General features: G+C 63.7%; 394 protein-coding genes, 4 tRNA genes, 1 other RNA gene and 37 pseudogenes (2 of these 436 only partly in view). 206 read left to right on the forward strand and 230 right to left on the reverse strand.

All coding sequences use genetic code 11. The features are described from left to right. The 3 genes from ACRHIG_RS08460 to ACRHIG_RS08470 form a co-directional block, all read right to left on the reverse strand. Positions 1-55, reverse strand: partial view of a VirK/YbjX family protein gene (locus ACRHIG_RS08460; protein WP_489629917.1) — the 5' end (the start) only. Its footprint begins 941 nt before the window's first position; 55 of the gene's 996 nt are visible here — the first part of the coding sequence; its start codon is at positions 53-55; the stop codon falls past the left edge of the window. Between the two features lie 46 nt (positions 56-101). After that, positions 102-641, reverse strand: coding sequence for a universal stress protein (locus ACRHIG_RS08465; RefSeq protein WP_489629918.1), 540 nt, complete (start codon positions 639-641; stop codon positions 102-104). Positions 642-744: 103 nt separating this feature from the next. After that, entirely contained in the window at positions 745-1566 is an 822-nt protein-coding gene (locus ACRHIG_RS08470) for a MipA/OmpV family protein (protein WP_475417434.1), read from the reverse strand. Between the two features lie 157 nt (positions 1567-1723). On the opposite strand from ACRHIG_RS08470, the gene ACRHIG_RS08475 reads away from it, so the two are divergent. The 5 genes from ACRHIG_RS08475 to ACRHIG_RS08495 all read left to right on the forward strand — a co-directional run bounded on the left by ACRHIG_RS08475 (position 1724) and on the right by ACRHIG_RS08495 (position 6106). Next, positions 1724-2410: a response regulator gene (locus ACRHIG_RS08475; protein ID WP_326456241.1), complete on the forward strand. Its 687-nt coding sequence runs from the start codon at positions 1724-1726 to the stop codon at positions 2408-2410. Then, a complete protein-coding gene (locus ACRHIG_RS08480; RefSeq protein WP_489629919.1) occupies positions 2407-3795 on the forward strand; it encodes a sensor histidine kinase in 1389 nt (462 codons plus the stop codon). Before ACRHIG_RS08475 ends, ACRHIG_RS08480 begins: the two co-directional genes overlap by 4 nt. A 64-nt stretch (positions 3796-3859) precedes the next feature. Continuing rightward, positions 3860-4063: a hypothetical protein gene (locus ACRHIG_RS08485; RefSeq protein WP_489629920.1), complete on the forward strand. Its 204-nt coding sequence runs from the start codon at positions 3860-3862 to the stop codon at positions 4061-4063. Positions 4064-4083: 20 nt separating this feature from the next. Next, a complete protein-coding gene (locus ACRHIG_RS08490) occupies positions 4084-5508 on the forward strand; it encodes a sensor histidine kinase (protein ID WP_489630772.1) in 1425 nt (474 codons plus the stop codon). Further along, entirely contained in the window at positions 5498-6106 is a 609-nt protein-coding gene (locus tag ACRHIG_RS08495; RefSeq protein WP_489629921.1) for a response regulator transcription factor, read from the forward strand. The genes ACRHIG_RS08490 and ACRHIG_RS08495 overlap by 11 nt, the downstream gene beginning before the upstream one ends. Before the next feature lie 15 nt (positions 6107-6121). Here the strand turns inward: ACRHIG_RS08495 and ACRHIG_RS08500 are convergent, their stop codons facing one another. From ACRHIG_RS08500 to ACRHIG_RS08520, 5 genes and pseudogenes are all read right to left on the reverse strand, one after another. Next, positions 6122-7222, reverse strand: a complete 1101-nt coding sequence (locus ACRHIG_RS08500; protein ID WP_475417439.1) for a glycosyltransferase family 9 protein — start codon at positions 7220-7222, stop codon at positions 6122-6124. A 35-nt stretch (positions 7223-7257) separates the two neighbouring features. Further along, entirely contained in the window at positions 7258-8991 is a 1734-nt protein-coding gene (gene msbA, locus ACRHIG_RS08505) for a lipid A export permease/ATP-binding protein MsbA (RefSeq protein WP_475417440.1), read from the reverse strand. Between the two features lie 51 nt (positions 8992-9042). Beyond that, entirely contained in the window at positions 9043-9372 is a 330-nt protein-coding gene (locus tag ACRHIG_RS08510; RefSeq protein ID WP_489629922.1) for a hypothetical protein, read from the reverse strand. Further along, a complete protein-coding gene (locus tag ACRHIG_RS08515) occupies positions 9372-10253 on the reverse strand; it encodes an O-antigen ligase family protein (RefSeq protein ID WP_489629923.1) in 882 nt (293 codons plus the stop codon). The genes ACRHIG_RS08510 and ACRHIG_RS08515 overlap by 1 nt, the downstream gene beginning before the upstream one ends. A gap of 253 nt (positions 10254-10506) precedes the next feature. Continuing rightward, positions 10507-11745: pseudogene (locus tag ACRHIG_RS08520) on the reverse strand (malic enzyme-like NAD(P)-binding protein); the annotation flags it as partial. A 205-nt stretch (positions 11746-11950) separates the two neighbouring features. Here ACRHIG_RS08520 and ACRHIG_RS08525 point away from each other — a divergent pair. The 3 genes from ACRHIG_RS08525 (at position 11951) to ACRHIG_RS08535 (ending at position 14169) form a co-directional block, all read left to right on the forward strand. Continuing rightward, positions 11951-12976, forward strand: a complete 1026-nt coding sequence (locus ACRHIG_RS08525; RefSeq protein ID WP_475416637.1) for a LacI family DNA-binding transcriptional regulator — start codon at positions 11951-11953, stop codon at positions 12974-12976. A 109-nt stretch (positions 12977-13085) separates the two neighbouring features. Next, complete coding sequence (locus ACRHIG_RS08530) at positions 13086-13565, forward strand: hypothetical protein (protein WP_489629924.1); 480 nt, start codon at positions 13086-13088, stop codon at positions 13563-13565. A 64-nt stretch (positions 13566-13629) separates the two neighbouring features. Beyond that, positions 13630-14169, forward strand: coding sequence for a hypothetical protein (locus tag ACRHIG_RS08535; RefSeq protein ID WP_475416635.1), 540 nt, complete (start codon positions 13630-13632; stop codon positions 14167-14169). Here the strand turns inward: ACRHIG_RS08535 and ACRHIG_RS08540 are convergent. The 13 genes from ACRHIG_RS08540 to ACRHIG_RS08600 all read right to left on the reverse strand — a co-directional run bounded on the left by ACRHIG_RS08540 (position 14145) and on the right by ACRHIG_RS08600 (position 25245). Beyond that, positions 14145-14768: a LysE family translocator gene (locus ACRHIG_RS08540; RefSeq protein ID WP_489629925.1), complete on the reverse strand. Its 624-nt coding sequence runs from the start codon at positions 14766-14768 to the stop codon at positions 14145-14147. The two genes, ACRHIG_RS08535 and ACRHIG_RS08540, sit on opposite strands and share 25 nt — an antisense overlap. Positions 14769-14842: 74 nt before the next feature. Further along, positions 14843-15121, reverse strand: a complete 279-nt coding sequence (locus ACRHIG_RS08545) for a helix-turn-helix transcriptional regulator (protein WP_489629926.1) — start codon at positions 15119-15121, stop codon at positions 14843-14845. Further along, positions 15055-15618, reverse strand: coding sequence for an AraC family ligand binding domain-containing protein (locus tag ACRHIG_RS08550; protein WP_489629927.1), 564 nt, complete (start codon positions 15616-15618; stop codon positions 15055-15057). Before ACRHIG_RS08550 ends, ACRHIG_RS08545 begins: the two co-directional genes overlap by 67 nt. Before the next feature lie 2 nt (positions 15619-15620). Beyond that, the gene (rng, locus tag ACRHIG_RS08555) at positions 15621-17084 is read right to left on the reverse strand and encodes a ribonuclease G (RefSeq protein ID WP_034747098.1); all 1464 of its coding nucleotides are present in this window, start codon (positions 17082-17084) and stop codon (positions 15621-15623) included. A 43-nt stretch (positions 17085-17127) separates the two neighbouring features. Beyond that, entirely contained in the window at positions 17128-17748 is a 621-nt protein-coding gene (locus ACRHIG_RS08560) for a Maf family protein (RefSeq protein WP_070224393.1), read from the reverse strand. Positions 17749-17756: 8 nt separating this feature from the next. Continuing rightward, positions 17757-18227, reverse strand: a complete 471-nt coding sequence (gene rlmH / locus ACRHIG_RS08565) for a 23S rRNA (pseudouridine(1915)-N(3))-methyltransferase RlmH (protein ID WP_034747108.1) — start codon at positions 18225-18227, stop codon at positions 17757-17759. Between the two features lie 35 nt (positions 18228-18262). Further along, positions 18263-18922, reverse strand: a complete 660-nt coding sequence (gene rsfS / locus ACRHIG_RS08570) for a ribosome silencing factor (RefSeq protein WP_489629928.1) — start codon at positions 18920-18922, stop codon at positions 18263-18265. Beyond that, positions 18923-19570, reverse strand: a complete 648-nt coding sequence (gene nadD / locus ACRHIG_RS08575; RefSeq protein ID WP_475416631.1) for a nicotinate (nicotinamide) nucleotide adenylyltransferase — start codon at positions 19568-19570, stop codon at positions 18923-18925. Positions 19571-19614: 44 nt separating this feature from the next. Then, positions 19615-20529: an oxygen-dependent coproporphyrinogen oxidase gene (gene hemF / locus ACRHIG_RS08580; protein ID WP_489629929.1), complete on the reverse strand. Its 915-nt coding sequence runs from the start codon at positions 20527-20529 to the stop codon at positions 19615-19617. Positions 20530-20658: 129 nt separating this feature from the next. Then, positions 20659-22209 carry a class I SAM-dependent methyltransferase gene (locus ACRHIG_RS08585; protein ID WP_489629930.1) on the reverse strand — a complete coding sequence of 517 codons (1551 nt, stop codon included), beginning with the start codon at positions 22207-22209 and terminating at the stop codon, positions 20659-20661. 70 nt (positions 22210-22279) lie between these two features. Further along, positions 22280-23065: a hypothetical protein gene (locus tag ACRHIG_RS08590; protein ID WP_489629931.1), complete on the reverse strand. Its 786-nt coding sequence runs from the start codon at positions 23063-23065 to the stop codon at positions 22280-22282. Between the two features lie 125 nt (positions 23066-23190). Beyond that, complete coding sequence (gene purD, locus ACRHIG_RS08595; protein WP_489629932.1) at positions 23191-24459, reverse strand: phosphoribosylamine--glycine ligase; 1269 nt, start codon at positions 24457-24459, stop codon at positions 23191-23193. 60 nt (positions 24460-24519) lie between these two features. Then, positions 24520-25245: a YebC/PmpR family DNA-binding transcriptional regulator gene (locus tag ACRHIG_RS08600; protein ID WP_152281593.1), complete on the reverse strand. Its 726-nt coding sequence runs from the start codon at positions 25243-25245 to the stop codon at positions 24520-24522. A 143-nt stretch (positions 25246-25388) separates the two neighbouring features. Here ACRHIG_RS08600 and ACRHIG_RS08605 point away from each other — a divergent pair, with 143 nt between their 5' ends. The 4 genes from ACRHIG_RS08605 to ACRHIG_RS08620 all read left to right on the forward strand — a co-directional run bounded on the left by ACRHIG_RS08605 (position 25389) and on the right by ACRHIG_RS08620 (position 30395). After that, a complete protein-coding gene (locus ACRHIG_RS08605; protein WP_489629933.1) occupies positions 25389-27872 on the forward strand; it encodes an alkaline phosphatase D family protein in 2484 nt (827 codons plus the stop codon). 163 nt (positions 27873-28035) lie between these two features. Beyond that, positions 28036-28956, forward strand: coding sequence for a DMT family transporter (locus ACRHIG_RS08610; protein WP_489629934.1), 921 nt, complete (start codon positions 28036-28038; stop codon positions 28954-28956). 29 nt (positions 28957-28985) lie between these two features. Continuing rightward, the gene (locus tag ACRHIG_RS08615; RefSeq protein WP_489629935.1) at positions 28986-29375 is read left to right on the forward strand and encodes a methylglyoxal synthase; all 390 of its coding nucleotides are present in this window, start codon (positions 28986-28988) and stop codon (positions 29373-29375) included. Positions 29376-29465: 90 nt separating this feature from the next. After that, a complete protein-coding gene (locus tag ACRHIG_RS08620; protein WP_489630773.1) occupies positions 29466-30395 on the forward strand; it encodes a quinone oxidoreductase family protein in 930 nt (309 codons plus the stop codon). 171 nt (positions 30396-30566) lie between these two features. Here ACRHIG_RS08620 and ACRHIG_RS08625 read toward each other — a convergent pair whose 3' ends face one another. Next, a complete protein-coding gene (locus tag ACRHIG_RS08625) occupies positions 30567-31196 on the reverse strand; it encodes a DUF4136 domain-containing protein (RefSeq protein ID WP_475417942.1) in 630 nt (209 codons plus the stop codon). Between the two features lie 198 nt (positions 31197-31394). On the opposite strand from ACRHIG_RS08625, the gene pepN reads away from it, so the two are divergent. From pepN to ACRHIG_RS08640, 3 genes are all read left to right on the forward strand, one after another. Continuing rightward, a complete protein-coding gene (gene pepN, locus ACRHIG_RS08630; RefSeq protein ID WP_489629936.1) occupies positions 31395-34049 on the forward strand; it encodes an aminopeptidase N in 2655 nt (884 codons plus the stop codon). Between the two features lie 136 nt (positions 34050-34185). Beyond that, a complete protein-coding gene (locus ACRHIG_RS08635) occupies positions 34186-35187 on the forward strand; it encodes a class 1 fructose-bisphosphatase (protein ID WP_230539851.1) in 1002 nt (333 codons plus the stop codon). A gap of 116 nt (positions 35188-35303) precedes the next feature. Continuing rightward, positions 35304-35379, forward strand: a tRNA-Thr gene (locus ACRHIG_RS08640). Between the two features lie 74 nt (positions 35380-35453). Here the strand turns inward: ACRHIG_RS08640 and ACRHIG_RS08645 are convergent. The 4 genes and pseudogenes from ACRHIG_RS08645 to ACRHIG_RS08660 form a co-directional block, all read right to left on the reverse strand. Further along, a complete protein-coding gene (locus tag ACRHIG_RS08645) occupies positions 35454-35861 on the reverse strand; it encodes a cupin domain-containing protein (protein ID WP_489629937.1) in 408 nt (135 codons plus the stop codon). 77 nt (positions 35862-35938) lie between these two features. Then, positions 35939-36766 (reverse strand): AraC family transcriptional regulator, encoded by an 828-nt coding sequence (locus ACRHIG_RS08650; RefSeq protein WP_489629938.1) that lies wholly within the window; start codon positions 36764-36766, stop codon positions 35939-35941. Positions 36767-36850: 84 nt separating this feature from the next. Beyond that, positions 36851-37939, reverse strand: coding sequence for a porin (locus ACRHIG_RS08655; protein ID WP_489629939.1), 1089 nt, complete (start codon positions 37937-37939; stop codon positions 36851-36853). 10 nt (positions 37940-37949) lie between these two features. Next, positions 37950-39823 (reverse strand): annotated as a pseudogene (locus tag ACRHIG_RS08660) (amidohydrolase). 244 nt (positions 39824-40067) lie between these two features. Here ACRHIG_RS08660 and ACRHIG_RS08665 point away from each other — a divergent pair. Both ACRHIG_RS08665 and ACRHIG_RS08670 read left to right on the forward strand, forming a co-directional pair. Continuing rightward, positions 40068-40766, forward strand: a complete 699-nt coding sequence (locus ACRHIG_RS08665) for a YoaK family protein (RefSeq protein ID WP_489629940.1) — start codon at positions 40068-40070, stop codon at positions 40764-40766. 8 nt (positions 40767-40774) lie between these two features. After that, complete coding sequence (locus ACRHIG_RS08670; protein WP_489629941.1) at positions 40775-43849, forward strand: sensor histidine kinase; 3075 nt, start codon at positions 40775-40777, stop codon at positions 43847-43849. Here ACRHIG_RS08670 and ACRHIG_RS08675 read toward each other — a convergent pair. Then, positions 43823-44488, reverse strand: a complete 666-nt coding sequence (locus tag ACRHIG_RS08675; RefSeq protein WP_489629942.1) for a response regulator — start codon at positions 44486-44488, stop codon at positions 43823-43825. The genes ACRHIG_RS08670 and ACRHIG_RS08675 overlap by 27 nt on opposite strands. A 165-nt stretch (positions 44489-44653) precedes the next feature. On the opposite strand from ACRHIG_RS08675, the pseudogene ACRHIG_RS08680 reads away from it, so the two are divergent. Continuing rightward, positions 44654-45339, forward strand: a pseudogene (locus ACRHIG_RS08680) (hydrolase). Positions 45340-45411: 72 nt separating this feature from the next. After that, positions 45412-45693 (forward strand): XapX domain-containing protein, encoded by a 282-nt coding sequence (locus ACRHIG_RS08685; protein WP_070310324.1) that lies wholly within the window; start codon positions 45412-45414, stop codon positions 45691-45693. 23 nt (positions 45694-45716) lie between these two features. Here the strand turns inward: ACRHIG_RS08685 and ACRHIG_RS08690 are convergent, their stop codons facing one another. The 3 genes from ACRHIG_RS08690 to ACRHIG_RS08700 all read right to left on the reverse strand — a co-directional run bounded on the left by ACRHIG_RS08690 (position 45717) and on the right by ACRHIG_RS08700 (position 48245). Then, positions 45717-46361 carry a response regulator gene (locus tag ACRHIG_RS08690; RefSeq protein WP_489629943.1) on the reverse strand — a complete coding sequence of 215 codons (645 nt, stop codon included), beginning with the start codon at positions 46359-46361 and terminating at the stop codon, positions 45717-45719. 8 nt (positions 46362-46369) lie between these two features. Continuing rightward, positions 46370-47095, reverse strand: coding sequence for a sensor histidine kinase (locus ACRHIG_RS08695; RefSeq protein ID WP_489629944.1), 726 nt, complete (start codon positions 47093-47095; stop codon positions 46370-46372). A 172-nt stretch (positions 47096-47267) separates the two neighbouring features. Further along, a complete protein-coding gene (locus tag ACRHIG_RS08700) occupies positions 47268-48245 on the reverse strand; it encodes an alpha/beta fold hydrolase (protein WP_475414809.1) in 978 nt (325 codons plus the stop codon). 183 nt (positions 48246-48428) lie between these two features. On the opposite strand from ACRHIG_RS08700, the gene ACRHIG_RS08705 reads away from it, so the two are divergent. The 7 genes from ACRHIG_RS08705 to ACRHIG_RS08735 all read left to right on the forward strand — a co-directional run bounded on the left by ACRHIG_RS08705 (position 48429) and on the right by ACRHIG_RS08735 (position 57475). Further along, complete coding sequence (locus ACRHIG_RS08705; protein WP_489629945.1) at positions 48429-48842, forward strand: DoxX family protein; 414 nt, start codon at positions 48429-48431, stop codon at positions 48840-48842. A gap of 331 nt (positions 48843-49173) precedes the next feature. Beyond that, the gene (locus ACRHIG_RS08710) at positions 49174-49527 is read left to right on the forward strand and encodes an ElaB/YgaM/YqjD family protein (protein ID WP_475414807.1); all 354 of its coding nucleotides are present in this window, start codon (positions 49174-49176) and stop codon (positions 49525-49527) included. Between the two features lie 240 nt (positions 49528-49767). Then, complete coding sequence (locus ACRHIG_RS08715; RefSeq protein WP_489629946.1) at positions 49768-52179, forward strand: catalase; 2412 nt, start codon at positions 49768-49770, stop codon at positions 52177-52179. 343 nt (positions 52180-52522) lie between these two features. Further along, complete coding sequence (locus ACRHIG_RS08720) at positions 52523-54061, forward strand: MFS transporter (RefSeq protein ID WP_489629947.1); 1539 nt, start codon at positions 52523-52525, stop codon at positions 54059-54061. Continuing rightward, entirely contained in the window at positions 54048-55235 is a 1188-nt protein-coding gene (locus ACRHIG_RS08725) for an HlyD family secretion protein (protein WP_489629948.1), read from the forward strand. The genes ACRHIG_RS08720 and ACRHIG_RS08725 overlap by 14 nt, the downstream gene beginning before the upstream one ends. Beyond that, positions 55232-56626 carry an efflux transporter outer membrane subunit gene (locus tag ACRHIG_RS08730; protein ID WP_489629949.1) on the forward strand — a complete coding sequence of 465 codons (1395 nt, stop codon included), beginning with the start codon at positions 55232-55234 and terminating at the stop codon, positions 56624-56626. Before ACRHIG_RS08725 ends, ACRHIG_RS08730 begins: the two co-directional genes overlap by 4 nt. A 108-nt stretch (positions 56627-56734) precedes the next feature. Beyond that, entirely contained in the window at positions 56735-57475 is a 741-nt protein-coding gene (locus ACRHIG_RS08735; protein WP_475414802.1) for a hypothetical protein, read from the forward strand. A gap of 18 nt (positions 57476-57493) precedes the next feature. Here ACRHIG_RS08735 and ACRHIG_RS08740 read toward each other — a convergent pair whose 3' ends face one another. From ACRHIG_RS08740 to ACRHIG_RS08800, 13 genes and pseudogenes are all read right to left on the reverse strand, one after another. Next, entirely contained in the window at positions 57494-58474 is a 981-nt protein-coding gene (locus tag ACRHIG_RS08740; protein WP_489629950.1) for a hypothetical protein, read from the reverse strand. A gap of 108 nt (positions 58475-58582) precedes the next feature. Then, positions 58583-61699 carry an efflux RND transporter permease subunit gene (locus ACRHIG_RS08745; RefSeq protein ID WP_489629951.1) on the reverse strand — a complete coding sequence of 1039 codons (3117 nt, stop codon included), beginning with the start codon at positions 61697-61699 and terminating at the stop codon, positions 58583-58585. Between the two features lie 9 nt (positions 61700-61708). Then, on the reverse strand, positions 61709-62884 hold the full coding sequence (locus ACRHIG_RS08750) for an efflux RND transporter periplasmic adaptor subunit (protein WP_489629952.1): 1176 nt from the start codon (positions 62882-62884) through the stop codon (positions 61709-61711). Positions 62885-62897: 13 nt separating this feature from the next. Next, positions 62898-64311: pseudogene (locus ACRHIG_RS08755) on the reverse strand (efflux transporter outer membrane subunit). Between the two features lie 132 nt (positions 64312-64443). Continuing rightward, positions 64444-65034 (reverse strand): annotated as a pseudogene (locus ACRHIG_RS08760) (CerR family C-terminal domain-containing protein); the annotation flags it as partial. 261 nt (positions 65035-65295) lie between these two features. Further along, on the reverse strand, positions 65296-66657 hold the full coding sequence (locus tag ACRHIG_RS08765; protein ID WP_475414796.1) for a hybrid sensor histidine kinase/response regulator: 1362 nt from the start codon (positions 66655-66657) through the stop codon (positions 65296-65298). Between the two features lie 142 nt (positions 66658-66799). Next, positions 66800-67534, reverse strand: coding sequence for a 2OG-Fe dioxygenase family protein (locus tag ACRHIG_RS08770; RefSeq protein WP_475414795.1), 735 nt, complete (start codon positions 67532-67534; stop codon positions 66800-66802). A gap of 103 nt (positions 67535-67637) precedes the next feature. Continuing rightward, positions 67638-69670, reverse strand: a pseudogene (locus ACRHIG_RS08775) (TonB-dependent receptor). 22 nt (positions 69671-69692) lie between these two features. Continuing rightward, positions 69693-70181 carry a DUF6702 family protein gene (locus tag ACRHIG_RS08780; RefSeq protein ID WP_489629953.1) on the reverse strand — a complete coding sequence of 163 codons (489 nt, stop codon included), beginning with the start codon at positions 70179-70181 and terminating at the stop codon, positions 69693-69695. After that, entirely contained in the window at positions 70178-72547 is a 2370-nt protein-coding gene (locus tag ACRHIG_RS08785; protein ID WP_489629954.1) for a M1 family metallopeptidase, read from the reverse strand. The genes ACRHIG_RS08780 and ACRHIG_RS08785 overlap by 4 nt, the downstream gene beginning before the upstream one ends. Before the next feature lie 165 nt (positions 72548-72712). Continuing rightward, positions 72713-73174 (reverse strand): MarR family winged helix-turn-helix transcriptional regulator, encoded by a 462-nt coding sequence (locus ACRHIG_RS08790; RefSeq protein ID WP_489629955.1) that lies wholly within the window; start codon positions 73172-73174, stop codon positions 72713-72715. Between the two features lie 109 nt (positions 73175-73283). Then, positions 73284-74102 carry a sugar phosphate isomerase/epimerase family protein gene (locus tag ACRHIG_RS08795; RefSeq protein ID WP_489629956.1) on the reverse strand — a complete coding sequence of 273 codons (819 nt, stop codon included), beginning with the start codon at positions 74100-74102 and terminating at the stop codon, positions 73284-73286. Further along, positions 74102-74941: a phytanoyl-CoA dioxygenase family protein gene (locus ACRHIG_RS08800; protein WP_489629957.1), complete on the reverse strand. Its 840-nt coding sequence runs from the start codon at positions 74939-74941 to the stop codon at positions 74102-74104. Before ACRHIG_RS08800 ends, ACRHIG_RS08795 begins: the two co-directional genes overlap by 1 nt. Before the next feature lie 110 nt (positions 74942-75051). Here ACRHIG_RS08800 and ACRHIG_RS08805 point away from each other — a divergent pair, with 110 nt between their 5' ends. Continuing rightward, on the forward strand, positions 75052-76011 hold the full coding sequence (locus ACRHIG_RS08805; RefSeq protein ID WP_489629958.1) for a LysR family transcriptional regulator: 960 nt from the start codon (positions 75052-75054) through the stop codon (positions 76009-76011). 3 nt (positions 76012-76014) lie between these two features. Here ACRHIG_RS08805 and ACRHIG_RS08810 read toward each other — a convergent pair. Continuing rightward, positions 76015-77084, reverse strand: a pseudogene (locus tag ACRHIG_RS08810) (M29 family metallopeptidase). Positions 77085-77387: 303 nt separating this feature from the next. Here ACRHIG_RS08810 and ACRHIG_RS08815 point away from each other — a divergent pair. After that, a complete protein-coding gene (locus tag ACRHIG_RS08815; RefSeq protein ID WP_475414786.1) occupies positions 77388-77807 on the forward strand; it encodes a hypothetical protein in 420 nt (139 codons plus the stop codon). Between the two features lie 427 nt (positions 77808-78234). On the opposite strand, the gene ACRHIG_RS08820 is transcribed toward ACRHIG_RS08815, so the two are convergent. After that, positions 78235-79749 carry a hypothetical protein gene (locus tag ACRHIG_RS08820; RefSeq protein ID WP_475414785.1) on the reverse strand — a complete coding sequence of 505 codons (1515 nt, stop codon included), beginning with the start codon at positions 79747-79749 and terminating at the stop codon, positions 78235-78237. Then, positions 79746-80618: a hypothetical protein gene (locus tag ACRHIG_RS08825; protein WP_489629959.1), complete on the reverse strand. Its 873-nt coding sequence runs from the start codon at positions 80616-80618 to the stop codon at positions 79746-79748. Before ACRHIG_RS08825 ends, ACRHIG_RS08820 begins: the two co-directional genes overlap by 4 nt. 180 nt (positions 80619-80798) lie before the next feature. On the opposite strand from ACRHIG_RS08825, the gene ACRHIG_RS08830 reads away from it, so the two are divergent. After that, positions 80799-81674: a hypothetical protein gene (locus ACRHIG_RS08830; protein ID WP_489629960.1), complete on the forward strand. Its 876-nt coding sequence runs from the start codon at positions 80799-80801 to the stop codon at positions 81672-81674. Between the two features lie 104 nt (positions 81675-81778). Here the strand turns inward: ACRHIG_RS08830 and ACRHIG_RS08835 are convergent, their stop codons facing one another. The 7 genes and pseudogenes from ACRHIG_RS08835 to ACRHIG_RS08865 form a co-directional block, all read right to left on the reverse strand. Further along, on the reverse strand, positions 81779-83752 hold the full coding sequence (locus tag ACRHIG_RS08835) for a sensor domain-containing diguanylate cyclase (protein ID WP_489629961.1): 1974 nt from the start codon (positions 83750-83752) through the stop codon (positions 81779-81781). A gap of 26 nt (positions 83753-83778) precedes the next feature. Further along, positions 83779-84300, reverse strand: a complete 522-nt coding sequence (locus ACRHIG_RS08840; protein ID WP_489629962.1) for a hypothetical protein — start codon at positions 84298-84300, stop codon at positions 83779-83781. A 173-nt stretch (positions 84301-84473) separates the two neighbouring features. Next, positions 84474-86174: a methyl-accepting chemotaxis protein gene (locus ACRHIG_RS08845; RefSeq protein WP_489629963.1), complete on the reverse strand. Its 1701-nt coding sequence runs from the start codon at positions 86172-86174 to the stop codon at positions 84474-84476. A gap of 123 nt (positions 86175-86297) precedes the next feature. Next, positions 86298-88106 (reverse strand): annotated as a pseudogene (locus ACRHIG_RS08850) (ABC transporter ATP-binding protein). After that, positions 88096-89847 (reverse strand): ABC transporter ATP-binding protein, encoded by a 1752-nt coding sequence (locus ACRHIG_RS08855; RefSeq protein ID WP_489629964.1) that lies wholly within the window; start codon positions 89845-89847, stop codon positions 88096-88098. Before ACRHIG_RS08855 ends, ACRHIG_RS08850 begins: the two are co-directional and overlap by 11 nt. Before the next feature lie 165 nt (positions 89848-90012). Then, positions 90013-90423 carry a hypothetical protein gene (locus ACRHIG_RS08860; protein WP_489629965.1) on the reverse strand — a complete coding sequence of 137 codons (411 nt, stop codon included), beginning with the start codon at positions 90421-90423 and terminating at the stop codon, positions 90013-90015. Next, the gene (locus ACRHIG_RS08865) at positions 90402-90824 is read right to left on the reverse strand and encodes a phasin family protein (RefSeq protein ID WP_489630774.1); all 423 of its coding nucleotides are present in this window, start codon (positions 90822-90824) and stop codon (positions 90402-90404) included. Before ACRHIG_RS08865 ends, ACRHIG_RS08860 begins: the two co-directional genes overlap by 22 nt. On the opposite strand from ACRHIG_RS08865, the gene ACRHIG_RS08870 reads away from it, so the two are divergent. The 13 genes and pseudogenes from ACRHIG_RS08870 to ACRHIG_RS08930 all read left to right on the forward strand — a co-directional run bounded on the left by ACRHIG_RS08870 (position 90711) and on the right by ACRHIG_RS08930 (position 105263). Beyond that, the gene (locus ACRHIG_RS08870) at positions 90711-91004 is read left to right on the forward strand and encodes a hypothetical protein (RefSeq protein ID WP_489630920.1); all 294 of its coding nucleotides are present in this window, start codon (positions 90711-90713) and stop codon (positions 91002-91004) included. The genes ACRHIG_RS08865 and ACRHIG_RS08870 overlap by 114 nt on opposite strands. A 277-nt stretch (positions 91005-91281) precedes the next feature. Continuing rightward, on the forward strand, positions 91282-92556 hold the full coding sequence (locus tag ACRHIG_RS08875) for an amidohydrolase family protein (RefSeq protein WP_489629966.1): 1275 nt from the start codon (positions 91282-91284) through the stop codon (positions 92554-92556). A 36-nt stretch (positions 92557-92592) separates the two neighbouring features. Further along, the gene (locus tag ACRHIG_RS08880) at positions 92593-93111 is read left to right on the forward strand and encodes a GNAT family N-acetyltransferase (protein WP_070289184.1); all 519 of its coding nucleotides are present in this window, start codon (positions 92593-92595) and stop codon (positions 93109-93111) included. Further along, on the forward strand, positions 93108-93638 hold the full coding sequence (locus ACRHIG_RS08885; RefSeq protein WP_475414775.1) for a GNAT family N-acetyltransferase: 531 nt from the start codon (positions 93108-93110) through the stop codon (positions 93636-93638). The genes ACRHIG_RS08880 and ACRHIG_RS08885 overlap by 4 nt, the downstream gene beginning before the upstream one ends. 172 nt (positions 93639-93810) lie before the next feature. Continuing rightward, positions 93811-95055, forward strand: a complete 1245-nt coding sequence (locus ACRHIG_RS08890; RefSeq protein WP_475414820.1) for an ABC transporter substrate-binding protein — start codon at positions 93811-93813, stop codon at positions 95053-95055. Between the two features lie 72 nt (positions 95056-95127). Next, the gene (locus tag ACRHIG_RS08895; RefSeq protein WP_475414774.1) at positions 95128-96018 is read left to right on the forward strand and encodes a carbohydrate ABC transporter permease; all 891 of its coding nucleotides are present in this window, start codon (positions 95128-95130) and stop codon (positions 96016-96018) included. Further along, a complete protein-coding gene (locus ACRHIG_RS08900) occupies positions 96006-96833 on the forward strand; it encodes a carbohydrate ABC transporter permease (protein WP_475414773.1) in 828 nt (275 codons plus the stop codon). The genes ACRHIG_RS08895 and ACRHIG_RS08900 overlap by 13 nt, the downstream gene beginning before the upstream one ends. A 12-nt stretch (positions 96834-96845) precedes the next feature. Next, positions 96846-97886, forward strand: a complete 1041-nt coding sequence (locus ACRHIG_RS08905) for an NAD(P)-dependent alcohol dehydrogenase (protein ID WP_475414772.1) — start codon at positions 96846-96848, stop codon at positions 97884-97886. A gap of 2 nt (positions 97887-97888) precedes the next feature. Then, a pseudogene (locus ACRHIG_RS08910) lies at positions 97889-98976 on the forward strand (ABC transporter ATP-binding protein); the annotation flags it as partial. Between the two features lie 72 nt (positions 98977-99048). Further along, the gene (locus tag ACRHIG_RS08915) at positions 99049-99927 is read left to right on the forward strand and encodes an AraC family transcriptional regulator (protein ID WP_475414770.1); all 879 of its coding nucleotides are present in this window, start codon (positions 99049-99051) and stop codon (positions 99925-99927) included. Positions 99928-99958: 31 nt separating this feature from the next. Then, positions 99959-101431: a xylulokinase gene (gene xylB / locus ACRHIG_RS08920; RefSeq protein ID WP_489629967.1), complete on the forward strand. Its 1473-nt coding sequence runs from the start codon at positions 99959-99961 to the stop codon at positions 101429-101431. A gap of 226 nt (positions 101432-101657) precedes the next feature. Next, positions 101658-103286 (forward strand): methyl-accepting chemotaxis protein, encoded by a 1629-nt coding sequence (locus ACRHIG_RS08925; protein WP_489629968.1) that lies wholly within the window; start codon positions 101658-101660, stop codon positions 103284-103286. Between the two features lie 168 nt (positions 103287-103454). After that, the gene (locus ACRHIG_RS08930; RefSeq protein WP_489629969.1) at positions 103455-105263 is read left to right on the forward strand and encodes a putative bifunctional diguanylate cyclase/phosphodiesterase; all 1809 of its coding nucleotides are present in this window, start codon (positions 103455-103457) and stop codon (positions 105261-105263) included. On the opposite strand, the gene ACRHIG_RS08935 is transcribed toward ACRHIG_RS08930, so the two are convergent. The 10 genes from ACRHIG_RS08935 to ACRHIG_RS08980 all read right to left on the reverse strand — a co-directional run bounded on the left by ACRHIG_RS08935 (position 105250) and on the right by ACRHIG_RS08980 (position 114970). After that, positions 105250-105618 carry a DUF3325 domain-containing protein gene (locus ACRHIG_RS08935; RefSeq protein ID WP_489630775.1) on the reverse strand — a complete coding sequence of 123 codons (369 nt, stop codon included), beginning with the start codon at positions 105616-105618 and terminating at the stop codon, positions 105250-105252. The genes ACRHIG_RS08930 and ACRHIG_RS08935 overlap by 14 nt on opposite strands. A gap of 70 nt (positions 105619-105688) precedes the next feature. Further along, the gene (locus ACRHIG_RS08940; RefSeq protein WP_489629970.1) at positions 105689-107239 is read right to left on the reverse strand and encodes a PepSY-associated TM helix domain-containing protein; all 1551 of its coding nucleotides are present in this window, start codon (positions 107237-107239) and stop codon (positions 105689-105691) included. Beyond that, complete coding sequence (locus tag ACRHIG_RS08945) at positions 107236-107571, reverse strand: DUF3649 domain-containing protein (RefSeq protein ID WP_489629971.1); 336 nt, start codon at positions 107569-107571, stop codon at positions 107236-107238. The genes ACRHIG_RS08940 and ACRHIG_RS08945 overlap by 4 nt, the downstream gene beginning before the upstream one ends. A 2-nt stretch (positions 107572-107573) precedes the next feature. Further along, a complete protein-coding gene (locus ACRHIG_RS08950) occupies positions 107574-108320 on the reverse strand; it encodes a DUF4198 domain-containing protein (RefSeq protein WP_489629972.1) in 747 nt (248 codons plus the stop codon). Between the two features lie 50 nt (positions 108321-108370). Continuing rightward, positions 108371-109423 carry a TonB-dependent siderophore receptor gene (locus ACRHIG_RS08955; protein ID WP_489629973.1) on the reverse strand — a complete coding sequence of 351 codons (1053 nt, stop codon included), beginning with the start codon at positions 109421-109423 and terminating at the stop codon, positions 108371-108373. Further along, positions 109420-110631: a TonB-dependent siderophore receptor gene (locus tag ACRHIG_RS08960; RefSeq protein WP_489629974.1), complete on the reverse strand. Its 1212-nt coding sequence runs from the start codon at positions 110629-110631 to the stop codon at positions 109420-109422. The genes ACRHIG_RS08955 and ACRHIG_RS08960 overlap by 4 nt, the downstream gene beginning before the upstream one ends. Positions 110632-110901: 270 nt before the next feature. Further along, positions 110902-112959: a TonB-dependent siderophore receptor gene (locus ACRHIG_RS08965; protein WP_489629975.1), complete on the reverse strand. Its 2058-nt coding sequence runs from the start codon at positions 112957-112959 to the stop codon at positions 110902-110904. Beyond that, entirely contained in the window at positions 112896-113246 is a 351-nt protein-coding gene (locus tag ACRHIG_RS08970) for an STN domain-containing protein (protein ID WP_489630776.1), read from the reverse strand. The genes ACRHIG_RS08965 and ACRHIG_RS08970 overlap by 64 nt, the downstream gene beginning before the upstream one ends. Before the next feature lie 141 nt (positions 113247-113387). Further along, positions 113388-114476: a FecR family protein gene (locus tag ACRHIG_RS08975; RefSeq protein ID WP_489629976.1), complete on the reverse strand. Its 1089-nt coding sequence runs from the start codon at positions 114474-114476 to the stop codon at positions 113388-113390. Positions 114477-114484: 8 nt separating this feature from the next. Continuing rightward, positions 114485-114970: a sigma-70 family RNA polymerase sigma factor gene (locus ACRHIG_RS08980; RefSeq protein ID WP_475414761.1), complete on the reverse strand. Its 486-nt coding sequence runs from the start codon at positions 114968-114970 to the stop codon at positions 114485-114487. Positions 114971-115139: 169 nt separating this feature from the next. On the opposite strand from ACRHIG_RS08980, the pseudogene ACRHIG_RS08985 reads away from it, so the two are divergent. Beyond that, positions 115140-116769 (forward strand): annotated as a pseudogene (locus ACRHIG_RS08985) (alpha-D-glucose phosphate-specific phosphoglucomutase). A 109-nt stretch (positions 116770-116878) separates the two neighbouring features. On the opposite strand, the gene ACRHIG_RS08990 reads toward ACRHIG_RS08985, so the two are convergent. Continuing rightward, on the reverse strand, positions 116879-118417 hold the full coding sequence (locus tag ACRHIG_RS08990) for a POT-type proton-dependent oligopeptide transporter (RefSeq protein WP_475414759.1): 1539 nt from the start codon (positions 118415-118417) through the stop codon (positions 116879-116881). Positions 118418-118534: 117 nt separating this feature from the next. Further along, positions 118535-119092 (reverse strand): GNAT family N-acetyltransferase, encoded by a 558-nt coding sequence (locus ACRHIG_RS08995; RefSeq protein WP_489629977.1) that lies wholly within the window; start codon positions 119090-119092, stop codon positions 118535-118537. Between the two features lie 74 nt (positions 119093-119166). Between ACRHIG_RS08995 and ACRHIG_RS09000 the strand changes: the two genes are divergently transcribed. Further along, positions 119167-120606 carry an MFS transporter gene (locus tag ACRHIG_RS09000; protein WP_489629978.1) on the forward strand — a complete coding sequence of 480 codons (1440 nt, stop codon included), beginning with the start codon at positions 119167-119169 and terminating at the stop codon, positions 120604-120606. A 516-nt stretch (positions 120607-121122) separates the two neighbouring features. Here the strand turns inward: ACRHIG_RS09000 and groL are convergent. Then, entirely contained in the window at positions 121123-122772 is a 1650-nt protein-coding gene (gene groL, locus ACRHIG_RS09005) for a chaperonin GroEL (protein WP_475414755.1), read from the reverse strand. A 50-nt stretch (positions 122773-122822) separates the two neighbouring features. Further along, entirely contained in the window at positions 122823-123113 is a 291-nt protein-coding gene (gene groES / locus ACRHIG_RS09010) for a co-chaperone GroES (RefSeq protein ID WP_010400979.1), read from the reverse strand. Between the two features lie 524 nt (positions 123114-123637). Here groES and ACRHIG_RS09015 point away from each other — a divergent pair. From ACRHIG_RS09015 to ACRHIG_RS09035, 5 genes and pseudogenes are all read left to right on the forward strand, one after another. Continuing rightward, complete coding sequence (locus tag ACRHIG_RS09015; RefSeq protein ID WP_489629979.1) at positions 123638-124384, forward strand: hypothetical protein; 747 nt, start codon at positions 123638-123640, stop codon at positions 124382-124384. Positions 124385-124540: 156 nt separating this feature from the next. After that, on the forward strand, positions 124541-124804 hold the full coding sequence (locus tag ACRHIG_RS09020; RefSeq protein ID WP_034747342.1) for a hypothetical protein: 264 nt from the start codon (positions 124541-124543) through the stop codon (positions 124802-124804). Next, positions 124804-125109 (forward strand): annotated as a pseudogene (locus ACRHIG_RS09025) (cell division protein ZapA); the annotation flags it as partial. The gene ACRHIG_RS09020 and the pseudogene ACRHIG_RS09025, both read left to right, overlap by 1 nt. Positions 125110-125314: 205 nt before the next feature. Beyond that, positions 125315-125492, forward strand: a non-coding RNA gene (gene ssrS, locus ACRHIG_RS09030) — 6S RNA. Between the two features lie 78 nt (positions 125493-125570). Then, positions 125571-126035 carry an EVE domain-containing protein gene (locus ACRHIG_RS09035; protein WP_489629980.1) on the forward strand — a complete coding sequence of 155 codons (465 nt, stop codon included), beginning with the start codon at positions 125571-125573 and terminating at the stop codon, positions 126033-126035. On the opposite strand, the gene ACRHIG_RS09040 is transcribed toward ACRHIG_RS09035, so the two are convergent. From ACRHIG_RS09040 to ACRHIG_RS09055, 4 genes and pseudogenes are all read right to left on the reverse strand, one after another. Further along, the gene (locus tag ACRHIG_RS09040; protein ID WP_489629981.1) at positions 126032-126907 is read right to left on the reverse strand and encodes a GGDEF domain-containing protein; all 876 of its coding nucleotides are present in this window, start codon (positions 126905-126907) and stop codon (positions 126032-126034) included. The two genes, ACRHIG_RS09035 and ACRHIG_RS09040, sit on opposite strands and share 4 nt — an antisense overlap. Continuing rightward, positions 126868-127524, reverse strand: a complete 657-nt coding sequence (locus ACRHIG_RS09045) for a hypothetical protein (protein ID WP_489629982.1) — start codon at positions 127522-127524, stop codon at positions 126868-126870. Before ACRHIG_RS09045 ends, ACRHIG_RS09040 begins: the two co-directional genes overlap by 40 nt. 151 nt (positions 127525-127675) lie before the next feature. Beyond that, positions 127676-128506, reverse strand: coding sequence for a prolipoprotein diacylglyceryl transferase (lgt, locus tag ACRHIG_RS09050; RefSeq protein ID WP_077408057.1), 831 nt, complete (start codon positions 128504-128506; stop codon positions 127676-127678). A 79-nt stretch (positions 128507-128585) separates the two neighbouring features. Next, positions 128586-129495: pseudogene (locus ACRHIG_RS09055) on the reverse strand (LysR family transcriptional regulator). A gap of 173 nt (positions 129496-129668) precedes the next feature. Here ACRHIG_RS09055 and ilvD point away from each other — a divergent pair. Then, positions 129669-131540, forward strand: a complete 1872-nt coding sequence (gene ilvD / locus ACRHIG_RS09060; protein ID WP_489629983.1) for a dihydroxy-acid dehydratase — start codon at positions 129669-129671, stop codon at positions 131538-131540. Positions 131541-131760: 220 nt separating this feature from the next. Beyond that, the gene (locus tag ACRHIG_RS09065) at positions 131761-132072 is read left to right on the forward strand and encodes a c-type cytochrome (protein WP_436478689.1); all 312 of its coding nucleotides are present in this window, start codon (positions 131761-131763) and stop codon (positions 132070-132072) included. A gap of 74 nt (positions 132073-132146) precedes the next feature. Here the strand turns inward: ACRHIG_RS09065 and ACRHIG_RS09070 are convergent. Continuing rightward, positions 132147-133102 (reverse strand): annotated as a pseudogene (locus ACRHIG_RS09070) (NAD-dependent epimerase/dehydratase family protein); the annotation flags it as partial. Positions 133103-133190: 88 nt separating this feature from the next. Between ACRHIG_RS09070 and ACRHIG_RS09075 the strand changes: the two are divergent. After that, positions 133191-134093: a LysR family transcriptional regulator gene (locus tag ACRHIG_RS09075; RefSeq protein WP_489629984.1), complete on the forward strand. Its 903-nt coding sequence runs from the start codon at positions 133191-133193 to the stop codon at positions 134091-134093. Here the strand turns inward: ACRHIG_RS09075 and ACRHIG_RS09080 are convergent. From ACRHIG_RS09080 to folD, 5 genes and pseudogenes are all read right to left on the reverse strand, one after another. After that, positions 134086-135227, reverse strand: a pseudogene (locus tag ACRHIG_RS09080) (branched-chain amino acid ABC transporter substrate-binding protein). The gene ACRHIG_RS09075 and the pseudogene ACRHIG_RS09080 overlap by 8 nt on opposite strands. Positions 135228-135525: 298 nt before the next feature. Continuing rightward, on the reverse strand, positions 135526-135903 hold the full coding sequence (locus ACRHIG_RS09085; protein ID WP_489629985.1) for a DUF2486 family protein: 378 nt from the start codon (positions 135901-135903) through the stop codon (positions 135526-135528). After that, positions 135900-136337, reverse strand: coding sequence for a DNA polymerase III subunit chi (locus tag ACRHIG_RS09090; RefSeq protein ID WP_489630777.1), 438 nt, complete (start codon positions 136335-136337; stop codon positions 135900-135902). The genes ACRHIG_RS09085 and ACRHIG_RS09090 overlap by 4 nt, the downstream gene beginning before the upstream one ends. A gap of 8 nt (positions 136338-136345) precedes the next feature. After that, complete coding sequence (locus tag ACRHIG_RS09095) at positions 136346-138415, reverse strand: M3 family metallopeptidase (protein ID WP_489629986.1); 2070 nt, start codon at positions 138413-138415, stop codon at positions 136346-136348. Between the two features lie 135 nt (positions 138416-138550). Beyond that, positions 138551-139396, reverse strand: coding sequence for a bifunctional methylenetetrahydrofolate dehydrogenase/methenyltetrahydrofolate cyclohydrolase FolD (gene folD, locus ACRHIG_RS09100; RefSeq protein ID WP_489629987.1), 846 nt, complete (start codon positions 139394-139396; stop codon positions 138551-138553). A gap of 475 nt (positions 139397-139871) precedes the next feature. Between folD and aceE the strand changes: the two genes are divergently transcribed. The 4 genes and pseudogenes from aceE (at position 139872) to ACRHIG_RS09120 (ending at position 148288) form a co-directional block, all read left to right on the forward strand. Then, positions 139872-142568, forward strand: a complete 2697-nt coding sequence (gene aceE, locus ACRHIG_RS09105) for a pyruvate dehydrogenase (acetyl-transferring), homodimeric type (protein WP_489629988.1) — start codon at positions 139872-139874, stop codon at positions 142566-142568. Positions 142569-142662: 94 nt separating this feature from the next. Next, positions 142663-144320, forward strand: a pseudogene (aceF, locus tag ACRHIG_RS09110) (dihydrolipoyllysine-residue acetyltransferase). A gap of 10 nt (positions 144321-144330) precedes the next feature. Next, a pseudogene (gene lpdA, locus ACRHIG_RS09115) lies at positions 144331-146093 on the forward strand (dihydrolipoyl dehydrogenase). A gap of 1025 nt (positions 146094-147118) precedes the next feature. After that, positions 147119-148288, forward strand: a complete 1170-nt coding sequence (locus tag ACRHIG_RS09120) for a hypothetical protein (protein ID WP_489629989.1) — start codon at positions 147119-147121, stop codon at positions 148286-148288. A 23-nt stretch (positions 148289-148311) separates the two neighbouring features. Here ACRHIG_RS09120 and ACRHIG_RS09125 read toward each other — a convergent pair whose 3' ends face one another. After that, positions 148312-149028: a TetR/AcrR family transcriptional regulator gene (locus ACRHIG_RS09125; protein WP_475414742.1), complete on the reverse strand. Its 717-nt coding sequence runs from the start codon at positions 149026-149028 to the stop codon at positions 148312-148314. A gap of 144 nt (positions 149029-149172) precedes the next feature. Between ACRHIG_RS09125 and ACRHIG_RS09130 the strand changes: the two genes are divergently transcribed. From ACRHIG_RS09130 to ACRHIG_RS09140, 3 genes are read left to right on the forward strand one after another with little or no spacing between them, the layout of a single operon-like run. Beyond that, positions 149173-150366 (forward strand): HlyD family secretion protein, encoded by a 1194-nt coding sequence (locus ACRHIG_RS09130; protein WP_475414741.1) that lies wholly within the window; start codon positions 149173-149175, stop codon positions 150364-150366. A 6-nt stretch (positions 150367-150372) separates the two neighbouring features. Beyond that, a complete protein-coding gene (locus tag ACRHIG_RS09135; protein ID WP_121670304.1) occupies positions 150373-151971 on the forward strand; it encodes a DHA2 family efflux MFS transporter permease subunit in 1599 nt (532 codons plus the stop codon). Between the two features lie 50 nt (positions 151972-152021). Continuing rightward, entirely contained in the window at positions 152022-153494 is a 1473-nt protein-coding gene (locus ACRHIG_RS09140) for an efflux transporter outer membrane subunit (protein ID WP_489629990.1), read from the forward strand. A gap of 9 nt (positions 153495-153503) precedes the next feature. On the opposite strand, the gene ACRHIG_RS09145 is transcribed toward ACRHIG_RS09140, so the two are convergent. Then, on the reverse strand, positions 153504-154421 hold the full coding sequence (locus ACRHIG_RS09145) for a LysR family transcriptional regulator (protein WP_230539778.1): 918 nt from the start codon (positions 154419-154421) through the stop codon (positions 153504-153506). 112 nt (positions 154422-154533) lie between these two features. Here ACRHIG_RS09145 and ACRHIG_RS09150 point away from each other — a divergent pair, with 112 nt between their 5' ends. The 7 genes from ACRHIG_RS09150 to ACRHIG_RS09180 all read left to right on the forward strand — a co-directional run bounded on the left by ACRHIG_RS09150 (position 154534) and on the right by ACRHIG_RS09180 (position 160106). Beyond that, on the forward strand, positions 154534-155133 hold the full coding sequence (locus ACRHIG_RS09150; RefSeq protein WP_489629991.1) for a short chain dehydrogenase: 600 nt from the start codon (positions 154534-154536) through the stop codon (positions 155131-155133). A 109-nt stretch (positions 155134-155242) separates the two neighbouring features. Then, positions 155243-156976 carry a dipeptidyl-peptidase 3 family protein gene (locus ACRHIG_RS09155; RefSeq protein WP_489629992.1) on the forward strand — a complete coding sequence of 578 codons (1734 nt, stop codon included), beginning with the start codon at positions 155243-155245 and terminating at the stop codon, positions 156974-156976. A gap of 152 nt (positions 156977-157128) precedes the next feature. Beyond that, entirely contained in the window at positions 157129-157419 is a 291-nt protein-coding gene (locus ACRHIG_RS09160) for a hypothetical protein (protein WP_489629993.1), read from the forward strand. Next, on the forward strand, positions 157347-157829 hold the full coding sequence (locus ACRHIG_RS09165; protein WP_489629994.1) for a hypothetical protein: 483 nt from the start codon (positions 157347-157349) through the stop codon (positions 157827-157829). Before ACRHIG_RS09160 ends, ACRHIG_RS09165 begins: the two co-directional genes overlap by 73 nt. Positions 157830-157927: 98 nt before the next feature. Continuing rightward, positions 157928-158179, forward strand: a complete 252-nt coding sequence (locus ACRHIG_RS09170; RefSeq protein ID WP_489629995.1) for a hypothetical protein — start codon at positions 157928-157930, stop codon at positions 158177-158179. Continuing rightward, entirely contained in the window at positions 158101-158658 is a 558-nt protein-coding gene (locus ACRHIG_RS09175) for a BON domain-containing protein (protein ID WP_489629996.1), read from the forward strand. Before ACRHIG_RS09170 ends, ACRHIG_RS09175 begins: the two co-directional genes overlap by 79 nt. Before the next feature lie 155 nt (positions 158659-158813). Beyond that, entirely contained in the window at positions 158814-160106 is a 1293-nt protein-coding gene (locus ACRHIG_RS09180; protein WP_489629997.1) for an MFS transporter, read from the forward strand. A 55-nt stretch (positions 160107-160161) separates the two neighbouring features. Here ACRHIG_RS09180 and ACRHIG_RS09185 read toward each other — a convergent pair whose 3' ends face one another. Beyond that, positions 160162-162309, reverse strand: a complete 2148-nt coding sequence (locus ACRHIG_RS09185; protein WP_489629998.1) for a prolyl oligopeptidase family serine peptidase — start codon at positions 162307-162309, stop codon at positions 160162-160164. 181 nt (positions 162310-162490) lie between these two features. Here ACRHIG_RS09185 and ACRHIG_RS09190 point away from each other — a divergent pair, with 181 nt between their 5' ends. After that, on the forward strand, positions 162491-163528 hold the full coding sequence (locus tag ACRHIG_RS09190) for a lysozyme inhibitor LprI family protein (RefSeq protein WP_489629999.1): 1038 nt from the start codon (positions 162491-162493) through the stop codon (positions 163526-163528). Between the two features lie 3 nt (positions 163529-163531). Beyond that, on the forward strand, positions 163532-164035 hold the full coding sequence (locus tag ACRHIG_RS09195) for a hypothetical protein (protein ID WP_489630000.1): 504 nt from the start codon (positions 163532-163534) through the stop codon (positions 164033-164035). Position 164036: 1 nt separating this feature from the next. On the opposite strand, the gene ACRHIG_RS09200 is transcribed toward ACRHIG_RS09195, so the two are convergent. The 5 genes from ACRHIG_RS09200 to ACRHIG_RS09220 all read right to left on the reverse strand — a co-directional run bounded on the left by ACRHIG_RS09200 (position 164037) and on the right by ACRHIG_RS09220 (position 168035). Next, complete coding sequence (locus ACRHIG_RS09200) at positions 164037-164447, reverse strand: hypothetical protein (RefSeq protein WP_489630001.1); 411 nt, start codon at positions 164445-164447, stop codon at positions 164037-164039. A 103-nt stretch (positions 164448-164550) separates the two neighbouring features. Then, positions 164551-164626, reverse strand: a tRNA-Lys gene (locus tag ACRHIG_RS09205). Positions 164627-164694: 68 nt separating this feature from the next. After that, positions 164695-166452 (reverse strand): GspE/PulE family protein, encoded by a 1758-nt coding sequence (locus ACRHIG_RS09210; protein ID WP_489630002.1) that lies wholly within the window; start codon positions 166450-166452, stop codon positions 164695-164697. A gap of 46 nt (positions 166453-166498) precedes the next feature. Continuing rightward, positions 166499-167287 carry a class I SAM-dependent methyltransferase gene (locus tag ACRHIG_RS09215; RefSeq protein ID WP_489630003.1) on the reverse strand — a complete coding sequence of 263 codons (789 nt, stop codon included), beginning with the start codon at positions 167285-167287 and terminating at the stop codon, positions 166499-166501. Between the two features lie 235 nt (positions 167288-167522). Continuing rightward, entirely contained in the window at positions 167523-168035 is a 513-nt protein-coding gene (locus tag ACRHIG_RS09220; RefSeq protein ID WP_034785134.1) for a glycine zipper 2TM domain-containing protein, read from the reverse strand. Positions 168036-168436: 401 nt separating this feature from the next. Here ACRHIG_RS09220 and ACRHIG_RS09225 point away from each other — a divergent pair, with 401 nt between their 5' ends. From ACRHIG_RS09225 to ACRHIG_RS09245, 5 genes are all read left to right on the forward strand, one after another. Beyond that, entirely contained in the window at positions 168437-168835 is a 399-nt protein-coding gene (locus ACRHIG_RS09225) for a barstar family protein (RefSeq protein ID WP_034747450.1), read from the forward strand. Positions 168836-168991: 156 nt separating this feature from the next. Further along, positions 168992-169600, forward strand: coding sequence for a phosphoribosylglycinamide formyltransferase (gene purN / locus ACRHIG_RS09230; protein WP_489630004.1), 609 nt, complete (start codon positions 168992-168994; stop codon positions 169598-169600). A gap of 21 nt (positions 169601-169621) precedes the next feature. Then, a complete protein-coding gene (locus ACRHIG_RS09235; RefSeq protein WP_489630005.1) occupies positions 169622-171070 on the forward strand; it encodes an RsmB/NOP family class I SAM-dependent RNA methyltransferase in 1449 nt (482 codons plus the stop codon). Then, complete coding sequence (locus ACRHIG_RS09240) at positions 171063-172421, forward strand: mechanosensitive ion channel family protein (RefSeq protein WP_475414725.1); 1359 nt, start codon at positions 171063-171065, stop codon at positions 172419-172421. Before ACRHIG_RS09235 ends, ACRHIG_RS09240 begins: the two co-directional genes overlap by 8 nt. Positions 172422-172554: 133 nt before the next feature. Next, positions 172555-173763, forward strand: a complete 1209-nt coding sequence (locus tag ACRHIG_RS09245) for a DesA family fatty acid desaturase (protein WP_475418350.1) — start codon at positions 172555-172557, stop codon at positions 173761-173763. A 139-nt stretch (positions 173764-173902) separates the two neighbouring features. Here ACRHIG_RS09245 and rpmG read toward each other — a convergent pair whose 3' ends face one another. From rpmG to radC, 3 genes are all read right to left on the reverse strand, one after another. Continuing rightward, positions 173903-174070 (reverse strand): 50S ribosomal protein L33, encoded by a 168-nt coding sequence (gene rpmG / locus ACRHIG_RS09250; protein ID WP_010400929.1) that lies wholly within the window; start codon positions 174068-174070, stop codon positions 173903-173905. A gap of 22 nt (positions 174071-174092) precedes the next feature. After that, on the reverse strand, positions 174093-174329 hold the full coding sequence (rpmB, locus tag ACRHIG_RS09255; protein WP_010400928.1) for a 50S ribosomal protein L28: 237 nt from the start codon (positions 174327-174329) through the stop codon (positions 174093-174095). Between the two features lie 247 nt (positions 174330-174576). Further along, a complete protein-coding gene (gene radC, locus ACRHIG_RS09260; RefSeq protein WP_489630006.1) occupies positions 174577-175251 on the reverse strand; it encodes a RadC family protein in 675 nt (224 codons plus the stop codon). 245 nt (positions 175252-175496) lie between these two features. Here radC and ACRHIG_RS09265 point away from each other — a divergent pair, with 245 nt between their 5' ends. From ACRHIG_RS09265 to ACRHIG_RS09300, 8 genes and pseudogenes are all read left to right on the forward strand, one after another. After that, complete coding sequence (locus tag ACRHIG_RS09265) at positions 175497-177038, forward strand: hypothetical protein (protein WP_489630007.1); 1542 nt, start codon at positions 175497-175499, stop codon at positions 177036-177038. Continuing rightward, a complete protein-coding gene (locus tag ACRHIG_RS09270) occupies positions 176989-177360 on the forward strand; it encodes a hypothetical protein (protein ID WP_489630778.1) in 372 nt (123 codons plus the stop codon). Before ACRHIG_RS09265 ends, ACRHIG_RS09270 begins: the two co-directional genes overlap by 50 nt. A gap of 134 nt (positions 177361-177494) precedes the next feature. After that, on the forward strand, positions 177495-177950 hold the full coding sequence (locus ACRHIG_RS09275) for an FKBP-type peptidyl-prolyl cis-trans isomerase (RefSeq protein ID WP_070224501.1): 456 nt from the start codon (positions 177495-177497) through the stop codon (positions 177948-177950). Between the two features lie 9 nt (positions 177951-177959). Continuing rightward, entirely contained in the window at positions 177960-178907 is a 948-nt protein-coding gene (gene ispH, locus ACRHIG_RS09280) for a 4-hydroxy-3-methylbut-2-enyl diphosphate reductase (protein ID WP_475414721.1), read from the forward strand. A gap of 294 nt (positions 178908-179201) precedes the next feature. Continuing rightward, positions 179202-180129 (forward strand): annotated as a pseudogene (locus ACRHIG_RS09285) (branched-chain amino acid ABC transporter permease). 22 nt (positions 180130-180151) lie between these two features. Continuing rightward, on the forward strand, positions 180152-181369 hold the full coding sequence (locus ACRHIG_RS09290; protein ID WP_489630008.1) for an ABC transporter permease subunit: 1218 nt from the start codon (positions 180152-180154) through the stop codon (positions 181367-181369). A gap of 15 nt (positions 181370-181384) precedes the next feature. Beyond that, on the forward strand, positions 181385-182158 hold the full coding sequence (locus tag ACRHIG_RS09295) for an ABC transporter ATP-binding protein (RefSeq protein WP_475414719.1): 774 nt from the start codon (positions 181385-181387) through the stop codon (positions 182156-182158). Continuing rightward, positions 182155-182874, forward strand: a complete 720-nt coding sequence (locus ACRHIG_RS09300; RefSeq protein ID WP_489630009.1) for an ABC transporter ATP-binding protein — start codon at positions 182155-182157, stop codon at positions 182872-182874. The genes ACRHIG_RS09295 and ACRHIG_RS09300 overlap by 4 nt, the downstream gene beginning before the upstream one ends. 130 nt (positions 182875-183004) lie before the next feature. Here ACRHIG_RS09300 and ACRHIG_RS09305 read toward each other — a convergent pair whose 3' ends face one another. Next, positions 183005-183571 carry a phasin family protein gene (locus ACRHIG_RS09305; protein WP_034747490.1) on the reverse strand — a complete coding sequence of 189 codons (567 nt, stop codon included), beginning with the start codon at positions 183569-183571 and terminating at the stop codon, positions 183005-183007. A 350-nt stretch (positions 183572-183921) separates the two neighbouring features. Here ACRHIG_RS09305 and ACRHIG_RS09310 point away from each other — a divergent pair. From ACRHIG_RS09310 to pbpG, 3 genes and pseudogenes are all read left to right on the forward strand, one after another. Beyond that, positions 183922-184838, forward strand: a pseudogene (locus ACRHIG_RS09310) (DMT family transporter). A gap of 14 nt (positions 184839-184852) precedes the next feature. Then, positions 184853-185571: pseudogene (locus ACRHIG_RS09315) on the forward strand (nitroreductase). Between the two features lie 177 nt (positions 185572-185748). After that, positions 185749-186822 (forward strand): D-alanyl-D-alanine endopeptidase, encoded by a 1074-nt coding sequence (pbpG, locus tag ACRHIG_RS09320; RefSeq protein WP_489630010.1) that lies wholly within the window; start codon positions 185749-185751, stop codon positions 186820-186822. Positions 186823-186854: 32 nt separating this feature from the next. Here the strand turns inward: pbpG and ACRHIG_RS09325 are convergent, their stop codons facing one another. Next, positions 186855-187634 (reverse strand): IclR family transcriptional regulator, encoded by a 780-nt coding sequence (locus ACRHIG_RS09325; RefSeq protein WP_152250343.1) that lies wholly within the window; start codon positions 187632-187634, stop codon positions 186855-186857. Between the two features lie 153 nt (positions 187635-187787). Here ACRHIG_RS09325 and ACRHIG_RS09330 point away from each other — a divergent pair, with 153 nt between their 5' ends. The 8 genes from ACRHIG_RS09330 to ACRHIG_RS09365 all read left to right on the forward strand — a co-directional run bounded on the left by ACRHIG_RS09330 (position 187788) and on the right by ACRHIG_RS09365 (position 194672). Then, a complete protein-coding gene (locus ACRHIG_RS09330) occupies positions 187788-188171 on the forward strand; it encodes a diacylglycerol kinase (RefSeq protein ID WP_070224509.1) in 384 nt (127 codons plus the stop codon). 123 nt (positions 188172-188294) lie between these two features. Beyond that, entirely contained in the window at positions 188295-189305 is a 1011-nt protein-coding gene (locus tag ACRHIG_RS09335; RefSeq protein WP_489630779.1) for a sulfate ABC transporter substrate-binding protein, read from the forward strand. Between the two features lie 44 nt (positions 189306-189349). After that, positions 189350-189916: an RBBP9/YdeN family alpha/beta hydrolase gene (locus ACRHIG_RS09340; protein ID WP_475414713.1), complete on the forward strand. Its 567-nt coding sequence runs from the start codon at positions 189350-189352 to the stop codon at positions 189914-189916. Between the two features lie 42 nt (positions 189917-189958). After that, complete coding sequence (locus tag ACRHIG_RS09345) at positions 189959-190597, forward strand: peroxiredoxin (protein ID WP_489630011.1); 639 nt, start codon at positions 189959-189961, stop codon at positions 190595-190597. Positions 190598-190921: 324 nt separating this feature from the next. Continuing rightward, positions 190922-191731 carry a sulfate ABC transporter permease subunit CysT gene (gene cysT, locus ACRHIG_RS09350; RefSeq protein ID WP_070224513.1) on the forward strand — a complete coding sequence of 270 codons (810 nt, stop codon included), beginning with the start codon at positions 190922-190924 and terminating at the stop codon, positions 191729-191731. Then, on the forward strand, positions 191728-192654 hold the full coding sequence (cysW, locus tag ACRHIG_RS09355) for a sulfate ABC transporter permease subunit CysW (RefSeq protein ID WP_475414710.1): 927 nt from the start codon (positions 191728-191730) through the stop codon (positions 192652-192654). The genes cysT and cysW overlap by 4 nt, the downstream gene beginning before the upstream one ends. Before the next feature lies 1 nt (position 192655). Then, entirely contained in the window at positions 192656-193726 is a 1071-nt protein-coding gene (locus ACRHIG_RS09360; RefSeq protein WP_034747519.1) for a sulfate/molybdate ABC transporter ATP-binding protein, read from the forward strand. Positions 193727-193739: 13 nt separating this feature from the next. Further along, positions 193740-194672, forward strand: coding sequence for a CysB family HTH-type transcriptional regulator (locus tag ACRHIG_RS09365; protein ID WP_475414709.1), 933 nt, complete (start codon positions 193740-193742; stop codon positions 194670-194672). Here the strand turns inward: ACRHIG_RS09365 and ACRHIG_RS09370 are convergent. Further along, on the reverse strand, positions 194669-195022 hold the full coding sequence (locus ACRHIG_RS09370) for an MmcQ/YjbR family DNA-binding protein (protein WP_489630012.1): 354 nt from the start codon (positions 195020-195022) through the stop codon (positions 194669-194671). The two genes, ACRHIG_RS09365 and ACRHIG_RS09370, sit on opposite strands and share 4 nt — an antisense overlap. A 153-nt stretch (positions 195023-195175) precedes the next feature. Between ACRHIG_RS09370 and ACRHIG_RS09375 the strand changes: the two genes are divergently transcribed. Both ACRHIG_RS09375 and ACRHIG_RS09380 read left to right on the forward strand, forming a co-directional pair. Beyond that, positions 195176-195388 carry a hypothetical protein gene (locus tag ACRHIG_RS09375; RefSeq protein ID WP_489630013.1) on the forward strand — a complete coding sequence of 71 codons (213 nt, stop codon included), beginning with the start codon at positions 195176-195178 and terminating at the stop codon, positions 195386-195388. 547 nt (positions 195389-195935) lie between these two features. Beyond that, positions 195936-196031: pseudogene (locus tag ACRHIG_RS09380) on the forward strand (FxDxF family PEP-CTERM protein); the annotation flags it as partial. 89 nt (positions 196032-196120) lie between these two features. Here ACRHIG_RS09380 and ACRHIG_RS09385 read toward each other — a convergent pair. The 4 genes from ACRHIG_RS09385 to ACRHIG_RS09400 form a co-directional block, all read right to left on the reverse strand. After that, positions 196121-197668, reverse strand: coding sequence for a TonB-dependent receptor domain-containing protein (locus tag ACRHIG_RS09385; protein ID WP_489630780.1), 1548 nt, complete (start codon positions 197666-197668; stop codon positions 196121-196123). A gap of 5 nt (positions 197669-197673) precedes the next feature. Continuing rightward, complete coding sequence (locus tag ACRHIG_RS09390; RefSeq protein WP_489630014.1) at positions 197674-198588, reverse strand: TonB-dependent receptor plug domain-containing protein; 915 nt, start codon at positions 198586-198588, stop codon at positions 197674-197676. A gap of 293 nt (positions 198589-198881) precedes the next feature. Next, a complete protein-coding gene (locus ACRHIG_RS09395; protein WP_489630781.1) occupies positions 198882-199928 on the reverse strand; it encodes an aldo/keto reductase in 1047 nt (348 codons plus the stop codon). Next, complete coding sequence (locus ACRHIG_RS09400; RefSeq protein WP_489630015.1) at positions 199928-200977, reverse strand: quinone-dependent dihydroorotate dehydrogenase; 1050 nt, start codon at positions 200975-200977, stop codon at positions 199928-199930. The genes ACRHIG_RS09395 and ACRHIG_RS09400 overlap by 1 nt, the downstream gene beginning before the upstream one ends. Positions 200978-201180: 203 nt before the next feature. Between ACRHIG_RS09400 and ACRHIG_RS09405 the strand changes: the two genes are divergently transcribed. The 3 genes and pseudogenes from ACRHIG_RS09405 to ACRHIG_RS09415 all read left to right on the forward strand — a co-directional run bounded on the left by ACRHIG_RS09405 (position 201181) and on the right by ACRHIG_RS09415 (position 204490). Further along, positions 201181-203604: a S41 family peptidase gene (locus ACRHIG_RS09405; protein WP_489630016.1), complete on the forward strand. Its 2424-nt coding sequence runs from the start codon at positions 201181-201183 to the stop codon at positions 203602-203604. Then, a pseudogene (locus ACRHIG_RS09410) lies at positions 203589-203729 on the forward strand (PDZ domain-containing protein); the annotation flags it as partial. The gene ACRHIG_RS09405 and the pseudogene ACRHIG_RS09410, both read left to right, overlap by 16 nt. An 80-nt stretch (positions 203730-203809) precedes the next feature. Continuing rightward, positions 203810-204490 carry a S41 family peptidase gene (locus tag ACRHIG_RS09415; protein ID WP_489630017.1) on the forward strand — a complete coding sequence of 227 codons (681 nt, stop codon included), beginning with the start codon at positions 203810-203812 and terminating at the stop codon, positions 204488-204490. Between the two features lie 114 nt (positions 204491-204604). Here ACRHIG_RS09415 and ACRHIG_RS09420 read toward each other — a convergent pair whose 3' ends face one another. From ACRHIG_RS09420 to ACRHIG_RS09430, 3 genes are all read right to left on the reverse strand, one after another. After that, entirely contained in the window at positions 204605-205327 is a 723-nt protein-coding gene (locus ACRHIG_RS09420) for an arginyltransferase (protein ID WP_475418118.1), read from the reverse strand. A gap of 72 nt (positions 205328-205399) precedes the next feature. Then, positions 205400-206116, reverse strand: coding sequence for a leucyl/phenylalanyl-tRNA--protein transferase (gene aat / locus ACRHIG_RS09425; protein WP_475414604.1), 717 nt, complete (start codon positions 206114-206116; stop codon positions 205400-205402). Between the two features lie 30 nt (positions 206117-206146). Beyond that, positions 206147-206725 carry an NUDIX hydrolase gene (locus ACRHIG_RS09430; protein WP_475414603.1) on the reverse strand — a complete coding sequence of 193 codons (579 nt, stop codon included), beginning with the start codon at positions 206723-206725 and terminating at the stop codon, positions 206147-206149. A 185-nt stretch (positions 206726-206910) separates the two neighbouring features. Between ACRHIG_RS09430 and ACRHIG_RS09435 the strand changes: the two genes are divergently transcribed. Beyond that, positions 206911-206987, forward strand: a tRNA-Met gene (locus ACRHIG_RS09435). 142 nt (positions 206988-207129) lie between these two features. Continuing rightward, positions 207130-207206: transfer RNA gene (locus ACRHIG_RS09440), tRNA-Met, on the forward strand. 47 nt (positions 207207-207253) lie between these two features. Here ACRHIG_RS09440 and ACRHIG_RS09445 read toward each other — a convergent pair. After that, positions 207254-208054 carry a helix-turn-helix transcriptional regulator gene (locus ACRHIG_RS09445; RefSeq protein WP_489630018.1) on the reverse strand — a complete coding sequence of 267 codons (801 nt, stop codon included), beginning with the start codon at positions 208052-208054 and terminating at the stop codon, positions 207254-207256. Between the two features lie 239 nt (positions 208055-208293). Between ACRHIG_RS09445 and ACRHIG_RS09450 the strand changes: the two are divergent. Then, positions 208294-209157: pseudogene (locus tag ACRHIG_RS09450) on the forward strand (MFS transporter); the annotation flags it as partial. Between the two features lie 199 nt (positions 209158-209356). On the opposite strand, the gene ACRHIG_RS09455 reads toward ACRHIG_RS09450, so the two are convergent. Further along, positions 209357-211663, reverse strand: coding sequence for a xanthine dehydrogenase family protein molybdopterin-binding subunit (locus ACRHIG_RS09455; protein ID WP_489630019.1), 2307 nt, complete (start codon positions 211661-211663; stop codon positions 209357-209359). Then, positions 211660-212136, reverse strand: coding sequence for a (2Fe-2S)-binding protein (locus ACRHIG_RS09460; RefSeq protein WP_489630020.1), 477 nt, complete (start codon positions 212134-212136; stop codon positions 211660-211662). Before ACRHIG_RS09460 ends, ACRHIG_RS09455 begins: the two co-directional genes overlap by 4 nt. A gap of 150 nt (positions 212137-212286) precedes the next feature. Between ACRHIG_RS09460 and mug the strand changes: the two genes are divergently transcribed. Then, complete coding sequence (gene mug / locus ACRHIG_RS09465) at positions 212287-212808, forward strand: G/U mismatch-specific DNA glycosylase (RefSeq protein WP_489630021.1); 522 nt, start codon at positions 212287-212289, stop codon at positions 212806-212808. On the opposite strand, the gene ACRHIG_RS09470 is transcribed toward mug, so the two are convergent. Next, positions 212789-213703, reverse strand: coding sequence for a LysR family transcriptional regulator (locus tag ACRHIG_RS09470; RefSeq protein WP_489630022.1), 915 nt, complete (start codon positions 213701-213703; stop codon positions 212789-212791). The genes mug and ACRHIG_RS09470 overlap by 20 nt on opposite strands. A gap of 138 nt (positions 213704-213841) precedes the next feature. On the opposite strand from ACRHIG_RS09470, the gene ACRHIG_RS09475 reads away from it, so the two are divergent. Next, a complete protein-coding gene (locus tag ACRHIG_RS09475; RefSeq protein ID WP_475414596.1) occupies positions 213842-215062 on the forward strand; it encodes an MFS transporter in 1221 nt (406 codons plus the stop codon). A gap of 10 nt (positions 215063-215072) precedes the next feature. On the opposite strand, the gene ACRHIG_RS09480 is transcribed toward ACRHIG_RS09475, so the two are convergent. The 5 genes and pseudogenes from ACRHIG_RS09480 to ACRHIG_RS09500 all read right to left on the reverse strand — a co-directional run bounded on the left by ACRHIG_RS09480 (position 215073) and on the right by ACRHIG_RS09500 (position 218824). Next, on the reverse strand, positions 215073-215867 hold the full coding sequence (locus ACRHIG_RS09480; RefSeq protein ID WP_489630023.1) for an anti-sigma factor family protein: 795 nt from the start codon (positions 215865-215867) through the stop codon (positions 215073-215075). Then, positions 215864-216385 carry an RNA polymerase sigma factor gene (locus tag ACRHIG_RS09485; protein ID WP_489630024.1) on the reverse strand — a complete coding sequence of 174 codons (522 nt, stop codon included), beginning with the start codon at positions 216383-216385 and terminating at the stop codon, positions 215864-215866. The genes ACRHIG_RS09480 and ACRHIG_RS09485 overlap by 4 nt, the downstream gene beginning before the upstream one ends. A gap of 21 nt (positions 216386-216406) precedes the next feature. Then, complete coding sequence (locus ACRHIG_RS09490; protein ID WP_070289095.1) at positions 216407-216778, reverse strand: COG4315 family predicted lipoprotein; 372 nt, start codon at positions 216776-216778, stop codon at positions 216407-216409. Between the two features lie 57 nt (positions 216779-216835). Beyond that, entirely contained in the window at positions 216836-217753 is a 918-nt protein-coding gene (locus ACRHIG_RS09495) for a DNA-3-methyladenine glycosylase family protein (RefSeq protein WP_489630025.1), read from the reverse strand. 65 nt (positions 217754-217818) lie between these two features. Then, positions 217819-218824 (reverse strand): annotated as a pseudogene (locus ACRHIG_RS09500) (XdhC family protein). 99 nt (positions 218825-218923) lie between these two features. On the opposite strand from ACRHIG_RS09500, the gene ACRHIG_RS09505 reads away from it, so the two are divergent. After that, entirely contained in the window at positions 218924-219064 is a 141-nt protein-coding gene (locus ACRHIG_RS09505) for a hypothetical protein (protein ID WP_162835767.1), read from the forward strand. A gap of 30 nt (positions 219065-219094) precedes the next feature. Here the strand turns inward: ACRHIG_RS09505 and ACRHIG_RS09510 are convergent, their stop codons facing one another. From ACRHIG_RS09510 to ACRHIG_RS09575, 14 genes and pseudogenes are all read right to left on the reverse strand, one after another. Further along, positions 219095-220150 (reverse strand): M48 family metalloprotease, encoded by a 1056-nt coding sequence (locus ACRHIG_RS09510; RefSeq protein WP_489630026.1) that lies wholly within the window; start codon positions 220148-220150, stop codon positions 219095-219097. 60 nt (positions 220151-220210) lie between these two features. Next, positions 220211-220660: a dUTP diphosphatase gene (gene dut / locus ACRHIG_RS09515; protein ID WP_489630027.1), complete on the reverse strand. Its 450-nt coding sequence runs from the start codon at positions 220658-220660 to the stop codon at positions 220211-220213. A gap of 37 nt (positions 220661-220697) precedes the next feature. Beyond that, positions 220698-221917, reverse strand: a pseudogene (coaBC, locus tag ACRHIG_RS09520) (bifunctional phosphopantothenoylcysteine decarboxylase/phosphopantothenate--cysteine ligase CoaBC). Positions 221918-221934: 17 nt separating this feature from the next. Further along, positions 221935-222444: a signal peptidase II gene (lspA, locus tag ACRHIG_RS09525; RefSeq protein ID WP_034754175.1), complete on the reverse strand. Its 510-nt coding sequence runs from the start codon at positions 222442-222444 to the stop codon at positions 221935-221937. Positions 222445-222527: 83 nt separating this feature from the next. Then, on the reverse strand, positions 222528-225428 hold the full coding sequence (gene ileS / locus ACRHIG_RS09530) for an isoleucine--tRNA ligase (RefSeq protein ID WP_489630028.1): 2901 nt from the start codon (positions 225426-225428) through the stop codon (positions 222528-222530). Between the two features lie 67 nt (positions 225429-225495). Continuing rightward, the gene (locus ACRHIG_RS09535) at positions 225496-226467 is read right to left on the reverse strand and encodes a bifunctional riboflavin kinase/FAD synthetase (protein WP_489630029.1); all 972 of its coding nucleotides are present in this window, start codon (positions 226465-226467) and stop codon (positions 225496-225498) included. A gap of 190 nt (positions 226468-226657) precedes the next feature. After that, positions 226658-227869, reverse strand: a complete 1212-nt coding sequence (locus ACRHIG_RS09540) for a tetratricopeptide repeat protein (RefSeq protein ID WP_076568168.1) — start codon at positions 227867-227869, stop codon at positions 226658-226660. A gap of 78 nt (positions 227870-227947) precedes the next feature. After that, on the reverse strand, positions 227948-228379 hold the full coding sequence (locus ACRHIG_RS09545) for an ExbD/TolR family protein (RefSeq protein WP_176741207.1): 432 nt from the start codon (positions 228377-228379) through the stop codon (positions 227948-227950). Between the two features lie 105 nt (positions 228380-228484). Beyond that, positions 228485-228913 carry an ExbD/TolR family protein gene (locus ACRHIG_RS09550; RefSeq protein WP_034754165.1) on the reverse strand — a complete coding sequence of 143 codons (429 nt, stop codon included), beginning with the start codon at positions 228911-228913 and terminating at the stop codon, positions 228485-228487. 5 nt (positions 228914-228918) lie between these two features. Continuing rightward, positions 228919-229848, reverse strand: coding sequence for a MotA/TolQ/ExbB proton channel family protein (locus ACRHIG_RS09555; RefSeq protein ID WP_232251050.1), 930 nt, complete (start codon positions 229846-229848; stop codon positions 228919-228921). A gap of 86 nt (positions 229849-229934) precedes the next feature. Next, positions 229935-230591 (reverse strand): energy transducer TonB, encoded by a 657-nt coding sequence (locus tag ACRHIG_RS09560; protein ID WP_034754161.1) that lies wholly within the window; start codon positions 230589-230591, stop codon positions 229935-229937. A 539-nt stretch (positions 230592-231130) separates the two neighbouring features. Continuing rightward, complete coding sequence (locus tag ACRHIG_RS09565) at positions 231131-232732, reverse strand: SpoVR family protein (RefSeq protein ID WP_475414585.1); 1602 nt, start codon at positions 232730-232732, stop codon at positions 231131-231133. Beyond that, positions 232732-234000 (reverse strand): YeaH/YhbH family protein, encoded by a 1269-nt coding sequence (locus ACRHIG_RS09570; protein WP_326456430.1) that lies wholly within the window; start codon positions 233998-234000, stop codon positions 232732-232734. Before ACRHIG_RS09570 ends, ACRHIG_RS09565 begins: the two co-directional genes overlap by 1 nt. Positions 234001-234072: 72 nt before the next feature. Next, the gene (locus ACRHIG_RS09575; protein ID WP_034754154.1) at positions 234073-235995 is read right to left on the reverse strand and encodes a PrkA family serine protein kinase; all 1923 of its coding nucleotides are present in this window, start codon (positions 235993-235995) and stop codon (positions 234073-234075) included. Between the two features lie 39 nt (positions 235996-236034). Here ACRHIG_RS09575 and ACRHIG_RS09580 point away from each other — a divergent pair, with 39 nt between their 5' ends. The 3 genes from ACRHIG_RS09580 (at position 236035) to ACRHIG_RS09590 (ending at position 240149) form a co-directional block, all read left to right on the forward strand. After that, positions 236035-236181, forward strand: a complete 147-nt coding sequence (locus ACRHIG_RS09580; protein WP_489630030.1) for a hypothetical protein — start codon at positions 236035-236037, stop codon at positions 236179-236181. 382 nt (positions 236182-236563) lie between these two features. After that, a complete protein-coding gene (locus ACRHIG_RS09585; RefSeq protein ID WP_489630031.1) occupies positions 236564-237595 on the forward strand; it encodes an adenosine deaminase in 1032 nt (343 codons plus the stop codon). A 22-nt stretch (positions 237596-237617) separates the two neighbouring features. After that, entirely contained in the window at positions 237618-240149 is a 2532-nt protein-coding gene (locus ACRHIG_RS09590; protein WP_489630032.1) for an ABC transporter permease, read from the forward strand. Here ACRHIG_RS09590 and ACRHIG_RS09595 read toward each other — a convergent pair. Beyond that, entirely contained in the window at positions 240146-241153 is a 1008-nt protein-coding gene (locus ACRHIG_RS09595; protein ID WP_475414582.1) for a response regulator, read from the reverse strand. The two genes, ACRHIG_RS09590 and ACRHIG_RS09595, sit on opposite strands and share 4 nt — an antisense overlap. A 3-nt stretch (positions 241154-241156) precedes the next feature. After that, positions 241157-242524, reverse strand: coding sequence for a sensor histidine kinase (locus tag ACRHIG_RS09600; RefSeq protein WP_489630033.1), 1368 nt, complete (start codon positions 242522-242524; stop codon positions 241157-241159). 199 nt (positions 242525-242723) lie between these two features. On the opposite strand from ACRHIG_RS09600, the gene cqsA reads away from it, so the two are divergent. After that, positions 242724-243932 carry an alpha-hydroxyketone-type quorum-sensing autoinducer synthase gene (gene cqsA, locus ACRHIG_RS09605; RefSeq protein ID WP_489630782.1) on the forward strand — a complete coding sequence of 403 codons (1209 nt, stop codon included), beginning with the start codon at positions 242724-242726 and terminating at the stop codon, positions 243930-243932. A 6-nt stretch (positions 243933-243938) separates the two neighbouring features. Here cqsA and ACRHIG_RS09610 read toward each other — a convergent pair whose 3' ends face one another. The 3 genes from ACRHIG_RS09610 to ACRHIG_RS09620 are packed head-to-tail and all read right to left on the reverse strand — an operon-like array spanning position 243939 to position 246092. After that, positions 243939-244406 carry a MarR family winged helix-turn-helix transcriptional regulator gene (locus ACRHIG_RS09610; protein ID WP_489630034.1) on the reverse strand — a complete coding sequence of 156 codons (468 nt, stop codon included), beginning with the start codon at positions 244404-244406 and terminating at the stop codon, positions 243939-243941. Between the two features lie 57 nt (positions 244407-244463). Then, positions 244464-244811, reverse strand: a complete 348-nt coding sequence (locus ACRHIG_RS09615) for a GIY-YIG nuclease family protein (RefSeq protein ID WP_475414578.1) — start codon at positions 244809-244811, stop codon at positions 244464-244466. A gap of 12 nt (positions 244812-244823) precedes the next feature. Then, positions 244824-246092 (reverse strand): MFS transporter, encoded by a 1269-nt coding sequence (locus tag ACRHIG_RS09620; protein WP_489630035.1) that lies wholly within the window; start codon positions 246090-246092, stop codon positions 244824-244826. Between the two features lie 132 nt (positions 246093-246224). Between ACRHIG_RS09620 and ACRHIG_RS09625 the strand changes: the two genes are divergently transcribed. Both ACRHIG_RS09625 and ACRHIG_RS09630 read left to right on the forward strand, forming a co-directional pair. Further along, positions 246225-246620 carry a group II truncated hemoglobin gene (locus ACRHIG_RS09625; RefSeq protein ID WP_034785429.1) on the forward strand — a complete coding sequence of 132 codons (396 nt, stop codon included), beginning with the start codon at positions 246225-246227 and terminating at the stop codon, positions 246618-246620. Between the two features lie 5 nt (positions 246621-246625). Further along, a pseudogene (locus tag ACRHIG_RS09630) lies at positions 246626-247986 on the forward strand (DNA recombination protein RmuC). Positions 247987-248013: 27 nt separating this feature from the next. Here ACRHIG_RS09630 and ACRHIG_RS09635 read toward each other — a convergent pair. From ACRHIG_RS09635 to ACRHIG_RS09665, 7 genes and pseudogenes are all read right to left on the reverse strand, one after another. After that, entirely contained in the window at positions 248014-248799 is a 786-nt protein-coding gene (locus ACRHIG_RS09635) for a hypothetical protein (protein WP_489630036.1), read from the reverse strand. Between the two features lie 57 nt (positions 248800-248856). Then, the gene (locus ACRHIG_RS09640; protein WP_489630037.1) at positions 248857-249753 is read right to left on the reverse strand and encodes an MHFG family PEP-CTERM protein; all 897 of its coding nucleotides are present in this window, start codon (positions 249751-249753) and stop codon (positions 248857-248859) included. Positions 249754-250052: 299 nt separating this feature from the next. Further along, positions 250053-250841, reverse strand: coding sequence for a hypothetical protein (locus ACRHIG_RS09645; RefSeq protein WP_489630038.1), 789 nt, complete (start codon positions 250839-250841; stop codon positions 250053-250055). Further along, complete coding sequence (gene moeA, locus ACRHIG_RS09650; protein ID WP_489630039.1) at positions 250841-252688, reverse strand: molybdopterin molybdotransferase MoeA; 1848 nt, start codon at positions 252686-252688, stop codon at positions 250841-250843. Before moeA ends, ACRHIG_RS09645 begins: the two co-directional genes overlap by 1 nt. A 62-nt stretch (positions 252689-252750) precedes the next feature. Continuing rightward, positions 252751-253871 (reverse strand): annotated as a pseudogene (gene moaA, locus ACRHIG_RS09655) (GTP 3',8-cyclase MoaA). Positions 253872-253900: 29 nt separating this feature from the next. Then, entirely contained in the window at positions 253901-255241 is a 1341-nt protein-coding gene (gene chrA, locus ACRHIG_RS09660; protein ID WP_489630040.1) for a chromate efflux transporter, read from the reverse strand. Positions 255242-255329: 88 nt separating this feature from the next. Next, positions 255330-258479 (reverse strand): Rne/Rng family ribonuclease, encoded by a 3150-nt coding sequence (locus ACRHIG_RS09665; RefSeq protein ID WP_489630041.1) that lies wholly within the window; start codon positions 258477-258479, stop codon positions 255330-255332. A gap of 695 nt (positions 258480-259174) precedes the next feature. Here ACRHIG_RS09665 and ACRHIG_RS09670 point away from each other — a divergent pair. The 4 genes from ACRHIG_RS09670 (at position 259175) to ACRHIG_RS09685 (ending at position 262336) form a co-directional block, all read left to right on the forward strand. Next, on the forward strand, positions 259175-260170 hold the full coding sequence (locus ACRHIG_RS09670; protein WP_034785281.1) for an RluA family pseudouridine synthase: 996 nt from the start codon (positions 259175-259177) through the stop codon (positions 260168-260170). Positions 260171-260259: 89 nt separating this feature from the next. Next, complete coding sequence (locus ACRHIG_RS09675; protein ID WP_475414569.1) at positions 260260-260919, forward strand: HAD-IA family hydrolase; 660 nt, start codon at positions 260260-260262, stop codon at positions 260917-260919. Then, positions 260916-261293, forward strand: a complete 378-nt coding sequence (locus ACRHIG_RS09680) for a Rieske (2Fe-2S) protein (protein ID WP_489630042.1) — start codon at positions 260916-260918, stop codon at positions 261291-261293. The genes ACRHIG_RS09675 and ACRHIG_RS09680 overlap by 4 nt, the downstream gene beginning before the upstream one ends. A 41-nt stretch (positions 261294-261334) precedes the next feature. Further along, entirely contained in the window at positions 261335-262336 is a 1002-nt protein-coding gene (locus ACRHIG_RS09685) for a S49 family peptidase (protein ID WP_489630043.1), read from the forward strand. Between the two features lie 376 nt (positions 262337-262712). Here the strand turns inward: ACRHIG_RS09685 and ACRHIG_RS09690 are convergent, their stop codons facing one another. Continuing rightward, complete coding sequence (locus ACRHIG_RS09690; protein WP_475414566.1) at positions 262713-263078, reverse strand: hypothetical protein; 366 nt, start codon at positions 263076-263078, stop codon at positions 262713-262715. 244 nt (positions 263079-263322) lie between these two features. Here ACRHIG_RS09690 and ACRHIG_RS09695 point away from each other — a divergent pair, with 244 nt between their 5' ends. The 12 genes and pseudogenes from ACRHIG_RS09695 (at position 263323) to ACRHIG_RS09750 (ending at position 276426) form a co-directional block, all read left to right on the forward strand. Continuing rightward, positions 263323-264033 carry a pseudouridine synthase gene (locus tag ACRHIG_RS09695; RefSeq protein ID WP_489630044.1) on the forward strand — a complete coding sequence of 237 codons (711 nt, stop codon included), beginning with the start codon at positions 263323-263325 and terminating at the stop codon, positions 264031-264033. An 85-nt stretch (positions 264034-264118) separates the two neighbouring features. Continuing rightward, positions 264119-265117 carry a fumarylacetoacetate hydrolase family protein gene (locus ACRHIG_RS09700; RefSeq protein ID WP_489630045.1) on the forward strand — a complete coding sequence of 333 codons (999 nt, stop codon included), beginning with the start codon at positions 264119-264121 and terminating at the stop codon, positions 265115-265117. Between the two features lie 138 nt (positions 265118-265255). Continuing rightward, positions 265256-266446: pseudogene (flhB, locus tag ACRHIG_RS09705) on the forward strand (flagellar biosynthesis protein FlhB). A gap of 95 nt (positions 266447-266541) precedes the next feature. Continuing rightward, positions 266542-268538, forward strand: a pseudogene (gene flhA, locus ACRHIG_RS09710) (flagellar biosynthesis protein FlhA). Positions 268539-268841: 303 nt separating this feature from the next. Beyond that, positions 268842-270170: a flagellar biosynthesis GTPase FlhF gene (gene flhF, locus ACRHIG_RS09715; protein WP_489630046.1), complete on the forward strand. Its 1329-nt coding sequence runs from the start codon at positions 268842-268844 to the stop codon at positions 270168-270170. Further along, the gene (locus tag ACRHIG_RS09720; protein WP_475414561.1) at positions 270163-271026 is read left to right on the forward strand and encodes a MinD/ParA family ATP-binding protein; all 864 of its coding nucleotides are present in this window, start codon (positions 270163-270165) and stop codon (positions 271024-271026) included. Before flhF ends, ACRHIG_RS09720 begins: the two co-directional genes overlap by 8 nt. A gap of 45 nt (positions 271027-271071) precedes the next feature. Further along, positions 271072-271803, forward strand: a complete 732-nt coding sequence (locus ACRHIG_RS09725) for an RNA polymerase sigma factor FliA (protein WP_010400804.1) — start codon at positions 271072-271074, stop codon at positions 271801-271803. After that, entirely contained in the window at positions 271785-272531 is a 747-nt protein-coding gene (locus ACRHIG_RS09730; RefSeq protein WP_475414560.1) for a flagellar motor protein, read from the forward strand. Before ACRHIG_RS09725 ends, ACRHIG_RS09730 begins: the two co-directional genes overlap by 19 nt. A gap of 16 nt (positions 272532-272547) precedes the next feature. Continuing rightward, positions 272548-273318 carry a flagellar motor protein MotD gene (motD, locus tag ACRHIG_RS09735; protein ID WP_475414606.1) on the forward strand — a complete coding sequence of 257 codons (771 nt, stop codon included), beginning with the start codon at positions 272548-272550 and terminating at the stop codon, positions 273316-273318. A 99-nt stretch (positions 273319-273417) separates the two neighbouring features. Further along, positions 273418-275028: a CehA/McbA family metallohydrolase domain-containing protein gene (locus ACRHIG_RS09740; RefSeq protein ID WP_489630047.1), complete on the forward strand. Its 1611-nt coding sequence runs from the start codon at positions 273418-273420 to the stop codon at positions 275026-275028. Positions 275029-275133: 105 nt separating this feature from the next. Further along, positions 275134-275496 carry a translation initiation factor Sui1 gene (locus tag ACRHIG_RS09745; RefSeq protein WP_489630048.1) on the forward strand — a complete coding sequence of 121 codons (363 nt, stop codon included), beginning with the start codon at positions 275134-275136 and terminating at the stop codon, positions 275494-275496. 72 nt (positions 275497-275568) lie between these two features. Next, a complete protein-coding gene (locus ACRHIG_RS09750) occupies positions 275569-276426 on the forward strand; it encodes a hypothetical protein (protein ID WP_489630049.1) in 858 nt (285 codons plus the stop codon). A 59-nt stretch (positions 276427-276485) separates the two neighbouring features. Here ACRHIG_RS09750 and ACRHIG_RS09755 read toward each other — a convergent pair whose 3' ends face one another. The 4 genes and pseudogenes from ACRHIG_RS09755 to flgA form a co-directional block, all read right to left on the reverse strand. Beyond that, positions 276486-277049, reverse strand: coding sequence for an FxDxF family PEP-CTERM protein (locus ACRHIG_RS09755; protein ID WP_475414556.1), 564 nt, complete (start codon positions 277047-277049; stop codon positions 276486-276488). Between the two features lie 364 nt (positions 277050-277413). After that, on the reverse strand, positions 277414-277881 hold the full coding sequence (locus ACRHIG_RS09760; RefSeq protein WP_475416626.1) for a flagella synthesis protein FlgN: 468 nt from the start codon (positions 277879-277881) through the stop codon (positions 277414-277416). A gap of 8 nt (positions 277882-277889) precedes the next feature. Then, positions 277890-278197, reverse strand: a pseudogene (gene flgM / locus ACRHIG_RS09765) (flagellar biosynthesis anti-sigma factor FlgM). 111 nt (positions 278198-278308) lie between these two features. Then, a complete protein-coding gene (gene flgA / locus ACRHIG_RS09770) occupies positions 278309-279016 on the reverse strand; it encodes a flagellar basal body P-ring formation chaperone FlgA (protein WP_489630050.1) in 708 nt (235 codons plus the stop codon). Between the two features lie 191 nt (positions 279017-279207). Here flgA and flgB point away from each other — a divergent pair, with 191 nt between their 5' ends. The 13 genes and pseudogenes from flgB to ACRHIG_RS09835 all read left to right on the forward strand — a co-directional run bounded on the left by flgB (position 279208) and on the right by ACRHIG_RS09835 (position 292185). Beyond that, complete coding sequence (flgB, locus tag ACRHIG_RS09775; protein ID WP_152254610.1) at positions 279208-279660, forward strand: flagellar basal body rod protein FlgB; 453 nt, start codon at positions 279208-279210, stop codon at positions 279658-279660. 2 nt (positions 279661-279662) lie between these two features. Continuing rightward, positions 279663-280064 (forward strand): flagellar basal body rod protein FlgC, encoded by a 402-nt coding sequence (gene flgC / locus ACRHIG_RS09780; RefSeq protein WP_071075845.1) that lies wholly within the window; start codon positions 279663-279665, stop codon positions 280062-280064. Between the two features lie 15 nt (positions 280065-280079). Beyond that, positions 280080-280775, forward strand: coding sequence for a flagellar hook assembly protein FlgD (locus ACRHIG_RS09785; RefSeq protein ID WP_489630051.1), 696 nt, complete (start codon positions 280080-280082; stop codon positions 280773-280775). 51 nt (positions 280776-280826) lie between these two features. After that, the gene (locus ACRHIG_RS09790; protein ID WP_489630052.1) at positions 280827-282374 is read left to right on the forward strand and encodes a flagellar hook protein FlgE; all 1548 of its coding nucleotides are present in this window, start codon (positions 280827-280829) and stop codon (positions 282372-282374) included. A gap of 181 nt (positions 282375-282555) precedes the next feature. Then, positions 282556-283298, forward strand: a pseudogene (locus ACRHIG_RS09795) (flagellar basal body rod protein FlgF). Positions 283299-283370: 72 nt separating this feature from the next. Further along, the gene (gene flgG, locus ACRHIG_RS09800; RefSeq protein ID WP_071322383.1) at positions 283371-284153 is read left to right on the forward strand and encodes a flagellar basal-body rod protein FlgG; all 783 of its coding nucleotides are present in this window, start codon (positions 283371-283373) and stop codon (positions 284151-284153) included. A 50-nt stretch (positions 284154-284203) separates the two neighbouring features. Next, positions 284204-284854: a flagellar basal body L-ring protein FlgH gene (locus ACRHIG_RS09805; protein ID WP_489630053.1), complete on the forward strand. Its 651-nt coding sequence runs from the start codon at positions 284204-284206 to the stop codon at positions 284852-284854. A gap of 2 nt (positions 284855-284856) precedes the next feature. Continuing rightward, entirely contained in the window at positions 284857-285972 is a 1116-nt protein-coding gene (locus ACRHIG_RS09810) for a flagellar basal body P-ring protein FlgI (RefSeq protein ID WP_475416620.1), read from the forward strand. Between the two features lie 10 nt (positions 285973-285982). Next, positions 285983-286908: pseudogene (gene flgJ / locus ACRHIG_RS09815) on the forward strand (flagellar assembly peptidoglycan hydrolase FlgJ). A gap of 87 nt (positions 286909-286995) precedes the next feature. Next, a complete protein-coding gene (flgK, locus tag ACRHIG_RS09820) occupies positions 286996-288963 on the forward strand; it encodes a flagellar hook-associated protein FlgK (protein ID WP_475416618.1) in 1968 nt (655 codons plus the stop codon). Between the two features lie 51 nt (positions 288964-289014). Then, entirely contained in the window at positions 289015-290256 is a 1242-nt protein-coding gene (gene flgL, locus ACRHIG_RS09825) for a flagellar hook-associated protein FlgL (protein WP_489630054.1), read from the forward strand. A 168-nt stretch (positions 290257-290424) separates the two neighbouring features. Beyond that, positions 290425-290877, forward strand: a complete 453-nt coding sequence (locus tag ACRHIG_RS09830; protein WP_489630055.1) for a MarR family winged helix-turn-helix transcriptional regulator — start codon at positions 290425-290427, stop codon at positions 290875-290877. A gap of 48 nt (positions 290878-290925) precedes the next feature. Continuing rightward, positions 290926-292185 (forward strand): MFS transporter, encoded by a 1260-nt coding sequence (locus tag ACRHIG_RS09835; protein ID WP_489630056.1) that lies wholly within the window; start codon positions 290926-290928, stop codon positions 292183-292185. A gap of 9 nt (positions 292186-292194) precedes the next feature. Here ACRHIG_RS09835 and ACRHIG_RS09840 read toward each other — a convergent pair whose 3' ends face one another. Next, a complete protein-coding gene (locus ACRHIG_RS09840; protein WP_489630057.1) occupies positions 292195-293097 on the reverse strand; it encodes a LysR family transcriptional regulator ArgP in 903 nt (300 codons plus the stop codon). A gap of 73 nt (positions 293098-293170) precedes the next feature. Here ACRHIG_RS09840 and ACRHIG_RS09845 point away from each other — a divergent pair, with 73 nt between their 5' ends. Beyond that, on the forward strand, positions 293171-293824 hold the full coding sequence (locus tag ACRHIG_RS09845) for a LysE/ArgO family amino acid transporter (RefSeq protein WP_489630058.1): 654 nt from the start codon (positions 293171-293173) through the stop codon (positions 293822-293824). Here ACRHIG_RS09845 and fliR read toward each other — a convergent pair whose 3' ends face one another. The 14 genes from fliR to ACRHIG_RS09915 form a co-directional block, all read right to left on the reverse strand. Continuing rightward, positions 293825-294685, reverse strand: a complete 861-nt coding sequence (gene fliR, locus ACRHIG_RS09850; protein ID WP_475416612.1) for a flagellar biosynthetic protein FliR — start codon at positions 294683-294685, stop codon at positions 293825-293827. A 22-nt stretch (positions 294686-294707) separates the two neighbouring features. Further along, on the reverse strand, positions 294708-294977 hold the full coding sequence (fliQ, locus tag ACRHIG_RS09855; protein ID WP_034754044.1) for a flagellar biosynthesis protein FliQ: 270 nt from the start codon (positions 294975-294977) through the stop codon (positions 294708-294710). A gap of 10 nt (positions 294978-294987) precedes the next feature. Further along, the gene (fliP, locus tag ACRHIG_RS09860) at positions 294988-295764 is read right to left on the reverse strand and encodes a flagellar type III secretion system pore protein FliP (RefSeq protein WP_086140146.1); all 777 of its coding nucleotides are present in this window, start codon (positions 295762-295764) and stop codon (positions 294988-294990) included. Beyond that, a complete protein-coding gene (gene fliO, locus ACRHIG_RS09865; protein WP_489630059.1) occupies positions 295754-296332 on the reverse strand; it encodes a flagellar biosynthetic protein FliO in 579 nt (192 codons plus the stop codon). Before fliO ends, fliP begins: the two co-directional genes overlap by 11 nt. Beyond that, positions 296329-296763, reverse strand: coding sequence for a flagellar motor switch protein FliN (gene fliN / locus ACRHIG_RS09870; protein ID WP_034754038.1), 435 nt, complete (start codon positions 296761-296763; stop codon positions 296329-296331). The genes fliO and fliN overlap by 4 nt, the downstream gene beginning before the upstream one ends. Before the next feature lie 51 nt (positions 296764-296814). Next, positions 296815-297801 (reverse strand): flagellar motor switch protein FliM, encoded by a 987-nt coding sequence (gene fliM, locus ACRHIG_RS09875; protein ID WP_034754035.1) that lies wholly within the window; start codon positions 297799-297801, stop codon positions 296815-296817. A 6-nt stretch (positions 297802-297807) separates the two neighbouring features. Next, positions 297808-298320, reverse strand: coding sequence for a flagellar basal body-associated protein FliL (gene fliL / locus ACRHIG_RS09880; protein ID WP_489630060.1), 513 nt, complete (start codon positions 298318-298320; stop codon positions 297808-297810). A 186-nt stretch (positions 298321-298506) separates the two neighbouring features. Continuing rightward, a complete protein-coding gene (locus ACRHIG_RS09885; RefSeq protein WP_489630061.1) occupies positions 298507-299769 on the reverse strand; it encodes a flagellar hook-length control protein FliK in 1263 nt (420 codons plus the stop codon). 19 nt (positions 299770-299788) lie between these two features. Then, the gene (fliJ, locus tag ACRHIG_RS09890; protein ID WP_230539667.1) at positions 299789-300229 is read right to left on the reverse strand and encodes a flagellar export protein FliJ; all 441 of its coding nucleotides are present in this window, start codon (positions 300227-300229) and stop codon (positions 299789-299791) included. Between the two features lie 32 nt (positions 300230-300261). Next, positions 300262-301578 (reverse strand): flagellar protein export ATPase FliI, encoded by a 1317-nt coding sequence (gene fliI, locus ACRHIG_RS09895; RefSeq protein WP_227742184.1) that lies wholly within the window; start codon positions 301576-301578, stop codon positions 300262-300264. 89 nt (positions 301579-301667) lie between these two features. Then, positions 301668-302369 carry a flagellar assembly protein FliH gene (locus ACRHIG_RS09900; RefSeq protein WP_489630783.1) on the reverse strand — a complete coding sequence of 234 codons (702 nt, stop codon included), beginning with the start codon at positions 302367-302369 and terminating at the stop codon, positions 301668-301670. A gap of 43 nt (positions 302370-302412) precedes the next feature. After that, complete coding sequence (fliG, locus tag ACRHIG_RS09905; protein ID WP_034754023.1) at positions 302413-303411, reverse strand: flagellar motor switch protein FliG; 999 nt, start codon at positions 303409-303411, stop codon at positions 302413-302415. Continuing rightward, positions 303404-305119 (reverse strand): flagellar basal-body MS-ring/collar protein FliF, encoded by a 1716-nt coding sequence (gene fliF / locus ACRHIG_RS09910; protein WP_058049019.1) that lies wholly within the window; start codon positions 305117-305119, stop codon positions 303404-303406. Before fliF ends, fliG begins: the two co-directional genes overlap by 8 nt. Positions 305120-305203: 84 nt before the next feature. Continuing rightward, positions 305204-305560 (reverse strand): hypothetical protein, encoded by a 357-nt coding sequence (locus tag ACRHIG_RS09915; RefSeq protein ID WP_489630921.1) that lies wholly within the window; start codon positions 305558-305560, stop codon positions 305204-305206. On the opposite strand from ACRHIG_RS09915, the gene fliE reads away from it, so the two are divergent. Then, positions 305457-305759: a flagellar hook-basal body complex protein FliE gene (gene fliE / locus ACRHIG_RS09920; protein ID WP_474295863.1), complete on the forward strand. Its 303-nt coding sequence runs from the start codon at positions 305457-305459 to the stop codon at positions 305757-305759. The two genes, ACRHIG_RS09915 and fliE, sit on opposite strands and share 104 nt — an antisense overlap. 78 nt (positions 305760-305837) lie before the next feature. Here the strand turns inward: fliE and ACRHIG_RS09925 are convergent, their stop codons facing one another. The 13 genes from ACRHIG_RS09925 to ACRHIG_RS09985 all read right to left on the reverse strand — a co-directional run bounded on the left by ACRHIG_RS09925 (position 305838) and on the right by ACRHIG_RS09985 (position 319711). After that, positions 305838-306584 (reverse strand): flagellar brake protein, encoded by a 747-nt coding sequence (locus ACRHIG_RS09925; protein ID WP_475416608.1) that lies wholly within the window; start codon positions 306582-306584, stop codon positions 305838-305840. Between the two features lie 25 nt (positions 306585-306609). After that, on the reverse strand, positions 306610-306936 hold the full coding sequence (locus ACRHIG_RS09930) for an EscU/YscU/HrcU family type III secretion system export apparatus switch protein (RefSeq protein ID WP_034754014.1): 327 nt from the start codon (positions 306934-306936) through the stop codon (positions 306610-306612). Further along, the gene (fliK, locus tag ACRHIG_RS09935; protein WP_489630062.1) at positions 306929-308086 is read right to left on the reverse strand and encodes a flagellar hook-length control protein FliK; all 1158 of its coding nucleotides are present in this window, start codon (positions 308084-308086) and stop codon (positions 306929-306931) included. The genes ACRHIG_RS09930 and fliK overlap by 8 nt, the downstream gene beginning before the upstream one ends. Before the next feature lie 53 nt (positions 308087-308139). Further along, on the reverse strand, positions 308140-308466 hold the full coding sequence (locus ACRHIG_RS09940) for a flagellar protein FliT (RefSeq protein ID WP_475416606.1): 327 nt from the start codon (positions 308464-308466) through the stop codon (positions 308140-308142). 3 nt (positions 308467-308469) lie between these two features. Continuing rightward, positions 308470-308916 carry a flagellar export chaperone FliS gene (gene fliS, locus ACRHIG_RS09945; protein WP_489630063.1) on the reverse strand — a complete coding sequence of 149 codons (447 nt, stop codon included), beginning with the start codon at positions 308914-308916 and terminating at the stop codon, positions 308470-308472. Positions 308917-308938: 22 nt separating this feature from the next. Further along, entirely contained in the window at positions 308939-311614 is a 2676-nt protein-coding gene (gene fliD, locus ACRHIG_RS09950) for a flagellar filament capping protein FliD (RefSeq protein ID WP_489630064.1), read from the reverse strand. A gap of 230 nt (positions 311615-311844) precedes the next feature. Further along, positions 311845-312216, reverse strand: coding sequence for a flagellar protein FlaG (locus ACRHIG_RS09955; protein ID WP_475417962.1), 372 nt, complete (start codon positions 312214-312216; stop codon positions 311845-311847). 84 nt (positions 312217-312300) lie between these two features. Beyond that, on the reverse strand, positions 312301-313770 hold the full coding sequence (locus ACRHIG_RS09960) for a flagellin N-terminal helical domain-containing protein (protein WP_475417961.1): 1470 nt from the start codon (positions 313768-313770) through the stop codon (positions 312301-312303). A 480-nt stretch (positions 313771-314250) separates the two neighbouring features. Further along, the gene (locus ACRHIG_RS09965) at positions 314251-314907 is read right to left on the reverse strand and encodes a PEP-CTERM sorting domain-containing protein (RefSeq protein ID WP_489630065.1); all 657 of its coding nucleotides are present in this window, start codon (positions 314905-314907) and stop codon (positions 314251-314253) included. Positions 314908-315133: 226 nt separating this feature from the next. After that, positions 315134-316717: a GGDEF domain-containing protein gene (locus tag ACRHIG_RS09970; protein WP_489630784.1), complete on the reverse strand. Its 1584-nt coding sequence runs from the start codon at positions 316715-316717 to the stop codon at positions 315134-315136. A gap of 198 nt (positions 316718-316915) precedes the next feature. Next, complete coding sequence (locus ACRHIG_RS09975) at positions 316916-317563, reverse strand: response regulator (protein ID WP_034753998.1); 648 nt, start codon at positions 317561-317563, stop codon at positions 316916-316918. 52 nt (positions 317564-317615) lie between these two features. Further along, positions 317616-319106: a sensor histidine kinase gene (locus tag ACRHIG_RS09980; RefSeq protein ID WP_489630066.1), complete on the reverse strand. Its 1491-nt coding sequence runs from the start codon at positions 319104-319106 to the stop codon at positions 317616-317618. A gap of 17 nt (positions 319107-319123) precedes the next feature. After that, on the reverse strand, positions 319124-319711 hold the full coding sequence (locus tag ACRHIG_RS09985; protein ID WP_489630067.1) for a hypothetical protein: 588 nt from the start codon (positions 319709-319711) through the stop codon (positions 319124-319126). A gap of 95 nt (positions 319712-319806) precedes the next feature. Between ACRHIG_RS09985 and greB the strand changes: the two are divergent. Together greB and ACRHIG_RS09995 are read left to right on the forward strand one after the other, a co-directional pair. Continuing rightward, positions 319807-320372 (forward strand): annotated as a pseudogene (gene greB, locus ACRHIG_RS09990) (transcription elongation factor GreB). A gap of 71 nt (positions 320373-320443) precedes the next feature. Next, entirely contained in the window at positions 320444-321034 is a 591-nt protein-coding gene (locus ACRHIG_RS09995; protein WP_489630068.1) for a transposase, read from the forward strand. Between the two features lie 155 nt (positions 321035-321189). Here the strand turns inward: ACRHIG_RS09995 and ACRHIG_RS10000 are convergent. From ACRHIG_RS10000 to gmk, 3 genes and pseudogenes are all read right to left on the reverse strand, one after another. Further along, a pseudogene (locus ACRHIG_RS10000) lies at positions 321190-323471 on the reverse strand (RelA/SpoT family protein). Between the two features lie 82 nt (positions 323472-323553). Then, the gene (rpoZ, locus tag ACRHIG_RS10005; RefSeq protein WP_010400723.1) at positions 323554-323757 is read right to left on the reverse strand and encodes a DNA-directed RNA polymerase subunit omega; all 204 of its coding nucleotides are present in this window, start codon (positions 323755-323757) and stop codon (positions 323554-323556) included. Positions 323758-323815: 58 nt separating this feature from the next. Then, entirely contained in the window at positions 323816-324454 is a 639-nt protein-coding gene (gmk, locus tag ACRHIG_RS10010) for a guanylate kinase (RefSeq protein WP_077407781.1), read from the reverse strand. Positions 324455-324664: 210 nt separating this feature from the next. Here gmk and ACRHIG_RS10015 point away from each other — a divergent pair, with 210 nt between their 5' ends. After that, entirely contained in the window at positions 324665-325165 is a 501-nt protein-coding gene (locus tag ACRHIG_RS10015; RefSeq protein WP_489630069.1) for a DoxX family protein, read from the forward strand. Here the strand turns inward: ACRHIG_RS10015 and ACRHIG_RS10020 are convergent. Continuing rightward, positions 325086-325976, reverse strand: coding sequence for a YicC/YloC family endoribonuclease (locus tag ACRHIG_RS10020; RefSeq protein WP_326456708.1), 891 nt, complete (start codon positions 325974-325976; stop codon positions 325086-325088). The genes ACRHIG_RS10015 and ACRHIG_RS10020 overlap by 80 nt on opposite strands. A gap of 302 nt (positions 325977-326278) precedes the next feature. Here ACRHIG_RS10020 and rph point away from each other — a divergent pair, with 302 nt between their 5' ends. The 3 genes from rph to hemW all read left to right on the forward strand — a co-directional run bounded on the left by rph (position 326279) and on the right by hemW (position 329001). Continuing rightward, positions 326279-327007, forward strand: coding sequence for a ribonuclease PH (rph, locus tag ACRHIG_RS10025; RefSeq protein WP_046685905.1), 729 nt, complete (start codon positions 326279-326281; stop codon positions 327005-327007). Positions 327008-327145: 138 nt separating this feature from the next. Then, positions 327146-327730 (forward strand): RdgB/HAM1 family non-canonical purine NTP pyrophosphatase, encoded by a 585-nt coding sequence (rdgB, locus tag ACRHIG_RS10030; RefSeq protein ID WP_489630070.1) that lies wholly within the window; start codon positions 327146-327148, stop codon positions 327728-327730. After that, a complete protein-coding gene (gene hemW, locus ACRHIG_RS10035) occupies positions 327727-329001 on the forward strand; it encodes a radical SAM family heme chaperone HemW (protein ID WP_489630071.1) in 1275 nt (424 codons plus the stop codon). The genes rdgB and hemW overlap by 4 nt, the downstream gene beginning before the upstream one ends. On the opposite strand, the gene ACRHIG_RS10040 is transcribed toward hemW, so the two are convergent. From ACRHIG_RS10040 to ACRHIG_RS10050, 3 genes are all read right to left on the reverse strand, one after another. Next, positions 328998-330173: a tetratricopeptide repeat protein gene (locus ACRHIG_RS10040; RefSeq protein ID WP_489630072.1), complete on the reverse strand. Its 1176-nt coding sequence runs from the start codon at positions 330171-330173 to the stop codon at positions 328998-329000. The genes hemW and ACRHIG_RS10040 overlap by 4 nt on opposite strands. Positions 330174-330200: 27 nt before the next feature. Further along, complete coding sequence (locus ACRHIG_RS10045) at positions 330201-332063, reverse strand: methyl-accepting chemotaxis protein (RefSeq protein ID WP_489630073.1); 1863 nt, start codon at positions 332061-332063, stop codon at positions 330201-330203. A gap of 122 nt (positions 332064-332185) precedes the next feature. After that, positions 332186-333259, reverse strand: coding sequence for a patatin-like phospholipase family protein (locus tag ACRHIG_RS10050; RefSeq protein WP_475416860.1), 1074 nt, complete (start codon positions 333257-333259; stop codon positions 332186-332188). Between the two features lie 203 nt (positions 333260-333462). Here ACRHIG_RS10050 and ACRHIG_RS10055 point away from each other — a divergent pair, with 203 nt between their 5' ends. Further along, positions 333463-334329, forward strand: a complete 867-nt coding sequence (locus ACRHIG_RS10055) for a hypothetical protein (RefSeq protein ID WP_489630074.1) — start codon at positions 333463-333465, stop codon at positions 334327-334329. A 145-nt stretch (positions 334330-334474) separates the two neighbouring features. Here the strand turns inward: ACRHIG_RS10055 and tal are convergent. Continuing rightward, positions 334475-335409 (reverse strand): annotated as a pseudogene (gene tal / locus ACRHIG_RS10060) (transaldolase). A 228-nt stretch (positions 335410-335637) separates the two neighbouring features. On the opposite strand from tal, the gene ACRHIG_RS10065 reads away from it, so the two are divergent. Next, positions 335638-338418, forward strand: coding sequence for a type VI secretion system Vgr family protein (locus ACRHIG_RS10065; protein ID WP_489630785.1), 2781 nt, complete (start codon positions 335638-335640; stop codon positions 338416-338418). Between the two features lie 13 nt (positions 338419-338431). Further along, positions 338432-339361, forward strand: coding sequence for a DUF4123 domain-containing protein (locus tag ACRHIG_RS10070; protein WP_489630075.1), 930 nt, complete (start codon positions 338432-338434; stop codon positions 339359-339361). Here ACRHIG_RS10070 and ACRHIG_RS10075 read toward each other — a convergent pair. Further along, a complete protein-coding gene (locus tag ACRHIG_RS10075; protein WP_489630076.1) occupies positions 339358-339525 on the reverse strand; it encodes a hypothetical protein in 168 nt (55 codons plus the stop codon). The two genes, ACRHIG_RS10070 and ACRHIG_RS10075, sit on opposite strands and share 4 nt — an antisense overlap. A 50-nt stretch (positions 339526-339575) precedes the next feature. On the opposite strand from ACRHIG_RS10075, the gene ACRHIG_RS10080 reads away from it, so the two are divergent. From ACRHIG_RS10080 to ACRHIG_RS10110, 7 genes are all read left to right on the forward strand, one after another. Further along, a complete protein-coding gene (locus ACRHIG_RS10080; protein WP_489630077.1) occupies positions 339576-339854 on the forward strand; it encodes a DUF3304 domain-containing protein in 279 nt (92 codons plus the stop codon). A 98-nt stretch (positions 339855-339952) separates the two neighbouring features. Next, positions 339953-341530 carry a phospholipase effector Tle1 domain-containing protein gene (locus tag ACRHIG_RS10085; protein ID WP_489630078.1) on the forward strand — a complete coding sequence of 526 codons (1578 nt, stop codon included), beginning with the start codon at positions 339953-339955 and terminating at the stop codon, positions 341528-341530. Continuing rightward, positions 341515-342024, forward strand: a complete 510-nt coding sequence (locus ACRHIG_RS10090) for a hypothetical protein (protein WP_489630079.1) — start codon at positions 341515-341517, stop codon at positions 342022-342024. Before ACRHIG_RS10085 ends, ACRHIG_RS10090 begins: the two co-directional genes overlap by 16 nt. Positions 342025-342073: 49 nt before the next feature. Next, positions 342074-342712: a DUF3304 domain-containing protein gene (locus ACRHIG_RS10095; RefSeq protein ID WP_489630080.1), complete on the forward strand. Its 639-nt coding sequence runs from the start codon at positions 342074-342076 to the stop codon at positions 342710-342712. Next, positions 342709-342909, forward strand: coding sequence for a hypothetical protein (locus ACRHIG_RS10100; protein WP_230505628.1), 201 nt, complete (start codon positions 342709-342711; stop codon positions 342907-342909). Before ACRHIG_RS10095 ends, ACRHIG_RS10100 begins: the two co-directional genes overlap by 4 nt. Next, entirely contained in the window at positions 342906-344807 is a 1902-nt protein-coding gene (locus ACRHIG_RS10105; protein ID WP_489630081.1) for a T6SS phospholipase effector Tle1-like catalytic domain-containing protein, read from the forward strand. The genes ACRHIG_RS10100 and ACRHIG_RS10105 overlap by 4 nt, the downstream gene beginning before the upstream one ends. Positions 344808-344820: 13 nt before the next feature. Beyond that, the gene (locus ACRHIG_RS10110) at positions 344821-345348 is read left to right on the forward strand and encodes a hypothetical protein (RefSeq protein ID WP_475416866.1); all 528 of its coding nucleotides are present in this window, start codon (positions 344821-344823) and stop codon (positions 345346-345348) included. Here ACRHIG_RS10110 and ACRHIG_RS10115 read toward each other — a convergent pair. Continuing rightward, a complete protein-coding gene (locus ACRHIG_RS10115; RefSeq protein ID WP_489630082.1) occupies positions 345345-345512 on the reverse strand; it encodes a hypothetical protein in 168 nt (55 codons plus the stop codon). The two genes, ACRHIG_RS10110 and ACRHIG_RS10115, sit on opposite strands and share 4 nt — an antisense overlap. Positions 345513-345571: 59 nt before the next feature. Here ACRHIG_RS10115 and ACRHIG_RS10120 point away from each other — a divergent pair, with 59 nt between their 5' ends. The 3 genes from ACRHIG_RS10120 to ACRHIG_RS10130 all read left to right on the forward strand — a co-directional run bounded on the left by ACRHIG_RS10120 (position 345572) and on the right by ACRHIG_RS10130 (position 347004). Further along, positions 345572-345841, forward strand: coding sequence for a DUF3304 domain-containing protein (locus ACRHIG_RS10120; protein ID WP_489630083.1), 270 nt, complete (start codon positions 345572-345574; stop codon positions 345839-345841). A 332-nt stretch (positions 345842-346173) separates the two neighbouring features. Then, positions 346174-346443: a DUF3304 domain-containing protein gene (locus ACRHIG_RS10125; protein ID WP_489630084.1), complete on the forward strand. Its 270-nt coding sequence runs from the start codon at positions 346174-346176 to the stop codon at positions 346441-346443. A 288-nt stretch (positions 346444-346731) separates the two neighbouring features. Further along, entirely contained in the window at positions 346732-347004 is a 273-nt protein-coding gene (locus tag ACRHIG_RS10130; protein ID WP_489630085.1) for a DUF3304 domain-containing protein, read from the forward strand. A gap of 143 nt (positions 347005-347147) precedes the next feature. Here the strand turns inward: ACRHIG_RS10130 and ACRHIG_RS10135 are convergent, their stop codons facing one another. The 3 genes from ACRHIG_RS10135 to ACRHIG_RS10145 all read right to left on the reverse strand — a co-directional run bounded on the left by ACRHIG_RS10135 (position 347148) and on the right by ACRHIG_RS10145 (position 349995). Next, the gene (locus tag ACRHIG_RS10135; protein ID WP_034750862.1) at positions 347148-348002 is read right to left on the reverse strand and encodes an SIS domain-containing protein; all 855 of its coding nucleotides are present in this window, start codon (positions 348000-348002) and stop codon (positions 347148-347150) included. Positions 348003-348132: 130 nt separating this feature from the next. Continuing rightward, complete coding sequence (gene zwf / locus ACRHIG_RS10140; RefSeq protein WP_034750861.1) at positions 348133-349605, reverse strand: glucose-6-phosphate dehydrogenase; 1473 nt, start codon at positions 349603-349605, stop codon at positions 348133-348135. Positions 349606-349701: 96 nt separating this feature from the next. Next, positions 349702-349995 carry a hypothetical protein gene (locus ACRHIG_RS10145; protein WP_489630086.1) on the reverse strand — a complete coding sequence of 98 codons (294 nt, stop codon included), beginning with the start codon at positions 349993-349995 and terminating at the stop codon, positions 349702-349704. A gap of 172 nt (positions 349996-350167) precedes the next feature. Between ACRHIG_RS10145 and ACRHIG_RS10150 the strand changes: the two genes are divergently transcribed. Next, complete coding sequence (locus tag ACRHIG_RS10150) at positions 350168-351121, forward strand: chemotaxis protein (protein WP_219136035.1); 954 nt, start codon at positions 350168-350170, stop codon at positions 351119-351121. A gap of 170 nt (positions 351122-351291) precedes the next feature. Here the strand turns inward: ACRHIG_RS10150 and ACRHIG_RS10155 are convergent, their stop codons facing one another. Together ACRHIG_RS10155 and pgi are read right to left on the reverse strand one after the other, a co-directional pair. After that, positions 351292-352188 (reverse strand): SMP-30/gluconolactonase/LRE family protein, encoded by an 897-nt coding sequence (locus ACRHIG_RS10155; RefSeq protein WP_489630087.1) that lies wholly within the window; start codon positions 352186-352188, stop codon positions 351292-351294. Between the two features lie 10 nt (positions 352189-352198). Beyond that, positions 352199-353862 (reverse strand): annotated as a pseudogene (pgi, locus tag ACRHIG_RS10160) (glucose-6-phosphate isomerase). A gap of 334 nt (positions 353863-354196) precedes the next feature. Here pgi and edd point away from each other — a divergent pair. The 3 genes and pseudogenes from edd (at position 354197) to ACRHIG_RS10175 (ending at position 357316) form a co-directional block, all read left to right on the forward strand. After that, positions 354197-356109, forward strand: a pseudogene (gene edd, locus ACRHIG_RS10165) (phosphogluconate dehydratase). Between the two features lie 3 nt (positions 356110-356112). Beyond that, positions 356113-356742: a bifunctional 4-hydroxy-2-oxoglutarate aldolase/2-dehydro-3-deoxy-phosphogluconate aldolase gene (gene eda / locus ACRHIG_RS10170; RefSeq protein WP_489630088.1), complete on the forward strand. Its 630-nt coding sequence runs from the start codon at positions 356113-356115 to the stop codon at positions 356740-356742. 94 nt (positions 356743-356836) lie between these two features. Continuing rightward, complete coding sequence (locus ACRHIG_RS10175) at positions 356837-357316, forward strand: Rhs element Vgr protein (protein WP_489630089.1); 480 nt, start codon at positions 356837-356839, stop codon at positions 357314-357316. A gap of 8 nt (positions 357317-357324) precedes the next feature. Here ACRHIG_RS10175 and ACRHIG_RS10180 read toward each other — a convergent pair whose 3' ends face one another. From ACRHIG_RS10180 to ACRHIG_RS10300, 25 genes and pseudogenes are all read right to left on the reverse strand, one after another. Continuing rightward, on the reverse strand, positions 357325-358359 hold the full coding sequence (locus ACRHIG_RS10180) for a LytR C-terminal domain-containing protein (protein ID WP_489630090.1): 1035 nt from the start codon (positions 358357-358359) through the stop codon (positions 357325-357327). 13 nt (positions 358360-358372) lie between these two features. Next, the gene (locus tag ACRHIG_RS10185) at positions 358373-359323 is read right to left on the reverse strand and encodes a type II secretion system F family protein (protein WP_489630091.1); all 951 of its coding nucleotides are present in this window, start codon (positions 359321-359323) and stop codon (positions 358373-358375) included. Positions 359324-359342: 19 nt separating this feature from the next. Further along, the gene (locus ACRHIG_RS10190) at positions 359343-360317 is read right to left on the reverse strand and encodes a type II secretion system F family protein (protein WP_489630092.1); all 975 of its coding nucleotides are present in this window, start codon (positions 360315-360317) and stop codon (positions 359343-359345) included. 10 nt (positions 360318-360327) lie between these two features. Next, positions 360328-361695, reverse strand: a complete 1368-nt coding sequence (locus ACRHIG_RS10195; protein WP_475416841.1) for a TadA family conjugal transfer-associated ATPase — start codon at positions 361693-361695, stop codon at positions 360328-360330. A 53-nt stretch (positions 361696-361748) separates the two neighbouring features. Continuing rightward, positions 361749-362900 carry a CpaE/TadZ family protein gene (locus ACRHIG_RS10200; protein WP_489630093.1) on the reverse strand — a complete coding sequence of 384 codons (1152 nt, stop codon included), beginning with the start codon at positions 362898-362900 and terminating at the stop codon, positions 361749-361751. Positions 362901-362936: 36 nt separating this feature from the next. Then, positions 362937-363455: a TadE/TadG family type IV pilus assembly protein gene (locus ACRHIG_RS10205; RefSeq protein WP_475416839.1), complete on the reverse strand. Its 519-nt coding sequence runs from the start codon at positions 363453-363455 to the stop codon at positions 362937-362939. A gap of 10 nt (positions 363456-363465) precedes the next feature. Continuing rightward, complete coding sequence (locus tag ACRHIG_RS10210; RefSeq protein WP_475416838.1) at positions 363466-363933, reverse strand: TadE/TadG family type IV pilus assembly protein; 468 nt, start codon at positions 363931-363933, stop codon at positions 363466-363468. Between the two features lie 7 nt (positions 363934-363940). After that, positions 363941-365491: a pilus assembly protein TadG-related protein gene (locus ACRHIG_RS10215; RefSeq protein WP_489630094.1), complete on the reverse strand. Its 1551-nt coding sequence runs from the start codon at positions 365489-365491 to the stop codon at positions 363941-363943. Between the two features lie 46 nt (positions 365492-365537). Further along, positions 365538-365816: a hypothetical protein gene (locus ACRHIG_RS10220; RefSeq protein WP_086140104.1), complete on the reverse strand. Its 279-nt coding sequence runs from the start codon at positions 365814-365816 to the stop codon at positions 365538-365540. Positions 365817-365825: 9 nt separating this feature from the next. Beyond that, positions 365826-367427, reverse strand: coding sequence for a type II and III secretion system protein family protein (locus ACRHIG_RS10225; RefSeq protein ID WP_489630095.1), 1602 nt, complete (start codon positions 367425-367427; stop codon positions 365826-365828). Between the two features lie 22 nt (positions 367428-367449). After that, positions 367450-368298: a Flp pilus assembly protein CpaB gene (gene cpaB, locus ACRHIG_RS10230; RefSeq protein ID WP_475416835.1), complete on the reverse strand. Its 849-nt coding sequence runs from the start codon at positions 368296-368298 to the stop codon at positions 367450-367452. Next, positions 368295-369641, reverse strand: a complete 1347-nt coding sequence (locus ACRHIG_RS10235; protein ID WP_489630096.1) for a DUF8689 domain-containing protein — start codon at positions 369639-369641, stop codon at positions 368295-368297. The genes cpaB and ACRHIG_RS10235 overlap by 4 nt, the downstream gene beginning before the upstream one ends. Before the next feature lie 31 nt (positions 369642-369672). Then, positions 369673-370293, reverse strand: coding sequence for a methyltransferase family protein (locus tag ACRHIG_RS10240; RefSeq protein WP_475416833.1), 621 nt, complete (start codon positions 370291-370293; stop codon positions 369673-369675). Between the two features lie 35 nt (positions 370294-370328). Beyond that, entirely contained in the window at positions 370329-370916 is a 588-nt protein-coding gene (locus tag ACRHIG_RS10245; protein ID WP_489630097.1) for an A24 family peptidase, read from the reverse strand. Continuing rightward, positions 370913-371983, reverse strand: a complete 1071-nt coding sequence (locus ACRHIG_RS10250) for a phosphatase PAP2 family protein (RefSeq protein ID WP_489630098.1) — start codon at positions 371981-371983, stop codon at positions 370913-370915. The genes ACRHIG_RS10245 and ACRHIG_RS10250 overlap by 4 nt, the downstream gene beginning before the upstream one ends. Beyond that, complete coding sequence (locus tag ACRHIG_RS10255; protein WP_489630786.1) at positions 371980-372156, reverse strand: Flp family type IVb pilin; 177 nt, start codon at positions 372154-372156, stop codon at positions 371980-371982. Before ACRHIG_RS10255 ends, ACRHIG_RS10250 begins: the two co-directional genes overlap by 4 nt. A 91-nt stretch (positions 372157-372247) precedes the next feature. Further along, positions 372248-372420, reverse strand: a pseudogene (locus ACRHIG_RS10260) (Flp family type IVb pilin). A 76-nt stretch (positions 372421-372496) separates the two neighbouring features. Then, the gene (locus ACRHIG_RS10265; RefSeq protein WP_157814672.1) at positions 372497-372643 is read right to left on the reverse strand and encodes a hypothetical protein; all 147 of its coding nucleotides are present in this window, start codon (positions 372641-372643) and stop codon (positions 372497-372499) included. Positions 372644-372897: 254 nt separating this feature from the next. Continuing rightward, positions 372898-373599 (reverse strand): response regulator, encoded by a 702-nt coding sequence (locus ACRHIG_RS10270; protein WP_475416830.1) that lies wholly within the window; start codon positions 373597-373599, stop codon positions 372898-372900. Continuing rightward, positions 373596-374279 carry a sensor histidine kinase gene (locus tag ACRHIG_RS10275; RefSeq protein ID WP_489630787.1) on the reverse strand — a complete coding sequence of 228 codons (684 nt, stop codon included), beginning with the start codon at positions 374277-374279 and terminating at the stop codon, positions 373596-373598. Before ACRHIG_RS10275 ends, ACRHIG_RS10270 begins: the two co-directional genes overlap by 4 nt. Next, on the reverse strand, positions 374276-374890 hold the full coding sequence (locus ACRHIG_RS10280) for a hypothetical protein (protein WP_489630099.1): 615 nt from the start codon (positions 374888-374890) through the stop codon (positions 374276-374278). Before ACRHIG_RS10280 ends, ACRHIG_RS10275 begins: the two co-directional genes overlap by 4 nt. 38 nt (positions 374891-374928) lie before the next feature. Next, positions 374929-375261, reverse strand: coding sequence for a hypothetical protein (locus ACRHIG_RS10285; RefSeq protein WP_489630100.1), 333 nt, complete (start codon positions 375259-375261; stop codon positions 374929-374931). A gap of 149 nt (positions 375262-375410) precedes the next feature. Next, positions 375411-376382, reverse strand: coding sequence for a GGDEF domain-containing protein (locus ACRHIG_RS10290; protein WP_475416828.1), 972 nt, complete (start codon positions 376380-376382; stop codon positions 375411-375413). A 5-nt stretch (positions 376383-376387) separates the two neighbouring features. Then, positions 376388-377014, reverse strand: a complete 627-nt coding sequence (locus ACRHIG_RS10295) for a chemotaxis protein CheC (protein WP_489630101.1) — start codon at positions 377012-377014, stop codon at positions 376388-376390. 2 nt (positions 377015-377016) lie between these two features. Next, entirely contained in the window at positions 377017-377385 is a 369-nt protein-coding gene (locus ACRHIG_RS10300; RefSeq protein ID WP_475416826.1) for a response regulator, read from the reverse strand. A 208-nt stretch (positions 377386-377593) separates the two neighbouring features. On the opposite strand from ACRHIG_RS10300, the gene rpiA reads away from it, so the two are divergent. Next, on the forward strand, positions 377594-378271 hold the full coding sequence (rpiA, locus tag ACRHIG_RS10305) for a ribose-5-phosphate isomerase RpiA (RefSeq protein ID WP_489630102.1): 678 nt from the start codon (positions 377594-377596) through the stop codon (positions 378269-378271). A 36-nt stretch (positions 378272-378307) separates the two neighbouring features. Here the strand turns inward: rpiA and ACRHIG_RS10310 are convergent, their stop codons facing one another. Further along, on the reverse strand, positions 378308-378832 hold the full coding sequence (locus ACRHIG_RS10310; protein ID WP_489630103.1) for a DUF6622 family protein: 525 nt from the start codon (positions 378830-378832) through the stop codon (positions 378308-378310). A 179-nt stretch (positions 378833-379011) separates the two neighbouring features. Further along, positions 379012-379284: an oxidative damage protection protein gene (locus ACRHIG_RS10315; protein WP_034750797.1), complete on the reverse strand. Its 273-nt coding sequence runs from the start codon at positions 379282-379284 to the stop codon at positions 379012-379014. Between the two features lie 218 nt (positions 379285-379502). Between ACRHIG_RS10315 and kdsA the strand changes: the two genes are divergently transcribed. Beyond that, on the forward strand, positions 379503-380348 hold the full coding sequence (gene kdsA, locus ACRHIG_RS10320; RefSeq protein WP_034750794.1) for a 3-deoxy-8-phosphooctulonate synthase: 846 nt from the start codon (positions 379503-379505) through the stop codon (positions 380346-380348). 48 nt (positions 380349-380396) lie between these two features. Here the strand turns inward: kdsA and argA are convergent, their stop codons facing one another. Next, positions 380397-381707 carry an amino-acid N-acetyltransferase gene (gene argA, locus ACRHIG_RS10325; RefSeq protein ID WP_046685875.1) on the reverse strand — a complete coding sequence of 437 codons (1311 nt, stop codon included), beginning with the start codon at positions 381705-381707 and terminating at the stop codon, positions 380397-380399. Positions 381708-381763: 56 nt separating this feature from the next. Between argA and hrpA the strand changes: the two genes are divergently transcribed. After that, positions 381764-385930, forward strand: coding sequence for an ATP-dependent RNA helicase HrpA (gene hrpA, locus ACRHIG_RS10330; RefSeq protein WP_489630104.1), 4167 nt, complete (start codon positions 381764-381766; stop codon positions 385928-385930). Positions 385931-386377: 447 nt separating this feature from the next. Here hrpA and ACRHIG_RS10335 read toward each other — a convergent pair whose 3' ends face one another. Continuing rightward, positions 386378-386962, reverse strand: a complete 585-nt coding sequence (locus ACRHIG_RS10335; RefSeq protein WP_475416822.1) for a PRC-barrel domain-containing protein — start codon at positions 386960-386962, stop codon at positions 386378-386380. A 239-nt stretch (positions 386963-387201) separates the two neighbouring features. Between ACRHIG_RS10335 and ACRHIG_RS10340 the strand changes: the two genes are divergently transcribed. From ACRHIG_RS10340 to ACRHIG_RS10355, 4 genes are all read left to right on the forward strand, one after another. Continuing rightward, the gene (locus tag ACRHIG_RS10340) at positions 387202-387609 is read left to right on the forward strand and encodes a hypothetical protein (RefSeq protein WP_489630105.1); all 408 of its coding nucleotides are present in this window, start codon (positions 387202-387204) and stop codon (positions 387607-387609) included. Beyond that, positions 387579-388400 carry an extracellular catalytic domain type 1 short-chain-length polyhydroxyalkanoate depolymerase gene (locus tag ACRHIG_RS10345; RefSeq protein ID WP_489630106.1) on the forward strand — a complete coding sequence of 274 codons (822 nt, stop codon included), beginning with the start codon at positions 387579-387581 and terminating at the stop codon, positions 388398-388400. The genes ACRHIG_RS10340 and ACRHIG_RS10345 overlap by 31 nt, the downstream gene beginning before the upstream one ends. A gap of 292 nt (positions 388401-388692) precedes the next feature. After that, positions 388693-389907 carry an MFS transporter gene (locus ACRHIG_RS10350; RefSeq protein WP_475416820.1) on the forward strand — a complete coding sequence of 405 codons (1215 nt, stop codon included), beginning with the start codon at positions 388693-388695 and terminating at the stop codon, positions 389905-389907. Between the two features lie 78 nt (positions 389908-389985). Further along, on the forward strand, positions 389986-392019 hold the full coding sequence (locus ACRHIG_RS10355) for a GNAT family N-acetyltransferase (RefSeq protein ID WP_475416819.1): 2034 nt from the start codon (positions 389986-389988) through the stop codon (positions 392017-392019). A gap of 51 nt (positions 392020-392070) precedes the next feature. Here the strand turns inward: ACRHIG_RS10355 and ACRHIG_RS10360 are convergent, their stop codons facing one another. Beyond that, positions 392071-393336 carry a putative Na+/H+ antiporter gene (locus ACRHIG_RS10360; RefSeq protein WP_230541189.1) on the reverse strand — a complete coding sequence of 422 codons (1266 nt, stop codon included), beginning with the start codon at positions 393334-393336 and terminating at the stop codon, positions 392071-392073. Positions 393337-393542: 206 nt separating this feature from the next. Here ACRHIG_RS10360 and imuA point away from each other — a divergent pair, with 206 nt between their 5' ends. The 4 genes from imuA (at position 393543) to ACRHIG_RS10380 (ending at position 397293) form a co-directional block, all read left to right on the forward strand. Then, positions 393543-394265 (forward strand): translesion DNA synthesis-associated protein ImuA, encoded by a 723-nt coding sequence (imuA, locus tag ACRHIG_RS10365; protein WP_489630107.1) that lies wholly within the window; start codon positions 393543-393545, stop codon positions 394263-394265. Beyond that, on the forward strand, positions 394181-395668 hold the full coding sequence (locus ACRHIG_RS10370) for a Y-family DNA polymerase (RefSeq protein ID WP_489630108.1): 1488 nt from the start codon (positions 394181-394183) through the stop codon (positions 395666-395668). The genes imuA and ACRHIG_RS10370 overlap by 85 nt, the downstream gene beginning before the upstream one ends. An 81-nt stretch (positions 395669-395749) precedes the next feature. Continuing rightward, entirely contained in the window at positions 395750-396454 is a 705-nt protein-coding gene (locus ACRHIG_RS10375; RefSeq protein WP_475416816.1) for a glutathione S-transferase N-terminal domain-containing protein, read from the forward strand. An 80-nt stretch (positions 396455-396534) separates the two neighbouring features. After that, positions 396535-397293: an alpha/beta hydrolase family protein gene (locus ACRHIG_RS10380; protein WP_489630109.1), complete on the forward strand. Its 759-nt coding sequence runs from the start codon at positions 396535-396537 to the stop codon at positions 397291-397293. 82 nt (positions 397294-397375) lie between these two features. Here ACRHIG_RS10380 and ACRHIG_RS10385 read toward each other — a convergent pair whose 3' ends face one another. Together ACRHIG_RS10385 and ACRHIG_RS10390 are read right to left on the reverse strand one after the other, a co-directional pair. Next, positions 397376-397726, reverse strand: coding sequence for a hypothetical protein (locus ACRHIG_RS10385; RefSeq protein WP_035827997.1), 351 nt, complete (start codon positions 397724-397726; stop codon positions 397376-397378). 70 nt (positions 397727-397796) lie between these two features. Then, a complete protein-coding gene (locus ACRHIG_RS10390; protein WP_489630110.1) occupies positions 397797-399680 on the reverse strand; it encodes a M61 family metallopeptidase in 1884 nt (627 codons plus the stop codon). A gap of 223 nt (positions 399681-399903) precedes the next feature. Here ACRHIG_RS10390 and ACRHIG_RS10395 point away from each other — a divergent pair, with 223 nt between their 5' ends. The 5 genes from ACRHIG_RS10395 (at position 399904) to coaD (ending at position 405472) form a co-directional block, all read left to right on the forward strand. Next, positions 399904-400380: an Hsp20 family protein gene (locus ACRHIG_RS10395; protein WP_489630111.1), complete on the forward strand. Its 477-nt coding sequence runs from the start codon at positions 399904-399906 to the stop codon at positions 400378-400380. A 259-nt stretch (positions 400381-400639) separates the two neighbouring features. Then, entirely contained in the window at positions 400640-402151 is a 1512-nt protein-coding gene (locus ACRHIG_RS10400; RefSeq protein WP_475416812.1) for a Do family serine endopeptidase, read from the forward strand. Between the two features lie 72 nt (positions 402152-402223). Next, positions 402224-402883, forward strand: coding sequence for a response regulator (locus ACRHIG_RS10405; protein WP_489630112.1), 660 nt, complete (start codon positions 402224-402226; stop codon positions 402881-402883). 2 nt (positions 402884-402885) lie between these two features. Then, positions 402886-404220 (forward strand): ATP-binding protein, encoded by a 1335-nt coding sequence (locus tag ACRHIG_RS10410; protein ID WP_475416850.1) that lies wholly within the window; start codon positions 402886-402888, stop codon positions 404218-404220. A gap of 94 nt (positions 404221-404314) precedes the next feature. Further along, positions 404315-405472, forward strand: coding sequence for a pantetheine-phosphate adenylyltransferase (gene coaD / locus ACRHIG_RS10415; RefSeq protein WP_489630113.1), 1158 nt, complete (start codon positions 404315-404317; stop codon positions 405470-405472). Positions 405473-405511: 39 nt separating this feature from the next. Here the strand turns inward: coaD and ACRHIG_RS10420 are convergent, their stop codons facing one another. The 4 genes from ACRHIG_RS10420 to ACRHIG_RS10435 all read right to left on the reverse strand — a co-directional run bounded on the left by ACRHIG_RS10420 (position 405512) and on the right by ACRHIG_RS10435 (position 412803). Further along, positions 405512-406315, reverse strand: a complete 804-nt coding sequence (locus ACRHIG_RS10420; protein WP_489630114.1) for an eCIS core domain-containing protein — start codon at positions 406313-406315, stop codon at positions 405512-405514. 566 nt (positions 406316-406881) lie between these two features. After that, complete coding sequence (locus ACRHIG_RS10425; RefSeq protein ID WP_489630115.1) at positions 406882-409101, reverse strand: OsmC domain/YcaO domain-containing protein; 2220 nt, start codon at positions 409099-409101, stop codon at positions 406882-406884. Between the two features lie 336 nt (positions 409102-409437). Further along, a complete protein-coding gene (locus ACRHIG_RS10430; protein WP_489630116.1) occupies positions 409438-411840 on the reverse strand; it encodes a TonB-dependent receptor plug domain-containing protein in 2403 nt (800 codons plus the stop codon). Positions 411841-412017: 177 nt separating this feature from the next. Next, positions 412018-412803: a PhzF family phenazine biosynthesis protein gene (locus tag ACRHIG_RS10435; protein WP_489630117.1), complete on the reverse strand. Its 786-nt coding sequence runs from the start codon at positions 412801-412803 to the stop codon at positions 412018-412020. Between the two features lie 97 nt (positions 412804-412900). Between ACRHIG_RS10435 and ACRHIG_RS10440 the strand changes: the two genes are divergently transcribed. Together ACRHIG_RS10440 and ACRHIG_RS10445 are read left to right on the forward strand one after the other, a co-directional pair. Continuing rightward, complete coding sequence (locus ACRHIG_RS10440) at positions 412901-416056, forward strand: error-prone DNA polymerase (RefSeq protein ID WP_489630118.1); 3156 nt, start codon at positions 412901-412903, stop codon at positions 416054-416056. Between the two features lie 28 nt (positions 416057-416084). Next, positions 416085-416576: a GNAT family N-acetyltransferase gene (locus ACRHIG_RS10445; protein WP_489630119.1), complete on the forward strand. Its 492-nt coding sequence runs from the start codon at positions 416085-416087 to the stop codon at positions 416574-416576. On the opposite strand, the gene ACRHIG_RS10450 is transcribed toward ACRHIG_RS10445, so the two are convergent. Then, positions 416577-417986: an FAD-binding oxidoreductase gene (locus ACRHIG_RS10450; protein WP_489630120.1), complete on the reverse strand. Its 1410-nt coding sequence runs from the start codon at positions 417984-417986 to the stop codon at positions 416577-416579. Between the two features lie 181 nt (positions 417987-418167). Here ACRHIG_RS10450 and ACRHIG_RS10455 point away from each other — a divergent pair, with 181 nt between their 5' ends. From ACRHIG_RS10455 to ACRHIG_RS10475, 5 genes are all read left to right on the forward strand, one after another. After that, positions 418168-419076: a ChaN family lipoprotein gene (locus tag ACRHIG_RS10455; protein ID WP_489630121.1), complete on the forward strand. Its 909-nt coding sequence runs from the start codon at positions 418168-418170 to the stop codon at positions 419074-419076. Positions 419077-419215: 139 nt separating this feature from the next. Further along, entirely contained in the window at positions 419216-419968 is a 753-nt protein-coding gene (gene exbB / locus ACRHIG_RS10460) for a tonB-system energizer ExbB (protein WP_489630122.1), read from the forward strand. A gap of 3 nt (positions 419969-419971) precedes the next feature. Next, entirely contained in the window at positions 419972-420397 is a 426-nt protein-coding gene (gene exbD / locus ACRHIG_RS10465) for a TonB system transport protein ExbD (protein ID WP_489630123.1), read from the forward strand. Then, entirely contained in the window at positions 420394-421185 is a 792-nt protein-coding gene (locus ACRHIG_RS10470; protein ID WP_489630124.1) for an energy transducer TonB family protein, read from the forward strand. Before exbD ends, ACRHIG_RS10470 begins: the two co-directional genes overlap by 4 nt. Before the next feature lie 50 nt (positions 421186-421235). Then, the gene (locus ACRHIG_RS10475; RefSeq protein WP_489630125.1) at positions 421236-423491 is read left to right on the forward strand and encodes a TonB-dependent receptor domain-containing protein; all 2256 of its coding nucleotides are present in this window, start codon (positions 421236-421238) and stop codon (positions 423489-423491) included. Between the two features lie 30 nt (positions 423492-423521). Here ACRHIG_RS10475 and ACRHIG_RS10480 read toward each other — a convergent pair whose 3' ends face one another. Further along, the gene (locus ACRHIG_RS10480) at positions 423522-423929 is read right to left on the reverse strand and encodes a PRC-barrel domain-containing protein (protein WP_070291784.1); all 408 of its coding nucleotides are present in this window, start codon (positions 423927-423929) and stop codon (positions 423522-423524) included. 246 nt (positions 423930-424175) lie between these two features. On the opposite strand from ACRHIG_RS10480, the gene pyrG reads away from it, so the two are divergent. The 3 genes from pyrG (at position 424176) to ftsB (ending at position 427636) form a co-directional block, all read left to right on the forward strand. Further along, the gene (gene pyrG, locus ACRHIG_RS10485) at positions 424176-425828 is read left to right on the forward strand and encodes a CTP synthase (protein WP_099408972.1); all 1653 of its coding nucleotides are present in this window, start codon (positions 424176-424178) and stop codon (positions 425826-425828) included. Between the two features lie 139 nt (positions 425829-425967). Continuing rightward, on the forward strand, positions 425968-427251 hold the full coding sequence (gene eno, locus ACRHIG_RS10490) for a phosphopyruvate hydratase (protein WP_070260371.1): 1284 nt from the start codon (positions 425968-425970) through the stop codon (positions 427249-427251). 61 nt (positions 427252-427312) lie between these two features. After that, positions 427313-427636 (forward strand): cell division protein FtsB, encoded by a 324-nt coding sequence (ftsB, locus tag ACRHIG_RS10495; protein ID WP_489630126.1) that lies wholly within the window; start codon positions 427313-427315, stop codon positions 427634-427636. A 235-nt stretch (positions 427637-427871) separates the two neighbouring features. Here ftsB and ACRHIG_RS10500 read toward each other — a convergent pair whose 3' ends face one another. The 5 genes from ACRHIG_RS10500 to ACRHIG_RS10520 form a co-directional block, all read right to left on the reverse strand. Then, complete coding sequence (locus tag ACRHIG_RS10500; protein ID WP_489630127.1) at positions 427872-428162, reverse strand: hypothetical protein; 291 nt, start codon at positions 428160-428162, stop codon at positions 427872-427874. 141 nt (positions 428163-428303) lie between these two features. Continuing rightward, positions 428304-429422: a glycerophosphodiester phosphodiesterase gene (locus ACRHIG_RS10505; RefSeq protein ID WP_489630788.1), complete on the reverse strand. Its 1119-nt coding sequence runs from the start codon at positions 429420-429422 to the stop codon at positions 428304-428306. 23 nt (positions 429423-429445) lie between these two features. Beyond that, positions 429446-431860, reverse strand: a complete 2415-nt coding sequence (locus ACRHIG_RS10510; RefSeq protein WP_489630128.1) for a TonB-dependent receptor — start codon at positions 431858-431860, stop codon at positions 429446-429448. Positions 431861-432011: 151 nt separating this feature from the next. After that, positions 432012-432992, reverse strand: coding sequence for an Hsp33 family molecular chaperone HslO (hslO, locus tag ACRHIG_RS10515; protein WP_475417263.1), 981 nt, complete (start codon positions 432990-432992; stop codon positions 432012-432014). A 4-nt stretch (positions 432993-432996) separates the two neighbouring features. Next, positions 432997-433521 carry a gamma carbonic anhydrase family protein gene (locus ACRHIG_RS10520; RefSeq protein WP_475417264.1) on the reverse strand — a complete coding sequence of 175 codons (525 nt, stop codon included), beginning with the start codon at positions 433519-433521 and terminating at the stop codon, positions 432997-432999. A 218-nt stretch (positions 433522-433739) separates the two neighbouring features. On the opposite strand from ACRHIG_RS10520, the gene ACRHIG_RS10525 reads away from it, so the two are divergent. The 8 genes from ACRHIG_RS10525 to bamC all read left to right on the forward strand — a co-directional run bounded on the left by ACRHIG_RS10525 (position 433740) and on the right by bamC (position 440931). Beyond that, complete coding sequence (locus tag ACRHIG_RS10525) at positions 433740-434615, forward strand: alpha/beta fold hydrolase (RefSeq protein WP_489630129.1); 876 nt, start codon at positions 433740-433742, stop codon at positions 434613-434615. A gap of 90 nt (positions 434616-434705) precedes the next feature. Then, positions 434706-435539, forward strand: a complete 834-nt coding sequence (locus tag ACRHIG_RS10530; protein ID WP_230541162.1) for a 3',5'-nucleoside bisphosphate phosphatase — start codon at positions 434706-434708, stop codon at positions 435537-435539. A 220-nt stretch (positions 435540-435759) separates the two neighbouring features. After that, the gene (gene htpX, locus ACRHIG_RS10535) at positions 435760-436644 is read left to right on the forward strand and encodes a protease HtpX (RefSeq protein ID WP_070303511.1); all 885 of its coding nucleotides are present in this window, start codon (positions 435760-435762) and stop codon (positions 436642-436644) included. A gap of 38 nt (positions 436645-436682) precedes the next feature. Further along, positions 436683-437306, forward strand: a complete 624-nt coding sequence (locus ACRHIG_RS10540) for an L-threonylcarbamoyladenylate synthase (protein ID WP_436503514.1) — start codon at positions 436683-436685, stop codon at positions 437304-437306. A 94-nt stretch (positions 437307-437400) separates the two neighbouring features. Then, positions 437401-438078 (forward strand): site-2 protease family protein, encoded by a 678-nt coding sequence (locus ACRHIG_RS10545; RefSeq protein WP_489630130.1) that lies wholly within the window; start codon positions 437401-437403, stop codon positions 438076-438078. A gap of 42 nt (positions 438079-438120) precedes the next feature. Continuing rightward, the gene (locus tag ACRHIG_RS10550; RefSeq protein ID WP_489630131.1) at positions 438121-438693 is read left to right on the forward strand and encodes a class I SAM-dependent methyltransferase; all 573 of its coding nucleotides are present in this window, start codon (positions 438121-438123) and stop codon (positions 438691-438693) included. A gap of 84 nt (positions 438694-438777) precedes the next feature. After that, positions 438778-439656, forward strand: coding sequence for a 4-hydroxy-tetrahydrodipicolinate synthase (dapA, locus tag ACRHIG_RS10555; RefSeq protein WP_489630132.1), 879 nt, complete (start codon positions 438778-438780; stop codon positions 439654-439656). 81 nt (positions 439657-439737) lie between these two features. Beyond that, positions 439738-440931, forward strand: coding sequence for an NlpB/DapX family lipoprotein (gene bamC / locus ACRHIG_RS10560; protein ID WP_489630133.1), 1194 nt, complete (start codon positions 439738-439740; stop codon positions 440929-440931). Positions 440932-441099: 168 nt separating this feature from the next. Here the strand turns inward: bamC and ACRHIG_RS10565 are convergent, their stop codons facing one another. Both ACRHIG_RS10565 and ACRHIG_RS10570 read right to left on the reverse strand, forming a co-directional pair. Then, the gene (locus tag ACRHIG_RS10565; protein ID WP_071650198.1) at positions 441100-441354 is read right to left on the reverse strand and encodes a hypothetical protein; all 255 of its coding nucleotides are present in this window, start codon (positions 441352-441354) and stop codon (positions 441100-441102) included. Between the two features lie 352 nt (positions 441355-441706). Further along, positions 441707-442828: a cupin domain-containing protein gene (locus ACRHIG_RS10570; protein ID WP_287779030.1), complete on the reverse strand. Its 1122-nt coding sequence runs from the start codon at positions 442826-442828 to the stop codon at positions 441707-441709. A gap of 93 nt (positions 442829-442921) precedes the next feature. Here ACRHIG_RS10570 and ACRHIG_RS10575 point away from each other — a divergent pair, with 93 nt between their 5' ends. After that, complete coding sequence (locus ACRHIG_RS10575) at positions 442922-443467, forward strand: FKBP-type peptidyl-prolyl cis-trans isomerase (protein ID WP_035821149.1); 546 nt, start codon at positions 442922-442924, stop codon at positions 443465-443467. A gap of 166 nt (positions 443468-443633) precedes the next feature. Here ACRHIG_RS10575 and ACRHIG_RS10580 read toward each other — a convergent pair whose 3' ends face one another. The 4 genes from ACRHIG_RS10580 to ACRHIG_RS10595 all read right to left on the reverse strand — a co-directional run bounded on the left by ACRHIG_RS10580 (position 443634) and on the right by ACRHIG_RS10595 (position 450514). Next, a complete protein-coding gene (locus ACRHIG_RS10580; protein WP_489630134.1) occupies positions 443634-444665 on the reverse strand; it encodes a hypothetical protein in 1032 nt (343 codons plus the stop codon). After that, positions 444662-447343, reverse strand: a complete 2682-nt coding sequence (gene mutS, locus ACRHIG_RS10585; RefSeq protein WP_489630135.1) for a DNA mismatch repair protein MutS — start codon at positions 447341-447343, stop codon at positions 444662-444664. The genes ACRHIG_RS10580 and mutS overlap by 4 nt, the downstream gene beginning before the upstream one ends. A 397-nt stretch (positions 447344-447740) precedes the next feature. Beyond that, on the reverse strand, positions 447741-448298 hold the full coding sequence (locus ACRHIG_RS10590) for a hypothetical protein (RefSeq protein ID WP_475417972.1): 558 nt from the start codon (positions 448296-448298) through the stop codon (positions 447741-447743). Beyond that, on the reverse strand, positions 448295-450514 hold the full coding sequence (locus ACRHIG_RS10595; RefSeq protein ID WP_489630136.1) for a protein kinase domain-containing protein: 2220 nt from the start codon (positions 450512-450514) through the stop codon (positions 448295-448297). Before ACRHIG_RS10595 ends, ACRHIG_RS10590 begins: the two co-directional genes overlap by 4 nt. 291 nt (positions 450515-450805) lie before the next feature. Here ACRHIG_RS10595 and tssF point away from each other — a divergent pair, with 291 nt between their 5' ends. From tssF to ACRHIG_RS10635, 8 genes are all read left to right on the forward strand, one after another. Continuing rightward, complete coding sequence (gene tssF, locus ACRHIG_RS10600; protein ID WP_489630137.1) at positions 450806-452638, forward strand: type VI secretion system baseplate subunit TssF; 1833 nt, start codon at positions 450806-450808, stop codon at positions 452636-452638. Next, entirely contained in the window at positions 452599-453654 is a 1056-nt protein-coding gene (gene tssG / locus ACRHIG_RS10605; RefSeq protein WP_489630138.1) for a type VI secretion system baseplate subunit TssG, read from the forward strand. Before tssF ends, tssG begins: the two co-directional genes overlap by 40 nt. Positions 453655-453674: 20 nt before the next feature. Beyond that, positions 453675-454784, forward strand: a complete 1110-nt coding sequence (locus tag ACRHIG_RS10610; protein ID WP_489630139.1) for a contractile injection system protein, VgrG/Pvc8 family — start codon at positions 453675-453677, stop codon at positions 454782-454784. Then, positions 454685-456418: a DUF2345 domain-containing protein gene (locus ACRHIG_RS10615; protein ID WP_489630140.1), complete on the forward strand. Its 1734-nt coding sequence runs from the start codon at positions 454685-454687 to the stop codon at positions 456416-456418. The genes ACRHIG_RS10610 and ACRHIG_RS10615 overlap by 100 nt, the downstream gene beginning before the upstream one ends. Before the next feature lie 23 nt (positions 456419-456441). Next, positions 456442-458691 (forward strand): T6SS effector phospholipase Tle3 domain-containing protein, encoded by a 2250-nt coding sequence (locus ACRHIG_RS10620; RefSeq protein ID WP_489630141.1) that lies wholly within the window; start codon positions 456442-456444, stop codon positions 458689-458691. A gap of 322 nt (positions 458692-459013) precedes the next feature. Beyond that, a complete protein-coding gene (locus ACRHIG_RS10625) occupies positions 459014-459577 on the forward strand; it encodes a hypothetical protein (protein WP_489630142.1) in 564 nt (187 codons plus the stop codon). Positions 459578-459639: 62 nt separating this feature from the next. Beyond that, positions 459640-460101 carry a hypothetical protein gene (locus ACRHIG_RS10630; protein ID WP_489630143.1) on the forward strand — a complete coding sequence of 154 codons (462 nt, stop codon included), beginning with the start codon at positions 459640-459642 and terminating at the stop codon, positions 460099-460101. Between the two features lie 832 nt (positions 460102-460933). Beyond that, a protein-coding gene (locus ACRHIG_RS10635) for a hypothetical protein (RefSeq protein WP_489630144.1) crosses the window boundary here: on the forward strand, positions 460934-461373 show its 5' portion. Its footprint extends 22 nt past the window's final position; 440 of the gene's 462 nt are visible here — the first part of the coding sequence; the start codon lies at positions 460934-460936; the stop codon falls past the right edge of the window.

Here is a 461373-nt window from a genome sequence, read left to right on the forward strand (position 1 = left end):
GCATGCCGTTCGGCATCGCCATCAAGCCGTCAGACAGGGTAATAGTTGGCGTCATCGTGCGCATGTCCATGATAAAGAGGGAGCGTCGAAGCCGTTTCGGCTCAGACGGGTACCGGGCTGCTGACGCCCTCGTGGTTTGCCAGCAGGATGGTGGTGCCGCGGCTGCCACGCGCCAGCTTGCCGGCCAGGCCGCCCGAAAAACGCCGCGGCCAGGCGCCGTGCCGCTGCGCCGGCAAGACCACTTCGTGGCAACCCAGCAGCTCAGCCGTATCTAGGATCGTGAACAGCGGCTCGCCGGCGAAAATGTGGGTGCTGAAATCGATATGAGAACGGCTCAGGTAGAGTCCCGCCTCGTGCATCATGTGCTGCGTGGCCGGGTCAAGGGCATCGCATTCGCTGGCGCAGTGCCGGGGCACGCCATCGGCACTGCGGCGCGGCGCCGGTGTCACGTGCAACAGGCTGACGCAGACGTTGATGCCCCATTCCTGCAGGCGTCTGGCGTAGCGCGCACCGTAGATGATGTCGCTGGCGCGCTTGACGGGCAAGAGCAGCAGCAAGGTATCCTGGCCCGGCTTGCCGCAGATGCCGGCGGCGCTGTCCGGGGCGCGGTGGCGTTGCGGGGCAAGGCGCGGTGCATGCATGGAAAAGATGGCCGTGGTGGAAAAACCACATCATCTTATCCATGCCCGTACCCCCTGTAAATTGGCGAAACAGCGTACGGGTTTCCCTTATGGCCGCGTGTTTTTAATAGCGGTAAGTGACATACACGGCGCCGATCGGCGAGGTCTTGCGCTGCACGATGGGACTCTTGGCCGCGTCGCCCAGACGGCTCTCGACGCCGACCAGCGTGTTGATGCCCCAGCGCGCATCGAAGCGGTGTTCCCAGTTGACGGTGGCTTGCGCTTCATAGAAACCGCCCTTGGGCGTGTATTGCTTGAACGAGGTATTCGCGGCCTGGGTGGCCGTCACCCCATACATGGTCTGCACATACTTGCGCTCGCCCCAGCCCAGCTGGCCGCCGATGCTCACGCTGTCCTTCTGCATGCCCTTGGCATCGGCCCGGCCGTAGATCTGGCCTGTGGCGCCGAAATGCACATTCGCGCCATTTTCGCGGTTCGACAGGGGAATGTCGCTCGAGACGCTCAGCGACAGGCCTGGGAAGGGCGAATAGCCGGCGCTGAGCAGGGCGCTGGCGTTGCCCTTGACTTCGCCCATGCCCTTCAGGTAATCGCTGCCGCCCCAGCCGTTGGCGCCCGTGCGCTTGTGGTCTTCGCGGTTGCCGCGGTAGCCCAGCGCGGCGCTGTAGCTGAAGGGGCCGGCCTGGCCGCCATAGCCGATGCCGCGCGACGTGCTGAAGAACAGGCCATTGGTCATGGCGTAATCGAGGATGATCAACGGCGAGGCCGACAGCTTGTCGGCGCCGGAATAGCTGGACACGGCGGCGACGCCGCCGCCGATGGTGAAGACATTTTCCGCCGGCGGTTCGGCCGCCGCGGCGGCCAGCGGGTTGAGGATCATGCCGCTGGCGAGTGCCAGCGAGGTCAGCAGGGTTGTGGGTGCGTGCATGGAGTTTTCCGTCAGGTGGAGAACCGAGTCCGGAGTGGCTCGATTGACTGCCGACAGTATCGATCCTTGCCATGAAGGAAAAATGAGCCTTTTATTAAGATTGCATGAAGAGCGCTTCTTTACCCATTCTTCAGCTTGCGGTGGTTTAATGCTCACCATGAAGATACTGCTGATTGAAGACGATATGGACCTGGGCAACGGCGTGCGGATCGCCTTGCGCGACCAGGGCATGCAAGTGGTCTGGGTGCGCAGCCTGGAGGATGCGGCGCGCAGCATCGAGCACGACAGTTGCGAACTGGTGCTGCTGGACCTGGGCTTGCCCGATGGCGATGGCCTCGATTTGCTGGCCCGGCTGCGCGCGGCGCGCCTGCCAGTGCTGATCCTCAGTGCCCGCGATACGCTGGAACAGCGCTTGCGGGGTCTCGATGGGGGCGCCGACGATTACCTGGTGAAGCCCTTCGTGCTGGCCGAGCTGCTGTCGCGCGTGCGCGCCCTGGCACGCCGCAGCTATGGCTTCGATGGCGATACCATCGAATTGCGCGGCCTGCTGCTGCAGGTGCCCACGCGGCGTGTCAGCGTGCATGGCCGGCCCGTGGAGCTCACCGCCAGTGAATATGCCCTGCTGAAGACCTTGCTGATGCGCGCCAACCGGGTCATCACGCGCCGCGTGCTGGAAGAACACATCCTGCCCGGCGGGCTGGCCAATGCCAGCAACACCCTGGATGTGCATATGGGCAACCTGCGCCGCAAGATAGGCGAAGGCTATATCCGCACCGTGCGCGGCGTCGGCTATGTGATCGACCAGCAGGGCGAGACATCCACCCCGCCGGGCAGCGGCGCATGATGGGGCGTTTCTGGGCCATGCTGCGCCGGCCTACCCTGGTGCGCCGCCTGATGATGGCGCAAATGCTGATGCTGACCGTCCTGTGGAGCCTGGCCGTGGCGTATGTGCTGGTCGAGGGAGCTGGCGAAGCGAGCAATGTGACCCGCGGCGTGCTGCACGCCATTGTCAGCGTGGCCGATAACCTGGCCGAGCAGCCGCAGCGCCAGCAACAAAGCTTGCGCGCCATCGATGAAGCCTTGCGCGAGGAATTTGAAATGGGCCAGGTGCCGGAGCTGGCGCCGCGCATCCTGGTCTGGCGCGAGGGCAAACTGGTCTACAAGTCGCCCGATGCGCCCAGCGGTATCCGCAGCGCCGGCCCGGAGCAGATGGAAGTGGTGTACATCAAGGGCCAGGCCTGGCGCAGCCGCAGCCTGACCGAGGGCAGCACGCGCGTGACGGTGCTGGAAGCGGGAGGCGCCTGGCAATTTTTCATCACGATCAATTCACGCGGTTACTACCTGCTGCCGTTGCTGATCAGCCTGCCGTTTCTGCTGGTGCCGGCCTGGCTGTCGATCCGCCTGGCCATGCGCCCTTGGCGCAAGGTGGCGCAGGAGGTGGCGGCGCGCGGGCCACAGGATTTGCGTCCGCTGGCGTTCAAGCCGCCGCATGGCGAACTGGCGGCGCTGGTCGACAATATCAACGCCCTGTTGCAGCGGGTCGATGCCAGCGCCGCGCGCGAGCGCAGCTTCATCGCCGATGCCACGCATGAGCTGCGCACGCCGCTGGCGGCCATGCGCGTGAATGTCGAGGCCTTGCAGGGGCAGACGCATGATGCGCGTCAGCAAGAGCTACTGGACGGTATCTTGAACAGCGGCAAACGGGCCGCGCGCCTGGTGGGCCAGCTGCTGCAACTGACGCGCAGCGAAGTGCAGGCGGGCGGGGGCGAGTTGCCGCGGCGGCAGGCGCTCGATATCTTGCTGCAAGACCGTCTGGCGGCCCTGTCCGGCCTGGCCCAGGCGGGCGATATCGAGCTTGAATTGCAAGCCGGCGTCTCGCTCAGCGTACCCGGACAGCGCGAGAGCCTGGTCTCGCTGATCGACAACCTGGTGGAGAACGCCATCAAGTACAGTCCGCGCGGCAGCAGCGTGACGGTGTCGCTGCATGCGGAGCGGGGCCAGGCCGTGCTGCACGTGGCCGATCAGGGACCGGGCATCGCGCCGGCGCTGTATGAACGCGTGTTCGACCGCTTTTTCCGCGCGCCGCAGCAGGCGCAGCCAGGCAGCGGCCTGGGCTTGTCCATCGTCGCTTCCGTCGTGCGTCAGCACGGCGGCACGATTCAGTTGCACAGCGGTAATGGCGGCCTGGGCTTGCTGGTGGAGGTGCGCTTGCCGTTGGCCGAGGCCTGACCGCGCTGGCGTGCCTTGCGATATTGCATGAAGATTATTTCATGTGCCTATAACGCAAGATGGCATGGCGTGGCGCACGCTTGCGATGCATAATGCAAGACAGTTAAAAAACACCGTTATGCGCCCATTCCTGTCCCGCTACCTGCCGTACCCCGCCTTTGTCGGCCTGTACCTGCTGTTTGACTGGGCGACCTATATCGACCCGATGTACGGGCTGAACATCACCCCTGGAACCCCGATCCCGCGCTGGGCCTGGTATTTTGGCTGATCCATGGACGCAAGGCGGCGCTGCCATGGTTCATCGCCCTGGTGGCCGGCGAGGTGCTGGTGCGCGGCATGCCGGCAGGCCTGCCCCTGACCTTGCTCTGTTCGGCGTGGCTGGTGCTCGGCTATGGCGGCATCGGCGCCGTCTTGCGCCGCAGTTTCAGCAGCAGCGACATCTTCGACAACCGGCGCCGCCTGAGCGCCTGGGTCCTCATCGTGCTGCTTGGCACCGTGCTCAATGCGCTCGGCTATATTTCCTTGCTGTCGCTGACGGGGCGCATCCCGGCCAGCGAATGGGGCACGGCAGTCTGGCGTTTCGGCATCGGCGATACGGTCGGCATGCTGGTGTCGATGCCGCTGATCTGGGTGCTGTTCAGCGAGCGCGGGCGTGAGCGCCTGCGGGCCGCCGTCTGGCGCTGGGAAACCCTGGCTTACCTGGCGCTGGCCAGTTTCGTGCTGTGGAGCCTCTTCGGTTCCATCGTGCGTTCGGAATACAAGCATTTCTATTTCCTGTTTCTCCCCGTAATCTGGGCCGCCTCGCGCCAGGGCTTGCATGGCGCTGTGCTGGCCGTATTTGTATTGCAGCTATGCATCATCACCCTGGTGAAATGGACGCATGCGGTCGATATCCAGTTTTATGAATTGCAATTGCTCGACGCCGTGCTGGCGCTGGTGGGCTTTTTTATCGGCATCGTCGTCGATGAAATGCGCCAGGTGGCCGACGAACTGAAGCACACGATGCGCCTGGCGGCCGCCGGCGAAATGGCGGCCGCCCTGGCGCATGAGCTGAACCAGCCGCTGACGGCCTTGTCGACCTATGGCAAGGCGTGCGAATACCTGCTGGAACGGGGCGAGAACGGCGCCTTGCTGCGGGGCGCCATCGGGCACATGATCGTTGAATCGGGACGCGCCGCGGACGTGGTGCGCCGCCTGCGCGATTTTTTCCGTACCGGCGCGATGCAGCTCGAGGCGGTGCAGGCGAGCGCCTTGATCGCGGGCTTGGCGCGCCAGTTCACGCCGCTGTTCCATGAGCATGGCATCGAGCTGGTGCTGGCGCCGCCGTCGCCGCTGGCCGTCAACGCGGACCGCCTGCAAATCGAGCTGGTGCTGCGTAACTTGCTGGCCAATGCACAGGATGCGGTGATGGGCCAGCCGCGCGGCCAGCGCCGCATCACGGTGTCGGCCGAGCCGCTCGAGGGCGGCCGGCTGCGCCTGTCCGTGGAAGACAGCGGGCCCGGTATTTCCAATAGCCTGGCCGCACGCCTGTTCGAACCGTTCGTCTCGACCAAGGCCAGCGGCCTGGGGCTGGGGCTCGTGCTCAGCCGCAGCATCGTCGAAGCGCATGGCGGCCAGCTATGGGCCGAAGTGGGCAAGCATGGTATTTTTCGTTTTATCCTGCCCCTGGCGCACGCCGGTGCAGCCGCCAAGGGAGAGTATGGTGACAAGTAATTTGACGGTGTTTATCGTGGACGACGATCCCGCCGTGCGCGATGCGCTGGGTTTGCTGTTGGGCATACGCGGCTACCGCACGGCGCTGTTTTCCTGCGGCGAGGATTTCCTGCACAGCTGGCGGCCCGAGTGGGCCGGTTGTCTGCTGATCGATATCCGCATGTCGGGCATGGATGGCCTGAGCCTGCAGCGCCGCCTGCTGGAGCTCAACTGCATGCTGCCCATCATCATCATCACGGGGCACGGCGACGTGGCGCTGGCACGCCAGGCATTCAAGGCGCAGGCCAGCGATTTCCTGGAAAAACCATTTGACCACGACAAGCTGCTGGCCGCCATCGATGAAGCGTTTTCGCGCGAGGCGCATGCGCGCGGCCAGTTGCAGCGCCAAGTGGAAGGGCTGGCCTTGCTGCGCGCCCTGACGCCGCGCGAGCGCGAAGTGATGCATCTGGTGGTGACGGGCCAGCACAACCGCGACATCGCCCCGGCGCTGGGTATTTCCGTGCGCACCGTGGAAGTGCACAAGGCGCGCCTGATGGACAAGCTGGGTGTCGATAATGTGGCCGACCTGGTGCGCATCAGCATGCTGGGCACCGGCTAGCCGCGGCAGAGCCCTCTAGGCGATGGCCTTCAGTACCTGATCGCTTGAAATCGCCTTGACCCAGTCGCTGCGCCGCGCCACCGTGATGACGGTGCTGTTGGCGCTGTCGAAGGGTGCCCATTCGGGATTTTTCTTGCGCATCAATGCCACCACGGGCACATGCACGGCGTTCGCCAGATGCATGATCGATGTTTCCACTGAAATAATCAGGTCGCATTGCGCCAGCATGGCCGGCAGCTGGAAAAAGTTGTCGACGGCACTGAAGGCTTGCGTGCGCGGCAAGTTGTGCGCCCGCACGACGGCATCCACCCTGGCCAGTTCCTGCGGCATTGCATTGATCAGGAAGCAGGCATGCTGCCATTTCGGCATCGCCTGCATGCGCGCGATCAGCTCGGCAATGCGTTCCAGCGGCCAGCCGCGCTTGTGCGACTTGGCAAATGGATTCAATAGCACGAGCGGACCCTGGCGCGGGGCAAAGCCCCAGGCAGCCAGTTGCTCCTGCGCCTGCTGCAATGCGTGTTCGGGAATGTGCACGAAGGGGTAGCGTTCGGCCACGGGAATATCGAGTCCCGTCAATTGATGGAACCAGTCCGCATACACGCTGCTGATATGGTGTTCGCCGGCATCCTGTCCCGCATACGAGGCCAGCACGGCATCGATCTTGCGGTAGGCCAGGTAATGCCAGGGGCGTAGCGGGCTGAACGGCTTGCGCGTGCCGATCACCAGCCCGTGCGGGCTGATCGCGCGGGCAAGGTCCGCATATTGTTGTGGCCGTACGTGGGCCAGCGACACGACGACAGGATAGTGCTCCGCCTTCGCCTCGCGCAGTGACTCTTCGTATAGCGCCGGGCTGTAGGTCTTGCGGTAAACCTTGGAAAACAAACCCGACTGCTCTACCCAGTCGTACAGCGAATAGGTGCGCAAGCTTTCCCATTGTTTGGCGTCGGACGTGCGCCGTACTTCGTCGACCCACAGGTGGATCTGGAGATGGGGGTAGGCCGCGGCAAAGGCGCGGAAACCGTTTTGCAGGTAGGTAAAGTCTCCCAGCGCCAGATGGGCGATGAACAGAATTTTTTCCGACTTTTGCAGAAGTTCGGCGGGAATCAAAGGCGTCATGTATCAGTGCGATTTCAGGTATTCATTCGATGGCGTCATACCACTTGTTGGGAAAATTGCAGGCGATGCAGGTTGGCATACGCGCCGTCGGCATCCAATAATTGCTGGTGACTGCCGGTTTCCATTATTTTCCCATGCGACAATACCACGATACGGTCCGCACGTTCAATTGTTGATAGTCGATGAGCAATAACTAATGTCGTTCTGCCTTGCATCAGGTGCTCCAGCGCCGCTTGCACGGCCCGCTCCGCCTCCGTGTCCAGTGCCGAGGTGGCTTCATCGAGGATCAGGATGGGCGCATCCTTGTAGATCGCGCGGGCGATGGCCACGCGCTGGCGCTGGCCGCCGGACAGGCGCGAGCCGTTGTCGCCCAGGCGCGTTTCCAGGCCGTCGGGCAAGCCGTCGATGACGTCCGACAGGAAGGCGGCCGCCGCGGCCGCCTCGACGCGCTGCCGGTCCGGGGCCGCATCGCCATACGCGATGTTGGCGGCCAGGGTATCGTCGAACAACACCACCTGCTGGCTGACCATGGCGATCTGGCTGCGCAGGCTGGTCAGGGCGATGTCGTCAATATTCTGCCCATCGAGCAAGATTTCACCGCTGCTGACCGAATAAAAGCCGGGCAGCAGGCTGACCAGGGTGGACTTGCCGCCGCCGGACATGCCGACAAAGGCGACCGTTTGGCCTGGCGCGATGCGCAGATCGATGTGCTGCAGGGCCAGTTCCTGGTGCCCGGGGTAGGCAAAGCTGACATCCTTGAATTCGATGCGGCCTTTGCTGCGGCCCGCCAGCGGCTTGCCGCCCGTACGTTCCGGCGTCTTGTCGATCAGTAAAAAGACCTCTTCGGCGGCGGCCATCCCGCGCTGCAGGGGGCCGTTGACTTCAGCCAGTTGTTTCAGGGGCGTCAGCAGCATCAGCATGGCCGTGATGAAGGAAACGAAGCCGCCCACCGTGATTTGCCCCTGCTCCGACTGGAACAGGGCCATCACGATGACCAGGGCCACAGCGGCGGCGGTGATCACCTGCGTGATGGGCACGGTGGCGGAAAAGGTGGTGGTCATGCGCATGCTGTAGCGGCGCAATTGCTCGGCGCGCTCTTCGAACCGCGCCTTCTCGTACTGCTGTCCGCCGAAGATCTTGATCACCTGCTGGGCGCGCGTGGTTTCCTCGATGACCTGGGTCAGTTCGGCGTTGACGGCCAGCGAGTCGCGGTTGAGTTTTTTCAGGCGCTTGCCCGTGGTGCGCACGACGATGGTCAGCACGGGCAGCAGCACCAGGGTGACCAGGGTCAGTGCCCAGTTCAGGTACAGCAGCCAGGCCAGCAAGCCCAGCACGGTCAGCGAGGAGCGCACGATCGAAGTAAACACCTTGGTCACCATCTCGATGATCTGCTGCACTTCGAACATGATGGAGTTGATGACCTTGCCCACCGTGTGTGTGTTGTAGAAGTCGATGGGCAGGTTGAGCATGCTGGCAAACATCCGGCGCCGCAATTCGTTGAGGATGCGCGTGGAGACATAGCTCATCAGGTAACTGCTGGCAAACGTCGAGGCGCCGCGGATGGCAAAGATGCCGATGACGATCAGCGGCACCAGCCAGTAGGAAAATGCGACCTTGCCGCCGAAGCCATTGTCGAGCAGTAACTTGAGCGCATATGGCAGCAGCGGTTCCGTGCCCGCCGTGACGACCATCGCCAGCAGGGCCAGGGCCAGGTGTTTCTTGTAGGGCGCATGCAGCGCGGTGAGGCGCTTCAGGTCGGGCGTGAGCATCGGTATGGTTCCTTGCAGGGGACAGCAAAAACGGTCAGGCGGAAGACGAGCTCAAGCGATACGCTCTTGCTGGCGCAACAGGGCCCACAGTATCACCATCGGGAAGACCAGCATGATGATGCCGATATTCAGGGTGAGCGAACTCGTTGTCAGGCCAAAAATCATATAGCAAGTGCACAGTAGCATGCCTGCCAGAGCAAACGGCCTGGCGCCGGCAGGACCGCGGTGCGATGTGCGTGCAAACAGGGCCAAGGGCAGCAGGAGCAGAGCCAGCAGTGCCAGCACGCCAGTGATGCCGCGCTTGACCAGGACATCCAGGTAATCGCTATGAGCATTCGTATAGTCACTGACGAGTTTGCTAATTTTCCCTTCCGCCAGCATTATTTTTTCTGTTGCAGATAGCCGGAACGGCCCATGCCCAGCCATGGATGCTCTTTTACGAGCTCTGTCGCGGTATCCCACATCACCAGCCGCTGGCCAACTGAAGTGCTGACATCTCCGTCATTCTTGTATTTTTGCAATTCGGAGATGACCGTGGCCACACGCTGCTGTACCGGCGAATGCGGAATGGCATAGGCCAGGCTCACGAGGACAAACAGTAGCGACAGGGTGACGGCCAAATGACGGCGGCCGTGGTTTTTGGCGTGATGTATCGCCATGATGATGAGGCAGACGGGCAAAGCCAGCCAGCCTCCGCGGCTACCACTGATGACTGAACCGACGATGCCGGCAAGGCATCCCGTCAGCAACAGGCCACTCCAGGCATAACGGTGCGCCTGCGTGCGCGCCCAGTCGAGTCCGCAGAGCGCCAGTATGCCCAGTAGCATGCTGACATTGCCATAATGAATGGGGTTGCTGGTGGCCGCTTGCGGACGAATCAGGCTGTCAGGAACAAATTGCATCAAGGCATACGCTGCGCCGGCAATAGCGCCGACGGACAAGCCGGCCCACCAGAACATCGGCCGTGGTGGGTAAGCCAGCAGCAACAGCAGCACCGGGATCGCCAGCAGGGCGCGTAGGGGCATGTCGAATTCGCGCGGAGGATCGCCGTGGTACAGCATATTGGCGGTAAAGATCAGGAAATACGCCAGTAGGACACCGATCAGCAGATAGTCCTGACGCTGTAGAGCCAGGCTGGCACGTCTCCACAATAAGGAGCCGCTGGCCAATAGCAGAACCAGTGCGCCAAGGGAGTAACCACTGTTGACAGCCAGCGCCAATGCCGAAAAGAGAAAAACACAAACAGAGGTCAGGCCGAGCATGAATATCCTTGGTAACGCACGTCGTCGCCATGATGGCAACTGTAGCAACATAAAGTAGGCGTCATTGTAATCGAAGGTGCTTGCAAAAACGCTGACGGAGAATTTACTCTTCGATAACTATATGAGCGGTCTCAAGGGGAAGAATGAAAAAAACCATGGTTTTCAGCCATGGTTTTTTTGTAAGCAATGGTAACTTGCCGTTAATTTGCCAAGGCCGCAAGGCCTGTCATGCGTATCAGGCGATGGCCGGCACGCGCGTGGCCACGCCGGTGGCAATCGCCGCTTGCGACACGGCAGGCGCGACCCAGCTGCGCAGGCGCTCGTCGAATGGCGACGGAATCAGTTGCAGCGGCGTCAGCGCGCTGCTTTCGTGGCCTGGCAGCGGTTCTTTGGCCAGTGCGGCGATGGCGCGCACGCAGGCCAGCTTCATTTCTTCGTTGATGGTGGTGGCGCCCACGTCGAGCGCGCCGCGGAAGATGTACGGGAAGCACAGCACGTTGTTGATCTGGTTCGGGTAGTCCGAGCGGCCCGTGGCGACGATGGCGTCGTCGCGCACGGCATGCACTTTTTCCGGGGCGATTTCCGGATGCGGATTGGCCAGGGCGAAGATCAAAGGCTTGGCGGCCATCGATTCGACCATCTGCGCGCTCACCACGCCGCCCTTCGAGACGCCGATGAAGATGTCGGCGCCGACCATGGCGTCGGCCAGGTCGCGGTCGCTCGTATCGTTCGCGTAGCGCGCCTTGTTCTCTTCCATGCTGGCATCGCGGCCCGGGTAGATCACGCCCTGGCTGTCGCAGACCTTCAGCAGCGACTTGTTCAGGCCCAGCGAGACGAGCAGGTCCAGGCAGGCGATCGATGCCGCGCCGGCACCCGAGACGGCCACCTTGACGTTGCCGATATCCTTGCCCACCAGTTCCAGGCCGTTCAGGATGCCGGCCGCGACGATGATGGCCGTGCCGTGCTGATCGTCGTGGAAGACGGGAATGTTCATGCGCTTGCGCAATTGCTGTTCGATGTAGAAGCAGTCGGGCGCCTTGATGTCTTCCAGGTTGATGCCGCCGAAGGTCGGCTCCATGCGCACCACGGTGTCGATGAACAGGTCGGGATCGTTCTCGGCCAGTTCGATGTCGAACACATCGACGTCGGCGAACTGCTTGAACAGGCAAGCCTTGCCTTCCATCACCGGTTTGCTGGCCAGCGGGCCGATATCGCCCAGGCCCAGCACGGCGGTGCCGTTGGTGATCACGGCCACCAGGTTGCTGCGCGACGTGTAGGTGCCGGCCGTGCGCGGATCTTCCACGATGGCTTCGCAGGCGAAGGCCACGCCCGGCGAATACGCCAGGGTCAGGGCGCGGGCATCGCCCAGCGGTTTGGTTGGCGTGACGGAAATCTTGCCTGCACGGGGCTGTGCGTGATAGGCGAGGGCGGCTTCTTTCAGGTTGAAGGTTTCGCCGTTCTGTTCGGCGTGCTTGCTGTGGGAAGTAGACATAGGAATTCTGGGAAGGGCAACCAGGCCCGAGTGGTAAGTCCGAGCCATGGTATGCAAGCGTTTGCACGCTGTCAAGGCTGGAATGTACTTAAGAGTCTCAAAACCGCTTTGGACAACGGCTTTATTTCAATGCAAGCGTTTGCTCGGTTTTTGACGAAAAGGGGAATTTTGCGATAAAATCACGGTATTGCGATCCGGGAAGCCCATGACAAACAAGAACCCCACCTTAAGCGACGTCGCGCGGGCCAGCGGCGTGCACTTTTCCACCGTGTCGCGCGTGATGAACCCGGCAACGCGGCAAATGGTCAGCGCCGAGGTGGCCGCGCGCGTGCTGGCCGAAGCGGGCCGCCTCGGCTACCGCCCCAACCGCGCCGCTTCCACCCTCGTCACGCGCAAGTCGCGCATCATCGGCGTGGTCTTGCCCGACATCACCAACGCTGTTTTCCCGCCGATTTTGCTGGGCATCGAAGAAGGCTTGCGCAAGCATGGCTACCTGGCCATCGTCGCCAACGTGGGCGCCGACGAGGAAGAGCAGCTGTTCGTCATCAACCGCCTGCTGGGGCAGCAGGTCGATGGCCTGATTTTGGCTACCGCACGGCGCGACGATCCCGTCATCAAGATGTGCATCGACCAGAACGTGCCGGTGGTTACCGTCAATCGCAGCGACGAGACGGGCGTCGCTTCCTGCGTCGTCAGCGACGACGTGGTCGGCATGCGTCTGGCCGTGGAACACCTGCTGGCGCTGGGCCACCGCCATATCGCGCACATCGCCGGTCCGGAAAACCTGTCCACGGGCCACGTGCGCCGCCTCGGTTTCCTTGCCGCCATCCAGGCCAGCGAACTCGCTCCCTCGCAAGCGTTCGTTTTTGAAAGCAGCGGCTATTCGCGCGAATGCGGCAAGGCGGCCCTGCTGGAACTGCTGCGCCAGTCGCCGCAAACGACGGCCGTGGTGACGGGCAGCGACCTGGTTGCCCTCGGCTGCTACGACGCCATCCGCGAACTGGGCTTGAACTGCCCCGCGGATATTTCCGTGGTGGGCCACAACGACATGCCGTATATGGACATGATCCGTCCGCCCCTGACCACCATCCGCATCCGCCACCACGGCATCGGCACGGAAGCGGCCCGGCTGATCCTGCAAACCATCGCCGCGCCCGATTCCCCGGTGCTCGACGTGCGCCTGAAACCCGAACTGGTGGTGCGCGAATCGACGGCCGCGCCGCGCGCCTGACACCTTCTTGCCCTTCTTTCGTCCGAATATGTTTAAATCTTGATATTGATAATTGTCAAGGCCGCGCCATGCAGACGAGAGCAAAGCAAGCACAGCAGGGAGGCCGCTGATGCCGAAGAATTTCGGCATGCCCGGCAACGCCTGGCGCTATGCGCTGGGCAGCGACTATGGCTATTGCTCGCCGCTACTCGAAGGCATTGAATTTGAAAACGAGTGGGTTACTATCCGCGAATCGGCGATCCGCATCCGCGCCGGCTATGCCTGGGATGGCTGTTCGCCCTGTATCAGCGTGCTCGGCCTGTTTTACGTGGGGACGCCCGATGGCGCGCAGCACCTGGGTTTGCCGGCCACCTATCACGCCAGCCTCGTGCATGACGTGCTGTGCCAGTGGCGCGCCGACATTCCCGTCACCCGCGCGCAATCGATCGCCATTTTCCACCAGTTGCTCAGGGAGGTGCGCTTCCCCTTGGCGGGACTGTATGCGGGCGCCGTCTTTCTGTTCGGGCCGCGGCGCGACTTCATGCGGCCTGGCGCGCGCATCGCAGCGCCCGCCCCGCACCCGCCAGGCGCAACATTAAAGCGGCGCTAACGCCGCCGCCGACGCGCCATGATGTTAAACTGGCGCCCCTCAACGTATTTTGCCCTCTATCGCCATGACCAAAACCAACACGCCTTCCCCGAAACGCCGCGAAGAGGGCGTCGCCAAGCTGACCGTCAATCCCTTCCTGGACGCCGAGTTTTACGCGCGCATGCGCGACTACACGGAGCGCGATGCGGCCATCATCAAGGAATTGAAGGCGATCGCCGAGATCCGCGCCGGCAACAAGCAGCCCGATCCTCGCCTGGCGCCGTCGTTGCAAGCACTGCGCGATACCGTCAAGAAAGGCTTGAGCTTTGGCGAGATGCTCGAGCGCATGGCTGCCGGCAAGGAAAAAGGCTTGTGGGAACCGTGGATGACGACCTTCGGCATCGAGATCCGCGCCGTCAACTACGGCGCCGGCCCGCGCAACGCCTGCCTGGTGCTGGACCTGGCCGCGAATGCCCCCGCGCACGCCATGTTCGCCAAGGCCGGCATCCAGAACTGGCGCAGCCTGGCCGCCGACGACTGCGCCGTCGTGCGCTCGGAAAAAGCGACGGAAACGTCGCCGCTGAAAGTGTATGCCGTGTTTTACCTGGACCCGCTGCCGGCCTGAACCAGCAGCACCACCGCCAGCACGATCAGCATCACGCCCGACAGCCGTTCCAGCAACGGCAGCGCGCGCGCAAAGCGCTGCCGCAGGGCGGTGCTGCCGATGGCCAGCGCCACGGTCATATCCCACGCCAGCACGGCAAAGACCATCCACGCGCCATACGCCGCCATCGCAGCGGGGCTCGTCTGCCTGGCGGCCAGCACGGTGGCGAGGCTGACGTAGAACAGCGCATTCTTCGGATTCAGGATGGCGGACATGAATCCCATCAAAACGCCGCCGCGCCAGTTTTCCCTGGCTGCCGCCGGCGTGGCTGCCAGGCTGCTCTTGCCCGCATGGCGCAAGAACAGCCAGCCCAGGTAAAGCAGATAGGCGCATCCTGCCAACTGCACCGCCATGAACGCCGTACTGCCGGTCCGCAGCACCGATAGGCCTCCAAACGCCGCCGCGATAAATACGGCATTGGCCAGCGTAATGCCCACGCAAGCAGCAGTGGCGCCGCGCCAGCCGTGAGCCAGCGCGCTGCGCGACACGAGGAAGAAGTCTGGGCCGGGCGACAGCAAGGCCAGGAAATGGGCGGCGGCGATCAATAGAAAATCCTGCATCAGGCGCGACTCCGTCAACAATGGGAAGACGAGTATGCGGATGTGCTGGCGATGTGTATTGAATAAAATTGCAGCTAGCGGTAGCGACCCGGCGTGATGCCGGCATGGGCCTTAAAGACGCGCTGGAAGTGGCTCTGGTCGGCAAAGCCCAGCTCATGCGCCAGCTGCGCCAACGCCGTTCCCGCCTGCAAACGGCTGCGCGCGCGGTTGACGTGCGCGTTCAGCTGGTAGGCATGCGGCGTCATGCCGGTGGCGGCGCGAAAGGCGCGGATCAATTGAAAAGGGCTCAGGCCTGCCGCTTCCGCCAGTTGCCGCAGGCTGGCCGAGGGTTGCGCCTGCAGCGTTGCGAGCACGGGCGCCAGCTGCCGCGGCACCGGCCTGCGTTCCGAGGGCAGCAGGTCTGCTTCGGTGCTGGCGCAAGCGCCCAGGAACGCCAGCAGCGCCGCATTTTTTCGGCTGCGCCGGCCGTTGAAAACAGCAGTGCATGCATGGCGCAAAACTGCGCGTACAGCAGCGGGCAGTGCAACACCGTCGCCGTGTCGCCATCGAGCGCCGGCGCGTGGGCTTGCAGCCATTGCGCATCGAGATGCAGCATCTGGTAGCTCCAGACGGCGTCAGGCAGGGGATTGCAGGCGTGCACGCAGCCGGCCGGCACCAGCACCAGGCTGCCATTGCCGAGGGCCACCTTGCCGTCTTTGCTGCCCGTAAAGATGCTGCCGCCAGAATCGACGGCGCCGATGGAAAACGTGGGATGGCTGTGCGGCTTGTAGCACGCCCGGCTGTGGCAGGCGCGCCGGCTCTCCACGTGGGGCAAGGCCGGGTCGCGCCGGAAGGCGGTGGTGCCGGGCATGGCTACATCAGGATGACGTCGTACTGCTCCTGGTGGTAGGCGTTCTCCACCTGCAGCGAGATTTTCTTGCCGATGAAGTCGCCCAGCATGGCCAGGTGCTGCGATTCTTCCTCTAAAAATAAATCGACGACTTCCTGCGAGGCGAGGATGCGGAATTCGCGCGGGTTGAACTGTTTCGCTTCGCGCAGCAGTTCGCGCAGGATTTCATAGCAGATCGTGCGCGAGGTCTTGACTTGACCCTTGCCGGCGCAGGCGGGGCACGGTTCGCACAGGATGTGCGCCAGCGATTCGCGCGTGCGTTTGCGCGTCATTTCCACCAGGCCCAGCGGCGAGAAGTTGCTCACCGAAACCTTGGTGCGGTCGCGCGACAGGGTGCGTTTCAGTTCGGCCAGCACGGCGTTGCGGTGCTCGGCGTTATCCATGTCGATGAAGTCGAGGATGATGATGCCGCCCAGGTTGCGCAGGCGCAACTGGCGCGCGATGGCGTGCGCCGCTTCCAGGTTGGTCTTGAAGATGGTGTCGGCGAAGTTGCGCCCGCCCACAAAGCCGCCCGTGTTGACGTCGATGGTGGTCATCGCCTCCGTCTGGTCGACGATCAGGTAGCCGCCGGACTTCAAATCCACGCGGCGGCCCAGCGCGCGCAAAATCTCTTCTTCCACGCCGTACAGGTCGAACAGGGGGCGCTCGCCCGTGTAGTGCTGCAGGCGCGTCAGTTCGCTGGGCGTGTAGATTTCCGCGAATTCGCGCAGCTTGACATAGTTTTCGCGCGAATCGACCTGGATGGTGGCCGTTTCATCGCCGACGAAGTCGCGCAGCACGCGCTGCGCCAGGCTCAAGTCCTGGTGCAGCAGGCTGGTGGCGGGACGCGTGCGCGCGCCGTGCGTGATCGTGCTCCAGGTTTTTCTCAGGTAGTCGACGTCCGCCTTCAGGTCAGCGTCGGACGCGTCCTCGGCCATGGTGCGCACGATGTAGCCGCCTTTTTCATCGGGCGGCAGCAGGCTTTGCAGGCGCACGCGCAGCTGTTCGCGCTCCGCTTCCTTTTCGATTTTCTGCGAGATGCCGATGTGCTTGTCTTGCGGCAGGTACACCAGCATGCGCCCGGCGATGGAAATCTGCGTCGACAGCCGCGCGCCCTTGGTGCCGATGGGGTCCTTGATCACCTGCACCGTCAGTACCTGGCCGTCGAAGAGGATTTTTTCTATCGGTGCCGGCGTGGCGTTCTGGCCGTCGTGGCCGCGCGCTTCCCAGATGTCGGCCACGTGCAGGAAGGCGGCGCGTTCCAGGCCGATGTCGATGAAGGCCGACTGCATGCCCGGCAACACCCGCACCACTTTGCCGGAATACACATTGCCGGCCAGGCCGCGCGTGAGCGTGCGCTCGATGTGCAATTCCTGCACGGCGCCCTGCAGGATGAGGGCGACGCGCGTTTCTTGCGGCGTGATATTGATCAGGATGTCTTCGTTCATGGGGGCGCGGGAGTGGAGGCAACGAATGACATCATACCCGGGATCAGGGCAGGGGCAAACCTGCCAGCCGTAGCAATTGTGCGGTTTCGTACAGGGGCAGACCCATGATGCCGGAATGGCTGCCTTCGATATGCTCGACGAACAGGGCGGCGCTGCCCTGGATGCCGTAGCCGCCGGCCTTGTCGTACGGTTCCGGCGTGGCGCAATAGGCGGCGATCGAGGCGGGCGAGAGCACGCCGAAGCGCACTTGCGACACTTGCGTGCGCTGCTCGGCGAAGTCCTTGTAGTGCACGGCGATCGAGGTCAGCACCTCGTGCGTGCGGCCCGACAGCTGCTGCAGCATCGCCACAGCTTCCGCCCGGTCGGCCGGCTTGCCGAGGATGACGCCGTCGATGGTGACGGTGGTGTCGGCCGCCAGCACGGGGCGCGGGGTCAGGTGGCGGCGGCGCACCAGGTCCCAGGCGAAGGCGGCTTTTTCATTCGACACGCGGGCGACATAGTCGAGCGCCGATTCGCCGGGAAGCACTTCCTCGGTGACGTCGGCGCCGCGCGGGCCGTCGCTGCGCAGCAGCAGCAATTCGAAATCGATGCCGATCTGGCGCAGCAGTTCGCGCCGGCGCGGGCTTTTGGATGCGAGGTAGATCTTGTGATCAGCCGTTTTCATGGGGGAGTTCAGACGCGGTGGTAGGGGTGGTTTTGCGTGATCGACCAGGCGCGATAGAGCTGCTCGGCGAGGATCACGCGCACCACGCCGTGCGGCAGGGTCATGCTGGAAATGCGCAGCATGCCTTCGGCACGCGCCTTGAGTTGCGGATCGAGGCCGTCGGCGCCGCCGATCAAAAAGGCGGTGTCGCGGCCATCCTGCTGCCACGCCATCAGCTGCTGCGACAGCCCGACGCTGGTCAGGTCCTTGCCGCGTTCGTCGAGGGCGATGATGCGCACGCCCTTGGGCAGGACGGCTTCGATGCGCTCGCGTTCCAGCGCCATCGCCGTGGCGGCGGTCTTGCTGCCGGAACGCTCCACCGGCTTGATTTCTTTCAGCACGATGCGCAGTTCCGGCGGCATGCGCTTCGCGTATTCCGCGAAGCCCGTCTCTATCCAGGCCGGCATTTTATGGCCGACCGCAGCGATGATGAGCTGCATCGACGCTTACGCTTCGACTTTTTTGATACGCTTGATCACGGTTTTTGCCGGTGCGGCATCGGCTGCAGGCTTGGCCGCGCGCGGGGCGCGTACTTTTTCTCCGGCAGCGCTTTCAGCGCTTTCACGGCGGCCGCTTCGGTCTTGGTAGGCGCGACTTTCACGGTCTTGCCGACAGCTTTGGAAACGGCGGCCTTTTTCGCCGGCGCTTTCTTGGCGGCGGTGGCAGCCGTGGCTTTCTTCGCTGGCGTTTTCTTTTCGATCACGGGCGCAGCTTCCACATTGGCCTTGCTTGCCGCCAGATGGCCGCTGACCTTTTTCGGCTCGTCGCCGGCCGCTTTTTTCGGCGCGCGCTTGGCGGCACCCAGCTTGACCGGGGTGTCGCCCCAGATTTCTTCCAGGCGGTAGTAGGCGCGGATAGGCGCTTGCATGATGTGGACGATCATGTCGCCCAGATCGACCAGCACCCATTCACCCGTGTCCTCGCCTTCCATGCCGATGATTTGGCCGCCGGCGTCCTTGACCTTGTCGCGCACCGAGGCGGCCAGCGCCTTGGTTTGACGGTTCGAGGTGCCGGAGACGATCGCGATGCGGTCGAACAGGCTGGTCAGGTGGCTCGTTTCGAAGACGGCGATGTCTTGGCCTTTGACGTCTTCAAGGGCGTCAACGACGAGGGTTTGCAGTTTTTTGATGTCCATTTAGCTTTTGTATAAATTATGTTGTTCAATATAGTCTAGCACTAGCGGGGAAACAAGCGGGTTTGCCCGATTCCCCCGTTGTAATGCCGCACGTATTTCGGTGGCGGAGATATCCACCGCGAAGTCCTGTGCCAGATAAGTCAGACCGTGCGGCGTGTTGCGGATGCTTTCCAGAGACCCCAGGCGGCGCGAAAATGCATCGGCGACCACTTGCGGTACTGCTGTGTCATTCAGCGCGAAGCCGGGGCGGGCCGCGACGCAGATATGCGCGTATTCAAATAATTGCTGCCATTCGCGCCATGTCGCGAGCCGCTGCAGCTGGTCGGCGCCCATCAGGAAAACGATGGAAGCGCGCGGTCCCAGCTCGGCGCGTACCTGGCGCAAGGTATCGATGGTGTAGCTGGCCTGGCCATGTTCGCTGCGCTCGATTTCCTGGCGGTCGATCACCACGGGCAGGGGCAGGCCGGCGAAGGCCAGGCTGGCCATCTCGGCGCGCTGCGCGCCGCTGGCGCCCAGCTTACCCTTTTGCCAGGGCGCGCCGGCCGGAATCACGCGCAGTTCATCGGCGTGCAGCAGGCTGGAAAAATGCGTGCCCAGCGCGACGTGGCCCATGTGCACCGGATCGTAGCTGCCGCCCAGCAGCGTCACGCATGCCGTACTGCCCGCAGTACTACCCGCCGTGCCAACTTCCGTCACGCCTGCAGCCAGTCGCGATGCACGAGGAAGTCGGTATACAACGCCGCTTCGGGACTGCCCGCTTCCGGGTGCCAGTCGTAGCGCCACTTGACCACGGGCGGCATCGACATCAGGATCGCCTCTGTGCGTCCGCCCGACTGCAGGCCGAACAGGGTACCGCGGTCGAAGACCAGGTTGAACTCGACATAGCGTCCGCGCCGGTAGCACTGGAAATCGCGTTCGCGTTCGCCGTAGGGCGTGTCCTTGCGCCGCGCCAGGATCGGCACGTAGGCGTCGATGAAAGCGTCGCCCGCGCTGCGCAGCATGGCAAAGCTGTCGTCAAAACCCAGAGCGTTGAAGTCGTCGAAGAAGATCCCGCCGGCGCCGCGCGCTTCGCGCCGGTGCTTCAGGTAGAAGTAATCGTCGCACCACTGCTTGAACTTCGGATGCAGTTCCGCGCCAAACGGCGCCAGCGCATCATGGCACACCTGATGGAAGTGCTTCACGTCGCCCGCGTCGCCGTAATACGGCGTCAAGTCCATGCCGCCGCCGAACCACCATACGGGTTCGCCATCGGTATTCACGGTGCTGAAAAAGCGCACGTTCATGTGCACCGTGGGCGCGTAGGGATTGCGCGGATGCAGCACCAGCGACACGCCCATCGCTTCCCATGCCTTGCCGCCCAGTTCAGGGCGCGCGGCCGCGGCCGATGGCGGCAGTGCTGCGCCGGTGACGTGCGAAAAATTCACGCCGCCCCGCTCGAACACATTGCCTTCCTCGATCAGCCGCGAAATGCCGCCGCCGCCCTCGGGGCGCTGCCAGGCATCGGTCAGGAAGGGCTTGCCGTCCTGCGCTTCGAGCGCCTGCACGATACGGCTTTGCAAATCGAGCAAATAAGCCTTGACGGCCGAAGGAGAGGGAGTTGACGACATCGCGTGGGCCGACGAGGCCGAAATAAAAAGTAAGGACGGATTGTACCCTGTTACGCGTTTTTGTGATAGGGCGGCGCTGGCGCTGTGGTTTTGCGGCTGGCCGCGCGCACCGTCCGCGGCCAGCGCCTTCTACAGCACGCGCAATTGCTGCAGCACGGGCAGTGCGTCCCGCATGAATTCCTCGATGGCGGCGTTGAGCAGCTGCTGATGCGCGGCCTCGTCTGCGCATGCAGCGCCATCCTTGAGCAGGCGGCGCCCGCACTGCGCCATGGCGGTGGCCGCCTGCGCCTGCAGGGTGACCAGGTCCGGCTGCTCGCGCTCCTGGCTCAGCAGCGAAAACAGCAGCCGGTCGATGAATTCCGTGTCGATACCGCTGCCTGTCAATGGCGAGCACAGGATGCGGTAGTCGTCGCCGTAGCGCAGCTGCGCGCCGGTGGCCCGGTTCAGGCGGTGCGCGGCCGCGTCGCCATTGTCGCCCTGCGCCTCATTTGGAAAATACATCACGACCTGGCTGCCGGTGACCAGCATGGCCGCCACCTCCGCCAGGCTTTGCACGCTCTGTCCGGGCAAGGAAGGCAGTGCGGCCAATTCGGCCAGGCTATGCGGGCCGTTCGCCAGCGCGTCGCAGACGGCGCCGTAGACCTGCTCGTTGCCTGTCACGACGCCGGCCTTGGTCTGGAAGGTAAAAGTCATTTTTGCGCGCGGCACCAGCATGGCCAGGTGTACGTCGGCGTAGCATTCGGCCTGGCGCACCGTCCCCATGCGCCGCGCGCCGCGTACCAGCACATCCTTGCGGAAGCTGGTGTCGAGAAAATAATCCTTCGTCGTTTCGCGCATGGCCGCGTCGGGCAGCAAGTCGATGGTGGCTTGCTGGTCGGCGTTCAGATACAGCTCGGGAAAGGCAAAAGGCAGGTCGGACGAGCCGGCAAAATCGAGCTTGGCGCGCGCCACATCGCGCATCACGTCGGCGTGGTACAGCGGTTCCCAGTTCTGGTTCAGGTATTCATGCACGCTGTAATGGGGATCGCTGTTGATGAGCGCATTGAGGCGCGGCGCGAGTGCGGGATTGGCCGTGATGTAGCCGGCCTGCAGGTTCTGCAACTGCTGCACATAGGCGATGCCAGCCTGCATCTGCAAGTCGCTGCGGCCGGGGAAGCTGGCGGCAAACTCCAGCAGCAGGCGTTGCAGGGGCAGGGCGGAACTCCATCCAGGCATGGCGTTATAGCTGAGTGAAACGATACCGCCCGGTTTCAGATAGCGTGCAATGAAGTCGACGATATGCTGGCGGTTCTCCCGGTTGACCCAAGTGTAGATGCCGTGCAAGGTAATGAAGTCGAACTGCGGCAGATCGGGCACGCGGCCCTGGGCCAATTCTTCAAAGCTGTTTTCCAGCAGGGTCAGATTGCCCAACTGTGCCTTTGCCGCCAGGGCGCGTGCGCCGGCGACATGGGCCGGATTGAAATCGTTGCCGTAGAACTGGCCGTTGGGGTTGGCTGCGGCCAGTACGTTGAGCGTCTGGCCGCGCCCGAAGCCCAGTTCAAAGTAGGTGTAGGGTTGATCCAGGGGCACTGGTTCGATGCCGTTGAGGATGCAGCTGAAATTGAGGTGATGCGGACTCAGGTCGCTGTAAAAACCGTTGGTGTACTCGATATCCGACACGTATCCTTCATTCCAGGTCATGGCTTCCCCGCATTGGTGGCAAAACGGCAGTATGCCATCATGGCCGCCGGCGCGGGAAGTGCGCCGTGCATTAGCGTGCCGGCGGCGCAGCGTTCTCCTGCACCACAGTGATGGACAGGTCCGGCCCGCCGGGCACGCGCGCACTCTCCACGGCCTGCGCGGCGCGCTGCTGCAGATCGGGCCGCTCGGTGCCTTGCCCGGCGACGGGGACGGCGGGGGCGGACGGCTGCCTCGAGACGATGGTGCGGACCACAAAGGCCAGCACCAGCAGTAGCAGCGCGGCCATCACCCATGTGCCCGGGCGGGCATAGGCGGGGCGGGCCTGCCGCGCGGCGGCGTCGACGATGAGACAGGCCAGTTCCGAGCCGCGCTGGCGTGTGCGCAGGCGCAGCGCCTCGAATTGTTGCGCCGTCAGGGTGCCTTGCCGGAGCATGTCGCGCAGGGCGGCGACCGGCGAGGCGAGCAGGCGGTCCGCCGGCAAGCTGGCGTGCGCGGCATCGCGTTGCCACTGGTCGAGCAGGTCTTCGTCGTACAGGGTGTCGATGGCCTGGCGGTTGACCAGCGTTAGCGCGTCGGCGGCCAGTTGCTGACGCTCGAGCAGGGCCGCGCCGTCATGCTGGCGCGGCAGGTCGCGCACGCGCCGCAGGAAGTCGTCCTGCGGCAGCAGGTCGGTGCGCAGCAGCCATGCCAGGGTGTCGGCGAGACCTGCGCCGGCGGCCAGTCGTGGCATGTCGACATCGTCCTCGTCGGGCTGGGCGAGGATGTCCAGTTCGTCCATCGCCTCGCCGAGTTCCTGGGGCGTGATCATGCCGAGCCGGCGCAGTTCGGCGAGGGAGGGATGGGAGCGTGTGGTCATGGGCTGTAATTTTGTCAGGAAGGCAAAATCTTAGCGCAGATGCCGGTTTCCCGGCGCGCCTATGCACACGGGGCCGGGACGGATAATCTCCGCGCCGGCCCCGCCGTTCGCCGCCAGGGGCGTGCTTAGTGCTTCAAACCGCGCCAGCCGATGTCGCGGCGGTACTGCGCGCCATCGAAATGGATTTTTTCCACGGTCTCATACGCCTGCTTCTGCGCCATCTTGATGCTGTCGCCCAGGCCCACCACGCACAGCACGCGCCCGCCGTTGGTGACCAGGCGTTCGCCGTCGATGCGGGTGCCCGCATGGAAGGTGACGGAGTCCGCCGTTTCGGCCGGGATGTCGCCGATCGGCGTGCCCTTGACGGGATCGTCCGGGTAGCCGGCGGCGGCCATGACGACGCCGACGGCCGTGCGGCGGTCCCATTCCAGTTCCACGGCGTCGAGCGTGCCGTTGACGGCGTGTTCCATGACGGTGACCAGGTCGGTCTTCAGGCGCGCCATGATGGGCTGCGTTTCCGGGTCGCCCATGCGGCAGTTGAATTCCAGCGTCTTCGGCGTCCCCTTGTCGTCGATCATCAGGCCTGCGTACAGGAAGCCCGTGAACGTGATGCCGTCCTTGGCCATGCCCTGGATGGTTGGCACGATGATTTCGCGCATGACGCGCGCATGCATGGCCGGCGTGACGATGGGGGCCGGCGAATACGCGCCCATGCCGCCCGTGTTCGGGCCCTGGTCGTGGTCCTTCAGGCGCTTGTGGTCCTGGCTGGTGGCCAGCGGCAGGATGTTCTTGCCGTCGCACATGACGATGAAGCTCGCTTCTTCGCCGGCGAGGAATTCCTCGATGACGATGCGCGCGCCGGCGTCGCCGAACTGGTTATCGGACAGCATCATGTCGACCGCCTGGTGCGCTTCTTCCAGGCTCATGGCAACGACGACGCCCTTGCCGGCGGCCAGGCCGTCGGCCTTGATGACGATCGGCGCGCCCATGGCGTCGATGTAGGCGTGCGCGGGAGCGACGTCGGAGAAGGTCTGGTAGGCGGCCGTCGGGATGCCGTGGCGCTGCATGAAGGCCTTGGCGAAGTCCTTCGACGATTCCAGCTGCGCCGCTTCCTTGGTCGGGCCGAAGATCTTCAGGCCGCGCGAGCGGAACAGGTTGACGATACCGGCCGCCAGCGGCACTTCCGGGCCGACGACGGTCAGGCCGATGTGTTCCTGCTGAACGAAGTCGGCCAGCAATTGCGGGTCGCTGATGTCGAGATTGACCAGGCGCGCATCGCGCGCGGTGCCGCCGTTGCCCGGTGCGACATACACCATCTGTATGCGTTCGGACTGGGCCAGTTTCCAGGCCAGGGCGTGTTCGCGGCCGCCAGAGCCGACTACCAGAATTTTCATAGGGACCGTTCGTTCAGTGTGGGTTGCAGGGCGGCGGTGCCGCCCTTGTGTGCAGAGTGATTAATTCTCAATGAGGGCGTTGGTGAACACTTCCTGGACGTCGTCCAGCAGTTCCAGCGCATCGATCAGCTTTTGCATCTTGATGGCGTCGTCGCCCGCATACACGGTTTCCGTCGCCGGCTTCATGATGACTTCGGCCACTTCGGCCTTGAAGCCGGCCGCTTCCAGCGCTTCCTTGACGGCGGCGAAATCGTGTACGGGGGTCAGCACTTCGAAGCCGCCTTCCTCGTCGGCGATGACGTCTTCGGCGCCCGCTTCCAGGGCCGCTTCCATCAGCTTGTCTTCGTCGGTGCCCGGCGCGAACAGCAGCTGGCCGCAGTGCTGGAACATGAAGGCGACGGAGCCTTCGTTGCCCATGTTGCCGCCGTTCTTGTTGAAGGCGTTGCGCACTTCGGCCACCGTGCGCACGCGGTTGTCGGTCATGCATTCGACGATGACGGCCGCGCCGCCCACGCCGTAGCCTTCGTAGCGCACTTCCTCGTAGTTGGCGCCGTCGACGCCGCCGCTGCCGCGGTTGATCGCGCGCTGGACGTTGTCTTTCGGCATATTGGCGTCAGCCGCCTTGTCGACGGCCAGGCGCAGGCGCGGATTGGCCGCGATATCGGCGCCGCCCATGCGGGCCGCGACCGTGATTTCCTTGATCAGGCGCGTCCAGATTTTGCCGCGCTTGGCATCGGTGGCAGCCTTTTTATGCTTGATATTGGCCCATTTGCTATGTCCTGCCATGTCGAATCTTCCTTAGACGGGTGTTCAATTGTGGCCGACATTTTAGCATATCGGCCCCCTGCGAAGCGGCATGGCCCCGTCATCAGGATGACACAATCTGTTGCTAAAGTGACGCGCTTTCACCATATCGAGGACGCGACATCATGGCAAGTCAAATGGACAGACGGCAATTTCTGAAATTGGGCGGCTTCATTACGGTTTCCGTGGCCACCGCCGGGCTCACGGCCTGCGGCAGCAGCGATCACAGCGATCCTGGCGTGCCGCTGGCCTCGGGCAGCGACTGGAAATTCCCGCAAAGCGTGGCTTCGGGCGACCCGCGCGCCGACAGCGCCATGCTGTGGACGCGCGTCGTGCCCGCCAGTTTCGACGCCGTCGCGCCCGCCGTGGCCGGTAAATCGGACGTCGCCGTGCGCCTGATCGTCAGCGCCGCCGACAATACGGCCGCCCTGGGCGGCAATACGGCCCTGGCCGGCACGCCCATCGTGGACGCCAAGCTGCCCCTGAAAGCCGATTTCGACAATACCCTACGCCACAAGGTGACGGGATTACAGCCGGGCCAGGTGTATTTTTATCAGTTCATCGCCGGCGACGTGCGCTCGAACGTGGGCCGTTTCAAGACGGCGCCGGCTGCGACCAGCGACGTGTCGCAGCTGCAGTTCGCCTACCTGACGTGCCAGGACTGGAGCATCAACCACTGGGGCGCGCTGTCGCACATCGCCGCCAACGAATCGCTCGATTTCATCGTCCACCTGGGCGACTACATCTATGAAACGGTGGGCGAGGCCTTCCAGAGCGGCGCCGTGGAAAGCCGCCACGACCAGTTGAAATTGCCAGATGGCACATATAAAAGCGGCACCTCCGGCGCGAAATACGCGACGACCGTGGCCGATTACCGCTACCTGTACAAGAAATACCGCACCGATACGCGCCTGCAAGCCGTGCACGAGCGCTTCGCCTTCATCGCCATCTGGGACGACCACGAATTCACGGACGACGCCTGGCAGGATGCCTCCACCTACGAAGGCATCGTGGCGACGGATGGCAGCGATCTGCACCAGCCGGCCCGCCGCCGCAGCGCCAACCAGGCATGGTTCGAATACATGCCGGCCGACGTCACGTTCGATGCCGCCGCGACAACGTTCCAGAACATCCAGATCTACCGCGATTTCCAGTTCGGCAAACTGATGCAGCTGGTGATGACGGACGAGCGCCTGTACCGCGCCGACCATGCGGTCGCCGAGTCGACCATCAATCCCGCCACGGGCAAGCCGTTGGGCAGCATCGGCAGCCGCTACCTGGTGCCGCAAGCGCTGTTCGACAGCGTGGAAGGGCAGAAAATGGCGGCCGCCACCAAGGCCGGCGCCGACCCGCTGGCCGCCGTCGGCATGCTGGGCACGACCCAGCGCGACTGGTGGAAGGGCAAGATGAAGGCGGCCACCTCGACCTGGAAGCTGTGGGGCAATGAAGTGTCGCTGTTGCGCATGGGCTTGAATGGCACGGATGCGATTGCCACCCTGCTGGCGCTGAGCGCCATGTCGAAAGTGGGCCAGGCCATCGCCAGCACCCTGCCGCTGGTGGGCGGCAGCGTGCCGCTGGCCTGCGCCATCGTGGCCGCTTCGACGACCGGTGCATCGCAGGCCGTGGCGCAAGCGGCGGCCATGGCGATCGCCGGCGCGGCCGCCAACGCCAGCGCGCAGGGCGCCGCTGCCGTGGGCGCCGGTTTGAGCGCGGCCCAGGCCGGTATCACGGTAGCCGCCTACAACAGCGGCTCGCCGGCCGCCGCCGCACAGGTGATCGCCTTCGGCTGGATCAAGCCCGACGTGCAGGCCAAGGGCGCCGCCTCAAGTTTCGTCGCCGCGTCGGGCCAGCAAGCGGCGCTGGCGCCGTTCTTCACGCGCTTCCTGCTCAATTGCGACCAGTGGGACGGCTACAACAGCGAGCGCAAGAACCTGATGGCGCACCTGAAAAACAATGCCATCGGCAACGTGGTGGCCATCACGGGTGATATCCACTCGTTCTTCGCCGGCACGGTCAGCGACGACTTCGACGCGGCCGGCGGCGGCACGCCCGTCATGGTGGACCTCGTGTCGGCCGGCGTCAGCTCGGATTCCTTCTTCAGCTACCTGAAGTCGGCCGCCGGCGCCATGGGCGACATCGGCACCCTCGTCAGCTACCCGCTGGCCATTCCCGTGACGGGCCTGGGCACGGTCAACCTCGACGTCAACCTGCTCGACTACACCATGGGCAAGGCCGCGCCCACCGTTGACAGCCTGCTGGAACAATTGCGCGTGCAGTTGCGCGGCGCGCTGGCCGCCAAGGGCGTGCCGGAGGCGCAACTGGACGCGACGGTCGCTGCCGTGCAGGCTGGCTTGAAAGCGAGCACTGACTTCAGCGCGACCTTGCTGGGCCTGGCGCAGCAATTGTCCGGCCTGGGCAACAACCCGTGGATCAAGCACCTGAACACGGATGCGCAGGGCTACACGGTGGTCACCTTGACGCCTGGCAAGCTGGTGGCGCAGTTCAAGCAGGTGAATAAACTGATCGGCACGGCGGCGCCTTCGAACGTGATTGCGCGCGTGACGACGGCCACGGTCACGGCGGGCGCGGCGGCGGTGGTGGTGGCGTAAAGGGTAGGTCGGATTAGCGCGGCCATGCCGCGCGTAATCCGACAACATGGTTGGCGGGGATGGGGGCGGGTTACGTTGCGGTGGTGTCGGGTTACGCCCTTTGGGCTAACCCGACCTACGCCCCACCCACGCCGTCTTTGGCTTTTGCCATTACAATCTGGGCATGAGCCCCAGTTCCCCGCAAGCAACCCCTCCATCTATTCCCCGTTCCGTCTACCTCGGTGGCCTGGCCATCGCCGTGGGCGGTGCGGTGCTGTTTTCCACCAAGGCCATCGTCGCCAAGCTGCTGTACCGCTACCAGATCGATGCCGTCACCCTGATCGCCTTCAGGATGATCTTTTCGCTGCCCGTGTTCGCCGTCATCGCCTGGTGGAAGATGCGCACGGAGCCGCCGCTGTCGACCAGCGACCGCTGGCGCCTGGTCGGTCTGGGTCTCGTCGGCTATTACCTGTCCAGCTATCTGGACTTCCTGGGCCTGCAATATATTTCCGTTGGGCTGGAACGGCTGATCCTGTTTCTCACGCCGACCTTCGTACTCTTGATTACCACCGTGTACTTCAAGCAGCGCATCAGCCGCCTGCAGTGGCTGGCCTTGCTCACCTCATATTGCGGCATCGTGCTGGTGTTCGTGCATGACTTGCAGGGCGGCGCCAGCAATGTGGCCCTCGGTTCGACCCTCGTGCTGGGCTCGGCCTGCTCGTATGCCGTGTACCTGCTGGGTTCAGGCGAACTGGTGAAACGCATCGGCTCCATGCGCCTGGTCAGCTATGCGATGTGCGTGGCCAGCTTTGCCTGCATCGCCCAGTTTTTCATCCTGCGCCCCGTCGAATTGCTGATCCAGCCCATGCCCGTGTATGGCTTGTCATTGCTTAATGGCATCTTTTGCACGGTGATGCCCGTCTTTATGACGATGATCGCCGTCGAACGCATCGGCGCGCCCGTCGCTTCGCAGGCGGGCATGATCGGCCCCGTCTCGACCCTGTTCCTGGGCGCCATGATCCTCGATGAACCGATCACCAACTGGCAACTGGCTGGCACCAGCCTGGTATTGGCCGGTATTTACTTGCTGTCGAAAAAGAAATAATTCCTCCACCCACTGAAAACGCCCTTACCATGAAAACACGCATCGCCCTGATTGCCCACGACAAGAAAAAAGATGACATGATTACCCTGGCGGGCGAATACCTGGACTTTTTGCAGGGCTGTGAATTGTCGGCCACGGGCACCACGGGCGGCCGCCTGATCAACGAGCTGGGCCTGGCGGTCGAGCGCAAGCATTCCGGCCCGTTCGGCGGCGACTTGCAGATCGGCTCGCTGCTGGTGGAAGGCTTGATCGATTGCGTGATCTTCCTGCGCGACCCGATGACGCCGCAGCCGCACGAGCCGGACATCAATGCCCTGGTGCGCGCCTGCGACGTGCACAACGTGGCGTGCGCAACGAATTTGTCGTCGGCGCACCTGTTGCTGTCGCAGCTGCAGGCGCGGGCCAGCGCGGCCGCCTGACGTTTTTCCCAATTCTTCTAGGAGCATATTGTGAGCGCAACGATTACCACCAAGGCCATCCGCGTACAGCGCGTGGGCGGCCCGGAAGTGATGGAATACGTGGACGTGGAACTGCCGCCGCCGGGGCCCGGCGAGGCGCGCGTGAAACACGAGGCGATCGGCCTCAATTTCATCGACGTGTATTTCCGCACGGGCCTGTATCCGCAGCCGCTGCCCAATGGCCTCGGCGTCGAAGGCGCGGGCATCGTCGAGGCGGTGGGCGAGGGCGTCACGGAAGTGAAGGTCGGCGACCGCGTGGCCTACGCGGCGCGTATCAATGGCGCCTATGCGCAGCAGCGCAACCTGCCGGCGGCCCTGCTGCTGGTGCTGCCCGAGCGCATCGGTTTTGATACGGCCGCCGCCATGATGCTGCAAGGCTTGACGGTGCAATACCTGTTCCACCGCACGGTGGCGCTGAAGGCGGGCGATACCATCCTGTTCCACGCGGCCGCTGGCGGTGTGGGCCTGATCGCCTGCCAGTGGGCCAAGGTGCTGGGCGTGAACCTGATCGGCACGGCCGGTTCCGATGAAAAGGCGGCGCTGGCCAAGGCGCACGGCGCGGCCCACGTCATCAACTACAACACGGAAAACTTCGTCGAGCGCGTGCGCGAGATCACGGGCGGCAAGGGCGTCTCCGTGGTCTACGATTCCATCGGCAAGGACACGTTTACGGGCTCGCTCGACTGCCTGGCGCCGTTGGGCATGATGGTCAGCTTCGGCAACGCTTCCGGTCCCGTGCCGGCATTTACGCTGAGCGAACTGGCCTCGCGCGGCTCGCTCTTCATCACGCGCCCGGCCCTGTTCAGCTATGCCTCGAACCGTGCCAACCTGGAAGAGATGGCGGCCTCGCTGTTCGGCGTCGTCAGCAGCGGCGAAGTGCAGATCGAGATCAACCAGCGCTACAGCCTGGCCAATATCGCCCAGGCGCACACGGACCTGGAAGGGCGCAAGACGACTGGTTCGACCATCATCGTGCCATGAGCGGCCCACATGACGGCGCGCCGAAGTTCGGCCGCCTGCTGCTCGTGCTGTTATTGGCCGTGGCCCTGATCGGCGCGCTCACCTTTGCCGCCGAGGCATATTATTCTTAAATATGAAAAAAACCGGCTTGCGCATTGCTGCACAAGCCGGTTTTTTTGTATTGCGACGTCATTATTCTATTTTGACTTCGACTTTCCGTGGCACGCCGCTCTGGCCGGGGAAGTCGGCAAAGGCGCTCGCCACCATGGCCGGCATCACTTGCGACGTGGCGCGCTTGTTGCTGGTCGATTGCACGGTCACGTCGTACAGTTTCTTGCCGCTGCGGTCATTGATCGTCACGCGCAATTCGCGTTCGTACTTATGGCGTACGCTCTCTTCCATTTCCAGCGGGCCATACCAATAGGGGTTGTAGCCGAAGCGGCCATAGCCTGGCCATGCGCCGTAGCGGTAGCCGTAGCGGCCAGGCCAGTAGCCGGGACCATACCAGAACGGGTCGGTGGCCTGCAGCACGCGTTCAGGATAGTCGACGGTGGAAAAATTCATTGCCACGCGCAAATTGGCCGCCGCGGGGCCGGAAGCTTCGCCGAAGCCGTGCTTGGCCAGTTCCGCGCGCACCAGGTTCTGGTAGCTGCGGTATTCCAGCGTGTCGTCTTCCGCCGCTGGCGCTTCAAATGCATACGATTTGTCCTGCAATTGCGCGGGCCACTCATGGAAGACGGTGACATCGCTGCGTATGGTGGTGGCGCATCCGGTCAGCAACACGGTCAATGCGGCCATCATGATGGTGAGATAACGTTTCATTGCATGACCTCCTGATTAGTAGACACAATTCATCGCTTAGTATTATAAGAATAGTTCTATTTGTTTCTATTCATTATTACAGAATGTTACCGAGCATGTCGGCGTGTAAGGGAATCCAACATTCCTGAGCTGAATCGCGACGAGCGGGGGCTGGTGTTGGTAAAATAGGCTTTTGCCTCCGCTCCCACCCAAATCCCTATGCGCACAGACAGCCCTCAGACGATTTACCGCAAAGATTACACGCCGCCCAGCTTCCTGGTCGACAGCGTCGAACTTGGTTTCGATCTTGATCCCGCCCGCACAGTGGTGGCGAGCCGGATCCGCATGCGCCACAACCCTGCCAGCAGCAGCCGCAGCATCGAATTGCATGGCGAACACATCGAACTGGTGATGATACGCCTGAACGGCAAGGTATTGAAGCCGTCGCAATACAAGCTGACGGCCGGCATGCTGACCATCCCCAAGGCCCCGGACGAGGTGCTGCTCGATATCGAGACCGTGCTGGCGCCGCAGGACAATACCTCGCTGTCCGGCTTGTACGTGTCGAACCATAATTTCTTCACGCAGTGCGAAGCGGAAGGCTTCCGCCGCATCACCTTCTTCCCGGACCGCCCGGATGTGATGGCCAGGTACACGGTCATGCTGCGCGCCGACAAGGAACGCTATCCGGTGCTGCTATCGAACGGCAACCTGATCGAAGAGGGCGACCTGGGCGACGGCCGCCATTACGCCAAGTGGGAAGACCCTTTCAAGAAACCGTCCTACCTGTTCGCCTTGGTGGCGGCGCGCCTGGTGTGCCAGGAAGAGCGTTACACCTTGAAATCGGGCCGCGAAGTGCTGCTGCAGGTGTGGGTGGAAGAGGGCAACCTCGATAAGACCGATTACGCCATGCAGTCGCTGAAAAACTCGATCCGCTGGGACGAGGAACGCTTCGGCCTGGAACTGGACCTGGACCGCTTCATGATCGTCGCCGTGGGCGACTTCAACATGGGCGCCATGGAAAACAAGGGCCTGAACATCTTCAACACCAAGTACGTGCTGGCCAACTCGCGCGTGGCGACCGACGTCGATTACGCGGGCATCGAAGCGGTAGTGGGCCATGAATACTTCCATAACTGGACCGGCAACCGCGTGACGTGCCGCGACTGGTTCCAGCTGTCGCTGAAGGAAGGCTTGACGGTATTCCGCGACCAGGAATTCTCGGCTGACATGATCGGCACGGACACGGGCCGCGCCGTCACGCGCATCGACCAGGTGCGTACGCTGCGCCAGGCGCAGTTCCCCGAAGACGCGGGCCCGATGGCCCATCCCGTGCGTCCCGACTCTTTCGTCGAGATCAATAACTTTTATACGGTCACCATTTACGAGAAGGGCGCCGAAGTGGTGCGCATGTACCAGACCCTGGTCGGCCGCGACGGTTTCCGCAAGGGTATGGACCTGTATTTCGAACGCCACGATGGCCAGGCCGTGCAGTGCGACGACTTCCGCGCCGCCATGGCGGACGCGAATGGCCGCGACTTCAGCCAGTTCGAACGCTGGTACAGCCAGGCCGGCACGCCCGTCGTCACCGCTTCCACGCGCTACGACGCCGCCAGCCGGACGTTCGAGCTGACCCTGGCGCAAAGCTGTCCCGCCACGCCGGGCCAGCCGAAAAAACTGCCTTTCCACATTCCCGTCACCGTCGGCTTGCTGGCCGCCGATGGCAGCGACCTGCCGCTGCACGTGGATGGCGTGGCGTCGAACGGCGCGGCCAGCGTGGTGCTGGAATTGACGCAGGCGTCGCAGACGTTCCGCTTCACGCAGGTGACGGAAGAACCCGTGCCATCGCTGCTGCGCGATTTTTCCGCGCCAGTGGTGCTGGAATACGGCTATACCGACGCGGAGCTGCTGCACCTGTTCCGTCACGACAGCGATCCCGTGAACCGCTGGGAAGCGGGCCAGCGCCTGGCCATGGAGCGCCTGCTGAAACTGACCGCCGCCGTCGCCGCCGGCGAGCCCCTGGCGCTGGACGACACCTTCATCGCCGCGCAGCGCGCCCTGCTGGCCGACGACACGCTCGATCCTGCCTTCCGCGAGCTGGCCCTGATCCTGCCGTCGGAAACCATCATCGCCGAGCGCATGGCGCAAGTCGACCCGCAGGCGATCCATGCGGCGCGCCAGTTCATGCGCCGCACCATCGCGACAGCCCTGAAACCTGAATTGCTGGCGCAGTACCACGCCAACCAGACGCCGGGCGAATACAGCCCCGACGCCCTGTCGGCCGGAAAGCGCGCGCTGAAAAACCTGGCCCTGTCGTATCTGCTGATCGCGCCCGAAGCGGAGGAGCTGGACCTGGCGCGGCTGCAGTTCGACAATGCCGGCAACATGACGGACCGCGCCGCGGCGCTGGCGGCGCTGATTCATTCCGGCTCGCAGCCGCATGCGCAGGCGGCCTTGAGCAGTTTCTATGCCGACTTCGAGAACGAGGCGCTGGTGGTCGACAAATGGTTCGCCATGCAGGCGGCCGCGCCGACGACCGACGTGCAAGCCGTGCGCCAGCTGATGACGCATCCGGCGTTCACCTTGAAAAACCCGAACCGTGCGCGCAGCCTGATCTTCAATTTCACCAATGGCAATCCATCGCAATTCCATGCGTCTGACGGCAGCGGCTACGCCTTCTGGGCCGAGCAGGTCATCGCGCTCGACGCCCTGAATCCGCAGGTGGCCGCCCGCCTGGCGCGCTCCATGGACCGCTGGCGCCGTTACGTGCCGGCGCTGCAAGGCCACATGCGCGACGCGCTGGAGCAAGTCGCCGGCCAGGCCAGTTTGTCGAACGACGTGATGGAAGTGGTCAGCAAGGCATTGGCCAATTGACGGTGTGTCGGATTACGCCCTGCGGGCTGATCCGACCTACACGGCGTCATGATTTCGTAGGTCGGCTTGGCGCCAACGGCGCGTAAGCCGACAATCACCGCACGAGACGTATTTAAAACACTAACTAAGGGGTTTCATGAAACGCATCAGTCTTACGCAATACCTGGTTGAAGAGCAGCGCTCGAACAACAGCATTCCGGCCGAACTGCGCCTGCTGATCGAAGTCGTCGCGCGCGCCTGCAAGACCATCAGCCACGCCGTCGGCAAGGGCGCCCTCGGTGAAGTGCTGGGCACGGCCGACACGGAAAACGTGCAGGGCGAGGTACAGAAAAAACTCGACATCATCTCCAATGAGATTTTGCTGGAAGCGAACGAATGGGGCGGCCACTTGGCGGCCATGGCGTCGGAAGAGATGGAATCGATCCACCCGATCCCGAACCGCTATCCGAAGGGCGAATACATGCTGCTGTTCGACCCGCTGGACGGCTCGTCGAACATCGACGTCAACGTCTCGATCGGCACCATCTTCTCCGTGCTGAAGGCGCCGGACGGTATGGGCCAGCCGACCGAGCAGGACTTCATGCAGGCGGGCTGCAAGCAAGTGGCGGCCGGCTACGCCGTGTACGGCCCGCAAACCATGCTGGTGCTGACCTTCGGCAACGGCGTGAACTGCTTCACCCTGGACCGCGAGATGGGTTCGTGGGTCCTCACGCAAAGCAATATGCAGATTCCGCCGACGACGAAGGAATTCGCCATCAACATGTCGAACGCGCGCCACTGGCATCCGCCCGTGAAGCGCTATGTCGACGAACTGCTGGCCGGCGACACGGGCCCGCGCGGCACCAATTTCAACATGCGCTGGATCGCCTCGATGGTGGCCGACGTGCACCGCATCCTGAACCGCGGCGGCATCTTCATGTACCCGGCCGACCTGCGCGACACCTCGATGCCGGGCAAGCTGCGCCTGATGTATGAAGCGAACCCGATGGCCTTCATCGTCGAGCAAGCCGGCGGCGCGGCCACCGACGGCCAGCAGCGCATCATGGACATCGCCCCGCACAAGCTGCACCAGCGCGTGCCCGTCTTCCTCGGCTCGAAGGACGAAGTGGCCCGCGTCACCGCGTATCACGCCGAGTAAAAAAGCCGCACTTTTCCACGATTTTTAGCGGCCCGCAGCCGGGCCGCTAAAAAATGCAAAAAAGTTCGCGTTGACACTAGCAAATTTTGTGCATTGTTTGTAGAATGTGGGTCTTCGCCGTTGTAGCTCAGTTGGTAGAGCAGCACATTCGTAATGTGAAGGTCGCCAGTTCGATTCCGGCCAACGGCACCAGGTTTCATCAGAAAGCCCGCTGACTTGCAAAAGTCAGCGGGTTTTTTGTTTTTGTCACTGTTATCTTTCCTGCTTCAAATCCACTGATCGTTCTCCACCGTGCGCTCGCCCGCGTCGCCGTCGCCCGTGTTGACCACGCCGCGCGGTTCGATCAGCAGCAGCCGGGTTTCGGCGAGGGCGCACGGTCTATGTTCGACCCCCTTGGGCACCACGGCCATCTGGCCGGCAGTCAGCACGATGGCATGCCTTTCCGCGTAGCCAGGGCCGCGCAGGGCGATGCGCAATTCGCCGTCCAGCACGATGAAGGTTTCATCCGTATCGGCGTGCCGGTGCCACTGGAATTGGCCGAGTACCTTGACGACCTTGAATTGGTAGTCATTCATTTCGGCGATGACGCGCGGCTGCCAGTGCCCCTCTAACAGGGAGACCTTGCCTGCCAGGTCGATGGACCGGCCCTGGCCGCGCGTGGTGGTGATAGTCATGCTGTGCTCCGTTCAAGTGGCGATGCAGCCAGAATACGCAGGCGCTTGCCGGCCGTATTGAACGATCGTGGGTGTTTTCAGTCCTGGCCGATGCCGCTGGCGTAGCGCAGCCAGCGGCCAGGCGTCAGTCCATGGGTCTTCAGGAAATGCCGCGTCATGTGGCTCTGGTCGGCAAATCCCGCGGCCATGGCGGCCGAGGCGAGCGTGCTGCCTGCCAGAAGCAGGCGCCGCACCATTTCCAGGCGCCGCATCGTCAGATAGCGGTACGGACTGGTGCCGTAGAAGACGCGAAAGTCGTGCGACAGGCTCCAGCGGTCGCGTCCCGTTGCCGCTTCAAGCTGCGCCAGGGTGACGGCGTGGGTGCAGTGCGCCTGCAAGTAGTCGCGTGCGCGCCGCGCCGCCAGGAAGTCGCCTTTTGGACGCTGCGCCGGCGTGCCGGCCGCCGCCGCCAGCGCATGCGCCAGCTCGGCCAGCGCCTCGCTCTGTTCCAGCGCTTCGAGCGGGCGGCCGTCGTGCGGCAGCAAGGCGGACGTGGCCGCCGCCAGGCGGGGATCGGTCGACACGCCGCCTTCAATGAAGGGCAGCGCGCGTCCGCCCAGCACATCCTGGAACAGCGCCGGTTCGATATACAGCATGCGGTAGCGGAAGCCGGCGTCGGTGCCCGCCTGGCCATCGTGCGCCTCGTCCGGATGCAGGATCATGGTATTGCCGGGCAGGCTGTCGCGCTGGCCGCGGCGGTAGCTGAAACGCTGCACACCCGCCAGCGTGCGGCCGATGGCGTAAGTGTCGTGGCGGTGCATGGCATAGGCCTTGCCCTTGAACCATGCCTCGATGCGTTCGACGCCTTGTACCGGTTCGGCGCACTTGACCCAGTCGCTGCGCGCTGGCGCTGCTGCTCGCTTCATGGTGCTTGTTCGCAGATACCTGCCCTGGTTGCTGAACGCAGACTGTACCCGCCGCGCGCGGGGCTGTCCACGAAAACCACCGAATCAGAAATTATGCCGGATTCCCAGCGCCACGCCCGACAAGGTGGCGCCCTTGGTTGCTGCATCGCGTCCCAGGCTGTTGATGGCAAAGTCGGCGATGCCGTTGCGGCCGTTGGCCAGGTGCGTGTAGTAGGCATACAGGCTGCTGCGTTTCGACAGCTGATAGTCGTAGCCGGCGGTGGCGTGGGTGGCGCCCGTATCCGCTCCCGCACGCACCGTGCCGATGCTTTCCAGCGCGCCGCCGCTGGCGTTTTGGGCATGCGCCAGGCCAAAACGCAGGCCATGGCGGCCGAACTGGCGCGTGGCGGAAAAGTAGGCCGTGCGGCGGTGCAGCTCACCCGTGGCAGTGGCGTAGCGCAGGTTTTCCAGCGCCAGCGCCAGCTGCGTGACACTGTCGATCCTCCAGGCCAGGGCCAGCTTGCTGCCCTGGTCGGTCAGTCCCCGTCCCTGGTAGTCGTGATGGTCTTCCCGCGCCAGGGTGGCGTACAGGACGCCGCCGTCGTAGATCAATGCGGCCGAGGTCAGTGCCGGATGCGCGCCGTTGGCGGGCCGCTCTTCCCCCATGCCGCGCGCCACGCGCAGCGACCAGCCCTGCCACTGCGGCGTCCAGTAATGCAGGCTGTTCTGCTGGCGCCGGTCGAACGAGTATGTGTTGCTGGTATTGCTATCGTTCGAGGCGGAGCCATTGCCCATCAAGCTCATGTAGCCGGCCGTGGTGGGGTAGAACGGGTCGAGCATGGACGTGGCGCTGTTGTAGGGCAGGGTCCAGTTGCCGCCAAATAGCGTGCCCCACGGGCCGGCAATGCCGACGCGCGTGTCGCGCGCGGCCAGGCTGCCGGCGCCCGTGTCGGGCGATAGCGTGCCCTCGACCTGGAACAGCGCCTGCCAGCCGCCGCCTAGGTCTTCGCTGCCGCGAAAGCCGAGTACCGAGCGGTTGTTGGACAGGCGCCGCACGCTGTCGCCGCTGCCGGACGAGTGTAGCGCTTCGAGCGCCACGTTCAGGCGGCCGTACAGCTGCACGTTTTCCTGCGCCTGGGTGGGCAGGGCGGCCGCCAGCGCCAGGGCGCCGGCAGCGCATGAGAATACATGCATCACCATGCTCTCAAAACGCAAAGCAGCTGCACCCCAGCGTGCCCCAGAAGCCGGAGTGGCTGGAGACGGGTACGGAACTCTTGCGCGCCACGTCGTGGGCGTGGGCGTGCACGCCGCAGGCGCCCTGGCACTGGTGCTGTTGCATGGCGCTGGTCTTTTGCGGCGGCGCGGCGCGGTAGTGGCCGGCCACGTTTTTCACGGGCGACCAGTCGGGCAGCACGGGGATGGCTGGCGGCGCCAGATGGGAAAATTCCGCCTGGCCGTAGACGATCTTGCCGCCGACGATAGTGAGCACCGATTCGATCGACTTGATCGCCTCTTCATCGATGCTGAAAAATCCGCGCTCAGCACGGCCAGGTCGGCCAGCATGCCTTCCTGGATGCGGCCCTTCTTGCCTTGCTCGCTGGAGAACCAGGCGCTGCCCGCCGTCCACAGTTCCAGCGCCGTGTCGCGCGACAAACGGCTGCCCGCGTCGTACAGGCGCAAGCCGCCTACGGTGCGGCCCGATACCAGCCAGTACAGCGCCGTCCACGGGTTGTAGCTGGCAACCCGGGTGGCGTCCGTGCCGCCGCCCACCGGTACGCCCGAGGCCAGCATGCGGGCGATCGGCGGCGTGGCCTTGGCCGCTTCCGCGCCGTAGCGGTCGACGAAGTATTCGCCCTGGAAGGCCATGCGGTGCTGGATGGCGATGCCGCCGCCCAGCGCCCTGACCCGGTCGATGTTTTTCGGCGTGATGGTTTCGCAGTGGTCGAACATCCAGTGCAGGCCGTCGAACGGGATATCGCGGTTGACCTTTTCAAAGACCGTCAGCATGCGGTCGATCGATTCGTCGTAGGTGGCGTGCAGACGGAAGGGCCAGCGTTTGGAAACCAGGTGGCGCACCACCTTTTCCAGTTCGTCGTCCATGCCGGGCGCCAGTTCCGGGCGCGGCTCGAGGAAATCCTCGAAGTCAGCGGCGGAAAACACCAGCATTTCGCCGGCGCCGTTATGGCGGTAGTAATCGTCGCCCTGGCCCGGCGTGACCATCTCCGTCCATTTTTCAAAATCCTCCAGTTCGCGGCCCTTGTTTTGCGTGAACAGGTTGTAGGCGATGCGGATGGTCAGTTGCTCCTTTTGCGCCAGCTCCTCGACCACCGCGTAGTCTTCCGGATAATTCTGGAAGCCGCCGCCCGCATCGATGGCGCTGGTCAGCCCCAAGCGATTGAGTTCGCGCATGAACTGGCGCGTGGAATTGACTTGCAGTTCGCGCGGCAAGGTCGGGCCCTTGGCCAAGGTCGCATACAGTATCATCGCGTTCGGCCGCGCGATCAGCATGCCCGTCGGGTTGCCCGATGCATCGCGCACGATCTCGCCGCCGGGCGGGTTCGGCGTGTTCTTGTCGTAGCCGACCACGCGCAGGGCCGCGCGGTTGAGCAGGGCGCGGTCATACAGGTGCAGGATGAAGACGGGGGTGTCGGGCGCGGCCGCGTTGATTTCGTCGAGGGTGGGCATGCGTTTTTCCGCGAACTGGAATTCGTTCCAGCCGCCGACCACGCGCACCCATTGCGGGTTCGGCGTGCGCAAGGCCTGCTCCTTGAGCATGCGCAGGGCGTCGGCCAGCGATGGCACGCCTTCCCAGCGCAGTTCCAGGTTGTAGTTCAAGCCGCCGCGGATCAGGTGCAGGTGCGAGTCGTTCAGGCCGGGAATCACCGTGCGGCCGCCCAGGTCGATCACGCGGCTGTCCGGCTTGCGGTGGCGCATGACGTCGTCGGCATCGCCGACGGCGAGGAATTTGCCGTCGGCGATGGCCACGGCGCTCGCCTGTGGGCACGACTTGTCGACGGTGTGGAAGCAGCCGTTGATCAGTATCAGCGGCGCGGCGGAGGAAAGGGTCGGTTCGGTCATGATGCAGCTCCATGGTGGCAATGCGGGAGGCCGGGGCGCGGCCAGGATCTGCGGCCAGTGTAGCCCAGGGCCCGGGAGGCGGACACGGGCCAAAAGATCAGGTATGGCAGGTATGGCGGCGCGCCGACTGGTCTAAGGACGGGTGCGGCGGCGCGCGACATGGCTTACCATGCCGGCATTGGCGGCTGGGCATGCGTCCGGATGCATTTTTTTATCGCGGTTTACCGCATCGCAGGGAGTCCTCATGGATCAAGCACCACACAGCCGTTTATACGGCACCAGCCTGGGCTTTTTGGCCGGGTATGTCGATACGCTGGGCTTTATCGCCCTGTTCGGCTTGTTTACCGCCCATGTCACGGGCAACTTCGTGCTGATCGGCGCCGCGCTGGCTGAACCGACGCGCATCCCCATCCTGCTGAAAATCCTCGCCTTTCCCGCCTTTATCACCGGCATCGTCGTCACGCGCCTGATGGTGCTGGCCATCGAGCGCCGCGGCGGTCCGGCGCTGACGCTGGCCTTCCTGCTGCAATGGATCTTGCTGGCCGGGTTCATGGTGTTCGGCGTGCTGGCCGAGCCGCTCGGCAAGGAGGTGGGCACGCTGGCGATGCTGGCCGGCTTGCTGGGCACGGCCGCCATGGGCGTGCACAGCGCCACCAGCCGTCTGCTGCTGGCGCATCTGGCGCCCACCTCCATGATGACGGGGAACGTGACGCAGATCGTGCTCGACACCGTCGACGTGCTGCGCGGCGCGGCCGATGGGGGCACGCGCGCGCGCTGCGGGAAGTTCTTCTGGCCGCTGCTGGCCTTTGCGCTGGGCGCCATCGCTGCCGGCTTTGGCTACCTGGTCTTCGGTTTCGCGGCGCTGGCCGTGCCGCTGGTGCTGCTGGGCGGCCTGATCGTGGTGGAGCAGCGTAGCGGACGGACCGCCGTGCCCGTGTCCTGACGGCCGCCATGCGCGCCTTCCTGCTGTGGCTGATGTTCATGCTGGCCAGTCCTTGCGGGCTGGCCATCGATGCCGCGCGCGGCATCCATCAGCTGCAGCACACGCGCTGGATGGCCAGCGACGGCGCGCCCGACGACATCATCGTCATGGCACAGGGCAATGACGGTTTCCTGTGGCTGGGCACGCATGCGGGCGTGCGCCGTTTCGACGGCTTGCGCTTCGAGCCCGTGCGCGTGCGCCAGGGCAGCTTTCCCGACACGGTGGCGCTGGCGCTCAAGCGCGCCGCCGACGGCGGCATGTGGATAGGCTGGCAAGTGGGCGGCATCAGCCACGTCAAGGATGGCGTGGTGCGCAATTATGCCGAGCCGCAGGGCGTGCAGGCGGGCGCCATCTGGGGCTTTGCCATCGGCGGCGACGGCGCCGTGTGGGCGGCCGGCGTGTCCGGCATCTCGCGCTTCGATGGCCGGCGCTGGCAGGCGATGGGGCCGGCGCAGGGCTACACGGCGCAAAAGGCGTCCGCCGTGTTTGCCGACCGCGATGGCCGCATCGCCGTGTTCAGTGAAAAAGGCCTGTTCATATGGCAGGCGACGCAGTCGCGCTTCGCGCCGCCCATCGGCCGGCTCGACCTGCGCGCGCCGCCGCAGCAGGGACCCGACGGCCGCATTTACTTGCTGGAGATGCGCGGCATCCGCATCATCGAGTCGCTGGAACGCTACGAGCAGCTCGATCATCGGTGGATTTACCGCGACACGAGCGGCACCAGCGGCAGCATGCTGGTCGACCGCGCGGGCACTTTGTGGTTCGACAGCCAGTACGGCTTGCACCGCACGCGCAGCGCCGGCGCGCTGACGCCGGGGCAGCTGGGCATCAGCAGCGACACGGAATCGTTCCTGCCGCGCGATGGCTTGAGCAATGTCCTCGTCGGCTCCATGTGCGACGACAATGAAGGCAATGTCTGGGTTTCCACGTATGGCGGCCTGGACCGTTTCCGCCAGGCCGCGCCCGTGGTCCTGCGCACGCGCGCCGCGCCCGGCGTGGCCGAAGTGTTCCGTACCCAGGAAATGCTGGCCGGACCGGCAGGCGCGATGTGGCTGTCGCGCGACGACGTCCTGGGGCCGCTGCTGCTGGCGCGGGCCGACGGCACGGTGCTGCGCGCGCCGCGCCTTGGGCCCGTCAGCGCCATCCTGGCAGCGCCGGGCGGCCTGTGGGTGGCTGCCCGCGCCGGCCTGCAGCAGCTGGCCGGCGCGGATGGGCGCGTGCTGCGCACGATCGCCTATCCATCGGGCGCGGCCGCGCTCAAGCGCATGCGCGCCGGCGTGCTCGCGCCCGATGGCAGCATCTGGGGCGTGTTCAGCGGCGCCGGCGTTTTTCAGTACCGCGACGGGACCTGGCGGCGCGAACCGCTGTTGCCCGATGGCGGCGCGAAAGTGCCGCTGGCGCTGCTGGCCGACGCGGCCGGGCGCCTGTGGCTGTCGTATGCCGATGGCAGCGTCGCCATGCTGGAAAAGGGGCGGCTGCACGCCTTCGGTCCCGCGCAGGGCCTGGACCTGGGCAAGATTCCCATGCTGATCGAATACCACGGGCAGGTGTGGGCAGGCGGGCAGCGTGGCGTGGCGCTGTGGCGCGGCGGCCGCTTCGTCACCCTGCGCAGCGAGCCGGCCAGCGCCACCGAGGGCGTGGTGGGCCTGCTGCGCGCGCGCGACGGCAGCCTGTGGCTCAATCACGGCAGCGGCGCCGCGCACATCCCCGCCGCGCAAGTGGACCTGGCGCTGCGCGACGCCGCCCATGTCATGCGCGCCACCTCGTACGATGCCGTCGATGGCTTGAACGGCAGCATCGGCATGCTGCACAACCGCTCGGTGGCCGAAGCGGACGATGGCAGGATCTGGTTTTCGCGCCAGAGCGCGACGTTCTGGATCGATCCGCGCCAGGCGCTTGCGGCCTTGCCGGCGCCGCGCGTGGAAATCGGCGCGCTGCTGGCGGACGGCCGGCGCGTCGACCCAGCCGCAAGCGCCGGCCTGCAACTGGCGGCCGGCACGCGCGACGTGCAATTCCATTACAACGCCGCCAGTCTGGGCACGCCGGAGCGTTTGCAGTTCCGCTACCGGCTCGACGGCTACGATACGGAGTGGCAGCAGGCGGGCGGCCGGCGCCTGGCGCAGTACACGGGCCTGGGTCCGGGCAGCTACCGCTTCGAGCTAATCGCGGCGAATGGCGACGGCGTGGACAGCACGGTGGCGCAACTGCCGTTCCGCGTGCTGCCCGCCTTCTACCAGACATGGTGGTTCCGCAGCCTGTGCGCGGCGGCGCTGCTGGCCGCCGCGTACGGCGCCTACCGCTGGCGGCTGGGCCGGCACGCCGCGCGCCTGCGGGTGCGGATGGAGGCGCAGCAGGCCGAGCGCGAACGCATCGCACGCGAGCTGCACGATACCCTGCTGCAGGGCACGCAGGCGATGATCCTGCACTTTCACAATGCCAGCATGGCCATCGCCGAGGATGATCCCGCGCGCGCCGCCATGCTGCGCGCCCTCGACGACGCCGACCGCATGCTGGGCGAGGGGCGCGACCACGTGCACGACTTGCGCGCCGGCGACGATGCCGGCGCGCGCTGGAGCGCCATCCTGCGGCGCGAAGGCGAACGGCTGGCGGCGCAGCACGGCATCGTGTTCCGCTATGCGGAGGAGGGCGAGGCGCGCATGCTGCATGCGCGCGCCGCGCACGAAATCTATCGCATCGCCAGCGAAGCGCTGCGCAATGCCTTCCAGCACGCGCGCGCGCAGGTGGTCGAGGTGGCGGTGCGCCATGCGCGCGGCGGCATCGAACTGGTCGTGCGCGACGATGGCCAGGGCTTGCCGCCGGTGGTGGCGGCGAACGGGCAGATTCCCGGACACTGGGGCATGCCCGGCATGCGCGAGCGCGCCGCCCGGCTCGGCGCGCGCCTGTCCGTGGACGGGCGCGACGGGGGCGGCACGCAGTGGCGCCTGCGGGTGCCGGCGCGGCGCGCCTGGCCGGCGGCGCACGGGCCGTTGCGACGCTGGTGGCAGCGCTGGCGCCGTTCAGGCGTCGAGGATGCCGCGCCGTAGCGCGATGGTGACGGCGTGGGTGCGGTCCCTGGCGCCCAGCTTGGCCAGGATGGTGCTCATGTGCGCTTTGACGGTTTCTTCCTTGATCTGCAGCAGGGCGCCCGTTTCGCGGTTGGAATTGCCTTGCGCGACTTGCTTGAGCACGTCCAGTTCGCGGTTCGACAGCACGTCGCTGCAGGCATACAGGGCCAGCTCCGCCTCGATTTCGGGCGTGATGTGGCGCCGCCCCGCGTGCACGTTCTGTATCGCCGCCAGCAATTCGTGGCGCAGCGCGCTTTTCAGCACATAGCCGCACGCGCCCGCGCGGATGGCGCGCAGCACCTGCGTGTCGCCCTTGTAGGTGGTCAGCACGATGATGCGCGCCTGCGGATGGCGCGCGCGGATGGCGCCGATGGCGTCAAGGCCGCTCATGCGCGGCATCTGCAAATCCATCAGCGTGACATCGGGCTGCAGCGCGTCAAATTGCTGTACCGCCTGCTGGCCATCGGTGGCCTGGCCCACCAGCGCCACGCCGGGAAAGGCGCGCAGCAGGGCCGCGATGCCGTCGAGCAGCAACTGGTGGTCGTCGGCGATGAGGACGCGTATCGCTGCCGCATCGCTGCGCATGACGTTGCCTGGCAAAGAGGAGTGATCGATCAAGAGTCGTCGGAAGATGGTGAGCAAAAGGTATTTTACCGCAGCGCCTGCCAGCCTGCCGAGGGGGATTGCTCGGGGGAGCCTATATTTAGATAGTGGTGCGGGCACGCCGCCAGGCATACGATGCACGGCAGTACCCACTCAACCCCACTCTTCATGGATGACATCATGACCAATCCGAAACTGGAAGTCCTTACCCCCGACAATTGCCAGATCATCTTCATCGACCAGCAGCCGCAAATGGCGTTCGGCGTGCAGTCGATGGACCGCCAGGCGCTGAAAAACAATACCGTGGGCCTGGCCAAGGCCGCCAAGGTGTTCAACATCCCCACCATCATCACCACGGTGGAAACGGAAAGCTTCTCCGGCCACACCTATCCGGAACTGCTGGACGTCTTTCCGGGCAAGGATATTCTCGAGCGCAGCTCGATGAATTCGTGGGATGACCAGAAGGTGCGCGATGCGCTGGCCGCCAACGGCAAGAAAAAGTCGTCGTCTCCGGCCTGTGGACGGAAGTGTGCAACAACAGCTTCGCCCTGTGCGCGATGCTCGAAGGCGATTACGAGATCTACATGGTGGCCGATGCATCGGGCGGCACCTCGAAGGAAGCGCACGACTACGCCATGCAGCGCATGATCCAGGCCGGCGTGGTGCCCGTGACGTGGCAGCAGGTGCTGCTGGAATGGCAGCGCGACTGGGCGCACAAGGCGACCTATGACGCCGTCATGGCCATCGTGCGCGAACATTCGGGCGCCTACGGCATGGGCGTCGATTACGCCTACACGATGGTGCACAAGGCGCCGCAGCGCATCCATGGCGAACACGCCACCCTGGCGCCGGTGCCGGCCAAATAAACGCCGCGCGGCCATGCCATGCGCCGCGCGCCTGACCGCGCGCGGCGTTTTTTTCATCGAAAGGAATGCGCCATGAAGTTATATGTGATTTCGCTGGCCGTGGGCTTGCTGGTTGGCATCATCTATGCCGTCCTGCAGGTACGCTCGCCGGCGCCGCCAGCCATTGCCCTGATCGGCCTGCTGGGCATGCTGATCGGCGAACAGATCGTCCCCAGCGTCAAGCGCCTGATGGCGGGCGAAGCCGTGACCGTGTCGTGGCTGCGCAGCGAATGCGTGCCGAAGATCAGCGGCGTGGAAGCCAAGCCGGCATTGGCCAAGGCCCAGTCGCAGCAGCAGGATGACGGCGCCGCCTGAACCCCGCCTGCCGAGTCAAAACGCTAGAACGCGCCCAGCAAGCCGCGCCGGGCGGCCACCGTGGCCGCCTCGGTGCGGCTTGATACGTTGAGCTTGGTCAAAATATTATTTACGTGAAATTTGACGGTGCCCACCTCGATGCCGGCGCTGCGCGCGATCATCTTGTTGCTCTTGCCCGCAGACAGGTGCAGCAGGATGTCGTGCTCGCGTTTCGACAGGCGGTTCGCCTCGATGCGGCCTGCCTGCTGCGCCGCCAGTTCCGGCGGCAGGTAGTGCCTGCCGGCGGCCACCTGGCCGATGCACTGGGTCAGTTGCAGGAAGCCGGCATCCTTCAGCAGGTAGCCGCGCGCGCCGGCGCGCAGGGCCCGGTGCACGCTGTCCTCGCCCTGGTAGGTGGTGAGGATGACGATCTTCGCTTGCGCATCGTCCGCGCAGATGCGCTCGATCGCCTCGACGCCATGCATTTCCGGCATGTTCAAATCCATCAGCACCACGTCGGGCCGCAGCTCCCGGTACAGCGCCACGGCGGCGTGGCCCGTGCCGGCCTGGCCCAATAAGCGCAAGCCGGGCAGTGACGCGATCAGCGAGGCCAGGCCGGCCAGGATCAGCGGGTGGTCGTCGGCGATCAGCAGCGAGATAGGGGTGTCGTCGTCGCGGAGCATGTGCATGCTTGTGCTCATGGTGTTGGCAGGGTGAAGTGGAAGACGCTGCCGTGCGGCGCGCCGGGCGCATGCCACAGGCGGCCGCCATGCGCGTCGAGGATGCGGCGGCAGATGGCCAGGCCCATGCCCATGCCGTCCGGCTTGCTGGAATAACGGGCGTGGTACAGGCGGGCGGCCGCCTGCGGCGCGATGCCCGCGCCATTGTCGGCGATGCTGAAATGCTGCACGCTTCCATCCAGGCGCGAGGACAGCAGCACCGTGCGCGGCCGGCCGCTCGTGCCCTGCAGGGCCTCGATGGCGTTCATCAGCAGGTTCAGGACGACTTGCCGGAATTGCACCGGGTCGGCATGCAGCAGCGGGCGGCCCGGCGCCAGCCGCGTTTGCAGGTCGATGGCGTGGCGCAGCAGCGGCGCGCGCAGCAGCGGCAGCAGCTCCTGCACGGCGTCGTCGGCGACAAAATGCGCGTGGCTGCCCGGCGCATGGCAGGCCAGGCCATGCACGCTGCGCAGCACGGCGCTGGCATGGCTGCCGGCGCTGGCGACCAGGGCCAGCGCCGCGCGCGCCTCGTCGAGGCGGGGCGGATCGTGGTCGAGCCAGCGCAAGGCGGCATCGGCGTTGAGCGCGATGGCCGCCAGCGGCTGGCGCACCTCGTGCGCGACCGATGCGGCAAATTCGCCCATGCCGCCCATGCGCTGCACCTGCGTCAGGCCGGGGTCTTGCTGCTGAGGTAAAGAATGCATGCTGGCCATCGCCGTGCTCCTGTGCTGTCGCGGCGTATGCCGCATTGCAACAAGTATGCATGGCATCGTCGCCAGGGCACTTATACGAATGGGGGAGGCGGACGGTTTTTTTGCAAGGCAGGGGCAGGAAACACCGCCGGGCGGGCCGGCGGTGCGGGAAGCAAAGAGCGGATCAGGACTTGATAAAGGCCAGCAAGTCTTCGTTCAGGCGGTCCTTGTGGGTGGCCGGCAAGCCGTGCGGCGCGCCTTCATAGATGACCAGCTTGGCGTTCTTGATGAGCTTGGCAGCAGCCTTGCCGGAAGCGTCGATCGGCACGATCTGGTCGTCGCCGCCGTGCACCACCAGGGTCGGCACGGAGATTTTCTTCAGGTCGGCCGTGAAATCCGTCTCGGAAAACTGCTTGATGCAATCGTAGGCGTTCTTGATGCCGCACTGCATGCCCTGCAGCCAGAAGGTGTCGCGCATGCCTTGCGACACCTTGTTGCCGGGACGGTTGGCGCCGAAGAACGGCACGGTCAGGTCCTTGAAGAATTGCGAACGGTCGGCCAGCACGCCGGCGCGGATGCCGTCGAAGACGGACATCGGCAAGCCGCCGGGATTGGTGTCCGACTTGACCATCTGCGGCGGCACGGCGCCCACCAGCACGGCCTTGGCCACGCGCTTTTCGCCATGGCGGCCGATATAGCGAGCCACTTCGCCGCCGCCCGTCGAATGGCCGACCAGGGTCGCGCCCTTGATGTCGAGCGCGTCAAGCAGGGTAGCCAGGTCGTCGGCGTAGGTATCCATGTCATTGCCCTGCCATGGCTGGCTGGACAGGCCGTGGCCGCGGCGGTCGTGCGCGATCACGCGGTAGCCGTGGCTGGCCAGGAACATCATCTGGTCTTCCCAGGCATCGCCCTGCAAGGGCCAGCCGTGGCTGAAGACGACGGGCGTGCCCGTGCCCCAGTCCTTGAAATGGATGACGGTGCCGTCCTTGACGGTGACGCTGTTGACGGTGAGCTTGCCCGGCGCGGCGGCGGCAGCGGCAGGCTTGGCGGCGGCGCTGGCGCCACCGGCGGCCAGCAGGCCCGCGCCGGCGGCGACACCGGCGACGCTGACGAGCAGCTTGCGGCGGGAGTTGACTTCTTCGGCTTCGATTTTCTTCGACATGATGCTTTCCTTCGGGGATGGGGGAGGGGCCGCTTAGGGCCTGGACCAGTGATGGCAGCGGCCAGTCTAGGCCTTCGCGCGCGCCGGCGCCTCTGCCAAAAGACCAGTCGCGCCGGGTCTCCCTCCTGCCTATGATGGCTGGCGGGGCGCGCCGCGCCGCCTGCCTTTCCCACTGGAGCGAACATGAAGAAACACTGGATGGCGGCGCTGGCCGGCCCCTTCTTACCCGATGCCGGCCTGCTGTTTGCGCGCGTGGCGGGCGCGCTGCTGGTGCTGCACGTGCACGGCTTGCCCAAGCTGCTGCATTTTTCCGAGGAACTGGCGCACATCGACGACCCGCTGCACCTGGGCCGCGCCGCCACCCTGTACTGCGCCCTGTTCGCGGAAATCGTCTGCCCGCTGCTGGTCGCCGCCGGTCTGCTGACGCGCCTGGCCTGCCTGCCCCTGCTGTTCCTGCTGGGCGTGTCGATGCTGCTCGTGCACCCGGACTGGAGCATCGCCGACGGCCAGTTCGGCTGGCTGCTGATCATCGTCTTCGGCACCATTGCCATCAGTGGCGCGGGACGCTATTCGCTCGATGCGCGCTTGCGGGCGTAAGCGGTGATGTCAACGATGTGTCGGGTTACGCTCCGCTAACCCGACCTACGCCTAAATAACACCATTTCACCCCGATCCCCGTCCGCCCCGCCAGGCCGGCGGGGATTGTTATTTCCATCAGGAATTTAAGTCTGTGCTTCAACGTGTGGCACCGCACGGTGGCGGGCGGCGGGCGCGGTTAAGGTGGTGCCAACAGCTTGCTGCTGATCCAGCATTTGATATGGCTCAGCCCGGCAGCGTTTAGCCGCTTCTTTTTCCGGAAGCGAGGAGAATCATGATTCGGTCACGGCATCGAGCATGGTTGATTTATTCACCTTTGAAGGAAACCATCATGAACGCGATTGAAAAAACCAGCTCCGAGATGAACGGCACCGCCCAGGATACCCGCCAGGATTTGCACCGCACCATCGACAAGGTGGCGAGCCAGGCCCAGCCCCTGGCCGACAAGGTCGCCACGCGCGCCCATGACGGCGTGGACCAGGTGGGCGACCGCATCGAGCAGGTCAGCGACACCGTCAGCAAGGCCTCGGAACGCCTGATGGCGCGCGGCAAGCAGTTGGGCGCCGCCTGCCAGCGCGCCGGCGAAACGGGCCGCGGCTATGTGCGCGAACGCCCGGCCGTGTCCCTGCTGATTGCGGCGGCGGCCGGTTATGGCCTGTCGAAGCTGCTGGGTTCGCGTAAATAAATTTTACGCTTTCCTGGAAGTATTTGTCGTGGGCGCTGGCCCGGTCTGCCCTCATGGCGGGCCGGAGCGGCGCCCACGCGCACAAGGTAGTAGCAGGCAGTAAAGGAGAGTGATGATGCGCTCCATTTTGTTGTGGTTGATTGGCATTCCTATTCCCATCATTATTTTGATTGCCCTGTTCGTGCGCTGAATGAGGGAGTTGTAGCGTTCTCCCGGGGCAAACTACTCACAGGAGACGTAATGGCTACCAATAAAAAAACGCCGTCCACGGACGGTGCGGGTTCCGTTTTGAGCAGCATGTCCGGACCATCCGACGGCGATGCGCCGCACAGCTTGGGCGCGGACAATGACGTGACCCGCGCGCTGCTGCAAAAGACGGCCGCCGGCCAGCAGCTGTCCGCCGCCATGGCCGATAATCCCAAGGAAGCCGGCCAGTATGGCGAGGCGGCGCGCACGCCGCCCGAAGGCGTGCATGTGGCGGCCGGCGAAGCGCTGGCCACGGCCAGCACCACGGGCGAAACGCTGGCGTCGCCGAAGACGGGCGATGGCCAGCCCGCGCTGGGCGAGAATGCGCGCAATGCCTCGCTCGACGGCGCCCGCAGCGACGACAGCGGCTGCGTGCTGACGACCAACCAGGGCGTGCCCGTGGGCGACAACCAGAACTCGCTGAAGGCGGGTTTGCGCGGCCCCACGCTGATGGAAGATTTTATCCTGCGTGAAAAACTCACGCATTTCGACCATGAGCGCATCCCCGAGCGCGTCGTGCATGCGCGCGGCTCGGCCGCCCACGGCTATTTCGAATGCTACAAGGAGCAAGGCAAGCTGACGCGCGCCGCGCCGTTCGCCAAGGCGGGCAAGCGCACGCCCGTCTTCGTGCGCTTTTCCACGGTCGCCGGCGAGCGAGGTTCGACCGACACGGCGCGCGACGTGCGCGGCTTCGCCGTGAAGTTCTATACGGACGAAGGCAACTGGGACCTGGTCGGCAACAACATCCCCGTCTTCTTCATCCAGGACGCGATGAAATTCCCCGACCTGATCCACGCCGTCAAGCCCGAGCCGCACAATGGCATGCCGCAGGCAGCCAGCGCGCATGACACCTTCTGGGACTTCGCCTCGCTGTCGCCGGAAATCACGCACATGCTGATGTGGGCCATGTCCGACCGCGCCATCCCGCGCAGCTACCGCATGATGCAGGGCTTCGGCGTGCACACCTTCCGCCTCGTGAACGCCAAGGGCCAGTCCGTATTCTGCAAATTCCACTGGTCGCCCATGGCGGGCACGCACTCGCTGGTGTGGGACGAAGCCGTCAAGATCAGCGGCGCCGATTCCGATTTCCACCGTCGCGACCTGTGGGAAGCCATCGAGTGCGGCGAATATCCCGAATACGAGCTGTCCTTCCAGGTCTTCACGGAAGCGCAGGCCGAGGCGTTTGCCTTCGACGTGCTCGACCCCACCAAGCTGATTCCCGAAGAACTGGTGCCGCTGGTCCCCGTCGGGAAAATGGTCTTGAACCGCAATCCCGACAATTTTTTTGCCGAGACGGAGCAGGTGGCCTTTTGCACGGCGCACATCGTGCCCGGCATCGATTTTTCCAACGACCCGCTGCTGCAGGGGCGCATCCACTCGTATGTCGACACGCAGATCACGCGCCTGGGCGGCGCCAACTTCCATGAAATCCCCATCAACTCTCCGCTGGCGCCCTTGCACAACAACCAGCGCGACGGCATCCACCGCCAGGCCATCAACCGGGGCCGGGTCGCCTACGAGCCCAATTCGCTGGCGGGCGGCTGTCCGTTCCAGGCGGGCGCGAAGGGATTCAACAGTTTTCCCGCGCCCACCGAAGGCGACAAGGTGCGCGGCAAGCCCGAGAAATTCGCCGAGCACTATGGCCAGGCGCGTCTGTTCTGGATCAGCCAGACGCCGGTCGAGCAAGACCATATCGTGCATGCGTTCCGCTTTGAACTGAGCAAGGTGCAGACGGTGGCGATCCGCAAGCGCATCGTCGCCATGCTGCGCAATGTCGACGAGACCCTGGCGCAGCGCCTGGCCGATGCGCTGGGCCTGGCGCTGCCGCCCGTCATGCCGCCCGTGTCCATGCTGCCGATTCCCACGTATCCGCCGTCGCCGTCGCTGTCGCTCTTTTTCCGTCCCGGCAAGACGGGCATCCATACCCTGCGCGTGGCCATCCTCGTGGGGCCGGGCAGCGATGGCGCGCAGGTGCGCAGCATCTATGCTTCGCTGCTGGCCGACGGCGCCGTGCCGCGCCTGGTGGGCAGCCACCTGGGGAAAGTCGACACGAGCGGCGGCGCGCCGCTCGACGTGGAAATCTCGCTCGAAACGGGACCGTCCGTGCTGTTCGACGCCGTCGTGGTCCCGGATGGGCAGGGCGCCGTGCAGCAGCTGGGCAGCGACGCCAACGCGCTCGACTTCCTGCGCCTGCAGTATCGCCACTGCAAGCCGATGCTGGCCATCGGCGCCGGCAAGGGCTTGCTGGACAAGGCCGGCGTGCCGACGACCCTGCCTGACGGCAAGCCGGACCCCGCCATCATCGTCGTGCCGGCGGGCGACGTGGTGAAAGGCGTGGCGGCCTTTAAAAAGGCACTGGCCGCGCACCGGGCGTTTGCGCGCGAAACGGATCCGCCCCGCGTGTGATGCCCGCTTGAGCGTCAGCGGGGCAGGCCTGGCTTGCCCCGCTGACGTCATGGTGCGCAACTTCGCGCAACAATGTAAACAATAAAAACGTCCTGCGATGATATGCTGCTGACTAGAACTGTTCATTTGCAACTATTTCTATCACTGCAGCAAAGAACGGCTTCAGCAAACCGGATCGCGATTACCGCATGGACAAGTACACACCTCGCACCTGGGGGCCGGGAGAACGCCCGACCTTGCCCGGGTCGCCATCGATGCCCGAGCATTCGACGCCCAAGCGTGTCGCGTATTTCATCGTCGGCCTGATCGTCGCGCTGACGGGGGACTCGGCAACGGCCTGGTGATGGCCAATCTGCTGAACCTGCAAGGCTCCCTGGCCGCCTATGCCTACCAGATGCAGTGGCTGCCGGCCGCCTACGTGATGACCATCGTCTCCATGAATCTGCTGCTGGTGAAGTTCCGCCAGCAGTTCGGCCTGCGCCTGTTTACGGAAGCGTTCCTGGTGCTGTATGCGCTCGTCACCTTCGCCCACCTGTATGCGAATACCTTGCCGTCGGCCATCGCCGTGCGCGCCGCGCATGGCATGGTGGGCGGTGCGCTGGGTGTGCTGGGGCTGTACTACACCTTGCAGGCGTTTCCCGCGCGGCACCGCCTGAAGGGCGTGGTGCTGGGCCTGGGCTTTGCCCAGCTGGCCTTGCCCCTGGCGCGCATCTTCACATCCGAACTGCTGCAGATCGGCGAATGGCACGGCCTGTACCTGTTCGAGCTGGGGCTGGCCCTGCTGGCGCTGGGCTGCGTGCTGGCCCTGAAACTGCCGCCCGGCGACCGCGTGCAGACGTTCGAGCCGCTCGATTTCCTCACCTTTATGTTGTTCGCGCCCGGCGTGGCCCTGCTGTGCGCTGTGCTGGCGCAGGGACGCACGGCGTGGTGGATGGAATCGGAGTGGGTGGGTGTCTGCCTGGCGGCTTCCATCGTGCTGATCGCCGCCGCGCTGGCCATCGAGCATAACCGCGCGCGCCCGCTGCTCAACACGCGCTGGCTCACCACGGGCAAGATCGCCAAGCTGTTTTTATCTGTGCTGCTGTTTCGCATCGTGCTGTCCGAATCGACGGGCGCCGTGGGCTTCCTGCAGGCGCTGGGGCTGAACACGGACCAGATGCAGAACCTGTTCGTCGTGGTCCTGCTGGGCAGCGTGGCGGGCCTGGTGGTCAGCGCGCTGACGATCAATCCGGCGACCTTGCACCGCTCGCTGATGTTCGCGCTGCTGCTGATCGCTGCCGGCGCGCTCATCGATGCGCACGCCACCAGCCAGACGCGCCCCGTCAACATGTATGTCAGCCAGTTCCTGCTGGCCTTTGGCGGCACGTATTTCCTCGGTCCCACCATGGTGGCCGGCATGGGCGCCGTGATCGCCGAACCGCGCAACCTGGTGAGTTTTTCCGTGATGTTTACCATGACGCAGAACCTGGGCGGCTTGCTCGGGTCGGCCATCGTCGGCACCATCCAGACGGCGCGCGAAAAATACCATTCCAGCTACCTGGTCGAGCACCTCACCATGCTCGACCCGCAGGTGGCCGCGCGCGTGCAGTCCGGAGCCGCAAGCTATGGCGGCGTCCTGACGGACCCGGCCCTGCGCAGCGCCCAGGGCGTGGCCCGCCTGGGCGCCGTCGCCACGCGCGAAGCCAATGTGCTGGCCTACAACGGCGTCTTTTTGATGATCGCCGGCGTCGCCATCGCCACCCTGATCTGGATGCTGGTCAGCCAGTCCTGGACCCGCATCACCACCGGCGCGCGCCGCCTGGCCGGCCCCGTGCGCGATGCGCAGACGGCCATGGCCATCGTCCCCATTACCAATTCGGAACCGAGCAATGACAGAAAATAACACCACGCCGCCAGTACCGACCCCTGCACCGACGCCAGTTGCGCCCCCGCCCGCGGCCAGCAGCACGCCGCCGCAGCCGGACCGGCGCCACCAGTGGCTGTCCGCGCTGGCCTTTGCCGCCGTGGCCCTGGTGGGCGTGCTGATCGTGCTGTATGCGTGGCGTCTGCCGCCGTTCACCAGTCCCATCGTGACGACGGAAAACGCCACCGTGCGGGGGCAGGTGACCATCATCGGCACGCAGCTGTCGGGCTATGTGGTGGAAGTGACGGTGCAGGACTTCATGGACGTCAAGGAAGGCCAGCTGCTGGTGCGCATCGACGACCGCATCTACCAGCAGCGCTACGAGCAGGCGCAGGCCCAGCTGGCGGCGCAGCAGGCGGCCCTGTCGAACTGGGCGCAGCAGAAGGCCAGCGCGCAGGCGGGCATTTCCGTCAGCGAGGCGGCGCTGGCCAACGCGGAAGCGCAGGCGAGCAAGGCCAGCGCCGACCTCCATCGTGTGGAGCAGCTGGTGGCGGACGGCTCGCTGTCGCAGCGCGAACACGACCAGTCGCGCGCCACGCAGGCGCAGATGGCGGCAGCGCTGGCGCAAGCCAGGGCCAATCTCGACATCGCCCAGCAAAGCGTGCATTCCGTGGTGGTCAACAAGCAGGCGCTGGAGGCCGCCGTGGCGAATGCGCAGGCGGCCGTCAAGGCGGCGAAGATCGACCTCGATAACACGCGCATCGTGGCGCCCTCCGATGGCCAGCTGGGCCAGGTGACGGTGCGCCAGGGTGCCTACGTGAATTCGGGCGCGCAGCTGATGGCGCTGGTGCCGCGCCAGATGTGGGTGATCGCCAATTTCAAGGAAACGCAGATGAACGGCGTGCAGGAAGGGCAAAGCGCCACCTTCCACGTCGACGCGCTCGACGGCGCCGTGTTGACGGGCCAGGTGGAGCGCATCTCGCCGGCCACGGGGTCCGAGTTTTCCGTGCTGCCGGCCGATAACGCGACGGGCAACTACCTCAAAATTGCCCAGCGCATTCCCGTGCGCATCCGCATCGATCCGGGCCAGGCGAATGCGCGCCGGCTCGTGCCCGGCATGTCGGTGGTGGTCAGCGTCGACACGTCGGCCGTGCTGAACGACTCGGCGGACAACCCGGCGCCACCGCCTGCACCGAAGAAGGCCAAGTCATGAAGCGCCGTCACCTGCTGATGGCCGCCGCGCTGGCGCTGGCGGGCTGCGCCGCCAAGGCGCCGCCGCAGCCCGCATCGGCACTGCAGCTGCCTTCCGGCTGGCGCGCGCAAGCCATCGGCGCGCCTGCGGCGGCTGGTGCCCATGTGGAGCAGCTGTGGTGGCAAGCCTTCGGCGACCCCGTCTTGAGCGACCTGGTGGGCGAGGCGCTGGCGCGCAATGGCGACTTGCGCGTGGCGCGCGCCCGGGTGCAGGAATACCGCGCGCGCCTGGCGCAGGCCGACGCGAACCGCGCGCCCAATCTGGCCTTCGACGGTTCGCCCACGCGCACGCGCACCCTGGCGTCCAGCGGCAAGCCGTATGTGACGAATGTCTTCCAGGCGGAACTGCAGGCCAGCTATGAAATCGACGTGTGGGGCCGGCTGGCCAGTCTGAGCGCCGCCGCCGCCGAGAGCTACCGCGCCGAGCAGGCCAGCCTTGATGCCGCGGCCCTGTCGATCGCCGCCAGCGTGGCGACCAGTTACCTGAATCTGCGGGGACTCGACGCGCAGCTGGCGCTGACGCAATCGACCCTGCAGCTGCGCGAACAGTCGCGCGAGCTGGCGCGCAAGCAGTTCGAGGTGGGCTACAGCTCGCGCCTGGAATGGCTGCAGGCGCAATCGGAATACCATGCGGCGGCCGAGCAGGTGCCGCAGCTGCAGCGGCAGATCTTCGAACAGGAAAACGCGCTGGCCGTCCTCGTCGGCGGCAATCCCGGCCCCATCGCGCGCGGCTTGCCGCTGGCCGAGCTGGCCGCGCCTGGCGTGCCGGCCGGCCTGCCGTCCGAACTGCTGCGCCGGCGGCCCGACATCGCGCGCGCGGAACACAACCTGGCGGCCGCCAATGCCAGCCTGGCCGCCACGCGCGACCAGCTGCTGCCCTCGTTCAAGCTGACGGCGGCCGGCGGCGGGCAGGCGACGACCCTCACCGATTTCCTGCATGCGCCCACGGCCCTGTGGCGCCTGACGGCCTTGGCGGCCGGGCCCCTGTTCGATGGCGGGCGGGTGCAGGCGCAGACGGATGCGGCCGGCGCGCAGCGCGACCAGCTCGTGTACGTGTATGAAAACGTGGTGCGCAACGCCTTCGCCGAAACGGAGAACAGCCTGGGCGCCATCTACCGGCTGCGGCAGCAAGCCGTGGAAAACGACGCGCGCCGCGCCGCGGCGGCGGACACCCTGCGCATCGCGCACAACCGCTACCGCAATGGCTACGCCTCCTACCTGGAAGAACTCGACGCCCAGCGTACCCTGTACAGCGCCGACGTGGGACTGCTGCAACTGAAGACGCGCATCCTTGTCGCTTCCGTCGACCTCTACCGCGCCATGGGCGGCGGCTGGTCGGCCAAGGCGCAATAGGGGCGCGTGTCCGGCGCGGCCGTTCGCCGCCGCCAGTGTAATATTCTGACCAGGGAAAGCGGCGGCATGGTGCCAGCCGCTTCCATCACGAACGAACGAGGTCGCAGCATGACGATTTTTGGCATAGGCATCCACATCCTGATCGCGGTATTTTTTGCGATCCACGTGGTGCGCAACGGGCAGCAGCTGTACTGGCTGCTCATTTTATTCATGTTCCCCTTGCTGGGCAGCGTGGTGTATTTCTTCGCCATCTACCTGCCCAATTCGCGCCTGCCGCAAGGCGCGCGCAAGGTCGCCTCGGTGGCCGTGCAGGTGCTCGATCCGAACCGCGAACTGCGCGAGGCGAAGGCGGCCTTCGAGTACACGCCGACGGCGCAAAACCAGATGCGCCTGGCCAGCGCGCAGCTGGAGGCGGGCGCTGCGCAGGAAGCGGCAGCGACGTACGAAGCCTGCCTGCGGGGAGCGTTTTCATCGGACCTGGAAATTCGCCTGGGCGCGGCGCGCGCCTATCTGGAATGCGCGCGCGGCGCCGAAGCGCTGACGCACCTGGAATTCATCCGCCGCACGGACATCCATTTCCGTCCCGAGATGGTGTCCCTGCTGACGGCGCGCGCGCTGGCGCAAAGCGGGCGACAGCAGGAAGCGAAGGCGGAATTCGACGATGCGCTGACGCGCTACAACAGCTTCGAGTGCCGCGCCGAGTGCGCGATCTGGGCGCTGCAGCAGGGCGACAAGGTGCTGTCGGAGCGTCTGCTGCTCGATATCGACAGCGCCATGGCCCGCTGGAGCAGCCATACGCGTGCCATGTATGCGCCGCTGCTGGCGCGCCTGGAGGCGGCGCGCCGCTGATGGCTTGCCGGTGCCGGCTTACACGCCAGGCACTGGATTCTTCCCTTCGACTAATTTATACCCCTTGCCATCGAAGCCATAGCGCGCGTGGCCGTTCAGTGGCGTGGCGATGCGCGGCGGGTCTTCGTCCTGCTTGACCGCGACGCCCGGCTTGATTTTTTCGGAGGCGCCCTTGAAATCGATCAGCAAGTCGTCGTAGGCGCCGCCATCGCGCGCAGGCGCGAAGCGCCATTTGCCGTCGACCATCCAGCACTCGTCCGTGTCAGGCCCGCAGGCACCCATATTGTCCGAATACAGGTCGATGCCGCCATCGATCGCGGTCACCTTGCCGTCGCCGATTTCAAACAAGGCCAGTTGCGTGATGGTGTAACCCTGGCCCGTGTAGCCATGGCGGATCGCCAGTCCCGGCTTGTTCGCACCCAGCATGACCCAGTGCACTTCGCCGAGCTGCCCTGATGAGCCGAGTGTGGCGATGTTTTCCAGGCGTTTCACGACTTGCCATTGGCCGTCTTCCGGCTGGCCCTTGGGCGCGAGGAAAAAGACGTTCAACAGGCCCGGCGAGGCATGCGCCGATTCGGCCGTGCCTTCCGTATTCGCCGTTTCCGCATTCGCCACCAGGATGGCGCGCCCATCGGGCAACAGCTTGTGGCTGACGGCGCTGACGACGTAACTGAGTTTGTCGACGTGGTTGTCCGGATCGGACAGGTCGGCCAGTGCGTCGTCGCTGTCGCCGCGGTAGTCCTTGCCGAAGACGGCGCGCATCATGCCTGCTTCGCGCTCGCGCGCCTGCGGCGTGTTCATCGCTTCCGTCCTGGGCGCGGTGGCGGACGGCGGCGGCACAATGTCGGCCGGCGCCGGTTCGACGGCTGCTGCTGGCGCGTCGGCGGCTTCCTGTGCCGTGGCGGGTGCGGTTTTTCCGAGCAGGCGCCGAGCAGTGCGGAGGCCATCAGCAGGACGAGCGGGGTGCGGTAATTCATAGGCAGGGCAGATTGCGGTCATGGAGAATGGGCGCAGTATGCCAGATAGATGAAAGCGAGGGAGCGCGGCCTGGCGGCCCGTCCCCCGCTTCCTTGCCCGCAGGGGGCGATTTTGCAATCAGCCTGGCGTTTATTTTTCCAGCGCCACCCTGTCATCGCGCCGCAGCGGCGCCTTCTGGCGGCGCAGTTTCGCCATGCCGCGCTTGAGCAGGTGCTCCAGGTCGTCGATATAGGTGAACACGGCCGGCACCACCAGCAGGCTCAATAAGGTCGAGGTGATCAGGCCGCCGATGACGGTGATGGCCATCGGCGAACGGAAGCTGGGGTCGGCGCCCCAGCCCAGCGCCAGCGGCATCATGCCGGCGCCCATGGCGATCGTCGTCATCAGGATGGGGCGGCTGCGCTTGTGGCAGGCGTCAACCAGCGCATCGAAGCGGTTCATGCCGGCCTGGCGCGCCAGGATCGCATAGTCGACCAGCAGGATCGAGTTCTTGGTGACGATCCCCATCAGCATGATCAGGCCGATCATCGACGGCATCGACAGGGCGCTGCCCGTGATCAGGAGGGCCACGAAGGCGCCGCCGATCGACAGCGGCAGCGCCGCCAGGATGGTCACCGGCTGCATGAAGTCCTTGAACAGCAGCACCAGCACGCAGTAGATGCACAGCACGCCGATCAGCATGGCCAGGCCGAAGCTGGCGAACAGCGAGGCCATTTCCTGCGCGTCGCCCAGTTCGGCGATCTTCACGGACGGCGGCAGATTCTTCATCGACGGCAGCGCGCGCGCCTCCTCGTTCAATTCACCGAGCGTGCGCGAACCGAGTTCCACGTCGAGGGTGACGTTGCGGCTGCGGTTCAAACGGTCGATCTGCGCCGGGCCGCTTTCCATCGTCACCGTGGCCACGTTCGCCAGGCGCACGGGGCCATTCTTGCCGGGCACCGTCAGGCGCTCGATGGCGGCCAGGTCGGCGCGCACGCTGTTGGGCAGCTTGACGCGGATCGGCACCTGCCGTTCGGGCAGGTTCATTTTCGTCAGGTCCGTGTCGTAGTCGCCGGCCGTGGCCACGCGCACGGTCTCGCCGATGGCGGCCGCCGTCACGCCCAGGTCGGCCGCCTTGGCGAAATCGGGGCGCACGATGATTTCCGGACGCACCAGCGAGGCGCTGGAATTGACGTTGCCGATGCCTTTCAGGCCGCGCAGCTCGCGCTCGACCTTTTGCGCCGCCGTCGTCAACGCCACCGGGTCTTCCGAGCGCAGCACCAGCTGCATCTTGACGCCCGTGTCGGGCGGCCCCACCGTGAAGCGGGCACCGGGGATCGTATCGAGCTTGTGACGCAGCTGCGTTTCCAGGTCCGCCATCGATTCCTTGCGCTCGGTGCGGTGCACGGTGGTCAGGGTCAGCACGGCGCGGCGCGCCTCGGCTGCCGCGCCGGGGGCGAAGGCGTCGCCGCTGGAGCCCCCGCCGATCGAACTGAAGACGCCCTTGACGCCCGGCGTGCGCATGGCCGCGTCGCGCGCCATCGCTGCTACGGTCTGCGTTTCGCCCAGGGTGGAGCCGGGCGGCAGTTCCAGGTTGATCTGCGTCTGTGCGCGGTCGGCGGCCGGCACGAAACCGGTCGGCAGCAGCGGCACGAGCGCGATGGCACCGACAAAGAACAGGGCCGCGGCGATGGCCGTGATGCCGCGGTGGTTCAGGCACCAGCGCATGACCGTCAGGTAGCGCGTCATCAGCCAGCCATCCTGTTCCTCCTTGTGCGGCAGCGGTTTCAATATGTAGGCCGCCATCATCGGCGTGAGCAGACGCGCCACCACCAGCGAGGCCAGCACGGCCAGCACGGCGGTCCAGCCGAACTGCTTGAAGAACAGGCCGGGAATGCCGCTCATGAAGGCCGTCGGCAGGAACACGGCCACCAGCGCGAAGGTGGTGGCGATCACCGCCATGCCGATTTCGTCGGCCGCTTCCATGGCCGCTTCCATCGGTGACTTGCCCATGCGCAGATGGCGCTCGATGTTTTCGATTTCCACGATGGCGTCGTCGACCAGCACGCCGACGACCAGCGCCAGCGACAGCAGGGTGACGGTATTGAGCGTGTAGCCGAACCAGTAGATGCCGAGGAAGGCCGGCATCACGGACAGGGGCAGGGCGGCGGCGGCCACCAGGGTGGCGCGCCAGTCGCGCAGGAACCACCACACCACCAGCACGGCCAGCAGCGCGCCTTCGTACAGCAGCTCCATCGAGCCGTCGAAGTTTTCCTCGACGGGGAAGGCATTGTCGATCGACTGCTGCAGCACCACGTTGGGGTTTTCCTTCTGCAGATCGGCGATGGCATCGCGCGCTCCCTTGGCGACGGCCACTTCGCTGGCGCCCTTGGTGCGGAATACCTCGAAGGCGACCACCGTCTTGCCATCCTGCTCGGCCAGCGCGCGCGGTTCGGCAATGGTGTCGCGCACGGTGGCCACCTGGTCCAGGCGCACATGGCGGCCGTCCGGCAGCGGCACTTCCACGCGCGACAGTTCATCGGCCGTCTTGACGGTGGCGATGGTGCGCACCGATTGCTCGGCGCCGCTGACGTCGCCCCGGCCGCCCGGCGCTTCGCGCTGCACCAGGCGCAGCTGGCGCGAGACGTCGAGGGCCGAGACCTTCAATGCGGCCATGCGCGCTTCGTCGAGTTCCACCTGGATCTCGCGGTAGACGCCGCCCACGCGGGTGACGGCGCCCACGCCGGGCACGGTCAGGAGGCGCTTGGCCACCGTATTGTCGACGAACCAGGACAGGTCGGGCGCGTCGAGCGGGTTGTCCACGCCCCCTTTCGCCGTGGCGATAAAGGTCAGCACCACGCGCCCGGCCGTGGATGCCTTGGTGACGGTGGGGTCGCGCAGTTCGGCCGGCATGTCCGCCTTGACCCGCGCGACGGCGTCGCGCACGTCGTTGACGGCTTCGGCGATCTGCTTTTCCAGGATGAATTCGACGGTCACCGTGACGACGCCATCGAGCACCTTGGTGTAGATGTTTTTCACGCCTTGCAGGGTGGCGACGGAGTCTTCGATCTTGCGCGCCACTTCCGTTTCCAGCTGGGCCGGCGCGGCGCCGGGCAGCACCGCGCTGACGGTGACGATGGGCAGTTCGATATCGGGGAAATCCTGCACCGGATTGGCCTTGTAGGCCAGCAGACCGGCCAGGGTCAGCAGCGCGAACAGCATGATGGCCGGGATCGGATTCTTGATCGAGAGGGAGGAAAAATTCATGGCCTCTCCTTACTTTTTCGCTGCGGCCGGCTTGGCTGCTGCTGCCACCGGGGATGCCACCGGGTTTTGCACATTCCGTACCAGATCGCCGTCATTGAGGAAGCCGGCGCCGCTGACGACGATCGTCGTGTCGGCCGTGATGCCGCCAAGGATTTCAATGCGGTCGCTCAAGCGCCGTCCGGCCTGCACCTTGATCTGGCTGACCCGCTGGTCGGGATTGAGGCGGAAGACATAGCTGAAGCCATCGCGCACGGCAATCGCCTGCTGCGGCACCGTCAGCGCGCCCGAGGTGCCCAGTTCAAATTCGCCGCTGGCGTACATGCCGGCCTTGAACGGCGCATTGTTGCCCGTGCTGGCCGGCAGGTCCACGTACACGAGGGCGGAACGCGTCTGCGGGTCGACCGTGGGAGCGATCATGCGCACCTTGCCCGTCAACACGCTGCCATTGGCCGCCTTCACCTGCGCCACGGTGCCCGGCTTCAGGTTCAGCAGTTCGGTGGCCGTCACTTCGGCGCGCCATTCGAGGCGGCCCTGGCGGATCATGCGGAACAATTCCGTGCCGGCGCCGACCACCGATCCCACGGTGGCCGAGCGCGAGGAGATGATGCCGCTGTCGGGCGCCACCACCTGCGTGTATTTCAGGCGCAGCTGCTGCGACGCCAGCTGCGCCTTGGCGGACGCGATGCGCGCGTTGGCCGTCTGTTCGGCCGTCAGGTACTGGCTGATCTGCTGCGCGCTGATGGCGCCCGTGCTTTGCAGCGAGCGGGCGCGCTGCGCGTTGGCGGCCGCCTCGGCCGCATTCGCTTCCGCTTCCAGCACGGCTGCCCTGGCCTGCGCCACGTCGGCGTTCACCGTGTCGTTCGAGAACACGGCCAGCACCTGGCCGGCGCGCACCACGTCGCCGACATTCACGCGTACTTCCGTCAGGCGCAAGCCGTTCGATTCGCTGCCGATGACGGCTTCCTGCCAGGCGGCCACGTTGCCGTTGGCGCTCAGCTTGATGGGCAGGCTGGCCGTCTGCGGTTTGGCCGTGGTGACGGTCAGCGCGGGTTTCTGCGCCGCCTTCTTGTCCTTCGCCTCGTCGGCGGCCGTGGAGGAAGGGGCGTACAGGGTAACGCCCGCGCCCAGCATCACGCAAAGGGCGGCAAGGGCGACTGTCGTGGGTGTCAAAATCGGTTTTTTCATGTTGTCGTATCCGTCAAGGTGCATTGTTGGCGATAGCGCTGCTGCCGTTCCAGCCGCCGCCGGCGGCGCGGTACAGCGCCACCCAGGCGGCGCTGCGTTCGCGCTCGAGGTTGACCACCGTGTTCTCGGCGGCCAGGCGCGTGCGGCGCGCGTCTTCCAGTTCGATCAGGCTGGCCAGGCCGTTCCTGTAGCGGTCTTCGGTAGCGACGAACGAGACGCGGTAGCCTTCCAGCGCGGTTTTGGCATGCTCGCTGCGCTCGTCCGTGCTGGCCAGGTTGACCAGCGCCTCTTCCACTTCGCGCACGGCCTGGCGCACGCCGGCGCGGTATTTCACCACGGCTTCCTCGTAGCGCGCCGTGGCCGCGTCGATCTGGGCGCGGCGGGTGCCGCCGTCGAAGATGGGCAGGCTGACGGCCAGCGGGCCGATGCTCCAGGTGCTGGCCGTGATGCTGGTGCCGCCGGCGCGGATATTGCCCTTGCCGATGGAGCCGGCCAGGCTCAGACGGGGATAGCGCTGCGCCTGCGCGCCGCGTACTTCGAAGCTGGCGGCCGCCACTTCGCGTTCGGCGCTGTAGATGTCGGGACGCTGGGCCAGGGTTTGCGCCGGCAGTTCTGCAATCGCCACGGGCGAGGGCAGGATGGCAGGGCCGGCCGCCAGCTTCTGGCGCAGCGACGTTTCCGGCATGGCCGACAGGGCCACCAGCGCCTTGACATTCACGTCGCAGGCGGCGCGTTGTTCGATGGCGCGGCTGGCGCCTTCGGCCGCGCTGGCGCGGGCCAGCGCGGCGTTGGCGGGCGGCTGGAAGCCGGCGCCGGCGCTCAGTTGCGTCAGGCGTGCCGAGTCGCGGCGCGAGACGGCATCCTGTTCGGCCACGGCCTGCAATTGCTGGCAGGTGCGCAAGGCGTAGTATTGGTTCGCCACTTCGGCGGCCACGGAGACGCGGGCCTCGTGCCAGAGCGCGCGCGCTGGCGTAGCGCTCCTGCGCCGCGTCGCGCGTGGCGCGGTTGGCGCCAAACACGTCGATTTCCCACGACGCCTGCAGCGCCGCCTGCGAGGTGGTGCCGCTGGGCTGGGCCGATTGCTGGCTGGTGCGCACCACGCTGCCCGTCGCGTCGAGCTTGGGCGCCAACGCGGCGCCGCTGGCGATGCTGTCCGCGCGTGCCTGCGCGATGCGCGTGCCGGCGGCGGCGATGGTGGGGCTGACCTGCTGCGCATCGCTGATCAATTCCACCAGCAGGCTGTCGCCCTGGCCCTGCCACCAGCTGGCCAGGTCCGTCAGCTTGCCGTTATGCGGCAGCGGCGCCTGCCACTGCGCGGGCGCGCTGGCGGCCACCGCGGCGGGCGGTCCCTGCAGGGCGCAGCCGCCCAGCGCCAGCACGATGCCGGCGGCCAGGGCGCGTTGAACGGTGCATCGAATAATCGTCATGCTGGTCCTTCTGCTTGTCGTTGAGTGGTAGGGGAGGAGGGGGATGGCCAGGCGCCGGCGCTCCACGTCGGCCATGGCCAGCGCGTAGTCGGTCATGCGCGCCAGCCAGGTGTCGATCGCGTGCGGCGATTCCAGCAGTTGCGGGCGCAGCTTTTGCAGCACGTCGGCGCCCACCATGTGCTGCAGGGCCAGCGAGGCGATGGAAAAGGCCAGCCGGTGCATGTCGTCGCTGTTGTCGGGCGCGCCCAGGTGGCGCGCCAGCACGCGCGTGAGCGCCTCGTGTTCGGGGCGGATGTTCTGGTCGATCTCGCGCGCCCACAGGCCTGTCGGTTCGAGCATCTCGCGGCACCACAGGCGCATGCAGTCGCGCGCGATCTCGCCCTGCTGCATGGGGGCGAGCAATTGCGCATAAAAGCCTTCCAGGCTTTGGCGCAGGGTGAAATGCGGTTGCTCGTACAGGGCGATATTGTCTTGCGGGCTGGCCGATTGCTGCGCGAAGGCGGCGCGGTACAAGCCCGCCTTGTCGCCAAAATAGTAGCGGATGGCGGCGGCGTTGGTGCCGGCCGCCTGCGCCAGTTCGCGCGTGGAGGTCTTGGCGTAGCCCTGTCCTGCAAACAGGCGGATGGCGCTGTGCAGCAGCCGCTCGCGCGACTGCTCGCCATCGGAACGGGGCTTGCGCCCGTCGTCGGCGCTTGGCGTTGGGGAAATATTTTTTTCAATCATGCCGCAGATTGAATCACATATCTCAAACGATTGATATAACTAAATCACTTGATTTAGTTAAGGAATGATGAAGATAATGTCAAACGCAGGCAAAAAAAGCCCGCGAACTGGCGCGGGCTGAATCCAATGTTCAGGGAACGAATTGGAGGAGACAGTTCCACTATAGCGCCGAATATGTTGCAGTGCAATACCGTAGAACTACTATATCGGTCTCTCCTGGATGGCAAAATTTCCGCATTCCATGCTGCGGCGCACAGAAGCTCAGGCCTTGCTGCGCAGCGCCAGCGTGAACGTGCTGCCGGAGCCGTAGTCGCTGTTGAAGAACAGGGCGCCGCCGATGGCGTTGGCCAGGTTCTGGCACAGGTACAGGCCCAGTCCCGCGCCTTCCACGTGGCGCGTGGAGGTGGAATCGAGCTGCGAGAAGGCCTGGAACAGCTTGGCCTGGTCTTCTTCCTTGATGCCGGCGCCGCTGTCGGCGATGCTCATTTCCGTCACCAGCACGCCGTCTTCCTCGCGCTGGGCCAGGCTGATGCGCACCGTGCCCTGTTCCGTGAACTTGATGGCGTTGTTGAGCAGGTTGATGAGGATTTGCGTCAGCGCGCGGCGGTCCGTGTCGATGATGGCGGGCGGCCGATTTGGTTCGCCGAGTTCGATCTCCAGCGCCAGGCCTTTTTGCTGGGCCAGCGGACGCAGGGTGTCGGCCACGTCGGCCATCAGCTCCTGGCAGTGGACGGGCTCGATCGACAGGGTCAGCTTGCCCGCCTCGATCTTGGCCACGTCGAGGATGTCGTTGATCAGCGAGAGCAGATGGCGCGCGCTGGCGCGGATGGTATTGAGCTGCTTGTCCTGGTCCGACGTCAGGGGGCCGGGCAGTTTCATCAGCAGCGCGCCCGTGAATCCGATGATGGCGTTGAGCGGCGTGCGCAGTTCATGCGACATATTCGCGATGAAGGCGGACTTCATGCGGCTCGCTTCGGCCAGCTCCAGGTTTTTCAGGGCGATTTCGCGGTTGATGGTTTCCAGTTCGGCCGCATGGTGCGCCAGGCGCATGTTCAGTTCGATCACCTGGCGTTCGCGCGCCTGCAGTTCGCCGTTGACCTGCACTGCCTGTTCATACGTGGAGATCAGCAAATCGAGGATTTGCTGGCGCTCCGCGTTGATGAAATGCTTCTGGTCGCCCAGGTACAGGGCGATGCCGATCTCCACGTTCTGGTTCTTGCGCAGCTTCTGGTTCATCAGCATGTGGCTGATGCGGTTGAGCAGGTAGTCTTCCGCGTAGGGCTTGCGGATGAAATTGTCGGCGCCGCACTCGATGCCGCGGATGATGTCCTTCGGGTCGTTGAGCGAGGTGACGAGGATCACGGGGATGTCGCGCAGGGTCGGGTCGGACTTGATGGCGCGGCACAGGTCGTAACCATTCATTTCAGGCATGACGATATCGGACAGCACCAGGTGCGGCTTGCGCTCGCGGATGGCGGCCAGGGCCAGCTGGCCATTCGCCGCCACGCGCGCGTTGTAGTGCAGCGACTGGATCAGGCGGCGCAAGCGCTCCGCCTGGGTCGGGCTGTCCTCGACGATCAGGATCTCGATTTCGTCAGGCTTGATTTGGTTGTTGGAGTCCACAGACCTCTCCTAGGATTTCAGTGTGGTGATGCTGGGCGCGGTGAGCGCGCAATATCGACATCGTATGACTATATCGGATTTAGGTCTGCAAAAGTAACTTCCAAGTAACTATTTTGGCCACAGGGAATGCTGTGGCCGCCTGTCAGTTCTCGCCCTGGAACTGGCCGGCGCGATAGGTCAGCACGAGCGTATCGCGGTGGCCGTGTTCGCCGATGGGCTGGATCGGCGTCGATTCATGGATCACGGCGGCATCGTCGAGCAGCAGCAGCGACCACGGCTCGGTCAGGGTAAAGCGCTTGCCGTTGGGGCCATCCGCTTCGAAGATGCGCGTCTCGCCGCCCTTGATCTGCTCGCGCCCGATCAGCAGCACGGCGACGAAATCGACGCCGTCGCGGTGCGCGCCTTCCGGCGTCGGGCGGCCGATGCCGTCAGTCGTATCGATGCGGAACTGGTGCGCCTCGATGAACCACGGCTGGCGGCCCTTGACCTGCGAGCAGGCGTCGCCCAGCGCGCGGATCAGCTGCTGCCAGGCCGCTTGCGCGACGATAGCCGCTTCGACCGGTTCGAACAGGCGGTGCATGCCGCCGTGCAGGGCGTTGTATTCCACCGGCTGCCAGTGCGGACGGTGCGCCGTCTGCGTCAGGCGTTCGCCATCCTGCACGAAGCACGAGTGGCGCCGGCGGCGATAGCGGCCGCCATCCTTCAGGTAATTGTCCAGCGCCAGGGTGTTCCAGCTGGGTTCCAGCGCGCGCAGCGCGGCCAGCGGGCAGCCGGCCAGCGCGGCCACGTCCTGCGGGCGCAGGACGGCATAGCCGTCATCGCGCAAGGCTTCCTTGACGTGGGACGGGTCGGTAAAGATCGGTGCGGAAGTGCTCATGGCGGTGCCGGCCGGAACGCGGCCTGTATCAGTTTATCCAGCCTGGCATTCTACGACTTCGCGGCGATTCCTGTGCAGTACGACAGGAATTATTCTTGTTGAGTTAAAAATTCTTTACCAGGGTCATACGCAGCGAGCGCGATTCCACCGGATGGAAGTGGAGATCGTCCACGGGCTGCGCCTCGCCGGGCAGGCGCGAGGCATAGTAGTAATCGATGGCCGAGTCGCGCCGGTTGGCCAGGTTGTAGCCTTCCACTGCCACGCGCCAGGTCTTGTCGACCTGGTAGGCGATGCGCCCGTTCAAGCCCACGCTGGCGGCGGAGCGCACGCTGTTGTCTTCCACCAGGGGCGCGGACCGAAGTAGCGCAGGCGCAAGGAGCCCGACCACGGCCCCGGCGGCGTCACCGTCATGGCCAGCTGGGCCACGCCTTCGATGGCGCCGGGAATGAAGTCGCCCGCCGGGTCGCTGCCGCGCGAGCGCGCCCGCGCATACGCGAGGTCCAGGTCCAGCGACAGCCATCTGGCCGCCTTGTAGTAGCTGGAAAATTCGATGCCGTAGCGGCGGCTGGGGCGGCCCGCCTCCGTGGCGCCCGCATCGCCGATGAACAGCAGCTCGGAATCGAAGTCCAGGCGGTACAGCGACAGCGAGGTTTGCAGGCCGGCGATGGCGGCGCTGCGCAAGCCCAGTTCCAGCCCCCGCGAGCGCGCCAGGGGCGTGACCTTGGCGGCTGCTTCGCCCGTCTTCGGGTCGACCGTGATGGTCGTGCCGCGCGCGTCGTTGCTGTGAAAACCGTTGCCGATGTTGACATACGCCTCCGTGTCGCGCCACGGCCCCGCGATCACGCTCAGGCTGGGGCTGAACAAATGGTCGCTGGCCGTGCCCGCATTGGCGGCGCGGTCGCTGCGCACGTCGAAGCGGTAGGCGTCCGCGCGCAGGCCGGCCACGGTGCGCAGCGATCGCGACCAGCGCGTGCTGTTTTCGGCATACACGCCGATGCTCGTTTCGACGATATGGTCTTGCCGCGTGGTCGACAGGACCTGGCGCCGGCGCGTGTTGTACAGGCCATTGTGGATATTGTCGTTCTGTAGCTGCAGGCCGATGGTGGTATCGCTGCTGCCCCTGTCCGTGTGCCGGTGCCAGGTGTGGCTGGCGTCGAGGCCGGCCGTCACGCGCCGGTCGGGCTGGGCGAACTGGTCGCCGTTGAGCGGGTCGTCCATCGCATACGTAAAATTCGAGAACAGGGCCAGGCGGTTGGCGATCACGTACGCGCTGGCCCTGGACGACACGTCGTCCGTCGTCTGGCGCCAGGCGCCCGACAGGCTGTAGCGCTGCGCCTTGCCGCCGTCGCTGGCATCGACGGCGTCGAAGCGGCCCAAGCTGCCGTCCTGCACGGCGCGCAGCGGGATCTGGTCGGTGGCGTTCCAGCTGGCGTCGTACGCCATGGCCGTGACGTTGAAGCCGTTGTTGGCATAGCCTTCGCTGTAGCGCAGCACGCCATTGCGCTTGCGGTAGCGGTCCGGCTGCGTGAACGGGCCATCGTTATGCTGCGCTTCGAGCGCGTACAGCAGGCTGCCGTCGCCCGCATCGATGGAGTCGGCCAGCAGGGCGCGGCGAAAGCCGTTTTGCCCGATGCCGGCGCTGGCGATGCCTTGCGTCAGGCGGTTCGCGTAGACGACGGACGCCGCGCCCGCCGAGGAAAAATCGCCTTGCGCCGCCGCATACGGTCCCTTCTTGTAATCGAGGCGCATGGCCAGTTCGGGGATCAAGAAGTTCAGGTCCGTCCAGCCCTGGCCGTGGCCATGGCTGCGCTGGTTGACGGGCATCTCGTCGACGGTGGTGCGCAAGTCCGTGCCGTGATCGAGGTTGAAGCCGCGCAGGTAGAACTGGTTGGCCTTGCCTTCGCCGCTGTGCTGGCTGACGATCAAGCCCGGTACGGCTTCGAGCAATTCGCCGGGCCGGTAGCTGGTGCGCGCGTCGAACTGCTGTTGCGTGACGCTGCCCGCGTTGGCCGAATCGGCCACGCCCAGCTGATTCAGGCGCGAACCGTCGATCAGCACGCGCTGGAAGATGTCGTCGGCGTGGGCGGCGGATGAAAACAGGGCGGCGAGGAGGAGGGGAAGGGAGCGTGGCGTCATGGGTGTATGGGGGAGCCGGGCATTACCGGATCGGCAGTTCCGTGTTCTGGCGGTCGAAGATCAGCGTCTGGATGCTGCCGCTGTCCTGCACGTTGAGGGTATTGCGCTGGCTGGGCAGGAAGTCGGTCAGCAACTGGTTGTGGATGCGCGTGGCGGGGGCCAGGCGCGTGCCTTCGATCTCCTGGAAGATCACCACGTTGTCGGCGTTGACCTTCATGCCGACCCAGGTCAGGCGCAATCGCTTGCCGTCCGGCCCCACGAGATAGAACTGTTTTTCGACATAGCGGCGCAGCGCCGCTTCGCTGTCTTCCTGGCCCAGGTCGAACTGGCGCTGGTACAGATTCGTCAGCAGCGCCTCGACGTCGTGGCCCGTGTAGGTGTGCACCACTTCCGTGCTGCCGCTGGCCGCGTTATAGCTGATGTCGGCGATACCCATGTGGAAATTATGGGCGCCGGCCGCCATGCTGGCGCAGGCCAGCACGCTTGCCGCGAGAAGGCGCCAGCGCTTCACGCCTCGCCGCCCTTGGCCGGGCCGCTGCCCTTCAACGGCGTATGAAAGTCGCGCATCAGGTTATCCCTGGGCGATTTTTCGCTCTTGAACAGTTCCAGGCGCGAGGGCGTGATTTTTCTCGGCCAGCTATTGTTGCTGGTGTCGATGTCGGCCGTTTCCCAGTACGGGTCCTGCACCAGGCCCACCATCGGCTCGTCCGTGATGACGACCTTGGTGATTTTCTTCGGCGAGTAGCGCCATACTTCTGCCGGCACGCGCTCGACGTATTTCTTGCCGCTTTTCAGTTCGATCTCGAGGATCAGGGGCATGACCATGCCGCCCAGGTTCGACAGGTCGACCAGATACAGGTGCTTGCCCTGTTTCAGCAAGTCCTTTTCCCACGGTTCCAGCGCGGCCAGCGCTTCGGCGTAGGCGTTGCGGTCCTTGTTGGTGACCGTGAAATCGTCGTGCTGGTTGTAGAAATCCTTCAGTTCCGGATGCGCGTCGACGCGGCGCGGCATGCCCTTGTTGGCGCGGCTCGTCACCGATTCCGGCTGGGCGTCCTTCTGCGCCTTTTTCCAGGCTTTTTCCGTTGCCGGATCTTTCGAGCTCACGCCGTATTCGCTGATGCCGTCGATGCTGATGTCGACCGGGTCGGTCGTATAAAACCAGCCGCGCCAGAACCAGTCCAGGTCCGTGCCGGAAGCGTCTTCCATGGTGCGGAAGAAGTCGGCGGGCGTGGGGCGTTTGAATTTCCAGCGCTGCGCATATTCCTTGAAGGCGTAGTCGAACAGTTCGCGCCCGAGGATGGTCTCGCGCAGGATGTTCAGGCCCGCCGCCGGCTTGGCATAGGCGTTGTTACCGAACTGCAGCAGGGACTCGGAATTGGTCATGATGGGCACCTGGTCGCGGCTACGCATGTAGTCGACGATTTCGCGCGGTTCGCCGCGCGAGGCCGGGTAGTTTTCTTCCCACGCCTGCTGCGCCAGGTATTGCACGAAGGTGTTGAGGCCTTCGTCCATCCACGTCCACTGGCGCTCGTCCGAGTTGATGATCATCGGGTAGTAATTGTGGCCCACCTCGTGGATGATCACCCCGATCAAGCCATACTTGGTGCGTTTCGAATACGTCAGCTCGCCCGTCTTCTTGTCCTTCACGGGACGCGGGCCGTTGAACGAGATCATCGGATACTCCATGCCGCCCACGGGGCCGTTGACGGAGATGGCCGTCGGATACGGATAGTCGATGCTGTACTTGTTGTACTGTTCGATCGTGTGCACGATGGCTTGCGTGCTGTATTTTTCCCACAGCGGATTGCCCTCTTTCGGATAGTAGGACATGGCCATCACGTCGCTGCCGCCCTTCCTGTAGCCCTGCGCATCCCAGATGAACTTGCGGCTCGAGGCCCAGGCGAAGTCGCGCACGTTGGCCGCCTTGAAGTGCCACGTCTTTTGCGCGCGGCTGACGGATTTCTCGGCCGCTTCCGCTTCCTTCTGCGTGACGATGACGACGGGCTTGTCGCTGCCGCGGGCCTTGTCCAGGCGCTCGCGCTGCGCGGCGGACAGCACCTCCTGCGGATTTTGCAGCGCGCCCGTGGCGGCGACGATATGGTCGGCCGGAACCGTCAGCTGTACGTCGTAGTCGCCGAATTCCAGCGTGAATTCGCCCGAGCCGAGGAACTGCTTGTGCTGCCAGCCGGCCGCGTCGTAATAGGCCGCCATGCGGGGGAACCACTGCGCCACTTCGAACAGGGCGTTCTTGTCGTCGAAGACTTCATAGCCGGCGCGCCCGCCCAGCACCTTCTGTTCGTTGATGCGGTAATCCCAGTCGATCTGGAAGGCGAAGTCCTGGCCCGGTTTCAAGGGCTGCGGCAAGTCGATGCGCATCATGGTGCGGTTGATGACGTGCTTCAGCGGCTGGCCATCGGCGCCTGTCAACCGGCGGATATTGAAACCGCCCTGGAAGTCGCCGCGCGCCAGGATGCCGCGCAAGCCTTCGAATTTCATCGTGTCTTCGCCCGCCGTCTTGGCCCAGGCCTGGCGCGAGGGCGCCGTAGTCATGCGGCGCGCGTCGGAATCGGGCTTGTAGATATTCTGGTCCAGCTGCAGCCACAGGTAGCCGAGGGTGTCGGGCGACCGGTTATGGTAGGTGATGGTGCCGCTGCCGGCGATCTCGCGTTTGGCTTCGTCCAGGGTGGCGCGGATCGTGTAGTCGGCGCGCTGCTGCCAGTAGGCGTGGCCAGGCGCGCCGGAGGCGGTACGGTAGGTATTCGGGGTGGGCAGCACTTCTTCGAGCTGGCGGAACTTGTCGTCGAATGGTTCGGCGGCGAAGGCCGACACGGTAAAGCACAGAGCCAACGAGGCTACGGAGCCGAAAGGTATGCGCATGGTCACCCTGATGTTGTTGTAAGGAAATAGTGGCAACTATTCTATACGCAGGGCGATACCGGCCTTGTATCGATTTGTAATAAAGAAAGGCGGATTGTGCGCCGGCTTTTGGCTGGCGCCGTCAGGGTGATGCTTTACCTGATTTTGCTCGGAAAAGCGGCGTTTTTACTCACTTTTCATCAGGCTGTCGCGCAACTGGTTCAGTTGTTGTTTCATGTCCACAACCTGCTCCACGCTGCAGTGGCTGGCCGTCAGGATGGCTTCGGGCAGCAGGGCCGCTTGATGGCGCAGCTGGTCGCCCTGCTGCGTGAGGGAAATGATGACTTGGCGCTCGTCGCTGGCGGCGCGCGTGCGCGTCAGCAGGCCCGATTGCTCCATGCGCTTGAGCAAGGGCGTCAGGGTGGCCGAGTCCAGGAACAGGCGCTCGCCCACTTCCGACACCGTCAGGCCGTCGCGCTCCCACAGCACCATCATCACCAGGTACTGCGAATAGGTCAGGCCGAGCTTGCGCAGGAGCTTGCGATACAGCTTGTTCATTGCAAGCGAGGTCGAGTACAGCGCAAAGCACAATTGGCTGTCCAGGCGCGGCACCAGGTGCAAGGGGTTGGGGGCGGTGGTGGTATCCATGGGGACAGTATATATAGCGCGCTATTTAATTGCAACCGCGTGACCAGCGTGGCTGGCGCGCCCATGCCCCGGACCGGTTGGCCCGGGGCATGGGCGCGGTCGTGGCGAACTACTGCGCGTAGCGCGCGCGCAGCAGCTTGAGCATGGCGACGTTCTGCTCCCACGCGTCGCTCACCGGCTGCTGCGTCCAGGGCAGGGTTTGCGTGTAGGGCGCTGGGCCGAATTCCGGCGTAAACGTCATGCGTTCGGCACCGGCCGCGCGGCGCAGGGCGACGATGGCGTCCCACCAGGCCAGGTGGGCGTCGAGCGCCGGCTTGGCTTCCGGCGCGCGGAAGTCGGCCACCTGCGGCCCCTGCGCATGGCCCACGCGCGCATGCACGTGGCGCACCAGCGGCAGTACCTGCGCCAGCGTGTGCGGCTGGTCTTCCAGCAGCGATTCGCAGGCGCAGCACCAGTGCGACAGGTCGGCCGTCAACGGCAGCTGCGGATACTGCTGCAGATACGGCAGCAGCAGCATCGGATGGCCGGAAAAGCGGCTGCGGTGGAGCTCATGCACGATGGGCACGCCGTGCTTTGCCGAGATGGCGGCGGCCAGGTCGATCAATGCCGCGTTCTGCGCCTGGGTATAGTAATCCTTGCCCGTGTGGGTGTTGACCAGCACGGGGCGCGCCAGGCAGGCGTTTTCCAGCAGTTCCGCCAGGGCGGCGCGGTGCAGTTCGAAGTCGCTGTGGAACACGGTTTCCCACTGCGCGGCGATCAGCTGCAGGCCCGCATCGGCGATGCGTCCCGTCCATTCCTCGCGCAGGGCGGCGTCCAGCGGCAGCGACATTTCGATGCCGTCGAAGCCGGCCGCCGCCACCCTGTCGATGAAGACCTCGGGCGGCAGGTCGTTATTGCCCCAGTGGGCGGCAAAGACGTCGATGCGCATCAGACGAAGCCCCGCACGGGGAACGCCGCGTCGCGCTGTATCCAGTTGTGCGCCGCGTATTGCGTCTGGCCGTCGGTGGCGTGCAAGGTGTAGGCGTGGCGCGAGACGGGCGAGCGGTTCGGCGCGCTGTAGTGCGGCAGCAAGCCGTGGAAGCAGACGAGGGCGCCCGCCTTGACTTCCAGCGGCACGGCCGTGCTGTCGTCTGGCCACGGCATGGCGTCGAGTTTTTCCACTCTTACCTGGTCGCCGTTGCGGATGAAGCGTTCGCGCAGGGGGCCGCGGTGGCCGCCCGGTTCGGCCCACAGGCAGCCGTTGTCCAGGGTCGCGTCTTCCAGCGCGAACCAGAACGTGGTCACGCTGACCGGCGTGGTCTCGAAATACGTGGCGTCCTGGTGCCAGCGCACTTCGCCGCCGATGCCGGGCTGTTTAAATATGTACATCGATTGCCAGACCTGCGCATCCGCCAGGCCCAGGTCGCGCGCCACTTCGGCCAGTTTCGGGTCGGCCGAAAACGCGCGGAAGACGGGGTCCAGGTCATGCATGGCATGGCCGATCTTGTTGATCGACAGGGACTTGGCCTGCTTCAGCTGGCCGTCCGGGCCGAAGGCCTCTTCCTCGAAGAAGCAGCGGATGGTGTTGTCGGAGGCGAGAAAATAATCGTTGGTATTCTTCGCCTGGTCGCGCGTGGTGAAGATCGACTGGCTGACGCTGGGATCGAATTCGTTGACAATCTGTTCGGCGCGCGCGCGCAGGGCGGCGATTTCGTCCGCGCCCTTGAAGCCGGGCAGGATGATATAGCCGTCGCGTTGGTATTGTTCTTGTTGTTCAGTTGTTAGCATGGCGGCGGCTCCGGAAGGTCAATGGAAAGCGCCATTGTAGGATGGGGACAGTGCGCAAACAATCGCCCGGCGGTTGACAGATTGTCGCTAAAACGCAGACAATCTTTGACATGGATCAACTAAAAGCGATGGAAATCTTTGTCGAAGTGGCGCGCCTGCGCAGCTTCACGGCGGCGGGACAGCGCCTGGGCTTGACGCGCGCCATGGTCAGCAAGACCATCATGCAGCTGGAAGAGCGCCTCAATGCGCGCCTGCTGCACCGCTCCACGCGCGAAGTGAGCTTGACGGATGCGGGCCGCGCCTACCTGGCGCCGTGCATGGCCACCGTCAGCCAGGCGCAGGAAGCGGCGCGCATGGTGGCGCACGTGGCGCAGGCGGGGGCCGGAGCGGAGCTGGCCGGGCCGCTGCGCGTCCAGGCGCCATCGAGCTTCGGCAGCGCGTGGCTGGCCGATGCCGTCGCCCGTTTCAGTTTGCTGCATCCGCAGGTGCGGGCCGAACTGTTTGTCGATGATGCGCTGCTCGATCCGATACGCCACGGTTTCGACTTGACCATCCGCGTGGGCGGCATCCCGGACAGCAGCGCGCTGGCCATGCGTCCGCTGGCGCCGTGCCGTGCCGTGCTGTGCGCCAGCCCCGCCTATCTGGCGCAACGGGGCGTACCGCGGACGCCGCAGGATTTATTGCAGCACCAGTGCCTGCATTTCAGCCACCTGACCGATGGCACGAACTGGCATTTCCTGCGTGGAGACGGGGAGCGGCGCGAGGAGGTGAGCGTGCGCGTGCAGGCGGGGTTTACGGCCAATAATGGCCTGGTGCTGCACCAGGCGGCGCAGCGGGGGCTCGGCATCGTCTACAGCACCACCTTTCTCGCCTGGCGCAAGCTGCTCGATGGCAGCCTGCTGCCCGTGCTGTCCGGCTGGGAGCTGCCGCTGAATCACTTGAGCGCCCTGTATCCGGCCAGCCGGCAGATGTCGCCGAAGGTGCGCGCGCTGATCGATTTCCTGGTGGCCGAATACCAGCCCGTGCCGCCGTGGGACCGTGAGCTGGCAGCGGCCGGATTTTTCAGCTGACGGTCAATTGAACGCGACCGGTTCCACCGTCCACGCGCCATCGGCGTACACGCGCTCGTCGTCGAGATAAACGGCCTCGGTGACGGCGAAGATGTCGACGTGGTAGCGCGCATCCTTGCGCTTGAATTGCGGTTTCGTGTAGACGCCATGCTTGGCGCCCAGCGACAGATGGATGCCGCACATGCGTTCATAGGTGCCGATGTCGTTGACCAGCTGTTCGCGCGAAAAGGCGCGGTTCATGCCGAAGCCCAGTTCGCGCACCCACACTTCGCCTTCATGCGCGCGGATGATCTCGAGCATGGCCAGAAATTCCGGCGTGGCGTGCTCCGTGCCCGTCACGCGGCCCTTGTCGATGATCAGGGTGATCGGCGTGTCGGGGCGGTTGACCATGAAGTGCGTATCGCCGAAGACGAAGATGCGCACGCGCCCGTTCACGGCTTCCAGGTCCTGCGCTTCCGTAAACACTTCGCCCAGGGGAACTGGCCGCCGATATTGTTCATGCCGCTGTAGTCGCCGATATTCAGCTTGGCCGGTTCGAATGGGGAGGCGAAGACCAGCTGCTCGCCGCCGCTGTCGACCATGCCGTGGCGGGCGCCGTCGATGCGCGCCTTCAGTGCATGGCCGACGCCGCGGTAGTAGGCGGGATCGTAGGCCAGCGAGGCGATGTAGTGCAGCCCCTGCACGCCGGGCATGCGCGACAGATGCACGTGCTCGATCACTTTCAAGCCACGCTTGAACAGCTCGATGCGGATGCGGAACGCTTCCAGGCGGAAGCTGGTCGACTGGATCAGCACGACGAGGCTGCCGGCCGGCAGTTCGGCAAACGCGGCCAGCACGGCCTCCGGCGTGACCTCGTCGAAATCGATGAAGGCGGCGTCCGGCAAGGCCTGGCGGTACGCTTCCGTCAGCACGACGTTGAGCCAGCTGCGCTTGTCGCAGACGATCAGGGACGGTTCGTCCGGGCGGTGGCAGATGGCCATGGCCAGCAGGTCGGCCACGTTTTGCGCGGCCACTTCGGTGGCGGCGGCGCTGATGGCGTCGAGCCGGCTGGTGTCATTCTCGGGAAGCGTCATGGGGCAAAGGTGGGGACGTGAAGTAATCGCAGCATTATAAGGCGATTGCCCCGGACGCCACCATTCCCCATCCGGCGCAGGACATGGGCGCCGCGTCCCTGATTATCTTGTGTAGTGCTTTAGGGCAATGTATTATTTGAAAAATGGTATGAAAGGGTATGGCAGCGAGCCTGGAAGCGGCCCGGCGCGGCGGCAAAGGCGCGCATGCGCATGGCGGCACGCTTTCAGTGAAGCAAGGACAACAAGCCTACAGGCGATGATGAAGAGTGTGATGTGATGAGCATAATCGGACAAGATATTCCCATGGAGCGGCCAGATACGGATGGGCGCGCCGCCGTCTTCGTTCCCGTCACGGGCGTCAAGGAAGATGTCCTGTTGACCATACGCAAGGGGGCGGCCATCGTCGGATTTGCCAACCACGACCGCACCATCACCGTGTATTTTGAAAGCAACCGCTTTGACGACCCCGTGCTGGCCAAGTGGGAGCACAAGGCGCGCAAGGCCTACGACCGGCTGGTCGACAATGCGCCCACCGTCTCGAAGCTGACCACCAGCCCCGCCAATTTCGAGCAGATCGGCTATATCAATGGCAAGGGCATCACCATCCGCCGCATGGAAAGCCTGCAGCGCTGGCTCGCGTATTCGGATGCGATGGATACTTGTCCGGTTACGGAGATCATTCCACGCACGGTTATTGCCAAGGCCGACGCGGTCAAGGTGTAAGAGCGGCTGATAAAACGCCCAAGGCGTTGTTGCCTGCCTCTCGCCGTACTGACGTACTGTCTTCGAGGCGGCGCCTAGCCCTGAGCATTTTCTCAGCCGCTCTTGGCGCGCTTACGAATGGCTGTACGAAAGGCCACAGTTTGTAGGTTTTCCCTCGGTCCTGGCGTACTGTCTTCGGGGAGGCGCCTAGCCCTGAGCATTTTCTCAGCCGCTCTTGGCGCGCTTACGAACGGCTGTACGAAAGGCCACAGTTTGTAGCCTTCCCCTCGGTCCTGGCGTATTGTCTTGGGGGCGGCGCTTTGGCCCTGCATGCTTGCGCGGCCACTGTCGCGTGGGCTTGGAGTCAACAATGTGTCGGATTACGCGGGGCGTTGCCCCGCTAATCCGACCTACGCGACCTACGCCTGACTTCGCTTCTTGCTCCTTGCTACACCACGATGATATTCGCCTGCGCCTTGAGCGGGCAGGGCAGGGTGTCGTCGAAGGTGATTTCGATGGCGCTGGCGATGAACATGCCGCCGATGTGTTGGGCGGCGATTTCGGGCGGCGTGCCGGGCTTGGTCAGGTTGACGTCCTGGGCGAAGACGAAGACTCTCCAGGTGCCGAAGACCTTTTGATCATATTGCAGCAGGGTGCGGTAAGCCCGCTTCAAGTCCAGGCTGCCTGCGTACACGCCGTCGTTGGCGCCCGGGTCGAAGCCCAGGCCGTCATCGGTCAGCGATTCCACGAAATACAGGCCCTGCGGCGCCTGGAACAGCACGAAGGCGTACAGCTCCGTGCCGCGGAAGACATTGCCATTGTCGCGCTTGAAGCTGGCGCGCAGCCACAACGGTTCATAGGCTTGCACGACGGCGGGCGTATCCGTTTCCACCGGCCCCGCCACATGGATGTTGACTTGCGTTTCGCTCACGGCGTGCTGGTAGGTGGCGCCCGTGGTGAAACGTTGATACTCCCAGCTGATGTCGGCCGTGTAGGGCATGCCCGCATTCGGCGCTTCCGGCAACACCCACTTCGCCACCACGCGCTCGGCCAGGGTCAGTTCGCCGGCGGCTGGTGGTGTTGCTTCCTGGCCACGCCAGAATGGGTCCGCGATATCGGAGCAGGCGACGGCGATGGCGCCCGAGGCGATGGCCGAGGCCACGCCCGCCACCGTGAATTCGGGCTGGCCCGAGCCGGCCCCTTCCAGCGAACAGCAATCGACGCTGGGGTCCGTTTCCTCGAAGGTGCCGCCCACGCTGAAGCTGGCCTTGCCGGAACCGAGCGCGGCGGAAATGATGGCCACCAGCGCGGCGATGATGGCGATGATGATGGCGAGTATCTTCCACCACGGATCGGAAAACGGCAGCTCGCCATGCGTGCCCGCGTAGGCGGGGTTCGGCGTCCAGACGAGGGTCATGCCGGTCGGCACGATGGGGCCCAGGCCGGGCGGGCAGCGGCACGCATTTTCCCCGCCTTTGCCATCCGTGCCCGTGCTGCCCCAGCGCTTGCCGGGCAGGTGGCCCTGCGGCTTGGACAGTTCCAGGGTGCCTTCCTCGACCGTGCACGTGTAGGTGTTGGTCGTGCTGTCGAAGCGCGTTTGCGAGACGAAGATTTGCTGGATCGAGCGGTGCGGCGTGTAGCCGTCCGCCTTGGCGACAAAGCTGACGAGGCGCTTGCCGGGCGCCGCATGCTGGAAGTCGGCATCCCACATGACCAGCATGGCCGCGCCGGCGGGAATGCTGGCAAAGAAAAAGGTGCGCGCCACGGGCACGATGCCGGGGTCGCCCACGCTTTCCAGGTACACCGTGACATTGCTCAGTGCGCTGTTGGACATATTCGTGACGTGGGCGGCGATGCGCAAGCCATAGATGGCATTGTCGAAGATGCCATCGGGCAGCATGATATTGGTGACGGGCTCGATCGCGAACGGCCGCGTCAGCACCTGCAGGGGTGTGTCGCTCATGATGCTTGCTCCTCGGGGCTTTGCTGTTCTTGCGCTTGCTCTTTCTCCAGATCGGTGACGACATACGTGACGCCGCCCAGTACCTTGCCATCCTGGGTTTCCAGCACGCGCAGCAGCGCATACTGGCGTGGCGGCAAGGCTTCGGCGCGCACGCTCAGGTAGATGGCCTGCGCCTGGCTGCGCGGCACTTCCAGCGCCAGTTTTTGCTCGCCGGGCGCATCGCCATTGCAATGGGGCGTACGCGCCAGGCCCGCCACCAGGTGCGCATCCCTGGCCGGCTGCCACCGCTCAAGCCCGAGCGTGGCCAGCAGGCGTTCCGGCAGCTCGCCGCCATACTCGATCTGCAGTTCCACTTTTTTCGTTTCGCGGGGCAGGGCCGCCACCGCGATGGCCAGCAATTGCGCGCGCCTTGCCGCCAGCACCACGTTGACGTTGCGCTGGGCGATCTGTTCATGCTGCTTGGGCTGGAAGGGAAAGCCGTTGGGCAGCGGATCGGGCAGCGGGTTGACGTCGCCAGGCCCGTGGGCCACGGCCAGCAGGCATTCGTGGCCGCCATTGACGATGACGGGGATCCACGGCACCAGGCACAGCACTTCTTGCGTGGCGCCGGGCGGCAGGTCGGCAAACGCGGAACCGATCTGCGTGGCGGCGCCGACGGCGATCTGGCCGGAAGGGTCGGCCCAGTAAAAGTCCACGCGCACGCCGTTCGAGGCGCTGTTGCCCGTGTTGTGCACGCGGCCCCACAGGTAGTTGCTGGTGCCGGCAATGGGCGCGCCGGGCGGGCCATTCGGATCATTCCCGGGCACGACCCAGATATCGGCGCTGTCCCACCAGGGCTGGCCGTCTTCGATGATCAGGTGGGCTGACATGGCGTTCTCCTTGTCCTTGGCCTGTGCTTGTAGCTTAGGCCGCGGCGGCGGAGACTTTTTGATCGGTATCAAGGCAATGGAACACGGCGCCGGTGCGCCGTTGCCGTGCCCGCGTAAGGTAATATTGCGGCAGAACGCAGTGGAATGACTCCAGGAAAAGGTTGGAATGTGCTTGAAACAGTGAATGACGTTTGCATCAACGCCGCCTGCGGCCGGACCTTGCCGCTGCGCGTGGCGCATTGCCCGTTTTGCGGCGCGCGCCAGGCGGCGCAAGCGCCAGTTCTGGAGAAAGTGGTAGCGCCGCCGCCGGTGCCGCGCATGCCGCCGCCGGTACCGGTAGCGGCTCCCGCGCCTGCGCCCCAGCCATTCCCGCCGCCGGTTCCCGCCGCAGCATCCGCACCAGCCAAGGCGCCGCCCGCCAAGCCTGCCGGCAGGGGCTCGGTGCCGCCGCCGCGGCCGCCGGTACGCTTGCGCACGTGGATCGCCGCGGCCGTGGTGCTGACCGGTATCTGGTTCTATAACAAGCCCGCCGACAAGCCGGCCAGCGTGGCGGAGCAGGTCGAGGCCGCCGCTGCGCTGGCGGCGCAGTGCGACCTGGACGGCGCGCGCAGCGCGCTGGCCGTGCTGAAAAGCGCCAAGGCGCCCGCCGCGCAGATCAAACGCTTGCAGGCGAGCATCACCAAGTCCGCCGCTGCCTGCGACAGGCAACAGCAGCGGGCGCAGGCGTGGGCGGCGCTGCAGGACAGCGTCAAGCAGGCGCTCGATGCGGGCAAGCCGGATCTGGCCGCCACGCGCCTGGCCGCCCACGTGAAGCGCTGGGGCGACGATCCCGACACCCTGGAGCTCGACGCCAAGGTGAAGGTGGCGCAAGCCAGCGTCCAGCTCGACCTGGCCGACGCCTGCCTGGCCAAGGGCGACCGCGTCTGCCTGGAAAACAGCCTGATCGCCGCGGAGCGCTACAAGCGGCCGGAACTGGCGGCGCGCACGCAGGCGCTGCGCGCGGCGTTGTCGCAATTGCTCGAGCGTTCGCTGCTGGACGCCGCGCCGGGCCAGTAGCGCACAGCAACATTGGCCCATCGTGAAAGGCGCCATGAAGATATCAAGATACCATTGCTTACAACTACGCCACAAAAGCCTGTTTTTATGTGCGTTAGCGCACGCTAGAAAATTTTAGGCAGGTGTATATTGCGAACTGATCTGTGTCTTTTGATAACAATGAAAGGGAATATCATGAAAGCAAGCAAAAATTGGATGACCGTGTGCGCCGCCGGGATGATGGTTGTGGCACTGGCCGCCTGCCAGAAGAAGGACGATGTCGCCGCCGGTCCTGCGGAACAGGCTGGCCAAAAGATCGATGCGGCCGCTGCCAAGGCTGAAGCCGACATCAAGGCCGCCGCTACCAAGGCTGACGCCGCCGTGAGCCAGGCTGCTGCCGATACTGGCGCCAAGATGGACCAGGTCGCCGCTGACGCCGACAAGAAAATGAGCGAAGCGGCCGATGCCGTCGGCAAGAAAGTGGAAAAAGCGGGCGAAAAGATGCAGGACGCCGCGCACAAGTAATCAGCGTAGTCACCGCGCCAGGGCCGGCCGCCGCCGGTCCCGTCGCCGCGGCTGGCGTCAGGTGATGCCAGCCGCGGCGACGCCATCGCCGGCGCCAGCCTGCCTGGCGTGCGCCGTTGTCCCTGTCCCTGTATTTGCGCCATCCATCCCGTCCGCTCCCCCAGCACCACGCTCAAATCGACAAAGCCGTCGCGCCACGCGCGTTCCAGGTCTTGCTCCACCGCTTCCAGGGTCGTTCTTTCCACCTGCCGGAAACCGCGCAAGCCATACGCCCGGTTGCGCCCGTGCGCCTTGGCCAGGTACAGCGCCATGTCGATCAGGTTGACGCTGCGCTCCCACGTGAGCGGCCGCCCCAGCGGCGCCAGCGGATAGGGCGCAAAGCCCACGGACACGTGCACCTCGATGGTCTGGCCCTGGTAGTCGATGCGTTGCGCCGCCATGCCGTTGAGGATGCGCCGCGCGATATCGTCGAGCCCGTCGCGCGCGACGGCCGGCAGGAAGGCGAGGAATTCCTCGCCGCCCCAGCGCACGATCATGTCCGTTTCGCGCAACACGTCGTGCAGGGTTTCGGCGATCGTCGTCAGCACCAGGTCGCCCGCCGCATGGCCGTAACGGTCGTTGATGTGCTTGAAATGGTCGACGTCGAGCAGGAACAGCGCGCCCACGACGTCGGCGCCGCCGCTGGACGGCTGCGGCTTGCCCGCATGGCTGCGCATGAATTCCTGGAAGTGGCGGCGGTTGTACAGGGCCGTCAGCGGGTCGCGCGAGCTCTGGCGCTTGAGTTCCTGGTTTTTCACCTTCAGCTGCACGTTCGCGTGACGCACCTTGCGGTACAGCAAGCCAACGATGGCGGAGGCCATGGCCAGCACCAGCGCCAGCAGCCACCACACGCGCTGCTGCAGGCGGCGGTTGTCGATTTCCGCGCTCTTGATCTGATTGTCGCGGCTGAGCAGCTCGATCTGGCGCTGTTTCTTTTCCGCCTCATACTTTTCTTGCAGCTCATACACGGCCTTTTGCCGCTGCTTTTCGAACAGCTGGTTGGAAATGCCCCGCTCGCGGTGGTAGGCCGTGACGGCGCCGCGCAAGTCGCCCGCCTTTTCCAGCGCCATGCCGTATTCCAGCAGCACGGCCTGCATGTCCGGCTGGTTGGCCGTGCGTTCGTAGTAGGCCAGGCCCGTGGCCACGCTTTGCTTGCCTTCCTGCAGCCGTCCCTGGCCGATCAGCGCCTGGCCGATATTGAGCCGCGCCGTCGCCTCCACCTGTTCATCGTTGACCAGGCGCGCCGCCGTGATGGCTTCATTCGCGTAGCGCAGGGCGCGCGCGTAGTCGCCTTGCTTCAAATAGCTATCGGACAGATTGACGAGAGTGACGGCCACCATGCCGCGCGCGCCCAGCTGGCGTTCCAGCGCCAGGGCCGCCAGCAGGGCGCGCTGGCCCCGCTGCGGCTGCTGCGCGTCGAGCGCCAGCCCGTATTCCGTATTCTTCGCCTGCGCCATGCGGCCCGGCGATGCCAGTGTCGCGGAGACTGCCAGCAGTTCGTCGAGCACCTCGAAGCCCTTGTCGTATTCGCGCATCTGCGTGTACAGCAGGGTGAGGGCATTCAGGGCGGCGGCCAGGCTGGAGGGGAGTTGCTCTGGCGCGCCAGGTCGACGGCCGCCTGCAGCTTGGCCAGCGCAAACGGGAAATTGCCTTCCTCGGCCCACGACTGGCCCGCGCTGATGGTCGCCTGCACGCGCACGGGCAGGTCGTCCGTGCCATTGGCGATCTTTTCCGCCTCAAAAGCCAGCAGGTGCGAGGCGCGGCGCTCGTTCCTGGCAAACGTGATGTAGGCCTTGTTGAGTATGCCTTTCGCCAGCGCCACGTCGCTCTTGTTCATGCGGGCGTAGGCGATCAGCTCCTCGGCCAGCTGCATGGCGATGTCGTTCTGCCCCAGGCGCATGCGGGCGTTGCTCAACTGGGTCAGGAATTCCGCGCGCAAGGGCAAGGGCGCGCTGCGCGCCTGCGTTTCCACCTCTTGCAGGCGCTCCAGGGCGCGCGCGGGCACGAAGCGGCCGTCGTCGCGCACGGCGGCAAGATACTGCTCGAGGTTGCCGACCTGGGCGTGCGCGGCAGGCGGCAGCAAGCAGGCCAATACCAGCAGCCAATGCGCCTTTCGCCATGATGCCCGTCTCTGTCTGCCTGCCAACGTCCCGCTCCCGCAATGACCACCTGTCTGTAACAGATTATATTCTGTTGCAATCAAGAAATATCATGCGGTACGCGGAAATTTGCGAAAGTGCACACTTTGGCTGTGCGTCAGCGCAGGGGCAGGGCGGCCCGGGCTGGCCCGCTGTCCTTCAGGCGGAAGATGGCGACGGCCGCGATCAGGGCTTGCGCCTGTTCCTGCAGGCTCTCGGCGGCGGCCGCTGCCTGCTCGACCAGGGCGGCGTTCTGTTGCGTGATGTTGTCCATCTGCGTGACCGCCTGGTTGACCTCGCTGATCCCCGCGCTTTGCTCGTGGCTGGCGCTGGTGATCTCGCTCATGATGGCGGCCACCTTCTGGATCGATTCCACCACCAGCGCCATGGTGCGCCCCGCTTCGTCGACGAGCTTGCTGCCGGCGTCGACCCGTTCCACGGATGCGCTGATCAGGGTCTTGATTTCCTGGGCGGCGGCGGCGCTGCGGTGGGCCAGGCTGCGCACCTCGCCGGCGACGACGGCGAAGCCGCGTCCCTGTTCCCCTGCCCGCGCCGCCTCGACGGCCGCGTTCAGGGCCAGGATGTTGGTCTGGAAGGCGATGCCGTCGATGACGCCGATGATGTCGGCGATCTGGCTCGAGCTTTCCTTGATGGCGCCCATCGTGCCGACCACCTTGGCAACGACGGCGCCGCCCTGCACGGCGACGGCCGAGGCGGTGGCGGCCAGCTGGTTCGCCTCGCCGGCGTTGCTGGCGTTTTGCCGCACCGTCGCCGTCAGCGTTTCCATCGAGCTGGCCGTCTCTTCGAGGGAACTGGCTTGCGCTTCCGTGCGCGCCGACAGGTCCGCATTGCCCAGCGCGATTTCGTGCGTGGCCACCGACATTTCGCCGGTGCCGCTGCGGATGTCGCCGATCAGCCCCGTCAGGTTGGCGTTGATGGTATTCATCGCATGCAGCAGTACGCCGATTTCGTCGGCTCGTTCGATGACGGCGTCGATGCTCAGGTCGCCGCCGGCGATCAGCTGCGCCGTGGCGATCGCCTGGTCCAGGCTGCGCTTGATGTGGCGGTACACGAGGAATAGGCACAGCAGCGAGACCATGACGGACACCAGCAGCACGCCGACCGTGACGGAGTACGCCGCCATGGTGCCGCTCATCGCCGTCTGCACGGCCGCGCCCGTGCGCTGGTCGAGCAGGGTGAGGAATTCATTCACCGGCTGCATGATCTTCGCCTTGTTGCTGTGGTAGGCGGCGTCGTGCATGATGGCGCGGGCCATTTCCAGGTCCGGCGGCCCGGTTTTGGTGAAGTTGCCGCTGCCGTCGTCGAAGCGGCCCTTGACGGCGTTCATGGCGATCACTTCGGTCTTGACCAGGCCGTCCGAATTGGCCTGGGCTTCGCGCAGCTTGGCGAATTCCTGCTCGCTGAAGCCGGCCTTGCGCATCAGTTCTGCCAGCGGCACGGCGGGTCCCGTCGATGCGGGCACGGGCACGCCGGCCGCCACGAAGTCCCAGTAGATGCGCTCGTAATGGGCGGGGCGCGGCTTCTTGCCGTTGCGGATGTCGAGGATCTCGAGGTATTGCTGTTCGTACCTGGCGTCGCCCGTGACGACGTAGGTGCGGGCCAGCCGGGTCAGGTCGTCCGAGCTTTGCCGCAGTTCATCGGCCAGCAGATAGGACTGGTAGCGCGTTTCAGTGACCTGGTTCGCCTCGGCCTGCTTGCCCGCCACGCGGAACAGCGCCCACAGGCTGATGAGGGAGAGCGCCAGGCTGAGCAGAAAAATGGCGGCAAAGATATTCCTGATCGACAGTGTGCTGCGCATGGTGCCCCCGGAAGTGTGGTTGGGGCCGTCGGCGCTGCCCGCCAGATGAATATACTCCCGTCTGTACGGCATTTCTAATGCCGTACAGAAAAAGTGCCGCCATGCAACGGCGCCCCCTGTCTATCAGACTGCCAGCTGCTGCAGCAGATACAGGCGCTGGTACAAGCCGCCCTCAATCTGCATCAGGGCGTCGTGCGGCCCCGCTTCCGTGATGCGGCCATGGTTGAGCACGATGATCCGGTCCGCCTCGCGGATGGTCGACAGGCGGTGGGCGATGGCGATGATGGTGACCTTGCCGCGCAACTCGTTGAGGGCCGTCTGCACGATCTGCTCCGTCTGGCTATCGATGCGCGACGTCGCTTCGTCGAGCAGCAGGATGCGCGGCTGGCCGGCCAGCGCGCGGGCAATCGCGATCAGCTGCTTCTGCCCCGACGACAGGCGCGAGCCGCCTTCGCCCAGCGGCGTGTCGTAGCCGTGTTCCAGCGCCGCGATGAAGTCGTGCGCATGCGCGGCGCGCGCGGCCGTCTCGATCTGCGCCTGCGTGTAGCCGCGGCCCATGTCGATGTTTTCGCGCGCCGAGGCGGCCAGCAGGAAGGGGTCTTGCGGCACCAGGCCCACGTCGGCGCGGAACCGCTCGTTGTCGATGCTGTCGAGGGCGACGCCATTGATGGCGATGCTGCCCTGCGCGACGGGGTAGAAGCGCAGCAGCAGCGAGAGGAGGGTCGACTTGCCGCTGCCCGTGTGGCCGACGATGCCGAAGAAGGCGCCCTGCGGGATCTGCAGCGACAGCTCGTGCAGCACGGGCTGGTTTTCCACATAGGCGAAGGTCAGGCGGGCGATGTCCACGGCGGGCGTGTTGCCGTCATGCGCGCCATGGCGTGCGGCTGGCGCGGCTTTGCCCGGCGCGTGTTCCAGCGCCTGCGCTTCGTCGAGCAGGGCCGAGACGCGCGCCGTCGCCACCACCGACTGCTGCAGCTGGCTGAATTGCATGGTGATCTGGATCAGCGGTTCGATCACGCGCGCGATGTAGCTGATGAACGCATACAGCACGCCCACCTCCACGGCGCCCATCTCGCGGCGGCCGAAGCTGAAGATGACGACGGCCAGCAGCACGATGTTGAGCATGTCGAGCGCGGGGCGCAGCAGCCAGGCGTTGGCGCGCAATTCCTGCATGCGCGCCGTGTAGTGGTCCTGGTTGATGCCCGTGAAGCGCGCGCCGAAGCGCTTTTCCGCGTTATTCGCCTGCAGCACGCTCATGCCGCCGATCGATTCGGCGATCTGGCCGTTGATCTCGCTGCGCAGGGCGCGCGCGCGTGACGGCCGGCGCGCTCCAGCGCTGGTACAGGAAGACGATGAGCAGCACGGCCGGCAGCAGGGCCAGCACGATCAGCATCAGCCGCCAGTCGAGGAAGGCCATGGCGGCCATGGTGCCGACCAGGACGATGGAGCTGTCGAGGATGACGAACAGCACCTGCACGTACAGCGATTTCACCGCTTCCGTGTCGTTGGTGACGCGGCTGACCAGCTGCCCCGTGATGGCGCGATCGAAAAACTCATCGGCAGGCGCAGCACGTGCTGATACACGGTTTCGCGCAGGCGCTGCACCGAGCGCATGGCCAGGCCGGACAGGCGCACCAGCTGCAGATAGCGCAGGCCGGAAGCGACCCAGCCCGTCAGCAGGCAGCCGCCCAGCAGCAGCGACATGCGCGTCCAGTCCAGGTGGCGCGGCAGCAGGTGCTGGTCGATCAGGGCCTTGCCTAAAATGGGACCCGTGACTTCCAGCGCGGCGGCGAGGATCAGCCAGAACGTGGCCCAGTACAAATGGCGCAGGTCGGGCGCGGCGGCGCGGCGCAGCAGGCCGATGGCTTGCGCGGCCTGGCGGCGCACGGATGGCGTGGCGCTGGCGGTTTGGTCAGTCTTATTAGATGGCATCGAGGCTGGCCTCCAGTTGTTGATAGCGCCACTGGCTGGCGTACCAGCCGTCGCGCTGCATCAGCGCGTCGTGGTTGCCCGTTTCCGTGACGTGGCCGTCGCGCAGCACGAGGATCAGGTCCGCGTTGACGACGGCGCTCAGGCGGTGGCTGGCGATGATGGCGCTGCGCTCGGGGCGCTTGCGGCGCAATTCCTCCAGGTGCTGCAGGATGCGCGTTTCCGTGCCCGTGTCGACGGCGGACAGCGCATCGTCGAGCAGCAGCAGGCCGTTGTCGGCCAGCAGGGCCCGGGCGATCGCCACGCGCTGGCGCTGGCCGCCGGACAGGGTGATGCCCTTCTCGCCCACATGCGTTTGATAACCGTCCGGGAACTGCAAAATATCGGCATGAATGTCGGCCAGCTGCGCCGCCCGTTCCACTTCTTCGCGCGTGGCGCCGGGGCGGGCCAGCGCGATATTGTCGGCGATGGTGGCGGAGAACAGGAACGACTCCTGCGGCACCCAGCTGATGGCAGCGCGCAGCGCGTGCAAGGTATACGCGTCCAGCGCGTGGCCGTTCCAGGTGGCCGTGCCCGACTGCGGCGTGACCTGGCGCAGCAGCACGCGCAGCAGGGTCGACTTGCCGCTGCCCGTCGGACCGACGAGGCCCAGGGTCTGGCCCGGCTGTAACAGCAGCGAGATGCCGGACAGCGCGGGCGCCGTCTGGCCCGCATAGGCAAAGCCGACGTCCTGCAATTGCAGGGGGCCGGGCGTCAGCGTGGCAATGCTGCCATGGTCGTCGATGGCCAGCGGCGCGTCGAGCATCGGCTGCAGGCGCTGCCAGGCGGCGCGGCCCCGTTCGATCAATGACAGCACCCAGCCGGCGGCGAACATGGGCCAGATCAGTTGGCCCAGGTACATGGAAAAGCTCGTCAGCGCGCCGATGGTCAGCTGCTCTTGCCACACGAGGTAGCCGCCCAGGCCCAGGGTCAGCGCCGTGGCCGCCGTCAGGGTCAGGCCGACGGCCGGTTCATACGCCGCTTCCCAGCGCTGCGCCGTCAGGCTGGCGTTGGCCGCGTGGCCGGCCAGGGTGGAGAATTGCTGGCTGCTGCGCTCTTCCAGGCCCAGCGCGCGCAGGGTGCGCACGCCCGACAGCGATTCCTGCACATGGTCGTTCAGCGCGGAAAAGCGTTGCAGCGAATCCGTCGACGCCGTGTGGATATGGCTCGAGATGCGCCAGAAGGCCAGTCCCATCAGCGGGAAGGGCAGGAGGGCGATGCAGGCCAGGCGCCAGTCCACGCCCAGCAGCATGATGCCGAGCACCATCAGCAAGGTCAAGGTGCCGTCGAAGCCGGCCAGCATGGCTTCGCCGGCGGCCATTTCGATGGCGTCGATGTCGTTCGTCGCCAGCGCCATCAGGTCGCCCGTGCGCTGGTTCTGGTAGAACGACGCGCCCTGTTGCGACATGCGCGTGTAGAAGCGCGTGCGCAGCATCACGCCCAGCTGGTAGGCGGCCTTGAACAGGGTGATGCGCCAGCCCACGCGCAGGAAATAGATGACGACGCCGACGGCGAGCAGGGTCAGCAGCTCAAGCCACAGTTCGGCGGCCGTCATACGGTGCGCGGCCAGCGCGTCGATGATGGCGCCCACGCGGCGCGGGATCCAGACGGTCAGTGTTGCCACGCCGGTCAGCATGACGGCGGCGGCGGCATACGCCGGCCAATGCTGACGCACGAAGCCGGCGATGAGCCTCGATAAACTCATGGTTACCTTTTGTTTTGAGTAATGGGGTGTCGCGGGGCGGAAGGACGGGCACGCGGACGGAAAGTACGCGTAGGATACAACAAGGCGGAAAAGCGCGCTGTGGACGGGCACGCAAAAAACGGGCCGTAGCCCGTTGTTTTGCCGCGTCAGTGCCGTGCGCGAAGCTTACTTGCGGCCGCTGCCTTTACCGCCGCCCAGCATGTCGAGCTGTTTCGATGGCGCGCCCTTGGGCGCTGCCTTGGCGGCTGGCGCAGGGGCGTGCTTCACGGCGGCCTTGGCCACGGTCTTGCCGGCGGTGCTGGCTGGCTTGGCCGCCGGTTTGCTCGAAGGAATTGGTTTCGCGGCCGGCTTGGCGGGGGCTGGCGCGGCGGCTTTCGCTGGCGCGGCGGCGGCAGGTACGGGCTTGGCCGCTTCAGGCTTGGCTGCCGGTTTGGCTTCCACCGCTTTCACGGCGGGCTTCTCGGTGGCTTGCTCGGCCACCTTGGCAGGTGCCGCCGCCGGCTTGGCTGCCGGCGCGGCAACGGCGGCTGGCGCCACCTTGGCGGCAGGCTTGGCTATGTCGGCCGGCTTGGCCACTTCGGCCGGCTTGGCGGCGACGGGGGCGGGCGCCGCTGCTGCTGCAGGTGCAGGTGCAGGTGCAGGTGCAGGCGCAGGCGCGACGACGGCCAGCGCGGGCTTGGCTGCGGCAGGAGCAGGCGCCGTTGCGACGGCCGGGGCGGCCGCATCGAGGCGGGCCTTGGCCGAGGCCAGCAATTCCGCCTGGGTGCCCGAGGCGATGCCGAACAGCTGGCGGCTGTAGGCCAGCACGCTCTCGATGTCGGCTGCGCCTGGCTGGTGCTGTAGCTGAAGAAGTCGCGCGGGTCTTGCGTGACCAGCAGGTGCTGCGCCGTTTCCGCCGTCTGCGACAGGGCGGCCTTGCCGGCGTTCAGGTTCAGGGCGATGATTTTCTCGGCGCTTTCAAAGACTTTGCTGGTCAGGAGGCTGAAGATTTGCAGCTGGTTTTCCAGTTGCGACTTGGCGGCGCTGGAAATGTGTTCTGGAAGCGGAAACATATTTACTCCTTTGTACGGATTAAAATGCTGGCAAAACGCTCTGCAAAATCCCGAAAACCAGAGTTGGCCGCGTTTTGTAAAGTGGGTAGCGTGCTAAATAGCTGATCATGGACTTTTTATGATGCAACGCAATATGAATATTCTAGCGGTGATTCGGGTTAGTTGAAAGTTATTTTCTCAAGGGCGTGCGCCATGGGTTTGCCCTATTCATGCGCCTGGCGGCATTTGCGGAAAGTTTGCGCGCGCGCAAAGCGTTGCCAGGGAATCTATGGCTACGCTTTTGCCAGTGGCTGGTTTCTTGCGCTGCAGCATCCATGGGAAATATATAAAGTGACAATTAACTGAAACACCAGACACAGTCGTCAACCGAAGGAGTGTCCGCATGGACCTAGTCATCCGCAATGCCAGCCTGCCCGACGGGCGCCGCGCCATCGATATCGCCATCGAGGGCGGCCGCATCGCCGCCGTCGGCCCCGCCTTGCCCGTGACGGGCGCGCAAGAGATCGACGCCGCCGGCGACCTCGTCACGCCGCCGTTTGTCGACGCCCACTTCCACATGGACGCCACGCTCAGCTATGGCCTGCCGCGCGTGAATGCCTCCGGCACCCTGCTCGAAGGCATCGCCCTGTGGGGCGAGCTGAAGCCGCAACTGACGCAGGACGCGCTGGTCGAACGCGCCCTGCAGTATTGCGACTGGGCCGTGGCGCGCGGCTTGCTGGCCATCCGCTCGCACGTGGACATCTGCGACCCGCGCCTGCTGGCCGTCGAAGCGCTGCTCGACGTCAAGCGGCAAGTGGCGCCGTATCTCGACCTGCAGCTGGTGGCCTTTCCGCAGGACGGCATCCTGCGCAGTCCCGGCGCCTTCGATAATCTAAAACGCGCGATCGCCATGGGCGTCGACGTGGTGGGCGGCATCCCGCATTTCGAGCGCACCATGGCCGATGGCGCGGAATCCGTGCGCCTGCTGTGCGAATTTGCCTGCGAGCGTGGCCTGATGGTCGACATGCATTGCGATGAATCGGACGATCCGCTGTCGCGCCACATCGAAACCCTGGCCTTCCACAGCCAGCGCCTTGGCATGCAGGGCAGGGTGACGGGCTCGCACCTGACCTCCATGCATTCGATGGACAATTACTATGTGAGCAAACTGCTGCCCCTGATCCGCGAGGCGGGCGTGGCGGCCATCGCCAACCCCCTCATCAACATCACCCTGCAGGCGCGCCACGACACATATCCGAAGCGGCGCGGCATGACGCGCGTGCCCGAGATGCTGGCCGCCGGCATTCCCGTCGCCTTCGGCCACGATTGCGTGATGGACCCGTGGTACAGCCTCGGTTCCGGCGACATGCTGGAAGTGGCGCATATGGGACTGCACGTGGCGCAGATGACGGGTCAGCAGGCGATGCATGAGTGTTTTTTGGCCGTGACGGAGACGCCGGCGCGCATCCTGGGCCTGGACGGCTACGGCATCGCGCCCGGCTGCCACGCGGACTTGCTGATACTCGATTGCGGCAGCACCGTGGAAGCGCTGCGCCTGCGCGCCGCGCGGCGCCTGGTGCTGCGGCGCGGGAAAGTCGTCAGCGAGGCACCGCGCGCGCAATCGCGCCTGCACCTGCCGGGGCGGCCCGACAGTGTGAACTTCCGCCTGGGGCGCTGATACAATCGGCCATCATTTGTCATTGGGAGCACCGCCTTGAAAGAAATTGATATCCGTCCGGCCAACGAAGCCGATTTCGACGCCATGTGGGCCATCTTCCAGGTCCTGGTGGCCGCTGGCGACACCTATACCTTCCCTGCCGATACCTCGCGCGAAGAGTGTCACGCCTACTGGTTCGGTCCCGGCGTGCAAAGCTTCGTCGCCGTGATGGGCAGCGAGCGCCTGCTGGGCATGTACAAGCTGGTGGCGAACCAGCCGGGCCATGGATCGCACGTGGCCAATGCCTCGTTCATGGTCGACCCGGCCGCGCAAGGCGTGGGCGTGGGCCGCCTGATGGGCGTGCACTGCATGGAAGAAGCGCGCCGCGCGGGCTACCTGGCGATGCAGTTCAACTTCGTCGTCAGCACCAACCTGGCCGCCGTCACGCTGTGGAAAAAACTGGGCTTCACGGTGGTCGCCACCCTGCCGCTGGCCTACCGCCACGCGCAGCTGGGCTATGTCGACGCCTACGTGATGTACCAGCTGCTGACCGATCCGATGCAGTGGCCGGCATGAGCGGCGCCGTCACTGTGATGGAGACGCCCCGTCTGCGCCTGCGCACGGCCACGCTGGACGATGCGGCCTTCTACATGGAGCTGGTCAACGACCCGTCGTGGATCGCCAACATCGGCCAGCGCAACATCCACACCCTGGAAGCGGCCCGCGCCGCGCTGGAGTCGGGACCGATGGCGCAGTTCGGCGAGCATGGCTATTCGCTGTACATCGTCGAGCGCCGCAGCGATGGCACCCCCGTGGGCATGGCCGGCCTGGTGCGGCGCGACAGCCTGCCCGGCCCCGATATCGGCTATGCCATGCGTCCCGCCTACTGGGGCCAGGGCTATGCCTGGGAAGCGACGGCGGCCATCGTGCGGCATGCGCAGCACGTGCTGCGCCTGCCCACCCTGTACGGCATCACCTCGCTGCAGAACCAGGCGTCGATCAATCTGCTCAACAAGCTGGGACTGCGCTTCGAGCGCTTTACGCGCCGCCAGCCGGACGGCAAGGATACGAACGTCTACCGCCGCGATTTTCGTCTGGATTGAATGGACAATGCATATCGAAAGACTGAAAAATAGTATTTAAAATCCGGCCGCTTTTGTAGTGGTGGCGCGCAGTCTTTGTTTTTATAGTTGGCATACCGGTGGAAGACCGCCGGACTATAAAAACTGGAGACTCGTGATGAAGATCGTTACTGCTATTGCATGGGGCGGCGTCATGTCCGCCGCCTGCGCGTCGATGCCGGCGGCATCGGCGCAAAGCTGCTCGGTGCCCGTCCTCAAGGTGCTGGCGCAAAAGAGCCTGGGCCTGACCGTGATGGAAAAGACCCTGGCCGAGTATGAAAAGAAAAACGGCACCAAGGTGCAGATCAGCTATTTCGGCGAAAACGACCGCCGCTCCAAGGCTAGGCTCGACGCTTCCACCAAGGCCGGCTCCTACCAGATCTATTACATCGACGAAGCCAACGTGGCCGAATTCGCCACGGCCGGCTGGGTCGTCCCCCTGCTCAAATACCTGCCGAAGGATGCCGACTACGACGACTTCCTGCCGGGCCGCCGCGCCGTCGCCGCGTACAAGGGCGTGGCGTATTTCGCGCCCCTGATCGGCGGCAGCGACTTCCTGCTCTACCGCCGCGACCTGCTGGAAAAGGCCGGCATCGCCGTGCCGAAGACGCTCGACGAACTGGTCGCCGCCGTGAAAAAACTCAACAGCCCGCCGAACGTGTATGGCTGGGCGGCGCGGGGCCAGCGCGGCTCGGGCATGAATGTGTGGCGCTGGGCGCCGTTCATGCTGGCCGCCGGCGGCAAGTGGGAAAACAATGGCGTGCCGGCCTTCAATTCGCCGCAGGCCGTCAAGGCGACGACCCTGTACCGCGAGCTGTTCAAGTACTCGCCGCCGGGCGGTGCCACCTACGACTGGAGCAACGCGCTCGAAGCATTCAGGTCGGGCAAGGTGGCCTTCATGATCGAGTCGACGCCGTTCGCCGACTGGATGGAAGACCCTAAAAAATCCTCGGTGGTCGACAAGGTGGGCTATGTGCGCCCGCCATCGCCATTGCCATCGGCCGCGTTTGGCCACGGCCTGGCCATCTCCGCCACTGGCGCGAAGGATGAATGCACGCGCCTGGCGGCCGGCAAGTTCATCGCTTTCGCCACGGGCAAGGAACAGGAACAGGCGCGCCTGAAGGACAAGGTCTTCAGTGACTACAACCGCAGCAGCACCATCGCCAGCGAGTACTTCCGCAAGCACGTCAAGCCGCAGATCCAGGCGGGCCTGACGGAGACCACGCCCGTCTCGCGCGTCACCATCTGGCCCAGCCCCGAGTGGCCGGACATCGGCGACAACCTGGGCGTGGTGCTGGAAGAAGTGTTTACGGGCACGCGCGGCGACGTGCAAAGCGCGCTCGATGAGGCCAACGAGTATGCGACGGAAGTGATGCAGCGGGCCAGCAAGCGTAAGTAAGTTCCTTTACCCCAGTAGTTTGCCCTTGGGGTGAAAAATGACGCCAACGTACGAGCCTGAAAGCTGATCCTTATGTCGCACTCCATCCATAAAAAACGCCACACCTGGCTGCCGGCCGTCTTTCTGACGCTGCCGCTGCTGGTCCTGCTGATACTGGGCCTGGTGCCCAGTATCGCCGCCATCAACCTGGCCCTGCAAAACCGCGTGCTGCGCTACAGCGACAGCGACTACGTCGGCTTTGCCAATTTTCTCCGCCTGTTCGGCGACCGCCGCTTCCTCAATGCCGTGCAGGTGTCGGCCATCTGGGAAGTGGTCACCGTGGCCGGATCGCTGCTCCTCGGCGTGCTGCTGGCCGTGTTCCTGTTCGAGAAAGTCAAGGGCCGCACGCGTGACGTCATCGCGCTGCTGCTGATCGTACCGGTGCTGCTGCCGCGCGTCTCGGCCGCCTTCATCTGGAAGTTCATGTATTCGCCGCTGATGGGCATTTTGAACTGGCTGCTCGAATGCGTGGGCCTGGGCGGCACGGCGCTGCTGTCGGACCCCGCCACGGCCCTGTACGCGGTGGCGCTGGTCGATATCTGGCAGTGGGGCCTGTTCTTCGGCGCCGTCATCCTGAAGCTGCTGGAAACCCTGCCCGCCGAACCGCTGGAAGCGGCGCGCCTCGACTACGCCAGCACGCTCCAGGTGTATGCCTACATCGCGCTGCCGATGCTGAAGGTACCGATCATGAGCCTCGTGTTCATCAAGATGGTCGAGTCGCTGCGCTCGTTCGACCTGATCTACGTGATGACCAAGGGCGGCCCCGGCATCTCCACCGAAACGCTGGACATGTACGCATATGCGCAAGGCATCGGCCTGATGGGCAAGGTGTCGTACGCGTCCAGCATGGCCGTGCTGATGATGCTGGCCACCACCGTCATCTTCACCTTACTCTGGAAGCGGGTCGCCAAATGGGAAAACTGACGCTCTCTCGCGGCTTTGGTGCCGTCGCCACCACCGCCATCACCACCGTGATTATCCTGGTGGCGCTGTTCCCCATCCTGTGGGCCGTGCTCAATTCCTTCAAGGAGCTGATGGACATCGTCACGCCCGTGCCGCGCTTTTTCTTCAGCCCGACCCTGGCCAACTACCAGCAGGTGCTGGCCAGCCCGGAAGTGCTCACGGGGCTGGGGAACAGCGTGGTCATCGTCGGCGTGGCCGTGCTGCTGGGCGCCGTGCTGGGCGTGCCGGCCGCGTATGCGATCGCCCGCTATCCGATACCTGCCAAGAAGGATATCCAGTTCTTCCTGCTGTCGCTGCGTTTTTTGCCGCCCGTGGCTGTCGCCATTCCATTGATCTCGATCTGGATCGACCTGGGCCTGTACGACTCGCGCCTGTCGATGGTGGTGACGTATCTGCTGGTGACCCTGTCGACCATCATCTGGCTGTCGATTCCCGCCTTTGCCCGCATCCCGAAAGAGATCGAGGAAGCGGCGGCGCTGGACGGCTACGGCCCCTACCAGGTGTTCTGGCACGTGGCCCTGCCGGTGGCCTCGAAGACACTGATGGGCGGCATCGTCTTCAGCTTCGTGCTGGTCTGGAATGAACTGATGATCGCGCTGGCGCTCACCTCCTCGAAAAGCATTACCTTGCCCGTCGTGGCGTCGGCATTTACCTCGATGGGCCAGGAGGTGCCGTGGGGCGTGGTGAACGCTTCCACCGTGCTGCTGGCGCTGCCGCCGCTGCTGTTCGTCGGCATCCTGGGACGGCTGCTCAACTCCATGCTCAAACACAAATAAAAGGACATCATCATGCAAGCACTCGTACTGGAACAGGCGGAAAAAATCACCTTGCGCGACATCGACGTGCCACTCGTCGTCGGCCCGCGCGACGTGAAAATCAAGATTCATACCGTGGGCATCTGCGGCAGCGACGTGCATTACTTCAAGCATGGCAAGATCGGCCCCTACGCCGTCGACGCGCCGATGGTGCTCGGTCACGAAGCGTCCGGCGTGGTGGCCGAAGTGGGCGATGAAGTGACGCACCTGAAGGTGGGCGACCGGGTCTGCATGGAGCCGGGCGTGCCGCAGTTCGATTCGCCGGCCACCATGCGCGGCCTGTACAACCTCGATCCTGCAGTGCGCTTTTGGGCCACGCCGCCCATCCACGGTTGTCTCACGCCATATGTCGTGCATCCGGCTGCCTTTACCTTCAAGCTGCCCGACAACGTCAGCTTCGGTGAAGGCGCCATCGTCGAACCGCTGTCCATCGGCCTGCAGGCGGCCACGAAGGCGGCCATCAAGCCAGGCGACGTGGCCGTGGTGATCGGCGCCGGTACCATCGGCGCCATGAATGCGCTGGCGGCGCTGGCGGGCGGCTGCTCGCGCGTGATCCTGGCCGACCTGGTGCCGGAAAAACTGGCCCTGTTCGCCGATAACCCGGCCGTGACCACGGTCGACGTGCGCCAGGCCAGCCTGGCGGACACGGTGCGAGAGGCCACCGATGGCTGGGGCGCCGACATCGTCTTCGAAGCCAGCGGCGGCATGCGCGCCTACGACAACATCGTCGACCTGCTGTGCCCGAACGGCTGCCTGGTGCTGGTCGGCATACCGCCCGACAACGTTCCCTTCGATATCGTCGCCATCCAGGCCAAGGAAGTGCGTATCGAGTCGGTGTTCCGCTACGCGAACATCTTCCCGCGCGCGATCGCCTTGCTCGCTTCCGGCAAGATCGACGTGAAGCCTTTCATTTCGCGCACCTTCGGCTTTGCCGATGGCGTGCAGGCGTTCGAGGAAGCGGCCAAGGGCCACCCGCGCGACGTCAAGATCCAGATCGAACTGGCAGGAGCGTAAGCATGGCAAATATCGCTTGCAGGCAGCTGCACAAGACTTATGACCAGAAGACGGCAGTGCTGCAGCCGTTCGACCTGGAAATCGATGACGGCGAATTCATCGTCCTGCTGGGGCCTTCGGGCTGCGGCAAGTCGACCCTGCTGCGCATGATCGCGGGCCTGGAAGACATCAGCGGCGGCGAGCTGTTGATCGGCGGCGCCGTCGTCAACGATTTGCCGCCCCGCGCGCGCAATGTGGCGATGGTGTTCCAGAACTATGCGCTGTATCCGCACATGACGGTGTACGACAATATCGCCTTCGGCTTGCGCCGCCTGAAGGTGCCGAACGACGAGATTGAGCGCCGCGTGCGCGAGGTGGCCGCCATCCTCAGTCTGGACAGCCTGCTCGAGCGCAAGCCGCGCGCCATGTCGGGTGGCCAGCAGCAACGCACGGCCATTGCGCGCGCCATGATCAAGACGCCGCAGGTATTCCTGTTCGATGAACCGCTGTCGAACCTGGACGCCAAGCTGCGCGCGCAGCTGCGCGCCGACATCAAGCGATTGCACCGCCGCCTGCGCACCACCACCCTGTACGTCACGCACGACCAGCTCGAGGCCATGACCCTGGCCGACCGGGTGGTGCTGATGAAGGGCGGGCATATCGAGCAGATCGGCACGCCGGCGGAACTGTACAACCATCCGCGCACCCTGTTCGCGGCAGGGTTCATTGGCACCCCTGCCATGAACTTCATCGACGGCGTCATCGAGAAGGAGGGCGGGCAAACGCTGCTCGTGTGCGCCGGCTACCGCTGGCCGCTGATTTCCCCCGCTTCGCGGCCTTGCCGGCCGGCACGCGCGTGGTCTTCGGCCTGCGTCCGAACCACTTGCGCGCGGCGCGGCCGGACGAGCCGGCGGGTACGCATGGCCTGGCATGCGCCATCGACCTGGTCGAACTGCTGGGCGCCGAAGCGCTGATCAGCTTTCAGTGCGGCGCCTTGACCTTGTCCGCCCTGCTGCCGGCGAATGCGGCCAACAGCGCGGCGCAGGTGGGGCAGAGCCTGGCGCTGGCCTTCGATGAAGAGCACATGCACCTGTTCGACGCCGACAGCGGACTGGCCTTGGCGCTCAGTGCTCAGCTAAGTGGTTAGAATAGCTGGCAACGAGACCGCGCAAGGGGAACTGCCGTGACGCCTGACCTGGAACTGATCCACAAACCGATCCACGAATCATTTCGCGCGTGGGCGCACGGCTTTCCGCATACCGGGGTGAAATGGCATTTTCATCCCGAGTACGAACTGCACTTCATCATCACCTCAAACGGCAAATTTTTTATCGGCGACCATATCGGCAGTTACGGGGCGGGCAATCTGATCCTGACAGGACCAAACCTGCCGCATAACTGGGTCAGCGAATTGCCGGAAGGCGTGGTCCTGCCCGAGCGCGACCTGGTGCTGCAGTTTTCCAGCGACTTCATCGAACGTTGCATGCTGCTGTTCCCGGAAATGGCGCCCCTGAAAGTCCTGCTGAGCGAGGCAGGCAGGGGCTTGCAATTTCCCGATGCGCTGGGCTTGCGCCTGGTGCCGCTGATGAAGGAATTGACGACGGCGCAGGGCTTGCGCCGGGTCGAGCTGTTTACGCGCCTGTTCGGCGAGCTGTGCGAGTGCCGCGAGCGGCGGCCCCTGGCCAGCGTGACTTACCTGGCGCAGGCGGGGCGCTATATGTCCTCGACCATCAACCTGGTGCTGACCTACATCAAGCAGAACATCACTCTGGATTTTTGCGAGCAGGACGTGGCCGACGTGGCGGAGATGAACACCTTGAAATTCACGCGTTTCTTCCGCAAGCATACGGGCACCTCGTTCATTCAATACGTCAACCAGGAACGCATCGCGCTCGCGTGCGAGCTGCTGAGGAACACGGACATGAAGGTCACCGATATCTGCTACCGCACGGGTTTCAACAACCTCTCCAATTTCAACCGCCAGTTTTTGGTCCACAAGCAGATGTCGCCGTCGAAATTCCGCTCCTGCGGGCAAATGAACATGCCAGCGTCGTTTTCCTGACGGTCCGTTTTCACTTTTTTATGGAACCATCGTGACTTATCTCGGTATCGATATCGGCACTTCCGAAGTCAAGGCCATCCTCACCGATGACGCGCAGACCATTCTCGCCAGCAGCGGCGTGACCCTGCGCGTCTCCAGTCCCCATCCCGGCTGGTCGGAACAGAATCCCGAAGACTGGTGGCACGCCACGCTGGACGTGATCGCCGCCATCCGCGCCGCGCAGCCGGTGGCGTTTTCCGGCTTGCGCGGCATCGCCCTGTCGGGCCAGATGCATGGCGCCACACTGCTCGACAAGCAGCAGCACGTGCTGCGCGCGGCCATCCTGTGGAACGACACGCGCGCCTTTGCCGAATGCGTGGAGCTCGAGGCGCTGGTGCCCGAGTCGCGCGCCATCACGGGCAACCAGGCCATGCCCGGTTTCACGGCGCCCAAGCTGCTGTGGCTGCAAAAATACGAACCGTCGCTGTTCCGCGCCACGGCCAAGGTCCTGCTGCCCAAGGATTACGTGGCCCTGCGCCTGACGGGCGAGTATGTGTCCGACATGTCCGACGCTTCCGGCACCCTGTGGCTGGACGTGGCCAAACGCGACTGGTCCGAGCGCATGCTGGCCGCCACCGGCCTCTCGCGTGAACACATGCCGCGCCTGGTCGAAGGCAGCGCCGCCGCCGCGCAGGTGCGGCCCTCGCTGTGCCAGGAATGGGGCATCGCGCATGCGGTGCTGCTGGCCGGCGGCGCGGGCGACAACGCGGCGGCCGCCGTGGGCCTGGGCGTGGTGGAGCCGGGTGCCGGCCTGCTGTCGCTGGGAACCTCGGGCGTGCTGTTCGCCGGCAGCGACGGTTTCGCGCCCAATCCGGGCCAGGGCGTGCACGCGTTCTGCCATTGCCTGCCCGAGCGCTGGCACCAGATGAGCGTGATCCTCAGCGCCGCGTCCAGCCTCAGTTGGGTGGCGCGCCTGACGCAATCGAACGACATCGGCGAATTGGTGACACTGGCGGAAAACGTCGAGGCGCGCACGGCGCCCGTCTTCCTGCCCTACCTGAGCGGCGAGCGCACGCCGCACAACGACGCCACGGCGCGCGGCGTGTTTTTCGGTTTGTCGACGGAGCACGGGCGCGCGGAACTGGCCTACAGCGTGATGGAAGGCGTGGCCTTTGCCATGGCCGACGGCAATGCGGCCCTGCGCAGCGCCGGCACGCATCTGAAAGAAGCGTCGTTCGTTGGCGGCGGCTCGCGCAGCCGTTTCTGGGCCCAGCTGTGCGCGAATGCCTCGGGCTTGCACGTGCTGCGCCACGACCATGGCGTGGCCGGCGGCACCCTGGGCGCGGCGCGCCTGGCGCAGATGGCGGTGACGGGCTTGCCGCCCGCGCAGGTGTGCACGCGCCCGGCCGTGCAGGAAACGGTGGCGCCGCAGGCGTGCGGCGTGCTGGACGAGCGCCTGGCGCGCTACCGGCGTTTGTATCCGCTGCTGCGCGAAGAATTCGCGGGCGCCGCGGCGGCGCGCTGAAGGGGGCGGGAAGATTGCCTGCCCGGCCATGCTGTAGGCGCGGGAATATGGCCAGACAGTCAATCTTCCCGTGTAATTTGTTGTTTCTATGTTGAAAGTGTTTCTCTAGCGAAAGCGCCGCTTGGGTTTTCACGGGGCGCGCCGCATGATTTCCTCGTTTGGTGAGAATTGGATAGATTTTGCGGCATCTTTGTTGCCATCCTGTTCTTGCCGCCGGGAGAAACATATGCAACTTGCGAATCTGAAAATCTCCGTCCGCCTGGGTTTGTTGGGCGCCTTCTTCTTTCTTGCGCTGGTGTTCGTCGGCGCGCGCGGCTGGAGCGCGCTCGACGCGGCCAGCGCGCGCGGCGCGGACGCCATGCAGCGCTCCGTGGCCCTGACGGAAGCCGTCGACGCGGCGCGCAGCGCGCAGGTGGAATTCAAGATCCAGGTGCAGGAATGGAAAAACATCCTGCTGCGCGGCGGCGACGCGGCCGCCTTCCAGCGCTACCGCGAAGCGTTCGTCGCCAGCGGCGCGCAGACGCGCAAGGAATTGAAAAGCCTGCAGGCGATGATGCACGCGTTGAAACTCGATACGGCGCCCGTGGAGCGTGCGCTGCAGGCGCACGATGCGCTCGGCGTGAGCTACCTGGCGGCGCTGCAACAGTATGACGGCGCGCGCGCCGACAGCGCCCACACGGTCGATGCGCTGGTCAAGGGCATGGACCGCGAACCGACGCGCCAGATCGACGCCATCGTCGCGGCCATCGGCAAGCAGTCGCACGGCCTGATGGCGCAGATGAAGGAGGAAGACGCGGCCGCGCACCGCAGCGCCAGCATCGTCATGCTGGCCACGGTGCTGGTGACCCTGGTCGTCGGCAGCGTCACCGTGTGGTGGCTGATCCGCAGCATCACGGTGCCGCTGGGCGCGGCCGTCGGCATCGCCCAGCAAGTGGCGGCCGGCGACTTGCGCGCCGTGGTGGCCGGCGGCAGCCGCGATGAAATCGGCGACCTGCTGCGGGCTTTAAAAGTGATGAGCGGCAACCTGGCCGACATCGTGGGCAGGGTGCGGGCCGGCACGGACGCCATCGCCATGGCGTCCGGCGAAATCGCCAGCGGCAATATGGACCTGTCCTCGCGCACGGAGGAGCAGGCCAGTTCGCTGGAAGAGACGGCCGCCTCGATGATCGAGCTGACGTCCACCGTGCGGCAGAATAACGACAACGCCGACCAGGCGCGCCAGCTGGCCGGCGGCGCGTCCGACGTGGCGCAGCGCGGCGGCGCGGCCGTGGCGCAGGTGGTGCAGACCATGAACCATATCAATGCCTCCTCGAAGCGCATCGTCGACATCATCGCCGTCATCGACGGCATCGCTTTCCAGACGAATATCCTGGCCCTGAATGCGGCCGTGGAAGCGGCGCGCGCGGGCGAGCAGGGACGCGGTTTCGCCGTCGTGGCGACCGAGGTGCGCAGCCTGGCGCACCGCTCGGCCGCGGCGGCCATGGAAATCAAGCAGTTGATCGGCGAATCCGTGCGCACGGTGGAAGAGGGCAGCGTGCTGGCCGGCCAGGCGGGGCGCACGATGGATGAGGTGGTGAGCAGCGTGCAGCGCGTCAACGCCATCATCGGCGAGATCGCCGTGGCCAGCGTGGAGCAGCGCGACGGCATCGAGCAGATCAGCATCGCCATCAGCCAGATGGATGGCGTGACGCAGCAGAACGCGGCCCTGGTGGAGCAGGCCGCCGCCGCCGCGGACGCGCTGCAGCAGCAGGCGGCCAGCCTGGCCGACGCCGTCAGTATCTTCAAGCTGCACGGCACGCCCGGCGTGGGCGCACCGGCGGGCGCCGCCCTGGCCCGCACGCTGTCGCTGGCCTGAAGCCGGCGTGTCCCGCGCCGCTTGATGCCAGTCAAGCGGCACCCGATCAGGCAAATATCGCCCCGAAATTCTTATACTATTTCCTTTCCGCATGTATCTGCGCCCGGACGCATGGCGCGCGTTGCAAAGGAAAACCATGTCCCGTACTTTCCGCCTGCCGGGTGACGCATGACGGCGCTGCTGCTGGCGCTGTGCCTGTGCCTGGCCGTGACGCTGAGCGTGCTGCTGGCCTGCCAGTGGCAGGCGGCGCGCATGTGGCGCATGCGCCATGCGACCGGCGCGGTGCTGCAGGCGGCGCAGGCGCAGCGCATGGCGGAGGCGCTGGCGCTGCTGCATGCGCTGCCGGCGGCCGTCATCGGCACCGACCACGACGGCGTGGTGCGGTACCTGAATCCCCGCGCCAGCGCCATGGGCGGCTTGCTGGGCGACGATGGCCTGGGCCAGCCCGTGACCGGGCTGCTGCCGCTGTTCCATGACGGCACGCCCATCGATGCGGCGCGCCAGGTGCGCGACTGCGTGGCGCGCCAGGAAGTGCTGGAGGTGGCGCGCGGCGCCGTGCTGCTGCGCCATCTCGACGGCAAGCGCATCGACGTGCAGTACAGCTGCGCGCCGCTGGCGCAGGGCGGCGCGGTGCTGCTGCTGCACGATGTGTCGGCCCGCCGGCGCGCCGAGCAGCAGCTGGAATTCATCGCCCACCACGACGGTCTGACGGGGCTGCCGAACCGCCTGCATTTCCAGATCCGCTTCGAGCACGGCATCGCCTACGCGCGCCGCCACCAGGGTTTGCTGGCCGTGCTGTTCGTGGACATCGACCGCTTCAAATCCATCAACGACAGCCTGGGGCACGACGTGGGCGACCAGGTGCTGACGGAGTTCGCGCGCCGGGTGCAGCAGTGCGTGCGCAAGGTCGATACGGTGGCGCGCCAGGGCGGCGACGAATTCATCATCCTGCTGACGGAGCTGCGCACGGCGCACGATGCCGAGCGGGTGGCCGAAAAGATCGTCGCCGCCATCGCCGCGCCCTTCGTCATCGGCGAGTACAGCCTGGCGGTGGCGGCCAGCGTGGGCGTGGCCCTGTATCCGGACGACGACGACGACGTCAATGCGCTGATCGAAAAGGCCGACCTGGCCATGTATGCGGCCAAGCGCCACGCGCCCGGCACCTGCCTGCGTTACGCCGCGCGCATGCAGACGCAGTCGTATTCGCGCACCATCCTCGAGACGGCCCTGCGCCACGCGCTCGAACGCGATGAATTCGCCCTGTTCTACCAGCCGCGCATGGACTTGAAGATGCGCAGGATCACGGGCGTGAAGGCGCTGCTGCGCTGGAAGCACCCGGAACTGGGCTTGATGATGCCGCTCGACTTTTTACCGGTGCTGGAGGAAAGCGCCCTGATCCTGCCGGTGGGGGCGTGGGTGATGTCCACGGCGGTGGAACAGGCGCGCAGGTGGATCGAGCAGGGGCAGATGCTGACGGTGTCCGTCAGCCTGTCGGCGCGCCAGTTCTACCAGCGCGATATCGCGCGCAATTTCGCCGCCGCGCTGGAGACTGCCGGCGTGCCGGGCCATTGCATCGAGCTGGAAATCGCCGCCGGCATCCTGATCGACAGCAACCAGAACTGCGAATTGATACTGCGCCAGTTCCGCCAGCTGGGCATGGCGATCGCCATCAGCGATTTCGGTACGGGCGACGCGTCGCTCACTTACCTGAAACGCTTTCCCACGGATGCCGTGAAGATCGAAAAGTGCTTCGTCGACGACCTGGGCAAGCCGGGCGGGGACGGCGCCATGGTGCGCGCCATCGTGGCGATGGCGCGCACCTTGGGGCTGCGCAGCATCGCCGGCGGCGTGGAAAGCGGCGAGCAGCTGGAACTGCTGGCCGAGATGGGCTGCGACGAGGCGTTTGGCTATTTCCTCGGCCGCGCCATGGCGCCCGAGGGTATCGAGGCGCTGCTCAAGTCGCCTAGCCCGGCGTGACGGACAGCGCCGCCAGCAGCGCGGCGGCCAGCACGGCCGCGCCGCCGATGACGCGCGCCAGGCGCATGGCCTGGTGCGGCGCATACGGCAGCAGCCAGATCAGCAGCAAGCCGCAGCCCGTCAGGCTGCCGACCCAGTAGACGAGGCCATAGCCGCCGCCGGCGATGTGCATGGACCAGGCCAGGGCCGCCGCCAGCGCCAGCCAGCCCGTCCACTGCAGGCGGCGGCGCAGCGGCGCGGGCGGTTCGGCGCCGCGCCCGTGCAGGTCGGCGTAGTGGCGGTCCATGGCCAGGCACAGCGAGGACAGGCCCGCGTAGCACAGCGCGAAGACGAGGAAATTGGCTAATAGTTCCATCACGCGGCCTCCATCGTCGTCGGCGCCGGCTTGGCCGGTGCTGGTTTGGAGGCTTTCACGGGCAGCGGTTTCAATTTGAACGCCGCATACGCGAGGCCCAGGCCCAGCACCAGCACCACCAGGTCGAAGGCGGCCACCGGCACGGGGCCGCGTCCCAGAACAGGGTCACGCCCAGGTGCGAATGGGTCGTGAAGACGTTCAGCACGGGCAGCGCCGCGAGCAGGAAGGCGCCGGCGGCCAGCTGCAGGCGCCACATGGCGCGCGACGGGCGCAGCTGGGCGATGATGGCGGCCAGGGCCCAGGCGCCGAAGAAGCAGGCGATTTCCTCTTTCGGGCGTTCCTCCATCGCCACCGGCAGCAGGCGGTTGGCCCAGAAGTAGGCGCCGAAGGCGATCGGGATGCCGGCGATGGCGCCGATGTTGAGCGCTTCCACCAGGCGCAGGCCGAAGCTGGCGCGCTTGCCGGCGGCCAGCGCCTTGGCCTGCTTCTGGCGCGTCTTGACGGCCCACAGCAGGGCGCCCGTGGCGACCATGGCGCAGCCGGCCAGGCCGGAGAGGAAGAACAGGGCGCGCAGCAGCGGTCCGCCGAAATGCGCGACGTGCAGGCCGACCATCACGCCTTGCGTGGCGGCGGCGCCGGGCTGCGCCTCGCCGTCCGATGACAGCAGCTTGCCGGACACGCCATCGAATTCCATCGACGGCTGCTTCGACGACATGTCGCGTCCGCCGGCGCGCGTCAGGGTGATGGTGGCGTTGGCGTCGCCCGGATGGTTGACGGAGATGCGCTCGACCTTGCCGCCCCACTGCTGTTCCGCCTGGCGCACGAGCGGCGCGAGCGGCGTCAGCGGCGCGGCCACGCCGGCCGGCTTGCTGTCGCCCGAGCGGCCCGGGAAGGCTTCGGCGAAAAAGGCGTCCTGGTCGCCCTTGTAGGCGGCCGTGACGCCGGACGGCATGTACAGGAACATCAACGTGACCAGGCCCGTGTAGGTGATCATGATGTGGTAGGGCAGGGCCAGCACGGCCGTCACATTGTGCGCGTCGAGCCACGAGCGCTGGCCCTTTTTCGGCCGGAAGGTAAACAAATCCTTGAAGATGCGCTTGTGCGTGACGATGCCGCTGATGATGGAGACGAACATGAACATGGCGCAGAAACCCACGATCCAGCGGCCCCAGATGGCCGACATGTAGTGCAGGTCGAAATGCAGGCGGTAGAGGAATTCGCCGCCGCGCGTCTCGCGCGGCTTGGACAGCACCTGGCCCGTGGCCGGATCGGCTTTTTCGCTATGAAAATTGCCGCGCCTGCCGCGTTTCTTTTCGCCGGGCTTGGACGGTTTGCTCCAGCCCAGCTGCGTGGCGGGGCTGCGCTCGCCGGGCAGGCTGATGAACCAGCGCGTGGCGCCTTCTGCCCGCTCTTCCATCGCCTGTTGCGCGACCTTGGCCGCTTCCTCGGTGCTCACCTGGCTGGCGGCGGCGCCGTGCAGTTCGGGCTGCATCCACAGGGTGATTTCATTGCGGTAGTAGCTGGCCGTGCCGGCGCAAAACACCAGCAGCAAGATCCAGCAGACGAGCAGGCCGGACCAGGTGTGCAGCCATGCCATCGACTGGCGGAAACCTTCTTTCATGCGAGACTCCAGGATAGTGCGCCCATCGATTGCAGGATGGCGGCGATGACGGCGGCGGGGATTGCGAGCCCGAGCCACGCGCGCAGGGCGCTGCGCGTGGCGAAGACCCACATCACGGCGCAGGTGTAGATGGCAAACGACAGCAGGGTGGCCGTCATGACGGCTTCGGAACGGGCCATGGGCAGGCTCACCGACAGCAGCATGGTGACCAGCGCGGCCAGCACGTAGCCGCCAGCGATGGCCGCCACGCTGCGCGACGCCACGCCGAGGCGGTACATGACCCCGGCGGACAGGCGCAGGCGCGGCATTTTAATGATGGCTGGCGCTTGCATGGTCAGTCGTGTTCCTTGCTGGGCGGCAGGGCCGGGCCGGCCGGCAGCGGCGTCACGCCTTGCGGCTGCACCAGGCTCAGGGTGGTCACGAACATGGCCTTGTCATACGCTTGCGCGCCGCGCTGGCCGGGCGTCTTGTCCGTGTGCTGCACTTCCAGCACATACGTGCCCTGCCACGGCAGCGGGAAACTGACCAGGCCTTGCGCATCGCTCCACGCTTCCTTGCCCCAGCCAGATTGCACCACGGCGTTGACCTTGGCCTGCGCCAGCGGCTTGCCCTGGTAGCTGACCTGGAACTGGCCAGCTTTGCCGGTCGGCACCAGGTCCAGGGTCAGCGCTTGTGATTGCGCCTTGCCGTCGGCGACCAGGCGCGCGGCAGGAATCCACACGGTGCGCGTGGCCTTGCCATCCTTTTTCTCTTCCCACGACGGGTAGTTGTCTTCCTCGACGATGATGCTTTCGCCGGCCGCCACCTTGCCATTCAGGAGGAAGGCGCCGGCCGTCTTGCTTGCCTGCAGCGGCTTGCTGCCGGCGGGCGAAATCCACGTCACGCGCTGGATGCTGAACTTGTCCAGCAGGCCGGGCGACGCTTCGCGCAGGTTGTCGCCGAATTCGCCGAAATACACGCTGGCCGCCTTGCCGTCCTGCTGCAGCCAGATCTGGTGCGCGCTGGCGCTGCCGCAGGCGATGGCCGCGCCCAGCAGGGCGGTGGCGAGGGCGCCGGGGCGCGCGATGGAAGCGATGTGCATGGTGTAACCCTTATCTTGTTATGTGAGTGGAAAAAGCGGCCGGCGGTGCATCAGTACTGGTAGCGCAGGTTCAGCGCCACGTTGCGCGGCTCGCCGTAATAGCCGCCGTTATAGAACCCCACGCGGCGGAAATACGTCTTGTCGAACAGGTTGTTGACGTTCAGGCTGGCCGACAGTTTCGGGCTGATCTGGTAGCGCGCCATCAGGTTGGCCAGCACGTAGCTGCCCTGGCTGACGCGGATCTTGCTTTTGTTCGGCAGGGTGGCCGTCGTCCAGATATCGTTCTGCCAGTTCAAGCCGCCGCCGATGGTGAGATTTTGCAGCTCGCCCGGCAGGCGGTAGGTGGTCGAGAGGCGCAGCATGTTGGTCGGCTGGATGGTGTTGGTCACCACGCCCTTGCCCGTCTTCGATTTGCTGTGCGTGTAGCCGGCAAACAGCTGCCAGCCGCTCAAGGGGCTGCCCGACACCTCCGCCTCGTAGCCGCGGCTTTTCGTGCCCTTGCCCGTCGAGATATACGGACGGCCGCCGTCCGGCAGCACGAAGGTGGGCGGCACCGACTTGTCTTCCTCGCCCAGGTTGTCCTGCTTCGCTTCATACACGGCGAACGAGGCGTTCACGGCGCCGTCGAGGAATTCGCTCTTCACGCCCGCTTCCACGTTGCTGCCCGTGATCGGGTCGAGGAAGGCGTTGTGCTTGTCCTTCAGGTTTTGCGGCTTGAACAGGTCCGTATAGCTGGCGTACAGCGACGTGCTCTTGCTCACGTCCAGCACCACGCCCGCGTATGGCGTGATGACATCGTCCGTTTTATACGCGGAGCTGCGCTTGACGAAACGGCCCTGGGTGTCGTAACGGTCGTTATACGTCTCCCACTTCGACACGCGCGCGCCGGCCAGTACCTTGAAGCTGTCCGTGACGTTGATGCGCGTGGCGATGAAGGCGCCCGACTGTTTCGTGGTGGCGACGTCGCGCGCGCCCGTGCGCGTGAGCGCCGGCTCGGGCACGTCGCCCGTCCAGTTGCGGAAGTCGGGGATGGTCGTGGCGAATGGCAGCGGATCGGGTAGCAAGGTTTCATTCGTCGTGCCCTTTCGCTTCCAGCCGTTCACGCCCAGCACCAGGTCGTGCCGGCGGCCGAACAGGGGAAGCTGCCATTGGCCGCCAGGTCGAAGTTGTCCTGCTTTTCCTCGTAGGGGAAGGCGCCGCTCCAGACTTCCAGGCCGCTGCCGTCGCGTTTCGGATAGCCGCTGCCGCCGTAGAACAGCTTGCCGTTCGAGGAGCTGTCCAGGCGCCCGTAGGCGGCCTTGAGCTTCCAGTCGCTGGCGAAGCGGTGTTCGAGATAGATGTAGCTGTTCTGGAACTCGCGCTCCCAGCTGCTCCACTTGGCCGCCATGTTGAACGAGCGGGGCATGTTGGCCGGCGTGCCATCCGCGAAGAACAATGGCGTGGTGCCCCAGCTCGTGCCTTTCGGCGTGTTCTTTTGATAGTCGATGCCGGCCGTGAGCAACGTTGCAGGCGTCAGGTCCGCCTCGACGATGACGGCGCCCGCCAGCTTGCGTTCCTTGTACAGGTCCATGTAGGAATGGCGGTTCTGGCCGGCCACGACGACGCGCCCGCGGATGCTGCCGTCCGCATTCAACGGCGCGCTGATGTCGCCTTCGAGCCGCACCTTGCTCCAGGAACCGACGGTCAGGCCGGCCGAGGCGGAAAATTCCTTGCCGGGGCGCTTGTGCAGCATGTTGATGGTGGCCGACGGGTCGCCATTGCCGCTGACCAGACCCGTGGCGCCGCGCACGATTTCGATGCGGTCATAGATGGCCGTGTCGAACAGCGCATTCGACCCGGAATTGACGGCCACGCCGTCGATCTGATAATTGCCGATGGAAAAGCCGCGCGCGGAAAAACTCGTGCGTTCGCTATCGTTTTCCTGCACCGTCACGCCCGTCGACTGCACCAGCACCTCGGCCAGGCTGTTCAATCCCATGTCGTCCATGCGCTGGCGCGTCACCACGGAAATCGATTGCGGCGTTTCGCGCATCGACAGGCCCATGCGCGTGCCCGTGGCCATCTGTCTGGTGGTGTAGGAGCCCGTGTGCTCCGTCGACGCCTTGTCTTGCTGGGCCTGCACCTTGATCTCGCTCAGGGTGGCTTCCTCCGGCTTGGCGCTCGTATCGGCGGCCAGCGCCGTGCCTGCGCCCAGCGCCGCCGCCAGCAATGCCGTCTGCACGGCGGCGGCCAGCGGACGCAGGGCGGTATTGCCAACGGTTGGGGAAAACGGGCCGGCAACCATGCCGGCCAGCGAACGTGCTCGCGCCATGAAACATCCTTCTTCTCGTATGCCCGCCGTCGGGCGGCTGGCGTTTTTGGTATGGGAGGCTTGCTTGGCGGTGGTGCCTGGCTGGCGCAGCGTGTCATCCAGCCTTACGGCAGTCAGGCGACTGCGTGCGGACTCCGGCGAGTCTAAATGTGAATGAGAACTATTCTTATTATAGTGCGGGGTTGCGAGACATGCAAGAGTGTGATGTTGTAAATGCGCACGGCCGCCCCATTGCTGGCGGCGGCCGTGTATGTGCAGGAGCGGGGGCGTTTACAGCTGGCCGCGCAGGGTCAGCATGGCGTTGCGCGGTTCGCCATAGAAGTTGGAGCCATAGGCGGCCCACACGCGCGCGTAGTATTTTTTGTCGAACAGGTTGTTCACCGTCAGCGACAGCTCCAGTTTGGGACTGAGGCGGTAGCCTGCCTGCAAGCCCACCGTGGTGACGGGACCCTGCTCGAATTTCACGGGCCCGTTCAGGCGATACATGCTGCTGACGCTGCGCAAGCCGCCGCCCACGCTGACTTTATCGAGCGCGCCGGCCAGCCGGTAATTGGTCCACAGGTTGACGTTGTGGCGCGGAGCGATGAAGGTGTACAGCTGCGCCTTCTGGTCGTCGCTGCCTTCCAGGGTGCGCGTGCTGGTGTAGGAATAGCCGCTCGTGATGTTCCAGCCCGGCAGAGGGCTGCCGCTCAGTTCGGCTTCCACGCCCTGGCTGCGCATCTTGCCCGCGCCGATGGAAAACAGCGGGTTGGCCGGGTCGGGCATGACGCGGTTTTCATCTTCCATGCGGAACAGGGCCGCGTGCGCGTTGACGTTCTTGTCGAACAGTTCTGCCTTCAGTCCCAGCTCGAACTGCTGGCCCGTGCGCGGCTTCAGGGTCTGGCCGGCAGCGTCCGTGGTGGACTGGGGCGTGAAGATGCGCGTGTAGCTGCCATAGGCCGACAATTGCCTGTCGAGCTCGTAGACCAGGCCCGCATACGGCGTGAACTTGGCCTTGATCGTGTTGCTGACATCGGTGAACTGGTTGAAATAGGCGTTGCGGTTGACGGTGTGGTTGTCCCAGTGCGTCAGGCGCCCGCCCAGGTTGACGGCCAGCCGGTCCGTCGCTTGCAGGCGGGTGCGCGCGTACAGGCCGAACTGCTTGGTGCGGTTGTCATTGCCGTTGGAAAAAGTGTAGCTGGGCTGCGCGATATTGTTGTCAGGATGAAAAATATTGACCGGCGCATTGTCTCCGCCGCCATACCGGAAATTCTTGTGCACCTGGCGGTAGTCGGCGCCCACGATCAGGTCGTGGCTGCGGCCAAAGGCCTGGAACGGCGTGGCCAGGTAAGCGTCCAGGCCCTGCGTCTTCCAGTGGCTGCGGTAGTTCCAGCTGACCAGGCAGCTGTCGCCCGTGACGGGATCGGCGGAACAGTCGGACCAGCCGAAGCTGCGCGACGGCTCATCTTGCTCGCGGTGCAGGGCGGTGACCTTGACCTGGCCGCCGTTGTCCAGTTTGTGATCGAGTTCGGCAAAATATTCCGTGACCTTTTCCGTGATGTGGTTCCAGGCCGGGTCCAGGTAGGTGGAGCGGGGCACGTCGAGCAAACGCCCGTCTTCATACGCGGGCAAGCCGAAGGCGGGGCGGCCCTTGTATTGCTGGTGGGTGATGCCGCCCGTCAGCACGGTGCCCGGCGCCACATCGATGGCGATGGTGCCGTACAGCAGCGGTTTTTCCGCATACACATGGTCGACGAAGGAGCGCCGGTGTTCGTAGGCGGCCACCAGGCGGCCGCGCACTCTGCCGTCCGCGCTCAGGGGGCCCGTGACGTCCGCTTCCGCGTAGTAGCGGTCCCAGGAACCTGCGCTGAGCACGCCGCTGGCGGCAAAAGTGTCGCGCGCGCGCTTGCGCACCAGGTTGATGGTGCCGCCCGGGTCGGCCGCGCCCTGGAACAGGCCGGCCGGTCCGCGCAGCACTTCCACGCGGTCATAGATGGCCAGGCCGAAGCCGGCCGACAGATCGTTGCCCGTGCTGGCGGGCGTCATCACGCCATCGACCTGCACCGCATCGAGCGCATAGCCGCGCGAATAAAAGTTACCGTGGTTGCCGCCCGTGCTGCTGGCCTCGACGGTGATGCCCGTCACGCCGCGCATGGCGTCGTCCAGGCTCAGCAAATTCTGGTCGTTCAGTTGCTGGCGCGTCAGCACGGAGATGGACTGGGGAATCTCGCGCAGGCTTTGCCGGCCCTTGCCGATGCTCACCGCCTGCGCCGCATACGACTTGGTCAGCTCGCTGTCTGGCGTCGCCTCCTGGCGCGCGCTGACGGTAATTTCCGCCAGGGTCGCCACCTTGCCCGTGGCGGGGGCGCCGGACGGATGATGACGCTGTTGCCGTCGATGCTGGCGGCCAGGCCGCTGCCGGCCAGCAGGCGCTCCAGGCTGTCGGCCACGCCGAGGGTGCCGCTGACGGCGGGCGCCGTCTTGCCGGCTACGAGTTCGGGCGCGAACAGCAGTTGCAAATTGGCTTGCCGCGCCAGTTCATTCAGGGCTTGCCCCAGCGGCTGGGCGGCGATGGACAGCGTGACGGTGGGCGCCGTTTGCGCCTGTGCCAGGGAGATGCTGCCCAGGGCCAGCATGGCGGCCAAGGCGAGGGGGCGGGTGTCAGATTGAGGCGGGGGGACCACATGTTGCATTTCTCCAGGTTAATTTATTGTCGATTAACTTGGTAGACGCGGCAGCGGGCAAAACCCTCACCTGCGAATGCGAACTATTTGCATTTATTTTTCAGGCTGCCGCATCGCAGGGGCTTGCGCCGGCATTTTTGCCGCCATGCGGATCTCGCTGACGGCACCATCGCGTACGACGTGTACGGGCAGCAGCTGCGGCAGGGCGGCGGCGAAGCGGTCGAACTGGGTCAGGCTGAAGCTGCCGCCGATGCGCAGCCTGGCCACGGCGGGATCGCGCACGACGAAGCCCGTGTCGCCATAGCGCTCGAATTCGGCCAGTGCCGCGCCCAGCGGCACGTTGTCGAAAGTGATCCTGCCGTCGCGCCACGGCGCCACGCTGCCGGGGGCCAGGCTGGCGACGGCGGACAGGCGGCCGCCGGCGTCGGCGCTGACGCCCTGGCCGGCCCGCAGGTCGGCCAGGGCTTGTCCTGCGCCCGCCACGCGCACGTGACCATGCTGTACGGCCACGCGCAGCTTGCCGTCGTGCTCGAGGGTATTGCGCACGGAAAACTGCGTGCCCACCACCGTCACTTTCAAGGGGCCGCTCACCACGTCGAAAGGCTGGCCCTGCTTCGATTGCACCTGGAACAGCGCTTCGCCCTGCGCCAGGCGCACTTCGCGGCGCTGGCGGTACAGGGTGACGTGCAGCCGCGTGGCCGTATCGAGCTGCATGTTGCTGCCGTCGGGCAGCGCGACGGCCATGCGCTGGCCGCGCATGGTGGCATACGACTGGCTGAAAACGGCTTGCTGCTGCCACCACTGGTAGCCGCCCGCGCCCACGCTCAGCAGCAGCATGGCGGCGGCCGCATACGGCAGGGCGCGCAGCCAGTGGCGGCGGGAGCGGGAGGATGGCGCAGCCTGGGGCAGTGCCCAGCGCGCGGCGAGCTGCGCAGGAATCTTGCGCGCTGCGCGGTGCGTGTGTTGCAGTTGCGCATACGCGTGCGCGTGCAGCGCGTCGGCCGCCAGCCAGGCGGCAAACTCGGCCTGTTGCTGTGCATCCAGCTTGCCGCGCCGGCTGAACCAGGTAGCGGCCGCCAGCGCCACGCCATCTTGCGTGGCGGCAAAGTCGGCGTACTCGCGCAAGTCCGCCTGCTCCTGGGCAGAGGGGCCGAACGCGTGGCGGGGCGGGAGGGCGGTCATGGGCGCCATTATGTGGCTTCCCGCAAAGAATGCAACTGCGCCTGGCAACTGAGCATGCCGCGTGCGATATGTTTTTCCACCATGCTCACGGAAATGCCCATGCGCGCGGCGATCTGCGCGTGCGGCAATTCCTCGAAGACGTGCAGCACGAAGGCGTCGCGGCAGCGGGGCGGCAGCGCGTCGATGGCGGCCACGCAGGCTTGCCAGTCCTGGCTGCCCTGCAACGCCTGTTCCGGCTGCAAATGGCGCGGCGCGGCCGGATGCGCGGCCTCGGGCAAGGCGTCGAGCTCCTCGTGCTGGCGCAAGGCGGCGCGGCGGTGATTGTCGATCAGCAGATTGCGCGCCGTGTGGTACAGCAGCGCGCGCGGTTCGCGCACGGCTGTTTCGCCCAGCACGCGCGCATAGCTTTCCTGCACCATGTCGGCGGCAGCTTCGCGGTTGCGCAAGCTGCGCCAGCAAAAGTTCAACAGTTCTTGGTAATAGCGTGCGACCACGGCGTCCGATGTATGAGTCCGCAGCCAAGGAATGCCGCATATGAGAATGATTCTCATTATATGGCATGCCGGGATGTCGCGCTAAGCGGCTTGGCGCACCGTGGCAGGTGTACAACGCTTTGCCCCGCGCCCTGCATCGGTTAACATGCGAAGTTAATAGGGAGACAACATGGCTATTCAAATCATCAATACGGCGCCGATAGCTGGCCAGCGGCCCGGCACTTCGGGCTTGCGCAAGAAGGTGGCGACCTTCAGCGCCCCGCAATACCTGGAAAACTTCGTGCAGAGCGTGTTCGATAGCGTGGGCGACTGCCGCGGCCAGACCCTGGTGCTGGGCGGCGACGGGCGTTACTACAACCGGGCAGCCATCCAGACGGTGCTGCGCATGGCGGCCGCGCACGGCTACGCGCGCGTGCTGCTGGGGCAGGGCGGCATTTTGTCGACGCCGGCCGTCAGCTGCGTGATCCGCAAGCATGGCGCCAGCGGCGGCATCATCCTGTCGGCCAGCCATAATCCGGGCGGTCCCGATGGCGATTTCGGCATCAAGTACAACATCGCCAATGGCGGCCCGGCGCCCGAAAAGGTCACGGAAGCCATCTACGCCTGCACGCAAGCCATCGCCGCATACCGCATCAGCGACGCGGCCGACATCGACCTCGACGCCTTGGGCACCGTGCGCATCGAGCAGATGACGGTCGAAGTGATCGATCCGGTGCTCGACTACGCGGAACTGATGCAGCAGCTGTTCGACTTCGACGCCATCCGCGCCCTGTTCGCGGGCGGCCTGCGCATCTGCTTTGACGGCATGCACGCCGTCTCCGGCCCGTATGCGACGGCCATCCTGGAAGGCATGCTGGGCGCGGCCAAGGGCAGCGTCATCAACGGCGTGCCGCTGGAAGACTTCGGCGGCGGCCACCCGGACCCGAATCCCGTCAACGCGCGGGAATTGATCGCGCGCATGGCCGGCGACGATGCTCCCGACTTCGGCGCCGCCTCGGACGGCGACGGCGACCGCAACATGATCGTCGGCCGGCGCTTCGACGTCACGCCCTCGGACAGCCTGGCCATCCTGGCCGCCAACGCCGCCGTGGCGCCCGGCTACCGTGGGGGCTTGAAGGGCATCGCCCGCTCCATGCCCACCTCGGGCGCGGCCGACCGGGTCGCCAGCGCGCTGGGCATTCCCTGCCACGAGGCGCCGACGGGCTGGAAATTCTTCGGCACCCTGCTCGACGCCGGCATGGCCACCCTGTGCGGCGAGGAAAGCTACGGCACGGGCTCGAACCACGTGCGCGAAAAAGATGGCCTGTGGGCCGTGCTGTTCTGGCTCAACCTGCTGGCGGAAAAAGCAATCGGTGGAAGACATCGTGCGCGCGCACTGGGCCACGTATGGCCGCAATTACTATTCGCGCCACGACTACGAAGACATCGACAGCGCCGGCGCGCAGCAGCTGATGGAAGCCGTGCGCGGCCGGCTGGCCACCTTGCCGGGCCAGGTGCTGGGTGGCTGCACGGTGGCGCTGGCCGACGATTTCAGCTACACGGACCCCGTCGACGGCTCCGTGGCGACACAGCAGGGCATCCGCATCGTCATGACGGACGGCGCGCGCATCGTGCTGCGCCTGTCCGGCACGGGTACCGAGGGCGCCACCCTGCGCCTGTACCTGGAGCGCTACGAAGCCGACCCCGCGCAGCACGCCATCCCGACCCAGGAGGCGCTGGCGGGGCTGATCGCCGTGGCGGAGCAAGTGGCGCAGATACGCGCACGCACGGGGCGCGACGCGCCCACGGTGACGACATAAAAAAGGTGCATAGGTCGGATTAGCGTGGCATCGCCACGCGTAATCCGACGACATTGTCAGCAGCGTTGTCGGATTACGCCCTTTGGGCTAATCCGACCTACTTGTATGATTACGCCTTGCCCGGGATGGCCGCCTGGCGGTAGTTGTCGACCATCTTGTAGCGCTTCGCATACAGGCCGAAGGCCAGCATGGCGACGGCGGCAAAGGCGGCGAAGAAGAACATCTGGAAAGCCGTCACGCTGATGCCGCTTTCGGCGATCTTGCCGATCACGCCTTCGTTCATGACGCTGCGGTTGACGATCAGCACCCACAGGTTGCCCACCGTGGTCGACAGGTTCCAGAAGCTCATGATGGCGCCCTTCATCGACACGGGCGCCTGGCTGTAGGCAAACTCCAGGCCCGTGGCCGAGACCAGCACTTCGCCGAACGTCAGCAGGGCGTACGGCAGGATCTGCCACATGATGGAGACGGCGTTGCCGCTGTCGAGCGCCAGCTGCAGCAAGCCGATGACGATCCACGCCAGCGAGGAAAAGCCGATACCGGCCGTCATGCGGCGCAGGGCCGTCGCTTCCAGGCCGAAGCGGTTGAGCATCGGGTACAGCACCAGGTTGTTGAACGGGATCAGCAGCATCACCAGCATCGGGTTCAGCGCCTGCATCTGCGCCGGCAGGAACCAGCTCGGTTTTTCCATGGTGTTTGCCTGCACGATCCACGTCGAGGCCTTCTGGTCGAACAGCGAGAAGAACGGCGTGACGAGGGCGAAGATGACGAGGATGCGCAGCACGGCGCGCACGCCTTCGACGGCTTCGTCAGGGTGGATGCCGCGCGCGCGTTCCAGCTGCATGGCCGTGCCGATGCTGCCGAAGGCCAGCAGCAGGACCAGCGCGGTACACGCGGAAATCACGAAGCCCCATTCGGGAATGCTGTAGAACGCATACAGGGCGCCGATCACGCCGACGTAGGCCACGTACAGGCCGGGACGCGATCCGCCGTCGACACGGGCCAGCAGGGCCGTGCGGGCCACGCGGGTGAATGAATCGGGATTCGGCGGCGCCGGCGGCACGTGCACGTATTTCTTGGCGCCCATCCAGAAGACGATGGTGGCGGCCAGCATCATCAGGCCGGGGATGCCGAAGGCGATCGACGGACCATACTTCTTCAGGAACAGCGGCATCAGCAGCGAGGCGAAGAAGGAACCGAAGTTGATGATCCAGTAGAACAGGTCGAAGACCAGCTTGGCCTTGTGCTTGTTGGTCTGGTCGAACTGGTCGCCGACGAACGAGGCGACCAGGGGCTTGATGCCGCCGGAACCGAAGGCGATCAGGAACAGGCCGAAATAGAAGCCGTTGACGCTGTTTTCAAACAGGGCCAGGCAGGCATGGCCGGCGCAATACACGAGGCTGAGCCAGAAGATGGTGTTGTACTTGCCGAAGAAGCGGTCGGCCAGCCAGCCGCCCAGCAGCGGGAAGAAATACACGCCGATGACGAAGGTATGGAACACGTGCTTGGCTTCGCCCGTGCGCTGGTCGATCGGGATCATCAGCAGCAGGGTGCTGATGAGGAATGGCGTCAGGATGTTGCGCATGCCGTAAAAGCTGAAGCGTTCGCAGCCTTCGTTGGCGATGATGTACGGTATTTGCCGCGGCATTTTGCCCGTGGCGGTTTGTGTCTCGGCCGATGACATTGGCTCTCCCCCAAGTTTTTTTGTAAGCCGCGATGCTAAGGCCTGCCGCGTTTGCTTGCAACAGAAAAAACGGCCTGCCCGCTATTTCGCAGGGATTTGTAAGGTATTGATTTTCATAAAGACATTACTTTCGGCACTTGCGCGGGCCGGGCGGGGCAGCAGCAGCTGCATTTGCAGCATGCCATCCGGTGCGGGACTGTCCGCCAGGGTAAAGCCGCAGCCCAGGTACAGGGTCAACGCCGCGTGGTTGTCCTGCGCCACGGCCAGGCGCACGCGGCCCAGTTCGGGAATGGCGCAGGCATGGTCGATGGCGGCCTGCACCAGCTGCCGTCCCGCGCCGCGCCCGCGCGCCTGCGGCGCCACATACACGCCCCACAGGCTGGCCTTGTCATGCACGACGGCGATCGGTTCGCGGCGCAGGCCGGCCATGGCGATCAATTGTTCCTTGTCGAAAGCGCCAAATATTATTTGGTATGGAGTGGCGTGCAAGCGCTCGGCTATCCGTGCCAGCGGCAAGCCGCTTTCCGCCGCGTACGTGGTGCAGAAGGCGGCGGGCAGTTCGGCGATGCCGGCCAGACGCAGCGCGCGGTAGGCGGGCGCGTCGTCTGGCGCGAGGGGGCGGATGGTGATGGCGGGCATGTGGGCGAGTATCGGGCTTTGATACCAGAAAGTAAACCTTGCCGTCCACCGCCGCCATCCTTAAGATCTGCCGCATGAAACCTGTACCGAGCCCTTCCCCTGATATGTCCGCTGGCGCGGTTCTGACGCCGGCGCGCGAGCGCGCGATGCTGTGGCTACTTGCGCTGACGCAATTTACCGTCATCATGGATTTCATGGTGATGATGCCGCTGGCGCCCCAGCTGATGCAGGCCTTCCACATCGGCCCGGCTGCCGTCTCGGGCGCCGTCTCGGCCTACGCCTGGTGCGCGGGACTGTCCGGCTTGCTGGCGGCCACGTATATCGACCGCTTCGACCGCAAGAAGCTGCTGTTGACCATGTTTTGCCTGTTCACCGTGTCGAACCTCGCTTGCGCGCTGGCGCCGAACTTCCATGTGCTGCTGTGGTCGCGCGCCTTTGCCGGGCTGACGGGCGGCGTGCTGGGCGCCATCGTCATGGCCATCATCGGCGACGTGATTCCCGCCGAGCGGCGCGGCGCGGCCACGGGCGTCGTCATGACTTCGTTTGCCATGGCGGCCGTGGGCGGCGTGCCCATCGGCGTGGTGCTGGCCGCGCACTTTGGCTGGGCTTCGCCGTTTTTCCTGCTGGTCGCGCTGTCGCTGCTGGTCTGGCTGGGCGCGGCGCGCGTGCTGCCATCGCTGACGGCGCACATGGGCGCCGCTCCCACGCCGCTGCGCCAGGTGCTGCCGAACCTGCTGGCGCTGTTCCGGGACCGGCGCCACCTGCAAGCGTTTTCCTTGTCCATTGTCAATATGACGGCCGGCATGCTGGTCATTCCCTTCATTTCGCCCGTGCTGGTGGGCAATATGGGGCTGGCGCCGGCCGACGTCACCTGGGTCTACCTGGCGGGCGGCTGCGCCACGACCTTCACGGCGCGCCTGATCGGCCGCTGGGCGGACCGGGCCGGCAAGCAGCAGGTGTTCCGCTGGGTGTCCTTGCTGTCGATCGCGCCGCTGCTGTTCATGACGCACTTGCCCCAGCTGCCGCTGCTGGCGCTGATGCTGGCGTTTCCCTTCTTTATGGCCCTCGTCTCGGGCCGCATGGTACCGCTGCAGGCGCTGCTGACGACGATACCGGAACCGCACAAGCGGGGCGCGTTTCTCAGCGCCAATTCAGCCCTGCAAAGTTTTGGCAGCGGCCTGGGCGCCTGGCTGGGCGGCCTGACACTGCAGGCGGATGCGGCCGGCCACATCAGCGGCTATGGCATCAATGGCTGGCTGGCGGCGGGCTTGTCGCTGTGGACGGTGTGGTGGGTGGCGCGCGTGCGCGGCGCGGCGCCGCAGGGGCCCCGCGCAGGTAGTTATTGGGTGGCGATGCGCTGCATGGGCGCATTGTCCTTGCGCCATTGTTCCAGGCTGATCAGCTCACCGCTGACGACGTCGTCGACGAGGATGCGCTTGCCATCCTGGGAAACGACGAAACTCTCCCAGCGGTGCGCCGCGTCCGGCGTGTTTTCCACGAAGTTCAGGTCATAGTAGGGCTTGCCATCGATGAGGCGCGCATCGGGCGACGTTTCCATCACGGCGCCGTGGGCGCGGCCGCCGGACGCCTTTTCGATATGCGCCGACCAGGCCTTGATCTCCGGCAATGCCATCAGCGCATCGACGGCGCGCGCGCTCTGCTCCGGCGCCGGGCTGCTGGCGGCCGGGGTATTGGTGCCGTGCGGTGCGGCCTGCTGGTGCAGGTAGAAAGCGCCGAGCCCGGCGGCCAGCAAGCCGGCCAGGATGCCGGCGATGATGGTGGTTTTGGAAGAAGAGGCGCGTGGCGGCATGATGGTGGCGTGAGAATGAGGGACGATGGCGGCCATGCTAAAGCAAAACGTGCAGGTGGGCAATCGTTGAAATTTCTAAAAAGCCAGGCGAAAAAAGCCACCTTCCGTAGAAGATGGCTCTCGGGGCTGCCGGGCAGGCGCTGGCAGCTTTTGGTCTGCCTGTCCTGTCCCGGCGTATGCGGTCTGTCGCGCCGTCGCCTGCGCGACAGGCCGCCGGACATTACATCATGCCGTCCATGCCGCCCATGCCGCCCATACCACCCATGCCGCCGCCCATGCCGCCGGCTGCCTTGTCGTCAGCGATTTCGCAGACCATGCAGTCGGTCGTCAGCATCAGCGAAGCGATCGAAGCGGCGTTTTGCAGCGCCGAACGGGTCACTTTGGCTGGGTCCAGAACGCCCATTTCCACCATGTCGCCATACGTGCCGTTGGCAGCGTTGTAGCCGTAGTTGCCCGTGCCAGCCAGTACGGCTGCCACGACGACCGAAGCTTCTTCGCCGGCGTTTTGCACGATCATGCGCAGCGGCTCTTCCATTGCGCGCAGGACGATCTTGATACCGGCGTCCTGGTCAGCATTGTCGCCCTTGACCGTGATGTTGGCGCGTGCGCGCAGCAGGGCTACGCCGCCGCCTGGCACGATGCCTTCTTCCACGGCAGCGCGCGTGGCGTGCAGTGCATCTTCAACGCGGGCTTTCTTCTCTTTCATTTCGACTTCGGTGGCTGCGCCAACCTTGATCACGGCAACGCCGCCAGCCAGTTTGGCGACGCGCTCTTGCAGTTTTTCACGGTCGTAGTCCGAGCTCGCTTCTTCGATCTGTACACGCACTTGTTTCACGCGTGCTTCGATCGATGCGGCTTCGCCGGCGCCATCGATGACGATGGTGTTTTCCTTGCCCACTTCGATGCGTTTCGCCTGGCCCAGTTCGGCCAGGGTCACTTTTTCCAGGGTCAGGCCGACTTCTTCAGCGATCACCTGGCCGCCCGTCAGGACAGCGATGTCTTCCAGCATGGCTTTGCGGCGGTCGCCGAAGCCAGGTGCTTTCACTGCGCAGGTTTTCAGGATGCCGCGGATGTTGTTCACCACCAGGGTGGCCAGCGCTTCGCCTTCGATGTCTTCCGCGATGATCAGCAGTGGACGGCCAGCCTTGGCGACTTGTTCCAGTACCGGCAGCAGGTCACGGATGTTCGAGATTTTCTTGTCGCACAGCAGGACGAATGGGCTGTCCAGGACGGCAACTTGCTTCTCTGGGTTGTTGATGAAGTATGGCGACAGGTAGCCGCGGTCGAACTGCATGCCTTCAACGATGTCCAGCTCGTCGTTCAGCGACTTGCCGTCTTCAACCGTGATCACGCCTTCTTTGCCGACTTTTTCCATCGCTTCAGCGATACGCTCGCCGATCGATGCATCCGAGTTGGCCGAGATCGAACCGACTTGGGCGATTTCCTTGGTCGTGGTGCAAGGACGGGCGATTTTCGCCAGTTCTTCGACGGTCGCGGCAACGGCCTTGTCGATACCGCGCTTCAGGTCCATCGGGTTCATGCCGGCGGCAACGAACTTCATGCCTTCGCGCACGATGGCTTGGGCCAGCACGGTCGCGGTGGTGGTGCCGTCGCCGGCGTTGTCGCTGGTGCGGGAAGCCACTTCCTTGACCATTTGCGCGCCCATGTTCATGAGCTTGTCTTTGAGTTCAACTTCCTTCGCTACCGACACACCATCCTTGGTGACGGTAGGGGCGCCGAACGAGCGCTCCAGCACGACGTTGCGGCCTTTCGGGCCCAAGGTGACTTTGACTGCGTTGGCGAGGATGTTGACGCCTTCGACCATCTTGGCGCGCGCTGCGTCGCCGAATACTACTTCTTTAGCTGCCATGTTCAATTCTCCTGAGTTTCGGGATGTATCTGTCTACAACGTGGAAACAATTACTTGACGACGATCGCCATGATGTCTTCTTCGCGCATGACCAGCAGCTCATCGCCGTCAACTTTGACGGTTTGGCCGGCGTACTTGCCGAACAGGACGCGGTCGCCTACCTTGACATCCAGAGGACGGACTTTGCCGTCGTCGAGAATCTTGCCATTGCCTACGGCAAGGACTTCGCCTTGATCCGGTTTTTCAGCAGCTGCATCAGGAATGATGAGGCCGGACGCAGTCTTGGTTTCCTGGTCGAGGCGTTTGACGATGACGCGATCGTTCAATGGGCGCAGATTCATACAAAACTCCTTAAAGTTCAATGGATAGGTGTTGCTAAATGAATACATGCCTGGCACAGCGCCAGGCGTGCTTTCAGTGACCGCCGTTGAAAGCAGCCCGCAACGGTCAAGCAAACCCCATGGCATCGGGTGCATGCCGGCGCTGGGCAGGGTGGCATCGCGGCGTCGCCCGCCGCGTAGCGTTCCCTGCTGTTGCCCGGCATGCACCATCATGTCCTGAGGATTGCTACGAAAGAGTTTGTTAGCACTCTCTACTAACGAGTGCTAATTATAGGGACGGTAGGGGGCTTATTCAAGGGCTTATTCTCCGGGAAGATAAGCTTAGACGTTCTGCGCAGCCTGCATCTACGCAGGGTTTGCGCAAACGCAAGCCTCGTTCCCGGGCGTCAGCAACAGGCGCGACTCTAGCATGCCCGTCAGGCGAAGGGCGTTCCTGTACGCACGGGAAACAGAGTTTTGCTATGGACTTTGATAAGATGATTGCAATTGCATATCAATATTCCCCCTGTACCAGAAAGCACACCATGCCATCGACTCTTTCCCGTCCCGCCCTGCGCCTGCTCGGTGCCGCCCTCGTCGGCCTCGCCTGCCTGGGCAATGCCGCCGCGCAAACACCCACCATGCTCGACGAGATCACCGTGGCCACCTTGACGCCGCTGGAAAAGGAAATGCTGCTCAACGAGCTGTTCAACGACCTCAACAAGGACGACGACGACCAGCAAGCCCATGTGTGGGACAACGGCGGCGACAGCGGTGTGCGGGTGAAGGTCACGTATAACTTCAGCAACTCCGGCATGACGGAACACAGCCTGAAGGCGCACATCTGCCGCGACCTGAAATTCGTCGTCACGGCGGGCGACAAGTCGCAAGACCTGAGCCGCCGCATCTGTTCGCAGAACAGCGGCCGTTGGGATGTGCAGGGCAAGGACCCGGCGCCCGTCGTGTATCCGCCCTTCCTGTCCGACGTGACCATCGCCAAGCTGAATGCCAAGGAAAAACAAGCCTTGCTGACGGCCGCCGTGCGCACCTTGAAAGATGAAGAGGATGGCAAGAGCCGTGAATGGAGTAACAAGGGACTGGGCAATGCCGTGCCCTTGCGCGTTACTTTGACGCCCTCGCGGACGGACGCCAAACCTGGCAGCTACCACCGTACTTGCCGCGACTTGACGATGGTGCTTGATGGCAAGAGCGGCAAGCAGGAATTGACGCGCCGCTCGTGCGAAAACCGCTATGGCGGTCTCGATATCGAACCCGATTACGTCGACGAGTAAAACGCTGCCATCGCGGCGCCGGCGGATGCGTGCAGATGGCGAAAAGCACCGGAAAAAGCGTGTATTTCACGGCAACTGACCTGCATTGATGTAAATATGTGTGACAGCGGCGTGATTCGATTGACGCCCATGGAGCGTCCGCCCTATAGTGGCGGGATGATTTCCGAATTCAACGAATTATCCGACAAAATAGGCCTGCTGGCCGAAATGACCCATGCGCTGCGCCGTGAAAACGCGCAATTGCGCAAGGACAATGCCGCGCTGGCCGCCGAGAACGCCCTGTATGTGCAACGCATGCGCGAGGCGCAGGAGCGGGTCGAGGCGTTGCTGGAAAAAATTCCCGAACTGGTGCAAGCCGGCCTGGAGCAGGCCGCTTCGGAGGCGGGCGCCTATATTGCCGAGAACGAGAAGGAAGCGTAATGCCGCGTGTCGATGTCAATATCATGGGCCAGTCCTACAGCATGGTGTGCCGCGACGGCGAAGAGCGCGCGCTGCGCGAAGCGGCGATCTATCTCGATAGCAAAATGAAAGCCATCCGCGACGCGGGCAAGGTCAAGGGCAACGACCGCATCGCCGTGCTGGCCGCCCTGGGCGTGGCCGCGGAATTCCTTTCCGTGAAATCGCCGCAAGGTCCGCTGTCGGAACTGACGATCCTGGAAGTGAAGCAAAAGATCTCGGCCATGCACACGGTACTGGACAGCGCACTGACGCCCCAGGAAAACCTTTTAAACACCGAACCAAACCTACCGCGCGTCGCGACTTGCGGCCTGCGATGTTCGCTGCCTCGGCGGCCCCGTGCAAGCACAGCTGCGCTTCTTGGCCACAATTCATCGCCGCTCGCTACGGTTTTGTTCAGTGTTATTAATTGGATTTTAAGCGGACACGCTACGATTTGTCTTTGCGATGCGCGATCAAAGGAGTAAACTTGGGTCTACCCTGCGGTGTTCGCGATTGCCATATATTCCTTGAACCATTTATGCGCATCGGTTGCGAATTTTGTTTGATGGGAGTGAGCGTCGCTCGTTCGACGAACCCGAAATTGAACTAACGTGACCACCTTGAACCGTTTGGTTCGGGATGCCGGCATAGCGGCACAGGCGGGGCCCAATTTGCATCACCACCGAAAACGGTTGCCGCATCCTGCGCAACCGTTTTTTTACGTCTGTCGTTTTCACACGGAGTCTGCATGAAACAATTCTGGCTGATGAAATCCGAACCCGATGAAGTGAGCATCGACGACCTGATGGCGGCGCCCGGACACACCATGCCGTGGTTTGGCGTGCGCAACTACCAGGCGCGCAACTTCATGCGCGACGGCATGCGGCCGGGCGACGGCGTGCTGTTTTATCACTCCAGCTGCCCGCAGCCGGGCGTGGCGGGCGTGGCCGAAGTGGCCAGCGGCGCGTATCCCGATCACAGTCAGTTTGAAGAGGGCGGCAAGTATTTCGATGCCAAGGCCACGCCGGAGCAGCCGCGCTGGATCAGCGTCGACGTGCGCGGCGTGAAGAAGACGGCGCTGCTGCCCCTGTCCGAAATGCGCCAGATGCCGGAGCTGGAAGACATGCTGCTGCTCAAGAAGGGCAGCCGGCTGTCGATCACGCCCGTGACGCCGGCGCAATGGAAGGTCATTACCGGCAAGCTGAAGGCCTAGGCCCGCTCCTCGACCCGGTCGCGGCCATTCTGCTTGGCGCGGTACAGGGCCTGGTCGGCGGCGGCCAGCAGCTGCTCCGGCGTTTGATTTCCGTCATGCAGCGCCAGGCCGATGCTGGCCGTCACCAGGCCGCCGCGCGACGGCGCCTGGGCGATGGCGGCCGCGGCGATCGCTGCCTGCATCTTGTGCGCCACCGCCAGCGCCCCCGCGCGGTCGGTGGCGGGCAGGATGGCGGCAAATTCCTCGCCGCCGAAGCGGGCCGCCAGGTCGCTGGCGCGCGGCAGCGCGGAATGCAGGGCCGCCGCGATGCTGACCAGGCAGGCGTCGCCATACGGGTGGCCGAAGGTATCGTTGAGGCTTTTGAAGAAATCGATATCGATGATCAGCAGCGCCAGCGGCTGCCCGTTGCGCGCGGCGCGCTGCCACTCGAGCTGCAAGGTCTGGTCGAAGCTGCGCCGGTTGGCGATGCCCGTCAAGCCATCCGTCAGCGACAGCTTTTCCAGCTTGTCCAGCGCCGCGCGCAAGGCCAGTTCGCTTTGCATGTAGCGGCTTTGCAAGGTGGCCGAGCGCAGCGCGTGGACCAGCAGCGCGACGAACAGCGACGCCGCCGCCAGGTAGAAATGCGTGCGCATGACGGCAAAGCCCAGGCCCAGCAGGGCGGCCGTAAAGAAGATGGGACTGAAATTGTCGATCAGCAGGGTCAGCCGCCGCAGAGGCTGGCCTGGCGGCGCTTCGGCTCCGGTCATCCGGACTCGCGCGGCCAGCATCGCCAGCAGCAGGAACGGCAGGCCCGGCAGCACCTCGCTCCATGCTGTCGTCACGCCGTGCAAGGTCAGATAGTTATAGGCCGCCGCGCAGCCCCGTAGCACCATAAAAACACCGTCAGCAGCAGGTAAAAGCGGCCCTGCTCGCCATCGCGGCGGTGCGCCAGCAAACGCAGCGAGGCGCAGCAGGCCAGGGCCAGGTTTTCCACGTTGTAGGTCAGCACCAGCAGGCTGGCGGGAATCGGCGCGATGGAGCGCTGGTCGAATGGCGACACGGAAAAGATGGCCGTATAGGCCAGGTAGGCCGCCAGCAGCACCTGCACGGCGTCCAGCCATTGCAGGGTGCGCGAGGGATGCTCGTGCGTCACGGACGACATGGCCAGCAGCAGGGGCGCGCCATACATGAAATAGGCAAAATCGGAAAAATACGTGGCGTCGGATGCCACCTGGCCGCTCAGGTCTTGCCAGGCCGACAATATCATGCCCGTGCTCCAGAACAGCATGGCTACGGCGAACAGGGCCCAGCCTGTCCTGGCTGCGCCCGCCGCACTGACGCAGGCGCAGCGGCAACAGGCGGCCAGCGCCAGCAGGGGCGCGACAATGCTGAACGCATAGCTCACCCAGGGCGCGCGCGTGCCTGCCCAGGCCGTCAAGGCCAGCTGTGCCAGCACATAGCAGGCGCCCAGCGCCATCGAGCATGTCAGTTTTCGCCCGGCAGGCGGCATGGCAAGGCACTCCCCTGTTGCACGTGAAAACATGATACCCAGATGCCAACAGCAAGTCTATTCCACAAGGAAATTTTGTTGCTTCGAGGGAAGTGTTGCCGGAGGAGGGGATGGCGCGCCTGCCTGGCGCGCCATCGGGGGAGCTGCAGTGTTACGTGTTGGCCGGGCGGGCCTTGGTGGGCGGCGTGCCCATCACCTGGCTTTTATATGCCCACACGAGCAGCGCGATGGCGCCGACGATCATCGGCAGGGACAGCATCTGGCCCGAGGTGATCGGCACGCCCAGCCACACGACTTCCCAGTCCGGCGTGCGGAAGTATTCCGTGAAGAAGCGCGCGCAGCCGTACAGCAGGGTGAACATGGCGCCCACGGCCATGCGCGGACGCTGCTTGCGCGCATACAGCCACAGGATGATGAACACCAAAATGCCGTCGACCAGCATCTGGTAGATGGGCGACGGGTGCACGGGATACGGGATGCCCGGCCATTGCATGGCCCACGGCAGGGTGTCCGGGGCGATGCGGCCCGGCAGTTCGGCATTGATGAAATTGCCCAGGCGGCCGGCCGCATAGCCGAGCGGCACCAGCGGCGCGATGAAGTCGAGCACGTCGAACAGGTTGCGGCCCGCCTTGCGGCTCCACAGGTACATGGCCAGGATGACGCCGAGGAAGCCGCCATGGAAGGACATGCCGCCATGCCAGACCATGAAGATCTCGAGCGGATTGTGCAGGAAGTATTCGGGACGGTAGAACAGCACTTCGCCCAGGCGCCCGCCGATCACCACGCCCAGCATGCCGTAGAACAGCATGTCGTCGAGGTCTTCCTTCTTCCAGCCCAGCACGGCGATATGCGGCTGCTTGATGCGCACGCGGCCCAGGATAATGAACAGGGCGAAAGCGAGCACATACATCAGGCCGTACCAGTGCACGGCGAGCGGGCCGATCTGGATGGCTATCGGGTCGGGCATCGGGTGTATCAGCATGGGTTTTCTTTCTTTGTTTAAAGCCAAGGTTGCGTAGTATGGGGGCGCTGGCCGTTTTTTGCCTTAGCGGCCACTTAATCTAATCGGCGGCCGCGCGGATCTGCTTGCGCAGCAGCGCCAGGAAACCCTGCAGCACGGCGGACGGATTGTCGCGGCGCCAGGCCAGGCCCGTTTCCACCAGCGGCGTGGCGTCCTGCAGCGGCCTGTATTCTACGCCCGGGCGCATCAGATTCGATACCGATTGTGGCACAAGCGCGATGCCCATGCCAGCCGAGACGAGGCTGACGATGGTTTGCATCTGGATCGCTTCCTGGCCGATCATGGGCGTCACGCCGGCCGCGCGGAAGACGCCGAGGATGGCGTCGTGCAGGGCGGGCGAGATCGCGCGCGGAAAAATGATCAGGGGCAGGGGCGGCAGGTCGCGCAGGCGCACGGGGCCCGGCGTGTTCAGGATGGCGAGGCCGGACGGCGCGGCCAGCACCAGCGGCTCGGCCAGCACGGGCAGGTAATCGAGCTCCCCTTCGCCTTCTCGGGCAGGGGCGGGATCAACAGGCCCGCATCCGTGCGCCCGGCCAGCAGTTCGTCCAGCTGCAGGTCCGAGGTGGCTTCCTGCAACTGGATCTGCACCTGCGGATAGGCCGTCCGGTAGGCGCGCAGCAGGGGCGGCAGCACGCTGTAGTCGGCCGAGGAGACGAACGCCAGGCTCAGACGTCCCGCCTCGCCCTGCGCGGCGCGCCGCACCAGCGCGGGCAAATCGAGCGCCTGCGCCAGCAGCCGGCGCGCCTCGGGCAGCAGGGCGTTGCCGGCCGGCGTCAGCTGCACTTCGCGGCGCGTGCGCACGAACAGGGGGCGCCCAGCAATTCTTCCAGCGCCATGATGGTTTGCGACAGGGGCGGCTGCGTCATGTGCAGGCGCGCGGCGGCGCGGCCAAAGTGTAATTCCTCGGCGACGGTGACGAAATAGCGCAGCTGGCGCAGTTCAAGATTCATATGCGTTTCCATGTGGAATAAGTGCTGTGATATGAAAAGCGACTCACAGACACGTGCATCATATATTTGACAGTGGCGCGCGCGCAAGGCAATCTGACGTACCCCCACTGCATGCAGGGTTTTGCTGGAAATCCGCGCAGTCAGGCATCAATCATCCTTGGAAGGACCCCATCATGCCGCAATACCGCTCCCGCACCACCACCCACGGCCGCAACATGGCTGGCGCCCGCGCCCTGTGGCGCGCCACCGGCATGAAGGATGGCGACTTCGACAAGCCGATCATCGCCGTCGTCAACTCGTTTACCCAGTTCGTGCCCGGCCACGTGCATCTGAAGGACCTGGGACAGATGGTGGCGCGCGAGATCGAGGCGGCCGGCGGCGTGGCCAAGGAATTCAACACCATCGCCGTCGATGACGGCATCGCCATGGGCCACGGCGGCATGCTGTATTCGCTGCCCTCGCGCGACCTGATCGCCGACTCCGTCGAATACATGGTCAATGCCCATTGCGCCGACGCCATGGTCTGCATCTCGAACTGCGACAAGATCACGCCGGGCATGCTGATGGCCGCCATGCGCATCAATATCCCCGTCGTGTTTATTTCCGGCGGGCCGATGGAAGCGGGCAAGGTCGTCAAGGTTGTCAACGGCACGCAGAAGATCATCAAGCTGGACCTGGTCGACGCCATGATCAAGGCGGGCGACAGCACCGTGTCCGACGCCGACGTGGCGGAAATCGAACGCTCGGCCTGTCCGACCTGCGGTTCCTGCTCCGGCATGTTTACGGCCAATTCGATGAACTGTCTGACCGAGGCGCTGGGCCTGGCCCTGCCCGGCAACGGCACGATTCTGGCCACGCACTCGGACCGTCAGCAGCTGTTCCTGCGCGCGGGCCGTCTGATCGTGGAACTGGCCAAGCGCCACTACGAGCAGGATGATTATTCGGTGCTGCCCCGCTCCATCGCCACCAAGGCCGCGTTTGAAAACGCCATGGCGCTCGACGTCTCGATGGGCGGCTCGACGAATACCGTGCTGCATTTGCTGGCCGCCGCGCACGAGGCGGAAGTGGAATTCACGATGGCCGACATCGACCGCATCTCGCGCAAGGTGCCTTGCCTGTGCAAGGTGGCGCCGATGACGGACAAATACCATATCGAGGACGTGCACCGCGCCGGCGGCATCGTGGGCATCCTGGGCGAACTGGCGCGCGCCGGCCTGCTCAACACGACCCTGCCGACCATCCACGCGCCGACCCTGGCCGACGCCATCGCGCAGAACGACATCATGTGCACCGACGATCCGGCCGTGCACGAACTGTTCCGCGCCGCGCCGGGCGGCGTGCCGACGCAGACGGCGTTTTCGCAGTCGGAGCGCTTCGCCGCCGTCGATACGGATCGCAGCACGGGCTGCATCCGCGACAAGGCCCATGCGTATTCGCAGGATGGCGGCCTGGCCGTCTTGTACGGCAACCTGGCCGAAAAGGGCTGCATCGTCAAGACGGCGGGCGTCGACGAAAGCATCCTGAAATTCTCGGGCAAGGCGCGCGTGTTCGAAAGCCAGGATTCCGCCGTTGAAGCGATTTTGGCCGATACCGTGCATGAAGGCGACGTCGTCATCATCCGCTACGAAGGCCCGAAAGGCGGCCCCGGCATGCAGGAAATGCTGTACCCGACCTCGTACATCAAGTCGAAGGGCCTGGGCAAGGCGTGCGCGCTGTTCACGGACGGGCGCTTCTCGGGCGGCTCCTCGGGCCTGGTGATCGGCCACGCCTCGCCGGAAGCGGCCGAAGGGGGCGCCATCGGCCTGGTGGAAGAGGGCGACTTCATCGACATCGACATCCCCGAGCGCCGCATCAACCTGCGCATCACGGATGCCGAACTGGCCGCGCGCCGCGCCGCCATGGAAGCGAAGGGCGACGCGGCCTGGCTGCCCGTCGACCGCGAGCGCTACGTGTCGCAGGCGCTGCAGGCGTATGCCGCGCTGACGACGTCGGCCGACCGGGGTGCCGTGCGCGATCTGTCGCAGTTGAAGAAGCAGAAACGCTGATTTGTTGCATAAGTGCGACGGCCAGCCCCGTTTGACGATGCGGGGCCGTTCGTCGTTACATCGCCTTACAAACAACATGGCGATGGGCGCGCGGATGGGGCAGAATAGGCATGCCTCCCGTCTACATTGCGTTACTACATTGAAACGCTTGATCTGGGCTCGTGGTGCATCTGCGGAAACACAGTAAAATGCCGCAGGAAGTAACTTTGGAGAAAAGACAATGAAACGTTTTATGTTGGTGAGTGTATTGGCCGTATCGGCTCTGGCATCGCAAGCAGCGTTGGCCAATCCGGACTTGGCGAAAGCAAAGAACTGCATGGCTTGCCACGCGGTGAGCACGAAACTGGTGGGCCCTGCGTTCAAGGACGTGGCTGCCAAGTACGCCGGTCAGAAAGACGCGGAAAACAAGCTCGTGGCGAAAGTCATGAAGGGCGGTTCCGGCACCTGGGGCGCGATCCCGATGCCAGCCAATCCGCAAGTGAGCGATGCGGAAGCCCACACCCTGGTTAAATGGGTACTGGCACAGAAATAATCTGTGCCGCAGTACCAGCAATTAGCGCGCCGGCAATCCCGGCGCGTTTTTTTGCCCGCTGCCTGCAAATTCTGCAGGTTCCCCATGCCCGTCAAGGTCGCCCGCACGGCCTCGTCGAGCGGCGTATGCGGCTCCTGTCCCAGCATGGCCAGCAGCCGCGCATTGTCCATGGACAAGGGCGTTTGCCACAGATAGCGCATCTCGCGCATTTCGCGCAAGGTCGCCACGAACGGCGACGCCAGCGTCACCAGCCACCACGGAAAACGCCGGATGGCGGGCGCGCTTCCTGTCGCCTGTTCCACCACACGGGCGATCGCCCCCTCATTTGCCGGCCGTCGTGGTCCCAGTGGCCGGCCATGTGAAAGCGCGCAAACGGGGGCAAGGTGGCGCGCATGGCCAGCAATTGCAGCATCGTGCGCGCCACGTCGGGCAGGTAGGACCACTGGTGGCCCACGCCGGGCGCGCCCGGATACAGCACGCTGCGTACGCTCTGGCCCGGTTTCACCAGCCCTTGCGAAAACCAGTTATTGCCGGCACGGGGGCCGAAGAAGTCGCCCGCGCGCACGATCAGCACGCGCGCGCCCTGCGTACTGGCCCGCTCCAGCCGTGCTTCCATTTCCACGCGGATGGCGCCCTTGCGCGTGAGCGGACGTTGCGGCGCGTCTTCCGCCAGCACGGGAAAGGCGTCCGGGCCGAAGTTGTAGACGGTGCCGGGCAGCACGATGGTGGCGCCTTCGGCGATGGCAGCGGCGATCGTGTTGTCGAGCATGGGCAGCACCAGCCGGCCCCAGTGGCGGTAGCCGGGCGGATTGACGGCGTGCACGATGACGGCGCAGCCTTGCGCGGCAGTCAGCACGTCCGCGCGCGACAGCGCATCGCCGCGCAGCCACTCAATACCGTCGCCGCGTGGCGATGGTGTTTCTCCCCGCTTCAGGGCGCGTACCTGCCAGCCCGCCGCCAGCAGCTGGCGCACCATCTCGCCGCCGATGCCGCCTGTCGCGCCCAGTACCAATGCTGTTTTGTCCATCATGACCTCCGTGTGGTTGATGACGCCAGTATCTGCCCCGCAAGGCTAATTGGGAATTGACGAACATCGAGCATAGGTTATACATTTATGTATGACTACTCCGATCGCCTGGGAATACTACCGCTCCTTGCTGGCCGTGCTGAGGCACGGCTCCCTGTCCGGCGCCGCCCGCGCGCTGGGCATCACGCAGCCCACCGCCGGCCGGCATATCGCCGCCCTGGAACAGGCGCTGGGCGCGACCCTGTTCACGCGTTCCCAGCTGGGCTTGCTGCCCACGGAAGTGGCCCTGGCGCTGCGTCCCCATGCGGAAACCATGGAGCACACGGCGGCCCTGATGCAGCGCGCGGCCAGCAGCCAGGGGCAGGGCGTGGCCGGCATCGTGCGCATCGCGGCCAGCGAAGTCGTGGGCGTGGAAGTGCTGCCGCCCATCCTGGTCCGCCTGCGCGCGCGCCATCCGGGCCTGACAATTGAATTGGTATTAAGCAACAAGGTGCAGGATTTGTTGCGCCGCGAGGCGGACATCGCCGTGCGCATGCTGCGTCCCCGCCAGGAGCAGCTGGTGGCGCGCAAGGTGGGCGAGATCGAACTGGGCCTGCATGCGCACGCCGATTACCTGGCGCGCCATGGCATGCCGGCGGGATTGCTTGATCTGGCGCAACACGCCGTCATCGGCTACGACGAGGCGAGCCCCTTCGTGCGCAACGCGGGCGCGGCCTTTCAGGGATTTTCGCGGGAAAACTTTGCCTGGCGCAGCGACAGCGACCTGGCGCAACTGGCCCTGATACGCGCGGGTGCCGGCATCGGCGTGTGCCAGGCAGGACTGGCGGCGCGCGATCCGGCCCTGCGGCGCGTGTTGCCGCAAGCGTTTTCGCTGCCGATGGAAACCTGGGTCACCATGCATGAAGACTTGCGCGGCAGCCTGCGCTGCCGCGCCACCTTCGACGCGCTGGCCGAAGGTTTACGCGATTACGTGGCTGAGCAGCCGCTTACTTGACGACTTCCATCTTGGTTTTCTTGCCATCGCGATATGTAAATAAAGTCAGCGCGCCATCCTTGATGTCGCCGTTGGCGTCGAACGAGATCGGCCCCGTCACGCCCTGGTAGTGCACCTTGGCCAGGAAGGGCAGGTAGACGGACGGTTTCGACGACTTCGCATCCTGCATGGCGGTGGCCATGGTCATCACGGCATCGTAGACATATGGCGCGTACAGCTGCACTTCCATATTGTATTTCTGCTTGTAGCGGGCGCGGAAATCGTCCATGCCTTTTTGCTGCGCGCCCGTCACGCCGCCCGCTTCCGCGCAGGTGACCATGTCTTCGCCCACGGCGTCGCCCGCCAGCTTGCCCAGCGGTTCCGTGCACAGGCCGTCGCCGCCCATGAACTTGGCCTTGATGCCCAGCGCCTTCATCTGGCGCAGCATGGGGCCGCCCACGGAATCCATGCCGCCAAAGAAGATCAGGTCGGGATTTTTCGACTTGATGCTGGTCAAAATCGCATTGAAGTCCGTCGCGTTGGCATTGGTAAATTCCTTGCCGACGATTTGCACGCCTGGTGCCGCCTTCTTGGCGCCCTTGACGAACTGTTCCGCCACGCCCTGGCCGTAGGCCGTGCGGTCATCGATGACGGCGATTTTCTTCGCCTGCAGCTTGCCCACGGCATACGCGCCCAAAGTTCCCCCAGCTTGTTGTCATTGGCCACCACGCGGAAGGCCGTGTTGAATTTCTGCTGGGTGTAGGTCGGGTTGGTGGCGGCCGGCGAAATCTGCGGGATGCCGGCATTGAAGTAGATGCGCGAGGCGGGAATCGTCGTGCCCGAGTTCAGGTGGCCGACGACGCCGTTGACCTTGGCGTCGACCAGCTTTTGCGCCACGGCCGTGCCCTGCTTGGGATCGGCCGCGTCATCTTCGGGCACCAGCACGAATTTGACGGCTTTGCCGTCGATCTTGAAGCCTTTTGCATTCAAATCCTCGATCGCCATCTTGGCCGCGTTCTCGTTATCCTTGCCCAGGTGGGAGCTGGCGCCAGAGACCGGGGCGACGTGGCCGATCTTGATGATTTCCTGCGCGCCCGCATGGCCGGCAAAGGCGAGGGCGAGGGCGAGAGGAAGGACTTTGGTCTTGAGCAGCATAAACATTCTCCAATGGATAAAGATACGGCGGCGTCTCGTGAAAACCGCTTCGAATGGCGGTACGTGTGAAGAAAGGTACAACAAAAAACAGGCGGCGCAAAGCCGCATTTCGGGCTTTTTACATTTTGTCGCAACAATCACCAAAGTGAGGCGCGATGCACCGATTTCGCAGGCGCGAGCGCACCAAAGAATGGCGTTGGAGGAAAGAATAGGGTAGGTCGGGCAGGTCGGGCAGGTCGGGCAGGTCGGGGTAGGTCGGGTTAGCGCGCAGCGCGTAACCCGACATTGCGCAGCATGCTCAGGGCTGAGCGGGTGGATGCAGATGTCCCAGTTCATGGCTCACCGCATGCGCGACGATCTGCTCCAGCGATTGCTGCAAGTCTTCGCGCAGGGCGCCGCGCATGCCGATCAGGGCGTTTTGCAGGGCCGTCTGCAGGACGTGGGCGATGCGCTCTTCCAGCAGATGGTCGATCTTGCCCTGCACCTGATGCAGGATGCGCTGCGTCAGCCGCTGTTCGATGGCGTCCCAGTCGGGCTGCGCCACCGCTGGCGGCAACGCCGGCGCTTCCTCGAAAGCAGGCGCAGCAGGTACGACGGGAACCACCTGCGGCGCCTCCGGCCCCAGCAGCACCTCCGTCAGCAGGGGGATGCCCTGGTCGAATGGTTGCTGGCTCATGGTTTGTCCACTGAGTTACCCGCCACGAAATGCGTCGGCTGCACGTCCTGCTGGCGGTAGTGCAGGAAGCGCTGGCGGCCCGCCTGCGCATCCTGTTCATCCATGGAAACGATCTCGAACACGCGCTGGAAATCGGCGTAATTGGCGGGCGGCAACTGCGACAGGTTGACGAGGATGTCGTGGTGCGGCAGCTCGGCCGCCGCGTCATCGGTCAGGATGATGGGCGTTTGCGCGGCCAGCGGGTCGCCGGCCAGCACGTGCGGCAGGAAATCCGTGGCGGAAATGGTCCACATGGCGCTGTTCAATGCGTCGAGCTGGGCGCCATCTTGCGCCAGCACGACGACCTTGTTGCCGGCCATATACGCCTTGCGCGCCAGGCGGCAGGCGTAGGCCAGCTTGTCCGGCACGTTGGTATGAAAGTCGACGCGCGTCATGTCGCCCTTCACGCTGCCATGCCGCTGTGGCGCAGCAGGGCGTCGATGCTCGGTTCGCGGCCGCGGAAGGCCGTGAACGATTCCAGTGCGGGGCGCGAGCCGCCGACGGACAGGATTTCCTGCAGGTAGCGCTTGCCCGCCGCCGTGGTGGCGGCCGGTCCCAGCGCTCGGGCTTCTTCAAACGCCGCATAGGCGTCGGCGGACAGCACCTCGGCCCATTTGTAGCTGTAGTAGCCAGCCGCGTAGCCGCCGGAGAAGATATGCCCGAAGGCATTCTGGAAGCGGTTGAACGGGGGCGGGATGAGCAGCGCGAACCTGGCGCGCACGCCGTCGATCAGCTGCTGCACGGTCTGGCCCGTGCCGGCATCGTAGTCATAGTGCAGATGCATGTCGAGCAGGGAAAATTCCACCTGGCGCAGGGTCTGCAGGCCGGACTGGAAATTCTTGGCCGCCAGCATCTTGTCGTATAGCGCGCGGGGCAGCGGCTCGCCCGTGACGGCATGCGCCGTCATGTGTTCGAGCACTTCCCATTCCCAGCAGAAATTTTCCATGAATTGCGACGGCAGTTCCACGGCATCCCATTCGACGCCGGCGATGCCCGACACGCCCAGTTCGTCGACGACGGTGAGCATATGGTGCAGGCCGTGGCCGAACTCGTGGAACAGGGTGATGACTTCATCGTGGGTGAACAGGGCAGGCTGTGCCTTGCCGTCGACCACGGCCGGCTGCGTGAAATTGCAGGTCAGGTAGGCGATCGGCGTTTGCACTTGCTGTGCATCGGCACGGCGGCCGCGCGCATCGTCCATCCAGGCGCCGTCGCTCTTGCCCGCGCGCGCATACAGGTCCAGGTAGAACTGGCCGACCAGCTGGCCGTCGCGCTCGATGCGGTAAAAGCGCACGTCCGGGTGCCAGACGGGCGCTGTATCAGGCTTGATCTCGACCGCGAACAGGTTCTGGATCTGGCGGAACAGGCCGTCGATCACCTTGTGTTCAGGGAAATATTGTTTGACTTCCTGGGCCGAGAACGCGTAGCGGCGTTCCTGCAGCTTTTCGGAGGCGTACGGCACGTCCCATGCCTGCAGCTCGTCAATGCCCAGTTCTTCGCGGGCGAATTGCTTCAGTTCGGCCAGGTCCTTCTCGGCGAACGGGCGCGCGCGCTTGGCCAGGTCTTCCAGGAAGGTGATGACTTGCGCGGGCGAGGTGGCCATCTTGGAGACGAGCGACACTTCGGCGAAATTGGCGTAGCCGAGCAGTTGTGCCTCTTCGTTGCGCAGCCGCAACAAGGTGACGATGTTCTGCGTATTGTCCCAGTCCTCTTTCTTGCTGAAGACGTCGCCCTGGTCCGAGGCCTTGGTGGCGTTGGCGCGGTAGATGGTTTCGCGCAGCGCGCGCTTGTCGGCAAATTGCAGGATCGGGTAGTAGGATGGGAAGTGCAGCGAGAATTCATAGCCTTGCTTGCCCGCCTTTTCGGCGGCGGCGCGCGCGGCGGCCTTCACGTCGTCGGGCAGGCCGGCGAGATCGGCTTCATTGTCGACCAGCAACTTGTAGTCATTGGTGGCGTCGAGCACGTTTTCGGAAAAACGCGTAGCGACGGCCGCGTGTTCTTCCTGGATGGCGCCGAAGCGCTCTTTCTTGTCCTCGGGCAACTCGGCGCCGCCCAGGCGGAAGTCGCGCACGGCATTCTCGACGATGCGCCGGCGCGCCGGCGACAGGCTGGCGAAATCGGCGCGGGCCTGCAATTGCTTGTATTTGCCGAAGAGAATTTCGTTCTGGCCCAGCTCGGTCCAGAATTCCGTCACTTTCGGCAGGTTGGCATTGTAGGCGGCGCGCAGTTCCGGCGTATCGACCACGCTATTTAAATGGTTGACGATGCTCCAGGCGCGGCCCAGGGTTTCGGCGATCTGGTCCTGGGGCGCGACGAAGTTGTCCCAGCTCACTTCTTCCATGGGCGCTTCCAGCCGCGCCACCGTGGCGCGTGCCTGTTCCAGGAGGGTATCGATGGCAGGCGTGACATGCTCGTGCGTAATCGCGTCGAAGCGTGGCAGGCCGGAAAAATCAAGCAGGGGATTGGTATTCATCGTCGGTTCGTCCATTCTGTCTTAATATATGGAGCGCCTGAAAAACGTTCAGGGCAAGGCGCGGTGCCGAATGCAGTACGAATAGTACGGCGAGGCACTGCAACGCAGCCATGGACGTTTTCTCAGGTGCTCCTCTTAGATGCGCTCGGCGGCCTCTACCGTATTCATCAGCAGCATTGTGATCGTCATCGGACCCACGCCGCCGGGCACGGGCGTGATGTGGGAGGCGATTTCTTTCACTCCGGCAAAATCCACGTCGCCGCACAGCTTGCCGTCATCGTCGCGGTTCATGCCCACGTCGATGACGATGGCGCCTGGCTTGACCATGTCGGCCGTCAGGGTGTTGCGGCGGCCGACGGCGGCCACGACCACGTCCGCCTGGCGCGTGTACAGGCCCAGGTCCGGGGTCGCACTATGGCAGATGGTGACGGTAGCGTTCGCTTGCAAGAGCAGCAGGGCCATCGGCTTGCCGACCGTGTTGCTGCGGCCGATGACGACGGCGTGCTTGCCGCGCAAGTCGGCGCCCGTGCTTTCGATCAGTTTCATGCAGCCGTACGGCGTGCAAGGACGGAAGCCGGGCAAGCCCGTCATCAGTTCGCCGGCGCTCAGGACGGAATAGCCGTCCACGTCTTTCGTCGTGGCGATCGCTTCGATGACCTTGTGCGGGTTGATGTGCTTGGGCAAGGGCATCTGCACGAGGATGCCGTGGATGGCGGGATCCGCGTTCAGGCTGGCGATGCGTGCCAGCAAGTCCGCTTCGGACAGGTCCGCTTCATATTTTTCCAGCACCGAGTGGAAACCCACGTCGCCGCACGCCTTGACTTTGTTGCGGACGTACACCTGGCTGGCCGGGTCTTCGCCGACGAGGATCACGGCCAGGCCGGGCTGGGTGCCCTTGGCCGTGAGGGCGGCGGCGCGCGTGGCGATCTCGCTGCGCAGTTTTTGGGAGAGGGCGATTCCGTCGATCAGTTGTGCTGGCATGGTAGGGGGCTGAGAGATGTAGGAGGGAAAAGACAGATTATAAAGCCGGGCGGCGCAAAGGGGCGGTTTTGGCTATGCAAAGGCGTAGCAGCAGCGGGCCAGAGACGCGGGCCTGAGAAAGTGCCGATGGCGGCGTTGCAGCTCCTTGCCGTACTGGCGTACTGTCTGCGTCGCCGCGCCTTGCCCCCGACATTTTTCAGGCCCGCTTGGCCCGGGGAGCCTGTGCGGGCGACCGGGGTGCTCATTCCTTTTGCCACTCTGCTCACCCTAATTTCCGGACAGAATTTGCGGCAGTGCAGCATAAATTTCATAGGGCGATTCCATGATATGAAATGCTATATCGTAATTTGAAAAATACTAAATACGCTGTTAGAATCCCCACACTAAACCGACTTAATAGTAAATAATCAGCGAAATACCGTCCGACAGCGATCCGGAAAATCGGGGTGGGGCGTTCACAAAGGAGACTCAACAGATGTCAGCTCAACTGAACCAGGTAACGACACAGATCGGCACCGACCCGGATATGCAGGAAACCAAGGAGTGGCTGGACGCGCTCGAAGCGGTGCTGGAAAACGAAGGTCCGGAACGCGCGCATTACCTGATGGAGCGCATGGTTGACCTGGCCCGCCGCCGTGGCGCCCAGATCCCGTTCTCCAGCACCACCGCCTACGTCAATACCATCCCCACCAAGCAAGAAGCACACTGCCCCGGCAACCTGGAATACGAAGAGCGCCTGCGCTCGTGGATGCGCTGGAACGCCATGGCCATGGTCGTCAAGGCCAACCGCGCCGACGGCGACCTGGGCGGCCACTTGTCCTCGTTCGCTTCGCTGGCGAACATGCTGGGTATCGGTTTCAACCACTTCTGGCACGCGCCGACGGCCGACCATGGCGGCGACCTGCTGTACATCCAGGGTCACTCCTCGCCCGGCGTCTACGCGCGCGCCTTCCTCGAAGGCCGCTTGACGGAAGAGCAAATGCTGAACTTCCGCAAGGAAGTCGACGGCAAGGGCCTGTCCTCGTACCCGCATCCAAAGCTGATGCCTGACTTCTGGCAGTTCCCGACCGTGTCGATGGGCCTGGGCCCGCACATGGCGATCTACCAGGCGCGCTTCCTGAAATACCTGCATGCACGCGGCATCGCCAAGACCGACAACCGTAAAATCTGGGCCTTCTGCGGCGATGGCGAGATGGACGAGCCGGAATCCCTGGGCGCGATCGGCCTGGCCGCGCGCGACATGCTCGACAACCTGGTCATCGTGGTCAACTGCAACCTGCAGCGCCTGGACGGCCCGGTACGCGGCAACACCAAGATCATCCAGGAACTGGAAGGCGAATTCCGTGGCGCGGGCTGGAACGTCGTCAAGGTCATCTGGGGCCCGGGCTGGGACGCCCTGCTGGCGCAAGACAAGGAAGGCATCCTGCAGCGCGTGATGATGGAAACCGTCGACGGCGAATACCAGAACTACAAGGCGAAAGACGGCGCCTACGTGCGCAAGCACTTCTTCGGCAAGCATCCGAAGCTGCTGGAAATGGTTGCCAACATGACGGACGACGACATCTGGCGCCTGACCCGCGGCGGCCACGATCCGCACAAGATCTACGCAGCCTTCAAGATCGCCCAGGAACACAAGGGCCAGCCGACCGTCCTGCTGGTGAAGACCATCAAGGGCTACGGCATGGGCAAGTCCGGCGAAGCGCGCAACACGGCGCACCAGACGAAAAAACTCGACGACGAAGCCATCCGCGAAATGCGCGACCGCTTCTCGCTGCCTATCCCCGACGACAAGCTGGCCGACATCCCGTTCTTCAAGCCTGCCGACGACGCGCCGGAAATGGTCTACCTGCACGAGCGCCGCAAGGCCCTGGGCGGCTACCTGCCGCAGCGCCGCCAAAAGGCGGAAGAAACCCTGCCCGTGCCTGGCCTCGACGCGTTCAAGAACGTGCTGGAAGCGACGCCGGAAGGCCGCGAAATCTCGACCACGCAAGCCTTCGTGCGCGTCATTTCGACCCTGCTGAAAGACCCGAACCTGGGCCAGCGCGTCGTGCCTATCCTGGTCGATGAGTCGCGTACCTTCGGCATGGAAGGCCTGTTCCGCCAGATCGGCATCTACAACCCGAAAGGCCAGTTGTACGAGCCGGTCGACAAGGACCAGGTCATGTACTACCGCGAAGACAAGGCCGGCCAGATCCTGCAAGAGGGCATCAACGAAGCGGGCGGCATGAGCTCGTGGATCGCCGCGGCGACGTCGTACTCGACCAACGACCGCATCATGATCCCGTTCTACACCTTCTACTCGATGTTCGGCTTCCAGCGCATCGGCGACCAGGTATGGGCTTCGGCGGACATGCGCGCCCGCGGCTTCCTGATGGGCGGCACGGCTGGCCGCACGACCCTGAACGGCGAAGGCTTGCAGCACGAAGATGGCCACAGCCATATCTTCGCCGCGACCATCCCGACCTGCATGCCGTACGACCCGACCTTCAGCCATGAAGTCGCCGTCATCATCCAGGACGGCCTGCGCCGCATGATCGCCAACCAGGAAGATGTGTTCTACTACATCACGATCATGAACGAGAACTACGCCCAGCCAGGCATCAAGCCAGGCCAGGAAGAAGGCATCCTGAAAGGCATGTACAAGCTGCAGGAAGGCCAGGCGGACGCCAAGCTGCGCGTACAGCTGATCGGCTGCGGCACCATCCTGCGCGAATCGATCTTCGCCGCCGAACTGCTGCAAAACGACTGGGGCGTGGCTGCGGACGTGTGGTCGGCGCCGTCGCTGACCCTGGTGGCCCGCGATGGCCAGGATGCGGAACGCTGGAACATGGTCAACCCGTCGAAACAGCAGCGCGTGCCGTACGTGACGTCGCTGATGCAGGACACGGATGGCCCGATCGTCGCCACGACCGACTACATGCGCGCATTTGCAGAACAGATCCGCGCCTTCATGCCGAAGGGCCGCACCTACAAAGTGCTCGGTACCGATGGCTTTGGCCGCTCGGACAGCCGCGCCAAGCTGCGCGAGTTCTTCGAAGTGAACCGTTATTATGTCACCGTGGCCGCGCTCAAATCGCTGGCTGACGAAGGCAAGATCGACGTGTCGGTGGTGGAGCAGGCGATCGCCAAGTACGGCATCGACGCGAACAAACCGAATCCGGTGACCCAGTAATCGTTGTGCGGACCCGATGATGCCAGGGCGGTGCGAAAGCGCCGCCCTGGCGTGTGTGCGGGTCCATCTGACAAATAAAATAACGGAGCAAGCTATGAGCATTGTGGAAGTCAAAGTCCCGGATATCGGCGATTTCAAGGAAGTCGAGATCATTGAACTGATGGTCAAGCCAGGCGACACGGTCAAGGTCGACCAGTCCCTCATCACCGTCGAATCGGACAAGGCCAGCATGGAAATCCCATCGAGCCACGCCGGTGTCGTCAAGGAATTGAAAGTCAACGTGGGCGACAAGATCGCCGAAGGTTCGCTGGTCCTGCTGCTGGAAGTGGCGGACGACGCCTCGGCCCCGGCGCCTGCCGCCGCTGCCGCCCCGGCGCCTGCCGCTGAAGCCTCCCCGCCGCCGCTCCTGCGGCCGCGCCAGCGCCTGCCGCCCCTGCCGGCGCGCCGGCCCTGGTCGACGTGACCGTGCCCGATATCGGCGACTTCAAGGAAGTCGAAGTCATCGAACTGATGGTCAAGGTCGGCGACACGATCAAGGTTGACCAGTCGCTGCTGACGGTCGAATCGGACAAGGCCAGCATGGAGATTCCATCGAGCCACGCCGGTATCGTCAAGGAATTGAAGGTCAAGGTCGGCGACAAGGTCGCCAAGGGTAGTCTGGTGCTGGTGGTGGAAACGACCGGTGGCGCTGCCGCTCCTGCCGCCGCGCCTGCACCGGCCGCGCAAGCTGCCGCCGCACCTGCCGCCGCCGTCGCTTCGGCGCCGGTCGCCGCTGCCGCTCCTGCCGCGCCAGCCGCCGCGCCTGCCGTGAACGGCAAGCTGGCGCACGCGTCGCCATCGATCCGCAAGTTCGCGCGCGAACTGGGCGTGGACCTGGCCCGCGTGGGCGGTTCCGGTCCGAAGGGCCGCATCACCCAGGAAGACGTGCAGAACTTCGTCAAGGGCGTGATGTCGGGCGCGGTCGCCGCGCCGAACGCACCGGTCGCCAAGGCCGGTTCCGGCGTGGGTCTGGATCTGCTGCCATGGCCGTCGCTGGACTTCAGCAAATTCGGCACGACCGAATTGCTGCCGCTGTCGCGCATCAAGAAAATCTCGGGCCCGAACCTGCACCGCAACTGGGTCATGATTCCGCACGTCACGCAGTTCGACGAAGCGGACGTGACCGACCTGGAAGCATTCCGCGTCGATACCAACGCGGCCAATGCGAAGAACAAGGATGCGGCCAAGCTGACCATGCTCGCCTTTGTGATCAAGGCCTCCGTCGCCGCGTTGAAGAAATTCCCCGCGTTTAACGCCTCGCTCGACGCCAAGGGCGAGAACCTGATCCTCAAGCAGTACTACAACATCGGCTTCGCTGCCGACACGCCGAACGGCCTGGTGGTACCCGTGATCAAGGGCGCGGACCAGAAGTCGGTCTCGCAGATCGCCCGCGAAATGACGGAACTGTCGCTGCAGGCGCGCGAAGGCAAGCTGAAACCGGCCGACATGCAGGGCGCCAGCTTCACGATTTCGTCCCTGGGCGGCATCGGCGGCACGCACTTCACGCCTATCGTCAATGCGCCGGAAGTGGCGATCCTGGGTCTGTCGAAAGCCTCGATCAAGCCGGTATGGGATGGCAAGGCCTTCCAGCCACGCCTGATGATGGGCACTTCGCTGTCCTACGACCACCGCGTGGTCGATGGCGCGATGGGCGCGCGATTCTCCGTGTACCTCGGCGAAGTCCTGGCCGACATGCGCAAAATTCTGCTGTAAGGAGCGATTGATGAGCACAGTAGAGGTAAAAGTACCGAATATCGGCGATTTCAAGGAAGTCGAAGTCATCGAACTGATGGTCAAGGTGGGCGACACCATCAAGGTGGACCAGTCCCTGATCACGGTCGAATCGGACAAGGCCAGCATGGAGATTCCATCGACCCACGCCGGCGTCGTCAAGGAAGTCAAGGTCAAGGTCGGCGACAAGATCGCCGAAGGCAGCGCGCTGCTGGTGGTGGAAGCGGTTGAAGGCGCGGCCGCTTCTGCGCCTGCGGCAGCCGCTGCGGCTCCGGCTGCGGCACCGGCGGCACCCGTCGCCGCCATCCCGGCCGGCAATTACAGCGGCCAGGTCGACATCGACGTCGACATGATGGTGCTGGGCGGCGGTCCTGGCGGCTATTCGGCAGCGTTCCGCGCGGCCGACCTGGGGCTGAGCACCGTCATCGTCGAGCGCTACGCCACCCTGGGCGGCGTGTGCCTGAACGTGGGCTGCATCCCGTCGAAGGCGCTGCTGCACGTCGCTTCCGTGATCGACGAAACGGCGCACATGTCCAACACGGGCGTGACGTTCGCCAAGCCGACGATCGACATCGACCAGGTACGCAAGTACAAGGAAGGCGTGATCTCGAACATGACGGGCGGTCTGGCCGGCATGGCCAAGGCGCGCAAGACGCAAGTCGTCACCGGCGTGGGCCAGTTCCTCTCCGCGAACCACATCGAAGTGACGGCAGGCGACGGTTCGAAAAAGTCGTGCAGTTCAAGCAAGCCATCATCGCGGCCGGTTCGTCCGTGGTGAAGCTGCCCTTCGTGCCGGAAGACCCGCGCATCGTCGATTCGACGGGCGCGCTGGAATTGCGCCAGATCCCGAAACGCATGCTGGTCATCGGCGGCGGCATCATCGGCCTGGAAATGGCGACCGTCTACTCGACCTTCGGCGCGCGCATCGACGTGGTTGAAATGATGGATGGCCTGATGCAGGGCGCGGACCGCGACGCCGTCAAGGTGTGGCAGAAGTTCAACGAGAAGCGCTTCGACAACATCATGACCAAGACCAAGACGGTGGCCGTCGAGGCACTGCCGGAAGGCATCAAGGTCACGTTCGAGGCGGCTGAAGCGGGCGCCACGGCTCCGGCGCCGCAAGTCTACGACCTGGTGCTCGTCGCCGTGGGCCGCAGCCCGAACGGCAAGAAGATCGCTGCCGACAAGGCCGGCGTGATCGTCACCGACCGCGGCTTCATCGAAGTCGACAGCCAGATGCGCACCAACGTGCCGAACATCTTCGCCATCGGCGACCTGGTGGGCCAGCCGATGCTGGCGCACAAGGCTGTGCATGAAGCCCACGTGGCCGCCGAAGCGGCTGCCGGCCAGAAGTCGCACTTCGACGTCAAGGTGATCCCGTCGGTCGCCTACACGGATCCGGAAGTGGCATGGGCCGGCATCACGGAAGACGAAGCGAAAGCCAAGGGCATCAAGGTCGAAAAGGGCCACTTCCCGTGGGCAGCTTCCGGCCGCGCCGTGGCCAACGGCCGCGCCGAAGGCTTCACCAAGCTGCTGTTCGACGCTGAAACGCACCGCATCATCGGCGGCACCATCGTCGGCACGCATGCGGGCGACATGATCGGCGAAATCGCGCTGGCCATCGAAATGGGCTGCGACGGCACCGACATCGGCAAGACCATCCATCCTCACCCGACCCTGGGCGAGTCGATCGGTATGGCCGCCGAAGTGTACGAAGGCGTATGCACGGACTTGCCGCCGCCGCGCAAGCGTTGATGTTGTAGCTGTCCATACTCGAAACCCGCAAGCGATTGCGGGTTTTTTAACCGCAGCGTAGTCGCGCTGGCCATCAAGGGGTGGGGCGACGGCACCGACATCGGCAAGACCATCCACCCGCACCCGACCCTGGGCGAGTCGATCGGTATGGCCGCCGAAGTGTACGAGGGCGTGTGCACGGACTTGCCGCCGCCGCGCAAGCGTTGATGTTGTAGCTGTCCATACTCGAAACCCGCAAGCGATTGCGGGTTTTTTAACCGCAGCGTAGTCGCGCTGGCCATCAAGGGGTGGGGCGACGGCACCGACATCGGCAAGACCATCCACCCGCACCCGACCCTGGGCGAGTCGATCGGTATGGCTGCCGAAGTGTACGAAGGCGTGTGCACGGACTTGCCGCCACCGCGCAAGCGTTGATGTTGTAGCTGTCCATACTCGAAACCCGCAAGCGATTGCGGGTTTTTTTAACCGCAGCGTAGTCGCGCTGGCCATCAAGGGGTGGGGCGACGGCACCGACATCGGCAAGACCATCCATCCTCACCCGACCCTGGGCGAGTCGATCGGGATGGCTGCCGAAGTGTACGAAGGCGTATGCACGGACTTGCCGCCGCCGCGCAAGCGTTGATGTTGTAGCTGTCCATACTCGAAACCCGCAAGCGATTGCGGGTTTTTTTATTTCCCTTGACCTGCAGCGTGGTAAAACGTGGCGCATCGGTCCCGTGTGAAAATTGGTGAGTATTGCCGTGTGGAAAAAGTGGCAGAATGGAGGTCTGTCACCGTGTTCTGCTTTCGCTTCAATAGAAACGTGTGATTTTTCCAGGAATGTTGCCAGCGTGGGAGTCGGTCAAGTTCCGCTGTACCAAGCGCCTGCCCCAGTCGATGCATACATCCCCTGCTGGCGCCCCTCGGAAGCGGGGAGTCGTCGCGTGGCTCGCCTCGCGTCCTCCCCATGCCTTGTCCGCGCTCCTGATGAACTGCCGGCAGAAGACGCTCCCTACTGGGATAGGCTCTAAGAAAGTTTTGCAACGATGAAAAAATTTACCGCCCTTCATATTGCCGACGTCCGTTTGCGCCGGGCCGACGAGCAAGAGCAAGCCGTGATGCTGCATGCCTTGTACCAGGACGTGGCCGCTATCCTGGCGGCGGGCAAGCGGATCGATGCGATTTTCTTCACGGGCCAGCTGGTGGCGCCGGACGCCTGTGCCGGCACGACGCCCGTGTACGTCTACGAATACTTCCTGCGGCCCTTGCTGCAGGCGGCCAGCTTGCCCGGCGCGCGTTTCTACCTGGTGCCGGGCAGCCGCCAGCAGGGTGTCGCTGCCGCCACGCTGGGCAATGCCGGCTTCAGCTTTTTCTCCGCCGATGAGCACGCCAGTGCCGAGCAGCGCGCGCGCTACAAGAATATCCACGCCGTGTTCCATGGCCACCAGCATACGGGCGACGCCAGTTCGCTGATGAAGTCGCTAAGCATCCTGTTCAAGAGCAATCCCGGCAGCCTGTACGGCGCACAGGGCCAGATGGCGGCGTATGCGGTGCTTGAATTCGGCACGGGCGAGGCCGATGGCGGCAAGGCCGGCACGCAGTGGAAGGTATCCCTGCGCGAGTTCGACGACGTGAGCAAGAACTTCGCCCTGTCGGTGCTGTACACGCCGAACGGCCAGGACACGGGGCAGATGGATGCCGAGTATGTGTTTGCCACCTTGCTGCCGCAACTGGCAGGCGAGCGCGCTTATTTCGATGGCTTGCTGGGCAAGGCGGGCGCGCAGCCGCGCGAGGACGCCGGCGTCGCTGCCGATGCGCGTGAATTCCTGATCGAGCTGGCGTTCGTGATGTTCGAAGCCAAGAGCGTGTTCCTCAACGAGGCGGAACTGGAGCGCTTTGCCAGCGACTATTGCGGCGTGAAGGGCTGGAACATGGCGGCCGGCGATTGGCTGGCGCCGCTGTATGCGCATGGCTTGCTGCTGCGGGCCGATGGCCAGGTGGCGTTTTCCTTCGATTACTTCCGCACGTATTTCCTGGCGCAGCGCTTTGAAACCTCGTTCGACCTGATGCGTTATGGTCCTGACCGCTACGATGGAAGCGAGTCTGCACTGGGCGTTGATGGCGCGTCGGCGGCCCAGCCTTTCCTGCGCGCGCTGGGCTTGAACGATGAACGGACTGAAGCGGCGCTGCCGGAAGACTGCAGCCGCCCTGGCTGATTTCCGCGGCCAGCCGTCCCGCGTCAGTCCGCCAGCGGCTGGCGCAGAGTACCGTGCAGGAACAGGTCGAGACTGACCGCCACCTTGGCGCGCAATTGCGCCACATCGGGTTGGGCTGGCGGCGGAAACAGCAGGCGCGACATCTGGTCGCCCAGCAGGCAATTGAGCAGGTGCAGCGCCAGCATGGAGGGCGTCAGTTCCGCGCGAAACAGGGGCGCGATGTCGGGACGGCTGAAAAACTTGGTCAGCATCTCGCGCGTCTGTCCCGGTCCCACTTTGTAAAACGTTTCCGCCAGTTCCGGGTGCGTGGCCGCTTCAGCTACCACCATGCGATTCAGGCGGATCGCCGCCGGCATGGTGACCAGTTGCACGAACAGCAGGCCGAACTCGCTCAAAATGGCGGGCAGGGGCCGCATATCCGTTTCCAGCGCCGGCATGGTCGAGAAGTAGGCGGCGCGGCGTAATTCCACCACGGCATTGAACAAGCCCGACTTGCCGCCAAATTTCACATAAATCGTGCGCACGGCCACGTGGGCTTCGCGGGCGATCATTTCCAGGCTGACCTTCCCATATCCTTTTTCCAGAAACAGGCAGCCGGCCGTGTGCAGCAGGTTTTCCATGCGCGCTTCCATGTCGGCCGCGCGCGGGCGGCCGGCCGGCTTGCCGCAGCAGGAAAGCTCCTGGGCGGCGGCGGATTCTTTATCGGTAGGCAAGGTATCGTTGAGGCCGGGATCGGACATGGTCTGGGTCTCTTTATAAGGTGGAAGGTAAGTGATGGCTCACACTGTAGTGCAAATTAAAATGAAATGCAATCGTTTCATTTCTTGACTTTGGCTTTTCTTTGCCCAATAATGAACCTATATCATTTCATTTCCGGAGCGAGTATGTCCAACCAGCCAGGCCACGCAGAGCACAAGGTGCTGAGCGCCGTCCCACCCGCGGCCCCCGCCGCACCTTCCACGCCCGCCGCTGCCGCCAGCTCCGCACCACCGAACAACCGCGTGAAAATCATTGCCGGCCTGATCGTCCTCGTCGCGCTGGGCGCCGGCGCGCGCATGTGGTACCGCAGCCACTATTTCGTGGAAACGGAAAACGCCTACGTGGCCGGCCACGTGCATCCCGTGTCGGCACGCATTTCCGGCGTCGTCACCAAGGTCTTCATCGATGACAATCAAATGGTGAAAGAGGGCGACGTGATCGCCGAACTCGATCCCTTCGACCAGCGCGTGAAGACCGAGCAGATCGCCGCGCAGATCGCCAGCGCCGAGCAGCAGGTGCTGCAGGCGGATGCGCAGATTGCGCAAGTGCAGGCGCAAGCGAGCGCCGCCCAGGCGCAGGTGGCGCAGGCCGATGCGCAATTGCTGCGCGCGAAACAGGATGCGGAGCGTTATGGCCAGCTGTACACGAGCCAGATGAAAGCCGTCTCGAAAGCGGAACTCGATGCGGCCAACGCGGCCCGTTCGAGCGCCGTGGCCGACCTGGCCGCCCGTCGCGACAGCGCCTCGGCCGCCAAATCGCAGATCGGTGCGGCGCAAGCTGCGCGCGACGTGGCCAAGGCGCAGGTGGCCGTGCTGCGCGTGCAATTGAAGGACGCGGAACAGCAGCTGCAATATAACCGCATCCTGGCCCCCGTCGCCGGCCGCATCGGCAAGCGCAACGTGGAAACGGGTATGCGTGTGCAACCTGGCCAGCAATTGACGGCCATCGTGCAGGACAACGTCTGGGTCACCGCCAACTTCAAGGAAACCCAACTGGCCGACCTGCACCGCGGCCAGAGCGTGCACGTGACCATCGACGCCATGCCGGGCAAGAAACTGGTGGGTACCGTGGACAGCTTCGCGCCTGCCTCGGGCGCGCAATTCGCCCTGCTGCCGGCCGATAACGCCACCGGCAACTTCACCAAGATCGTCCAGCGCGTGCCCGTGAAAATCGTCTTCCAGCCGGAAGACATCAAGGCCATGAATGGCCGCCTGGTGCCGGGCATGTCGGTGATCGCCGAAGTGGAAGTGAACCAGCCTGAAACGCAGCCGGCCGCGCGCCACGCCGCCGCTCCCGCCGCCCAGTCCACCACGCGCTAAGCTTCCATGAGCAGCCCCTCCACCACGCTGGCGAAGCCGCCGGCGTTTCCCGTGATCGACGAGAAAGTCTCCGGGCGCACCTGGCTGGCGGTCGCCGCCGGCATGCTGGGCGCCTTCATGGCGGTGCTCGACATCCAGATCACCAATTCCTCGCTCAAGGATATCCTTGGCTCGCTGTCGGCCACCCAGGAAGAGGGCTCGTGGATTTCCACGGCCTACCTGGTGGCGGAAATCATCGTCATTCCCCTCACCGCGCTGCTGGCGCGCGTGTTCGGACTGCGTACCTACATGATCGGCACCACCGCCTTCTTCCTGCTGTTCTCCACCCTGTGCGGCACGGCCTGGAACCTGGAAAGCATGATCGTCTTCCGCATGCTGCAGGGGTTCACGGGCGGCGCCCTGATCCCGATGGCCTTTACCCTGGTGATGCTCAAGCTGCCGCCGTCGAAGCGCGCCGTCGGCATGGCCATCTTCGGCCTGACGGCCACCCTGGCGCCGGCCATGGGCCCGACCCTGGGCGGCTACCTCTCCGAACTGTATGGCTGGCCCTCGATCTTCTACATCAACTGGGTGCCGGGCGTGCTGCTGATCGCCGGCATGATCTATGGCCTGGACAAGGAGCCGATGAAGCTCGAGATGTTCTGGAAGGCCGACTGGCTGGGCATCTTCTTCATGGCCCTGGGCCTGGGCTGCCTGACCATCTTCCTGGAAGAGGGCAATTCCAAGGACTGGTTCGACTCCGGTTTCATCATCACCTTCGCCGCGCTGGCCCTGGTGGGCATCCTGGGCTGGGTCGTCACCAGCGCCACGCGCGCCGAACCGTTCGTCAACCTGGGCCTGTACGGCCAGCGCAATTTCCTGGTCGCCACCGTGCTGTCGGCCGTGACGGGCATGGGCCTGTACGGCTCGGCCTTTTTGCTGCCCTTGTTCCTGGGCCAGATCGCCGGCTATTCACCGATGCAGATCGGTGAAGTCATCATGTGGGTGGGCTTGCCGCAGCTGTTCATCATGCCGTTTGTGGCCAAGCTGTCGTCCGTGGTGGACAACCGCATCCTGTGCTCGTTCGGCCTGCTGCTGTTCGGCGGCTCGTGCATGATGAATGCCTACATGGATGCGTCCACCGGCTACGACCAGCTGCTGTGGTCGCAGGTCGTGCGCGCGCTGGGCCAGCCCTTCGTCATGCTGACCCTGTCGAACTTCGCCATGAAGGGCATCGCGCCGAAGGACATGCCGTCCGCATCGAGCCTGTTCAATATGACGCGCAACCTGGGCGGCTCGATCGGCATCGCCCTGCTGGCCACGGCCCTGAGCACCCGCGAACACTTCCACTCGCAGCGCCTGGGCGAGGCGATCAACGCGTATTCCAGCGCCACGCAGCTGCGCATCGACCAGCTGACGTCGTCGTTCATGGCCAAGGGCTATGACGCCGTTACGGCCGGCAACCAGGCCTTGCAGGCGATCGACGGCATCGTGCGCCGCGAGGCGTATGTGATGGCTTACAACGATGGCTTCTTCCTGATCGGCGCCATCCTGCTGGCCTGTATCGTGCCCCTGTGGCTGGCCGACAAACTCAAAGCTCCCGGTGGCGGTGGCGGCGGTCATTGACCGCGCACAGTCCGCACGTGCAGCACCTCAAGAACAAGAAGGTAATCATCATGCAAACAGTATTGACGAAAATCGCGCTGGCCGCTTCCCTTGCCGTGGCGCTGTCCGCCTGCGGCACCGTGGGCCAGGATTTCACCGCTCCGGCAAACGTGGCCGGCACCGACACCTTCCGCCACGGCGCGGCCGCCGCGGATGCCGCGCAGCTGCCCAAGGAGTGGTGGAGCATCTATGGCGACGCCACCCTGAACCGCCTCGAACAGAGCGCGCTGCAGGATAATCCCGGCGTCAAGGCGGCGGGCGAGCGCCTGCTGCAGGCGCTGGCGCAAAGCGGCACGGCGCGCGCCAACCAGGGCCCGAGCGTGAATGTCAGCACGGGCATCTCGAACTCGCGCACCTCGGCCAACACCTCGCAGGGCCTGGCCCTGGGCAACCGCTCGATCAGCGGCAATAACTTCTCCGTGGGCGGCTCGCTGTCGTATGAAGTCGACCTGCTGGGCCGCGTGAAACGCCTGGTCGAAGCGGCGGACGCGCAGGCGCTGGCGGCGCAGGCCGACCGCGACGGCGTGCTGCTGATGCTGTCGTCGCAAGTGGCCAGCAATTACTGGCAGCTGCGTGGACTCGACGCGGAAATGGCCATCCTGAATGGCGCCCTGGACACCCGCCGGGAGTCGGCGCAGCTGGTCGAGGCGCGCTTCAATGCGGGCCTGACGAATGAGCTGGACCTGGCGCGCGCGAAGGTCGAACTGTCGAACGCGCAGGCCGACCTGCATGAAGTCAAGCGCCAGCGCAACCAGCTGGAAAACAGCCTGGCCACCCTGACGGGCAAGCCGCCGTCGGCGCTGCAATTGCCGGTGGCGGCCGATCCGTCCATCTTGCCGCAGCCGCCCGCCATTCCCGTCGGCTTGCCCGCCAGCCTGCTGGCGCACCGTCCGGACCTAGTCTCCAGCGTGGCGGGCCTGCGCGCGGCGAACGCGCAAGTGGGCGTGGCCGAAGGCGCGTTTTACCCGTCGCTGCAATTGACGGGCAATTTCGGCTATGCGTCAGAAAAGCTGCGGGACCTGGCGCAGGGCGGTTCGCGCCAGTTCAGCTTTGGTCCGCTGGCCCTGTCCCTGCCGATCTTCGACGGCGGCCGCAACCAGGCGAATCTGGATCTGTCCAAGGCGCGCTATGCGGAAGCCGTGGCGAACCATGAAACGAAGCTGCTGACGGCCTTGCGCGAAGTGGAAGACGCGTTGTCCGACGTGGAGCAGCGCCAGTTGCAGGGCGACGCCCAGGCCCTGTCGCAGGCAGCGGCGGCGCGCGCCTACCTGGTGGCGCGCACGCGCTACGAGCGCGGCATCTCGACCTACCTGGACGTCACCGATGCCCAGCGCAGTTCGCTGGCAGCGGACCGCGCCGCCGCGCAGATCAAGACCCAGCGCCTGCTGGCGACGGTTGCCGTAGCGAGGTCTCTCGGCGCCGGCTGGCAGCCGGACGGCGAGCTGGCCAAGCTGGCGTCCGCGCCCGCCGCGAAGGCCAATTAAGTACGACGGTTACGTGAGCGTGGCCGGTGGCGGTGTCGCCGCCGGCCCGTAGCGTTCCAGCAGAAAATCGATGAAGGTCGTCAGCTTCGGCGTGGGCTGGCGGTCGCGCGCGTACACGAGGTGCATGGGGCGGGGCGCCGGCACGTAGTCGGCCAACAGCGGCACCAGCCTGCCGGCGGCGATATCGCCGGCCATCAGGATCTCCGCCTGCATGACGATGCCGAAACCGTGCAGGGCCGCCACGCGCAGCGCCTGTCCATTGTTCGAGCGGAAGCGGCTTTCGCGCACGGGGCTGCCGTCATCGTCGCCGCTCCTGGCCAGGCGCCAGCGCACATGGCGCGTCCACTGCATGAAGTCCAGGCATTCGTGGCGGGCCAGGTCGGCCGGCGTGCGCGGCGTGCCGTGTCTGGCCAGGTAGGCGGGCGCGGCACAGATCACCATCGCGTACGGCCGCAGCACGCGCGCCACCATGGCGGAATCTTCCAGCTTGCCGATGCGGATGGCCGCATCGAATCCTTCCTCCACCAGGTCCACCGTCCTGTCGTTCAGGTTCAGTTCCAGGCTCACTTCCGGATACGCATCAAGGTAATCGGCCATCAGCGGCGCGATGCACTCGCTGCCGAAGGACACGGGCGCCGTGATCTTCAGCTTGCCGCGCGGCGCCGCGCGCATGGCTTCCGCGCCCCGTTCCGCCGCATGGATGCTGGCCAGGATCTGGCGGCACTGTTCCGCATACTGCTGGCCGATTTCCGTCAGGCTTTGCCGCCGCGTGGTGCGCGCCAGCAGGCGCGCGCCCAGCCGCTCCTCCAGGTATTTGATGTGCTTGCCCACCATCACGGGCGAAATCTGGAACGCCTCGGCGGCGGCCGTGAAACTGCCCGCATCGACGACGGCGACAAAAATCTCCATGCTGCGCAATTTATCCATGGCATTCCGATTGCAAACTGTGGGTTGGTAATCTTGTAAATTCTAGCGTATTTATTCCTTTTCGTAAGCGGCGCATACTGGCTCCATCGTTCAACCCACACAAGGAAGCAGCATGAAAATCGTCATCATCGGCGCCAGCGGCACCATCGGCACGGCCGTCGCCGCCCAATTGGCGCCACGCCATGAAATCATCGAAGTGGGCAGCCGCAGCGGCACGCACCAGGCCGACATGGGCGACATCGCGCAAGTGCGCGCCCTGTTCAAACGCATCGGCAAGGTCGATGCCGTCGTCGTGACGGCCGGTAAAATGCATTTCGGTCCCCTGGCTGAATTTACTCCAGAGCAATTCCAGGTGGGCCTGGAAAGCAAGCTGATGGGTCAGGTCAATGTGGCGCTGGTGGCGCAGGAATACCTGAACGACGGCGGTTCGATTACCTTGACCAGCGGCATCGTGGCCGAGCAGCCGATCCGCTTCGGCACGGCCGCCAGCATGACCAACGCGGCCGTGGAAGGTTTTGTAAGGGGCGCCGCCATCGAGTTGCAGCGCGGCGTGCGCATCAATGTCGTCAGCCCCACGGTGCTGGCCGAATCGCTGGAAGCGTACGGCCCCTTCTTCTACGGCTTCGAGCCGGCCGCCGCCAGCCGCGTGGCCCTGGCCTACAGCCGCAGCGTGGAAGGGGCGCAGACGGGGCAGGTGTACAAGGTCTGGTAAGCCGCTTGCCATGCCATGGGAGCAGGTGGGACAATCGCAGGCTGAGCAAGAAAGCGGTAGCGCGCCATCCGCGCCAGCCGCGTCTGAGAAAAATCCAACCGAGACCCCCATGAAAAAACTCCTGATTCCCCTGCTGATGGCTGCCGCCGTCGGCAGCGCCTGCGCAACAACGCCAGCGGCCGCGCCAGCCACCCCGGCCACCGCGCAACAACTGACGGCCATGAGCGCCCGCTATGCGCCCGTCGCGCTGAGGGCCGACGTCACCCACCTGTCAGCAGGCGACCGCCAGGCCATCGCCAAGCTGGTCGAGGCGGCCAAGCTGGTCGACGTGCTGCAGCTGCGCCAGCGCTGGTCCGGCAATGAAGCGCTGTGGGCGGCTTTGAAGAAGGACAAGTCGGCCCTGGGCCAGGCCCGCCTGAATTATTTCTGGATCAACAAGGGGCCATGGTCGGTGCTCGACGCGCACGCCTCGTTCATGCCGGCCAGCTATGCGGGCATCGCCATTCCCGCGCACAAGCCGGAAGCGGGCAATTTCTATCCGCAGGGCGCCACCAAGGCCAGCCTGGAAACGTGGATGAACGGCTTGCCGGCGGACGACAAGCAGCAGGCGCAATGGTTTTTCACGACCATCCGCGCGGGCAAGGACGGCAAATACCAGACCGTCAAGTATTCGGACGAGTACAAGGTGGAGTTGAAACAGCTGGCCAAATTGCTCGATGAAGCGGCGGCCGCCACGGACAATGCTTCCCTGAAGAAATTTCTGACTCTGCGCGCCAAGGCTTTCCTCGACAACGACTATTTACCGTCCGACTTCGCCTGGATGGACCTCGATTCGCCCGTCGACATTACCATCGGCCCGTATGAAACGTACAACGATGAACTGTTCGGCTACAAGGCCGCGTTCGAAGCCTACGTGAACATCCGCGACCAGGCGGAGACGCAAAAGCTCAATTTCTTCGCCAAACACATGCAGGAGCTGGAAGACAACCTGCCGCTCGACGCCAAGTACCGCAATCCGAAAGTGGGCGCGCTGGCACCGATGGTGGTGGTCAACCAGGTGTATGGCGCCGGCGACGGCAACATGGCCGTGCAGACGGCCGCCTACAACCTGCCCAATGACGAACGCATCATCAGCGCGCGCGGCTCCAAGCGCGTGATGCTGAAAAACGTGCAGGAAGCCAAGTTCAAGGCCACCCTGACGCCGATCTCGAAACTGGTGCTCACGCCCGAGGCGCAGCAGGATGTCGATTTCAATTCCTTCTTCACGCACATCCTCGCGCATGAAATCATGCACGGCCTGGGCCCGCACGCCACCGTGGTCGACGGCAAGCCATCGACGCCGCGCCAGGACTTGAAGGAAGCCTATTCCACCATCGAAGAAGCCAAGGCGGACATCACGGGCCTGTTCGCGCTGCGCTACATGATGGACAAGGGGCAGCTCAACGACACCCTGGGCCAGGGCGAGGCGGCCGAGCGCAAGCTGTACAACACCTTCCTCGCCTCCGGTTTCCGCACACTGCATTTCGGCCTGACGGATTCGCACGCGCGCGGCATGGCCATCCAGATGAATTACATCCTCGACAAAGGCGGTTTCGTCTCGCTGGGCGACGGCAAATTCGGCGTCGATTTTGCGAAGATCAAGCAGGCCGTGATCGACCTGGACCGTGAATTTCTGACCATCGAGGCGACGGGCGACTATGCGCGCGCGCAAGCGATGATGAGCAAGTACGTGGTCATCCGCCCCGAGGTGCAGGTGGCGCTCGACAAGATGAAGGCCGTGCCCAACGATATCCGCCCGGAATTCGTCACGGCCCGCGCGCTGGATAAGGCGGCGAAGAAATAAGCTGACCTTGATTATTATCAGTCGGAAAAGCCGGTGCCTTGCGCACCGGTTTTTTTCGTCTTTATTTACGAAAAGTTGCCAGTTTTTCCTTGTGGAAATACATCCACCGCTTACTCTGCAGTGGTAAATCCTCTTTTCTTCCCGCCGATCCCATGTTGAATCCGCTCTTGCTGATGAGCTTGCTCATCGTTTTGCCCGCCGTGGCTGGTCCCGCGCTGACCGATCTGGAAACCCGTTGGCTGCAGGCGGGCCAGCCCGTCATCGCGTTTGCGCGCGCGCAAGGTTTGCCCGTCGATATCATCGTGCAGCCTCAGGATGCGCCCGGCGCCGTGCCGCTGGCGCTGGGCTACGAAGGGGGCGCTGCAAGCTGGTGCTGTCCTTGCGCGGCAATGCGCAGGCGGACAGTGTCTTGCAGGGCGTGCCATCCACGCGCCACAGCCTGATGCTGGAAGCGATGACGGCGCATGAAATCGGCCATTGCCGGCGCTATGCGCAGGGCGACTGGCACGCCTTGCCACGCGGCTTTGTCGAGCCGCGCAGCATGCAACAGGGCAAGTTGACCGCGCTGGCGCAGGAGCTGCGCGAGACGCGCCGCGAAGAGGCCTATGCGGACCTGGTCGCCCTGGCCTGGATGCATGGACGCCACCCCGGCCAGTACCAGGACGTGCTGGCCTGGATGCGCGGCGTGCGCGCGGCTGGCGAAGCCGCGGGCGGCGGTGTAGGCAGTTCCCACGCCACGCAAGGCTGGCTGGCGCTGGCCGATGGCGCAGGCGCATTTGATGGGGCCGCTTCACCATTTGAACAGGCGCAAGTATTGTGGCGGAAGGGCTTGAGCGGCGACAAAGGACAGTGAGTTTTTGCCTGAATGGCGTGTCAGCGTGTGCTGTCGCACGGAGCTTTGCGCGCGGCAGGGGTCTAATCTGGGCATCAACTAACCAGAGAGGAACCATCATGAACAAAATGATCGCACTCATGCTGGCCGCCAGTGCCAGCGCCCTGCTTGCCGCCACGCCCGCGTATGCGCAGGATGCCTCGTACAAGAGTTTGACGGACAAGGCATCGGCCGACTACAAGCAGGCCAAGGCCGCCTGCGACAGCCAGAGCGGCAACGCGAAAAAGTCTGCGTGGAAGAAGCCAAGGTGGCGCGCGCCAAGGCCGAATCGGATGCCGTGGCGCAATACCGCAACACGCCGCGCGAGCTGAGCAAGGCCCGCAAGGACGTCGCCAATGCCGAGTATGACCTGGCCAAGGCCAAGTGCGGCGACCGCACGGGCGCCGATAAAACCACGTGCATGAACGATGCCAAGGCGGCGAAGACGGCCGCGCTGGCCGACGCCAATACGGGCGCCAAGGCCGGCACCAACGTGGCGCAGAATCCGCCCGCGACCACGAAGGAAAATTGCGACGCCATGGATGCGACGGCCAAGGCCGCCTGCGTGGCGCGCAATGCGGCCGGCAGCACCAAGACGGCCATGTCCGACTCCGTCATCACCACCAAGATCAAGGCGGACCTCGTCAAGGACAACGACTTGAAGGCGCTCGACGTGCACGTGGAAACGGTGAATGGCGTCGTCATGCTCAGCGGCTTCGTGCCTTCCCAGGCGCAAGTAAAGAAAGCCGCCGACCTGGCCCGCAGCGTGGAAGGCGTGACGGATGTGAAGAATGGCTTGAAGGTGAAGTAAACGCACTTTGTGCCAGCGTCGACACAGGGAATGGAGCCGCATGCGGAGGGCGGGCGGCTCCATTTTTTTGCTTGTATAAATTATGATCGTAATATAACATGGGAAATCTGGCCGGCGAGTGGTGATCGGCATCCACTTTTTCTCACGAGGACAGCATGCTTTCTCTTCCCTTTTCGCGCTGGCTGGAGCGGCGCGGCATCCACTTCGCCTGGGTCATCGTCGCCATCACCTTCCTCACGGCCCTGACGTCGTCTGCCGCGCTGGGCTTGCCAGGCGCGCTGATGCAGCCGCTGAGCCGCGAGTTCGGCTGGGATGCCGAGCAGATTTCCTCGGCCCTGGCCGTGCGTTTCGTGCTGTTCGGTTTGATGGGGCCGTTTGCCGCCATCCTGATGGAGCGCTTCGGCTTGCGCAATGTCATCTGCGTGGCCCTGGGCTTGATCGCTGCCGGCATGCTGCTGGCCACGCGCATGACGCAGTTCTGGCAGCTGGTGGCCCTGTGGGGCATCTTGCTGGGGCTGGGTTCGGGCATGACGGCGCTGGTCTTGAGCGCCGTGGTGGCCAACCGCTGGTTCGAGACGCACCGTGGCCTGGTGGTGGGCGTGCTGACGGCCAGCTCGGCCACGGGCCAGTTGCTGTTCCTGCCCGTGGGCACCTGGCTGATCGAGCATTTCGGCTGGCGCACGGCCGTCATGCCCGTGTTTGCCAGCTGCGCGCTCGTCGCCGTGCTGGCCTTCCTGTGCATGCGCAACCGGCCGCAGGACGTGGCCTTGCGACCTTACGGCGCCGACCCTGCCGCGCCCCTGGCGGCGGCGCCGGCGGCAAGCATGACGTTCGCCACGCCTTTTCTGATCCTGCGCAGCGTGGCTTCCAATCGTACCTTCTGGATACTGTTTGGCACCTTCTTCATCTGCGGCCTCAGCACCAACGGACTGATCCAGACGCACTTCATTTCCCTGTGCGGCGACTCGGGCCTGTCCGCCGTACCGGCCGCCTCCGTGCTGGCCATGATGGGCGCCTTCGACCTGTTCGGCACGATCTTGTCCGGCTGGCTGTCGGACCGCTATGACAACCGCAAACTGCTGTTCTGGTACTACGGTTTGCGCGGGCTGTCCCTGTTCTGGCTGCCGTATTCGGAATTCACCTTGTACGGCCTGTCGCTGTTCGCCATGTTCTACGGCCTGGACTGGATCGCCACCGTGCCGCCGACCGTGAAACTGGTGGGCGCCACATTCGGCCGGGAGCGGGCGGGCATGGTGTTCGGCTGGATCTTCGCGGGCCACCAGCTGGGCGCCGCCGTGGCCGCGTATGGCGCGGGCCGCATCCGCACCCTGATGCTGACCTACAACCCGGCCCTGTTCGCGGCCGGCGCCGCCTGTCTGCTGGCGGCGCTGCTGGTGCTGGCAATCCAGCGGCAGAAGGCGGCCGTGGCCGCCGTCCAGAGCGCATGAAAAAAGCCAGGCCCGCGTGAGCGGAGCCTGGCCTTTCAAGAAGCGTGCAGCACGATTATTTCAGATACTTTGCCAGCCAGCCCTCGACTTCACTGTAGAAGAAACGGCTGTTCTCGCCCTTCAAGATCCAGTGGTTTTCGTCCGGAAATACCAGCAATTTCGCCGGCACGTTCAGGCGTTGTTGCACGGCAAAGTTCATCAGGGCATTGTTGGCCGGCACGCGGTAGTCGAGCTCGCCCACGGTGATCAGGATGGGCGTGGTAAACCCCGTGCCTTTTTCGTGGTTGCCCGCTTGCATGACGGGGCTTTGGTCGCGCCACACGGGCAGGTTCGACCAGACGGGGCCGCCCGCATTCGTTTCACGGCCGAAGCCGCCATCGCTGGTGCCCCACTGCATGATCAAATCCATTTCGCCCGCGTGCGAAACGATGGCCTTGTAGCGCGTGGTGGTCGCTTGCAGCCAATTGGCCAGGTGGCCGCCATAGCTGGCGCCGCCGGCGGCCAGTTTCGTGCTGTCGATAAACGGATATTTCTTGATGGCTTCATCGACGCCCTGGTTGACTTCATCGCCCGGACCTTTCAAGGGGTCGAACTGGATCGAACGCGAGAATTCCTCGCCATAGCCGGTGGAACCCTTGTAGTCGGTCAGCAGCACGACATAACCTGGCTTGGCCAGCAAGTGATAGTTCCAGCGCAGCACGAACTGGTCGCGCCACATGCTGGCGGCGCCGCCGTGGATGACGGTAAACAGCGGATACTTCTTGTTCGGGTCAAAGTTGGCGGGCTTGACGAGCATATTGTGGATGCGGCGGCCGTCGGCCGTGGTGAACCAGAAGTGCTCGGGCGCCTGCCAGTCGATTTTATCCGCTTTGTCCGTGTTGAAGGCCGTCAGCCGCTTCGGCTGCTTGCCGTTGAAGGCATAGATTTCCGGCGGGTTGATGGACGACTCCCACACGCCGACGAGCGACTTGCCGCCGCTGCTCAGCGAGTTGATGGTACCCGTCGGCAAGGACGGCTCTTCGCGCACGTCGCCGCCTTTGGCGTCGATCGAGTACAGCTTTTCCAGGCCCGCATGTTCATAGCTGAAGATGACGCGCTTGCCGCCGTCTGGCAAGACGAAGCGCGCAATCGAACGGTCCAGCTTGGCCGTGAGGATGGTCGGCGCAGGGTTGCTCATCGGCCAGGCGAAGCTGGCCAGGCGTTTCACGTCATACACTTTACCGGGCGTTTGCGCGTCGCTCAAGGCAAACAGGGTCTTGCCATCGGCCGCAAATTTCAGGGAACCGTAGCTGTGCTTGTCCTGCGTCAAACGCTGCGCTTCGCCGCCGGCCACGGGCAGCAAGTACAGCTGCGAATAGACGGCTTCGCGCTGGGCCGCGTCGCGGTTGCTGGCCGCGTTGAAGACGACGGCCTTGCCGTCCGGCGTCCAGACGGCGTCCAAGGATTGCCCCTCGTCGCCCTGGCCGCCGCCAAAGCCCGGCAGCGCCACCAGTTGCGTGCCCGACAGGATGTCGCGCGGCATCGACTCCGGCTGCGCGTCGACGATGAACAGGCGCACCTGCTTGTCGGTCAGCCATTTGTCGAAGTAGCGCGGTGCCGTCGTTTCATACGAGCGGGCGCTGACTTTGCGCTCCTTGCGCTCTTTTGCGCTTTGCTTGACGTCGGCTTCCGTCTTGTTGCCTGGATAGATGTCGCTGATGAACAGCAATTGCTTGCCGTCTGGACTCCACTTCGGCATGCGCGCGCCCAGGGTGAGCGAGGTCAGGCGTTGCGCTTCGCCACCGGCGGCCACGTCGAGGCGGTAGATCTGTCCCGCTTCATCGCCGTCGCGCTTGGCGACAAACACCAGCTGGCGGCTGTCCGGCGACCAGGCCACGGCGCTTTCGCCGCCCTTGGAATACGTCAGGCGGCGCGCGGGGCTGTCATCAAGCAGCGACTTGATCCACAGATCCGACCATTGCTCCTTGTTGTCGTAGGCGCTGTCGACCACGGAAAACACGGCCCATCGTCCGTCGGGGCTGGCGACGGGCGCGCCCACCCGTTTCATCAGCCACACGTCTTCATGCGTGATGGCGTGTCTGGCTTGCGTTTGCGTGGCGGCAACTGAGGTGGTGGCCTTGGTATCGGCGGCGTGGGCCAGCGAGGCGCAGGCCGCTGCGATCAGCAGGGAGCCGAGGGAACGGCGAAGACGGGGTGAGGTCATGGGCGTGGTCCGGGTAGTGAAAAAGTACAGCGGGCAACATTATTGCCCATCGATTCGGCCGCTGCCAAGGCCATGAACCGTTACTTACCAGGCCCGATGGCCGCGTATCGGGCGGGTGCCGCCTGGCTGATCAGTTAAACTTGCCGCTTTACTCACGCTGGCGCTGATAGAACATGAAAATTTGTCTACCCTTATTGAAAACGGCCTTGCTGGGCGCGAGCTGCCTGCTGGCGGCCCCGGTTTTGCCGCCGCCGCCGCACCGTACCCGAACACCAGCGCGATGGGCGTGGGCCAGGCGGAAAGCACGGCCTGGTATGCGGGCTGCCTGAAGGTCAAGGATGCGGCGGCGCCGCCGGCCGACCTGCCGGCGCCGTCGGCAGTGGCGTCCTTGCAGCAATGCCAGGCGACGGACCTGTATTACGATACCAAGAGTATGTCCTCGCCCAAGCCCGCCGACTGGCGTCCCGCGCGCCATTGCGCAATGGCCACGCAGAACAGCGCCGTGCTGATGATGCTGTACCAGAATGGACAGGGCGTGCAGAAAGACCCGTTGCTGGCGCTCAAGTATGCGTGCAGCATCGACGCGGCGCCTGCCGAGATGCAGGGCCGCATCGAACACTTGCAGCAGATTAACGCCAGCGGGCGCGGCATGATCGACTTGTGCGACGACATCACCAGCGGCTACATGATGGGCGTGTGCAGCGCCATCGATGCGCGGCAGAAACAAAGAGTGCGTGCACAGGCGACAGGCAAGGTCAGCGCAAGCATGCCGGCCGTGGCGCAAGCATCGCTGCAAAAACTGCAGGCGGCCGCAAGCAAGTTTGCCGACGCGCGCGCGGCCAACGAAACGGACTTGAGCGGCACGGCACGGGCCGCCCTGAGCATCGCCGCCCGCACAGCCGAGCTCGATCTGCTGGCGCACGATTTGCGCGAATACGAAGGGGGCAAGCTGCCGGCCAGCATGTCCAAGGAACAGGTGGCGGCGCTCGACAAGGAACTCAACGCCGTCTACGGCAAGCTGATGAAAAAGCCGGTGGAAAGCCATGCGGGTGCCGTGGGCAAGGATGGCATCCGCGCCACCCAGCGCCTGTGGCTCGCGTACCGCGATGCCTGGATGAATTTTGGTGCCGTGCGCTATCCGTCCGTGACGAGCGAGACCTGGGCCGGCCGGCTGACGGCGCGACGCAATGCGCAGCTGCAAGACTTGCTGGAGAATTGACGCATGCGGGAAGCCTATTATCACGAAGACGATTTCTGCATGATCCAACTGCTGCCGCTGGATAATTTACAGCACTGTCTGACGCAGATGGGCGAGCAGCAGGCGTTCGCCGATGCGCACCGCAGCGGCGCCGGCTGGACGGACATGTACGTGCCCGAGGCGCCGCCGTCGCCATTGCGCGCGCTGGGCCTGACGGCCGAGCAGCTGCGCCTGGCGCTGGACCATGCCTTGCCGCCGTATGACGCCGTCTACACGGGCTACAGCAGTTACCGCGTGGAATGCAGGAACGTGCTGGCCTTTGGCGGCGACAAGACGGAAACATTGTTTGCGGGCCTGGACGAGCAGGGCATCGTGTGCGACCTGTGGTGCAGCGACGGCATGCCGCAACTGTTGCTGTTGCCCTTGAAGGAGCAGCTGTTGCTGGCCGACTGGGGCGCCGGGTTTGCGTGTCCGCTGGCCGATGGTGACTTGTTCGCCCGCTATCTGCAGGAATACGAACTCGGTTGATTCATTCGCAGGCGATGGCGTTCGGCTGCGCCACTTTGACCACCGACGCCAGGCGCGCCATGTCGTTGCCGTCGCCTTGCTCGACGTAGGGTTGATAGGTATCGATTATGATGCGCGCACGCGCCTGCCAGCCGCAATTGTCGGCCTGGCGCGCGGGCACGCGCAGCAGCCGGCGCGCCTGGGCATCGTTGTTGAAACAAAACCACGCATCGTGCGTGGCGGCAGGGCGGGGCAAACGGCCCCACTGCGCCTTGTCGGGCGCGAAACAGACGCGGTTGCCGATGATTTCCAGGCTCATCTCGTCCGTGCGCAGGCTGTACTGGCCGTCGAGCACGATGGGCGCTTGGGCTTGCGCTTGGACTTGGGCGGACAGGCAAGCGGTGGCCAGGAGGAGGGCGGCGGCAAGTTTCATGCGTTTCTTTCTGGGCTGGCAAGACGAAGCGCCAGTATAACCGCGGGGCCGGAAACGCAAAAAGCCCATCCGTGAGGATAGGCTTTTTAGTACTGCGCATTCGTGGTAGGCCGTGCGGGATTCGAACCTGCGACCAACGGATTAAAAGTCCGCTGCTCTACCAGCTGAGCTAACGACCCGAAAGAGGCCGCATTATATATCAGTTGAAAAAGAATGCAAAGCATTCCTGCACGAAATTGAAGATGGCTCAATGCAGGGCTGCCGTGAGCTTCAGTACTTCGTCGATGCTGGTCGTGCCATCGATGATCTTGCGGGCGCCGGCGATGCGCAGCGGCGTCATGCCGTCGAGGATGCTCTGGCGGCGCAGTGCGTGCAGGTCGGCGCCCGCCTTGATGAGCTGGCCGAACGTTTCCGTCACGCTCAGCAGTTCATAAATGCCGGCGCGCCCCAGGTAGCCGCTGTGCCGGCACTGGGCGCAGCCGGCGGGGCGGTACATGGTGCGGGGGTGTTCCACCTGGCCGCCCGTCAGGCGCTGCCATGACGCGTCGTCCGGGGCGGCGCCCGGTTGTTTGCAGGCCGGACACAGGCAGCGCAGCAGGCGCTGCGCCAGCACGCCGATCAGGCAGGCTTCCAGCAGATAGGCGGGCAAGCCCAGTTCCAGCAGGCGCATGACGGCCGAGGGCGCGTCATTGGTGTGCAGGGTCGACAGCACCAGGTGCCCCGTCAGCGCCGCCTGGATGGCCATCTCGGCCGTGGCCAGGTCGCGGATCTCGCCGACCATGATGATGTCGGGATCTTGCCGCATCAGCGCCCGCACGCCATCGGCAAACGACAGTTCGATGCCGGCCTGGGTTTGCACCTGCATCTGGTTGAAGGCCGGCTCGACCATTTCGATGGGGTCTTCCACCGTGCACACATTGACTTCGCTGCCGGCCAGCGCCTTCAGGGTGCTGTACAGGGTGCTGGTCTTGCCCGAGCCGGTGGGACCCGTGACCAGCACGATGCCGTGCGTGCGCGCCGTCAGCTGGCGCCAGCGTTCGGCGTCCGCGGGCGGAAAGCCCAGTTCCGCCAGGCTCTTGACGGCCACTTCCGGATCGAAGATGCGCATGACGAGCTTTTCGCCGAAGGCCGTGGGCAAGGTCGACAGGCGCAGCTCGACTTCCTGGCCCTGGGCATTGCGCGTCTTGATGCGGCCATCCTGCGGGCGGCGCTTTTCCACCACGTCCATGCGCCCTAGCAACTTGATGCGCGCCGTCATGGCCAGCAATACCACGGGCGGCAGCTGGTAGGCCTGGTGCAGGCGGCCGTCAATGCGCAGGCGCACGAGGCCCGCGTCGCGCTTCGGTTCCAAATGGATGTCGGACGCGCGCTGGGCAAATGCGTATTGCCACAGCCAGTCGACGATGCGCACCACATGCTGGTCGTTGGCGTCGAGGCTGGTCTTGTTGCGCCCCAGTTCCACCAATTGTTCGAAATTGTGGCGCAGCGCCAGGTCTTGCGTGGATGCTTGCCGGGCCACCTTGACGGAACTGGCCAGGCTGAAAAATTGCGCGATGGCATCGGCGATGTGCAGCGGGTTGGCGATGACGAGGTTCAGCTTGCGCGGCGCCAGGTTGCCCAGCTGCGCCTGCCAAGCGAGCGCGTAGGGCTGGGCCGTGGCGATGACGATGCGGTCAAGCGTGCTTTCCACGGGCAGGATGTTGAAGCGGGCGGCATAGCCGGCCGTCATGACGTCGGCCACCTGGCTGAAATCGATGTGCAGGGGATCGATGCGCAGATACGGCAGGCTTGCGCGTTGCGCCAGCCAGGCGCACAGGGTATCGAGCGTGAGTGCGCCATGGGCGATGCCGCACAGCGGGTGCAAGGCGGGCGCCGGCAGCAGGGCGGCCTGGGTGGCGATGGCGGCCGCTTGCGCCGCGTCGAGCAAGCCGTCTTCCTGCAGCCAGGCCAGCAGTTGCGGCAGTTCCAGCGGCGTGTCGGGAGACTGAGGAGGGGAAGCGGGCATGGCCGACGCCTTTCATGGCTGCCGGCCTGCGTGGGCGTGCCGGCGCTTACAGGGTGCTGGCGATACCCTTGACCCAGGTCTTGGCGGGCAGCTTGGTCTCGGCGACGATCTGCTTGGCCCGTTCCAGCAAGGCGGCTTGCGCGTCGGCATCGAGCGCCACTTTCGTCTTGAACGCGATCGCCACCACGTTCCCATCATGGACTTCCGGCAGGCAGATCACCTGTGCAAACGCAAACTTCATCGCCTTGATGTTCTTTGCGTAGCTGGGATGGTCGCCAAACAGGTTGACCGTCATGATGCCGTGCGGCGCCAGGCAGGCGCAGCAGGCGGCATAGAAATCGGCGCTGTCGAGCACGGGACCGCGCGCCGTGGCGTCGTACAGGTCCACTTGCAGGGCGTCCAGGGTGCCGTGCTTGGCTTCATCGTTGACGTAGTCGAGCGCGTCCATCTCGCGCACGTGCAGGCGCTCGTCGTTGGGCGGCAGCTTGAACATCGAGGCGCAGATGGTGATGACGGACGGGTTCAGTTCGATGGCCTCGACCTGTGCCTGCGGGAACTGGCGGTAGCAGAACTTGGTCAGCGCGGCCGTGCCCAGGCCCAGCTGGGCGAGGCGCTGCGGTTGCTCGATCCACAACATCCACGCCATCATCTGCTGCGCGTATTCGAGCTCCGGCCAGTCCGGCTTGCGGATGCGCATGGCGCCCTGCACCCATTCCGTGCCGAAATGCAGATAGCGCACGCCATCCATTTCTGACAGGGTGACAGGAGCGTAGCGGGGCTTGCGCGCAGGGCGCGAGGATTCGACTTGTTCGATGGATTTTCGTTTGATAAGCATAAGGCGGCCTGAAAGTGTGCCGCATTATAGCCCGTGCCGGAGCGCCATAAAAAATGCCGGCCCCATGAGAACGACATGGGGCCGGCATTTTCATACTGAGTAAGAACGCCTGACAGAAGCGTCGCGAGCGGAAGGCAGAGGTGGCCGAGAAGCGCAACCGTGCTTAGTACGGGGGCGCCGAGCCGGTGAGCATCGCAGGCCGCCTATGCCGACGCGCAGCAGCTTATGTCAAGCGTTACTGCTGTGCTGGTTCAATCGAGACGCGCAGACGGATGCGCTCGCCCGGATCGTAGGACATGATGCTCGTATAGTTACGGCCGCGGTAGTCGTAGGTGACCTGGTAGCCATTGTTGCGCGATTCCCAGTGGTCGACCTGGCGGCATTGCTTGACGGCTTGTTCCTGCATGCCGCCCTGGTAATTGTTCTGGTTGTCGACACGGTCGCCGACGACCGCGCCGGCAATCGCGCCGGCGGCGGCGGCGGCCGTGCGGCCATTGCCGCCACCGACCTGGCTACCGAGCAGGGCGCCGGCGATACCGCCGACGATGGAGCCGCCAGCGCTGCGCTGTTGCGGCGGTGCCTGCACTTGCACGTATTCCGTACGGCATTCCTGGCGTGGACGGTTGATCTGTTCCACTTGCGGCACGACGCGCACGACCTTGCCGAAATCTTCAAAGTCGGCGGCCTGGGCGAGTGGCAATGCACCGATACAAAGGGCTGACATCATCAATTTGGCTTGCAAGTTCATTTGTAACCTCGTTATCTAGAGAATCTTTCAGGGTATTTTTTACAACTTGGGACTATAGTAATCCCGCCAGGCCCGGGCAAGTGTTTCGCATGGCAACAAAATGTAACAGCCCAAGCCCCTTGCCCCACAGTCTGTAACATGCACTTTCAATCGATACAAGATGTTGAAGTGACTTGAAACCAGCGGTTTGTAACAAATCTTGCGTTTGACATCATATTCGGGTTGATTCATGCAGGACAACACGTTACCCTAATACGCGTATGGCTTATATAAAATCGCACTGAATCGCATAAAAGTTGATACAGATCGAATCACCGCGTGCGCATTGACCCGCGTGCGGGGATGCAATAAGAAGAGCAGCTAGAAAAAATCCATACATAACAGGTCGATTTGAGGGAAAAATGAGTTTGTTACTAACCGTGCCGCCCAACCTTGTCCAGTCCATCCGTGCCTTTCGCGTGACCGAATTACAAGACGAGGCGATCCGTCTCGGGCAGCACTTTTTATATGCGCATTGCAACGCTGGACAGACCAAACAACAAGTCATCGGCATTATTGCGGAAGCCTTCCTGTTTCCGAAGAACCTGGCGAAGAATTTCGATGCCCTGCGCCTGTGCCTGACGGACACCATGTTCAAGGCGGGCACGCAGACGGGCTTCCTGGTGGTGCTCGAGCAATTGCCAAATACGCAAAAATTTGACAAGGAAGCGCGCGAGATCCTGCTCGACGTGTTCCGCGACGCGGCCGACTACTGGGCCGAGAAGAAAGTCCCGTTCCGCGTCTTCTATTCGTTCGAGTAAGCGCCTACTCACGTCGAGGCGTCGTCAAGTCAGCCTTTTATACCCTCGTCGGGCGGCGCAATCCGGCTGCGGCGGCGGCCCGGCAGGTATGTTGCGCCGCAACAATAATAGCGGCCTTTCTTGGTTCGCATCGCCATAGCGGGTACAATGCGCGCTATGAAAAATATCGTTATCCTCATTTCCGGACGCGGCAGCAACATGGAAGCGGTCGTGCGCGCGGCGCAAGCCGAGCAGTGGCCAGCCCGTATTGCCGCCGTCATCAGTAACCGGGCCGATGCCCAGGGACTGGTTTTTGCCGCGCAACATGGGATAGCGACGGCCGTCGTTGCCAACAAGGATTATGCCAGCCGCGAACAGTTCGATGCGGCGCTGCAAGCCGTGATCGACGGCTACGCCCCCGACCTGGTCGTGCTGGCCGGTTTCATGCGCATCCTGACGCCGCCCTTCGTCGAGCATTACGCGGGGCGCATGCTCAATATCCACCCGTCGCTGCTGCCGCTGTTCCCTGGCATGGCGACGCACCGCCAGGCGCTCGAGGCGGGTGTGACGGAACACGGCGCGACCGTGCATTTCGTAACAGCCGAGCTCGATCATGGCCCGGCCGTGGCGAGCGCGACCGTCCCCGTCTTGCCTGGCGACACAGAAGACAGCTTATCGGCGCGCGTGCTGGTACAGGAACATCTGCTTTACCCGCGCGCCATCCGCCTGTTCATTGACGATAAACTGTCGCTCGAGCATGGCCAGGTCCGCGTGGACCCTCAATAAAATATTACAGGAAGAATAACAATGAGATTGCCACCAGCGATACTTGCCAATGCTGAAGAAGTATTGCGCGAAATTTTACGTTTCACGGCCCCGGCCGACACCACCTTGTCGCGCTATTTCCGCGACCATCCGCGCCTCGGTTCGCGCGAACGCGGCGCCATCGCCGAAGGCATTTATGCCGTGCTGCGCAACAAATCGTTCTTCACGGACTTCGCCGAAGCGGGCAGCGGCCCGACCATGCGCCGTCTGACCATCCTCGGCCTGGCCGAAGCCGTCGGCGCCGACTCACTGGGCGGCTTGACGGAAGAGGAAGTGGAATGGCTGGAACGCATCACGCAGATCGACCGCAGCCTGATGCCGGCGAACATGCGCGCCAATATGCCGACCTGGCTGTTCGACAAGCTGATCGCCCAGTTCGGCGAAGCGGAAACCATGAAGCTGGCCGATGCGCTGAACGCGCCGGCGCCGCTGGACTTGCGCGTCAACTCGCTCAAGGCCACGCGCGACGACGTCATGCTGGCCCTGGCCGAAGCGCCTATCCTCAGCACGCCGACGCCCTATGCGCCGCTGGGTTTGCGCGTCATCAAGAAGCCTTCGCTGCAAAACCTGCCTTTGTTCCAGAGCGGCGCCATCGAAGTGCAGGATGAGGGCAGCCAGATCCTGTCGCAGATCGTCGGCGCCAAGCGCGGCGAGATGGTGGTCGATTTCTGTGCCGGCGCAGGCGGCAAGACCCTCGCATTGGGTGCGCTGATGCGCAACACGGGCCGTCTGTACGCCTTCGACGTGTCGGAAAAGCGTCTGGCCAAGCTGAAACCCCGCATGGCCCGCAGCGGCCTGTCGAACGTGCATCCGGTGCAGATCGCGCATGAGCGCGATGCCAAGATCAAGCGCCTGGCTGGCAAGATCGACCGCGTGCTGGTCGATGCGCCATGCAGCGGCCTGGGCACCCTGCGCCGCAATCCGGACGTGAAATGGCGCCAACAACCGAATTCCATCGTTGAGCTGCAAGCCAAGCAGGCGGCCATCCTGGCCGGCGCGGCGCGCCTGGTGAAGGGCGGCGGCCGCCTCGTGTACGCCACCTGCAGCTTCCTGAACGAAGAAAACGATCAGATCGCCGAACAGTTCCTGGCTGCCAACCCCGACTTCACGCTGGTGCCGATGAGCAAGGTGCTGGCCGAACAGAAGATCGAGCTGGAAATGGGCGACTACCTGAAACTGCTGCCGCACCTGCACCAGACCGACGGTTTCTTCGCCGCCGTGTTCGAGCGCAAGGTCATGCCGAAAAAGTCTACGCCGATGAAAAACCGGCCGACGACGTTGACGCTGAACCAGCCGAGTAAGCCTGTCACGGGCCGCCGCTGCACCCTGCAGCGGCGGCCTTCAATGCCGCCAGCCCGCCTGGCGGCATGGGAGCACTCCCCATCCGTACCACCTTCGCCCCACCTTCCGGACCGCATCCGCCATGAATGAAACCCCGCTGCTCAACCTGATCACTGATTTTGTCGATGATTTCCGCCAACCGGCCATCCTGTGGCAGGCGCTGGTCATCGTCGCCTGCCTGGCGCTGAGCTGGCTGCTGGTGCGGCAGTTGCGCGTGTTCCTGCACAAACGGGCGGAAGCGGCGGCCACGCCCGCCACGCCGGAAACCCTGCAGCGCACGGACAGTTTCATCCGCATTTTGACCCCCGTGCTGGCGGCCATGCTGCTGGGCATTGCGCAGCATTTCCTGGCCAAGTTCCAGTCGGTGAACCTGCTCAGCATTGCCATTCCCCTGTGCACCTCGATGGCGCTGGTGCGCTTCGGTTTTTATGTGCTGCGCCGCATTTTTGCCCACCATGGCAACGTCAGCCCCACCATGTTGTTGCTGGAAAAAATCTTCACGGTGGTGGTGTGGGCCGGCATGGCCCTGTACATCACGGGCCTGTGGCCGGAACTGCATGCTTTCCTGGAAAGCATCGTCGTGCCGCTGGGGCGCAACAAGGTGTCCGTGGCTGCCATCTTGCAAGCCGCTATTTCCGTCGCCGTGCTGCTGGTGCTGGCCATGTGGGCCGGCACCTCGCTCGACGAGCGCCTGATGAAAATGCAGGGCTTGCACACCTCCCTGCGCGTGGTGCTGTCGCGCATGGGCCGCGCCGTGCTGATCCTTGTCTCCGTGCTGGTCAGCCTGTCGCTGGTGGGCATCGACTTGACGGTGCTGTCCGTGTTCGGCGGCGCCTTCGGCGTGGCGCTGGGCTTCGGCTTGCAAAAGATCGCCGCGAACTTTGTGTCCGGTTTCATCATCCTGCTCGACCGCAGCCTCACTATCGGCGACATGATCACGGTGGGTCAATTTACGGGCAAGGTCACGCAGATCAATACGCGCTATACTGTGTTATTGGGTGGCGATGGCGTGGAATCCATCGTGCCGAATGAAATGCTGATTTCCGGCGGCGTGCAGAACATGTCGCTGAGCAACCGCATGGTGTGGCTGTCGACGGCCGTGTCGGTGGGCTATGAAACGGATCTCGATGTCATCTTCCCCTTGCTGGAAGCGGCGACGGCCAAGGTGCCGCGTGTGTCGCAAAGCAATCCACCCTCGGCGACGCTCGTGCGTTTCGGCGCCGACGGTCTCGACGTGCAGATCGGTTTCTGGATCGCGGATCCGGAAAACGGCACGGGCGGCGTGAAGTCGAATGTGAACCGCGCCATCTGGCGCACCTTGCAGGAACATAAGGTCACTGTACCGTTTCCGCAACGCGAATTGCGTATTGTTGGTACGCCTCCTGCCCCGCTCGCCAGCGCGGCAGACGGTGAGTCCCCGCCATCCGGCACCCAGCCTTAACCTCGCTGCCTGCCTCCGATTTTGCCTGATAGCACCCATTAGGGCGTACAATCACGCCTAAAATTAACTCTGCCGGACCTCCAGAGTCACTGGAGCGACCGTGCGCACGCCCTGTCCACTTGGAGTAGTAGTAATGACATTGAGTTCCGTTTTACACGACGTTTTGCAGTTCATGGCCACTGGCATTACCGATCTGTCCGCATGGCAAGTGTTCCTGTACACCATGGTGGTCACCCACATCACGATCGCCAGCGTCACAATCTACCTGCACCGCCACCAGGCCCACCGGGCGCTGGAATTGCACGCCATTCCCAGCCATTTCTTCCGTTTCTGGCTGTGGCTGACGACGGGCCAGGTCACCAAGGAATGGGCGGCCATCCACCGCAAGCACCATGCCAAGTGCGATACGGAAGAAGATCCGCATAGCCCCGTGACGCGCGGCATCAAGAAAGTGTTCTGGGAAGGCGCCGAGCTGTATCGCGCTGAATCGAAGAACATGGAAACCATGGCGAAATATGGCCACGGCACGCCGACGGACTGGATCGAGCGCAACCTGTACACCAAGTACAGCTGGCTGGGCGTGGTCTCGCTGTTCGTCATCAATTTCGTGTTGTTCGGCGTGATCGGCATTTCCGTGTGGGCCGTGCAAATGATGTGGATCCCCATCACGGCGGCCGGCATCATCAACGGCATCGGCCACTACTGGGGCTACCGCAACTACGACTGCGCCGACGCGGCCACCAACATCATTCCCTTCGGCATCCTGATCGGCGGCGAAGAGTTGCATAACAACCACCATACGTATGCGACGTCGGCCAAGCTGTCGTCGAAATGGTATGAGATCGATATCGGCTGGGCGTATATCCGCGCGCTGGAAATGCTGGGCTTGGCCAAGGTCAAAAAACTGGCGCCGGCGCCGAAGTTCTCTCACGGTAAGCTGGAAGCGGACTTCGATACCTTGCAATCGGTCATCGCCAACCGCTACGACGTGATGGCCAAGTATGCGAAATCGATCAAGCATGCCTGGAAGGAAGAACTGGAGCACCTGAAGCACAAGGCGGAGCTGGAAAAGCGTTTCCTGAAGTCGTCGCGCAAGCTGATGCAGCGCGAGCCGGGCAAACTGGCCGATGCGCACCATGAGCAGCTGTCGGAACTGTTCCAGCACAGCAAGGCGCTGGAAACCATGCACCACATGCGCGTGGAACTGGGCGCCATCTGGGAGCGCTCGCACTTTACGCGCGAGCAGTTGCTGCAAAAGCTGCAAGACTGGTGCACGCGCGCCGAAGCGTCGGGCATCAAGTCGCTGCAGGATTTCTCTTTGCGCCTGCGCAGCTATGCCTGAGTAAGTTGTTGCGCCATATCAAGGCCCTGGTTTCCAGGGCCTTTTTTCGTCCCGGCACAAGGGGCGGGGAGGCGGTGTAAAAATCAGGGCGAAAAAAACCGCTCATCGGAGCGGCTCTTTTTACAGAACACAATATCAATTACTTGATCTTGGTTTCTTTGTACGTGACGTGCTTGCGTGCTTTAGGATCGAATTTCATGATCTCCATTTTCGCAGGCGTCGTACGCTTGTTTTTGGTAGTCGTGTAGAAGTGACCCGTACCGGCGGTCGATTCTAACTTGATTTTGTCGCGGCCTGATTTTGCCATGATAGCTCCCTTATTCTGCTAATTAGACTTTTTCGCCACGAGCGCGCATATCGACCAATACGGCGTCGATGCCGACTTTATCGATGACGCGCAGACCGGCGTTGGACAAACGCAGGGAGACCCAGCGGTTTTCAGATTCAACAAAAATACGACGATTCTGCAAGTTAGGCAAAAAACGACGTTTGGTTTTGTTGTTTGCATGGGAAACATTGTTGCCGACCATCGGCTTCTTCCCAGTGACTTGGCAAACACGTGCCATGGCGCACTCCTTAAAGATATTCCAAATTGGAAAAACGAGAGTATATCCAAAATAAGCAGATTTATCAATGACTTGCGAAAAACAATTGTGTCATGTTGTATTGGATTTATTTAACAATTTGACTTTTACCCTTCTCCCTAGGGGAAAGCACTGGTAAACAGCGCTGTTTACTGTTAGATAAGCGTCCCGCTGCTGTCACGTATGTCCTTGTTTACACATGGTTAACTGCGGCCAGGGCGGTATTGGCCTAGATCTGGCCGTGTTCCGCGAACGAATGCACGTGCCGTCCGGCCACGACGAAATGGTCGAGGATGCGCACGTCCACCAGCGACAGGGCCTGCACCAGCGCGCGCGTCAGCAATAGATCCGATTCGCTCGGTTCCGGCGTGCCGGACGGGTGATTGTGGGCCAGCATGACGCTGGCCGCGTTGTGCAGCAGCGCCTGTTTCACCACTTCGCGCGGATACACGCTGGTGTGGGTGAGGGTGCCGCGAAACATTTCCTGGGTCGCGATCAGGCGGTTCTTGACGTCCAAAAACAACACGTGGAATGCTTCATGCGCCAGGTGGCCCAGGGTCAGGCGCAGATAATCTTTGACGGCGTGCGGCGAATTGAGGGCTTGCCCGGCCTGCAAGTCCTCGATAATGGCGCGCCGCGCCAGCTCCAGCACGGCTTGCAGCTGGGCGAACTTGGCGCTGCCCATGCCGTGCACGGCGGAAAAACTCACGAGGCTGGCGCCAAACAGGCCCCGCAAGGAGCCGAAGTGCTCGACCGTGTCGCGCGCCAGCTCCACGGCGCTCTTGCCGCGCACGCCCGTGCGCAGGAACACAGCCAGCAATTCCGCGTCCGACAGCGACTGCGCGCCATCCTCGATCAGGCGTTCGCGCGGCCGTTCGCCGGCCGGCCAATCCTTGATGCCCATGCTGCCTCCCCGTCGCGCCCAGCTCGTCGTGGCGCCTGCCGACGATTGTCGCGCCTTCCCCGGGCGGCCATGCTGCGCTAGCTCGTCTTCCTGTCAGATCATGGTAAAAAAACAAAAGCCAAGATGCCCGGCCCGGCCATTTTCAAGCGCTATCATTTGCCTGCCGTTGCATTCCATGCAAGTTGCAGCGGCGGGGAGTCAGGGCCCTGAACTCGATGTCTTCCACTTGTTTGACAGGAGTAGTCATGCCGTACATCAAAGTTATCAATGGAGTCATGCAAGAGTTCAACGCCGCCGGCGTCAATACGGGCAAGGTCAGCGGCATCGGCCTCAATTCGCATGCGTATCTGGAACACCGTAACTGGAGTGACACCGCACCGCTCGTTCCGGACCCGATGTATCCCGATTACAGCACCGATTTGCCGTATCTTGCCGCCAATGGCTTCAAGTACATCCAGGTGATGCTGGCGCCTTTCAATGGCAAGGCTGGCACTTGGAACTGGGGCTATGTTGTGGGCGAGCCAAAGTTCGCAACCGACAATACGCTAACCGCGCTCAATATCAAGCCCGGATACTGGGCTGCGGTACAGACGCTGCTCGATTGCGCGCTGGCCAATGGCATCGGCATCATCGCCTGCCCATTCTGGAATCCCTACGCCGTGCCGCAGTTGGTGGGGGAAGCGGGCCCTGAGGGCGCTACCAAAGACGAGCAGGCCGCAGCCGCGCGGCTCGCACTGATCAATCCACAGTCGAAAACACGCCGCTACATGCGTGCCTTTGCCCAGGCTTTTGCGCAACGCTACAGCAACCACGCCGGCATCGCCGCCTGGATGGCTGCGCAGGAACTGATGGCCGTGACCGAGATTGACCTGAATGTCACCCGCGAAATCATCCAGGAGACGGCGCAATTGCTGCGCGACAACGATGCCCTGGCCCGCATGATTTCGTCCGGCAATGCGGGCATTGCCCATACTTCGCCCCGTCAAGGCTCCTTGCAGCAATACGTCTCGGAAACCCTGCCATTCCTGAATCCGGATCCGGTCGACTGTCTTTGCGAAAACCTGTTCCCGGGTAACGAATATGTCAGCAGCGGCCTGACTGCCGGCGCGGATTTGCCATCCGATTTCGTTTCGTCTTCGCTCGCTTATCTGCAAGTGATGCAGCGCGCGGCCAAGAACTTGGGCAAACCGTATTACCTTGGCAGCTTTTGCCTGTCGAAAAAGCAAGAGCTGGCGTTGCAAGATTCCGAGCGGCAAGACAACTTGCACGCGTTGCTGAGCGCCATACGCCGTACGGGCGTGCAACTGGCGTGCTATTGGGACTGGAATGGGGGCAAGCCGATGGAAGACGAAGGTCTGAACCTGGTGGAGACACCGGCCTACAGCAACGGACGCAAGGCGGTCTGGGACGCCTTGCGGGGCGAAGACGCCATGCGGCCGGCGCCGCCCACGCCCTGCTTCGGCGTGACGAAGACCTTGCAGTTCCAGCCTGGCCTGTTGCTCACCGTGCCGTCGTCCTTGCGCTACGAGAGTGCGGATTTCTCGCTGTCGTATTGCATCCGGCAGCAGGCTTTAACCTCGACCAAGGATATCGACCATGCTTTCATCAAGCGTCAATCGAATAGCAAAGGCTGGGCGCTGCTGCAAAAGTTTATTACTACCCAGAACTATCTGAGCACCTACCTCCAGTTATGGGGGAAATGCCGTGAGCTCGAACAACAATGGCCACGGTGTGGAAGTGGATATCGCCAACCGCTGGCTGCGCTGCACTTACACCGTCAAGCATGATGGCTCGATCAGCCTGTACGTCGACGATTTTCTCATGTACCAAGGGAATAAGATGTCGCAGCCATTCGTGAACGCTATGGGTACACCCCTGGTGATCGGCCGTAACGTGCATGCGCTGGAGCAGGGCGCGCCCGCCTGGCAGTTGTCGGACGTCATCCTGTACGACCGCGTGCTGACGCCGAAGGAAGTGTATGACTATGGCCAATATGGCATCGTGAACCGGCCCGTGGGACGCTGGAAGCTCGATGGCAACCTGGAAGACAGTTCGGGCTTCGGCAATCATGCCAGCACGCCTGGCGGGTTGACCTACGTCAACGTCTGATTCGCTGATCAGACGTCGGATGCGTTGCGCGGCCATGTTTTTTGACAAAAGCATGGCCGCGCCGAGATGGCATGGGGCGCGCTGGCTCAGTGTGGCTTACAATATCGTTTTGCACCAGTTACTTGAAAACTACTATGTCCAACGAGCAACCAGCAGTCGTCACCGAAGCGGCTTACCTCACCCTGCATTATCGTCTTGCCACTGTTGACGGTACTGATATTGTCACGACCTTCAGCGGCAATCCTGCGACCTTGATGCTGGGACAGGGCCAGCTGGCGCCGTTCCTCGAGCAGCGCTTGCTGGGCTTGCCTGAAGGCACGCACCAGACGTTCGAGCTGGCGGCCGGCGAAGGTTTCGGCGAGCGCAATCCCGAGCTGGTGCAATCCGTCTCGCGCGCGACCCTGGACGAAAACTCCGTGCCCGGTGCCGACTACAAGATCGGCGACCTGGTCGACTTCGCCGCGCCGGGCGGCGGCCGCTTTGCCGGCGTGCTGCGCGAAATGCGCGAGGACTCCGCCCTGTTCGACTTCAATCATCCGCTGGCGGGCCAGCCGCTGCGTTTTGAAGTCAAGCTCATTTCGGTCCTGTAAGGAATAGCGATGGATAAAGAACTGTTACTGGCCCAGCCCCGCGGTTTCTGCGCTGGCGTCGACCGGGCGATCGAAATCGTCGAACGCGCCTTGCAGCAATTTGGCGCACCGATCTACGTGCGCCATGAAATCGTCCACAACGCCTATGTGGTGGCCGATTTGCGCAACAAGGGCGCCATCTTCATCGACGACCTCGATGACGTGCCTGCTGGCAATACGCTCGTGTTTTCCGCCCATGGCGTGTCGAAAGCCGTGCGCGCCGAGGCGGAATCGCGCGGCCTGAGCATTTTTGACGCGACTTGCCCGCTGGTCACCAAGGTGCACATGGAAGTGGGCAAGATGCGCCGTGAAGGCCGCGAGATCATCATGATCGGCCACGACGGCCATCCCGAGGTGGAAGGCACGATGGGCCAGGCGGATATGGGCATGCATCTGGTGGAAACGCTCGAAGATGTGGCGAAATTGCAGGTCGCCAATCCGGATCGCCTGGCCTATGTTTCGCAAACAACGTTGTCAGTTGACGACACCAGCGACATTATTGCGGCCTTGAAAGCGAAATATCCGAATATCGCCGAGCCGAAAAAAGGCGACATCTGCTACGCCACCACCAACCGCCAGGAAGCCGTGAAATTCATGGCGCCGCAAGTGGAAGTGGTGATCGTCGTGGGCAGCCCGAACAGCTCGAATTCGAACCGCCTGCGCGAAGTGGCCGAGAAGATGGGCACGCCTGCCTACATGGTCGACAATGCCTCGCAGATCGACCCCGCCTGGCTGGAAGGCAAGCTGCGCGTGGGTGTGACGGCTGGCGCCTCGGCGCCCGAGGTGCTGGTGCAAGCCGTCATCGACCGCCTGAAAGCGTGCGGCGTGAAGAGCGTGCGGCCCCTCGACGGCGTGCAGGAAGCCGTCACCTTCCCGATGCCGAAAGGCCTCGATGGCATCAAGCGCGACGTCGCCTGAGCCTGCGGGACGATTGAGTATCGATGAGGAGTTACCTCAAAACCGAATTTAATTCGGAAATGATCGATTTATTCCAAGCTTAGTTTTTGCAAAAGATCGTTATGATTGCCTCAAGCTTGAATATGTTGTCGTTATGACTAAGCAAGGTCACGCCCATTTTGAGTGCGTGCACCATGCTGGTGAGAACGGTCCAGGGATGGCACTGCAGGAATTCTTCCTCCGGTGCCGTTTTTGTATCAGCGACATATTCCGGTGGAAGTTGTTCCCGAAAAATGCATATTTGATAGGGCAATCATGGATACATTCATCCAGCAGATCATCAACGGCTTGGTGTTGGGCAGCATGTATGCCTTAGTCGCCCTCGGTTACACCATGGTGTACGGCGTGCTGAACCTGATCAACTTCGCCCACGGCGACGTACTCATGATCGGCGCCATGGTGGGCTTGAGCATTCTCAAGCTGCTGGGCATTTATGTGCCGGACTGGCCCGGCTATCTGAAACTGGCCACCGCCATCCTCGGCGCCATTCCCATCTGTATTCTGGTCAACATCATCATCGAGCGGGTCGCCTACCGCCGCCTGCGCAACGCCCCCGCCTCGCCCCCTGATTACCGCCATCGGCGTCTCCATCCTCTTGCAAACCTTCGCCATGATGATCTGGACGCGCAATCCCTTGCCCTTCCCGCAATTGCTGTCGACCGACCCCATCAACATAGGCGGCGCCGTGATTTCTCAGACGCAAGTGCTGTTGCTGGCCCTGGCCGCCTTGTCGATGGGCGGATTGGTGTTGTTGGTGGAAAAAACGCGCATGGGCCGCGCCATGCGCGCCACGGCGGAAAACCCCCGCGTGGCGGGCCTCATGGGCGTCGATTCCGACAAGGTCATCGTCGCCACCTTTGCCATCGGCGCCGCGCTGGCGGCCGTGGCGGGCGTGATGTGGGGCGCCAACTATGCCTCGATTCAATTTTCCATGGGCGCCATCCCCGGCCTGAAGGCCTTTTGCGCGGCCGTGTTGGGTGGCATCGGCAATATCTACGGCGCCATGCTGGGCGGTATCTTGCTGGGCATTATCGAGAGCCTGGGCGCCGGCTATATCGGCGACATCACGGGCGGCTTCCTGGGCAGCCACTACCAGGATATCTTTGCCTTCGTCGTGCTGATCATCGTGCTGACCCTGCGCCCGTCCGGCATCATGGGCGAACGCGTGGCCGACCGTGCCTGATGTGACACTGGGAGATTAAATCATGGCATTACTCGATTTCGACGCTAAGAAAAATCCGACCAAAGCCTACGCCGGCATGCTGGGCCTGGCCGCGCTGCTGGTGGTGTTTCCGTTTTTTGCCGCCCAGTTCGGCAATTCATGGGTGCGCATCATCGACATGGCCTTGCTGTACATCATGCTGGCCCTGGGCCTGAACATCGTCGTCGGCTTTGCCGGCCTGCTCGACCTGGGCTACATCGCCTTCTACGCCGTGGGCGCCTACCTGACGGCCTTGCTGGCCTCGCCCCAGTTCGCCATCCTGCTCGAATCGGTGGTGAATCAATATCCCGTGCTGGGCGAAACGCTGGTGCAGCTGATGGGGCCGGAAATCCGTGAAAACGGCATCCATTTGTCGATTTGGCTCATCGTGCCGCTGGCCGCCGCGGTGGCCGGCCTGTTCGGCGCCCTGCTGGGCGCGCCGACGCTCAAGTTGCGCGGCGACTATCTGGCCATCGTGACCCTGGGCTTTGGCGAGATCATCCGCATCTTCATGAACAATTTGAACGACCCGATCAATTTCACGAACGGGCCGCAAGGCATCAATCTGATCGACCCGATCCGCATCTTCGGCGTCAACCTGGCGGGCGAGGCGGGCAGCAACAGCACGGTGACGGTGGCCGGTTTTTCCATGCCGTCCGTGAACGCTTATTACTTCTTGTTCCTCTTCCTGTGCATCGCTGTCGTGTTCGTCACCAAGCGCCTCCAGCATTCGCGCCTGGGCCGCGCCTGGGTCGCCATCCGCGAAGACGAGATCGCCGCCAAGGCCATGGGCATCAATACGCGCAACGTGAAATTGCTGGCCTTTTCCATGGGCGCCTCGTTCGGCGGCGTGGCCGGCGCCATGTTTGCCTCGTTCCAGGGCTTTGTCTCGCCGGAATCGTTTTCCTTGACGGAATCGATCGCCGTGCTGGCCATGGTGGTGCTGGGCGGCATCGGCCACATCCCCGGCGTCATCCTGGGCGGCGTGATCCTGGCATCCATTCCCGAAGTGCTGCGCCACGTGGTGGAACCGGCCCAGCAGGCGCTGTTCGGCCACGTGGTGATCGAGGCGGAAGTGCTGCGCCAGCTGCTGTACGGGCTGGCCATGGTCTTGATCATGCTCAACCGTCCCGCCGGCCTGTGGCCCTCGCCGAAGCACGAAGAGCGGCCTGATCATGATGTAGATCAACCCAACAAATCCACCGGCGTCGTGTCCGCTTAAGGGAGGGAACGCACCATGAGCGAACAGATCATTCTCAATATCGCCGGCGTGAACAAGCGTTTCGGCGGCCTGCAGGCGTTGACGGACGTGGGCATTACCATCCGGCAAGGCCAGATCTACGGCTTGATCGGCCCGAACGGCGCCGGCAAGACCACCTTCTTCAACGTGATCACGGGCCTGTACCAGCCCGACACGGGCACTTTCGAGCTGGCCGGCAAGCCGTATTCGCCGTCCGCGCCGCACAAGGTGGCCAAGGCGGGCATTGCGCGGACCTTCCAGAACATCCGCCTGTTTGGCGACATGACGGCGCTGGAAAACGTCATGGTGGGACGCCACGTGCGCTCGCATCAGGGCGTGTTCGGCGCCATCTTCCGCCATAAGGCGGCGCGCGAGGAAGAGGCGTCCATCCGCCGGCGGGCGATGGAATTGCTCGACTTCGTCGGCATCGCCCAGTTCGCCAGCCGCACGGCGCGCTTCTTGTCGTATGGCGACCAGCGGCGCCTGGAAATCGCCCGCGCGCTGGCCACCGATCCGCAACTGCTGGCCCTGGATGAGCCGGCGGCCGGCATGAATGCGACGGAAAAGCTGGCCTTGCGCGAATTGCTGGTGAAAATCAAGGCCGAAGGCAAGACCGTGCTGTTGATCGAGCACGACGTGAAACTGATGATGGGGCTGTGCGACCGCATCACGGTGCTCGAGTATGGCAAGCGCATCGCCGAAGGCTTGCCGGCCGAAATACAACAAAACCCGGCCGTCATCGAGGCTTATCTGGGGGGATCGCACGCATGAGCAATATATTGAAGGTGGCGGGCCTGCACGTGGCTTACGGCGGCATCAAGGCGGTGAAAGGCATCGACCTGGAAGTCAATGAGGGCGAACTGATCGCCCTGATCGGCGCGAACGGCGCCGGCAAGACGACGACCCTGAAAGCCATCACGGGCACCTTGCCTGCATGCAAAGTCGAAGGCACGATCAGTTACCTGGGCGAATCGCTCAAGGGGAGCAAGTCGTTTCACCTGGTGGAGCGGAAGCTGGCCATGGTGCCGGAAGGGCGGGGCGTGTTTACGCGCATGTCGATCCGTGAAAACCTCATGATGGGCGCCTACACGCGCACGGACAAGGCCGGTGTCGAGGATGACATCGCCAAGTGGTTCGACGTGTTTCCCCGCCTGAAAGAGCGGGCGGCGCAGATGGCCGGCACCCTGTCGGGCGGCGAACAGCAGATGCTGGCCATGGCGCGCGCCCTGATGAGCCATCCGAAGCTGCTGCTGCTCGACGAGCCGTCGATGGGCTTGTCGCCCATCATGGTCGAGAAAATCTTCGAGGTGATCCGCAAGGTGTCGTCCGAAGGCATCACGATCCTGCTGGTCGAACAGAATGCCCGTTTGGCCCTGCAGGCGGCGCACCGCGGCTATGTGATGGATTCCGGCCTGGTCACCATGGGCGGCAACGCGGCGGCCATGCTCGACGACCCGCGCGTGAAGGCGGCGTATCTGGGGGAGTAAGGGCGGGAAAGTAAAAGCGCATAAAAAATGCCCCAGCTGGGCTGGGGCATAATGGCATCCGTCGGGGAAGTGCGGGATGGATGCCTGGAGGAGCTGGTAACAACGGACCGCCGTGGCGGTCGCGCAGGAATTACTTGGCGGCAGCGCGCGGCACGACTTTTTCAGCCGCTTGCGTGAACTGGTTCACGGCCGAGGTCAGGTTCGCTTCGATGGCTTCGACGGCTTGCTTGCTGGTTTTCGAGAACTGCTCGTAGCCTGCATTGGCGTTGCCGATGGCGCTTTTCAGGATGGCAACGGCGTTTTCCGAACCGGCTGGCGCGTTCTTGGTGACTTCTTCCACCAGGGACAGGACTTTGCGGTTGGTTTCAGCGATCTGCGATTCAGCTGCTTTGCTGAACTCGGCTTGGGTGCCCGACGTGATGGCAGCCAGGTGACGGCCGTAAGCGATGGCTTTTTCGGCGCTAGGTTGCGCTTGAGCAGCGCTCAGCGAGAAGAATTCTTGTGGATCTTTTGCCGACAGCAATTGCTTGGCGGCGGCGGTCGATTCTTCCAGCGTTGCCTTGGCAGCGGTCAGGTTCAGTTCGACGATCTTTTCGATGCCTTCGAAGGCTTTGCCCGTCAGCGACGAGAACAGGGCGAATTGGGCTTCCAGGTTGGCTTTGGTAGCGGACGAAAATTGCTCAGGAATTGAAAACATATAAATCTCCAAAAAATCGAAATCTGGTTAATTTGATGCTGCGTGTACCGTTTGGGAAAGCAGGTGAATCTAAATTTTTCAAGCTGAACAAGAATTGTGCAACGCAACAAACCCTATTCTACGGCGAAAAAAAACGAAGTCAAGCGATTCTTGTGCGATGCAACAATTGAATAGATTTGCATCAAAAGCCGTTGTTTCTAAAGAGAAATATTTGATTTCTAGGTGTCAATGGTTTGAACCTAAACTAGCGTTTCCAAGGGGGCGGGGACGATCGCGGCGCAGCATGCTAGACTTTGCCTCCCGCACTGGCGCAGCGCCCCGGTGCCGATCCCGTTTCCCGAGTTGATACCATGTCCAATCTTCCCGCCGCGGCTGGCGCCAGCGGCAAAGCCACTTTCCTGACCACTGCGACACCGATGGCCTTGCCCGCCTTCTTCGTGTTGTTATGGAGCACAGGTTTTATCGTCGCCAAGTTCGGCCTGCCGTACGCGCCGCCGCTGACCTTTTTGCTGCTGCGCTTCCTGGGCGTGCTGGTGATCCTGCTGCCCCTGGTGCTGCTGTTGCGCGCGCCATGGCCCGTGGGGCAGTTCCGCCAGATCGCCGTGGCCGGCATCCTGATGCAGGCCGGCTACCTGGCCGGCGTCTGGTGCGCCATCAAGCTGGGCATGCCGGCCGGTCTGTCGGCCCTGATCGTCGGCATGCAGCCCGTGCTGACGGCCTGCGCCGCCCCCTGATCGGCGAATCCGTGCGTCCGCGCCAGTGGCTGGGCCTGTTCTTCGGCTTGCTGGGCGTGGCCCTCGTCGTGTATGCGAAGATCAACCTCGTGGGCCTGACGGTGGAAAGCGTGCTGCTGTGCGTATTTGCCCTGCTGTCGATGACGGCCGGCACCATGTACCAAAAACGCCACTGTCCCCAGTTCGACTTGCGCACCGGCACGGTGGTGCAGTTTGCCGCTTCCATCATCGTGGTGTTGCCATTCGCCTTGTATTACGAAGGCTTGGACCTGCATTTCAGCAACGTGCAATGGACGGCGAATTTCATCGGCGCCTTGCTGTGGTCGGTACTCGTGCTGTCCATCGGCGCCATCTTCCTGCTGTTCGCCCTGATCCGCCGCAGCGACGCGACGAAAGTGACGGGCTTGCTGTATCTGACGCCGCCCACGACGGCCGTGATGGCCTGGCTGATGTTTGGCGAAGCGTTTAATATGCTGGGCATCGCCGGCATGCTGGTGGCCGTGGTCGGCGTGGTATTCGTCGTCAAGAAATAGCAGGGAGCAGGGCAGTGAGCAAGCAAGCATTGGAAACACCGTCGGCGCAGCAAGCCGTGGACGCCGTCATCCTGTCGCGCCGTTCGATCCGCGCCTTTTTACCCACGCCGGTGGCGCAGGACGATATCGCGCGCATCCTGGAAGTGGCGGCGCGCGCGCCTTCGGGCGCCAACATGCAGCCGTGGAAAGTGTATGTGCTGTCGGGCGAGGCGCGCCAGCGCCTGTCGCGCCGCATCCTGGCCGCCTATGATGCGCCGAAGGCGCCCGATGCGCCCGCGCGCACGGCGTCGTATACCTATTACCCGCGCCAGTGGACGGCGCCGTTCATCGAACGCCGCCGCAAGATCGGCCTGGACCTGTACCAACTGCTGGGTTTGGAGCGGGGCGACACGGCCGGCATGGCGGCCCAGCATGGACGCAACTTCCAGTTCTTCGATGCGCCCGTGGGCCTGATCTTTACCATCGAGCGGGTGCTGGAACAGGGTTCCTGGCTCGATTACGGCATGTTCTTGCAAAATATCATGCTGGCGGCGCGCGCGCGGGCCTCGATACCTGCCCGCAAGCGGCCTTCATCCACTACCATGACATCATCCGCGACGAGCTGGACATACCGGCCAGCGAAATGCTGGTGTGCGGCATGGCCCTCGGCTATGCCGACCCGGACAAGATCGAGAACCGCTTGAGCACGGAACGCGAGCCGCTGGCCGGCTTTGTTAAATTCATGGACAAATAGACATTACCAGCGATGGGCACCGGCAAACAGCCGCTTAAGGATGAGCTTGTTTGCGGATCGCTAACGTTTTGTATTTCATTGCTGCAATAAATACTGTCCCAACTGTTAAATGGGCTTGCGATTACTCTGCATTTCGCTACACTGCAATAAGGCAACAGCTTCACGGGGAATTATCGAATGGCTAAGTTTAAACTGGCGCTGGGTGTCCTGGCTTCCCTGCTGTTTGCACTGGCGCCGGCTGCGGCCGTGCACGCCAGGGATGCGAACGGCAAATCCTCAGCCGCGAAGAAACACAACACCAAGAAAGTCAAGGTCGTGCTGCGCAAGGGCGCGACGGCCGCGCCGCGCGAAAAGAGCGTGCGCCGGGTCGTCATGGTGCGCGGCAAGCGCAAGGTCATCTATCAGAAAGTCAGCAGCGTGGCCGTGCCCATGGCCGCACCGATGCCCACCATGGGCGACCTGGCCGGCCTGAACCTCACGCGCGATCCGCTCGACCTCAAGTCGAGCGTGGCGCTGGTGCTGGACCAGAACAATTCGGAAGTGCTGTTTGAAAAGAATTCCAATGTCGCTCTGCCCATCGCCTCCATCACCAAGATGATGACGGGCCTGGTCGTGGTCGAAGCGCGCCAGGACATGGATGAAGTGCTGACGATTACGGACGAGGACGTCGACCGCGCCAAGTTCAGCAGCTCACGCCTGAAAGTGGGTTCGCAATTGACGCGCGCAAATATGCTGCACATCGCCCTGATGAGCTCGGAAAACCGCGCCGCCTCGGCGCTGGGCCGCAATTATCCGGGCGGCTTGCCGGCGTTTGTCGACGCCATGAACAGCAAGGCGCGCCAGCTGGGCATGATGGATACGCATTACGTCGATTCCAGCGGCTTGTCGAAAATGAACGTGGCCAGCGCGCGCGACCTGGGCAAGCTGGCCATGGCCGCCTTCCGCCATCCGCTGCTGCGCGAATACTCGACGGACCCGAAAGCCATCGTCGAAGCCAGCGGCCAGCCCATGCAGTTTGGCAATACGAATCACCTTGTGGCCAATCCGGGCTGGGAAATCGGCCTGCAAAAGACGGGCTTCATCAATGAGGCGGGACGTTGTCTGATGATGCAGGCTGTCATCGAAGGACGGGCCGTGATCATGGTCTTCCTCGATTCCAAGGGGAAACAATCGCGTACGGCCGATGCGGGGCGCATGCGCAAGTGGCTGGAGGCATTGAAACCCGCCAATATGAGCCTGCCCGGCGGATAAGGTATTCAGGGCAGCGTTGCTGCCCTGTCTCTTTACTCCTGGGGAATGAATCCCAGTGTGACAGAAATCTGGTTCGCCGTTTCCACCAGGTCCACCAGCCACTCATCCTGCAGGCGGTCGGCGGGGGCGGAAATGGACAGGCCGGCGATCAGCTTGCCCGAGTCGTCGCGGATGCCGGCGGCCATGCAACGCACGCCCAGTTCCAGCTCTTCATTGTCGCGCGCATAGCCGCGCTCGCGCACCAGGCTCAGCTCGCGCTCGAGCTTTTGCAGATCCGTGATGGAATTCTTGTTGTGCCCGGCCAAGCCCGTGCGCGTGGCATACGCGCGGATGGCTTTCGGTTCGTCGACGGAGAGGAACAGCTTGCCCGTCGAGGTCAGGTGCAGCGGGCCGCGGCCGCCGATGGCGCGCACCACCTGCATGCCTGAGCGCTCGGAAAAGGCGCGGTCGATGTAGACGATTTCGTCGCCCTGGCGCACGGACAGGTTGATGGTCTGCTGGGTTTTCTTGTGCAGCTGGCGCATGAAATCGAGCGCCGCTTCGCGCACGCTGAGGCGGCTTTTCACCACATTGCCCAGTTCCAGCAGGCGCATGCCCAGGCGGTAGGTGCCCGGTTCGATGCGGTCGACGAAGCGCGTCAGCACCATGTCGTTGAGGATGCGGTGCGCCGTCGAGGGATGCAGGCCGGATACTTTCGACAATTCCTTCAGGCTGACCGGGTCGGAATATTTGGCCAGGGCATCGAGCAGGGCGACCATGCGTTCGATCACCTGGATCGTCGTCTTCGGGGCTGCGACCGGTTCAATTTTCATGATGGATTTGGTGCAATGCAGTATTCATGCATCTTTATACCATGATGTGAAAAAATAGTGAAATGTTCCGAGATATTCAGCGAATAAATTGTCACAATTCTCATGTTGGCCGTCATAATTGGCGGCTGGATGGACTTTGAATCATGGAAAACTATGCAACCTGTAAATGAATTCAAGAGCAAAAGCGGCTTGAAACGGATTTTTTCCGCCTTTTTCTATTCGCTCGACGGCTTGAAAGCGGCCTGGCGCCACGAACACGCGTTCCGCCAGGAACTCGGTTTATTCGTCGTCGGCACCGTGATCGCTTTGCTGTTGCGCATTTCCGCCTTTGAAAAACTGGTGCTGATCGGCGTGCTGCTGCTGGTGCTGATCGTCGAACTGATCAATTCGGCAATCGAAGCCGTGGTCGACCGCATTTCGCTCGAGCGCCATCCGCTGTCGAAAAACGCCAAGGACTTCGGCAGCGCCGCCGTGCTGCTCACGTGTATCCTGGCTTTCGCCACGTGGTCTGTGGTGCTGTTCAACCGTTTTTATTAAGCACTAAATCCCCGTTGCGCGGCCTCGATATGCGAAAATCGCATATCGAACGGCGAAACGCTTCGTTCTCTTTGCGGCCGTTGCGCCGTAATCTGGTGGCTCTGAAAGTTCAACCATACGGGGATCTTAGATGCTGTCGAAAAAATCATCATTGCCGCCGCCCTCAGCGCGTTTGCCATTCTGCAAACGGCGCAGGCTGCCGATATCACCCTGCTCAATGTGTCGTACGACCCGACGCGCGAGCTGTACCAGGATGTGAATACGGCATTTGCCAAGGAATGGAAAGGCAAGACGGGCGACAACGTCAAGATCAAGCAATCGCACGGCGGCTCCGGCAAGCAGGCGCGCGCCGTCATCGACGGCCTGGAAGCGGACGTCGTCACGCTGGCCCTGGCCTACGACATCGATGCGCTGGCCGAGCACAAGCTGCTGGCCGCCGACTGGCAAAAACGCTTGACGCACAACAGCTCGCCTTACACCTCGACCATCGTCTTCCTGGTGCGCAAGGGCAATCCGAAAGGCATCAAGGATTGGAACGACCTGATCAAGCCGGGCGTGTCCGTCATCACGCCGAATCCGAAAACCTCGGGCGGCGCCCGCTGGAACCATTTGGCAGCCTGGGGCTACGCCTTGCGCCAGCCGGGCGGCAACGAAGCGAAGGCCAAGGATTTCCTCGGCAAACTGTATAAAAACGTGCCCGTGCTCGATTCCGGCGCGCGCGGCGCCACCACTACCTTCGTCGAACGCGGTATCGGCGACGTGCTGATCGCCTGGGAAAACGAGGCGTATCTCGCCGTCAAGGAACTGGGCCCGACCAAGTTCGACATCGTCACGCCGTCCGTCAGCATCCTGGCCGAGCCGCCCGTCGCCGTCGTCGACAAGTTTGCCGACAAGCATGGTACGCGCAAGGTGGCCGAGGCTTACCTGAACTACCTGTACACGGACGAAGCGCAAGACATCATCGCCAAGAATTACTACCGTCCGGCAACGGACAAGGCGGCGAAGAAATACGCGTCGCAGTTCGCCAAGGTCAACCTGTTCACCATCGAGCAAGTGGCCGGCGGCTGGACGGCGGCACAGAAGGCGCACTTTGCCGACGGCGGCATCTTCGACCAGATATACCAGCCTAAGTAATACCGGATGGCACGATTGCCAGACCGTTACTAAAAGGAACCATCATGGCGCTGCGCAGCTTTTCCGACTACCGGGTACTGATCGTGCCGGGCTTGCATAACAGCGGTCCCGAGCATTGGCAGAGCCGCTGGCAGCGCCTGTATCCGCAATTCGAGCGGGTCGAGCAGGATGACTGGAACGCGCCTGACCTGGCCGCCTGGTCGGCGCGCCTGGACCAGGTGCGGCGGCAGGATGCGCGTCCTACCCTGATCGTCGCCCACAGCTTCGGCTGCCTGACGGCGGCGCACAGCCTGGCGCGCGACCCGCAGGGCGTAGCCGGCGTGCTGCTGGTGGGGCCGGCCGATCCCGACAAGTTTGGCGTGGCGAAGGCATTGCCGCAAAAGCGGCTGCCTTGCCCCGGCATATTGATCGCCAGCCAGACCGATCCATGGATGACGGCCGAACACGCTGCACAGTGGGCACGGCGCTGGAATTGCAAGTATATTGATGGCGGTGCGTTGGGCCATATCAACGCCGAGTCGCGCCTTGGCGATTGGGTCTATGGCCAGGCGCAACTGCAAACGCTGTTTGATCTGGCGCAAAGCGACAAGCGCCACCGTCAGGCAGCCTGATACGACGAACATCCCGCCACACAATTTTTCAAGGAGATCACGATGACTTTACGCCTGGGCGATGTCGCCCCTGATTTTGAACAAGACAGCTCGATCGGCCCGCTCCAGTTCCACGAATGGGCGGGAAATTCCTGGGTGGTGCTGTTTTCCCACCCGGCCGACTTTACGCCCGTGTGCACGACGGAGCTGGGCCTGACGGCCAAGCTCAAGCCGGAATTCGACAAGCGCAACGTGAAGGCCATCGCCCTGTCCGTGGACGCGGCCGAGTCGCACAAGAGCTGGATCAAGGATATCGAAGAGACGCAAAACACGGTGGTGGGCTTCCCCATCATCGCTGACGTCGACAAGAAAGTGTCGGTGCTGTACGACATGATTCACCCTGAACAGTCCGTCACGGCCACCGTGCGCTCCGTCTTTATCATCGACCCGAACAAGAAAGTGCGGCTGATCCTCACGTATCCGCTCAGCACGGGCCGCAACTTCAATGAAATCCTGCGCGTCATCGACGCCCTGCAGCTGACGGACGGCTACACGGTGGCCACGCCCGGCAACTGGAAGGATGGCGACGACGTCATCATTCCCTTGACCGTGCAAGACCCGGAGGTGATCAAGCAGAAATATCCGAAGGGCTTTACGGCCGCCAAGCCATACTTGCGCTTGACGCCGCAGCCGAACAAGTAAGAGCACCGAAAAAACGTCCATGGCGTTGTTGCATTGCCTCGCCGTACATTCGTACTGTCTTCGGCAACGCGCCTAGCCCTGAACGTTTTATTCGGCACTCTTGTTTTTCATAAAAAACGCACCTGTCCGGTGCGTTTTTTTCGCCCATGGATTCTGCTGGCAAGTATGCAAAATCCATCTAAGCAAATGAGAAATGGTTAGTTCTTTTTATAACGATTGCATGTGATTATTGCGCCCTATAACTCAAAAATGTAATAAGAAGGGGTTTCCATGTCTGAAGCAACACTAGCGCCGCCCAAGGCGCGCGGAGCGCCGTTTCGGGTCATGCCGGGGTTTAAGCTGTCACTGGGCTTCACGCTCTTTTACCTGGCCTTGATCGTCCTCATTCCCTTGTCGTCGGTGTTCCTGAAAACCTTCACCATGACATGGGACGCCTTCTTCAGCGCCGTCACGTCCGAGCGCGTGATGGCGTCGTACCGCCTGACGTTCGGCGCCTCGCTGATCGCCGCCCTGCTGAACGTGGTGTTTGGCGGCATCCTGGCCTGGGTGCTGGTGCGCTACAAGTTTCCCGGCAAGCGCATCATCGACGCGCTCGTCGACTTGCCGTTCGCCTTGCCGACGGCCGTGGCCGGCATCACCCTGACGGCCCTGTATTCGTCGAACGGCTGGTTCGGCCAGTTCATCGAAGGCGTGCTGGGCATCAAGGTGGCGTTCACGCCGCTGGGCGTGGTGGTGGCGCTGACCTTCATCGGCTTGCCCTTTGTCGTGCGCACCGTGCAGCCGGTGCTGGAAGACGCGGAAAAGGAACTCGAAGAAGCGGCCGCCAGCCTGGGCGCCAATTCCCTGCAAACGTTTATCCGCGTCATCTTCCCCACGATTCTGCCATCGTTGCTGACGGGATTTGCGCTGGCCTTCGCCCGCGCCACGGGCGAGTACGGTTCCGTGATCTTTATCGCCGGCAACATGCCGATGGTGTCGGAAATCACGCCGCTGTTCATTATTACCAAGCTGGAGCAATACGATTACGCAGGCGCCACGGCCATCGCCGTGGTGATGCTGGTGGTGTCCTTCCTGCTGTTGTTGACGATTAACCTGCTGCAAGCATGGACGCGCGGAAAGGCGAAGAAATCATGAGTACGAATACGACTGCCGCCGCTGGCGTGGACAATGCACTGCCGACAGCGCGCCGCTTCGAGCCGAATGTCGGCCCCGTCGTGCTGGAACCGTTGTGGGTGCGCACGGTATTGATCACCATCGCCTTGCTGTTCCTGACGGCGTTCCTCATCGTGCCCCTGGTGGCCGTGTTTGCCGAAGCGTTCAAGAAGGGCTGGGAAGCGTATATCGCCGCCATCATCGATCCGGACGCGATTTCCGCCATCAAGTTGACCCTGATCACGGCCGCCATCGCCGTGCCGCTGAACCTGGTATTCGGCGTGGCCGCTTCCTGGTGCATCGCCAAGTTCGACTTCCGCGGCAAGAGCATCCTGCTGACCCTGATCGACTTGCCGTTTTCCGTTTCCCCGGTGATTTCCGGCCTGATCTACGTGCTGATGTTCGGCGCCCAGGGCTGGTTCGGCCCGTGGCTGCAGGCGCACGACATCAAGATCCTGTTCGCCGTGCCCGGCATCGTGCTGGCCACCATCTTCATTACCTTCCCGTTCGTGGCGCGCGAACTGATTCCGCTGATGCAGTCGCAGGGCAGTGAAGAGGAAGAGGCCGCCATCGTGCTGGGCGCCTCCGGCTGGAATACTTTCCGCAGAGTCACCTTGCCGAACATTAAGTGGGGTCTGCTGTACGGCGTGATCCTGTGCAACGCCCGCGCCATGGGCGAGTTCGGCGCCGTGTCCGTCGTGTCCGGCCACATCCGCGGCGAAACCAACACCATGCCGCTGCAGGTGGAGATTCTGTACAACGAGTACAACTTCGCCGCCGCGTTTGCCGTCGCCTCCCTGCTGGCCCTGCTGGCGCTGGTGACCCTGGCCCTGAAAGCCTTCATTGAGTGGCGTTTGAACGAGAGCGACGCCGACGATTCCGCCTTACGTTCCACGGAGCACTGATATGACCATCGCAGTTAAAAACATCCACAAGCGTTTCGGCGATTTCGTCGCCCTCGACAATATCTCGCTGGACTTTCCCGCCGGCGAACTGACGGCCCTGCTGGGCCCGTCGGGTTGCGGCAAGACGACTTTGCTGCGCATTATTGCCGGTCTGGAACACCCTGACAGCGGTCAGGTGCTGCTCGATGCGGAAGACGCGTCGAACCGCCACGTGCGCGAGCGGCAAGTCGGTTTCGTATTTCAACACTATGCGCTGTTCAAGCACATGACCGTGTTCGAGAACGTGGCCTTTGGCTTGCGCGTGAAGTCGCGCAGCGAGCGCCCGTCGGAAGACCAGATCCGCCGTAAAGTGAAAGATTTGCTGGAACTGGTGCAGCTGGACTGGCTGGCCGACCGCTATCCGCCGCAACTGTCGGGCGGACAACGCCAGCGTATCGCTCTGGCGCGCGCCCTGGCTGTCGAGCCGCGCGTGCTGCTGCTCGACGAGCCGTTCGGCGCCCTGGATGCCAAGGTGCGCAAGGAATTGCGCCGCTGGCTGCGCCGCCTGCATGACGATCTGCACGTCACCAGCATTTTTGTGACGCATGACCAGGAAGAGGCGCTGGAAGTGGCCGACCAGGTGGTGTTGATGAACAAGGGCACGGTCGAGCAATTGGGTTCGCCTGAGCAAGTCTACAACCACCCGGCCTCGCCGTTCGTGTATGGCTTCCTGGGCAACGTCAACCTGTTCCACGGCCGCGTGCATGACGGCGTGATGGCGACCGGCGACGCCAGCTTCGAGGTGCCCGATTACGCGGGCGTGAGCGACAGCAAGGGCACGGCCTATGTGCGTCCGCACGACCTGGAAATCGACCGCTACACGCAGGGCGCGGAAGGCATCGTGGTCAAGCTGAGCCGTGCCCATGCGATCGGCCCGCTGGCCCAGTTGGATTTGCAGCGCGTCGACAACAGCGAGCTGATCGAAGCGGTGATGTCGAACGAGCGTTTTACCCATCTGCAGCTGAAGGAAGGCGAAACGCTGGTAGTCCGCCCGAAACGCCTCCACGTGTTCGTTGAACCAACAAGAACCTAAAGGCTGAAAATATATGAACTTTCAACAACTGCGTTCGATCCGCGAAGCGGCCCGCCGCGGCTATAACCTGACGGAAGTGGCCAACGCGCTGTTCACGTCGCAGCCGGGCGTGAGCCGGCAGATCCGCGAACTCGAGGACGAGCTGGGCGTGGTGATTTTCGAGCGCAACGGCAAGCGCTTGACGGGCTTGACGGAACCGGGCAAGGGCATTTTGAAAATCGTCGACCGCCTGCTGATCGAGGCGGAAAACCTGCAGCAGGCCAGCCTCGAATACAGCGGCCAGACCAGCGGCACCTTGTCGGTGGCGGCCACGCACACGCAGGCGCGCTATGCGCTGCCGAAAGTGGTACAGGGCTTTCGCGCCGCCTTCCCCGAGGTGCGCATCGCGCTGCAGCAAAGCGCACCGGAACATATCGCGGAATGGGTGCTCTCGGGCAAGACCGATATCGGCATCGCCACGGAAGGCCTGAGCCAGTTCCCCGACCTCGTGTCGTTCCCGTGCTACCGCTGGAGCCATCTGATCGTCGTGCCGGACGGCCATCCGCTGCTCGAACACTCGCCGATCCGCCTGGAAGACTTGGCGAAATACCCGCTGATTACCTACGACAAGGGTTTTACGGGCCGCGGCCATATCGACGATGCGTTCGCCAAGGCGGGCGTGACGACCGACATCATCCTCACGGCCATGGATTCCGACGTCATCAAGCAATACGTGGCGCTGGGGCTGGGCGTGGGCATCGTCGCCTCAATGGCCTTCGACCATGGCCGCGACAAGGGGCTGCGGGCCGTGGAAGCATCGCACCTGTTCGCCACCAATACGACGCGCCTGGCCGTGCGCCGCGGCGCCTACCTGCGCGCCTACGCCTACGAGTTCATCCTGCAGCTGGCGCCGGACCTGACGCGCGAAGACATCGACCGCGCCATGGCGGGCGAGGACGCTCTTTAAGCCAGCGCGGCCCGCTGTGCGCGGGTCAGGCTGGCCACGGCGCGCGCATGGCTATCCTGCACCAGTTCCGCCAGGTAATCGGCCGGGAAGCGCGCCACGTCGACGATGGTGATCCAGTGAAAGCGGCCCATGTAGCGGGCCGGTTTCACGCCCGGCATGTCCGTCAGTTCGATGAAGCGCCCGGCGCTGACGCGCAGGCTGAAGCGCCATTGTTCCGGCGCGCTGGTCTTGAAATAGGCAAACTTCTTGCCGCTCACTGCATACACGAGGATGTTCGACGGCGCACCGTACAGCACGGCTTGCGCGCCGGGCAGGGCCGCGCAAAATTCCTTCAGTTCATCTGTCGTCATTCGTCCACCGCCATGCATGGTTGCGTGTTGTGGGCGATGGCCTCGGGCGGCGATTTATAGATGGTGTAGGGGGCGCGCGCCGCCAGGTGCCAGCTGGGCATGGTTATCCGATATCAAGAAGAGTGAACCCATGGTAGCCGATTGCGTGTCAGGATGACCACGCCTTCCTTCATGCTGGTTGCCGCAGGGCTACACCACCGCATGGGATGTGCCGATCTACAACAATCTTGCTTCCTGAAGCGGCGTCCGGTCGCGGCAAGGATGGTAGCACGCCCCGTGATAGCCGTTCTCGGTAAGAAACTGATGGGGCCGATTGAAAATGCCAATGGTAAAATTTGTTTCTTTTATTGCACTTTGGTTTCTTGAATGATATCTTTTGTCCAATCGCAAAGAAATATAACAAAAATATAATCAACGTTGTAATTTTTGAAATTTATCAATAGGGGAAATTATGAATACGACTAAACATGCGCTGCTGGGTCTGTGCCTGAGCGTTTCGGCTTTCCTGGCGCCATTGGCCCAGGCCGCAAGCTGGGTGGAAATCACCGATCCCGCCATGAGCGGCTTCTCGGTGGGCGGCAAGACCGTCACCTACGGCAGCGTGGCAGCGGACTCGGTCTGGGTCTATGACGGCGCCAACCCGTCCGGCGCGCAAAGCGCGGCCGCCATCCAGAGCTTGGTCAGCAGCAAGTTTGGTCTGCCTTCCAGCGGTACCGGCTCGCTGGTCTTTGCCGCCCAGGGCGACCTGGAAAGCGGCAAGTCCGGTTCGTTCACCGTCAACTCCAGCTTCGACTACCTGGCCGTGCATTATGGCCGTGGCGAACTGCTGTTCCACTGGGACACGCCGCTGGCCGCGAATACGGTTTTCAGCATTGCCAACCTGCCGCGCGGCCTGAGCAATTTCCGCGCCTACAGTTCGGTATCGGCCGTGCCTGAGCCAGCGACCTACGGCATGCTGATGCTGGGCCTGGGCCTGGTCGGTTTTGTCGCGCGCCGCCGCCGCGCCTGAGCCTGAGGCGCCTGCGGGCGCTTGTGCTAAAGCATGAAAAAAGCCCGGAAACGCGATGCGTTCCGGGCTTTTTGCATGGCAGGGGGGATTTACCAGCTATAGCCAGCCTTGGCGTAGTAATAGCGGCCGTTGAAGCCGTTCGGCGCGAAGATGCTGTACGGCTGGGTACCGTTGACGTTCAGGTTGCCCGCGCTCGTCACTTGCGCCGGATAGCGGTTGGTGACGTTGTCGATGCCGGCCACCAGACGCCAGTTCTTGCCCAGTTTCACGGAACCGGAGACGTCCAGCACCCATTGCGGGTCATACGTCTGGTCCAGCTTGACGTCGTTTTGCGGTACGGTGAAGCTGCCGTAGCGCGTCACGACGCCGTGCGCATTCCAGATGCCGAAGCCGTAGTCGGCGGCCAGGCTGAACTTGTCCTTCGGCGACGCCACCGTGATGCGGTCGATGCTTTGGCGGTCGATCAGTTTCAGGTTGTTGGCCGTCAGGATGGCCGGATTGTCGGCGATTTTCCGTACCGTGCTCTTGTTGTGGTTGTACGCCACGGTGAGGTCCAGGCGGTCCTTGTCCTGCAGGTCGATGCGGTAGGTGCTGACGATGTCCACGCCTTCCGTGCGCGTATCGACGGCGTTGGTGAAGTAGCGCGCCGCGCCCACGGTCGAGCCTTGCGTCGCCAGCTGGGCCTTGAGCTTGTCGTTCAGCGCCAGGTTGGCCGAGAACAGGATGCGGTTGTCGATGTCGATGCGGTAGGCGTCGATGCTGGTGGTGAAGTTGCGGCTGGGCTGGAACTGCAGGCCCAGGCTGTAGTTGCGGGCCTTTTCCGGCTTCAGGTCTTGCGCACCGAGGGCGCGCGCCTGCGGCGTATTCACGGCGAAGGTGCCCGTCTCGATGGCCGTATTGTTGCCGTTGATGACCTGGAAGTTGGTGGTGGTGATGGTGTAGTACTGCTGCGCCAGCGATGGCGCGCGGAAGCCGCTCGACACCGTGCCGCGCAGGGACAGCGCGTCCGTGAACGCATAGCGGGCCGAACCCTTGGCCGAGGTGGTGCTGCCGAAATCGCTGTAGCGCTCATGGCGCAGGGCCACGCCGCCGGACAGCTTTTTCGTCGCTTCCGCTTCCAGGTTCACATAGATCGACTCGTTGTGGCGCGAGTGGCTGCCGGCGTTGGCGGGCTGGAAGCCGGAAAAGCCTTGCGCGCCGCCTGCGCTGGGGGGCGTGGTAACGACCGTGACGTAGGACGCTTCATCGCCGGCGCCGATGCTGTACTTTTCATGGCGCGCTTCGGCGCCCACGGCCACCGTCAGGGGGCCCGTAAAGAAAGACACGGGAAATTCGCGCGCCGCATCGAGGTTGAACACCGTCTGTTCGTTTTTCAGCGAGCCGGCATAGAAATGCGTGGGGCTGTTCGCGCCCAGCGACTGGTTGACCGTGTTGTCCAGGTCCAGCTCGAACTTGTTGCTGCCGTAATTGAGGCTGGCATCCCAGCGCCAGCCGGCCGCTTCGCCGCGCAGGCCCGTGACGATGGATTGGTCGGTCAGGGTGCTGTTTTGCAGAGGCAAGAAGCCTTCCGGGTAGATCGGCGTGCGCTGCACAATTTCCTTGTGGGCCGGAACGGTGGGCGTGGCAGGTACCGTCACTTCGATCAGCGCCGTGCGCCAGGTCGCGGCGGCCGACGTATCGCGCTTGCCATAGTTGCCGAAGGCATACCAGTCGAGGTTATCGCTGATGTGGTATTCGCTGTTGAGGAAAATCGTTGCCGGCTTGCTTTCCGGGTCGCCGTAGCGCTGGTTGACCTTGCCGTAGCGCGGTTCCAGCGGATTGCGGAAGTCGGCGCCGGCGCGGTTGGTCGGGTCGCGTTCCGCCACTTCGGCCGAGACGCGCACCCAGCCGTCCTCGCCCAAGGCGAAGCCGGCCGAACCCTTGATGGATTTTTGCTTGCCGTCGCGTTCCTGCGTCTGGCCATAGCCCACTTCGATGTCGCCGCCGGCCGCGCCTTTTTCAGGATGATGTTGATCACGCCGGCAATCGCGTCGGAACCGTACTGGGCCGCCGCGCCATCGCGCAGCACTTCCACGTGGTCGATGGCGGCCAAAGGAATGGCGTTCAGGTCGACGGGCGCCGAGCCGCGGCCCAGCGAACCGTTGACGTTGACGACGGCCGAGGTGTAGCGGCGCTTGCCGTTCACCAGTACCAGGGTCTGGTCGGGCGACAGGCCGCGCAACTGGGCCGGACGCACGGCGTCGCTGGCGTCGGCGCCCGTGGCGCGGGCGAAGTTCAGCGATGGCAGCAGGCGCGCCAGCACGGTGGCCAGCTCGCCCGAACCCGTGCTTTGCAGGTCGCGCGAAGTGAGGATGTCGATCGGCGATTCGGAATCGATGGTGCGGCGGTTCTTGGCGAAGGTGCCGGTGACGACCACCGACTGCAATTCGCCTTCGGCCGGCAGCTCTTGCTGCGCTTGCGCCTGCATCGGCAGGCTGAAGCAGGCCACCAGGCTGGCGGCGATCACGGTTTTTACGGGGAGGGCGGGACGCTGGGAGCGGGCGGTGCTTGAACTCATCGACGATATCTCTTCGGTTGTGGTTGCGCGGACCATGGCGGTCCGGTGATGCAATCAGATTAACAGTGGGCACGCGGCGTGCTTACGAATCGTTCTGTCTATCGATATGCAATAAATATCTGAAAGACGTCAACATGGTGCGCGTAGCGCATATGGCCTCGTTTCCAGCATACGACCGGGCACGGCAAGGCCGCAATGCTGCACAGCAGTAAATTGCCGGCTGTTGTATAAATACGACTATCTGCGATGAGCGTGGGAGCCTGGCGGCGGCATGCGCCGCCAGACGGCGGGAATTACTGCCCCGGATTGGGCGCTCTGGCGTGGATGGCGTCGACGGCCGCCACCAGTTCCGGCGACAAGGTGAGGTGATGCGCGTCGATATTTTGCTGCAGCTGCGCCACGCTGGTGGCGCCGATGATGGTCGACGCGACGAACCAGCGCGAATAGCACCACGCGAGCGCCAGCTGCGCCGGCGTCAAGCCATGCGCGCGGGCCAGCGCCGCATACTGGCTGGCTGCCGCGATGGTGGCGGGGCGCACGTAGCGAGGGCTCCAGCCGGCCGGGAAACGCGTCAGGCGGCCCTTGGCCTGCGGATCGTCGAGGTACTTCGCCGTCAGCTGGCCGAACGCCAGCGGGCTGTAGGCCAGCAAGCTGACGTTTTCGCGGTGGCAGGTTTCGTCGAGCAGGCTCGTCTCGAAATGGCGCGCCGTCAGGTTGTACAGGTTCTGGATGGAAACGATGCGCGGCAAGCCTTTCAGCTCGGCCTGCTTGATGTATTCGCACACGCCCCACGACGATTCGTTCGATACGCCGATGTGGCCGATCTTGCCCTCTTCAATCAGCTTGCCCAGCACGGCCAGCGTGTCCTCGATGGCGACCGACGCGTGTTCCTTGCGCGGGTCGTACACGCTGGCGCCGAAGATGGGCAGATTGCGGCTGGGCCAGTGCAATTGATACAGGTCGATGTGCTCCGTTTGCAGCCGGCGCAGGCTGTCCTCGACGGCGGCGCGGATGTTGACCGCGTCGTGATCCGTCTTGCCTTTGCGTATCCAGTGCATGCGCGAGTTCGGTCCCGCTACCTTGCTGGCCAGGACGATCTGGCTGCGCTTGCCGCTTTTCTTCAGCCAGCTGCCGATGTAACGCTCCGTGCTGCCCTGCGTTTGCGCGCTGGCCATCACGGGATACATTTCCGCCGTGTCGATGAAGTTGATGCCACGTTCCAGCGCGTAATCGAGCTGGTTGTGCGCTTCGGCTTCGCTGTTCTGTTCGCCGAAGGTCATCGTGCCCAGGCAGATCGTGCTCACTTCCAGGCCGCTGGAACCCAGTTTGACCTTGTTGATCATTTCGCCTGTTTGCCGTGCAGTGCGCGCGCGCAATCCTTGATCAGGGCGGGACCGGCGTAAATCAGGCCGCTGTACAGCTGCACCAACTGCGCGCCCGATTCGAACTTGGCCACGGCGTCGCTACCCTGCATGATGCCGCCCACGCCGATGATGGGCAGGGCGTCGCCCAGTTCCGCCTTCAGCAAACGGATCACATTGTTCGACAGCTCGAACACGGGCGCGCCCGACAGGCCGCCCGCTTCGGCGCCGTGCTGCATGCCTTCGACGGCGCTGCGCGACAGGGTCGTGTTGGTGGCGATGACGCCGTCGATCTTGTGGCGCGTGAGCGACTCGGCGATGCTTTTCACCTGTTCGCCATCCATGTCCGGCGCGATCTTCAATGCCAGCGGCACGTAGCGCTTGTGCTTGTCCGCCAGGCGCGCCTGGGCGTCCTTCAGTTGCGACAGCAGGGCGTCGAGTTCCGACGCGCCCTGCAGCTGGCGCAAATTCTTGGTGTTCGGCGACGAGATGTTCACCGTCACATAGCTGGCGTAGGGGTAGACTTTTTCCAGGCACAGCAGGTAATCCTCGGCCGCCCGTTCGATGGGCGTGTCGGCGTTCTTGCCGATGTTCAGGCCCAGCACGCCGGCGCGCTCCTGGTAAAACTTCGACGCCTGCACATTGGCCACGAAGGCGTCCACGCCGCCATTATTGAAACCCATGCGGTTGATGATGCCCTGCGCCTGCGGCAGGCGGAACATGCGCGGTTTCGGATTGCCCGCCTGCGCGCGCGGCGTGACGGTGCCCACTTCGATCGAGCCGAAACCCAGGTCGGCCAGCGCGTCGATGTAGGCGCCATCCTTGTCCAGGCCGGCGGCCAGGCCTACTGGATTGGGGAAGGTGATGCCCATCACCGTGCGCGGGTCCGCCGCCGGTTTGCCGGCCAGCTTCGTCAGGCCCAGCGCGCTGGCGCGTTTCAGGGCGGGCAAGGTGAAATGATGGGCCGCTTCGGCATCCATCGAAAACAGCAGGGGACGGGCGAGGGAATACAGGAATTTTTCAGACATGGGGCGCTTTGAGTAGGTATGCGGGCTGCCGGGAAGGGCTGGCGGCGCGCGAAATAAGTGCCGTATTTTACCGTGTTCCGCGCGGCTGCCGGGTGTATAGTTCTTGTTGGTCTGATGCAATATTGAGTCCTTGCTAATTCGCATCCGGCCGCGGACTTTCCTGTTTCTTCCCTGTTCCCTTCACTTCATAAGCGAGACATCGATTGAAAAAGACACGCATCCTGACCGCCATCGCGGCCGCCAGCGCACTGCTGCTGAGCCACCCGGCCCTGGCCTTGCCCAATACGCAGGACACCCGCATGCTGAGTGAACCGGCCGTCTCCAGCCGCCACATCGCCTTCATCTATGCGGGCGACGTATGGCTATCGAACCTCGACGGCGGCGGCGCGCGGCGCCTCACTTCCGACCTGGGCGACAAATCGAACCCCGTGTTTTCGCCCGACGGCAGCCTGATCGCGTATAGCGCGAACATCGACGGCAATGTCGACGTGTATGTGATCGCGGCGGCGGGCGGCGTGCCGCGCCGCCTGACCTTCCACCCGGGCGCCGACCTGGCGCAATCGTTCACGCCCGATGGCCAGGCCGTGATGTTCACTTCGCCCCGCGCCGCCTTCAACAACCGCTTCCAGAAGCTGTTTACGGTGCCCGTGGCGGGCGGCGTGGAAACGCAGCTGGAAATCCCGAACGCGTCGCGCGCCACGTATTCGCCCGATGGCAAGCGCATCGCCTACAACCCCCTGATGCCCGCCTTCAAGCAGTGGAAGCGCTACCGGGGCGGCACCAATTCCTGGCTGTGGCTGTTTTCGTCCAGCGACAAGTCGATCGAAAAAATCCCCCAGCCCAGCACGCGCTCGAACGACGTCGACCCCATGTGGATCAAGGACACCGTGTACTTCCGCTCCGACCGCAACGGCGAATTCAACCTGTTTGCCTACGACGTCAAGACGAAAGCCGTGCGCCAGCTGACGCGGCACAAGGATTTCCCCGTGCTGAACGCGTCGGCCGCGAACGGCACCATCGTCTACGAGCAGGCCGGCTATCTGCACTCGTTTGACATCGCCAGCGGCCAGGCGCGCAAGCTGACCATCGGCGTGGCCAGCGACCTGGGACAGACGCGCGCCCGCTGGGTGAAGAACGCGAAATACATCCGCGACGCCTCGATTTCGCCGTCGGGCGCGCGCATCGCCTTCGAATACCGGGGCGAGATCGTCACCATCCCCGCCGACAAGGGCGACGTGCGCAACCTGACGCAGACGGCCGGCGCCCACGAGCGCACGCCCATCTGGTCGCCCGATGGCCGCTCGGTCGCGTATTTCTCGGACGAGTCGGGCGAATACGAGCTGCATGTGCGCGCGCAGGACGGCAAGGGCGCCGTGCGCAAGTTCAAGCTCAATGGCAGCGGCTTCTATGACAACGCCGTCTGGTCGCCCGACAGCAGGAAGATCGCGTTTGCCGACAATGGCTGGAGCATGTACGTGATCGACATCGGCAACGGCAAGGTGCAAAAAATCGCCACGGAGCCGATGTATGGCGTCGACAAGAGCATGCGCGCCGCGTGGGCGCCCGATTCGCGCTGGCTGGCCTACACGCTCAATTCGCCCACCTACACGCGCAGCGCCTACATCTATTCCGTCGAGCAGAACAAGTCCATGCCCGTGACCGATGGCCTGTCCGACGTGGCCCAGCCCGTGTTCGACAAGAGCGGCAAATACCTGTACTTCTTCGCGTCGACGAATGCGGGCCCCAGCAACAACTGGTTCTCGCAGCAGAACGAAGACAACCTGGTGACGCGCACCGTGTGGATGGCCGTGCTGCGGCGCGACCTGCCGTCGCCGCTGATCAAGGAAAGCGACGAGGAAAAGGCCGCCGGCGCGGAGAGCAGGAAAGACACGGCGAAGGCGGAAGCGGAGCCGAAGAACGAGCCGAAGATCGATCCGAAGACGGGCCGCGACGACCCGAAAGTGGCAGTGGTCCCCGTGGCGCCGATCCACATCGATTTCGACGGCATCGCCACGCGCATCGTCGACCTGCCGCTGCCGGCCGCGCAGTTTTCCAGCCTGACCGCCGGCGCCGCCGGGCAGATCTTCCTGCTGCGCGAAAGCGACGGCAAGAAGGCCGTGCAGCGCTTCGATCTGAAGGAGCGCAAGGCGGAAACCGTGGTGGCGGAAGCCGATGATTTCGAAGTATCGGCCGATGGCAAGAAGCTGCTGTACCGCCAGAAGGACAACTGGGCCATGGGGTCTGCCACGGGCAAGCTGCTGGCGCCGGGCGAAGGCAAGATCAAGGTCGACGCCATCGAAGTGAAAGCCGATCCGCGCGCCGAGTGGGCGCAGATTTTCAATGAAGTGTGGCGCATCAACCGCGATTATTTCTATGACCCGGGCATGCATGGCGTGGACTGGAAGGCCATGCGCGACAAGTACGCCGTCTTCCTGCCCGAGTTGTCCAGCCGCGCGGACCTGAACCGCCTGATCCAGTGGATGTGCAGCGAACTGGCCGTTGGCCACCACCGCGGCGGTGGCGGCGACGATTTCATCGAGGCGAAGAAGGTGCCGGGGGACTCTTGGGCGCCGATTACGAGGTCAGCGACGGCCATTACCGCTTCAAGAAGGTGTATGGCGGCTTGAACTGGAATCCGGCCCTGCGCGCGCCGCTGACGGAGCCGGGCCTGAACGTGAAGGCGGGCGAATACCTGCTGGCCGTCGACAGCCGCCCGCTGGCGCCGCCGACGAATATCTACAGCGCCTTCGAGAACACGGCCGGCAAGGCCATCGACCTGACCGTGGGACCATCGGCCGACGGCAAGGCGCGCGCACGATCACCGTGGTGCCCGTGCCGACGGAAGATGCCTTGCGCAACCGCGACTGGATCGAAGGCAATATGCGCAAGGTCAATGCGGCCACCAATGGCAAGGTGGCGTACGTGTACGTGCCGAATACGGCGGGCCTGGGCCACACCTACTTCAAGCGCTACTTCTTCCCGCAGGCGGACAAGCAGGCCATCATCGTCGACGAGCGTTTCAATGGCGGCGGCAGCGTGGCCGATTACTACATCGAGATCCTGCAGAAGAAGGAAATCGCCTGGTGGACCATGCGCTACGGCGCCGACATGAAGACGCCGTCCGCCTCGATCCAGGGGCCGCGCGCCATGCTGATCGACGAGACGGCCGGCTCGGGCGGCGACTTGCTGCCGTGGATGTTCCGCAAGAACAACATGGGCCCGCTGATCGGCAAGGCCACCTGGGGCGGCCTGGTGGGCATCCTCGGCTTCCCCGTGCTGATGGATGGCGGCACGATCACGGCGCCGAACCTGGCGTTCTGGACGCGCGAAAACGGCTGGGGCGTGGAAAACGAAGGCGTGCCGCCCGATATCGAAGTCGAGCAAACGCCGGCCGACGTCATCGCCGGCCGCGATCCCCAGCTGGAAAAGGCGATCGAGGTGATCCAGGCCGAACTGGCGAAGAATCCGCCCGTGCGGCCGGCACGTCCGGTGTTTCCGGACAAGAGCAGGTAACAAGGCGTAGGTCGGATTAGCGGCGCCGCCGAGGCGCAGCGTAATCCGACACCATTGTTGGCTTTGCAGTGTCGGATTACGCGGCGTACCGCCGCTAATCCGACCTACCCGATTTTACAGGACGACCCACTGCCCCTTGATCCGCGCTTCCAGCGGCTTGAAGTTGATTTTATAGGCCATCTTCGGGCTTTGCGCGATCCAGTAGCCCAGGTAGATGTAGGGCAGTCCCAGTTCCTGCGCCTGGGCGATCTGCCACAGCACGTTGTAGGTGCCGTACGAGGCGCCCGGCACGTCGGGATCGAAGAATGTGTAGACGGATGACAGGCCGTCGGCCAGCACGTCGATGATGCTGACCATGCGCAGCGTGCCTTCGGCATCGCGGAACTCCACCAGGCGCGTGTTGACCCGGCTTTGCAGCAAAAATTGCGCGTACTGGTCGCGGCTGTCCTGGTCCATGCCGCCGCCCGCGTGGCGCGTGCTCTGGTAGCGCAGATACAGTTCGTAGTGCTCGTCGAGGAAGGACAGGGTGGCCACGCCCGCCTGCAGGTCGGCGTGCCGGCTCCACGCGCGGCGCTGGTTGCGGTTCGGCGTGAACTCGCCGGCCACCACGCGCACGGGGATGCAGGCCTGGCAGCCGTCGCAATACGGGCGGTAGGTGAAAATGCCGCTGCGGCGAAAGCCGTTGCGCACCAGTTCCGAATACACGTCGCTGTTGATCAGGTGCGAAGGCGTGGCCACCTGCGAGCGGGCCTGGCGATCGTCCAGGTAGCTGCACGGATACGGTGCCGTCGTGTAGAACTGCAGGGTGGCAAACGGTAGTTCGTTCAGGTGCGTCATGCTGATCCTGTCTGGTCTGTCCGCAGCAATCGAAATGTGCCTGGCGGTGTGCCTGGAGATATCATAGCTTTTTTACGCCGGCGGCGCAGCATGCCAATCGGTGATTTGCGCTGCTTCAATGGCGATCCTTACATGGGCCAGGAAGCGCGCGCGCGAAATGGGCGCCGCGCCCAGCGAGGCCAGGTGTTTCGTTTCTTGCTGACAGTCAATCATGGCCACGCCGCGCGCCCGCAAAAAGCGCACGAGGTGCGCCAGCGCGATCTTCGAGCCATCCGAAACGCGGGCGAACATCGATTCGCCATAGAACATGCGCCCGATCGACACGCCATACGCGCCGCCCACCAGTTCGCCGTCCAGCCACAGCTCCGACGAGTGCGCATAGCCCAGCTTGTGCAAGCCCGTGTAGCCGGCGATGATGTCGTCGGAAATCCAGGTGCCCGGACCATCCTTGCGCGGCGCCGCGCAGGCGCGCATGACGGCGTCGAAATCGCCGTCGAAGCGCAGCTGCCAGCGTCCGTCCGTGGCGGCGCTGCGCTCGACCTTGCGGATCGCCTTGGCCAGGCTGTCGGACACCTTGAAGTCCGCCGTCATCAGCACCATGCGCGGATCGGTGCTCCACCAGAGTATGGGCTGGCCCTCGGAAAACCAGGGGAAGATGCCGCGCTTGTAGGCGTCGAGCAGGCGCGCGGGCGACAGGTCGGCGCCGGCCGCCAGCAGGCCGGGCGCTTCGTCGGTGAGGGCGCGCGAGACGTCGGGGAACGGGGTGTGGATGTCGAGCCAGGGAATCATGCGGCGTCAAAAATGGCAGGTGATGGGGGCTTACTCGGCATCCGTGCGCGCCATCGGGCGCGTGATGTCGCCCGTATGCACACCGTAGCTGCCGCCTTCGCGGATTTTCACGCGGTCGGCAAAGAACAGTTCCAGGGTGGCGCGGATGGTGGGGAAGGCCAGGTCATCCCAGGGTATCTGCGCTTCCGTAAACAGGCGCACGTCCAGGCTTTCGATGCCGGGCGCGAAATCGAGGTCGCGCAGGCGGGCCAGGTAGAACAGGTGCACCTGGTGCACGCGCTGCACGTTGAGCAGCGAAAACAGGGGACCCAGCTCGATATTCGCGCCCGCTTCCTCCACCGTTTCGCGCTCGGCCGCGTCGGACGTCGTTTCGTCGTTTTCCATGAAGCCGGCCGGCAGGGTCCAGTAGCCGAGGCGCGGCTCGATGGCCCGCTTGCACAGCAAGACCTGCAACTGGCCATCCTCTTCCCAGACGGGAATCGAGCCGACCACCATTTTCGGGTTCTGGTAATGGATGGCGTCGCAGTTGGCGCACACATAGCGGGGACGGTTGTCGCCTTCCGGAATGGACAGGCTGACAGGATGGGCGCATTCGGAGCAGAATTTCATGGGCAGGCTTAGGAAAATGGATGTCTAGTGTAACGCTTACTGTACACCGATTGCGCGCTGTGTGGCGTGACGGGCGGACACAATGCCAATCGGCAATTGGCCGGACTTTGAAATTAAATGGCTCTATTGCAGGCGAAGTTGAGATAGCTATTGCCTAAGCCGCCCGTTTGCCCTTATAATTCGAGTGCGGGGTGGAGCAGTCTGGCAGCTCGTCGGGCTCATAACCCGAAGGTCACAGGTTCAAATCCTGTCCCCGCAACCAATACCGGAAAGCCGCTGACTCTTGCAAAAGAGCAGCGGCTTTTTTCATTGCTGGCCAACGGCACACTCCGGCAGCTGGGACAGGCATGACATTGTCAAATCATGCCCTTTACGTCGCGCAACAATCTGGTATATAATTCGCCTGCGGGGTGGAGCAGTCTGGCAGCTCGTCGGGCTCATAACCCGAAGGTCACAGGTTCAAATCCTGTCCCCGCAACCAATTCGAAGCCGCTGGTTCCTCGCAAGAGGGCCAGCGGTTTTTTCGTTCTACGGCGCGATGTCGTCTGCCAGCTGGCGCGCATACACGACCAGCCGCAAGTGGCGGTCCGCATCGATGGTCAGCGAGGTGTGCTCGTACGCGGCCTGCTTGCCATCGATTGTCAGACGGCGCACGCCGGCACACGGCGCATGCACGTCATGGCGGCGCCACCATAGCTTGAACTCGGGCGAGACCTTTTCCAGCTCTTCCACCAGCGCGTGGATGTCCGCTTCCTGCGTGGCGCGCGCATAGTCGCGGCGAAAGCTCGACAGCATCAGCGGCGCCTGCTCTTCCCAGCCGGCGAAGCGCGAGCGCAGCAGCGGGTCGGTAAACAAGAGCCACAGCAGATTGCGCCGCGCCGGCATATGCGCGCCGAAGCCGAACAGGGCATCCGCGCCCGCATTGAACGCCAGCACGTCCCAGCGCAGGTTGAGCACATACGCGGGATGCGCCAGCTCGTGCATCAGGCGGCGCACCGGCGGCGGCACCACGCAAAACGTCTTGCCCTCTTCGGCCGGCGGACGCGCATGCGCGAGCAGGAACAGGTGGCGGCGTTCGCCCGCGTCCAGTTTCAGCACTTCGGCCAGCTTGTCGAGAAAGGCGCTGGAGACGCCGATGTCGCGCCCCTGTTCCAGCCAGGTGTACCAGGTCAGTCCCACGCCGGCCAGCGCCGCCACTTCTTCGCGGCGCAAGCCGGGCGTCCTGCGCCGCCCGCCGCCGGGCAAGCCCACGTCTTCCGGCGACAGGCGTGCGCGGCGCGCCTGCAGGTAGGCGGCCAGTTCGTGGCGGGTGCGGGCCAAAGTACGCATGGTGCTGCCTTTCAGGTAAGCCTGTTGCCATCAGTAATAGCATAAACAGTTAAATTGTAATTGTTTATATTGTATTCCAGAATGCCGGCTTTCTTCCTGAAGGCTTGCCCATGTCCGACTATTCTTCTCACGCCAGTACTGGCACTTCCGCCGCCGTGCTGCCCTCCACCGTCTACCTGATCGCCGTGGGCGCGTTCGCGCTGGGCATGGCGTCGTATGTAACGGCGGGCCTGATGCCGATGATCGCCGGCGCGTTTTCCGTTTCCCTGGCCATGGCCGCGCAGCTGGTGACGGCGTTTACCCTGGCCTATGGCCTCGGCTCGCCGCTGATGGTGGCCTTGCTGCCGGCGCGCGCGCAGCGCTCCGGCCTGCTGGGCGCGCTGGGCGTGTTCGTGCTGGCGAACGGGGCCAGCGCGCTGGCGCCCGGTTTTACCAGTCTGCTGGCGTGGCGGGCCATGGCCGGCATCGGGGCGGGCGTCTACCTGGCGCTGGGCATCGCGGCGGCGGCCGGCGTGTCGGCGCCGCAGCAGCGGGGCAAGGCCATCGGCGCGATCATGGGCGGCATGGCGGGCGGCACGGTGCTGGGCGTGCCCTTGAGTTTGCTGCTGGCGCAGCAGCTGGGCTGGGCCGCGGCCCTGTGGCTGGTGGCGCTTCTCGGTGCGCTGGCGCTGGCGGGCTTGCTGTGGAAGCTGCCCGCGCTGCCGGAAGTACCGGCGACCTCGCTGCGCCGCAAGCTGGCCTTGCTGGCCGACGGGCAGGTGCTGGCCATTTTGCTCGTATCGCTGCTGGCGGCCATCGCCAGCCTGGGCATGTACACGTTCATTGCGCCGCTGCTGGCATGGTCCGCGCACGGTGCAGCGATTTCCGCCACGCCCTTCCTGTGGGCCTGGGGCGTGGGCGGCATCGCGGGCAGCGTATTGGTGGGACCATGGGCGGACAAGGTGGCGGCGCCGAAGCTGACCTGCTTCATCTTGCTGCTGCTGGCGCTGGCCTTGAGCGCGCTGCCGCTGGCGGCCGGCTGGTCGGCGTGGCTGATGCTGGCGCCCATCGTGCTGTGGGGCGCGGCTGGCTGGGCCTTGCAAGTGCCGCAAAACCAGCAACTGCTGGCCGTGCGCGCGCGCGAGGGCGACGGCAACCTGGCCATCGCCCTCAACGAATCGGCGCTGTACCGGGCAGCGCCGTCGGCGCCGCCGCGGGCGGGGTGCTGCTCCTGCTCAACTGGCCCATGTGGCTGCTGGCGGCCGGCGCCGCCCTGGCCGCCGCCGCCGCGTTGCTGCTGCAGTTGCCGGCGGCGCGGCGCGGCTAGCCTTTCTTCGCCAGTTGCATGCCCACGGGCAGGGCGCGGATGCGCTTGCCCGTGGCGGCGAAGATGGCGTTGCACAGGGCGGGTGCGATGGGCGGCGTGGCCGGCTCGCCCACGCCGCCCAGCTCCATGTCCAGCGTGCCCGGCACCAGGTGCGTGTGGATCACGTGTGGCGCGTCGGCGGCGCGCAGCACGCTATAGTCGTGGAAATTGCTTTGCTCGACCCGGCCATTCTTAAAGCTGATCTCGCCGCTCATGGCCAGCGACAGGCCCATGATGCAGGCGCCCTCGATCTGCGAACGGACCCGGTCCGGGTTGATCTGCGGGCCGCAATCCATGGCGATATCGACCCTGGGTACGATGACTTCGCCGGCCGCGTTGATCTCCACTTCGATCACGGCCGCCACATAGGTGACGAAACTGTAGGACACGGCCAGGCCCAGCCCCCGTCCCTTGGGCAGCTTGCGGCCCCAGCCCGCCTTGGCCGTCGCCAGCTCGATCACGTGGCGCATGCGGCCTATGTCGACCGGATACTTCGCCGGGTCTTCGCCATAGTTCCAGCCGTCGGACAGGTCGGCCGGGTTGATCTTGCGCGCGGGACCCAGCAATGCCAGCAGGTAGTCGCGGTGGTCCTTCTTCGCCGCATGGGCCAGTTCGGCCGTGAACGACTGGATGGCGAACGCGTGCGGGATGTTCGACACGGAGCGGAACCAGCCGATGCGCGTGTGGGCCGGCACCTCGGGCACTTCGACGCGGATGTTCGCAATGGCGAACGGCACGTTGATGGCCGACATGCCCAGCTCGAACGGCGCCTGCTTGTTCGCGCCGGCGGCAAAGGTCGAGGTGATGGTGGGCGCGGCCGTGCGGTGCAGCCAGGCCGTCGGCATGCCATTCGCGTCCAGCGACGCTTCCAGCCGTTCGACGGACACCGTGTGCAGGTAGTCGTGCTGGAGGTCGTCGTCGCGCGTCCACGTCAGCTTGACGGGCGCGCCATCCATGGCTTGCGACAGCAGTGCCGCCTCGACGGCGAAATCGGGCTTCGATTTGCGCCCGAAGCCGCCGCCCAGCAGGGTCACGTGCACGGTCACGTCGTCGTACGCCAGGCCCAGGGCCTTGGCCACATTGCTGCGCGTCGCCTGCGGCGCCTGCACGCAGGCCCACACTTCGGCCTTGCCGCCGGCGATGCGCACGGTGGCGGCGGGCGGCTCCATGGTGGCGTGGGCCAGGTGCGGCAGATAGTATTCGGCACTGAGCTTGCGCGCGGCGGGAGCGGCGGCCAGGGTGGCTACCGTCCTGCCCTGGTCGCGCGCCGGACTGGCCGGCTGGCGCACGGCCGCTTCCAGGGTCTTGCGGAAGGTTTTCGAATCGTAGCCGCCGTTCGGGCCATCGTCCCATTCCAGCACCAGCGCTTCGCGGCCCTTGATGGCGGCCCAGGTATTTGTCGCGATGACGGCCACGCCGCCCAGCGGATTGAACATGGCCGGCGGCGGACTGCCCGCCAGTTCGACGATGCGCAGCACGCCCGGCACTTTCAGGGCCGCCGTCTTGTCCACGCTTTTCAGCTTGCCGCCGAAGACGGGCGGACGGGCGATGACGGCATACGCCATCCCGTCGAGGCGCGTGTCGATGCCGAAGTGGGTATTGCCCGTGACGATGTCGTGCAGGTCGATGCCGCGCGTGCTGCTTTGGCCTATATAACGCAGCTCGCCCGCCGTTTTCAGGCTGATGCGCGCGCGCGGCGGCACCGGCAGTTTGGCGGCTTCCTCGGCCAGCGCGCCGAACGATAGCGAGCGTCCGCTGGCCGCATGCACGACCGTGTGGTCGACGGCTTTGACTTGCGTGACGGGCACGTCCCAGCGCACGGCGGCTGCCGTTTCCAGCATCAGGCGCGCCGTGGCGCCCACGTGGCGCATGGCGCGGAACGAGTGGCGCATGCTGCGCGAGCCGTCCGTATCCTGGCTGCCGTAGCGCGCTTCGTCGGCGGGCGCCTGCCGCACGCGCACCTGCGCCCAGTCGGCGCCCAGTTCGTCGGCCGCCACCATGGGCAGGCTGGTGCGGATACCCTGGCCCATTTCGGAGCGGTGTACAACAATGGTGACGATGCCGTCGGCGGCGACCGACAGGAAGACCAGGGCGTCGTCAACCACGCCGCCGGCCATCTTGTCGCCGCCGTATTTGACGGCGTCGGCCGCCATCACGAGGCCGGAAGGGCCGGCCATCAGGGTCAAGCCGGCCAGCGCGCCGGCGGCCTTGAGCCAGTTGCGCCGCGCGGGCGAATGTGCGGCGGCAGTGTCATGGCTGCTCATTTGGCCGCTCCTTTCGCGTGGATGCTGGCCGAGGCCTGCTTGATGGCCGCGTGGATGCGCGTATAGGTGCCGCAGCGGCAGATATTGCCGCTCATCGCTTCGCGGATTTGCCGGTCGTTCGGTCTTGGCGTCTTGTGCAGCAGGGCCGTGGCCGACATGATCTGGCCGGCCTGACAGTAGCCGCATTGGGGCACGCCGTGCTCCTGCCAGGCTTGCTGCAGCGCCAGGCCGACCTGGTCGTCGCCCACCGCTTCGATGGTGGTGATCTTCTTGCCGGCGGCGGCCGACACGGGCGTCACGCAGGAGCGGATCGCTTCACCATCGAGATGCACGGTGCAGGCGCCGCACAGGGCCATGCCGCAGCCGAATTTGGTGCCGGTCATGCCCAGTTCGTCGCGCAGGGCCCACAGCAGGGGCGTGTCTTCAGGCAGCGCAAGGTCGTGCTGCTTGCCATTGATGGTCAGGGTCGTCATGTGTATTCCTCGGAGTGGGGGGATGCGGGGAAGCGCGACGGCCATCCGGCATATGGATGAGCTCATCAGTAGGGGATGGTAGCACCAGCCGCCCTGCGCTGCAGGGCGGGGGCCGGTGGCATACTGCGGCTTCTGATATCGGAGTTTTCCATGACATACCTCACAACGGCGCCGGGCTTGCCCGACATCCTCGCTCCCGGCTTGCAGGTGGTTTTTTGCGGCCTCAATCCCGGCGTGGACGCGGCGGCCGCCGGCCACCATTTTCTCGGCCGCGGCAACCGTTTCTGGCCCGTGCTGCACCTGGCCGGCTTCACGCCGCACCTGGTGGCGCCGCAGGACGACGCCAGCGTGCTCGGTTTCGGGCTGGGCCTGACGGCGGCCGTCGGGCGCCCGACCAGCCGCGCGGACCAGGTGGGAACGGATGAATTCGCGCAGGCGGCGGCCGGCCTGCAGCACAAACTGGCATTGATGCAGCCGCAGTGGATCGCCTTCCTGGGCAAGGCCGCCTACGCGGCGATGACGGGAAAACGCCAGCTGGAATGGGGCGAACAGCCCGAGCGCTTCGGCGGCGCCCGCGTGTGGATACTGCCCAATCCCAGTGGCCTCAATCGCGGCTATTCGAAGGAGCGGCTGGTCGACGCCTACGCGGAGCTCAGGCGCGCGCTGGGCTGACGTCCAGTTCCACCGCGCGCAACAGCGGCGTGACGAAATCGAGGAAGGCGCGCAATTTCAACGGCAGCGGCGCCTGCCCCTTGTGCAGCAGGCTGACTGGCAAGGGCGCCGCTTCGAACGGTGCGAGCACGATGCGCAGCGCATCGTCGCGCAGGGCATCCATGACCTGGTACGACAGCACGCGGATCACGCCCGCGTCCAGGGTGGCGGCGGCGATGGCCGCATCCACCGTATTGACGGCCAGGCGCGAATGCACGGGCACGGACTGCGTAGCCTTGCCCGTGCCGAAGACCCAGGCGCGCCGCGATTCCAGCACTTCGAAGCTGATGCAGGCATGGGTTGCCAGGTCGCCCGGCACCGCCGGCGTGCCATGCGTGGCCAGGTAGCCGGGACTGGCGCACACGACCCGGCGCACCGTGCCGACCCGCGTCGCCATGAAGCTGCTGTCGGGCAGGTCGCCGATGCGCACGGCCACGTCGACCTGCTCGTCCATCAGGTGCAGCACGCGGTCGGTCAGCACGAGCTTGATCTCGATGTCAGGATAGTGGGCTAGGAACGCCGCCACCACGGGCACGATGTGCAGGCGTCCGAACACGACGGGCGCCGTGATCGTCAGCTCGCCCTTCGGCGCCGCATATTCGCCCGTCGCCATGCGCTCCGCTTCGCCGATCTCTTCGAGGATGCGGCGGCATGCGGCCACGTAGGCATGGCCGGCTTCCGTCAGCGACAACTGGCGCGTCGTGCGGTGCAGCAGGCGCGTGTTGAGGTGCGCTTCCAGCGCCGCCACCTTGCGGCTGACGTTAGCCAGCGGCATGCCGAGATGGCGCGCGGCGGCCGACAGGCTGCCCGCGTCCACCACCGCCAGCAGGATGCTCATGGATTCCAGCCTATCCATCGATTGTTTTCATGTGCGACATATCAAATTTTGGAAGAATCATTCTCAATCTTATGAGATTCTCTTTGTCGGCGCAAGTACGTAAGCTGGAGTCCTTCGCCGCGGCATGTTGCCGCGGTAACTTGAAAGGACAGCGCCATGCGCCCCACCCCGACTCTCCCACCCGATGCGCACACCGTGGCCGCCGCGCCGCGCGGCAAGATCCTCATGATGGCGGTGATCGCCGGCGCGGTGATCACCAACATTTATTGCACCCAACCTATCCTGCCCCTGATCCAGTCCGGCCTCGGTGTCGACTTGGCGGCCGTCAACCTGGTCGCCGGCGCGGCGCTGCTGGGCTTTGCCACGGGCCTGGCGCTGCTCCTGCCGCTGGGCGACCGCTACGACCGGCGCACCCTGGTGCTGGGGCAGATTGCGCTGGCCTTCGTTTGTGCCCTGGCGGCCGCGCTGGCGCCTGGCATCTGGGCGCTGATCGGGGCCTCGTTTGGCCTGGGCATCGTCAGCTGCGTGCCGCAGCAACTGGTGCCGCTGGCCGCGAGCATGTCGCCGCCCGGCGAGCGCGGCCGCTCTGTCGGGACGGTGGTCAGCGGCATCATGGTGGGCATCCTGCTGGGGCGCACGGTGGCCGGCGTGGTGGGCGAAGCCTGGGGCTGGCGCGCCGTGTATGCCATGGAAGCGGCGTTCATGCTGCCCGTGTGGCTCGCGGCGGCAGCCTTGCTGCCACGGGGGAAACCCGGCACGGGCCTGTCTTACGCGCGCCTGCTGGCATCGCTGTGGCCATTGGCGCGCGACCATCGCCCCCTGCGTGAATCGATGCTGATCCAGGCGCTGCTGTGGGCTTGCTTCAATGCGTTCTGGGTCAACCTTGCGGCGTTGCTGGCCAACGGCCCATGGCACCTGGGCAGCGCCTGGGCCGGCGCCTTCGGCATCATCGGCGCGGCCGGCGCGCTGGCCGCCACTTTGGGCGGCAGGGCCGCCGACAGACTCGGTGCGCGCACGGTCATCGGCCTGAGCATCGCCATCGTGACGCTGTCCTATCTGCTGCTGGCGGGCGCCGCCTCGTCGCTGCTCTTGCTGGTGATCGGCGTCATCGTGCTCGATATCGGCGTGCAGGCTGCCCTGGTGGCCAACCAGACGCGCGCCTTTGCCGTCGATCCTGCCGCACAGGGGCGCATCAACAGCCTGTACATGACGGCCACCTTTATCGGCGGCGCCGCCGGCGTGGCGGCCAGCGGCTGGCTGATGCAGCGTTACGGCTGGACGGGCGTGGCGGTGTTTGGTATCGCATTGGGCCTGCTGGCAGGCTGGATCCATCTGGCCGGGGCACGCGCACAACGGCGCGCGCCGGTGCTGCCGTAAGGGCTCGCCTTTAGCGCGGCTGCTCCAGCTGTGCATACACGGCGTCGGCGATCTTGCCCAGCTCCTGTTTGGGCAGGCTCGCCGAGAGGGCATAACCGAGCTGGCCGTCGATCCAGTAAAACACGCTCAAGTCCTTTTCCTGGGTGTAGCGGAAGGCCGTTTCCTGCTTGCCGGCCCGTTCTTTTGCCACGTACAGGGTCAGGCGCAGGCCTTTGCCATCTTCATACATGAATTGCGCCACGGGGCCGTCGCCATCGCCGGGCAGCAAACGCCCGCCGATCAGGTGATAGCCGAGCGGCGCCAGCGCAGGCGGCTGCAATTTGCTGCCCAGGCGTTTCGACAGCCATTGCACCAGGTGCGCCTCCTGTTCCACCCCCACCTCGACGGGGTGGCGCACTTCGGGCGTATAGACGGCATGGGCGATGGCGGCGCTGCGCGCCAGGGAGACCGGGCTGGCGCTGGCGGTCGCGCTGTTGCCGCCATCGCCGCCGCGCAGCAGCCAGCCGCCCACGCCGCCCGCGATGAGCAGCACGATGGCGGCTGCCGCCTGCATGACGGGGCGCTGCCAGGCGCCGTTCGCCGCCGGCGGGGCCGCCGCCTGCAGCAGGGCAGGCGGCACGGCTTCGTCCAGCACGGGATCGAACAGGGCGCGCAATTGCCGGTTCTGCTCGCGCCACGCATCGACCCTGGCGGCGTCCCCGGGATGCGCGCGCAGGTGGGCGTCGACGGCCGCGTGCTGGTCTTCGGGCAGGACGCCGTCGGCCAGGGCGTGCAATTGCGCTTCGCTGATGGCTTGCGTTGTCATTTCACGACTTTCAGGGTGGGTGGGCCGCTGCCCTGGCTGCCGGCAGGGCGGCCATCGAGCAGGGCGCGCAGCTTGTCGCGCCCGCGTGACAGGCGCGACATCACGGTGCCGACGGGGATATCCAGGGTGGCCGCCACCTGCTCGTACGGCATCTGTTCCAGCGCGACGAGCAGGATGACTTCGCGCTGCCCCAGCGGCAAACGGGCCAGCGCCGCATCCATTTCGCCGATGGCGATGGCTTGCCCGGGCGCGTGTTCCGGCGCGGGCAGCACGGTATCGTCGTCGAGCTCCTGCAGCGCCAGGCCGGGGCGGCGCAACTGGTCCACGTGCAGGTTATGCATGATGGAGAACAGCCAGGGCCGCATCTCGCCGCCGCGCTGGTCCAGCTTGCGCCAGGCCCGTTCCACGGTGTCCTGCACCAGGTCGTCCGCGTGCAGGGCGCCCGCCAGCGCGCGCGCATAGCGGCGCAGGCCGGGCAGGCACGCTTGCAGCTGACGGCTATCCTCTTGCGTGGTCATCGTGGCGGCGGGCAGGGGGGCTTACGGCTTGACGACGTGCCACACGTTCTTGAAATTGTCGCCGGCCACGTCGCCCGGCTTCTTGTCTTCCTTGTACAGGTACAGGGGCTTGCCCTTGTAGGTCAGCTGCATGGCGCCGTTGTCTTCGCGCTTGATGCTGCCATACGGGGCGGCGGGGGCCGCGTCGGTGGCGATGACGGCGGGCCAGGCGACGAGGCAGCCGCCGCTGCAGGCGCTCTTGCCGCTGTCGGCGACATCCTTGTCGAACACATACACGGTCATGCCGCTGGCGTTGACCAGCATGCCGTTGGCGGGCATGACGTCGGCGGCGAAGGCCAGCGGGGCGGACAAGGCGGTGAAAAGGGCGGTGGCGGCGAAAGTGGTAAAGCGCATGATGATCTCCTTGATGTTTGGTGGGCTTGCAAGGGATAGACGCCTGCCGCCCGCCGTTTATTCCCGCGCGTCTGAAATATTTTTTGCCGGCGCGTGCAGGCTGGCCCACAGGTGGGCGGCCGCCATGGTGCGGTGCGGCGCGTACTGGCGCAGCCATTGCTCCGTGCGCGTCATGTCCGGTTTCGTTTCCTCTCCGAGCAGCTTTTGCAGGGCGGCGCGGATGGCCACGTCGCCGTGCAGCGAGCAGTCGGCATAGCCGTAGCCGCGCAGCAGCGCGTAATTGACGGTCCACGGGCCGATGCCCTTGACGGCCAGCAGCGCCTGCGAAATGGCCGCCACGTCGCCGGAAGGGGGCAGTTCCAGCGACAGCGCTCCCTCGTCGACCAGGCGCGCCAGGCGCAGCACGGTTTCCGCCTTGGCGCGCGAGAATTTGCGGCTGGTCAAATCCTCAATCTCCAGCCGCGCCACGTCGCGCGCCTCCGGGTAGCACCACAAACCGCTGGCGTGCCGGCGTCCCGCCTGCAGAATAAACGTGCGGCGCAGGGAAATGGCGAACGACAGGTTGATCTGCTGGCCGATGATGGCCCAGGTCAGCGCCTCGAACGGGCTGGCCGATTGCACGATGCGCAAGCCCGGATTGAGCTGGACCAATGGCGCCAGCAGCGGATCGGCGGCGGCCAGCCGGGCGAAGGGCTGCGGGTCGATACGCAGGCCGAGGATGTTGAGCAGGGCGCCGTGCAGCGCCGTTTGCAGAGCGTCGCTGGCGCTGCCGTCGATCTCGGCGCGGCAGACGGCCGCATCGTCCGTGAAAGCCACGTCCAGCACCACGGGCACGCCGGCAAGCAGGATGCCCTTGCGCAGGCCTGTCGGCGTGACTTGTTCCGCGACGGCTTCCCCGTCGCGGCTGTGAAAGGCGATGACGTCGTCGCGGCGGTAGCCGGCGGGCAGGGGAAGGGTCCAGTGCAGCAGGTTCATGGTGGCCAAATTCAGTGAAGGTAGCAGGGCGCGCCGCCGGCGCACCGCGTTTCTTGCTGCGGTCCTTAGCGGGCGCAGATATCGGTGGTGGGCGGGCTCAGGGCTGCAGCGTGCTGGATCTGCAGCGCGTCGGGCACGCCATTTTTCACGGCCGTCAGCTCGGCCAGGATGGAAATGGCGATTTCGGCCGGCGTCTTGCTGCCGATGTACAGGCCGATGGGACCATGCAGGCGCGCCAGCTGTTCCGCGCTGACGTCGAACTGCAGCAGCCGCTCGCGGCGCTTGGCGTTATTCGCGCGCGAGCCGATGGCGCCGACATAAAAAGCGGGGATTTCAATGCTTCCATCAGGGCCAGGTCGTCGAGCTTGGGGTCGTGCGTGAGGGCGACGACGGCGCTGCGGCTGTCGAGTTTTAATTCCAGCACGAGGTCGTCCGGCATGGCGTGCAGCAGGGGCACGCCCGGCACGTTCCAGCCGCCCCGGTATTCCTCGCGCGGGTCGCAGACGATGACGTGGTAATCCATGGCCATGGCGATTTGCGCCACGAAGCGCGACAGCTGGCTGGCGCCGATGATCAGCAATCGCCAGCGGGGACCATGCTGCGTGGTGAGTACCGCGTCTTCCAGGGCCAGCACGGCGCCCGGCGCGGCGCGCCGCAGGCTGACGGCGCCGCTGCGCAGGTCGAGGCGGCGCTCGACCAGTTCATGCGCTTCCAGGCGCGCCAGCAGTTCGGCCACACGGCTGCCCGCATGCAGCGGTTCGATGGCCAGTTCGATCGTGCCGCCGCAGGGCAGGCCGAAGCGGTGCGCCTCGTCGGCGCTGATGCCGTAGCTGACGATTTCCGGCAAGGTGCGCACGATGCCGTGCACGCGCACGGTGTCGATCAAGTCATCTTCGATGCAGCCGCCGGAGACGGAACCGACCACCGTGCCATCGTCGCAGATGGCCAGGGTCGCGCCCACGGGGCGGGGCTGGAGCCCCAGGTCTTGATGACGGTGACGAGTTCGCAGCGGTGCCCGGCGGCGAGCCAGGCGGCGCTGGTTTTCAGAACTTCAAGGTCAATGCTGTCCATGGCGCGCGCGATTTACATGCCGTAGTTTGCGGCAAAGTATGGAAAAGTATTCAAGATTGTGGATATACTACCTGTTCCACCACCCTGCGGAGAATTTTCATGTCAAATGAAGTCAAGACGCAAGAAGAGGGTATTCCCAAGTTCGGCAAGCTGCTCATCGTCCTGTTTCTGGCCGTGGTGTTTTGCGGCGCCCTGACCTGGATCATGGGCACCTACTTCCCCAACTTCCCCGGCGCCTGACCAAACCTGCTGCGTCAGGCGCCTCTTTGCTTAAGGCTTGAGCGGCTTCTTTGCCGCCTGCTTGGCGCGCACGTCGGTGACGGCGCGGTTGATGGCCGCCATGCGCGAATTGGTGCCCGGGTGCAGGGCCGTGTAGCCGTTGGCGACCGTCGCCGGCACTTGCGTGGCCATGCGCTGCCAGAAGCGGGCCGCGTTGTCGACGTTGTAGCCGGCGCGCGCCAGCAGGTAGATGGCCAGGGTGTCGGCCTGCACGTCGAGTTCCTGCGGCATGGCCTTGATGCCGGCGGCACCCGTCAGCATCGACACGTCGGGCTGCACGGCGCCCAGGCTGTCGATGATGGCGCCGGCCGTACCTGCCGTGCGCTGGCTGCGCGCGTGGTCGAGGATGTTGTGCGCCATTTCGCGGGCAATGACGAAGGCGATGCCTTCGTCATTTTGCGCCGCATTGACCATGCCGCGCGTGAGCATGATGCGCGCGCCGTCCGAATACGCGTTGACGTTGTCCGCATTGCCCAGGGCGACGCGGAAGGCGCAGGCGCGCGTGACGGGAATTTTGAGGTCCTGCTGCTGGCCGTCGCGGGCGATGGTCATGTTCAGGCTCGCGTTCTTCGAGGCCAGCGGGCCGACGATGGCGCCGAACGGGCCCTCCGCCTTCGGGCCGGCCGGCAGTGGCTTGCCTTCGGCGGCCAGCAAGCCGTCGCCCTTGCGCAGGCCGGCGCGCGCGGCGCCGCTGCCCGGCAAGACGCCGGAGACCTGCATCTGTTCGCCGTAGCCGAGGGCTGCCTGCGCCGCGTCCGCATAGATCCCGGGGTAGGAATACTTGTTCTGCGCCGTGAAACCCAGCAGGTTACGCGCGTACGTCTTGCACAGGTCCGCATTGTTGATCAGCAGGGGCGCCGAGACTTTCGACAGGCGGTCCTGCAGCGCCACCATCTTCACCAGCTCTTCCTGCGCCGCCTTTTGCTGCGCCGTCAGGGCCGGGGCCTCGGGCGCCGGCACGACGTTGAACGGACCGCTGACGTTCGTCGCCGGCGTGGTGCAGCCGGCCAGAACGGCCGCGCCGGCCAACAGGAAGGGAGTGGCCAATCGGCGCAGCGAAGTTGGGGCTGGGATCAGATGGCGGAAACCTGGCATAAGTGTCAATCCTTAATGTTTGCCGGTGCTGCCGAAACCGCCAACACCGCGTTCGCTGTCGCCGAATTCCTCGACGACGTTAAAGCCCACTTGCAGCACAGGCACGATAATCAGCTGCGCCAGGCGTTCCATGGGATTGAGCGTGAAGGCGCTCTGGCCCCGGTTCCAGGTCGATATCATCAGCTGGCCCTGATAATCGGAGTCGATCAAGCCTACCAGATTCCCCAATACGATGCCGTTTTTGTGGCCCATGCCGCTGCGTGGCAAAATCATGGCCGCATACGACGGATCGCCGATGTGGATGGCCAGACCGGTGGGAATGAGCACGGTCTGGCCGGCTTCGATGGTGATGGCCTCGGTTATGCAGGCGCGCAGGTCGAGTCCCGCGCTGCCCGGGGTGGCGTAGGCCGGCAGCAGTTCTTGCATGCGGGCGTCGAGGATCTTGATGTCGATGTTTTTCATGAATCTAACTAACTAAGCTAAGTCGTTTAAAAAGTGATTATTTGAGCAGCGAATTTTTGGCGAGCCGCTTCGAGATTTCCGAAATCAGCTGGCGCGCCAGGTTCAGTTTCGGGGCGCGCGGCAGCACGGTATGACCTTCCTCGTCGAACAGGATGATGGTGTTGTCGTCCTGGCCAAACGTGTTCTGGCCGATATTGCCGACCAGGAGGGGAATGCCTTTTTCTCGCGCTTGACCGAGCCGAATTCCACGAGGTTTTCCGATTCGGCGGCAAAGCCCACGCAGTACGGATAGCCGGCCAGGTTGGTGCGTGCCGCCACGGTGGCCAGGATGTCGGGATTTTGCACGAACTGCAGTTCGGGCACGGAGCCGTCGGCCTGCTTTTTCATCTTCTGGTCGCTGGCGTTGGCCACGCGCCAGTCGGCCACGGCGGCCACGGCGACGAAGACATGCTGGCCGTCGACGTGGGCCAGCACCGCATCATGCATCTGCTGCGCGCTTTGCACGTCGATGCGGCGCACGCCAAACGGCGCGTCCAGGGCCGTGGGGCCGGAAATGAGCAGCACCTCGGCGCCCGCTTCGCGCGCCGCGCGCGCCACCGCATAGCCCATCTTGCCCGAGGACAGATTGGTAATGCCGCGCACGGGGTCGATTGCCTCAAAAGTGGGACCGGCCGTGACCAGCACGCGCTTGCCCGCCAGGACTTTGGGCTGGAAGGCGGCGATCAGCTCCGTCAAGAGCTGTTCCGGTTCCAGCATGCGGCCCAGGCCAACTTCGCCGCAGGCCTGTTCGCCGGCGGCCGGGCCGAACAGGGTGATGCCGTCGTCGCGCAGCTGCTGCACGTTGCGCTGTGTGGCGGGGTTCTGCCACATTTCCACATTCATGGCCGGCGCCACGAGCAGGGGCAGGTGGGCCGGACGGGCCAGGCACAGGGTCGACAGCAGGTCGTCGCAGACGCCGTGCGCGAGTTTGCGCATGAAGTCGGCCGAACACGGCGCGATCAGGATGGCGTCCGCATGGCGCGTCAAATCGATGTGCGCCATGTTGTTGTCTATGCGGGCATCCCACTGGCTGGTGTGCACGGGGTGGCCGGACAGCGCCTGCATGGTCACGGCCGTGATGAAGTGGCTGGCCGCATCCGTCATGACCACCTGCACCGAGGCGCCGGCCTTTGTCAGCGCGCGGCACAGTTCCGCCGCCTTGTAGCAGGCGACGCCGCCCGAAAGTCCCAGGACGATTTTTTTGCCGGACAATTCCATGCCGTTCTCCTGCTTGTTTATTTGTTTACCCGGCGCAGTTCATCGATGATGAACAGGGCCGCGCCGATGCAGATGGCGCTGTCGGCGATATTGAAAGCGGGGAAATGGCCCCAGCTTTTCCAGTGGAAGTCGAGGAAATCGACCACGTGGCCGTACATCAGGCGGTCGATGGCGTTGCCCAAGGCGCCGCCGAGGATCAGCGCCAGGGCCCAGCAGAACATGCGCTGGCCGGCGTGCTTTTTCAGCAGATAGATGATGTAGATGGCCGCCGCCAGGGCGATGCCGGTGAAGAAATAGCGCTGCCAGCCGCCCTGGTCGGACAGGAAGCTGAACGCGGCGCCCTTGTTATACGCGAGCACCAGGTTGAAATACGAGGTGATGACCATCTCCTGCGCATAGCGGAAGGTCTTCAGGATCGTGATCTTGGTGATCTGGTCGAACAGGATGACGATGGCGGCGATGCCCAGCCAGGGGACGAGCGACGCAGAGGAGGACGATTTCGATGAAAAACGGTTTTTAGTGGCCATATTTTTCCAGGGAAGATAAAGCCGCCGCCTGGCAGCAGGCGGCGGTTGGAAGTGGGACGCAGGCAGCGCCCCGGGATGACAGTCTATGCGAAACGGCGCGATTCGCCTTTTCCAAACAGGTTGCTGACGCAGCGGCCGCACAGGGTAGCATGCGCGGCGTCCGTGCCCACGTCCGCGCGGTAGTGCCAGCAACGCTCGCACTTCGGCGCCGTCGACGCGGCCACGACCACTTCCTCGGCCGCTTCGTCGGCTACTTCTGCCACGGTTGCCTGCGAGGTGATGAAGACGAATTTCAGGTCGTCGCCCAGGGTGGTCAACAGCTTGTACTTCATCGGCGCGGCCTTGATCGTCAGTTCCGCCTGCAGCGAGGAACCGATGGCGCCCGAGGTGCGCAAGTCTTCCAGCTGCTTCGTGACGTCCGTGCGCACGGCGCGCAGGGCCGTGTATTTCTCCAGCAGGGCGGCCGCGTCCGACACTTCCGGCAGCTGCCACCACGTTTGCGTGAAGATGGTCTCATCGCTGGCGGCATACGCTTCCGCGCCGGCGAACACCGCCCACGCCTCTTCGGCCGTGAATGACAGGGCCGGGGCCATCAGGCGCAGCAGGCTTTGCGTGATGTGCCACAGGGCCGTTTGCGCCGAGCGGCGCGCGTGCGACGTCAAGCCCGAGGTGTACAGACGGTCCTTCAGGATATCCAGGTAGAAGCCGCCCAGGTCTTCCGAGCAGTAGGTCTGCAGCTTCGACACGACCGGGTGGAATTCGTAGCGCGCATAGTTGTTCTCGATCTGCTGCTGCAGCGACGCCATGTTGGCCAGCGCATAGCGGTCGATTTCGAACATCTCAGCCACCGGCACGGCGTCCGTGGCCGGATTGAAGTCCGAGGTGTTCGCCAGCAGGAAGCGCAGGGTGTTGCGGATGCGGCGGTACGATTCCGTCACGCGTTTCAGGATCTCGTCGGAGATCGACAGCTCGCCCGTGTAGTCGGTCGAGGCGATCCACAGGCGCAGGATGTCCGCGCCCAGGGTGTCCGAGATCTTTTGCGGCGCCAGGGTGTTACCCAGCGACTTCGACATCTTCTTGCCTTCGCCGTCGACCGTGAAGCCGTGCGTCAGCAGGGCTTTATATGGAGGACGGCCGTTCAGCATGGACGACACCAGCAGCGACGAGTGGAACCAGCCGCGATGCTGGTCCGAGCCTTCCAGGTACAGGTCGGCCGGGAATTGCAGCTGCGTCGAGTGCGAACCGTGCGCTTGCGGGCCGCCCAGCACCGTCTGGTGCGTGGCGCCGGAATCGAACCACACGTCCAGGGTATCCTTGTTCTTGGCGTAGATGGCCGCTTCTTCGCCGATCAGGTCTTTCAGGTCCAGCGCCTGCCATGCCTCGATGCCGTTCTTTTCGATCAGCTTGGCCACTTGCTCCAGCAATTCCGGCGTGCGCGGATGCAGGTCGCCCGTTTCCTTGTGCACGATGAAGGCCATCGGCACGCCCCACTGGCGCTGGCGCGACAAGGTCCAGTCGGGACGGTTGGCGATCATGCCGTGCAGGCGCGCCTGGCCCCAGTCCGGGAAGAACTCGGTGTCGGCGATGCCTTGCAAGGCCGTCTCGCGCAGGGTCGCGCCGCCATCCTTCGGCGTCACGTCCATGCCGGCGAACCACTGCGAGGTGGCGCGGTAGATGATCGGCGTCTTGTGGCGCCAGCAATGCATGTAGCTGTGGTCGAACATCTTGACTTCGAACAGCGCGCCCGCTTCGCGCAAGGCGTTGCAGATCGGCTTCGACGCTTCCCAGATGGTCATGCCGCCGAACAGGGGCAGGGTCGAGGCGAACTTGCCGTCGCCCATGACGGGCTTGATGATGTCGTCGTCCTTCATGCCGTGCGCCTTGCACGAGATGAAGTCGTCCAGGCCGTAGGCTGGCGCCGAGTGCACCACGCCCGTGCCGCTTTCCGTGGTCACGTATTCGGCCAGGTACAAGGGCGACAAACGGTCGTAGAAGGCGTCGCTCGCGTGCAGCGGATGGCGGAAGCTGATGCCGGCCAGGGCCGCGCCGTCGCAGGTGGCGATCGTCGTGCCTTCGAGCTTGAAGCGGGCCAGGCTGGCCACGACCAGGTCTTGCGCCAGGATCAGCAGCAATGGCTGGCCGTCGCGCTCGGCCTTCACCAGCGCATACTTCACTTCCGGATGCACGTTGAGCGCCTGGTTCGACGGGATGGTCCACGGCGTGGTGGTCCAGATGACGATGAAGCCGTTATCGGTCGGCAGGGCAGGCAAGCCGAAGGCGGCCGCCAGCTTGGCCGGTTCGGCGAACTTGAAGCCGACATCGATGGCGGGATCGCGTTTTTCCGCGTATTCCACTTCCGCCTCGGCCAGCGCCGACTGGCAATCAAAACACCAGTTGACGGGTTTCAGACCACGGTAGACATAGCCTTTTTCCAGCAGCTTGCCCAGCGCGCGCAACTCGTCGGCTTCATTGCCGTGCGCCATGGTCAGGTACGGGTTGTCCCACTCGCCCAGCATGCCCAGACGGATGAAATCCTTCTTCTGGCGCTCGACCTGCACGTTGGCGTAGGCGCGGGCCTTTTCCAGCACGTCGGCCGTCGGCAGGTTCTTGCCGTGCAGTTTTTCGATCTGGATCTCGATCGGCATGCCGTGGCAATCCCAGCCCGGCACGTACGGCGCGTCGAAGCCGGCCAGCGAGCGCGACTTGACTACCATGTCCTTCAGGATCTTGTTGACGGCGTGGCCCAGGTGGATGTCGCCATTCGCGTACGGCGGGCCGTCATGCAGGATGAATTTCGGACGGCCGGCGGCAGCCTTGCGCACGCGCTCATAAATCTTCTTGTCTTGCCATTGCTGTACCCATTGCGGCTCGCGCTTGGCCATGTCGCCGCGCATCGGGAACGGGGTTTCCGTCATGTTGACCGGGTATTTGCTTTCAGGCTTCTTGTTCTGCTTGGGCGTGGCTGGCTTGTTTTGATCGGACATAATCTTCTTTAATGATATTGAATGGTTTGCGGCGGCAGGGGCCGCCAGGCGACGGAGTTGGCCGGCGTCAAATTCGGTCGGTGGCGGTAATGGCGCCGCTGCGCTGCTCAAAATAGGCGCGCGCCTGGTTCGAGTCGCGCTCGATGGCGGCCGTCAGGGTGGGCAAGTCGTCGTACTTTTCTTCATCGCGCAGCTTCTGCAGGAATTCCACGCGTACCAGCTTGCCGTAGCAGGACTGGGCGAAATCGAACAGATGCACTTCCAGCAAGACGCGGCCGCTGTCGTCGACGGTGGGGCGCACGCCCAGGCTGGCCACGGCGGGCAGCGGTACTGGTCCCAGGCCGTGGACTTGCACGATGAAGATGCCGGACAGGGCAGGGCGGTGCGCCACGCGCAGGTTCAGGGTGGGGAAACCGAGGGTGCGGCCCAGCTTCTGGCCGTGGATCACGTGGCCGGAAATGGCGTACGGATGGCCCAGCAGCTGCGTGGCCAGCGGGAAATCGCCGGCGGCCAGGGCCAGACGCACGGCGGACGAGGAAATTCGCGTGCTGCCATTCATGACGGTGGGCAGTGTTTCTACATGGAAACCATATTGGCGGCCCGCTTCCTGCAGCATGGCCACATCGCCGGCGCGCCGGGCGCCATAGCAAAAGTCGTCGCCGACCATCAGCCATTTCACGTGCAAGCCATCGACGAGGACTTTTTCCGTGAATTCCTGCGGCGTCAAGGCGGCGAACTGGGCGCTGAAGTGTTCGACGACGACCCGGTCGATGCCCGCATCGTCCAGCGACTGCAGCTTGTCGCGCAGGTTGGCGATGCGCTGCGGCGCTCTCGACAGGTCGCCCGCGCGCTGCGCGAAGAATTCGCGCGGATGCGGTTCGAACGTCATCACGGCCGCTTCGATGCCGAGTTCAGTGGCAGCTTCGCGCACGCGCGCCAGCAAGGCCTGATGGCCGATGTGGACACCGTCAAAATTGCCGATGGTCAGAGCGCAAGGCGCTCGTGCCTGGGCATTGGGAAGTCCGCGGAATACCTTCATAGGAATCTGATGAAAAACTGTGCCAAAAGGGGGATTATACGGACTGTTTCAGGGATGCACACCCGGCAGGGCGGCCGCAGGGGTAATTTCCCTGCCGAAATGATAAAAAGCGTTGCCGGCAAGGGTGCTGGCAACGCTTTTGGTGGTGGGCACTCTACTAGCTGCCCGACAATATCTTGGCGATATTATCTTATTTATTCATCAATGCCCAGTAGCGTGCCAGGTCAGCCGCGCCATCCGTGCCCTTGACGGCTTTGAGTGCCGTCGATGCGTTGGCTTTCTTGCCGGCGTGGATGTAGGCGATGCCCAGGTGCAGCTTGGCTTCTTCCGGATACTTGGCGGTGCCCATCTTCACGGCGTCATTCATCAAGCCCAAGCCCTTGTCGGCCTGACCATCGTAGACCAGGGCGAAGCCCAGCTTGCTCAAGCTGTCGGCGTCCTTGTTCTTGACGTATTCCGCTTCCGACTTGGCGGCGTTGGCCTTCAGGTCAGCCTGGGTCTTCAGGGCCAGGTCTTTCAGGCGCTGGTGACGGGCGGCATCGGCGCCGGTGCCCAGCACGCCTTTTTTGTAGCCCTGCTCGATGATGCTCAGCGCTTCGCCAGGATTGCCTGCTTGCAAGGCCAACTGGCTGATTTCCATGTATTCGGACGGCTTGGTGAACAGGCCGTTGGCCAGGCGCAGGCGCTGGACGTCCAGGCCCAGGCGTTGCGAGAAGCCAGGCTTGCCCGAGACGCGGTTCAGCAGGTCGGCCCAGTAGCTGGTCTTCGGATAGCTGCCGGCCAGTTTTTCCAGGGTGGCAACATAGCCGGCCTTGTCGTTTTGCTTCAACTGGATGTTGGCCAGCATTTGCAGGCTCGCTTCCGAGTTGCCGCCGCGCGCTTGCAGTTCTTTCGCCGCTTCGGCGTAGTTGCCGCTGACGTAGTAGGTCTGGATCAGCAGTTCGCGCATCTGTGGATCTTCGCGGTCTTTCAGCGAACGTTTGATCCAGGTAATGGTGTTCGGCCAATCCTTGGCGCGGTAGTACATGCCTGCCAGCGCTTGCGTGAATTTGGGGGCTTCGGCGGCGCTCAGGCGGCCGGAATTGATGACGGCTTCGAAAGCCTTGATGGCGGTGCCGTTATCGCCGGCGGCGGCGGCAGCCGAGGCGCGCACGCGCTCGATCTGGTAGCTTTCAAAGGCGGTCTTGCCGCCGACGCTGTCAGCTTCGCGCAGCTTGGCCAGCGCTTCCTTGTTTTTGCCGCTGCTAGCGAGTTTTTGCGCTTCTTGCAGTGGCTTGCCCACTTCGGCACGCACGGTGTCCGCGGCGTATGCCAGCGAGCCCAGGCCGATTACGGGAGTTGCTGCGGTAAAACCGATAGCGGCCATGACGAGGCCGAGATGAGCGAGACGAAACTTGGACATAAGAAAGTCTTTCAGTAAAAAGCGAATAGGCAGGAAGTCCTGCCTATTCGGATGTAAAGAGAACCTGATTGCTGCAGCTTACTGGAATTGCTCGTTGCCGACCAGACCGATTTTGGTCACGCCCAGACGCTGCGCCGACGCCATCACACCGGCGACGACTTTGTATTCCACCAGCTTGTTCGGACGCAGATGCACTTCCGGCTGGTCTGCTTGCGCAGCAACGTTGCTCAGCTTGGCTTCCAGCGAAGCGCGGTCAGGAACGACCTGATTGTCCCACAAGATCGTACCGTCAAAATCGACATCGATCGTGACGACCACTGGTTCGGTTGTCGGTGGCGGCGGGGTGCCGACCGGCATGTTCAAGTTCACCGAGTGGTTTTGCTTAGGAATCGTGATGATCAACATGATAATCAGCACCAGCATCACGTCGATGAGGGGCGTCATGTTCAGTTCCATCATTGGTTCCGGATCCGCGCCTGGAGCGCTTCCCGAACCGACATTCATACTCATAGTGTTTCCTTTAAGAAGTCCAACGAAGCACCGGGCGAAACTGCCGCCCGGTCAGCTTCCGGCAGTGGCGCGCCCTTGTTGCCGGGGCGCCGCCGCCAGTTGCTATCAGCCCTTGTCAGGTGGTTCGGTGATGAAGCCGACCTTCTGGATCCCGGCACGTTGGGTCGTGTAAATAACCCGGCCGATCGATTCGTAGCGTGTTTCTTGGTCGCCACGAACGTGTACTTCCGGCTGCGGTACTTTCACTGCTTCAACTTTCAGATAATCGAACAGTTCGCTCGTATCTTTCAGTTTCTTCTGGCCCAGATAAATCTCGCCATCCTTGTTGACAACGATGTTGACGTTTTCTGGCTTGCTTTGAAGGGCTTGGTTGGCCTCGATCGGCAGATCGATTTTCTGCAATTTGAGGACAACCGGACTGGTGATCAAGAAAATGATCAGCAAAACCAACATGATGTCGACGAGCGGCGTCGTGTTGATTTCTGACATTACTTGATCTTCATCTCCGCTGTCGGAGCCGACGGACATCGACATGATTCTTATCCGATCTTTTTAGCGCCGGCAGCACGGCCAGCTTCGCTGGTCGACATTGCGCCGGAGATCAGTACCGAGTGAACGTCGGCGCTGAACGAGCGTACGTCTTCCATCGCGGTTTTGTTACGACGCACCAGCCAGTTGTAACCCAGAACGGCAGGAACGGCGACCAGCAGACCGAAAGCGGTCATGATCAGTGCTTCACCAACTGGACCTGCAACTTTATCGATCGAAGCGTTACCGGTCATGCCGATGTTGGTCAGCGCGCCATAAATACCCCAAACGGTACCGAACAGACCGATAAACGGTGCGGTCGAACCAACGGTTGCCAGGAACGACAGGCCATCTTGCAGACGCGATTGGACTTTGTCCGAAGCGCGCTGGATCGACATCGTCACCCAAGTCGACAGGTCGATTTGTTCCAGCAGGGCGCCGTCATGGTGAGCCGTTGCCTTGGTGCCCGATTCAGCGATGAAGCGGAATGGCGAGCCTTCGGTCAGGGTTGCCGAACCAGCAGCGATCGAAGGGGCTTTCCAGAATTTGGCAGCGGTTTCTTTCGCTTGCTTGAAGATCTTCATTTGATCCATCAGCTTGGTGATGATGATGTACCAGCTGCCGATCGACATGATGGCCAGGATGATCAGGGTGGCGCGTGGCACGAAGCCGCCGTCCCACACTGCTTGCAGGCCGAACGGGTTGTGGACTTCTTCGGTTTTGGCTGGAGCGGCTGCGTCAGCGGCTGGAGCTGCTGCGTCTGCTGCTGGAGCGGCGGCATCTGCGGCAACTGGTGCTGGTGCAGCGTCTGCCGCAGGAGCCGAGGCGGCAGCCGATGCTGGCGCGTCAGCGAATGCCGGAGCTGCTACCAGAGCGGTAGTAGCGGTAACGGACAACAGAACCGCGGCAAAAAATGCGGACAAACGGGTATTCTTAAACATGCTTCCTCCAAAATTAAAAATAACAGATCGCTGAACGTAATGACAACGAAATCATAGTGTGAGACAGGGGATAACTGCCTCGGGTTTTAATCCAGCGACCAAACGTATTGCATTTGCTGCCAGCCTTGTTCCGGCTTGCCGTCAACTGTTGCCGGCTTAAATGTACAGCGGCTGATACCTTGCACCGCAGCTTTGTCCAGGTCTCTGAAGCCGCTGGACTTCACGATCTTCGAATCAGCGACCTTGCCGTCTACACCGATCAGGAACGACAGTGTCACCACACCGGTTTCCTCATTGCGCTGCGACGACTTCGGATAAGCCGGCTTTTCGCAGACACTGAAGTCAACCACGGCCGGCGTACGCACCGATTTGGCTGGTCCAGGAGTTGGCGCAGGCTGTGCAGGCGGTGCTGGCGGTGCCAATACATTCGTGGCTGGCTTCACAGCAGTCGTATTTGCAATCACGTTCTGTTGTGGCGGCGGCTGCTGCACGTTCACCTCGACTGGCGGAATGAATGGCGGCGGTGGCGCCTTCATTTCTGGCGGCGGTGGTGGCGGTGGAAGATCCTTCGGTGGAGGCGGTTTGACTTCCTCGATAATCTTGGTTTCAACCGGTTCCATCATTTTGGTGACCAACCGCTTGCCCAAGCCCGTCACGATCCCGTAAGCCGCGAGAACGTGCAGCAGGACAACGATAGTGATGCCTGTGTAGTTCTTGGGACTTTTCTCGTTCGAAAAATTCATGCCTGCTTTCTCCAAATACCATCTCTTGTCTTGCAACTGAACCCCAAAATGACGACACAAAGCTCCAGCCGTATCCGGGACGTCGCCGAATTATACATACGAATTCTTTATTTTACACAGATTTTTAACGCCTAAAACCGGTTAAATTTTTGGCGCTTTTGCGCCCTGAAAACGTACTTGCTTATGTCATCTTTGCACGCTTTCGGACAGAAAAAAAGGCGGTCTTATCGGTTTTTTACAGCCGTTTTGGGCTACCACTGCTAAGTTCTCCGATGTGCCCATCTGGCGGAATTATATTTCGTGATATTCAATATGGAAACCGCTAAATTTGGAGAAAAATCTTTCTTTTTGGAAATGTTTTGGCTCGGAACCAGACCACTTAGCGGCCCGCGCGCACCAAACAGGTGCGCAAGGCACTTTATCCAGGTCAAAAAAGGCGGTCCTGGCGGCCCGTTTGACGCCGCCAGGCCATACTGAATTCCTATGTAGGCATAGGAAACGCTTATATTCTTGCCATTGATTATTATCAACAAATCATTTCATGGCCGGACAACGGGGTCGTCGCGCCGGTTGCGTTTTTCTCGCCGGCAATTCAAGGTGCCCAGGACGACGCCCTGCGGGTCGACCGTATCGAGGTGCACATCGAAGCCCCACAGCCGTGCCACGTGCTTGAGCACCTCGGCCGCCTGCTGATTCAGCGGGCGGCGCTGGAATTGCGTGTGGCGCAGGGTCAATGCGCGGTCGTCGCGCGTATTGACGGACCAGACCTGGATGTTCGGCTCGCGGTTGCCCAGGTTGTACTGCTCGGCCAGCTGCTGGCGCACGTAGCGGTAGCCGGCATCGTCGTGGATGGCGGAAATGGCCAGTTTTTCATTCTTGTCGTCGTCGAGTACGGCAAAGAAGTGGAATTCGCGGATCAGCCGCGGCGACAAATACTGGGCGATGAAGCTTTCATCCTTGAAATTGCGCATGGCAAAGTCCAGGCTCTTGCGCCAGTCCGTGCCGGCCATGTCGGGGAACCAGGCGCGGTCCTCGTCCGTCGGGTGCTCGCAGATGCGGCGGATGTCGCTCATCATGGCAAAACCCAGCGCATACGGGTTGATGCCGCTGTAATACGGGCTGTCGATGGGCGGCTGGTAGACCACGTTGGTATGGCTTTTCAAAAATTCCATCATGAAGCCGTCGCCCACCACGCCTTCGTCATATAACTGATTCAATATCGTGTAGTGCCAGAAGGTGGCCCAGCCCTCGTTCATGACCTGGGTTTGCCGCTGCGGATAGAAGTACTGGGAAATCTTGCGCACGATGCGCACCATCTCGCGCTGCCACGGTTCCAGCAGCGGCGCGTACTTCTCGATAAAGTACAGCAGGTTTTCCTCGGGTTCGGGCGGAAAGCGGGGCGCGGCCTTGCGCTGGTCGTCCTCTTCCTCGTCCTCGTCGCGCCGGGGCAGGGTGCGCCACAGCTGGTTGATCTGCGACTGCACATAGGCTTCGCGCTCTTTCTGGCGCGCATATTCCTTCGCCATCGACAGTTTTGCCGGACGCTTGTAGCGGTCCACGCCATAGTTCTGGATGGCGTGGCACGAGTCGAGCAGCAATTCCACGGCATCGACGCCATGGCGCTGTTCGCATTCGGCGATGTAATTCTTGGCAAACACCATATAGTCGATGATGGCGTCCGCATCCGTCCAGGCGCGGAACAGGTAATTGCCCTTGAAGAAGGAATTGTGGCCGTAGGCCGCATGCGCGATCACCAGCGACTGCATGGTCAGGCTGTTTTCCTCCATTAAATAGGCGATGCACGGGTTCGAGTTGATGACGATCTCGTAGGCCAGGCCCATCTGGCCCCGCTTGTAGCTTTTCTCGGTCGACAAGAAATGCTTGCCGAACGACCAATGGTTGTACGAGACGGGCATGCCCACCGAGGTGTAGGCATCCATCATCTGTTCGGCCGTGATGATTTCCAGCTGGTTCGGATAGGTGTCGAGGCCAAACTGTTTCGCCACGCGGCGGATTTCTTCGTGGATTTGCTCGATCAGCTCGAACGTCCATTCCGACTGCTCGGGCAGGGCGTTCGGGTGGCGCAGGCGCACGAACGGTTCGCCCGGAGTATTGCTGGCGCGGTCAAAGGCTGCACTCATCATTTCACCTGTTTCTTGAACAGTTCGCGGAAGACCGGGTAGATATCGGCCGGCGTGACGATCTTTTGCATGGCGAAATGGGCGTGATGGTCGAGCACGCCCGCATATTGCTCCCACAGGTTTTGCTGCGGGCCGTCGGTGATCTCGACATAGGTGTAGTACTGCACCTTGGGCATGATGGTGTTGATCAGCAGCTGGCGGCACTGTACGGAATCGTTGTCCCAGTTGTCGCCGTCGGATGCCTGCGCCACATAGCTGTTCCATTGTCCGGCGCCATAGCGTTCGTCGATGATGGTGTTGAGCAAGTGCAGCGCGGACGACACGACGGTGCCGCCGGATTCGCGCGAATTGAAGAATTCATGCTCGTCCACCTCCGCCGCCGCCGTATGGTGGCGGATGAAGACCACCTCGATCTTGTCGTAGACGCGCTTGAGGAACAGATATAACAGGATGAAGAAGCGCTTGGCCGTGTCCTTGCGCGATTCGTCCATGGAGCCGGAGACGTCCATGATGCAGAACATGACGGCCTGCGTCATCGGCTTGGGCACCTTGATGCGGTTGCTGTAGCGCAAGTCGAACGGGTCGATGAAGGGAATCGCCAGCAGTCGCGTGTGCAGGTGGTGGATCAGGCGGCGCAGTTCCGTGACCAGCGGGTCGCTGTCGGGCGCCCCTTCGTGCAGCAAGACGGCCAGGTCTTCCTCGGCCTGCGCCAGCTGCTTGCGGGCACCGCCGCCGACGGCGATGCGCCGCCCCAGCGCGCCGCGCAGGGAGCGCAGCACGTGGATGTTCGATGGCGTGCCCGACATATTGTAGCCGGCGCGCTGGTTCTTGAATTCCGTGGTGGCCGTCAGCTGGGTTTTCACCATGTGCGGCAATTCCAAGTCCTCGAAGAAATAATTCATGAATTCTTCGCGCGACAATTCGAAGATGAAATCGTCTTCCGTCGTCTCGTCGCTATTGCCCGCCTTGCCCCGTCCGCTGCCGGCGCCGCCTTTCGGCCGGGCGATCTGGTCGCCTTTCAGGTATTCCTTGTTGCCGGGATTGACCACTTCCCACACGCCGCCGTGCGCGTGGCCAAACGACGGTTCGCCCACGTCCTTGACGGGGATGCTGACCTTCTCGCCATTCTCGACGTCCGTGATCGAGCGCCCCTTGATGGCGCGCCCCACGGCATCCTTGATCTGGCCCTTGTAACGCCGCAGGAAACGCTCGCGGTTGACGGCGGATTTATTCTTGCTTTGCAAGCGCCTGTCGATGAGGTATGTCAAAGGGTGCCTCCTTGCCTCTCGTCTTGCGCGCCCCGCCAGTCGCCGGGCGGGAGCGCGCCTCCGCTGTCCGCGCTAGGATGACTTGCGCACGCGCAAGTACCATTCGCATAACAGGCGTACCTGCTTGGCCGTATAGCCTTTTTCCACCATGCGGGCCACGAAGTCGGCGTGCTTGTTGGCATCGTCGGCACTGGCCTTGGCATTGAAGGAAATCACGGGCAGCAATTCCTCCGTATTCGAGAACATTTTCTTTTCGATCACGGTGCGGAACTTTTCATAACTGGTCCAGGCGGGATTCTTGCCGCCGTTCGAGGCCCGCGCGCGCAAGCCGAAGTTGACGATTTCGTTGCGGAAATCCTTCGGATTGGAAATGCCCGCCGGCTTCTCGATCTTTTCCAGCTCATTGTTCAGCGATTCGCGATCAAAACTTTCGCCCGTGTCCGGATCGCGGTATTCCTGGTCCTGTATCCAGAAATCGGCAAACGTCACATAGCGGTCGAAGATGTTCTGGCCGTATTCCGAATAGCTTTCCAGGTACGCCGTCTGGATCTCCTTGCCGATGAATTCCACGTAGCGCTGCGCCAGGTGCTCCTTAATATAGGAGAAGTAGCGCTGTTCGAGTTCCGGCGCGAACTGCTCGCGCTCGACCTGCTGTTCCAGTACATATAATAAGTGCACGGGATTGGCGGCCACTTCGGAATTGTCAAAGTTGAACACCTTCGACAGGATCTTGAAGGCAAAGCGCGTCGACAGCCCGTTCATGCCCTCGTCCACGCCCGCGTAATCGACGTATTCGTGCATGGACTTGGCTTTCGGGTCCGTATCCTTGAGGTTTTCGCCATCGTAGACGAGCATCTTCGAGAAAATGCTGGAGTTTTCCGGGTCTTTCAGGCGCGACAGGATGGCGAACTGCGCCATCATGCGCAGGGTGCCGGGCGCGCACGGGGCTTTCACCAGCGAGGAGTTGGCCACCAGCTTGTCGTAGATCTTGATTTCATCGGACACGCGCAGGCAGTACGGCACCTTGACTATATAGATACGGTCAAGAAACGCCTCGTTGTTGCGGTTGTTCTTGAACGTCTTCCACTCCGACTCGTTCGAGTGGGCCAGGATGATGCCGTCGAACGGTATCGCGCCGAAGCCTTCCGTGCCCTTGTAGTTGCCTTCCTGCGTGGCCGTCAGCAGCGGATGCAAGACCTTGATCGGCGCCTTGAACATTTCCACGAATTCCATCAGGCCCTGGTTGGCCAGGCACAGGCCGCCCGAATAGCTGTAGGCGTCCGGGTCGTCCTGCGCATAGTCTTCCAGCTTGCGGATGTCGACCTTGCCCACCAGCGAGGAAATATCCTGGTTGTTTTCGTCGCCCGGCTCCGTTTTCGAGATGGCGATCTGTTTCAGCACGGACGGATAGCGCTTGACGACGCGAAACTGGTTGATGTCGCCATTGTATTCATGCAGGCGTTTCACGGCCCACGGGCTGGGGATGTTGCGCAGGTAGCGGCGCGGGATGCCGTAATCCTCTTCCAGGATGGTGCCGTCTTCTTCCTCGTTGAACAGGCCCAGCGGCGATTCGTTGACGGGCGAGCCTTTCAGGCAATAGAAGGGCACGTGTTCCATCAGCGACTTGAGTTTTTCCGCGATGGACGACTTGCCGCCGCCGACTGGCCCCAGCAGATACAGGATCTGCTTGCGTTCTTCCAGGCCTTGCGCCGCGTGGCGGAAGTAGGAGACGACTTGTTCGATGACTTCCTCGGTGCCGTAGAACTCGCGGAAGGCGGGGTAGATCTTGATCACCTTGTTGGCAAAGATGCGCGACAAACGCGTATCGTTGCGCGTGTCGACCAGCTGCGGCTCGCCGATGGCGGCCAGCATGCGTTCGGGCGCGCTGGCATACGTCAGCTTGTCCTTCTTGCACAGGGCCAGGTACTCGGTGAGCGACATTTCCTCTTCGCGGGTGCGCTCGTAGCGTGCTGCATAGTTATCAAAAATGGTCATGTCAATGTCCTTTAATGTAAACCTGAACTGCCAGTCACCATGGCCGCCCGCCTGGCACTCGCCTGGGCTTGCCGTCTGAACTTTTCCTGTACCCCGTACCGATTTTTATTGTTGTTTCAAGCCCGGCTGTCTTTGCGAGTCCGGATTGCCCGGACCAAAAAACTGGCGCTTGATGCCGTGTGCTGACGTGGCCAGCCGGCTTTTTTCACTGTTGATAGCGCTTGTTGCACCTACCCTTACCCCATGAAATTAATTATTGCTCTAAAGGATCAGGAAGTCAAAAGATATGTCAGCATATCCTTAATACTTGTTTGTAAATTGTTGATTTAATTGGATAAACCATCGAATTTTTCATCCATTTCAATGAACTTTTTTGTCCCTTTTAAATCATCATACGACAATTCGCCAGCGCGTGCCGGTGCGGGCCATGCTGCCGCCGCTGCCAGCGCCGTGGCGGCCGGGCGCCGGTGAGGCCGGCCATCTTGCGCTAAGATGCCTGCATGTCTGATGGCCCTGCGCGCCGCGCGCGCGTGCCAGCATTTTTACCGTCACCCTATAAGGAACACCCATGATGAACCCCCAATTGCGCGCGATCGTCCGCGGCATGCCGAAAGCCGAACTGCATATCCATATCGAAGGCTCGCTGGAGCCAGAACTGATTTTCGCACTGGCCGAGCGCAATGGCGTGCCGCTGGGCTATGAATCTGTGGAACACTTGCGCAGCGCCTATGCTTTTACGGATTTACAGTCCTTTCTCGACATTTATTACGCTGGCGCAAGCGTGCTCTTGAAGGAGCAGGATTTCTATGACATGACGCAAGCCTACCTGCGCCGCGCCGAAGCCGATAACGTCTTGCACACGGAAATCTTCTTCGACCCGCAAACGCACACGGCGCGCGGCGTGCCGATGGCCGATGTGATCGACGGCATCCACCGTGCCTGCCAGGACAGCCCCGTCAGCGCGACCCTGATCCTGTGCTTCCTGCGCCATTTGAGCGAGGCAGAGGCGTTCGAGACCCTGGAAGACGCGCTGCCGCACCGCGACAAGTTCATCGGCATCGGCCTCGACTCGTCGGAAGTGGGCAATCCGCCCGAGAAGTTCTCGCGCGTGTTTGCCCGTTGCCGCGAACTGGGCCTGCACCTGGTGGCCCACGCGGGCGAGGAAGGCCCGCCAGCCTACATCCGCACGGCGCTCGACGACTTGAAAGTCGAACGCATCGACCATGGCGTGCGCTGCCTGGAGGACGCGGAACTGACGGCCCGCCTGGCGCGCGAACAGATCGCGCTCACCGTGTGCCCCCTGTCGAACACCAAGCTGCGCGTGTTCGACCAGATGCATGACCACAATCTGGTGCAATTGCTCGACGCCGGCCTGCTGGTGACGGTGAACTCGGACGATCCCGCGTATTTCGGCGGCTACATGAACGACAACTTCGACGCCATCTTCGATGCCTTGCCGCTGGGCTTGTCCCACGCGCAGCGCCTGGCGCGCAACGGTTTCATCGCCGCCTTCCTGCCGCAGGCGCAGAAAGACGCTTTCCTTGCCACCGTCGATGCGTATTTCGCGCAGCACGCCACCGCCCACGGCGCCACGCAGTAACCAGCATAAAGACCCGCCGCCCATGTTCCGCCTCTCCCTGAAAATGACCGGCCGCGACTGGCGCGCCGGGCAACTGCGTTTCCTGCTCGTCGCGCTGATCGTGGCCGTGGCGGCCCTGTCGGCCGTCGGCTTCTTCGTCGACCGCCTGCGCGCGGGCCTGAACCGCGACGCGCACCAGCTGCTGGGGGCCGACCTCGTCATCAACGCCGACCAGCCCGTCAATGCGGCCTGGCGCGCCGAAGCGCAGAGGCGCGGTTTTATCCTGGCCGACACGGTGACGTTTCCCAGCATGGCGCAGGCGGGCGAGGGCGAGCAGTCGATCTCGCAGCTGGCGTCCATCAAGGCCGTCTCGCCCGGCTACCCGCAGCGGGGCAAGCTGAAAATCACCACCAAACCGAGCGAAGCGCAGGATGCCGTGGGCCAGCCGACAGATCAGGTGCCGGCGCCCGGCACGCTGTGGGTCGATGCGGCGATACTTTCCAGCCTGAACGCGAAGCTGGGCGACACCCTGACCCTGGGCGACAAGGCGTTCACCGTCACGCAGCTGATCGCCAGCGAACCGGACCGCGGCGCATCGTTTTTGAACTTCGCCCCCCGCGTGATGCTGCCCTTGAGCGACCTGGCCGCCACGGCGCTGGTGCAGAACGGCTCGCGCGTGTCGTACCGGCTGCTGCTGTCGGCGCCGCCCGCCAAGGCGGCCGAGCTTGCGCAATATCAAGCCTGGCTGGAAAGCCAGATCAAGGCGCAGTCCATCAAAGGCGTGCGCATCGAATCGCTGGAGTCGGGCAGCCCGCAGATGCAGTCGACCTTGGACCGCGCCGACCGTTTCCTGTCGCTCGTCGGCCTGCTGTCGGCCATGCTGGCGGCCGTCGCCGTGGCGATGGCGGCGCGCCGCTTCATGCTGCGCCACCTCGATGCCTGCGCCATGCTGCGCTGCCTGGGCCTGACGCAAAACCAGGTGACGGCCATGTACGTGATCGAATTCCTGCTCGTCGGCCTGGTGGGCAGCGTGATCGGCGTGCTGGTGGGCTTCGGCGGCCACCTGGTGCTGCTGGAGCTGTTGGGCAAGCTGGTGCAGAGCGACTTGCCACCCGTGTCCCTGCTGCCCGCGCTGCAGGGCGTGGCCACCGGCATGCTGCTCTTGCTGGGCTTTGCCCTGCCGCCGATTTTGCAGTTGCGCAATGTCCCCCATAACCGCGTGATCCGCCGCGAACAGGAACCGCCGCAGGCGCTGGCCCTGGCCACCTACGGGCTCGGCATCGCCGCCTTCGTCGTGCTGCTGTTGTGGCAGGCGGGCGACGTGAAACTGGCCTTGCTGACGGCGGCCGGTTTCCTCGGCGGCTTCGGCCTGTTCGCCCTGGCCGGCTGGCTGGGCATCAAGTCGCTGAAAACCCTGCGCGGCGCCTTCAAGCACCAGGGCTGGCGCTTCGCCGTCACGTCCTTGCAGCGCCGGCCGGGCGCCACCGTCATCCAGGTGGTGTCGCTGGCCCTGGGCCTGATGGCCTTGCTGCTGCTGACGGTGGTGCGCGGCGACCTGATGGTGGCCTGGCGCAACGCCACGCCGCCCGATGCGCCGAACCGCTTCATGATCAATATCCTGCCCGAGCAGAAAGACCCGATCGCCGCGCGCCTGGCGCAGGCCGGCGTGGCCAATGCGCCCTTGTATCCGATGATACGGGGCCGGCTGGTGGCCGTGAACGGCAACGCCATCACGGAAAGCACGTACGAGGATGACCGCGCCAAGGGCCTGGCCGACCGCGAATTCAATCTGTCGACGATGGCCGCCATGCAGGAAGAAAACAAGCTCGTGGCCGGCAAGTGGTTCAGCGACAAGCCCGGCGCGCCGGCGGAGGCGTCGGTGGAAGAGGGCATCGCCAAGACCTTGAAGCTGAAACTGGGCGACAAGCTGCGTTTCGACATCGCCGGTCAGCCCGTGGAAGCCGCGATCACGAGTTTGCGCAAGCTGGAATGGGGCTCGATGCGCGTCAATTTCTTTGTCATCATCAATCCGGCCGCCATGGCGGACACGCCGCAGACGTGGATCACGGCGTTTCACCTGCCGCCCGCGCAGGCGGACCTGGGCAACGCCCTGCTGCGCGAGTATCCGAACCTGACGGTGGTCGACGTGGGCGGCGTGCTGAAACAGATACAGGGCGTGCTGGACCAGGTGGTGACGGCCGTCGAATTCCTGTTTGCCTTTACCCTGGCCTCGGGCTTGCTGGTGCTGTATGCGGCCTTGATGGGTTCGCAGGACGAGCGCACGCGCGAAGCGGGCCTGCTGCGCGCCCTGGGCGCCACGCGGCGCCAGCTGGCCCAGGCGCAGCTGATCGAGTTTTCCCTCGTCGGCGCGCTGGCCGGCCTGCTGGCCGCCTCGGGCGCGGCCGCCATGGGCTGGGCCCTGGCCACGTACCAGTTCAAGTTCGCCTGGAGCTTCGCACCGGGCGTGTGGGCCTTCGGCCTGCTGGCCGGCGCCCTGTGCGCCATCGCCGGAGGCTGGCTGGGTTTGCGCAATGTCCTGAAACATCCGCCGCTACAGACCTTACGGGAAGGCTAAACACTGACGCTGTCGCCCGCGCCCGCGCGTAGAAATTGCGCGTAGGACATGACCGGCTGCCCCAGCTGGTGCGCCGGCACGTCGAACAGGGCCCAGAAATACGTCACGCGGCCCAGGCAGATGGTGGGGGCGGCGCAATAGCGGAACCAGTTTTCGCCGATGTGCGCCGCATACATGCCGTCGCTGTCGGCGTCGGAAAAGTACGGGATCACGCGCATTTCCAGCAGGGCCAGCAGCAGCGACCCCGGTGCGTCGCTGTCGCGCGCCATTTCGTACTGCGTGTGCAGGCTGCGCTCCGTCTCGATGATCATCAGCTTGGCATGGCCGTCGCGCGTGAAGAACAGGATGCCGCTGGGATTGGGAAAGATATAGAACTCGACGAAGCCGTGACGCTTGCACAGCTCGTGCACCACGGCGGCCAGCGCCTCGTCTTGCAGGAAACTGTAGTCGTGCAGCATCAGCAGGTCGCGCACGGTCTCCGTTTGCTGCAGGAAGAATTCGCCTTGCAGGCTGACGATTTCCTGTTCCAGGATGTCGAGCGCATCGTCGTCGCTCTTCTTGATGTAGCGGTCGATCAAGCCCCGGTTGAAGGCCGTCACGGCCACCTTTTCGTCGGCCGCGCCCGTAAATAAAATCTTCTTGCACGGCAAGTCGCGCACGGCCTGGCAAAATTCCAGGCCATTCATCTGCGGCATCGAGTAATCGACCACCAGCACGGAGGGCACGGCAAAGCGCTGCGCCTGGCCGCTGATGCGCCAGATGCGTTCGATGTCGAGCGCCACGTTGCACTGGTCGGGCGGCAGGTTTTGCGTGTCGAAGTTGACGTGCAGCGGCGTTTCGCCCGGCTGCGTGCTGTGGCGCAGCCAGTGCAGCGCGCTGCTGGTGTCGTGGAACGTCTTGCGCGCCAGGCCGGGATCGAGCTGGAACGCCAGGCTTTTCAGGAAGGAATCGCTGTCGTCGATCAATACGGTCAGGGTCGGATGGGTGTAGACGGGCAGTTGCATGCGTCACCTCGCGCGGTGGATGGATGGAAAACGGCTGTGCCTGGTGCTGGCGTGTGTCTGCGGAAACTCCAGCACGAAGATGGCATACGCGCCTTCGCGCGCGACGCAACTGATGCGCGCATGCCAGGCTTGCATGATTTGCCGGCACAGGGCCAGGCCGATGCCGCTGCCGTTGTGCGAGGGATAGGAATAGAAACGGTCGAAGATCAGCGGCAACCGGCTGGCCGCGATGCCGCAGCCCGTATCGATGAACAGCAGGCGCGGCACGGGCCGCGCGCCATCGATGACGATGCGCACGCGGCCCTTGCCGGCGCGCTGGATGCCTTTCAAGGCATTGCGCAGCAAGTTCAGCAGGATGACCACGCACAGTTCGGACTGGCCGGAAAAGCTGAAGTCGGCGCGCACGTCGACCTTGACGATGTCGCGCTGCGCCGTGCTGGTAAACGGGTAGCGGCGCAGGACGGCCGTCACGCTGTCGTGCATGGCGACCGTCTCGTTCGCTTCGAGCTTGCGGTTGACGGCGCTGGCGCTGAGCAGGAACAGATCGATCATGTGGTGCATATGGCGCACTTCGAAGCGGATGCGCGCCAGCGCGTCCAGGCTGTCCGCATCGGGCGGCTGGCCTTGCGGGTTTTTCTGCGTCCCTTGCTGCGCCCCTTGCTGCTCCCCATGCTGCCCCCTTTGCTGCAGCCCCCGTTGCAGCCCGCGCACGTTCGCCTCGACGCTGACGAGGGGCGTGCGCAATTCGTGCGCCACGCTGCCCAGCCCGGCAGCCAGTCCGGCCAGCTTTTCCTGCGCACCCACATGGCGCCCCACCTTGACGACGGACAGCACGGCAATCGTGAACCAGTGCACGGGCAATTGCTGCAAGACGTCGCGGCTGAGCAAAAAGGCGGGATCGCCGGCCACGGCAAACGCCAGGCAGGCCAGCACGGTGCCGCTCAGATAGGCGAGGACGGCGATGCGCGTATCGAAGTGAAACAGCACGATCAGCGCCACCAGCAGCGAATGTACCCACAGCGCCGAAGCGTGGTTCATCAGGAACATATACGTGAAGAAAAACGGCAGTTCGAAGGTCAGCCCCAGGAACAGGTAGACGCTGAACCAGGTGTTGCTGACGCGGTCAGGCCATAGCGCGGGCAGGAACAGCAGCGCCGCCACGGTGCGCAGCAGCAGCGATTCGTATTCTTGCGGAAAGAAATAATGCCATAGCGCGTAGTACAGGGGCATGCCCAGCGCACCGATGAGCGCCAGGGCGCGCACCTGGGCGCGCCGCACGGGCGTGTGTTCGATGGCGTCGTGGAAATGCAGGAAAGGCTGGAGCAGCTTGCCTTGCCACCGTATTCCGGAAGGGGACTGCGCATGCATCATGGTCAGGGGGCGTGTTCGTTGAGGCGTGTCAATACAACATCATCGGCGGGTTCCCGCCCTATCAGCAGAATATCGGCATAACTGTTGAGCTGTATCAATCTCTTGCCGGATGGCTCGCGCATGTTGGACGCGGTAGTTCCCACCGCAACCAATCAGGAGTCCCTATGTCACACGCCATTTCCCCCTGTCGTCCCGCGCCATCCACGCCGAGCAGCTGATGCCTGCCTTCGTGCGCGCGCGCATGGATGAGCACTACGTCGAGCGCGTCGAGAAGCTGCTTGGCGGCGAACACCTGCACGAATGGCAAGCTGTGCCGGCAGGTGCCGTGATGCTCGCTGGCAATGACTATCTGAACATCGCCGGCGAGGCGGCCCTGCTGGCGGCCCAGGCGCGCGTCTTGCAGGACGGCGGCGCCATGCTGATGTCGTCCGTGTTCCTGCAGGAGGGCAGCCGCCAGCACCGGCTCGAACGCAAGCTGGCGGATTTTCTCGGCAGCGAAGCGTGCGTGCTGGCGCAGTCGGGCTGGGCCGCCAATGTGGGCTTGCTGCAAAGCCTGGCCGGGCCCGGCATCCCCGTGTACCTGGACATGCAGGCGCACGCTTCGCTGTGGGAGGGCGTGCAATCGGCGCAAGCCGTGCCCGTCGCCTTCCTGCACAACGATGGCGCCCACCTGCAGCGCCAGCTCGACAAGCACGGCCCCGGCATCATCGTCGTCGATGCGCTGTACAGCACCAACGGCAGCGTGGCGCCCTTGCTGGACATGGTGGAAATCGCCGAGCGCAGCGGCAGCATGCTGATCGTCGACGAGTCGCACTCGCTGGGCACGCACGGGCCGCAGGGCGCGGGCCTGGTGGTGGAGCTGGGCCTGGCCGGGCGCGTGCATTTCCGCACGGCGTCGCTGGCCAAGGCGTTCGCGGGCCGGGCGGGGCTGATTACCTGTTCGGCCCGCTTCAAGGGTTACTTTTTGTCCGCCTCGCGGCCCGCCATCTTCAGTTCCTGCCTGCTGGAACACGAGCTGGCCTGGTTCGATGCGGCGCTCGATTTCATCCGCGCCGCCGACGCCCGCCGCGCCGCCCTGCGCCGCCACAGCGTGCAGCTGCGCCAGGGCTTGATGGATCTCGGCTACAACGTCAGCGACGGCACCGAGCAGATCATTGCGCTGGAAGCGGGCAGCGAACCCGATACCTTGCTCCTGCGCAAGGCGCTGGAGCGGCACGGCATCTACGGCGCCGTCTTCTGTGCGCCGGCCACGCCGAAGAACCGTTCGCTGGTGCGCCTGACCCTGAACGCGGGCCTGCGCGAGGACGAATGCGCAAGGGTGCTGGCCGCCTGCGCCGCCATCCGCGACGAGACGGGCATGGCGCGCTGGCCATCGACGCGGCGCCTGCGCAAGCTGGCGCTGGTGTAGCGCGCGTCAGCCGTTGGCGGGCTGCTTGCCGGCGATCGTTCCCAGCAGCATGGACAGGGGCGCCAGCTGGTCCGCGCTGGCGGTGCCCAGCAATTCCTGGCCCAGCGCCTGCGCCGTCGTATTCGCGTGCGCCAGCAATGCCAGTCCCGCCTCGGTGATGGCGGCATAGCCGACGCGCGCATCGCGTTGGTCGGCCTGGCGCGCCACCAGGCCGATCTTTTCCAGCGGCATCAGCGAGCGCGTGATGCCGGACGCCGTCAGCGCCAGGCGCTCGGCCAGGTCGATGCGGCGCAGGCGCCCGCCGGGCGCCCGCTGCAAGTGGTACAGCAATTGGTAATCGCTGAAACTCAGGCCATGCAGATTGCCCAGGATGCTGTCGAAGCGGCGCACGATGAGCGCCTGGGCGCGCGCCAGGCGCAGGCAAAAGTCCAGCGCGCTGGCGCCGTCCGGCGGCGGGGAAGGGTGATCGGTCATGGTTTTCCTTGTGTTGGCTGCGCAGTGCTTGAGTGCGCAAGTGTAAAGCATGGCCGCTCAATACAGGGATTGCCCTTGTTCCAGCAGTTGCGCCCGGTGCAGGGCCAGCAGGGCGGCCAGCTCGGCGTCCGCATCGAAGGCGGGATCGTCGGATTGATCGACGGTGTCAATGATGTCGAAGCGGAAAGCCGCCGCACCGTCGCGCCGCCAGTCCGCCTGCAGGCGGGCGTTGCGGTGCGTGCCCAGCGTGAGTTCGAAGCGGTGGCGGTTCAGCGTGCCGGGCGCGTTGCGGCTGCGTTCGAGCAGGGTGCATCCGCTGGGCAGGTGGCGCAGCGCGAGGATGCCCAGCGCGGGCGCTTGTTGCCGGTAAGCTGCTTTCAAGGCTGCTTGCTGTGTTTTATCCATGTTGTGACTTCCTTAAGCTTGGGTGACGTAATCGGTGGTTGCGATGTGGGCAATATCCGTGAACAGGGCGGCGGCGATGGCGGCCGCCAGCAGCAGGGCGCCGCCGCCGCAGAACAGCTCGCCTACGCTCAGGTGGCGCAGCAGCGCGCCCGTGGCTGCCGCCGACAGGGGCGCCAGTCCCAGGAAGATGCCCATGAACAGCGCCATCGCCCGGCCCAGCATGGCGGGCGCCACGCGCCGCTGTATCCACGTAAAGATGGCCACCTGCACATAGCCGGACAGCAGACCCGTGACGGCCAGCAAGGCCGCGCCCTGCCAGGCCGTGCTGATCTGTCCCAGCGCCATCAGCAGGCAGCCCACGACGGCGTCGACGAGCAGCAAGGTGGCGCCGAAATGGCGGCGCAGCCAGGCGCCGCCCAGGCTGGAGGACAGCATGCCGGCCAAGGTGCCGGCGCCGTGCGCGCCCATCAGCAAGCCCAGCGCCGCGGCGCCGTGCAGGCGCTCGCTGGCCAGCACGGGCAAGGCCACTTGCAGCGGCCCCATGACGAAGAAGGCTACAACTGCCCAGTAGGCATAACAGCTGCGCAGAGGCAAGTCGCGCCACACCATGGCCAGGCCCGCCGCCATATCGCGCCACATGCCTTGCGGCGCGGCAGCCGCAGCCAGGGGCCGCAGCCTGACTTGGCGCAAGGTCCAGGCGGAAAACACAAACGTCAGCGCATCGATGGCAAACGCGGCGGCCAGTGCCGCCATGGAGGTGTGCTGCCCGCCATCGTGGGCGCCCAGCACGAGCGCTGCCAGCAGGGGACCGGCCAGCAGGGACAGTTGGCGCACACCCATCTGCAAGCCATTGGCTTTCTGCAACGATGCTGCCGGCACGGCTTGCGGCAGGATGGCCGTGCCGGCCGGGATGCCGAAGGCGGATGCGATGCCCAGTGCCAGCGCGGCCGCATACGCGAGCGCCAGGCTGGCCTGGTCCAGCCACAGCAGTCCCGCCAGTACCAGCAGGATGGCGGCGTTCGCATATTTGCTGATCAGCAGTACGCGCCGGGGCGAGTAGCGGTCGGCGATGGTGCCGCCCAGCAAGATGAGCACGGCGCGCGGGGCGCCCATCAGGGCCACGGCGAGGCCGAGGCTGAGGCTATCGCCCGTCAGGATCAGTACGAGCCAGGGCAGGGCCAGCAGGCTGAACTGGTCGCCCAGCATGGAAACGAGGCCGCCGCCCAGCAGCCAGCGGAAGTTGGTATTGCGCAGCAAATCAGTGTCTGTGGCGGTTGGCATGTTCGTCTTGTCCATGTTTAAAAATTGCATAGTAGTTGATAAAAGCTTGAGTGGTCAAGTATATTGCTGTTTATTGCGGCAGGGAGCGCTGGTGCTGCATGGCGCGCCGATGCTTGCGCTATCATGGCGGCCATGACTGATACCACTGCCCCCACCCTGTACGAGACCATCGGCGGCGCCCCCGTGCTGCGCGAAATGGTCGACCGTTTTTATGACCTGATGGAACTCGAAGCCGAGTTCGCCGGCATCCGCGTCATGCATCCGCCCTCGACGGACGGTTCGCGCGACAAGCTGTATTTCTTCCTGACGGGCTGGATGGGCGGGCCGGATTTGTACATCGAGAAATTCGGCCACCCGCGCCTGCGCGCCCGTCATTTGCCGTATGCCATCGGCACCAGCGAGCGCGACCAGTGGCTGCGCGCCATGGCCTGGGCCATGGAAGACACGGGCATCGAAGAATCCTTGCGCGTGCGCCTGATGGAATCGTTCTATCAGACGGCCGACTGGATGCGCAACAAACCTGACTGACACCCATGAGTCCTATCGAGTTCTACAGCCTGCTGGGCGCCGCCATCGCCGCCATCGCCTTGTTGCTCTTGCTGCTGCTGCGCCCCGTGGCGCGGCCGGCGATGGCGCCACCACCCTGGCGCTGGTGCAGCAGCACCAGCAGCAAAGCCTGGAACGCATCGACCGGGTCGAGCGCGAAGTGCGGCTGCAATTGCAGGCATCGGCGCAAGCGACGCGGCAAGACCTGGCGGCCGGCCTGGCGCAATTCCAGGCGGCGACCCTGCAGCAGCTCGACAGCCTGCGCACGCAGATGCAGGCGCAGGGCAAGGTCGGGCGCGAGGAGCAGGCGCAAAGCCTGGCGCGCTTTGCCGAAAGTACCAACCAGACCCTGGCCCAGCTGACGGAATCGAATGCGCAGCGCATGCTGGAAGTGCGCGCCACCCTGGAAAACAAGATCCGCGACTTGCAGGCCGACAATGGCGCGCGCCTGGAAGAAATGCGCAAGACGGTCGACGAGAAACTGCACGCCACCCTGGAAACGCGGCTTTCCGCCTCGTTCCAGCAAGTGTCGGAGCGGCTGGAAAAGGTCCACCAGGGACTCGGCGAAATGCAGCAGCTGGCGCTCGGTGTGGGCGACCTGAAGCGGGTGCTCACCAACGTCAAGACGCGGGGAACGTGGGGCGAGGTGCAGCTGGAAATGCTGCTGGAGCAGGTACTCACTGTCGACCAGTATGCGAAGAACGTGGAAACGGTGCCTGGGACCGGCGCGCGCGTGGAGTTCGCCTTGAAGTTGCCGGGCATGGTCGAGGGCGGCGCGCCCGTGTGGATGCCCATCGACGCGAAATTCCCCAAGGAACAATACGAACGCCTGGTCGAGGCAGCCGAGCGGGCCGATGCGGAAGGCGTGGCCCTGGCCGGCCGCGAGCTGGAGCGGGCCGTGCGGGGCGAGGCGAAAACCATCGCCGAGAAATACCTGGCGCCGCCGCAGACCACCGACTTTGCCATCCTCTTCCTGCCCACGGAAGGCCTGTATGCGGAAGTGCTGCGCCGCCCGGGACTGGCCGACGAATTGCAGCGCGTACACCGGGTCAGCATCGCCGGGCCATCCACCCTGACGGCCTTGCTCAACAGTCTGCAGATGGGTTTCCGCACCCTGGCACTGGAAAAGCGCTCGTCCGAAGTGTGGCAGGTGCTGGGCGCCGTGAAGACGGAATTCGGCAAGTTCGGCGACGTGCTGTCGCAAACCCGGCTGACCCTGGAAAAGGCGGCGAAGAATATCGAAAGCGCGGAAGTGCGCAGCCGGCAGATGGCGCGCAAATTGAAATCCGTGGAAGCCTTGCCGGGCGAGGCGGCTGCCTTGCTGCTGGGTAAGGCGGACGGCGAATAGCGCCGTCCTGTTCGCCGCAGCGGCCGGCTAGGCCTGTTGTTCCTCGTCCATCTGGCGCCTGACGATGGCAGCGGTGATGCTGCCGGGCGCATCGAGCTCGCGCTGCGCCAGCGTGCGCATGGCGTCATTCGCCAGGCCGGCCAGCAAGGCGGCGCACAGCGCGCCGGCCTCGGCGGCCTGTCCCTGGCCGCGCAGTACGGCAGCGGCGATCCGCACGTCTGTCACCAGATTCATCAACTCCGCCGCCAGGCGCGGTGCCGTGCCCGGCGCAGGAAGCAGGGGCTGGCTGGCGGCCAGGGCATTGACGGTATCGAGGTGTGCCAGCGGGGCGGGGCTGCGGTAGCGCTCCGCCAGCGCAAAATTGCCCACTTCGACGACGGCTGGCAGCGCTTGCCAGGCGTACTGGCGCGCCAGTTCCGGGGCGCTGGCGTCCAGCTTGGCGAACAGGTCGGCGGTGGAATGGAGATCGCCCAGCGTCTCGTTCATTTCGGCGATGAGAGAAAAACGCGATGTGCGGCCGAACGCGTTGCTTGCCGGCGGCACGCTACTGTCGTGGCGTCCGAAATCGTGCTCGCCTGACAGCAGCAGCCGTATTTGCGCGTCACGCTCCACCTGCAGGGCGGTGTACGCCGGCGCGTGGGCCTCGGCCAAAAACTTCCACTCCAGCATGGGGATGAAATGGCTCGACCTTGCCGGATTCACGACTCGTCCGGCGTCGGCGAACAGCTGTTGCAGCAGCTGCAGCGCCTCCGCATGCCGGCCTTCCCTGCGTAGCGCAGTCATGCGTGTCAAACGGCTATCGATGTCGGGCATGGCGGTCCTTGTCTGGAATACATCATAGTAACAAGTCCGCATCCGGCTGGCTACGTCTCAGGCGGCATGCTTGCCGGCCCGGTGTTTTCTGGCGCCGAAGGCCGTCAGCGCCAGGCCCGCCAGCAGCATGGCCCAGGTTTGCGGTTCCGGCACGGCCGGCAGGACTGTCGGGCCGGTGGGAGGCAGGGTCGGCAGGATCACGGTGGGCGGTACGATGATGCTGCTGCCCTGGTCTGGCGGCCTGCCGCCACCACCTCCGCCGCCGCCCGTGCCGGCCGGCGGGCCGATGTCGCTGACGGTACGCACATAATCGAAGGGCAGGAAAGGAATGCTGGCCACCTCGGGCGGCATGGCGCCGCCCGTGAACGAGCCGCCGCGCAAGGCGTCGGGATTGTCGATCACGGGCACGCCCGCCGCTTCCGGAGAGGCGGGTGCGGCACCGCCGGGAGCGGCAGCACCGGCCGCCGGCGGCGCCGACGCGGGCGCCTGCGTGATGCGGCTGACGTTGCGGCAGATCGTCGGCACGAGGATGCACTGGCCCTGCACGCAATACACGAGTCCCCGTTCCTGCATCTGTTCGCTCCAGCCCGCGCGCGTGACGTTGCGGCAAACGCGGCCCGGGCCGAAATGCATCTCGCTGATGCGCGCGTTGTAATTGCCCTTGCCGCGGATGGCGTCGCGGCTGATCACCACGATCTCGTCGTACTGGCGCGCGCGCATGCGCTCCTTCAATTGTTCGCGCACCTGCGGCGCGATATCCGTATAGCGGTCCACTGCCGCGACCACATCGCCCATGAACGGATCGACGCCGGGACGGTTCCAGCTGCAGTTGTCGAGCACGTCGGCGCGGGCCACGCCTTTCGCGCTGGCGGGCAGGGGCGCCAGGGACAACATGCCGAATATGACTGCCGCACCCAGCATGCAGGTGCCCGCTATCCATGGGCCGTGTTTCATTGGTAGTTTCCTCGTGAAAACAATATCAAAATTGAACTTTTCTGTGTAAGTTCGAATGTTATCACCGAAGAAACTTCAATATCAACTAATAAATAAAATTATTACAATTAGTGTTGTGTTTATTGATTTGTTTTGATGGGAAAAGATTAATTTTTTTATCTCGATGGGCGAACGGCTGCCGCACAGGGTGAAATTGATTGCGAAGGGGAAATGCAAACGGCCCGCGCAGGGCGGGCCGTGGTGGTGCTTGAGGAAGGCTGTTGAGTAAGCTGGCGCTTCAGCGCCGATCGCCTGTCGCGCTAGAAAGTGCCAGCGCAGGCAGGTGCGTCGAAGCGGGGATAGCCGATGGCCGGCAACTTGTGCAGCCAGGCGAGCACCACTGTGCGTACACCTTGTGCATCGTGCTGCTGGGCGCCACGCTGCAGATCCGCGGCGAGCGTGGCCAGCTCGGTGCAGATGGGCTGCTTGCCAGCCTGCGCGGCCAGCAGCGATGCCAGCAGTTCCGGCAGTACGTCCGCCTCCGGCGCCGCCTGGCGCTTGGCGCGATAGTGTTGCCAGTAGCGCTCGGCGGCATCGCCATCAAAGCTGGGGACGAAACCGAACGTGGCGTCGTCGTGGTGCAAGCGGTACACGGTGGGAAAATAATGCGGACCCGTCAGCTCGCCTGGAAACAGGTCGCGCCGCAGGACGTCGATGGCCAGCGATCCGTCGCGCTCCACGCGCACGGGACTGGGCGAATCGAACTGGTCCACGCTCACCATGGCGGGCGAGTTGCCTTGCATGAAGATGATCTTTTGCGTGTAATGGCGCCCGCCCAAGTGGCCGCACAGGGCCACATAGCTGTCGTTGAGGACGGTGACGGCCGCAATCGCGCCGCAGCCCGGCTGCAAGGGCGTGTTTTCCTGCCACGCAAGACTTTGATCGGCGTCGCGCACGATGCTGATGCGGCCCACGGTGGCGCCATGCAAGTCGCCCGGCGCCATTTCGATGCGCTCGTCGAAGCGCACTGTGTAGCCATTGCTGTGGACTCCGCCAGCGTACGCCGCCATGCCCTGCAGCAGGGCCAGCGTCAGAAGTAGATGTTTCATCAGGTCAACCCATGGAACAGCACGACGTCGACGAGGTCGCCGGCCGTCACGTTGCCTTGCGCCTCATGCAGCACGATCATGCAATTGGCTTGCGTCATCGAGCGCAGGATGCCCGAGCCTTGCGCGCCCGTCACGCGCACGTGCTGGTGCCCGTCCGCGCCCCGCTCGACGATGCCGCGCTGGTATTCCGTGCGGCCCCGCTTCTTGCGGATCGGTGCCTGCGCCGCCACCTGCAGCAGGGGCAGGCTGGCCGTGTCCGCGTCGGCGCCCATCAGGCGCAGCAGGGTGGGGCGGGCGAGGAAATAAAACGCCGCCATCACGGCCACGGGGTTGCCGGGCAGGCCCAGCAGCAAGGCCGTGTCGCCCTCGCTGGCAATCCGGCCAAAGGCCATGGGGCGGCCCGGGCGCATGTTGATTTGCCAGAAGGCCACGTCGCCCAGGCGCGCGAGGATGGCGCGCGTAAAATCGGCCGCGCCGCTGGAGACGCCGCCCGAGGTGATGATGACGTCAGCCTTGGCGCAGGCGCCGCGCAGGGCCGCTTCCAGCGCCTGCGGATTATCCTTGACGATGCCCATGTCGAGCACGTCGCAGCCGAGGCGGGTCAGCATGCCCAGCAGGGTGTAGCGGTTGCTGTCGTAGATGCAGCCCGCGGCCAGCGGTTCGCCGATCGAGCGCAACTCGTCGCCGGTGGAAAAGAAGGCCACGCGCAGGCGGCGGCGCACGGGCACCGTGGCGATGCCCAGCGAGGCCAGCAGCCCCAGCTCGGCCGGGCCCAGGTGCTTGCCCTGCAGCAAGGCCGGCTTGCCCTGCATCAAGTCTTCGCCCTTGAAACGGCGGTTGTCGCCGGATCGGATGCAGTCCGGCGCCAGCGTGATACTGGTTTCGCCCGCTTGCAGCACGAGTTCCTGCGGCACCACGCTGTCGCAGCCATCGGGCATGACGGCGCCCGTCATGATGCGCGCGCATTGCCCGCGCCCCACTTTGACGGTGCCGGGGCGGCCCGCCAGGATGGTGTCGACCACGGCCAACGTCACTGGCGCGTCGCCGCCCAGGTCAGCCCCGTGCAGCGCATAACCATCCATGGCGGAATTGTCGTGCGCGGGCACGCTGATGGGCGAGACGATGTCGGCCGCCAGCATGCGCTCGAGCGCTTGCGGCAGCGGCAATTCCTCGATCCCGGCCACGGGCGTGACGCTGTCGGCCAGGATGGCTTGCGCCAGCGGCACGGACAGGCCTTGTGCCTGCAGGGCGGCCAGCTGGTCCGGCGTATTGATGTTGCCAAACGCGCCGCCATCCTCGAACAGCACTTCGGCCAGCTTCAGGGGGCCGTGCCAGGTGCGCATGCGGCGCTCCCCGCCGCGCAGGTAGGCATCGAGCTGGGGCAGGGCCGATGTTTTCACCAGGCAAAAGACGGGATGGGGGCGGCGCACGGTCGATCCCGTCGCCGGATCAAGCTCTTCGGTGACGGCGATGGCCAGGTCGGCATTGTCCTGCGTCAAACCGGCAGCCAGGCGCGCTGCCAGGTCGGGCGGCAGCAGGGGCGAGTCGCACGGCACGGTCAGCAGGTAGGCCGTGCCGGCGTGCTGCATGCCGCTGTGCAAGCCGGCCAGCGGCCCCAGCTGGCCCGGCAGCGCGTCCGGCCACACGGGCACGCCGAAGCGTGCGTAATCGCCGGCATCGGCGTGGACGCTGATGGCCAGCTGGCCCACTTGCGGCGCCAGGCGCTGCAGCACGTGGCGCGCCAGGGGCTGGCCATGCAGGGGCAGCATGCCCTTGTCGCGCTGGCCCATGCGCGTGCCGAGGCCGCCGGCCAGGATCAGGCCGGTAATGTCGTGTGTATTGATCATGTCAGGGAGGAAAATGGGGGCATGCGCCATGGTAGCAGCGGCGGGCGGGCGCCGCGTCCGAATCAGCCGCCGATGTACGACATTTCCACTTTCTTTTACCGTGCTCAAGCGCGCCGCCCGTCAAATCCGTCTGGCTGGTGCGCAATTGCGAATAGCGGTCGCCGCGGCCGCGCCACAATTGCGCCACGGCCGAGGAAATTTCCGCGTCGCTATGGCCGCCGCGCAGCAGGCTGCGCAAGTCGTGGCCGCTGCTGGCGAACAGGCACGTGTACAGCTTGCCCTCGGTCGAGAGGCGGGCGCGGCTGCAGTCGGCGCAGAACGCTTGCGTGACGCTGGAAATGAGGCCGATTTCGCCGCCGCCATCGGCGTAGCGCCAGCGCGCCGCCGTCTCGCCCGTGTAGTTGGGGTCGATGGGCAGCAAGGGCATGTGTTCGCCGATACGGCGCACCACCTCGGCCGACGGGATGACTTCCTGCAAGTTCCAGCCGTTCGAGGCGCCCACGTCCATGTATTCGATGAAGCGCAGGATGTAGGGCGTGCCCTTGAAGTGGCGCGCCATGGGCACGATTTCCTGTTCGTTCATGCCGGCCTTGACGACCATGTTGATCTTGATCGGGCCCAAGCCCGCCGCGTGGGCGGCAGCTATGCCGTGCAGCACGTCGGCCACGGCGAAATCGACGTCGTTCATGCGCTTGAAGGTGGCGTCGTCGAGCGAGTCGAGCGAGACGGTGACGCGGTTCAGGCCCGCGTCCTTGAGTGCTTGCGCCTTTCTGGCGAGCAAGGAACCGTTGGTCGTCAGGGTCAGGTCCAGCGGCTGGCCCGACGGCGTGCGCAGTGCGGCCAGCATGGCGATGAGTTTTTCGATATTCTTGCGCAGCAGCGGCTCGCCGCCCGTCAGGCGGATCTTTTCCACGCCGTGCGCGACGAACAGGCGCGCCACGCGCGTGATTTCCTCGAACGACAGCAAATCCGTGTGCGGCAGATACACGTGGTTCTTGTCGAACACGTCCTTGGGCATGCAATACACGCAACGGAAATTGCAGCGGTCGGTAATCGAGATGCGCAGATCGTGCAGGGGCCGGCCCAGGCTGTCGGCCACGCTGCCGCTGGGGCTTTCCAGCCGGTCGGGTATCGCCGGTGCCCCATTGCGGGCCTCGGCGAGGTAGATAATCTTGTCAGCCATGAAAGGTGATACCGCTTACGTTAAGTCGTTCAAGGCAGATACGATAGCACGAGGCCGAAGATGGCACAGGCGAGCAGCAATTTGATGGTTCCCATTTGAAACCTGATCAGCGCCACGCCGGCCGCCAGCGCGATGACGATGGCCAGCCAGTCCCAGTGGGGCAGCGGATTTTCTTGCCAGAAGACATGGTGGCCAAAGAACAGGGCCAGGCTGGCGATGACGCCCACCACGGCCGCCGAGATGGCGCTCAGGGGCGCGCTCAGGCGCAAATTGCCGCGCGACGCTTCCACCATGGGTGCGCCGGCCAGGATGAAGATGAACGAGGGCAGGAAGGTAAACCAGCTGGCGACCAGCGCGCCGCACACGCCGGCCAGCCACAGGTTGCCGCCCAGCACGGCGTGGCTCCAGCCGCCGACAAAACCGATGAAGGCGACGATCATGATCAGGGGGCCGGGCGTCGTTTCGCCCAGGGCCAGGCCATCCATCATCTGCGCGCTCGTGATCCAGTGGTAGTGGTCGGCGGCGCCCTGCACCAGATAGGGCAGCACGGCATACGCGCCGCCGAACGTCAGCAGGGCCGCCTTGCTGAAAAACACGCCCATCTGCGCCAGCGGCTGGTCGGCCCCGCCCGCCAGCGCCAAACCCAGCCAGGCGAAGAAGGCCAGCGCCAGGCCCAGCGCGCAGGTGGCCAGCAGGCGCGGCCATTTGAGCTGCGCGTGCTGCGGCGTGGGCGTGTCGTCATCGATCAGGGCGGCACCATAGCGGGCCGCGCCGCCATGTTGCGTGCCGCCGGCTTGAAAATGGGTGGGTAGCCAGCGCCCGCCCGCCATGCCCAGCAGGGCGGCGGCGAGCACGATCAAGGGAAATGGCAGCCGTAGCACGGCGATGGCGACAAATGCCGCCGCCGCGATGGCCATCAGGGCGGGGCTGCGCAAGGTGCGCCGGCCCAGGCGCCAGGCGGCCGCCAGCACGATGGCGACGACGGCCGGCTTGATGCCGTACAGGATGCCGGCGATGGCGGCCACGTGGCCATACGCCATGTAGAGCCAGGACAGGGCGATCAGCACCAGCAGCGAGGGCAGCAGGAATAGCAGGCCCGCCACCAGGGCGCCGCGCGTGCGGTGCATCAGCCAGCCGATGTAGATGGCCAGCTGGGTCGCTTCCGGCCCCGGCAGCAGCATGCAGTAATTGAGGGCGTGCAGGAAGCGCTGCTCGGAAATCCAGCGCCGCTTTTCCACCAGTTCCGCATGCATCATGGCAATTTGCCCGGCCGGGCCGCCAAAGCTGATGCATCCCAGCTTGAGCCAGTACCAGAAGGCGCTGCGCAGGCTGACGGGGGCGGGACGGGGCAGGTTGGCGTTCTCGTGCATGGCGGCGGGCTGGCAAGAAGAGTGGACGTAAAAAAGGGGAAGCCTGAGCTCCCCTTTCATTATTGGCGGCTGGGCGAACCCGGCGCGCTTATGGACGTTGCGTGTTGACCTGGATCAACGGCTCATCCGATTGCGGCGGCAATGGCTTGCGTTCGCGCGGCTTGCGGACCGGAGCGACTGCCTTGGCGGCCGCTTCCTGCGCCAGGCGCAGTTTTTCCGGATCGGTGGCAGCCAGGGTCAGGCCGGCCGAACCAAGCACCGCGCTCAAGTCCAGCGGCGCCGCCGCTGGCGCGGCAGGTGCCGGGGCGGGAGCAGCGACCGGTGCAGGAGCAGCGACAGGTGCTGGCGCAGGAGCAACTTCGGCAACCACCGGGGCGGCTTCCGCCACGGCCGGTGCCGCTTCGGCGACTGGCGCTTCCTCAGTCACGACGACGGTTTCCACGACAGCCGTTTCCACGACCGGTGCCGCTTCGACGATGACTTCCGCTGGAGCAGGCGCTGGCGCAGGTGCCGGTGCGGCTTCCGCTTTCTCGGCAAAGCTGTACTCGGCAGCTGGTACCGGCTCGGCAGCGGCCGGTTCAGCTTGCGCTGCAGCAACGACGGCTTCCACAGGGGCTTCTGGCACGATCACTTCAGCAACTGGCGCGGCTGCAGCGGCAGGAGCGGCTACTTCGGCCTTGGCGATGTCCACCACCTTGGCCACTTCCACCACTTCGACCACTTCCACGACGGCAGCTTCCACCGGCGCAGCGACGGCGACGACCGCGGCGGCAGCCACGACGGCGACCGGAGCGGCATCAGCGGCAGCTTCCGGCGCCGGAGCGACTGTAAAGCTGATCACTGGCGCGTCCTGGCCTTCGTTTTCGCCATTTGCCGATTCGATCAGCTCGCCCGTTTCACGGTCGCGGCGGTTGCGGTTGCGGCCACCACGACGGCGGCGGCGGCGCGGTTCTTCGCCTTCCACGTCGTTTTCCGTCTCTTCGCCTTCAGGGCCGGCATTCGCCGGCGCTTTCAGCAAGCTCGTTGGTGCGGCGTCGGATTCGGGGCCGTTTGAGGCTACGACCACGTTGATGGCGCTGGCGCTGGCGCCAACCAATGCCAGTTCGTCAGCTTTCACTTCAGCAACAACCGCCTTGTCGGCGCGTGGTTCGCGGCCTTCGCGTGGCTGGCGTGGCGGACGTTCGGCACGTTCCGGACGCTCTGCGCGCTCGGGACGTTCCGCGCGTTCAGGACGTTCACCGCGTTCGCGTGGTGCCGCTGCCGTATCGCCGTTCTCGCGGGCTTCACGCGGTTCGCGTGGCGGACGCGGCGGGCGTGGCGGACGGGCCGCTTTTTCCAGTGCTTCCGCTTCTTTCGCCGCGTCGTCCTGGGCTGGGCGGCCCTGGCCTGGTTCGCGCTCTTCGCGGCCAGGCTTGCCGTTGCGGCCACGGCCACGCGGGCCACGGCTGTTGCGGTCGCCGCGGTCGGTGCCGGCCGGCTTGGCCGGTGCGACAGGGGCGGGCGCTGGCGCCACCGGTGCAGGGGCGCCGGTGAAGAAGCTGATGATCTTGGCGATCAGGCCTTGCGGTGCGGCAGGCGCGGCCACCGGAGCCGGTTTCGCTTCGACGGGCTTGCGCTCGACCAGCGGTGCCGGCTGGTCAGGCGTGATCGTCTTGACGACGGCTTCCTGGCGCGGCTTGGCTTCTTCCTTCTGACGCTTGCTGTACGCCATGTCGGTTTCAGCGCTTTCGGCCAGGTTGTAGCTGGCCTGGCTGTCTTCCAGACGCGGATCGTCGTGCTTGATGCGTTCGAGCTTGTAGTGCGGCGTTTCCAGATGCTTGTTCGGGATCAGGATCACGGCGATGCGGTGGCGGTTCTCGATCTTCAGCACTTCGCCGCGTTTTTCGTTCAGCAGGAAGGCGCCCACGTCCACGGGCACTTGCACGTGGATGGTGGCCGAGTTTTCCTTCATCGCTTCTTCCTGGATGATGCGCAGCACCTGCAGGGCGGACGATTCCGTGTCGCGGATGTGGCCGGTGCCGGAGCAGCGCGGGCACGTCACGTGCGAGCCTTCGGACAGCGAAGGGCGCAGGCGCTGGCGCGACAGTTCCATCAGGCCGAAGCGGGAAATCTTGCCCATTTGTACACGGGCACGGTCATGGTGCAGCGCATCTTTCAGGCGCTGTTCCACTTCGCGCTGGTTTTTTGCCACTTCCATGTCGATGAAGTCGATGACGATCAAGCCGCCCAGGTCGCGCAAACGCAGCTGGCGGGCCACTTCTTCGGCCGCTTCGCAGTTGGTGTTGAAGGCGGTCGTCTCGATGTCCGAGCCGCGCGTGGCGCGGGCCGAGTTGACGTCGACGGAGACCAGCGCTTCCGTGTGGTCGATGACGATGGCGCCGCCCGATGGCAGAGGCACGGTGCGGCTGTAGGCCGTTTCGATCTGGTGTTCGATCTGGAAGCGCGAGAACAGCGGCACGTCGTCGCTGTAGCGTTTTACGCGGTGCACCATGTCGGGCATCACGTGGCTCATGAACTGGTGCGCCTGGTCGTAGATCTCGTCGGTGTCGATCAGGATCTCGCCGATGTCGGGTTGGAAGTAGTCGCGGATGGCGCGGATGACGAGCGACGATTCCTGGTAGATCAGGAACGCGCCGTTGGCCGACTTGCCGGCGCCTTCGATGGCGCGCCACAGTTGCATCAGGTAATTCAAGTCCCACTGCAGTTCATCGACGTTGCGGCCGATGCCGGCGGTGCGGGCAATCACGGACATGCCAGCAGGCAAGTCCAGTTTATCCATGGTTTCGCGCAATTCCTGGCGCTCTTCCCCTTCCACGCGGCGCGATACGCCACCGCCACGCGGGTTGTTCGGCATCAATACCAGGTAACGGCCGGCCAGCGAGACGAACGAGGTCAGGGCGGCGCCCTTGTTGCCGCGCTCTTCCTTTTCCACCTGCACCATGATTTCCTGGCCTTCACGCAGCGCTTCCTTGACGGAGGCGTTACGTACGTCGACGCCTTCGCGGAAATACGTGCGGGCAACTTCCTTGAAAGGCAGGAAGCCGTGGCGGTCTTCGCCATAGCTGACGAAGCACGCTTCGAGCGATGGCTCGATGCGCGTGATCACGCCCTTGTAGATGTTGGATTTGCGCTGTTCGCGCCCGGCTGTCTCGATATCGATGTCGATCAGTTTTTGTCCGTCGACAATCGCTACGCGCAGTTCTTCTTGCTGCGTGGCATTAAACAACATGCGTTTCATTTTTATAACTCCGCGACCCGTAGGCCATCTCAAAGCCGCTTCCGGGGAAGCGGCGAAGTACAGGGATATATGCGAGAACGGGAGTGCTGGCGGGGGAAATGCCTTAGCGTGCGGAGCAACAACGCGTACGAGGTATACGTTACGGCCGCAACAGGCGCGGTGAGGTCAATCGTCATGCCGAGTGCACAGGACACTTGCAACTCATCTGAAACAGCCCGGATGAGAATGAACTGCATCGGGGGCAGAGAATGCAAGTGGTCAGCAAATTCAGAGCCAAAATCGTTAGCCGGCTCACTACAGGGATCGCGATGGCGAGGCTTGGCCTCAGCCTATCATCGACAACCCTCAGTATTTGGCCACATACGGGGTTTGGCGAAAACGGCAAGCGTTATCAACTTCATCAACCCGCGAGCCCGACTCGATAAGTCGCGCTAACGGGTACTTATCCTTATAATCCCACACTCACTTCAGCATCTCCACGCCTTATCCGATTACAACTACGGTGCAACCTTGATTCGCGCGGGGATGGTGCATATACATTTTTTCCACCGAATTTGCAATTTGGCGAGGCCGGTGGAGACGCCCCTGTGTAAAATGTGCTTTTATTCTTACACTCGCAGCAGCCAGGGCCGCAGCAAAAACAATTATATATTCAAAATGAAGGACTTAGAGAGATTTCTGGGAAGACATAGTAAATGAAGAGTCAAAATGATGTTGTTCCCCCTTCAACACCCCCGGTTCAGCCGCAAGCCCAATTCGTCACGATCGCCGAGGAAGAAGCAGGCCAGCGTATCGACAACTACTTATTAAGAGTGTGCAAGGGAGTGCCTAAAAGCCACATCTACCGGATCTTGCGATCGGGAGAAGTGCGGGTAAATAAAGGCCGTATCGATCAGCTGTACCGTCTCGCCGCCGGCGACGTGGTGCGCATTCCACCCGTGCGCGTGGCCGAAAAGGCGCCCACGGGCGCGCCGGCCGCCGAATTCAAGATCATCTTCGAAGATGCGCAACTGCTCGTCATCGACAAGCCGGCCGGCGTGGCCGTGCATGGCGGCTCGGGCGTGTCGTTCGGCGTGATCGAGCAATTGCGCGCCTCGCGCCCCGACGCCAAGTTCCTGGAACTGGTGCACCGCCTGGACCGCGACACGTCCGGCTTGCTGTTGCTGGCAAAGAAACGTTCCGCGTTGACGAACCTGCACGAACAGATGCGCGACGGCGTCACCGACAAGCGCTATCTGGTGCTGGTGGCCGGCGACTGGAAGAATGCGCGTCAGCATATCAAGTTGCCGCTGCATAAATATACGACGGCCGAAGGCGAACGCCGGGTGGCCGTGCAGGCCGATGGCCTGGCGTCGCACACGGTGTTTTCACTGTTGCATAAATATCACAACTTCGCCTTGCTGGAAGCGGAATTGAAGACGGGACGCACGCACCAGATCCGCGTGCACCTGTCGTCGTCCGGTTTCCCCATCGCCGGCGACGATAAATATGGCGACTTTGCCCTCAACCGTGCCCTGTTGAAGGCCGACAGCACGCGCGGCGCCCTGAAGCGCATGTTCCTGCACGCGCACCAGATCACGTTTACGCACCCTGAAACGGGCAAGACGATGACCCTGAACGCACCGCTGGCTGCCGAATGCGAGCGTTTCTTGGTAAGCTTGGGCAAACCATTGGCCGTTGCCGCGCGATAGTTATCAAACGCGTGCGGGGACGCTACCCACAAGGTAGTCAGTCGCCATCATTCATTCTCAAGGAGCCGGCGGCTATGCCGTCGGGAAACATGGCAAGAAAGCAATTTGATCTGATCGTCTTCGATTGGGACGGTACCCTGATAGACAGTACCTCGACCATCGTCAAGTGCATCCAGGCATCGGCCAAAGACCTGGGCTTGCCCATTCCCACCGAGTTGCTGGCCTCGCACGTGATCGGCCTGGGCTTGCAGGAGGCGATGCAGCTGGTGATGCCCGATGTGGAGCCGAAATTCCATGCGCGCATGGCCGAACGCTACCGTTATCACTATCTGTCGCGCGACCATGAGCTGACCCTGTTTCCCGGCGTACAAGAGATGCTGCTCGAACTCTCGCAGCAAGCGTACTTTCTCGCCGTCGCCACGGGCAAGAGTCGTGTCGGCCTGAACCGCTCCTTGAATGCCGTCAAGCTGCTGTCCCTGTTCGATGCGACGCGCTGCGCCGATGAAACCTTTTCCAAGCCCCATCCGGCCATGCTGCAGGAACTGACGCGCGAACTGGGGCAGGACATGCGCCGCACCGTGATGATCGGCGACACCAGCCATGATTTGTTGATGGCAAGCAATGCAGGCGCGGCCGGTATTGCCGTAGAGTATGGAGCGCATCCGGTCGAGCAGTTACAGGCTTGCAATCCCCTGTATTCGGCCGCCACGGTGGCCGACCTGCACCAATGGCTGAGCGAGCACGCATGATGGGCGATGTCGTGGAAATCCTGATTTGCGCCGCCGACGCCGTGGCTGACGGCGGCAAGGGTGTGCGCTTTCCCGTCTCGGCCGGCGGCGAGGCGACCACGGGCTTTGTCGTGCGCCATGGCGGCAAGGCGTATGGCTACCTGAACCGCTGCGCCCACGTGCCGATCGAGCTGGACTGGGCCGAGGGCGAGTTTTTCGAGTCCAGCGGCTTGTACCTGATGTGCTCGACGCATGGCGCCATCTATGTGCCGGAGAGCGGCTATTGCGCGGGCGGCCCCTGCAAGGGCGGGCGCTTGCGGCCGATTTCCGTGGCCGAGCGCGATGGCCGGCTGTACTGGCAGCCCGACGAGTATGTCCAGCCGCTGCCGGCCTGAAGCCCGGTGCAGGCATTATTGTAATTTAAACAAAGTGAACCATGAGCGAAAACACGAATGACAAGCTGGACAGCAGCGCGCCAGCCGCCGGCCACGGCGCCCCTGCGGGGAACTGGGAGCGCGACGTGCTGGAAAAGCTGGTATTTGCCACTTTGCAAGAACAACGCGCGCACCGCCGCTGGAGCATCTTCTTCAAGGTCTTCGGCCTGCTGATCGTGTTATTCGCCCTGTGGGTGTTTTATGACTACAACACGGCCGACGACGGCGAGACCCTGGGGCGTCATACGGCCCTGATCGACATCAGCGGCGCCATCGAGTCCGAAGGCAGCGGCTCGGCCGCCGTCGTCATTCCCGCGCTGGACAAGGCGTTTTCCGATGCCGGTTCCGTGGCCGTGGTGCTGCATATTAATAGCCCGGGCGGCAGTCCCGTGCAGGCCGGCATGATCGTCGACGAGATGCAGCGCCTGCGCAAGGGCTATCCGGATAAGCCTTTATATGTGGTGGTCGATGAAATGTGCGCCTCGGGCGGCTACTACATCGCCGCCGCCGCCGACCGCATCTACGTCAACAAGGCCAGCGTGGTCGGCTCGATCGGCGTGCTGATGGATGGCTTCGGCTTCACGGGCGTGATGGAAAAGGTGGGCGTCGAGCGCCGGCTGCTGACGGCGGGCGAGAACAAGGGGTTCATGGACCCGTTCAGCCCCCTGACGGACAAGCACAAGGCGTATGCGCAGAGCATGCTCAATGAAATCCACCAGCAATTCATCGAGGTGGTGCGCGCGGGACGGGGCAAGCGGCTGAAGGAAACGCCGGACACGTTCTCGGGTCTGTACTGGACGGGCGCGAAAGCCGTGGAAATGGGCCTGGCCGACGATTTCGGCACGGTCGACAGCGTGGCCCGCGACGTCGTCAAGGCGGAGGACATCGTCGACTATACGCAGCATGAAGGCTTGCCGGAGCGGGTGCTGAAGAAGTTCGGCGCCGCCATGGGTGCCGGCGCCATGAAGGCGGCCGTACAGCAGTCACAACCGGCGTTGCGCTGATGACATGACTCTTGGCTGGCAGGCAAGCCAGTCGAGAATGATTTTCAATAAGGTGGTAAATTGGCTTGAAAAAGGGGCGGCTTGGGCTATAGTAAAGGCGTAGTTCTTTTCAAGGAGGGGCGATATATCAACTATGTTGTCAGTGCTAACTTGATTGGCAGGTCTTGGAACTACTCGCCGCATCGCAGATGTGGTTTTGAGTGAATTTACATTCCTCACTAAAGTCCCGATGGGGCTTGGGAACGGCGGCGCAATGCCGCCGTTTCCTTTGTGCGTCGTGCGTGCTCGATGGACCGGTGTTGCCGGATGTTGTGTCTGGGAGTGCTGGCAAGGCAGGCATGCGAAGGCAGGGCATGGCTGGTCGGATGGGCCGCGCTCAGACGGCGCAGCCGTTGCAGTGCGCGGGCAGGGGCGGAGCGCTTGCCAGCAGGGCTGCCACTGCACTGGTGCTGACCTCGGGCGGCATGTCCGCCATGGCGGGCGCGGTGTCGGTTTCCGCGTTCGCATCCGCGTGCGCAAAACCGCCCAGTTCCAGCCAGCACATGAAATGGCATTGCGCCTCGGCATGCCAATGCGTCTGCTTTGCTGGCGCTGGCGGCGTGTCCGTCTCCTGCGGCGCAGGGGCGTTGCGCCAGCGCGCCACGCCGAGTCTGACCTTGTGCATGGCCGCTTGTTCCGCGGCGATGCGCGAGCGCATGTCAGCGACGCTGCCTTGTAAGGCGATGGTATCGGTATGCTTCATACAATGTCCTTATGAGTCGTTGCCTGGTTATTATTCCTAAAGTCCGTTAGGCGGATTCCTAACGAAGTTTCAGTCTATCAATGCGATATTCCGAGCGCTTGATCTATCTCAAAGGAATCGGCCATTTATATCGAAATCTCACCTTGTACTTCAACTTATCTGTGCCTGCGCAAGGCTGGTGCGCCTCCGCGGCCCGGCGCAGGGCCGCTTCACGCTGCCAGCCGCTTCTGGTAAAGTCACGCCCATGAGTAAATTATCCCTAGACCGCATCCTGCAATCGCAGGGTTTTGGCACCCGTAAATATTGCCGTTCCCTCATCGAGGATGGCGATGTCGTCATCGATGGCGTCACCCAGACCAATTACCGCACCACCGTCGAGACCGACGGCCTGGTGCTGCACGTGTTCGAAGAAGAGTGGGTGTACCGCGCGCACCTGTACCTGGCGCTGAACAAGCCCGCCAATTTTGAATGCTCGCGCAAGCCCAGCCATCATCCCGGCGTGCTGACCCTGCTGCCGGAACAGTTCACCTGGCGCGAAGTCCAGCCCGTCGGCCGGCTCGACCACGATACGACCGGCATGCTGCTGATGTCCGACGATGGCCCCTTTATCCATGCGCAATCGTCGCCGAAGCGCCACGTTCCGAAGATTTACCAGGCCACCACGCAAGAACCCGTGACCGATGAACTGGTGGCCCTGTTGCTGGCTGGCGTGCGATTGCATGACGAACCTGCCCCGCTGGCGGCCCTCGTCTGTGTCAAGCGGGGAGAGCACCAGCTGGAAATCGTGCTCGAGCAAGGCAAATATCACCAGGTCAAGCGCATGCTGGCTGCCGCCGGCAACCATTGCAGCGCGCTGCACCGTTCCGCCATCGGCAGCCTGACCCTGGAATCGCTGGGCATCGCCGAAGGCGAGTGGTGTTATCTGACCCCTGAACAGATCGCCCTCCTGGCCTAACTCCCCTGAGCACCGAAGCCGGGTTTTCCCGGCTTTTTGGCGTATTTGGCCTCCTATTGCCCGCATTTGACGAAGTTTTCCGTACATGAAATTAGCTACACTGAAGGATGGCACGCGCGACGGCCAGCTGGCGGTCGTCTCGCGCGACCTGAAAACGGCCCATCTGGCCGACGGCATCGCCTCGACCCTGCAAAAGGCGCTCGACGACTGGAGTTTCATCGCGCCCCAGCTGGATTTACTGTACCAGACCATCAATAGCGGCCGCGGTCATCGCGCCTTCGAGTTCGATCCCGCCAATTGCATGGCGCCCTTGCCGCGCAGCAGCCTGCGCGTGGCCGGCGCTTCCTACCTGCAGCAGATCGAGCGGGCCTGCAAGGCGGCGGGAACTGAAGTGCCCGCGAATCTGCGCGACGCGCCGCGCATGTACCAGGGCGCCAGCGACGATTTCCTCGGCGCCCACGATGAGATCACTCTGGCGCACGCACAGTGGGGCATCGACTACGAAGCGGGCATTGCCGCCATCACGGATGATGTGGCCATGGGCTCCACGCCCGACCAGGCGCACCTGAACATCAAGCTGTTGATGCTGGTCAACGACGTCACCCTGCGCAACCTGGCGCCGGATGAGCAGGCCGGCGGCTATGGCTTCCTGCAGGCGAAACCGGCGATGGCGTGCTCGCCCGTCGCCATCACGCCCGACGAGCTGGGCGACGCCTGGCGCGGCGGCAAGGTGCATTACGCCTTGCGTTGCAGCCTGAACGGCAAGTTGACGGGCCAGCCCCACGCGGGCGCCGACATGGCGTTCAATTACCCGCAATTGCTCGCCCATCTGTGCCAGACGCGCAACGCGCGCGCCGGCAGCGTGGTCAGCGCGGGCGGGGTCGCCAACAAGGAAGTCAAGAAGGGATTTTCCAGCATCGTTGAGCGACGTAACCAGGAGATGATTGCCGATGGCGTCGCCAGCACGCCATTCCTGCTTTTCGGCGATGTGGTCCGCCTGGAGATGCTGGGCGATGACGGCAAGTCCCTGTTTGGCGCGATAGAACAAACGGTAAAACAGGCCGAAGCGCGCAAGTCCCGCTAAGGTTTCTGGAGAGCAAAGGAAAAGCAGGGGATTCGCCCCCTTTTCCCTTGATGGCGTTGTGCCGATTCAACCGATAATGCTCCATGCCCAGTCCGTATTGCGCCTAGCCAGGCTGCAGGACTTCACCGGAGTTGATTGATGTCGGAAGACAGCGACGCAGAAAAGACCGAAGCCGCGTCACCGAAGCGCCTCGAGCAGGCGCGTGAGGAAGGCGATGTTCCGCGATCGCGTGAAGTGGCCACGTTTACGGTGCTGATGGCGTCCGGCTGCTGTCTGTGGTTTGCCGGCGACGCCATCGTGCGGCGGCTGACGGCCGTCATGGTTTCCGGGCTGACCCTGGACCGGGAGCAGATACTCAATCCCGACGCGATGATGTTACGCATCGGCTACGACGTGGGCTCCGTCCTGCTCACTTGCCTGCCGTACGCGCTGGCCATCATGCTCGTCGCGCTGGCCTCGCCCGTGCTGGTGGGCGGCTGGCTGTTCAGTTCCAAGGCGTTTACCCCCAATTTTGGCAAGCTCAACCCGATTCGCGGCCTGGGCAATATGTTTTCGAAGAATGCGCTGGTGGAGTTGCTCAAGGCTATCGCCAAGACCCTCGTCGTCGGCGTCGTCGCCTGGATGGTGATGCAGCATCAAAAGGATGCCGTGCTGGGCCTGTCGGTGGAATCCCTGCGCGCCGGTTCGGCTCATCTGATCAGCCTGCTGATCACGGCTTTTGCTGATCGTGGGCGCGCTGGGCCTGATCGCCGCCATCGATGGCCCCTACCAGATGTGGCACTACGCCAACAAGATGAAAATGTCCTTGCAGGAAGTCAAGCAAGAGGCGAAGGAGTCGGACGGCAATCCGCAGATCAAGGCGAAGATCCGCCAGATGCAGCATGAAATGTCGCGCCGCCGCATGATGGCCGACGTGCCCACGGCCGACGTGGTGGTGACCAATCCGACCCACTACGCGGTGGCCCTGAAGTACGGCGAGAATTCGCGCGGCGCGCCGCAGGTGGTGGCCAAGGGCATCGACGAGGTGGCGGCGAAGATCCGCGAACTGGCGGGCGAACACAAGGTCGCCATCCTGGAAGCGCCCGCCCTGGCGCGCGCGCTGTACCAGCACACGGACATCGGCGACGAGATTCCCGAGGCGCTGTATGGCGCCGTGGCCGAAGTGCTGGCATATGTGTTCCAGCTGCGCAGCTACGGCAAGGGCCAGGGCGAGCGCCCCGACAAGCCGAAAAACTCGACGTGCCGCCCGAGCTCGATCCGCTCGACCCCGCATCGCAGACCAAACCCGCGGCAGACGCGGCAGACAAGAATAAAGGAAGTACACCATGAACGGCCTGAGATTGCCAGCCTGGCTCAGCGGAATGGGCAACAACGCCAGCAAGGGCATCGCCGCGCCGGTCATCATCATCATGCTGCTGGCGATGATGGTGCTGCCGTTGCCGGCCTTTATCCTCGACATCTTCTTCAGCTTTAATATCGCGCTGTCCATCATCGTGCTGCTGACGGCGCTGTACACGGTCAAGCCGCTCGACTTCATGGCGTTTCCCACCATCCTGCTCGTGTCGACCATGCTGCGCCTGTCGCTGAACGTGGCGTCCACGCGCGTCGTGCTGACGGAAGGCCATACGGGCGCCGACGCGGCCGGCAAGGTGATCGAAGCGTTCGGTCACTTCTTGATTGGCGGTAATTACACGGTCGGTATCGTGGTGTTTATCATTTTGACGATCATCAACTTTACCGTCGTGACCAAGGGCGCGGGCCGTATCGCCGAGGTGGGCGCCCGCTTTGCGCTGGACGCCATGCCTGGTAAACAGATGGCCATCGATGCCGACCTGAACGCCGGCCTGATCGGCGAAGACGAAGCGCGCCGCCGCCGCACGGAAGTGGCGCAGGAAGCGGAATTCTATGGCGCCATGGATGGTGCCAGCAAATATGTGCGCGGCGACGCCATCGCCGGCATCATGGTCACCGTCATCAATATCGTCGGCGGCCTGCTGGTGGGCTTGCTGCAGCACGACATGGGCTTTGCCGATGCACTCAAGAACTACACCCTGCTGGCCATCGGTGACGGCCTGGTGGCGCAGATTCCTTCGCTGATCATTTCCACGGCGGCCGGTATCGTCGTCTCGCGCGTGGCCAGCGAACAGGACATCGGCACCCAGCTGGTCGGTCAATTGTTTGCGAAACCGCAAGTGTTGTACATTACCGCCGGCATCATCGGCGGCATGGGCTTGATTCCCGGCATGCCGAACATGGTCTTCATCCTGCTGGCGTCATTGCTGGCCGGTTCCGCCTATCTGATCAGCAAGAAACGCACGCAGGAAAAAGCGGCGGCCGAAAAGCCGGCCGAGGCGCCGCAAGCGACCGTGGCGCCCGAGCAGGAAGAGGCCAGCTGGCAAGACATCATGCCCGTCGACACCCTGGGCCTGGAAGTGGGCTACCGTTTGATTCCCTTGGTCGACAAGACGCAGGGCGGCGAATTGCTCAAGCGCATCAAAGGCATCCGCAAGAAATTTGCCCAGGAAGTGGGCTTTTGGCGCCGCCCGTGCATATCCGCGACAACCTGGAATTGAAACCGTCCGCCTACCGCATCACGCTCAAGGGCGTGGAAGTGGGCGTGGGCGAAGCGTTCAACGGCCAGTTCCTGGCGATTAATCCCGGCATGGCCAGCGGCACCTTGCCGGGCTTGGCCACCAACGACCCCGCCTTCGGCTTGCCCGCCACCTGGATCGACGCCAGCTTGCGCGACCAGGCGCAATCGATGGGCTACACGGTCGTCGACGCGGGCACCGTGGTGGCCACGCATTTGAACCACCTGATCACCTCGCACGCTTCCGAGTTGCTGGGCCGCGCGGAAGTGCAGTCCCTGCTCGATCACCTGGGCAAGGAGTCGCCGCGCCTGGTGGAGGACCTGGTGCCGAAGATGCTGTCGCTGTCGACCCTGCAGAAGGTGCTGCAGAACCTGCTGGCCGAAGGCGTGCACATCCGCGACATGCGCACCATCATCGAAACCCTGGCCGAGCATACGGTGCAGACGCAAGACCCGAACGACCTCACGGCGCTGGTGCGCGTGGCCCTGGGCCGCGCCATCGTGCAGCAGCTGTTCCCCGGCGCGGCCGAACTGTCCGTGATGACCCTGGACAGCCGCCTGGAGCGCCTGCTGATGCAGGCGATGGGCAATGGCGGCGACGGTGCCGGCATCGAGCCGGGCCTGGCCGACACCATCGCCCACCAGGCGGGCCTGGCCGCGCAGCAGCAGGAAGCGCTGGGCCTGACGCCCGTGCTGCTGGTGCCGGCGCCGCTGCGCGCCCTGCTGTCGCGCTTCCTGCGCCGCGCCTTGCCGCAGCTCAAAGTGCTGTCGCATGCGGAAGTGCCGGAAACCAAGACCATTCGCGTCACCAGCCTGGTGGGCGCGCAGTAGTTGGCATAGTTAATGCCGGGGTCAGACCCCTCCAGCGTTAGCGCGGAGCTTTGCGTTAGCGTTAGTGGGGGTCTGACCCCAGCCCTTGCTCTTGGTCAAATAAACATCAATTTCCTCCCGGCAAACTGAATAACGGGTACTTTCCCGTCCTGTTCCTTCGATCATTTCCTCCAAGCATCGCTAATAATGGAAACTGTCCGGGTGATCTGTGTCCATGTGGAAGACAGCACTCAAGCAACAGGAGTCGATGATGGTCACACAGTTCAGCCCATATTGCGCCACCCCCGCCCTGGGAGGCCGGTCATGAATGTGAAGAAATTTACGGGCGCCTCGTCGCGCGATGCGCTGCGCAAGGTGCGCGAAGCGCTGGGCCCCGACGCCGTGATCCTGTCGAACCGCCAGGCCGATGGCGTGGTGGAAATCCTCGCGCTGGCCAACGACGATGCCGCTTCGCTGGCCTCGCCGCCGGCCGCGTCCGAAATGGCCCAGCCCCGTCCCCAGTTGCAGACCCAGTTCGTCACGCCGCAGCGTCCTGCCGCCCCGGCCCAGCGCCCGGCCGCGCCGCGTCCTGCCGCACCGCGCCAGGCAGCCGGCGAGCCAGTGGACATGGCCCGCATGCAGCAGATGATGGCCAGCGCGCTGGCGCACGTCAAGGAAAACGCCGCCGCCGAGATGAGCGGCATGATGAATGAAATCCGCGCCATGCGCGGCATGATGGAAACCCAGTTGGCGGAAATCTCGTGGGGTTCGACCCAGCAGCGCGAGCCGCAAAAAGCCGTCGTGCTGCGCGAGATGCTGGCCGCCGGTTTCTCGGCCAGCCTGGCGCGCTACCTGATCGACAAGCTGCCCGCCGGTCTCGACGGCGCGCAAAGCATGCGCTGGATCAAGACGGTTTTGAGCCGCAACCTGAACACGGTCGCCAACGAAGACGCGATGCTGGAGCAGGGCGGCGTATTCGCGCTGGTCGGTCCGACCGGCGTCGGCAAGACCACCAGCACGGCCAAACTGGCGGCCCGCTGCGTGATGCGCCACGGTCCGGAAAAACTGGCCCTGATCACCACGGACGCCTACCGTATCGGCGCGCACGAACAGCTGCGCATCTATGGCAAGATCCTCGGCGTGATGGTGCATTCGGTGAAGGATGAGGCGGACTTGCGCATCGCCCTGAAGGAACTCAAGAACAAGCACACGGTGCTGATCGATACGGTGGGCGTGAGCCAGCGCGACCAGATGGTGACGGAACAGGTGGCCATGCTGTCGGGCGCCGGCGCCGACGTGAAACGCCTGCTGTGCCTGAACTCCACGGCGACGCAGGAAACGCTGAACGAAGTGGTGCGCGCCTACCAGGGCAGCGGCCTGGCCGGCTGCATCATGACCAAGCTCGATGAAGCGGCCTCGATCGGCAATGTGCTCGACGTGGTGATCCGCCAAAAGCTGAACCTGTTTTATGTGTCGAACGGCCAGCGCGTGCCGGAAGACCTGTACCTGGCCGACCGCGGCTACCTGATCGACCGCGCCTTCAAGCTCAAGCGCGATGCGGCGGCGACGCAGTTTTCCGATGCCGAACTGCCGCTGCTGATGGCGCAGGCGGCCGCCCGCAACCACGAAGCGCGCGGGGTGCACCTTGGCTAATTTCGATTTCGACCAGGCCGAGGGCTTGCGCCGCATGCTGGCCGGCCCGCAGCCGCGCGTCATGACGTTCCTCTCGGCCACGCCGCAGGACGACAAGGGCGCCATGCTGGTCAACCTGGGCGCTTCGCTCGTCTACGGCGGCAATGACGTGCTGCTGCTCGACGCCAGCGGCGGCGGCGACGGCGTGGCGGCACGGCTGGGACTGGCCCACGGCGCCAGCCTGCGCGACGTGGCGCGCCAGCAGTGCGGCTTGAACCAGGTCATCCACCAGGTGCCGCAAGGCTTCGGCGTGGCCAGCCTGGGCGCGCGCAACCACCTGATGGACAGCATGGACTATGCGGGCGAGGACGAACTGCGCCGCCTGGGCAAGACCTTCGAGGTGCTGGCGCGCCAGAGCGGCATCGTGCTGGTCGACGGCGTCGTGGCAGACGAGGGCGATTGCTTCCCCGTGCCCTTGATGGCCTCGTCGGATATCGTGGTGCAAGTGTCGACCAGCGCCACCTCGATCAAGGCCGCGTACTGCCTGATCAAGCGCCTGAGCCAGGAACTGGGACGCCGGCCGTTCGGCATTCTCGTCACCGGCGCTTCCGAATCCGAGGCAAAAGTGGTATACGATAATATGGCGCAGGCGGCGAGCCGCTACCTGGCCGTGAAGCTGACCTCGATGGGTTCGGTGCCTGCCGATGAATATCTGCACCGCGCGGCGCGCCTGGGCCGCAGCGTGGTCGATGCGTTTCCGCTGGCGGGCGCCTCGGTGGCGTTTCGCGGACTGGCCGAGCGGCTGGCCCGTTCGGCGGCGCCGGTGCTTGGCGGCACCTTGTACCAGACGGGGAGCCCGCACCAGTTCAGCGCCTGACACCAACCGTAGCACCAGATAAGACGAGAAAACAATAAGCAGCCTATGTACACGGTCAAAGGGAAATCGAACAAGGACTATTTGCTGACGGAGCACATTCCGCTGGTGAAGCGTCTGGCGCACCATATGAAGGCGAAATTGCCGCCTTCGGTCGAGGTCGATGACCTGATCCAGGCCGGCATGATCGGCTTGCTCGATGCCATTAGCCGCTATGAAGAGACGCATGGCGCGCAGTTCGAGACGTATGCCGTGCTGCGCATCCGCGGCGCCATGCTCGACGAATTGCGCACCAGCGACTGGCTGCCGCGCAGCATGCGCCAGAACATGCGCAAGATCGAAGAGGCGATGAGCACCTTGCAGCAGCGCCTCGGCCATCCGCCGACCGAGTCGGAAGTGGCCAAGCTGCTGAAAATGTCGCTGGCCGACTACCAGGAAATGCTGGGCGACGGCGGCGGCCACCAGCTGGTGTACTACGAAGACTTTCATGACCCGGACGGCAATGACAGCTTCCTCGACCGCCACTGCGTGGACGAGGACAGCGACCCCTTGCGTTCCCTGCTCGATACCGATTTCCGGCAATCCGTGATCGATGCCATCGACGCGCTGCCGCCACGCGAGAAAATACTCATGGGCCTGTATTACGAAGAAGAGCTGAACCTGAAGGAGATCGGCGCGGTGATGGGCGTGTCCGAATCACGCGTCTCGCAGCTGCATACCCAGGCCGTCGCGCGCCTGCGCGCAACCTTGAGGGAGCAGGCGTGGACTGGTCCAGCGTAATCGGGCTGGCGCTGGCGCTGGCGGGCCTCTTGGTCGGCCAGGCACTGGAAGGCGGCAAGATGGCCTCCCTGCTGCAGCCGGCTGCCTTCGCCATCGTCATCATCGGCACCTTCGGCGCCGTGCTGCTGCAGACGCGGCTGCGCACTTTTGTGCGTGGCCTGGAAATGCTGCGCTGGGTCTTCCTGCCGCCGGCCGACACCCGGGCCGCGCTGGCGCGCGACATCGGACTATGGAGCCTGACGGCGCGCCGCGACGGCCCGCTGGCGCTCGAGCGCCTGATGGAAAACACGGCCGACCGCTTCAACGCCAAGGGCTTGCGCATGATCGTCGACGGCATCGCGCCCGACAAGCTGCGTCAGCTGCTCGACGTGGAGATTACCGCCTACGAACTGGCCGAGCGCCAGGCCGTCAAGGTGTGGGAATCGGCGGCCGGCTATTCGCCCACCATCGGCATCCTGGGGGCCGTGCTGGGCCTGATCCACGTGATGGAAAACCTCACCGACCCGAGCAAACTGGGCAGCGGCATCGCCGTCGCGTTTGTCTCGACGATTTATGGCGTCGGCCTGGCCAATCTGCTGTTCCTGCCGGTGGCCAATAAACTCAAGGCCATCGTCTCGCGCCGCGTGGTGCAGTATGAAATCACGGCCGCCGTGCTGTACGACATCGCCACGGGCGACCATACGCGCATCATCGAAGAGCGCGTCTCCAGCCTGCTTCACGAGCACTGAGCGAGCACTGAGCATGATGCGGCGCGCGCGCAGGAAGTATGACGAGGAACCGGACAACCAGGACCGCTGGCTGATCTCGTACGCCGACTTCATCACTTTGCTGTTCGCGTTTTTCGTCGTCATGTATGCGATCTCGCAAGTCAATGAAGGCAAATACCGCGTCTTCCAGAACGCCATCGGCCAGGCCTTCAGCCTGGAAAAGGGCGCGCCGCCCATCATCATGGAAGCGCCGCAGGCCATTCCGCTGCCGAATCCCGCCCTGAAACGCCGCACGGAAGCCATCCGCCGCGAGCGCGAACACATGACGCGCCTGGCGCAGGACCTCACATCGACCCTGGCGCCGCTGGTGAAGGAAGGCAAGGTCCGCGTGACGCAGACGAGCCGCGGCGTCAGCGTGGAAATCAATGCCAGCGTGCTGTTCGACCCGGGCGCGGCGCGCCTGACGGCGGAATCGGACCAGGCCCTGCGCGCCGTCGCCGTGCTGCTCAAGGACGACACGCACGACGTGCAGGTGGAAGGGCATACGGACGTCCAGCCGATCAGCAATTCGACCTTTGCCTCGAACTGGGAATTGTCGGCCGCCCGCGCCAGCGCGGTGGTGCGCCTGTTCATCGCCAGCGGCGTGCAGGCTTCACGCCTGACGGCCGTGGGCCACGCCGACAACATCCCCGTGGCGCCGAACGCCACGCCGGAAGGACGGGCGCGCAACCGCCGCGTGGCCGTGACGATCTTGTCCGGCATCCCCGAGACGGTGACGGAAGTGCCGACGCCGCCGCCGGCCAACTAGGACGGGTTTTTCGGGCCGGCAGGGCGTGGGGCATGTCATTTGCTGGTCATACTGGAATGCTAGGCTGACGCCCTTCTTTTCAGCTTCCAGGTCCATCCCATGTCTTACTCCAGAACATTGCTTGCTTCGGCCATCGTCATCGTGTTGAGTGTTGCCGCCTGCGGCGGCGACAGCAACCCGGCCGGCAGCGTGCCGCCGCTACCGGCCGGCCGCTGGATCGCCGGCGACCTGCACACCCACACCACCCAATCGGCCGACGCCGATGTCAGCCAGACCTTGGACAAGGTGCTGGCCAAGGCCTTTGCCACGTATGGACTCGACTGGATGGCGCTGTCGAACCATTTGCGCGTCTCCACGCGCGATGCGCTGGGCGCGCCGCTGGCGGCGCCGATTCCCATGTCCATCGGCGCCGGGCGTTATGAAATTCCGCGCGTGCAGGCCTTGCAGGCGGGCGGCAGCTACGCCGACAAGCTGATCTTCTCGGGCTTCGAGTGGGACATGCCGACCCACGACCACGTCGGCATCGGCCTGTTCGACGGGGCGGACAAACTGACCGCCAGCACGCGGGGCATGAAGGAGTTCGAATACCTGTTTACCACGCGCGACGCGGCCATGTTCGACGCCGCCGACGTCGCGGCATGGAAAGCGAAATACGGCGACACCCGCTACAACAAGACGGCTGCCGATGCGCTGCAAGCGATCAACTGGCTGAAACAGAATTACCCGGAAACCAGCTACGCCGTCATCAACCATCCGTCGCGCAACAAGGGCAGCTACAGCATCGCTGACTTGCGCGCCTTCAACGATGCCGCGCCGAACATCATGTTCGCCATCGAGGGCATGGTCGGCAACCAGATGGAACCGGACCGGGGCGGCTACACGGCCGCCTACACGGACGAGAATGCGCCGCTGCGCGTGTATGGCGGCGTCGACTACGTGGTGGCCAAGCTGGGCGGGCCATGGGATGCGCTGCTGGGCGAGGGGCGCCGCATCTGGAACCTGACCGATTCGGATACGCACTTCAAGATTGTCGGCGGCAACAGCAGCGGTTATTTCCCCGGCGAGTATGCGAAGAACTACGTGTTCAACAGCGCGCAGGGAGCGCCGCTGGCGAAGGACTTGCTGGCCGGCTTGCGTTCGGGCAAGATGTTCTCCACTTATGGCGACCTGATCAATGCGCTCGATTTCAACCTGGCCAGCAAGGACGACCGCAAGGAGATGGGCGGCGAGCTGAAGGTCGCCAGCGGCGAGAAAGTCACGATCACCATCCGCTTCCGGAGCCCGGCCAAAAACAACTACGAAAAGCCCGTCGACAGCGGCGTGGCCGCCAACGTCAAGCCCGTGGTTGACCACGTCGACCTGATCGTCGGGGATGTGGGCGCGAAGGCGGTGGCGGGCACGCCGGCCTACAACGTTGCCGGCAATGCCAGCACGCGCGTGCTCAAGCGCTTCACCAGCGCGGACTGGAAAATCGGGGCCGACGGCTACGCCAGCGTGAGCTACGAAACGACGGCGGCGAAGAACCAGTATTTCCGCCTGCGCGGCACCAATCTGGGCACCGATGTCACCGGCCTGACGCAGGGCGGCGAGCCGCTGGCCGACCAGCGCACGGGCACGACGGACAGTCACCAGCGTTTTAACGACATCAACGACCGCAATTACCGCAGCCTGTGGTTCTATTCGAATCCCGTGTTCGTGACCTTGCGTTAGACGTCAGCCGGCGCGCCACCGGGCGGGGCGGGAGCGGGCTTGATCCTGCACTCGCCCTCCCTGCGCTTGGTACAATCGCGCCTTCTTCCTTTTTATCACCTCATCATGAAAAGCAGTTCCCAGGGCGGTCTCGTCTACTCTACCGAAACGGGCCGCATGTGTCCCGCCTGCCGCCTGCCGCTGGCGCAATGCGCATGCAAGGCGCAATCGAAGGCGGTGCCGGCGGGCGACGGCGTGGTGCGCGTGTCGCGCCAGACCAAGGGGCGCGGCGGCAAGAGCGTCACCGTGGTCAAGGGCTTGCCGCTGGACGCCATCGCCCTGGCCCTGCTGGGCAAGCAGCTGCGCACGCAGTGCGGCTCGGGCGGCACGGTCAAGGATGGCGTGGTCGAAGTGCAGGGTGACCATGTGGACGCCATCCTGGCCGCGCTGGTGAAGCTGGGCCACCAGCCGAAAAAGGCCGGCGGCTAGCCGGGGCGCGTGCGTGCGGCACTGTGCCGCGCGCCTGTGGTAACGTGCGTTTCCTTTTATGTGCCACCTCCTATGAACAGCAAACTGACCGGCATCGCCATCGCCGCTGCCATCGTGGCAGTGCTGGCGCTCGTGTACTGGCCCGCGCCCGACGGCGGCACTCCGGACGCTGCTGCCACCGCTGCCGCCAGCGCGCCGCCGGGACGCAGCCTGGCATCGTATCTGAATATCGATGCCGCCCCGGCCGCCGGTGCCGCGCCCGTTCCCGTGACGCTCGCGCAGCAGCTTGCGCGCCTGGGCGCCAGCGGCAAGCCGGAAGACGCGTATGCGGCCTACAATCTGCTCGATGACTGTATTTCTTTTGAGAAAGATGGCCGGTTGCCGGGGCTGGAATTCGAGCTGGGACGCGAGATGACGGCGGAAGAAAAAGCCGGCCAGCGGCAGCTGTGCGCGGGCCTGACGCAGCGCCAGCGCGAGGACCGCCTGGGCTATCTGGCCACGGCCGCGAAGGCGGGCGTGCCGGGCGCGGCCACCCTGTTCCTGTCGGAAGGCCCGTTTGGCGACCGCAGCGCGCTGCGCAACCGTCCAGACGACCCGCTGGTGCAGGCGTGGAAGCGGCAAGCCATCGCCCAGCTGACGGCGCAGGCGGATGAGGCGGAACTGACCAGCGTGGCTACCCTGATGATGGCGTATTTGCGCGATGGCGACGTGGTGCGGAAAGACGCGCCGCAGGCGTATGGCTACCTGCTGGCCCTGCGCCTCGTGTACGACGACATCCTCGCCCCCGGCGTTACCAATCCCTACCAGGATGATTACTGGCACTGGCTGCAAGACGAGCTGACGCCGGAGCAGCAAGCCGCCGCCAGCGCCAAGGCGCACGCCATCGCGGCGAAGTTCCGCCAGCATACGGGCCGCCCCGCGCACGGCTGAGGGGCGACCATGCGCCGAGCACGCGGCGCTTCAATTCCGGCGCGGCGTGTCAGGACCCGTCAGGCCAGCGTCTTGCGGCGCCGTATGCCATACCCCACCAGCCCCAGTCCCGCCAGCAGCATGGCGTAGGTTTCCGGTTCGGGCACGGCCGTGGTGATGGAAATGTCCAGCACGGAATCACGCACGCCGACGCCCGTCGCCACCATGGTGTAGGTGCCTGCTCCCAGCAGTCCGCTGAAGGTGGAATGGGCGAAGCTGCCCAGTACGCCCGTGAACGTATCCGATTGCACCAGGTTGTTGCTGGAGTCGAACAAGTCGATGTTGACCCCGGTCAGGCGGGGACCGAAGTCGTTGGCGCCCGTGACCAGCCAGGCGGCGTTGCCCGTGAACGATTGCACGCCGCTGCCGACCGTAAACGTGGTCGTTTGCAGCAGCGAACCACGCTCCGTCGTGAAGGTGTCGATGAACAGCGTGTCTTGCGCCAGCAGCGGCGTAGCCACCACGGCAGTCGAGACGAGATGGTTATAAAACACGGCTTGCGTGTCCGCCTGCGCGCCCGGTGCCAACAGGGCGCTGCCGAGCAGCAGCGCCGCGCCAGCCTTGGATATTGAGATAGCGTTCATATCGTGCTCCAGATGGTCTTGCGATTGAATGGCGTGCGTCATGGCGCAGCGCGAATGCGCAGGCTGACGCGTCAGAATGGATTAGCTATGCCTGCGGGAAAATGTTCGTGTCGGTGAGGAAAGTCCCACCTGGAGATGTGCGGCGTACGCTAGTGATTAGCATATCGTTATCACTTGTCTCAAGTTTGAGCGCGCTCAAAGGTGCGGCTTCGAGAGGGCGCCGCTGTTGTTTCTGCGCGCGGCGTTCTGCAGGGAGTGCGGGCACGCCGGCTACGCCGCAGTGTCCCTGGAGGGGGCGACACGGCGGTGATGTGCTGGATGGGCGTGGTATGGGTGCCGCCGTTTCCTGCGCTGGGGGAGGGGCTTAGCCGATCACGACGCGCCGGCTGGCCGTGTTCGTCGTCGGCTGGCCGCTGGGACCGTAGAAATTGCCGCTCTGGGCCGGGGGGCGCATGGCGTTCAGGGCGCCTTGCGTGTGCAGCATGTGCTTGTTGATCAGCAGGCTGTTCAGGCGATTCTGTTCCTTCGCTTCGCGCGTCGTCTCGAGCAGGGCTTTCCACAGGGGCGCCGCCTCGGCTTCGCTGGCGCCGACCAGCCAGTCTTCCATGCCCGCTTCGGCGGCCGTGAAACCGGCTGCCGCCAGTGCCTGGTGGCGTTGCGCCGCCAGCTGGCTCAATTGTCCGACGAGTGCTGTCTTGCGCGCCGTGAGCTCCGTGATTGCATCGATGTCAGCGGCAACCAGATGCCGCTGTTCTTCTTTCATCAATGCCAGCAATGTGGTCATGAGCTGTTGCTCGTCGCGCAGGCTGGAAAACGGAGTCACTGATTGCATGGGGAAACCTATCTATTTCGTGAGTGCAGCAAGTCCTTGACCGTGTCGAGGAGACCGTCCGCCACTTTTTCAGAGTTGACCTGGAACTGGCCGTCGGCGATCGCCAGCTTGATGCGTTCGACTTTTTCGTGTCGAACACGGCGCCGCTGCCGGCAGTTGCACTGGCCGCTAATGCCTGTCCTTGCGGCGACAGGCGTACATTGTCCGACGTCGTCGGCGTTGCCTGGGCTTTCTCGGCATTCCGGGCGCCGGAGGTGCTGGCGGGCGCCACCGGCAGGCCGGGATTGCTTTTAATGGTGTTATCGGTAATTTTCACAGCGTGATCCTCGTCTGGTCGAAGTCAAGAAACTCCGGGATATGTGTCATTATCGGCACCTTCTTCCGAAACTTTAGTGCGCCAGACCACAATATCGCTGCCCATCCGTGTTTAGAACGCCACCTCCACCATGCCGCCAGCCCGCGCCACGCCGCTGATCTGCTGGCCGCTCTGCGTGCGTACCTGCACCGTCTGGCCATCGCCGGCGCTGCCGATGGCGCGCCCTTCTGATGCTACCTGGAAACCGTTGCCACTGGAAACGACACGCACCAGCTGGCCCTGCATCACCACGGGTTTGCGGCGCAGGGTGTCGAGGCGCATCGGCGTGCCTGGCGGCAAGGATATATTCGTGCTGGCGCCTACCACCTGGGCCATGTCGGTGGCGATGCCTGCGGGCAATGCGGCCAGGTCGCCCTGCATCGTCACCAGCTGGCTGGCGTCGATGGCTTGCCCTTGCGCCAGCGGCACGGCGCTGGCCACGTAGTCGCCCACGACGGCCACGTTCGCTTGCAGATAGATGGTCCAGCTGGACGGGGCCGTGCAGCGTACGCCCACGGTGGTCTTGCCCCAGGCGCGCGCGCCCGGCGCCATGAACGCTTGCGGCGCGGGGCAGGCGGCCAGGTTCAGGCGCGGATCGACGGCGCCGACGGTGATCGTCACCTTGCCCGGCAAGCCGTTGCTTTGCACCTGCAGGAATTGTTCCACGCTGTTGCGCAGCGCTTCCGGCGTTTGCCGGCCGGCGTTTTGCGCCTGCGCCAATACTGGCAGGGCGGCAAGCGGGATGGCTAGGGCAAGGAGGAAAGCGAGCGGTGTTTTCATGGTGATAGGCCTCTGGAATACTGCCATGATAGTGCGCGCCGCCCCGTTCGAAGCGCCGATTAAGGGGTAAAAGTACGGTCTGATCCGGCGATGGCCTTGCCGGCGGGCGCCGTACTATGTTTCCTGTCATCACTATACCGCCATCCTTCCGCCATCTCAGGCGCCAGTGGCAGATCTTTCCGGAGCCTGACATGATAGGGAAACTCGACGATTACATGCGCTTCAACGAGACGGCGCTGAGCCTGCGCTCGACGCGCCAGGAATTGCTCGCCTCGAATATCGCCAATGCGGACACGCCCAACTACAAGGCGCGCGACGTCGATTTCGCCGCCGCCCTGAAGGGGGCGATGGCGCGCAAGGATGGCGTGCCGCCGGCCCTGAAGGGCACGGCGCCGCAGCATATGCCGGGCAAGGGCGTCGCCGCCGCAGCGGGCGGCAGCACGGGCGGCAAGGTCGAGACCCTGGCCGACGGCACGCCGCTGCTGTACCGCGCGCCGGCCCAGGGCGCCGTCGACGGCAACACGGTCGACATGGACCTCGAGCGCAATGCCTTTGCCGACAACGCCATCCGCTACGAGGCGGCCGTGACGTTCCTTAACTCGCAGATCAAGGGCATGCTGACGGCCATCCAGGGAGGACAATAATCATGTCGCTATTTAATATCTTCAATGTGTCCGGTTCGGCAATGAGCGCCCAGGCGCAGCGCCTGAACACGGTGGCCAGCAACCTGGCCAATGCCGACAGCGCCACCAGCGCCACGGGCGAAGCCTACCGCGCCAAGCAGGTGGTGTTCGAAGCCGTGCCCATGGCCAACGGCGCCACGGCCGTCAAGGTGCAGAAGGTGATCGAGGACCCGTCGCCGATGAAGCTGGTCTACGACCCGAAGAATCCGCTGGCCGACGAGAAGGGCTACGTCACCATGCCCAACGTAAATACGGTCGACGAGATGGTCAACATGCTGTCCGCTTCGCGCTCGTACCAGACCAACGTGGAAACCATGAACGCGGCCAAGTCGCTGCTCCTGAAAACCCTTACCCTCGGCCAGTAAGGCTGACTGATCATTATGGCAACCATCGATACCACGACCTCCGTCACCACCGACCTGATGGCGACGATGAATCCGAAGAAGACGACGGCCGCGGCAGGCAGTGTCGAAGCGGAAACGAACAAATTCCTCACCCTGCTGGTCACCCAGCTGAAAAACCAGGATCCGATGAACCCGCTGGACAATGCGCAATTGACCAGCCAGTTGGCGCAGTTGTCCACGGTGACGGGCGTCAACAAGCTCAACACGACCCTGGAAACCCTGAAGACCAGCTATCAGCAAGCCGAATCGATGCAGGCGGCCAACATCATCGGCCATGGCGTGTTGACGGCGGGTAAGGATATCAACCTGAGCAAGAGCGCCGCGCTGCTGGGCGTGGACCTGGCCACGGCGGCCGACAAGGTCAAGGTCATCATCTACAAGGATGGCAAGGAAGTCCATTCCATCGACCTGGGCGCACAGGAAGCGGGCACCTTGCCGCTGGGCTGGAACGGTTCCACCGCCGACCTCGACAAGGACGGCAAGCCGGTCGTGCTGGCCGATGGCGCCTACACCTTTGCGGTGGAAGCAACGCGCGGCGGCACCAAGCTCAAGGATGCGACGGCGCTGATGTTCGGTTCGGTCGCCAGCGTGTCGACGGGCGCGAATGGCGTGAAATTGAATGTCCCGGGCGTGGGCAGCATCACCATGGCCGACGTGAAACAGATTCTGTAAGCCGCTGACCCTAGCGTGACCCTCACCCCTAATTTCTACCAGGAGAACACAATGTCTTTCCAACAAGGCTTGAGCGGCTTGAATGGCGCCGCCAAATCGCTGGACGTCATCGGCAACAACATCGCCAACTCGTCTACCGTCGGTTTCAAGCAGTCGCAGGCCCAGTTCGCCGACATTTATGCCAACTCGCTGTATGGCGTGGGCGGCAACCAGGCGGGGATCGGCGTCTCCGTCTCGCAAATCGCCCAGCAATTTAACCAGGGTAACCTGGAAACCTCGTCGAATCCCCTCGACATCGCCATCAATGGCGGCGGCTTCTTCCGTACCAGCGTCAACGGCGCCGTCCAGTACTCGCGCAATGGCCAATTCCAGGTCGACAAGAGCGGCTTCATCGTCAACGCCCAGCTGGCGCAGCTGACCGGCTATGCGGCCGATGCCAACGGCAAGATCGTCGCCGGCGCCGTCGTGCCCCTGCAGATCGACCAGTCGGACATGAAGCCCCAGGCGACGACCAAGGTCGACACGCAAGTCAACCTCAATTCGAACACGGCCATGCCGACCACGGTGCCGTTCAAGATCGGTGACGACACCACGTACAGCAAGCAGTTCCCCGTCGAAGTCTTCGATTCGCTGGGCAACTCCCACATCATGTCGAATTTCTATGTCAAGACGGGCACCAACACCTGGGACGTCTACTCGGCCGTTGACGGCACGGAAGTGACCAGCATGAAGGTCGCGGCCGCCCTGCAGACGGACCCTGCCTCGCTGGCCGCGCGCGCCGCCTACCAGGCTGCCGCCACGGCCGTGCCGCTGGTGCCGGCCAATGTGACGACGGCCGCCGTCGCCTATGGCAATGCGGTCGGCGCCGCCGTCTCGGCTGCCGCCGCCGCCGCGGGCGCCACGCCGGCGCAACTGGCCGCCATCGCCGCCACCTACGGCAGTGCCGTGCCGAATGGCATCAACTCGAGCCGCACGCCCGACCAGATCGACGCGGCCATCCGCGCCGTGACCATGGTGCCGGCCGTCAAGACCGGTTCGCTGGTCTTCAACACGGTCGGCAGCCTGGACCGGGCCGCCATGCTGGCCCTGACGCCGCCGCAAACCTTGCCCGTCACCGTCAACCTGCCGATCTTCCCGGCCACGGGCGCCAATCCGACCCTGTCGGTCCAGGTCGATTTCAGCAAATCGACCCAGCTGGGCACCGCCACGGCGGAAAAGAAAACGGAAGCGGACGGTTACAAGGCGGGCCAGCTGAGCCAGTTCATCGTGGGCGACGACGGCGTCATCCAGGGCCAGTACAACAACGGCAAGACGCGCGCCCTGGGCCAGGTGGTGTTGAGCAACTTTACCAACCCGAACGGCCTGGAGCCGCTGGGCAACAACGCCTGGGTGGAAAGCTCGGCCTCGGGCAAACCCATCACGGGCGAGCCGAAGACGGGCACCCTGGGCAACTTGCGCGCCTCGGCCGTGGAAGTATCGAACGTCGACCTGACGGCGGAACTGGTCAACATGATCACGGCTCAGCGCGCCTACCAGGCGAATGCGCAGACCATCAAGACGCAGGATTCCGTTTTACAGACCCTGGTCAACCTGCGCTAACTTGGGGCGCCTCGTTAAGCTACTGCGCGCCTCACTACCGGGCCGGCGTTGCTCGCTGTACCTCCGTACAGCTGCGCTACTCAACCCGGTATTGAACCGCTCGCTACGCTTCCCGAGGCACCCGTGACGTTGCGGGAAGTTGCATTAAACCCATCAGTTGCGATACAGGCAGGAGAAACACATGGACCGTCTCATCTACACCGCCGGCTCGGGCGCCAAGCATATCCTGGACAAGCAGGCGACCACGGCGAACAATCTGGCGAACGCCACCAGCACGGGTTTCCGTGCCCAGCTCGATCGTTCCGCGCCGTGCCCGTGGTGGCCGACGGCATGATGCCGACGCGCGCCTTCGTCGTCGATTCGACGGTCGGTTCCGATTTCACGCAAGGTCCGATGCAGCACACGGGCCGCGCGCTCGACGTGGCCGTGGAAAACGCGGGCTGGATCGCGGTGCAGTCGGCCGACGGCTCCGAAGCCTACACGCGCAACGGCGCCCTGAAGCTCAATGAAAACGGCATGCTGCAGACGCAATCGGGCCTGATGGTGCAGGGCGACACGGGCCCCATGGCGATTCCGCCGGGCGTGACGGTGGCCATCGCCAGCGACGGCACGGTGGGCACCATTTCCACCGACGTGCCTCCAGGCCCATCGACGGTGCTGGGACGCATCAAGCTGGTCAACCCGCCCGAGCAGCAGCTGGTGCGCGGCGACGACGGCCTGTTCCGCCTGAAGGATGGCACGGTGGCGCAGGCCGACCAGGCCGTCAAGCTGACCACCGGTGCGCTCGAGGGCAGCAATGTCAGCCCCGTCGACTCCATGGTCAGCATGATCGCCCTGGCGCGCCAGTTCGAAACGCAAATGAGCCTGTTGAAGAATGCCGAGAATAACGCGGCGAAAGCCACCCAGATCCTCGCTTTGAATTGATGGGGGCGCCCGCATAATGGTCACATAGAAATAGTCTACAGGGCTGGTTAGCGCTGTTATTGGAGAAAAATCATGATTCGTTCCCTTTGGATTGCCAAGACCGGCCTGGAAGCGCAGCAGACGCAGATGGACGTGATCGCCAATAACCTGGCCAACGTCAGCACCACGGGCTTCAAGAAGTCGCGCGCCGTGTTTGAAGACTTGCTGTATCAAAATGTGCGCCAGCCGGGCGCGCAATCGTCGCAGCAAACCCAGCTGCCATCGGGCTTGCAGATCGGCACGGGCGTACGCACCGTGGCCACTGAACGCATCCATACGCAGGGCAATCCCCAGGCATCGGGCAATTCGCGCGACGTGATGGTCAACGGCACGGGTTTCTTCCAGGTGTTGATGCCGGACGGCGCCACCGCCTACACGCGCGACGGCTCCTTCCAGACCGATTCCAACGGCCAGCTGGTCACGTCCGAAGGTTTCGTCATCCAGCCCGCCATCACCGTGCCGACGAATGCGCTGAGCCTGACCGTGGCGCGCGACGGCACCGTGTCCGTCACCTTGCCCGACACCGTGGCGCCATCGCAGATCGGCTCGCTGCAGCTGACCACCTTCGTCAATCCGGCCGGCCTGGAGTCGAAGGGCGAAAACTTGTACATGGAAACGGGCGCCTCCGGCGTGGCGCAGACCAACACCCCGGGCACGAACGGCGCCGGCGTGCTGATGCAGGGCTATATCGAGACGTCGAACGTCAACGTGGCCGAGGAAATGGTCAACATGATCCAGACGCAGCGCGCCTACGAGATCAACAGCAAGGCCATCACCACATCCGATCAAATGCTGCAGAAATTGTCGCAACTTTAATTTTCATAGTCGTCATGCCATCCGCCGCCGGATGGCAGCGGAGGTTCGCCATGCAATACCCCATCATCGCCCTGTTGTCCGCAGTCCTGCTGTCCGGCTGCGCCATCACGCCTACGTCCATCGTGCAATATCCCACCACCACGCGCGCGCCGATGCCGGAACCGGTGGTCGTCAGCAACGGCTCCATCTACCAGCCGTCGACCTACCGTCCCGCCTTCGAAGACCGCCGCGCGCGTCACGTGGGCGACACCATGACGATCGCCATCACCGAGCGCACGAATGCCGTCAAGGCGGGTGCCAGTTCCGGCAACAAGTCGGGCAGCGTGGGCTTCAGCACGCCCGGCATCGCCCAGGGCCGCTTCGGCGCCACCGTGGCGGCGAATGGCGCGACCAAGTTTGCCGACGGCGACAACCAGTCCGCCAGCAACACCTTTAGCGGCACGATCGGCGTGACGGTGATTGAAGTGCTGCCGAACGGCAACCTGATCGTCGCGGGCGAGAAACAGATCGCCATGAACAAGGGCACGGAATTCATCCGCTTCTCGGGCATGGTCAATCCGGACACCATCGGCACGGGCAACGTCGTGCCGTCGACCCAGGTGGCCGACGCGCGCGTCGAGTACCGCACCAACAGCCAGATCGACCGCGCCGAAATGGCCTCGATGGCCTCGCGCTTCTTCCTCAGCCTGCTGCCGTTCTGATCATGGCCACCTTTACTTTCCCCCGCTTTGCCGCTGTTTTCGGCCTGGCCATTTCTCTGCTGGCGCCCGTGGCGCAGGCCGAGCGCATCAAGGACCTGGCCAGCATCGCCGGCGTGCGCCAGAATCAGCTGATGGGCTATGGCCTCGTCGTCGGCCTCGACGGCAGCGGCGACCAGACCACGCAAACGCCATTCACTATCCAGAGCGTGGCGGCGATGCTGCAGCAGCAGGGCATCAACTTGCCGCAAGGCACCAGTTTGCAGCTGAAAAACGTGGCCGCCGTGATGGTGACGACGGCCTTGCCCGCGTTTGCCCAGCCGGGCCAGCTGCTCGACGTGACGGTGTCGTCGATGGGCAATGCGAAAAGCTTGCGCGGCGGCACTTTATTGATGACGCCGCTGAAGGGCGCCGATGGCCAGGTGTACGGCATGGCGCAGGGCAACGTGCTGGTGGGCGGCGTGGGCGCGCAGGCGGCCGGCAGCTCCGTCGTCATCAATCACCTGAGCGTGGGCCGCATCTCGGGCGGCGCCACCGTCGAGCGCAGCGTGCCTTCGGCGCTGGGCGCCAACAACACGATCCGCCTGGAATTGAACGCCACCGATTTCGCCACCGCCAGCCGCGTGGTCGACGCCATCAACAGCCGCTACGGCGCCGGCACGGCCGCCGCGCTGGACGGGCGCGTGATCCAGGTGCAGTCGCCGGGCGGCAGCGACCAGCGCGTGTCCTTCCTGGGCCAGCTGGAAAGCATCGAAGTCAACCCGGCCCGCCTGGCGGCCAAGGTCATCATGAATGCGCGCACCGGTTCCGTCGTCATGAACCAGTCCGTGACCCTGGAAACGTGCGCCATTTCGCACGGCAACCTGTCCGTCACCATCAATGTCGAGCCGCAGGTGAGCCAGCCGGCGCCCCTGTCGGGCGGGCGCACGGTGGTCACGCAGACGGCGCAGATCGATATCAAGAAGGAACCGGGCAAGGTCATGCTGGTCAAGGGCGGCGCTTCGCTGTCCGACGTGGTCAAGGCCCTCAACGCCATCGGCGCTTCGCCGCAGGACTTGCTGGCCATCCTGCAGGCGATGAAGGCGGCAGGCTCGCTGCGCGCCGAACTCGAAATCATTTGATGGACACGCCATGATCAGCCAAACCGACCTCAGCAAAACCGCCGCCTATGACGTCAAGGGCATGGATGGCTTGCGCCAGTCCGCCAAGGCGAAGGATCCCGCCGCCCTGAAAGAGGCGGCCACGCAATTCGAAGCCATGTTCATCAACATGATGATGAAAAGCATGCGCGAAGCCACGCCGCAGGACGGCATCATGGATAGCCAGCAAAGCAAGATGTACACCTCGATGCTGGACCAGCAGACGAGCCAGAACCTGGCCAAGCGGGGCACGGGCCTGGCGGACGTGCTGATCCGCCAGTTGTCGTCGTCGAACCAGGCGCTGGCCGCCGATGGCGCCGAAGCGCCGTCGCCCCGCTCGTCGAGCATGGCGCAGGCACTGGCCGCGTTCCGCCAGCAGCAGGGCGCCCTCACGGACGGCGCCGGCAGCGCCGCCGCCACCGGCAAGACCCTGAGCGACAAGGCCAACGCCACGCAGGCGCCGCACGTGCGCGCCTTCCAGAAAAGCTGGGCGTGCATGCGGAAGAGGCGAGCCGCGCCACCGGCATCCCGGCCAAGTTCATGCTGGGCCAGGCGGCGCTGGAAACGGGCTGGGGCAAGCGCGAAATCATCAGCCGCGACGGCAGCAGCAGCCACAACCTGTTCGGCATCAAGGCGTCGGCCGACTGGAAGGGCAAGGTCACGGAAGCTGTCACCACGGAATATGTGAATGGCAAGGCGCAGCGCAAGGTGGAAAAATTCCGCGCCTACGACAGCTACGCGGACAGCTTCAAGGATTATGCGCAGTTGATTACCAACAATAAACGCTATGAAAAAGTCCTGGCCAGCGCGGGCGACGCCAGCACCTTTGCCCAGGGCTTGCAAAAGGCCGGCTATGCGACGGACCCGAATTACGCTGCCAAACTGACAAAAATCATCAAGCATTCGCTGGTCGGCTAATCCCCGCCTGACCCTGAGGCAGCGCGGGTGCTTCAAGTTTTGTCCGCGGATGCCGTTAATACTCATGACAGTAACCAATAAGACACCATGACTTCGAATCTCCTCAGCATCGGTAAGAGCGGTTTGCTTGCAGCGCAGGTGGGCCTGTCGACGACCGGGCATAACATCACCAATGCCAACGTGGACGGTTACAACCGCCAGGTGGTGCTGCAGCAGACGGCGCAGTTCAACAATGCCGGTTATGGTTTTGTTGGCAATGGTACCGAGGTATCGCAAGTCAAGCGCCAGTACGACGGCTTCATGGCTGCCCAGGTGAATGGCGCGCAATCGGCCACCAGCTCGCTCGATGCGTACTACACGCAGATCAGCCAGATCGACAATATGCTGGCCGATCCCACGGCCGGGCTGTCGCCGGCGATGGCCGATTTCTTCAAGGGCGTGCAGGATTTCAGCTCGAATGCCTCGTCCGTGTCGTCGCGCCAGGCATTGCTGTCGAGCGCAAACTCGCTGACGGCGCGCTTCCAGGGCCTCAGCGCGCGCCTGACGGAAATCGGCGACGGCGTCAATTCGCAGATCACCTCGAACGTGAAGGTGATCAATTCCTACGCCAAGCAGATCGCGGAACTGAATACGGCGATTACCAACCTGACCGTGAATGAAAGCAATCAGCCCAACGATTTGCTGGACCAGCGCGACCAGCTGATCACGGAGCTGAACAAATACGTCAAGGCAACGGTTCAGCCTGGCGCCGGCAACTCGATTACCGTCTCGATCGGCTCGGGCCAGCCGCTGGTGGTGGGCGACAAGAACTTTGAACTGGCCGTCACGCCGTCGCCGACGGATCCGAACCGCCTGGACGTGGGCTATGTGACGGGCACGAGCGTCACCAAGCTGTCGGAAAGTTCCCTCAGCGGCGGCGCGCTGGGCGGCTTGCTGGAGTTCCGCAGCGGTAGCCTGGACCGCATCCAGAATTCGCTGGGCAAGGTGGCCATCGCGCTCGCGTCCACCTTCAATGAACAGCACAAGCTGGGCCAGGACTTGAATGGCGACATGGGGACCGACTTCTTCAAGTTGCCCGATCCCGTCATTGGCGCCGACTACCGCAACAACGCGACCAGCACGACCGCGCTGTCGGCCAAGGTCAGCGATCCGACCAAGCTGACGGCCAGCGATTATGCCGTGAAGTACGACGGCACGAACTATGTGGTGACGCGCCAGAGCGACGGCGCCAAAACGACCATCAACCCGTATCCGCAAACCGTGCCGCAAACCATCGACGGCGTGGATTTCTCGATCTCGGGCACGGCTGCCGAGGGCGACAACTTCATGGTCAGGCCGACGGCCCACGGCGCGTCCGACCTGGCCGTGGCGATTACCGACCGCAACAAGCTGGCCGCCGGCGCGCCGATCGCCACGGGTGCACCCGTCAGCAACACGGGCAGCGGCAAGCTCGGCGCAGGTAGCGTGGACAAAGCCTATTTAACGCCGGGCAATGCCTTGACGGGTACCGTCACCTTGACGTACGACAAGGCGACCACCTCGCTGTCGGGATTTCCCGCGGGCCAGGCCGTGACGGTGAAAGGCTTGAACGGCGCCACCACCACGTATCCGGCCGGCACGGCGAACATTCCGTACACGGAAGGCGACAGCTTCAGCTTTGGCGGCATCAACGTCAACATGACGGGCGCGCCGGCGCAGGGCGATAAATTCACCATCGCGCCGAACTCGGGCGGCGTGGGCGACAACCGCAATGCCAGCTTGCTGGCGGGCTTGCAAACGAAAAACATTCTCGATGGCGGCAAGGCGACGTTCCAGGGTTCGTACGCGGAAACCGTCAGCTATGTGGGCAACAAGACGCGCGAAGTGCAGGTCAGCGGCCTGGCCAGTCTGGCCTTGCTGCAGCAGACCAGCACGCAGCAGCAGGCCGTTTCCGGCGTCAACCTCGATGAAGAGGCCGCCAACCTGCTGCGCTACCAGCAAGCCTACCAGGCTTGCGGCAAGGTCATGCAGATCGCCAGCACCCTGTTCGACGTGGTCATCGGCCTCGGACGTTAATTATTCAAGCGGCGGCGCCTGGCGTCCGCCGCCATCAGGAAGGGCAGCATCATGCGCATCAGTACCAAAATGATCTATGACGCGGGCAGCACGCAGCTGAACAATCTGCAGGGCGCGTTGAACCGCACCCAGATGCAGCTGTCGGCGAACCGCCGCAACCTGACGCCGGCCGACGATCCGATCGCCTCGGCGCGCGCGCTGGAAGTGACGCAGTCGCAATCGATCAATACGCAATTCGTGACGAACCGCTCGAACGCCAAGAATTTCCTGTCGCAGGAAGAGCTGGCGCTGGCCAGCACCACCTCGCTGATCGCCGACGTGCAGGAGCTGGTGCTGAAGGCCGGTAATCCGGCCTTGAAGGATATCGACCGCCAGAGCCTGGCCACGGAGCTGAAGGGGCGCTTGACCGACCTGATGGGCATCGCCAACACGTCCGACAACGCGGGCGGCTACCTGTTCGGCGGCTACAAGTCGACGACGCAGCCGTTCAGCCAGACGCCGGGCGGCGCCACCTACGTGGGCGACCAGGGCCAGCGCGAGCTGCAAGTGGGCTCGGCCCGCTATCTGGCCACCAGCGACTCGGGCGCGGCCGTGTTCGAGAACATCTTGACGGGCAACGGCAAGTTCACCACGGCGGCCGACCCGGGCAACTTCACGCGGGGCGGCGCCGGCATCATTTCCGGCGGCACCGTCACCGATCCCACCAAGTTGACGGGGCACAAGTATTCGATCGATTTCCAGGTGACGGGCACGGGCACGGATGCCAAGACGACCTATATCGTGACGGATGTGACCCTGGGCCAGACCATCCCGAATCCCGCCGTGCCGGTGGCCTATAAATCGGGCGACGCCATCAACTTTGACGGCCAGCAAGTCAATGTCGCGGGCAAGCCGGCCGACCTGGACAAGTTCACCCTGGAACCCAGCGGCAAGGAATCGATCTTTACCACGATTACCAACCTGATCGGCGCACTGGGCCAGCCGGCCTCGGGCGACGCGGGGCAGGCGCGCCTGACGGCCAGCCTGAACGCGGCGCACGATCTGCTCGACACGGCCTACGACAACGTGCTGTCCGTGCGCGCGGAAGTCGGTTCGCGCCTGAAGGAGATCGACACGCTCGACAGCGCCGGCGACGACCTCGACCTGCAATATGCGAGCACCCTGTCGGGCTTGCAGGACCTGGACATGGTGAAGGCGATTTCCCTGTTCAGCCAGCAGCAGATCACCCTGCAGGCGGCGCAGAAGTCCTTCACGTCGATCTCGGGCCTGTCGCTGTTCAACTACATCAGCTAAGCGGCCAGCCGCAGGATGACCGGCAAGCCGGGGCGGCGAGGATGCATACCTCGCGCCCCGGCTTTTTTGCGTCCGTATTCTGGCTACTTGGACAAGATATGCAGGCAAACTGTGCAGTCTACCTGTGTATCTGTTATACTTGAGCCTGTTGATCCACCAGCGTTCCCCATGAGCACCCCACAAGAAGACCACGAAGATCACGAGCAGGTGCTGCAGTTGGCCGGCGAATTGCGCATTCTCATCGGCAAACTACGCCGCCGCCTGCGCGAGGAAGCGCATCTGGGCGACGTCAGCATGTCGCAGGCATCCGTGCTCAGCCGTCTTGAGCGCGACGGCCCGGCCACGGCCAGCAGTCTGGCGCGCGCCGAAGGCATGCGGCCCCAGTCGATGGCCGCCACGGTGCTGGCGCTGACCGAGGCGCAGCTGGTGACGGGCTCGCCCGATCCGCGCGATGGCCGGCAGACGATCTTGACCCTGACGGACAGCTGCCGCGCCTGGATCGCGGCCAGTCGCGCCGCGCGCGAAGACTGGCTGGCGCGGACCATCGAAACCCGGCTCTCGCCGGCCGAAGTCACCGAGCTGGACAAAGCGGTGGCCCTACTCAAACGCTTGGCGGAGTGATCCGCTGAATTTTTCACCACGACCCCGGCAAGGAGCCCGCACGCCCAGATGAACAACACATTCCGTTCGCTACGCATTCCCAATTACCGTATCTGGGCCGGCGGCGCCCTCGTGTCGAATATCGGCACGTGGATGCAGCGCACGGCGCAGGATTGGCTGGTGCTGAGCGAACTGACGCAGCACAATGCCAGCGCCGTCGGCATCGTCATGGCCTTGCAATTCGGCCCGCAGCTGCTGTTGCTGCCCCTGACGGGCATGGCGGCCGACTTGCTCGACCGCAGGAAATTGCTGCTGTGCACGCAGGCGGCCATGGGCTTGCTGGCGCTGGGACTGGGCATGCTGTGCATCAGCGGCCTGGTACAACTGTGGCACGTGTATGTGTTTGCTTTCCTGCTGGGCTGCGTGACGGCCTTCGATGCGCCCGTGCGCCAGACTTTCGTGGCCGAGATCGTCGGCGAGGAAGACTTGACGAATGCCGTGGCGCTCAATTCCACCTCGTTCAATGCGGCGCGCATGCTGGGCCCGGCCGTCGCTGGCTTGCTGATCAGCAGTGTCGGCAGCGGCTGGGTCTTCATCATCAATGCCGTCTCGTTTGCGGCCGTGATCGGTTCGCTGTTGCTGCTGCGCGTGGAATTGCTGCACCGCGCGCCGCGCCTGAAAGCCACGCGCGCCAGCCTGGGCGAAGGTTTCCGCTACGTGCGCCAGCGGCCCGACTTGATGGCCATCCTGCTGATGCTGTTCCTGATCGGCACCTTCGGCTTGAATTTCCCGATTTTCCTGTCGACCATGTCGGTGACGGCCTTCCATGCGGGCGCTAGCCAGTACGGCGTGCTCAGCTCCGTGATGGCGTGCGGCTCCGTGGCCGGCGCCCTGCTGGCGGCGGGCCGCGGCCAGCCGACGCTGGCCTTGCTGCTGGGGGCGGCGGCGCTGTTCGGCCTGGCTTGCGCGCTGGCCGCCGTGATGCCCAATTACTGGCTGTTCGGCATGATGCTGGTGGTCATCGGCATCGCCGCGCAAACCTTTACCACCAACGTCAACAGCAGCGTGCAACTGTCGACGGCGCCCGCCATGCGGGGCCGCGTGATGGCGATAGTCCTGGCCATCTCGGCGGGCGGCACGCCGCTGGGGGCGCCCGTCGTGGGCTGGGTCGCCGACACCTTCGGCCCGCGCTGGGCGCTGGGCATCGGTGCCCTGTCGGGCCTGGCGGCCGCCCTCGTCGGCGTGCGCTACCTGGTCAGGCATCACCAATTGCGCCTGAATCTCGACCTGCGGCGCTGGCGCTTTGCATTCAGCAGCGACCAGCCCTGAAGCGGTCCCTCAGGGCGGCAGCAGGCCCGTGCGGGCGGCGGCCAGGATGGCGCCGCTCAAGCCGTCGAGCAGGCCGGACGCGGCGCGTGCCGTATGCCAGTGCAGCGCGACGTCGAGCGGGGTGTCCGGCAGCAGTTCGACCAGGCTGCCATTGTCGAGATGCGGCTGGATCAACGCCTGCGGGTGCAAGCCCCAGCCCATGCCGGCCAGGCCGGCCGTGACGAAGGCATGCGGCGAGGGCAGGGCATGGCGCGGCAGCTCCACGTGCCGGTGGCACAGGCGCCGCACCCAGCGCGCTTGCAGCTCGTCCTTGGCATTGAACACGAGGCTGGGCGCCAAGGCCAGGCTGGCGGCGCCCACGCCGTGGGCAAAGTACCGTTGCAGGAAGGCGGGGCTGGCGGCGGCCAGGTAGCGCATGGCGCCCAGCGGGCGGCTGTTGCAGCCCGATGCGGGCCGGGCCGTGGCGCTGACGGCGGCCAGCACGGCGCCGCTGCGCAGCCAGTCGGCCGTGTGGTCCTGGTCGTCGACGGCCACTTGCAGCAGCACCGGTTGGGCGGCCGCGAAGGCGGCGATGGCGGGCGCCAGCCAGGTGGCCAGGCTGTCGGCATTCACGGCGACGGGCATGCTGGCGCGCGACACGCCCAGTGCTGTCTGCGCCAGCGCCGGCAAGGCGCCCTGCAAATCCTGTTCGAGCAGTTGCACCTGGTCCACGTGCTGGCACAGGCGCCGGCCCGTGTCCGTGGCGCGGCAGGGCTGGTCGCGTATCACCAGCGCGCAGCCGACGCGCTCTTCCAGCAGGCGGACGCGCTGCGAAATGGCCGATGGCGTCACGTGCAAGGCGCGCGCCGCGCGCTCGAAACTGCCTTCACGGAGGACGGCGGCCAGGGCGCTGAGCGATGCATAGTCGAGCATGGATGAAGTTTTCCTTAATTGGCAACAGAAAAGGTAGTTTGCCTTCATTTTATCGGGCAGGCAAGATGCGTGCATGACACTCTTGACCGCCGCCACCCCACCCGTCTTTTCCGTCTTTCTCCAGGGCTTGACCCTGGGCCTGGGACTCATCGTTGCCATTGGCTCGCAAAATGCCTTTGTCTTGCGGCAAGGCTTGCGCCGCGAACATGTGGGCGCCATCGTGCTGTTTTGCGCCCTGGCCGATGCGGCGCTGATTGCCGCCGGCGTGCTGGGCATGGCCCATGCGCTGGGGCAGCGCCCCTTGCTGGCCAACGCGCTGGCGCTGGGCGGCGCCGTTTTTCTGGCCGTCTACGGTTGGCAAGCCCTGCGGCGCGCCCGCCGGCCGCAGCAGCTGCGCGCGGCCGAAGGCGGTGCCGGGCTGGCGCTGGGCGCCATCCTGGCCCAGGCGGCCGCATTTACCTTGCTCAATCCCCATGTCTATCTGGATACGGTATTGCTGGTGGGAAGCATCGGCGCCCAGCAGCCGGGCGCGCTGCGCGGCTGCTTCATCGCCGGCGCCAGCGCGGCCAGCCTGCTGTGGTTTGCATCGCTGGGCTATGGCGCGCGCTGGCTGGCGCCGTGGTTTGCGCGGCCCCGGGCCTGGCAAGTGCTCGATGGCTTGATCGGCGTCACCATGTTCATGCTGTCGGCGTTGCTGTTGCGCCACGCGCTGGGCTGGCAGCCCTGATCAGCGCGCAGGCGGCAACGGCGCCGGTGGCGCGGGACGCAGGGGATTCGGCGGCGCGGGCGGCGGCGGCCGGTCGCGCGTGGCAAAGCCGCGCGGCAGCAGTCGCGCCGTTTCTATGCCGCGCAGGAACATGTTCTGGAACGGCGTAGCCAGGTAGGGCAGGACCATGCCGATCACCAGCAAGCCCACGCCCAGGGTGACGGGAAAGCCGATACCGAAGATGTTCAGCTGCGGCGCGGCCCGCGTCAAGATGCCCAGGGCCACGTTGGTCAGCAGCAGGGCGGCGATGATGGGCAGCGAAATCTGCAGGCCGGAACGGAAGATTTCTCCGCCCCAGGCCGCCAATTGCTGGAAACCGCCGCCGCTGATGGGACTCGATGAAATCGGCAGGCTGACGAAGCTTTCCGCCAGCGCCGCCAGCAAGACCAGGTGGCCGTTGACAGTCAAAAACATCAACGTGGCCAGCATGACGAGGAACTGGCTGATGGCGGACGACCTGCCCTTGGTTTGCGGGTCGAAGAACGAGGCGAAGCCCAGGCCCATGGTCAGACTGCTGAGTTCACCGGCCATTTCAATGGCGGAAAACACGATGCGGATGGAAAAGCCCATGGCCAGCCCGACCAGCATCTCTTGCGTGAGGATCAGCAGACCGGGCAGGGACATCGGATTGACGGCAGGCAAGGCCGGTACGGTGGGGGCGATGATCATGGCCAGCAGCGCGCCCAGGGTCACCTTCACGCTGGCGGGCAAGGCCGCGTTGCCGAACAGGGGCGCGGCCGCGATCAGGCCGAGGATGCGACTAAGCGGCCACAGCAGTGCTGCGATCCACGTGTTCAGTTCGATGCTCGACAGGGTCAGCATGGCGTATGCCGCGGCACCATGCCTAGCCGACCAGGTTCGGGATGCCGGTGAATACCTGGCGCATGTAGTCGAGCATGACGGAGAGCATCCATGGACCGGCCACGACGATTGCGACGAAGATGCCGACCAGCTTGGGAATGAAGGACAGGGTCGCCTCGTTGATCTGCGTGGCCGCCTGGAAAATACTCACGATCAAGCCGATGATGAGGGCGACCAGCAGCATGGGCGCGGCCACCATCAGCGTGATTTCCATCGCATGGCGGCCCAGGGTCATGACGCTTTCGGGTGTCATCGTAATTCCCCTAGTAAAAACTCTGGGACAGCGAGCCCAGCAGCAACTGCCAGCCATCGACCAGCACGAACAGCATCAGCTTGAACGGCAGCGAGATCGTGGCGGGCGACATCATCATCATGCCCATCGACATCAGCACGCTGGCGACCACCATGTCGATGATCAAGAACGGGATGAAGATGGCAAAGCCGATCTGGAACGCCGTCTTCAGTTCGCTGGTGACGAAGGCGGGTACGAGGATGCGCAGCGGCACGTCTTCCGGACCTTGCAGGGCGGCCGAGCGCGACATCTTGGCGAACAGGGCCAGGTCGGCCTGGCGCGTCTGCTTGAGCATGAAGGTTTTCAGGGGATCGACGCCCTTGTCCATCGCCTGCTGCATGGTGATCTTGTTTTCCTGATACGGTTGATACGCATCCGTATAGATCTTGTCGAACACGGGCCCCATGACGAACAGGGTCAGGAACAGGGCCAGCCCCACCAGTACCTGGTTCGGCGGCGCCGATTGCGTGCCGATGGCCTGGCGCAGCAGGGACAGCACGATGATGATGCGCGTAAAGCAGGTCATCATCAGCAAGGCCGCCGGCAGGAAGGTGAGCGACGTCATCAGGATGAGCGTCTGCACCGGCAGCGAGTAATTCTGGCCGCCGCCCGGCGCCGGCGTGCTGTTGAACGCAGGAATGCCCGGTTCGGCCAGCGCCCACAGCGGCAAGGCCAGGGCGGCGGCCGCCAGCAGCCAGGTCAGGGGAGTCTTCAAGGTGGACCACGCCATCTGCTGCTTATTTCCCATTGCGTTTTTCGATGGTCTGTTTCAGCCACTCGGAAAAATTGGCGGCCGCGGGGCCGTTTTGCGCCGTCGCCAGTTGCGGCAATTCGCCTTCCTGGCGTGGCATGGTGGCCAGCGCGTTGATCCTGCCGGGCGAGGCGCCGACGACGATCCACTGGTCGGCCACTTCGACGAGGACGATGCGTTCGCGTCCGCCCAGGTTGAGCGAGCTGACGACGCGCATCTTGCTGTTGCCGCCCATGACCTTGGGGCCATAGCGTTTCATGAACCAGGCCAGGCCGATCAAGAGGGCCAGCACGAACACCAGCGCGAAGATGGTTTGCAGCAGGCTGCCGGCCGAGCTTGTCGGCGCCATCGTCATGGGCGCGCCGGGGGGCATGGCGGGCAGGGCGGCGGCAGGCGAAGTGGCCGGCACCGTTGCTGCGGCAACAGGCGGTGTCTCGCTTGCTGCCGCGACGGAAGCGCTGGCGGCGCTGGCCGCCGGTGCCGATGCGGCTGCCGGTTCCGCGTGGGCAATGCTGCATGCCGCCAGCAGCGGCAGCAGGGTGGAAATCAACAGGCCAGGCTTCATTTATTCAATTTTCGGATGCGTTCGGAAGGCGTGATGATGTCGGTCAGGCGGATGCCGAACTTGTCATTGACCACCACCACTTCGCCCTGGGCGATCAGGCAGCCGTTCACCAGCACGTCCATCGGTTCGCCGGCCAGGCCGTCGAGCTCGACCACGGAACCCTGCGCCAGTTGCAGCAGGTTCTTGATGGCGATCTTGGTGCGGCCCAGTTCGACAGTCAGCTGCACCGGGATGTCGAGGATGAAATCGATATCGTTGTGCGTTTCCGACTTCGATGCCTGCTTGGAAAAGTCCTTGAACACGGCGGCGCTGGCCGCGCTGGCCGTATTGGCGGCCTGATTCTGCAGCGCTTCGGCTTCCGCCTTGGCCTGCTCGGCAATGGCCGCGCCCCAATCGTCTTCCGCGCTTTGGTCGTCTTGGTTGTCAGACATGTGTTTCTCCTGTTGTACAGATGCGGGCCGCAGCGCGGCCCGGGTATTTATTTAGTGGTTATTCATGTTGTCGGCGTTAGCCAGCAACTTTTCGACTTTGAGCGCATATTGTCCGTTCAACACGCCATACGTGCAATCCATCACGGGCACGCCGTCGACGGTGGCGGCGATCAGTTCAGGGATATTCAGGGGGATGATGTCGCCCACCTTCATGTTCAGGATTTCGTCGAACGACACCCGCGCCGTGCCCAGCGAAGCCACCAGCTCCACTTCGGCGATCTGGATCTGCTGCGTCATCAGGCGGATCCAGCGCTTGTCCACTTCCAGCGCCTCGCCCTGCAGGCTCGAGGTCAGCGAATCGCGGATCGGCTCGATCATCGAATACGGCATGCAGAAGTGGATTTGTCCGGAAACGGAGCCCAGTTCCACCGTAAACGTGGAGGCGACTACGACCTCGTTCGGCGTGGCGATGTTGGCGAACTGCGTGTTCATTTCTGAACGGATATATTCGAACTCGACGGGGAAGACCGGCTCCCACGACTTGGTGTACGCCTCGAAGACGATGTCGAGGATGCGCAGGATGATGCGCTGCTCCGTCTGCGTAAAGTCGCGCCCTTCGACGCGCGTATGAAAGCGTCCGTCGCCGCCGAACAGGTTGTCGACCAGCAGGAACACGAGGCCCGGATCGAAGACCATCAGGGCCGTGCCGCGCAGCGGCTTCATGTGTACCAGGTTCAGGTTGGTCGGCACCACCAGGTTACGGATGAACTCGCTGTATTTCGAGACGCGCACGGAACCGACCGACACTTCGGCGCTGCGGCGCAGGAAGTTGAACAGGCCCACGCGCAGCAGCCGGGCGAAACGCTCGTTGATAATTTCCAACGTTGGCATCCGGCCGCGCACGATGCGCTCCTGGGTCGCCAGGTTGTAGGTACGAACTCCCGTGACATCTTCCGGCGCCTGCGCGTCGTCCTGGTCTCCGTTGACGCCCTTCAGAAGGGCATCGACTTCTTCCTGGGAGAGGAAATTATCGGCCATGGCTGCTTATTGAATGATGAATGCGGTAAATAATACGTCCGTCACGTCCTGCTCCGGCCCTTTGTCCTCGAACGGCTGGTTCACCTGATTGATGATTTCGGCCGCCAGCTGCTGCTTGCCTTCCACGGTATTGAGTTCGGAAGCCTTCTTGCCGGACAGCAGCAACAGCAAGCGGCTGCGCACCTTCGGCATGTTCAGCTTGATCGTATCCATTTCTTCCGGACTGGCCACCTGCAGGGTAAACGCGATCTGCAGATATTGCTCGCCATTTTCCGGCTGCAAGTTGACGGTGAAGGCATCGACGGGCACGAAAACGGGCGGACCTGCCTTGGAAGCGGCATGTTTTTTCTTGTTGGGCGCCGCTTCTTCCTTATCGGCCTTGCCATGCAGGAAGTACCAGGCGGCACCGCCGCCAAGGCTGCCGGCCACCAGCACCGAGGCCAGCACGATGATCAGAAGCTTCTTTTTCGAGGCGCCGGCGGGGGCCAGGCCTGCATCTGCTTTCGGATCTGCTTTCATTTTTGGATTTGCTTTCAATGGTACTCGGGTGCATGGAAGTGGATCACGACGCCATTATGTCATTATCGGCAAATTCTGCGCAGAAGGATGCAGTGAAAAGAGGGCGGAAGCGCCCTCAACTCGCTGTTTTTATACGAAAAGTTATGCCGTGGGGCGCGCCTGTGGCCTGCGGACGACGAATTGTCTTCAGGCAAAAGTATCCACGGCACTCAGGCTGGGCCGGCCGCGCGTACCGGTCGCCGGCGCGATGGCGATCTCGCCACCGGAAACGCCGCCGCCCTGGCTATTGCCACGGCGTTCGCCGGGGGCGGCGCGTTCTCCATTGTTTTGCTGTTCCGGCGTGCCCGCCGAGACGGTGGCGCTGCCGAAGGCGATGCCCGCTTCGCTCATCATTTCGCGCAGGCGCGGCATGGCCGCTTCCAGCGCCTGGCGTACTTCCGGCTGGGCCGACATGAAGGCCGCGTCGGCCTGGTCATTAGTGACCGTCAAGACCACTTGCACGGGTCCCAGATCGGGCGGATTCAGGGTCAGGGTGGCGCTCTGGTCGCCGCCGGCCGCCATCCACACGACTTTCTGCCCCAGCTGCTGGTCCCAGGCCGGCGAGCCGACCCGGCCCGTCAGCTTGTCGGCCGGCACGGCCACGGCGGCCGCGGCCTGCTGCAGCGCACCCGGCTGCAACTGGGCCGCCAGGCGGCTCAGGTCGGCAGGTGTTTCCTTGATGACCGGTTCGGCCACGGCGGCGCCCGCCTTGGCGCTGGCGGCCAGTTGCGCGTCGATGGCCAGCTTGCCCGGCTCGGTCTTGCCGCTTGGGACGCTGGCGCCTGGCGTGGCTGTTGTCTTGCCTTGGGCCTGGCCCAGGCTGCCGGCAAAGTCGCCGTCGTCCGCTGGCGCGGCGGCGATGGCCTTGCCGCTGCCCTGGCCGGCTGCCAGCAAGGGGCCGCTTGCCGGGCCCTTGCCGTCGGCCTTGACGCCGGCGCGCGCGGGCAGTTCCGGCACGGCCTTGGCCGCTGGCGGCTGGATGGCCAGCTGGATGCTGCCCACGAGGGCCAGCATGTCGGCGGCCGGATCGGCTGGCGGTGCTGTCTCGGCGGGGACGCTGGCCTCGGCCGGCGCGTTGTCGCCGGTCGCTTGTGCGGCTGCCTCGGCAACTGGCGCTGCCGGCTGGCCGCCGTTGGCGGCCGGTTCGGTGTCCGCTTGCGCCGGCTTCGCTTCGTTCGCCGGCGCCTGGGCCGCGGTGGACGGCGCGGCGGCGGGAGGGCTGGCGGGACGGGCCGCCGGCGCTTGGACTTGCGCCGTATTGCGGCTGGCCTGGCGCTGCTCGATCTGGCGGTTCAGGGTGCGTTGGAAGTCGCCCGCCGTGCCGCTGGTGGACGGCTGGCTGCGGTTGGCGGCGCCCGGCGTGGCGTTCGGCGAGACGATCTGGGAAATCGGTGTTGGCTGGGTTTGCATGATGCTGCCTCAGTGTTGCTTAGCGTTTGTAATAGGCTTGTCGCGCCGCGTGCTCATCCATTGCTTTCTGGTCGCGCTTGTTTTCCAGCTTCAGCGCCTGTTCCTGCGCCCGGTTGTTCAGGGTGGTGTACGACATGCGCTTGCGTTCGGCCAGCTGCCAGCGCATCTTTTCATTCTCGCTGCGCGCTTGCGCATGTTCGACCACTTGCTGCTGGCCCAGGATGGCGCTGTCGAGCTTGACCATGAAGGCCTGGAAGTTGCGGTAAGCCATGGGCGTGATGCCGCTGCTCATGCTCGTCTCGAAACGCTTGGCATAGTCGTCGCGGTAGCCGGACAGCATGTCGAGCTTCTGGCGGCAATCGTCGAGCGCTTTCAGGGCCGCACCGAGGCGCTTGGCGCAATCGTCCGTTTCGCGCTGGGCCAGGTCGATCAGGGTTGCAAGTTGGGAAGGAGAAGCCATGGCTGATTATATTCCCGCTATGCAAGTCCTAATCAGTCGAATAGAGCGGTAAGTTGCCCCAAGCTCTCGTCCATGCTGACCCGTTCCGTGATTTGCTGCTGTAAAAACGCTTCGATCTTTTCATGCAGGGCGATGGCCTGGTCCAGCACGGGGTCGGTGCCGGCGCTGTAGGCGCCCACGCTGATCAGGTCGCGGCTGCGTTCGTAGCGCGAATACAGCTGTTTCAGCTTGCGCGCCTGCTGCTGGTGCTCATGCGTGGTGATCGAGTGGGCCGCGCGCGAAATCGATTGCTCGATGTCGATGGCGGGGTAGTGGCCCGCCTCGGCCAGGCGCCGGTTCAGCACGATATGCCCGTCCAGGATGGCGCGCGCCGAGTCGGCGATCGGGTCCTGCTGGTCGTCGCCCTCGGTCAGCACGGTGTAGAACGCGGTGATCGAGCCGCCGCCTTCCTCGCCATTGCCGGCCCGTTCCACCAGCACGGGCAGCTTGGCGAAGACGGATGGCGGATAGCCCTTGGTGGCGGGCGGTTCGCCGATGGCCAGGGCGATTTCGCGCTGTGCCATGGCGTAGCGGGTCAGGGAATCCATGATCAGCAGCACGTTTTGCCCCTGGTCGCGGAAATGTTCGGCAATCGCCGTCGCATACGCGGCCCCTTGCAGGCGCATCAGCGGCGGCGTGTCGGCCGGCGCGGCCACGACGACGGAACGGGCCAGACCTTCGGGGCCGAGGATTTGCTCGATGAATTCCTTGACTTCGCGGCCCCGTTCGCCGATCAGGCCGACGACGATCACGTCCGCCTCCGTGTAGCGGGCCATCATGCCCAGCAGCACGCTCTTGCCCACGCCGGAACCGGCGAACAGGCCCATGCGCTGGCCACGGCCCACGGTCAGCATGGCATTGATCGAGCGCACGCCCACGTCGAGCGTGTCGACGATGGGCGCGCGGCCCAGGGGATTGGCGGGGCGCACGTTGATGGGGGCGCTGTCGGTCGTGTGCAGCGGACCGAGCTGGTCCAGCGGCCGGCCCGCGCCGTCGAGCACGCGGCCCAGCAGCTGCGGTCCGACGGGCAGGTGGCGCGCGCGGTCGCTGGGGCGGCGGCGCGGGTGCGCCACGCTGCCGGGGCGGGGAATGGCCGGTTCGACGGAAAACACGCGCGTGCCGGGCACGATGCCCTCGACGTCGCTTTGCGGCATCAGGAACAGGCGGTCGCCTTCAAAACCCACCACTTCCGCCTCGACCCGGCCGCCATTCGGCAGCGGCACGGTACAGGCGGCGCCGACGGCCAGGCGCAGGCCCACGGCTTCCATCACCAGGCCGGCCACGCGCGTGACGCGGCCTGAAATCTGCATCGGTTCGACAAAGCCGACCACGGCCGAACAGTCGCTCAGGTAGGCGCGCCAGCGCGCCGCATGGGCCGTGGGGCCTTTGACGGGCTCGCTCACGGCGCCAGCCAGTCCAGGTCTTTGCCCAGCGCATGCGTCAGGCGGTGCCAGCGGGTGGATGCCTGCGCGTCGATCTGGTTGCTGGCCGTATCGATCTTGCAACCGCCGCGTTCCACGGACGGATCTTCGATGACGCGCCAGCCACCTTTGTCGAGCTCATCGCCGATACCGTCGCGCACGACTTGCGCGTCTTCCGGGTTGAGCATCAGCAAGGCAGGTTGTTGTAGCACAGGCAAGTATTCGATGGCTTCGCGCACCATCGGCAGCATCAGTTCGGGACGCACGGGCAAGGCCGTCTTCAGCATGCCCTTGGCCAGCTGCAAGGCCAGTTCCATGACGTCGTTGGCGATCAGCTCGTCGGCGTGCTGCACTGCCGTGCCGAAGTCGACGGCGATGGTCTGCAGATGCGCCAGCTCGATGGCGGAAGCCGCCTTGCCTTCCGCATACGATTGCGCGTGCCCATCGGCATGTCCGGCCGCATGGCCTTCCGCGTAGCCGGCCGCGCGGCCTTCGTCGAAGGCCGTGGCGCGCGCCTCTTCGCGGATGGCGTCGAGTTCTTCCTGCGTCGGGTATTCGAGCGGCGGGGCCGGTTCTTCCTCGTGCAGCTCGGCAAATGGGTCGAACTCGGGCTCGGGGTCCGGTTCGAGCAGCTTGCGCGCCGCCACCACGCTGGGACGCTCGTCGCCAAACGAGGTCATTTCCCAGCGCTGGTAGGCGGTTTGCTGCTCTTTGGGAATCAGATTAGACAAACGAATCCTCGCCTTTTCCGCCTAAGACAATCTGTCCCTCGTCCGCCAGGCGGCGCACGATCTGCAGGATCTGTTTCTGCTGCGATTCCACTTCCGACAGGCGCACGGGGCCTTTCGACTCGAGGTCTTCGCGCATCATCTCGCCGGCGCGCTGCGACATGTTCTTGAAGATCTTGTCGCGCAGTTCCTGCGAGGCGCCTTTCAGGGCGATGATCAGCATTTCCGACTGCACTTCGCGCAGCAGCAGCTGGATGCCGCGGTCGTCGATATCGATCACGTTGTCGAACACGAACATTTCGTCCATGATCTTTTGCGCCATGTCATTGTCGTAATTCTTGATATTGTCCATGACGGAGCCTTCCTGCTCGCCGCTCATGAAGTTCAGGATCTCGGCCGCCGCGCGCACGCCGCCCAGCGACGATTTCTTGATGTTTTCGTTACCCGACAGCAGTTTCGTCAGCACGTCGTTGAGCTCGCGCAAGGCTGCCGGCTGGACGCCGTCCAGGGTGGCGATGCGCAGCACCACGTCGTTGCGCAGGCGGTCCGTGAAATGGCCGAGGATTTCGCAGGCCTGGTCGCGTTCCAGGTGGACCAGGATGGTGGCGATGATCTGCGGGTGCTCGTTGCGGATCAGCTCGGACACGGATTGCGAATCCATCCACTTCAGCGATTCGATGCCGGACGCATCCTTGCCGCCCAGTATGCGCGACAGCAGCACGGACGCCTTGTCGTCGCCCAGCGCCTTGGTGAGGACTTGTCGGATGTATTCGTCCGAATCGAGGCCGACGGTGGAATTGAGTTCCGTCTGCGCGCGGAAGTCGCCGAGCACCTCGACCACCTGTTCGTGCGCGATGCCCTTCATGGTGGCCATGGCGGCGCCCAGTTTCAGCACTTCGCGCGGGCCGAGGAATTTCATCACCTCGGCCGCTTCGCTCTCGCCCAGTGCCAGCATCAGGATCGATGCTTTTTGCAGTCCCGTTGTCTCAGTCATTATTGCCTATCCATGCTTTGATGACGTTGGCCACCACGCGCGGGTCTTCCTGCGCCAGTTTCCGGGCCATCGCCAGGTTTTCGCGGTAGCCGCGCGCCGTGTCTTCTTCCAGTTCTTCCAGCTCCGCTTCGCTGAGCAGGACTTCGTTTTCTTCGCCGTCCTTGGCTAGTTCCGGCTCGATGACGGGCGGCGGGGCGCCGAAATCGTCGATCTTGCGCATCACGGGGCGCAGCATCGGGCGCACGATCTTGATGAAGATATACAGCAGGATCAGGGCCGTGATGAGGAATTTTGCCAGTTCCTTGGCCAGCGGCAAGTTGGCCGGGTCGCGCCACCACTCCAGCTTGCCTTCCGGCGCGCGGTCGATGCCGTCGAACGGCGAGTTGGCCACGCTGAAGCTGTCGCCGCGTTCCTTGTTGTAGCCCATCGCTTCCTTGACCAGATTATTGATCTGGACCATTTCGGCAGGGGAAATCGGCTTGACCGTGACCTTGCCATCCTTGTCGAAGCTGCGGCGGTAGTTGACGACGACGGCCACCGACAGGCGGCGCAGGCCGCCCATGGATTTCTGTTCGTAGCGCACGGTCTTGTCGACTTCGTAATTCGTCGTCGATTCCTTTTGCGTCGGCGCCGTCGGTGCGCCGCCCGGGGCGCCCGGCGCCTCGGCCGTCAATGGCGCCGTGGCTACGCCCGGCGGCTGGTTCGACAGCGCGCCCGGCACGCCGGACGGGTTAGCATTGCCGGCGCCCGTCGATTCGCTCGTTTGCTGGCTGCGGATGGTGGACGCTTCCGGCGGCGAGTTCGGCTTGTAGGTTTCGGCCGCCTGCTCGCTTTGCGAAAAATCAACATCGGCCGTCGCTTCGGCGCGCACATTGCCTTCGCCGACGATGGGCAGCAGGATCGATTCGACCTGCTTGATCACGCTTTGCTGCAATTGCTGCACGTACTTCAGCTGGTTCGGATCCAGGCTCTTGATGCCGTTGGCACGGTCCTTATCCTTTTCCTGGTTCGACAGCAAGGTGCCGGCCTGGTCGACCACGGTGACATTGATCGGCAGCAATTCCGGCACGCTGGACGCCACCAGGTGCACGATGGCGCTCACCTGCAGCTGGTCCAGGCCGCGGCCCGGATGCAGGTTCAGCAGCACCGAAGCCGTCGGTTTTTGCTGTTCGCGCACGAAGACGGATGGTTTGGGCAGGGCCAGGTGGACTCTGGCCGTATCGACGGCGGACACGGATTCGATCGATTTCGCCAGCTCGCCCTCGAGCGCGCGCTGGAAATTGACCTGTTCCAGGAATTGCGATACGCCGAGCTTCTGGTTTTCCATCAGCTCGAAGCCCACGTTGCCGCCCTTCGGCAAGCCTTGCGCCGCCAGCTTCAGGCGCGCGTCGTGGACTTGCTCGGACGGCACGAGAATGGCGCCGCCGCCTTCGGAAAACTTGTGCTTGATGCCCAGCTGGTCCAGCGATGCGGTGATGGCGCCGCCGTCGCGGTCCGTGTAGTTGGAAAACAGCACCTTGTACTCGGGCGGCTGGTTCCACATGTACAGGGCCACGCCGATGGCGATCAGCGCCGCCACGCCCAGGCCGCGCAGGAAATTCTTGCCCATCGGCGTCTTGGCGAAGGCTTGCACGGATTCCACGGGCGAGCGGGCAGGCGCCGGTTCCGGCGGTATGCGGTTCACATCGATTTCTTCGGCTACAGCCATGATTGCCTTCCGGGGCGCGTGTATTTACGTATGTTAGGTAGTGCGTGGGGGCCGCTTCCACTGGAGGAGGGGCGATATGCAGAATTATCCGCCACTGTCACGCGCTTCAATCGTCCAAATAGAAGGCGCTTTTGCCGCCTGCTCGGCCGAGCGGCTGGCGTTGGCGCTGGTATTGTGGAACCCTGGCAACATGTGACGGAAGTTATTGTACCCGTCGTTGCCTTGCAGGCTGGAGTTTTGTTCTCTGGGTGCAACAGGCAAGGAACAGTTATGCAGCAGACCAGAATCGGGAGGCGAAGTGAAAACAGGCGGTATCGATAGCAGCAGGATCGAGGCGATGATCGCGCAACTGAAGTCGGCGGCCACGCGGCCGGAGGCGAAAATACCGGCGATCCAGACCGAGGCTCCGGCGGCGAAGGTGAATTTTGCCGACGCCTTCAAGAGCGCGCTCGATTCCGTGAGCGGCGCGCAGAAGGCCTCGTCGGCGCTGGGCCAGCGCTTTACCATGGGCGACGAAAAGGTCAGCCTGTCGGACGTGATGGTGTCGATGCAGAAGTCGAGCATCGAATTCCAGGCGACCGTGCAGGTGCGCAATAAATTAGTTTCTGCGTATCATGAGATCATGAACATGCAAGTTTAACTGTTGAGAACCCAAAACGAAGACTGGGGTCGGACCCGCCGGGTCCGACCCCGGCCCTGCGTTTTGGGTTAACTATGATCAGCCCAACCCTGCCATCCGTGCATTTCTCTCACGCTCCAGCCGCGTGATATAGCGCTGCACGTGCGCCAGCATGCTGCGCGGCAGGTCGACGAATTGGCAGCCCAGGCGGCGGTTCAGCTTGTTGTTCAGCAGGGTCATGTCCAGCGAATTGCGAATTTGCAAAGTTGCGGTGACGATGCCGACGTCGGGCAAGTCGATGCGGCAGCCGGGATAGTCCCTGCCGATGGTCTCGCCCAGCATCAGTTTATTGTCGAGGATGGCGATGCCGCCGCAGCTGATGTCGGCCAGCGGGAACAGCGTGTCGGCGCCGCCCAGCGATGGGGGCAGGGGAATCGCCACGCGCACGGGATTGCTCACGGGCGTCGTCATGCGGTAATACTCGCGCCGCTGCAAGCGGATCAATGTTTCTGGAATGGCAATTTTCAAGGCGGGCGTGCCGCCGTAGTTGCACTCTTCCACCAGGGCGCTGGCAAACAGGATGCGGATCTTGTCGAGCGAGGTTTCAAACGAGATGCCCGTGGCGGCCACCATGCGCCGGTTCTGGTCGGCGTTCACGGAACGGTCGAGGATGACGGTATTGCGTTCGGCATCGACTTCCAGGATGGAAGTGACGCACACATCGGATTCACCGTGGATCAGCATGCGGATCAGCTGGTTCTTTTCGCTGATGCCACGCAGCAAGGCGATGATTTCCCGCCGCGATTCCACTTCAAAATCGTGCCAGTTTTCGAGGCCGGAATCCATAATATGTGCTTGCATTGATGCCTGTCTATGTATCGGTGAGGTTGACGCTGGTGTCGGGCGGCGGCGGGATGGGCCCGCCATTCGCAGATTCAATATGATATAACCAGGCCAGCAGTTCCGCAATCGCCCGATACAGGCCCGGCGGAATCTGGCGGTCCAGGTCGACATCCATCAGCAAGGCCACCAATTCCTTCGATTCATGCACGAAGACGCCGTGTTCGCGCGCCGTGCTGATGATCTGATCCGCGATCAGGCCGCTGCCCTTGGCCACCACCTTGGGCGCCGGCGTGCCGCTCTGGTAGGCGAGGGCGACGGCCGTCTGCGGCACCTTGCGCCTGCTGTCGTCAAGCATCGCCGTCTCCAGCTGCCGCCGCCTGCGGCTTGCCGGCGATGCTCAGGGACGACAGGGGCCAGCCGGCCGCGGCTAGCGATGCTTCCAGGCGCGCCGCATGCTGGCGCAGGGTGTCGGCGCTGGCTTCGCTGCCGGCCTGCATCTGTATGGCCACGCTGCCGCCCTGCAACACCACGTGCGCCGCCAGGTCGCCCAGCAGGGGGAACTGGAAGCGCACATTGCTGCGCCAGGCCGTCGCTTCCTCGTCTCCGTCACGGCCCTCGTGCTGCTGTCCCTCCGGCGCATCGCGGCTGATATCCCACTGCATCTTCTGCCCGGGCCAGGCTTCGCCCTGCCACTGCACGCGCGCCTGTTCGTGCGTATGCAGCTGCAAATTGATCAGTTGCGCCGAAGCCAGGTCGGTGCCCGTCCTTGGGATGTCGCCCTGTGCCGCCTTCTGCATTTGCGGCTCCAGCAGCAGCGACGCCAGCGGCCGCTTGCCTTCGGCCCATTCGGCCACATGCGATTCATAGAACAGGCCACTGTTGCCGACGGCATCCTGCAGTTTCTGCGCCACCTGGGCGGGATTGGCGCCCGGCGTGGCCATCAGCGGCGTCTTGCCGACCAGCGCCAGGGGCGCGCCGGGCACGCTTTCCGCCTGGCTGAGCACGCTGCTGATGGCGCGCGCGGTGGTGCTCAGTTCGGGCGCTGGCGTGTCGCCGGCGAGGGCGGGCAGCAGATTGGCTGGCGTCAGGGGCGCCCGGCTGAGCAGGGTGGCGGCCGTGCTGCTGGCGCGCGTGCCGGCCTGGGCGGCGCCGGCCTGGGGGCCGCGCAGGTCGGCTGCCTCGGGCTCGGCTTCCGCGTCCGCATACGTCAGCAGGGTGCCGGCGGGCTGGTCGCGGTTATTGCCGATTTGAAAAGAGGGGCGGGGATTGATGCCGATCAAGGTCAGCGGGATTTCCGTGCCCGCCTGGGCGCCGGCCGGCAGCTGCATGCGGGCCGGCGTGCCGGCCACGCGCACGAGGAAGCTGCCGTCGCCCATGCGGGCCAGCACCTGTCCCTGCATGGATTTGCCGATCAGTCCCTGCAGCGAGCGCTGGAACTCCGCCTGGCGCGGGTCGGCCACGGCATCGGCCGGACGCGTGACCTTGACCGGGGTCAAGGGTGTCATGCCGATCGCATCCATCTTCGGCAACATGATAGCTGACCTTGCCCCGTGGGCGTTTAGACGCCGTAGGCGTTGACCAGGCGCCGCTCGGTGCCCGTGCTGCTGATCAGCTTGGACAGTTGCGCCATCCACGGCATGGTCAGGTCGCGGATCTTGCGGTCGTCTTCCAGGATCTGCTTGATCAGGGCGACCTTGCGCTGGCGGCCGGCGCTTTCCAGCACGATTTTTGCTTCATTCGCCTTCAGCGCGGCCACATGCGCGCTGACTTGCTGCTCCAGCGCTTCGAGCGCGTCCCAGTCGGCGTTGCCGGCGGCGGTCACCATCCGGCCCGTCAGGGACTGCATGGTTTCGTAGGTGGTCAGGACTTCTTGATGGGTCATCATGGATCAGGCGCTCGCAAGGCTGGGCATACGTTTCAGATCGGCGCCGGGAATGGCGGCGGGGGTGGAACCAATGGCGTTCCAGGTTTCACGCAAGTCGGTGAGCAGGCGCTGCACTTCTTCCAGCACGCTGATATCGTTGTTCAGGTTGGCCGTCAGCAGGCGCGCGCTCATGTATTCATACAGGGCGTCGAGGCCTTCGGCGATCTCGCCGCCCGCGTCCTTGTCCAGGCTGGCGCGCAAGCCATTGTCGATGATCTGGATGGCTTTCGAGATGGACTTGCCTTTTTCCGGCACATTGCCCGATTTCATGTGCACTTGCGCGCTGAGCACGGCCACCAGGGCGCCGTCGTACAGCATCACGATCAGCTTGTGCGGCGAGGCCGAGACGATGCCCGTTTCCAGGCCGACCTTGGCATAGGCGTTGACGCCGCGTTGTTGGGTTCCAAACATGTAATTCTCCTGATGATTGGGCTTAACGGTTGGCGGCGATGGCGGCCAGCTGCTGGGTCAAATATGATTGCGTGGTCGCCAGGCTGCTCAGAGTCACGTCAAGGCGCGAATACTGGGCGCGGTAGCGCGCCTCGATCGTGCTCAGCTTGTCCGAGAAACGCTGGCGTTGCTCGGCCACTTGCGTGATGCTGTCGTTGATGCCTTTGGTGCGGCTGGTGATCATGCCGCCCGTGCCGAGAAAGGACGTGGCCAGATTGTTCAGCTGATAAGCGTAGCCTTGCGAAAAACTAATATTGCCGCGTGAACCGATGGTGCCGCCGGTAATTTCTACTTTCAAACCTTCCGCTGGCGATCCGGCGGCCCCAGTCAGACTCTGGCCGGACCCGACGACCGGTTGTCCGCCTATGGTGCCGGCCACGTCAGTGCCGACGGTTGGCGTGGCGCCGCCAAACAGGCCGTCAATGGGCGTGCCCGTGCCATTCGAAATGGCAATATTGGAGACGGAGCCATAACGGGCTGATGCCACGCTGAGCTTGCCGTCGCCATCAATAGTGGCGGCCACCGAGGAACCCGTATCGGAAAAGGCCTTGATGCCATTGATCGACGACTGGATCAGGCTCGCCAGTTGAGTGGGGGTATAGCTGCCGGCAGGAATGATCACTTTGGCGGTATTTTTCGCCACCGCCGGCGTGCTGTCATTCAGGGTTACGTTCCACACGGTATCGCTGCCAATCACGGTGCTGGCGGGCAGGGCCGCATTGCCTTTCAGCGTGCCCTGGCTGGCCATGTTCGTCACGTTCAGCGCATACGTGCCGGGCTTGGTGGCCGAGGTGGAACTGGTGAAGGATACGGTGCTGTCGGTGGTCTTGCCCAAGGCTGCAAACAGGCCCGCGACATCGGAAAAGTTCGCGCCAATTGCCTTGTCCAGCTTGGCCGTGTCCAAGGTCAGGCTGCCATCCTTTTGAAACGAAATGCCGACCTGGCTCATGGTGGTCAGGTTACCCGTCAGGCCGGTAATCGGCATGCCCATCTGTTTGCGCAACTGGCTCTGGATGGAAAGGGCGGTGGAGTCTCCCAGCAGCAGGCCGGCTGCCTTGGTATCGGGATCGTACGAGGTCAGCTTGGCCATTGCCGTATTCAACTCGTTGTACGCCTTGACGAAGGCATTGATGCTGGTCTTGACGGTGGAAATGTCTTTTGAGACGGAAAGGTTGGTTGAACCTACCTTCGCCACGTTGATGGTCACGCCCTCGATGGCGCTGTCGATGCTGTTCGAACTATTTGTGATGGGAATGCCATTGACGCTGAGCTGCGTATTTTGCGCAGCGCTGTTCTGTTTCAAGTTTTGCACGCCGGAGGGGTCATACGCCAGCAGCGCTGTCAACGCGCTGTCGGCTGGCTGACCGTCGCTGCCGCTCAGCGTGATTTTCATCGCCGAACTGGCGCCCGTCTTGGTCGACGCAAGCACCAGGTGAAAAGGCTTGTCCGTGCCGTCTGAGACGATGCTCGCTGTTACGCCTAGTCCGGCGTTGTTGATGGCGTCGCGGATACCTTGCAGGGTATTGTTGCTCGAATCGATCACCACCGACCCCGTCGACTGGTTGCCGTCCTGGGTGAAGTTGGTATCCATGTAGGCGCCGCCGGAGCCGGCCGTCAAGCCAGCGGCGGCAGGGTTGCTGCCGCCGATCGTGATGGGGCTGGCGTTGCTGGAAGCCAGTGTGATCGAGCTGGCGATGGTGACATTGGAGCCGTCATTGACGGCGCCGGCCGCGTGCCCTATGCCGCCGCGGGTGTCGCCCGTGACGACTTCTTCAATGTTCAGGTTGGAACCGTCGGCACGCGTGAATTTCAGGGTGCCGTCGGCGGCCTTGCCGGTGACCGTGATGTTGGCCGCCGCCAAGGCATTCGAGACGGAATTCGGTCCCTCCAGCGTCGTGTCGAGGCTGGCAGCAGTCAGGCCTGCGCCAGCCGCCACATTTTCACCTTGCGTGAAGATCTCGACGCCACCGACCGACAGCGAGTAGCTGCTGCCTGCGGCTGTGCTGACATTGCCAAAAACGCTGAACATGGCCGGATCGGACGATACCGGTTGTGCCGTGGCCGTGACGCCGGTGGTGCTGCTCTTGGCATTGATGGCTTCTGCCAGTGCACGCGCGCTCTTGGTGGTGGCGTCAGTGGGGATGGCCGTGCCGTTGATGCTCAGCGAACCGTTGTTAATGCCGGTGAGCAAGGTATTACCGCTGAGTTTGGTACCAGCGAGGCCAAAGGTGCCGCCGCCAACCGAGCCAAGCTGGAAGGAAATGGTGGTTTTGGCACCCAGGCCAATATTCGAAAGCTTGCTCGACATGCCGCTCGTGGTCAGTGTCTGCGCCTGTGCCATCTGGCTGACATTGATGTTGTAGCTGCCGGCGACGGCCTTGGCGCCGGCCGTTGCCGTCAGGATCAACGGATCGGTCGGCGTGGCCGACACTGCCCGGAAGTTATCCGTTTTGCTCAGCGAAGAGAGCGAATTCTGGAAGGTGCTGATCGTACCGCTCAGAGTGCCGAGTGCACTCAGCTTTGCCTGGTACGAGGCGGTTTTTTTGTCGTAGGTACCCAGTGGCACCGATTCCGCCGTCATCAGCTTCTCGATGATGGCATTCACATCCAGCGTGCTGTTGCCGATGCCTGGAGAGGATAAGGTTGGTGTGATGGCCACTGCATGCTCCTAGGAAAACACTAATATAAGCTGTTATCGGCAGATTCAATCAGGACTTGAGAGGGGGATTTACCGCGTTGTTTTCAATTCGGGCCAGAATGCGGGCTGGCGCGTGAAAATGATTGTTAAACTGGAATAATAATACGGGGTCCGGCAGGCAAGCTGCGGACCCCGATGTCGTGCCGATGCATGGCGATACACTGCTGCGCGTACGGACGGAGCTTCATCCGTCAGACGCTTTGACTGATCAGGGAGCCTTTGGCCGAGTCGAAGGCCTTGGCCAGCGCCAATGCTTCCTTGGTCGGGATCTGCCGCAGCACTTCCTTGGTTTCCTGGTCTATCACTTTGACCACCGTGCGCTGGCTATCTTCATCGATGGCAAATTCCAGGCCCTGCGTCTTGGTTTGCGATGACTGGTTCAGTTCTGATACCGCCTGATCCAGCTGGGCACGGCTTGGTTCCGGGCTGTGTTGCTGCAGTGCCACTGCGTCATGGGTGTCGGCGCTGCGCGGTGCGGCGCTGCGGGCCGGCGGTATGTCTGCCGAGGTGTAACTTTTATCAATCCGGCTCGCCGGGGCGGCCGCTATCGTCTCAATAGTCATGGTGCTCTCCTAGTGAAAATTCCCCTGCCGAAAAAATCCGGCAGGGGAACCTGAGTCCTGCGATGTTACGAGGCTAATCGAAGATTAGCCGCGCAGCAGGCTCAGCACGCCGTTAGGCAGCGAGTTCGCTTGCGCCAGCATGGCGGTACCGGCTTGTTGCAGGATCTGGCCACGGGTCAGGCTGGCCGTTTCCGCAGCAAAGTCGGTATCGACGATGCGGCTGCGCGACGAGGACAGGTTTTCCGTGGTCGATTGCAGGTTCGAAATCGCCGACGAGAAGCGCGATTGCAAAGCACCGTACTGGGCGCGTTGGCCGTTGACGCGGGCCAGGGCTGCATCAGCAACTTTCAGTGCCGATTGTGCGCCATCAAACGTGGTGACGTCGATGTCAGCAACGGAGCTCAGTTTCGATACACCCGTGGCGCCCGTGCCGGTGGCAAATGCGGAAGCATCGGTCACGGCGAAGCTGCTGTCCGAATCGTAGGTCACGTGGCCGTTGACGACTGCCGTGGCAGCTGCTGCCGTAGGCGTGACGCCAGCTACCACTGCGTTGGTCGTGTGGTTGTAGCTGCCGACGGCGAACGTCGTATTAGCCGCTGTGCCGGAGTTTTTCAAGTTGATGTCCGCGCCGGTGGCATGGTTCAGCTTGATACCGCCGTTTTTGGCATCGTATTCGGCGGTAATGCCGGTTTTTGCCGATTGCGCATTGAAGGCGTTGATACCTGCGGCATAGTCCGAGGCCGTTTGACCGGCGCCAACCGAGAACGAAACGGTCACGGCGTTGGCGTTGTCGCCTTTTACATCGATCGAATACGCTTCGTTCGAACCCAGTGCCAGGTTGGCTTCGGTGGATGCCGTTGCCGTCACGCCGGTGCTCGACGTCAGTTTGTTCACGCCGGCAGCGATACCCTTGGCCGTTTCAGTGGCGGCGGTGGTGTTATAGGTTGCCGTACCGAGCGAGCCGGAAATCTTGATGGCCTTGGTGGCGGCATCGGCGTTCGAGGTGGCGAGTACAACGGCCGAGTCGTTTGCAACGCGGTTATTCCCGTAGGTATTCGTCAGGAAGTTCGCGCCACTGGCGGAAATCAGCTGATTCGCGTCGGCGCCGACCTGGAAGTTGGCCGTACCCATGGTGCCATCCAGCAGCGCCTGGCCGTTGAACGAGGTGGTTTGGGCGATACGGTTCAATTCCGAGCTCAGTTGGCCAACCTCGGTTTGCAGCGCCTGGCGGTCGCTCGACGAGTTGGTGGCGTTCGACGATTGCACGGCCAGTTCGCGGATACGTTGCAGGATGTCGCCCGAGCTCGACAGTGCGCCCTCGGCCGTTTGAGCCAGCGAGACGCCGTCGTTGGCATTGCGGGTGGCTTGGGTCATGCCGCGGATTTGCGACGTCATACGGTCGGAAATCGCCAGACCAGCAGCGTCATCCTTGGCGCTGTTAATACGCAGACCGGAGGACAAGCGTTGCAGCGAGGTGCTCAGGGCCGACTGCGAGGTCGACAGGTTGCGTTGCGAATTCAGGGACGAGATGTTGGTGTTAATTACTGCAGCCATGATAATTCTCCAGACAGGTACTACATTGCGCTATGTGCTATTCACTTTGGCCTGCCCCGCTGTTCCGGGGCAATCAAGCCGCTGTTGTTTAGGGTAACGGTTGCTCTGCGGGAAAATTTATGGCGAAAAACGCTTTAAATTTTAATTTTTAGCCCTTCAGTTTGCCGCTGGCCGTGCGCTAGACGACATGGTTTAGAGAAACTTGAGGGTAGAAAAAGTTTTATTTTCATATCGCAGGGATACTGCCGAAGCGCTGGAACGGGAGAAAATGTTGTTGTTTTGGAATGGAAAATGCCGTCCAGCCGGGTGGCGGGACGGCATGTGACGTGGAATGGGCGTCATCGGCCACTATCCGGGCCTTCGTTGGGCAGGAGCAGGGACACGCTGCGGTAAAGGTGATCAGGATCTTTTTAAAGAAGTAATAGGGCGAACGCCGTGTTCGTAGCCAATCCATAGCATGTTATTCGTCAGTTGTTGCGTTCAGGCTTTCCGACGGCGCCGTATGATGAAACCCATCATGCCTAAACCGGTAAGTAACATGGCATAAGTTTCGGGTTCGGGAACTGCGGAGGTAAAAGTCAGCGACAACTTTTGAGCACCTGATGGGAAAATGGTGGCGTCAGTCCAGTTTTGTCCCTCGATGGCGGACTTCATCATGAATCCCACAGGCGTGCCATTCTTATAAGCCTTGTTCAGATATTCTGTCAGGTCGATGGGTTTATTTTGCTTTTTGTCGGTTGCTGTCTTTGCTACCAATCCTCCGATGGCTTTTGGAGCGGTGTAATAATTAAAGGATACCCAATTACCATCGGTAAGATACACCTCCATGCTACGGCCAGTCGTCGGTGTCCATAACAGCCCTGATGTCAGGGTGAGGGAGGGGTCGTAGGCGGGTAAGATGAATTTCTCATACAGGCGGGTATATCCACCGCCAAAGACAGCCCCTACGCCACCATTATCGAAGGTATTTGTGGTGCCGTTGTTGTAAAAAGTTGATAGATGCGTGCTGCTTGAAATGGAAATTTCTTTGACCGCAGCCTGGGAGGACGCTGGCATGATTGCAGCCATACAGATTGCGAGTGCGAGTACCTTATTTGATGCTTTATCATTAATGCACTTAAGTAAATCTCTTTTCATATGACATGCCCTAAATTGGTTGATTTAATAAAAATGTTTATATAATTGCAATTATACTGCCGTGTGTAATCTCTTCCCATAACAAATGGGATTGCTATCTTATATTGGCAATTGAGTCATTAAAACGATTTCGGTTAATTTTTTGGTAATTGGCCGAATAAGTTTTATCGATAGTGTTCGAAACAATGTGATTGAGATGCAGTGCATTGCTCCGCACTGCAGGAACTCAGTCGGCCACCACCACCCGGTTCTTGCCCGTCTGCTTGGCCTGGTACATGGCGCGGTCGGCGCGCTTGACAAGTTCGGCCTGGTCTTCGTTGGGCAGGCGCAGGGCCACGCCGGCGGAGAAGGTGATCAAGACTTTTTCGTTGTCGTGCAAGAAGAAATGCCTGGTCAGCTCGCGTTGCAAACGCGTCATCGTCGACGAGGCAGCCTCGACCGTGGTTTCCGGCAGCAGGATGAGGAATTCCTCGCCGCCGAAGCGGGCGATGACGTCCATCGAGCGCAGGGTTTCCTTGACGATCTTGACCAGGTGTTTCAGCGCGGCGTCGCCGGCCAGGTGGCCATAGGTGTCGTTCAGGCGCTTGAAATCGTCCAGGTCCAGCATGGCGATGCACAGCGGCGTGCCGCGGCGGTCCGAGCGGGCCGTCTCGCGCTCGAACACGTCGTCCAGGCCACGGCGGTTCAGGCTGCCCGTCAGCTGGTCTTCCCGCACCAGCTCGCTCATATGCTGGAGCTTGGCTTCCAGCGTGTGGATGCGCTGTTCCGCGTCCTGCACTTCCTGGCGCGCCAGCACCATCTTGTCGCGCGCGCGCAAGGCTTCGTTCTGCACCATGCGCGTTTCGCGCAAGACTTCGTCGAGAACGCTGTTCAGTTCGCTGATATTTTCCGCCTGGCTGATCTTTTCCGAATAGCCGCCGATCTTTTCATGGAAGTCGCCCGTGCTGGCCGCCACTTGCCCCAGGCGGTCGATGAAGGTCATCATCATGTTCTTGACCGTCAGCTTGACGTCGGACAGGCTGTGCTTGAGCTGGCTCTGCTTGTAGATGACTTCCTTCAGGCTGCGCGTGGCGTCTTCCAGCGCGCGCTGGTCGAGCGGACCGGCGATCAGGTTCTGCACGGCGTCGACCTGGCCGCGCAGCCAGCTGTCGTCGTCGAGCAGCTGGCTGACGTTGTCGAGCAGCAGCTTGAACAGGCGCAGCAGCAATTCCTGCTGCTCGGCCGTGTCGCCGCTTTTCAGTTCGATCTGGTAGCACAGCTGCTTCAGGCGCAGGGCCGCTTCGTTCAGCGCTTCTTCCGTATGCGCCTGCTTGATGGCCGCGCCCAAGGACTCTGCCTCTTCCACGAGCGCGGGCGTGCCCGTCAGCAAGGTGGCGACGGCAAAGCCCAGGGTGCGGCTGAGCAATTCACGCAGGGTGCGCGTCTGTTCGCCGTCCGGCAGGGGCGGCAATTCGATGCCGCCGCCTTTCTTGACCTGTTTTTCGGCCAGTTGCGCCAGCGTGCGCGCATAGCTGTCCCAGTCGCGCGCTTTCAGGGCGCGCTGGAAACGCTTGCCAAAGTCGCCCAGTTCGCCCGCCGATTCGCTCATCTTGGCGGCGAATTGCGCCAGGACGTTTTCCGCGCCGCTCTCCGCGCCTTTTTCCACATTGGCGCTGGCGGCCAGCACGGCGGCCGGCGCGGCAGGGCTGTCCGCCGCTTCGCTGATGCCGGCGATTTCATTGTAGATGTCGCGGTAGGCGCTCGGCGTCGGGGCGATGCGGCGCGTGGCCAGGCGGCGAAACGCTTCGCGGGCGATATCGGCCGGGTTCATCGCCGCGGCGGCGGTATTCGTGGCGCCAGCGGGAGCGCCTGCTGGTGAAGATGGCAATTTACTGGACATGTAGGCACAGCCTTTTCAGATATTTCTCATTATCCTCATGATATGCGAGTTGGCAAAGAACTTATTGTGCGAGAAGCAAGGAGAAGTCCTGTCAATTCGCCCGATGCCAGCGGGCATGCCGCTTTGCCGTCAATCCACCAGCTGGTTGCGGATGGCGTAATGCGTCAGTTCGGCGCTGTTCTTGAGTTTCATCTTGACGAGTAAACGGGCGCGGTATTCGCTGACGGTTTTCACGGACAATTTGAGCTCTTCGGCGATGGCGCCCACCGCCTTGCCCGAGGCAATCATGACCAGGGTCTGGTATTCGCGGTCCGACAAGGTGTCGTGCAAGGCCGTTTCGTGGTCTTCACCCACCGTGTTGGCCAGTTCCTGCGCCAGCGAGGCGCTGATGTATTTCAATCCCTGCGCCACCTGGCGGATGGCCGTGACCAGTTCGCGCGGCGCGCTCTGTTTCGTCAGGTAGCCGGCCGCACCCGCCTTGAGCGAGCGGATGGCGTACTGGTCTTCGCGGTGCATGGAGAGCATGAGCACGGCCAGTTCCGGCTTTTCCTTCTTGATCTGCTTGAGTACCTCGATGCCGCTGCGGTCGGGCAGGGAGATGTCGAGCAGCAACACCTGGCATTTCGAGCCGCGGAACAGTTTGATGGCGTCGTGGCCATTTTCAGCCTCGCCGGCCACGATGATGTCCTTCGTGTCGGCGAGGATTTGCTTCAAGCCTTCGCGCACGATCGCGTGATCGTCGGCGATGAATACCCGGATGGTGGCTTTTTCTTTCATGACTGCGTTGTTTCCTATCTGAATCCCTGCGCCCTGCGGCGGCCCTGTGGCCTTATGGCGATCCGCTTTGCGCTGGTGCGCTGGCTGCAGCCGCTATTATCGCCTCTCGCGGCGTGGTCAGCCGGATTTTTATGCGCAGGATGGTGCCGCCGTCCGGCCCGTCCATCAGGCTCAGGCTGCCGCCCAGCGCGCTGGCCCGTTCGGCCATGCCGCGGATGCCGAACGACTGCGGCTTGGCGCGGTCGGACAGGCGCATGCCGACGCCATTGTCGGCGATTGACAGGCTGATGTGTTGGCGCTGCCGTGCCAGGCGCACGCTGACCTTGCTCGCCTGCGCATGCTTGGCGATATTCGTCAGCGCCTCCTGGGCGATGCGGAACAGGCTGGTCGCCTGGTCCAGTTCCAGTTCGATATGTTGGCGATTGGAAATGAACTGGCACTCGATGCCGGCCTGGCGCGCGAATTCCTTGACTTGCCAGTCCAGCGCGGCGACCAGGCCCAGGTCCAGCATGGACGGGCGCAAGTCCAGCGAAATGCGGTGCACGGCGTCGATGCTGCGGTCGACGAGGGCATCGACATAGTCGGCCTTTTCCTGCAGCAGCGGGTCGTCCGGCGGCAGGCGGCGCGCCAGCATGGCCAGCGCCATCTTGATCGCCGTCAAATTGCCGCCCAGGTCATCGTGCAGTTCGCGCGCCAGGCGCGTGCGTTCGTGTTCCTTGACCTTGTCGATATGCGCCGTCAGCTCGGCCAGGCGTGCGCGCGACTGGCGCACTTCGATCTGTTCCAGCCGGCTTTCCGTGATATTCGTCATGATGCCTTCCCACTGCACCGTGCCGCCGGCCAGCGCGCGCGGCGTCGAGCGCAGATTGATCCATTTGACGTCCTTCCAGGCATCGATCCAGATGCGGCCTTCCCAGTTCCAGCTCCACAAGGCGTTTTTTGAGGCCTGCATCGATTCCAGATACGAGGCGCGGTCGTCGGCCAGGATCAACTGGTAGAACAGTTCCGGGCGCGCGTGCAGCTGTGCCGGACTCAGGCCCAGCAGGGCCTGGCAGCCGTCGCTCAGGTAGGCAAAGGACGCCCGTCCATCCGCATGCAGGCAGAACTGGTACACGAGGCCCGGCGTATTCGACACGATGGCATTGAAGCGCGACTGCACCTGGGCCAGGGCGGCGGCCGTTGCCTGCGGCGTGCGCAAGTCTTCGCCCTCGGCGAGCAGCAGGGCGCGCCCCTGGCGCTGGGTGCGCGACAGGTGCAGGCTGAGCGAATACAGGCTGCCATCGCGGCGCCGTTGCTGCACGTGCAGCCGGGCTTGCGCGCCGATGCTGTCGTCCAGGGCGGCCAGCACGGCGGCCAGCTGCTGCGCCTCGAGCTGCGGCGCCAGGGTGAAGGGCGTCATCGCCAGCAATTCCTTGCGCGCATACTGCAAGTTGTCGCAGGCGGCATCGTTGGCGTCCAGCAATTGCAAGCTGGCCGCGTCGTACAGGTAGATTTCCGGCGCCGCCGCGCGCAGGGCGGCGGCCAGCCGGGGCGTGTCGTGCATGGAGTGGCCTTTCTTCATCAGCGGCGGGCGCGCCAGAAGGCGGCGAAGCGGCGCAGCACCCTGGCTGGGCGGGAATTATGGCGTCCGGGCGTGCCCTTGCGCAAGCGCTGCCACCAGGCGCGGCGGGTGCGGCCCAGCGCGGCCGACAGGCGGCTAACGCGGCGCCACGGGCGCGTGGCGCGCAGGCGGGCGATCCAGCGGTCCTTGGTTTCCATAAATAAACCGTGCCAGCGGGCGAACCACGGCAAACTGAGCAGGGTAGGGCGCGTCAGCGAATACAGGCGGGCGACGGCGGCCGCACCGCCCAGCTTGGCGATGACGATCACGCCGATGCCGGAAAACGCATGGCCGCGCGCGATCGCCAGCAGGGCCAGCAGCTTGACGGGAAACAGCAGCACGGCCGGCAGCACGAAGATGGCCAGCGCCCAGTACGGCGGCAGGCGCTTGATCCACGCTTCCAGCGCATGCAGGGGCGGAAACTGCGACACCACCTGCATGATGCGCGCGCCCGTCGCCCACAGCCATTCCTCGATCAGCAGGCAGATGGCGGCCAGGTAGACCAGCGGCGCGAACAGCCAGCGCCTGACTCTGTAGAATTTTTTCATCCGTCTCCGTGTGGCGCCCCGGTATGGTTGCCATGGCCTCGATGATACGATAAATCGGTGTGTCCGGCAGTCCTTGACGGGGCTACAATAGGCGGATGAATAAAGCCTTTGTAAAAGAATCCGACAACGACGACGATGAAGAGGCGGCGGCGCTGGCGCTGGCCATTCCCGCCGGTGCCAAGAACTACATCACGCCGGCCGGCTACCAGCGCATCAAGGAAGAGCTGCTGCAACTGATCGACGTCGACCGTCCGGAAGTGGTGCGCATCGTCCATTGGGCGGCGTCGAATGGCGACCGCTCGGAAAATGGCGACTATATCTACGGCAAGCGCCGGCTGCGCGAAATCGACCGCCGCATCCGCTTCCTCACGAAGCGCATGGACCTGGCCGCCATCGTCGATCCCAGCGTGCACCATGGCAACGACCAGGTATTCTTCGGCGCCACGGTTACCTACCGCACCAGCGACGGCGAAACGCATACCATCACCATCGTCGGCATCGACGAATTCGACCCCTGAACGGCAAGATCAGCTGGGTCTCCCCCATGGCCCGCACCATCACCAAGGCGCGCGAGGGCGACGTGATCACCCTCAATACGCCGCAGGGCGAGCAGGAGCTGGAATTGCTGGAAGTGACGTATCCGGCGCCGGGGGAGGGGTAAGCTTGCGGTGACGCAGGGCGCCAGAGGCGCGCGCTGGCACACTGATCATTCAGTTGGTATCAGGAGTTGCCATGCCCCGTCGCCTTCGGCTCGTCTGGCCCGGCGTTCCGCTGCATGTGGTGCAGCGTGGAGTGAATCGCCAAGCATGCTTTCTTGATGGGCAGGATAAACAGCGCTATCTTGACTATCTGCGTAATTGTTTGGAGCTTGCGCCATGCCATGTGCATGCATATGTGCTGATGAATAATCATGTGCATCTATTGCTTTCCACGCAAAGCGCAACGTCCCTGTCGTCGCTGATGAAAATGCTGAACCAGCGTTATGTGCAGTATTTCAACTGGCGTTATGGCCGCACCGGCAGTTTGTGGGAAGGCCGCTACAAATCTTGCCTGGTGCAGGGCGAGCGTTATTTATTGATTTGCCAGCGCTATATCGAACTTAACCCTGTCAGGGCCGGTATCGTGGCATTGCCTGGTCAATATTGCTGGTCCAGTTATCGAAGCAATGCGCAGGGCGTGCATGATGATCTGCTGTCTCCGCATTCTTTATATATGCAACTTGGATGTGATGTGCTTGAGCGGCAAAAGACATACCAATCGTTATTTCAGTATGAATTTAGGCGAGCATTGCATCGGACAGCTGCGAGAAGCAGTCAATGCTGAATTTGCGGTGGGTGATCAGGCGTTTTTACGACGCGTTGCGGAAGTGAACCGGTAGCCCGCAGCGGAAAACTGGGGTCAGTCGCTTCGCGATCGGAATACGTCCCATTGGGACGTATTTCCCCGGCGGGTCTGACCCCAGCCCTTTGCCAACAATTTTAATTGCGTTCGCGCAAGATGCGGTTCACGCCGGCCACTCTGCGCACGTTGCGCAGCAGGGCGGCCAGGTGGACGCGGTCTTTCACTTGCACGGTGAAGCGCAGCTGGTCGAGCACGTTGTCCTTGTCTTCGTCCATGCCCACATAGATGATGTTGGCGTCGGACTCGCCGATTTCAGCGGCGACTCTGGCCAAAATGCCCCGTTCGCTGTTGATCAAGACCTTGATGCGGCAATCGAAGCGGCGGTTCAGTTCGGTTCCCCAGCGCACGGCGATCCAGCGGTCCGGTTCCTTGGCGCGCTGGCGTTTCGCTTGCGAGCAGTCGCTCGTGTGCACGAGCAAGCCCTGGTCGCGGCGCAGCTGGCCGATGATCTGGTCGCCGGGAATCGGCAGGCAGCATGGCGCCAGTTGCACCGAGACGCCTTCGCTGCCGCAGATGGTGACGGGGTCCAGTTCGCTGCCGCTGTTGTGTTCCACCGGCATGCTGGCCGCTTCGCCGCCGATCAAGCCGAAGATGTGGCGTGCCACCAGCGTGGCCATGCGCTTGCCGATGCCGATGTCCGCGTACAGCTCGTCCATGGAATTGGCGCTCGATTCGTTGAGCAGGCGTTCGACCAATGGCGCTTGCAGGTCGGCGTCGATGTTCAGGGTGTGCAGCGCCTGCGACAGCAATTGCTGGCCCAGGGCGATCGATTCGGGCAGGTTGATCGTGCGCAGATGGTGGCGGATGGCCGAACGGGCCTTGCCGGTGCGCACGAACGACAGCCATGTCGGGCTGGGGCGCGACGAGGAATCGGTGATGATCTCGACGATGTCGCCATTGTGCAGTTCGGTGCGCAAGGGCGAGGTTTCGTTGTTGATTTTCACGGCCACGGTCTGGTCGCCGATGCCCGTGTGGATCGAATAGGCAAAGTCGATGGCCGTGGCGCCGCGCGGCAGGGCGATGATCTTCGACTTCGGCGTAAACACGTAGACGGAATCGGGGAACAGGTCGACCTTGACGTGTTCGAGGAATTCGGCCGAGTCGCCCGTCTGCTGCTGGATGTCGAGCAGTGATTGCAACCACGCATGCGTGCGCTGCTGCAGGTCGGACGGGTTCGATTCGCCGCTCTTGTACAGCCAGTGCGCCGCCACGCCCGATTCGGCCGTGCGGTGCATTTCCTGCGTGCGGATCTGGAATTCCACGGGCGTGCCGTACGGGCCGATGACGGTCGTGTGCAGCGACTGGTAGCCGTTCAGCTTGCGGATCGCGATGTAATCCTTGAACTTGCCCGGCATGGGCTTGTACAGGCTGTGCAGGGTGCCCAGGGTCACGTAACAGTCGGCAAAGCTGCCCACCACCACGCGGAAACCGTACACGTCCAGCACTTGCGAGAACGACAAATGCTTGCTGCGCATCTTTTTATAGATGTCGTACAGGGTCTTTTCGCGGCCCGTGACGTCGGCCTCGAGTTCGGCCATGGACAAGGTGCTTTTCACTGCTTCCATGATCTTGTTGACCACTTCGCGCCGGTTGCCGCGCGCCGCCTTGACGGCTTTCGCCAGGGTGCGGTAGCGCATCGGATACAGGTGCGAGAACGACAGGTCCTGCAGCTCGTGGTAGATGTTGTTCAGGCCGAGGCGGTGCGCGATCGGCACGTACACTTCCATGGTCTCGCTGGCGATGCGGCGTTTTTTCGCCGCCGTCATGAAATCCAGGGTGCGCATATTGTGCAGGCGGTCGGCCAGCTTGATCAGGATGACGCGCACGTCGGACGCCATGGCCAGCAGCATCTTGCGGAAGTTTTCCGCCTGCGCTTCGATCTGGCTCTGGAATTCGATCTTTTCCAGCTTCGACAGGCCGTCGACCAGGTGCGCTACCGGAGCGCCGAAGCGCTCGATCAATTCTTCCTTCTTGACGTCCTGGTCTTCCATGACGTCATGCAGCAGGGCGGCCATGATGGCTTGCGCGTCGAGCTTCCAGTCGGCGCAGATTTCGGCGACGGCGATCGGATGCGAGATATACGGCTCGCCCGAGCGGCGCATCTGGCCCAGGTGCATTTCGTCGGAGAAGCGGTAGGCTTCCTTGACTTTTTCAGGTCGGCGGGAGACAGGTATTCGGCCAGCTTGTCGGCCAGGTGGCTGACGGAGGCCACGCCGAGGGCGGGCGCTGGCGGTACTGCGGGGGTGTTGCCGCCGGACGTGCCGGCTCCGGGCGCGGAAGCGCCCTGCGATTTTGCCGCCTGGCGCGGGGCCAGGGACGGCAGTGCTGCGGAAGTCGTGTCGGCTGGGGTCAGACTCATAAAACGTCGCGTTGCTTCACAGTGTGAATAAAGGATACGGTAGAACCAGGGGTCAGCACTGTTCCGGCACGCGGGTTCCCACTTACATCGGGACCTTTTTCAGCATTTCGATGCCGACTTTACCGGCAGCGATTTCGCGCAGTGCGACGACGGTAGGCTTGTCCTTGGCTTCCACCTTGGGGGTGTGGCCTTGCAGCAACTGACGTGCGCGATAGGTCGCAGCCAGGGTCAGCTGGAAACGGTTAGGGATCTGCTTCAGGCAATCTTCGATTGTGATACGGGCCATAGTAACTCCTAAAATTTTTGCGTGGTGCTGTGTGAACTGGCGTGCCGTTGCAGCGTTTTTACTCTGCGTGCAGGCCCAGCTGGGCGAATAGCGATGCGTTGCGGGCCGCTTGTTGCGCAAACCGGCAACGGGCCGCTCTCACGATCGCGCTCAGTTCGGACAAAGCGACCGTAAACTCTTCATTGATAATAACATACTCGAACTCGGGAGCGTGTGCGATTTCGCCGCCGGCCGCCAGCAGGCGGCGCGTGATCACGTGCGGCTCGTCCTGGCCGCGCTTGTTCAAGCGTTCTTCCAGTGCGTCGATCGATGGCGGCAGGATGAAAATGCCGGCCGCGCGGGGGAATTGCTTGCGCACCTGGCGCGCGCCCTGCCAGTCGATTTCCAGCAGGATATCGGTGCCGGCCAGCATTTGCTGTTCCACCATGATGCGCGAAGTGCCGTAGTAATTGCCATGCACTTCCGCCCATTCCAGGAATTCGCCCTGGTCGGCGCGCGCGACAAAGTCTTCCGCCGTCGTGAAATAGTACTCGCGGCCATGCTGCTCGCCCGGACGGGGCGCGCGGGTGGTGGTCGAGATCGACAATTTGATGCCGGGCTCTTGCGCCAGCAATGCATTGACCAGTGTCGATTTGCCGGCGCCCGATGGCGCGGCGACCACGAACAGGCTGCCGGAGAAGGCGGTAGGGTGGCTCATGCGGATCTTTCCATATGCGTGTGATGGCGGCGTGTGCGCTTGCATGGGCGCCGCCCAATTCGGTATTTTACCAAGAGGCAAGGCGGCGAGCCAGCCCCGCGATGCGCCTGGCCGCCGCGCCTGCGCATATTTTGCTTGTTATCTTGAGGAAATAGTTATTTAATTTGGAATGCTTTTTCTTGATAACTATTTTATCGACAGGATGCGCGCATGAAAAATTTCCCGTTCCTCAGTGTTGCCCAGGCCATGCTGTTGCTGCGCGTGGCCATCGCCGTGATGTTCATGGCGCACGCCGTCACGCGCATCGCCAACGGCACCATTCCCCGTTTTGCCGGTTTCCTGGAAGACAAGGGATTTATCTATGGCCTGGCCGTGGTGTGGGCGATTACCGCCGTCGAGATCGTTTGCGGCAGTTTGCTCATCGCCGGCAAATACATGCGCTGGGCGGCGGCCGGACTGATGCTGATCTGCATCGGCGGCATCGTCATCGTACATGCGGCCAAGGGCTGGTTCGTGGGCGAGCATGGCGCCGGCGGCGTCGAATACAGCATCGTGCTGTTTGTCGCCTGCGTCGTCATCGCCGCCAGCGACAGGGGCGCGCCGCAACGCGCCTGGCCTGAGATCGGAGCGCTTACTCCAGGTTCTGCACCTGTTCGCGCATCTGCTCAATCAGCAGCTTCAAGTCCATCGAGGCATCGGCCAACTCCTTGACGGAGGCCTTGGCGCCCAAGGTATTGGCTTCACGGTTGAGTTCCTGCATCATGAAGTCGAGGCGCTTGCCCACTTGGCCGCCCTTGGCGAGGATGTGGCGCGTTTCGCCCAGGTGGGCCGACAGGCGCGCCAGTTCTTCCGATACGTCGATGCGGATGCCGTACAGGATCACTTCCTGGCGGATGCGCTCCATGGCGTCCTGGCGCGACAGGGCCGAATTCGAGCCCTGGCTGGCCAGGCCCAGCGCATCCTGCATGCGCTCGATGGCTTTTTGCTGGAAGGCCGCCACCACTTGCGGAATCAAGGGGGTGATGCGCTTGACGATGGCTTCCATCGCTTCGATACGCGACACCAGCACCGCTTCGAGCGCGGCGCCTTCGCGCTTGCGGCTGTCGACGAAGGCGGCCACGGTGCGCTTGGTCAGCGCGCCCACGTCCGCCTGCAGCGACTCCTGTCCCACTTGCGCTTCTTCGATGACGCCAGGCCAGCGCAGCAGTTCAGCCACCGTCATGACGGGGGCGGAGACAAAATGCTGGCCCACTTCGTTTTGCAGGCGCGCCAGTTCGGCCAGCAGGGGCACGTTCAGCGCCTGCGTGCCGGCGGTCGCAGCCTTGCGGCCAAAGCTCAGGCGTACCTCGACTTTGCCGCGCGTGATGGCGGACATGACGGCGGCGCGCAAGTCGGGCTCCAGGGCCCGCAGATCGTCGTTGATCCGGAATTGCAGGTCGAGAAAGCGCGAGTTGACGCTCTTGATTTCAATTGTCAGTGTGCCTGCAGCACCTTCGCTGGTGGCAACCGCGTAGCCTGTCATGCTTGAAATGCTCAAAGGATTCCCCGATTTGATCTTGTATACAGTCACTTATACACTTAATCAGCCAGCGCAGGCAATACCGCCCGCGCCGCAAAACAGGACCGAAGTGCCCGATGGCCTGAAAATTGCTGAATAGTGTGCGTTTTACGGCATTGTAAAGAAAATTGTGTTTGGCTGGGCAGGATTGTAGGGATCATGTGTGCACCGCCCGCCATTGGGTCCGGCGCTGTTGCATGACTGCAAATAGACGGGCGCACGGTGGTAGAATCGCTGCCGCAACCCCAATCACACAGGACATCCCCATGACATTCGAATCCCGCCCGAGCGGCCGCGCCGTCGACGCGCTGCGCGCCATCCGCATCACCCGCCAGTACACCAAGCATGCCGAAGGCTCGGTGCTGATCGAGTGCGGCGACACCAAGGTCATCTGCACCGCCAGCATCGAAGACAAGGTGCCGGGTTTCCTGAAGGGCAAGGGCCAGGGCTGGTTGACGGCCGAGTACGGCATGCTGCCGCGCTCGACGCATACGCGCATGGACCGCGAAGCGGCGCGCGGCAAGCAGTCCGGCCGCACGCAGGAAATCCAGCGCCTGATCGGCCGCTCGCTGCGCGCCGCCTTCGATCTGCAGGCGTTCGGCGAACGCACCCTGCACCTCGATTGCGACGTGATCCAGGCCGACGGCGGCACGCGCACGGCCTCGATCACGGGCGCCATGGTGGCCGCATATGATGCGTTTTCCCAGCTGCAGGCGCGCGGCGCGATCGCCGCCATCCCCGTGAAAAGCTTCGTCGCCGCCATCTCGGTGGGCGTCTACCAGGGCATGCCGGTGCTGGATCTGGACTACGTCGAAGACTCCGGCTGCGACACGGACATGAACGTGGTGATGACGGAAGCGGGCCACTTCATCGAAGTGCAGGGCACGGCCGAAGGCGCGGCATTCGACCGCGCCGGCATGAATCGCCTGCTGGACCTGGCGCAGGGCGGCATCGCCGACCTGATCGCCCTGCAAAAGCAAGCTCTCGGCATGTAATCTTTACCTGGATTTACATGTCATTGCCCGCCGCGCCGGGCAAAAAGCCCACACCTGCCGCCGTTGAGCGCGGCGGCGGGCGAAGGTGAGGGGAGCGCAAAAGGTTTACAATGTCGGCACTTCAACCGGACTACTGACATGACCCAACGCCTCATCCTCGCCTCCAACAACGCCGGCAAGCTCAAGGAATTCAACGAGCTGCTCTCGACCATCGGTTTTTCCGTCCACGCCCAGGGCGAGTACGACGTACCGGAAAGCGACGAACCGTTCCACACCTTCGTTGAAAACGCCCTGCAAAAGGCGCGCCACGCGTCGCGCCTGACGGGCTTGCCGGCGCTGGCCGACGATTCCGGCGTATGCGTCAATGCGCTGGGCGGCGCGCCGGGCGTGTACTCGGCCCGCTATGCGGGCGAGCCGAAATCGGACGCGGCCAACAGCGCCAGGCTGATCGCCGACCTTGAGGCGCATGCCGACAAGTCCGCGTATTACTACTGCGTGCTGGTGTACGTGCGCCATGCGGACGACCCGCAGCCCGTGATCGCCGACGGCCGCTGGAATGGCGAAATGGTCCAGGCGCCGCGCGGCAACGGCGGCTTCGGCTACGACCCGCATTTCTTCATTCCCGCGCTGGGCAAGTGCGCGGCCGAACTGACGTCCGATGAAAAGAACGCGCTGTCGCACCGCGGCCAGGCCCTGCGCGCGCTGGTGGAAAAGCTGCGATGATCCCGATCAAACTGGTGGGCGCCGTTGCCAAGTCCGCAGCCAGGCCCGGAGCCGCCCCCGCGCCGCAGGAAGGCCTTTCCGGCGCGGCCGGGGCGGCCCTGAAGTACCTGCAGCCGGGCGCGCTGAACCTGACGGCGCTGCCGCCGCTGTCGCTGTACATCCATTTCCCGTGGTGCGTGAAAAAATGCCCGTATTGCGACTTCAATTCGCACGAGGTGCGCGGCGACTTGCCGGAAGCCGAATACCTGGCTGCCTTGCGGCTGGACCTGGAAATGGCTCTGCCGCTGATCTGGGGTCGCAAGATCCACACGATTTTCATCGGCGGCGGCACGCCCAGCCTGATGTCGGCGGCGGGCCTGGACCGGCTGATGTCGGACGTGCGCACCCTGCTGCCATTGGAGCCCGATTGCGAAATCACCATGGAAGCCAATCCGGGCACCTTCGAGGCGGAAAAATTCAAGTCTTACCGGGCCAGCGGCATCAACCGTTTGTCGGTCGGCATCCAGAGCTTCAATGGCCGCCACCTGCAGGCGCTGGGGCGCATCCATGACGACAGCGAGGCGCGCCGCGCGGTGGAGATCGCGCACGCCAACTTCGACAATTTCAACCTCGACCTGATGTACGCGCTGCCCACGCAAACGCTGGCAGAGGCGCGGCAGGACCTGGAAACGGCGCTGTCGTTCGCGCCGCCGCACCTGTCGCTGTACCACCTGACGCTGGAACCGAACACCCTGTTCGCCAAGTATCCGCCCGTGCTGCCGGACGACGACGAGAGCGCCGACATCGCCGACATGGTGGCCGCGCGCGCCGCGCAGGCGGGCTACGGCCGCTACGAAGTGTCGGCGTATGCGCAGCCGGGCCGCCAGGCACGCCACAACCGCAATTACTGGGAATTTGGCGATTATCTCGGCATCGGCGCGGGCGCGCACTCGAAGATTTCGTTCCCGCACCGCGTGCTGCGCCAGGCCCGCTACAAGCAGCCGCGCGCCTACATGGATGCGGTACTGGCCGGCAATCCGGTGCAGGAAGAGCGCGAACTGGCGCGCGAGGAAATGGGCTTTGAGTTCATGCTCAATACCTTGCGCCTGACGCAGGGCTTTGCGCCGAACCTGTTCGCCGAGCGCACGGGCCTGGCCCTCAACGCCATCGAGCAGCCGCTGAATGCGGCCGAAGCGAAAGGCTTGCTGTACCGCGATCACCAGCTCATCCGTCCGACGGAACGGGGATTGTGCTTCCTGAACGACCTGCAGCAGATGTTCCTGGAAGATTAATGCGTGGTGACGGCACGCAGGCGCTGCAGCTTGGCCGCATACAGAGTATGGTCGCCGCGCGTGGTGCTGTTGTTCATCGCCAGTTCCAGCTGCTTGCCGGCCTGCTCCATCTGGCCCAGGCGCGCATAGGCTTGCGCCAGCCAGAAGTGGAATTCGTGGTAGTACGGGTCGCGCGCGATTTCGCGTGAAAACAGCTGTATCGCCTGGACGTAATCGTTGCGCTGCATGGCCGCCTTGCCCAGGTTGAAGTAGTGGAAGGGCGGCTGCGGCTGCAGCGCCAGCAGGCGCCGGCGCAGCGGCAGTGCTTCTTCGGGCAGGCCGGATGCTTCCAGCACCTGCGCCAGGTTCGACAGCAGCACCGTGTTGTCCGGCGCGCGCGTCAGCGCATGGGCGAAAGTGCGTCGCGCTTGCGCCAGGTCGCCATGGCGGAACTGGATCACGCCCAGGGTGTTGTAGGCGCCGCTGAACGAGGGGTCTTGCAGCAGCGCTGCCCGGGCCCACCAGTACGCCTGGTTCAGCTGGCCCTCGCTCATGGTTTCGGCGGCGCGGTTGTTCATGTACATGGCGCGCACGGTCGCTTCGTCGAGTTCTCGCGTGCGGTAGCCGCCCATTTCCGCGGACGGCAGGAAATCGATCACCATCATGCCCTTGGCATCGTACCTGCCGGATTTGTCGTCCAGCCGCTGGCCCAGTACCAGGTTGACGTGTCCGGCGACAAAATACATGTCGCCGCTGCGGCTCCAGCTTTCTTCACCGAGCACCTCCTGGTAGCGCACCTGCAAGCCCATTTCATGTGCCAGCGCCGCCGTCATGATCACCAGCGACAGGCAGTTGCCCTGACGCGCGGCGAACGTTTCGCGCGCATTGCGGGTCATGGCCGCATCGTACTCGAGTTTCAGCCTGCTCTTGTCGTACAGGGCGTCATACAGGGCCGCGCGGTCATTCTTGTTGCGCGCTTCGCGCCGCACTTGCGTGCGCACATACTGGCGCATGGTCTCGTCGATGGCAAAGACCTGGCTGGCGTCGATGGCGGCGGCGGGCGCGAAATCGCTGTCGTTGAAGATGGGGGGCAGGCTGACGGGCGGTGCTACGCTGCAGGCCGCCAAAGCGCCGCAGAGCAGGGCGGCGCCCAGGCGCTTGAAGCAAGGGGCGAAAACAAGATAGGGGCGCATGGTCTCTCCCTGGAGGCGCCGGCTGTCTCATGTCGCGGTGGCGCGCCAGTCCCACCTGAAACCAGTATCGGCGCGCCGGCCGCCGCTGTCAAATACTTTCAGCGGCCCGCGGCGGGCGTATCGGCGGCGGCGATCATCGCGCTTAAAACTCCTCCCAGTCCTGCTCGCCGGCGATGTGCGATGGCGTTTTGTGCGCCGCGGCGCCGGCTGTCTTGGGGGCCGCCGGCTTGTCGGCCGTGGCCTTGCCGGCTGCGGCCAGGGATGGGCGTGGCGCGAGTTTTTCGTGGTGACAATGGCGGCCTTGGCCGGCCGCGCGGCGCGCACCGGCGCCGCCGTGGCCACGTGCTCGAGCTGGAAGCCTGCCGCCACCTGCGCCAGGCGCGCCGCCTGGTCCTGCATGCTTTCGGCTGCCGCTGCCGCTTCTTCCACCAGGGCCGCATTTTGCTGCGTCACCTGGTCCATCTGCGCGATGGCCTGGTTGACCTGGTCGATGCCCATGCTTTGCTCGGCGCTGGCGGCCGTGATCTCGGCCATGATGTCGGTGACGCGGCGCACGCTGTCGACCACTTCGCCCATGGTGCTGCCGGCCTGCTGCACCAGCCGCGTGCCGTTGTTGACCTGTTCCACCGAGTCGCCGATCAGGGTCTTGATTTCGCGCGCCGCTGCGGCCGAGCGCTGCGCCAGGCTGCGCACTTCCGTGGCAACGACGGCAAAGCCGCGCCCCTGCTCGCCGGCGCGCGCCGCTTCGACGGCTGCGTTCAAGGCCAGGATATTCGTCTGGAAGGCGATGCCGTCGATGACGCCGATGATGTCGACGATTTTCGTCGACGCCGTATCGATGGCGCCCATGGTGTCGACCACCTGGCTGACGATGCTGCCGCCCCGTTCGGCCACGCCGGAGGCGGCCACCGCCATCTGGTTGGCCTGGCGCGCATTGTCCGCATTCTGCTTCACGGTGCTGGTCAGTTCCTCCATCGACGATGCCGTCTCTTCCAGCGAACTGGCCTGCTGTTCCGTGCGCGCCGACAGATCCTGGTTGCCGGCGGCGATTTCGCCCGATGCCGTGGCGATCGCATTGGTGCCCGTCTGTACTTCCGACACCACCTTGCGCAGCGCCTCGTTCATGCCGTGCAGCGCCCGCATCAGGTCGCCGATTTCATCGCTGGCAGGCGTGCCGAAATGCGTGCGCAAGTCGCCGTCGGCCACCGTTTCGGCCACCTTCACGGCGGCCTTCAACGGCTGCGTGATCGAGCGCGTAATCAGCCAGGCGCAGACGCTGCCCAGCGCCACCACCAGCGCGCACAAGGTCAGCAGCAGTGTGAAGCTGCGCCCGTTGGCTGCCTCGATCGCTTGCGCCGTCGTGTCGATGGCCTGGCGCTGCTGCGACAGCAGGGCCTTGACGTTGTTCTGGTACTTGGCGGCGGCCGGCGCGAAGCTGTCGCGGTAGGCGCTTTCCGCCTGCGCCGCGTTACCGGCCTTGCGCGCATTCATCACCAGGGTCTTGGCATCCTGGTACTTGACGCGTTCGGCGATGGACGCCTTGAAGATGGCCTTTTCCTCGTCGCTGTCGAGCAGCGTCTCGATTTTCTTCAGCAGTTCGCCGCCCTGTTTGGTGCTGTCGGCGATGGTCTCGGCAAACACGTTCGACAGCGTTTCATCCGTGCTCCTGGCGATCATCGAGGTGCGTGCGATGGCCGAGTAAATCAGCACGTACCAGTCCGATACGAGGCGTTCCTTGGCCAGCGGCTTTTCCATCATTTGCCGCGTCGCTTCGGCATTCACGTGGGCGCTGTACAGCGCGTACGAGGTGGAAATCACGGACAGCAGCAGCACCAGCGCGAAACCTGCAGCCAGGCGCGTGCCGATACGGAGGTGGGAGAGGGCGTGCATGGTCGGAACTCCTGTCGCAGAGGGATTAAAGATTGCCTGTGCGACATAGTATGCACTGATAAGTAACCAAGAAGCGAGGGAAAAGCGCGCTTGTCTTTGCGCCTGTTGCAGCCACGCCCGTGCTACAGCTCGCCCGCCTGGCGCAGGTCCGGCCGCTCGGCCCAGCGGGCGAAGGCGGCCGCCATGCGCTCGCTTTCCGCGATGGCGCGGCGCCAGTCGCGCATGCGCGCCGCATGGTCCTGGCCGTAATGGGAGAAGTCGCGCCGGTCCGGCAATTTGCCGTTGGGCAGGCTGGCCACGAAGCCGGGCGAGGGCGAGACGAGGATCATGTTGTCGAGTGCGCTATCGCCGCTGCGCGCGCGGCGCCAGGGCATGGCCTTGTCCAGCCAGCCCGGCACGATATGGTCGGCGAAGTGCGGGTACAGCACCAGGTCCGGTTCGCGCTGGTAGGGCAGGTGCAGATGATAGTCGACCAGGCCGCCGTCCCAGTAGCGCCCGGGCGGCGCGCCGGCGATGTCCGTGACCGCGTCGAGCACCAGCGGAATGGAGCCGGAGGCCAGCAGCGCGTCGCGCAGGTTGTCTTGCGCCAGCGGCACGAAATGCGAATGAAAGGCGTCGAAGCGCGAGCGCAGCCAGCTGGCGCCGTCCGGCCCGGCATGGAACACCGCGCGTTCCAGCGAGGCGGCCAGCCGCGCGCGCGCCACGGCGTTGCCGGCGGCGGCCAGCACGAAGCCGCGCCGGTCGCGCCATTTGCCTGGCTGCGCCAGCGCGCCGATGCCGCGCACGGCCAGCACCGACAGGCTGTGCTGCGCATGCCGCAGCAGCTGCGCGTCCTGGCCATCGAGGACGGCGTCGAGCAGGGCGCGGCAGGTGCGGCTCACGTGCGCCGCGGCGGGCTTGTCGGGATAGCGCTGGCCCACGTATTCGCGCACCAGGCGGCGCTGCGCGGCCACCGGATCGGGAAACACGGCGGCGGCCATGCGCCAGGCGCCGATCGAGGCGCCGACGAACTGGCGCGGGCGCGGCGCTTGCCGCAGGAAGTCGCCGAACAGCCAGCAATCGAGCTGGTGCAGGATCAAGCCTTTCGGCCCGCCCGCGGCGGCAGGCACGATGGCGACGTCAAGCGCGCGCAAGCCGTGGTCGGCGATGCGGGCGCGGGCGCGGCGGCCCAGGCGGATGGTGATCGGTGATTGCATGAGTAGTCGCTGGCGGCCTGTAGCCAGGTATTTTACCGCCAGCGCGGCGTCACGACACAGATGCGCGCGTGATGGTCGCATTGTTAGCATTAATAAATTTCTTTCAGGCAACCATTCTCTTGAGAAATGTTGCATAATATTGGACGTTGAATTTTTGGCATGTGCCAAGGATTCCTTATGTCTTGCTTTTTTATTGGAATCGTATGCAACTGAATCACGCTTTTGTTCTGACCCTGATCGCCGCTTCGCTCGCCGCTTGCGGTGGCGGTTCTTCTTCCCCATCCGACACGGCGGTTGCCGTGAATACGGCCAAGCCTGCCGATCCGGTGGCGCCGGTCGTACCCGTCGTACCCGTCGTACCCGTCGTGCCAAAGGCCACCGGCGACAACACGGGCGCCGTCAGCGCGCGCTTTGTCAAGGGCGACAGCGCCCGCTTTGTCTTTACCGCAATCGGCTTGCAGAGCAGCGGCAAGGCCGGCACGCTGGTGCAGGATGCGTCGGGCGCGCTGAGCGACATCAACGGCATCGTCTTCACCGGCAATCCGGCCGTGACGCGCGAAATCAGCGGCGACGCTGCCTTTGCGCAGGGCCGCTGGTTCAAGGGGACGTTTACCAACGCCTTTGGCGCTACCAGCCTGACTGGCAATAACGCCAGCGCCCATTACGTTGCCTACAATGCCCTCGCTGCGCTGCCAGCCAGCGGCACGCCGACCTGCGATGCGGGCACGTTCACGGCGCCTGCCTACACGGGTGGCGCCAACGTGTCCTCGGATGCCAATTTCGGCACGGCCAGCGGCACGGCCAGCGTGTCGTTCGATGCCTCCGGCGCCAAGGTTGTACTGGCCATCGACGCCAGCGCCGGCGGCAGCACGGGCAAGGTGAGTGCGTCGACCAGCATGGCGTCGGCGGCGTCGAGCAGCATCACCGGCGGCTACCTGTCGAACGGCACTGGCGCGCAGCTGATGCTGGGCGACGGCGGCGCTGGCCGCTACCTGCTGATCGCGGCCTACAAGGCGCAGCTGGCGAATGGCGCCAATTACCAGGGCGTGGCCACCTTCCGCTGCTCCTGATGACGCCTGACGGCACCTGCTGCGCGTCGTGATTTGCGGCCGCTCGCAATGGTGCTGTCAGTCGCCTTGGGGCAATGAGGACGACTAAAATAAAAAAGCGGCGCCGTGCAATGCACGAACGCCGCTTTTTTTACGCGTGCCGGAATTAACGCAGCGCCGCGATCATCTGTTTCAGCTTGCCTGAATCGACGCAGAAGGCGCGGATGCCTTCGGCCAGTTTTTCCGTCGCCATCGCGTCTTCATTCATCATGAAGCGGAAGGCTTCCTCGTTCAGCGACATCTGCACGATGTTGGTCGATGGCGCCGCTTCGGCGCTCAGCTTGCGCTCCACGGGCGCATCGCTGTCGGCCAGCTTTTGCAGCAGGTCGGGGCTGATGGTGAGCAGGTCGCAGCCGGCCAGTTCGAGGATTTGCGAGGTGTTGCGGAAGCTCGCGCCCATTACCTCGGTCTTGTAGCCGAACTTGCGGTAGTAATTGTAGATGCGGCGTACCGATTGCACGCCCGGGTCTTCCGCGCCCACATAGTCGATGCCCGTCGATTTCTTGTACCAGTCGTAGATGCGGCCGACGAACGGGGAAATGAGCTGCGCGCCCGCTTCGGCGCAGGCGATGGCCTGGGCCAGCGAGAACAGCAGGGTCATGTTGCAGCGGATGCCTTCCTTTTCCAGGATGGCGGCGGCGCGGATGCCTTCCAGGTGGAGGCGATCTTGATCAGCACGCGCTCGCGTGGAATGCCGGCGTTCGAATACAGGGCGATCAGGTCGCGGCCCTTGGCGACCGTGCCTTCCGTGTCGAACGACAGGCGCGCATCGACTTCGGTGGAGACGCGGCCGGGGATGGTTTGCAGGATTTCCACGCCAAACGCAATCAGCAGGCGGTCGATGATCTCGGCGGTCGAGGCGTTCGGATGGTCGCGCACGGCCTTTTCCAGCAGCGGCTTGTATTCATCCTTCTGCACGGCCTTCAGGATCAGCGACGGATTCGTCGTCGCGTCGCGCGGCGTGTAGGCCTGGATCGATTGGAAGTCGCCGGTGTCGGCCACCACGGTAGTAAATTGCTTCAGTTGTTCGAGTTGGTTCATGGCTGCACGGGAAAGAGTGAAGGGGCTTGCCGAAGTATTGTACCGAATCCATCGCAGGTGGGACCCACTATTGTCTTGTCTGTGCATTACTTGTTCAATTGAATCTTGCTTTTTTAAGAACTCGCGCATAATTGCCTGGACTTGTTTAATTTGCACATTGTTTTTATAAGCAATATGCGATGCCACACTCCAGATGAAGAGCATCTTTTGACACAAGATATCGTTAGCATGGTAGGCGCCTTCAACGGCGCGACACGTCTGTATGCACTGTCCATCGGCAAGGATGACCAGGACAGCGGCCTGCTGGTCGAAGCCTTTGCCGCCGACGAACGGCTGCAGGAAGTCGGCGCGCGCGACATCATCGCCTTGTCCACCAGCGCCCATGTCGCGCTGGCGTCCCTGCTGGGCCAGCCGGCCAGCCTGCATGTCAGCCTGGCCGACGGCACGCGCACGTCCTTTTCCGGCTACATCAGCGCCGCCGCCATGCTGGGCAGCAATGGCGGACTGGCGCGCTACCGGCTGCGCATCACGCCGTGGCTGTGGCTGCTGACGCAGACCCGTAACAGCCGCGTCTGGCAAGACAAGTCCGTGATCGAGATCGTCGAGTCCGTGTTCCAGTCTTATGCCCCGGCGGCGCGGTGGCGCTGGAGCGACGAAGTCGCGTCGTTCATGCAGGCAGCGGGCGAACGCAGCTATTGCTGCCAGTATCGCGAATCGGACTATGATTTCGTGCGCCGCCTGCTGACGGAAGAAGGGCTGGCCTGGCGGTTTGATGGTCAGACCTTGCTCGTCTTTGCCGACAGCAGCCAGGCTTGCGCCACACCCGAGGACGCCAGCAGCGCGCAAGGCGGCGGGCTGCGTTTTCATGGCGCGCGCGTCGGCGAGCCGGGCGACACGATGCAGGCCTTGCGCGCGCGGCGCAGCCTGCACGTCGGGCTGAGTAGCGTGCTCAGCTACGATTACAAGGCGAAGAAGGCGGTCGCCGCCAGCGTGCCGACGAATATGGTGCTTGGCGGCAAGAACGCGCCGCTGCTGGAAAGCTACGATACGCCGGGCCAGTACTGGTATGCGAATGGCGCCCAGGCGCAGCGCTACGCGCAGCTGCGGATGCAGGCCCACGAAGCGCGCGCCCAGCTGTGGCAAGCCCGTTCGACCGTGCGCACCCTGCGCGCCGGCACGCGTTTTACCCTGACGCAGGGACCGTTGCCGCCAGCCGACGGTGCTGCGCCCGAGTATGTCGTGCTGCGCGTGGCCAGCATCGGCGTCAACAACCTGCCGCTGCCGGCGCTGGAAGGACTGGCGGAACTGTTCGGCCCGCTGCCGGAATTGCTGGAAGAAACCGTGGCACAGTGGGGTGCGGGCTTTCCCGATGTCGCCGCCGCGATCGCCCAGGCGCAAGCCAGCGGCTACGCCAACTGCATCGAAATGATCGATGCTGGCACGCCATGGCGTCCGCTGCACGATGGCAACGAGGCGCGCCAGCATGCCACGCCGACCGCGCCGGGCAGCCAGAGCGCCATCGTCGTCGGCGCCGACGGCAACGACGTGGCCAGCGGCGCCGATGAGATTTACTGCGACAGGCTGGGCCGGGTGCGCATCCGCTTTCACTGGCAGCGGGAGACGGGCGCGACCTGCTGGGTGCGCGTCGCGCAACGGGCGGCCGGCGGCGGCATGGGTAGCCAGTTTTTGCCGCGCATCGGCCAGGAAGTGCTGGTGCAATTCCTGGAAAACGATATCGACCGGCCTGTCATCGTCGGCGCCCTGTACAACGGCCAGGGCGAGGGCGGCAGCGTACCGACGCCGGGCGGCGCGGCGCGCGAACCAGGCGACGCCGGCGTGTTCGCGCCGGCGCACGACCATGGCGTATCGGCGCAGGGCAATGTGGCGGGCGGCAACAGTCCGCTGTGGCATGGCGCCGCGGGCAGCAGCGCGGCGCATCGGAATGCCAGCGCGCAATGGGGCATCCGCAGCAAGGAATTCGGCAAGGCGGGCGGCATGGCCGGCTACAACCAGCTGCTGTTCGACGACACCGACCAGCAGGGACGCATCCAGCTGAAAAGCAGCCATGCGGCCAGCGAACTGAACCTGGGTCATCTGCTCCACGGCGCCGACAACTACCGGGGCAGCCTGCGCGGCGCCGGCGCCGAGCTGCGCACCGATGCGTATGGCGCGCTGCGCGCCAGGGCGGGCTTGCTGGTGAGCAGCTATGTGCTCCGGCACGAGGCCGCGCAACGCGATCCGGCCGGCGACAATGCCGGCGGCGTCGCGCTGATGAAACAGGCGGTGCTGCTGGGCGAAACGTTCAGCCAGGCTGCCGCCACGCACCAGACGGTGGCCTACGCCAGCCATGTCGGCGCCAGCGCGCCGAATGCCAGCGAACTCGACGACCAGGCGGCGCCCTTGAAAACGTTGCTGGCCAGCGTTTCCGGCATGCATGAACAGCTGCCGCACACAAAGGACGCCATCATCGCGATTGCCGCCAGGGCCGGACTGGGCGTTGTCGCGGGGCAGGATATGCAACTGGCCAGCGGCGAAACCGTCACCATGATGAGCGGTCAGGATACCCAATTCACCGGTGGCGGCCAGTGGCGCGTGCACGCGGGCCAGGCCATCGGCGTGCTGGGCGGCGTGGTCAAGGCGGGCGAGAACGATATCGGCCTGCAGATGATTGCCGCGTGTCAATCTATCGACGTGCAGGCGCAGGCCGACGTGCTCAACGTGCAGGCGCGCGAAGAGGTCAACGTCATCAGCGCCAACGCGCATGTGGACTGGGCGGCGGCGAAAAGCATCCGCCTGTCGACGGCGGGCGGCGCGAATATCACCATCGAAGGTGGCAATATCACGATCCAGTGCCCGGGCAAGATTACGGTGCATGCGGGCAAGAAGAGTTGTATCGGGCCGACACGGCTCGCTTATCCATTGCCCGCGCTGCCTGCCAGCGTGTGCAAGGCTTGTCTGCTGGCGGCGTTGCGTAGCGGTAGTCCGTTTATCGCGCCCACGGCGGCCTAGAAAAGGAATCCTGATGTACTTTGCCATCGATGTTCACGACCCGGAAGTTCCAGCGCTGATCGCGCAGCAACTGCAGGCCTTGCGCTCGGAGGCGGCGGTGGCGAACGGCAGCCAGCCCCTGTATCTGCTGGCGCTGCTCGACGGCGCCTGCGACGAGGAGTTTTTCACCAAGCGCTACCCTAGCCGGCTGCGGCGCCAGTCGCTGTATGCGCACACCTCGCTGCAAAACTTCAAGAGCGCCGCACCGCATTTAATGGCGGCGCCATCGGCAAGCAGCGAGCAGGCTGCGTGGCTGCAGCGCCTGTTTTCGCTGTGCGCAGGCAAGCCCATGCTCAGCATCATCGCCAGCACGCTCGATATCGGCCAGCTGGAGCAGCATTTGCGCCCCTATTTGATTGCCATCACGCCAGACACCGTCGAATGGCCCATGCGCTGGGCCGATACGCGCATATTGCCGGCCCTGCTGGCAGCCTTGACTGAAACGCAGTCTGCGCATTTGCTGAGCCCCATCTACCGCTGGTGGTCGCTGCGGCGCGATGGCTCCCTGATCAGTTGGCAGGGCACGGCAGAGGCCAAGCCCGCCCCTGCGGAATTTGATAAATTCCCCCTCGGCGACACCGCCTTTGCCGCCCTGGTGGATATCGCCGAAGCCGACGCCATCCTGGCCAATCTGCATGATGTGCAGCCGGACCTGTTTCATTCCGGCACCCCGGCCGAGTGTCACGCGCGCGTGGCGCGTCATTTGCTTGTGGCAAACGCCAGCGGCATCGAGGCGGCGGGCCAACGTCAGCATTTCAGCGCCCTGGCCTTGATGCTGGCCGATGACTTTACCTCGCATCCGGCGATGGCCAGCCTGTTGCGGCGCACGCGCCAGGGAGCGAATTACCTGTCCGAGCTCGACACGCTGCCCGACGATTTCTGGCAGGCGCGTTCGGCTGCCTAGCCTTGTTTCTTCGACTGCTTACTTTTATAAAAGGAAAAATGATGAAATGGATTATGTATCTTGGCACGGCCTTGCTGCTGAGCGGCTGCGCCCTCAAGGCCAGGCAGGTTGAGGAAGCCGGTCCAAGGACTACCGCGACGGCGCAGGTGGGTATCGTGAATCATACCGGGAATTTCATTTACTCCGCGTCGGTGGATGGGGCCGGAGGGGGAATATGGACAAATGGGGCGCGGGAGGTGCGAATATTTGCTGTACATCAATCCCGAGAGTATGGCATCCAGGAATGAACGTCTTGGTGCGGTGGGATATGCCTGAAGGGCATACGCATATTGTTAAAGAAAAAGTAGTGGGAGTTGAAAAATATGATAGACCAGGAGATATTTATATGCACTTTTTTGATAATGATGAGGTGAGGGTTGTTGTGTCGAATGATGCAGGATATGGAAAAGATCACCCGATTCAACACACGGGTAAACCATCACTTAAAAAATGATTTATTATGATTAATGTTCCGCCTTTCAAAGCTCCCGTTCCTGTTGATGTATTCTTAAAGCCAGGCACGAGTGAACAGTCAAAAATCGCTCAAGTTGCATGCAGCGCGACATCAGACGCACCATGCAGCATAGCTGTACATGTGGGACTTTTTTTGACGGCACGAACAATAATCTGGAACGGGATCGCAACGGCTTGCGTACAGGTGTAATTGATGCAAAAACGAAAGTCCCCATTGCTATTACTAAGATTCCACTCAAGCCGGAAGATGCCAGTCACAGTAATGTGGCGCGCCTTTTTCTAACATATCCGAATGACAAACAACAGAGCGGATATTATTCAAACTATATTCCAGGCGTAGGTACTCCGTTTAAAGAAATCGGAGAGCTAACCGAATCGGATGAAGGCAAGGCATTTGCCAAAGGCGGGCAACCCCGGATTATATGGGGCTTGCTGCAAGTCGTGAATGCAGTTCATCGGACTATTGGCGGAAAGTTATTGTACGAATCAGATGAAGCTGGCCGACTTGCCCGCATCTATGATAATGCCGTAGGCCACGATAAAGCACCTCACCCCCTAACCGGAAGAGAGCGTTTCATGACGCATTCTGACTGGTTCGTTCCCCATATCGAAAAACTCCAAGCGGCGATGGCGGCACAACCGAAACCGCATATTCCATCGCTGACCCTGTCCGTGTTCGGTTTTTCGCGGGGAGCTGCCGAGGCGGTGGCGTTTTGCCAGCTGTTTGCCGATTTGCTCACGCCACGCGAAGGTGAGGTGCAGAAGTTTGCCGGTATTCCGGCCCGCATCGATTTTCTTGGCGTCTTCGACACGGTGGCAACCGTGGGCAGTTCGGGGTCGGTGGCGAAAACCACGATCGCGCCTGGCGCGATGTTCGATGGCCATTGGGCCTGGGCCAATGAATTGCTCAAGCCGTTGCCGGCCTGTGTCCAGGCCGGCCTGCATTGTATTGCCACGCATGAGCAGCGCATGAATTTTCCCGTTACGCGCTTGGAAGGGAATATCAAGGAAATATATTTTCCTGGCGTGCACTCCGACGTGGGAGGTGGCTATGGTCCGGGGGAGCAGGGAAAGGGACGTGGCGGACAAGCGGCCTTACTGTCGCAAATCCCGCTGGCGCACATGTTCAAGGAGGCGCGCCTCAAGGGCGTGCCTTTGAAACCTTTCAGTGAATTGGATGTAACGGTACAAGATGACTTCCAGGTCAGTCAAGAGCTTGCCAGCGCCTGGGAAGCATATACCGCCGAGCTGGGAGAGCAAGGTGCTTTGCTGAGCAAGCATATGCAACTGTATTACCGCTGGCGCGCCGTGCGCGTCAAGACCCTGGAAGCCACGGCCAGCTTCAAGGCGGCCAGCGCGCAGGAGCGGGAGGATCTGGGATCCTACAACCGCTTGCTGGCAGGCGATCTGGAAGCGCTGCGCGCGCGCAAAGCCTTCCGCCACGGCGATGAGGGCCAGCCGTTCAGCGCCCGGGATATTGCGCGCATCAACCACTGGCAATATTATCGGGCCCAAAATCACACGCCCTTGGACAAATGGGAAGAATTTGCGCTCGGCATATTCGATCACCCCAAACCGCTGCCGCCCGAAGTGATGCGTTTTTTGACGACTATGTGCATGATTCCCTGGCCGGCTTTTATATGGCTGGCGAAGTGACGGAATACGACAAGCGGGCCAGGATCGCCTCGTTCGCCAATAAACCGCCTAAAGACGGCTTTTATAAACGCGTATATGAGCTCAGCCGAAAGACCGAAGCCGCGCAACTGAAACAGAAGAATGGTGAAGCATTGACGCCGGAAGAGGAAGCGCTGGTCAAGGAAGTGCAGTATGGCACTCCATATCCTATCCGTACGGATGCCGACAGCGCCGACATGCGTAGCAGGCTGATCACCACGCAAACCTATACACGGCGCGAGGGTGGCGGCTATATCTTGCGCCGAGGCTATTACCCGCAAAGCGGCTTCTTCCGGAAAAGCGTGCACGAAAACGAGCTGCAGCGCATGCCGACGGCCGGCATCCAGGCGAAAGATGCACCCGAAGAATTGGTGTGGAGCGAAAACTTAACACAGGATATTGCGCAAGCCAGACTCGATGAAGAGATTTACCTGGCGCAGCAGCGCTCTGCAGCGCGGATCAATGCGCTCGCATAGGGCGTGACTTCATCGCGGCTGAAGCAGGGTGGACTCATCCGCCGGTTTTATGGATAGCGATGAAATCATGATGATGTTACTCAAGCAACAATTATGGCGATGCCTCTTGCTGGTCGCATGTTTACCCGGTGTCGCCATGGCCGCGAGCATTCAGGCGCTGAATTATTCTTCGCGCGAAGTCGATTACATCGCGGTTGAAAATCCGGGCAATACGAACAGCGGCGGCGGTGGCGATTCGATCCGTCCATACGGGCAGGGCGGATCGATATGCTGTTTCAGCGTGCCGGAAAAGTGGCATGCGGATTTGAAGGTGGTGGTGGTCTATCAGCTGTCCCCCGACCCGACCTTTCATCGCGCGACGGTCAGTGTTCCCCCGTATCCGGATGGGAAGGCGGGCGATATCTGGCTGATCGTCTATGAAGATGGCAGCGTGGGGGCCGTGGTGTCGCATTATGGACCGAGCCGACCGGAGTGGCCGGGGAAAATCAAGGGGTATCCGGTGCCGACGAAGGAGTATCGGGACGAGCGCCGTAGGCAGAAATTGAAGAGGGAAAAAGCGACATTACTTACGCTGGAAAGGACATTGTTGCGTGACGTCAATGTTATGTCAGTTGATGACATAAAGGAGACTCAAGAAATAATTGAATTCCAAAGAAAGCTCATCCAAAGTCTGGAAGGAAATCCATGACTGCCTTCTTGTCAAAAATTTATTCCATTGAAAAAATTGACCCGTCTGATCATGACCGTTTTTTTGACGGAATTGGTGAGATGAAAGAAATTGTTAAATCTGCCAAAGCTCGTGAATGCCCTGACCCAGGCTTTCCCCCTCATGCGATGCGAATCTGTTTTTCGGTTTCTTCTTCGACGGCACCAACAATAATATGAAGCGGGATGTGCCGTTTCACTCGCACAGCAATGTGGCGCGTTTGTATAGTGCATTTCCCGGCGGTAAAGATACGCATGGCAGCGAGGCCTGGCCGGACCTGGAAACAAAATATCACAAAAGTTACTTTCGCACCTACGTCCCCGGGGTCGGTACACGCTTCGACGAGGTTGGCGATACGGGCGAGGGATTTAGCGTCCTCACCAGCGACCGGGCACGCGGCCTGGCCTTCGCCTACAAGGGCGAGAATCGCATCATCTGGGCATTGGTGGAAGCACTCAATAATGTACACAAATATTATACCGATACCCCCTTGGTGGATGATAAGACGTTTAAAAAGGACTTCAATACGCTCAGCTTGCCCAGCAAAGTGCAGCCTTCACCGGCGCTGGTGAGCGCTTTTACGCAAGCAGTGCAAAAGCTGCACAGCAATTTGCGGCCATTTGTGCCGGTTGGGGCGCCGGGGAAAGACGCAGAGAAAGGCACGGTGATCAATATTTTCGTGTCGATGTTCGGTTTTTCACGCGGCGCGGCCGAAGCGCGCGCGTTTGCCAACTGGTTTATCTGGTTATGCAAGCTCGATGCGCAACTGACCGCTAGCAAGGGAGCCAAACGCGAGCTGAGTCTTGGCACTATTGAGGTGACGTTTGACTTTATGGGCCTGTTCGATACCGTCGCTTCGGTTGGCTTGGCGGCTTCAGCACCCCTCCTGAACGTGGTGGTGGACGGACATGGTGGCTGGGCCGACACCGAAGTGTCGCTCAAAATACCCACGGCACCGGGGCCAAGCAAGTGCCTGCATCTGGTCTCGGCGCATGAAGTGCGCCGGTCTTTTCCCTTGGACTCCGTTGCTCACCTGGGCAATATTCCCGCCAATTGCACGGAAATTGTTTTTCCTGGCGTTCACTCGGACATCGGAGGCGGCTATTTGCCGCAAGAACAAGGGCGCGGTACAGATCCAAGCGGAGGCGACTTGATGTCGCGCATTACGTTGGCCACGATGTACCGGGCGGCGCGCGTGGCCGGGGTGCCGCTGAAGCTGGAAGAGGCCAGTGAAAAGACGAAGCGGGCCTTTCGCATCGATCCGCGCACAATAGCCACCTTCAATGCGTATATCGGCTTTTGCCATGCGCAGCAAGGAGCTGAGCCATCATTGCGGCTCCATAGGGTCATGGAATTCCAGCACATGCTGTACATACAGTGGCGCAAGAAAGTGCTAGGCAAGATGGGAGATTTGCCGAATGTCAAGAATCTGGCAACAAGCTATAAAAGCGGGAAATTCGATTTTACTGATCTCACGATGGCGGACAAAGAGCTGGAGGAAGAGGTTGCTAGCTTTGAGAAGTGGCGCATCGACCAGCGCACGAGCAACAGTAGAGGGCAACCCCGTAATCCCGAATGGAAACCTATCGCCGAATTTTGGGACAAACCGGCGCTACCTGCCGAAGTAAGCAATTTTTTTGAACAGTTCGTACATGACTCGCGCGCGTGGTTCAAACCGCTGGGGAAAGACATTCCCGACTTGTGGTATGCGCTGGAATTGCTTTTGGCGCAGGAAGAGCGAGCCCGTGACTGGGAGAGCGGACAGGATGCCGACCCTGGTAAACCCAATCCCTATAATTTGAGCAAGGCTGAAAAAGAGCAATTGCTGCGATACAAAGCGGTCAAAGGCACCGAAAATGAAATGGATGCGATCGAGCCGGATAAGGGCGGACGCGAGAGCAAACTCATGGGCGGTGGCTACTTGCGTTTCCGGCGGATTTACATGGGATCGGATAGCTTCAAGCCGTCGGGCGCTCAGTATGCGGGTATGCAGCCTGTTTTGCACAAGGAACAGCGCGGTATCGCGATGGCCCAGCACAGATCTGCCGATGCGGTGGAGCAAGCGAAGACGGTGTAAGGCAAGCTAAGTCATGGAGCTACCCGTGCGCTGGGCCGATACGCGCATATTGCCGGCCCTGCTGGCAGCCTTGACTGAAACGCAGTCTGCGCATTTGCTGAGCCCCATCTACCGCTGGTGGTCGCTGCGGCGCGATGGTTCGTTGGTCAGTTGGCAGGGCACGGCAGAGGCCAAGCCCGCCTCTGCGGAATTTGATAAATTCCCCCTCGGCGACACCGCCTTTGCCGCCCTGGTGGATATCGCCGAAGCCGACGCCATCCTGGCCAATCTGCATGATGTGCAGCCGGACCTGTTTCATTCCGGCACCCCAGCCGAGTGCCACGCGCGCGTGGCGCGGCATTTACTAGTGGCAAGCGCCAGCGGCATCGAGGCGGCAGGCCAGCGTCAGCATTTCAGCGCCCTGGCCTTGATGCTGGCCGACGATTTTACCTTGCATCCTGCGATGGCCAGCCTGTTGCGGCGCACGCGCCAGGGGGCGAATTACCTGTCCGAGCTCGACACGCTGCCCAACGATTTCTGGCAGGCGCGCTCGGCTGCCTAGCCTTGTTTCTTCGACTGCTTACTTTGATAAAAGGAAAAATGATGAAATGGATTATGTATCTTGGCACGGCCTTGCTGCTGAGCGGCTGCGCCCTCAAGGCCAGGCAGGTTGATGAGGCCGGCCCAAGCCCTACCGCGACGGCGCAGGTGGGTATTGTCAATCATACGGGGAAGTATATTTATTCCGCATCGGTTGATGGGGCGGGAGGGGCCAATATGGCCAGGTGGGGAGCGGGGGAGCCGAAGTTTGCTGCGCATCCATCCCGCGGGTATGGTATCCGGGAATGATGGTCCGGGTGCGATGGGATATGCCAGAAGAACATACGCATATTGTCAAAGAAAAAATGGTGGAAGTGGAAAAATATGATAGGCCCGGAGATATCTATATGCATTTTTTTCCCAATGACGAAGTGAGAGTGGTTGTGTCAAATGTGGACGGCGATAGTAAGAATCATCCCATTCTTCATTCCGGAAAACCTGCCAATATCCCTTGATATTATGATCAGTGAAACTCCTAATTCCGAGCCGTTTCCCGTCGATTCTTTTCTTAAACCATCTACGACGCGTGGGAGTTCTGTGTGTTCTATTGCCCTATGTGGCGGTAAAGTGAGAAATGACGTAGCATTTTCTATAAGGTGAAAATGATGAAATGGATTATGTATCTTGGCACTGCCTTGCTATTGAGTGGCTGTGCCCTCAAGGCCAGGCAGGTTGATGAAGCCGGTCCAAGGACTACCGCGACGGCGCAGGTGGGTATTGTCAATCATACGGGGAAGTATATTTATTCCGCATCGGTTGATGGGGCGGGAGGGGGAAATATGGCCAGATGGGGGCGGGGCTTGCCAATATTTGCTGCACATCCATTCCTCGTGTGTGGTATCCGGGAATGATGGTCCGGGTGCGATGGGATATGCCGGAAGAACATACGCATATTGTCAAAGAAAAAATGGTGGAGGTTGAAAAATATGATAGACCAGGAGATATTTATATGCATTTTTTTGAGAATGACGAGGTGAGAGTGGTTGTGTCAAATTCTGGAGGGCCTAGCAAAATTCATCCTATTCTTCATTCCGGAAAACCTGCCAATATCCCTTGATATTATGATCAGTGAAACTCCTAATTCCGCGCCGTTTCCCGTCGATTTTTCTTTAGCCATCGCCGCTTGATCAATTAAATAAAAGTTAGTTTATAAAATGAAAATTATGAAATGGATTATGTATCTTGGCACGGCCTTGCTGCTGAGCGGCTGCGCCCTCAAGGCCAGGCAGGTTGATGAGGCCGGCCCAAGCCCTACCGCGACGGCGCAGGTGGGTATTGTCAACCATACGGGGAAGTATATTTATTCCGCATCGGTTGATGGGGCGGGAGGAGCCAATATGGCCAGGTGGGGAGCGGGGGAGCCGAAGTTTGCTGCGCATCCATCCCGCGGGTATGGTATCCGGGAATGATGGTGCTGGTGCGATGGAATATGCCTGAAGGGCATACCGATGTTGTCAAAGAAAAAATGGTGGAAGTGGAAAAATACGATGAGCCGGGAGATATCTATATGCACTTTTTCCCCAGCGACGAGGTGAGAGTGGTTGTGTCCAATGCAGGAGGAGGTAGCAAAACTCATCCGATACGTCACCATGGGAAACCAAAGGATCCCAATTCTTAGAGACACGGATGATGGGACGGTCTTGCGATGCAAAGGCTGCCGCGGGTACCGGTTCCCCATGTGAGATCAAGGAAGAGACATCCTGATCCAATGGAGATGTTCGGATAAGGAACGGCTCCGGCGTGGCTGGCGCCGATGGAGGATCAGCCGATGAAGGAATCGAATTGCATGTCGAATTCCTGCAGCGCCTTTTGTGCATTTTGCATCTTCTTGCGGAATTCCGGCCCGCGCTGCAGGGCCAGGCCCACTGCCAGCACGTCGATCACGACCAGGTAGGCCAGGCGGGCGGAAATCGGGGTGTAGGGGTCGGTGTTGAAGACCAGGTCGATCGGGATCAGCACGGTGGCCAGGTCGGCCAGCGGCGTGCCCGATGGGGCCAGCACGACGACGTCGGCGCCGCCGCGGCGCGCCAGTTTCACGGAGCGGACCAGGGCGGGGCTGTTGCCGCGCTGCGAGATGGCCACCAGGCAGTCGCCGCCGCGCAGCAGGGCCGCCGCGATGCTGTGGATGTTCGGGTCGCTGTAGGCCACCGTCGGCACACCCGAGCGGAAGAACTTGTGCTGCGCGTCGGCCGCCACGATGCCCGACGTGCCCTGGCCATAGAATTCGATTTTGCTGGCGCGCGACAGGATGTCGAGCGCGCGCTGGATCGCTTCCGGGTTCAGGTTGTTGCGCAGGTCGAGCAGGGTGTTGATCGAGCGGCTGCAGATCTTATTTACCAGGTCGGCCGCCAGGTCGTCCTGCGCCGGCTGCTCGTTCGCGCCCGGCATGGCCAGGGCCAGGCCCTGCGCCAGTTTCAGCTTGAATTCATGCCAGCCGTCATAGCCCAGGGTGCGGCAAAAGCGCACCACGGTCGGTTCCGACACCTGCGCGCTTTTCGCCAGCGCCGTGATGTTCTGGCTGACCGTCTGGTTGGGCTGGTCAAGCACGGCCAGCGCGACCTTCTTCTCCGACTTGGAGAGCGAATCGAGCTGGGTGCGGATGGAATCGAGTAGCATTGATTGATCTTCTGGCAGTAATGCCGTAAGTTTGCGTCCTTTTCACCCCAAAAGCAAAGTTCCGGGGTCGGACCCTCAGGGGCCGACCCCAGCATTTCGCCGTTCAGGGTTAAGCCAAATCTTAACGGCTTCAGTCCTCTGGCAAGGCTTCTTCACGCCATTGCAAGCCATCTCGGCCGATCAGGGCGCTGGCGGCCGCGGGGCCCCAGGTGCCGGCCGTGTAAGGAATCGGTGCGCTGTCGTTCTGTTCCCAGTTGTCGAGAATCGGCTCGACCCATTCCCAGGCCGCTTCCAGCTCGTCGCCGCGCATGAACAGGGTCAGCTGGCCGCGCAGGACGTCGAGCAGCAAACGCTCGTAGGCGTCCATGCGCGGGGTCTTGAACGATTCGCGGAAATCGAGTTCCAGTTCCGCCGGTTTCAAGCGCATGCCGTCCCCCGGGGTTTTCGCCATCAGGTTCATGCGCAAGCCTTCGTCCGGCTGCAAGCGGATCACCAGGCAGTTCGGCTGGAAGCTCGACGTGGGCTGGTTGAAGATCGAATGCGGAATTTGCTTGAAGCGCACGACGATCTCGGCCAGGCTGTCGGCCATGCGTTTGCCCGTGCGCAGGTAGAACGGCACGCCGGCCCAGCGCCAGGTGTCGATTTCCGCCTTCAGCGCAACGAAGGTTTCGGTGCGCGAATGTTCCGGCGCATCGGGCTCGTCGCGGTAGCTCGGCACGGTGGCACCGTCGACGTGGCCGGCGCGGTACTGGCCGCGCACGATGTTCTGTGCCAGGGTGGTCGGCGTGAATTTTTTCAGCGAGCGCAACACTTGCAGCTTTTCATCGCGCACGGCGTCCGGCGCGATCGAGGTCGGCGGTTCCATGGCGACGATGCACAGCAACTGCAGCAAGTGGTTTTGCAGCATGTCGCGCAGCGCGCCCGAGGTGTCGTAGTAACCCATGCGGTTGCCCACGCCCAGCTTTTCAGCGATGGTGATCTGCACGTCGGAAATCCATTCGCGGCGCCACAGCGGTTCGAACAGGATGTTGCCGAAGCGCAGGGCCAGCAAGTTCTGCACGGTTTCCTTGCCCAGGTAATGGTCGATACGGTAGATCTGCGATTCCTGGAAGACCTTGCCCACTTCGGCATTGATCTGCTTGGCGCTGGCCAGGTCGCGGCCCAGCGGCTTTTCCAGCACCACGCGCGAATTCGGCGTGACCAGGCCGTTGTCTTCGAGGTTGTCGCAGATCAAGGCGAACAGGTGCGGCGGCGTGGCCAGGTAGTACACGCGCGTCAGGTCGGCATCGCCGCGCAGCGCTTCGACCAGCGGCGCGTACGTGGCCGCATCGCTGGCGTTGAGCGACACGTACACGATGCGCGCGCAGAATTTGCTCCAGGTGGCGGCGTTCAGGGTGCTGGCCTTGATGTGGGGGCGCGAATTGGTCTCCACCATCTTCAGGAAGGCGTCCTGGCCGCTGTCCTGGCGGCCCACACAGATGATGCGCGCCGTCGGCGGCAAATCGTTCGCGACGTCGCGCGCATACATTGCCGGCAACAACTTGCGCATTGCTAAATCGCCGCTGCCGCCAAACAGGACCAGGTCAAAATCGGTAAGTGCCATAAGTGAGTGTCGTCGCAAAAGTAAAAGGGCCGGAGCGGGGAGAAAGCCGACCGGAAGTGCCAGTCTGTCGCTACTATAATCGATGGTGTAAATTTACTACGTAGAACAAGCAATTGCAAGAAATTTTACTACATTTCCTCCGCTGCCGTCGCGATTTTGCCCCGTATGCACGATAGCGATATCGGCATGGCCATTATATGCCGTTCGCCGGCACTGGCGCAGCGCCGTGCTTGTTGTCAGCTTTGCAAAGCAACCATGGTTGCCAGGGAAATTTTCGATTCCTTCCGTCATCATTTGCGCTGTAGCAACAAGCAAATCAAGAAATGCTGTCAGGATCGCCGTTGGCAGCGTAAAGTAGCTTTGAGGAAAGTAAAAAACCGTATAATTCAAGCTCGAATCGATAGCAACTATTGGTTGTAAGAAATTGTACGATATACACTGCACCGTTAGCGCCGGCCATGCCCCGAACCCGCCATCCGACGTCCATGCGACGTGCAGTCCGCACTGCCCGCAGCATCAGGGGCAGGCGACTTAACTTTACAAGACGGCTCAAGGGGACACAATGAATTCAATGCAGCAAGATGTCGATGAACGCACCAGCCTGACAGGCAATAACAAATTCGAACTGTTCCTGTTCAAGCTGGGCACCAGTGATCACTCGACCAGCCGCGAACTGTTCGGCATCAATGTGTTCAAAGTCCGTGAAATCATGGAAATGCCGGCCATCACGGCGGTGGCTGGCTCGCACCCGCACATGCTGGGCGTGGTCAATATCCGCGGCCAGATCGTGCCCGTGATCGACTTGCCGATGGCGGTCGGCTGCAAGAGCAGCGGCTTGAAGATCCTGATGGTGACGGAGTTCGCCCGCTCGACACAGGCGTTTGCCGTGGAAGAGGTCGATGAAATCGTGCGCCTCGAATGGAACCAGGTGCTGTCGGCCGAATCGAGCGTCGGCGGCGGCCTCGTCACCAGCATCGCCCGCCTCGATGGCGACACGGACAAGACGCGCCTGGCGCAAGTGCTGGACGTGGAGCAAATCCTGCGCAACGTGCTGCCGTCGGGCGACCCGGACGTGGACGAGAACAGCATCGGCCCGCAAGTACGCTTGCCGGCCGGCGCCGTGATCCTCGCGGCCGACGATTCCTCGCTGGCCCGCTCGCTGATCGAAAAGGGCCTCGAAGCGATGGGCGTGCCCTTCATCATGACCAAGACGGGCAAGGAAGCGTGGGAACGCCTGCAAGCGATCTCGGCCCAGGCGGCCACGGAAGGCAAGACGGCGAAAGACAAGGTCGCGCTGGTGCTGACCGATCTGGAAATGCCGGAAATGGACGGTTTTACCTTGACGCGCAACATCAAGAACGATGGCCGCTTCTCCAACATCCCCGTGGTGATCCACTCGTCGCTGACGGGCTCGACCAACGAAGACCACGTCAAGGGCGTGGGCGCCGATGGTTATGTGGCCAAGTTTGTGGCGGCGGAATTGGCCGAGACGATACGCAAGGTATTGGCGCGGTAAGCTGAAGCAACTGTAGGTCGGATTAGCGGCGTACGCCGCGTAATCCGACGCCACCATGGCCAACACTGTTGTCGGATTACGCGGGGCCTTGCCCCGCTAATCCGACCTACGTGAGCGTAAAAAAGCGCCGGACCCTTGCAGGTGCCGGCGCTTTTTCATGTTTGAAACGATTACGCCTGATATAGGTGTTCCGGCTGGCCCGCCACGTCCACGCGCACGGACAGTACGTGGCCCGTCAACGGGTAGTCGGCGATTTCTGCTGCCGAGCGGTTGTGGCTGGCGCTGGTGATGTACAGGGTGCGCAGGTCGGGGCCGCCGAACGTCACCATGGTGGGGCAGCGCACGGGCACGGTAATTTCGCCCAGCAAATGGCCATCGGGCGCGAAGCGCAAGATCTTGCCGCCTTCAAACATGGCCGACCAGTAATTGCCTTCGCTGTCGACGGCCGCGCCATCGGGGCGTCCGCCGTAATCAAACGCTTTCTTGTCCGTGGAAAAACGCTGGAACGGCTGCGGCGCGGAAATGGCTCCCGTGGCCGTGTCGAAGTCGAAGCGGTCGATGCGGTGCGTGGTGGTATCCGCGTGGTACATGGTGCGCTTGTCAGGGGAAAAGCCCAGGCCGTTCGACACGGTCATGCCGCCCGACCACACCTTGCGCACATTGCCCTTTTCCAGCACGAACATTTCCGCCGCATCGGCGTTGCGCGGCTCGAATATCGTGCCGACCCAGAAGCGGCCGGCCGGATCGACCTTGCCATCGTTGAAGCGCGTGGTGGCCATGTCGAACGGCGCCGGGGCGATTTCCGCCAGGCTGCCCGTCTTCGTGTCCAGGTGGGCGAAGCCGCTGCGCAGGGCGACGATCAGGCCGCCTCCGGCATTGATGGCCAGCGCCGACGGTTCCGTCGGCATGTTCCACTGCGCATGCTTGCCGCTGGCCGGGTGCAGCCGGTGCACGGCGCGGCCATCGATGTCGACCCAGTACAGGGCCGCTTCCTTGCCATGCCAGAGCGGGCATTCGCCCACTTGCATGGGTTTGTCGCTGACTACCTTGATTTCGTAAATATTCATCTATCTCTTTTTAATATGCGGCTTTTGCTGCTTTAGCCAGGGCAATCAAGCCATTGGTCGAGCTGTCGTGGTGGTCGGGACGGGCTTCACCCGTCAGTTCGGCCTGGATTTTCTTCGCCAGTACCTTGCCCAGTTCCACGCCCCACTGGTCGAAACTGTTGACGTTCCACAAGACGCCCTGCACGAAGGTCTTGTGTTCGTACAGCGCGATCAGGGCGCCCAGGGTGGTCGGGGTCAGCTGGTCCATCAAGATGGTGTTGCTGGGGCGGTTGCCAGGGAAAGTCTTGTGCGGCACCAGCGCCTCGATCTCGCTTTCCGGCAAGCCCTGCGCCTGCAGGTCAAGGCGCACTTCCGCGCCTGTCTTGCCCGTCATGAAGGCTTCCGACTGGGCGAAGCAGTTGGCCAGCAGGGCGTCGTGGTGGCCGGGCAAATCGTGCGTGGCGCGCAGGGCGGCGATGAAGTCGATGGGCGTGATGTCCGTGCCCTGGTGCAGCAGCTGGAAATACGCATGCTGGGCATTCGTGCCGCAATCGCCCCAGATGACGGGACCGGTGGGCACATCTACCGGCTGGCCATCCTTGGTGACGCGCTTGCCGTTGCTTTCCATATCCAGCTGTTGCAAATAGGCGGCAAAGCGGCTCAGGTCCTGGTGGTAGGGGGCGATGGAAACGGAGCCGCAGTCGAGGAACTGGCGGTTCCAGAAGCCGACCATGGCCAGCACCACGGGCATGTTGTCTTCCAGGGGGCCTGGCGGAAGTGCTGGTCCATCGCATGCGCGCCGGCGAGGAAATCGCTGAAGTATTCGAAGCCCACGGACAGCGCCACGGCCAGGCCGATCGACGACCAGACGGAATAGCGGCCGCCGACCCAATCCCAGAACGGGAACATGTTTTCCGGTGAAATGCCGAAATCGACGATGGCTTGCGTGTTGGTCGAGACAGCCACGAAGTGTTGCGCCAGATCCTTTTCTTCGCCTTCGAGCAGGAACCAGGCGCGCGCCGTGTTGGCGTTGAGCATGGTTTCCGCCGTAACAAAAGTTTTCGATGCCACGATGAACAGGGTGGTTTCCGGATCGACTTTCGACAGGGTCGCTTCCATGTCGTGGCCGTCGACGTTGGAAACGAAGTGCATTTCCAGGCCCGGGTTGGCATACGAGCGCAGCGCCAGGCACGCCATCTTCGGGCCCAGGTCCGAGCCGCCGATGCCGATGTTGACGATGTCGCAGATCGGCTTGCCCGTGTAGCCGAGCCAGCTGCCATTGCGCACCTTGTCCGTGAACGCTTTCATTCGCTGCAATACATCTTGTACGTCGGCATCGATATCCTGGCCATCGACCACCAGCCTGGTGCCGCGCGGCGCGCGCAAGGCGGTATGCAGAACGGCCCGATGTTCGGTAAGATTGATTTTCTCGCCAATAAACATGGCTTCGCGCTGCGCTTCCACGCCGCGCTCGCGGGCCAGGTCCATCAGCAGCGCCATGGCGGTGGCGTCGACCCGGTTCTTCGAGTAATCGAGCAGCAGGCCGGCCGCATCGACCGTCATGCTGGAAAAGCGGGCGGGGTCGGCGGCGAACAGCTGGCGCAGATGCACTTCGCGCAGGCTGGCGCTATGCGCTTGCAGGGACTGGAAACTGGCGGTGGCGGTGATGGCAGGAGTAGGTGCTGGCTGGCGCATGGCGGTCGGCTTGGGTGCGTGTCTCGGTTGAAAGGAGCGCGGCGCGTTCGTGGTGGCGAACAGCGGTTCCGGCGTTAGTATGGGAATAATACATCAGAAAAACGTAATTTCACTACAGTTTGTGCAGGCGCATGGCATTTTCAGCGTTTTTTCAGCGTTTTATCCGTGCTGCAATAGATAGGCAAGCAAGACGAGTGGACGTGGCACGCTGTTGTTTTGCCTTGAAAGGTCGTGGAAAAATGGATTATTTTCGCCATTGGCCACGGCAAGAGTGCTTCTGCGCGACCATTTTGTAGTAAAATTTCACGAAATACTCATTTTTAAGGAAATCCATATGGCGCTGCATCCAGTAGTCGAATCCGTAACAGCGCGCATCATCGCGCGCAGCCGGCCATCGCGCGGCGCCTATCTGGCGCATCTGGATGCGGCCCGCATCCAGGGCGTGCAGCGCGGCGCCCTGTCGTGCACCAACCTGGCGCACGGCTTTGCCGCCTTTCCCGCCAACGACAAGCTGTCGCTGAAGGAATACAAGAAGCCGTCCGTGGCCATCGTGTCCTCGTATAACGACATGCTGTCGGCGCACCAGCCCTTCGAAGGCTTCCCGCAGATCATCAAGCAAGCCGTGCGCGAAGTGGGCGCCGTCGCCCAGTTCGCCGGCGGCGTGCCCGCCATGTGCGATGGCGTGACGCAAGGCCAGCCAGGCATGGAGCTGTCGCTGTTCTCGCGCGACACCATCGCCATGTCGACGGCCGTGGCGCTGTCGCACAATATGTTCGATGCGGCCCTGTACCTGGGCGTATGCGACAAGATCGTGCCGGGCCTGCTGATCGGCGCGCTGCACTTCGGCCACTTGCCGGCCGTCTTCGTGCCGGCCGGCCCGATGACGTCGGGCTTGTCGAACCAGGAAAAAGCCAAGGTGCGCCAGCTGTATGCGCAAGGCAAGGCCACGCGCGAAGACTTGCTCGAAGGCGAATCGAAAGCCTACCACGGCGCCGGCACCTGTACCTTCTACGGTACCGCGAACAGCAACCAGATGCTGATGGAAGTGATGGGTCTGCACTTGCCGGGCGCCGCCTTCATCACGCCGAACACGCCGCTGCGCGATGCGCTGACCAAGGCCGCGGCCCAGCGCGCCGCCGTCATCACGGCGCAAAGCGGCAGCTACTTGCCGGTCGGCCATATCGTCGACGAGAAATGTATCGTCAACGCCGTCGTGGGCTTGCTGGCCACGGGCGGTTCGACCAACCACACCCTGCACCTGGTGGCTATCGCCAAGGCGGCCGGCATCGTCATCGACTGGAACGATTTCAATGAACTGTCGGCCATCGTGCCGATGCTCACGCGCATCTACCCGAACGGCGACGCCGACGTGAACCATTTCCACGCGGCCGGCGGCACCGGTTATCTGATCCGCGAACTGCTGGACGCGGGCTTGCTGCATGAAGACGTCAACACCATCCTCGGCCACGGCTTGCGCGCGCACTGCATGGAACCGTTCCTCGGCGAAGACGGCAAGGTCTTCTGGAAAGATGCGCCGGCCGCCAGCGCCGACGAGAACGTGCTGCGCCCGGCCAGCAATCCATTCGCGCCGGACGGCGGCATGGTCCTGGTGGCGGGCAACCTGGGCCGCGCCGTGATGAAGGTCTCGGCCGTCAAGCCGCAGCACCGCACGGTGGAAGCGCCGGCGCTGGTCTTCAATTCGCAGGAAGACTTCATGGCCGCCTACAAGGCGGGATCGCTGGACCGCGACTTCGTCGCCGTGCTGCGCTTCCAGGCCCGCGCGCCAACGGCATGCCGGAACTGCATGCGCTGACCCCGGCGCTGGCCAACCTGCAGGATGCGGGCCGCCACGTGGCGCTGGTCACCGATGGCCGCATGTCGGGCGCGTCGGGCAAGGTGCCGGCCGCCATCCACGTCTCGCCTGAAATCCTCGCCGGCGGCCCGCTGGGCCTCGTGCGCGACGGCGACATCATCCGCCTCGACGCCTTCACGGGCGTACTGGAGGCGCTGGTGCCGGCCGACGTCTGGCACGCGCGTGCGCTGGTCACGGCCGACCTGTCGCCGAACCACGTCGGCATGGGCCGCGAGCTGTTTTCCATGTTCCGTTCCACCGTCAGCGCGGCGGAAGAGGGTGCCACCACCTTCGGCCTGCCGTCGCCGATCCCCACCACCGTCGCCTTGCACGACGCCGACAATGTCGGCGATACCGTACCGGGTTCCGATGAAGACTTTTTGGCTAGGAAATAAGAGATGACCATGACACTACTGGAAATTATGCGCACCTCGAGCGTGATCCCCGTGATTGCGATCGACGATCCTGAACACGCCGTACCGCTGGCGCGCGCGCTGGTGGCGGGCGGCATCCGCGTGCTGGAAGTGACCCTGCGCACCCGGCACGGCCTCGAAGCGATCCGCGCCATGTCGGCCGTGCCGGGCGCCATCGTCGGCGTCGGTACCTTGACCCGTCCCGAGGAATTCGCCCAGGCACGCGATGCGGGCGCCGTCTTCGGCGTCTCGCCGGGCTTGACGTCGGCCCTGGTGGCGGCGGCGAAGAGCAGCGGCCTGCCCTTGCTGCCAGGCGTGATGACGCCAGGCGAAGTGATGGCGGCGCGTGAAAACGGCTTCCAGCAGCTGAAACTGTTCCCGGCCGTGCCGGCGGGCGGCATCGGCATGCTCAACGCCATCTACGGCCCGCTGCCGGACATCACGTTCTGCCCGACGGGCGGCATCTCGCAAGAGACGGCGTCGCAGTTCCTGGCATGCAAGAACGTCGCCTGCGTGGGCGGCTCGTGGCTGACGCCGAAAGACGCGATCGCGGCCGGCAACTGGGACCGCATCACGGAAATCGCCAAGGCTGCCAGCGGTCTTCGATTGGCTTAAGCGGTACTGGCGCGGCAGGCTTTACGCTTGCCGCGCTTTCTTCTCTTCTTCTTATGCGAGTCTTGCGCCGCCCCTCACCATCGGCGAAACCGCCATGGCCCGCAGCGTCTTCCAGGGCGCCATCGACTACGCGCGCGTGCGCGTCGTGCGCGGCTCCTTTCTGCCGTTCGGCTTGCAGGACCAGAACACGGCCATGACGCCGCGCGGCAGCCTGCATTTCATGCCGGCCCAGTACCGCGACGACTTTTCCCGCGAAGGCAACAGCGGCAAGCTGTTCTTCATCCACGAAATGGTGCACGTGTGGCAGTACCAGCTCGGCTACGGCGTGCTGCTGCATGGCGTGCTGCTGGCGCTGCGCGGCGGCTACATTGCCCAGCGCGCCTACCGCTACGATGCGCAGGCGGGCGGCGTCCTGTCCGATTTCAACATGGAACAGCAGGGCGACATCATCGCCCACTACTTCGGCGCGCGCCAGCTGGGCATTCCCGCCTACGTGGCGAAGCTGCCGCAGCTGCAGGATATCCTGCAAGGCTTCCTGATCGACCCCGCCGACCGCCGCTTGCTGCCGCGCTGATGCCGCCGTTACTGCGCCAGGTTCGATGCCAGGCGCACGTCCGGCGCGCGCAGGCTGGCCGCCGCATCCTTGCCCAGCAATAAACGCAGGTCGGCGCCCGCGCCGATGCCGCTGCCGTCCGCCGCCTGCAGCTGCGGCATGCCGCCCAAGGCCAGCGCCAGGGCGGCGGCCGCCTGCGCATGGCCGGGACGGTAGACGATGCTGCTGGCCTGGACGCCGTACGGCCGCTGGTTGCCCAGCCGCAGCACGCTGATGCCCATGCCGCCCAGCATGCCGCGCATGCGCGCCGCCATCCCCGTTTCTCCATTGCCGTTGATGACTTCCAGCCGTGGCAGGGGCGCCGCCGGTGCTAGCGGCACCACCGGTTTTGCCGGGACCGGCACGGCCGCGTGCACCGCCACGGGGGCGTCGCGCCAGCTTAGCGCGAAGATATTCGGCTGCAACCGCGTCAGCTGCAAACGGCTGGACGGGGCCGTTGGCGCGGGCGCCGGCGCCAGGTCGGGCGCGATGGCTTGCGCGGTGACGTCGACGGTGCCGATGCTGCGCGCCAGCGCCGCGATGGCCAGGTCCAGGTTGGCGCGCGCCGGCTGCTGGCCGTTGTCGAGCTGCAGCGACTGGCGCAGCACGGCCGCCGCCTGGGCATACTCTCCCTGCAGGTACAGCACATAGCCGAGGTTGTTGTAGGTCCTGGCTGTCGGCGCCTCTTGCGCCAGCGTCTGCAGCATGGCGCGGGCCGTTTCCAGCTGGCCCAGCTGCGCGTGCAGCACGGCGGCGCCATTGCGCGCGTCGGCCGAATCGGGTGTCAGCAGCATCGCTTCGCGATACGCCGCCATCGCCGCGCGCGGGTCGCCCAGCTCCTGCATGCGCTTGCCCAGCTTGCAGAACGCGGCGCTGCGGGCGGCGGGGCTGTCATCGCTGCGCGCCTGGGGCGGCGCGGCGTGATTGGCCTGGCTGTGCTGGCTGGCGGGGCCGGGCAGGTGGCCGCAGGCGGGCAGCAGGCCGGCGCAGGCGAGCATGAGCATCAGGGTGGTGTGCTGTGACATGGCGGTTCTCCGGTCAGCTGCCGCTGCTCATGCTGGGCAGGAGCACGCGGTAGATTTGCAGGAAGGCTGGCCCCATCAGGACGACCAGCAGCGAAGGGAAGATGAAAAAGATCAGCGGGAACAGCAGCTTGAGGGCGATCTTCGCCGCTTCTTCCTCGGCCATCTGGCGGCGCTTGGTGCGCAGCTGGTCCGACTGCACGCGCAGTGAGGCGGCGATGCTGGTGCCGAAGCGCTCGGCCTGGATCAGCATGGCCACCAGCGCATCGACATCCTCGACGCCCGTGCGCAGGGCCAGGTTGCGCAGCGCCCGCTCCTTGGTGTTGCCGGCGCGCAGTTCCAGCATCACCAGATGCAATTCCTCGGCCAGCACGGCGCTTTTCAGGGCGATCTCGGCCGCTACCCGGGCCAGCGCCGCATCCATGGCCAGGCCCGCTTCCACGCACACCGTCATCAAATCCAGCGCGTCGGGAAAGCTTTCGAAGATATCGCGCTGGCGCCGCTTGATCATTTGCGCCAGCACAATATTGGGCAGGTAGTAGCCGACGGCGGCCACGATCAGCAGCCAGAACAGCAATGCCTTGCCCGCCATCTGGCTGCCCGAGGCGCTCAGTCCCAGGAACAGCAGCAGGGGCAGGCCGATGGCCAGCATGGTCTTGGCGGAAAAGAACAGGATGGGCGCGGACGCCTGGCGCAGGCCGGCATTCATGAAGCGCCGGCGCATCACGGAGCCTTCCCAGCCCTGGTCGGGCAGCGACAGTTTGGCCAGCGGGCCGCTCAGGCGTACCATGCGCGCCAGCCAGGGGCTGGGCGCCGAGGATGCGCCAGGCGCCGCCGCGCTCTTGCCGGTGGCGTTGTCCATGCGCTGGCGCAAGGGATCGGGGGCAAAGCTGCGCATGGCCACCAGCACGGTGCCGAAGACGGCGATGAAGAGCAGGGCGAGAAAGGCGATATGCACGGGATTCATGAGGGTTCTCCTTGCGGGCTCAGACGCGGATGCGGATGATATTGCGCATGACCAGGACGCCGCACGCCATCATCACCAGGGCGCCGGCGAGCATCTTGCGTCCGCCCGGGTCGACGAACAGCATTTCCAGGAACTGCGGATTGGTCAGGTGGATCATGGCCGCCGCGCCGAAGGGCAGCAGCGACAGGATCCAGGCCGACAGCCTGCCTTCGGCCGACAGCACGCGTACCTGACCCAGCAGCTTGATGCGTTCGCGGATGATGCGGCTGATGCCGTCGAGCAGTTCGGCCAGGTTGCCGCCTGTTTCGCGCTGGATCAGCACGGCGATGACGAAATAGCGCAAGTCCGTGCTGGGCACGCGCGTGGCCAGGTTCATCAGGGCATCCTGCATGGCGATGCCGAAATTGACCTCGTCGAAGGTGGCGCGAAATTCCACGGCCAGCGGCGCGTTCATCTCATCGCCGACCATTTTCAGGGCGGTGGGAAAGGCGTGGCCGGCGCGCAGGGCGCGCGCCATCAGGTCCAGCGCATCGGGCAATTGCTGCTCGATGCGCTGCAGGCGCTTGGCCTTGGCGCGCAAGACCACCAGCAGCGGCAGCAGGGCCGCGCCGGCCACCAGCGGCAGGCGCAGCATCCACGGCAGGCCGAAGTAGCTGAGCAGTAAAAACGCGGCGCCGGCCGTGGCCAGCATCACGCCGGCGAAGCTGGCCACGCTCCAGCTCAGGCCCGACTGTTCCAGCAGGCGGTCGAGCGCATGCACGCGGGGCACGCTGAGCAGCACGCGCTGCAGGGCCGGGGTATCGCTCAGCAGGCGCTTCTTGATCATCGAGCTGCCCGTGTCGCCATGCGCGCCGGCCGACATGATGCGCAGGCGGCGCGCCACCCTTTCCGCTTCCGGGCCGCGCGAGGTGTTCCACGCCAGGTATATGCCCTCGATCAGCAGCACCACGGCGATGAAGGTGAGGATGGCGAATACGTAATAGAGATAGTCCATGATGCTCCCCTTAATGGTACTGGCGGGCGGGATCGAACAGGGTTTCCGGCAGGCTGATGCCGAAGGCGCGCAGGCGTTCCAGGAAACGCGGCCGCACGCCGCTGGCATGGAAATGCCCCTGCACCGTGCCGTCCTCGCCGATGCCCGTCTGGCGGAAGGTGAAGATTTCCTGCATGGTGATCATCTCGCCCTCCATGCCCGTGATTTCCTGGATCGACGTGACCTTGCGCTTGCCGTCCGTCAGGCGCGACACCTGCACCACCACGCTGATGGCCGAACTGATCTGCTGGCGCATGGCTTTCACGGGCAGGGCCGCGGAAGCCATGCTGATCATGTTTTCCAGCCGCGTCAGCGCGTCGCGCGGGGTGTTGGCGTGGATGGTGGCCATCGAGCCTTCGTGGCCCGTGTTCATGGCGCCCAGCATGTCGAGCGCCTCGGCGCCGCGCACCTCGCCCAGGATGATGCGGTCGGGGCGCATGCGCAGCGCGTTGCGCACCAGCGCCCGCTGCGTCACCTCGCCCTTGCCCTCGATGTTCGCGGGCCGCGTTTCCAGGCGTACCACGTGCGGCTGCTGCATCTGCAGTTCGGCCGCGTCCTCGATGGTGACGATGCGTTCGGCCGTGCTGATGAAGCCGGAAATCGCATTGAGCATGGTGGTCTTGCCGCTGCCCGTGCCGCCCGAGATCAGGATGTTGACCTTGGCCTTGCCCAGCGCCTGCAGGGTGGTGCTCATTTCCTCCGTCAGGCTGTGCTTGAGCAGCAGGTCGGCCAGGCGCAGGGGCTGGGCCGAGAAGCGCCGGATCGACATCACGGGGCCGTCGATGGCCAGCGGCGGGATGATGGCGTTCACGCGCGAACCGTCGGGCAGGCGCGCATCGACCATGGGGCTCGATTCATCGATGCGCCGGCCCACGCGCGAGACGATCTTGTCGATGATCTTCATCAAATGCGCGTCGTCGGTGAAGCAGACGTCGCTCAGCTCCAGGCGGCCATGGCGCTCGACATACACCTGGCGGTAGGTGTTGACGAGGATATCGGACACGCCGGGATCGGCCAGCAGCGGTTCGAGCGGGCCGAAGCCGAGCACCTCGTCCTGGATATCGCGGATCAGCGAGCGCCGTTCCAGCTCGTTGATCACCACGTTGTCTTCCGTGAGCACCTCGCTGACGAGGATTTTCAGCTCTTCGCGGATCTGCTCGCGCGACAGGCGCTGCATGCCCTCCAGGTCGACGCGGTCGAGCAGCGCCTGGTGGGTGCGGTGCTTGAGTTGCTGGTAGCTGTGGCTCGATGCGCCCTGGTGCGCGGCATCGTCATTCAGGCTGGCGTCATCCTGGGCATAGCCCAGGCGGTCCCGCAGGGTGAGTTTTTCGGCAGTCATGGTCGGTCTCCGGTGAGTGGGGCGGTATCAGGCTCGAGGATCAGGCTGGAGCCTCAGGCGCGCGCCAGCAGCCGCGCCACCCAGCCTTGCGCGGCTGGCGGGGTCTCGCCGGCCAGGCTGGCGGCCAGTTCCTGCAAGGCGCGCGAGACGGGATTGTGCGGGGCCAGCTTGAGGATGGGCACGCCCTGGCTGACGGAAGCCGCCACCCCCTCGTAGTGGTTGGGGATGGACTTGTAGACGTGCTTGCCATACGCCGCCTCGAGGTCGGCCACGCGGATGCTGTCGCTGCTGGCATAGCGGTTCAGGATCAGGCGGATCTTGTCTTCGCGGTAGCCGAGGCCGCGGAACACGTCGAGCAGGCGCTTGCCGTCGCGCACATACGGCAAGGTTGCCTGCAGCACGGGGAAGATCAGGTCGGCCCGGTCCAGCGCGCGCACGCTGACGGGGTCGAGTCCCCGTCCCACGTCGAGCAGGATGTAGTCGTACTGGCTGCGCGCCAGGGTCAGCAGCCGGTCGATATGCTCGGCCTCGACGTCGGCCGCATGGGCCGGGTCGTCGGCGGCGGCCAGCACGCTGTAGGAAGGCGTGATCTGGATCATGCTGGCCGTCAGCAGCGAGGCGTCGAGGCGCACGATCTGCTGCGACAGCTGCGACAGGGTGGCGGCCGGCTTGTGGTCCGAGACGAACAGGGCGGCGTCGCCGAACTGCAGGTTCAGGTCGAACAGCGCCACCTTGCGCTGTTCGCCGGCGGCCAGCGCGTAGCCCAGGTTGGCGGCGATGAAGGTGGCGCCGCTGCCGCCCTTGCACGAGACGAAGGCCAGCACCTGGCCCTTGCGCGTGACCTGTTTCTGCAGCTTCTCCTCGATGCGGCGCAAGGCGGCGCACAGGGCCGCGTCGTCGTCGGGCTGCAGCACTTCGCGCACGCCGGCGCGCATCGAGCGCAGCAGGAATTGCGGACTTTGCTGCGGACATTGCACGATGATGGCCAGGTTCGGATGGCGCCCGCCCAGCAGCTCGAGCCGTTCCAGCTCCGCCTCGCCCGTCTGCTCCTGCTCCAGCAGCAGCAGGTCCGGCGTGACGCCGTTGTCGAATACATCCGGTATGCTCGCCAGCAGGGTGACGCGGTCGGCCGCGCTGCGTTCGCGCAGCAAACGGGTCAGCCGCTTGAGCTGGGCTTCATTCTTCGAGACGATGACGATATTCACTTGGTACTCCCCGGTAAAAGCGTTCGGTAAAGGCGTTCAGTTGATCTGGAAGCCCAGGCTTTCGGCGTGCATGACCACCACCGAGGCTGGCACGGCGATATTCAGAAAACCGAACAGGCTGACCATCGGCGTGTAGCTGACGTTGTCGATCGAGACGCGCACGCTGTCGATGCAGCTGGCCGTACGCGTGATGTCGCCGCAGGCCGACAGGTTGTCGCCCGGGTCAGTCGGCGGCAAGGTCACCTCGGCGCCGCTCTTGTTCAGGTAGCGGATGGTGATGTTGGCGGCCGTCAGTTCCGGCGCGGCCGGCAGGGCCGTGCCGCCGAACAGGGCCAGGGTCTTGATGGCGTCGGTCTGGTCGATCCAGCGCACCACCGCTTCGCGCGCGGCGCGGCGGCTCACTTCCTGCACCGTGTTGTACAGGTACAGCATGCGGCCGAATTCGAGGATGCCGAACAGCAGGGTGAAGAACAGCAGCGCCACCAGGGCGAATTCGACGGCGGCGGCGCCGCGCTGAGGCCTGGCCGGGGGAGACGATGAAAGGCGGTGGCGCATGGCGTTCTCCTTACAGCATGTAGCGCATGGTGGTGCGCGGTGCGAGCGGCGTGGCATAGGTGCTGGCCGCGCCGATCACGAAAGGCAGGTACTGTCCCACCGACAGCGTGTAGTTGACGACTTCGACGCGGATGCCGCCCGGCGCCGTGCCGTCGGTGCAGCTGCTGTCGTTGAATGCCGCGTCCAGGCAGGTGACCGTCACGTTGGCCGTGGTGAAGTCGCTGATGCCGGCGCTGACGGCCGCGTCGGCCACCGTCTGTTTGGCGGCAGGCACGCCCTGCGAGGCGATGCCGGCCTTGGCCTTGACGGACATGTTGCGCGCCGCGTCGCGCGTGGCCTTGTTCAGCGCGTCGTAATACCAGAAGGCGCGGCCGAAGCCGAAGATGCCGGCCAGCAGGGTGACCAGCAGGGCCAGCACGATGCCGAATTCGACGGCGGCGCCGCCGCGCTGTTTGAGTGGGGAAAGGTGGATGCGCATGGCCGCCTCACTTGTAGAGTTTGATTTCGGAATTCGGCACGGGCTCGATCAGGCCCGCGAACTCGACGTCGAGGCGCTTGGTGCCGCCGCTGAAATCGGCCTTCATCGTCATGAAGAATTTGCCGATGCCCACCGCGTTCATGGTGCCGCACGAGGCCGGCCCGACGGGCGCCGTGCGGCAGTCGACCAGCACCACGTTGAGGATGCGGCGGTTGCGCTGGCCAGGATGGGCCGCCGACGGCGCCTGGAACGTGGGGCCGCTGGTCTGGTTGTACGGCGAAGGCGGCGTACTGGCAGGAAAGCCTGCGCCGGGGCTGACGGGGTAGCTGGCCGTGTCGAAGTAATTCGCCTTGGCCGTGCTGTACATGGGGTTGGCGTTGCCGTCCGCGACGCTATAGGCCGTGCCGGCCTTGGCCGGGGTGGCGCCATTGCTTTGGTAGGCGGGGCCGTACGACCACAGCACGCCGTAGCCGGCGAATTGGGCGAACGTGGCCGACGGCGCCGGGACGGCGCCGGCCGACGGCAGCTGGTAATTCGGCTTGTTGCCGGCCAGGCTGACCGGCTGCTGGCTGGGCAAGGTGCTGGCGCCCGGCTGCATCCAGCCGGTGGGCGGCGAGTTGGCGGCGGTGGCGGCGCAGGGCGAGGCGGCGCCCACGCACGGATATTCCTTGATGTTGGTGTCGGGCGGCGCCGTCGCGGGGTCGCACACGGAGGGGCCGCCGTAGTCGTCGAAGCGCGAGTTGAGCGAGGCGGCCAGCGAGGCCGTCATGCCCGTGTTCGTGTAGACCTGGCCCGAGCCGCTGCTGATGACGGCACTGCTGCCCGTGCACATGAACGGCGCGGTGGAGGCGGCGCTGGAGTGCGAGGCGCTGCAGCTGCCGGGCGGGGCGTCGACGGGGTTGATCAGATAGGGGTCGGACGGGCCGCCCAGCGGATTGAGGCCGAACAGGTTGTAGGTGACGCCGCGGCGGAAACCGAATTCCACCAGTTCCGTCAGGCCCGTGCCGGCCGGCGCGGCCGGATACGTGTATTGCGCCGTCTTGTTGGCCGGGTCGACGGCGCACACGCCGATCGGCGTGACGTCGTTGACGAAGCGGCCCGCCACGGCCACGCCCGAGGTGCTGGTGCTGGCGATGCCGGCGATGCCCATCAGGTAGGTGGCGAAGGTCTTGCTGCCCGTGTCGACGCGGATGAAGGTCTGGCCCTGGGGGCTGGTGCGGGCGCTGGCGCCGGACGACCAGGGGCCGTCCGGGCTGGGGCCGAACTCGATGTTGGCGGCCGTGATGGTCAGCGGGGTGGAGAAATCGTAGCGGTTCTTTTGCGCGATGGCGATGGCCTTGGCCTGCGCATTGTCGATGCCGGCGGCGCTTTGATTGAGTTCCACGGCGCCTGCCAGGGCGGCGCTGTCGGCGCCGTTCTGCAGTTCCGTCTTGGCGATGTACAGGTGGCCCAGGTCCAGCACCAGGCCGCCCATGGCGAACAGCACCACCAGGGTCAGCCCCAGCACGATGGCGATCGCGCCCTGCTGCCTGTCGTGCCTGCGGAATGCGGTCTTCATGGCTGTCTCCTGGTGGCCTGGGGAAAGTGCATCGGGGGACTGGCGCCTATTGGCGTCCGCCCACGCCGATGGTGAAGACATTCGGCTGCGGTTCCGGCGCGGCGAACGATTTCTGGTAGCGCTGGTAGGCGCTGGCGCCGGCCTTGCCGTCGATGCCGCTGACCGGGTTGGCATTGCGGTAGGCGTCCGGATACATGATCTGCTGCGCCTTGAGCAGGGCCACCGATTCGCCGAAGTGGGAATCGAGCACGGGCGTGGTGGTGGCGGCGCAGCCGGCCAGCAGGCATAACAGGGCGGCGCAAGGCAGGCAATGTGCGGTTTTCATGGTGCTCTCCTAGTTGAGGTCGAAGCCGGCGGCAGGCTGGGGCGCGGCCGCTTGCGGCGGCATGGGCGCTGCCGGCGCTGCGGGGGCGGGAGCAGGAGTGGGCGCGCTGCCTTCCATTTTTCCCTGCATGAACATGTCGCCGCGCGTCGGCTGGATGTAGCCGTCGGTGGGCAGCTTGTAGTCGGGCGGCAGCGGCTTGACCAGGTGCGGCGTGATGATGAAGACCAGTTCCGAGCGGTCCGTCTGGAAGTCCGTGCTGCGGAACAGGGCGCCCAGCACGGGCACTTCGCCCAGGCCTGGCAGGGCCTTGATATTGCTGGTCACGTTGTTCTTGATCAGGCCGCCGATGGCGAAGCTCTGGCCGTCGAACAGCTGCACCGTGGTGGTGGCGCGCCGCGTCGTGAACGAGGGCAGGATGGCCGTGGCCGAGATGCCGGTGGCGGTGATGCCGATGCCGTCCTTGTTCAGGTCCGACACCTCCGGCGCCACCTTCAGGTTGATGCGCCCCCCATCGAGCACGGTGGGCGTGAATTTCACGGCCACGCCGAACTCCTTCTCTTCCAGCGTGATGGTGGGCACGCCGTTATTGTTGCTCTGGCTGACGGGGATGAAGATCTTGCCGCCGGCCAGGAAGCTGGCCTCCTGGCCGCTGATGGCCATGATGTTCGGTTCGGCCAGCACCTTGATCAGGCCATCGCGTTTTTGCGCGTCGAGGTTGAAGAAGTTGTTCTTGCTGGCCCCGCTCAAGCCGCTGGGATTGTTGCTGAGCAGGCTGGACAGCAGCGAATACGACCAGCTGCCGATGGTCTTGTTGATGCCCAGGCTGGCGCCCAGCTGATCGACCAGCACCTTCGACACTTCGGCCACCTTCACTTCCAGCATCACCTGCTGCGGCGCGGCGATCGACAGCAGGTTGATCACGCGCGGTGCGGCCGCATCGGGCGTGGCGGCGGGAGCGGCAGCGGCGGCGCCCGCGCCCGCGGCTGGCGCGGCGCCGGAGGCGGCGTTGCCGCTGCGGGCGCTGCGCTGCACATAGGCGTTCGCCAGCGACAGCGCCTGGTCGGCCTTGACGACATCGCTGACCATGCCCGACAGGATCAGGGTGTCGCCCGCCACCGTGACGTTGATCTTCTCGTTAGGCAGCAGTTCGGCCATGCGTGCCTGCAGGCTGCTGCTGTCGATGCCGACGGCCAGGTCGATGATGGTGGCGTCATTGCTCTTGTTCCACAGGATCAGGTTGGTGGTGCCGACGGAGCGCCCCAGCAGATAGACCTCGGTCGGATTGAGCAGGATGACGTCGGCGATGCGCGGGTCGCCGACGGACATGCGGCTGGCGGCGAACGGCAGGCGCATCAGGGTCGACTTGCCCTCGGCCAGGCTCATTTGCGGCGCCATCTCGGTGCGGCCGGCGCGCGATTCGCTTTGCGGCGGCGTGGCCCTGGGCCGGACGGCGGCGCGGCTGCTTTTGGCGGCCCCGGTGTCGGCGCCAGCGGCGGTGGCGGCAGCGGCGACGGGTTCGCCGCGTGCCTGGGGCGCCAGGGCGCCGATCATGGCGAGGGCAAGCGCCAGGCTGAGTACCCGGCTTCCGCTTGCTGTGCAATATGTGCTCATGGCGTGACTCCTCTGGTGCAGGTTAGAATTGTTGGGAGCTGCGTTCCAGCCCCTTGATGACATCGACGCGCGGACCGGCCTGTGGTGCCGGCGCGGCGGCGGGACGGCGGCGTGGCAGCGGCTTGGCTTGCACTATGGCGGCGGGGGCGGCCATGGCGACCTTTTCATCGAGCAAGCTGGACTTGGTGGCGCCTTCCGTGTTGACGGGCTTGTCCTCGATCTGGTTGCGCAGCACCAGCGAGAGGGTGCCCACGCTGCGCGCCAGGTCGAGTTTTTCCGCCTGTTCCGGCGTCAGCTCCAGGGTCACGGCGTTGACCACCTTGGGCTTGGTGTCGTCGCGGTTCGATTCCTGGGCGATGGCGAGCACGAGGATGCGTTCGAGCACGATCTTGGAAATATTCGGATCGCGGTCCGGCGTCTTGCGCGCCCCTTCGCCCTGGGTGTTGACGAGGATGTCGACGAAGTTGCCGGGCAGGGCGAAGCCGGCCACGCCCACCACGTCGTTGACGCGCACGGTCATGGCGCGCTTGCCCTCGGCGACGACGGCCGACAGGCCGCCTTGCGTGCCGGGAGGCGCCAGCTTGCCTTCCATGATCGGTTCGCCGTGCTGGATGCTGGTGCGCGTGACGCGCGTTTCCAGCAGTTTCGGATCGTTGATGGCGCCCGGCGGCAGCGCGTTCGATGGCCAGTCCACCATGCGCACCATGTCGGGCGTGAGGCGCGCCCCCAGGCTGATGTCGACCTGGGCCACGGCCACCTTGTTGATGTTGCCCGAGGCTTGGGCATTGATCCAGCGCGCGGCCACGATGACCGCGGCGAACGCCAGGATGACCGCAATGGCCATCATCGTCAGAGCGCGTGCGTTTCTCATTTTGCTTCCCCTTTGTGCTGGACCGCTGCCGGTCCGTTATGTGTGCTTGCAAGGTCGTCATCGCTGCCGAAATAGTTTTGCCATGCCCAGAACAGCACGTCCGGGGACAGCTGCGCCGCGTGGTCCTCATAGCGCGCCTGGTCGCAGACCTGCGCCAGGATGTCGCGCGGATAGCAGGCCAGCAAGGGCCGCTTGTAGAGGCTATGCAGGTGCAGCAGGTAGGTATAGGAGGCTTCGTCGAAATTGATGCCCAGCTGGGCGCAGGTGCTGCGGAACACGGCCAGGTAGTGGTAGGCGCTCAAGGGACCCACATGGATCTTGTAGCCGATGCGGCGCAGGAAGGAATCGTCGGCCAGCTGCTGCGGCGCCAGGTTCGACGAGAACACGACGATGACGTCGAAGGGCACGGGGAATTTGTAGCCCGTGTGCAGCGACAGGTAATCGATGTGGCGCGCCATCGGCACGATCCAGCGGTTCATCAGTTCCACGGGCGAGCAGCGCTGGCGACCCAGGTCGTCGATGATGAAGATGCCGTTGTTGGCCTTCAGGTGCGGCGGCGCCTGGTACAGGCGGGTGCCCTGGTCGAATTGCAGGTCCAGCATGTCGAGCGTCAGCTCGCCGCCCGTCAGCACGGCGGGGCGTTCGGCGCGCACCCAGCGCGGGTCGGATGGCACGAGGCCTTTGCTTGACAGGGTGTGCAGCATGGGGTCGAGGAAGGGCAGCACTTCGCCGTCGACCATCACGGCATGGGGCAGGGCGATGGCGCCGCTGAGCAGGCCGTTCAGGCGCTCGGCCAGGTAGCTCTTGCCGCTGCCGGCGGGGCCGTGGAAGAACAGGGCGCGCCCGGAATTCATGGCCGCGCCCAGCTGGTCGAGCACGGCCGAACTGGCCACCACGTCGCGGAATTCGCGCTGCACGTCGTCGCGGGTGACGTGCATGTCGGCCACGCTTTGCGCCAGCACCTGGTTGCTGTAGTCGGCCAGGGTGACGGGGGCGGGACCGCTGTAGGCGTTGCGGCGCATGTACTCGGCGGCGCGCAGGCGGCCCTGGTCGCCCAGCATGTAATACAGGTCGGCGTCGGTGCCGCTGCCGCCGTTGCGGCGCGCTTCGCACAGTTTTTCGGCGCGCATGAAGGTGAGCAGCGGTTCGAGCACGCCGGCGCCCAGTTTCACGTGCGTCGACAGGGCGGGCAGGCCGATCTGGCCGCGCAGGAAGAGGATCTTGACCAGCAGTTCGACCAGGAACAGGAAGGGCAATCCCGTTTCCTCGACCGTGCGTGGCGCGCGCTTGGCCGCCGGTTCGACGCCGCCGCCGTCGCTGCGTTCTGGATAGGTGTCAGGCATGATAGGTACTCCTCGCTCGGGTGGCTGGGTATCAGAAGATGAAGGGCAGCAGGCGGTACTTCACCTGGCGCATGTAGACGCGATAGCGCACGTCGGCGGACAGGAAGCGTTCTTCGCGCAGCAAACGCGCCACCATCATGGTTATCGTCGCGACATAGGTGACGGTGTTGGCGGCCGAGGTATTGGCCAGCAGGTAGCCGCTCAGGGAAATCAGGTAGCTGGCGTACAGCGGATGGCGTATCACGCGGTAGACGCCGCCCGTCTTGATCTCGCGCTGCGCCGCCACCAGGCCGAAGCTGCGGTTCAGCGACAGCAGGCCGGCGATCTGCAGCAGGCTGCCGACGGCCAGCAGGTAGCGGGCGCCGGGCCAGATGGCCATGTCGGCGGGGGACAGGAGGAAGGGCGCGAAGGTGGCGCCGATGGCCAGCAGCCAGTCGCCCGCATCGGTGGAGACGCTGACGGGGGCCGAACGCACGATGAAGAACAGGGCGGCCAGGGTTTCGGCGGCGCAGAACAGCAGATAGCTCCAGTCGCCGCTGTGCAGGAATCCCACCACGTGGGCGCTGGCGAAGAACGCCCACAGGCCGGCCATGGTGATGCTGGTAAACAGGCTGGCGCCGCGGGAGTGGCAGAGGGTGGCGAGGGTGTCCATGGTCGTGTCCTTGGGTGGCGGGCAGGCGGCGCGTTTCAGCGCAGACTCCACAGGTGGGTGTAATGCAGGAACACCTGCAAGCCGGTGCCGCTGGCGATGGCGAAGGCGTAGGCCAGCTTGCCGGTGGCCGGCGGCGGTTCGGCGATCGTGGCGGCGCCGCCGGCAAGGCTGTGCAGCAGCGCGCCCAGCATCATGTGGTAGGTGTTTTTCAGCACCTGGCGCAGGCGCTGGCCGGCCAGGGCGGCGGCCAGGGCCAGCACGCCGCCGCACAGGAAGGTCAGCAGGGCCGCTTCGAGCACGGCGTCGGGACCGAGGAAGGCGCCGCACATGGCCATCAGCTTGACGTCGCCGGCGCCCAGGGCGCGCAGCAGGTACATGGGCAGCAGCAGGGCCAGTCCGGCGGCGGTGCCGGCCAGGGCTTGCAGCAGTCCCAGGCCGCCGAAGGAGGCGTCGAACAGGCCGCTACCTGGCGGCACGAAGCTGTTCAGGATCAAGCCCGCCAGCGTGCCCCACAGCACCAGCCGGTTCGGGATGCGGCGCGTGCGCAGGTCGTGCCACAGGGCGCTGGCGAGCAGGGTGGCCAGCACGGCCAGGCACAGCAGCATGGGCAGGTGGGCGTTCATGACGTCAGTCCTTCCTTGCCCATGCAGGGCGCCGTGGCCACGTGCATGGCCGGCGCCGCGGCCTGGCTGCCCAGCAGCCGTCCCACCAGGCGCCATACCAGCGCCGCGCCGGCCGCGCCCACATAGCCGTCGAGCGCATAGTGCCAGCCCAGGTGGATGGAGCCGAGCAGGATCAGCACGGCGAAGGCGGACAGGGCGATCCCTGCGGCGCGGCTGACCTTCCAGCCCATGATGGCCATCAGCACGGCCGTGGCCACATGCATGCTGGGCATGGCGGAGATACCCAGTTCGCCGTTCGCGCCCTTGCTTTGATAGCCTTGCCACAGCATGTCCTGCACCTGCAGGGCCCAGACGGGGACGTGCTGGTTGGCGTCATGCAGGTAGGCCATCAGCGGCGCATACGGATCGTTGGCGTGCAGGTGGCCGTAGTAGCAGGGGCCGACCGAGGCAAACAGCACGGCCAGGATGCTGCCGAGGACGATCCAGGTCAGCGCAAAGCTGAGCAGGAACTGCATGCGCAGCAGCGGGCGGCGCGTGTCGAGGATCAGCCAGTACAGGATGGCGTAGAACAGGAAGAACCAGAAGTGGTAGCTAAAGTTGAGCAAGCCCGTGACGAGCGGATGGCCCAGCAGCGGTTGCAGCCTTTCCCAAGGGGCCATGCCGCCATGCAGCGCGACGTCCCAGGAGGACAGGGTGGCATCCCAGGTGTAGGGATGCAGGCGCGGGATGGCGCCCTTGAAGACGGTGAAGCTGGAGGCGAAGACGGGGATCAGCAGCATGGCCGGCAGCGCGTGCAGCAGGCGCTCGTTGTTCAGGTAGCGGCGCAGATCGTGGTACAGATAGTGGCACAGGCGGTGCGGGCGTTTCATCACCATGACGTGGATGGTGTAGCCGCACAGGATGAAGACGGGACCCGTGAGGATGGCCACGAGGAAGCCGGCCAGCACGTTGAGGATCTCCGATGCGCTGGGCAGGCCGCCGGCCAGCAAGGTCGCGGCGGCGGCGTACAGCAGCACGATCAGCAGCAGGGCGCGGTGGGTGCGCAGCGAGGCGCGCAGGGCGTTCATGACAGGGCCAGGACCACTTGGTCCTTGACGTAGACAAACAGCAGCTTGACCTGGTCGCCCAGCACGGTGATCGTGACCACCAGCACTGCCGCGATCAGGCCCGCCAGCAACGCGTATTCGATCGCTGTGACGGCGGACTCGTCGGATAAACGGCTGAAGAGAGATTTCACGATGGGCCTCGCTAGGCGGTATCAAGGTGGGCGTGCCGGGAATATGGGGAAGCGTAGTCCGGGCTGGCGCTGGGCCGGCCCGGACCGCACCGCATCAGCCATTGGCGGTGGTGAGTTTGGTGCCGATGGTGCTGAAGGTTTTTTCAGCTGCGTGCCGACGATGGTGATGGCGGCGATGATCACCACGGCGATCAGGGCGGCGATCAGGCCATATTCGATTGCGGTGACGCCATCTTCTTCGCGGATAAAGTTTTTGATGAGGTTCATGACAACTCCTGGTGGTGGTTAAGGTACAACGGTGGATAAAACGACATGACAACTGTGCTGCTGCTGTGCGCTGGCGTCATGGGCTTTCGCCCAGTGCCAGCAATCCGATGATGCAGACTACCGCCATGAGGGCCGCCACCAGGGCATAGCGGTAGAACGCAGCCTTCTCCTTGCCCTGTAGATAGGTGATCAGGGCAGTCGGAAGAAACTTGTCAAGGCGCATGCTGTGCTCCGTGTCGTGGTGGGCTGCGCGGTAATCTGCACTCCGGTAACACCACTATAGAATTTGCCAGCTTGATCTACATCAGAAGAACATCCTTTTATTGCAAGGAGGAACTGCTTGTTTTTTTCGTGACAATTGTCATGGTCGAGTTCGACGCACGGGGGCGACGGCCATGCCGGTGGCTGGCGAGCGAGGCGCGAGGGGCGGGAGGGGTGGGAGGCGCGGCCGTGCGGTGGCCGCGCGGTGGGGGAGCGTCAGGCGCCTGGCGGCAATTGGCCCAGCTGGTGCTTGGTGGCGTAGGCGTACAGTTCCAGGCGGTTGTACACGCCCAGCTTGCGGTAGATCGACGTCAGGTGATTGCGCAAGGTGTGTTCGGAAATGAACAGCTGGTCCGCCAGCAGCTTGGCCGGCGTGCCGCTGCCGTGCACCAGCGCGGCGATGATCTTTCTTTCCTTGAGGGTCAGACTGGCGATGGCGATGGCTTGCGCCGAGCCACCGCCGGGCTGGGTCAGTTGCGTCAGCATGCGTCCCAGCATCGCATGTTCCAGCCACAGCTCGCCCTGGTACACCTTTTCGATGGCCTTCAGGACCATTTCCGCGGGCGCATCCTTGCTGACGATGCCGCGCGCGCCTTTCAGTACCGTCTGGTCCAGGATGGCCTGGTCGTGGCTGGCCGTCAGCACCAGCACGCGCGTGCCGCCGCACTGCGCCAGCGCGGGCAGGATGGCCAGCGAGCTGATGCCGCCCAGGTCCAGGTCCAGCACGATCACATCCGGTTGCAGCGCCTTCGCCTGCTCCAGCGCCTCGGCGCTGTCGGAGGCCGTGGCGACCACGCGCATGCCCGAGTGCTCGCCGCCGATCAGCCGCTCCAGGCCCCACAGCATGGTCTTGTGATCGTCCACCAGCATGACGCTGATGACATGGCTGGCCGGTGGCACGTGGCGTAAGTCGTTCATATGGGGATCTCGATCTGTACGGAGGTGTTGCCCAGCATGCCATGCGTGACGCGGGCCGTGCCGCCCAGGGCGGCGGCGCGCTCGGCCAGCGAGTCGGGCAGGAAATCGGGGACGTGCGCGGCGGCGCATTCGTTGTCGATGCTGATGTGCAGCGCGCCCTGCACGCAGGTCAGCTTGACGGCGCCGTGGCGCGCCGACGTATGCTTGCGGATATTGCTCATGCCTTCGTTGACGATCTGGAACACCTCGGCCGCCAGGCGGTCGTTGATGTGCAGGTCGCCTTCGATATGCAGGGCGATGTCGATGCCATAGAATTCGCGGATCTGCGTGGCCTGGCGGCGCAGCGCGACCAGCAGTTCCGGCTCGCTTTGCACCTGGCCGTTCTTGAACGTGCGCGCGTAGCTGCGCAGGTCGGCGATCACCTGGCCCGACATAATGATCAGTTTTTCCAGTTCGGGCAGCAGCGGGTTGCCCGGCGTGGCTTCGTTGCGCAGGGCGGCCAGGCCGTGGCGCAAGCCGATGTACGGCTGCACGGCCGTGTCGTGCAGGTCGCGCGCGATCTTTTCGCGCTCGCGCGAGGCCGCCTGCGACGCCAGGCGGTCGAGCAGGTCGATGTTTTCAATGACGGGAAACGCCTGCGCGCCGATATGGCTGAGAAACAGGGCATCCGTCTTGCTCATGCTGGTGGCGGACACGATGAAGATGCGGCCTTTGCCATTGCGCAGGGGCAGCGGCGCGCTGATGAAGGCGTGCGCTTCGAGCAGCTCGGCCAGGCGGGCACCCGCCGCGTCGTCGTGCCGCAGCCAGCGCCCGCTGTCGGGATCGAGCATGCGCGCGCCGCCCGTCCACGGCAGCCAGCGGCCGGCGGGCTGGTTGTACAGGGCGATTTTATCGTGCGGGAAAGCGAGCAGGGGCTGGCCGCGTCGTCGCTGAGCAGCGAACTGGTATGCACGACGGTCGTGCCCGTTTGAATCACGCTGCGCAGCGACCAGACCCGCGTGCCCTTGTCCTGCATGATCAGCAGGCAACTGCGGCCGTTGAAATAACTGCGGGTTTTTTCCAGCACCGAGGTGATGGTCTGGTCGACGCCGAAGCGCGGATTGGACAACTGGCTGACATCGCGCAGCAGCGCCAGATGGCTGCGCTGGGTGATGGCCGAGCCGCCCCAATAGGCGATCATGTAGCCGAGCGCCAGCAGGAAGGTGGTGCGCAGCAGCAGGCGCGACAGTTCCGCCCCCGTTTCGCCGAACAGGGCGGTGGCGGCGAACAGGCCGGCCGAGGCCAGGGTCACGCGCGCGCCTTCCTCGAAGCCCCGCTGGAACGACGAGGTCAGGATGGCAAAGAAAAAAACAGGAAGAATAAATTGTTGTGGCTGCTGGTGGAAAACACGATCAGCGCATACCAGGCCACGTCGAGCCAGTACAGCAAGATGTCCTGGGGCAGGCTGAAGCCCAGCACGGCCAGCACGTAGAGCAGCAGGCTGTGCATGGTGTAGGCGGAAAAGATCAGCCAGGTGATCTTGCTCAGCTTGCCGGCGCTTTCGGGATCGATGAACAGGGTCAGCAAGGTGGCGCTCGACAGCAGCAGGCGCATGCCGTTGACCATGGTCGTATCCATGCCGGCACCCGGCAAGCCGGATCTGAGGGGAGGATCGAGATTCACAAGCGCTCCTGGCCATGTGCCGCATGGGGGCGCCATGCGCAGGGATAGATACCACAGATAAATTCTTGTTATTGTTGCTGCAATCAATAACGAGTCTACCCACCTGCCGTAAAGATGTCTACTGGAATCCTTTGCCCTGCGTTGCTTTTTTATAGCGGCTGCACCATCACGCGGTTGCGCCCGGCGCCCTTGGCCAGGTACAGGGCGCGGTCGGCGGCGCCGATCAGGGCGGAGATGGTCGGCTGCTGCTGCGGGTGCTGGGTGGCGATGCCGATGCTGACCGTGATGTGCTTGGCGTCATTGACCGTCTTGGCATGCGGAATGCGCAGCCCGGCCACGTGCTCGCGGATCGACTCGGCCATGCGCAGCGCCTGCGCCGCGTCCGTGTCGGGCAGGATGGCGGCAAATTCCTCGCCGCCATAGCGCGCCAGCAGGTCGGTGGGACGCTGCAGCATGGCGGCCAGCTCGGCCGCCACGCGGATCAGGCAGCCGTCACCCTGCTGGTGGCCGTAATGGTCGTTGTAATCCTTGAAATGGTCGATGTCGATCATCAGCAGCGACAGGGGGCTGCTCGTGCGCATGGCGCGCCGCGTTTCCTTTTCGATCGCCACGTCGAAGTGGCGGCGGTTGGCGATGCCCGTCAAGCCGTCGGAAAAAGTTTGCGAACGCAACACCATGGTTTGTTCGCGCAGCAGCTTTTCGCGGCCCACGGCGATGGTGACGTCATTGATCTGGATCAGGCAGTGGCGCGGCGAACCGGGCAAATTGATCGGCGTGACGGCGATCGCCTGCTGCATGCGCTCCTCGCCGTCGTTGCCGCCTGCGGCCGCGCCATGCGTGTACAGGGCAAACGGCGCCTTGTGCAGGGTTTGCGACAGCAGCGACTGGAAATTGTCGCGCAGGGCCTGGGTGATGGCCGAATCGATGCGTTTGTGGCGCAGTTCCGGAAAGACGGCGAAGAAATCCTGGCCCAGTACGGCGTCGGCCTGGCGGGCCGAGTGGCGCGCCATCCATTGGTTCCACAGCACGATGCGGTGCTGCTCGTCGAGCACGATGGCGCCCAGGTTCACGGCACCGAGTATGCTCTCGAGCAGGGCGAGTCGGTGTAAGGCATCCGGCATGATCGTCACGCCTGTCCCAGGACCTTGGCCAGATAGTGGCTGACCTGCTGTTTCAGGTCGTGCAAGGCGGACAGGTCGAGCACGAACGCCACATAGCCGTGGATCTGGTGCTTGGACAGCACGAAGTCGATATGCAGCATCAGCACGACGGCGTCGTCATCCTGGCCGCCGAACGAGGACAGGATTTCCGCGCTGGTGCCCACGTGGTACAGGGGCAGCGAGCCATGCAGTTCGCTGTCGAACAGGTTGGCCAAAGTCCCCACGCAGGAATTGAGGATGATGTTGCCGATCTCGCTCATCGCCTCCTGTTCCATCTCCGTCAGTTCCTGCAGCGGCATGGCGTCGCCCACCATCAGGCGCACGATTTCCAGGCTCTTGTCTTCCGGGAACATCAGGATGGCTTCCGTGGCGAAAGCGCCATCGTAATGCTGGCTGACGCCGCAGATGCGTTCGCCATCCTTCTTGCTGCCCAGCAGGGTAGCTGCGTCGGCACGGTTCAGGAACGTGATCGACGGCACCGACATGGTGACTTCTTCATTGACGATCTCGCTCATCGCGGCCGCCGCATGGCCCACCCCGATGTTGAATATCTCCACGAGGGCATCGTTTTCCAGTTCGGAGAGATTGACCATGCTCACAGTCCCAGTGACTCGATCAGCTGGTGGATGCGGGTTTCCGTGATCGGTTTTTCCATGAAACCGACTTGCATTTCGCTGGCGCGGTTGCGGATGGCGTTTTGCACGTTCGCCGTGACGAGAACGATGTGCGTTTGCGGGCACAGCACGCGCAATTGTTCCGCCGCCGCCACGCCGCCCATGCCGGGCATATTGACATCCAGTAATATCAGCACAGGGCTGACTGTCTTGACTTTTTCCAGGGCTTCCTCACCCGTCGCCGCCTCAATCACTTGCCAGTCGGCATGTTTGCTGAGGATGAACTGATGCGACATCAAACGTGAAACCCGGCTGTCATCGACAACAAGTACCTGTTTACTGTGATTCATTGGCTATTCCTGAAACGTCATATCGGTCAATCGTGCCATTTTCGCATATTTTAGAGGGCATAGAGAGTAATTGGCTGGGGAGTTGCCCTGGGGCAAAGCTTTTTCGGCTGCCTGTTGTATTCCATCGCATGGCCCGTCATCATGGCCGGTTGGCCGGGCTGGCAATCCGTTAAAATAGCGGGATTCCTCACTTTAGCCCTTTTTTGCCATGACCCAAGACGAATTGAAGCAAGCCGTAGCCCGCGCCGCCATAGCCTATGTGGTGGACGGTGAAATCATCGGTGTCGGCACCGGTTCCACCGCCAACTTTTTCATCGATGAACTGGCCAAGATCAAGGACCGCATCAAGGGGACGGTCGCGTCGTCCGAAGCGACGGCAGCGCGTCTGGCAGGCCATGGGATTCCCGTCTTCGACCTGAACGACGTCGAGTCGATCGCCGTCTACATCGACGGCGCCGACGAGATCACGGCCAGCGGCGCCATGATCAAGGGCGGCGGCGCGGCATTGACGCGCGAGAAAATTGTTGCTTCCGTAGCGAAACAGTTCGTCTGCATCGCCGACGGCTCCAAGCTCGTCGAGACCCTGGGCGCCTTCCCGCTGCCGGTGGAAGTGGTGCCGATGGCGCGCGCCGCCGTCTCGCGCCAGCTGGCCGCGCTGGGCGGCACGCCCCGCTTGCGCCTGAAGGCCGGCAGCACGGAAGCATTCATCACCGACAATGGCGGTGAGATCATCGACGTGCTGGGCTTGCAGATTGCCGACCCGGTGGCGCTGGAGCAGCAGATCAACCAGATCGTCGGCGTCATCGCCGTCGGCCTGTTCGCCGTGCGCGGCGCGAATGTCTGCCTGCTGGGCATGCCGGAAGGCGTGCGTACGCTGGCCTACTAAGACGATAGCCGGCGTGCGCCGGCATTTGCACTTGTCTTACACGGCGGCCCCTTGCGGGCCGCTTGTCATGTGCGCCTGGCGGTACACGGCCACGGTGCGCAGCAAGCCGCCGAGGAAGATGCCGCTGAAGCAGCCATAGGCGAGGCAGACGGGCAGCATGAAGCCGCTCGCATGGGCATAGGCGGGTGCGATGGCCAGCGTCACGGCGACCGCATACTTCAGGCAGAAAATACTCATCATCATGATCAACGGCACCCAGCTGCCGGGACGCTGCACGCTGGCCCGCGCGGGAATGGCCACGATGGCGTCTGTCTTGGTCAACGACCATGCCAGCGCCGCGCCGGCCAGTGCGCCGGCGCCCCAGGCGAACGGCGCCACGCCGGCCAAACCGAAGCTGCCATGCACGCCGCTCAAGGACAGGGTCAGCATGACCAGGGGAATGATGCACAGCTTGCGCAAGCTCACTTCGCGCGCGCGGCTGGCCAGCACGCCCCGGTAGACGAGCAAGCCCAGGATGGCCCAGACGTAGAGGGGAGTGTGGCTGAAGATGTGCTGCAACATGGTGTCCGCCTTTGGAGTGAGGTTGTCGATGGGCGTACTGTGCCAGCGGGCGGCAGGGGCGGCGAGCGGGGTGCGACGAAACGGGAAAGGTCAGCCGTGAAACAGCGTCAGGCGGCGTGAAACGGGGAGGGATGAAACAGCCCGCGGCGCGGCGGCCACGGGCGGGAATGCTGAAAAACTTATTCCGTTGGCGGCACGTAGCCCATGGCGGCATCGGCGCCATCGCCGAAGAAATGCTTTTCCATCTGCGTGGCCAGGTATTTGCGGGCGCGCGCGTCGGCCAGGTTCAAACGGTTTTCATTGACCAGCATGGTCTGGTGCTTGAGCCAGGCGGCCCACGCTTCTTTCGACACCGATTCGTAAATCTTCTTGCCCAGTTCGCCCGGGTACGGCGGGAAATCCAGTCCTTCGGCTTCCTTGTTGAGTTTGATGCAGTGGATCGTGCGGGCCATCTGTGCTCCTGAATCAGTGTAGAGATAAAGCGTGATTATAAGGCACTTTGCGCCTGCCCTCGCGGGGCCGTCGCGACCGGGCCACGCGCCGTTTGCCGGGCGCTTGCGCTGGATCAAATTTGATCTGTGCCGCCCTAGCTAGTAAGATGCCTTATCGCGCCAGCCGCTGGCGGGCCTCGTCCAAGCAAGTAGTAACAATTAACCAATATGGAATCCCTATGACCTCAGTGAAAGTCCATGGCATCGACGTCAGCAATACAGGCAGCTTCGCGCTGTTTGGCGGCATCAACGTGCTCGAATCGCGCGATCTCGCCATGCGCGCCTGCGAAGAATATGTGCGCGTGACGCAAAAACTGGGCATTCCCTATGTGTTCAAGGCCAGTTTCGACAAGGCCAACCGTTCCTCGATCCATTCCTATCGCGGCCCTGGCCTGGAAGAAGGCATGCGCATCTTCCAGGACGTCAAGGCGGCGTTCGGCGTGCCCGTGATTACCGACGTGCATGAGCCATGGCAGGCGCAGCAGGTGGCCGAAGTGGTGGACGTGCTGCAATTGCCCGCCTTCCTGGCGCGCCAGACGGACCTCGTCGTGGCCCTGGCGAAAACGGGTAAGGTCATCAACATCAAGAAGCCGCAATTCCTCAGCCCTGGCCAGATGGCCAATATCGTCGAGAAATTCAAGGAAGCGGGCAACGACCAGCTGATCCTGTGCGACCGCGGCACTTGCCTCGGCTATGACAACCTGGTGGTCGACATGCTGGGTTTTGGCGTCATGAAAAAGACCTGCGACGACTTGCCCATCATCTTCGACGTCACGCACGCCCTGCAGCAGCGCGATCCCGGCGGCGCCGCTTCGGGCGGCCGCCGCCAGCAAGTGGCGGACCTGGCCCGCGCCGGTTTGGCCGTCGGCATCGCCGGCCTGTTCCTGGAAGCCCATCCTGATCCCGACAACGCCCGCTGCGACGGCCCCAGCGCCTTGCCGCTGGACCAGCTGGAACCGTTCCTGGCGCAATTGAAGGCGCTCGACGACCTGGTGAAATCGTTTGCCCCGCTGAACATCAAGTAAGGATGTTTCAGTAAAGAAAAAGCCCGGCATGCCGGGCTTTTTCACGTGTTACAGGGTTTTAATTAAGACTTGCGATTTGCGTTGCCAGTTATACATATGCTGGCGGTCCTTCGGCAGATCGTCGACGGTGGCCGGCACGAAACCGCGTTTCTTGAACCAGTGCGAGGTGCGCGTGGTCAGCACGAACAGTTTGTTCAGGCCGGCGGCGCGCGCGCGGTTTTCCATGTGTTTCAGGATGCGTTCGCCGTCGCCCTGGGCTTGCACTTCCGGGTTCACCGTCAGGCATGCCATTTCCGCCATCTTTTGCGCGGGGAACGGGTACAGGGCGGCGCAGCCGAAGATGACGCCGTCATGCTCGATGACGGAGAAGTAATCGATTTCGCGTTCGATCAGCTCGCGGCCCCGCTTCACCAAAGTGCCGTCCGCTTCCAGCGGTTCGATCAGTTTGATGATGCCGCCCACGTCTTCGATGGTGGCCTGGCGCAGGCTTTCCAGGTTTTCATGGCTGATCATGGTGCCCACGCCATCATGGGTAAACAATTCCAGCAGGGCGGAACCGTCCATCGAGAAGGGTACGATGTGCGAGCGCTCGACGCCGTTGTGACATGCCTTGACGCAATGCTTCAGGTAGAACGCCGTGGCGTCGGGCAGAAAACCGGCCATCAGCACGGCTTCGGCCTGGTGCGACGACAGTTCGCGGATTTCCACGCCCGTGGCGTCTTCCATCATCGGCGTCTCGGTAATAAAGATCAGCTTGTCCGCGTGCAGGGCGATGGCGGCGCTGCACGCCACGTCTTCCATGGTGAGATTAAACGCTTCGCCGGTGGGCGAGAAGCCCAGCGGCGAGAGCAGCACCAGGCCGTCCGAACCGAGGATGGAGTGGATGGTTTCGGCGTCGACCTTGCGCGTGATGCCCGTCAGTTCCAGGTCCACGCCGTCGATCACGCCCAGCGGGCGCGCCGTGATGAAGTTGCCGGAAATGATACGGATGGCCGCATGCGACATGGGCGTGTTCGGCAAGCCCTGGCTGAACGCGGCCTCGATATCGAGGCGCAGTTCGCCGGCCGCTTCCTTTGCGCATTCCAGCGCGGCGATGTCGGTGATGCGCACGCCGTTGTGGAAGCGGCCTTCGACGTTACGCAAGGCCAGTTGTTCCGCCACCTGCGGCCGCGAGCCGTAGACGACGGTGACATTGATGTCCAGCGCATGCAGCAGGGACAAATCATGGGCCAGCACCTGCAGCGCCCCGGCGCTGACGAGTTCACCGGGGAAGGCGACCACGAAGGTCTTGCCGCGAAAGGCGTGGATGTAGGGCGCGACGGAGCGCAGCCATTGGACGAATTGGGTAGGGTTTTCCATTAAGCGCATTATAATTCGCTGCGCGATGTGCGCGCTTAAAATACCTGTAAAAAACAATGTCTTCAGCCAGCAATAAGTCTTCCCCTCCTTCCACCGTTGCAAATGTGCCCGCCAGCGGGGGTGTTGCCACGCCTGCCGCCGCGCCCGCGCAGGGCCGATCACGCCCGCCCGTGAGCCAGCAAAGGCCGCAGGCACCGCGCACGGAGCAGCAGAAAGAGCAACAGCGACAGCAACAGCAGCAGCGCGCGCCGCGCGAGGGGCAGGAAAACCGCGATGCGGCCCGCGCCGCGCGCGAGGCGGAAAAGGCCTTCCGCAACCCGCTGCCACCGATTACCTATCCGGAAGACTTGCCCGTCTCGGGCCGGCGCGAAGAAATCGCCAAGGCCCTGATGGAAAACCAGGTCATCATCGTCTCGGGCGAGACGGGTTCCGGCAAGACGACGCAGTTGCCGAAGATTTGCCTGGAACTGGGACGGGGACAGAAGGGCATGATCGGCCACACGCAACCGCGCCGGATCGCCGCCTCGTCGACGGCCAAGCGCATCGCGCAGGAACTGGGCACGCCGCTGGGCGAAACCGTGGGTTTCAAGGTGCGCTTTACCGATACCCTGAGCCGTGGCGCGTCCGTCAAGCTGATGACGGACGGTATCCTGCTGGCCGAGACGCAGACCGATCCGTTGTTGAAAAATTACGACACCATCATCATCGATGAAGCGCATGAACGCAGCCTGAACATCGATTTCCTGCTCGGCTATCTGAAACAGCTGCTGCCGCGCCGGCCCGACCTGAAGATCATCATCACTTCGGCCACCATCGATGCCGAGCGCTTCTCGCGCCATTTCGGCACGCCGGAAAAACCGGCGCCCGTGATCGAAGTATCGGGCCGTCTGTACCAGGTGGAAGTGCGCTACCGTCCCGTGGAACGCGAGCAGGTGGCCATGCCGGGTGCCGCCAATCCTGACAAGCCGGGCCAGCGTACCGCCGCCGCGCGCGAAAAGCGTGACCTGATGGATGCCGTCGTCGATGGCGTGGAAGAGCTGTGCCGCATCGGCTCGGGCGACGTGCTGGTGTTCTTGCCGGGCGAGCGCGAAATCCGCGACTGCGCCGAGGCGCTGCGCAAGCACCATCCGCCGCACGTGGAAATCTTGCCCCTGTTCGCCCGCCTGTCGGCCGAAGAGCAGGAACGCGTCTTCAAGACCAGCAATGCGCGCCGCATCGTGCTGGCCACCAACGTGGCGGAAACCTCGCTGACGGTGCCCGGCATCCGCTACGTGGTCGATGCTGGCCTGGCGCGCGTGAAACGTTACAGTTACCGCAACAAGGTGGAGCAGCTGCAGGTCGAGCCGATCGCCCAGTCGGCCGCCAACCAGCGCGCCGGCCGTTGCGGCCGCGTCGCCGACGGCGTCTGCATCCGCCTGTACGAAGAGCAGGATTATCTGCTGCGGCCCAAGTTCACGGAGCCGGAAATCCTGCGCTCCTCGCTGGCCGCCGTCATCCTGCGCATGAAGTCCCTGCACCTGACGGACGTGGAAACCTTCCCCTTCATCGAGCCGCCGCTGGCGCGCGCCATCGCCGACGGTTATCAATTGCTGCAGGAACTCGGCGCCGTCGATGAAGTCAATAAACTAACGCCGCTGGGCAACAAGCTGGCCAAGCTGCCGCTGGACCCGCGCGTGGGCCGCATGATCCTGGCCGCGCTCGATAACGCCTGTCTGACGGAAGTGCTGATCGTCGCCTCCGCGTTGTCCGTGCAGGACCCGCGCGACCGCCCGATGGAGCACCAGCAGGCGGCCGACGAGGCGCACAAGAAATTCGCCGATGAAAAGTCGGAATTTTTCAGCTACCTGAAGATCTGGCGCTGGTTCGAGTCCGCCATCGAGCACAAGAAAACCAACCGCCAGCTGCAGGACAATTGCCGCACGAATTTCCTGTCGCAGATGCGCTTGCGCGAATGGCGCGACGTGCACTCGCAGTTGTTGACCATCGTCAAGGAACAGGGCTGGCGCCTGAACGAAGCGCCCGCCACCTACGACAACTTGCACATGGCCTTGCTGACTGGCTTGCTGGGCAATATCGGCTTCAAGGGCGAGGACGAGCCGGGCGCGGGGTATCTGGGTGCGCGCGGCATCAAGTTCCATATCTGGCCCGGCTCCTCGCTGCTGAAAAAGCCGGGCAAGTGGATCATGGCGGCCGAGCTGGTCGACACGACGCGGCTGTACGCGCGCTGCGTGGCGCAGATCCAGCCCGAGTGGCTGGAAAAAGTGGGCGAGCACCTGCTGAAGAAATCGTGGGGCGAGCCGCGCTGGGAAAAACGTTCGGCGCAGGTGACGGCGTCCGAACGGGCGACCTTGTACGGCCTGGTGGTGTACAGCCAGCGCCGCATCAACTACGGCAATTTCAACTTGCCGGAAGCGCGAGAGATCTTCATCCGCGATGCCCTCGTCGGGGGCGACTTCGACACGCGCGCGCCGTTCTTTGCGCACAACCACAAACTGATCAAGGATATCGAAAACCTCGAACATAAATCGCGCCGCCTGGACGTGCTGGTCGACGATGAATTGATCGCCGCCTTCTACGACAAGCTGCTGCCGGCGGACGTGTGCAATGGCGCCGGTTTCGAGAAATGGCACAAGGACGCCACGCGCGAAAACCCGAAGCTGCTGTATTTGAACCGCGAAGAGCTGATGCGCCACGAGGCGGCCGGCGTGACGACGGACCTGTTCCCGAAAACCATGTCCGTGACGGGCCTGGAAATGGGACTCACGTATCACTTCGAGCCGGGCAGCGTGCGCGATGGCGTGACCTTGAGCGTGCCCCTGTATGCCTTGAACCAGTTGCCGCGCGAGCGCTGCGAATGGCTGGTGCCGGGCATGCTGAAGGAAAAGGTGCATCTGCTGCTCAAATCCTTGCCGCAAAAGCTGCGCCGCCACTGCGTGCCGCTGCCCGATTATGCGGCGAAATTCTGCGAGCGCGTGCATGAGGCGGGCGTGTTCGGCCGGGGCGACCTGATCGATGCCATCATCGCGGATATCCGCACGCAGATCACGATCAACGTACTGACGACGGATTTCAAGCCGGAAACCCTGCCGGCCCATCACTTCATGAATTTCAAGGTGATCGACGAGCATGGCCGCCAGCTCGACATGGGCCGCAACCTGGCCACCCTGCAGGCGGAATTCGGCGGCCAGGCGCGCCAGAGTTTCCAGAAGCTGGCCGAAGTGTCGGGCGTTTCCGGCACGGGCACGCCCGGTGCCAAGGTGGCGGGCGCGCAAGTGGCGTCGCGGCTGCAGGCACAGGCCACAGTTGCGGCAGGCAAGGGGGCGGCTACTGCCGCTGCGGCCGCGCCGGCGTCAGGCAATGCCACCGTCTCGCAGCACATGGGCTTGACGGCCTGGACCTTCGGCGAATTGCCGGAACTGCTCGAAATCGTGCAGGGCAAGCTGACCCTAATCGGCTTCCCCGCCCTCGTCGACAAGGGCACGCATTGCGACCTGGAAGTGTTTGACGACCCGACTGTGGCCGCCCGCACGCACAAGATCGGTTTGCGCCGTTTATTTGCGCTGCAAATGAAGGAGCAGATCAAGTACGTCGAGAAAAGCATTCCCGGCTTGCAGCAGATGGGCATGCAATTCATGGCCCTGGGATCGCAGGAAGAGTTGCGCGAGCAAATCATCAACAAGGCGCTCGACATCGCGTGTTTGCAGGATCCGCTGCCGCTGGATGCCGCCTCGTTCGCCAAGCGCCAGGCCGAAGGCAAGTCGCGCCTGGTCTTGCTGGTCAATGAAATCGCCCGTTTGCTGTCGCAAGTGCTGACGGAATTCCACGGCTTGCCGAAGCGGCTGCAAAACATTCCCGCAGCGGCGGCCACCGATATCCAGGCGCAGTTGCAGGGACTCGTGCACAAACGCTTCCTGACGGAAAACGAGTACACGCAACTGGCGCATTTCCCCCGCTATCTGAAGGCGATCAATGTGCGCCTGGAAAAACTGCGCGCTGACCCCGCGCGCGACACCAAGTTGATGGCCGAATGGCAATCGGCCGCCGCGCCGTATCTGCGCCAGGCCAAGGACCGCCAGGCCGGCAAGAACACGGACCCGAAGCTGGTCGATTTCCGCTGGATGCTGGAAGAACTGCGCGTGTCCCTGTTTGCGCAGGAACTGCGCACGCCGATGCCTGTTTCTGCCAAGCGTTTGCAGAAGGTATGGGAATCGATGCAGCGGTAGGTCGGATTAGCGCGTCCGCAGGGCGCGCGTAATCTGACGTCATCGTTGGGCGGGCGATGGGGCGGTGGATGGTGCGCTGCTGTTAACGGTGTCGCTGGTGGTGTCGGATTACGCGGCTGCGCCGCTAATCCGACCTACCCGACCTACCAGACCTATCCGGCCTGCCCGACTGTTCGCACGGGAACTGCGCACGCCGATGCCCGTGTCTGCCAAACGCTTGCAGAAGGTATGGGAATCGATGCAGCGGTAGGTCGGATTAGCGCGTCCGCAGGGCGTGCGTAATCCGACGTCATCGTTGGGCGGGCGATGGGGCGGTGGATGGTGTGCTGCTGTTAACGGTGTCGCTGGTGGTGTCGGATTACGCGGCTGCGCCGCTAATCCGACCTACCCGACCTACCCGACCAGTACGACCAGTACGACCAGTGCGACCTGTCCGGTCTGCCCGACTTACGTTCTATCTTTATTGAGATCATCATCGCTGAGCGATGAGCGCGAGCCGCTCTGGCTGCTGGTGCCGGCGCGGCTGCCGCTCATGGAGCTGCCGGACAGGCTGCCTTCGCTGCCCGATTGCAGGCTGGCGCCGCCGCGCAGGTCGCTGCCCGATGGCATGCGGCTGCCGGCCATGGCGCCGCTGCTGTAGCGCATGCCGCTGCCATAGAACGCTTCCATCTGCTGGTTCCAGGCATCGCTGCCCATGTCGGGCCAGTTGTTCTTGTCGAAGCCGGGAGCGTTTTTCAGCAGGTCTTTGTCCACGTTGAGCAGGAAGCGCTTGTTGACGGTGTCCAGGGTCAGGCGTTCCCAGGGCACGGCAAACAATTTGTCGCCCATGCCCAGGATGCCGCCGAAGGACAGCACGGCATACGCGATCTGGCCCGTGCGCATGTCGAGCATGATTTCCTTGATGTCGCCCAGCTCCTCGTCGTTGTGATTGTAGACTTCGTCCCCGATCAGGGTGTCGGCCCCCATCAGGGCTGGCCCGGGGCCGTCGTGGTTGCGGTACATGCCCAGGATGTCGCGGTCCAGGTAGCTCATGGTGTTCTCTCCTCTGGTGAAATGCTGATCGAACATCCAGATTAAGCATACGCACCTGTTCGCGGTTGATCTGCCTCAATGGTGTCTGGGGCACTTTTATGCGTGTGCAAACGTACGGTGTGGTCGGCCAATTGCGGTACTCTATGCATTCTACGGAGGAGGCCGCACATGCTGACGATGCAACGATGCAGAGGGATGAACTTGCGGTACGCTCCACCACGACATGCGCGCCGCGCGCCATGGTAAAGCCCGCCGCCAAATGGCTGCGCGGGCTATTGCGCGCCGGTAAGGCGCAGCAGCGCACGGCGACCAAACTGGCCAAGGTGCTGTTCGGGCCCGTGCCGGCCAAGCCCACGCCTAAACCTAAATCTAAACCCCGCGGCAAGCCCGTGGTCAAGACCAGGCCGACGCCGCGCGTCAGGCCCGCCGGCGACGCCGTGCCCTCGCTGGCGCCGTTTGCCACGCCCCTGTCGCCGCCGCGCGTGCGCAAGCGAACGGCGCCCCCGCCGGGCAAGTGGCTGGCCGCCCACTATGCGCCCTTGCCGGAGCTGGGGCAGTTGCCGGGCCGGCGCCTGCCTTATTTTTGTACCTGCCCGAGAAAGCGCCGAGCGCCGCCATGCGCAGCCGGGGCCGGCCGCTGCTGGTGATGCTGCACGGCTGTGAGCAGAGCGCCACGCAGTTTGCCGACGGCACGCGCATGAACCGCCTGGCCGAGCGCAAGGGCTATGCCGTGCTGTATCCGCAGCAATCGCTGCGTTCGCATGCGCGCCGCTGCTGGAAGTGGTACGACAAGCTGACGCAGGAGGGCGGCGGCGACGTGCGCCTGATCGTCGGCGCCATCGAGCAGGTGGCGGCCCGCTATGCGATCGACCGCGCGCGCATCTATATCTGCGGCATTTCCGCCGGCGCCGGCATGGCGCATATCGTGGCGCTGAACCATCCCCATCTGTTCGCCGCGCTGGGCCTGCATTCCGGGCCCGTGTTTGGCGCCGGGCATAACCTGATCGGCGCGCTGGGCGTGATGCAGCATGGCGCCGCCGCCCGCGCCGATGCGGCCATCGATGAAGTGCTGGCGCGCCAGCCCGCGTTCCCCCGCCTGCCCACCATCCTGCTGCAAGGCCTGGCCGACAAGGTGGTGCGCCCCATTAACCAGACGCAGCTGGTGCGCCAGAGCGTGCGCGTGAACCGCATGCCCTTGGACACCGTGGTGACGGCGCAGCGCCTGCCGGGCGGTGCGGCGGGCGGGCGCAATCCGGCCCATGCGTACGCGCTGCACGATTATCAGGTGGGCAAGGAGGTGCTGCTGCGCGTGGCGCAGGTCGAGCACCTCGAGCATGCGTGGAGCGGCGGCGACGCCAGCCTGCCGTTCAACGACAAGGCCAAGCCCGACGCCAGCAAGATGCTGCTCGATTTCTTCGCCAGCCACCGCCGCCGGTAAGCGGCCGCGCCGCGCGCCCACTGGTACGCATCGATCTTCCCTTCCGGGCATGCCCGCGCCAGCGCGCCGGCATGCTGGCCGCGCCCTTTTCAGGGCAGGCGCTACATGCCGTAATGCCACGGAGTTATTGTAAGTGGTATTGCTGCGGTATTTAAAAAACACAAAAATCGGCGTTAAAAATACGAACTGGTATACAATTGGTACACGTTTTCAGTGTGAAACCGTGTCCGCCGTCCCATGCCCCGACGGCGGGCACGCACTGACGGCAGCCACCCACGTTACGGAACGCGCCATGTCCATCAAGTCCAAGCAGTTGCTGTGGTTTTTTGCGTTTTTTCTCGTCTTTGAACTGAATATCTATCTGTCCAATGACATGATCATGCCGGCGATGCTGGGCATCGTCGAGGAGTTCCAGGCGGAGAAAAAGTTCGTCCCCCTGTCCCTGAGCCTGTATCTGCTGGGCGGCAGTTCCCTGCAGATTTTCCTGGGGCCATTGGCCGACTGCATCGGCAAGCGCAAGCTGGTGCTCACGGGTAATGCCTTGTTCCTGCTGGCCACCTTGGCGGTGCCATTGACCGCCTCGATCGAGCAATTTCTCGCCGCGCGCTTCATCCAGGGCATGGGCTGCTGCTTCATCTTTGTCGGCTATGCCATGATCCATGAACTGTTCGACGACATGGCGGCCGTCAAGCTCAGCAGCATTCTGTCGAGCACCACCATCCTCGCGCCCCTGGCCGGCCCCATCCTCGGCAGCGCCATCATCAGCCGGCTGGACTGGCGCTACGTGTTTTTCCTCTCGGGCCTGCTGGCGCTGCTGTCCCTGCTGGGCCTGTTCAAGACCATGCCGCGCACGGCGCCGGCGGTCACGCGCCTGGACCTTGCCGCCATCGTACGCAGCTATGCCGCCATTTTCAGCAACGGGCGCTTCATGTTCGGCATGTTCACGGCCGGGCTGGCCACCGTGCCCCTGACGGCCTGGATCGGCTTCTCGCCCATCTTCGTGCTGCAGGAAATGGGCGCCTCCTACGCCACCTATATCGCGCTGCAATGCGTGATTCTGTCGGGCTTCGTCCTCAGCAGCATCGCCATCCAGCGCCTGCGCCAGGATTTCCCCCTCGTCCATCTGCTGCGCATGGGCGGGCTGATCGCGGCGGCCGGCATGCTGGGCGCCGGCGCGGGCCGCCATCACGTCGATGTGTTTGCGGCCTGCATGTTTGTCTATTCCATCGGCTTCGGCCTGTTCAACGGCGCCCTGATCCGCAGCGCGATCACGGCCAGCAAGGAGTCGATGACATTGACGACGGCTGCCATGAGCTTGCTGTACTGCATTTATCTGTCCGCCTGGCTGCAGCTGTACAACGTGCTGTGCCAGCGTTTCGGCTATGCGCTGGAAACGTATGCGCTGCTGAATATTCCCGTCATCGTGGTCATCGCCGCCTGCCTGCTGTTGTTTACGCGGGGCATGGCGGAGCGCCGGGAAAGCGAGGTGCGGCTGGCCCGGCACTGATGGCGCAGCGCATGTTCTCGACCTTGTTTTACCTCCTGCGACGTTTATTGACACTCTCCTGCGGAAAATGGTGCGCCCATGAAAATAGATGACCTGGCCTCAAAACACGATCAAGCAAAGATTTTCAACCTGGAATACGAGTTCCGCATCAACCGGCTGAAGCTCGATTACATCACCTTGGCCGATGTGCGGCCCCCTGGCATTGATCTGGAACAACTGGCCGCGGAACACCAGGCGGGCATCGCCGCCCTGCGCAGCTTCGTCGGTCTGAACTTTAACCATTTCAATGCGGCAAGCTGTTCCTCGCTCAGCTGCATCCCCACGCGCGCCCTCGGCGACGACGAGCGCTACCTGCACCGCATCTGGATGGGCGGGCCGCTGCCGGCCATCGCTGCCGAAGCGATCGGGCAGTGGGGCGCGGCGCTCGACGAGGTGCGGCACAACGGCGGCGCGCCGTATGTCTCCATCCTGTGGGTGTGGGATGCGCAGCAGCTGCGCAATGACGAACGCTTCAGCCCCACGGGCGGCGCCGGGCGCTACACGATAGGCCGCTACGCCATCGGCGGCACGACCCTGCACATCAACTCGCTGCGCGCACTGGCGCTGGACTTCGCGCCCGCGCGCTTCGACATCCTCGACACCCTGCATACGCAGCGCTACTTCGCCACCTTGTCCGATTATTTCCGTATTCTTATCATGTGCGAATACGGGGGCATGTACATGGACGTCGATACGATTCCGCACAATCCGGCGACGATTTTCCTGATGAAGCCGGAAGTGCCCGATTATTTCCAGCGCGGGGAAGGCGAGGGCGAAGCGCGCCGGCATGTCAGCTGGATGAATCTGTTTCTCGATGAAACGGGCATGCTGATCGCCAAGAAGAACGACGCCGCGCTGCGCGTGATCCAGCGCAATGTGAACCTCGCCTATGCGGGTATCGCTGCGCAGGTTCCCCGTTCCTGCCCGCAATTCGAGGCGCAGCTGTTCAGCCAGTTCTATGCCGAATGGAAGAAAAACCTGGGCGTGACCGTGCTCAGCCATGCCGAGTTCTACCAGCGCTATTGCGTGCTGTACGACGGCGTGCGCGAAGCGGTGGCGGGCGGCATCCGCGGCATGCGCTTGCTGGACGATATCATTACCGACATGCACATCCCCTTGAGCGACGAGGAACGGCGCGCGTATGCGCGCTGCGTGGCGCGGCTGGCCGACATCGACTGGCAGCTCGACGATCCTTTGCGCCTGCCCGACATCGTCGACGTGTTCGACATCGAGGAAGTGCCGCGCATGGCGTATGCGGCCCAGCTGCGGGCCGACATCGATCACTTCCACTATTACTCCGTGTTGTCGGACGACCCGCAGCTGGACCGCGTGAATGCCGTCTTTTGCCGCTACCTGCTGGCCCACCGTTCGCAGCATATTGCTGCCGGCAACTTCTGGCGCCCCACCGTGGGCCGCCACGGCAGCCGCATGCCGGCCGTCAGCGATGCCGCCCCGCCTGGCGACGAGGCGCAGGCGGGCCTGCTGTCGCATGCGCCGCTCAAGCTGGTGGCGGGCGAACTGCTGGGCGAAGAGGCGAAGAACCGCATGGCCAAATTGCTGTTTGCCACCAGTTACCTGGAGTATTGCTCGTTCGGCAATAAACTCAATCTGCAGTTCGTCGAATTGCAGCGGCGGCAGAACATCGACCCGTATCTGGCGCACATCCACGGCCTGCATGACGAGGACGACCGCTTCATCGGCTTTTTCACGGCCGCGACGATGGCCGAATTCCAGGCCTGCGGTGCCGTGTCATATTACCGCGATGACATGAAGGCGCTCGACGATGCGTATGACGCCTTCGTGCTGGCGCATGCGCGCGCCGACGACTGTTTCGTCAGCAGCCTGGCCATCGACGAGAAATACCGGGGCCAGGGCTTGTTCCGGCAAATGTTCCATGAAATCCGCGACCTGGCCGGCCGCAAGGGCTGCGCGCGCATCACCCTGACGGTGTGGGAAAAGAGCGAAGCGCTGCAAGTGTATCTGCACAAGGGCTTTCGCAGCGTGGGCACGTTCGACTACGCCTACAGCCTGTTCTATGACCGGCTGCACTTTCTCGTGTATGAAGGAAACTGAGGAGGGGAACTGAGGGAAGCAGGGCGGCCGGCAGCCGCCCCGTGATGCCGCTTACAAAGCCAGGAAGGCCAGGCCCGCCACGGCCGTCGGCAGCAGGGCGCCGGCCAGCAGGCCGACGGCGCCGATCGATTCATCCTTGAAGCCGCGACGCAGCAGGGCCACGCCGGCCGGGTTCGGCGCATTGGCGATGACGGTCAGGCCGCCGCCGGCCACGGCGCCCGCCATCAGCATGTATTTCGCTTCGTCCGTCATGCCGACGATCAGCGAACCGAGGTAGGTGAGGGCCGCATTGTCCGTGATCGCCGTCAAGCCCAGGGCGCCGAAGAACAGGGCCAGCGGTTTCAGGCTGGAAACGATGGGCTGCAGCCACCATTGCTGCATGCCGCCCAGTACCACCAGGCCGCCGAGGAAGAAGCCGACCAATAAGCCTTCCTTGAGGATCAGCGGGCTTTGATAGCGCTCATACGCCTGCACGAAGCCGAGGAAGAACAGGAACAGGCCGATGAACAGCACGGGATGATGCGCCAGGGTCACGACGCCGGCCAGCACGATCATGTGCACCAGGCTGACGGCCAGCGGCACTTTCGGCGCTTCCACTTCGCCGGCCTTCGGCTTGATGTCGGAGGTGTTGCTGTGCAGATATTTGCGCAGCAATATGCTCACGCCCGTGGCATTCACCAGCACGGCGATGGCGGCCTTCCAGCCGAAATGGGTGGCCATGTAGGCGCTGTCCCAGTTCCACGTGGTGGCCACCATCAGCACGGGCGGCGCCGCATACGAGGTCAGGGTGCCGCCGATGGAAACGTTGACGAACAGCACACCCAAGGCGCCGTATTTCAGCCATTCAGGGATGCCCGGACGGAAGATTTGCGGCGCCAGCATCAGCGCGGCCAGTGTCATGGCGGCCGGTTCCGTGATCAGCGAGCCCGTCAGGGGCACGAGCGCCAGGCCCAGCCAGACGAGGGCCAGTTCCGTGCGCAGCGGCATCACGCGCGCCACGCCTTTCAGCAGGCGCTGCACGGCGTCGAGCACGGGGCGCGAGGCGGCCACGACCATGACGACGAAGACGAACAGCGGCTCCGTGTAATGGCGCGACTCGGCATACTCGATGGCCGCATCGCTGCCCGAGACAAAGGCCATGATGATGATCAGGATGAAGGCCCAGAAGCCGAACACGACTTCCACTTCGCCCAGCAAGTGCAGTAAGCCCGCGTGGCGGGGGTGGCGCCGCGATAATGTCTCAAACGACTTGGCGGCGAAGGTGTGGATGAGCGCAAGGCCGAAGACGATGGCGCTGATGATTTGGATGGTGGTCAAATGCGTTTCCTTATGGACGGAGGAAGCCGCCCGGTGCATTGCCGAGCGGTAAGGAGAGTGCTTATGGTACAGCAATCGATGCGGGAAACGGGGTTTTTCGGACATGGCGGAGCGGCCCCGGGCACGCTATCTGGCAGATAAGCCTTGCCAAAAGCAGGGCTGGATAGTACTGTATATACATACAGTATTCATCTTCATATTCAATTATGCAACATTCCGAATTGATGGCCTCGCCGGAAGCCCTGCACCCGTCCCTGTGGCGCGCATCGCAGCTGGGCCAGGGCGCCGCGCGCTGCCTGGATACGGGCTTTGCCGCCCTGTCGGCGCAGCTGCCCGGCGGCGGCTGGCCCAGCGGCAGCCTCATCGATCTGCTGGTGCAGCAGCCGGGCAGCGGCGAATTGCGGCTGCTGGCGCCCGCGCTGGCGCAGCTGCCGGGCTTGCCCATCGTGCTGCTGCAGCCGCCCCATCCGCCGCAGGCGCTGGCCCTGGCCGCGCAGGGACTGGCGCCATCGCAATTGCTGTGGATCAAAAGCGCCGGCAGCAAGGACGCCCTGTGGGCGGCGGAGAATATCTTGCGCAGCGGCACGTGCGGCGCCCTGCTGTTCTGGCAGGCGCACGTGCGCGCCGACAGCCTGCGCCGGCTGCATCTGGCGGCGCAGTCGGGCAATACCCTGTTCTGCATGCTGCGCCCCTTGCACGGAGCGCAGGATGCGTCGCCCGCGCCGCTGCGCCTGTCCGTGCGCCCGGCCGCCGGCGGCATCGAGATCGGCTTCATCAAGCGCCGGGGCCGCAGCGCGACGCACCCTGTTCCTGCCCCTGCAACCTCCTTCTTTACTGCTGCGTCATGCGACTCTGGATCGGCCTGTGCCTGCCCCGGCTCCCGCTCGAAGTGTTTTGCCCGCGCTGGTCGGCTGACCACCTCGGCGTAGTGCTGGAGCAGGAGCAAGTGATGGCCCTGTCGCCGCTGGCGTTGGCGGCCGGCATCCGGCCGGGCATGCGCCGCGCGGGCGCGCTGATGCTGGCGCCGCAGGCGCGCCTGCACGAACGCTCGCCCGAGCTGGAAGCGCAGGCCCTGCAGGCGGTGGCGCTGGCGCTGCTGCAATATTCGCCGCTGGTGGCGCAGGGCGAGGAAGCGACCCTGCTCGTCGACGCGGGCGCCAGCCTGCGCCTGTTCGGCGGCGTGCGCGCCCTGTGCCGGCACATCGCGGCCAGCCTGCGCGCGCTCGGCTACACGGCCCAGCTGTCGTGCGCCCCCACGGCACGCGGTGCCTGGCTGCTGGCGCGCGCCGGTACGCGCCGGGGCCGGACCTTGAGCATGGCCAGCCTGGTGCGCCGCCTCGACGGCTTGCCGTGCGCCTTGCTGCCGCCCGCGCACCCCTGGCTCGACTGGTTCGAGGGCATCGGCTGCCGCACCCTGGGGCAGCTGCGCCACTTGCCCCGGCCCGGCTTACAGCGCCGTTGCGGCGGGGCCTTGCTGGACATGCTCGACGACGCGCATGGCCACAGCACGGAACTGTTCGTCTGGCTCGAGGCGCCGCCCACGTTCCGCGCCAGCCTGGAACTGTTCGACCGCGTGGAGCACGCCGACGCGCTGCTGTTCGGCGCGCGCCGCCTGCTGCAGCAGATGACGGGCTGGCTGTGCGCGCGGCAATTTGCCGCCGAGCGCATACAGCTTCTGCTGGCGCACGAGCGGGGCAGGGTGGCGCGCCCGCCCACCGTCATCGACCTGGCGCTGGGCGAAGCCGTCTGGCGCGACGAGCACCTGGTGCGCCTGCTCAAGGAGCGCCTGGCGCAGCTGGCGCTGGACGCGCCCGTGATCGGCCTGACCCTGGAAGCGCTGCAGGTGCAGCCGATGGCGCCGCCCAGCGATAGCCTGTTCCCCGAGCCGGGCGGCACGCCGCAGGAGCGCCAGCGCTTGCTGGAATTGCTGGTGGCGCGCCTGGGCATGGACAATGTCCTGCAGGCCGCGCCGCGCGCCGATTACCGCCCCGAAGCGGCCAACCGGTGGCTGCCTCTGCCGACCAAGCCGGCTGGAAAAAACGCGCTGCCCGACTTGCCGCCCGGCTTGCCCGGCATGCCCCGTCCCGCCTGGCTGCTGGCCCAGCCCATCGCCCTCCTGATGCGCGAGCACCGGCCCTTCTATGGCTCGCCCCTGAAAATGGTGTCCGTTGCCGAACGCATCGAGGCGGGCTGGTGGGGCCAGTCGCAGGCGCGCGATTATTTTATTGCGGAAGGCCTCGACCACGCCCATTACTGGGTCTACCGCGAACGCATCGCCGGCAGCGGCGAAGACGCCGCGCCGCGCTGGTTTTTGCATGGCTTGTTTGGCTGAAGGCGCTGTCCTGCTGAAACTGCCATGCTTGGCTATACTTGCTTTCTTGCGCCGCGTCTTTAATTGAAATGAAGGATATCCATGACACCGCTTTCCGATTTTCCCATCACCCAAAAATGGCCTGCCCGGCACCCCGAGCGCCTGCAGCTGTACTCGCTGCCGACGCCGAACGGCATCAAGGTGTCGATCCTGCTGGAAGAGCTGGGCCTGGCGTACGAGCCGCACCTGGTCAGCTTCGAGCAGAACGACCAGCTGTCGCCCGCCTTCCTGTCCCTCAATCCCAACAACAAGATTCCCGCCATCCTCGACCCGGACGGTCCCGACGGCAAGCCGCTGGCCCTGTTCGAGTCGGGCGCCATCCTGCTGTACCTGGCCGAAAAGACGGGCAAGTTCCTGCCCCAGGACGCGGGCCTGCGCTACGAAACCATCCAATGGCTGATGTTCCAGATGGGCGGTATCGGCCCCATGTTCGGCCAGGTGGGTTTCTTCCACAAATTCGCCGGCAAGGAGTACGAAGACAAGCGTCCGCTGGAGCGCTATCTGGGCGAAGCGAAGCGCCTGCTGGGCGTGCTGGAACAGCGCCTGCAGGGCCGCGACTGGATCATGGGCAGTCAGTACACGATTGCCGACATCGCCATCTTCCCGTGGGTGCGCTGCCTCGTGGGTTTCTATGGCGCGGGCGACCTGGTCGGTTTTGATAATTTCCCGAACGTGCGGCGCGCGCTGGACGCGTTCCTTGCCCGTCCCGCCGTCATCAAGGGGATCGACATCCCGCAGCGCGGATAAGGTTGGCCAACTGCGGCGGCGGCCGGGCGGCGCTACAATGCGCCTTCGGCCGCCCTGCGCGGCAGCTTTGATCTGAGACAATGAAATCCACCCGGCAAGATTTTCCCGGCGCCCACGGCCATGTGCTGGCGGCGCGGCTCGACGCGCCCGACGGCGCTATCCGCGCCTATGCGCTGTTCGCCCACTGCTTTACCTGCGGCAAGGATGTGCTGGCCGCGCGGCGCATCGCGCAAGGCTTGACGGAACACGGCATCGCCGTGCTGCGCTTCGACTTCACGGGACTGGGCGCCAGTGAAGGCGAGTTTGCCGCCACGAATTTCTCGTCGAACGTGGACGATTTGATCGCTGCGGCCGATTTCCTGCGGGCCAGACATGCTGCGCCGCAATTGCTGATCGGCCACAGCCTGGGCGGCGCCGCCGTGCTGGCCGCGGCCGCGCACGTGCCGGAAGCCGCCGCCATTGCCACCCTGGCCGCGCCGAGCACGCCCGCGTATGTCACGCGCATGTTCAGCGACCACCTGGAGCAGATCGCCGCCGAGGGCGAGGCGCTGGTACAGCTGGAAGGGCGGCCCTTCCGCATCCGCCAGCAATTCGTCGACGACGCGGGCAGCCACAGTTTAAAGGAGCACATCGCCGGCCTGCGCCGCGCCCTGCTGGTGATGCACGCGCCGAAGGACACGACGGTGAGCCTGTCGAACGCGATGGATATTTTCACTGCCGCGAAGCACCCGAAAAGTTTCGTCTCGCTCGACGATGCCGACCACCTGTTGACGGGGCGCAATGATGCGGCCTATGTCGCCAATGTGATTGCCGCCTGGAGCGCGCGCTATATCAACTAAGCTGAACCAAGTTGTCGCGCATGAAAAACGCCGTACCGGCAAGATGCGGGTACGGCGCAGATGGTGCTGATAGCTTGAAGGCTCAGTCTTCGTCGAATTCTGCCGAAAGATCCTTCCAGCCTTTACTAATTGCAAAGGCGGAAAATTCCTCCGGCGCTTCCAGGACGATCAGCTTCTTGTCCTGCAAGCCCAGGTCGCCGTGGCCGAAGTCGGGGCCGACGTAGCCGAGGCTGCGCAGGCGGGCCAGGATGTGGCCGACCAGGGTCTTGTCCTTGTAGGCGCCCGCTTCGAGCGGGGCGGCGAAGTCGACGTAGACGTCGATGATGCCGTAGCCTTCGTCGAAGATGCGGATGGCCTTGATGTCATGGGCACGGCCGGAGCCGTCGGTGGCCTTGAAGGGGCCGCTGAGCTGGATGTCGGTGTCATTGTTCATGCCGTCAGCATACACCAAAAGCCGGCCCCGCATAGGGCGCGCGGCGCAAAATCACCGGGCAATCTCCGCCTCAGCGCGCCTGCAGGATGGCCGACAGGCGGTCGCGCGTGCCGGCGATGCGCTCCAGCTGCGGGTAGCGCAAGCCGCCGTGGTAGTCGAGCGCTACCGTCTGGAACTGCTTGCCCTTTTTGACCAGCAAGTTGATCGGCTGCGGGCTGGTCCTGGCCGCCTGGATGGCCGCCTTCAGCAGCTTGGGCGTGTAAGCCGTGCCATTCACGGCGAGCAAGGTCGTGTTGCCGGACAAACCCGCCTGGAAGGCGGGGCCGTCCCACAGCAGCTTGCCCAGCTTGCCATCCTTGTCGATCGTCAAACCCAGCGAATAGCTCAGGTCCGTGCTCTTGCTGCGCTCTTCATTCGCTTTCAGGAACGGCGTGGGCGCGTCGCGGTAGACGAGTTTCCAGCCGGCGCGGGCCAGGCCATCGAGCGGTGCACCGGGGCCGTGGCCATCGAGGCGCGTGCGCAAAAAGGCGGCCCAGTCGTGCGGCTGCACGGCGTTCAGGGCCGCCACCACATCCTCGAACGTGTAGGGCAGGGGCGTCGTGCTGCCGTCCTGCATGCCAAAGAAACTGCGCGCGAAGTCGTCCAGCGAGCGGCGCTCGCCCGACAGTGCGCGGATGGTGGTGTCGACGTCGAGCCAGACCAGCGCGCCTTCCATATAGTAATCCTCGTCGCGCTGCCAGCTGCTCCAGGCTATGGGGCGCCGGCCATTGATGATGGGATCGTTGGTCGTGTCCTGCATGGTGCGCCAGCTGCGCCCGGGCATGACGTCGTAATGGGCCGCCGTTGCGGCGAACAGGTCGCGCATGTGGGCCGGGGCCACCAGGCCGGAGCGGGCCGCCAGCACATTGCCCCAGTATTGCGTCTGGCCTTCGTAGACCCACAGCAGGCTGTTTTGCAGCGGCGTATTGAAATCCGGCGTGTCCTGGCCGGCGGGGCGGCGGAACTTGCCGTTCCACGAGTGCACCAGCTCGTGCGGCAGCAGCACGCGGCCCGCCTCGTTCTTGTCCCACTCGCTGAAATAACCGGGCTTGACGCCGTTTTCGCTCGACTGCAGGTGTTCGCGGCCGATGCCGCCGAACTCGTCGCTCAAGGCCAGCAGGAAATCATAGTGGCGGTAGTGGCGCGCGCCGAACAATTTGTAGGCTTGCTGCAGCATGGCCCGGTGTTGCTCGACTTGCTGCGGCGTCGCCTCCAGGCTGTCGGCGCCGTCGGCCATCACGTTCAGGTGCACGGGGATTTTGGCGCCCGGATCGAGGTCGATGCGCTCGAAATGGCGCCCCGCGAAGACGGGCGAGTCGACCAGGGTGTCGAGGTCCAGCGCTTCGAAATCGACTTGCTGGCTGGCCGGCGTGGCCGCCCGCGCGCGCACTTCCAGGGCGCTGGCAAATTCCCAGCCGGCCGGCAGGGTCAGGCTGGGCTGCACGAGGATGTCGCGCGCGGCGCGCCCGGCCGGATACAGGGTCATCGCATGCCATTGCACGCCCAGCATGGCGCTCGTCATGGTGATGCGGCCCTGGCTCGTGTCGACGGGCGAGAGGAACTGGTATTGCGCTTCCACGGCCGTGGCGCCGGCCGGCACGTCGAGGTGGAAGGCGAACATGTTGACGGGGTCGCGCCGCCACTCCAGGGGCGCGCCGTTGGCGGACAGGCGCAAGCCGGCCAGCTGGTTCAGCGGGCCGCTGGGGCCGTGGTTGCCGGGCACCCATTGCGGATACAGCAAGGTCAGCTTGCCGGGCGCGGCGGGAATGCTTGCGCGGATGCTGAACAGTTGCTGCGCCACATTGCTGGCATCCACATGCAGCACGATGGGGGCGGCGCCAAGTGCGGCGGCCTGGGCCACTGCGCAAATGAGGAGCGAGAAGGACAGGGACAGGACGGCGCGGGAATAGGGCATGGAACGGGGCATGGAGCGGGGCATGGGACGGGGCGGCGGCGGGAATGGCAAACGGGAAGTCTAGCATTCTGTAAAAATTTCTTACAAATTTTGGGCCGTCTGGGGCGTTTTACGCCAATTTCAAGGCCTTGAAAGGCACTGGAGAGGCCGTATATCGGTAACAGGCGGATGCTCACGGTGAGGTCCGCCCCTCTTATCGCTTCATTTGAAAAGGATATTTATCATGCGTACTTTTGACCTTGCTCCCCTGTACCGTTCCGCCATCGGCTTCGACCGTCTGGCACAGCTGCTCAACGAACAGCGCGCCGATGCGCAACCGAGCTATCCCCCATACAACATCGAACTGGTGTCGGAAGACAAGTACCGCATCGTGATGGCATTGGCCGGCTTCTCGCGCGAAGAGATCGACATCATCACCGAACGCGACTCGCTGCACGTCACGGGCCGCAAGCAGAAAGATGGCGTCGAGCGTACTTTCTTGCACCGCGGCATCGCTGCCCGCGATTTCGAACAGCGTTTCCAGCTGGCCAACCACGTGAAGGTCACGGGCGCCACGTTTGAAAACGGCATGCTGACCATCGACCTGGTGCGTGAAGTGCCGGAGGCGCTGAAACCGCGCAAGATCGAGATCGGCAGCGGCAGCGGCAGCGACACCATCGCCGCCAACGTGAATGCGCTGGAACAGCGCCAGGCAGCCTGATCTGATCGCGGCGCCCCTCGGGCGCCCGGGCTAGCCTCTCCCATGCAGTAAAATACTGGCCGGTTGATCCGGCCAGTGTCACGTCCGGAGCCCGTTCGGGCACTTCATTGCCCGCCATGCGAGGTGCGCGGAGCACGCAAGATTAAACCCTGCTTAAAGGCGCAAATGCCTGTTTCCAAATGGAAAAATGTTAAGCACCGCCTAAGACTCGTGGCCCACTATTGCATACATCAAAATCTCATTAAATGAGGAGCAATTCATGGAACAGCAAACGAATACCGCATCCCTGAAAATCAAACGCACCGTAGCCGCGCTGGCCGCGATCGGTGTGCTGGGCGCCGGCGGCGCCATGGTGGTGCATCAGAACAATGCCGGCGCGAATGCCGCCGCTGCGCCCGCAGCCCCGGTGGCTGCCGCCGTGGCGCCTGCCGCCAGCGCGCCGCTGGTGGCCTTGCCCGACTTTAGCCAGATCGCCGCGCGCAACAGCCCGGCCGTCGTCAATATCAGCGTCACGGGCAGCACCAAGGTGGCCTACGACCCATCGGCCCAGGCCGGCAACGACGACTTCGGCAACGACCCCTTCTTCGAATTCTTCCGCCGCTTCCAGGGCCCGCAAGGCGGACAGCGCGGTGGCCGCGACGTGCCCACGCACGGCCTCGGTTCCGGCTTCATCGTCAGCCCCGACGGCGTCATCATGACGAACGCACACGTGGTGCGCGATGCGCGCGAAGTGACCGTCAAACTGAACGACCGCCGCGAATTCCGCGCCAAGGTGCTCGGCACGGATCCGAAGACCGATATCGCCGTGCTGAAGATCGACGCCAACAACCTGCCCGTCGTGCCGCTCGGCCATTCGAGCGACCTGAAAGTGGGCGAGTGGGTGCTGGCCATCGGTTCGCCGTATGGCTTCGACAGCACGGTGACGGCCGGCGTCGTCAGCGCCAAGGGCCGCTCCCTGCCGGACGACAGCAATGTGCCCTTCATCCAGACGGACGTGGCGGTGAACCCCGGCAACTCGGGCGGCCCCCTGTTCAACACGCGCGGCGAAGTGGTCGGCATCAATTCGCAGATCTACAGCCAGACGGGCGGTTTCCAGGGCCTGTCGTTCGCCATCCCGATCGACCTGGCCGGCCGCATCAAGGACCAGATCGTCGCCACGGGCAAGGCCAGCCATGCCAAGCTGGGCGTGACGGTGCAGGAAGTCAACCAGGGCTTTGCCGACTCGTTCAAGCTGGCCACGCCGGAAGGCGCGCTGGTGGCCAACGTCGAGCGGGGCAGCCCGGCCGACAAGGCGGGCCTGAAATCGGGCGACGTCGTGCGCAAGGTGAATGGCCAGCGCATCATCGGCTCGGCCGACTTGCCGGCGCTGGTGGGGACATCCTTGCCAGGCGACAAGATCACCATGGATGTCTGGCGTGACGGCAAGATCGTCAGCCTGACGGCAACCCTGGGCAATGCGGCCGACAAGGTGGCCGAAGTGGCGAAGAGCGACAGCGCCGCCGGCAAGGTAAAACTGGGCCTGGCCCTGCGTCCGTTACAATCGGATGAAAAACGCGAGGCGGGCATCAGCGCCGGCCTGCTGGTGGAAGACGCGGGCGGCGCCGCCGCGAATGCCGGAGTGCAGCCGGGCGACGTGCTATTGTCGGTCAATGGCCGTCCCGTCAACACGGTCGAGCAGGTGCGCGACGTGGTGGAAAAATCCGCCAAGTCGGTGGCCTTGCTGATACAGCGCGGCCCGGACAAGATCTTCATTCCTGTACGGCTGGGGTAAATACCGGGGTCAGACCCGCCGGGTCTGACCCCAGCCTTCCGCTATGGGGCAAATAAATAAAAAGGAGCGGCCATGCGGCTATTGCTGGTAGAAGACGACACGATGATCGGCGAGGTGGTGCTCGATTTGCTGCGCGCCGAGCATTACGCGGTGGACTGGGTCAAGGATGGCGACATGGCCGATACGGCCCTGCAGACGCAGACCTATGATCTGGTGCTGCTGGACCTGGGCTTGCCGCGCAAGGATGGCCTCGACGTGCTGCGCTCGATGCGCTTGCGCAAGCTCGACACACCGGTCCTGGTGGCCACGGCGCGCGACGCCGTCGAGCAGCGCATCGCGGGCCTCGATGCGGGCGCCGACGATTACGTATTAAAACCGTATGACCTCGACGAACTGCTGGCGCGCATCCGCGCCTTGCTGCGGCGCGCCTCGGGGCGGCCGGAACCGGTCTTCGAACACCAGGGCGTCACCATCAATCCGCTGACGCGCGAAGTGATTGCCGAAGGCCATCCCGTCAACTTGTCGGCGCGCGAATGGGCCGTGCTGGAAGCGCTGATCGCGCGCCCCGGCATCGTGCTGTCGCGCGCGCAGCTGGAAGAAAAGCTGTACAGCTGGAAGGATGAAGTCAACAGCAATGCCGTGGAAGTGTATATCCACGGCTTGCGCAAGAAGCTGGGCAGCGACTTGATCCAGAACGTGCGCGGCCTCGGCTACATGGTGCCCAAGGCATGAGGATGAAGGTCACGGTGACGCACTCGCTGCGCGGCCGCCTGCTGTGGTTCTTGCTGGCGGCCATCATCATGGCGGCCCTGGCGCAGGCCTCGATCGCCTACCGCAGCGCCCTGTACGACGCCGACCAGATTTTCGACTATCACATGCAGCAGATGGCCCTGTCGCTGCGCTCGGGCGCGCCGCTGGCCAACCACGCGCAAGCCTTGCCGGCCGACCCTGTCAACAATGACATGGTGGTGCAGGTGTGGACGCCGGACGGCGTGCAGGTGTTCCGTTCGATCACGCGCGCGGAACTGCCGCAACGCGCCGTGCTGGGCTTTTCGAATGTGAAGGCCAACGGCACCACCTACCGCATCTTTTCCGTGCAAACCAGTTCCCAGACGGTGCAGATCGCCCAGGACATGGCCGTGCGCAAGCGCATGGCCGGCAGCCTGGCGCTGCGCACGGTCGGCCCCATCGCGCTGATGGCGCCTATCCTGATGCTGGTGGTCTGGTGGGTCGTCAGCGGTTCGCTGGCGCCCGTCTCGCGCGTGCGCAAGCAGGTGGCGGCGCGCCAGGCGGACGACCTGTCGCCCGTCTCGGAAGCGGGCTTGCCCGACGAAGTGCGCCCGCTCGTGCATGAGCTCAATCTTTTGTTCGGCCGTGTCAAAACGGCGTTCGACGCGCAGCAGCATTTCGTCGCCGACGCCGCGCATGAATTGCGCACGCCGCTGGCGGCCTTGAAGCTGCAGGTGTTGAGCCTGGAGCGGGCCGAATCGGCAGAAAAGCGCAGCCTGGCCATTTCCCGCGTGAGCGCCGGCATCGAGCGGGCCACGCGCCTGGTCGAGCAATTGCTGGTGCTGGCGCGCCAGGAAGCGAGCGCCGCCAGCGGCGACCAGCTGCAGGCGGTGGATTTGAACGACGTCGTCAAGCGCGCGCTGGGCGACATGGCCGGCATCGCGCAGGCGCGCAAGATAGACCTGGGCCTGCACCACATGGATGCGGCCAGCGTCGCCGGCCAGGCCGACGCGCTCAACATCATGCTGCGCAATCTGGTCGACAACGCCATCAAGTACACGCCGCAGGGCGGCACGGTCGACATCGACCTGCGCGCCAGCCCCGTCGGCGTGACCTTATCGGTGGAAGACAGTGGCCCGGGCATCCCGCCCGAGGAGCGCGAACGCGTCTTCAGCCGCTTCTACCGCGTGCCCGGCACGGACGCCAACGGCAGCGGCCTGGGGCTGGCCATCATCAAGGCCATCGCCGAGCGCCATGGCGCGCGCCTGGTGCTCGACAAATCCGAGCGCCTGGGCGGCCTGTGCGTGCGCGTGGAATTCCCGCAAGCCGTAAAAAAATAACGTTTTGATCATGATCTTTGGCATGTTGCATTGACGCGCGCGCCGCTGGCATATATTGTCTGCGCAATAAGCAATCAAGCAAACGGAGCGCAGCATGCAGAAGATCGGCTTTTCAGGAACCCTCGATCCCATCACCAACGGCCACATGTGGGTGATCGGCGAGGCGCGTTCGCTCGCCGACGAGGTGATCGTGTTCCTGTCGCAAAACCCCGCCAAGCGTCCCCAATTTCCCGCCGAAGACCGCAAGCGCATCATCGAGCAGAGCGCGCGCGAATGCGGCTGGGAGAATGTGCAGGTGGTCATCGTCAAGGGCGACTACACGGCGCGCGCGGCGAAAAAGCATGGCTGCGACTACCTGATCCGCGGCATCCGCACGACGGCCGATTTCGACTATGAAAACCTGATCCAGCAAACGAATGTGGACGTGTTGCAGGGCGCCAAGACGATCTTCGTCATGCCGCCGCGCGACCTCGGCTCCGTCAGTTCCAGCTTCGTCAAGGCGCTGGAAGGGCCCGTCGGCTGGAACTGGACCATGAAGAAATTCGTCCCCGGCCCGGCCTACCAGGCGTGGATACTCGACTGCCTGCGCAAGGAGTGGGAAGTGCTGTGGCACTACGCCACCGCCTCGCCAGCGGACATCGCCCTGTTTGACCACTGGTTCGCGTACCTGACGGGACCGCAGGCGTACGGCGGCGCGGACCGCCACTATCACAACCTCGACCACCTGGTGCACGGTCTGTCCGAGATCCGCGTGTGGGCCGACAATACCTATGCGCCCAAGCGCGACAGCGCGCTGGTCAAGAAGGCGTTCTGGTTCCACGACGCCGTCTACAGCCACGACGAAGACGCCCTGTATTCGAGCGAAGAGGCCAGTGCCCAGCTATGGCTGGCCAGCGGCCTCGATGCGGGCGATAATCAGGATGTGGCGCAATTGATACGCGCCACCGACCATTTCCAGGGTCCCGGCATCAGCCACGCGCTGAAGGACGCCATGCTCAGCGCCGACCTGGCCATCCTGGGCCAGGACGAGGAGGTGTACCTGGCGTATACGCAAGCCATCGTCCGCGAATACGCGCACGTGGACCCCGCGCGTTTCAACGAACAGCGGGGCCTGGCCCTGCAGCATCTGTGCGCCAAGGCACAGGCGGGCCAGCTGTTTGGCGATGCGTATTTCGCCGACCAGTACAACGAGCGGGCCATCGACAACATGCAGAAGGAGATCGCGGCGCTGGCGGCGCACTCGCGTGCATGATGTCACGCCGCCGGCGTGGCGGCGGCCTTGGTCTGGGTATCACAGACAACTGGTTTGCCACGGAGCGCCCCCGTCGCCGCAGATGCCGGCAGGTCCGCAGGCGCGGGGAATGGCGATGCCGGATTGACAGACGGGCGCGCCGGTCCGTGCTGCGGGACTCACCGATCCCCAGCATTGGCATGTCGTCAGCAGCCATCCTGACGGCAGTTTCTGTGGCATGGGCGGGGCAAACCCCGAGACGCCTATCGAGCGGGTACCGACACGCGGCGGCAACAGCAATCTGGCTTCGTTTTCTCGGGCATATGCAGGGGCTTCGACAGGACCGCCATCGGATGAGTTATCCACCCATTGTTTGGCAAAGCCCGTTACACCCCAATCCTTGTATTGCTGGACATGCATCATTTCATGCGCCCATAGCGCAGGATCGCGCGCATCATCATCGCTGCGAAAAATGACGGCATTCAAGACTGTAATAGCGCGCGTGTTGCTGTTAAATTGCATTTGTGCCGCCTGTAGCGTGTTCTGCAAAGCACTCCACTCGCTGGTCCAGCGGACGGAGTCGAGCAAGTCGGGGGAATGCCAACGCATCAGGAAAGCCTTGATTTCTGGCTCCATGCCATTGGCATGACCGCCTGTGACAACGGCGTTGCGTGCCGATACCATCGCCGCTGCCACCGGCGTGTAGGGAATCTGGCCTGGATTTTGTATCAACTGGATTGCCGCATCGGGATTTTTTACGGCAAATTCAGTGATGTCGCCTAGCGTCGGGATGCCGGTGGGGTTGAGAGGCGCAAGCGGATTCAGAATGGTGCCGATGGGATCTGTCTTACCCCGCTCAATCACCTTGCCGGGATCGATGACGGGGGAAGAATGCAGCCACTTTTAGGAAGGCAGGCACATCCGACTAGCGGCACGCATGCTTCATACTGACAATCGGGGCAGTCGGCCGTGGCCGCCGTAGTACTGAAGAATATGCCTACCAGCGCCAGCAAGCCAGCGGTCATGTGCGATAGCGTAGCCATGGGTCCCCCTTATGCAGGTTGCCCCTGTTATATGGCATGGTGCGGTGGTGGCAACAACGATGACGATACGCCTGATCCCTGCGCACGGCAGGGCATTTCGCCTGAAACAAGGAAGGCTTTGCGCTAGCTCAATTCATTCAATTCAGTCAGGAATTTTTCGGCTTGATGCCATGGATAGCGTGCTCATGCGGGAAATGCCTAGGGATGATCGGTGCTGCTCTGCGCGCCATGTCGCAGCGTATCCAGCGTGTGCCATGGGGTCACACGGTAGCCGCCGTATTCCGGTACAGGTATTGTGCGGTAGTCGAATCTGTGCCGGGGTGACAACGCCTGAAAAACCGACGCACAGTAGGTTTTGACCGGCGTTCCTGGCGTCATTCCTGCGAATTAGCCCTGTACCCCGTCACTCTGGCGGATCGCCGCCCTGGCGCGCGCCGCGTGCAGCTTTTTGAAGCTGTCGATCAGGCGCTGGTGCCGGTCCAGACCTTCCAGCTGCATGCTGGTCGGGGTCAGGCCGTAGAAGCGCACGCTGCCGTCTACCGAGCCCAGCACCGCGTCCATGCGTTCGTTGCCAAACATGCGGCGGAAATTGACGACATAGTCGTCCAGTTCCAGCTCGTCGTCGAGTTCCACTTCCAGCACCACGTTCAAGGCTTGATAGAACAGCTTGCGCTCGAGCGTGTTGTCGTTGTACTGCAGGAAGGTTTCCACCAGCTCTTTCGCTTCCTCGAATTGCTGCAGAACGAGATGAATCAGCAGCTTCAATTCCAGGGTCGTCAGCTGGCCCCATACCGTGTTTTCGTCAAACTCGATGCCGATCAGGGTGGCGATGTCGCCGTACTCGTCGAGCTCGCTGTTTTCCAGGCGGTCGAGCAGGTCTTCCAGGCTGGCATCGTCCAGCTTATGCAGGTTCAGGATGTCGGCGCGGAACAGCAGCGCCTTGTTGGTATTGTCCCAGATCAAATCTTCGACCGGATACACCTCGGAATAACCGGGCACGAGGATGCGGCAGGCGGTGGCGCCCAGCTGGTCGTACTCGGCCGTGTACACTTCCTTGCCCATGCCGGCGAGGATGCCGAACAGGGTCGCCGCTTCCTCGGCATTCGAGTTCTCGCCCTGGCCGGAAAAATCCCACTCGACAAAATCGTAATCGGCCTTCGCGCTGAAGAAGCGCCACGAGACGATGCCGCTCGAATCGATGAAGTGTTCGACGAAGTTGTTCGGCTCGGTGACGGCTTCGCTGGCAAACGTCGGCTGCGGCAAGTCGTTCAAGCCCTCGAAGCTGCGGCCCTGCAGCAATTCCGTCAGGCTGCGCTCGAGCGCCACTTCCAGGCTCGGGTGCGCGCCGAACGAGGCAAACACGCCGCCCGTGCGTGGGTTCATCAGGGTGACGCACATCACCGGGTACACGCCGCCCAGCGACGCATCTTTCACCAGCACGGGGAAACCCTGTTCTTCCAGCCCCTGTATGCCCGCCAGGATGCCCGGGTATTTCGCCAGCACTTCCTGCGGCACGTCGGGCAGGGCGATCTCGCCTTCAAGGATTTCGCGCTTGACGGCCCGCTCGAAAATTTCCGACAGACATTGCACCTGGGCTTCGACCAGGGTATTGCCGGCGCTCATGCCATTGCTGACGTACAGGTTTTCAATCAGGTTCGACGGGAAATACACGACCTCGCCATCGGAATGGCGCACATACGGCAGCGAGCAGATGCCGCGCTCGGCATTGCCGGAATTGGTGTCGACCAGGTGCGAGCCGCGCAGCTCGCCATCGGCATCGTAGATGTCGCGGCAGTAGGCGTCGAGAATCTCCTTCGGCAGCGCATCCTTGCGGCCCGGCTTGAACCAGCGCTCGTTCGGGTAATGGACAAAATCCGCGTTGGCGATGTCCTCGCCCCAGAACGACCCGGCGTAGAAATGGTTGTTGCTGAGGCGCTCGATATACTCGCCCAGGGCCGACGCCAGCGCGCTTTCCTTGGTTGCGCCCTTGCCGTTGGTAAAGCACATGGGCGAATGCGCATCGCGGATATGCAGCGACCACACGTTCGGAATGATGTTGCGCCACGAGGCGATTTCAATCTTGATGCCCAGGCCCGCCAGCAGGCCCGACATATTGGCGATGGTCTGTTCCAGCGGCAAATCCTTGCCGACGATATAGGTATTCGCGCCCGGCGCCGGATTCAGGGCCAGCAAGGCCTGGGCATCGGCATCCAGGTTTTCCACCTCTTCAATGACGAACTCGGGGCCCGTCTGCACCACTTTCTTCACCGTGCAACGGTCGATCGAGCGCAGGATGCCCTGGCGGTCCTTGGCCGAGATATCGGCCGGCAGCTCGACCTGGATCTTGAAAATCTGCTGGTAGCGGTTTTCCGGATCGACGATATTGTTTTGCGACAGGCGGATATTTTCCGTGGAAATATTGCGTGTATCGCAATACAACTTCACGAAGTAGGCCGCGCACAGTGCCGATGATGCCAAAAAGTAATCGAACGGGCCAGGCGCCGAGCCATCGCCCTTGTAGCGGATGGGCTGGTCGGCGATGACCGTAAAATCGTCGAACTTGGCTTCGAGACGCAGCTTGTCGAGAAAGTTGACTTTAATTTCCATGAAGTAATCCAATACTGTGCTTATGAGTTAGCCGCTATTATCCGTGCTTTCCGCCGCAGGGCAAAGATTGTTCACCGTGGCCGTGCTGGCCGGGAGCTGCTGGGGCAATGATGCAGGCATGATAGTTCATGGCTTTTCACCTATCGCACAGAAGGTTGTCTATATGGATATTCTTGCTGACATACAAAAATCGCAAGCTGTGATGGACGAGCTCGCATCGCAGTGCGATGTTGGCCTTGGCCGTGCTGGGCGGACGTGAGTGTATTGCTGCCCGCCTAAAAAAACAGCGGCTGCCCATGCTGGCGCAGCCGCTGTTGTTTCAGGCGGACACGGTGATCAGAACTTCACCCACAGCCGTCCGAAATACGAGGCGCCGTTCAGGCCGAACTGCACGCTGTCGTACTTGAAGCCGTTGTCCGTCTCGTCCGCGTTTTGCGTGGTGGGCTTGACGTTGAAGATGTTGTTGCCGCCAAAGGTCAGCTTGGTGTTTTTGTTGATGCTGTAGGTGAAGCTCAGGTCGGCGGACGTCTTGGCCTTGTAGCGGGCGTTCGGCACGCCCTCGGCCGTGCCGCTGAAGGTGCCCAGGGTTTGCGGGCCAAAGTAGATGATGCGCAGGTCCGACTCCAGCTTGCCCGTGATGTAGTCGAAGCCCAGGGTGGCTTTCGCGCGCGGGCCGCCCTGTTCGATGAACAGGCGTTCGCGCTCGGACAGCAGTACGTCTTCAAAGCCCGTCAGTGAGGCGGGCGTCTTGACCTTCGTCACTTCCGTCTTGCTCAGGTTCAAGGCCAGGAAGGTGTTCAGGCGGTTGCCGGCCAGCTCGCCCTTGTGCGAAGCCGTCAAGTCCAGCCCGCGCGTGCGCGTGTCGATGGAGTTGACGAAGAATTGTGCCTCGCCCACGCCCAGCAAGGCCAGGCGCGCGGCCAGGTCCGGGTAGTTGTCGGCATTGAAGCGGCCCGACAGCACGATGCGGTCCTTGATCTTGATGTTGTACAAGTCGGCCGTCACGGAAATGGCTTGCGTCGGCGTCCAGGTGGTGCCGAACGTAAAGCTGGTGGATTTTTCCTCTTTCAGCTTGGGAATGCCGGCCGCATTGGCGACGGTGCCGCCGTTCGGCGCCAGCACCACGTCGGTGGGCACGCCGCCGATGAAGTCGGTGAAGGTGGACGAGAAATACACTTGCTGCAACGATGGCGCGCGGAAACCCGTGCTGGCCGAGCCGCGCAGCAGCACGTTCGGCGCCACTTTATAGCTGGCGGCCAGCTTGCCCGTCACGGTGGAGCCGAAATCGCTGAATTTTTCATAGCGCAGGGCCGCCTGGGTTTTCAGGCGTTCCGTCCAGTCCAGTTCCACGTCGGCATACGCGGCGATGCTGTGGCGTTTGGCCTTGGTGGCGTCGCCGGGCTGGAAGCCGGGAAAGCCCTGGCTGCCCGCATTGCCGCCCGTGCCCACGCCGTCGGCATCGATGTAGGAGTTCGGCTCGCCGGCCATGATCTTGTATTCCTCGCTGCGGTATTCGGCGCCGAAGGCCACGTTCATGCCGCGCATTACCGTGTCGTAGTAGCGGCTGAAATCGGCGTTGCTGGTCAGTTGCTGGAACGAGAAGCCGCCCGCGTCAAAGTTGCTGGCGCTGACGCCCTTGCCGCCGTTCATCAGGTCGAGGTTGGCGATCGAGGCATTCAGCGTGTTGCTGATGTCATAGCGCATCTTGTTGTAGCCATAGGTTTGCGAAAAATCCGCATGCCATTCGCCGATCTGGCTGCGGTGGCCGATGGTGGCGTACTGGTCGTCGATCTTGCCGTTAATGAAGGGTACGAAACCGTTCGGATACATGGCGGCCGAATTGCGTGATGGAATGTCGTCGCTGCCGATGCCGCCCCGGCCGAACGCGGCGCTCGATGCGTCGCGCGTCTGCGCGCCGGCCGTGAAGTACAGCTTGCCCGTGCCGCTGGTGGCGTAGTCGCCATTCAGGTACAGGGTCTTGTTCTTGGACTTGGTGTCGCCGATGATGCGCATGCTGTCCGCGTCGGCCCGGTTCGAGCGGCCCCGGTCCAGGTATTCGCCCGTGATGGCCAGGGTGCCCTTGTCGCCCAGCGCGATGCCGCAGTAGGCGGAGGTCATGTAATTCTTGCCGTCGCCTTCCGAGTACTGGCTGTAGCCGGCCACCGCTTCGCAGCCCAGGCTTTTCTTCAGTTCGATGTCGATCACGCCGGCAATGGCGTCCGAGCCGTACTGGGCGGCGGCGCCGTCGCGCAGCACTTGCACGTTCTTGATCGCCAGCAAAGGAATCGCATTCATGTCCGTGCCCGTGTTGCCGCGGTTGCGCGCGCCGAACAGGTTGACCAGGGCCGTCGTGTGGCGCCGCTTGCCGTTCACCAGCACCAGGGTCTGATCGGAGCCGAGGCCGCGCAGGGCGGCCGAATCGATCAGGTCGGCCCCGTCGGCGCCCGTCTGGCGCGTGGAGTTGAACGAGGGCGAAATGTATTGCAGCGATTGCGCCAGGTCGAATTGTCCGCCTTGCTCGGCCACCCGGGAAATGGGGATGATATCGACCGGTACCATGGTGTCGGTGGCGGAACTGGCGACCCGGCGCGAGCCGACCACGCTGACCGTTTGCACGGGACCGTCCGTGGCCGTTGCCTCGCTGCTCTGCGCCATGGCGGCGGGACTGAAGGCGGCGAGGGCGGTGCTGCCGTACAGGCTGATGAGGATGGCTTTACGCAAGGTGGTAAGGGTCGGCACGCAGTGTCTCCAAGTGGCTGATGAGCAAGATTCGTGACTTGATTCTAGTGCCATCATTTCAGCATTCACCAGCGATACTTTGTTTTGTTATTACAAATTTGCCGTAACTGTTGTTTCCTGGTTGATTATCTTTTTGCCGCTGCCCGGCTTGCCTTGTACCGGTGCGCGATGCCCCATTCAGGTGCTGCGCTGCACCATGCCGCCCACCCAGATTGCGTCTGCGCTGTATTGCACCTCGATCAAACAGGGCTGCTGCGTCACATGGCCCTGATGCAGGCGCAACGACTGTTGTCGGTGCGCCGCCAGCGCGCCCGCCGCCACACCCGTGGCGCTGTCTTCCAGCGCCGGGTCCAGGTGGTTGAAGTTGCGCCCTTCATATTCATGCTCGCCCGTGCGGCAATACGCATAGCAGCCGCAGACCTGATGCAAGGCGCTCCAGTCGGCGATCAATTCCAGGTTCGGCCGCAGCGCCCGCAGCGTGGTGCGGTCGGCCACTTCCAGCAGCAGCTTCGGGCTGCCGACGGAGGCGATCACGGGCGGCGACAGCAAGTGCATGTGCTGGCCCATGAGTTCCGACGGTACATATGTTTCCAGCATGACGGCCGGTGCCGGCTGCGATGTCAAGCCAATGAAGATTCCTTCCGCGCGGCGCACCAGCTGCAAGGCTTGCCCGCGCATGGCGGTCGTCACCGTCAGCGCCGCCGGGGCGCCGGGCGCCGCCAGCAGCACGTGCGCGGCGGCCAGGGTGGCGTGCAGGCACAGGGGGCTGCGCGTGTGCGGATAAAAATAGTCGAGCACGATGCCGCCGTCCGCCTGGCGGTCGAGGAAGACGCAGGCGCTCACTTGCCGTTCGCGGGCGAAGGCCTGGCGCGCCGTTTCTCCGCTGCCATCGTTTTCCACGACCAGCGCCGCATTGCCGCCACCGGGGGCGGCGCCGAAACATTTTAATAAGTGAACGATCATGGCGGGCACTGTGCAAGGTAAAACCCCAGCATAACTGAGATGGTCGTTTTCAGATGAGTATAATATACTGTGTTTATATACAGTATTGAGGTAGATCATGTGGGGCGCTGTTTTACCCGAGTATGCTGAGTTGTACTGCCTGAGCAATTTCAGCTTCCTGCATGGGGCCTCGCATGCGGAAGAGCTGGTCGCGCGCTCCATGCAGCTTGGTTACAAGGCGCTGGCCATCACGGACGAGTGTTCGCTGGCCGGTGTCGTGCGCGCCCATGCGGTGGCCAAGCGGGCCGGTTTCCCCCTGATTATCGGCGCGCATTTCCATTTGACGCAGGCCGATGGCAGCCCGGGGCCGTCGCTGCTGGCGCTGGTGCGTGATATCGACGGTTACGGCAACTTGTCTGAACTGATCACCATGGCGCGCACGCGGGCGGCCAAGGGGCGCTATGTGCTGACGCCCGACGATTTCACGGCGCCGTCGCCGGAGTTTGCCCATTTGCGGGGTTTACCGGGCTGTCTGATGATCTTGCTGCCCGGCTATCCGGCCCGGCCCGAGGCGCTGCGCGCGCAGGGCGCGTGGATGGCGGCCACCTTTGGCGGCGAGCGCAGCTGGATCGGCCTGAACCTGCTGCAGCGGGCGCAGGATGACGCGCACCGCGGCGCCGTGCAAGAGGCGGCGCAGGCGCTGGGCTTGTCCGTGGCGGCCGTCGGCCATGTGTGCATGCACGTGCGGTCGCGCAAGCCCTTGCTCGACACCCTGTGCGCGATACGCGTGGGCAAACCCGTGGGCGAGTGCGGCTATGCGCTGGCGCAAAATGCGGAGCAGCATCTGCGCGCGCGCTTGCGCCTGGCCAATGTGTATCCGCCGCAAGCGCTGGCGGAAACCGTGCGCATCGCCGGACTGTGCGATTTTTCCCTCGACAGCCTGCGCTATGACTATCCCGTCGAGCTGGTGCCGCACGGCCACACGCCGGCGACGTATCTGCGCGAGGAAACGTATGCGGGCGCGCGCCTGCGCTTTCCGCTCGGTATCCCGGCCAACGTGCAGGAGCAGATCGAGCAGGAGCTGGAGCTGATCCGGGATCTTTCCTACGAAGCGTATTTTTTGACCGTCTACGATATCGTGCGCTTTGCCCGCTCGCAAAACATCCTGTGCCAGGGCCGCGGATCGGCCGCCAATTCGGCCGTCTGCTATTGCCTGCACATCACGGAAGTGGACCCCGCGCGCGGCAATTGCCTGGTCGGGCGCTTCATGTCGCGCGAGCGCAACGAACCGCCCGATATCGACGTCGATTTCGAGCACCAGCGGCGCGAAGAGGTCATCCAATATATCTACGGGAAATATGGGCGCGAGCGCGCCGCGCTGGCCGCCGTGGTGATCAGCTACCGGCCGAAGAGCGCCTTGCGCGACAGCGGGCGTGCGCTGGGGATCGACCTGGCCATCGTGGAAAAGGTGGCCAAGGCGCATCGCTGGTTCGACGGCAAGCGCGATCTGCTGGAGCGCCTGGCCGAATGCGGGCTGGACCCGGAGGCGGCATTGTCGCAGCAGTGGGCCGGCCTGGCGCAGCAATTGCTGGGCTTTCCCCGCCATTTGTCCCAGCATCCGGGCGGCTTTGTCATCGCGCAGGGAAAATTGTCGCGTCTGGTGCCGATCGAAAACGCCAGCATGGCCGAGCGCAGCGTCATCGAGTGGGACAAGAACGACCTGGAAGAGCTGGGCCTGATGAAGGTCGACGTGCTGGCGCTGGGCATGCTGTCGGCCCTGCGCCGCGCCCTGGAGCTGGTGAGCGGGCGGCGCGGCGAGGAATTCCGCCTGCAGGATATTCCCGCCGAAGACCCCGCCACCTACGACATGATGTGCCAGGCGGACACCATCGGCGTGTTCCAGATCGAGTCGCGCGCGCAGATGAGCATGCTGCCCCGGCTGCGGCCCCGTGAATTCTACGACCTCGTCATCGAAGTGGCGCTGGTGCGCCCCGGGCCCATCCAGGGCGGCATGGTGCATCCTTACTTGCAGCGGCGCCAGCAGAAGGAGCCGGTCGAGTATCCGAAGGGGCTGGACAAGGCGCTGGGACGCACCCTGGGCATCCCGATCTTCCAGGAACAGGTGATGCAGGTAGCCATCATCGCGGCCGATTTCACGCCCGGCGAGGCGGACCAGTTGCGACGCGCCATGGCGGCCTGGAAACGCAAGGGCGGCATGAACAATTACAAGGAACGTATCGTCGAAACGATGGTCAAAAATGCGTATAAACGGGAGTTCGCGGAGGCCATCTTCAGCCAGATCGAGGGTTTCGGCGAATACGGCTTTCCCGAGTCGCACGCGGCCAGCTTCGCCCTGCTGACGTACGCCAGTTCCTGGCTGAAATGCCACGAACCGGCCGCCTTCCTGTGCGCCTTGCTGAATAGCCAGCCCATGGGCTTTTACAGCCCCTCGCAACTGGTGCAGGATGGCCGCCGGCATGGCGTGCAGGTGCTGCCCGTCGACGTGGCCGTCAGCGGCTGGGAGGCGGCGCTGGAAGCGCCGGCAGGGCAGGGCGGGCAGAGTGCTGCACCGGCCGTGCGCCTGGGCTTGAACAGCCTGTTCGGCATGCGCGCGGAGGCGGCCCGGCGCATCGAGGATGCGCGCGCCATCGCCGCCTTCGTCGACGTGGCCGACCTGGCCCGGCGCGGCGGCCTTGACCGCCATGACTTGCAGGTGCTCGCTGCCGGCAACGCGCTGCATGCGCTGGCCGGGCACCGGCGCGCGGCACTGTGGCAGGCGGCCGGCGCCGTGCCAGACAGGGATTTGCTGCGCGACACCACGCAAGAGGAAGACTTGCCCGTGCTGGCCGCACCGACGGAAGGCGAAAGCATCGTCAGCGACTACCGCGCGCAAGGCCTGACCCTGGGCCGCCACCCGCTGGCGCTGCTGCGCAGGCAATTGCTGGAACAGCGTTTCATGCCGGCGTCCACGCTGATGACGTACACCAGCGGGCAAGTGGCGCGCGCCTGCGGCATCGTCACCGTGCGCCAGCGTCCGGGCACGGCCAAGGGCGTGATCTTCATGACCCTGGAAGACGAGACGGGCAGCGTCAACGTCATCGTCTGGCCCGACCTGGTGGAAAGCCAGCGGCGCGAGGTCTTGAGCGCGCCGCTGCTGGGCGTGTACGGCGTGTGGCAAAGGGAGGGCATCGTGCGCAACCTGGTGGCCAAGCACCTGGTCGATATGTCGCACTTGCTGGGGCGCTTGCGGACCAGCAGCCGCGATTTCTGTTGAGGCTTGTCAACATCGTCCGGACGGTGGCATGATTATCATCATGACTACCTTGCCCGAACCCACCCTGCGTCCCGCCCTGGTCGCCGACGCGCCCGCCATCGTCGCCCTGATCGACGACCTGATGCCTTTTTTAACCTTGCACCCGGACGGCGCGGGGGCAGAAAAGTTCATCGAGAACTGCCGCCAGCCGGCCATCGAAGGCTATCTGTCGCTGCCCAATTATGCCTACCAGCTGGCGCATATCGACGGCGAACTGGCCGGCGTGGTGGCCATGCGCGACAACACGCATCTGTTCCACATGTTCGTGCCGCGCGCCCTGCACCGGCGCGGCATGGCGCGCCGTCTGTGGCAGGCAGCGCGCGATGCGGCGCTGGCCAGGGGCGGCGTGACGGCCTTTACCGTCAACTCCTCGGCCTACGCCTTGCCCCTGTACGAAAGCCTGGGCTTTGTCGCCACGGGGCCGAAAGTGGAGACGGGCGGCATCGCCTTCGTGCCGATGCGCATGGAATTGACGGCCTGATTACCAGCGCACGATCTTGCCCGGATTCATGATGTTCTTCGGGTCCAGCGCGTGCTTGACGGCGCGCATGGTGTCGATGGCGCCCTCGCCATGCTCTTCCACCAGGAAGGCCATCTTGTGCATGCCCACGCCATGCTCGCCCGTGCAGGTGCCGTCCATGCCGATGGCGCGCGTGACCATGTCGCCGTTGACCTTTTCGGCGCGGGCGACGTCGGCCGGGTCGTCCGGGTCGACCAGCATCTGCACGTGGAAATTGCCGTCGCCCACGTGGCCGATGATGGCGTAGACGAGGCCCCGCGCTTCGCAATCGGCCTGGGTGGCGAGAATGCATTCGGCCAGGCGCGAAATGGGCACGCAGCAGTCGGTGGAAATGGCGCGGCTGCCGGGGCGCATCTGCAGCAGGGCGAAATACGCGTTGTGGCGCGCGGTCCACAGGCGCGAGCGCTCTTCGGGGCGGCTGGCCCACTCGAAATCGCTGGCGCCGTGCTCGGCCGTGATGGCTTGCACCAGCTGCGCCTGCTCGGCCACGCTGGCCGGCGTGCCGTGGAATTCAAACAGCAGCAGCGGCTTTTCCGGCAAGGCCATCTTGTCGTAGGCATTGATGGCCTTGACGCCGTTTTCATCGAGAAACTCGACCCGTGCCACGGGAATGCCCATCTGGATGGTCTGGATCACGGCGCTGACGGCTTCACCCGTGCCGGGGAACGAGCACACTGCTGCCGAGATCGCTTCGGGCAGCGGATACAGTTTCACGGTCACTTCCGTGATGATGCCCAGGGTCCCTTCGCTGCCGACAAATAAACGCGTCAGGTCGTAGCCGGCCGACGATTTTTTCGCCCTGGTCCCCGTCTTGATGATGCGCCCGTCGGCCGTGACCACCGTCAGGGCCAGCACGTTTTCACGCATGGTGCCGTAGCGCACGGCGTTCGTGCCGGACGCGCGCGTGGCCGCCATGCCGCCCAACGACGCATTCGCGCCCGGGTCGATGGGGAAGAACAGGCCCGTGTCGCGGATGTCCTCGTTCAGCTGCTTGCGCGTCACGCCTGCCTGCACGGTGGCCGTCAAGTCTTCACTATGCACGGCGACCATTTGCTGCATTTGCGACAGATCAATCGTCACGCCGCCATGCAGGGCCAGCACGTGGCCTTCGAGCGAGGTGCCGCTGCCGTAGGCGATGACGGGCACGTCGTGCGCGCTGCACAGCTTGACGGCGGCCGCCACTTCCTCGGTGGAATGGGCGAAGATGACGGCATCGGGCAGCATGGGGGGATAGCTCGACTCGTCGCGGCCATGGTGTGCGCGCATGGCTTGCGTCATGGAAAAGCGGTCGGCAAAGATCAGGGAAAGTACGGCAGCAAGGGATGCGGGCAGCGGTTTTTTCAGTACCGCCAACTGGTCAGTTTGATTCACGCGAGTCCTCCGTTTTTTTATTCTACTCCGCGCCCGGGGATTTCATCGAGGCACCATTTTTGCCAGTTGTAAAAAAATTCGCATGGCGGGTCGTGCATTGGTTGTAAATGAGAATCATTTCTATTAGAATGCCCGCCAGTAGTTATTTTGCAATGCGTTCTTCCACCCGAAAGGCCATGCCATGAAATTTCCCTTGTCCCTCGCCGCCGTCCTGCCCGCCTGCGTGCTGGCGCTGGGCGCCTGCAGCAGCGTCGCTCCGCCGCCCGCCGCGAAAGCCGCGTCCGCTTCTGCGCACGACGTGCGGCAGTTGGGCGAGATCGTCGACCTGCGCAGCGGCCAGCGCGTGACTGCCGAGCAATTGCTGGCCCAGCTGGCCGCCGCCCCGAGGGTCATCGTGGGCGAGCAGCATGATCAGCTCAGCCACCACCGGATCGAGCAATGGCTGCTGCAGCAATTGCAGGGCCAGCGTCCGCAAGGCAGCGTGCTGCTGGAAATGCTGAACCCGGACCAGCAAGCCAAGGTGGACAAGGTCAAGCCGTGGCTGCAGACGGACCCCGTCGTGCGCCCCGAACACGTGGCCGAACTGCTGGCCTGGCAGCCGGGCTGGAAGTGGGCGCAATATGGCGACCTGGTCATGACCGTGATGCGCGCGCCGTATCCCGTCTGGTCGGCCAACCTGGACCGCAGCGAGATCAAGCAACTGTTCATCGACCAGCCGGCCGTGCAGGGCAAGCATTCGAACCTGGCCAACGATGGCAAGGTGCATGACAAACTGAAGGACATCATCCGCGTCATGCACGACAACCAGATCGATGCGCCGCGCCTGGCCGCCATGCTGTCGGTGCAGCAGCAGCGCGACCGCCGCATGGCCGAGCGCCTGCTGGCCGCGCCCGTGCCCGCCGTGCTGATCGCCGGCGCCTACCATGCGCACAAGGACCTGGGCGTGCCGCTGCACGTGCAGGACTTGACGGGCGGCCCCGCGCCGCTGGTGCTGGTGCTGGCGCAGCAGGGCGCCACGGTGTTGGCGCCGCAGGCCGATTTCGTCTGGTACACGCCGGTGGCGGCACCCACCATCGCCAGCGTAAAGTAATTCATTGCATCTCCGCCGGGCGTTCAGCCCGGCACTCTCCCCCAGCAAGCTCCTCCATAGCAGCCAGGTAGTCCGTCCGATTTTTGCATGCGCGTGCGCGCCGTTGGCGCAGCCATGCCTGTTCACTGTAGAAGCTCCCATGCGTACCTCCTTGTTGTATATCAAAGCCGCCGCCGGCGGCGTGTTTCTTGCCCTGTTCCATGCCGGCGCGCAAGCGTCCGCGCTGCCACACGACATGTCGCCGCTGGGCATGTTCTTCGCCGCCGACCAGGTGGTCAAAAGCGTGCTCATCGGCTTGCTGCTCGCCGCGCTGGCCACCTGGGTGGTCTTGCTGGTGAAGGGCGCCAGCTTGATGCAAGCGCGGCGCGAAGCGGCGCTGGCCGTCGCCGTGCTGAAGACGGCGGCCTCCTTGCCGGACGCGGCAGTAAAGAGCGGGGCGTCTGTCCTGGCACAACGGTTGCTCGATGATGTGCAGCAGGAACTGAATCTGTCGCACGCCAGCGCGTCGGCGGCGGCCTTGAAGGAGCGGGCCGGCTTTCGCCAGGAACAATTCATTGCGCAGCAGGTGCGCGCCATGACGCAAGGCATCGGACTGCTGGCCAGCATAGGCGCCGTGGCGCCGTTCGTCGGCCTGTTCGGCACCGTGTGGGGCATCATGAACAGTTTCATCGGCATCGCCGTCAGCCAGAGCACGAATTTGGCGACCGTCGCGCCCGGCATCGCGGAAGCCTTGCTGGCCACGGCCTTGGGCCTGGTGGCGGCGATACCCGCCGTGGTCATCTATAACGTCTTGAGCCGTGGCATCAACCAGGTCAAGGCGCAGCTGCGCGCCGCCTCGGCGCAAGTGCTGCTGATGCTGAGCCGCGACCTCGATGCGCGCAAGCAGGCCTGAACCATGGCCAGCCTTTTCCCATCGCAGGACGACGACACGGCCGACATGCCGGAATTGAGCGAGATCAATGTCACGCCCTTCATCGACGTGATGCTGGTGCTCTTGATCATCTTCATGGTGGTCTCGCCGCTGGCCACCGTGGACCTGAAGATCGACTTGCCGGCCGCCACGGCCAAACCCGAGCCGCGTCCCGAAAAACCGTTGTTCGTCTCCCTGAAGGCGGACCGCAGCCTGTATCTGGGCGAGTCGCCCGTGGCGCGCGAACAGCTGGGCCGCCTGCTCGATGCACAGACGGGCGGCGACCGCCAGCGCACGCTGTTTTTCCAGGCCGACAAGCAAGCCGCATATGAAGACGTGCTGGGCGTGATGGATGCCCTGCGCCAGGCAGGCTATTTGAAAGTGGGCCTGGTGGGCCGGGAGGGCGGGTGAGAGCGCCGTCCACGCTGGCACCGCGTCCGGTATTGAACTGGGGCATCGCCACGTCGCTGGTGGTGGCCACGGCGCTGGCGCTGCTGCTGTGGGTCGGCTGGCAACCCGCCGCCGTTGCGCCCGCGCAGCCGCCCGCCAGCGTGATGCTGGTGTTTGCCGCGCAGGCAATGTCGCCGGAGGCACAACAGACGGCAGCGGCAGGGGCGCGCCAGTCGGCCGCGTCCAGCGCCGCGCAGCCGAAAAAGAGTGCGGCCAGGCAGGAAGCGCTGCCCGTGCTGGCGCGCGCCGCCGCGCCGCAAATCGTCGCGGCCGAAAAAGAAGCGAAGGCAGAAGCCAGTCCGTCGCCAGATCCCGGCAAGGATGCCGCCAGGGAAGCGTCCATGCAAGCGCAGGCCAGCAGCAGCGCCACGCCGGCACCAAGCACCATGCGCGGTCCGCAGGCGGCGCCGTTCGACAGCGACACGCCGCCCGCCAGCGCGGCACCGGCCAGCTGGCAAAGCCGGGTGCTCGGCCACCTGGCCCGCTTCAAGCGCTATCCGGGCGACGCGCGCCAGCGCAAGCGGGCCGGCGCGGCCTGGGTGCGCTTCCAGGTGGACCGCGACGGCAAGCTGCTGGCCAGCGAACTGGTCACTTCATCGGGCACGGTGCTGCTCGACCGCGAAGCGCTGCAAGTGCTTGAGCGCGCGCAGCCGCTGCCGGCGCCGCCCGACAACGTCCTGCGCCAGGGCACGGTGACCGTCACCTTGCCCGTGTCGTTCAAGCTGGAGCCAGGACAGGACAAGGCATGAGGATGCCGATTGTATTCATTAAAAATCCAACCATAACAAATCGAGGGTGTATGCATATCAAGACAATGACGCGGGCCGTGGGCATCTGCATGGCCTTGCTGGCGCAGCAGGCTGGGGCGCAGTCGCAGGAAAGCGGCAAAGTGGAATTTTCGCCGCTGAATGTATCGGGTCAAGCGCTACCCGTGGAACAGCAGGCGCTGGAAAAACCGGGCGCCGTCAGCGCGCGCGGCGCCGATACGCGCTTGCAGAGTGTCGACCAGATCGTGCGCGGCATGCCGGGCACGTTCACGCAGATCGATCCGGCGCAGGGCGCCGTCAGCGTCAACATCCGCGGCTTGTCGGGCCTGGGCCGCGTCAACATGATGGTCGATGGCGTGAGCCAGAATTACTACGGCAGCGCGCCGTCGTCCGTATCGCACGGCGGCGTGCCCAGCAGCCAGTTCGGCGCGCTGATCGACCCGAATTTCATTATCGGCGTGGATGTGTCGCGCGGCAATGTCGTCGGCGGCGACGGCGTCAATGCGTTGGCCGGCAGCGCCAATTTCCGTACCATCGGCGTCGATGACGTGGTCTTCGCCGGTGAAACGGTGGGCGCACGCACGAAGATGTCCGCCGGCAACAATGGCGTGGGACGCAGCGCCATGCTGGCCGTGGCCATGAAAAACCCTGCCTTCGATGGCGGCAGCGTAGGCTTTATGGCGGCCACCAGCGCCAGTGTGATCGGCAACAACTACACGAATGCGAAAGGCGTCAACAGCGAGGAATTCGGTTTCGGTTATAACCGCTATTACAAGCAAAAGCCCAAGTCGCAGCTGCTCAAGCTGGACCTTGCATTGAGCGACTTCCACGCGCTGGAATTGTCGGCGCGCGACTACCGCAATACGTTTACGCGCCGCGATACCCAGAGCGATGACTACTATGTGAAATATCACTACACGCCGTTTTCGGAATTGATCGACCTCAATGTGGTGGCCAGCAGCAGCCGTGGCAACCAGAAATACATGCCCGGGGCGTTGACCAATTTCATCAACACGAATGCGGCCAACCGCGCCGACGCCATCGACATCAACAATACCAGCAGCTTCAGGCTGGCCGGTGGCGACGCGCTGGTGACCATCGGCGGCAAGCTGATGCGCAACAAGTACAGCAAGCACGTGGAAAGCCTCGTCGACGACCCGGACAATCCGGACGCCAACCAGCAATCGATTGAAAACAATACCTTTGGTCCCGCCGGCAAGCAAAAGATCGACAGCCTGTATGCGGGCTTGCAATACAACCGCGGCCTCTACCAGATCAACGCGGGGCTGAACTACACCAGCTTCGAGCTGACGGGCTACAAGCCGGCCTGCGACGAACGCGTGAAATGTTTCCCGCAAGGGGCTTCGCACATTGCACTGAAGGAGCATGGCGTCAACCCTTCGCTGCTCGTTTCCGCGCAGGTGGCGCCGTGGTTCCAGCCGTTTGCCAGCGCCGAGCGCACCATGCGCGGGCCGAATCCGCAGGAAGTGTTTTTCTCGAATGACGGCGGGGCGTCGATGAACCCGTTTCTGAAGGGCGAGAAAGCGACGACCTATCAGCTGGGCTTCAATTCCAGCCTGCATGGCTTGCTGAGCAAGAACGACGTGCTGAACTTCAAGGCCCTGTATTTCAAGAGCAAGATCGACGGCTATATCACCAGCCAGTCCTTCCTCGTGTGCGACAGCGGGCGCAAGTGCAATATGTCGGAAGTGATCGCCACGGACTGGGAGACGGTCGATGAATACGTGACGAACATGTATATCTACATCAACTCTTCCACGCCCGTGCGCACGCGGGGCTGGGAACTGGAAGCGCAATACCAGCTGGGCCCGACCTATGCGCGCCTGTCGTACACGCGCGAAAAGACCAGCCAGCCTACGTCGATCGCCAGCGCGTGGTTTGGCGCGGCCGATATCAGCGAGCTGCCCAGCACCTATTACAACCTCGACGTGGGTACGCGTTTGCTGGAGAACAGACTGGAAGTGGGCGCCATCCTCAAGCACACGGGCTCGAACCGCCGCCTGTCGCCCGAGAATGAAGCCGATGAAGCGACGGGCGAAGTGCTGAAGGCCGAGAATCCGAAGATCCCGGCCGTGGTCGACCTGTATGCGAGCTGGCAGGTGTCGAAAAACCTGTTCCTGCGCCTGTCCGTGCAGAACGCGATGAACAAGGATTTCTCGGAAGCGCTGAACCGGCTGAACTCGATGCCGTCGCAGTCGCAGGACAACACGCCGCTGAGCACGGCGCGGGGCAGGACGTATGTGGCGGGGCTGGAGTACCGCTTTTAAAGCAGACCCCAGCCCCGCGCTTTGGCTGGATTAATACTCGCGCGGCGTCGTGCCATAGTAACTATGGATCGACGTCGCCCAGGCGCTGTCTGCCATGTTCGGCCAGTTATCCGTATCGAAGCCGGGTGCGTTTTCGATGCGTTCCTTGTCGACGTTCAGGGTGAAGCGCTTGTTGACGGTATCGAGCAGCAGCGCTTCCCAGGGCACGGCGAACAGCTTTTCGCCGATGGTGAAGACACCGCCGTGCGACATGACGGCGTAGGCAATCTTGCCGCTGCGCATGTCGATCATGATTTCCTTGATTTCGCCCAGGTGTTCATCCTTGGCGTTGTGCACATGGTCGCCGATCAGGGTGTCTGCACCCATCAGTTCAGGGCCGGGGCCTTTGTGGCCGCGGTTGACATACATGCCGTAGGCGTCGCGTTCTTCGTAGCTCATGGTGGACCTCCTGTTGAAAAATCCCAGTCTGCCGTCAGGGCGCGGCAGGGTCTGTTCGCTCGCCCACACAAAGTATGGAATTGGAAATATTTCAATTATTGCTATCGGGTAATTTTGTTGTGCGTAGACAGCAGGAGGGGGAGGGATAGTCGGTATTTGGCGCAAATTTCCGCGCGCGGGGGCGACGCAGGCGGGCTTTAGTGTATAATTTCAATTTCCCGCACGTGCCGTTCGGCACCATCTGCAATGACCAAATTTGTCTTCGTCACTGGTGGCGTTGTGTCTTCCCTTGGAAAAGGGATTGCCGCCGCCTCCCTCGCCGCGATCCTCGAATCGCGCGGCCTTAAAGTCACCATGCTCAAGCTCGACCCGTATATCAACGTCGATCCTGGCACGATGAGCCCTATGCAACACGGTGAAGTATTCGTCACCGACGACGGGGCCGAAACCGACCTCGACCTCGGTCACTACGAGCGCTTCATCTCCACCCGCATGAAAAAGGTGAATAACTTCACCACCGGCCAGATCTATGAATCGGTGATCCGCAAGGAACGCCGGGGCGAGTATCTGGGTAAGACCGTGCAGGTGATTCCGCATATCACCAATGAAATCCAGGATTACATCCGCCGTGGCGCCGAAGGCTACGACGTGGCCCTGTGCGAAATCGGCGGCACCGTCGGCGATATCGAATCCTTGCCCTTCCTGGAAGCGGCGCGTCAGCTGAGCCTGCGCGCCGGCCGCAAGAACACGGCCTTCGTCCATCTGACCCTGGTGCCTTACATCGCCTCGGCCGGTGAACTGAAGACCAAGCCGACCCAGCACTCGGTGCAAAAGCTGCGCGAAATCGGCATCTTGCCGAACGCCTTGCTGTGCCGCGCCGACCGCGCCATTCCGGAAGACGAGCGCGCGAAAATCTCGCTGTTCTCGAACATCGAGGAAGACGCCGTCATTTCCGTGTGGGACGTCGATACCATCTACAAAGTGCCGCAGATGCTGCACGACCAGGGCCTCGACAAGATCATCTGCGACGCGCTGGACCTCGATCCCGCACCGGCCGACCTGTCGATCTGGAGCAAGCTGATCTACACGATGGAACACCCGAAGGCGGAAGTGACCGTCGGCATGGTCGGCAAGTATGTCGAGCTGACCGAGTCGTACAAGTCGCTGATCGAAGCGCTGCGCCACGCCGGCATCCACACGGAAAGCCGCGTCAACATCGAGTACATCGATTCGGAAGAAATCGAAACGACCGGTTGCGACAACCTGGGCAAGTACGATGCCATCCTGGTACCGGGCGGCTTCGGCAAGCGCGGCGTGGAAGGCAAGATCAAGGCGGCCCAGTTCGCCCGCGAAAACAAGATCCCTTACCTGGGCATCTGCCTGGGCATGCAAGTGGCCCTGATCGAATACGCGCGCAACAAGGCAGGCATGCCGAACGCGAATTCGACCGAGTTCGACCTTGATACGGATCAACCTGTCGTTGCACTGATCAATGAGTGGCAAAACCACGATGGTAAAGTCGAGTTGCGCGATGAAAACTCGGACCTGGGCGGTACCATGCGCCTGGGCGCGCAGACCTGCGCCGTCAATCCGGGCACCCTCGCCGCCGAGATCTACGGCAGCGTGGTGACCGAGCGTCACCGCCATCGCTACGAAGCCAATAATCACTACCTGGCCCGTGTCGAAGCGGCTGGCCTGATCGTCTCGGCCCGCACGCCGAGCGAAGATTTGTGCGAAATCATGGAATTGCCGCGCACGGGTGAGAATGCCCACCCATGGTATATGGGCGTGCAATACCATCCTGAGTTCAAGTCGACGCCACGCACCGGCCATCCGTTGTTTACCTCGTTCATCAAGGCAGCGCTGGCGCACAAGGAAGCCAACGCCGCTGCGCAATAACGCGGTCGATCGCGACAGTATTACCCGTAAGACAGCTCCCGGCCAGATGGTTCCCGCCGGGAGTTTCTTTGCCCCTTTGTGCAATTGCGCATCAGAACGCAGTGTGCAGCCCCTGTTACGCTTAACTTTGGAGAATGACATGAGTGCTATTGTTGATATTATCGGTCGCGAAATCCTGGACTCGCGCGGTAACCCGACCGTCGAATGCGATGTGTTGCTGGAATCGGGCGTGATGGGTCGTGCGGCCGTGCCGTCGGGCGCCTCGACCGGTTCGCGCGAAGCCGTGGAATTGCGCGATGGCGACGCCAAGCGCTACTTCGGCAAGGGCGTGCTGCAAGCATGCGAAAACATCAATACCGAAATCTCCGAAGCCATCATGGGCCTGGACGCCAATGAACAGGCTTTCCTGGACCGTACCCTGATCGACCTGGACGGCACGGAAAACAAGTCGCGCCTGGGCGCCAACGCCATCCTGGCCGTCTCCATGGCCGTCGCCAAGGCCGCCGCCGAAGAAGCGGGCTTGCCGCTGTACCGCTATTTCGGCGGTTCGGGCGCCATGCAGATGCCGGTGCCGATGATGAACGTCATCAACGGCGGCGCGCACGCCGACAACAACCTGGACATCCAGGAATTCATGATCATTCCCGTGGGCGCCCCGTCGTTCAAGGAAGCCGTCCGCTACGGCGCGGAAGTGTTCCACACGCTGAAAAAGATCCTGCACAAGAAGGGCCTGAACACCAACGTGGGCGACGAAGGCGGTTTCGCGCCATCCTTGGCCAACCATGAAGAAGCCATCAAGCTGATCATCCAGGCCATCGAAGAAGCGGGCTACGAGCCAGGCACGCAGATCGCCATCGGCCTCGATTGCGCCGCGTCCGAGTTCTACAAGAACGGCAAGTACGAAATGGAAGGCGAAGGCCTGAGCCTGACGGCCACCGAGTTCACCAACCTGCTGGCGACCTGGTGCGACAAGTACCCGATCATCTCGATCGAAGACGCGATGCACGAAGGCGACTGGGACGGCTGGGCGATCCTCACCAAGGAGCTGGGCAAGAAAGTGCAACTGGTCGGCGACGACCTGTATGTCACCAACACCAAGATCCTGAAAGAAGGCATCTCGAAAGGCATCGCCAACTCGATCCTGATCAAGATCAACCAGATCGGCACGCTGACGGAAACCTTCGCCGCCATCGAAATGGCCAAGCGCGCCGGCTACACGGCCGTCATTTCGCACCGCTCGGGCGAAACGGAAGATTCGACCATCGCCGATATCGCCGTTGCCACGAACGCCCTGCAGATCAAGACCGGCTCGATGTCGCGTTCGGACCGCATGGCCAAGTACAACCAGCTGCTGCGTATCGAGGAAGACCTGGGCGACATCGCCAGCTACCCTGGCCGCGATGCGTTCTATAATCTGAAGTAAGCTGATGTAAAACCCACTGGCCGGCCGGAGAAATCCGGCCGGTTTGTTAACCGACTACCCCATGCGCCTGATTACGCTTGCCCTGGCAGCCCTGCTGCTGCTGATCCAATTTCCCCTCTGGCTGGGTAAAGGCGGCTGGCTGCGCGTTGCCGACATGGAAGCCCAGGTGGCGGTGGCGAATAAAAAGAATATGGAATTGAAGGCGCGTAACGCCAAGCTCGAATCCGAAGTGCGCGACCTGAAAGATGGCATGGGCGCCGTCGAGGAGCGTGCCCGCTATGAGCTGGGCATGGTCAAACAGAATGAGATTTTCGTGCAGATCGTGCGCAAGGGACAAACCCCGCCACTGCTGGAAACACCGGTGGACGCTGCCGCGCCGCACTGAGTCGTACTCACTTCCCGCTTGCCAGCCTGGACCGATTGCCAGGCTGACATATCATATTGTTGCCTTGTTACCTTGTTACCTTGTACTGCTGCACACTATTGCCTTGCTGCTTGCTGATCAGAAACGGGCCTTGCCGGTCGAGATCAGGTAGAAATGGATGCCGGTAACGACGATGGCTACGGCGATCAGTGCGGTTTCGAGAAACATCATATAAAAATCCTTTCAGAGTATTGAGTTAGCCGCGCGACGCCAGGAAACGCAATTCCGAAGCCAGATTCGGCATCAGCTTTTCGTAGCGGTTCGCTTCCGAGTTCAGCAGGGCGAAATCGCGCTTGCTTGGGCGCACATAGCGCTCGTCGTCGGCGCTGGTCGTCGCGGTGGCGATGACTTCCTTCTGCGCCAGTTCGCTGTACGGCTTGGAGGCGAGCAGGGCGCCCAGGAAGGCGCGTGGCGCGGCCCAGGTTGCTGAAGTAGTTGTCGTTGTTGTTGCTGTAGGTGTTGGTAAAAGTGGACATATGCCCTCCATGAATGGTCTGTTGTTGCATTGCACAATAATGGAGTTGGCGATATATGTCTAATTTCAAATTCCAATTTCAGAAATTCAAGAAACGAATAATAAGGGCGTAGCCGCCGGCCACGCCCTGAAAAAGAATTTGTTACCAAATGTTTATCCGGCGGCGATGCGTCCCAAACCGGGATCGTCGCTGAAAAAGCCGTCCAGTCCCGTCTCGATGTAACGCCGCATTTCCGCCACGGAACCGGCTTCGTTGCGCGCATTTTCTCCATTGCCGTCGCGGAAGTCGGCCGCCAGGAAACGGTTTTCCGGGCGGAAGGTCCAGGTGTGCAGCAACAAGCCCGCCTGGTGCGCATCGTCGACGATGGCGGTGGGCCTGGCCAGGCGCTGGTCGGCGCCCAGCGGGATGAGGCCTCGCGTGGGCGGCGCCACCACGTCCGCGTAGGCGGCGATGTCGCGCAGGCCGGCCGGCGTGGTCATTTGTCCAAACGTTAACTTTCCACCCGCCTTGACGACGTCCATCGGGCGCACGTCGCCGCCCACCACCAGCTGCATCAGGCGCACGTTGGCGCGCCGTCCCAGCTTCTCGCGCAGGTACTTCAAATTCGCCACCTCGAAGGACTGGATTTCGATCGGCGCGCGGCGCGTGTATTCGTGCGCCAGCATGGTCGACAGGAAACGGTCTTCCAGCGCCAGGCCCGCATCGCGGAAATACGTGGAGCTTTTCAGCTCCGGCACGAGGCCGATGACGCGTCCGCTGGCGGCTGATTGCGCTGCAACAAAATCGATGATTTCTTCCCAGGTCGGGATCTGGAATTGTCCGTCGTACAAGGTGTTGCCGGTGCGTACTTTCGGCAAGCGTTCGATGGCGCGCAGGGTCTTCAGTTCCGCCAGGGTGAAGTCGTCGACGAACCAGCCTTCGTGCCATTCGCCGTCGACCATCTTCTTGCCGCGCCGGCCGGCAAACTCGGGCCGGCGCGCCACGTCGGTGGTGTCGATCAGATTGCTTTCGTGGCGCGCCACGAGCATGCCGTCGCGCGTGGCGACCAGGTCCGGCTCGACGTAGTCGGCGCCGTCGAGGATGGCCTTGGCGTACGAGGCCAGGGTGTGTTCGGGGCGCAGGGCGCTGGCGCCCCGGTGGGCGAACACCAGCGGACGGGTCGGGGGCGTGGCCAGCAGGCCGGCGGCAAAGCCCGGTGCTGCCGCCAGGGCCAGGCCGCCCACGGCCGCCTGGACGAAGTTGCGGCGCGAAAAGTGCCGTTGCGGCAGCACAGGGGCGAGATGCGGCGCGCGCATCAGAAATCTGCCGTCAGGGTCAAAAAGCCCTGGCGCGGGGCGATGGGGAAGGTGTTGTACGTCTTGTCGGCCGCGCCCACCACCACGTTCAGCGATCCTTCGCGATTCGCCAGGTTGCTGACGTTCAGGCGCCAGCGGGGGTTTTTCAGCCAGCCGGCCATGGCCGGCAGCTTGCCCGACACGCCCAGGCCCATCAGGAAATAGCTGGGGACCGACAGATCGTTGGTGTACGTCGCGTAGCGCTTGCCCACATAGTCTCCCGTCAGTTGCACTTCGATATCGCCAAACGTAGCCGAGGCCACGAACTTGTTCAGCCATTCCGGCGAGCCGGGCACGTTCTTGCCGGCGGTCAAGACCAGCGCGGCGCCATTGTTGTAATTGTCCGCGTACTGCGAGCGGTTGTACGACAGGGCATTGTAGAACGAGAAATTGTTGCCGAAGTGCACAGTACCCGCGATATCGATGCCGTCCGTGCGCACGCTGCCCACATTGGCCAGCACGGGGTTGCCGCCGATGATGGAGGAAATCACGGGCGTGGGGCTGATCTGCAGCAAACGGTTGCTGAAGTCGACGTGATATACATTGACCTGGCCATCGATGGCCGTGATGGCGCCCAGGTTCAACGCGTGGCTGCCGCGCACGCCCACTTCATAGGTGAGGGCCGTTTCCGGCTTGGCGTCGCGCTTGAACAAATCAAACGCGGCCTGGCTCGACAAGCTCCACGGCGAGGCGCCGCCGCCGCCATAGGTGACGAACTGGCGCATGTTTTTCTGGATATTGAAGTACAGCTGGTCTTGCGGCGTGACATCCCAGCGCGCGCCCACTTGCGGCAGGAACCATTTTTTCGTGTTGATGGTGCCGACCGGCAAGGCCGTCGAGCCGCCCGCGATGGCGCCTTTGGCCGGCTGCACGGGGAATTGGCCATCGGCAAACTGCAGGCTGGACTTGAAGCCCGCCTGCAGGGCGATATCGGGGCGGATGCGCCATTCATCCTGCAAGTGCAGCTGCACCACCTTGTTGTCGATCTCGCTGCCGTACTGCGTGATCAAGGGATTGCTGGGGCGGTCGTACGGCGAGGTGGGGTTGTTCACGTCGAGCGCATACCAGCGGCGGTAGGCGGACGAGCGGTTCTGTTCCAGCCACAGGCCCGCTTCCAGCTGATGCTCGCCGATTTCCTTGCGCACGGTGGAAAGGAAGCCGCCCCGCTTGATGTCGTATTCCGTCGTGCGCACGGCGTAGCCCGAGTTGCCGAACACCTGTTTCAGGTTCTGTTTCGGGTAGTACACGCTGAACAGGCCCGGCAAGCCGGCCACGCCGATGGGGCCGGCCACCACGCCCGCGCCGTCATCCTTGTGGTAATACACCTGGTTGGACCAGGTCATGCCTTCGGACAGGTTGGCGTCGAACTTGGCGTAGGCCAGGTAATCGGTGCGCTGCGCATCGCTGTAGTAATTGCGGTAATTGTTGCCGTCGGCGGCAGGCGTCGCGCCCGTGGGCGACAGGTAATTGAGGGCTGCCTTGAAGTCGGGATACAGGAAGGGGCGCGTGTACGGTGCGCTCGTTTCGCCTGCCACGTGCACGGTGCTGTCTTCGTTCGGCTCGATCTTGTCCGAGTAATTGAAGAACAGGGTCAGCTTGCCCGCCTCGCTGCGGTTGATGTATTTGGCGTTGAATTGGTCGCCGCCCTGGCGCGCATCGAAATCCCAGGCGCGCGCTTCGTGGTGCAGGATGGAAAAGTAGGCGCTGCTGCCGTCGCCGAAAACGCCCGTGTCATAGCGGGCGAACGTGCGCGAGGTGCGGTGGCTGCCCACCGTCTGCTGCAGGCTGGCGCCTTGCGTGGCCAGCGGGTCGCTGGAATAGGTTTCGATGGTGCCGCCCAGGTTGCTGGTCGAGGCCGTGGCCAGGTCGCCCGCGCCCGAGGACAGCACGACGCTGCGCACGTTTTCGCTGATGACGGCGCGCTGCGGCGACAGGCCGTTGTAGTTGCCGTACTGCTGGTCGCCCAGCGGCACGCCATCCATGGTGTAGCCGAGTTGCTGACCGGAAAATCCGTGCACGAACAGCGACAGGTTCTGTTCGTTGTTGCCCCATGGATCGGCCGTCTGGAAGCTGACGCCAGGCAAGGTTTGCAGGGCTTTCAGGGGATTCGTGCCGGGCAGGATTTTCTGGATTTCATTCTTGCTGAGGGCAACCGAAGAACGCGTCTTGCGCGAGGAAATCTCCACAGTGGCCATCGGTGCATTGTCGTCGGCAGCCGGGGCAGCAGTGGCTGCCATGTCGGTAGTGGCGGCCGCCACGGCGGCCGCGACGGCCGTTTGCGCCAGGGCAGGCAAACTCAAGCCTGCGGCGCAGGCGCCCAGCAACACGTGGAAGGAATGGCGGCGCAGGGCCAGCGTCAAGTGGGGTGTCATCATCAGCCTGTGGAAAGTGGGAAGCAATACAAGCTGCGCAGCGTAACGGCGGCGCGTGACGGGCTGATGACGTATTGATGACGGAACGATGACAGTGGAAACAATTGCGCCGCCTCAAGGGCGGCGCGGCAGATTCATTGCGAAACTGTAATGCTTAGTTGATGCTGGCGGCTGGCGGAATCAAGACCTCGGCAGGCGCATCCGTGATGAACAGCTGCGCGCAATCGACCTTGTCGAAATCGTAGTGCTGGCCGCAGAAATCGCAGTTCACGCCCACGTGGCCGATTTCTTCCAGGGTGCTGTTGACTTCTTCCTCGCCCAGCATCTTGAGCATATTGCCCACTTTTTCGCGCGTGCAGGTGCAGTGGAAGCTCGGGTGCAGCGGGTCGAAGACGCGGATCGTCTCTTCCCAGAACAGGCGCTGCATCAGGGTGTCGATGTCGGTGGCGAGGATCTCTTCCTCTTTCAGGGTCGACGCCAGCATCACGGCGCGGTTCCACGTGTCCAGCGCGTCTTCTTCCGAGACGGGCGTCGCTTCCGCCTTGCCGCCGTGGTGCGGCAGTTTTTGCAGCAGCAGGCCGCGCGAGACGGTGTCGTCCGTGGCCAGCCACAGACGCGTATCGAGCTGTTCCGAGCGCAGCATGTAGTTTTCGATCACGGTCGCCATGTCGTCGCCGTCCAGCGGCACGATGCCCTGGTACGGTTGCTGGCCAGGTACCTTGTCGGCCGGGTCCAGGGTGATGATGAAGCGGCCCTTGCCCGTAGCGTTGAGCAATTGCGGCACGGTGGCGCCGTCGGCGATGGCGGCGTCCGGGTCCAGCTTGGCCGTGGCGCGCAGGCGCAGGTCGGAATCGCACTCGACGACCATCAGGCGCACGGGACCGTCACCATGGATTTGCATGATGATGGAACCGTTGAATTTCAGGTTGGCCGACAGCAGGGCGGCGGCGGCCACCATTTCGCCCAGCACTTTTTTCACGGCCGTCGGGTAGGCGTGGCGCGACACCACTTCCTGCCAGGTGGTCGATACGTCGATGAACTGGCCGCGCACGGCGGCGTTGTCGAAAATAAATTTTTGCAGGGTATCCTGGCCGGTGGCGGCTGCGCTGACGGCGCCCGTGGTTTCAGTCGTCATTCTCTTATCCAATCTTCTTGAGTTGCGTATTAAATAGCTGGCCGCGCTGCACATAGTTCACGGCGTTGCCTTGTAGCCTGGTGATATCGTCTGCCGTCAGGGCCCGCACGGCTTTCGCCGGTGAGCCGAGGATCAGCATATTGTCGGGAAATTCCTTGCCTTCCGTGACCAGCGCGCCCGCGCCGACCAGGCAGCCCTTGCCGATCTTCGCGCCGTTCAGGATCACGGCCTGGATGCCGACCAGGGCGCCATCGCCGATCGTGCAGCCATGCAACATTGCCTGATGGCCGATGGTCACGTTCGAGCCGATGTCCAGCGGGTAGCCCGGGTCCGTGTGCAGCACGGCGCCTTCCTGCACATTGCTGTTGGCGCCCACGGTGATGCGTTCATTGTCGCCGCGAATCGTGGCGCCGAACCATACGGAACTGTTGGCGCCCAGGGTCACCTTGCCGATCACGTTGGCCGTGTCGGCAACAAAAGCGGAAGCATCAATCTGCGGCGCATCGGCGCCCAATTGGTAGAGTGTCATCGTCAGCCTGTGGCGGTGGTGGAAGCGCCGGGCATGGCCGGACGCGGAAGTTTTAGGTGTTGCGTACGCTATTTTACGCTGTTGCAGGACAAGTCCTGCCGCCGACCGCCAATCCGGTATAATTATCGAACGGTCGTACTTTTATATGCGCACTATCTACAGACACAGCATGTGGCGCCATCCGCGCCACTTTCAAGGCAGGCAATCAGATGAAACCCATGAAACTTTCCCGTTCCGAATTCATCAACATCCGCGGCGCCCGCACGCATGTGCGCCACTGGGGCCGTGTAGGCGCGCCCATCCTGTTCATGGTGCATGGCTGGATGGACGTGGCCGCCTCGTTCCAGTTCGTCGTCGACGAGTTGCAAGGCGACTGGCACGTGATCGCGCCCGACTGGCGCGGCTTTGGCCTGAGCGACTACACGCAGTCCGACACCTACTGGTTCCCCGACTACCTGGCCGACCTGGACGCCATGCTGCTGCACTATTCGCCGGATGCGCCCGTCAAGCTGCTCGGTCACAGCATGGGCGCCAACGTGGCGGGCCTGTACGCGGGCGTGCGCCCGGAACGCATCAGCCGCTTCATCAATCTGGAAGGCTTCGGCATGATGGCAACGCAGCCGGAGCAGGCGCCGGGCCGCTACGCCAAGTGGCTAGCCGAATTGCGCGAGCCGCCCGTCATGCGCAGCTATCCGAGTCAACAGGCCGTGGCCGAGCGTCTGCAAAAGACCAATCCGCGCCTGCCGGACGACCGCGCGGCCTTTCTGGCCGAACACTGGTCGGCGCAGAACGAGGCGGGCGAGTGGGACATCCTCGGCGACCCGCGGCACAAGCGCGTCAATCCCACCCTGTATCAAGTCGAAGAAGTGATGGCGTGCTGGCGCCGCATCACGGCGCCCGTGCTGTGGGTGGAGGCCGATGACACAAATATGTGGCAGTGGATGGGGCCCAAGGAACAGGCGCGCATCGAGATCGACCGGCGTTTGGCCTGCATCAAGGATGTGCGCTGCGAGATGATGCTGGACGCGGGCCACATGCTGCATCATGATCAACCGGCGGCGCTGGCGCGCCTGGTGGAAGCATTTTTGGCCTGATGTGTGTCTGGAACGCTGCAGCGCGATTTGACAAGCAGCGTACAATGAAAACTTCTTCCATGCTGAGCCCGTGCAGGGTATTGTTTTCACATGCTTAAAGTTGACCTGCATTGTCATTCGAATATCTCCGACGGCGTACTGTCACCGGCCGCCGTGGCTGCGCACGCCCGCAAGGCCGGCGTCGACGTGTGGGCGCTGACGGACCACGATGAAGTGTCCGGCGTCGCCGCCGCGCGCGCGGCCGCGCTGGACCTGGGCATGCGTTTCGTGGCCGGCGTGGAAATTTCCATCACCTGGGCCGGCGAAACCGTGCACATCGTCGGCTTGCAAGTCGATGAAAACAACCCGGGCCTGGTGCAGGGCTTGCACCAGACGCGTTCGGGGCGCGACGCGCGCGGCCGGGAGATTGCCCGCCAACTGGACCTGGCCGGCATCCCCGACGCCTATGAAGGGGCCTTGAAATTCGTCGGCAACCCGGACCTGATGTCGCGCACGCACTTTGCCCGCTACATCGTGGAAATGGGCAAATGCGCGAACATCCCCGACGTGTTCAAGAAATACCTGTCGGAAGGCAAGCCAGGCTACGTCGAGCACCGCTGGGCCACTCTGGCCGAAGCCGTGGGCTGGATACGCGGCGCGGGCGGCGTGGCCGTCATCGCCCATCCGGGCCGCTATCGCTTCAGCGACATGGCGCAAGGCGTGCTGTTCGATGAATTCAAGCAACTCGGCGGCGTGGCCATCGAAGTCGTGACGGGCAGCCACAGTCCGGACCAGTATCCGGAATACGCGCAGCTGGCCAACGCCTACGGCTTCCTCGCCTCGCGCGGCACGGACTTCCATGCGCCGGGCGAGTCGCGCGTTGATTTTGCCATGCTGCCGCCTTTACCATCGAATGTAACGCCCATCTGGCACGACTGGTTCTAACTTGCAGCCAGGCAAATCTGCTGCGCGGCGCGCTTTGCGGCCGGCGATGCTCGCTGTACTAAAGTACAGCTGCGCTTCTCGGCCACAAATCACTGCCGCTCGCGACGATTTTCCTGGCTGCCGATGCGCTGGCGTATCGCCATAGCTGCTTGAAAATACGCCTGTCCGTACTTATCTTTTCGTTATTCTTGTCATACATAGTCATCTGGAGCCATCGCCCATGAAACGTATCGTCCTTTTTATCGCAACCAACCTGGCCGTGATGCTGGTGCTGTCACTCGTCCTCAGCTTGTTGGGCGTGGGCAATCCGGCGCGGGGCAGTACCCTGAACCTGGGCAGCCTGCTGGTGTTTTCGCTGGTGGTGGGTTTCACGGGCTCCATCTTTTCCCTGTTGATCAGCAAGCCGATGGCCAAGTGGAGCACGGGTGCGCGCGTCATCGACAACCCGACCTCCTCGACGGAATTGTGGCTCGTCAATACCGTGCGTGCGCTGTCCGAGCGGGCTGGCATCGGCATGCCGGAAGTGGCCGTCTACGAAGGCGACGCGAATGCGTTTGCCACGGGCGCGTTTAAAAATTCGGCGCTGGTGGCCGTGTCGACAGGCTTGCTGCAAAGCATGAACCGCGATGAAGTGGAAGCCGTGCTGGGCCACGAGATCGCCCACGTCGCCAACGGCGACATGGTGACACTCACCCTGATCCAGGGCGTGGTGAATACCTTTGTCGTCTTCATGGCCCGCGTGGTGGGTTTCTTTGTCGATAATGTATTGCTGAAAAATAACAACCGCGAAGGCGGCGGACGCGGCATCGGTTACTTTGTTACCGTGATGGTGTGCGAAGTCATCTTCGGCTTGCTCGCTTCCATCATCGTCGCCTGGTTCTCGCGCCAGCGCGAATTCCGCGCCGATGCCGGTTCCGCCAAGCTCCTCGGCAGCCCCACGCCGATGATGCATGCGCTGGCCCGCCTGGGCGGCGTGCCGCCGGGCGAACTGCCGCAATCGATGCAGGCGCTGGGCATCAGCGGCGGCAATGGAGGATGGGGCGCGCTGTTCGCCACCCATCCGCCCATCGAACAACGCATCGCCGCGCTGCGCGGCGTACAATAATGCTAACTTAACAAGCTGGTTCGCCAGAACGCTTACACATGAGTCAATTTTTTCATATTCACCCTGAGAATCCGCAATTGCGCCTGATCAAACAGGCGGCGCAGATCATCCAGTCCGGCGGCGTCGTGGCCTTGCCCACGGATTCCTGCTACGCGCTGGTGTGCCAGCTCGACGACAAGGGCGCCGTCGAGCGCCTGCGCCGCATCCGCGGCGTCGATGAAAAGCACCATTTGACCCTGCTGTGCCGCGACTTGAGCGAACTGGGCGTGTACGCCCGCGTCGACAACCGCCAGTTCCGCCTGCTCAAGGCGGCCACGCCGGGCGCCTACACGTTTATCCTGGAGGCGACCAAGGAAGTGCCGCGCCGCCTCAGCCATCCTTCGCGCAAGACCATCGGCCTGCGCGTGCCGCAGCACCGCATCGTGCAATGCCTGCTGGAAGAGCTGGGCCAGCCGCTGCTGGGCGCGACCCTGACCCTGCCCGGCGACGAAGACAGCCTGACGGATGCCGACACCATCCGCGAGCGCCTGGAAAAACTGGTTGACCTGATCATCGACGGCGGCGTCTGCGCGCATGGTCCCAGCACCGTGATCGACCTGACGGGGCCGGAACCGGAAGTGGTGCGCGTGGGACGCGGCGACCCGGCCGTGCTGGGCTTGTAGAGGGGCATCGCACATCTGTTGCGGCGCCGCTCTTCATCTGTTCTTAATGACAACGTAAGAAAGGCCCTAGGGTGCCTCTGGTAGAATCGCGGTCATGAGCGATTTCAATACGATAGTCCAGACCGTTGCGGTGTACCTGGTGCCGGTGCTGTTTGCCATTTCCCTGCACGAGGCGGCGCATGGCTATGCCGCCCGTTATTTCGGCGATCCGACCGCCTCCGACGCGGGCCGCCTGAGCCTCAATCCGATCCGGCATATCGATCCTTTCGGCACGATCTTGCTGCCGTTAATGCTGTATTTCACGATCCAGGTGCCGTTCGGCTATGCCAAGCCGGTGCCCGTCGATTTCAGCCGCCTGCGCAATCCGAAGAAACAGATGGCCTGGGTGGCGTTTGCCGGGCCTGGCGCCAATTTCGTCATGGGCCTGGGCTGGATGATTGCCTTTGTCGTGCTCAGCGTGCTGCCGCCGACGGAAATGGGCATGTTTTTCCGCAAGATGGCGGGCGCCGGCGTCAGCGTCAATGCGGCCATGTTCGTCTTTAACCTGATTCCCGTGCCGCCGCTCGATGGCGGACGCATCATGACGGGCTTGCTGCCGATGCAGCTGGCGCGCCCGTACGCCAGCATCGAGCGCTACAGCCTGTATGTGTTCGGCGCCCTGGTGCTGCTGATGTACACGGGCATCCTGAACCGCGCCCTGCTGACGGCGATCGAATTTGTCATAGGCATTTTTGTCACCGTGGTCACGCCCCTGACGGCCCTGTTGACTTGATGCAAGCAACTGGATGGTTGTAAATAATTGATGGAAGTACCGATGCAAGTAATTGAACCAACAGTAGAAACCGAAACGATTTCCGGCTGGCTGCGCCGCTGGGCGCCCCTGATTCCCGGCGGCGAAGTGCTGGACCTGGCCTGCGGCGCAGGCCGCCATGCGCGCCACCTGGTGAGCCTGGGCCACCCCGTGATCGCGCTCGACCATGATCCGGAAATGCTGGAAAAGGCGGCCGGCGCGGGCATCACCACCTCGTTGGTGGACCTCGAAGCGCCGGGCGCCGTGTGGCCCTTCGCCCCAGGCCGCTTCGCCGGCATCGTCGTCACCAATTATCTGCACCGGCCCTTGCTCGAGGCGATGGTGGCCAGCCTGGCGCCCGATGGCGTGCTGCTGTATGAAACGTTTGCCGAGGGCAATGAACAGTTCGGCAAGCCGTCGAATCCGAAATTCCTGCTGAAGGAAGGCGAAATGCTGGCCTGGGCGGTGCAGCAGGGCTTGCGTGTGGTAGCGTATGAGGATGGGCGCGTGGAACAGCCAAAAGCTGCTCTAGTGCAACGAATTTGTGCCGTCCGGCCGGATTTTCCACGGCTGGCAGCCCTGCTGCCGACGTTTTGAGCGGCCATACTATGTCAGAATGCACCACAGGCGCGGGCTATCCGCTACAATCGTTGTTTTATTTATCGGCGCTATAAACTTACTATGATCAAGGGCAGCATTGTAGCAATCGTCACCCCGATGCACGCAGACGGCAGTCTGGACTTTCCAGGTCTGCGCAAGCTGATCGACTGGCATATCGCCGAGGGGACGGACGGCATCGTCATCGTTGGCACGACGGGCGAATCGGCAACAGTCAGCGTGGAAGAACACTGCGAACTGATCCAGTTGACCGTCGAACATGCCAAGGGACGCATTCCTATCATCGCCGGCGCCGGAGGCAACTCCACGGCCGAGGCCATCAAACTGACGCGCTACGCGAAAGACGCGGGCGCCGATGCTGTCTTGCAAGTGGTGCCGTACTACAACCGTCCTACCCAGGAAGGCATGTACCAGCACTTCAAGGCCATCGCCGAAGCCGTCGACATCCCCATCATCCTGTACAACGTGCCTGGCCGTACGGTTGCCGACATGAGCAACGAGACCATCGTGCGCCTGTCCGCCATCCCGAATATCGTCGGCGTCAAAGATGCAACCGGCAATATCGGCCGCGGCATCGACCTGCTGCGCCTGGTGCCGGCCGACTTCGCCGTGTACTCGGGCGATGATCCGACGGCCATGGCGCTGATGTTCTGCGGTGGCCACGGCAACATTTCCGTGACGGCCAACGTCGCGCCGCGCGCCATGCACGAACTGTGCGTCGCGGCCATGGCGGGCGAGCGCGCCACGGCGATCGCCATCAATAACAAGGTATTCCCTCTGCACCAGAAATTGTTTGTCGAGCCCAATCCGGTGCCCGTCAAATGGGCGATGGCCGAAATGGGCCTGATGCCGGCCGGCATACGCTTGCCACTGGTGCCGCTGGCTGAAAACTGCCATGCCACCGTGCGCGATGCCTTGCGCGACGCCGGTGTCCTGTCTTAAGGCCGAACTTCAAGCCCGGACTTGACCAGTCCGGACCTTTCCTGATTCCAGCTGCTACTTAGCTTCTTATCCAGTTACGACATGACTAATTGCAAGAAAACCAAACCGGCGCCTGCCACCATCGCCGTCCGCGGCATCGTCATCGGCGCCGTCGCAGCCAGCCTCGCGGGCTGCGGCATGATCAGTTCGGTAGTCGGCGGCGACAAGGTCGACTACAAGTCGGTCAAGAAAGCCGGCACCCTGGACGTGCCGCCTGACCTGACGCAATTGCAGCAGGATAACCGCTACTCCTTGCCCGACGCGAAAAACGGCGTGGCCACGGCTTCCGGCTACAACGCGCAGCGCAATGCCACGGCCGGTACCCCCGTCGTCGTGGGCGCCGACGGCGTGGTCGGTGTCGTGCCTGTGACGGCCGGCGGCGTGAAGGTCGAGCGCGCGGGCAACCAGCGCTGGCTGGTCGTCAAGCAGTCGCCTGAAGTGCTGTGGCCGCAGCTCAAGCAGTTCTGGGAAGATTCGGGCTTTACCATTGCTGTCGACCAGCCGACGGCTGGCATCATGGAAACCGAGTGGAACGAAAACCGCGCCAAGGTGCCGCAAGACTTTATCCGCAGCACCATCGGCAAGGCCTTCGATTCGCTGTACTCGACCGGTGAAAAAGACAAGTTCCGCACCCGCGTGGAGCGCCTGGCCGACGGTTCGACCGAGATCTACATCAGTCACCGTGGCGTGGAAGAGGTCGTCACGGGCCGCGACAAGGAAACCACCACCTGGACCGCTCGCCCGAACGATCCGGGCCTGGAGGCGCAATTCCTGGCCAAGCTGATGACGCGCCTGGGTGCCGCCAGCGACGATGCGCAAGCGAAGACGGCCGTCGATGCCGCCATCGTGCAGCCGCAGCACGCCAAGCTCGTGGGCGACGCCGCCACGCCTGCGCGCGCCATCGAAGTCGATGAAGGTTTCGACCGCGCCTGGCGCCGTGTCGGCCTGGCGCTGGACCGCGTCGGCTTCACCGTGGAAGACCGCGACCGCACGCAAGGCACGTATTTCGTGCGTTACGTCGATCCGGACGCGGTCAAGAAAGATGGCTTCTTCTCGAAACTGTTCAGCTGGGGCTCGTCGTCCGACAAGGACAAGGAAGCGCAGCGCTACCGCGTCCTGGTCAAGGCCGGCACGGGCTCGAACAGCCTGGTCAGCATCCTCAGCAACGAAGGCAAGCCCGATACCTCGCCAGTGGCCGAGAAGATCCTGGGTCTGCTGAATGATCAGTTGAAATAAGCGCTATATTCGCGGCAGGCATCAGGACCTGCCGCGCATAAAAAAGGCTGGCCAGGGAAACCGGGTCAGCCTTTTTATTGCCTGCGTCCGGCGTTTTATCCTGCGGATAAAACGCCGGACGCAAAAAGCCGGCCCGAAGGCCGGCTTTCTCTAGTGCTGGGTGCTAAATTACTTAGCAGCCGATGCAGCAGCCGAAGCGGCAGCAGCAGCGTCCGAAGCGGCCGAAGCAGCGCTCGAAGCAGCAGCAGCCGCGTCGGTAGCGGCCGAAGCAGCAGCGTCAGCAGCAGCAGCTGGAGCAGCTTCAACTGCTGGTGCTGGTGCTGGGGTTTCAACTACTGGTGCTGGTGCAGGAGCTTCTTCTTTTTTGCTGCAAGCAGCCAGAGCAACAACCATCAGGGAGGCGATCAGCAGGGATTTTTTCATTTGTTTTCCTTAATTATTTCAAAAATAAATCAATATTGTTGCGATGAATAATTACCGGTAATTATCGCTCGTTAGGTCGTCTTCGAAGGCTTTTCGTACCAGGTGGTGCCTGCCAGACAACGGAAACTTCCTAACCGAATATTATAGCGATTTTTGGTGCGTCGCAATAGGAGCAAGAGGCAAATTCGCAACTATTTTGTGATATCGCAATATTTACCGAAGCAAATTGCAAGCAAGTGTAAGCGATTTGCGAAAGCGCGACAAAACGATATAAAAATATTATGTTTCATTGCGCTGTCGCAGACGCTGCTATTCTACCTGCTGTAATACCACTTTTGCTACGCCGCGTCATTCAAGCCAGTTCGATCCAGCCATCCTGATACCAGGTATATAAGGCATCCATCACGTCATCGGAAGCCTGGGCCACGGCGGCGCCATCGAGGGCGCGTTCATTGGCCAGGGTTTCCAGGGCCGTTTTATCGGCCTTGCCAATGGCAAACGATTCGCCATTGATGAAGACATTCTTGCCACGATACAGCATCAGCGTCTTGCGCGACAACACGACACCCTTTTTCTGTGCGGCGTCCGCGAAGCGGCCCACCGTCAGCGGCTTGGACAGCGGCGTGAAAAACACGTTGTGCTTCGGTTCCGACAGGTGCTCGCCCAGGAAAATGGTCACGTCTTCTTCCGTGAAGCGCACCTTGTTCATTTCTTCCGTGATGGTGCTGAGCATTTCGCGGGGGATTTCCGCCGGTTTGCCCGATGCTTTCAGGTCCGGATCGCTGTAAATGCCCGGCAAGTCGATCGAGTCGGCCATGAATTGCAGGAACGCTTCGCCCAGTTCCTGGAACGATGGCGAGCGGAAACCGATCGAATACGTCTGGCAGTCGCCGATGGCCACGCCGTCGTGCGCGTAGTGGGGCGGCAAATACAGCATGTCGCCCGGTTCCAGGGTGAATTCTTCGTCGGGCGTGAAGTTGCTGAGGATTTTCAGCGGCAAGCCGTCGATCAGGCTCAAGTCCTTCTGCGCGCCGATGCGCCAGTGGCGCTTGCCCTGGCCTTGCAGCAGGAATACGTCGTAGGAATCGAAATGCGGGCCCACGCCGCCGCCGTCGGTGGCGAAGCTGACCATCAGGTCGTCCAGGCGCGCATCCGGCAGGAAGCGGAACTGGCGCAGCAGGGCGTCGGCCTTGGCGCTGTGCAGGTTGGCGCCCTGCACCAGCAGGGTCCATTCCTTCTGTTTCAGCGATGGCAGGCTGGTCAGCGGCCCTTGCTGCATGTTCCAGTGGCCATCCGCATGGCTGACCAGGCGCGATTCGACGTGATCGAGGGTGGCCAGCTCGGCCAGGGCCTTGAAATCGAACAGCGCCTTGAAGCCAGGCACGGCTTGACGGATCAATAAGGGTTTTTTATGCCAGTAGTCGCGCAGGAACTGCGCCGGCGTGATATCGCCGAGGAGAGTTAATTTTTTCATGCGCCCATTATAACAACCGGAAATGCAGGAATGCGCCTGCCGTTGGCGGCGTGAAGGTATAATTTGCCAGCTTATACAATGAAAGGAAGCATAATGAAGATTGCCAAAAATACGGTCGTGACTGTCAACTACAAACTGTCAGACGCGCAAGACAATCTGATCGAAGACGGCCGTCAGCCGATGGTCTACCTGCACGGTGATTATGAAAACACCCTGCCGAAGATCGAAGAAGAGCTCGACGGCAAGGAAGTTGGCTATTCCAACACGATCCAGATCGAACCGGACGATGCTTTCGGTGAATACGATCCAGCCCTGGTCAAGGTCGAGCCGCGCAACCGCCTGCCTGAGCCGCTGGAAGTGGGCATGCAGTTCGAAGGCATGCCGGAAAGCGATTCGCCGGACGAAGAAGCGATGATCTTCACCGTCACCGATATCGCCGACGACAAGGTCGTGCTGGATGGCAATCATCCCCTGGCCGGCATCGCGCTGCGCTTCTCGCTGACCGTCGCTGACGTGCGCGAAGCCACCGAAGAAGAAATCGCCCACGGCCACGTGCATGGCGCACACGGCCATGACCATGGCGATGATGAAGATGAAGGCGACGAAGGCGATCACTTCCGCACCCATCCGATCCACTGAGGACTCCTGACCAAACCTACTGCGCGCAGCGGGGCGCGGCCGGCGATGCTCACCGTACTTTATGTACGGTTGCGCTTCTCGGCCACGCCGCGCAGCTGCTCGCGACGGTTTTGTCAGGCGTCGTGACGCTGGTGGATTGAATGAATAAAGGCCGACTTCGTCGGCCTTATTTTTTATCGGCGCACAGTCGACGCCTTGGCCCTCGCTTGCGCCGATGGGCGGGTGGCACGTTGACGCACCTCAAAGAATGGCGTCTTGCCGGGCCGTACGGCGATGGCGGACCAGTCGTTGTCGATGCTGACGTGGCCCAGGTTGCCTTTCCAGCGGATTGTCGGCGCGCCCGTCCTGGCTGCGGCCTTTTTATTTTTCCCTCCTTGCCGTCCGCGTCGCCATCGCGCCGCGTATCGACCAGCAAGACCTTGCCGCTGAACTTCTTCGCCAGGGTGCGGATCTGCTTGCGTGGTCCCGCAAAGCCGTCCTGTTTCGAACTGAAGCTGGGCAGCAGCGAATTATCGTCTTCGTCCAGCGCGCCCACGTCGCCGTCCGAGAACAGCACGATGCCGTCCAGCTGCTTGCGCTGCGCCATGGCGAACAGGCGCTGCAGCCAGGAACGGTTGGCCACCAGGCGGTCTTCGAATTCGCTGTTGCGTCCCGCTTCTGGCAGGAAATGGTTGTTATTCGCGGGCAGGTTGATGGTGGCAAACAGCACGCCGCCGTATTCCCAGTGGGCGTTTTCCGCATAGCTGCGGAATTTCGCCGTCGATGACAGCCGCGACAGGGTCAGCTTGCGCTGGCCCAGGCTCTGGTCGTCGGCGAAATACACGTCGCGCAGGCGGTTCAAGCGCTCGATGGCGTTGATGCGGCCGCGCGAATTGCGGCAGTTGGCCCAGTCGCTGGCCGACAGGGAGACGATCAGCGGCGGCCCGCTGGCGTCGAGCAAGTCCTTGCGCTGGCTGTACAGCTTGTCGCTGCACGATTCGCTGGCGGCCTTGATGCCGGTGGCTACCACAAAGGAGGCATTGAAGGCGCTGGTGTCGGCGATGGCTTTCTTCAGGGGGCCATCGTCCGGCCCCGCGTTGAAGGAATGGCCCAGCACGGCAAACTCGAAGCCCGCCTGGTCGCCCTGGGCCGCCAGCGCCGCTTGCCATGGCAGGCTGACGGCCAGCAAGCCGGCGGCCAGCAGGCGGATCGTGGTCATGCGGCGGCCAGCCGTTTCAACTGATACAGCTGTTCCAGCGCATCGCGTGGCGTGAGCGCATCGGGATCGAGGTCGGCGATGGCGTCGAGCAGGGCTTGCTGCGCTTCATTGAGCGCGGCCAGCGGCGCCGCCGCTGCCTCTTCTTCCTCTTGCGCATACGGATCGGCGGAAGGCAGCGCGAACAGGTCGCGCTGCGGCGTGGCGTCGAGCGCCTGTGCTTCCAGGCGCGCCAGGTGCTTGCGCGCGGCCTTGATCACGGGCTGCGGCACGCCGGCCAGCTGGGCCACCTGCAAGCCGTAGCTTTGCGAGGCGGGACCGGCCTGCACGGCGTGCAGGAAGACGATGCTGTCCTTGTGTTCGACGGCGGACAGATGCACATTGGCGGCGCTCGGGTGGCTGTCCGGCAGTTGCGTCAGCTCAAAGTAGTGCGTGGCGAACAGGGTGAAACTGCGGCTGGTATCGATCAGATGGCGCGCGATGGCCCAGGCCAGGGCGAGGCCGTCGAAGGTCGAGGTGCCGCGGCCCACTTCATCCATCAGCACCAGCGAATGCTCGGTGGCGCCGTTCAAAATCGCTGCCGATTCCGTCATTTCGACCATGAAGGTCGAGCGGCCGCCGGCCAGGTCGTCGGTGGCGCCGATGCGCGTGAAGATGCGGTCGATGGGGCCGATGGTGGCGGACGCGGCCGGCACGTAGCTGCCCACGTAGGCCAGCAGGGTGATCAATGCCACCTGGCGCATGAAGGTCGATTTACCGCCCATGTTCGGACCGGTAATCAGCAGCAGGCGGCGTTCGTTGACGAGGCGGCAATCGTTGGCGATGAAGCGTTCGATCTGCTTTTCCACCACCGGGTGGCGGCCTTCGACGATGTTGATGCACGGCTCGTCGACCAGTTGCGGCGCGGCCCAGTTGTGCTGCTGCGCATGTTCCGTCAGCGCATTCAGGGTGTCGAGCTGGGCCAGCCCTTGCGAAATGGTCTGCAAGGTGCCGATGTGCGGCGCCAGCTCGGCCAGCAGCAGGTCGTACAGCAGTTTTTCGCGCACCAGGGCCTTGTCCTGTGCCGACAGGGCCTTGTCTTCGAACACTTTGAGTTCGGGCGTGATGTAGCGCTCGGCGTTTTTCAGGGTCTGGCGGCGGCGGTAGTCGTCCGGCACCTTGTCCGTCTGGCCGTGCGTGACTTCAATATAGAAGCCGTGCACCTTGTTGTATTCGACGCGCAGGTTGGCGATGCCCGTGCGGGCGCGCTCGCGCGTTTCCAGGTCGAGCAGGAACTGGCCCGCGTTTTCCGACAGGGCGCGCAGTTCATCGAGTTCCGCGTCGAAGCCGGTGGCGAACACGCCGCCGTCGCGCACCATGGCGGCCGGTTCCTGCGCCACGGCGCGCACCAGCAAATCCAGGCAGGCCGTCGGTGTCGCCAGCGCCGCGTGGATGGCGGCCAGCAGACCGCTTTCGCCGCCCTGGCCAGGACCATAGCAACGGACCACGTCGCCGCGCAGGGCCGGCAGTTGCAGCAAGCCGTCGCGCAGGGCGGCCAGGTCGCGCGGACGGGCCGACAGCAGCGCGATGCGCGTGGTGATGCGTTCGATATCGGGCACTTGCGCCAGGGTGGCGGCGAGCGGACCGGCCGCTTCGCTTTGCGCCAGCGCGGCGATGGCTTCATGGCGCGCGCGGGCCACGTTCTGGTCGCGCCGCGCATGGTGCAGCCAGTGGCGCAGCATGCGCGAGCCCATGGCTGTGCGGCAATGGTCGAGAAGAGAAAACAGCGTCGGCGATTCCTGGCCGCGGATGGTTTCCGTCAATTCCAGGTTGCGCCGCGTGGCCGCGTCCAGGCCGATGAATTCGCTTTCCGTTTCCGTCGTCAGCGAACGCACGTGCTGCAAGCCCCGTCCCTGCGTCGATTGCGCATAGCGCAGCAGCGCGCCGGCCGCACCGAACGCGGCACCGAGGCCATCGGCGCCAAAGCCCGTCAGGGTCGCCACGCCCAATTGGTCGAGCAGCGCCTTGTGGCCGCCCACCACGTCGAAATGCCAGTCCGGCACGCGGTTGATGTGCGTGCCCGCGTAGTCGTCGAACAGGTTGCCATTGTCGCCGCTGAGAATTTCCGCCGGCACGATGCGTTCCAGTTCCTGCTGCAGGCGCGCCGCCACGGTGGCGCTGTCGCCGGAAAACTCCATCAGTTTCAAGGCGCCGCTGGCCAGCGACAGCCAGGCCAGGCCCGTGGTCACCGTCTTGCGCTGCGTGATGCTGCACATGGCCAGCAGCGGGCGCTCGGCCTTTTCTGGCAGCAAGTCCGCATCCGTCAGGGTGCCCGGCGTGACGACGCGCATGACCTTGCGCTCGACCGGCCCCTTGCTGGTGGCCGGGTCGCCGATCTGCTCGCAAATGGCCACCGACTCGCCCAGCTTGACCAGCTTGGCCAGGTAGCCGTCGAGCGAATGAAACGGCACGCCGCACATTTTAATGGGGTTGCCGCTGGCCACGCCGCGCGCCGTCAGGGTAATGCCCAGCAGGCGTGAGGCTTTTTCCGCATCCTCGAAAAACAGCTCATAGAAATCGCCCATGCGATAGAAGACCAACATCGTCGGGTGGTTTTCCTTGATGGCGATATATTGCTGCATCATCGGCGTAAGTTTGCTCTTGGCGATGTTTGTCAGTTCGGTATTTGACTGCATATTCATTGTAAGTCTTTGATTTTAAGCGTTGTTCTGTATCGTGTTCGTGTGCTTGGCGGAGCCTGCGCGCATCGTTGTCGTCCCTCGCCTTGCACGGCGGGGATGCTCATTAAATATACGCGTGATCAAATTTTTCGCAGCAGGCCACACTTTACCATCACCGGGTGGCGAGGGCTGCGACGACTTGTGAGGGGTGAGATGAATTTTTGTCAAAGCAGTACGCTTGACGGCGGGCGCGTGGCGCCGCTGAGGTGCCGGCAGGATTTCCCTATCCGATAGTCGCGGACATCGGCCCTGTCGCGCGCGGATTGCAGGGTGTACGCGCATGGCTGGCCGGTGTCCGTGCCGCTTGCCGCACCTGATCCCGCACGCCATGCTGATGGGCGGGACCAGGTGCGTGGGATTACATCAGGACATTCCCGCCGACTGAGCTTTCCGGGTCAAAGGAAAATACGCGCAATTCTGGCGGCGTGTCTTCGCCGCGCATGATGCGTACGGTGATGACGAAAGACAATTCCCAGCGGCCGCTTGCATAGCCCACGTCCAGCGTATGTTTCCATTCCTGGCGGATATGGTGCAGCGTTGGCGGTACGGTATCGCCCAGAAGTTGCTGGATTTCGAAGTCCAGTGGCAAGCTATAAGTGGCCCCTACGGCTTGCAAGAAGGGCGATGGAGGTGAATAGATGGTCGGGACTTTCGGACCGATCTGCGTCAGTTGCGGCACGCTGATGATGCAGCAATCGATGATCTGGAACGAGCTGAAGCCGCTGTCCTTGGAGCCGCAGCAAGTCACGTCGAGATAGACATGTTGTCCCTTCTGGAAGTGTACCCCGCCCATATAGGGGCCATGGCGTGGATCGGCCGTGCCGTCGCACGAGGTGAAGCTGTAGTCGAGCTGGTTGGTAATCTGATCTGCATCAAAATGCACGGATAACTTCATCCAAGGGCTTACAGGCGTCATGTTTTACGATCTCTTTTCAGGTTAATAATAAACTGCTGGTAGCGAGCATCTCGTCGCAGGTTCAACAGATCGGGGGCTGACTCGATCAAATTGAGGGGATAGCCAAGCGTGCTGGCTTGTTGCAGCGCAGCCAGCGCTTCTCCGCGCATATCCGTAAGTTCATACGTCAGGGCGGCGCGAAACTGTACGTCAGCCATTTTTGGGGCGAGGCTAAGTGCGTGCCGCACGCCCAGGAGCGCGGCTTGCTTTTCTTCCGTGTAGGCCTGGTAAAGCGCCAGGCGTGAAATAACGGTGACATCGTTGGGTTTGCGCTCGACGATGGGCCGTAGCAGGGCGATGGCGCGCGCATAGGATTGTTTGGACGCTTGCATTTGCGCGGGAACCCAGCGCTGTGCATCGGCCAGATTGGCCCACAGCAAGTAGATGCCGGGACTGCCCTTGGTTTCGGATACGGCATTTTCAAACGCCTGCACGGCACCCAGGTAGTCGCCCTTGGCAAACAGCGTTGTTCCTAGGTTGGTGTAAAGCTCCCAGTATGGAGCGATCTGTAGGCCTTGTTGCAAGACCTGTAGCGCTTCGACATCGCGATTCAGTCTTAACAGCGTGGCGTTGAGGAAGGCATAGGTGCTGGGGGAGTGGGGCGACATGGAAATACTTCTCCGGAAGCCTTGTTCGGCACGGGGGTAGTCTCCCTGCCTATAGTGCATGACGCTAAGCAATGTGACAAACACATGCTCGCCGGGATAGGCCGTCATGGCCTGGTCCAGTATGGACTGGGCCAGATCGAATTTATTGCTGGCGATCAGTACGCGTGCCTTGCAATACAAGCCGAGAAAACTGTTCGGTTCGAGATTCAGGGCGTTCGTCGTCGCATGCAGCGCTTCGTCGGTCTTGCCCTGTATTTCATATACCCATGCTTGCGCGACATGCGCGAGTGCCAGTTGATTGTCTGCTTCCAGAGCCTGCCTGGCATTGACTTCGGCCCGATGTAGCCAGGTATCGTCGCGGCCCTCTCCTATATAGCGCAGGCTCGATGCGAGAGACAGCCCTGCTGCGGCCGCGGCATTATTGGGGTTGTGCTGTAATACAGTTGAGAAATGCGTGACCGCCTGTTTCTGGCTATTGTCCTGATCAAACGTGCGCATGGCGTCCATGCCAGCCTTCATGGAGCCCACTTCGGAGTACAGCAAGGTGTCATGGTGGTCACGCCAGGACATCATCAGCTCGGGGCCTTGCCATGCAGTAAGGCCCAATACGAGGATGGCGCCAGCCGCCAGCAGGCTGCGCTTGAGCGGCAGTTGTAGGCGGATGGCAATCGAGGCCGGTGGTTTGACCGTTGGCGCATCGGCTACCGGGGCTGCCTGTGTTACCGGTCCGCTTTGCCACGCCAGTATGACGTCGCGCACGTCGCGCATGGTGCGCGGCCGTTCGGCCGGGTCGTGCGCCGTCATCGCGCGCACGACGGCGTTGATGGCGGGCGGCACCGTATCCGGCAGGTCGGGCCACGGTGCCGTCGCCTGCATGTGGGCGGCGGCCAGGGCCAGGCCGTTCAGGTGGGCGAAGTGGCGCTGGCCGGCCAGCATTTCGTACAGCATGGCGCCCAAGGCATACACGTCGCCGCGCGTGTCGGGCAGGCGGCCCATCAGGCGCTCGGGCGCCATGTAGGCGATGGTGCCCTGCAAGTCGCACAGGGTGGTCGTTTGCGTCGCTTGCGGGTCGATGTGGCGGGCCAGGCCGAAGTCGAGGATGCGCACCTTGCCGTTTGCTTCCAGCATCAGGTTTGACGGTTTCAGGTCGCCGTGCACGAGGTCCATGGCGTGCGCCTCGTCCATCGCGTCGGCGATCTGGTAGGCGATGTCGAGCGCCGACCGCAGGTCAGCCTTGCCGTTGTGCATGAACTGGCCCAGGGTCTGGCCTTCGACCAGTTCCATGACGATGGACTGGCCCGTGCCCTGGCCCTCGATGGCGAAGATGCGCACGAAGGCCGCATGCTTGAGCGAGGCGGCCAGGCGCGCTTCATTGATGAGTTTTTCGGGATGCAGCACGTCGGCTTGCGGTTTTAGCCGCTTCAGCGCCACGCTACGGCACAGCTTGGCATCCCACGCTTCGAATACATGGCCGAAACCGCCTTCGCCCAGCAAGCGGCGCACTTCGTAGTGCCCGCTGATCGTGTCGTCTTGCGGCGGGGTCTGACGCAGGGAGTCGAGCAGTTCCATATACCTTGGCTTCGGAGTGCATCAAGGTGCGCATCAGGCATCGGAGAGGGAACTGCGATGGCTGTGTGCGCAAAATGATTGATTTTGAGTAACTTCCTGATTTAAAACGATTGTTTCGAATAAGTCAATTAGTATTGACAAGGAGTGAATAAAAGCCGCTGCCGTGGGCGAGGCATTGCTTGCCGATTCATGCTTGCAATCTTGTTCAAACTCAATTTTCCCTTTCCCCGCTTCCTCAATAATGCTGATGGGGCTGTACCTACATGTGCGGGTCAGGCGTTGGGAGCGGGCATGGATGAGTTGTTGCAATTTTACGAGCGCGAACTGGGCACCTTACATGCGCACAACCAGGCGTTTGCCCGGCGCTATCCGGCCATCGCGGGAGCGCTGGGCATTCAGGGCGGAGACATGGGCGACCCGCACCTGGCGCGCATGCTGCAGGCGTTTGCCATGTTCAACGCGCGTACGGCCAAACGGCTGGCCGATGGTTTCGGCACCTTCAGCGAAACCTTGTTGGAAGTGAACTTTCCCCATTATTTGCGCCCGTTTCCTGCCTGCGCCATTGCGCGCATCGATAACGACCTTGCGACGTTGACCGAGCCGGCCATGATTCCGCGCGGCACGCTCATGCATGCTGCCGAGCATCAGGGCGTCACCTGCAAGTTCACCACCGTCTACGAGGTCGCCGTGGCGCCGCTGCGCCTGTCCGACGTGCGCTTTCAGTCCATCGTGGCGGCGCCGCCCGCATTGCGCCTGACGCCGGACTTGGGTGCGGCGATCAGCATCACGCTCGAAGCGACGGGCGCCACAGCCACGCTGGACGGGTTGCCGCTGTCGATGCTGCGCCTGTTCCTCGACGGCGAGCCTGCGTTTTGCGCCACCTTGCGCGACAGCCTGTTCCTGCGCACGCGCCGCGCCTGTGTGGAAGTCGATGGCGCCTGGCATGCGCTGGACGCGGTGCCTCTGCACCCGGTCGGTTTTGCCGCCGCAGACGCCTTGATACCGGCCCGAGCCGCCTCGCATCCCGCCTACCGCCTGCTGGGCGAATGGTTTGCCTTTCCGGATAAATTCAATTTCGTCGACCTGGATATGGCCGCGCTGCGCCCGCTGTTGCCTCCGGCGTGCCGGCGTTGCACCGTGCATCTGCTGCTGGCCGACGTGCAGGCCGATGCGGATATCGCGCGCATCCTGCGGCCCCTGTCGGCAAGGCATCTGGTGACGGGATGCACGCCCGTCGTCAACCTGTTCCGCCAGGCGGCCAATCCCATCCGCCTGACGCACGCGAGCGCCGAGCATGTGCTGCTGCCATCGGTCAGACAGGCGCATTGCTACGATATCCACAGCGTCGACAGTGTGCAGGTGCTCGGTGAAACGGCGCAGGGCGCCGCGCTGGACACGTTTTACCCATTTTATTCGATGCGCCACGGCGAGGCGGGCGGGCGCCAGGGGCGCTACTGGGTGACGCGGCGCGACGAAGACATGGCGCTGAGCAATCCCGGCCATGACATGCGCATCGCCTTTGTCGACGGCGCCATGCAGCCGCTGCACGACGCCACGCAAACGGTATCCATCATGCTTACCTGCAGCAACCGCGATTTGCCGAGCCGCCTGGTGTTCGGCAATGCCGCGGGCGATTTGCGCCATGACGGCGTGGCCAGCGCCTTGCCGGTGCGCCTGCTGCGCAAGCCCAGCGCGCCGTGCCGCTTCCCTGCGGGAGTGGCGTCGCACTGGCGGCTGATCGCGCAACTGTCGCTGAATCATCAGTCGCTGAGCGAGCAGGGCTTGCCGCTCTTCAAGCAAATACTCGAGTTGTACAACTTGTCCGGTTCGGCCAGCGCCGCGCGCCAGATCGCGGGCATGACGGGACTGTGCCAGCGCGCCGCCAGTACCTGGCTGCAGGATGAGGCGGGCGGCAGTCTGGTGTTCGGCATCGACGTCCTGCTGTCCGTCGATGAGGAAGCCTTTGTCGGCAGCGGCTTGCATGCATTTGCCCAGGTGATCGAACGCTTTCTCGGGCTGTATGTGCACCTGGGCTCGTTTACCCGCCTGATCGTCCTGTCGCAGAAGACTGGAAAGGAGTTGCTGTGCTGCCTGCCCCGCAATGGAAACCAGGCGCTGGTGTAGTCGCGCGCCTGCTGGCCGATCCGTCCGGCACCGGCTTCTTTCAGGCGGTGCGGCTGCTGTCTGCCTGGCTGATGCAGCAGGGCATCTCGCAGGAGCAGGTGTTTGATGATTGCCTGCGCCTGCATGGCAGCGCATCGCTGTCGTTTGCGCCGGGAGAAATCGAACAGCTGTGGCTGGAGCCGGAAGCAGATGGTCATACGCAGGTGCATGTGCGAGCGGCAATGCTGGGTTTTCTGGGCGTGCATGGCAGCTTGCCGCTGCATTACACGGAAACGCTCGCGCGCCACGAACGGCAAACGGGCGATGGCGGTCCCCGTGACTGGCTCGATACGCTGTCGCAGCGCGCGCTGGCCCTGTTTTACCAGGCCTGGGCACGTTACCGTATCGAATGCCAGATGGACGCCGACGGCGGCGATTTCCTGCCCCTGCAACTGGCCCTGGCCGGTGCCTGGCCTGCCGAGGTGGCACGGCAGGAGGATGGCTTGCCTGCGCATGTGCTGGCCCATTACGCGGCCTTGCTGCGGCATCGGCCCGTGGCGGCCGACGTGATGCAGGCGGTGCTGGCCGAGTATTTCGGCGTGCCCGTGCGCATGCAGCGTTTTGTGGGCGCCTGGTTCCGGCGCGCGCCGCAGGAGCGCACCCTGCTGGCCACCGCGCACGCCCGGCTGGGGCATGGCGCCATGCTGGGCGAGCGCTGCCGGCGCGCCGACTTGCGCGTGCGCCTGGTGCTGGGACCGTTGGAGCGCCGTGTCTACGAGGATTTCTTGCCCGGCCGGCCGGGCGCGCTGGCCCTGCGCCAGATGCTGGCGCTGTTCGGCTTGCCCGGCATGAGCTTTGAAATACGCCTGGTGCTGCGGCGGGAAGACGTGCGCACCTGCGCCCTGGGCACGGGCGCCTGCCTGGCGCAGGATGCTTTTTGGCCGGCAAGCTGCCGGCCCGTGACCGTGACGACATGCATTACGACATACGCTTCGATGGTTCCGCCTGAGACCGCCATACATATTGTGCCCCGATGACTGCTGGAAGGAAGAAAACCATGGAAGACTTCGCGCAATGGATGGCCGTGGACAAGGCCTTGACCGCCGGCAACCGGGCCTTGCGGCTGCGCCTCGCCTACCCGGAAGGCAGCAATGAGGATGTCTTGCTGCCGCAGCGCGTCAGCGGCAGCGAGGCCATCTGCGGCGGGATCGAGTACCGCATCCTGTGCGTCGCCACCGAAGCGCGGTTGCCGCTGAAACAGTTCATCGCCGTGCCGGCCGAATTGCAGATCGTGACGGACCAGGGGCAGCTGCGCAGGGTCTGCGGCATCGTCGCCGAAGCGTGCGCGGGGCAAAGCGACGGCGGGCTGGCCACCTATCAGCTGCTACTGCGCGACGGCCTGGCCCTGATGGAAAAGCGCGTCAACACGCGCGTGTTTCGCAACAAGCATGAATTGCAGATCGTCCAGCTGCTGTTTGAAGAATGGCGGCAGGGCAATAGCGTGCTCGCCGCCAGCCTGGATCTGTCCATCGATGCGGCGCTGGCGGCGCGCAGCCTGCCCGTGCGCGAATTCACGATGCAGCATAATGAATCCGATGCCGCCTTTATCCGCCGCCTTCTCAGGCGCCGCGGCATCGCCTGGTGCTTCCAGGCGGCAGCGCCGTCCGGCCCGAACGCCGCCACCACGCCCGTGCATGCCCTGCTGCTGTTCGACGACGCCAGCCGCCTGACGGAAAACGCGGCTGGCACGGTGCGCTATCACCGCGATGACGCCACCGAGGAAAGGGACACCGTGACGGCCTGGAGCGCCGTGCGTCGCTTGCAAGCAGGAAAATCCGAACGTTACAGCTGGGACGATGGCCACCCGCACAGTCCGCAGTTCATGGCCACGCAGTCGCAGGGCGGCGCAGATCAGGGCGGGAATGGCAATCGCCTGGCGGCCAGTCTCGACGACTATATCGTGGAGCCGCCGCTGGCCGCCGGCAGCAATGACGAATTGCGGCAACTGGGCCAGCTGGCGATGGCGCGTCACGATATGGACAGCAAGTGTTTCCAGGAGAAGGCTGCGTGCGCGACTTTTGCGCGGGCCAATGGTTCAGCCTGGAAGGGCATGCCGATATCGACAGCCACCCGGCGGCCGAGCGCAGTTTCGTCATCACGGCCTTGAGCGTAGCGGCCAGCAATAACTTGCCGACAGGCCTGGATGCCAGGGTCGGGCGCCTGTTTGCGCAGAGCGGCTGGCAGTGCGATGCCGGCCCGGCACAAGGAGCAGGCGCCGATGGCCAGCCGGCCTTGCGCTACCGCAACCGTTTTACTTGCGTGCGGCGCGGCATCGCCATCGTGCCCGCTTTTGACCCGCGCAGCGATTTCCCCGTCGTCCGCCTGCAAAGCGCGCTGGTCGTCGGGCCCGCCGGCGAAGAAGTGCATTGCGATGCGCTGGGGCGCGTCAAGGTGCGTTTTGGCGCCACGCGCGCCCCGGACCACGCGCATGCCAACGGCTCCGGCGCGTCCGATACGGAGCGCGATTCGGCCTGGGTGCGCGTGGCATCGAGCTGGACCGGCAATGGCCCGGGCAGCGGCAAACAATGCGGCACCTTGAGCTTGCCACGCATCGGCGCGGAAGTGCTGATCGACTTTCTCGGCGGCGACCCGGACCGGCCCATCATCGTCGGCCAGCTGTACAACGCCGTGGGCGTGCCGCCGGGCCTGAGCGCGCGCGGCGCCTTGCCGGGCAACCGTTATCTGTCCGGCATGCGCAGCCGCGAAGTGCGGGGCGGGCGCGGCAACCAGCTGTGCTTCGACGACACGCCGTCGCAGATCAGCGCGCAGCTGGCCAGCGACCAGGCGGCCACGCAATTGAACCTCGGCTACCTGACGGAGCCGCGCAGCGACGGCGCAGGGCGGCAGCGCGGCGATGGCTTCGAGTTGCGCAGCGACGCCAGCGGCAGCGTGCGCACGGCCCGTTCGCTGCTGATCTCGGCCTGGAAACAGCTGGGCGCCAGCGGCAAGCAGCTCGACGGCAGCGAGCATGCCGCCCTGATGAAAGAGTGCCTGGAATTGTTGACCTCCCTGGGCGATTTTGCCGCCCAGCACCAGGCGCTGGCTCTGGACGCAGCCGGCAGCAAGACGCTGGGAGCGGCGATTGCCGCCGACCAGCCCGCCGTCAGCATCACGGCGCCCGAGGGCGTGGCGCTGAGCACGCCCCGGACCATTGCCGGCAACGCGGGCGCGAATATCGACCTGGTGGCCCAGCAGCATCTGCAACTGAGCGCGGCCCAGCGCTGCAACGTCAACGGGGGCAAGGGCATTTCCCTGTTCGCGCACCAGGACGGCATCGTGCAGGTGGCCCATTTCGGCAAGTTTTTGCTGCAAAGCCAGCACGATTTATTGCAGGCGGACGCCGCCAAGGACATCCGCCTGACGGCAGGCACGCGCCTGGTCGGCATGGCGCAGGACGAAATCACCTTCATGACGGCGGGCGGCGCCTACCTGAAACTGTCCGGCGGCGCGGTGGAACTGGGCGGTCCCGGCGCGCTGACGGTGAAGACCGATGGCCACCACTGGAACGGCCCGGGCAGCATGAAGGCGGAACTGCCCACCTTCGGCGAAGGCGAGCTGGGCCGCGTGCCGCGCTTGCTGCGTCCCACCGACGGCTTGCCCGTCGAAGGCGTGGAAGTGCACATCGAGCGCGAAGGCGACGGTCCCGTGACGGGCGTCAGCGGTGCCGACGGGCGCGGGCCGAAGGTGGCGACCGACCACCTGCAGCGGCTGAAGGGATTTTTCTTCCGCCGCCGTTCCTGAACCCCGTCACTGGAGAGCACGCCATGCAATTCGATCCCCACCCGCCGCTGTGCGACGACCCCGACATCGACATCCTCGGTCAGTTTTCCTGCAACGCCAATTTCCAGAGCAGCGACCGGGACACGCTGCAGCAACTGCCGCTGCCCGGCATCGTGATCTTCGTGCACGGCGTCAATTCCGATGGCGAGTGGTACGCGGCGGCCGAAGAGGGACTGTGCAACGGCCTCAACGAACGCCTCAAGCGTTCCTGCCATCATATGCAGCACCGTGGCGTGGAAGGCGGCGAACTGAAGGCGGTCAATTATGGCGCCGAAATCACGGCCGAAGGCTTTCTCCATCCGGAGATGTCGGCCGATACCTTGATCCGCGATGCCGGCACTTTTTCTCCCGTGATCCGTTTTCGCTGGGGCTACAAGGCTTCCGGCGAGGAACTGCAGCAATACGGCAAGGGCATCTACCTGAACGAAGACAATTACTGGGGTGGCGGGCCGTTTGCCAATGGCTGCAGCGCGCTGGCCGACCTGTGGAAGGACGGGCTGAGCGAGGGTTTATTCTTGTGGAACAAGATCCAGCACATGAATCCTTTCCCGGAACGGCAAGTGTACAGCTGCCCGCCGCGAGCGTATTTCGTGCTGGCCGCCTACCGCCTGGCCAGGCTGGTCGAAGCCATCCGCCAGCAGCAGGCCGACGTGCCCGTCACCATTGTGTGCCACAGCCAGGGCACGATGGTGGCGATGGCGGCCGCCTTTCTGGGCGCAAACCTGCCCAAGGTAAAGGACAGTTTTCCCTGCGTGGCCGACAACTATGTCATTTGCAATTCGCCGTACAGCCTGGCGAAACGCAATAGCGCCGAGAACTGGGTGGCCGGCAACCTGCGCGCGGCGGACGGCAGCACGGGCCGGGTGACGGTGCAGGCGCGCATCGCCACCCTGAAAAACTTCTTTGCCATCATCGGCCAGCGCGCCAGCCTGGGCGAGGCGCAGACGGACGAGGAAATCGACCGCTGCATGGCCAACCTGGAGCACGGTTTTTCCGCCGCGGCGGACCGCGAGCAATACGGGATTGCCGGCGCCGCCCGGGGCGGCAAGAAATCATCGTATGGCCGGGTGACCATCTATTGCAATCCGCACGATGTGGTGGTGTCGTCCGTCGCCATCGAGGGCATCGGCTGGCGCGGCCTGTCGGGTTCGCTGGCCAAGGACAGCAAGGACGGCGGCGAGCTCGCTGCCACCGAGGCCGCAGGCGTCTGCGTGCAGCGCGTGTTTGCCCAGGGGTTTGAGGTGGGCAAGCAGGGCAGCTATCACTACTGGACCGATCACTGGCGCAAGCCCGCGCCGGGCGGCAAGGACTTCTGGTTTCCGGCGCAGAAATATGCGTCGTATTCCATCAAGCAGGGCGTGGAGGCCAGCCAGGGCGCCTTTTCCACCATCCTGACGGTCGGATTTGCGCCTCTGTTTATCGTGGCAACGGGCCTGGCCAGCAGCCCCTGCAATGCCTCGCCCCACAAAGACTGGAAAATTGAACTGAGCGCCCCCGACCTGCTGCCGCCCTTCAAGCCGCAGTCCTTGCGCTTTGGCCAGACCAGCGAGGAATTCGACGAAGGCTACGAGCCCCCCGGCGAATCGCGCCAGGTGGGCAAGCAGCGCGCGCCCGGCGACGATCTCCTTGCCGATCATGAGATTCCGCCCGGCGGCCTGCAGGGGCGGGCGGGGAAAAATGAAGCCAAACGCATGGACAGCGCCAGGGGCACGGCCGATGACGAGGCGCGCCTGCGATTCGAGCAGCGCGCGGTGATACGCGCGCAAGCCGTACGGGAAGGGAAAAGTCCAGCGGGTCAAAAAGTGCAGCAGGAAATGCCCAACGCCACGCCCGACGCCGAGTACCTGCAATGGCGCAGCACGCGGGTAGGGGAAATGATGTCCAGTCAGGCCGGCGCCTACGCCACCGACCATTCCACCATCCTGACCAACCCCATGCACTCAGAGCGGGCGCTTGCGTATGACGTGGCGGTGGGCGTGTGCCGCATCAAGCCGGACCAGCTGCGCAAGTTGAGGGTGGCGGCGGATTGGCGGTTGTTGAGGGCACTAAATAATACTGAATCCGCTAAATTGTTCGAAGAATATTTTAATGATGGGAAATTGCATGGTTTGACCATTACTCAATGGTCTCAGCAGACTGGTGGAGAAGGAAATCTTCCTGTATCCATAGTTGACGTGAGAGAGAACCCTGCTCTTGATTCTCGTCCTAATTCCGGTGAACGAGCATTTTTATAAAGAGAAATCACATTTCATATAAATTCCTAAATATTAGGTAAATATTTATCTTGTTGGAGATCATGTCATGGCTAGATCTATATTGTTATCTATACTCGGTGCGTTTTTGATTGTTTTAGTTTTGTCAGCTTGCGCCCGTTTACGTACATCGGCAAACATAGTGACTCCTGTCGTTCCTATTGATGGATCTTTAGTGCAGAGACCATTTCTGGCTCAGGTAGTCGGGTTGCAATGGTTAAATCCTTTGCATCGTAGAGACTATCCCACTGAATGGCAGCTACTTTGGACCCTTGGCCTGGCACGGCCTAATCCGAACGATGATATGGTAAAAGAAAAACCTGAAAAATATTCTAAGTTGCAGAGTATTGCCTCCATTGCTATAGGTAATGGAGGCTCTGAAACTTTCGATGGATACCATGAAAAATACATTAATGAGTTAATGAACTTGTACCATGATGTGTATTACTCCGACTCGGAATATTTTTATAACGTTCATTCAGCCGAGGACAAATCACGCTGGCGAGAGTTGGCTGGTATTCATATCGAATATGCCCTGCCAGAAGGTAAGCTCGATCCGGTCGAAACGATAGCATTTGTGCGCAAAAGAGTTGCAAGAACTTTTAGCATCGGCAACATCCACTCTCCTACCCTGTGGACCCGCTCCACCCCACCCGACGTTCGCCTCACCATGGGCGGCCCCAACGCCGGTTTTACGTCACTTTCCGCCGCGCTCGACTACCTGCAAAGCCATCCCAAGGAAACCGTCTGGGCCATGAACTGGGATGCGCCCAGCCGGCCTTTGGACCGGCAGATCAACGAAAACCTGGTGCTGCTGGTGCTGGCCGGCCCCGACTACAAGACGGAGCGGCGCCGCTGGCGTGGCTAGGGTATCCAAGCACGAAACAGGCTGCGGATTTTGAAGTCAAAAAGGGCGAACCGCCGCGCCTGGTGCAGGCGTGGACGGAGGCCATCGAGGATGCGGCGGCGAAGGCCAGCAGGCAGGATACGGAGATCGGCTATCTGATCCACGACGCGGGCAATACGCACCCGGATTCGTCGGCACGGCTCGGTGCGCTGGCGCAGACGCTCACCGTGCAATTGCCGGAATTCGATCTGCTGAAGCAAAGCTTCAATCTGACGGCCGTGCTGGGCGAGACGGGCGCGGGCACGGCGCTGACGAACGTGGCGCTGGGCATCGCCTACGCGCACCATTTCGGCAAACCCGTGCTGGTGGCCGGCACCAGCGACCTGCTTGCCCCCGTGGCGCTGGTGGTGGCGCCGCCCGCCGTCGTACGGCCGATCCAGCCCGGCAAGCCCTGGTTCCGCGCGCGCGGCGGCAACCATGCCTACCTGCCTTGGTGGGGCTTGCGCCACGATGCGCCCGAGTATTACCAAGGGTTTTCGCAATGAGGGCGCTGATCGGTGTGCTCATGTCGATGTTGCTTGGCGCGTGCGCGACGCCGCCATTGCCGGAGGCAACGGTGCCACACAGCGGTCCGTTTATGGCGCAGGTGGTGGGACTGCAATGGCTGAACCCTTTGCAACGTCGGGATTACCCCACGCAATGGCAGTTGCTGTGGACCTTGGGGCTGGTACAGCCAAATCCTGGCGACGATATGGTCAAGGAAAACACTATCAAGTATTCCAGCTTACAGGCTGTCTCACCTGTCGTCGCTGGAAATGAAGGTCAGGAAACGTTTCGCGGTTATCATCGGAAGTACATTCGTGAAGTTATGAATTTATTCCGTAGCCCGTATTTTTCAGATCCTGAATATTTCTACAATGTTCACTCAGCAAAGGATAGATCGCGCTGGCGTGAATTGGCCGGCATCCACGTTGAGTATGCGATTCCTGAAGGAAAGCTTGATCTTGCAGATGCGACGAATTTTGTGCGCGAGTATATTCGTGATATCTTTGATATCGGCAACCCAAACTTCCCCACCCTCTGGACCCGCTCCACCCCACCCGACGTCCGCATCACCATGGGCGGCCCCAACGCAGGTTTTACTTCGCTCTCCGCCGCACTCGACTATCTGCAAACGCACCCCAAGGAAACCGTCTGGGCCATGAACTGGGATGCACCCAGCCGGCCGCTGGACCGGCAGATCAACGAGAACCTGGTGCTGCTGGTGCTGGCCGGCCCCGACTACAAGACGGAGCGGGCGCCGCTGGCGTGGCTAGGGTATCCAAGCACGAAACAGGCTGCGGATTTTGAAGTCAAAAGGGCGAACCGCCGCGCCTGGTGCAGGCGTGGACGGCGGCCATCGAGGAGGCGGCGGCGAAGGCGAACAGGCCGGATACTGACATCGGCTATCTCATCCACGATGCCGGCAATTCGCACCCGGATTCGTCCGCGCGGCTGGGTGCGCTGGCGCAGACGCTCACCGTGCAATTGCCGGAATTCGATCTGCTGAAGCAAAGCTTCAACTTGACGGCCGTGCTGGGCGAGACGGGCGCGGGCACGGCGCTGACGAACGTCGCGCTGGGCATCGCCTATGCGCACCATTTCGGCAAACCCGTGCTGGTGGCCGGCACCAGCGACCTGCTTGCCCCCGTGGCGCTGGTGGTGGCGCCGCCCGCCGTCGTGCGGCCGATCCAGCCCGGCAAGCCCTGGTTCCGCGCGCGCGGCGGCAATCATGCCTACCTGCCCTGGTGGGGCTTGCGCCACGATGCGCCCGAGTA

The organism is Janthinobacterium sp. C22 (assembly GCF_057919405.1).

Coding starts and splice junctions, on each gene's coding strand:
- ACRHIG_RS08465 (WP_489629918.1), bottom strand. CDS start 641: ATGCATGCACCGCGCCTTGCCCCGCAACGCCACCGCGCCCCGGACAGC.
- ACRHIG_RS08470 (WP_475417434.1), bottom strand. CDS start 1,566: ATGCACGCACCCACAACCCTGCTGACCTCGCTGGCACTCGCCAGCGGC.
- ACRHIG_RS08475 (WP_326456241.1), top strand. CDS start 1,724: ATGAAGATACTGCTGATTGAAGACGATATGGACCTGGGCAACGGCGTG.
- ACRHIG_RS08480 (WP_489629919.1), top strand. CDS start 2,407: ATGATGGGGCGTTTCTGGGCCATGCTGCGCCGGCCTACCCTGGTGCGC.
- ACRHIG_RS08485 (WP_489629920.1), top strand. CDS start 3,860: ATGGCGTGGCGCACGCTTGCGATGCATAATGCAAGACAGTTAAAAAAC.
- ACRHIG_RS08500 (WP_475417439.1), bottom strand. CDS start 7,222: ATGACGCCTTTGATTCCCGCCGAACTTCTGCAAAAGTCGGAAAAAATT.
- msbA (WP_475417440.1), bottom strand. CDS start 8,991: ATGCTCACGCCCGACCTGAAGCGCCTCACCGCGCTGCATGCGCCCTAC.
- ACRHIG_RS08510 (WP_489629922.1), bottom strand. CDS start 9,372: ATGCTGGCGGAAGGGAAAATTAGCAAACTCGTCAGTGACTATACGAAT.
- ACRHIG_RS08515 (WP_489629923.1), bottom strand. CDS start 10,253: ATGCTCGGCCTGACCTCTGTTTGTGTTTTTCTCTTTTCGGCATTGGCG.
- ACRHIG_RS08525 (WP_475416637.1), top strand. CDS start 11,951: ATGACAAACAAGAACCCCACCTTAAGCGACGTCGCGCGGGCCAGCGGC.
- ACRHIG_RS08530 (WP_489629924.1), top strand. CDS start 13,086: ATGCCGAAGAATTTCGGCATGCCCGGCAACGCCTGGCGCTATGCGCTG.
- ACRHIG_RS08535 (WP_475416635.1), top strand. CDS start 13,630: ATGACCAAAACCAACACGCCTTCCCCGAAACGCCGCGAAGAGGGCGTC.
- ACRHIG_RS08540 (WP_489629925.1), bottom strand. CDS start 14,768: ATGCAGGATTTTCTATTGATCGCCGCCGCCCATTTCCTGGCCTTGCTG.
- ACRHIG_RS08550 (WP_489629927.1), bottom strand. CDS start 15,618: ATGCCCGGCACCACCGCCTTCCGGCGCGACCCGGCCTTGCCCCACGTG.
- rng (WP_034747098.1), bottom strand. CDS start 17,084: ATGAACGAAGACATCCTGATCAATATCACGCCGCAAGAAACGCGCGTC.
- ACRHIG_RS08560 (WP_070224393.1), bottom strand. CDS start 17,748: ATGAAAACGGCTGATCACAAGATCTACCTCGCATCCAAAAGCCCGCGC.
- rlmH (WP_034747108.1), bottom strand. CDS start 18,227: ATGCAGCTCATCATCGCTGCGGTCGGCCATAAAATGCCGGCCTGGATA.
- rsfS (WP_489629928.1), bottom strand. CDS start 18,922: ATGGACATCAAAAAACTGCAAACCCTCGTCGTTGACGCCCTTGAAGAC.
- hemF (WP_489629929.1), bottom strand. CDS start 20,529: ATGTCGTCAACTCCCTCTCCTTCGGCCGTCAAGGCTTATTTGCTCGAT.
- ACRHIG_RS08585 (WP_489629930.1), bottom strand. CDS start 22,209: ATGACCTGGAATGAAGGATACGTGTCGGATATCGAGTACACCAACGGT.
- ACRHIG_RS08590 (WP_489629931.1), bottom strand. CDS start 23,065: ATGACCACACGCTCCCATCCCTCCCTCGCCGAACTGCGCCGGCTCGGC.
- purD (WP_489629932.1), bottom strand. CDS start 24,459: ATGAAAATTCTGGTAGTCGGCTCTGGCGGCCGCGAACACGCCCTGGCC.
- ACRHIG_RS08600 (WP_152281593.1), bottom strand. CDS start 25,245: ATGGCAGGACATAGCAAATGGGCCAATATCAAGCATAAAAAGGCTGCC.
- ACRHIG_RS08605 (WP_489629933.1), top strand. CDS start 25,389: ATGGCAAGTCAAATGGACAGACGGCAATTTCTGAAATTGGGCGGCTTC.
- ACRHIG_RS08610 (WP_489629934.1), top strand. CDS start 28,036: ATGAGCCCCAGTTCCCCGCAAGCAACCCCTCCATCTATTCCCCGTTCC.
- ACRHIG_RS08615 (WP_489629935.1), top strand. CDS start 28,986: ATGAAAACACGCATCGCCCTGATTGCCCACGACAAGAAAAAAGATGAC.
- ACRHIG_RS08620 (WP_489630773.1), top strand. CDS start 29,466: ATGGAATACGTGGACGTGGAACTGCCGCCGCCGGGGCCCGGCGAGGCG.
- ACRHIG_RS08625 (WP_475417942.1), bottom strand. CDS start 31,196: ATGAAACGTTATCTCACCATCATGATGGCCGCATTGACCGTGTTGCTG.
- pepN (WP_489629936.1), top strand. CDS start 31,395: ATGCGCACAGACAGCCCTCAGACGATTTACCGCAAAGATTACACGCCG.
- ACRHIG_RS08635 (WP_230539851.1), top strand. CDS start 34,186: ATGAAACGCATCAGTCTTACGCAATACCTGGTTGAAGAGCAGCGCTCG.
- ACRHIG_RS08645 (WP_489629937.1), bottom strand. CDS start 35,861: ATGACTATCACCACCACGCGCGGCCAGGGCCGGTCCATCGACCTGGCA.
- ACRHIG_RS08650 (WP_489629938.1), bottom strand. CDS start 36,766: ATGAAGCGAGCAGCAGCGCCAGCGCGCAGCGACTGGGTCAAGTGCGCC.
- ACRHIG_RS08655 (WP_489629939.1), bottom strand. CDS start 37,939: ATGCATGTATTCTCATGCGCTGCCGGCGCCCTGGCGCTGGCGGCCGCC.
- ACRHIG_RS08665 (WP_489629940.1), top strand. CDS start 40,068: ATGGATCAAGCACCACACAGCCGTTTATACGGCACCAGCCTGGGCTTT.
- ACRHIG_RS08670 (WP_489629941.1), top strand. CDS start 40,775: ATGCGCGCCTTCCTGCTGTGGCTGATGTTCATGCTGGCCAGTCCTTGC.
- ACRHIG_RS08685 (WP_070310324.1), top strand. CDS start 45,412: ATGAAGTTATATGTGATTTCGCTGGCCGTGGGCTTGCTGGTTGGCATC.
- ACRHIG_RS08690 (WP_489629943.1), bottom strand. CDS start 46,361: ATGCACATGCTCCGCGACGACGACACCCCTATCTCGCTGCTGATCGCC.
- ACRHIG_RS08695 (WP_489629944.1), bottom strand. CDS start 47,095: ATGCATTCTTTACCTCAGCAGCAAGACCCCGGCCTGACGCAGGTGCAG.
- ACRHIG_RS08700 (WP_475414809.1), bottom strand. CDS start 48,245: ATGTCGAAGAAAATCGAAGCCGAAGAAGTCAACTCCCGCCGCAAGCTG.
- ACRHIG_RS08705 (WP_489629945.1), top strand. CDS start 48,429: ATGAAGAAACACTGGATGGCGGCGCTGGCCGGCCCCTTCTTACCCGAT.
- ACRHIG_RS08710 (WP_475414807.1), top strand. CDS start 49,174: ATGAACGCGATTGAAAAAACCAGCTCCGAGATGAACGGCACCGCCCAG.
- ACRHIG_RS08715 (WP_489629946.1), top strand. CDS start 49,768: ATGGCTACCAATAAAAAAACGCCGTCCACGGACGGTGCGGGTTCCGTT.
- ACRHIG_RS08720 (WP_489629947.1), top strand. CDS start 52,523: ATGGCCAATCTGCTGAACCTGCAAGGCTCCCTGGCCGCCTATGCCTAC.
- ACRHIG_RS08725 (WP_489629948.1), top strand. CDS start 54,048: ATGACAGAAAATAACACCACGCCGCCAGTACCGACCCCTGCACCGACG.
- ACRHIG_RS08730 (WP_489629949.1), top strand. CDS start 55,232: ATGAAGCGCCGTCACCTGCTGATGGCCGCCGCGCTGGCGCTGGCGGGC.
- ACRHIG_RS08735 (WP_475414802.1), top strand. CDS start 56,735: ATGACGATTTTTGGCATAGGCATCCACATCCTGATCGCGGTATTTTTT.
- ACRHIG_RS08740 (WP_489629950.1), bottom strand. CDS start 58,474: ATGACCGCAATCTGCCCTGCCTATGAATTACCGCACCCCGCTCGTCCT.
- ACRHIG_RS08745 (WP_489629951.1), bottom strand. CDS start 61,699: ATGAATTTTTCCTCCCTCTCGATCAAGAATCCGATCCCGGCCATCATG.
- ACRHIG_RS08750 (WP_489629952.1), bottom strand. CDS start 62,884: ATGAAAAAACCGATTTTGACACCCACGACAGTCGCCCTTGCCGCCCTT.
- ACRHIG_RS08770 (WP_475414795.1), bottom strand. CDS start 67,534: ATGAGCACTTCCGCACCGATCTTTACCGACCCGTCCCACGTCAAGGAA.
- ACRHIG_RS08785 (WP_489629954.1), bottom strand. CDS start 72,547: ATGCGCATACCTTTCGGCTCCGTAGCCTCGTTGGCTCTGTGCTTTACC.
- ACRHIG_RS08790 (WP_489629955.1), bottom strand. CDS start 73,174: ATGGATACCACCACCGCCCCCAACCCCTTGCACCTGGTGCCGCGCCTG.
- ACRHIG_RS08795 (WP_489629956.1), bottom strand. CDS start 74,102: ATGCGCATCGACGTCTTTGCCGCCCACTGGGGCAATAACGACCTGCCG.
- ACRHIG_RS08800 (WP_489629957.1), bottom strand. CDS start 74,941: ATGCTAACAACTGAACAACAAGAACAATACCAACGCGACGGCTATATC.
- ACRHIG_RS08805 (WP_489629958.1), top strand. CDS start 75,052: ATGGATCAACTAAAAGCGATGGAAATCTTTGTCGAAGTGGCGCGCCTG.
- ACRHIG_RS08815 (WP_475414786.1), top strand. CDS start 77,388: ATGGAGCGGCCAGATACGGATGGGCGCGCCGCCGTCTTCGTTCCCGTC.
- ACRHIG_RS08820 (WP_475414785.1), bottom strand. CDS start 79,749: ATGAGCGACACACCCCTGCAGGTGCTGACGCGGCCGTTCGCGATCGAG.
- ACRHIG_RS08825 (WP_489629959.1), bottom strand. CDS start 80,618: ATGTCAGCCCACCTGATCATCGAAGACGGCCAGCCCTGGTGGGACAGC.
- ACRHIG_RS08835 (WP_489629961.1), bottom strand. CDS start 83,752: ATGCGCGAATACGACAAGGGCTTCGAGGTGCTCGACGAACTGCTGGCA.
- ACRHIG_RS08845 (WP_489629963.1), bottom strand. CDS start 86,174: ATGCGCAGCACACTGTCGATCAGGAATATCTTTGCCGCCATTTTTCTG.
- ACRHIG_RS08855 (WP_489629964.1), bottom strand. CDS start 89,847: ATGAGTTTATCGAGGCTCATCGCCGGCTTCGTGCGTCAGCATTGGCCG.
- ACRHIG_RS08875 (WP_489629966.1), top strand. CDS start 91,282: ATGGACCTAGTCATCCGCAATGCCAGCCTGCCCGACGGGCGCCGCGCC.
- ACRHIG_RS08885 (WP_475414775.1), top strand. CDS start 93,108: ATGAGCGGCGCCGTCACTGTGATGGAGACGCCCCGTCTGCGCCTGCGC.
- ACRHIG_RS08890 (WP_475414820.1), top strand. CDS start 93,811: ATGTCCGCCGCCTGCGCGTCGATGCCGGCGGCATCGGCGCAAAGCTGC.
- ACRHIG_RS08895 (WP_475414774.1), top strand. CDS start 95,128: ATGTCGCACTCCATCCATAAAAAACGCCACACCTGGCTGCCGGCCGTC.
- ACRHIG_RS08900 (WP_475414773.1), top strand. CDS start 96,006: ATGGGAAAACTGACGCTCTCTCGCGGCTTTGGTGCCGTCGCCACCACC.
- ACRHIG_RS08905 (WP_475414772.1), top strand. CDS start 96,846: ATGCAAGCACTCGTACTGGAACAGGCGGAAAAAATCACCTTGCGCGAC.
- ACRHIG_RS08925 (WP_489629968.1), top strand. CDS start 101,658: ATGCAACTTGCGAATCTGAAAATCTCCGTCCGCCTGGGTTTGTTGGGC.
- ACRHIG_RS08930 (WP_489629969.1), top strand. CDS start 103,455: ATGACGGCGCTGCTGCTGGCGCTGTGCCTGTGCCTGGCCGTGACGCTG.
- ACRHIG_RS08935 (WP_489630775.1), bottom strand. CDS start 105,618: ATGGAACTATTAGCCAATTTCCTCGTCTTCGCGCTGTGCTACGCGGGC.
- ACRHIG_RS08940 (WP_489629970.1), bottom strand. CDS start 107,239: ATGAAAGAAGGTTTCCGCCAGTCGATGGCATGGCTGCACACCTGGTCC.
- ACRHIG_RS08945 (WP_489629971.1), bottom strand. CDS start 107,571: ATGCAAGCGCCAGCCATCATTAAAATGCCGCGCCTGCGCCTGTCCGCC.
- ACRHIG_RS08950 (WP_489629972.1), bottom strand. CDS start 108,320: ATGCACATCGCTTCCATCGCGCGCCCCGGCGCCCTCGCCACCGCCCTG.
- ACRHIG_RS08960 (WP_489629974.1), bottom strand. CDS start 110,631: ATGGCGCGAGCACGTTCGCTGGCCGGCATGGTTGCCGGCCCGTTTTCC.
- ACRHIG_RS08970 (WP_489630776.1), bottom strand. CDS start 113,246: ATGCTGGCCCTGGGCAGCATCTCCCTGGCACAGGCGCAAACGGCGCCC.
- ACRHIG_RS08975 (WP_489629976.1), bottom strand. CDS start 114,476: ATGACCGCCCTCCCGCCCCGCCACGCGTTCGGCCCCTCTGCCCAGGAG.
- ACRHIG_RS08990 (WP_475414759.1), bottom strand. CDS start 118,417: ATGCCGCGGCAAATACCGTACATCATCGCCAACGAAGGCTGCGAACGC.
- ACRHIG_RS08995 (WP_489629977.1), bottom strand. CDS start 119,092: ATGCCCGCCATCACCATCCGCCCCCTCGCGCCAGACGACGCGCCCGCC.
- ACRHIG_RS09000 (WP_489629978.1), top strand. CDS start 119,167: ATGAAACCTGTACCGAGCCCTTCCCCTGATATGTCCGCTGGCGCGGTT.
- groL (WP_475414755.1), bottom strand. CDS start 122,772: ATGGCAGCTAAAGAAGTAGTATTCGGCGACGCAGCGCGCGCCAAGATG.
- groES (WP_010400979.1), bottom strand. CDS start 123,113: ATGAATCTGCGCCCATTGAACGATCGCGTCATCGTCAAACGCCTCGAC.
- ACRHIG_RS09015 (WP_489629979.1), top strand. CDS start 123,638: ATGCCATCGACTCTTTCCCGTCCCGCCCTGCGCCTGCTCGGTGCCGCC.
- ACRHIG_RS09020 (WP_034747342.1), top strand. CDS start 124,541: ATGATTTCCGAATTCAACGAATTATCCGACAAAATAGGCCTGCTGGCC.
- ACRHIG_RS09035 (WP_489629980.1), top strand. CDS start 125,571: ATGAAACAATTCTGGCTGATGAAATCCGAACCCGATGAAGTGAGCATC.
- ACRHIG_RS09040 (WP_489629981.1), bottom strand. CDS start 126,907: ATGGTGCTACGGGGCTGCGCGGCGGCCTATAACTATCTGACCTTGCAC.
- ACRHIG_RS09045 (WP_489629982.1), bottom strand. CDS start 127,524: ATGCCGCCTGCCGGGCGAAAACTGACATGCTCGATGGCGCTGGGCGCC.
- lgt (WP_077408057.1), bottom strand. CDS start 128,506: ATGCTGATACACCCGATGCCCGACCCGATAGCCATCCAGATCGGCCCG.
- ilvD (WP_489629983.1), top strand. CDS start 129,669: ATGCCGCAATACCGCTCCCGCACCACCACCCACGGCCGCAACATGGCT.
- ACRHIG_RS09065 (WP_436478689.1), top strand. CDS start 131,761: ATGAAACGTTTTATGTTGGTGAGTGTATTGGCCGTATCGGCTCTGGCA.
- ACRHIG_RS09075 (WP_489629984.1), top strand. CDS start 133,191: ATGACTACTCCGATCGCCTGGGAATACTACCGCTCCTTGCTGGCCGTG.
- ACRHIG_RS09085 (WP_489629985.1), bottom strand. CDS start 135,903: ATGAGCCAGCAACCATTCGACCAGGGCATCCCCCTGCTGACGGAGGTG.
- ACRHIG_RS09090 (WP_489630777.1), bottom strand. CDS start 136,337: ATGACGCGCGTCGACTTTCATACCAACGTGCCGGACAAGCTGGCCTAC.
- ACRHIG_RS09095 (WP_489629986.1), bottom strand. CDS start 138,415: ATGAATACCAATCCCCTGCTTGATTTTTCCGGCCTGCCACGCTTCGAC.
- folD (WP_489629987.1), bottom strand. CDS start 139,396: ATGCCAGCACAACTGATCGACGGAATCGCCCTCTCCCAAAAACTGCGC.
- aceE (WP_489629988.1), top strand. CDS start 139,872: ATGTCAGCTCAACTGAACCAGGTAACGACACAGATCGGCACCGACCCG.
- ACRHIG_RS09120 (WP_489629989.1), top strand. CDS start 147,119: ATGAAAAAATTTACCGCCCTTCATATTGCCGACGTCCGTTTGCGCCGG.
- ACRHIG_RS09125 (WP_475414742.1), bottom strand. CDS start 149,028: ATGTCCGATCCCGGCCTCAACGATACCTTGCCTACCGATAAAGAATCC.
- ACRHIG_RS09130 (WP_475414741.1), top strand. CDS start 149,173: ATGTCCAACCAGCCAGGCCACGCAGAGCACAAGGTGCTGAGCGCCGTC.
- ACRHIG_RS09135 (WP_121670304.1), top strand. CDS start 150,373: ATGAGCAGCCCCTCCACCACGCTGGCGAAGCCGCCGGCGTTTCCCGTG.
- ACRHIG_RS09140 (WP_489629990.1), top strand. CDS start 152,022: ATGCAAACAGTATTGACGAAAATCGCGCTGGCCGCTTCCCTTGCCGTG.
- ACRHIG_RS09145 (WP_230539778.1), bottom strand. CDS start 154,421: ATGGATAAATTGCGCAGCATGGAGATTTTTGTCGCCGTCGTCGATGCG.
- ACRHIG_RS09150 (WP_489629991.1), top strand. CDS start 154,534: ATGAAAATCGTCATCATCGGCGCCAGCGGCACCATCGGCACGGCCGTC.
- ACRHIG_RS09155 (WP_489629992.1), top strand. CDS start 155,243: ATGAAAAAACTCCTGATTCCCCTGCTGATGGCTGCCGCCGTCGGCAGC.
- ACRHIG_RS09160 (WP_489629993.1), top strand. CDS start 157,129: ATGTTGAATCCGCTCTTGCTGATGAGCTTGCTCATCGTTTTGCCCGCC.
- ACRHIG_RS09170 (WP_489629995.1), top strand. CDS start 157,928: ATGAACAAAATGATCGCACTCATGCTGGCCGCCAGTGCCAGCGCCCTG.
- ACRHIG_RS09180 (WP_489629997.1), top strand. CDS start 158,814: ATGCTTTCTCTTCCCTTTTCGCGCTGGCTGGAGCGGCGCGGCATCCAC.
- ACRHIG_RS09185 (WP_489629998.1), bottom strand. CDS start 162,309: ATGACCTCACCCCGTCTTCGCCGTTCCCTCGGCTCCCTGCTGATCGCA.
- ACRHIG_RS09195 (WP_489630000.1), top strand. CDS start 163,532: ATGCGGGAAGCCTATTATCACGAAGACGATTTCTGCATGATCCAACTG.
- ACRHIG_RS09200 (WP_489630001.1), bottom strand. CDS start 164,447: ATGAAACTTGCCGCCGCCCTCCTCCTGGCCACCGCTTGCCTGTCCGCC.
- ACRHIG_RS09210 (WP_489630002.1), bottom strand. CDS start 166,452: ATGCCCGCTTCCCCTCCTCAGTCTCCCGACACGCCGCTGGAACTGCCG.
- ACRHIG_RS09215 (WP_489630003.1), bottom strand. CDS start 167,287: ATGCTTATCAAACGAAAATCCATCGAACAAGTCGAATCCTCGCGCCCT.
- ACRHIG_RS09220 (WP_034785134.1), bottom strand. CDS start 168,035: ATGAACTTGCAAGCCAAATTGATGATGTCAGCCCTTTGTATCGGTGCA.
- ACRHIG_RS09225 (WP_034747450.1), top strand. CDS start 168,437: ATGAGTTTGTTACTAACCGTGCCGCCCAACCTTGTCCAGTCCATCCGT.
- purN (WP_489630004.1), top strand. CDS start 168,992: ATGAAAAATATCGTTATCCTCATTTCCGGACGCGGCAGCAACATGGAA.
- ACRHIG_RS09235 (WP_489630005.1), top strand. CDS start 169,622: ATGAGATTGCCACCAGCGATACTTGCCAATGCTGAAGAAGTATTGCGC.
- ACRHIG_RS09240 (WP_475414725.1), top strand. CDS start 171,063: ATGAATGAAACCCCGCTGCTCAACCTGATCACTGATTTTGTCGATGAT.
- ACRHIG_RS09245 (WP_475418350.1), top strand. CDS start 172,555: ATGACATTGAGTTCCGTTTTACACGACGTTTTGCAGTTCATGGCCACT.
- rpmG (WP_010400929.1), bottom strand. CDS start 174,070: ATGGCAAAATCAGGCCGCGACAAAATCAAGTTAGAATCGACCGCCGGT.
- rpmB (WP_010400928.1), bottom strand. CDS start 174,329: ATGGCACGTGTTTGCCAAGTCACTGGGAAGAAGCCGATGGTCGGCAAC.
- radC (WP_489630006.1), bottom strand. CDS start 175,251: ATGGGCATCAAGGATTGGCCGGCCGGCGAACGGCCGCGCGAACGCCTG.
- ACRHIG_RS09265 (WP_489630007.1), top strand. CDS start 175,497: ATGCCGTACATCAAAGTTATCAATGGAGTCATGCAAGAGTTCAACGCC.
- ACRHIG_RS09275 (WP_070224501.1), top strand. CDS start 177,495: ATGTCCAACGAGCAACCAGCAGTCGTCACCGAAGCGGCTTACCTCACC.
- ispH (WP_475414721.1), top strand. CDS start 177,960: ATGGATAAAGAACTGTTACTGGCCCAGCCCCGCGGTTTCTGCGCTGGC.
- ACRHIG_RS09290 (WP_489630008.1), top strand. CDS start 180,152: ATGGCATTACTCGATTTCGACGCTAAGAAAAATCCGACCAAAGCCTAC.
- ACRHIG_RS09295 (WP_475414719.1), top strand. CDS start 181,385: ATGAGCGAACAGATCATTCTCAATATCGCCGGCGTGAACAAGCGTTTC.
- ACRHIG_RS09300 (WP_489630009.1), top strand. CDS start 182,155: ATGAGCAATATATTGAAGGTGGCGGGCCTGCACGTGGCTTACGGCGGC.
- ACRHIG_RS09305 (WP_034747490.1), bottom strand. CDS start 183,571: ATGTTTTCAATTCCTGAGCAATTTTCGTCCGCTACCAAAGCCAACCTG.
- pbpG (WP_489630010.1), top strand. CDS start 185,749: ATGGCTAAGTTTAAACTGGCGCTGGGTGTCCTGGCTTCCCTGCTGTTT.
- ACRHIG_RS09325 (WP_152250343.1), bottom strand. CDS start 187,634: ATGAAAATTGAACCGGTCGCAGCCCCGAAGACGACGATCCAGGTGATC.
- ACRHIG_RS09330 (WP_070224509.1), top strand. CDS start 187,788: ATGCAACCTGTAAATGAATTCAAGAGCAAAAGCGGCTTGAAACGGATT.
- ACRHIG_RS09340 (WP_475414713.1), top strand. CDS start 189,350: ATGGCGCTGCGCAGCTTTTCCGACTACCGGGTACTGATCGTGCCGGGC.
- ACRHIG_RS09345 (WP_489630011.1), top strand. CDS start 189,959: ATGACTTTACGCCTGGGCGATGTCGCCCCTGATTTTGAACAAGACAGC.
- cysT (WP_070224513.1), top strand. CDS start 190,922: ATGCCGGGGTTTAAGCTGTCACTGGGCTTCACGCTCTTTTACCTGGCC.
- cysW (WP_475414710.1), top strand. CDS start 191,728: ATGAGTACGAATACGACTGCCGCCGCTGGCGTGGACAATGCACTGCCG.
- ACRHIG_RS09360 (WP_034747519.1), top strand. CDS start 192,656: ATGACCATCGCAGTTAAAAACATCCACAAGCGTTTCGGCGATTTCGTC.
- ACRHIG_RS09365 (WP_475414709.1), top strand. CDS start 193,740: ATGAACTTTCAACAACTGCGTTCGATCCGCGAAGCGGCCCGCCGCGGC.
- ACRHIG_RS09370 (WP_489630012.1), bottom strand. CDS start 195,022: ATGACGACAGATGAACTGAAGGAATTTTGCGCGGCCCTGCCCGGCGCG.
- ACRHIG_RS09375 (WP_489630013.1), top strand. CDS start 195,176: ATGACCACGCCTTCCTTCATGCTGGTTGCCGCAGGGCTACACCACCGC.
- ACRHIG_RS09390 (WP_489630014.1), bottom strand. CDS start 198,588: ATGAGTTCAAGCACCGCCCGCTCCCAGCGTCCCGCCCTCCCCGTAAAA.
- ACRHIG_RS09400 (WP_489630015.1), bottom strand. CDS start 200,977: ATGTCTGAAAAATTCCTGTATTCCCTCGCCCGTCCCCTGCTGTTTTCG.
- ACRHIG_RS09420 (WP_475418118.1), bottom strand. CDS start 205,327: ATGACGCACCTGAACGAACTACCGTTTGCCACCCTGCAGTTCTACACG.
- aat (WP_475414604.1), bottom strand. CDS start 206,116: ATGATTCCCTGGCTCGACATCCACACCCCGTTCCCCGACGTCTCGCGC.
- ACRHIG_RS09430 (WP_475414603.1), bottom strand. CDS start 206,725: ATGAAATTCTGCTCCGAATGCGCCCATCCTGTCAGCCTGTCCATTCCG.
- ACRHIG_RS09445 (WP_489630018.1), bottom strand. CDS start 208,054: ATGCGTACTTTGGCCCGCACCCGCCACGAACTGGCCGCCTACCTGCAG.
- ACRHIG_RS09455 (WP_489630019.1), bottom strand. CDS start 211,663: ATGAGCAGCCATGACACTGCCGCCGCACATTCGCCCGCGCGGCGCAAC.
- ACRHIG_RS09460 (WP_489630020.1), bottom strand. CDS start 212,136: ATGACGACCCTGACCATCAATGGCAAGCAGCACGACCTTGCGCTGCCT.
- mug (WP_489630021.1), top strand. CDS start 212,287: ATGACATACCTCACAACGGCGCCGGGCTTGCCCGACATCCTCGCTCCC.
- ACRHIG_RS09470 (WP_489630022.1), bottom strand. CDS start 213,703: ATGGATAGGCTGGAATCCATGAGCATCCTGCTGGCGGTGGTGGACGCG.
- ACRHIG_RS09475 (WP_475414596.1), top strand. CDS start 213,842: ATGCGCCCCACCCCGACTCTCCCACCCGATGCGCACACCGTGGCCGCC.
- ACRHIG_RS09480 (WP_489630023.1), bottom strand. CDS start 215,867: ATGACAACGCAAGCCATCAGCGAAGCGCAATTGCACGCCCTGGCCGAC.
- ACRHIG_RS09485 (WP_489630024.1), bottom strand. CDS start 216,385: ATGACCACGCAAGAGGATAGCCGTCAGCTGCAAGCGTGCCTGCCCGGC.
- ACRHIG_RS09490 (WP_070289095.1), bottom strand. CDS start 216,778: ATGCGCTTTACCACTTTCGCCGCCACCGCCCTTTTCACCGCCTTGTCC.
- ACRHIG_RS09495 (WP_489630025.1), bottom strand. CDS start 217,753: ATGAACCTGCTGCACTGGACCCTTCCCCTGCCCGCCGGCTACCGCCGC.
- ACRHIG_RS09505 (WP_162835767.1), top strand. CDS start 218,924: ATGTCAAATGAAGTCAAGACGCAAGAAGAGGGTATTCCCAAGTTCGGC.
- dut (WP_489630027.1), bottom strand. CDS start 220,660: ATGAAAAACATCGACATCAAGATCCTCGACGCCCGCATGCAAGAACTG.
- lspA (WP_034754175.1), bottom strand. CDS start 222,444: ATGGCCACTAAAAACCGTTTTTCATCGAAATCGTCCTCCTCTGCGTCG.
- ileS (WP_489630028.1), bottom strand. CDS start 225,428: ATGTCCGATCAAAACAAGCCAGCCACGCCCAAGCAGAACAAGAAGCCT.
- ACRHIG_RS09535 (WP_489630029.1), bottom strand. CDS start 226,467: ATGAAGGTATTCCGCGGACTTCCCAATGCCCAGGCACGAGCGCCTTGC.
- ACRHIG_RS09540 (WP_076568168.1), bottom strand. CDS start 227,869: ATGTCCAAGTTTCGTCTCGCTCATCTCGGCCTCGTCATGGCCGCTATC.
- ACRHIG_RS09545 (WP_176741207.1), bottom strand. CDS start 228,379: ATGAGTATGAATGTCGGTTCGGGAAGCGCTCCAGGCGCGGATCCGGAA.
- ACRHIG_RS09550 (WP_034754165.1), bottom strand. CDS start 228,913: ATGTCGATGTCCGTCGGCTCCGACAGCGGAGATGAAGATCAAGTAATG.
- ACRHIG_RS09555 (WP_232251050.1), bottom strand. CDS start 229,848: ATGTTTAAGAATACCCGTTTGTCCGCATTTTTTGCCGCGGTTCTGTTG.
- ACRHIG_RS09560 (WP_034754161.1), bottom strand. CDS start 230,591: ATGAATTTTTCGAACGAGAAAAGTCCCAAGAACTACACAGGCATCACT.
- ACRHIG_RS09565 (WP_475414585.1), bottom strand. CDS start 232,732: ATGAGTGCAGCCTTTGACCGCGCCAGCAATACTCCGGGCGAACCGTTC.
- ACRHIG_RS09575 (WP_034754154.1), bottom strand. CDS start 235,995: ATGACCATTTTTGATAACTATGCAGCACGCTACGAGCGCACCCGCGAA.
- ACRHIG_RS09580 (WP_489630030.1), top strand. CDS start 236,035: ATGGCCGCCCGCCTGGCACTCGCCTGGGCTTGCCGTCTGAACTTTTCC.
- ACRHIG_RS09585 (WP_489630031.1), top strand. CDS start 236,564: ATGATGAACCCCCAATTGCGCGCGATCGTCCGCGGCATGCCGAAAGCC.
- ACRHIG_RS09590 (WP_489630032.1), top strand. CDS start 237,618: ATGTTCCGCCTCTCCCTGAAAATGACCGGCCGCGACTGGCGCGCCGGG.
- ACRHIG_RS09595 (WP_475414582.1), bottom strand. CDS start 241,153: ATGCAACTGCCCGTCTACACCCATCCGACCCTGACCGTATTGATCGAC.
- ACRHIG_RS09600 (WP_489630033.1), bottom strand. CDS start 242,524: ATGATGCATGCGCAGTCCCCTTCCGGAATACGGTGGCAAGGCAAGCTG.
- ACRHIG_RS09610 (WP_489630034.1), bottom strand. CDS start 244,406: ATGACCGATCACCCTTCCCCGCCGCCGGACGGCGCCAGCGCGCTGGAC.
- ACRHIG_RS09615 (WP_475414578.1), bottom strand. CDS start 244,811: ATGGATAAAACACAGCAAGCAGCCTTGAAAGCAGCTTACCGGCAACAA.
- ACRHIG_RS09620 (WP_489630035.1), bottom strand. CDS start 246,092: ATGCCAACCGCCACAGACACTGATTTGCTGCGCAATACCAACTTCCGC.
- ACRHIG_RS09625 (WP_034785429.1), top strand. CDS start 246,225: ATGACTGATACCACTGCCCCCACCCTGTACGAGACCATCGGCGGCGCC.
- ACRHIG_RS09635 (WP_489630036.1), bottom strand. CDS start 248,799: ATGCCCGACATCGATAGCCGTTTGACACGCATGACTGCGCTACGCAGG.
- ACRHIG_RS09640 (WP_489630037.1), bottom strand. CDS start 249,753: ATGAAACACGGCCCATGGATAGCGGGCACCTGCATGCTGGGTGCGGCA.
- ACRHIG_RS09645 (WP_489630038.1), bottom strand. CDS start 250,841: ATGAAACATCTACTTCTGACGCTGGCCCTGCTGCAGGGCATGGCGGCG.
- moeA (WP_489630039.1), bottom strand. CDS start 252,688: ATGATCAATACACACGACATTACCGGCCTGATCCTGGCCGGCGGCCTC.
- chrA (WP_489630040.1), bottom strand. CDS start 255,241: ATGCACGAGAACGCCAACCTGCCCCGTCCCGCCCCCGTCAGCCTGCGC.
- ACRHIG_RS09665 (WP_489630041.1), bottom strand. CDS start 258,479: ATGAAACGCATGTTGTTTAATGCCACGCAGCAAGAAGAACTGCGCGTA.
- ACRHIG_RS09670 (WP_034785281.1), top strand. CDS start 259,175: ATGAAGAGTCAAAATGATGTTGTTCCCCCTTCAACACCCCCGGTTCAG.
- ACRHIG_RS09675 (WP_475414569.1), top strand. CDS start 260,260: ATGGCAAGAAAGCAATTTGATCTGATCGTCTTCGATTGGGACGGTACC.
- ACRHIG_RS09680 (WP_489630042.1), top strand. CDS start 260,916: ATGATGGGCGATGTCGTGGAAATCCTGATTTGCGCCGCCGACGCCGTG.
- ACRHIG_RS09685 (WP_489630043.1), top strand. CDS start 261,335: ATGAGCGAAAACACGAATGACAAGCTGGACAGCAGCGCGCCAGCCGCC.
- ACRHIG_RS09690 (WP_475414566.1), bottom strand. CDS start 263,078: ATGAAGCATACCGATACCATCGCCTTACAAGGCAGCGTCGCTGACATG.
- ACRHIG_RS09695 (WP_489630044.1), top strand. CDS start 263,323: ATGAGTAAATTATCCCTAGACCGCATCCTGCAATCGCAGGGTTTTGGC.
- ACRHIG_RS09700 (WP_489630045.1), top strand. CDS start 264,119: ATGAAATTAGCTACACTGAAGGATGGCACGCGCGACGGCCAGCTGGCG.
- flhF (WP_489630046.1), top strand. CDS start 268,842: ATGAATGTGAAGAAATTTACGGGCGCCTCGTCGCGCGATGCGCTGCGC.
- ACRHIG_RS09725 (WP_010400804.1), top strand. CDS start 271,072: ATGTACACGGTCAAAGGGAAATCGAACAAGGACTATTTGCTGACGGAG.
- motD (WP_475414606.1), top strand. CDS start 272,548: ATGCGGCGCGCGCGCAGGAAGTATGACGAGGAACCGGACAACCAGGAC.
- ACRHIG_RS09740 (WP_489630047.1), top strand. CDS start 273,418: ATGTCTTACTCCAGAACATTGCTTGCTTCGGCCATCGTCATCGTGTTG.
- ACRHIG_RS09745 (WP_489630048.1), top strand. CDS start 275,134: ATGAAAAGCAGTTCCCAGGGCGGTCTCGTCTACTCTACCGAAACGGGC.
- ACRHIG_RS09750 (WP_489630049.1), top strand. CDS start 275,569: ATGAACAGCAAACTGACCGGCATCGCCATCGCCGCTGCCATCGTGGCA.
- ACRHIG_RS09755 (WP_475414556.1), bottom strand. CDS start 277,049: ATGAACGCTATCTCAATATCCAAGGCTGGCGCGGCGCTGCTGCTCGGC.
- ACRHIG_RS09760 (WP_475416626.1), bottom strand. CDS start 277,881: ATGCAATCAGTGACTCCGTTTTCCAGCCTGCGCGACGAGCAACAGCTC.
- flgA (WP_489630050.1), bottom strand. CDS start 279,016: ATGAAAACACCGCTCGCTTTCCTCCTTGCCCTAGCCATCCCGCTTGCC.
- flgB (WP_152254610.1), top strand. CDS start 279,208: ATGATAGGGAAACTCGACGATTACATGCGCTTCAACGAGACGGCGCTG.
- flgC (WP_071075845.1), top strand. CDS start 279,663: ATGTCGCTATTTAATATCTTCAATGTGTCCGGTTCGGCAATGAGCGCC.
- ACRHIG_RS09785 (WP_489630051.1), top strand. CDS start 280,080: ATGGCAACCATCGATACCACGACCTCCGTCACCACCGACCTGATGGCG.
- ACRHIG_RS09790 (WP_489630052.1), top strand. CDS start 280,827: ATGTCTTTCCAACAAGGCTTGAGCGGCTTGAATGGCGCCGCCAAATCG.
- flgG (WP_071322383.1), top strand. CDS start 283,371: ATGATTCGTTCCCTTTGGATTGCCAAGACCGGCCTGGAAGCGCAGCAG.
- ACRHIG_RS09805 (WP_489630053.1), top strand. CDS start 284,204: ATGCAATACCCCATCATCGCCCTGTTGTCCGCAGTCCTGCTGTCCGGC.
- ACRHIG_RS09810 (WP_475416620.1), top strand. CDS start 284,857: ATGGCCACCTTTACTTTCCCCCGCTTTGCCGCTGTTTTCGGCCTGGCC.
- flgK (WP_475416618.1), top strand. CDS start 286,996: ATGACTTCGAATCTCCTCAGCATCGGTAAGAGCGGTTTGCTTGCAGCG.
- flgL (WP_489630054.1), top strand. CDS start 289,015: ATGCGCATCAGTACCAAAATGATCTATGACGCGGGCAGCACGCAGCTG.
- ACRHIG_RS09830 (WP_489630055.1), top strand. CDS start 290,425: ATGAGCACCCCACAAGAAGACCACGAAGATCACGAGCAGGTGCTGCAG.
- ACRHIG_RS09835 (WP_489630056.1), top strand. CDS start 290,926: ATGAACAACACATTCCGTTCGCTACGCATTCCCAATTACCGTATCTGG.
- ACRHIG_RS09840 (WP_489630057.1), bottom strand. CDS start 293,097: ATGCTCGACTATGCATCGCTCAGCGCCCTGGCCGCCGTCCTCCGTGAA.
- ACRHIG_RS09845 (WP_489630058.1), top strand. CDS start 293,171: ATGACACTCTTGACCGCCGCCACCCCACCCGTCTTTTCCGTCTTTCTC.
- fliR (WP_475416612.1), bottom strand. CDS start 294,685: ATGCTGACCCTGTCGAGCATCGAACTGAACACGTGGATCGCAGCACTG.
- fliQ (WP_034754044.1), bottom strand. CDS start 294,977: ATGACACCCGAAAGCGTCATGACCCTGGGCCGCCATGCGATGGAAATC.
- fliP (WP_086140146.1), bottom strand. CDS start 295,764: ATGGGAAATAAGCAGCAGATGGCGTGGTCCACCTTGAAGACTCCCCTG.
- fliO (WP_489630059.1), bottom strand. CDS start 296,332: ATGAAGCCTGGCCTGTTGATTTCCACCCTGCTGCCGCTGCTGGCGGCA.
- fliN (WP_034754038.1), bottom strand. CDS start 296,763: ATGTCTGACAACCAAGACGACCAAAGCGCGGAAGACGATTGGGGCGCG.
- fliM (WP_034754035.1), bottom strand. CDS start 297,801: ATGGCCGATAATTTCCTCTCCCAGGAAGAAGTCGATGCCCTTCTGAAG.
- fliL (WP_489630060.1), bottom strand. CDS start 298,320: ATGAAAGCAGATCCGAAAGCAGATGCAGGCCTGGCCCCCGCCGGCGCC.
- ACRHIG_RS09885 (WP_489630061.1), bottom strand. CDS start 299,769: ATGCAAACCCAGCCAACACCGATTTCCCAGATCGTCTCGCCGAACGCC.
- fliJ (WP_230539667.1), bottom strand. CDS start 300,229: ATGGCTTCTCCTTCCCAACTTGCAACCCTGATCGACCTGGCCCAGCGC.
- fliI (WP_227742184.1), bottom strand. CDS start 301,578: ATGCAGATTTCAGGCCGCGTCACGCGCGTGGCCGGCCTGGTGATGGAA.
- ACRHIG_RS09900 (WP_489630783.1), bottom strand. CDS start 302,369: ATGACCTCGTTTGGCGACGAGCGTCCCAGCGTGGTGGCGGCGCGCAAG.
- fliG (WP_034754023.1), bottom strand. CDS start 303,411: ATGACTGAGACAACGGGACTGCAAAAAGCATCGATCCTGATGCTGGCA.
- fliF (WP_058049019.1), bottom strand. CDS start 305,119: ATGGCTGTAGCCGAAGAAATCGATGTGAACCGCATACCGCCGGAACCG.
- fliE (WP_474295863.1), top strand. CDS start 305,457: ATGATCGCGCAACTGAAGTCGGCGGCCACGCGGCCGGAGGCGAAAATA.
- ACRHIG_RS09925 (WP_475416608.1), bottom strand. CDS start 306,584: ATGGATTCCGGCCTCGAAAACTGGCACGATTTTGAAGTGGAATCGCGG.
- ACRHIG_RS09930 (WP_034754014.1), bottom strand. CDS start 306,936: ATGCTTGACGACAGCAGGCGCAAGGTGCCGCAGACGGCCGTCGCCCTC.
- fliK (WP_489630062.1), bottom strand. CDS start 308,086: ATGACACCCTTGACCCCGGTCAAGGTCACGCGTCCGGCCGATGCCGTG.
- ACRHIG_RS09940 (WP_475416606.1), bottom strand. CDS start 308,466: ATGATGACCCATCAAGAAGTCCTGACCACCTACGAAACCATGCAGTCC.
- fliS (WP_489630063.1), bottom strand. CDS start 308,916: ATGTTTGGAACCCAACAACGCGGCGTCAACGCCTATGCCAAGGTCGGC.
- ACRHIG_RS09955 (WP_475417962.1), bottom strand. CDS start 312,216: ATGACTATTGAGACGATAGCGGCCGCCCCGGCGAGCCGGATTGATAAA.
- ACRHIG_RS09960 (WP_475417961.1), bottom strand. CDS start 313,770: ATGGCTGCAGTAATTAACACCAACATCTCGTCCCTGAATTCGCAACGC.
- ACRHIG_RS09965 (WP_489630065.1), bottom strand. CDS start 314,907: ATGAAAAGAGATTTACTTAAGTGCATTAATGATAAAGCATCAAATAAG.
- ACRHIG_RS09970 (WP_489630784.1), bottom strand. CDS start 316,717: ATGAACCCGGCCGATATCGCCCGCGAAGCGTTTCGCCGCCTGGCCACG.
- ACRHIG_RS09975 (WP_034753998.1), bottom strand. CDS start 317,563: ATGAAAGAAAAAGCCACCATCCGGGTATTCATCGCCGACGATCACGCG.
- ACRHIG_RS09980 (WP_489630066.1), bottom strand. CDS start 319,106: ATGCACGACACGCCCCGGCTGGCCGCCGCCCTGCGCGCGGCGGCGCCG.
- ACRHIG_RS09985 (WP_489630067.1), bottom strand. CDS start 319,711: ATGAAAAAATTCTACAGAGTCAGGCGCTGGCTGTTCGCGCCGCTGGTC.
- ACRHIG_RS09995 (WP_489630068.1), top strand. CDS start 320,444: ATGCCCCGTCGCCTTCGGCTCGTCTGGCCCGGCGTTCCGCTGCATGTG.
- rpoZ (WP_010400723.1), bottom strand. CDS start 323,757: ATGGCCCGTATCACAATCGAAGATTGCCTGAAGCAGATCCCTAACCGT.
- gmk (WP_077407781.1), bottom strand. CDS start 324,454: ATGAGCCACCCTACCGCCTTCTCCGGCAGCCTGTTCGTGGTCGCCGCG.
- ACRHIG_RS10015 (WP_489630069.1), top strand. CDS start 324,665: ATGAAAAATTTCCCGTTCCTCAGTGTTGCCCAGGCCATGCTGTTGCTG.
- ACRHIG_RS10020 (WP_326456708.1), bottom strand. CDS start 325,976: ATGACAGGCTACGCGGTTGCCACCAGCGAAGGTGCTGCAGGCACACTG.
- rph (WP_046685905.1), top strand. CDS start 326,279: ATGACATTCGAATCCCGCCCGAGCGGCCGCGCCGTCGACGCGCTGCGC.
- rdgB (WP_489630070.1), top strand. CDS start 327,146: ATGACCCAACGCCTCATCCTCGCCTCCAACAACGCCGGCAAGCTCAAG.
- hemW (WP_489630071.1), top strand. CDS start 327,727: ATGATCCCGATCAAACTGGTGGGCGCCGTTGCCAAGTCCGCAGCCAGG.
- ACRHIG_RS10040 (WP_489630072.1), bottom strand. CDS start 330,173: ATGCGCCCCTATCTTGTTTTCGCCCCTTGCTTCAAGCGCCTGGGCGCC.
- ACRHIG_RS10045 (WP_489630073.1), bottom strand. CDS start 332,063: ATGCACGCCCTCTCCCACCTCCGTATCGGCACGCGCCTGGCTGCAGGT.
- ACRHIG_RS10050 (WP_475416860.1), bottom strand. CDS start 333,259: ATGCAATCACCGATCACCATCCGCCTGGGCCGCCGCGCCCGCGCCCGC.
- ACRHIG_RS10055 (WP_489630074.1), top strand. CDS start 333,463: ATGCAACTGAATCACGCTTTTGTTCTGACCCTGATCGCCGCTTCGCTC.
- ACRHIG_RS10065 (WP_489630785.1), top strand. CDS start 335,638: ATGGTAGGCGCCTTCAACGGCGCGACACGTCTGTATGCACTGTCCATC.
- ACRHIG_RS10070 (WP_489630075.1), top strand. CDS start 338,432: ATGTACTTTGCCATCGATGTTCACGACCCGGAAGTTCCAGCGCTGATC.
- ACRHIG_RS10075 (WP_489630076.1), bottom strand. CDS start 339,525: ATGATTCACGATACCCACCTGCGCCGTCGCGGTAGTCCTTGGACCGGC.
- ACRHIG_RS10080 (WP_489630077.1), top strand. CDS start 339,576: ATGGACAAATGGGGCGCGGGAGGTGCGAATATTTGCTGTACATCAATC.
- ACRHIG_RS10085 (WP_489630078.1), top strand. CDS start 339,953: ATGCAGCGCGACATCAGACGCACCATGCAGCATAGCTGTACATGTGGG.
- ACRHIG_RS10090 (WP_489630079.1), top strand. CDS start 341,515: ATGGCTGGCGAAGTGACGGAATACGACAAGCGGGCCAGGATCGCCTCG.
- ACRHIG_RS10095 (WP_489630080.1), top strand. CDS start 342,074: ATGGATAGCGATGAAATCATGATGATGTTACTCAAGCAACAATTATGG.
- ACRHIG_RS10100 (WP_230505628.1), top strand. CDS start 342,709: ATGACTGCCTTCTTGTCAAAAATTTATTCCATTGAAAAAATTGACCCG.
- ACRHIG_RS10105 (WP_489630081.1), top strand. CDS start 342,906: ATGAAGCGGGATGTGCCGTTTCACTCGCACAGCAATGTGGCGCGTTTG.
- ACRHIG_RS10110 (WP_475416866.1), top strand. CDS start 344,821: ATGGAGCTACCCGTGCGCTGGGCCGATACGCGCATATTGCCGGCCCTG.
- ACRHIG_RS10115 (WP_489630082.1), bottom strand. CDS start 345,512: ATGATTGACAATACCCACCTGCGCCGTCGCGGTAGGGCTTGGGCCGGC.
- ACRHIG_RS10125 (WP_489630084.1), top strand. CDS start 346,174: ATGGGGGCGGGGCTTGCCAATATTTGCTGCACATCCATTCCTCGTGTG.
- ACRHIG_RS10135 (WP_034750862.1), bottom strand. CDS start 348,002: ATGCTACTCGATTCCATCCGCACCCAGCTCGATTCGCTCTCCAAGTCG.
- zwf (WP_034750861.1), bottom strand. CDS start 349,605: ATGGCACTTACCGATTTTGACCTGGTCCTGTTTGGCGGCAGCGGCGAT.
- ACRHIG_RS10150 (WP_219136035.1), top strand. CDS start 350,168: ATGAATTCAATGCAGCAAGATGTCGATGAACGCACCAGCCTGACAGGC.
- ACRHIG_RS10155 (WP_489630087.1), bottom strand. CDS start 352,188: ATGAATATTTACGAAATCAAGGTAGTCAGCGACAAACCCATGCAAGTG.
- eda (WP_489630088.1), top strand. CDS start 356,113: ATGACCATGACACTACTGGAAATTATGCGCACCTCGAGCGTGATCCCC.
- ACRHIG_RS10175 (WP_489630089.1), top strand. CDS start 356,837: ATGGCCCGCAGCGTCTTCCAGGGCGCCATCGACTACGCGCGCGTGCGC.
- ACRHIG_RS10180 (WP_489630090.1), bottom strand. CDS start 358,359: ATGTCACAGCACACCACCCTGATGCTCATGCTCGCCTGCGCCGGCCTG.
- ACRHIG_RS10185 (WP_489630091.1), bottom strand. CDS start 359,323: ATGAATCCCGTGCATATCGCCTTTCTCGCCCTGCTCTTCATCGCCGTC.
- ACRHIG_RS10190 (WP_489630092.1), bottom strand. CDS start 360,317: ATGGACTATCTCTATTACGTATTCGCCATCCTCACCTTCATCGCCGTG.
- ACRHIG_RS10195 (WP_475416841.1), bottom strand. CDS start 361,695: ATGACTGCCGAAAAACTCACCCTGCGGGACCGCCTGGGCTATGCCCAG.
- ACRHIG_RS10205 (WP_475416839.1), bottom strand. CDS start 363,455: ATGCGCCACCGCCTTTCATCGTCTCCCCCGGCCAGGCCTCAGCGCGGC.
- ACRHIG_RS10210 (WP_475416838.1), bottom strand. CDS start 363,933: ATGCGCATCCACCTTTCCCCACTCAAACAGCGCGGCGGCGCCGCCGTC.
- ACRHIG_RS10215 (WP_489630094.1), bottom strand. CDS start 365,491: ATGAAGACCGCATTCCGCAGGCACGACAGGCAGCAGGGCGCGATCGCC.
- ACRHIG_RS10220 (WP_086140104.1), bottom strand. CDS start 365,816: ATGAAAACCGCACATTGCCTGCCTTGCGCCGCCCTGTTATGCCTGCTG.
- ACRHIG_RS10225 (WP_489630095.1), bottom strand. CDS start 367,427: ATGAGCACATATTGCACAGCAAGCGGAAGCCGGGTACTCAGCCTGGCG.
- cpaB (WP_475416835.1), bottom strand. CDS start 368,298: ATGAGAAACGCACGCGCTCTGACGATGATGGCCATTGCGGTCATCCTG.
- ACRHIG_RS10235 (WP_489630096.1), bottom strand. CDS start 369,641: ATGCCTGACACCTATCCAGAACGCAGCGACGGCGGCGGCGTCGAACCG.
- ACRHIG_RS10240 (WP_475416833.1), bottom strand. CDS start 370,293: ATGGACACCCTCGCCACCCTCTGCCACTCCCGCGGCGCCAGCCTGTTT.
- ACRHIG_RS10245 (WP_489630097.1), bottom strand. CDS start 370,916: ATGAACGCCCACCTGCCCATGCTGCTGTGCCTGGCCGTGCTGGCCACC.
- ACRHIG_RS10250 (WP_489630098.1), bottom strand. CDS start 371,983: ATGAACGCCCTGCGCGCCTCGCTGCGCACCCACCGCGCCCTGCTGCTG.
- ACRHIG_RS10265 (WP_157814672.1), bottom strand. CDS start 372,643: ATGCGCCTTGACAAGTTTCTTCCGACTGCCCTGATCACCTATCTACAG.
- ACRHIG_RS10270 (WP_475416830.1), bottom strand. CDS start 373,599: ATGAACGACTTACGCCACGTGCCACCGGCCAGCCATGTCATCAGCGTC.
- ACRHIG_RS10275 (WP_489630787.1), bottom strand. CDS start 374,279: ATGAGCAAGACGGATGCCCTGTTTCTCAGCCATATCGGCGCGCAGGCG.
- ACRHIG_RS10290 (WP_475416828.1), bottom strand. CDS start 376,382: ATGCCGGATGCCTTACACCGACTCGCCCTGCTCGAGAGCATACTCGGT.
- ACRHIG_RS10295 (WP_489630101.1), bottom strand. CDS start 377,014: ATGGTCAATCTCTCCGAACTGGAAAACGATGCCCTCGTGGAGATATTC.
- ACRHIG_RS10300 (WP_475416826.1), bottom strand. CDS start 377,385: ATGAATCACAGTAAACAGGTACTTGTTGTCGATGACAGCCGGGTTTCA.
- rpiA (WP_489630102.1), top strand. CDS start 377,594: ATGACCCAAGACGAATTGAAGCAAGCCGTAGCCCGCGCCGCCATAGCC.
- ACRHIG_RS10310 (WP_489630103.1), bottom strand. CDS start 378,832: ATGTTGCAGCACATCTTCAGCCACACTCCCCTCTACGTCTGGGCCATC.
- ACRHIG_RS10315 (WP_034750797.1), bottom strand. CDS start 379,284: ATGGCCCGCACGATCCACTGCATCAAACTCAACAAGGAAGCCGAAGGA.
- kdsA (WP_034750794.1), top strand. CDS start 379,503: ATGACCTCAGTGAAAGTCCATGGCATCGACGTCAGCAATACAGGCAGC.
- argA (WP_046685875.1), bottom strand. CDS start 381,707: ATGGAAAACCCTACCCAATTCGTCCAATGGCTGCGCTCCGTCGCGCCC.
- hrpA (WP_489630104.1), top strand. CDS start 381,764: ATGTCTTCAGCCAGCAATAAGTCTTCCCCTCCTTCCACCGTTGCAAAT.
- ACRHIG_RS10335 (WP_475416822.1), bottom strand. CDS start 386,962: ATGAGCTACCTGGACCGCGACATCCTGGGCATGTACCGCAACCACGAC.
- ACRHIG_RS10340 (WP_489630105.1), top strand. CDS start 387,202: ATGGTAAAGCCCGCCGCCAAATGGCTGCGCGGGCTATTGCGCGCCGGT.
- ACRHIG_RS10345 (WP_489630106.1), top strand. CDS start 387,579: ATGCGCAGCCGGGGCCGGCCGCTGCTGGTGATGCTGCACGGCTGTGAG.
- ACRHIG_RS10350 (WP_475416820.1), top strand. CDS start 388,693: ATGTCCATCAAGTCCAAGCAGTTGCTGTGGTTTTTTGCGTTTTTTCTC.
- ACRHIG_RS10355 (WP_475416819.1), top strand. CDS start 389,986: ATGAAAATAGATGACCTGGCCTCAAAACACGATCAAGCAAAGATTTTC.
- imuA (WP_489630107.1), top strand. CDS start 393,543: ATGCAACATTCCGAATTGATGGCCTCGCCGGAAGCCCTGCACCCGTCC.
- ACRHIG_RS10370 (WP_489630108.1), top strand. CDS start 394,181: ATGCGACTCTGGATCGGCCTGTGCCTGCCCCGGCTCCCGCTCGAAGTG.
- ACRHIG_RS10375 (WP_475416816.1), top strand. CDS start 395,750: ATGACACCGCTTTCCGATTTTCCCATCACCCAAAAATGGCCTGCCCGG.
- ACRHIG_RS10380 (WP_489630109.1), top strand. CDS start 396,535: ATGAAATCCACCCGGCAAGATTTTCCCGGCGCCCACGGCCATGTGCTG.
- ACRHIG_RS10385 (WP_035827997.1), bottom strand. CDS start 397,726: ATGAACAATGACACCGACATCCAGCTCAGCGGCCCCTTCAAGGCCACC.
- ACRHIG_RS10390 (WP_489630110.1), bottom strand. CDS start 399,680: ATGCCCTATTCCCGCGCCGTCCTGTCCCTGTCCTTCTCGCTCCTCATT.
- ACRHIG_RS10395 (WP_489630111.1), top strand. CDS start 399,904: ATGCGTACTTTTGACCTTGCTCCCCTGTACCGTTCCGCCATCGGCTTC.
- ACRHIG_RS10400 (WP_475416812.1), top strand. CDS start 400,640: ATGGAACAGCAAACGAATACCGCATCCCTGAAAATCAAACGCACCGTA.
- ACRHIG_RS10405 (WP_489630112.1), top strand. CDS start 402,224: ATGCGGCTATTGCTGGTAGAAGACGACACGATGATCGGCGAGGTGGTG.
- ACRHIG_RS10410 (WP_475416850.1), top strand. CDS start 402,886: ATGAAGGTCACGGTGACGCACTCGCTGCGCGGCCGCCTGCTGTGGTTC.
- coaD (WP_489630113.1), top strand. CDS start 404,315: ATGCAGAAGATCGGCTTTTCAGGAACCCTCGATCCCATCACCAACGGC.
- ACRHIG_RS10425 (WP_489630115.1), bottom strand. CDS start 409,101: ATGGAAATTAAAGTCAACTTTCTCGACAAGCTGCGTCTCGAAGCCAAG.
- ACRHIG_RS10435 (WP_489630117.1), bottom strand. CDS start 412,803: ATGATCGTTCACTTATTAAAATGTTTCGGCGCCGCCCCCGGTGGCGGC.
- ACRHIG_RS10440 (WP_489630118.1), top strand. CDS start 412,901: ATGTGGGGCGCTGTTTTACCCGAGTATGCTGAGTTGTACTGCCTGAGC.
- ACRHIG_RS10445 (WP_489630119.1), top strand. CDS start 416,085: ATGATTATCATCATGACTACCTTGCCCGAACCCACCCTGCGTCCCGCC.
- ACRHIG_RS10455 (WP_489630121.1), top strand. CDS start 418,168: ATGAAATTTCCCTTGTCCCTCGCCGCCGTCCTGCCCGCCTGCGTGCTG.
- exbB (WP_489630122.1), top strand. CDS start 419,216: ATGCGTACCTCCTTGTTGTATATCAAAGCCGCCGCCGGCGGCGTGTTT.
- exbD (WP_489630123.1), top strand. CDS start 419,972: ATGGCCAGCCTTTTCCCATCGCAGGACGACGACACGGCCGACATGCCG.
- ACRHIG_RS10475 (WP_489630125.1), top strand. CDS start 421,236: ATGCATATCAAGACAATGACGCGGGCCGTGGGCATCTGCATGGCCTTG.
- ACRHIG_RS10480 (WP_070291784.1), bottom strand. CDS start 423,929: ATGAGCTACGAAGAACGCGACGCCTACGGCATGTATGTCAACCGCGGC.
- pyrG (WP_099408972.1), top strand. CDS start 424,176: ATGACCAAATTTGTCTTCGTCACTGGTGGCGTTGTGTCTTCCCTTGGA.
- eno (WP_070260371.1), top strand. CDS start 425,968: ATGAGTGCTATTGTTGATATTATCGGTCGCGAAATCCTGGACTCGCGC.
- ftsB (WP_489630126.1), top strand. CDS start 427,313: ATGCGCCTGATTACGCTTGCCCTGGCAGCCCTGCTGCTGCTGATCCAA.
- ACRHIG_RS10500 (WP_489630127.1), bottom strand. CDS start 428,162: ATGGAGGGCATATGTCCACTTTTACCAACACCTACAGCAACAACAACG.
- ACRHIG_RS10510 (WP_489630128.1), bottom strand. CDS start 431,860: ATGATGACACCCCACTTGACGCTGGCCCTGCGCCGCCATTCCTTCCAC.
- hslO (WP_475417263.1), bottom strand. CDS start 432,992: ATGACGACTGAAACCACGGGCGCCGTCAGCGCAGCCGCCACCGGCCAG.
- ACRHIG_RS10520 (WP_475417264.1), bottom strand. CDS start 433,521: ATGACACTCTACCAATTGGGCGCCGATGCGCCGCAGATTGATGCTTCC.
- ACRHIG_RS10525 (WP_489630129.1), top strand. CDS start 433,740: ATGAAACTTTCCCGTTCCGAATTCATCAACATCCGCGGCGCCCGCACG.
- ACRHIG_RS10530 (WP_230541162.1), top strand. CDS start 434,706: ATGCTTAAAGTTGACCTGCATTGTCATTCGAATATCTCCGACGGCGTA.
- htpX (WP_070303511.1), top strand. CDS start 435,760: ATGAAACGTATCGTCCTTTTTATCGCAACCAACCTGGCCGTGATGCTG.
- ACRHIG_RS10540 (WP_436503514.1), top strand. CDS start 436,683: ATGAGTCAATTTTTTCATATTCACCCTGAGAATCCGCAATTGCGCCTG.
- ACRHIG_RS10545 (WP_489630130.1), top strand. CDS start 437,401: ATGAGCGATTTCAATACGATAGTCCAGACCGTTGCGGTGTACCTGGTG.
- ACRHIG_RS10550 (WP_489630131.1), top strand. CDS start 438,121: ATGCAAGTAATTGAACCAACAGTAGAAACCGAAACGATTTCCGGCTGG.
- dapA (WP_489630132.1), top strand. CDS start 438,778: ATGATCAAGGGCAGCATTGTAGCAATCGTCACCCCGATGCACGCAGAC.
- bamC (WP_489630133.1), top strand. CDS start 439,738: ATGACTAATTGCAAGAAAACCAAACCGGCGCCTGCCACCATCGCCGTC.
- ACRHIG_RS10565 (WP_071650198.1), bottom strand. CDS start 441,354: ATGAAAAAATCCCTGCTGATCGCCTCCCTGATGGTTGTTGCTCTGGCT.
- ACRHIG_RS10570 (WP_287779030.1), bottom strand. CDS start 442,828: ATGAAAAAATTAACTCTCCTCGGCGATATCACGCCGGCGCAGTTCCTG.
- ACRHIG_RS10575 (WP_035821149.1), top strand. CDS start 442,922: ATGAAGATTGCCAAAAATACGGTCGTGACTGTCAACTACAAACTGTCA.
- ACRHIG_RS10580 (WP_489630134.1), bottom strand. CDS start 444,665: ATGACCACGATCCGCCTGCTGGCCGCCGGCTTGCTGGCCGTCAGCCTG.
- mutS (WP_489630135.1), bottom strand. CDS start 447,343: ATGAATATGCAGTCAAATACCGAACTGACAAACATCGCCAAGAGCAAA.
- ACRHIG_RS10590 (WP_475417972.1), bottom strand. CDS start 448,298: ATGACGCCTGTAAGCCCTTGGATGAAGTTATCCGTGCATTTTGATGCA.
- ACRHIG_RS10595 (WP_489630136.1), bottom strand. CDS start 450,514: ATGGAACTGCTCGACTCCCTGCGTCAGACCCCGCCGCAAGACGACACG.
- tssF (WP_489630137.1), top strand. CDS start 450,806: ATGGATGAGTTGTTGCAATTTTACGAGCGCGAACTGGGCACCTTACAT.
- ACRHIG_RS10610 (WP_489630139.1), top strand. CDS start 453,675: ATGGAAGACTTCGCGCAATGGATGGCCGTGGACAAGGCCTTGACCGCC.
- ACRHIG_RS10620 (WP_489630141.1), top strand. CDS start 456,442: ATGCAATTCGATCCCCACCCGCCGCTGTGCGACGACCCCGACATCGAC.
- ACRHIG_RS10625 (WP_489630142.1), top strand. CDS start 459,014: ATGGTAAAAGAAAAACCTGAAAAATATTCTAAGTTGCAGAGTATTGCC.